At 66.1% G+C, this 451385-nt stretch carries 416 protein-coding genes, 1 tRNA gene, 1 other RNA gene, 6 pseudogenes and 2 riboswitches (1 of these 426 running past the window's edge); of the genes and pseudogenes, 232 read left to right on the top strand and 192 right to left on the bottom strand.

Features of this window, described 5'->3' with window-relative positions; genetic code table 11:
* Nucleotides 1–314 precede the first annotated feature (314 nt).
* The 3 genes from BLQ28_RS21445 to BLQ28_RS21455 all read left to right on the top strand — a co-directional run bounded on the left by BLQ28_RS21445 (nt 315) and on the right by BLQ28_RS21455 (nt 2596).
* Nucleotides 315–728 carry a hypothetical protein gene (locus tag BLQ28_RS21445; protein ID WP_218121952.1) on the top strand — a complete coding sequence of 138 codons (414 nt, stop codon included), beginning with the start codon at nt 315–317 and terminating at the stop codon, nt 726–728.
* A gap of 36 nt (nt 729–764) precedes the next feature.
* Nucleotides 765–1754 carry a DUF932 domain-containing protein gene (locus BLQ28_RS21450; RefSeq protein WP_093243725.1) on the top strand — a complete coding sequence of 330 codons (990 nt, stop codon included), beginning with the start codon at nt 765–767 and terminating at the stop codon, nt 1752–1754.
* A gap of 131 nt (nt 1755–1885) precedes the next feature.
* Entirely contained in the window at nt 1886–2596 is a 711-nt protein-coding gene (locus tag BLQ28_RS21455) for a YqaJ viral recombinase family nuclease (protein ID WP_256327406.1), read from the top strand.
* Between the two features lie 18 nt (nt 2597–2614).
* Here BLQ28_RS21455 and BLQ28_RS21460 read toward each other — a convergent pair whose 3' ends face one another.
* Nucleotides 2615–2845, bottom strand: coding sequence for a hypothetical protein (locus tag BLQ28_RS21460; protein ID WP_143012536.1), 231 nt, complete (start codon nt 2843–2845; stop codon nt 2615–2617).
* A gap of 144 nt (nt 2846–2989) precedes the next feature.
* On the opposite strand from BLQ28_RS21460, the gene BLQ28_RS21465 reads away from it, so the two are divergent.
* The 7 genes from BLQ28_RS21465 (at nt 2990) to BLQ28_RS32720 (ending at nt 6130) form a co-directional block, all read left to right on the top strand.
* Complete coding sequence (locus BLQ28_RS21465) at nt 2990–3436, top strand: hypothetical protein (RefSeq protein WP_143012537.1); 447 nt, start codon at nt 2990–2992, stop codon at nt 3434–3436.
* Between the two features lie 235 nt (nt 3437–3671).
* Nucleotides 3672–4199, top strand: coding sequence for a hypothetical protein (locus BLQ28_RS21470; protein ID WP_093243734.1), 528 nt, complete (start codon nt 3672–3674; stop codon nt 4197–4199).
* Nucleotides 4200–4225: 26 nt separating this feature from the next.
* Nucleotides 4226–4507, top strand: coding sequence for a hypothetical protein (locus tag BLQ28_RS21475; protein WP_256327407.1), 282 nt, complete (start codon nt 4226–4228; stop codon nt 4505–4507).
* Entirely contained in the window at nt 4504–4800 is a 297-nt protein-coding gene (locus BLQ28_RS21480) for a hypothetical protein (protein ID WP_143012538.1), read from the top strand. Before BLQ28_RS21475 ends, BLQ28_RS21480 begins: the two co-directional genes overlap by 4 nt.
* Nucleotides 4781–4999, top strand: a complete 219-nt coding sequence (locus BLQ28_RS21485) for a hypothetical protein (RefSeq protein ID WP_093243743.1) — start codon at nt 4781–4783, stop codon at nt 4997–4999. The genes BLQ28_RS21480 and BLQ28_RS21485 overlap by 20 nt, the downstream gene beginning before the upstream one ends.
* Nucleotides 5000–5138: 139 nt before the next feature.
* Nucleotides 5139–5909 carry a DUF7227 family protein gene (locus BLQ28_RS32715; RefSeq protein WP_143012539.1) on the top strand — a complete coding sequence of 257 codons (771 nt, stop codon included), beginning with the start codon at nt 5139–5141 and terminating at the stop codon, nt 5907–5909.
* Nucleotides 5910–5941: 32 nt separating this feature from the next.
* A complete protein-coding gene (locus BLQ28_RS32720) occupies nt 5942–6130 on the top strand; it encodes a hypothetical protein (protein WP_143012540.1) in 189 nt (62 codons plus the stop codon).
* A 533-nt stretch (nt 6131–6663) separates the two neighbouring features.
* Here BLQ28_RS32720 and BLQ28_RS21495 read toward each other — a convergent pair.
* The gene (locus BLQ28_RS21495; protein WP_093243752.1) at nt 6664–7008 is read right to left on the bottom strand and encodes a helix-turn-helix domain-containing protein; all 345 of its coding nucleotides are present in this window, start codon (nt 7006–7008) and stop codon (nt 6664–6666) included.
* A 246-nt stretch (nt 7009–7254) separates the two neighbouring features.
* On the opposite strand from BLQ28_RS21495, the gene BLQ28_RS21500 reads away from it, so the two are divergent.
* The 3 genes from BLQ28_RS21500 to BLQ28_RS21510 all read left to right on the top strand — a co-directional run bounded on the left by BLQ28_RS21500 (nt 7255) and on the right by BLQ28_RS21510 (nt 9217).
* Nucleotides 7255–7629, top strand: coding sequence for a hypothetical protein (locus BLQ28_RS21500; protein WP_093243756.1), 375 nt, complete (start codon nt 7255–7257; stop codon nt 7627–7629).
* A 69-nt stretch (nt 7630–7698) separates the two neighbouring features.
* Nucleotides 7699–8109: a hypothetical protein gene (locus tag BLQ28_RS21505; protein WP_143012541.1), complete on the top strand. Its 411-nt coding sequence runs from the start codon at nt 7699–7701 to the stop codon at nt 8107–8109.
* Between the two features lie 109 nt (nt 8110–8218).
* Entirely contained in the window at nt 8219–9217 is a 999-nt protein-coding gene (locus tag BLQ28_RS21510; protein ID WP_093243765.1) for a hypothetical protein, read from the top strand.
* A gap of 256 nt (nt 9218–9473) precedes the next feature.
* Here BLQ28_RS21510 and BLQ28_RS21515 read toward each other — a convergent pair whose 3' ends face one another.
* The 3 genes from BLQ28_RS21515 to BLQ28_RS33040 form a co-directional block, all read right to left on the bottom strand.
* The gene (locus BLQ28_RS21515) at nt 9474–13229 is read right to left on the bottom strand and encodes a hypothetical protein (RefSeq protein WP_093243767.1); all 3756 of its coding nucleotides are present in this window, start codon (nt 13227–13229) and stop codon (nt 9474–9476) included.
* 145 nt (nt 13230–13374) lie between these two features.
* Nucleotides 13375–13926, bottom strand: coding sequence for a hypothetical protein (locus BLQ28_RS21520; protein WP_093243770.1), 552 nt, complete (start codon nt 13924–13926; stop codon nt 13375–13377).
* A gap of 30 nt (nt 13927–13956) precedes the next feature.
* Nucleotides 13957–14106: a hypothetical protein gene (locus tag BLQ28_RS33040; RefSeq protein WP_176801186.1), complete on the bottom strand. Its 150-nt coding sequence runs from the start codon at nt 14104–14106 to the stop codon at nt 13957–13959.
* A 104-nt stretch (nt 14107–14210) separates the two neighbouring features.
* Between BLQ28_RS33040 and BLQ28_RS21525 the strand changes: the two genes are divergently transcribed.
* Together BLQ28_RS21525 and BLQ28_RS21530 are read left to right on the top strand one after the other, a co-directional pair.
* Nucleotides 14211–14690 carry a hypothetical protein gene (locus BLQ28_RS21525; RefSeq protein ID WP_093243773.1) on the top strand — a complete coding sequence of 160 codons (480 nt, stop codon included), beginning with the start codon at nt 14211–14213 and terminating at the stop codon, nt 14688–14690.
* Nucleotides 14691–15090: 400 nt separating this feature from the next.
* The gene (locus BLQ28_RS21530; RefSeq protein ID WP_093243775.1) at nt 15091–16872 is read left to right on the top strand and encodes a hypothetical protein; all 1782 of its coding nucleotides are present in this window, start codon (nt 15091–15093) and stop codon (nt 16870–16872) included.
* 188 nt (nt 16873–17060) lie between these two features.
* On the opposite strand, the gene BLQ28_RS21535 is transcribed toward BLQ28_RS21530, so the two are convergent.
* Nucleotides 17061–17411: an H-NS histone family protein gene (locus tag BLQ28_RS21535; protein ID WP_093243777.1), complete on the bottom strand. Its 351-nt coding sequence runs from the start codon at nt 17409–17411 to the stop codon at nt 17061–17063.
* A 233-nt stretch (nt 17412–17644) separates the two neighbouring features.
* Between BLQ28_RS21535 and BLQ28_RS33535 the strand changes: the two are divergent.
* Nucleotides 17645–17968, top strand: a pseudogene (locus BLQ28_RS33535) (hypothetical protein); the annotation flags it as partial.
* A 352-nt stretch (nt 17969–18320) separates the two neighbouring features.
* Nucleotides 18321–18422 (top strand): annotated as a pseudogene (locus BLQ28_RS33340) (integrase); the annotation flags it as partial.
* A gap of 120 nt (nt 18423–18542) precedes the next feature.
* On the opposite strand, the gene BLQ28_RS21545 reads toward BLQ28_RS33340, so the two are convergent.
* The 4 genes from BLQ28_RS21545 to BLQ28_RS21560 form a co-directional block, all read right to left on the bottom strand.
* The gene (locus BLQ28_RS21545) at nt 18543–19790 is read right to left on the bottom strand and encodes a YagK/YfjJ domain-containing protein (RefSeq protein ID WP_093243782.1); all 1248 of its coding nucleotides are present in this window, start codon (nt 19788–19790) and stop codon (nt 18543–18545) included.
* A 1184-nt stretch (nt 19791–20974) separates the two neighbouring features.
* Complete coding sequence (locus BLQ28_RS21550) at nt 20975–22402, bottom strand: YfjI family protein (RefSeq protein WP_256327408.1); 1428 nt, start codon at nt 22400–22402, stop codon at nt 20975–20977.
* Nucleotides 22399–22743 carry a hypothetical protein gene (locus BLQ28_RS21555; RefSeq protein WP_093243784.1) on the bottom strand — a complete coding sequence of 115 codons (345 nt, stop codon included), beginning with the start codon at nt 22741–22743 and terminating at the stop codon, nt 22399–22401. The genes BLQ28_RS21550 and BLQ28_RS21555 overlap by 4 nt, the downstream gene beginning before the upstream one ends.
* The gene (locus BLQ28_RS21560) at nt 22740–22949 is read right to left on the bottom strand and encodes a DNA-binding protein (RefSeq protein ID WP_093243786.1); all 210 of its coding nucleotides are present in this window, start codon (nt 22947–22949) and stop codon (nt 22740–22742) included. The genes BLQ28_RS21555 and BLQ28_RS21560 overlap by 4 nt, the downstream gene beginning before the upstream one ends.
* A gap of 674 nt (nt 22950–23623) precedes the next feature.
* On the opposite strand from BLQ28_RS21560, the gene BLQ28_RS32735 reads away from it, so the two are divergent.
* Complete coding sequence (locus tag BLQ28_RS32735) at nt 23624–24601, top strand: hypothetical protein (RefSeq protein ID WP_143012542.1); 978 nt, start codon at nt 23624–23626, stop codon at nt 24599–24601.
* Between the two features lie 175 nt (nt 24602–24776).
* Here the strand turns inward: BLQ28_RS32735 and BLQ28_RS21575 are convergent, their stop codons facing one another.
* The gene (locus tag BLQ28_RS21575) at nt 24777–26150 is read right to left on the bottom strand and encodes a tyrosine-type recombinase/integrase (RefSeq protein ID WP_093243793.1); all 1374 of its coding nucleotides are present in this window, start codon (nt 26148–26150) and stop codon (nt 24777–24779) included.
* A gap of 145 nt (nt 26151–26295) precedes the next feature.
* Between BLQ28_RS21575 and BLQ28_RS33045 the strand changes: the two genes are divergently transcribed.
* Nucleotides 26296–26363, top strand: a tRNA-Phe gene (locus BLQ28_RS33045).
* 163 nt (nt 26364–26526) lie between these two features.
* Here the strand turns inward: BLQ28_RS33045 and BLQ28_RS21580 are convergent.
* Together BLQ28_RS21580 and BLQ28_RS21585 are read right to left on the bottom strand one after the other, a co-directional pair.
* On the bottom strand, nt 26527–27414 hold the full coding sequence (locus BLQ28_RS21580; protein ID WP_093243795.1) for a hypothetical protein: 888 nt from the start codon (nt 27412–27414) through the stop codon (nt 26527–26529).
* A 185-nt stretch (nt 27415–27599) separates the two neighbouring features.
* A complete protein-coding gene (locus tag BLQ28_RS21585; RefSeq protein WP_143012543.1) occupies nt 27600–28271 on the bottom strand; it encodes a hypothetical protein in 672 nt (223 codons plus the stop codon).
* Between the two features lie 579 nt (nt 28272–28850).
* On the opposite strand from BLQ28_RS21585, the gene BLQ28_RS32740 reads away from it, so the two are divergent.
* The 3 genes from BLQ28_RS32740 (at nt 28851) to mobC (ending at nt 31532) form a co-directional block, all read left to right on the top strand.
* Nucleotides 28851–29129, top strand: coding sequence for a hypothetical protein (locus BLQ28_RS32740; protein WP_143012544.1), 279 nt, complete (start codon nt 28851–28853; stop codon nt 29127–29129).
* An 845-nt stretch (nt 29130–29974) separates the two neighbouring features.
* Complete coding sequence (locus BLQ28_RS33345) at nt 29975–30922, top strand: DNA-primase RepB domain-containing protein (protein ID WP_256327409.1); 948 nt, start codon at nt 29975–29977, stop codon at nt 30920–30922.
* 310 nt (nt 30923–31232) lie between these two features.
* Nucleotides 31233–31532: a plasmid mobilization relaxosome protein MobC gene (gene mobC / locus BLQ28_RS33050; protein WP_176801188.1), complete on the top strand. Its 300-nt coding sequence runs from the start codon at nt 31233–31235 to the stop codon at nt 31530–31532.
* Here the strand turns inward: mobC and BLQ28_RS32745 are convergent.
* Nucleotides 31494–32039, bottom strand: a complete 546-nt coding sequence (locus tag BLQ28_RS32745; RefSeq protein ID WP_143012545.1) for a hypothetical protein — start codon at nt 32037–32039, stop codon at nt 31494–31496. The two genes, mobC and BLQ28_RS32745, sit on opposite strands and share 39 nt — an antisense overlap.
* A 238-nt stretch (nt 32040–32277) precedes the next feature.
* Between BLQ28_RS32745 and BLQ28_RS32750 the strand changes: the two genes are divergently transcribed.
* From BLQ28_RS32750 to BLQ28_RS21650, 9 genes are all read left to right on the top strand, one after another.
* Nucleotides 32278–32922 (top strand): hypothetical protein, encoded by a 645-nt coding sequence (locus BLQ28_RS32750; protein ID WP_143012546.1) that lies wholly within the window; start codon nt 32278–32280, stop codon nt 32920–32922.
* On the top strand, nt 32919–34235 hold the full coding sequence (locus tag BLQ28_RS21615) for a hypothetical protein (protein WP_143012547.1): 1317 nt from the start codon (nt 32919–32921) through the stop codon (nt 34233–34235). The genes BLQ28_RS32750 and BLQ28_RS21615 overlap by 4 nt, the downstream gene beginning before the upstream one ends.
* Nucleotides 34236–34243: 8 nt before the next feature.
* Entirely contained in the window at nt 34244–35005 is a 762-nt protein-coding gene (locus tag BLQ28_RS21620) for a hypothetical protein (protein WP_093243816.1), read from the top strand.
* An 808-nt stretch (nt 35006–35813) separates the two neighbouring features.
* Nucleotides 35814–36065: a hypothetical protein gene (locus BLQ28_RS21625; RefSeq protein ID WP_093243817.1), complete on the top strand. Its 252-nt coding sequence runs from the start codon at nt 35814–35816 to the stop codon at nt 36063–36065.
* Between the two features lie 17 nt (nt 36066–36082).
* Complete coding sequence (locus BLQ28_RS21630; RefSeq protein WP_143012549.1) at nt 36083–36703, top strand: hypothetical protein; 621 nt, start codon at nt 36083–36085, stop codon at nt 36701–36703.
* Nucleotides 36704–36749: 46 nt separating this feature from the next.
* A complete protein-coding gene (locus BLQ28_RS21635; protein WP_093243821.1) occupies nt 36750–37004 on the top strand; it encodes a hypothetical protein in 255 nt (84 codons plus the stop codon).
* Nucleotides 37005–37023: 19 nt separating this feature from the next.
* Nucleotides 37024–37350: a hypothetical protein gene (locus BLQ28_RS21640; RefSeq protein ID WP_093243824.1), complete on the top strand. Its 327-nt coding sequence runs from the start codon at nt 37024–37026 to the stop codon at nt 37348–37350.
* 59 nt (nt 37351–37409) lie between these two features.
* On the top strand, nt 37410–38609 hold the full coding sequence (locus BLQ28_RS21645; protein WP_143012550.1) for a CAP domain-containing protein: 1200 nt from the start codon (nt 37410–37412) through the stop codon (nt 38607–38609).
* A gap of 221 nt (nt 38610–38830) precedes the next feature.
* The gene (locus BLQ28_RS21650) at nt 38831–41002 is read left to right on the top strand and encodes a hypothetical protein (protein WP_143012551.1); all 2172 of its coding nucleotides are present in this window, start codon (nt 38831–38833) and stop codon (nt 41000–41002) included.
* Nucleotides 41003–41137: 135 nt separating this feature from the next.
* On the opposite strand, the gene BLQ28_RS21655 is transcribed toward BLQ28_RS21650, so the two are convergent.
* The 5 genes from BLQ28_RS21655 to BLQ28_RS21680 form a co-directional block, all read right to left on the bottom strand.
* Entirely contained in the window at nt 41138–41626 is a 489-nt protein-coding gene (locus tag BLQ28_RS21655; protein WP_143012552.1) for a hypothetical protein, read from the bottom strand.
* A 111-nt stretch (nt 41627–41737) separates the two neighbouring features.
* Nucleotides 41738–42646, bottom strand: coding sequence for a XamI family restriction endonuclease (locus BLQ28_RS21660; protein ID WP_093243836.1), 909 nt, complete (start codon nt 42644–42646; stop codon nt 41738–41740).
* The gene (locus BLQ28_RS21665) at nt 42643–44292 is read right to left on the bottom strand and encodes an N-6 DNA methylase (RefSeq protein WP_093243840.1); all 1650 of its coding nucleotides are present in this window, start codon (nt 44290–44292) and stop codon (nt 42643–42645) included. Before BLQ28_RS21665 ends, BLQ28_RS21660 begins: the two co-directional genes overlap by 4 nt.
* Before the next feature lie 330 nt (nt 44293–44622).
* On the bottom strand, nt 44623–45018 hold the full coding sequence (locus tag BLQ28_RS21675; protein ID WP_093243846.1) for a hypothetical protein: 396 nt from the start codon (nt 45016–45018) through the stop codon (nt 44623–44625).
* Between the two features lie 2 nt (nt 45019–45020).
* Nucleotides 45021–45422: a hypothetical protein gene (locus BLQ28_RS21680; RefSeq protein WP_143012553.1), complete on the bottom strand. Its 402-nt coding sequence runs from the start codon at nt 45420–45422 to the stop codon at nt 45021–45023.
* Between the two features lie 336 nt (nt 45423–45758).
* Here BLQ28_RS21680 and BLQ28_RS21685 point away from each other — a divergent pair, with 336 nt between their 5' ends.
* Nucleotides 45759–45998, top strand: coding sequence for a hypothetical protein (locus BLQ28_RS21685; RefSeq protein ID WP_093243850.1), 240 nt, complete (start codon nt 45759–45761; stop codon nt 45996–45998).
* Between the two features lie 240 nt (nt 45999–46238).
* Here BLQ28_RS21685 and BLQ28_RS21690 read toward each other — a convergent pair whose 3' ends face one another.
* The 12 genes and pseudogenes from BLQ28_RS21690 to BLQ28_RS21745 form a co-directional block, all read right to left on the bottom strand.
* Nucleotides 46239–47552, bottom strand: coding sequence for a tyrosine-type recombinase/integrase (locus BLQ28_RS21690; protein WP_093243852.1), 1314 nt, complete (start codon nt 47550–47552; stop codon nt 46239–46241).
* 164 nt (nt 47553–47716) lie between these two features.
* The gene (locus BLQ28_RS21695; protein ID WP_143012554.1) at nt 47717–47914 is read right to left on the bottom strand and encodes a tyrosine-type recombinase/integrase; all 198 of its coding nucleotides are present in this window, start codon (nt 47912–47914) and stop codon (nt 47717–47719) included.
* Between the two features lie 518 nt (nt 47915–48432).
* A pseudogene (locus BLQ28_RS21700) lies at nt 48433–49168 on the bottom strand (ATP-binding protein).
* Nucleotides 49169–49360: 192 nt separating this feature from the next.
* Nucleotides 49361–49765, bottom strand: a pseudogene (locus BLQ28_RS21705) (IS21 family transposase); the annotation flags it as partial.
* A gap of 437 nt (nt 49766–50202) precedes the next feature.
* The gene (locus tag BLQ28_RS33350; RefSeq protein WP_256327411.1) at nt 50203–51336 is read right to left on the bottom strand and encodes a hypothetical protein; all 1134 of its coding nucleotides are present in this window, start codon (nt 51334–51336) and stop codon (nt 50203–50205) included.
* 74 nt (nt 51337–51410) lie between these two features.
* The gene (locus BLQ28_RS33055; RefSeq protein ID WP_176801189.1) at nt 51411–51548 is read right to left on the bottom strand and encodes a hypothetical protein; all 138 of its coding nucleotides are present in this window, start codon (nt 51546–51548) and stop codon (nt 51411–51413) included.
* A gap of 119 nt (nt 51549–51667) precedes the next feature.
* Nucleotides 51668–52717 carry a hypothetical protein gene (locus BLQ28_RS21720; protein ID WP_143012555.1) on the bottom strand — a complete coding sequence of 350 codons (1050 nt, stop codon included), beginning with the start codon at nt 52715–52717 and terminating at the stop codon, nt 51668–51670.
* Nucleotides 52718–53233: 516 nt separating this feature from the next.
* The gene (locus tag BLQ28_RS21725) at nt 53234–54619 is read right to left on the bottom strand and encodes a coniferyl aldehyde dehydrogenase (protein ID WP_371126702.1); all 1386 of its coding nucleotides are present in this window, start codon (nt 54617–54619) and stop codon (nt 53234–53236) included.
* 32 nt (nt 54620–54651) lie between these two features.
* Nucleotides 54652–55929, bottom strand: coding sequence for a DSD1 family PLP-dependent enzyme (locus BLQ28_RS21730; protein ID WP_093243860.1), 1278 nt, complete (start codon nt 55927–55929; stop codon nt 54652–54654).
* A complete protein-coding gene (locus BLQ28_RS21735; protein ID WP_218121954.1) occupies nt 55926–57371 on the bottom strand; it encodes a D-arabinono-1,4-lactone oxidase in 1446 nt (481 codons plus the stop codon). Before BLQ28_RS21735 ends, BLQ28_RS21730 begins: the two co-directional genes overlap by 4 nt.
* Nucleotides 57368–57751: a c-type cytochrome gene (locus BLQ28_RS21740; RefSeq protein ID WP_093243863.1), complete on the bottom strand. Its 384-nt coding sequence runs from the start codon at nt 57749–57751 to the stop codon at nt 57368–57370. The genes BLQ28_RS21735 and BLQ28_RS21740 overlap by 4 nt, the downstream gene beginning before the upstream one ends.
* 21 nt (nt 57752–57772) lie before the next feature.
* Nucleotides 57773–58954, bottom strand: coding sequence for a porin (locus BLQ28_RS21745; protein WP_093243866.1), 1182 nt, complete (start codon nt 58952–58954; stop codon nt 57773–57775).
* Between the two features lie 242 nt (nt 58955–59196).
* Here BLQ28_RS21745 and BLQ28_RS21750 point away from each other — a divergent pair, with 242 nt between their 5' ends.
* On the top strand, nt 59197–59886 hold the full coding sequence (locus BLQ28_RS21750; RefSeq protein ID WP_093243869.1) for a TetR/AcrR family transcriptional regulator: 690 nt from the start codon (nt 59197–59199) through the stop codon (nt 59884–59886).
* A 10-nt stretch (nt 59887–59896) separates the two neighbouring features.
* On the opposite strand, the gene nadE is transcribed toward BLQ28_RS21750, so the two are convergent.
* Genes nadE through BLQ28_RS21770 form a run of 4 tightly spaced genes read right to left on the bottom strand, consistent with a single transcriptional unit; the run spans nt 59897 to nt 64519 of the window.
* A complete protein-coding gene (gene nadE, locus BLQ28_RS21755; RefSeq protein ID WP_093243872.1) occupies nt 59897–60748 on the bottom strand; it encodes an ammonia-dependent NAD(+) synthetase in 852 nt (283 codons plus the stop codon).
* Between the two features lie 38 nt (nt 60749–60786).
* On the bottom strand, nt 60787–61950 hold the full coding sequence (locus BLQ28_RS21760; RefSeq protein ID WP_093243875.1) for a phospholipase A: 1164 nt from the start codon (nt 61948–61950) through the stop codon (nt 60787–60789).
* Entirely contained in the window at nt 61947–62423 is a 477-nt protein-coding gene (locus tag BLQ28_RS21765; protein WP_093243878.1) for a hypothetical protein, read from the bottom strand. The genes BLQ28_RS21760 and BLQ28_RS21765 overlap by 4 nt, the downstream gene beginning before the upstream one ends.
* The gene (locus BLQ28_RS21770; protein WP_093243880.1) at nt 62420–64519 is read right to left on the bottom strand and encodes an ATP-dependent helicase; all 2100 of its coding nucleotides are present in this window, start codon (nt 64517–64519) and stop codon (nt 62420–62422) included. The genes BLQ28_RS21765 and BLQ28_RS21770 overlap by 4 nt, the downstream gene beginning before the upstream one ends.
* 134 nt (nt 64520–64653) lie before the next feature.
* Between BLQ28_RS21770 and BLQ28_RS21775 the strand changes: the two genes are divergently transcribed.
* Nucleotides 64654–65673, top strand: coding sequence for an AEC family transporter (locus BLQ28_RS21775; protein ID WP_093243883.1), 1020 nt, complete (start codon nt 64654–64656; stop codon nt 65671–65673).
* A 12-nt stretch (nt 65674–65685) separates the two neighbouring features.
* Here BLQ28_RS21775 and BLQ28_RS21780 read toward each other — a convergent pair whose 3' ends face one another.
* On the bottom strand, nt 65686–66333 hold the full coding sequence (locus tag BLQ28_RS21780) for a hypothetical protein (protein ID WP_093243886.1): 648 nt from the start codon (nt 66331–66333) through the stop codon (nt 65686–65688).
* 289 nt (nt 66334–66622) lie between these two features.
* Here BLQ28_RS21780 and BLQ28_RS21785 point away from each other — a divergent pair, with 289 nt between their 5' ends.
* A complete protein-coding gene (locus BLQ28_RS21785) occupies nt 66623–66832 on the top strand; it encodes a hypothetical protein (protein ID WP_093245485.1) in 210 nt (69 codons plus the stop codon).
* Between the two features lie 63 nt (nt 66833–66895).
* Here BLQ28_RS21785 and BLQ28_RS21790 read toward each other — a convergent pair whose 3' ends face one another.
* Both BLQ28_RS21790 and hemE read right to left on the bottom strand, forming a co-directional pair.
* The gene (locus BLQ28_RS21790; protein ID WP_093245488.1) at nt 66896–68995 is read right to left on the bottom strand and encodes a primosomal protein N'; all 2100 of its coding nucleotides are present in this window, start codon (nt 68993–68995) and stop codon (nt 66896–66898) included.
* Between the two features lie 460 nt (nt 68996–69455).
* Nucleotides 69456–70565 (bottom strand): uroporphyrinogen decarboxylase, encoded by a 1110-nt coding sequence (gene hemE / locus BLQ28_RS21795; RefSeq protein WP_093243888.1) that lies wholly within the window; start codon nt 70563–70565, stop codon nt 69456–69458.
* 149 nt (nt 70566–70714) lie between these two features.
* On the opposite strand from hemE, the pseudogene BLQ28_RS21800 reads away from it, so the two are divergent.
* The 10 genes and pseudogenes from BLQ28_RS21800 to BLQ28_RS21845 all read left to right on the top strand — a co-directional run.
* Nucleotides 70715–72304 (top strand): annotated as a pseudogene (locus tag BLQ28_RS21800) (GMC family oxidoreductase); the annotation flags it as partial.
* A 121-nt stretch (nt 72305–72425) separates the two neighbouring features.
* The gene (locus tag BLQ28_RS21805; RefSeq protein WP_256327412.1) at nt 72426–73241 is read left to right on the top strand and encodes an SDR family NAD(P)-dependent oxidoreductase; all 816 of its coding nucleotides are present in this window, start codon (nt 72426–72428) and stop codon (nt 73239–73241) included.
* Between the two features lie 21 nt (nt 73242–73262).
* A complete protein-coding gene (locus BLQ28_RS21810; RefSeq protein ID WP_093243896.1) occupies nt 73263–74066 on the top strand; it encodes a MoaF C-terminal domain-containing protein in 804 nt (267 codons plus the stop codon).
* Between the two features lie 40 nt (nt 74067–74106).
* Nucleotides 74107–74496 (top strand): nuclear transport factor 2 family protein, encoded by a 390-nt coding sequence (locus BLQ28_RS21815; protein WP_093243900.1) that lies wholly within the window; start codon nt 74107–74109, stop codon nt 74494–74496.
* 50 nt (nt 74497–74546) lie between these two features.
* Nucleotides 74547–76049: an aldehyde dehydrogenase family protein gene (locus tag BLQ28_RS21820; protein WP_093243903.1), complete on the top strand. Its 1503-nt coding sequence runs from the start codon at nt 74547–74549 to the stop codon at nt 76047–76049.
* A gap of 38 nt (nt 76050–76087) precedes the next feature.
* Complete coding sequence (locus BLQ28_RS21825; RefSeq protein ID WP_093243907.1) at nt 76088–77362, top strand: ABC transporter substrate-binding protein; 1275 nt, start codon at nt 76088–76090, stop codon at nt 77360–77362.
* Between the two features lie 12 nt (nt 77363–77374).
* Entirely contained in the window at nt 77375–78244 is an 870-nt protein-coding gene (locus BLQ28_RS21830; protein WP_093243911.1) for a branched-chain amino acid ABC transporter permease, read from the top strand.
* Complete coding sequence (locus BLQ28_RS21835) at nt 78241–79317, top strand: branched-chain amino acid ABC transporter permease (protein ID WP_093243914.1); 1077 nt, start codon at nt 78241–78243, stop codon at nt 79315–79317. The genes BLQ28_RS21830 and BLQ28_RS21835 overlap by 4 nt, the downstream gene beginning before the upstream one ends.
* Nucleotides 79314–80021, top strand: coding sequence for an ABC transporter ATP-binding protein (locus BLQ28_RS21840; RefSeq protein ID WP_093243916.1), 708 nt, complete (start codon nt 79314–79316; stop codon nt 80019–80021). The genes BLQ28_RS21835 and BLQ28_RS21840 overlap by 4 nt, the downstream gene beginning before the upstream one ends.
* 19 nt (nt 80022–80040) lie before the next feature.
* Entirely contained in the window at nt 80041–80748 is a 708-nt protein-coding gene (locus BLQ28_RS21845) for an ABC transporter ATP-binding protein (protein WP_093243919.1), read from the top strand.
* A 20-nt stretch (nt 80749–80768) separates the two neighbouring features.
* Here BLQ28_RS21845 and BLQ28_RS21850 read toward each other — a convergent pair whose 3' ends face one another.
* Complete coding sequence (locus BLQ28_RS21850; RefSeq protein WP_093243921.1) at nt 80769–81071, bottom strand: hypothetical protein; 303 nt, start codon at nt 81069–81071, stop codon at nt 80769–80771.
* Nucleotides 81072–81338: 267 nt separating this feature from the next.
* Here BLQ28_RS21850 and BLQ28_RS21855 point away from each other — a divergent pair, with 267 nt between their 5' ends.
* Nucleotides 81339–81788 carry a hypothetical protein gene (locus BLQ28_RS21855; RefSeq protein WP_093243923.1) on the top strand — a complete coding sequence of 150 codons (450 nt, stop codon included), beginning with the start codon at nt 81339–81341 and terminating at the stop codon, nt 81786–81788.
* Between the two features lie 177 nt (nt 81789–81965).
* Here BLQ28_RS21855 and BLQ28_RS21860 read toward each other — a convergent pair whose 3' ends face one another.
* Together BLQ28_RS21860 and BLQ28_RS21865 are read right to left on the bottom strand one after the other, a co-directional pair.
* Nucleotides 81966–82946, bottom strand: a complete 981-nt coding sequence (locus BLQ28_RS21860) for an AraC-like ligand-binding domain-containing protein (RefSeq protein ID WP_093243926.1) — start codon at nt 82944–82946, stop codon at nt 81966–81968.
* 130 nt (nt 82947–83076) lie between these two features.
* Complete coding sequence (locus tag BLQ28_RS21865) at nt 83077–84012, bottom strand: LysR family transcriptional regulator (protein ID WP_093243929.1); 936 nt, start codon at nt 84010–84012, stop codon at nt 83077–83079.
* A 73-nt stretch (nt 84013–84085) separates the two neighbouring features.
* Between BLQ28_RS21865 and BLQ28_RS21870 the strand changes: the two genes are divergently transcribed.
* Entirely contained in the window at nt 84086–84805 is a 720-nt protein-coding gene (locus BLQ28_RS21870; protein WP_093243931.1) for an SDR family oxidoreductase, read from the top strand.
* A 15-nt stretch (nt 84806–84820) separates the two neighbouring features.
* On the opposite strand, the gene BLQ28_RS21875 is transcribed toward BLQ28_RS21870, so the two are convergent.
* From BLQ28_RS21875 to BLQ28_RS21890, 4 genes are all read right to left on the bottom strand, one after another.
* Nucleotides 84821–86161 carry an MFS transporter gene (locus tag BLQ28_RS21875; protein WP_093243932.1) on the bottom strand — a complete coding sequence of 447 codons (1341 nt, stop codon included), beginning with the start codon at nt 86159–86161 and terminating at the stop codon, nt 84821–84823.
* 121 nt (nt 86162–86282) lie between these two features.
* Nucleotides 86283–86975 (bottom strand): redoxin domain-containing protein, encoded by a 693-nt coding sequence (locus BLQ28_RS21880; protein WP_176801190.1) that lies wholly within the window; start codon nt 86973–86975, stop codon nt 86283–86285.
* Between the two features lie 99 nt (nt 86976–87074).
* Nucleotides 87075–89294, bottom strand: a complete 2220-nt coding sequence (locus BLQ28_RS21885; RefSeq protein ID WP_176801191.1) for a protein-disulfide reductase DsbD family protein — start codon at nt 89292–89294, stop codon at nt 87075–87077.
* A 44-nt stretch (nt 89295–89338) separates the two neighbouring features.
* Nucleotides 89339–90103 carry an alanyl-tRNA editing protein gene (locus BLQ28_RS21890; protein WP_093243935.1) on the bottom strand — a complete coding sequence of 255 codons (765 nt, stop codon included), beginning with the start codon at nt 90101–90103 and terminating at the stop codon, nt 89339–89341.
* A gap of 131 nt (nt 90104–90234) precedes the next feature.
* Here BLQ28_RS21890 and BLQ28_RS21895 point away from each other — a divergent pair, with 131 nt between their 5' ends.
* Nucleotides 90235–91632, top strand: coding sequence for a PQQ-dependent sugar dehydrogenase (locus tag BLQ28_RS21895; protein ID WP_093243937.1), 1398 nt, complete (start codon nt 90235–90237; stop codon nt 91630–91632).
* Nucleotides 91633–91636: 4 nt separating this feature from the next.
* Here BLQ28_RS21895 and BLQ28_RS33455 read toward each other — a convergent pair whose 3' ends face one another.
* A complete protein-coding gene (locus tag BLQ28_RS33455) occupies nt 91637–92677 on the bottom strand; it encodes a LacI family DNA-binding transcriptional regulator (protein ID WP_093243940.1) in 1041 nt (346 codons plus the stop codon).
* 147 nt (nt 92678–92824) lie between these two features.
* Here BLQ28_RS33455 and BLQ28_RS21905 point away from each other — a divergent pair, with 147 nt between their 5' ends.
* The 3 genes from BLQ28_RS21905 to BLQ28_RS21915 are packed head-to-tail and all read left to right on the top strand — an operon-like array spanning nt 92825 to nt 96352.
* Nucleotides 92825–94165 carry a uracil-xanthine permease family protein gene (locus tag BLQ28_RS21905; RefSeq protein WP_093243943.1) on the top strand — a complete coding sequence of 447 codons (1341 nt, stop codon included), beginning with the start codon at nt 92825–92827 and terminating at the stop codon, nt 94163–94165.
* Between the two features lie 49 nt (nt 94166–94214).
* On the top strand, nt 94215–95642 hold the full coding sequence (locus BLQ28_RS21910) for an amidohydrolase family protein (RefSeq protein WP_093243946.1): 1428 nt from the start codon (nt 94215–94217) through the stop codon (nt 95640–95642).
* Entirely contained in the window at nt 95639–96352 is a 714-nt protein-coding gene (locus BLQ28_RS21915) for a sulfite exporter TauE/SafE family protein (protein ID WP_093243949.1), read from the top strand. Before BLQ28_RS21910 ends, BLQ28_RS21915 begins: the two co-directional genes overlap by 4 nt.
* Here the strand turns inward: BLQ28_RS21915 and BLQ28_RS21920 are convergent.
* Complete coding sequence (locus tag BLQ28_RS21920; RefSeq protein WP_093245495.1) at nt 96344–96925, bottom strand: GNAT family N-acetyltransferase; 582 nt, start codon at nt 96923–96925, stop codon at nt 96344–96346. The two genes, BLQ28_RS21915 and BLQ28_RS21920, sit on opposite strands and share 9 nt — an antisense overlap.
* A 74-nt stretch (nt 96926–96999) precedes the next feature.
* Here BLQ28_RS21920 and BLQ28_RS21925 point away from each other — a divergent pair, with 74 nt between their 5' ends.
* Nucleotides 97000–97422 carry a MarR family winged helix-turn-helix transcriptional regulator gene (locus tag BLQ28_RS21925; protein ID WP_093243950.1) on the top strand — a complete coding sequence of 141 codons (423 nt, stop codon included), beginning with the start codon at nt 97000–97002 and terminating at the stop codon, nt 97420–97422.
* A gap of 6 nt (nt 97423–97428) precedes the next feature.
* A complete protein-coding gene (locus tag BLQ28_RS21930) occupies nt 97429–99201 on the top strand; it encodes a chloride channel protein (RefSeq protein WP_093243953.1) in 1773 nt (590 codons plus the stop codon).
* A gap of 1 nt (nt 99202) precedes the next feature.
* On the opposite strand, the gene BLQ28_RS21935 is transcribed toward BLQ28_RS21930, so the two are convergent.
* On the bottom strand, nt 99203–100213 hold the full coding sequence (locus BLQ28_RS21935) for a zinc-binding alcohol dehydrogenase family protein (protein WP_093243955.1): 1011 nt from the start codon (nt 100211–100213) through the stop codon (nt 99203–99205).
* An 86-nt stretch (nt 100214–100299) separates the two neighbouring features.
* Here BLQ28_RS21935 and BLQ28_RS21940 point away from each other — a divergent pair, with 86 nt between their 5' ends.
* Nucleotides 100300–101211: a LysR family transcriptional regulator gene (locus tag BLQ28_RS21940; protein ID WP_093243958.1), complete on the top strand. Its 912-nt coding sequence runs from the start codon at nt 100300–100302 to the stop codon at nt 101209–101211.
* A gap of 4 nt (nt 101212–101215) precedes the next feature.
* Here BLQ28_RS21940 and BLQ28_RS21945 read toward each other — a convergent pair whose 3' ends face one another.
* The 5 genes from BLQ28_RS21945 to pgaA form a co-directional block, all read right to left on the bottom strand.
* Complete coding sequence (locus tag BLQ28_RS21945; RefSeq protein WP_093243960.1) at nt 101216–102013, bottom strand: SDR family oxidoreductase; 798 nt, start codon at nt 102011–102013, stop codon at nt 101216–101218.
* Nucleotides 102014–102151: 138 nt separating this feature from the next.
* Entirely contained in the window at nt 102152–102736 is a 585-nt protein-coding gene (pgaD, locus tag BLQ28_RS21950) for a poly-beta-1,6-N-acetyl-D-glucosamine biosynthesis protein PgaD (protein WP_093243962.1), read from the bottom strand.
* Nucleotides 102723–104003 carry a poly-beta-1,6-N-acetyl-D-glucosamine synthase gene (pgaC, locus tag BLQ28_RS21955; protein WP_093243965.1) on the bottom strand — a complete coding sequence of 427 codons (1281 nt, stop codon included), beginning with the start codon at nt 104001–104003 and terminating at the stop codon, nt 102723–102725. The genes pgaD and pgaC overlap by 14 nt, the downstream gene beginning before the upstream one ends.
* The gene (gene pgaB, locus BLQ28_RS21960) at nt 104000–106120 is read right to left on the bottom strand and encodes a poly-beta-1,6-N-acetyl-D-glucosamine N-deacetylase PgaB (protein WP_176801192.1); all 2121 of its coding nucleotides are present in this window, start codon (nt 106118–106120) and stop codon (nt 104000–104002) included. Before pgaB ends, pgaC begins: the two co-directional genes overlap by 4 nt.
* The gene (gene pgaA, locus BLQ28_RS21965; protein WP_176801193.1) at nt 106120–108615 is read right to left on the bottom strand and encodes a poly-beta-1,6 N-acetyl-D-glucosamine export porin PgaA; all 2496 of its coding nucleotides are present in this window, start codon (nt 108613–108615) and stop codon (nt 106120–106122) included. The genes pgaB and pgaA overlap by 1 nt, the downstream gene beginning before the upstream one ends.
* A gap of 403 nt (nt 108616–109018) precedes the next feature.
* Between pgaA and BLQ28_RS21970 the strand changes: the two genes are divergently transcribed.
* The 8 genes from BLQ28_RS21970 to BLQ28_RS22005 all read left to right on the top strand — a co-directional run bounded on the left by BLQ28_RS21970 (nt 109019) and on the right by BLQ28_RS22005 (nt 118077).
* The gene (locus BLQ28_RS21970; protein ID WP_093243976.1) at nt 109019–109846 is read left to right on the top strand and encodes a creatininase family protein; all 828 of its coding nucleotides are present in this window, start codon (nt 109019–109021) and stop codon (nt 109844–109846) included.
* Nucleotides 109847–109978: 132 nt separating this feature from the next.
* Nucleotides 109979–110638 carry a response regulator gene (locus BLQ28_RS21975; RefSeq protein ID WP_093243980.1) on the top strand — a complete coding sequence of 220 codons (660 nt, stop codon included), beginning with the start codon at nt 109979–109981 and terminating at the stop codon, nt 110636–110638.
* The gene (locus BLQ28_RS21980; protein ID WP_256327413.1) at nt 110635–112038 is read left to right on the top strand and encodes a sensor histidine kinase; all 1404 of its coding nucleotides are present in this window, start codon (nt 110635–110637) and stop codon (nt 112036–112038) included. The genes BLQ28_RS21975 and BLQ28_RS21980 overlap by 4 nt, the downstream gene beginning before the upstream one ends.
* Nucleotides 112039–112151: 113 nt before the next feature.
* Nucleotides 112152–112499, top strand: coding sequence for a hypothetical protein (locus BLQ28_RS21985; RefSeq protein ID WP_093243986.1), 348 nt, complete (start codon nt 112152–112154; stop codon nt 112497–112499).
* Between the two features lie 25 nt (nt 112500–112524).
* Nucleotides 112525–113190: an aldehyde dehydrogenase iron-sulfur subunit PaoA gene (paoA, locus tag BLQ28_RS21990; RefSeq protein WP_093243989.1), complete on the top strand. Its 666-nt coding sequence runs from the start codon at nt 112525–112527 to the stop codon at nt 113188–113190.
* Entirely contained in the window at nt 113187–114176 is a 990-nt protein-coding gene (locus tag BLQ28_RS21995; RefSeq protein ID WP_093243992.1) for an FAD binding domain-containing protein, read from the top strand. Before paoA ends, BLQ28_RS21995 begins: the two co-directional genes overlap by 4 nt.
* A 17-nt stretch (nt 114177–114193) precedes the next feature.
* Nucleotides 114194–116422: a xanthine dehydrogenase family protein molybdopterin-binding subunit gene (locus BLQ28_RS22000; protein WP_093243994.1), complete on the top strand. Its 2229-nt coding sequence runs from the start codon at nt 114194–114196 to the stop codon at nt 116420–116422.
* A 32-nt stretch (nt 116423–116454) separates the two neighbouring features.
* The gene (locus BLQ28_RS22005) at nt 116455–118077 is read left to right on the top strand and encodes a phospholipase D-like domain-containing protein (protein ID WP_093243997.1); all 1623 of its coding nucleotides are present in this window, start codon (nt 116455–116457) and stop codon (nt 118075–118077) included.
* Here BLQ28_RS22005 and BLQ28_RS22010 read toward each other — a convergent pair.
* From BLQ28_RS22010 to BLQ28_RS22060, 11 genes are all read right to left on the bottom strand, one after another.
* Nucleotides 118074–119045: a threonine dehydratase gene (locus BLQ28_RS22010; RefSeq protein WP_093245498.1), complete on the bottom strand. Its 972-nt coding sequence runs from the start codon at nt 119043–119045 to the stop codon at nt 118074–118076. The two genes, BLQ28_RS22005 and BLQ28_RS22010, sit on opposite strands and share 4 nt — an antisense overlap.
* A gap of 21 nt (nt 119046–119066) precedes the next feature.
* Nucleotides 119067–119699, bottom strand: coding sequence for a LysE family translocator (locus BLQ28_RS22015; RefSeq protein WP_093244000.1), 633 nt, complete (start codon nt 119697–119699; stop codon nt 119067–119069).
* A gap of 2 nt (nt 119700–119701) precedes the next feature.
* Nucleotides 119702–120394, bottom strand: a complete 693-nt coding sequence (locus tag BLQ28_RS22020) for a VOC family protein (protein ID WP_093244002.1) — start codon at nt 120392–120394, stop codon at nt 119702–119704.
* Nucleotides 120395–120407: 13 nt separating this feature from the next.
* Nucleotides 120408–121331, bottom strand: a complete 924-nt coding sequence (locus tag BLQ28_RS22025) for a PhzF family phenazine biosynthesis protein (protein ID WP_176801194.1) — start codon at nt 121329–121331, stop codon at nt 120408–120410.
* 5 nt (nt 121332–121336) lie between these two features.
* The gene (locus tag BLQ28_RS22030) at nt 121337–121978 is read right to left on the bottom strand and encodes a glutathione S-transferase family protein (protein ID WP_093244008.1); all 642 of its coding nucleotides are present in this window, start codon (nt 121976–121978) and stop codon (nt 121337–121339) included.
* Nucleotides 121979–122033: 55 nt separating this feature from the next.
* A complete protein-coding gene (locus tag BLQ28_RS22035) occupies nt 122034–122867 on the bottom strand; it encodes a PhzF family phenazine biosynthesis protein (protein WP_093244011.1) in 834 nt (277 codons plus the stop codon).
* A 13-nt stretch (nt 122868–122880) separates the two neighbouring features.
* A complete protein-coding gene (locus BLQ28_RS22040) occupies nt 122881–123519 on the bottom strand; it encodes a LysE family translocator (protein WP_093244014.1) in 639 nt (212 codons plus the stop codon).
* Between the two features lie 79 nt (nt 123520–123598).
* On the bottom strand, nt 123599–124801 hold the full coding sequence (locus BLQ28_RS22045) for an aminotransferase-like domain-containing protein (RefSeq protein ID WP_093244017.1): 1203 nt from the start codon (nt 124799–124801) through the stop codon (nt 123599–123601).
* A gap of 66 nt (nt 124802–124867) precedes the next feature.
* Nucleotides 124868–125275 (bottom strand): VOC family protein, encoded by a 408-nt coding sequence (locus tag BLQ28_RS22050; protein ID WP_093244020.1) that lies wholly within the window; start codon nt 125273–125275, stop codon nt 124868–124870.
* Nucleotides 125275–126246 (bottom strand): DMT family transporter, encoded by a 972-nt coding sequence (locus BLQ28_RS22055; RefSeq protein WP_093244023.1) that lies wholly within the window; start codon nt 126244–126246, stop codon nt 125275–125277. The genes BLQ28_RS22050 and BLQ28_RS22055 overlap by 1 nt, the downstream gene beginning before the upstream one ends.
* A complete protein-coding gene (locus BLQ28_RS22060) occupies nt 126243–126842 on the bottom strand; it encodes a LysE family translocator (protein WP_093244027.1) in 600 nt (199 codons plus the stop codon). Before BLQ28_RS22060 ends, BLQ28_RS22055 begins: the two co-directional genes overlap by 4 nt.
* Nucleotides 126843–126953: 111 nt before the next feature.
* Here BLQ28_RS22060 and BLQ28_RS22065 point away from each other — a divergent pair, with 111 nt between their 5' ends.
* From BLQ28_RS22065 to BLQ28_RS22080, 4 genes are all read left to right on the top strand, one after another.
* Nucleotides 126954–128402, top strand: coding sequence for an aminotransferase-like domain-containing protein (locus BLQ28_RS22065; protein ID WP_093244029.1), 1449 nt, complete (start codon nt 126954–126956; stop codon nt 128400–128402).
* Nucleotides 128403–128600: 198 nt separating this feature from the next.
* Entirely contained in the window at nt 128601–129344 is a 744-nt protein-coding gene (locus tag BLQ28_RS22070) for a PhaM family polyhydroxyalkanoate granule multifunctional regulatory protein (RefSeq protein ID WP_093244031.1), read from the top strand.
* A 45-nt stretch (nt 129345–129389) separates the two neighbouring features.
* Complete coding sequence (locus BLQ28_RS22075; RefSeq protein ID WP_093244033.1) at nt 129390–130670, top strand: FIST signal transduction protein; 1281 nt, start codon at nt 129390–129392, stop codon at nt 130668–130670.
* Nucleotides 130671–130880: 210 nt separating this feature from the next.
* Nucleotides 130881–132287 carry an RtcB family protein gene (locus tag BLQ28_RS22080; protein ID WP_093244036.1) on the top strand — a complete coding sequence of 469 codons (1407 nt, stop codon included), beginning with the start codon at nt 130881–130883 and terminating at the stop codon, nt 132285–132287.
* Nucleotides 132288–132306: 19 nt separating this feature from the next.
* Here BLQ28_RS22080 and BLQ28_RS22085 read toward each other — a convergent pair whose 3' ends face one another.
* On the bottom strand, nt 132307–133614 hold the full coding sequence (locus tag BLQ28_RS22085; RefSeq protein ID WP_093244038.1) for a D-amino acid dehydrogenase: 1308 nt from the start codon (nt 133612–133614) through the stop codon (nt 132307–132309).
* A 91-nt stretch (nt 133615–133705) separates the two neighbouring features.
* Nucleotides 133706–133823: riboswitch (glycine riboswitch) on the bottom strand.
* A 4-nt stretch (nt 133824–133827) separates the two neighbouring features.
* Nucleotides 133828–133928: riboswitch (glycine riboswitch) on the bottom strand.
* 116 nt (nt 133929–134044) lie between these two features.
* Between BLQ28_RS22085 and rfbB the strand changes: the two genes are divergently transcribed.
* From rfbB to BLQ28_RS22125, 8 genes are all read left to right on the top strand, one after another.
* Entirely contained in the window at nt 134045–135115 is a 1071-nt protein-coding gene (gene rfbB, locus BLQ28_RS22090) for a dTDP-glucose 4,6-dehydratase (RefSeq protein WP_093244041.1), read from the top strand.
* Nucleotides 135112–136002, top strand: a complete 891-nt coding sequence (gene rfbD / locus BLQ28_RS22095; RefSeq protein WP_093244044.1) for a dTDP-4-dehydrorhamnose reductase — start codon at nt 135112–135114, stop codon at nt 136000–136002. The genes rfbB and rfbD overlap by 4 nt, the downstream gene beginning before the upstream one ends.
* 21 nt (nt 136003–136023) lie before the next feature.
* Complete coding sequence (gene rfbA, locus BLQ28_RS22100) at nt 136024–136917, top strand: glucose-1-phosphate thymidylyltransferase RfbA (protein WP_093244046.1); 894 nt, start codon at nt 136024–136026, stop codon at nt 136915–136917.
* Complete coding sequence (gene rfbC, locus BLQ28_RS22105; RefSeq protein WP_093244048.1) at nt 136914–137462, top strand: dTDP-4-dehydrorhamnose 3,5-epimerase; 549 nt, start codon at nt 136914–136916, stop codon at nt 137460–137462. The genes rfbA and rfbC overlap by 4 nt, the downstream gene beginning before the upstream one ends.
* Nucleotides 137463–137862: 400 nt before the next feature.
* Nucleotides 137863–138882 carry a UDP-glucose 4-epimerase GalE gene (gene galE / locus BLQ28_RS22110; RefSeq protein ID WP_093244050.1) on the top strand — a complete coding sequence of 340 codons (1020 nt, stop codon included), beginning with the start codon at nt 137863–137865 and terminating at the stop codon, nt 138880–138882.
* A 15-nt stretch (nt 138883–138897) separates the two neighbouring features.
* Nucleotides 138898–139926, top strand: a complete 1029-nt coding sequence (locus tag BLQ28_RS22115; RefSeq protein WP_143012556.1) for a class I SAM-dependent methyltransferase — start codon at nt 138898–138900, stop codon at nt 139924–139926.
* Nucleotides 139919–142159, top strand: a complete 2241-nt coding sequence (locus tag BLQ28_RS22120) for a glycosyltransferase (protein WP_093244053.1) — start codon at nt 139919–139921, stop codon at nt 142157–142159. Before BLQ28_RS22115 ends, BLQ28_RS22120 begins: the two co-directional genes overlap by 8 nt.
* Complete coding sequence (locus BLQ28_RS22125; RefSeq protein ID WP_176801195.1) at nt 142137–143252, top strand: glycosyltransferase family 4 protein; 1116 nt, start codon at nt 142137–142139, stop codon at nt 143250–143252. Before BLQ28_RS22120 ends, BLQ28_RS22125 begins: the two co-directional genes overlap by 23 nt.
* Nucleotides 143253–143321: 69 nt before the next feature.
* Here BLQ28_RS22125 and BLQ28_RS22130 read toward each other — a convergent pair whose 3' ends face one another.
* The 4 genes from BLQ28_RS22130 to BLQ28_RS22145 form a co-directional block, all read right to left on the bottom strand.
* Entirely contained in the window at nt 143322–144221 is a 900-nt protein-coding gene (locus BLQ28_RS22130; RefSeq protein WP_093244056.1) for an NAD-dependent epimerase/dehydratase family protein, read from the bottom strand.
* The gene (gmd, locus tag BLQ28_RS22135; RefSeq protein ID WP_093244057.1) at nt 144218–145255 is read right to left on the bottom strand and encodes a GDP-mannose 4,6-dehydratase; all 1038 of its coding nucleotides are present in this window, start codon (nt 145253–145255) and stop codon (nt 144218–144220) included. Before gmd ends, BLQ28_RS22130 begins: the two co-directional genes overlap by 4 nt.
* Before the next feature lie 84 nt (nt 145256–145339).
* The gene (locus BLQ28_RS22140; RefSeq protein ID WP_256327414.1) at nt 145340–148444 is read right to left on the bottom strand and encodes a glycosyltransferase; all 3105 of its coding nucleotides are present in this window, start codon (nt 148442–148444) and stop codon (nt 145340–145342) included.
* 89 nt (nt 148445–148533) lie between these two features.
* Nucleotides 148534–149802: an FkbM family methyltransferase gene (locus BLQ28_RS22145; RefSeq protein WP_093244062.1), complete on the bottom strand. Its 1269-nt coding sequence runs from the start codon at nt 149800–149802 to the stop codon at nt 148534–148536.
* Between the two features lie 158 nt (nt 149803–149960).
* Here BLQ28_RS22145 and BLQ28_RS22150 point away from each other — a divergent pair, with 158 nt between their 5' ends.
* Nucleotides 149961–152120, top strand: coding sequence for a glycosyltransferase family 4 protein (locus BLQ28_RS22150; protein WP_176801196.1), 2160 nt, complete (start codon nt 149961–149963; stop codon nt 152118–152120).
* 8 nt (nt 152121–152128) lie between these two features.
* Here the strand turns inward: BLQ28_RS22150 and BLQ28_RS22155 are convergent, their stop codons facing one another.
* The 3 genes from BLQ28_RS22155 to BLQ28_RS22165 are packed head-to-tail and all read right to left on the bottom strand — an operon-like array spanning nt 152129 to nt 155055.
* Complete coding sequence (locus tag BLQ28_RS22155) at nt 152129–152830, bottom strand: ABC transporter ATP-binding protein (protein WP_093244063.1); 702 nt, start codon at nt 152828–152830, stop codon at nt 152129–152131.
* Between the two features lie 6 nt (nt 152831–152836).
* The gene (locus tag BLQ28_RS22160) at nt 152837–153640 is read right to left on the bottom strand and encodes an ABC transporter permease (protein ID WP_093244065.1); all 804 of its coding nucleotides are present in this window, start codon (nt 153638–153640) and stop codon (nt 152837–152839) included.
* A complete protein-coding gene (locus tag BLQ28_RS22165) occupies nt 153637–155055 on the bottom strand; it encodes a mannose-1-phosphate guanylyltransferase/mannose-6-phosphate isomerase (RefSeq protein ID WP_093244066.1) in 1419 nt (472 codons plus the stop codon). Before BLQ28_RS22165 ends, BLQ28_RS22160 begins: the two co-directional genes overlap by 4 nt.
* Nucleotides 155056–155215: 160 nt before the next feature.
* Here BLQ28_RS22165 and BLQ28_RS22170 point away from each other — a divergent pair, with 160 nt between their 5' ends.
* The 4 genes from BLQ28_RS22170 to BLQ28_RS22185 are packed head-to-tail and all read left to right on the top strand — an operon-like array spanning nt 155216 to nt 161164.
* Nucleotides 155216–157177 carry a glycosyltransferase family 2 protein gene (locus BLQ28_RS22170; protein WP_256327415.1) on the top strand — a complete coding sequence of 654 codons (1962 nt, stop codon included), beginning with the start codon at nt 155216–155218 and terminating at the stop codon, nt 157175–157177.
* Complete coding sequence (locus BLQ28_RS22175; RefSeq protein ID WP_093245505.1) at nt 157174–159096, top strand: glycosyltransferase family 2 protein; 1923 nt, start codon at nt 157174–157176, stop codon at nt 159094–159096. Before BLQ28_RS22170 ends, BLQ28_RS22175 begins: the two co-directional genes overlap by 4 nt.
* The gene (locus BLQ28_RS22180; protein WP_093244067.1) at nt 159093–160088 is read left to right on the top strand and encodes a glycosyltransferase family 2 protein; all 996 of its coding nucleotides are present in this window, start codon (nt 159093–159095) and stop codon (nt 160086–160088) included. Before BLQ28_RS22175 ends, BLQ28_RS22180 begins: the two co-directional genes overlap by 4 nt.
* Nucleotides 160089–160132: 44 nt before the next feature.
* A complete protein-coding gene (locus BLQ28_RS22185) occupies nt 160133–161164 on the top strand; it encodes a glycosyltransferase family 2 protein (RefSeq protein ID WP_256327416.1) in 1032 nt (343 codons plus the stop codon).
* Here the strand turns inward: BLQ28_RS22185 and BLQ28_RS22190 are convergent, their stop codons facing one another.
* The gene (locus BLQ28_RS22190; RefSeq protein WP_093244070.1) at nt 161165–163213 is read right to left on the bottom strand and encodes an acyltransferase family protein; all 2049 of its coding nucleotides are present in this window, start codon (nt 163211–163213) and stop codon (nt 161165–161167) included.
* Nucleotides 163210–163959, bottom strand: coding sequence for a glycosyltransferase family 2 protein (locus BLQ28_RS22195; RefSeq protein WP_093244072.1), 750 nt, complete (start codon nt 163957–163959; stop codon nt 163210–163212). Before BLQ28_RS22195 ends, BLQ28_RS22190 begins: the two co-directional genes overlap by 4 nt.
* Nucleotides 163960–164004: 45 nt before the next feature.
* Between BLQ28_RS22195 and BLQ28_RS22200 the strand changes: the two genes are divergently transcribed.
* The 7 genes from BLQ28_RS22200 to BLQ28_RS22230 all read left to right on the top strand — a co-directional run bounded on the left by BLQ28_RS22200 (nt 164005) and on the right by BLQ28_RS22230 (nt 170853).
* A complete protein-coding gene (locus BLQ28_RS22200) occupies nt 164005–165102 on the top strand; it encodes an MraY family glycosyltransferase (RefSeq protein WP_093244073.1) in 1098 nt (365 codons plus the stop codon).
* A gap of 58 nt (nt 165103–165160) precedes the next feature.
* Nucleotides 165161–166054 (top strand): acetylglutamate kinase, encoded by an 894-nt coding sequence (argB, locus tag BLQ28_RS22205; protein ID WP_093244075.1) that lies wholly within the window; start codon nt 165161–165163, stop codon nt 166052–166054.
* 65 nt (nt 166055–166119) lie between these two features.
* Nucleotides 166120–166767, top strand: a complete 648-nt coding sequence (slmA, locus tag BLQ28_RS22210) for a nucleoid occlusion factor SlmA (protein WP_093244076.1) — start codon at nt 166120–166122, stop codon at nt 166765–166767.
* Nucleotides 166768–166900: 133 nt separating this feature from the next.
* A complete protein-coding gene (locus BLQ28_RS22215) occupies nt 166901–168424 on the top strand; it encodes a catalase (RefSeq protein ID WP_093244078.1) in 1524 nt (507 codons plus the stop codon).
* Nucleotides 168425–168567: 143 nt separating this feature from the next.
* Entirely contained in the window at nt 168568–169170 is a 603-nt protein-coding gene (locus tag BLQ28_RS22220; protein WP_093244079.1) for a DUF1326 domain-containing protein, read from the top strand.
* Nucleotides 169167–169982, top strand: coding sequence for a DUF2182 domain-containing protein (locus BLQ28_RS22225; RefSeq protein WP_093244081.1), 816 nt, complete (start codon nt 169167–169169; stop codon nt 169980–169982). The genes BLQ28_RS22220 and BLQ28_RS22225 overlap by 4 nt, the downstream gene beginning before the upstream one ends.
* Nucleotides 169975–170853, top strand: a complete 879-nt coding sequence (locus tag BLQ28_RS22230; RefSeq protein ID WP_093244082.1) for a DMT family transporter — start codon at nt 169975–169977, stop codon at nt 170851–170853. The genes BLQ28_RS22225 and BLQ28_RS22230 overlap by 8 nt, the downstream gene beginning before the upstream one ends.
* 11 nt (nt 170854–170864) lie before the next feature.
* Here the strand turns inward: BLQ28_RS22230 and BLQ28_RS22235 are convergent, their stop codons facing one another.
* Genes BLQ28_RS22235 through BLQ28_RS22250 form a run of 4 tightly spaced genes read right to left on the bottom strand, consistent with a single transcriptional unit; the run spans nt 170865 to nt 175172 of the window.
* Entirely contained in the window at nt 170865–171932 is a 1068-nt protein-coding gene (locus BLQ28_RS22235) for a malate/lactate/ureidoglycolate dehydrogenase (RefSeq protein ID WP_093244084.1), read from the bottom strand.
* A gap of 3 nt (nt 171933–171935) precedes the next feature.
* Nucleotides 171936–172868: an SMP-30/gluconolactonase/LRE family protein gene (locus BLQ28_RS22240; protein ID WP_093244085.1), complete on the bottom strand. Its 933-nt coding sequence runs from the start codon at nt 172866–172868 to the stop codon at nt 171936–171938.
* Between the two features lie 33 nt (nt 172869–172901).
* A complete protein-coding gene (locus tag BLQ28_RS22245) occupies nt 172902–174428 on the bottom strand; it encodes a UxaA family hydrolase (RefSeq protein ID WP_093244087.1) in 1527 nt (508 codons plus the stop codon).
* Nucleotides 174429–174464: 36 nt separating this feature from the next.
* Nucleotides 174465–175172 carry a FadR/GntR family transcriptional regulator gene (locus tag BLQ28_RS22250; RefSeq protein ID WP_093244088.1) on the bottom strand — a complete coding sequence of 236 codons (708 nt, stop codon included), beginning with the start codon at nt 175170–175172 and terminating at the stop codon, nt 174465–174467.
* A 138-nt stretch (nt 175173–175310) separates the two neighbouring features.
* Here BLQ28_RS22250 and BLQ28_RS22255 point away from each other — a divergent pair, with 138 nt between their 5' ends.
* The 5 genes from BLQ28_RS22255 to BLQ28_RS22275 all read left to right on the top strand — a co-directional run bounded on the left by BLQ28_RS22255 (nt 175311) and on the right by BLQ28_RS22275 (nt 179640).
* Nucleotides 175311–176045: an SDR family oxidoreductase gene (locus tag BLQ28_RS22255; protein ID WP_093244090.1), complete on the top strand. Its 735-nt coding sequence runs from the start codon at nt 175311–175313 to the stop codon at nt 176043–176045.
* Nucleotides 176042–176788, top strand: coding sequence for an SDR family NAD(P)-dependent oxidoreductase (locus tag BLQ28_RS22260; protein WP_093244091.1), 747 nt, complete (start codon nt 176042–176044; stop codon nt 176786–176788). Before BLQ28_RS22255 ends, BLQ28_RS22260 begins: the two co-directional genes overlap by 4 nt.
* Before the next feature lie 40 nt (nt 176789–176828).
* A complete protein-coding gene (locus BLQ28_RS22265) occupies nt 176829–177677 on the top strand; it encodes a fumarylacetoacetate hydrolase family protein (RefSeq protein ID WP_093244093.1) in 849 nt (282 codons plus the stop codon).
* Between the two features lie 90 nt (nt 177678–177767).
* On the top strand, nt 177768–178757 hold the full coding sequence (gene dctP, locus BLQ28_RS22270; RefSeq protein WP_176801197.1) for a TRAP transporter substrate-binding protein DctP: 990 nt from the start codon (nt 177768–177770) through the stop codon (nt 178755–178757).
* 46 nt (nt 178758–178803) lie between these two features.
* Nucleotides 178804–179640 carry a helix-turn-helix domain-containing protein gene (locus tag BLQ28_RS22275; RefSeq protein WP_093244096.1) on the top strand — a complete coding sequence of 279 codons (837 nt, stop codon included), beginning with the start codon at nt 178804–178806 and terminating at the stop codon, nt 179638–179640.
* Nucleotides 179641–179663: 23 nt separating this feature from the next.
* Here BLQ28_RS22275 and BLQ28_RS22280 read toward each other — a convergent pair whose 3' ends face one another.
* Nucleotides 179664–180551: a LysR family transcriptional regulator gene (locus BLQ28_RS22280; protein WP_093244098.1), complete on the bottom strand. Its 888-nt coding sequence runs from the start codon at nt 180549–180551 to the stop codon at nt 179664–179666.
* A gap of 132 nt (nt 180552–180683) precedes the next feature.
* Between BLQ28_RS22280 and BLQ28_RS22285 the strand changes: the two genes are divergently transcribed.
* From BLQ28_RS22285 to BLQ28_RS22340, 12 genes are all read left to right on the top strand, one after another.
* Nucleotides 180684–181442, top strand: a complete 759-nt coding sequence (locus tag BLQ28_RS22285) for an SDR family oxidoreductase (RefSeq protein WP_093244099.1) — start codon at nt 180684–180686, stop codon at nt 181440–181442.
* 173 nt (nt 181443–181615) lie between these two features.
* On the top strand, nt 181616–182302 hold the full coding sequence (locus tag BLQ28_RS22290; RefSeq protein ID WP_093244101.1) for a TetR/AcrR family transcriptional regulator: 687 nt from the start codon (nt 181616–181618) through the stop codon (nt 182300–182302).
* A 70-nt stretch (nt 182303–182372) separates the two neighbouring features.
* The gene (locus tag BLQ28_RS22295; protein ID WP_093244102.1) at nt 182373–184169 is read left to right on the top strand and encodes an acyl-CoA dehydrogenase C-terminal domain-containing protein; all 1797 of its coding nucleotides are present in this window, start codon (nt 182373–182375) and stop codon (nt 184167–184169) included.
* Nucleotides 184170–184211: 42 nt separating this feature from the next.
* Nucleotides 184212–184658 (top strand): DUF2147 domain-containing protein, encoded by a 447-nt coding sequence (locus BLQ28_RS22300; protein WP_093244104.1) that lies wholly within the window; start codon nt 184212–184214, stop codon nt 184656–184658.
* A 40-nt stretch (nt 184659–184698) separates the two neighbouring features.
* Entirely contained in the window at nt 184699–187098 is a 2400-nt protein-coding gene (locus BLQ28_RS22305; protein WP_093244105.1) for a 3-hydroxyacyl-CoA dehydrogenase/enoyl-CoA hydratase family protein, read from the top strand.
* A gap of 11 nt (nt 187099–187109) precedes the next feature.
* Nucleotides 187110–188309, top strand: a complete 1200-nt coding sequence (locus tag BLQ28_RS22310) for an acetyl-CoA C-acyltransferase (RefSeq protein WP_093244107.1) — start codon at nt 187110–187112, stop codon at nt 188307–188309.
* Nucleotides 188310–188368: 59 nt separating this feature from the next.
* The gene (locus tag BLQ28_RS22315) at nt 188369–189274 is read left to right on the top strand and encodes an alpha/beta hydrolase family protein (RefSeq protein WP_093244108.1); all 906 of its coding nucleotides are present in this window, start codon (nt 188369–188371) and stop codon (nt 189272–189274) included.
* Nucleotides 189275–189306: 32 nt separating this feature from the next.
* Entirely contained in the window at nt 189307–190143 is an 837-nt protein-coding gene (locus tag BLQ28_RS22320; RefSeq protein WP_093245508.1) for an acyl-CoA thioesterase, read from the top strand.
* Nucleotides 190144–190147: 4 nt separating this feature from the next.
* Nucleotides 190148–190894, top strand: a complete 747-nt coding sequence (locus tag BLQ28_RS22325) for an SDR family oxidoreductase (protein ID WP_093244110.1) — start codon at nt 190148–190150, stop codon at nt 190892–190894.
* Nucleotides 190895–191008: 114 nt separating this feature from the next.
* Entirely contained in the window at nt 191009–191602 is a 594-nt protein-coding gene (locus BLQ28_RS22330; protein WP_093244112.1) for a 2-hydroxychromene-2-carboxylate isomerase, read from the top strand.
* A gap of 38 nt (nt 191603–191640) precedes the next feature.
* Nucleotides 191641–192405 (top strand): enoyl-CoA hydratase, encoded by a 765-nt coding sequence (locus tag BLQ28_RS22335; RefSeq protein WP_093244113.1) that lies wholly within the window; start codon nt 191641–191643, stop codon nt 192403–192405.
* 186 nt (nt 192406–192591) lie between these two features.
* Complete coding sequence (locus BLQ28_RS22340; RefSeq protein WP_093245509.1) at nt 192592–193698, top strand: ABC transporter substrate-binding protein; 1107 nt, start codon at nt 192592–192594, stop codon at nt 193696–193698.
* 15 nt (nt 193699–193713) lie between these two features.
* Here BLQ28_RS22340 and BLQ28_RS22345 read toward each other — a convergent pair whose 3' ends face one another.
* A complete protein-coding gene (locus BLQ28_RS22345; RefSeq protein ID WP_081268377.1) occupies nt 193714–194139 on the bottom strand; it encodes an acyl-CoA thioesterase in 426 nt (141 codons plus the stop codon).
* 41 nt (nt 194140–194180) lie between these two features.
* On the opposite strand from BLQ28_RS22345, the gene BLQ28_RS22350 reads away from it, so the two are divergent.
* A complete protein-coding gene (locus BLQ28_RS22350) occupies nt 194181–196055 on the top strand; it encodes an ABCB family ABC transporter ATP-binding protein/permease (protein WP_093244115.1) in 1875 nt (624 codons plus the stop codon).
* A gap of 43 nt (nt 196056–196098) precedes the next feature.
* On the top strand, nt 196099–197037 hold the full coding sequence (locus BLQ28_RS22355) for a 2-hydroxyacid dehydrogenase (RefSeq protein WP_093244117.1): 939 nt from the start codon (nt 196099–196101) through the stop codon (nt 197035–197037).
* 109 nt (nt 197038–197146) lie between these two features.
* On the opposite strand, the gene BLQ28_RS22360 is transcribed toward BLQ28_RS22355, so the two are convergent.
* Nucleotides 197147–198589 (bottom strand): amidase, encoded by a 1443-nt coding sequence (locus BLQ28_RS22360; RefSeq protein WP_093244118.1) that lies wholly within the window; start codon nt 198587–198589, stop codon nt 197147–197149.
* Between the two features lie 60 nt (nt 198590–198649).
* Between BLQ28_RS22360 and BLQ28_RS22365 the strand changes: the two genes are divergently transcribed.
* The 6 genes from BLQ28_RS22365 (at nt 198650) to BLQ28_RS22390 (ending at nt 204625) form a co-directional block, all read left to right on the top strand.
* Nucleotides 198650–199636: a LysR substrate-binding domain-containing protein gene (locus BLQ28_RS22365; protein WP_093244120.1), complete on the top strand. Its 987-nt coding sequence runs from the start codon at nt 198650–198652 to the stop codon at nt 199634–199636.
* A gap of 174 nt (nt 199637–199810) precedes the next feature.
* Nucleotides 199811–201265: an aspartate ammonia-lyase gene (locus BLQ28_RS22370; RefSeq protein WP_093244121.1), complete on the top strand. Its 1455-nt coding sequence runs from the start codon at nt 199811–199813 to the stop codon at nt 201263–201265.
* 168 nt (nt 201266–201433) lie between these two features.
* Entirely contained in the window at nt 201434–202333 is a 900-nt protein-coding gene (locus BLQ28_RS22375; protein ID WP_093244123.1) for an amino acid ABC transporter substrate-binding protein, read from the top strand.
* A gap of 92 nt (nt 202334–202425) precedes the next feature.
* Nucleotides 202426–203157: an amino acid ABC transporter permease gene (locus BLQ28_RS22380; RefSeq protein ID WP_093244124.1), complete on the top strand. Its 732-nt coding sequence runs from the start codon at nt 202426–202428 to the stop codon at nt 203155–203157.
* 1 nt (nt 203158) lies between these two features.
* Nucleotides 203159–203848: an amino acid ABC transporter permease gene (locus BLQ28_RS22385; RefSeq protein WP_093244649.1), complete on the top strand. Its 690-nt coding sequence runs from the start codon at nt 203159–203161 to the stop codon at nt 203846–203848.
* Between the two features lie 39 nt (nt 203849–203887).
* Entirely contained in the window at nt 203888–204625 is a 738-nt protein-coding gene (locus BLQ28_RS22390) for an amino acid ABC transporter ATP-binding protein (protein WP_093245512.1), read from the top strand.
* Nucleotides 204626–204697: 72 nt separating this feature from the next.
* Here BLQ28_RS22390 and BLQ28_RS22395 read toward each other — a convergent pair whose 3' ends face one another.
* The 3 genes from BLQ28_RS22395 to BLQ28_RS22405 all read right to left on the bottom strand — a co-directional run bounded on the left by BLQ28_RS22395 (nt 204698) and on the right by BLQ28_RS22405 (nt 207263).
* Entirely contained in the window at nt 204698–205795 is a 1098-nt protein-coding gene (locus BLQ28_RS22395; protein ID WP_371126703.1) for a nucleoside hydrolase, read from the bottom strand.
* Nucleotides 205796–205986: 191 nt separating this feature from the next.
* A complete protein-coding gene (locus tag BLQ28_RS22400; protein WP_093244652.1) occupies nt 205987–206805 on the bottom strand; it encodes a dienelactone hydrolase family protein in 819 nt (272 codons plus the stop codon).
* Nucleotides 206802–207263, bottom strand: coding sequence for a tautomerase family protein (locus tag BLQ28_RS22405; protein ID WP_093244654.1), 462 nt, complete (start codon nt 207261–207263; stop codon nt 206802–206804). The genes BLQ28_RS22400 and BLQ28_RS22405 overlap by 4 nt, the downstream gene beginning before the upstream one ends.
* A 91-nt stretch (nt 207264–207354) precedes the next feature.
* On the opposite strand from BLQ28_RS22405, the gene BLQ28_RS22410 reads away from it, so the two are divergent.
* On the top strand, nt 207355–208320 hold the full coding sequence (locus tag BLQ28_RS22410; RefSeq protein WP_093244657.1) for a GlxA family transcriptional regulator: 966 nt from the start codon (nt 207355–207357) through the stop codon (nt 208318–208320).
* Between the two features lie 20 nt (nt 208321–208340).
* Here the strand turns inward: BLQ28_RS22410 and BLQ28_RS22415 are convergent, their stop codons facing one another.
* The 3 genes from BLQ28_RS22415 to BLQ28_RS22425 all read right to left on the bottom strand — a co-directional run bounded on the left by BLQ28_RS22415 (nt 208341) and on the right by BLQ28_RS22425 (nt 211412).
* Nucleotides 208341–209378 (bottom strand): DctP family TRAP transporter solute-binding subunit, encoded by a 1038-nt coding sequence (locus BLQ28_RS22415; RefSeq protein ID WP_093244659.1) that lies wholly within the window; start codon nt 209376–209378, stop codon nt 208341–208343.
* Nucleotides 209379–209487: 109 nt separating this feature from the next.
* Nucleotides 209488–210786, bottom strand: coding sequence for a TRAP transporter large permease (locus BLQ28_RS22420; RefSeq protein ID WP_093244662.1), 1299 nt, complete (start codon nt 210784–210786; stop codon nt 209488–209490).
* On the bottom strand, nt 210783–211412 hold the full coding sequence (locus tag BLQ28_RS22425; protein ID WP_093244664.1) for a TRAP transporter small permease: 630 nt from the start codon (nt 211410–211412) through the stop codon (nt 210783–210785). The genes BLQ28_RS22420 and BLQ28_RS22425 overlap by 4 nt, the downstream gene beginning before the upstream one ends.
* Before the next feature lie 501 nt (nt 211413–211913).
* On the opposite strand from BLQ28_RS22425, the gene BLQ28_RS22430 reads away from it, so the two are divergent.
* Nucleotides 211914–212246 (top strand): hypothetical protein, encoded by a 333-nt coding sequence (locus tag BLQ28_RS22430; protein ID WP_093244667.1) that lies wholly within the window; start codon nt 211914–211916, stop codon nt 212244–212246.
* Entirely contained in the window at nt 212243–213316 is a 1074-nt protein-coding gene (locus BLQ28_RS22435; protein ID WP_176801198.1) for an ImmA/IrrE family metallo-endopeptidase, read from the top strand. Before BLQ28_RS22430 ends, BLQ28_RS22435 begins: the two co-directional genes overlap by 4 nt.
* Nucleotides 213317–213319: 3 nt before the next feature.
* Here BLQ28_RS22435 and BLQ28_RS22440 read toward each other — a convergent pair whose 3' ends face one another.
* The 16 genes from BLQ28_RS22440 to BLQ28_RS22515 form a co-directional block, all read right to left on the bottom strand.
* Nucleotides 213320–214243, bottom strand: a complete 924-nt coding sequence (locus tag BLQ28_RS22440) for an alpha-glutamyl/putrescinyl thymine pyrophosphorylase clade 3 protein (RefSeq protein WP_093244672.1) — start codon at nt 214241–214243, stop codon at nt 213320–213322.
* Complete coding sequence (locus BLQ28_RS22445) at nt 214240–215253, bottom strand: thymidylate synthase (RefSeq protein ID WP_093244674.1); 1014 nt, start codon at nt 215251–215253, stop codon at nt 214240–214242. The genes BLQ28_RS22440 and BLQ28_RS22445 overlap by 4 nt, the downstream gene beginning before the upstream one ends.
* A gap of 15 nt (nt 215254–215268) precedes the next feature.
* A complete protein-coding gene (locus BLQ28_RS22450; protein ID WP_093244677.1) occupies nt 215269–215565 on the bottom strand; it encodes a DUF4031 domain-containing protein in 297 nt (98 codons plus the stop codon).
* Between the two features lie 253 nt (nt 215566–215818).
* Nucleotides 215819–216088, bottom strand: coding sequence for a hypothetical protein (locus tag BLQ28_RS33160; RefSeq protein WP_093244679.1), 270 nt, complete (start codon nt 216086–216088; stop codon nt 215819–215821).
* Nucleotides 216089–216520: 432 nt separating this feature from the next.
* Nucleotides 216521–217492 (bottom strand): NAD(P)H-dependent flavin oxidoreductase, encoded by a 972-nt coding sequence (locus BLQ28_RS22460; protein ID WP_093244682.1) that lies wholly within the window; start codon nt 217490–217492, stop codon nt 216521–216523.
* A 15-nt stretch (nt 217493–217507) separates the two neighbouring features.
* Nucleotides 217508–218440 (bottom strand): electron transfer flavoprotein subunit alpha/FixB family protein, encoded by a 933-nt coding sequence (locus BLQ28_RS22465; RefSeq protein ID WP_093244684.1) that lies wholly within the window; start codon nt 218438–218440, stop codon nt 217508–217510.
* A 14-nt stretch (nt 218441–218454) separates the two neighbouring features.
* Nucleotides 218455–219204: an electron transfer flavoprotein subunit beta/FixA family protein gene (locus BLQ28_RS22470; RefSeq protein ID WP_093244687.1), complete on the bottom strand. Its 750-nt coding sequence runs from the start codon at nt 219202–219204 to the stop codon at nt 218455–218457.
* Between the two features lie 30 nt (nt 219205–219234).
* A complete protein-coding gene (locus BLQ28_RS22475) occupies nt 219235–220236 on the bottom strand; it encodes a Bug family tripartite tricarboxylate transporter substrate binding protein (protein ID WP_093244689.1) in 1002 nt (333 codons plus the stop codon).
* Nucleotides 220237–220276: 40 nt separating this feature from the next.
* Nucleotides 220277–222232, bottom strand: coding sequence for an acyl-CoA synthetase (locus BLQ28_RS22480; RefSeq protein WP_093244692.1), 1956 nt, complete (start codon nt 222230–222232; stop codon nt 220277–220279).
* A 43-nt stretch (nt 222233–222275) separates the two neighbouring features.
* Complete coding sequence (locus BLQ28_RS22485; RefSeq protein WP_093244695.1) at nt 222276–223274, bottom strand: Bug family tripartite tricarboxylate transporter substrate binding protein; 999 nt, start codon at nt 223272–223274, stop codon at nt 222276–222278.
* A gap of 66 nt (nt 223275–223340) precedes the next feature.
* Complete coding sequence (locus BLQ28_RS22490; protein WP_093244697.1) at nt 223341–224549, bottom strand: CaiB/BaiF CoA transferase family protein; 1209 nt, start codon at nt 224547–224549, stop codon at nt 223341–223343.
* 73 nt (nt 224550–224622) lie between these two features.
* Nucleotides 224623–225438, bottom strand: coding sequence for an oxepin-CoA hydrolase, alternative type (locus BLQ28_RS22495; protein WP_093244700.1), 816 nt, complete (start codon nt 225436–225438; stop codon nt 224623–224625).
* Nucleotides 225435–226577: an acyl-CoA dehydrogenase family protein gene (locus BLQ28_RS22500; protein ID WP_093244702.1), complete on the bottom strand. Its 1143-nt coding sequence runs from the start codon at nt 226575–226577 to the stop codon at nt 225435–225437. The genes BLQ28_RS22495 and BLQ28_RS22500 overlap by 4 nt, the downstream gene beginning before the upstream one ends.
* An 11-nt stretch (nt 226578–226588) precedes the next feature.
* Nucleotides 226589–227797 carry an acyl-CoA dehydrogenase family protein gene (locus BLQ28_RS22505; protein WP_093244705.1) on the bottom strand — a complete coding sequence of 403 codons (1209 nt, stop codon included), beginning with the start codon at nt 227795–227797 and terminating at the stop codon, nt 226589–226591.
* A gap of 9 nt (nt 227798–227806) precedes the next feature.
* The gene (locus BLQ28_RS22510; protein WP_093244707.1) at nt 227807–228997 is read right to left on the bottom strand and encodes an acetyl-CoA C-acyltransferase; all 1191 of its coding nucleotides are present in this window, start codon (nt 228995–228997) and stop codon (nt 227807–227809) included.
* A 43-nt stretch (nt 228998–229040) separates the two neighbouring features.
* Nucleotides 229041–231185, bottom strand: coding sequence for a 3-hydroxyacyl-CoA dehydrogenase NAD-binding domain-containing protein (locus BLQ28_RS22515; protein ID WP_093244710.1), 2145 nt, complete (start codon nt 231183–231185; stop codon nt 229041–229043).
* 160 nt (nt 231186–231345) lie between these two features.
* Between BLQ28_RS22515 and BLQ28_RS22520 the strand changes: the two genes are divergently transcribed.
* The gene (locus BLQ28_RS22520; protein WP_093244712.1) at nt 231346–232239 is read left to right on the top strand and encodes a LysR family transcriptional regulator; all 894 of its coding nucleotides are present in this window, start codon (nt 231346–231348) and stop codon (nt 232237–232239) included.
* A gap of 7 nt (nt 232240–232246) precedes the next feature.
* On the opposite strand, the gene BLQ28_RS22525 is transcribed toward BLQ28_RS22520, so the two are convergent.
* The 3 genes from BLQ28_RS22525 to BLQ28_RS22535 form a co-directional block, all read right to left on the bottom strand.
* Nucleotides 232247–233734: a sensor domain-containing diguanylate cyclase gene (locus BLQ28_RS22525; protein WP_176801199.1), complete on the bottom strand. Its 1488-nt coding sequence runs from the start codon at nt 233732–233734 to the stop codon at nt 232247–232249.
* Between the two features lie 106 nt (nt 233735–233840).
* The gene (locus BLQ28_RS22530) at nt 233841–234431 is read right to left on the bottom strand and encodes a YbhB/YbcL family Raf kinase inhibitor-like protein (RefSeq protein ID WP_093244715.1); all 591 of its coding nucleotides are present in this window, start codon (nt 234429–234431) and stop codon (nt 233841–233843) included.
* 26 nt (nt 234432–234457) lie between these two features.
* On the bottom strand, nt 234458–234814 hold the full coding sequence (locus BLQ28_RS22535) for a Rieske (2Fe-2S) protein (protein WP_093244717.1): 357 nt from the start codon (nt 234812–234814) through the stop codon (nt 234458–234460).
* A gap of 197 nt (nt 234815–235011) precedes the next feature.
* On the opposite strand from BLQ28_RS22535, the gene BLQ28_RS22540 reads away from it, so the two are divergent.
* The 8 genes from BLQ28_RS22540 to htpX all read left to right on the top strand — a co-directional run bounded on the left by BLQ28_RS22540 (nt 235012) and on the right by htpX (nt 242676).
* Nucleotides 235012–235740, top strand: coding sequence for a peptidoglycan-binding protein (locus tag BLQ28_RS22540; RefSeq protein WP_176801200.1), 729 nt, complete (start codon nt 235012–235014; stop codon nt 235738–235740).
* Between the two features lie 98 nt (nt 235741–235838).
* On the top strand, nt 235839–236054 hold the full coding sequence (locus BLQ28_RS22545; RefSeq protein WP_093244722.1) for a YgaP family membrane protein: 216 nt from the start codon (nt 235839–235841) through the stop codon (nt 236052–236054).
* 3 nt (nt 236055–236057) lie between these two features.
* Nucleotides 236058–236600 carry an RNA polymerase sigma factor gene (locus BLQ28_RS22550; RefSeq protein WP_093244725.1) on the top strand — a complete coding sequence of 181 codons (543 nt, stop codon included), beginning with the start codon at nt 236058–236060 and terminating at the stop codon, nt 236598–236600.
* On the top strand, nt 236597–237628 hold the full coding sequence (gene pyrC, locus BLQ28_RS22555; protein WP_093244727.1) for a dihydroorotase: 1032 nt from the start codon (nt 236597–236599) through the stop codon (nt 237626–237628). The genes BLQ28_RS22550 and pyrC overlap by 4 nt, the downstream gene beginning before the upstream one ends.
* A complete protein-coding gene (locus tag BLQ28_RS22560; RefSeq protein WP_093244730.1) occupies nt 237625–238476 on the top strand; it encodes an NYN domain-containing protein in 852 nt (283 codons plus the stop codon). The genes pyrC and BLQ28_RS22560 overlap by 4 nt, the downstream gene beginning before the upstream one ends.
* Nucleotides 238473–239210: a DUF3025 domain-containing protein gene (locus BLQ28_RS22565; protein ID WP_093244732.1), complete on the top strand. Its 738-nt coding sequence runs from the start codon at nt 238473–238475 to the stop codon at nt 239208–239210. The genes BLQ28_RS22560 and BLQ28_RS22565 overlap by 4 nt, the downstream gene beginning before the upstream one ends.
* 90 nt (nt 239211–239300) lie before the next feature.
* Nucleotides 239301–241616, top strand: a complete 2316-nt coding sequence (locus tag BLQ28_RS22570) for an IgaA/UmoB family intracellular growth attenuator (protein ID WP_093244734.1) — start codon at nt 239301–239303, stop codon at nt 241614–241616.
* Between the two features lie 184 nt (nt 241617–241800).
* Nucleotides 241801–242676: a protease HtpX gene (gene htpX / locus BLQ28_RS22575; RefSeq protein ID WP_093244737.1), complete on the top strand. Its 876-nt coding sequence runs from the start codon at nt 241801–241803 to the stop codon at nt 242674–242676.
* Between the two features lie 105 nt (nt 242677–242781).
* On the opposite strand, the gene BLQ28_RS22580 is transcribed toward htpX, so the two are convergent.
* The 7 genes from BLQ28_RS22580 to tehA all read right to left on the bottom strand — a co-directional run bounded on the left by BLQ28_RS22580 (nt 242782) and on the right by tehA (nt 249396).
* Nucleotides 242782–243669, bottom strand: coding sequence for a ProQ/FINO family protein (locus BLQ28_RS22580; protein ID WP_093244739.1), 888 nt, complete (start codon nt 243667–243669; stop codon nt 242782–242784).
* Between the two features lie 55 nt (nt 243670–243724).
* Nucleotides 243725–244354, bottom strand: coding sequence for a flavin reductase family protein (locus BLQ28_RS22585; protein WP_093244742.1), 630 nt, complete (start codon nt 244352–244354; stop codon nt 243725–243727).
* A 25-nt stretch (nt 244355–244379) separates the two neighbouring features.
* Nucleotides 244380–245069: an FG-GAP repeat protein gene (locus tag BLQ28_RS22590; protein ID WP_093244745.1), complete on the bottom strand. Its 690-nt coding sequence runs from the start codon at nt 245067–245069 to the stop codon at nt 244380–244382.
* Nucleotides 245066–245632 carry a VUT family protein gene (locus BLQ28_RS22595; protein WP_093245519.1) on the bottom strand — a complete coding sequence of 189 codons (567 nt, stop codon included), beginning with the start codon at nt 245630–245632 and terminating at the stop codon, nt 245066–245068. Before BLQ28_RS22595 ends, BLQ28_RS22590 begins: the two co-directional genes overlap by 4 nt.
* 8 nt (nt 245633–245640) lie before the next feature.
* Nucleotides 245641–247302 carry an NAD(P)/FAD-dependent oxidoreductase gene (locus tag BLQ28_RS22600; RefSeq protein ID WP_093244747.1) on the bottom strand — a complete coding sequence of 554 codons (1662 nt, stop codon included), beginning with the start codon at nt 247300–247302 and terminating at the stop codon, nt 245641–245643.
* Between the two features lie 83 nt (nt 247303–247385).
* Nucleotides 247386–248306, bottom strand: coding sequence for a cysteine synthase A (gene cysK / locus BLQ28_RS22605; protein WP_093244750.1), 921 nt, complete (start codon nt 248304–248306; stop codon nt 247386–247388).
* 124 nt (nt 248307–248430) lie between these two features.
* Nucleotides 248431–249396 carry a dicarboxylate transporter/tellurite-resistance protein TehA gene (tehA, locus tag BLQ28_RS22610; protein ID WP_093244752.1) on the bottom strand — a complete coding sequence of 322 codons (966 nt, stop codon included), beginning with the start codon at nt 249394–249396 and terminating at the stop codon, nt 248431–248433.
* Between the two features lie 98 nt (nt 249397–249494).
* Between tehA and BLQ28_RS22615 the strand changes: the two genes are divergently transcribed.
* Nucleotides 249495–250457, top strand: coding sequence for an AraC family transcriptional regulator (locus BLQ28_RS22615; RefSeq protein WP_093244755.1), 963 nt, complete (start codon nt 249495–249497; stop codon nt 250455–250457).
* Here the strand turns inward: BLQ28_RS22615 and msrB are convergent, their stop codons facing one another.
* Nucleotides 250458–250970, bottom strand: a complete 513-nt coding sequence (gene msrB / locus BLQ28_RS22620; RefSeq protein ID WP_093244757.1) for a peptide-methionine (R)-S-oxide reductase MsrB — start codon at nt 250968–250970, stop codon at nt 250458–250460.
* Nucleotides 250971–251183: 213 nt separating this feature from the next.
* On the opposite strand from msrB, the gene BLQ28_RS32755 reads away from it, so the two are divergent.
* Nucleotides 251184–252233, top strand: coding sequence for a molybdopterin-dependent oxidoreductase (locus tag BLQ28_RS32755; RefSeq protein ID WP_143012558.1), 1050 nt, complete (start codon nt 251184–251186; stop codon nt 252231–252233).
* Between the two features lies 1 nt (nt 252234).
* Here the strand turns inward: BLQ28_RS32755 and BLQ28_RS22630 are convergent, their stop codons facing one another.
* Nucleotides 252235–253134 carry a DMT family transporter gene (locus BLQ28_RS22630; protein ID WP_093244760.1) on the bottom strand — a complete coding sequence of 300 codons (900 nt, stop codon included), beginning with the start codon at nt 253132–253134 and terminating at the stop codon, nt 252235–252237.
* 116 nt (nt 253135–253250) lie between these two features.
* Between BLQ28_RS22630 and BLQ28_RS22635 the strand changes: the two genes are divergently transcribed.
* From BLQ28_RS22635 to BLQ28_RS22670, 8 genes are all read left to right on the top strand, one after another.
* Nucleotides 253251–254048 carry an AraC family transcriptional regulator gene (locus tag BLQ28_RS22635; protein ID WP_093244762.1) on the top strand — a complete coding sequence of 266 codons (798 nt, stop codon included), beginning with the start codon at nt 253251–253253 and terminating at the stop codon, nt 254046–254048.
* 37 nt (nt 254049–254085) lie between these two features.
* Nucleotides 254086–254414: RNase P RNA component class A (gene rnpB / locus BLQ28_RS22640), an RNA gene on the top strand.
* A gap of 117 nt (nt 254415–254531) precedes the next feature.
* Nucleotides 254532–255029, top strand: coding sequence for a MarR family winged helix-turn-helix transcriptional regulator (locus tag BLQ28_RS22645; RefSeq protein ID WP_093244765.1), 498 nt, complete (start codon nt 254532–254534; stop codon nt 255027–255029).
* Complete coding sequence (locus BLQ28_RS22650) at nt 255030–257153, top strand: FUSC family protein (RefSeq protein WP_093244766.1); 2124 nt, start codon at nt 255030–255032, stop codon at nt 257151–257153.
* Complete coding sequence (locus tag BLQ28_RS22655) at nt 257150–257356, top strand: DUF1656 domain-containing protein (protein WP_093244769.1); 207 nt, start codon at nt 257150–257152, stop codon at nt 257354–257356. Before BLQ28_RS22650 ends, BLQ28_RS22655 begins: the two co-directional genes overlap by 4 nt.
* A 10-nt stretch (nt 257357–257366) precedes the next feature.
* Nucleotides 257367–258314, top strand: a complete 948-nt coding sequence (locus tag BLQ28_RS22660; protein ID WP_093244771.1) for an efflux RND transporter periplasmic adaptor subunit — start codon at nt 257367–257369, stop codon at nt 258312–258314.
* Nucleotides 258311–259792: an efflux transporter outer membrane subunit gene (locus tag BLQ28_RS22665; protein ID WP_093244774.1), complete on the top strand. Its 1482-nt coding sequence runs from the start codon at nt 258311–258313 to the stop codon at nt 259790–259792. The genes BLQ28_RS22660 and BLQ28_RS22665 overlap by 4 nt, the downstream gene beginning before the upstream one ends.
* Nucleotides 259789–261009, top strand: a complete 1221-nt coding sequence (locus tag BLQ28_RS22670; RefSeq protein WP_093244776.1) for a multidrug effflux MFS transporter — start codon at nt 259789–259791, stop codon at nt 261007–261009. Before BLQ28_RS22665 ends, BLQ28_RS22670 begins: the two co-directional genes overlap by 4 nt.
* Here the strand turns inward: BLQ28_RS22670 and BLQ28_RS22675 are convergent.
* The 3 genes from BLQ28_RS22675 to BLQ28_RS22685 all read right to left on the bottom strand — a co-directional run bounded on the left by BLQ28_RS22675 (nt 260999) and on the right by BLQ28_RS22685 (nt 264097).
* Nucleotides 260999–261547, bottom strand: a complete 549-nt coding sequence (locus BLQ28_RS22675) for a hypothetical protein (protein ID WP_093244779.1) — start codon at nt 261545–261547, stop codon at nt 260999–261001. The two genes, BLQ28_RS22670 and BLQ28_RS22675, sit on opposite strands and share 11 nt — an antisense overlap.
* 124 nt (nt 261548–261671) lie before the next feature.
* On the bottom strand, nt 261672–262403 hold the full coding sequence (locus tag BLQ28_RS22680) for an RNA pseudouridine synthase (protein ID WP_093244781.1): 732 nt from the start codon (nt 262401–262403) through the stop codon (nt 261672–261674).
* Entirely contained in the window at nt 262400–264097 is a 1698-nt protein-coding gene (locus BLQ28_RS22685) for an MBL fold metallo-hydrolase (protein WP_093244784.1), read from the bottom strand. Before BLQ28_RS22685 ends, BLQ28_RS22680 begins: the two co-directional genes overlap by 4 nt.
* Before the next feature lie 119 nt (nt 264098–264216).
* Here BLQ28_RS22685 and BLQ28_RS22690 point away from each other — a divergent pair, with 119 nt between their 5' ends.
* Nucleotides 264217–265218: a Bug family tripartite tricarboxylate transporter substrate binding protein gene (locus BLQ28_RS22690; RefSeq protein ID WP_093244786.1), complete on the top strand. Its 1002-nt coding sequence runs from the start codon at nt 264217–264219 to the stop codon at nt 265216–265218.
* A gap of 34 nt (nt 265219–265252) precedes the next feature.
* On the opposite strand, the gene BLQ28_RS22695 is transcribed toward BLQ28_RS22690, so the two are convergent.
* Complete coding sequence (locus BLQ28_RS22695) at nt 265253–266083, bottom strand: TorF family putative porin (RefSeq protein ID WP_093244789.1); 831 nt, start codon at nt 266081–266083, stop codon at nt 265253–265255.
* 137 nt (nt 266084–266220) lie between these two features.
* Between BLQ28_RS22695 and BLQ28_RS22700 the strand changes: the two genes are divergently transcribed.
* Nucleotides 266221–267675, top strand: coding sequence for an MFS transporter (locus BLQ28_RS22700; protein ID WP_093244792.1), 1455 nt, complete (start codon nt 266221–266223; stop codon nt 267673–267675).
* On the opposite strand, the gene BLQ28_RS22705 is transcribed toward BLQ28_RS22700, so the two are convergent.
* Both BLQ28_RS22705 and BLQ28_RS22710 read right to left on the bottom strand, forming a co-directional pair.
* Nucleotides 267672–268613, bottom strand: coding sequence for a DMT family transporter (locus tag BLQ28_RS22705; protein WP_093244796.1), 942 nt, complete (start codon nt 268611–268613; stop codon nt 267672–267674). The genes BLQ28_RS22700 and BLQ28_RS22705 overlap by 4 nt on opposite strands.
* 64 nt (nt 268614–268677) lie before the next feature.
* Entirely contained in the window at nt 268678–269463 is a 786-nt protein-coding gene (locus tag BLQ28_RS22710) for a GntR family transcriptional regulator (RefSeq protein WP_093244798.1), read from the bottom strand.
* A 222-nt stretch (nt 269464–269685) separates the two neighbouring features.
* Here BLQ28_RS22710 and BLQ28_RS22715 point away from each other — a divergent pair, with 222 nt between their 5' ends.
* The 5 genes from BLQ28_RS22715 to BLQ28_RS22735 are packed head-to-tail and all read left to right on the top strand — an operon-like array spanning nt 269686 to nt 274404.
* On the top strand, nt 269686–269898 hold the full coding sequence (locus BLQ28_RS22715) for a DUF3311 domain-containing protein (protein WP_093244801.1): 213 nt from the start codon (nt 269686–269688) through the stop codon (nt 269896–269898).
* Nucleotides 269895–271370 carry a sodium:solute symporter family protein gene (locus tag BLQ28_RS22720; protein ID WP_093244803.1) on the top strand — a complete coding sequence of 492 codons (1476 nt, stop codon included), beginning with the start codon at nt 269895–269897 and terminating at the stop codon, nt 271368–271370. The genes BLQ28_RS22715 and BLQ28_RS22720 overlap by 4 nt, the downstream gene beginning before the upstream one ends.
* 28 nt (nt 271371–271398) lie before the next feature.
* Nucleotides 271399–272601: an amidohydrolase family protein gene (locus tag BLQ28_RS22725; protein ID WP_093244806.1), complete on the top strand. Its 1203-nt coding sequence runs from the start codon at nt 271399–271401 to the stop codon at nt 272599–272601.
* Nucleotides 272598–273905, top strand: a complete 1308-nt coding sequence (locus tag BLQ28_RS22730) for a cyanate transporter (protein WP_093244808.1) — start codon at nt 272598–272600, stop codon at nt 273903–273905. The genes BLQ28_RS22725 and BLQ28_RS22730 overlap by 4 nt, the downstream gene beginning before the upstream one ends.
* A gap of 4 nt (nt 273906–273909) precedes the next feature.
* Nucleotides 273910–274404, top strand: a complete 495-nt coding sequence (locus BLQ28_RS22735; protein ID WP_093244811.1) for a nucleoside deaminase — start codon at nt 273910–273912, stop codon at nt 274402–274404.
* A gap of 111 nt (nt 274405–274515) precedes the next feature.
* On the opposite strand, the gene BLQ28_RS22740 is transcribed toward BLQ28_RS22735, so the two are convergent.
* The gene (locus BLQ28_RS22740; protein ID WP_256327420.1) at nt 274516–274959 is read right to left on the bottom strand and encodes a DUF4124 domain-containing protein; all 444 of its coding nucleotides are present in this window, start codon (nt 274957–274959) and stop codon (nt 274516–274518) included.
* Nucleotides 274960–275132: 173 nt separating this feature from the next.
* On the opposite strand from BLQ28_RS22740, the gene BLQ28_RS22745 reads away from it, so the two are divergent.
* Nucleotides 275133–276053: a protein NO VEIN domain-containing protein gene (locus tag BLQ28_RS22745; RefSeq protein ID WP_093244813.1), complete on the top strand. Its 921-nt coding sequence runs from the start codon at nt 275133–275135 to the stop codon at nt 276051–276053.
* Between the two features lie 51 nt (nt 276054–276104).
* Here the strand turns inward: BLQ28_RS22745 and BLQ28_RS22750 are convergent, their stop codons facing one another.
* Nucleotides 276105–276527, bottom strand: coding sequence for a PaaI family thioesterase (locus tag BLQ28_RS22750; protein WP_093244816.1), 423 nt, complete (start codon nt 276525–276527; stop codon nt 276105–276107).
* A gap of 211 nt (nt 276528–276738) precedes the next feature.
* Here BLQ28_RS22750 and BLQ28_RS22755 point away from each other — a divergent pair, with 211 nt between their 5' ends.
* Entirely contained in the window at nt 276739–277116 is a 378-nt protein-coding gene (locus tag BLQ28_RS22755) for a hypothetical protein (RefSeq protein WP_093244818.1), read from the top strand.
* Between the two features lie 133 nt (nt 277117–277249).
* Here BLQ28_RS22755 and dkgB read toward each other — a convergent pair whose 3' ends face one another.
* Nucleotides 277250–278068, bottom strand: coding sequence for a 2,5-didehydrogluconate reductase DkgB (gene dkgB / locus BLQ28_RS22760; protein WP_093244821.1), 819 nt, complete (start codon nt 278066–278068; stop codon nt 277250–277252).
* 85 nt (nt 278069–278153) lie between these two features.
* Nucleotides 278154–279356 carry an MFS transporter gene (locus BLQ28_RS22765; protein WP_093244824.1) on the bottom strand — a complete coding sequence of 401 codons (1203 nt, stop codon included), beginning with the start codon at nt 279354–279356 and terminating at the stop codon, nt 278154–278156.
* A gap of 540 nt (nt 279357–279896) precedes the next feature.
* Between BLQ28_RS22765 and BLQ28_RS22770 the strand changes: the two genes are divergently transcribed.
* Nucleotides 279897–280931: an Asd/ArgC dimerization domain-containing protein gene (locus BLQ28_RS22770; RefSeq protein WP_176801201.1), complete on the top strand. Its 1035-nt coding sequence runs from the start codon at nt 279897–279899 to the stop codon at nt 280929–280931.
* Between the two features lie 51 nt (nt 280932–280982).
* Here BLQ28_RS22770 and BLQ28_RS22775 read toward each other — a convergent pair whose 3' ends face one another.
* Nucleotides 280983–282311, bottom strand: a complete 1329-nt coding sequence (locus BLQ28_RS22775; protein ID WP_093244829.1) for an aspartate aminotransferase family protein — start codon at nt 282309–282311, stop codon at nt 280983–280985.
* A 191-nt stretch (nt 282312–282502) separates the two neighbouring features.
* On the opposite strand from BLQ28_RS22775, the gene BLQ28_RS22780 reads away from it, so the two are divergent.
* From BLQ28_RS22780 to BLQ28_RS22790, 3 genes are all read left to right on the top strand, one after another.
* On the top strand, nt 282503–283069 hold the full coding sequence (locus BLQ28_RS22780) for a DUF3455 domain-containing protein (RefSeq protein WP_093244831.1): 567 nt from the start codon (nt 282503–282505) through the stop codon (nt 283067–283069).
* Between the two features lie 100 nt (nt 283070–283169).
* Complete coding sequence (locus tag BLQ28_RS22785) at nt 283170–283694, top strand: sigma-70 family RNA polymerase sigma factor (RefSeq protein ID WP_093245523.1); 525 nt, start codon at nt 283170–283172, stop codon at nt 283692–283694.
* A complete protein-coding gene (locus tag BLQ28_RS22790) occupies nt 283691–284419 on the top strand; it encodes an anti-sigma factor (protein WP_093244834.1) in 729 nt (242 codons plus the stop codon). Before BLQ28_RS22785 ends, BLQ28_RS22790 begins: the two co-directional genes overlap by 4 nt.
* Here BLQ28_RS22790 and BLQ28_RS22795 read toward each other — a convergent pair.
* Nucleotides 284406–285590: an MFS transporter gene (locus tag BLQ28_RS22795; RefSeq protein ID WP_093244836.1), complete on the bottom strand. Its 1185-nt coding sequence runs from the start codon at nt 285588–285590 to the stop codon at nt 284406–284408. The genes BLQ28_RS22790 and BLQ28_RS22795 overlap by 14 nt on opposite strands.
* Before the next feature lie 96 nt (nt 285591–285686).
* Between BLQ28_RS22795 and BLQ28_RS22800 the strand changes: the two genes are divergently transcribed.
* Complete coding sequence (locus BLQ28_RS22800) at nt 285687–286316, top strand: 2-hydroxychromene-2-carboxylate isomerase (RefSeq protein ID WP_093244839.1); 630 nt, start codon at nt 285687–285689, stop codon at nt 286314–286316.
* 38 nt (nt 286317–286354) lie between these two features.
* On the opposite strand, the gene BLQ28_RS22805 is transcribed toward BLQ28_RS22800, so the two are convergent.
* Both BLQ28_RS22805 and BLQ28_RS22810 read right to left on the bottom strand, forming a co-directional pair.
* Nucleotides 286355–287752 (bottom strand): DUF4303 domain-containing protein, encoded by a 1398-nt coding sequence (locus BLQ28_RS22805; RefSeq protein ID WP_093244841.1) that lies wholly within the window; start codon nt 287750–287752, stop codon nt 286355–286357.
* A 46-nt stretch (nt 287753–287798) separates the two neighbouring features.
* Nucleotides 287799–288707, bottom strand: coding sequence for a LysR family transcriptional regulator (locus tag BLQ28_RS22810; protein ID WP_093244844.1), 909 nt, complete (start codon nt 288705–288707; stop codon nt 287799–287801).
* Between the two features lie 190 nt (nt 288708–288897).
* On the opposite strand from BLQ28_RS22810, the gene BLQ28_RS22815 reads away from it, so the two are divergent.
* The 12 genes from BLQ28_RS22815 to BLQ28_RS22870 all read left to right on the top strand — a co-directional run bounded on the left by BLQ28_RS22815 (nt 288898) and on the right by BLQ28_RS22870 (nt 300401).
* On the top strand, nt 288898–289551 hold the full coding sequence (locus BLQ28_RS22815) for a hydrolase (protein ID WP_093244846.1): 654 nt from the start codon (nt 288898–288900) through the stop codon (nt 289549–289551).
* Between the two features lie 18 nt (nt 289552–289569).
* Complete coding sequence (locus BLQ28_RS22820; RefSeq protein ID WP_093245526.1) at nt 289570–289863, top strand: DUF1427 family protein; 294 nt, start codon at nt 289570–289572, stop codon at nt 289861–289863.
* Between the two features lie 95 nt (nt 289864–289958).
* Nucleotides 289959–291851, top strand: coding sequence for an amidohydrolase (locus BLQ28_RS22825; RefSeq protein WP_176801202.1), 1893 nt, complete (start codon nt 289959–289961; stop codon nt 291849–291851).
* A complete protein-coding gene (locus BLQ28_RS22830) occupies nt 291851–292255 on the top strand; it encodes a DoxX family protein (protein ID WP_093245527.1) in 405 nt (134 codons plus the stop codon). Before BLQ28_RS22825 ends, BLQ28_RS22830 begins: the two co-directional genes overlap by 1 nt.
* Nucleotides 292248–293852, top strand: a complete 1605-nt coding sequence (locus BLQ28_RS22835) for an MFS transporter (RefSeq protein ID WP_093244851.1) — start codon at nt 292248–292250, stop codon at nt 293850–293852. Before BLQ28_RS22830 ends, BLQ28_RS22835 begins: the two co-directional genes overlap by 8 nt.
* Before the next feature lie 54 nt (nt 293853–293906).
* Nucleotides 293907–294728, top strand: a complete 822-nt coding sequence (locus tag BLQ28_RS22840; protein ID WP_093244854.1) for an alpha/beta fold hydrolase — start codon at nt 293907–293909, stop codon at nt 294726–294728.
* A 70-nt stretch (nt 294729–294798) separates the two neighbouring features.
* Nucleotides 294799–295674: a diaminopimelate epimerase gene (dapF, locus tag BLQ28_RS22845; protein WP_093244856.1), complete on the top strand. Its 876-nt coding sequence runs from the start codon at nt 294799–294801 to the stop codon at nt 295672–295674.
* Nucleotides 295671–296375: a DUF484 family protein gene (locus BLQ28_RS22850; RefSeq protein WP_093244859.1), complete on the top strand. Its 705-nt coding sequence runs from the start codon at nt 295671–295673 to the stop codon at nt 296373–296375. Before dapF ends, BLQ28_RS22850 begins: the two co-directional genes overlap by 4 nt.
* On the top strand, nt 296372–297007 hold the full coding sequence (locus tag BLQ28_RS22855; RefSeq protein ID WP_093244862.1) for a YdcF family protein: 636 nt from the start codon (nt 296372–296374) through the stop codon (nt 297005–297007). The genes BLQ28_RS22850 and BLQ28_RS22855 overlap by 4 nt, the downstream gene beginning before the upstream one ends.
* Nucleotides 296991–298025 carry a tyrosine recombinase XerC gene (locus BLQ28_RS22860; RefSeq protein ID WP_093245529.1) on the top strand — a complete coding sequence of 345 codons (1035 nt, stop codon included), beginning with the start codon at nt 296991–296993 and terminating at the stop codon, nt 298023–298025. Before BLQ28_RS22855 ends, BLQ28_RS22860 begins: the two co-directional genes overlap by 17 nt.
* On the top strand, nt 298022–299242 hold the full coding sequence (locus tag BLQ28_RS22865; protein WP_093244865.1) for a class I SAM-dependent rRNA methyltransferase: 1221 nt from the start codon (nt 298022–298024) through the stop codon (nt 299240–299242). Before BLQ28_RS22860 ends, BLQ28_RS22865 begins: the two co-directional genes overlap by 4 nt.
* A 106-nt stretch (nt 299243–299348) precedes the next feature.
* Nucleotides 299349–300401 carry a CobW family GTP-binding protein gene (locus BLQ28_RS22870; RefSeq protein ID WP_093244867.1) on the top strand — a complete coding sequence of 351 codons (1053 nt, stop codon included), beginning with the start codon at nt 299349–299351 and terminating at the stop codon, nt 300399–300401.
* An 81-nt stretch (nt 300402–300482) separates the two neighbouring features.
* Here BLQ28_RS22870 and BLQ28_RS22875 read toward each other — a convergent pair whose 3' ends face one another.
* The gene (locus tag BLQ28_RS22875; RefSeq protein WP_256327421.1) at nt 300483–301991 is read right to left on the bottom strand and encodes a YdgA family protein; all 1509 of its coding nucleotides are present in this window, start codon (nt 301989–301991) and stop codon (nt 300483–300485) included.
* Nucleotides 301992–302706: 715 nt separating this feature from the next.
* Between BLQ28_RS22875 and dksA the strand changes: the two genes are divergently transcribed.
* From dksA to BLQ28_RS33060, 21 genes are all read left to right on the top strand, one after another.
* Nucleotides 302707–303333 carry an RNA polymerase-binding protein DksA gene (gene dksA / locus BLQ28_RS22885; RefSeq protein WP_093244875.1) on the top strand — a complete coding sequence of 209 codons (627 nt, stop codon included), beginning with the start codon at nt 302707–302709 and terminating at the stop codon, nt 303331–303333.
* Between the two features lie 48 nt (nt 303334–303381).
* Nucleotides 303382–305049 carry an STAS domain-containing protein gene (locus BLQ28_RS22890; RefSeq protein ID WP_093244877.1) on the top strand — a complete coding sequence of 556 codons (1668 nt, stop codon included), beginning with the start codon at nt 303382–303384 and terminating at the stop codon, nt 305047–305049.
* Between the two features lie 123 nt (nt 305050–305172).
* Entirely contained in the window at nt 305173–305718 is a 546-nt protein-coding gene (gene hslV / locus BLQ28_RS22895) for an ATP-dependent protease subunit HslV (RefSeq protein WP_093245531.1), read from the top strand.
* A 2-nt stretch (nt 305719–305720) separates the two neighbouring features.
* Nucleotides 305721–307049 (top strand): ATP-dependent protease ATPase subunit HslU, encoded by a 1329-nt coding sequence (gene hslU, locus BLQ28_RS22900; protein ID WP_093244880.1) that lies wholly within the window; start codon nt 305721–305723, stop codon nt 307047–307049.
* Between the two features lie 273 nt (nt 307050–307322).
* A complete protein-coding gene (gene mraZ, locus BLQ28_RS22905) occupies nt 307323–307751 on the top strand; it encodes a division/cell wall cluster transcriptional repressor MraZ (RefSeq protein WP_093245534.1) in 429 nt (142 codons plus the stop codon).
* Nucleotides 307752–307759: 8 nt separating this feature from the next.
* The gene (gene rsmH / locus BLQ28_RS22910; protein ID WP_093244883.1) at nt 307760–308683 is read left to right on the top strand and encodes a 16S rRNA (cytosine(1402)-N(4))-methyltransferase RsmH; all 924 of its coding nucleotides are present in this window, start codon (nt 307760–307762) and stop codon (nt 308681–308683) included.
* Nucleotides 308684–308685: 2 nt separating this feature from the next.
* Nucleotides 308686–309024 (top strand): cell division protein FtsL, encoded by a 339-nt coding sequence (gene ftsL, locus BLQ28_RS22915; RefSeq protein WP_093244885.1) that lies wholly within the window; start codon nt 308686–308688, stop codon nt 309022–309024.
* A complete protein-coding gene (locus BLQ28_RS22920) occupies nt 309021–310775 on the top strand; it encodes a peptidoglycan D,D-transpeptidase FtsI family protein (RefSeq protein ID WP_093244888.1) in 1755 nt (584 codons plus the stop codon). Before ftsL ends, BLQ28_RS22920 begins: the two co-directional genes overlap by 4 nt.
* Before the next feature lie 2 nt (nt 310776–310777).
* The gene (locus tag BLQ28_RS22925) at nt 310778–312340 is read left to right on the top strand and encodes a UDP-N-acetylmuramoyl-L-alanyl-D-glutamate--2,6-diaminopimelate ligase (protein WP_093244890.1); all 1563 of its coding nucleotides are present in this window, start codon (nt 310778–310780) and stop codon (nt 312338–312340) included.
* On the top strand, nt 312337–313776 hold the full coding sequence (gene murF / locus BLQ28_RS22930) for a UDP-N-acetylmuramoyl-tripeptide--D-alanyl-D-alanine ligase (protein WP_093244893.1): 1440 nt from the start codon (nt 312337–312339) through the stop codon (nt 313774–313776). The genes BLQ28_RS22925 and murF overlap by 4 nt, the downstream gene beginning before the upstream one ends.
* 22 nt (nt 313777–313798) lie before the next feature.
* A complete protein-coding gene (mraY, locus tag BLQ28_RS22935; RefSeq protein WP_093244895.1) occupies nt 313799–314977 on the top strand; it encodes a phospho-N-acetylmuramoyl-pentapeptide-transferase in 1179 nt (392 codons plus the stop codon).
* A gap of 13 nt (nt 314978–314990) precedes the next feature.
* Nucleotides 314991–317327 carry a UDP-N-acetylmuramoyl-L-alanine--D-glutamate ligase gene (gene murD / locus BLQ28_RS22940; RefSeq protein WP_093244898.1) on the top strand — a complete coding sequence of 779 codons (2337 nt, stop codon included), beginning with the start codon at nt 314991–314993 and terminating at the stop codon, nt 317325–317327.
* Nucleotides 317324–318622 carry a putative lipid II flippase FtsW gene (gene ftsW, locus BLQ28_RS22945; protein ID WP_093244900.1) on the top strand — a complete coding sequence of 433 codons (1299 nt, stop codon included), beginning with the start codon at nt 317324–317326 and terminating at the stop codon, nt 318620–318622. The genes murD and ftsW overlap by 4 nt, the downstream gene beginning before the upstream one ends.
* Nucleotides 318619–319683, top strand: coding sequence for an undecaprenyldiphospho-muramoylpentapeptide beta-N-acetylglucosaminyltransferase (murG, locus tag BLQ28_RS22950; RefSeq protein WP_093244904.1), 1065 nt, complete (start codon nt 318619–318621; stop codon nt 319681–319683). The genes ftsW and murG overlap by 4 nt, the downstream gene beginning before the upstream one ends.
* Nucleotides 319680–321149 carry a UDP-N-acetylmuramate--L-alanine ligase gene (gene murC / locus BLQ28_RS22955; protein ID WP_093244906.1) on the top strand — a complete coding sequence of 490 codons (1470 nt, stop codon included), beginning with the start codon at nt 319680–319682 and terminating at the stop codon, nt 321147–321149. The genes murG and murC overlap by 4 nt, the downstream gene beginning before the upstream one ends.
* A complete protein-coding gene (locus BLQ28_RS22960) occupies nt 321146–322117 on the top strand; it encodes a D-alanine--D-alanine ligase (RefSeq protein WP_093244909.1) in 972 nt (323 codons plus the stop codon). The genes murC and BLQ28_RS22960 overlap by 4 nt, the downstream gene beginning before the upstream one ends.
* A 2-nt stretch (nt 322118–322119) precedes the next feature.
* Complete coding sequence (locus BLQ28_RS22965) at nt 322120–322908, top strand: cell division protein FtsQ/DivIB (RefSeq protein WP_093244911.1); 789 nt, start codon at nt 322120–322122, stop codon at nt 322906–322908.
* Between the two features lie 30 nt (nt 322909–322938).
* A complete protein-coding gene (gene ftsA, locus BLQ28_RS22970; protein WP_093244914.1) occupies nt 322939–324168 on the top strand; it encodes a cell division protein FtsA in 1230 nt (409 codons plus the stop codon).
* Between the two features lie 170 nt (nt 324169–324338).
* Nucleotides 324339–325553: a cell division protein FtsZ gene (ftsZ, locus tag BLQ28_RS22975; protein WP_093244916.1), complete on the top strand. Its 1215-nt coding sequence runs from the start codon at nt 324339–324341 to the stop codon at nt 325551–325553.
* Nucleotides 325554–325870: 317 nt separating this feature from the next.
* Nucleotides 325871–326794 carry a UDP-3-O-acyl-N-acetylglucosamine deacetylase gene (gene lpxC, locus BLQ28_RS22980; RefSeq protein ID WP_093244919.1) on the top strand — a complete coding sequence of 308 codons (924 nt, stop codon included), beginning with the start codon at nt 325871–325873 and terminating at the stop codon, nt 326792–326794.
* Nucleotides 326795–326837: 43 nt separating this feature from the next.
* Nucleotides 326838–327014: a hypothetical protein gene (locus BLQ28_RS33060; protein ID WP_176801203.1), complete on the top strand. Its 177-nt coding sequence runs from the start codon at nt 326838–326840 to the stop codon at nt 327012–327014.
* Nucleotides 327015–327075: 61 nt separating this feature from the next.
* Here the strand turns inward: BLQ28_RS33060 and BLQ28_RS22985 are convergent, their stop codons facing one another.
* The gene (locus BLQ28_RS22985) at nt 327076–328035 is read right to left on the bottom strand and encodes a LysR family transcriptional regulator (protein ID WP_093244921.1); all 960 of its coding nucleotides are present in this window, start codon (nt 328033–328035) and stop codon (nt 327076–327078) included.
* A 117-nt stretch (nt 328036–328152) separates the two neighbouring features.
* Here BLQ28_RS22985 and glyA point away from each other — a divergent pair, with 117 nt between their 5' ends.
* On the top strand, nt 328153–329475 hold the full coding sequence (gene glyA / locus BLQ28_RS22990; RefSeq protein WP_093244924.1) for a serine hydroxymethyltransferase: 1323 nt from the start codon (nt 328153–328155) through the stop codon (nt 329473–329475).
* Nucleotide 329476: 1 nt separating this feature from the next.
* Here the strand turns inward: glyA and ruvC are convergent, their stop codons facing one another.
* The 3 genes from ruvC to BLQ28_RS23005 are packed head-to-tail and all read right to left on the bottom strand — an operon-like array spanning nt 329477 to nt 331917.
* Nucleotides 329477–330025: a crossover junction endodeoxyribonuclease RuvC gene (ruvC, locus tag BLQ28_RS22995; protein ID WP_093244927.1), complete on the bottom strand. Its 549-nt coding sequence runs from the start codon at nt 330023–330025 to the stop codon at nt 329477–329479.
* Nucleotide 330026: 1 nt separating this feature from the next.
* Complete coding sequence (locus tag BLQ28_RS23000; protein ID WP_093244929.1) at nt 330027–331016, bottom strand: phosphatidate cytidylyltransferase; 990 nt, start codon at nt 331014–331016, stop codon at nt 330027–330029.
* 1 nt (nt 331017) lies between these two features.
* The gene (locus BLQ28_RS23005) at nt 331018–331917 is read right to left on the bottom strand and encodes a 1-acyl-sn-glycerol-3-phosphate acyltransferase (RefSeq protein WP_093244932.1); all 900 of its coding nucleotides are present in this window, start codon (nt 331915–331917) and stop codon (nt 331018–331020) included.
* Nucleotides 331918–331926: 9 nt separating this feature from the next.
* Between BLQ28_RS23005 and BLQ28_RS23010 the strand changes: the two genes are divergently transcribed.
* Complete coding sequence (locus tag BLQ28_RS23010) at nt 331927–332343, top strand: ribosomal maturation YjgA family protein (protein ID WP_093245537.1); 417 nt, start codon at nt 331927–331929, stop codon at nt 332341–332343.
* On the opposite strand, the gene mtgA is transcribed toward BLQ28_RS23010, so the two are convergent.
* The 5 genes and pseudogenes from mtgA to BLQ28_RS23035 all read right to left on the bottom strand — a co-directional run bounded on the left by mtgA (nt 332309) and on the right by BLQ28_RS23035 (nt 337563).
* Nucleotides 332309–333052 (bottom strand): monofunctional biosynthetic peptidoglycan transglycosylase, encoded by a 744-nt coding sequence (mtgA, locus tag BLQ28_RS23015; RefSeq protein ID WP_093244934.1) that lies wholly within the window; start codon nt 333050–333052, stop codon nt 332309–332311. The genes BLQ28_RS23010 and mtgA overlap by 35 nt on opposite strands.
* Nucleotides 333049–333897 (bottom strand): shikimate dehydrogenase, encoded by an 849-nt coding sequence (aroE, locus tag BLQ28_RS23020; protein ID WP_093244937.1) that lies wholly within the window; start codon nt 333895–333897, stop codon nt 333049–333051. Before aroE ends, mtgA begins: the two co-directional genes overlap by 4 nt.
* A gap of 36 nt (nt 333898–333933) precedes the next feature.
* Nucleotides 333934–334785, bottom strand: a complete 852-nt coding sequence (locus tag BLQ28_RS23025; protein ID WP_093244939.1) for an energy transducer TonB — start codon at nt 334783–334785, stop codon at nt 333934–333936.
* 49 nt (nt 334786–334834) lie between these two features.
* A pseudogene (locus BLQ28_RS23030) lies at nt 334835–336904 on the bottom strand (ribonuclease catalytic domain-containing protein).
* Nucleotides 336905–336969: 65 nt separating this feature from the next.
* Complete coding sequence (locus BLQ28_RS23035) at nt 336970–337563, bottom strand: YqiA/YcfP family alpha/beta fold hydrolase (protein ID WP_093244942.1); 594 nt, start codon at nt 337561–337563, stop codon at nt 336970–336972.
* Nucleotides 337564–338004: 441 nt separating this feature from the next.
* Here BLQ28_RS23035 and BLQ28_RS23040 point away from each other — a divergent pair, with 441 nt between their 5' ends.
* The 6 genes from BLQ28_RS23040 to BLQ28_RS23065 all read left to right on the top strand — a co-directional run bounded on the left by BLQ28_RS23040 (nt 338005) and on the right by BLQ28_RS23065 (nt 345324).
* Entirely contained in the window at nt 338005–338763 is a 759-nt protein-coding gene (locus BLQ28_RS23040) for a response regulator transcription factor (RefSeq protein ID WP_093244943.1), read from the top strand.
* Nucleotides 338764–338769: 6 nt separating this feature from the next.
* Nucleotides 338770–340617 (top strand): sensor histidine kinase, encoded by a 1848-nt coding sequence (locus BLQ28_RS23045; protein ID WP_093244946.1) that lies wholly within the window; start codon nt 338770–338772, stop codon nt 340615–340617.
* Nucleotides 340618–340649: 32 nt separating this feature from the next.
* On the top strand, nt 340650–341804 hold the full coding sequence (rodA, locus tag BLQ28_RS23050) for a rod shape-determining protein RodA (RefSeq protein WP_093244948.1): 1155 nt from the start codon (nt 340650–340652) through the stop codon (nt 341802–341804).
* A gap of 102 nt (nt 341805–341906) precedes the next feature.
* Nucleotides 341907–343367 (top strand): metalloprotease TldD, encoded by a 1461-nt coding sequence (gene tldD, locus BLQ28_RS23055; RefSeq protein ID WP_093244951.1) that lies wholly within the window; start codon nt 341907–341909, stop codon nt 343365–343367.
* A gap of 81 nt (nt 343368–343448) precedes the next feature.
* The gene (locus tag BLQ28_RS23060; protein ID WP_093244953.1) at nt 343449–343976 is read left to right on the top strand and encodes a hypothetical protein; all 528 of its coding nucleotides are present in this window, start codon (nt 343449–343451) and stop codon (nt 343974–343976) included.
* 229 nt (nt 343977–344205) lie between these two features.
* Nucleotides 344206–345324 (top strand): 3-deoxy-7-phosphoheptulonate synthase, encoded by a 1119-nt coding sequence (locus tag BLQ28_RS23065; protein ID WP_093244956.1) that lies wholly within the window; start codon nt 344206–344208, stop codon nt 345322–345324.
* Here BLQ28_RS23065 and BLQ28_RS23070 read toward each other — a convergent pair.
* Complete coding sequence (locus BLQ28_RS23070; RefSeq protein ID WP_093244958.1) at nt 345321–345830, bottom strand: cupin domain-containing protein; 510 nt, start codon at nt 345828–345830, stop codon at nt 345321–345323. The two genes, BLQ28_RS23065 and BLQ28_RS23070, sit on opposite strands and share 4 nt — an antisense overlap.
* Nucleotides 345827–347239, bottom strand: coding sequence for a UDP-N-acetylmuramate:L-alanyl-gamma-D-glutamyl-meso-diaminopimelate ligase (gene mpl, locus BLQ28_RS23075; RefSeq protein ID WP_093244961.1), 1413 nt, complete (start codon nt 347237–347239; stop codon nt 345827–345829). Before mpl ends, BLQ28_RS23070 begins: the two co-directional genes overlap by 4 nt.
* 111 nt (nt 347240–347350) lie before the next feature.
* Here mpl and BLQ28_RS23080 point away from each other — a divergent pair, with 111 nt between their 5' ends.
* The 7 genes from BLQ28_RS23080 (at nt 347351) to BLQ28_RS23110 (ending at nt 353814) form a co-directional block, all read left to right on the top strand.
* Complete coding sequence (locus BLQ28_RS23080; protein ID WP_093244963.1) at nt 347351–347947, top strand: hypothetical protein; 597 nt, start codon at nt 347351–347353, stop codon at nt 347945–347947.
* Nucleotides 347948–348502 (top strand): TlpA family protein disulfide reductase, encoded by a 555-nt coding sequence (locus BLQ28_RS23085; protein ID WP_093244966.1) that lies wholly within the window; start codon nt 347948–347950, stop codon nt 348500–348502. It abuts the gene before it with no gap.
* A 100-nt stretch (nt 348503–348602) separates the two neighbouring features.
* Nucleotides 348603–349061: an acetyl-CoA carboxylase biotin carboxyl carrier protein gene (gene accB / locus BLQ28_RS23090; protein ID WP_093244968.1), complete on the top strand. Its 459-nt coding sequence runs from the start codon at nt 348603–348605 to the stop codon at nt 349059–349061.
* Between the two features lie 2 nt (nt 349062–349063).
* On the top strand, nt 349064–350413 hold the full coding sequence (accC, locus tag BLQ28_RS23095; RefSeq protein ID WP_093244971.1) for an acetyl-CoA carboxylase biotin carboxylase subunit: 1350 nt from the start codon (nt 349064–349066) through the stop codon (nt 350411–350413).
* Between the two features lie 19 nt (nt 350414–350432).
* Nucleotides 350433–351317 carry a 50S ribosomal protein L11 methyltransferase gene (gene prmA / locus BLQ28_RS23100; protein WP_093244974.1) on the top strand — a complete coding sequence of 295 codons (885 nt, stop codon included), beginning with the start codon at nt 350433–350435 and terminating at the stop codon, nt 351315–351317.
* Between the two features lie 75 nt (nt 351318–351392).
* Complete coding sequence (locus tag BLQ28_RS23105; protein ID WP_093244976.1) at nt 351393–352853, top strand: zinc-ribbon and DUF3426 domain-containing protein; 1461 nt, start codon at nt 351393–351395, stop codon at nt 352851–352853.
* A 58-nt stretch (nt 352854–352911) separates the two neighbouring features.
* The gene (locus BLQ28_RS23110; RefSeq protein ID WP_093244979.1) at nt 352912–353814 is read left to right on the top strand and encodes a carbohydrate kinase family protein; all 903 of its coding nucleotides are present in this window, start codon (nt 352912–352914) and stop codon (nt 353812–353814) included.
* A 103-nt stretch (nt 353815–353917) separates the two neighbouring features.
* On the opposite strand, the gene BLQ28_RS23115 is transcribed toward BLQ28_RS23110, so the two are convergent.
* From BLQ28_RS23115 to BLQ28_RS23150, 8 genes are all read right to left on the bottom strand, one after another.
* Nucleotides 353918–354475, bottom strand: a complete 558-nt coding sequence (locus BLQ28_RS23115) for a histone H1-like DNA-binding protein (protein ID WP_093244981.1) — start codon at nt 354473–354475, stop codon at nt 353918–353920.
* Nucleotides 354476–354670: 195 nt separating this feature from the next.
* Complete coding sequence (locus tag BLQ28_RS23120) at nt 354671–355900, bottom strand: ribonucleotide-diphosphate reductase subunit beta (RefSeq protein WP_093244983.1); 1230 nt, start codon at nt 355898–355900, stop codon at nt 354671–354673.
* Nucleotides 355901–356126: 226 nt separating this feature from the next.
* Nucleotides 356127–359042 carry a ribonucleoside-diphosphate reductase subunit alpha gene (locus BLQ28_RS23125; protein WP_093244986.1) on the bottom strand — a complete coding sequence of 972 codons (2916 nt, stop codon included), beginning with the start codon at nt 359040–359042 and terminating at the stop codon, nt 356127–356129.
* A gap of 350 nt (nt 359043–359392) precedes the next feature.
* Nucleotides 359393–359995: a 1,6-anhydro-N-acetylmuramyl-L-alanine amidase AmpD gene (gene ampD / locus BLQ28_RS23130; RefSeq protein ID WP_093244989.1), complete on the bottom strand. Its 603-nt coding sequence runs from the start codon at nt 359993–359995 to the stop codon at nt 359393–359395.
* Nucleotides 359982–361541 (bottom strand): sigma-54-dependent transcriptional regulator, encoded by a 1560-nt coding sequence (locus BLQ28_RS23135; protein ID WP_093244991.1) that lies wholly within the window; start codon nt 361539–361541, stop codon nt 359982–359984. The genes ampD and BLQ28_RS23135 overlap by 14 nt, the downstream gene beginning before the upstream one ends.
* Before the next feature lie 4 nt (nt 361542–361545).
* Complete coding sequence (locus tag BLQ28_RS23140) at nt 361546–362859, bottom strand: two-component system sensor histidine kinase NtrB (protein WP_371126707.1); 1314 nt, start codon at nt 362857–362859, stop codon at nt 361546–361548.
* 400 nt (nt 362860–363259) lie between these two features.
* A complete protein-coding gene (locus tag BLQ28_RS23145) occupies nt 363260–363526 on the bottom strand; it encodes a PP0621 family protein (RefSeq protein ID WP_093244996.1) in 267 nt (88 codons plus the stop codon).
* A complete protein-coding gene (locus tag BLQ28_RS23150) occupies nt 363523–364338 on the bottom strand; it encodes a cytochrome C assembly family protein (protein ID WP_093244999.1) in 816 nt (271 codons plus the stop codon). Before BLQ28_RS23150 ends, BLQ28_RS23145 begins: the two co-directional genes overlap by 4 nt.
* 185 nt (nt 364339–364523) lie before the next feature.
* Here BLQ28_RS23150 and ffh point away from each other — a divergent pair, with 185 nt between their 5' ends.
* Nucleotides 364524–365912 (top strand): signal recognition particle protein, encoded by a 1389-nt coding sequence (gene ffh, locus BLQ28_RS23155; protein ID WP_093245001.1) that lies wholly within the window; start codon nt 364524–364526, stop codon nt 365910–365912.
* A 63-nt stretch (nt 365913–365975) separates the two neighbouring features.
* Here ffh and BLQ28_RS23160 read toward each other — a convergent pair whose 3' ends face one another.
* From BLQ28_RS23160 to BLQ28_RS23170, 3 genes are all read right to left on the bottom strand, one after another.
* Entirely contained in the window at nt 365976–367115 is a 1140-nt protein-coding gene (locus BLQ28_RS23160) for an AAA family ATPase (RefSeq protein WP_093245004.1), read from the bottom strand.
* The gene (locus BLQ28_RS23165) at nt 367112–368014 is read right to left on the bottom strand and encodes an RNA ligase family protein (protein ID WP_093245006.1); all 903 of its coding nucleotides are present in this window, start codon (nt 368012–368014) and stop codon (nt 367112–367114) included. The genes BLQ28_RS23160 and BLQ28_RS23165 overlap by 4 nt, the downstream gene beginning before the upstream one ends.
* Nucleotides 368015–368363: 349 nt before the next feature.
* A complete protein-coding gene (locus tag BLQ28_RS23170) occupies nt 368364–369398 on the bottom strand; it encodes an MDR family NADP-dependent oxidoreductase (protein ID WP_093245009.1) in 1035 nt (344 codons plus the stop codon).
* Between the two features lie 60 nt (nt 369399–369458).
* On the opposite strand from BLQ28_RS23170, the gene BLQ28_RS23175 reads away from it, so the two are divergent.
* Nucleotides 369459–370079, top strand: a complete 621-nt coding sequence (locus tag BLQ28_RS23175) for a TetR/AcrR family transcriptional regulator (protein ID WP_093245011.1) — start codon at nt 369459–369461, stop codon at nt 370077–370079.
* Between the two features lie 50 nt (nt 370080–370129).
* On the opposite strand, the gene mdoH is transcribed toward BLQ28_RS23175, so the two are convergent.
* The 7 genes from mdoH to BLQ28_RS23210 form a co-directional block, all read right to left on the bottom strand.
* The gene (gene mdoH, locus BLQ28_RS23180) at nt 370130–372145 is read right to left on the bottom strand and encodes a glucans biosynthesis glucosyltransferase MdoH (RefSeq protein WP_093245014.1); all 2016 of its coding nucleotides are present in this window, start codon (nt 372143–372145) and stop codon (nt 370130–370132) included.
* A 5-nt stretch (nt 372146–372150) separates the two neighbouring features.
* Entirely contained in the window at nt 372151–372354 is a 204-nt protein-coding gene (locus BLQ28_RS23185) for a hypothetical protein (RefSeq protein WP_093245017.1), read from the bottom strand.
* Nucleotides 372355–372547: 193 nt separating this feature from the next.
* The gene (locus BLQ28_RS23190) at nt 372548–373936 is read right to left on the bottom strand and encodes a sigma 54-interacting transcriptional regulator (protein ID WP_093245019.1); all 1389 of its coding nucleotides are present in this window, start codon (nt 373934–373936) and stop codon (nt 372548–372550) included.
* A 61-nt stretch (nt 373937–373997) separates the two neighbouring features.
* Complete coding sequence (locus BLQ28_RS23195; RefSeq protein ID WP_093245022.1) at nt 373998–374648, bottom strand: hypothetical protein; 651 nt, start codon at nt 374646–374648, stop codon at nt 373998–374000.
* A 50-nt stretch (nt 374649–374698) separates the two neighbouring features.
* Nucleotides 374699–376126, bottom strand: a complete 1428-nt coding sequence (locus tag BLQ28_RS23200; protein ID WP_093245024.1) for a sensor histidine kinase — start codon at nt 376124–376126, stop codon at nt 374699–374701.
* A complete protein-coding gene (gene miaB, locus BLQ28_RS23205; RefSeq protein WP_093245027.1) occupies nt 376126–377490 on the bottom strand; it encodes a tRNA (N6-isopentenyl adenosine(37)-C2)-methylthiotransferase MiaB in 1365 nt (454 codons plus the stop codon). The genes BLQ28_RS23200 and miaB overlap by 1 nt, the downstream gene beginning before the upstream one ends.
* An 80-nt stretch (nt 377491–377570) precedes the next feature.
* A complete protein-coding gene (locus BLQ28_RS23210; RefSeq protein ID WP_093245029.1) occupies nt 377571–378029 on the bottom strand; it encodes a hypothetical protein in 459 nt (152 codons plus the stop codon).
* A 255-nt stretch (nt 378030–378284) separates the two neighbouring features.
* Between BLQ28_RS23210 and BLQ28_RS23215 the strand changes: the two genes are divergently transcribed.
* Nucleotides 378285–379439 carry an efflux RND transporter periplasmic adaptor subunit gene (locus BLQ28_RS23215; RefSeq protein ID WP_093245031.1) on the top strand — a complete coding sequence of 385 codons (1155 nt, stop codon included), beginning with the start codon at nt 378285–378287 and terminating at the stop codon, nt 379437–379439.
* Complete coding sequence (locus BLQ28_RS23220) at nt 379436–382603, top strand: efflux RND transporter permease subunit (RefSeq protein ID WP_093245033.1); 3168 nt, start codon at nt 379436–379438, stop codon at nt 382601–382603. The genes BLQ28_RS23215 and BLQ28_RS23220 overlap by 4 nt, the downstream gene beginning before the upstream one ends.
* Before the next feature lie 82 nt (nt 382604–382685).
* Here BLQ28_RS23220 and BLQ28_RS23225 read toward each other — a convergent pair whose 3' ends face one another.
* The 9 genes from BLQ28_RS23225 to BLQ28_RS23265 form a co-directional block, all read right to left on the bottom strand.
* Nucleotides 382686–382961 (bottom strand): hypothetical protein, encoded by a 276-nt coding sequence (locus tag BLQ28_RS23225; protein WP_093245036.1) that lies wholly within the window; start codon nt 382959–382961, stop codon nt 382686–382688.
* The gene (locus BLQ28_RS23230; RefSeq protein ID WP_093245038.1) at nt 382958–383668 is read right to left on the bottom strand and encodes an AzlC family ABC transporter permease; all 711 of its coding nucleotides are present in this window, start codon (nt 383666–383668) and stop codon (nt 382958–382960) included. Before BLQ28_RS23230 ends, BLQ28_RS23225 begins: the two co-directional genes overlap by 4 nt.
* A 19-nt stretch (nt 383669–383687) precedes the next feature.
* The gene (locus BLQ28_RS23235) at nt 383688–384434 is read right to left on the bottom strand and encodes a 2OG-Fe(II) oxygenase (RefSeq protein ID WP_176801204.1); all 747 of its coding nucleotides are present in this window, start codon (nt 384432–384434) and stop codon (nt 383688–383690) included.
* Between the two features lie 73 nt (nt 384435–384507).
* Nucleotides 384508–385218, bottom strand: coding sequence for a Crp/Fnr family transcriptional regulator (locus BLQ28_RS23240; protein ID WP_093245043.1), 711 nt, complete (start codon nt 385216–385218; stop codon nt 384508–384510).
* 211 nt (nt 385219–385429) lie between these two features.
* Nucleotides 385430–386074 (bottom strand): histidine phosphatase family protein, encoded by a 645-nt coding sequence (locus tag BLQ28_RS23245; protein ID WP_093245046.1) that lies wholly within the window; start codon nt 386072–386074, stop codon nt 385430–385432.
* Between the two features lie 31 nt (nt 386075–386105).
* Nucleotides 386106–386738 (bottom strand): DUF4136 domain-containing protein, encoded by a 633-nt coding sequence (locus BLQ28_RS23250; protein ID WP_093245048.1) that lies wholly within the window; start codon nt 386736–386738, stop codon nt 386106–386108.
* A gap of 48 nt (nt 386739–386786) precedes the next feature.
* Nucleotides 386787–387719 carry a tRNA 2-thiocytidine(32) synthetase TtcA gene (gene ttcA / locus BLQ28_RS23255; RefSeq protein WP_093245051.1) on the bottom strand — a complete coding sequence of 311 codons (933 nt, stop codon included), beginning with the start codon at nt 387717–387719 and terminating at the stop codon, nt 386787–386789.
* Nucleotides 387720–387771: 52 nt separating this feature from the next.
* Nucleotides 387772–388152, bottom strand: a complete 381-nt coding sequence (locus tag BLQ28_RS23260; protein ID WP_093245539.1) for a dihydroneopterin aldolase — start codon at nt 388150–388152, stop codon at nt 387772–387774.
* 11 nt (nt 388153–388163) lie between these two features.
* Nucleotides 388164–388940, bottom strand: coding sequence for an SDR family oxidoreductase (locus tag BLQ28_RS23265; protein WP_093245054.1), 777 nt, complete (start codon nt 388938–388940; stop codon nt 388164–388166).
* Nucleotides 388941–388964: 24 nt separating this feature from the next.
* Between BLQ28_RS23265 and BLQ28_RS23270 the strand changes: the two genes are divergently transcribed.
* From BLQ28_RS23270 to BLQ28_RS23320, 10 genes are all read left to right on the top strand, one after another.
* Nucleotides 388965–390077, top strand: coding sequence for a class I SAM-dependent methyltransferase (locus BLQ28_RS23270; protein ID WP_093245056.1), 1113 nt, complete (start codon nt 388965–388967; stop codon nt 390075–390077).
* A gap of 943 nt (nt 390078–391020) precedes the next feature.
* The gene (locus BLQ28_RS23280) at nt 391021–391917 is read left to right on the top strand and encodes a TauD/TfdA dioxygenase family protein (protein WP_093245059.1); all 897 of its coding nucleotides are present in this window, start codon (nt 391021–391023) and stop codon (nt 391915–391917) included.
* Nucleotides 391918–391952: 35 nt separating this feature from the next.
* A complete protein-coding gene (locus BLQ28_RS23285) occupies nt 391953–392963 on the top strand; it encodes an ABC transporter substrate-binding protein (RefSeq protein ID WP_093245061.1) in 1011 nt (336 codons plus the stop codon).
* Between the two features lie 59 nt (nt 392964–393022).
* Entirely contained in the window at nt 393023–393886 is an 864-nt protein-coding gene (locus BLQ28_RS23290; protein WP_256327422.1) for an ABC transporter ATP-binding protein, read from the top strand.
* A 121-nt stretch (nt 393887–394007) separates the two neighbouring features.
* Nucleotides 394008–394877 carry an ABC transporter permease gene (locus BLQ28_RS23295; RefSeq protein ID WP_093245066.1) on the top strand — a complete coding sequence of 290 codons (870 nt, stop codon included), beginning with the start codon at nt 394008–394010 and terminating at the stop codon, nt 394875–394877.
* 171 nt (nt 394878–395048) lie between these two features.
* Complete coding sequence (gene hisN / locus BLQ28_RS23300; RefSeq protein ID WP_093245069.1) at nt 395049–395825, top strand: histidinol-phosphatase; 777 nt, start codon at nt 395049–395051, stop codon at nt 395823–395825.
* 10 nt (nt 395826–395835) lie between these two features.
* The gene (locus BLQ28_RS23305; RefSeq protein WP_093245072.1) at nt 395836–396030 is read left to right on the top strand and encodes a DUF2905 domain-containing protein; all 195 of its coding nucleotides are present in this window, start codon (nt 395836–395838) and stop codon (nt 396028–396030) included.
* A 36-nt stretch (nt 396031–396066) separates the two neighbouring features.
* The gene (locus BLQ28_RS23310; RefSeq protein WP_093245074.1) at nt 396067–396993 is read left to right on the top strand and encodes an ROK family protein; all 927 of its coding nucleotides are present in this window, start codon (nt 396067–396069) and stop codon (nt 396991–396993) included.
* Between the two features lie 37 nt (nt 396994–397030).
* On the top strand, nt 397031–398254 hold the full coding sequence (locus BLQ28_RS23315; protein WP_093245077.1) for a tetratricopeptide repeat protein: 1224 nt from the start codon (nt 397031–397033) through the stop codon (nt 398252–398254).
* A complete protein-coding gene (locus tag BLQ28_RS23320; RefSeq protein WP_093245079.1) occupies nt 398251–398697 on the top strand; it encodes a DUF1877 family protein in 447 nt (148 codons plus the stop codon). Before BLQ28_RS23315 ends, BLQ28_RS23320 begins: the two co-directional genes overlap by 4 nt.
* 24 nt (nt 398698–398721) lie before the next feature.
* Here the strand turns inward: BLQ28_RS23320 and BLQ28_RS23325 are convergent, their stop codons facing one another.
* On the bottom strand, nt 398722–400179 hold the full coding sequence (locus tag BLQ28_RS23325) for an aminotransferase-like domain-containing protein (protein WP_093245082.1): 1458 nt from the start codon (nt 400177–400179) through the stop codon (nt 398722–398724).
* A 187-nt stretch (nt 400180–400366) separates the two neighbouring features.
* Here BLQ28_RS23325 and BLQ28_RS23330 point away from each other — a divergent pair, with 187 nt between their 5' ends.
* Nucleotides 400367–400705 (top strand): hypothetical protein, encoded by a 339-nt coding sequence (locus BLQ28_RS23330; protein WP_093245085.1) that lies wholly within the window; start codon nt 400367–400369, stop codon nt 400703–400705.
* Nucleotides 400706–400712: 7 nt separating this feature from the next.
* On the opposite strand, the gene BLQ28_RS23335 is transcribed toward BLQ28_RS23330, so the two are convergent.
* Nucleotides 400713–401942 carry an MFS transporter gene (locus tag BLQ28_RS23335; protein WP_093245087.1) on the bottom strand — a complete coding sequence of 410 codons (1230 nt, stop codon included), beginning with the start codon at nt 401940–401942 and terminating at the stop codon, nt 400713–400715.
* A 105-nt stretch (nt 401943–402047) separates the two neighbouring features.
* Between BLQ28_RS23335 and BLQ28_RS32770 the strand changes: the two genes are divergently transcribed.
* Entirely contained in the window at nt 402048–402959 is a 912-nt protein-coding gene (locus BLQ28_RS32770; protein WP_176801206.1) for a LysR family transcriptional regulator, read from the top strand.
* A 7-nt stretch (nt 402960–402966) separates the two neighbouring features.
* Here BLQ28_RS32770 and otsA read toward each other — a convergent pair whose 3' ends face one another.
* The 4 genes from otsA to BLQ28_RS23365 all read right to left on the bottom strand — a co-directional run bounded on the left by otsA (nt 402967) and on the right by BLQ28_RS23365 (nt 408382).
* Entirely contained in the window at nt 402967–404352 is a 1386-nt protein-coding gene (otsA, locus tag BLQ28_RS23350; RefSeq protein WP_093245090.1) for an alpha,alpha-trehalose-phosphate synthase (UDP-forming), read from the bottom strand.
* Nucleotides 404349–406271: a glycoside hydrolase family 15 protein gene (locus BLQ28_RS23355; RefSeq protein WP_093245092.1), complete on the bottom strand. Its 1923-nt coding sequence runs from the start codon at nt 406269–406271 to the stop codon at nt 404349–404351. Before BLQ28_RS23355 ends, otsA begins: the two co-directional genes overlap by 4 nt.
* Nucleotides 406268–407092, bottom strand: coding sequence for a trehalose-phosphatase (gene otsB, locus BLQ28_RS23360; protein WP_256327423.1), 825 nt, complete (start codon nt 407090–407092; stop codon nt 406268–406270). The genes BLQ28_RS23355 and otsB overlap by 4 nt, the downstream gene beginning before the upstream one ends.
* Before the next feature lie 120 nt (nt 407093–407212).
* Complete coding sequence (locus tag BLQ28_RS23365) at nt 407213–408382, bottom strand: multifunctional CCA addition/repair protein (protein WP_093245095.1); 1170 nt, start codon at nt 408380–408382, stop codon at nt 407213–407215.
* 198 nt (nt 408383–408580) lie between these two features.
* Between BLQ28_RS23365 and BLQ28_RS23370 the strand changes: the two genes are divergently transcribed.
* A complete protein-coding gene (locus tag BLQ28_RS23370; protein WP_093245098.1) occupies nt 408581–409306 on the top strand; it encodes an OmpW/AlkL family protein in 726 nt (241 codons plus the stop codon).
* 37 nt (nt 409307–409343) lie between these two features.
* On the opposite strand, the gene BLQ28_RS23375 is transcribed toward BLQ28_RS23370, so the two are convergent.
* The gene (locus BLQ28_RS23375; RefSeq protein ID WP_093245100.1) at nt 409344–410027 is read right to left on the bottom strand and encodes a glutathione S-transferase family protein; all 684 of its coding nucleotides are present in this window, start codon (nt 410025–410027) and stop codon (nt 409344–409346) included.
* A 196-nt stretch (nt 410028–410223) separates the two neighbouring features.
* Nucleotides 410224–412254: a lytic transglycosylase domain-containing protein gene (locus BLQ28_RS23380; protein WP_093245103.1), complete on the bottom strand. Its 2031-nt coding sequence runs from the start codon at nt 412252–412254 to the stop codon at nt 410224–410226.
* 9 nt (nt 412255–412263) lie between these two features.
* On the opposite strand from BLQ28_RS23380, the gene BLQ28_RS23385 reads away from it, so the two are divergent.
* Nucleotides 412264–412881, top strand: a complete 618-nt coding sequence (locus tag BLQ28_RS23385; RefSeq protein WP_093245105.1) for a 5-formyltetrahydrofolate cyclo-ligase — start codon at nt 412264–412266, stop codon at nt 412879–412881.
* A 74-nt stretch (nt 412882–412955) separates the two neighbouring features.
* Here BLQ28_RS23385 and BLQ28_RS23390 read toward each other — a convergent pair whose 3' ends face one another.
* Nucleotides 412956–413939, bottom strand: coding sequence for a LysR substrate-binding domain-containing protein (locus BLQ28_RS23390; RefSeq protein ID WP_093245108.1), 984 nt, complete (start codon nt 413937–413939; stop codon nt 412956–412958).
* A gap of 174 nt (nt 413940–414113) precedes the next feature.
* Between BLQ28_RS23390 and BLQ28_RS23395 the strand changes: the two genes are divergently transcribed.
* Nucleotides 414114–414434, top strand: coding sequence for a DUF2917 domain-containing protein (locus BLQ28_RS23395; protein ID WP_093245110.1), 321 nt, complete (start codon nt 414114–414116; stop codon nt 414432–414434).
* A gap of 55 nt (nt 414435–414489) precedes the next feature.
* Here BLQ28_RS23395 and BLQ28_RS23400 read toward each other — a convergent pair whose 3' ends face one another.
* Nucleotides 414490–414897: a BLUF domain-containing protein gene (locus tag BLQ28_RS23400; protein WP_093245113.1), complete on the bottom strand. Its 408-nt coding sequence runs from the start codon at nt 414895–414897 to the stop codon at nt 414490–414492.
* 93 nt (nt 414898–414990) lie between these two features.
* Between BLQ28_RS23400 and BLQ28_RS23405 the strand changes: the two genes are divergently transcribed.
* On the top strand, nt 414991–415761 hold the full coding sequence (locus BLQ28_RS23405) for a Crp/Fnr family transcriptional regulator (RefSeq protein ID WP_256327424.1): 771 nt from the start codon (nt 414991–414993) through the stop codon (nt 415759–415761).
* Between the two features lie 22 nt (nt 415762–415783).
* Here BLQ28_RS23405 and BLQ28_RS23410 read toward each other — a convergent pair whose 3' ends face one another.
* Nucleotides 415784–416671 carry a DUF6279 family lipoprotein gene (locus BLQ28_RS23410; protein ID WP_256327425.1) on the bottom strand — a complete coding sequence of 296 codons (888 nt, stop codon included), beginning with the start codon at nt 416669–416671 and terminating at the stop codon, nt 415784–415786.
* On the opposite strand from BLQ28_RS23410, the gene glmU reads away from it, so the two are divergent.
* The gene (gene glmU / locus BLQ28_RS23415) at nt 416670–418097 is read left to right on the top strand and encodes a bifunctional UDP-N-acetylglucosamine diphosphorylase/glucosamine-1-phosphate N-acetyltransferase GlmU (RefSeq protein WP_093245118.1); all 1428 of its coding nucleotides are present in this window, start codon (nt 416670–416672) and stop codon (nt 418095–418097) included. The two genes, BLQ28_RS23410 and glmU, sit on opposite strands and share 2 nt — an antisense overlap.
* Before the next feature lie 20 nt (nt 418098–418117).
* Here the strand turns inward: glmU and BLQ28_RS23420 are convergent, their stop codons facing one another.
* Nucleotides 418118–418600: an Lrp/AsnC family transcriptional regulator gene (locus BLQ28_RS23420; protein ID WP_093245121.1), complete on the bottom strand. Its 483-nt coding sequence runs from the start codon at nt 418598–418600 to the stop codon at nt 418118–418120.
* A 137-nt stretch (nt 418601–418737) separates the two neighbouring features.
* On the opposite strand from BLQ28_RS23420, the gene glmS reads away from it, so the two are divergent.
* Entirely contained in the window at nt 418738–420618 is a 1881-nt protein-coding gene (gene glmS, locus BLQ28_RS23425; RefSeq protein WP_093245123.1) for a glutamine--fructose-6-phosphate transaminase (isomerizing), read from the top strand.
* Nucleotides 420619–420725: 107 nt separating this feature from the next.
* Entirely contained in the window at nt 420726–421022 is a 297-nt protein-coding gene (locus BLQ28_RS23430; protein WP_093245126.1) for a hypothetical protein, read from the top strand.
* 87 nt (nt 421023–421109) lie between these two features.
* Here BLQ28_RS23430 and BLQ28_RS23435 read toward each other — a convergent pair whose 3' ends face one another.
* Nucleotides 421110–422048 (bottom strand): substrate binding domain-containing protein, encoded by a 939-nt coding sequence (locus tag BLQ28_RS23435; protein ID WP_093245128.1) that lies wholly within the window; start codon nt 422046–422048, stop codon nt 421110–421112.
* A 118-nt stretch (nt 422049–422166) separates the two neighbouring features.
* On the opposite strand from BLQ28_RS23435, the gene BLQ28_RS23440 reads away from it, so the two are divergent.
* Complete coding sequence (locus BLQ28_RS23440) at nt 422167–423396, top strand: MFS transporter (protein WP_093245130.1); 1230 nt, start codon at nt 422167–422169, stop codon at nt 423394–423396.
* A 54-nt stretch (nt 423397–423450) separates the two neighbouring features.
* On the opposite strand, the gene BLQ28_RS23445 is transcribed toward BLQ28_RS23440, so the two are convergent.
* Nucleotides 423451–424083, bottom strand: a complete 633-nt coding sequence (locus tag BLQ28_RS23445; RefSeq protein ID WP_093245132.1) for a TetR/AcrR family transcriptional regulator — start codon at nt 424081–424083, stop codon at nt 423451–423453.
* A gap of 127 nt (nt 424084–424210) precedes the next feature.
* Between BLQ28_RS23445 and BLQ28_RS23450 the strand changes: the two genes are divergently transcribed.
* Nucleotides 424211–425923: a CocE/NonD family hydrolase gene (locus BLQ28_RS23450; protein WP_093245135.1), complete on the top strand. Its 1713-nt coding sequence runs from the start codon at nt 424211–424213 to the stop codon at nt 425921–425923.
* Between the two features lie 33 nt (nt 425924–425956).
* Here the strand turns inward: BLQ28_RS23450 and BLQ28_RS23455 are convergent, their stop codons facing one another.
* The 6 genes from BLQ28_RS23455 to BLQ28_RS23480 form a co-directional block, all read right to left on the bottom strand.
* On the bottom strand, nt 425957–426262 hold the full coding sequence (locus tag BLQ28_RS23455) for an I78 family peptidase inhibitor (RefSeq protein WP_218121955.1): 306 nt from the start codon (nt 426260–426262) through the stop codon (nt 425957–425959).
* A 122-nt stretch (nt 426263–426384) separates the two neighbouring features.
* The gene (locus tag BLQ28_RS23460) at nt 426385–426864 is read right to left on the bottom strand and encodes a nucleoside deaminase (RefSeq protein WP_093245137.1); all 480 of its coding nucleotides are present in this window, start codon (nt 426862–426864) and stop codon (nt 426385–426387) included.
* 21 nt (nt 426865–426885) lie between these two features.
* On the bottom strand, nt 426886–427221 hold the full coding sequence (uraH, locus tag BLQ28_RS23465) for a hydroxyisourate hydrolase (RefSeq protein ID WP_093245139.1): 336 nt from the start codon (nt 427219–427221) through the stop codon (nt 426886–426888).
* A gap of 57 nt (nt 427222–427278) precedes the next feature.
* Complete coding sequence (locus BLQ28_RS23470; RefSeq protein WP_093245142.1) at nt 427279–427797, bottom strand: hydroxyisourate hydrolase; 519 nt, start codon at nt 427795–427797, stop codon at nt 427279–427281.
* A 125-nt stretch (nt 427798–427922) separates the two neighbouring features.
* The gene (gene uraD / locus BLQ28_RS23475; RefSeq protein WP_093245145.1) at nt 427923–428450 is read right to left on the bottom strand and encodes a 2-oxo-4-hydroxy-4-carboxy-5-ureidoimidazoline decarboxylase; all 528 of its coding nucleotides are present in this window, start codon (nt 428448–428450) and stop codon (nt 427923–427925) included.
* Between the two features lie 43 nt (nt 428451–428493).
* A complete protein-coding gene (locus BLQ28_RS23480) occupies nt 428494–429843 on the bottom strand; it encodes an MFS transporter (RefSeq protein WP_093245148.1) in 1350 nt (449 codons plus the stop codon).
* Nucleotides 429844–430026: 183 nt separating this feature from the next.
* Between BLQ28_RS23480 and BLQ28_RS23485 the strand changes: the two genes are divergently transcribed.
* Nucleotides 430027–430977 carry a LysR substrate-binding domain-containing protein gene (locus BLQ28_RS23485; protein ID WP_093245151.1) on the top strand — a complete coding sequence of 317 codons (951 nt, stop codon included), beginning with the start codon at nt 430027–430029 and terminating at the stop codon, nt 430975–430977.
* A gap of 56 nt (nt 430978–431033) precedes the next feature.
* The gene (locus BLQ28_RS23490) at nt 431034–431426 is read left to right on the top strand and encodes a carboxymuconolactone decarboxylase family protein (protein WP_093245153.1); all 393 of its coding nucleotides are present in this window, start codon (nt 431034–431036) and stop codon (nt 431424–431426) included.
* A gap of 27 nt (nt 431427–431453) precedes the next feature.
* Here the strand turns inward: BLQ28_RS23490 and putA are convergent, their stop codons facing one another.
* The gene (gene putA / locus BLQ28_RS23495) at nt 431454–435203 is read right to left on the bottom strand and encodes a trifunctional transcriptional regulator/proline dehydrogenase/L-glutamate gamma-semialdehyde dehydrogenase (RefSeq protein WP_093245156.1); all 3750 of its coding nucleotides are present in this window, start codon (nt 435201–435203) and stop codon (nt 431454–431456) included.
* Nucleotides 435204–435385: 182 nt separating this feature from the next.
* Here putA and BLQ28_RS23500 point away from each other — a divergent pair, with 182 nt between their 5' ends.
* The 5 genes from BLQ28_RS23500 (at nt 435386) to BLQ28_RS23520 (ending at nt 439178) form a co-directional block, all read left to right on the top strand.
* Nucleotides 435386–436525, top strand: coding sequence for an alpha/beta hydrolase family protein (locus tag BLQ28_RS23500; RefSeq protein WP_093245159.1), 1140 nt, complete (start codon nt 435386–435388; stop codon nt 436523–436525).
* A 68-nt stretch (nt 436526–436593) separates the two neighbouring features.
* Nucleotides 436594–437193, top strand: coding sequence for a helix-turn-helix domain-containing protein (locus BLQ28_RS23505; protein ID WP_093245162.1), 600 nt, complete (start codon nt 436594–436596; stop codon nt 437191–437193).
* 2 nt (nt 437194–437195) lie between these two features.
* On the top strand, nt 437196–437768 hold the full coding sequence (locus tag BLQ28_RS23510; protein ID WP_093245165.1) for a GNAT family N-acetyltransferase: 573 nt from the start codon (nt 437196–437198) through the stop codon (nt 437766–437768).
* Nucleotides 437765–438556: a class I SAM-dependent methyltransferase gene (locus tag BLQ28_RS23515; protein WP_218121956.1), complete on the top strand. Its 792-nt coding sequence runs from the start codon at nt 437765–437767 to the stop codon at nt 438554–438556. The genes BLQ28_RS23510 and BLQ28_RS23515 overlap by 4 nt, the downstream gene beginning before the upstream one ends.
* Before the next feature lie 139 nt (nt 438557–438695).
* A complete protein-coding gene (locus BLQ28_RS23520; RefSeq protein WP_093245551.1) occupies nt 438696–439178 on the top strand; it encodes a DUF2147 domain-containing protein in 483 nt (160 codons plus the stop codon).
* A gap of 40 nt (nt 439179–439218) precedes the next feature.
* Here the strand turns inward: BLQ28_RS23520 and BLQ28_RS23525 are convergent, their stop codons facing one another.
* Both BLQ28_RS23525 and BLQ28_RS23530 read right to left on the bottom strand, forming a co-directional pair.
* The gene (locus BLQ28_RS23525) at nt 439219–440343 is read right to left on the bottom strand and encodes an NADH:flavin oxidoreductase/NADH oxidase (protein WP_093245168.1); all 1125 of its coding nucleotides are present in this window, start codon (nt 440341–440343) and stop codon (nt 439219–439221) included.
* A complete protein-coding gene (locus tag BLQ28_RS23530; RefSeq protein ID WP_093245171.1) occupies nt 440340–441314 on the bottom strand; it encodes a DMT family transporter in 975 nt (324 codons plus the stop codon). The genes BLQ28_RS23525 and BLQ28_RS23530 overlap by 4 nt, the downstream gene beginning before the upstream one ends.
* Before the next feature lie 141 nt (nt 441315–441455).
* Here BLQ28_RS23530 and BLQ28_RS23535 point away from each other — a divergent pair, with 141 nt between their 5' ends.
* The 5 genes from BLQ28_RS23535 (at nt 441456) to BLQ28_RS23555 (ending at nt 450484) form a co-directional block, all read left to right on the top strand.
* Nucleotides 441456–442334 (top strand): LysR family transcriptional regulator, encoded by an 879-nt coding sequence (locus tag BLQ28_RS23535; RefSeq protein ID WP_093245173.1) that lies wholly within the window; start codon nt 441456–441458, stop codon nt 442332–442334.
* A 214-nt stretch (nt 442335–442548) separates the two neighbouring features.
* Nucleotides 442549–443589, top strand: a complete 1041-nt coding sequence (locus BLQ28_RS23540) for an OmpA family protein (protein WP_093245176.1) — start codon at nt 442549–442551, stop codon at nt 443587–443589.
* Nucleotides 443590–443655: 66 nt separating this feature from the next.
* On the top strand, nt 443656–448446 hold the full coding sequence (locus BLQ28_RS23545; protein WP_093245179.1) for a CapA family protein: 4791 nt from the start codon (nt 443656–443658) through the stop codon (nt 448444–448446).
* A complete protein-coding gene (locus tag BLQ28_RS23550; protein WP_093245182.1) occupies nt 448443–449402 on the top strand; it encodes an alpha/beta hydrolase family protein in 960 nt (319 codons plus the stop codon). Before BLQ28_RS23545 ends, BLQ28_RS23550 begins: the two co-directional genes overlap by 4 nt.
* Entirely contained in the window at nt 449399–450484 is a 1086-nt protein-coding gene (locus BLQ28_RS23555; RefSeq protein WP_093245185.1) for an aldose epimerase family protein, read from the top strand. Before BLQ28_RS23550 ends, BLQ28_RS23555 begins: the two co-directional genes overlap by 4 nt.
* Nucleotides 450485–450505: 21 nt before the next feature.
* On the opposite strand, the gene BLQ28_RS23560 is transcribed toward BLQ28_RS23555, so the two are convergent.
* Nucleotides 450506–451385, bottom strand: partial view of an SMP-30/gluconolactonase/LRE family protein gene (locus tag BLQ28_RS23560; RefSeq protein WP_176801207.1) — the 3' portion only. Its footprint extends 65 nt past the window's final position; the window shows 880 of its 945 coding nt (coding positions 66–945); its start codon lies off the right edge, out of view; the stop codon is at nt 450506–450508.

A 451385-nucleotide genomic window follows, 5' to 3' on the forward strand; every position in this document is an offset into this window, starting at 1 on the left:
GGCGCGACATCAAGGTCGGCGTCACCCCCGATCTACTGGAGAAGTATTCGACATAAGAGGTGTGGACGAGGTCTCGATCATCTTCGAAGCTTTGAGGTAGTGGCGGCAAGCGTTTGAGCTCGAAGCTCGCGAGGTTGCTCGTCACGATTGCAGAATTCTTCAGCCCTATATAACTAGACCGGATAGACAGTAGAAAGTCCATCCGCATCCCACAAAGCCCAGCCCGGCCTCCGCCGCGCTGGGCTTTGTGCCGTCTGGGTCTGCCAGGCGCGCCTTCTCCCTTCTTCAGAGGACCACTCCAACCCCCGCACCTCATGGACCATGACTTCACCTCCACCACGCTTGACGACGAACCCTTCCAGCCGCATGAGACCTTCACATCCGCACCGAACGTTGCCTGCCCTTCCTGCCAGTCACAACGCGTTGTTCCGCGCGACACCGGCAAGAAGGCCGGCGCGACCATCGGCACCGTCGCTGGCGCGGCCGGTGGCATCTCCGGTGCGCTGTCCGGTGTCATCACAGGCGCCGAGATCGGCATGGCCATGGCGGCCACCGCGACAGCCACGACACCGTTCGGCATCGTCGCCGGCGCCATCCTCGGTGGCCTGAGCGGCGCGATCGCTGGCTGCACCGTCGGTGCAGCGTTGGGCGAAGCCATTGACGACGCAATCCTGCGCAACCGCCGCTGCCTTGCTTGCGGCCAGACCTTCTCGGCCTCGCGCCGCTGACCATTCCCCCTCATCTCCACTTAAGGACATCCTCCCATGGCACATCAAATCGAACAGATGGCATACATCGGCGACACCCCCTGGCATCGCTTGGGCCACCGCCTCCCACCCAAGCAGCCCCTCGAAGTCTGGGCCCAACAAGCCGGCATGGACTGGACCATTCGCGAAACACCCGTGCGCTACATGAGCGAGCGCGCAGCCGATGCCCTCCAAACTCTCCAGTCCTTCGCAGAGCAGAAAGTGCTCTACCGCAGCGACACTCACGCGCCACTGTCGGTCGTCAGCAGCCGCTACCAGGTCGTGCAGCCGCGCGCCGTGCTCGAGTTCTACCGCGACTTGACCGAGATCGGTGGCTACGAGATGGAGACAGCCGGTGTTCTCAAGGGCGGGCGCAAGGTCTGGGCGCTCGCACGTACCGGCAAGCAGGCCGTGCTCAAGGGCCGTGACACCGTCAACGGCTACCTGCTGTTGGCAACCTCCTGCGACGGCACGCTGGCCACCAGCGTCACTCCCACCACTGTGCGTGTCGTGTGCAACAACACTTTGGCCATCGCATTGGACAGCACCAGCAACGTCATCCGCGTGCCTCACAACACCAGCTTCGATGCCGATGCGGTCAAGCGCCAACTCGGCATTGCCATCGGGCAGTGGGACGACTTCATGTACCGCATGAAGTCCCTGTCCGAGCGCAAGGTCAAGGGCAGCGAGGCCTTGCGATACATCGAGCGCGTGCTCTACGGGCCGGGTGATCTAGGCGGCGCCTCCGCCCCCGAGGCGAAGACAGACCCCATGCCACGGGCCTGGGCGGCCAAGAAGGTGCTGGAGCTGTACGAGGGCAAGGGCCGTGGCGCCGAGCTCACCGCTGCCCGAGGCACAACCTGGGGCCTGCTGAGCGCGATGACCGAATTCGTCGACCACGAGCGGCGTGCCCGCAGTCGCGAGTACCGGCTCGACAGCGCCTGGTTCGGCCAGGGTGCGGCGATCAAGCAGCGTGCCCTGCACCATGCGCTCGAGCTCACTGCTTGAGCGCGATCAGCAGTTCACCCACATCCATCCACCTCCAACCTCCACGCGCCGCCCCTCACCCGAAGCCCCGTCTCTCCATCAGGAGGGCGGGGCTTCTGGCTTTGGGGCATGCCCTCTTCAAGGAACAAATCATGATCCACACCCGCGCAGAGCGCCTGCGAACGCCGGATGCCTCATCGGCAGGGCGCGCCCGACTGCATCTGGTGGCGATGCCCGCAGCCGATCGTTGGCCGGAAACGCCCGAGACATCCCAACCATCCATCTCACCTGAAACCGGCATCGGCCACCTTGATGCTGCCGCCGCCCTCGGCCGGGATCCCTTCAAATCTCCGATCCGCCTCTGGATGGAGAAGACGGGCCGCCAGGACCTGTTGCACCCGAAGCAACTCCAGGACGAAGGCCCCGGGTACTGGAGCCGATTGCTCGAGCCCATCGTTGCCGCGCACTACACGCAGCGAACCGGGCGCAAGGTGCGGAAAGTCCATGCCACGCTGCAGCACCCGAAGCACCCATGGATGTTTGCCACCATCGCGCGCGAGGTCGTGGCCTCGTGCGAGGTCCAGCTTCTCGAGTGCCTGTGCGTGGGCATGAACGTCGCTCCCCTGTGGGCCGACGGTGTTCCGGAATACATGCGGCTTCGGGTTTTGCACCTGCTGGCCGTCACGGGCAAGCAAGCCGCCGATGTGGCCGTGCTGCTGGGGGGCGAGGACCTGCAGATCTACCGCATCGAGCGCGATGAGGCCGAGATCGCGCGGCTCATCAGGGCACAGGGGGCGTTCTGGCGTGGCGTGGAACTCGACCGGGCGCCGCCTGCGCGGGACGACGAGGTTCCGATGTCGTGAGGGCAGGCGCGGCTGCGGTCAGCGGCTGCGCCAGAAGCCCCACCACCGCCGGCGTGCCGTCCTCGACTCAAGGGGACGCATGTCCAGCGCGTCGTAGTTCGTGAACGGGGCCCCGGCGCGCCGGCGCAACTCCGTCTCGAGCTCGTGGGCGATACCGCGGGCCTGAACCTCTCCCTCAAGTGCCTTCCTGCGCCACTCTATCGCCATCGTGCTCAGCACCTCGTCGGGCAGTTCCTGCTTCGTCGTCATGCGCAGATTGTGCCGCCTCTGGCGGGCTGTCTTGACAAGTGTCTTGCCGCGGCCACAGGGCATTGCATGCGAGGGCAGACAAGCGGTCTTTTTTGCCATTTCTTCCTATTTCCCTTTCATCTTCTCTTCCACAAAGCAGCACCCATGAACAACGATTCAAGCTCTCAATCTTCGACGGATCACGAATCCTTCACATCGTCATCGCCAGCACTTCACCACTACATCGCCAGCACATTGATGGTCAACGCTCGCCATCTGCCGTGGGCGATTGCGCAGCAGATCCATGCGGGACATCAGAACCTTGAGCGCGGAGGTACGTTTCAGGCCGGCGACGGCAGCCTCGTGATCTTCGAACTCGAGGCGTACAGCTGGCGCGTCGACGTCACCAACGACAGCATTGCGGCGGCCCTGGTGCTCGGATGGCACGAACTGCACCGGCTGCTGCAGCTGGCGCAACGACGCGGCTGCGAAGCGCTCGAGCTCGCAAAGATCAATCCAGCGCTGCCGGCTGTCCTTGATTTCGCGGTCTTCAGCTGGCCCGACCCATTGCCTCAAGAAGCTGGCGATGGTTTGGCGGGGACTGCGGGATGACAACCGCTACCCGTCGAGCGTCGATCGCCGAGGGATTGCTGGCCATGTTCGCGTGAGCGCCAGCTTGAACAGCGCACCCGAAGCTGCAACGTCCCGGCACTTCTCGCACACACATCAACCCAGCCCGCCTTGAGCGGGCTTTTTTACGTCTACCCAATGCTCATCAAATCGACACTTCCTTCAACCAAAACTGCGCCAGGTGTGATCACCCGGAGCGCCATTTCAAAGGCGTGAGATGGGCAGCATCGTCTACCGCGCGACCAAGGACCAGGCGATCCACGATGAGCTGACCAGCGTCGGCGCCTGTTCGACGGTGCTCGCGCACCGCGTGATCGGCAGCCGGCTGTGGTTCCTGGCCCAGACCCGCACGGGAGAGCGCGCCGGCCGTAAATGGATTGGCCTGACGCTCATCGACTGCAGAAACGGCGAGGCAGCCGTCAAGGCCATGGATGAAACCTGTGGGCCTTGCTACTACGACTGTCCGCTCGCATTTCTCGCGCAAGCCGATGCACCCACGGGACCGTACGCGGGCCCCTGGCGTGAGCAGGTGCGCGCGTTCCACGCAAGCCGAGCCACGCGACGCCTGGCGATCCAACCCGGCGCACGTGTCGCGTACGGCGACCACACGTACGTGCTGCGCCACAGCCTCGGTCGCCGCGGCTGGGAGGTCGTTCGCGAGAGCGACGGCCTCGTCTTCCGCCTGAAGTCCCGACAACTCGGCAGCACCACGGTGCTGTCATCTTTGGAGAACAACCCATCATGAATACCCCATTCCAGCGACACACAACCGTGCCGCCCTACACCCGCGATCTCGCGGCGAACGACCAGGTCAAGTGGTCGGCCGAATTCGAGGTGCCGGAGATCGGCACCGACATCCTGGTCCGTATCAACGGCATCGGCCGCGCCAAGGTGGTTGGCTACGCCACGCAGGACGGCTACCTGGGTGTGATGTGTGAGCCGTACAACCCGCCCGACTGGTGGGTGCGCCAGAACGGACTTCCCGGTCCCGCCAATGCGGCGCTGGCGTTCGGTGCGGAGATCTCGCGCATCCAGACCGGCGAGGGCGCATGAGCGGCGAACCTTCCACTTCTCGCACCACGTCCCCCACCGCTCCCCGCACCACTCCCCGCACGAGGCTGGTGCTGACCGTCGAGCTCGCCGTCTTCGATGAGCACGCGTTGGCGCGTGCGGCCAGGGCCTGTGCACGCGAGGATGGGCTGAGCGAGGCCGTGTGGGCGTCGATGCGCGTGAGCATGTGCGATGACCTGATCATGTTGCTCGATCCGGGACTCGTTGCCGACGCAGGTTTCGAGATCATCCAGTCGATGTGCGAGGTGAACGGGCATGCGATCGACCAACATTGAATTTGTCACCGAGCTGATGGAGTTCAGCGCCCATGGGGCACTCATCCAGGCCTTTGTGCTGCAGGCACTGACCCAGTACGCCGACAGGGTGGCTGCCTGCGAACCCGAAGCGCTGGACACCAGCCTGGTCAGCGGTCACGCCTGGCACGGCTGCGCCCTCGAAGTGCAGCGAAAGCTCAAGCAGCGCTTCGACGCATAGGCCCGACTGGGCTCCTCCGGGCTCTCGAAGTCCATCCACTCCCGCGCGCCTTGCCCCTCTGAGCCCATGGGCGGGGACGGGGACGGCTGCGCGCCCCGCGCCTGCGACAGCAGCACCTACCCCATCAAAGGAGAACATCTTGATCACCACGATCTCACGCGGTCGTTCGACGTCGCACGCCGCGTCGACAACATTCCCGCATCCATCTCTAGAACCTCTCCCAGAACCATTCACCTATCACTTCACCCGCATCAGCCGTAACGCCAAGACCGGCCCCATGGCCGTCACGACAACGAGTGCGAACTCCTGTCCGCCGGATTGCGGTTTCCGGCGCAATGGCTGCTACGCGGAGAGCGGGACGCTGGCGCTGCACTGGAGGGCTGTTTCAGCTGGTGCGCGAGGCAGCACCTTCGAGGAGCTGTTGGCGCAGATTCGCACGCTGCGGCGCGGAGCACTGTGGCGGCACAACCAGGCGGGCGACCTGACACCTTGCGCGCCGGGCACGATTGACGCGCGCCGGCTCACAAGGCTGGCGATGGCGAACCGGGGACGGCGCGGGTTCACGTACACGCACTACCGGCCGACGCAGGCGAACCGGGCCGCCATCCGCAATGCGAACGAACTGGGCTTCACGGTGAACCTCAGCGCCCAGACGCTGGCGCAGGCCGATGCTTACGCAGCGCTTGGCGTGGCGCCCGTGGCGGTGGTTCTGCCTGTGGGCACCACGAAACCGATCAGGACACCCGAGGGGCGCCAGGTCATCGTGTGTCCAGCCAGCGTGGGCAACACCGACTGCCTGAACTGCGGTATCTGCCAGCAACGCGATCGTGCGGCCATCGTGGGATTCCCAGCCCACGGGGCTGGTGCCAGGCGCGTGCAGGCGATCTTCTTTGAGGGGAAACCCTCGTGAGAAGACTGCCGGACGAGGCCGCAGCGCCGGGCATGAACAGCCAGAGCGAGATGCTCGCGCTCGACGAGGCGTTTCTTCAGCAGGTGGATCGCGTGATGCTGCAGCGCAAGCAAACCGATCCGTTCCAACGGGAAGCAGTCTGGCGCGCTACCGAAGAGGAGGCGCGGTTGCGGCAACTCCAGTTGCCAGACGAAGACCCCGTGCGGGGCAACCCGCGATGAAGGTGGTCCTTTTACTGGCATCAGGATGCAGCCCCTCTCTATCCTCCTCTTCCCACCGAACGGCACAAACCCCGGCTCCCCTTGAGGGACCGGGGTTTGTTCGTTTGAGGGGCTAGAGGCCTGACCTATCAACCACAAGGAAAGAAAAAGGACATTGCCATGAACATCTGCTACGGGCCGCTCGACTACTTGACGGCCTTCGCATTCGTGCTCGCAGCGGGCCTCCTCTGCGGCTTCGGGTTGGGGTGGCATTTCGGGGGGTACTTTCGCGGTCACCCGCCGCAGGCATGTCGCTGAGGCGAATTCGCTCAGATCTGACAGACCGATATTTGCCATCAAGTCGGCCGGCTCGATGGCCTCACCCCCGTCTCCGCAGGGGTTTCACCGCGGCCCGCCCCATGCGGATTGAAGGGGTGGGCTGGACAAGATTCAAAGGATCTTCATGCTCAAAGGATTGATCCCGCCTCCGCCTGTCATCGGGCGCATTTCAGGCGAGCTGACCTGTAGCGCATCGCATCAAGAAATGAGTTGCCCTACTTAGGAGCAGCCAACTCCTGAATCGAGCGCAACGCCTGCTTGCGCATCCGCACCCCCAGGGTGTGATAGAGCCGCAGAAGCTCTGCTTCGTCATCGTCGACCGCCCAAAAATACGACAACGGCACGTCCAGCGCTTGAGCCAAATGCGTCGACATCAGGACGTCCGGTGTGTGCTTGCCACGTTCGTACTGATTGATTCTCGCGCTAGCGGAAAACTCGTCCACGCCGGCCGCCACGCCCAGTCCCTCTTGCGAGAAATTGCTGCGCAAGCGCGCGGCCTTGAGCCGCCTGGCGAACAAAGGCAAGGCGGGATCGATCTGAGCATGGCTTGCACGCGGCATCCTCAGATAGTCTGAGTTTTAGCTTTTTCTTATACTAAGGAATCCTTAGTCTTTCGGGGCGCGAACCCTACAGGAAAAGCACGTCCTATGACGAAACCAAGGAGGGACCGCTACATCACGACAAATGCACCCCACTGAAGACAAGACATTCCGAAAGTGCGTTACCCACTGGAATCATTTCGGAGAAAGGTACGTCGCCCTAGCAGGCATTGAGACGACCAGCCCCAGCTTTTCAGACCCCAAACCATGAACATTCACTTCACCAAAAACAACCAAACCCGCTTCGTCAAGCACGGCTTCTCGTGGCAGCTCTTCTTCTTCGGCCCCCTGGCGCTCCTGATGCGGGGGCAGTGGCCGCTGGCGCTGCTGTGCGCTGGATTCCTGTATGTGACCTACTTCGTCGTGGGTCTTGCCATCTTGCTGGTGCTCAACCCTGCCGAGGACTGGGTGGCCCAGACGTGGGCGATCCTCATCGCCTGCGGCCTGGTCGGGCATTTCGGCAACCGGATCTCGGCACGCAGCTATGTGAAAAACGGTTGGGCGCCTGTCGATACCTTTCCGCCCGACTGGAATACCCCGCAGCTGATTCCACCCAAACCTGCCGATACCAAGCTCGGGTGAGCGGCCTTCGGCTGGCCCGGCCGCGCGCGGCCGGGCTCGTTTCCACTCCACTTTCTTTCAAGACCTCCCATGAAAACCATGCTCGGCACCGTCTTCGCGGTGTTCACTGCGATCGTCTTCACCCCTTTGGCACTTGCCAAGGGCGGCGACCCACTCACCAACCCCGACGCCGTGAGGCATCAGATCGACCGCTCGGCCATGGAGATCCAGATCCAGGGCTGGAGCCGAGACCTCAAGTACCCGGTCTACCCGATCCAGGTCCAGGCGGGCGGCAGCGGCGTGTACTACACGACCACCGAACGCGTGAAGACCTACAAGGAGTTCGACTTCGACGAACTGCGCTGCGAGATCGGCGATGCCGATCGCGCCGTGCTGAAGATGCCCGGCTACGCGTGTACTGATGGCGTCTGCATGACCAAGGAAGGCGCTGTGCTCGGTACCGACCCGCGTCGTCCCCGGAACCCGAAGCACCGCTGCTAGGTACGCACGGAGCGGCGACAACGGCGGGGACGGCGAGACAGCGCCCAAGCACATCCGCCTTCTCCATATCCATCTCCCCTACAACCATTTTTTACAGAAGACCTTTCACATGATTCCCTTCAATGTCATCAAATTGATCGGCCTCAGCGTGTCCTTGACCATGCTGGCGGCCTGCGGAGACAGCAAGATTTCCGCCGTCAAGGACACGCGCTTGCGTGGCGACGAGTTCACCGTCGGCGAGACCTTGAGCAAGATCAAGGAGTGCAAGAGCACCGACTGGACCAGCGAGATCGTCAACAACGCCACCGTCGTCACGCACACCTGCATGGTCAAGCTGGATGACGAACTGCTCAACTTGTCCAAGCAAGGGGAGCTGGCGGCCCTGAAAACCAGAGCGGATCTCGCGGACCTGTCCGTTACCACTGCCCTGTCGCAGGCCCGCAATATCCATGCAGATGCATTGCGCTCCAGCCAGGAGCGTGCAACGCAGGCCGCTCGAAGGGTGGCCGAGGTCGATCAACGGATCCAATACATCGCCACCGAGCCGCGCTCGCAGTTCATTTCCATCAGTGGCGCCCCACTGAGACGAGGTGAGGCGCCGCCAGACGAAGCGGCGTGGGAAGCACGTCGCGCCGAAAACCTGGCAGCGGTGAATGCTGAAAAGGAAAAGCTGCTGGCAGAAATCGAAGCTGAAAAACAGAAGCATCAAACTGCGATCGATGCGGCCCAGAAGCAGATTGACGATGCATCGACTTGGAATGAGAAGTACGCGCAGGAGATCCAACGGACCTACGCAGCCGTCGCCAAAGAAGTCGAGACCTACTACGACAAGAGCCACGCCCCCAAGGTCAAAACCGCCTTTCGATACCGCGAAGGCGGCAATGCTGAGCCCATCGGCGCCTCACTGTTCATCGATGACGTTGAGGGAGGGAGTGCCATTCCGGTCTACCTGATGGATCCCAAACGCATGCGGGAGTACCTCACCTACTTGATGAAGAACGGGATGGGGATGGGAGCGCCCCGATTGTTCGATGAACGGTTCCCTATCGAGCACATCGGTGGCCCTGACGGTGGCTTCAGATACAAGAACTCCAAACCGGCGGCATAGATTGCCACCGTGGCTGGGGAAATTCCACTACACCGGCAGGATGGATAGAAAGCTGAGCGCACACCGCGCTCAGCTTATTTTTTTGTTTGGAACAACGCCTTTCCCTATCGCTACTACCGATAGATCACGCAGGCGTTGCGGTTGCGGCCCATACCGCGAAGGCGGCTACGCAGCAGCGATTGCCGCCAATGGTTCAGATACCGTGGAAAGCCAGGCAACGGCGGCAGACATACGGGAAAGGCTGCTTCCAGGCGGCCTAAATCTTCAACTTACTTTGTTCAGCCTCGACGTCCGCACGCTCAGCACTACGGCTCCATTCTTCAGAGATCGCCATCAACGTCGCGGACGTTCGAGGGTGCTTCAGAGTCGCTTCAGCCCAGCCCTTGTAACGTTCGGCAAGCTGGCGCTCCTGCCCGCCACCTTCGTTGATGCCCCTGCCAAAGACGCCGCGCTTGTTAAAGCATTCGATCGCAAACCCGCGTTCGACCTGTTCGGACGCGACCATTTCGATCACCTGGCACACCGCGGAAGGAGGCCAGAAGGGTACGCCGGGATCCTGAGGCGCATGAGCCAGGACGAAGCCGATGCGCTGGTCTCCGATGTCATCAAGGTCTTTGGCGGCGGTCAGGGTTCGAGCCTTCGTCACCCATTCGGACAGCTCTCGCGAGTCGATCTTTCCTTCGCGTAGGCCAGGCAACTTCTTGAACGCCGACAACACGTCGTACGAGGTATTTGCCCGTGCCTTCATCTCGGAAGTGATGACTTGGTCATCGGGCGTGTTCTTGCCCCTGAAGACGTGAGACAGCACATCGACGAACATCTCAGGGTCAGATGCCAACAGGTCATAGATGGTCAGCGGGTCGCTCTCGAAGCGCAAAAGTGGAAAGTAGGCATATTCCAAAAGCGCGACCTGCCGCCTCTCAACATCGCTGCGTCCCCGCAATTCCTTCAACGCCTGCCCGACGTAGTAGGAAAGCATGTTGCCCATGCGCTTGATGCTGCTGTCCACTTGGCCAGCGCTCTTGACGAGCAATTCCACTAGCAGGTTCGATGGCACGTCCTTACTGCGCCTGTGGATCAAGCCCAAGACGTCGATGTCCCGCCCCACGCCTCGGAACTGGTCGATCGCAAACAGGAACTCATCGATGGGGCCTTCGGCAGGCAGCAAACCCTGGTGACGCCAATATTGTTCCTGCACCTCGCTGCCTAGGCCTTCGACATAGGCCCACGTCGATTGATTGGAAGACCACCCTAGCAAGAGCCTGGCCTTTGCGGTGCTGTCCGAAACATGGGCCAGAACGCGGTCTTCGAAAGCATCTTTCCAGCGGTCTCCGAACTTGTCGAAACCAAATGCCGAGACGTAGTACGTAAGGTCCGGCGGTGCGGCCGAGTCCAGGGCACCCTTCATCAACTCAAACATCTGATCGAGGGTGAACGGAATCTGACCCAGGGTTTGGCCAAGAAGACCCGGCAACTTGACCATCTTCGCAAGCTTCAAAATGCCCGGCACGCCATCTCGAGCCAGCACGCGCTGGAGGACCTCCTTACGCACGTTGTCGGTATCATCGATCACTTCACCACCCGGGACGTACTTGCCAACGTGCGGTATCCAGTCATCGAACGCATGGCGGTCGGACACCATGGGGTCGCTAGGACGATAGCGCTCGACCAGATTCTTCACAGCGGCAAGCTCGTCACCAGTCAATGCCCAGTCCGAGTCGCTGAAGTACTCATTGCGAGCCGACTCGTCTTTGAGGGCGTGCCAGATCGGGTTGCCCACAGCCGTTTGGTGAGCAGCGAGGTGGCTGTCGATGCGGGCGAGCACCTTCGCCCGATTGAGCGGCCGCAGTTGCCCCATCTTCTCGACGAAAACACCCAAACGGCTTTCGTCATCGCCGGCGGCGACAAGCGTACGGTCAACGACGGCAGTTTCAAAGTCCCACACTACGCCGAAGGTAATTTCCTCCGGTACTTCCGGCGCCAGGTCACGCAGCTTGGGATGCTGCGTGGGGGAGGTCGAGTCCATGTGACGAGGCAGAAGCTTCTTGAGCAACTGCCAGCCAACGTCGGGGCGCGCCACTAGTACAGCGTCGAGGCTCGCGATGCGTTGGGGCAGCAATCCGTACGTGTTGGGTGACCAGCCCAGCAAGATGTCGCGCAGGCTGTTGATCGGCCGATTGACGTGGTTCGAATCCGGCTCCGGATCCAGTTGACCGAGCTTGGCGAGCACCACCACGGCGCGGATCAGGTAGCGCGGGTCCCAGGCAATCGATTCCAGCGCCCAGAGGAAGTGGACATGCGGGCTCGATGGGCCGAAGAATCGATCGCGCTCCGACTCGAAAATCTGTGCGACCTGCTCAGGGGCACCCTCGAGCATAGACTCGAGGGCCGTCAAAAAAGGGTTGGGTGCGGCCTCTGCGAGCAGCGCGGTCTGGTCGCCGAGACGCACTATTGAGTGGTGCGATTTGCCCCATTCGGGCAGCGCCTTGATCACGTCGTCGACGTACTGTTGCGGCGACTTGCCCTTGACGTGCAGGTCTGCCACCTTGTTCATTGAGGCGATGATAAGCAACGTCAACGCGAGGCCATCGCGCAGCCACCGACTGTGGGCAGATCCGGCTGCATTGGCCGGATCGTATTTTTGGTCTCGGGACGGCTGTTCGGGCTGCTTGCCGAAGACTTTAACGATGGCGTCACTCAGCCGCGTCAGATCTTCATCAGTGAGCTGACGGCCGTAGAAGTAGAAGGCGTCCACGGGCGCACGTACCTGCCAGACGTCGGCCTCTCGGTCGACAGGGCGATCAGGCAAGGCCAGCGTCGGCATGAGGATGACCTCGAGGGCACCATAGGTGGCGTGCCCACCGAGCTCCTTCAGCACCTCGCAGTCGGCGGGGAGATCGTTGGACCAACCTCCGGCGAGAAGCGCAGGCTTCAGCGCGGTGGCCTGGTCCACCCAGACGGGGTCAGCAACGGGAGCGTTCCTGATGAGCCGTTTCAGGATGGTCAGACTGCGCCCGCATCGATGCGCCAGCTCGTAGCCCTGTCCGTGGTCAAGCCCCATCTCCATGAAGCCAGGCACCATGCCCGTGGCGGTCGGCCGGTTCAGCATCGGGCTGCGTTTAGCCTGGGCACCAGTCGCGGCTGACAGCGTGGGGCATTTCCTGCCGAGCCCCCCCGCCAGTGATTCGGCAGCGCCTGTAGCAATGAAGACCATCTTGGTGCGCATCGCCAAAAAGCGGGCCGCCGCTTCGGTGCGTACGATCAGTGTTCTGGACTCCAAAGACTCGCGCGCGGCAGGCTCCGCGCTACGGATCGCCGCGACCGCGAATGCGATGACTTCCTCGGACGTCTCGGCGCCAAGCATGAAGGACTCGGGCTGCCCTTGAAGTTTGGCAATCAACGCATCGGCCTCCTGCTGGCGATCGGCGATGACAAGCTTCTCGCTGAGCTGCGGATTGAACTGAGTACTGAATTCGTCCCAGTACTCGTCGGTGCTCAAGGCGCCTTCTTGGGGAGCACTCTTGAGGACATTACGGGCATAGCGGGCAGCAATGGCCGGATGGTCTTTGAGCCATTGCACAAGCTGAACGCCGTCGATGTACTTGACGTCGTTCCATTTGCCTTCCCGACGACGATCATCTTCCCATTCCGGGATTTTCTTGGTCCCTGTGTTCCAAGAGCCGAGATTCACCAGTACCAGGGTGTTCTCTGCCATCTCTTCAGCTGGAGTTTGCTTCGTCCGTTTCTTGTAGTCAGCTGTCGCCTTTGGTGCGCCAGGGCCGGTGCCGAACTCCCACTTCGACTTGCCCGCCGGCACATAGCCCTTGGCCTCGGTCGTTTCGAGGTCTCCATCCCAGCCGCGCAGCTGGCTGACCTCACCGCTCGGAAAGCGAAAGCGCGACGCATCGTCGATAGTCATGCGGATCAGATCCGCCAGCATGGCCATAACCATCTCGCGGGCGTTCAGGAACGTCGCCCAAGTCTTAAGAGCCGTTTCGTCGATCCATTGCATGGCTGTCCCCTATCGGCGTGTGCCGCTCATTGACTACTAGACACGCCAGATTTTGCATGTGTGCCCAGGCGATTCATCGCATCTCAAAGGGCTACTTCTTCGGCAAGAATTTCCAGCGACGGTGGACATGGAGGAAAGCATCCAGTCAAGCTCGCGATAGCAAGGGCCAGCCGTTCATCCCACGCCACATCTGCTCGCCGAGCCTGAGGAGCATCTTCGGGCACGACGCGTTAGGAAGGAATCGTTGCATCTCGACGTAGCAAAACGTCCATGCGTAGTTGCGGAGTTCCGGGTAGAGGCCAAGAGCGAGCGCTGCTGTCCCCAAGTCCGGCAGCGTGTGCTCGCGCGCCCGGTCCTGCAGATTGGAAGCGAGCCCCGAATACACCTGTTCGATATTCCAGCAATCTTTCAGGTCATCTGCATAACGCGCAGCGCTGCCTGAGATGTCGTAGATCTTGACATCCGCTTCCTTGCCATTCTTCTGTGTGTACCGCGTCTGAGGTCGATGCTGCCTCTGCAAGATCTCGACTGGTGCATCCGTCTCGATGAAATACCAGCCCGGTGTCCGCGGGATCTTCGCGGCCACGTGCCATCGATCTCCGGCCAGGTTCATCGGCACACGGTTTGCAAGCTGATCTAAATGCTTGGCGAGGTCGAGCAGTTGCTGACGAACAACTTTTTCCGGTGTCTTCTTCATCAGGAGAGGGGTCTTTGGGCAGGCAGACGATTATGCGGCGCGGCCTTGGTTGTTTGACTGCATCTCTTCCAGTGGCTTTTCTGTCGGCGCTGAGATCCACGCATTCGGCCATTTCTCGGCATCGGCCGGCTCCACCATCGAAATCGCCCGCTGCTGCACCCAGAAGTGGCCGGACTTCACGAGGTTATTCTGGCATCGCGCCACCGCAGATTCGAAGTCATTTACGGGCGTCCTTCGCCGGATACCATCCGCGCTCCACAACTAAGAGTCGCGAGGAGTCCGGCATGCAAACCCAATCAGACCCCACAGGCGACATCATTCATTTGGCGGTTTGCGTCGAGCGCCTGAGTTCCTGCCATCTGACCTTGCAGGACGTGAGGGCCAATCTCGACCATCCCTTGTCGGGGCCGGCCTTTCGGTATGCAGTCGTCGAGTACATGACGCTTTTCAACCAGTCCAAGGACGGTCAGGGGCACCCTCGGAGGATCCCCGTCGGTTGTGTTCCGGTCAATCATGTGGCGCTGCACGAGCGGCTAAAGAAGACACGAAACGAGTTGCTGGCGCACTCAGACATGTCTGCGCTCGATGGCTCCCTGGACTTCAAGGACATTCGCGGGCTCCCCATCACCACCACGACCTTGACGCATGCAGACGATTTGGCCGAGCTGAAGAACGTCGACGAGTTCCTCGACCTGATCCAAACCGTGCGCGACAACGTGTTTGCGAAGCGAGCAACGCTCTTGGCGGGCTTGCCGAGCGCCTAGCCGTGGTTGCCGTTCTTTGATGAGTTCTCGGACGTTCATTGGGGTTCTTGCGGTGCGATGATGGTGATGACCAAGGCGCCGCCGGGTATCAGCATGAAGCCCATCGGCGTCACGCTGATACATTGAGTTCATCTGGAGGCGAAGATGCAGGATCGAGAATGGTTGGTGTCTTAGTGCTGCCGCAGCCGTCTTCGATGGCCCGCATCAGCCCCATAGCCGTGCAAACGAGCTTTGCGTGGGGGCCGAAGACGCAACCGAGGGGAGTCGGGGGGCTGCTGCCTGCGAACTGGGCTCTCATCGAAAAGACCAGGCAGCAAGCCACCGCGACGGCAGCTGAGTCCAATGCGCCCAATTGGCATCCAGTCATTGATCGCATCGAGAAGACGTCTCGAATCGTGCAATGACTGGCGACTCCTCCTTCACGCTGCCGGCCGACCTGCGCGCCGAACTGACCGAAGACCCCTCGGTCGCGACACGCCGACGTCTCATGGTGGCTTGGGCCAAGGAGTCCGCGACCGGTCGGCTTGTCTACATCGGAGAGCTTCCTCGCGAACGTACGGGGCTCAAGTGCGCTTGCGAGTGCTACGGCTGTGGAGAGCAGTTGGAGGCGGTGAATGCCGGCGTCGATCAGGCCGTGCGCGCGCCGCACTTCCGTCACTTGCGCTACACGCCTGCCAACAACTGCAGGCTGTTAGTCGCCCGCGCCGCACTTTTGTATCGACTAGGAGAGGCCCGCATCGACCGCTTTCCTCCTCGCAAGTTTCGGGGAGAGGTCCGGGGCCTCTACGGAGGCTCCTATGCCCGGGAAAGCGTTATTGAGGAGCAACTCGCGCGGGTAGTTGCTGCAGACATTGAAGATCAGGTGACCGCTGTGCTGACGCTCGCAGACGGTAATCAAGTGCTGGTGCGGTTGTCGGGCAGCGTGGATGTGTCGCCAGATGGCCATCGACTGCCAACCATCGTCATCGCGGCGGATGATCCCGCGGTGGCCAATATGAGCGCAGAGGAACTGCGCACTCGCATTCAGCAGCTTGTTCTGGATGGGCAGTGGGTCGGACCCGAACTGGACAGAAGCGGGATCGAGCCGCAACTGCAAGCCCAAGCCTTAGCCGATGCCGTTGAAGCACTAGACGCTGTACCGATAGAGGCAGAGCCCGAGATTGGACTCACACCGACCCGCGAAACCCTGCTGCACTGGACCGCCAAGGAGCTGCTCCGCGAATTGAAGAGCGTGGTAGTACCGGACATCGAGCTGCCTTGGGAGGACTGGATGCATGTCGCCGGCGTGACGCCGTTCGACCTCATGCAGGACGGAGGTGACGTGCCCCTTGACGACATCCGCCTCGAGAAGCAGCTTGGGCGGACTCGCCCTGACCTGCTCGCCGAGATGTATGGGGAACCAGAGGAGTATTTTTCGGGGCCGATTGCCATTGAGGTGACCGTCACCCACCCGATCGATCGAGCTCGTCTCGAACGCATTCGCGCGGAAGACGTGGCTTGCCTGGAGCTTGACCTCAGCGGGCTGCCACGCGACACGACACGCACTCATCTCAGAAACCTCTTGCACCACGGAAACGTTCCGTCCTACTGGGTGCATCACCCCGTCTTTGATGCACGGCGGGGGAGGTTCTGGCAGCAGGTGCTAGATGCGAGTGACTCCCAGCTTGCGCGCTGGTTTTCGGCAGACTTCTTAGTCGTCTACAAATACCTAGACGGCAGTCTCAATTGGGGGCCATACACCGGCGAGCGCGATGAAGCCAAGCGCCGCCTGGCTGCGCTGGGCGTCGAGCTGGAGCGCCGAGGCTACCGCGGCGCGAAATTAACGGACGACGACACTGAGTTGGTACGCGTTCTCGGGCGCCTCTATTCCATTCGTGACAACAAGCCAGTCTTCTATCGCATTGTGTCGCTCTGGCAGGTTGTCAACGCGATCATGACGGATAGACAACAGGCTCGCTCCCGCGGCTACCATTTCCTCTTTCTCGTGGCGCTGAAAGCCTACGACCGCCGCTTTCCACTGGACCAGCAGAAAAAGATAGACGCCTGGCGTGAACGAGCGCGGCGCGGGATTGAGGAGCCTAGCGACATCTACTACCGTAGACGCAAGTACGACGAACTAGTCGCGCTGCTCTTCCCCGAAATGGCGTCAGGTCTGACTTGGTCCAGTAAGGGGCATCGCTAGATTGGCACTGTCGATCAAGCGGATATGAGGTCCACCTGCGGTGATACTGTTTCGGTTCATCCTGGGGCGGCGCATTCTGCTTGCATCTGACAGCTGAGTACTTCGCCTAACCTATCTCGCGCCGTACCGGTTCAAAATCATAAAGAGAAGTGGGTGCAAAAACGCCTGGTTAGTATGAAGCTCAGAAGCTACTGAGCAAGTAGTTCGTCGGCTGACTTGCCCGCTTCGAGTGCCGCCTTGAACCAAGCCGGACGCGGCCCGCGTCCGCTCCACACGTTGCCTTGATCGTCCCGGAATTTGGGAAGGGCAGACGTGACGCCCGTCTTGTCTTTTCCCTTTGGCTTGGTCGCAGCGTGGCCAACCGACGCGACGCGACCAATAGGTCTGTCAAAACCCAGGTCCGCTGCCGTGAAACCATAGGCTGCGATTGCTTCCTTGATTCGAGACAGAACGCCAGCAGCCTCTTTCTGACGCAGCTTGTCTGCTTCTTTTTGTAGTTCTTCGATCTGTTGCTGGACTTGCAGGTAGGTTTTTGCCATTGGGCGATCTAATTGAGAATGGGGAAGGGCGGGAGCTTATACGCAATCAGAACGAAAGGCTTGTAAGGAATTGCTGATTCTGCATTTGAATGAGGTGCTCTGAAGTGATTCGACGGCTACTTGATAGTCAGCGACACATCAGTGCGGAAGTTGCGGCGATAAACTGACGCGGTCTCCACAAGAGCATGGGTCCGGCCGCCAAGTGCGCGTGAAGATCATCAAGGAACAACAAATACTCACGCAAGGAAATCGTGGATTGCGCCTACGCGCGGATTGGAGAGAGTGGCTGCGACTTTCTCACCAACAACTGCGAGCATTTCGCCAACTGTTGCGTGAGTAGACTCATGCAAGCGGAGATCGATCGAGTAAAGCTGCGCCCAAGCAATCACTTCGTGACAGGGCGAGGGTCCTATCCCCATCGCGGCATTTACATCGATAACATTGATCCACTACTCAGGACTGGCCGGAGGAGCGGTAAAGGTCGGCCCGGTCGAGATAGTTTCGTTTGCCGTCTTTGTCGCCGGCGAGCGGGTTCGCTTGCGCCACGAGCCCGGTGAGGCGTACTCTGGGGCGGAAATCGTCGAACTGCAGTCCGCGTCTTGGCGAGGACCGCTACCACCCTGTCGGCGAGTTCTATGGCCTAGTCCACATCGTGTTTTACCAAAAGAATCACCGGCTGATGAACAGCTGAAAACTGCTTGAGCAGCGAGTGTATGCGCAGGCGCGTGAGCGCGTCGACGGGTGCATCGGTCGGCAGCAGCTTGGGTTCGCACGCGTGATGAGGGCACAAGGCCTGAGCATCAAGCTTCGCAGACGATTCGTTCGAACGACCGACAGCAAGCACGACTCGCCGATCTTCCCGAACCTGTATCGCAACGTCATCCCGACGCGGCCGAACGTGGTCTGGGTCCCTTGACCGCGCGTCAACTTAATCGTGCAGTCCATGACGCCGCCGAAGCGGCCAAGATCGACAAGCGCGTCACCATGCATACGTTGCGCCACAGCTTCGCACGTAGCCGAGCGAGGACGGCTTCGCAGCGTATCCGGTCATGTGGGCACCGCTTTCGAATGACTGCCGACAGTCCCGAAAGCAGGCATCCGAAGGAGGTCCGGCGAAGGACTGCTCCCGGATTAGTAACCCACTGGTGGCTGGACTGGTTCACTCGGCACCCAGATCGGGAAGAATCGCTTCTTCTTCTCGGAAAACATGTGCGTCAAAAGTCGTCGCTGCATCTGTGGCGGTTTCTCAGGACGGCCACCCTTTTTGGGGTCCTTTGCCTTAGGCCAGCCTCCCTTGTTCAGCAGGCGATCCTTCGTCCCTGTCTGGGCCTCGGCGTAGTAGCAGCCCTTGCAGCCGTAGCGCGTCACCACGCTGCTCAGAATCTCGCGTGTGACCGTGTCGTGTCTGTGGACCATGCCGACGCCCACCTTGTCGTACGTGCCTATCTTCGCCGCGTGATTGCAGTTGTAGTAGCGACCGTTTCCGCTCGTGAGCTCATTCATCCACGTCCGGCAGATCGTTGACGCGATGCCAACATGATTCTGGTGGTCGTCGCCGTTCAAGAACAGCGTGACGTGAAAGTGCCAGCCCGTCTCGATCCCATACTCGGTGCCGATGATGTACCCGGTAATCGGCTCGGGCTTCTTCTTGGCATCTCGATCCTTCTGCGACTGAATCACTTTGGGAAGATCGCGATTGAGATACTTGATCAGCGCCTCGCGGTAGGCTCGCGCTTGAATCCAGTCATGTGCTGGAGAAAATCCCTCGACGAACATGCAATCGACTCGAATCACCAGAAGGCGCGAGTGACGACGGAACTGCGCATCGGTGTAACGCCGGACGCAGGTGAGATTGCGCCGCACCTTATCTTGATGAAATTTGACGGTCTTGCGAAAGGCTGGCTCACGCGCTCCTGAGCGCAATGCCGAAAGCATTCGCTGTCGGGCGGCAGCGTACTCCTTGCGCTCCGCCTGGCTCAGTGCTTTGCCCAAGGCCCTCCAGTCAAACAGGCGCTCCCTGGCAGCGCACTGGATAAAGAGCTCGACGTAGGGGTGCAGTCGATGCTTGGGAAGGTTCTCCTGCAGTTGCTGTGGTGTCAACCACAGTGCACGTTGAATTCGTTGCTCCAGCTTTGAGCCGAAGCGCTGAACGGGGGACTTGCCTGGTGCGCAATGAGAGGGCCCCTCTGCGAGCAGATCGCGGGTGAGATCGACAATGTCTTCAATGTGCTTGGCTGTCTGAAAGCCAGACGGTATGCGAAGGCACTCCTTCCCATTGAAGGTATCGTGGTAAATCATGCTGATGCACAAGGAACGCTTGTCACCAAACAATGGTGACGATGACGGGCACGATGATGGTGTTGCTGTGAAGTTGATCATTTGGAGGTGAATGTCATAGTGGGAAAGTCCAAGCGCCTGATGGCAACTAGATACAGATCCCAATGAGATCGATAATCTCGACGGAAAGAAGGGGCTGGGACGCGGTAGGTAATTTCAAATGAGATAAAGAGATAATCCGAAACCTCTTCTCCCCAGTGAAGCAAAGATGTCCAGAGGAATCACGGATCTGGTCTCATAGATATGACATCAGGTCGATAAAAAGTTATCACGCTCGACGGGTGTGCTTTGTGAGGTGTGATTGCCAGCCAGTTCGAAAGCTTGGCGCTTGGCGCGAAGTCGTTTTCTCCCCCTCCCGCATCCGTTGCTGTGCATTTCAATGCAAGCAAGGAGCGCGTGAATGACGAAGGCGACTAGGGCACGCTACAGGCTCGAATTCAAGTTGCAGGCGTTGATTGAGGGTAGTCAAATCATCGCGGTGATGGCGCACACATTGGAGGTGCTCAAACAGACTTTGTGAAACGGGACCAAGGCGCTAGCGCCAAGGTAAGTTCGCGGCGTTGACAGTAAGCTGCCGAGCGTCGCCCAGATGGGAATCGGCTAGCTGCGCGTTGAGCGGATGCGTGTGCAGATAGCGCGCGATAGGTAAATGACGGCGTATCTCGCGAGCGTGGTGGTGATGTGCGCGTGCATGCAAACGCGATCGATGTGTGAGTCCGATCTCGGTCAATCGGCGCTGAGCGCAGCAAATCAGCTCGACGGGCTATAACGAACTCTCGGTGCGCGACGCCAAGGGTATGCGCAGGTGTGACGGACCAGTACCACTATGTTTGTATCGAAGTGAAGGCTTCGCGGCGCCGTGCGAAAGCACGATGCGCTTGACTGTCGTTGCTCGCGCATGATGGAAACGACCATGGCGATTACGTTCGAATACAACTCAAATAGAGGGCGTTGGAATAGTTGCGCGGGGCGGTATGCCTTCAGCCAGACAGAGCCCTGCTCGGGGGCGGCGCGCTGTTCGTGCAGTCCTGTTGATGCGGCGGCAGCGTGGCCGCTGGCTGGCTGCTTGTCGATCCGGTCGAGCTGCAAACCGCCTGGCCCTGAAACACCTTCAAGGGGATGTTGGGTTTACTGAGTCGCAAAAACAATGCGATTCCATGCGACAAATCGCATGGAATCGCATTGTTTGGGAGTCGAGGCGGCCAAAGCCGCCCCTCATGGGCATCTCAGGGCACGCCGAAGTTGGGGCCAGGATTGATGAAGCGGCGACGACCAACCAGGCCGATCCACACCTTACCGCATGCAACTAGGTAGTCCAGGACCTCGTTGAAGCGAGCAACAGGGCGGATCGGGCCGGCATGCAGGACGGCGTTGCGAGGGGCTGTCAGATTGCCGCCTTGATAGAAGTGCGTGTGGAGGTAGAACTCCAACGCTTTGGCATCTGACTGAATCTGCGGCGCTCCGGCATGATGCCCGAACAGGCGCTTGAATTCATCGATATGCCAGCGCACGATGAAGAATGCGCACTCTAAGGCGTTGAGACTGATTTTCCCTTGCTGCTTGGTGAAAAAGTGCAGCAGCGCCGCGAGACGCCCCGCCATTTCCATCGACTTCGATGCGAAATCCTTGATGTCGTTCAAGTAGCCGAACGGCTGCAACATCGCTTCCACCTGGTTCGTCAACGCGATCCAGCGAGTCACCGCCTCGGGCGAGAACTCCAGCACTTCGCGTTTGATCGGACCTTCGGCGAGCCGTCGGTCGTATTCTTCGAGCAACTCCTTGATTCCGCCGTGAAAGCCGGGGAGATAGACCCATTGCTCGTTGTACCAGTACACAAAGCGGAAGCCCTGCGTGGAGGGCGGAGCACCCACCAGCACACGCGCCCAGAAGCCGGAACCGCGCGCGAGCTCACCGTGACGGCGCAGGTAGTCCTTGAGCATTGCGGGCTGGACCATGATGCTCATGGTGCCTCGCGGATGGCGGACGACGATGTGCACACCGCGGCCGCGATCGAGCGTCAGCATCTTGGCGCCATCCCAGACCCGGTTGTGCACACTGAACGTCGTCATCGCACTGCCTTTGAGGACGGCCTCACCTTCATCCGACATGAGCGCGATCGACTCGCAGTCGCCCTCGAGCGCCTCGATGAGCGCGCGTTCGGAAATGTCCTGACGAACGAGTTGCCGCAGACGAGGCGAGATCGGCTTCTTCTTCTCGTGTGCTTCCCACTGCTCTTGGATCTCGTCGGTCGATTCGTCTTGGTGCGCGGCCTTCTTGAGCTTGCCCCGGAGTACCTGGTCCTTTGCTCGCCACACTTTCATGTCGCATATGTACCGCGAGAGATTCTCCTGGTACTTGGCCGCACGGGCTTCGTCATGAGCGTGGATCGGGGCCGACACGATGCCGTCAACCGCCGACTTGCGTTCGCCAGACTCTGCAATCGTCAAGAAGTTGGTCGAGACAGGACGGAGCTGGCCAGTGGGCAGCAGGACGTCGACGAGGCTCTGACTCGCCGCCGAGATGGCGGACAAGATGGCCATACAGATCAAAGCATCGGGAGCCTGCACCTTGGCTTGGATTTCCGTGACAAGACGCGCCAGTTCGGGGGGCAACGCATCGACAGGGTAGGGAGGTGTGATGATGGGAGGGATCACTCTTCGCTCCCTTCCTCGAGTTGAGCTTCCGTCGCGGGCGGCGTCATTTGCACTCCACCGCAGGACGAGCAGCGGAGGCCTTCCCCGTTTTCGTTGCACTGAGCACGAGCTTCCCCGAGCAGCTTCTTGAATTTCGCCGGATGCAGCTTCAGGCCGTCGCGCCCGAGCGCTTCCAAGACGGCACGCTGCGTCACGCCGCGGGTGAGCGCCTGCTCGATGTTGGCATACAGCGCGTTGAACTTGGTGGCGGTGCTGCGCTCGCCCGTGGGCTGGAGCGCGTCGAGTGACTTCATCAGCGCATCGCGGCCTTCGAATTCGAGGGTGGTGGCCATGTCGCTCATTGCTGGCTCTCCTCGATCAGTGCCTTGATCGAATCGGCAGGCCACAGGAGGCGACCGTTCGGGAGGCGCAGCGGCTTGATGCCGAAGTAGGAGCCGTGGCGGCTCAGGCGCTTGCGAACGGTCTGCGGACCGACCAGGTACTGCGCAGCAAACGCATCGGTGGTGAGTTGGAACCCTGCTTGACTGGCAAGGACTTGTGCTTGCATTACTTACTCCAGGAAAAATACATCCCTGCATGACCGCGCACATCGCTGAGCCTTACTAAGTGGAAGTGCGCGCTGCAGTGGGGAGGAGTCTGAAAGAACGCGACAATTTTTTCGCGGTACGTTTGGGTGGCACCGGAAGGTACCTCGCCTCGATCAAGCGAGGCGATGGAACGGTAGTTGCCATAGCTGTCTCTTGGGGTGAAGACCGGAGCAGTCGTCCTGAGGCTGGCATCCAACCGAGTAGCAAGCTGATCGCCGAAGTTTCAATCGAGGCGCCACCGTGACGCTGGTGCACAGCGGATCTCAGTGATGGCACTGATACTGCCCTTGGTGCAGCAGTGCCTTGCGAAGGCAGACTTCATCGCGTTACATAGCCTCCGCTCACATGCCGCATGTGCCGTTTGAGGCACGATTGCAACTGGTGATCGACAGCGTTGTGGACGCTCTTGCTGTAGTGCTGCGGGGTGAGCGGGCCGAGACCGTGTTCAAGCTGCTGTTGATCGACAAGCTCAAACCTGCCAGTTGGATGCTCGCTCACCGCTCGTTGTGCGACATACACACGGGTTGCGGCCATATCAGCCTGATTCAAGCGACTTGGCCGCGGGGCACGAAACCTGCGATTACCGCAAAGATGTGCTTGCGCGCTTTCCGTTCACTACTCTCAATACCCTGTCATGGCTAAAAGAAAGATCGATAACTCTCTCTATCATTTTCTGCTCGGTGCGATCAGTAATGCGCTGCCGCTTGAGTTTGCCATTCGCGCTTCGGAATTGCGCTACCCGGAAGCCTTGGCGCGATTGAAAGACATAGACAAGGAAATCAGAGAGTGTTTGCTGGGTTGGGGTGCACGAAAAGAGGAAATCGATGCGGAGGAGTTGATCGATTATGCATGGGATTTGTTACAGATTGGCGCCCCGCGCGTTCGATTGCATGGGCGATTGATACATCCAGAGATAGCGGAGATTTTGAATCGGTGCACGAGCGAGATTCATTCAAAAATCAACCTCAAAGATGATGATTTGGAACTTCCTGCCGCAAAATACTTCAGAGCCTGTGATCTTCTGAAAGGGAACGATATTAGGGAGCTGCTCTTGGCCTCTGAAGAATGTCTTCGGGATGCAAAGAGCTACGGAAAAAATGATGATATTGAATTCAATAAATTTGTGCGTATTCGACGTGTGCGCGAGCCGATTCGTTTGCATCCGAGCGTTGAAATTGCTGGTGATCACACCGAGGCTGGTGAACGTAGGCTCTGGCTCGCCGTGAAAATCGATTCTATCTTTGATGCGCTGGATATTGAGCAGCAAATAGACGAGTTTCTTTATCAACTCGCTCTAAATCGGGAGTGGAATGCGCCTGGTGATGCTGTTTCCAGTGCGCTATTCAATAAACTTCTTGGAAAAGGAGTCGCTGGTGATATGAGCGAGGATGGAGTGGCGAGAATAGATGGGATTGCCGCTGTGCTTGCTGGTCTGTATTGCAGGGATTTGCGCAAACGAAACGGATTGAGGCTCGTCGATGCAAAAAAGGAGACGCTCGAAATCTATAAGGCGTCCGACGATGCGGTGGCAAAAAATTACAAACAAGTCAACGCTAAAATTAAAAAATATATCGAAAAATTCGAAGCTGGCGTGATGGTTGATAGCGTGTAGATGGAAGAGTCTGTACGACGGAGCGATATTTGAAGATCGGCGTCAGCAATTCCTTTGCCGGCAGATGCTCTTCGGTGGCCCAAATTTGAGCTATACAGGCGTGTTGCCGTACCCCTAGGGGCTCGCCCGTTCTTCTTGTTCAGGCAGGAGATCGCCGCGGCAAGCCCTCGGGTTTTTATTGGGGCGGGCCAGTTGGGCGCTCGTGAGACTCTGTGTCGAGAGGGATGCCGGCCTGTTTCAGCATCCAGGATTCGATCTGATCGTGCCACTTGCGCAGTAGGTCGAGTGGGCGGCGGCGGTAGTGCTTCTCGGCGATCGCGCTGGGCTTATGCCCCTGGATTTGGGCGATGACACCGGCTGGGGTCTCGCACCATTCGGACAATGTGCCGAACGATCGGCGCAAGCCGTGCAGCGTGATGTGCGGCAAGCCCGCTTGCCCAAGTGCTCCGGTGTGGGCACTGCGCGGTTCTGCGAGCTTGCCATCTGCAGAGGTGGGGCTTGGAAAGACCCAGGGTGAAGGGCTCCAGGTGCGGCCTTGTGCTTCGAGGCGTTTGAGTTGTCGTCGGGGCGGCGGTACTTCGTTCAGCCGCTTGAGTTCGAGCAACAGGCTGGACAGATAGGGGGTGAGCGGGATGGTTCGCCCTGCCGCACCTTCCACTTTGTCGTTGAGCGTCAGGCTGCGCCAGCGGAAATCCACATCCTCCCAGCGCAGCGCCGCCAACTCTTCGCGCCGGGCGCCAGTGATGAGCAGGCCTTGCAGGTACGCGCTAATGACCGGGTTATGGATCTCGCGTACGCTGGTGAACCAGACGCCCAACTGCTCGCGTTGCAGGCAGTCGCCCTCTTTTGCCTTCACGCGCGGGACAGCGTCTTTCACGCCACGCGTTTGGTAACTTTCGGTGGGAATGAGCCCCTTATAGGCCGGCATGTCTTTGGCCCAGCGGATGAAGCCTCGCAGCAGCCGAAACGACAGTGCGGTCATCGTAGGACGAGTGGCGGTCTCGGCAGTGAGCCATTGTGCGATGCGCGGTCCCGTGAGGTCGGGTAGCCGGAGCGCGCGCAGTGCGGCCAGCGGACCAGCCTGGGTGAGGCCCTGTCCCCGCTTCTTGGCCGCCCCGCCTTCCGAGGCGTGCTGCACGTGATCGCGGGAGTGGCGTTCGCTCCAAAAGGGTTTGCGCTCTTGAATGTAGGCGTCCCACGCCTGACCAAAGAGTACGTCTTGGCGTGCGGCCTCTTCTCGGCGAGCCTCCAAGGCCTGGCGCTGCTCGGCTTTCACCTCCCTGGGGTCCTTGCCCTCGTTCACGAGCATCTTGAGGCGGCCGGCTTCCGTGCGCGCCCGGCCCAACTCCCAGGCGCGCGCATCACCGATCGTGACGCGCAGTGTCTTGCCGAACAGGCGGGACTCGAAGATGTAGGAGCGAGCGCCGGCCGCAGTGATCCGCAAGCCGAAGCCGGGGGTCTTGGCGTCCCAATGGATGGTCTGTTGTTTACCGGGCTCACAGGGCAGGTTCTCTACCCGTGCAGTGGTCAAAGTCAGTTTTGTCGTCATAGATGCCTACACGGCACCGTGTAGGCGCCATGTAGGCATTTTAGAGCAATCTGGGTCAACACCGGTCTGTACGAAAATCTTTCAAAGATCAGATAAGTCATTGATTTAAAAAGATTTTGTCGCATAGATCAACTCAAATCATCACAAAGGAAGGCCGACTTGTGCAGATTGAAAATCCGCGTGTCGGTGGTTCGATTCCGCCCCAGGCCACCAAATTACTGCGTCCGTCAAAGGCGCAACCTAAAAAGCCCCAAGTAAATCAACAGCTTGGGGCTTTTTTTGTGTCCGCCTTCATCCGCCGTGGTTCATCGACATCCGATGGATTCTGCAGCAACTTCTGCAGTAACCAGTCGACCCGACCAGTCCGCGCGAAGAGTTACTGCGGGTCGAAGGCCCCGTCGCCGAACTGTTCAATGTCAGCCTGCATGGCACGAAAAGCGGCGCTTCCAACAAAGGCGTCTGCGTTCCTTCGGAGATTTTGATCGATGACCTCCCGTTGCTTCTTCGAGATCCCCGCCATAGCGGCTGCGCTCTCGCGAGCCTTGGCGTTCAGGTAAGGCCAAAGCGCCCCCGGGAGTACGTACTGCTGACGGCCTCCCACCGTCCCCTGATTTGCTTGAACCCTCGTGCCCTTCCAAGGGTTAGAGCGCTGGCGAATCGTGCCAAAAATGGCGATTGGCCCGAGCTTGGCGAACGTGAAAGTCTGGGTCGAATTGTTGCAAAGGTCCATCTGGATCGTCCGCGTCAGGTAACGATTGATGTTGGGCGACTCATCGCCGCCGCTGCTTGATTCGATGATGTCGAACGGCAGCAGCTGCTGCCGGAAATCGCCAGGGTGTTCACGTTCTCCGAGAAGAAATGCTCGCCAAGTCACCTCCGCCTGCCGACAGAGTTCCTCCGCCTCGGGGTCAGCCCAGGGGCCGAAGTCTTCGGTTTCCAATGCAAGACGAAGCACGCGCCAAGACACGGATGTGCAGAACCGCAGCAGTGACGGGCCATAGACCAGTTGCACAGCAGGATTTTCGACGTATGGGTAGAAGATCTTGTTTGCGAACTCACGCTCATCCCGACTGAAGAGCGCCTCGCACTCGGCGCAGAGAAAGCTCTTCTTCAGCCCGTCCTGGACTCGCAGGTTTGGCTGTTTGGTGTTGCGCAGAGGGGAGCCCCCGGCACTCTCGCGCTTCCATCTGAACACGAACGCCGGAAGGATGTGGCTCGCTAGCAGCGGGCAATCCCGACCGCAAAGCCTGCAAAGCTCACCCATGCCACTTCCTTCTCAGAGAGCGGGAGGCAAGCGCCGGACCGCTGGTCGCAATGCGTGCGCGTTTGCGCACGATGCAATTCTGTTTCAAATCTGGTAACGGGGTTCGGTACGATTTATCGCACAGATGGCGACAGACTTATCGCGGTGCGCCTCAAATGGCCTCAGACTCAGTGGTCGAACGCCGGTTAGGCGCGTGTCAGCAGACTCTCCATGTCTCGCGAATAGGCAGCGAAATCGCGCCAGCCGAGCAGGTAAGTCATGTTGTGCGCCACGCTTGCACTAGGGTGCCTCGCAAGATCAACCGCCGGATCCTTTACGCCCTCAAAGCCTGGCACACGGGCCAAGTGATCAAAGACGGCTTGGTTCACCCTGCTAAGTTTCGCTTCGTCAAAGTGAGCATGCTGGTTGCGTCCCGCATAAATAATGAGGCCGATGGGCACACCCCTCACCTCGCGTCCGATGGCGAATTGACGAGCGGCCGAGCTTTCCCCAACGATTGCCGAAGCTACGCCAGACAACGTGCTGGCGATGGAATGCATTTGAATGCCTTTATGGGCAATCTCGAGGATCGCGCCACAAAGAGCGGCCATCGCAAAGAGCTCTGCGACGAACTCCGACTGAGCCTGCTTCGACTGCTCCAGTTGGCGTGAATTCTCTTCAGCCCAAGTGCCGTAGCTAGCGTTGAATGCGGCAGGGTCGCTTCCTTCGCTGACAAAAACGGCGCCTTCGATGCCTTTTCGCAGCGGGTCCAAGTAGGACTCGACACCTTCAAAGAGTTTTCGTGTCGCGGATGAAGTGCGGGTCAGATAGTCAGTAGCGGAGTTCATGAACGGGCGTTTGCCGAAAGAGTTGATCAATTCTGCGCGAAGGCGGTGACTCGCTATTTCACGGCATGAGCTTGCACGCCTGCTTCGGCTCGCTGCACGGTGGCGAACGGATTTGAACCTTGACGGACTTAGGTGGTCATCGGTACGATCTTCCCAACGCAAAGCACATTCGGTTGAGCCAACTATCGTCTCGGTTGGCAACCAGGATCGGAATAGAACCTTGCGCCGCTGGGTAGCTCTGTTGGCTTTTCTGCCAACGCTGCAGGTCACTGACGATGCTGCGGCAGCTTATGGAAAAGGGTGGGCTTCGCCTGTCCGCGCATGAACCCACCGACCTGTGTCGGGCGTAGCCAAGGGAACACGGGACCTCCTGAATCGCATAGGAGGGCCTCGTGCTCAATCCACAAACCACAACTCAAATGACAGTAGTGCCGATGGTAGGCGCTGGACTGCTCCGTCTGCCTCAGGTGCTGGCAATCGTTCCGGTGGGAAAAACAACTTGGTGGGCTGGCGTCAAGGCGGGTCGATACCGCAGCCCATCAAGATATCCGCACGTTGCACGGCCTGGCGGTCTAGCGATATTCAAAGGCTGTTCGAAGGGGATGCAGTATGAATGTCGTCCCCGTGCGCATGAGCGAGCACCAGCAACGAAACGGATCGAAGAAGGTGCCTCCGCGGGTGACCCTGTCGGCCATCGAAGCGGTTTTGCCGATCACTGTTCGTAGCATCTATCGCGCTGTTCAACGCGGTCGTACGCCCTCGTGGCTTTCACACCTTGATCCTTTTGGATTGCCGACCCGTGAGTATTGGGTCGATGTGCGGGCGTGCCTGCTGCACTACAGCCGCCGCGGGATCGAGTTGCGACTCGAAGTGGTTGAGTCGCAATAAGAAAAGCCACGTCCGCACAGGCGGGCGTGGCTCATCAGGATTGCGACTTTGGCGAGGCGCTTTCTTGATTTTATGCCGCCTGTCGGTCGTGGTCGAGCACGACCATGGATTCCCTCGTCCGCCTCTTGGGCGGCCACATCTACACCAGCTCCAGTGGAGCGAGGCTCAAGGCTCCCATCGTGAGAGTCCTTCAGGCTGTCGCCCGCCATCTTGACTGGTCCGACGCGGCGCGTCAGGACGAAGGCTGCTGGCCTGGGCAGCAGCGCATTGCCGCGGCTTGTGCAATCTCTGATAGGACCGTTCGGCGGGTCATGAGGGAGGCTGCGCGACTCAATGTCATCCGTTACCTCGAGGCTGGGGCTGGAGAGACGAACCGCACGTTTTTCAATCCCGGTCTTCTGGAGGCCGCTAGGCGATTCGATTCACTTCCTTGGGCCGAGCAGCACCGGTTCTATGTGAACCTCTCCGATCTTCCCCCGTGGGGTCAGCCTCTCTTGGTCAAACCAGCTCTCAGAGATTCTGAAATGACTGTCGACAAGTCCGAAAACCGCGCTGCTGTGAGAACTGCGGAAGCGAATTTGCCTGCTACGAAGTTCATAGCGGACAGATTCGCTACCAATGTCATAGCGGACAAAATGGCCGGTGAATCTTTCATAGACACACCCCCCCTTAATGAGAGCCCCTCAACGGGGCGACTCTCGTTCTCGAGAGACGCTCCGTCTCGCGCCGCAGGCGCCCCCGCCCCCGAAGGGGGCGTCACGCCTGCGCAAGCGGGCGGGGGGGTGTGTTCCAGTTCGTGCGTGAGCAGCAGTTCTTTGAGGGCCTTGCCCCAAGAGTCTGTTGGCATGAAGAAGGCTCGACGGCTCGCGCCGGACGCTCCCCAAGCGGTTCTGGAGGGGCGGCGATTGGCGAGTTGGATTCGATCGATCAATCGCGGAGCCGATCATTTGACCCAGTTGGTGTCGCTGCGAATTCACATCGATCATGGCGCATCCGGAGGGCAATTGCATCTCCGGGAAAATAAAGTTGCAATTTCCAAGGATAAAGCCGGAGGTCTGACGTTAGTCGATTTTGAGAGGGCAATTAAAGAGGTCATTGGGCGCTCAATGAAGCAGGAGCGGCTTCGGAAAAGAGATGAAGGTAATAAATATATTGGTGAATCTTTTTATGCGGGGCCACTTGATGGTTCAGCAATCATCCTTCTTGATGATTTGAAGACCGAGATTCCCGTTATCGAAAATTGCCCTTGCGCCGTTCTTGAAACATCCCATGGAAATTATCAGCATCTGTATGCTTGCGATCGAGGGCTGTCGCACGCTGAACGACATGCTCTTCAGAAGACTTTGAGCGCTAAATACGCAGGGGACGTAGGAGCTACAGGTGGCCAACAGTTGCACCGCTGGCCGGGATCCGTCAATTTGAAGCACGGGAAATATCGATTCAAAACCCGACTAGTGCAACTAAGTTCGCTTGGAACTCCGATATCAACTAAGGGTTGGCTATTAGAGAGCCAGGTTGGATTGACCGTTAGAGCTTCGACCGGTGCCATTGGATCAATGGGCAGGTGCGAAGAGCGTGGTCTAGATAACACGCCATCGGGCCTGGATTGCAGGTGTGCGATGAGCTTGTTGGCTAAGGGGCATCGGCCGGCAGATGTTCATGCCGGACTCGTCGAGTCGGCAGCAGCACGTGGCAAGGTTGACCCAGAAGACTATGCCAGCCGCACCATGACAGCTGCGCGCAACTTCCTTGGTAGCGCGCGAGCAACTCACATACAGCGCACTCAGCGGTAGCGGTCGGGGATGCCATGTCGCACGCGTGTCGCACTCGCATCGCACACGTGTCGTAACCGCTCCAAGTGGCGCTCGCCACGATGGGAGCATGTCCCATAGCGAACGAAACCAGCCTACTCAGTCGAACACCGCAAAGCGGTTTTCGTCTGAGGCTGGTCAAGGGGCCGAGCCCCCTGAAACCCCCAATTCCTCCCGGGCCAGACGCCCGCTTGTAGCCGTCTCTGAGGACGGCGAATTTCCGACCCGGATAGGTCTGCGTCTGCCATCTGACGATGCAGATGCTTGGCGCGCAGCTGCTCGCGCTCACGGCATGAATCTGTCCGACTGGCTGCGCTCCGCCGTGCGCATCGGTGCCGGCGCGGCTGCGCCAATGACCGGCCGGCGCGCGCCAGGCCGTCGTCAGCCCGATCTCTCCAGGCGGCGCTACACGCAGGTCGATCCCGCTCTTCTTTTTCAGCTCAGTCAGATCGGAAATTCAGTCAATCAAATCGCGCGTCGGCTAAATGGGCAATACGTCGTCGGCCTGCCCGCCGACGTATTGAGTTCGGCCAATTCCCTCAAACAGATCGAACTAGCGATGCAGGAAATCCTCCAGGCGCATTTGAAATGAACCGGCGTGTATCTTTCCTTTACTCCGCATGGCCAGGGCAGTCCGCAAGACGCCATCGACTACATCCTGTCGCCTCTGGATTCCAAACGCATACCACGCGCTGGAATTCGCGTTCTGCGCGGCGATCCGCAGATGGTCGCAAACGTTGCGGGATCTCTCGATTTCAAGTGGCGCTACAAGTCGGGGTCTTTGGGTTTCTCGCCAGAAGAGAAACTGAGCGATCAAGAAATTCAGGAGCTGCTCGACGACTTCGAGCGCGTTGCATTCCCCGGGCTCGGTGCGCATCGGAATTGCTGGACGGCCGTCGAACACCGACGCCCAAATGGTGGTTTCGATATCCACCTCGTCCATGCCATGGTCGATTTGCAAAGTGGCAAGTCGATGAACATTGCGCCGCCGGGCTGGGCGAAGGTGTGGGATCCATTTCGCAACTCTTGGAATTTCAGGCTCGGTCTCGCACGCCCAGACGATCCGAGACGCCAAAAGAACGTTCAACCGCTTCAGCACGAAGCCTTTTTTTCGGCGGCGGAGCTGCGTGCGGGTCTTCCGGGCGATGCACCCTCTGCGCGCGAGCGGATCGGGAAATGGCTGGAGGCCGGCGTACGTGCTGGCGCACTGACCGATCGCGCGTCCGTCTTGGCTGCATTGGAGAAGGCCGGCGCCATCACGCGCGTGGGGGCGGACTACATCAGCCTGCGGCTACAGCCTGGCGCCAGACCACTGCGGCTACGCGGAGCCTTGATCGATGACCGGTTCGACGCCGCCCAGTGGCTCGAAGCCGATCGAGAACGATCCGTTCGCGTTCCTGGACATGACCTGGTCATTGGCTCCAGCGGCAGAGGCGGCGACGTCGACATCGAGCGGGCTCGAGCCGAGCGGCGCAGGCTCGTCCCGCAGCTCGAAGCCGCCGCTGCCCGAAATCGCAAACGCTACGGTCCCGATGCTGAACTCGGTCGCATCGGCATCGAGTCCGATGTTGACGGACATAGAGATCGAGCGCCAGGCGAAGGCGCTGGCCCAGTTCGACCAGCAGTTCAGTCAGCTCGCAGCGAAGGCGAGGACGCTCGGTTCGTTGCTGGACCAGTCGACGGCCCGGATGGTGACGGACCTCAGGGTGCACGAGCAGGCACTGCAGGCACAAATCGCGTTGACCCAAGGGCAAACGACGACAGATCTGCAGAAGGCGCGCCAGCGCCTTCGCAGAGCTCTGTACTGGGCCGTTCTCACTCCGGCCGTGACGACCTTGGTCGTTTGCGTGTTGGCGATCGCGGCGACATGGGCCTTCGCGCAGTTGCAGGTCGACGAGGTGCGGGCCGCGCAAGCGCGGCTCGAGCAGTCCCTGCACCCGGCCCAGCAAAGCCCAGCCGCAAGCGGAAGGCGGCGGCCATGAATGCCCCTTCTGTCGTCGATCAATTTCTTTCCCTCGCGCAGGCGCGTGTTGCGTCGGCTTTCTTCAACCACCACCAGGAGTCCTCCATGAGCATCACCGATCCATCTACAGCTACCACCTCGGCACCTTCTCCAGCGGTTGCAGCACCTACGCGCCCATCGCTGAAAGACTCGTTGCGATTCAATGCAGCGCCGAAGAAGACTGCCGTCGCGGCCGCAGCCGCCGGCATCGATCTCGATCGCCCACGGCCCCCTGCAGTCAAGAGTGAAGCTCGCGAGCTCGCTCCGATCGAATTCGGGCCCGGCTGGCTGAGCCGAATCTTGGAGGCGTTCAGGTCGCTCCTGATGCGCCTGCTCGGCGGCCTGTGGGGACCGTCCTCTATCCCTCCCGGCACCGTGGTGACGGGCGAGGCAGGAGAGCCGGCCCAAGACGGCAGGGATGCCCTCATCCAGTTGCTCAAGGAAGAGCTCGCGGAGACCCGCGCTGAGCTTGCAAGGCTTCGTGCGGCGGCCAGCGCCGCAGGCTTGGATCTTGACCACGCCGATCGCGTCGAGGATGCCGCGGTGAAGGGGTTCGACGCAGCAGACCGGGCTCTTGCGCTCGACAAGGCGCGCGACGCCGCGCGCGCAAAACGCGATGGTGCGAAGCTGCTCGACGTTGGCGAAGACCATCTGCGCCGACTGCGTGACGCCAGCTTTGCCCTTGCCGCCGTCGTGCCTGAAGACCAACCGCAAGCGCTTCAGGCCCTGAACAAGGCGCGCGAAAACGCGGACGATTGGTCTCGCAGCGTGGCGGTTGCTGCGCGCCATGTTCCTGATGAACATCCGCTTCGCCTTCAGCTCGATGCTCTCGCCGAGGCTCGTGTCATGGCCGATGCCGCAGCCGAGGCAGCGCACGCTTCGGCTGGGCAGGCCGCTTCAGATCAAGAGGCCGCTGCTCAGGCGGAAGACATCGGGCCAGGCCAAATGCCATCGGTGCTCGACAGGACCGACGCGAAGCGCGCCGCAGAGCTCCGGGCGACGTTTCTGGCGGCGTCACGTCGTTTGAAACTCCTCCATGCGCACGAGGTGCACCACGTGCCGCCTCACGAACAAGAGGCTTTCCAAGCTCTGCCTGTGGGCTCCGCGCGCATGCAATTTATCAAGGACTACGAAGAGCAAATCAAGCGGGAGAAGGCTTCGCTCGAGGAGGCTATTCAGGATGCGGCGCTCGCACGGAACCAGGCCGCCGCCCAGTTGTGGCCCGACGACCTGGATGACGCAGATGCCGACGCGGACGATGACACCACTCATGAGCGTCCGGGTCGTGCATGAACCATCGAGTGGCCACCGATCTCGAGGAGGTTGAGGCGCTGTCGGTACCGGTCTTCCAGGTGCAGTCCGCACCCCCAGCCTTGGCCGGCTGGGTGACCAGGCTACTCACGCCCGTGGTCGCGGCGTGCCGGCTCCGCCGCGCGTACCCGATAGAGCTTAGGCCAACCGGATGTTGGGCAGGCTGGGCACTCGCCCCGGAATACGCGCCCGATAGGCGCGTCAGTGTCAGCAACCTCATGCTCTACCGTTCGCCGCGCGCCCTGGTCACCATCTATTTGCACGAGCTCGCGCACCAAATTGTTGGCGCCGATCACGACCACGACGCGCAATTCTTTGCTACGAACTTGATGCTCCTGCTGCGAGCGAGCGACTCGGTCGACGTGGATGTCCTGCCCGCCGGCGGCGCACTGGCTGAGATGGGCCTATATGACATTCAGGCCCCGCCGGTTGAGCTGCAGCGCGAGCCGGATGCGGGTGTTGGCCGAGCCGTTTCCTGGGCCATCAGCGTGGCGCATGAGTTCGCGCCGAAGGCGATGACTGCAGAGGACGCGGCTGCAGAAATCTGCGCCCGCTACGCGGCCTGGATCCTCCAGCTTGAAGCAGCCCCGGCCAAAGCGGCGGCTGCGGCAGCTGCTCGTGCCCAGGCCGCTGCGGCGGCCATCTCGACCGCGCAGCGGCTGCGCCGCGTGCATGCGTGGATGGCCGTGGCTGCGGTCACGGTCCTGGCCGAAGCGTTCATGCTGCTGAAGTTCGCGTTCGGCGGAGCTTGATCGTGACGCGAGTCGTCAAGTTCGCCGAGCATTCGGACAGACTTGGACGAACTTTCGGCCAAGCTTCGTGCAAGTCCTCACTTGGCCGAACCTTGTACGAAGGTTCGGCCATCTCTTTTCTCTGCAGTGTTGCCGCGCGCTCGGCGCGCGGCTCTAGAGGCAGTGTTGTACGAAGGTTGGTCGAAGCTTTGTACAAGGCGCGACTTGGCCGAAGGTTCGTACAAGTTTCGGCTGATTTTGGACGAAGGTTGGGGCAAGAGTCAGTCGTTGTCGGGCGTCTCGGCTTCGCCGACCGCGCTCTCAGGGCTGCGCCCCCGAGCCCTTCGGTCTCGGCCTTCGGTTCCGATCGCATGACGCACGCTGCCTGCGGCAGCAGCTCGCTGCGCTCGACGGCCTCTGGCCGGCCTGTGCCGCTGCGCGGCATGAGGCGCTCGCCGCGCGGCGTCCCGTCTGGGAATTGTTCTCCGCGGCCTTCACCGTCTACCTCGCGCCTTCGCTATTCCTTCGTCAGTGTGACCGGCGCCGCGCGCTTCGCGCGCTCGATTGCCACCCGCAAGGGTTCGCTTCGCTCCCGTCCTCGCCCGTTCGCACTCGCTTCGCTCGCTTGCGCATGCGGCCTCCGGGCGGGCCCTTGCGTGCATCAATCGCGCCGGCCCCACGGACTCCGGGCGAAGGCGAGAGGTAGACGGTGATTGAGACCGCCTGGATCGTTTTCCCAGCCGGGACCGGATTCCCAAGGGGCTCAGCTCAAGGTTCCGGTGTTTTTTTAAGACCAACGCCGCGTGGCGGCACGAAAGGAAATGACGAGATGGCAAAAGCAAACCAACTGGACGCGCTCGCCGAGCGCGCGCTGGACGCGGTGATGACCAATAAGCCGAGCCTGGCCGCTTGGGCCGAGGACCAGCGTTTGAAGCTGGCCGGCCAGCCGCGCAGCGAAGTCCTCGCGTGGCTCGTTTTCTCGCTCGATCCTGCCAACCAAATGGCGGTCGAAGAGGCCCTCGAGCTGGACCCTGGTGACCTAGCCGTCGACGGTCCGATCGCCCGGGTGCTGCGCGCCTGATCGCAAAGGAGAGCGAGATGATCACAGCACAGGACTTGGCCGGCAAGTCTCTCTATTCATCGCAAGAGCGGGCAAGGCAGGCAACGAGCATGCGTCGACTCGCTGGGGGTCTTCGATCAGCTGCGAAATCAAATGAAGCCGCGGAGTTCACATCGTCAGAGCGTGAGGCAGTGAACAAAGCAATCGCCGTGCTTGACGTGTTCGCAGATGCTTTGGCGAAGGCCTCCACGCTCAGGAAGAAAGCGGAAGATGCAAGGGCGAAGCGTCAGGCTCAAGCCAGGCAAGCCATCGCTGGCACTTTTGCCGCGCTCTCAACCGTCGAGGACAAGGTGGCACTGATCGCTGTCAGTCGCCCTCATTCGCTCTTGTTCAACCCTGATCGATCGGCGTCGGACGCACGGGTGCTCTTGGACTCGAGATACAGCACGCTGAACGATGCCCTTGATGACATCGTGTGGCGCATTGCCGAAGCCTCCGAGCCTGTCGAAACCGCTGCTGCGCGGGCCTGGGAGCGCTTCCAGGAAGCGGCTCCCGCGCTGCGCATCAAACACGGCTCGTTGATCCAGCAGATCAAGGAAGCGCTCGCAGCCGACGCAGCGACGACCTCGAGGGAAAAGCAGGACGCGCAGCGCGCATGAGTACAGGCGAGAGCCTAAACATCCACACACAAAAGAGGAGAGAGCAATGAATCAGCAACAACGCGATAGCGCCAACGAAGCCGCCGGCATGGCACTGGTCGAGCAGCAGTGGGATGAGATCCGCAAGGACCACCCGGATTGGTACGCACGTTATGACCAAGTGATGCCCGACACGGCCGCGAGCCGGTCCGAGATGGCGGAGCTCTGGGCGACGGCACCTACACCGTGGGCGGCCGCGCTGATCTACGGGAAGTTAACGCTGCGCCTGGAGATCTCGGTGCACGCCGGCATGCAGTTTTGAGTTCACGAGGACCAACACCATGAAACCCCTGGCCCTCGAGGAGCGGGCGGCGCGTCGGCGAGCATGGCTCGAGCTCCAGGCCCAGCTTGCGCAGCTCGATGCACGCTTGGCTCGGATTGACTGTTCCATCGGCGCGCTGGAGGCCAAGCAGCGCCAACGACGGCGCGCACAGGCCCAGGCCGCACGAGCAGCCGCGGCAGCACGCCAGCGTGAATATGAGTCTACCCAAGCGACGCGGCAGCAGCGCATGGCGGGCGGCCTGGCCACGGCCTTCGTGCTCGGCGCGAGAGCCGTTGTGGCCGGGGCCTCGATGCGGCATCCGATGGGTCTGCGGGAGCTCGATTGAGCTCTCGTCCCAACAAATTTCAACAACCATTTTTTCAGTTCCCGACTTTTCAATTCATCATGAAAACCAAAAGCCAGTTCCCCCAATTCCCCAGTGCGATCGCGCTTGCTGCTGCCCTCGTTCTCCTCTCGGCATGCGGTGGTGGAGGAGGTGGCGGCGGTGGCGCTCCGCTGATCGGCATCGCCCCGCCGCTTGCACCGGATACCAGCACTCCGACGAGTCCGCAGGTGCAGCCGCCCGTTGCCCCGCCGCCCTCTCAGCCCGGGACAGACGATCCCGCTGAAGGCGATGCCACCTCGACCATCGTCACCTCGGTGCCGGCGCCGACCTATGCCGTGGACTCCGAGGAACTAGCCGCCTTCAACCTGCTGAACACCGAGCGCAGCCGCTGCGGATTCGGTCTGCTGGCACAGAACGCACATCTGGACATCGCGGCGGCCGGCCATGCCAACTACCTGCTGGTGAACAACATGGCTGGCCATATCCAGAACGCGTCGAAGTCGACAGCCTTCACCGGCGCCAACCAGGGCGATCGTGCCACGGCAGCCGGGTATCCCTGGAGGGTCATGCTCGACGATAACTCCGACGTCACTGGTGGCGCCGCCCAGGTGATAGCCGGCAAAGGCGTCGAGTCCGTCCGCAGCCTGTTGAGCGCCCCGTACCACGCTCTGGACTTGCTCAACGCGGTGCTGGACGTCGGCCTCTCGATCAAGAGCAGCGATGATGTCGGCACGACCGCCAACTTTGGCCCCCGTACGATCTCGCAATACAACCTCGGCCTGGCTCAAACCGCGTTCTCGCAGAAGCCCAGCGGATTGGAGGTACAAACCTATCCGTGTGAGGGCACTACTGGCACGGCGTATCAGCTCAAGAACGAGCAGCCGAACCCGGTTCCAGGACGCGACTTGGCCGTCAATCCGGTCGGTCAGCCAATCATCGTAGCTGTTCGCCCTGGGCAGCTCATCACCATCCGGTCTGCCACGATGCTGAAGAAGTCGGACGGCTCCCCGGTGATGCTGCGCGCACCAATGCTGAAGGCGAACGACCCCAACTTCTTGGTCGATCCGAGCCGCGCGATCATCCTGCCGGATCAATCGCTCGAGCCGAACACTGAATATATCGTGACCCTTACGGGGACAAACACCACTATGGCGGACTTCAACAACGGTAATCCGATCAGCACCGGTACCAATCCGGCGATCACGTCGAACACGGTGGGCTCGTTCTCGAAGACCTTCACGTTCAAGACGGGCAGTTGATCAGAGGCCTGACGCTCCAACCCGAGCGTGTGTTTCTCGGCGCTAGCTTGTTGTGCTGAACACGTCAGCAAACCCGCCGAGAAAGGAACCTTGGGGGATGGAGCGAAGGTACCATCCGGTCGGAAACAGCTATTCAGACTTTTCGGCCGAGCGCCGATTGGGCTAAACGTGGCTGCTCGGGGTTACCCTGAAATCTCTAGAAGAACCTAGTGAGGGCTCCTTTGTTGCACAGAAAACGATTTGAACTTGCGCTGGAAAGACTCGATGCCTCGCACTGGACGCGATTCGAGCAGCTAGCGTCAGCTTTCCTTGCTCGAGATTTTCCAAATATCCGTACCGTCGCCAGCCCCGGCGGCGACGGAGGCCGGGACGCTGAGTTGTACTCGCCTGATGACGAGCCGACCGTTGTGCTCCAGTATTCGGTCACCCCCAACTGGAAGCCGAAGATCAAGGGCACGGCAAAAAGAGTCTCCACTAATCTGCCCAACGCGCGCGAACTGATCTATGTGACGAATCAGGTCATTGGAGCAAAAGCTGATGAGCTCCGACGTGAAATACGGCGAGAGTACAAACTGTCGCTTGATATCCGTGATCGCTCTTACTTTCTAGATCGATATGCGAGCGATGGGCATCTCGAAGCTGTGGCTGCTCAACTCTCAAGTGAGGTCGTTGATCCATACCTTGAGGGCAAGGAGATTATCGAGCGCAAGGCTCAGGCGCTGTCAGAGGGAGAGTCGAGAGCGGCGCTCGTTTTCTTGGAGATGCAATGGGAAGACGACACGCGGGATAAAGGGCTAACACGTTTGGCCTTCGAGGCACTTGTTCGCACCGTGCTTCGCGGAACGACGGCCGAAAAGCGCATGTCAAAAGCCGCTGTCCATGCGGCTATCTGCAGTCACTTACCCGGACAGGCGGAGGCCTTTGTTGTTGGTGAGACCGACAAGGCCCTAGCGAGACTAACTAAGAAGTTCATCCGCCTGTTTCCTAACGAAGAATACTGCCTCACGCATGAGGAGACGGAGCGCATCAAAAGCCGTCTCGCAGAAACAGAAGCTCGCGACAACGCTCTCAATACTGCGATCGCCGAAGTACTTACTCAAGTTTTTACAGATACGGAGCTGCACCAAAATCCGTGCGCGAATCTGGCTCGACAATCGGTCGAGCAATTCCTATTTCAACGCGGCGAACTGTTTGTCGCAGCGCTCGATCGAGGTCAACTCGATCGACTTAGCTACGACCTCGTCAAAGACATCTCAAAGGAGGCGTGGCGTGCCGCAGGTCTTGCGCGCAACGAAGCCTTGGAAGCAAAGCTCTCTGAGGCGGTCGAGAAGATTCTTACAGCGCCAGCGGGCGCGATTAGCGACTATCTAAAGAACCTCGGTGACGCATATACGCTGTTCGCATTTCTAAAGCAGACGCCCGACGTTCAGTCCGCAGTCCAGAAGATGTTCTCACACGGAGAGATCTGGTTGGACACATCGATGGTGTTGCCTCTTATCGCCGAAGATCTGGTTGAGGAGGAGCAGCGGCAGTTCCGACATCTTATTGCTGTCGCACGCGACACCGGATTGAAACTCAAGATAACTGACGGCGTACTCGAGGAGGTGGAAGCGCATACCCACAGAGCGTCTGTGTGTGCGAACAGCCGTCCAGGAGAGTGGCGAAGCAGCATTCCGTACTTGCTCGCATACTACGTATCAATGGGGCGGGGTGTACAAGGGTTCTCAACCTGGCTCCAAAAAATTCGTGGCAACGTCCAACCAACGCAGGACATCGCGGACTTCCTGCAGCAGTTTTTTGGAATTGAGCGTCAGGACATTGCGCAGGACGCGAATAAGCTAGAAGAGCGCTACCGATTGGCAATCAAGGAGGCATGGGCCAACGTTCATCTAGATCGCCGACTCAGAGGTGGCGATGACATTGATCCCAATTTGGCTCTTCGACTGGCGGAGCATGACACCGAGAACTATGCCGGAGTGCTTCAACGGCGTAAGCAAGAGGGTGCGTCGGCGCTCGGATTTACTTCTTGGTGGCTGACGCTCGATCACATGGCATTTGGCATCAATAGACGCGTTGCGGAGCGGCTTGGCGGGCGCCCAATTCCGTCTCCAGCTATGAGCGCGGACTTCCTCACAAATTATCTCGCTTTCGGCCCACTGCGCAACAAGGCGTCCAGAAGCAGCGTGAAGGTTCTGCCAGTTGCATTTGATGCGAGCATCACAGAACTCACCCCCGATCTCATCGAGATCGCGAAGCGGACACGCGAACAGTCGGTAGATCAGGAGGAATATGTAATTCGAAGACGAGTTAGAGATGCACTTGATATGGCGAGAAGGCGAACTGGACGCATCACCGAGCGTGGCCTGCGAACTCCAGATGAAGGCCGACGGTGATCGCGCGTCGTTGACCGTATCCGCAATCCGTCATGCAGACAGCGCAGCAAATCTATATCTGTTTGTGATGGCTTAGCTGGTAGATGTTATCTCTCACTACATGGTCGGCCATCTCCATGGCGACCTTATAGAGAATTACAACTGCACAGAAAGTTGCCAAGTCATGGATTTGGCACGGGCCAAGATTTCGGGGATCGACGTCATCAACAACTCGCCTGTGAGTTTGTTATAGAGAGCGACCTTGTGTCGCGTTTTCAGCACCTCAGCCGCTGCAATTTCGCTCTCGGTCAACGCGAAAAAGAAACCTGTGAAGCCTGCTTTCGTGCGTGCTTGGTTGGCGCTCTTAATCTCGATGAATACCATCTCTGGCAAAGCAGCGCGAACTGCGGCAGGGTCACCCAAGTCGATGTGGCGCGGCATGGCAATCGCGTCGAAACTGGAGCCTTTGACCACGACCCCGCTCTCCTCAAGAGCTAGGAGAAGTTCTTTTAGCTCTCGGCCGCGAGGTCTTGGAATCCAGTTTGCCATCGCGTCGAGCGCAGCCACTTCTCCGGCTGCTCCAGCTTGGTTTGCCAAGCGCGCAAGGTGCGCACGTTTCGCAGCGATGACTTCGAGAGGACTCACTTGGTAGGCTTGTACCAGTCGTCTTTCCTCTGACTCTGAAGGCTCGCCCATCCCCGGCGCTGGCCCCCGCGGGATGTGTCATGGCAAGTCTGCTCGCGTCTCACGGCTTGTTCACTTGGTGCTAGCGATCCAGCCAATTAGCTCGGCGATGTCATGAGACCAGAAGATCGTCAAGCCACGGGCTTGTGCATCCTGCAGGTTATGAAGTTTGTATACCCCGCTGAGCACCGCTGCCGGTATGACCTGCACTGTCCCAAAGTCACTTTTCCATGAAACTGCTTTCACCGCAGCGTCGTTGTTCAATCGCTTGACCGAGTTCGTGGAGGAGTTCGAGACCTTGCATTCGATAGGCATGACGCGCCCATCCCAAAGACCAAGAACGATGTCCGCTTTTCTCGTCCCTAGTCGGCTCTCCGCGCAGAATTCACCGCGTCCTGGGGCTGCGGAGAGTACTGGGATGTCCCGCGTCGAAACGCGCCGGAGGCCCGCAGCCGCAAGCATTTCCATAACTTCTGTCTCTTGCTGATCCTTGTCTTCTGTTCGGCGCTTGGTCCCTGCCCGACTGGTGGCTAACAAGGCAGCAGAGGCGAGAACAGCGGCACTTCGCTCAGCCTCCGTAGGCTCCCGTCCTTCGGTCACCCATGGGAAGCGCCGTCGGTCAATTCCGTTGAGGATGATCTGCGCGATGCTTTTCGCCATCAACGGATTCGCTCGTAATTTTGACGGAGTCAGCACTGCATCTGCCAGGGTCTTGAGGTCATCTGCAGAAATCGGCGGACCAGGCAGATATCTCAGCACTTCAAGCTGATTTTTATCGGTGACAACATCAATCAGCTGGCTGTCCAGTTCCCTAAGGTCGACTGTGGACTCAAGCAATTCCTCGATGACGCTCTGATAGGCATCAAAGGCCTCGAGATATTCCTCGAGGGGCTCTTCCATTCGACGCTTTCGAAAAACCTCGATTGCCGCATTTCGCCCTTTTTCAAGCTGATCTTCGGTCCATACCGGCGGCTTGATCATTGTGGTGTCGTCCCTTCCCAGGTCGCGAGGAGTGTGGGTCCGGGCACAAAGAGGCGTTCCATTTCGCCTGGTTCAAACTTTGTCAGGCCTCCGGCGTAGGTACGGCCATCGATAACGCTGATACCCGTGGTCAGATAGTCAACGAGAGCTCTCAGCATGTCGTCATTGAGGGGCTCTCTGGGATAAAGACCGTGGGCGATGTTGATGTGTCTTGCCGAAACTAGGTTGCGGGTGAAGACTGGCGCACGTCTGGCCATATAGGTCGCAAGAACGGGCGCAGGCTTACGCAGGCCGACGGACCACCATGCTTTCCGATGGCTGGCGATGTAGCCAGAATGAGCGCCGTCTTTACGAGCCAAGCGGAGAAACCGTTCGATCGCCTTCTTGTCCGCCCCGTCGAACTCATCCAAGTTTTCCGGGAGATCCACGACAGAGCGCAAGCCCGTAGCGTCCTGAAGCACTTTTCCCGCAGAAATCAATTCGCGAGCCTTGGTGATCGTCGGAAACAAAACCCGCTCCGGCAAGCCACCCGTGTGCTCGCCCGAGATCCAAATCTTGTTCGCCCCAGTGACTTGCCCGCGGTGTACACGGCACAACTCCCCAAGTTCAACAAAGCCGTCAGGACATTCACGCGCACCGTGGGTAAGGCGAGACCATCGGCTTTCCGCTTCGAGGCGCTCGCGACGCACTTCTTTTCCTCCCGAGAGATCCTTCAGATCCGAGAGCCGTTTCACGCGACGCAATCGAATGGAGTCCGGCTTGCTGCCAATGTCGAAAAACGTGATGGCGGCGGTGGTCGCCGCGTCGGGAAATGGTGCGGCCGTCGGCTCCACGACGACAACGCCCTGTCCCCCCAACTTCGACAGGAACAGTTCGCGCACAAGCCTGCCGTAGTTCACGTCTAGCCACTCTGCTGCGGTGATAAGCGCGCCCGAATCACCGGGTTTGGCGTTGAGCACGGTGGCTAAGAAGAAATGCACATGGAGGCCTGCGAGCTGGCTGGCTTCGAGCCCGAGGCCTGCTGCTTTGGCTGCCAACCAAGCCTTCCACTTCGCGCCGATCTGATGATGGCGAACATAAGGAGGATTGCCGATGAAAAGCGAGCGCCCGTCGATTGGGGCCAGACCTTCGCGGTAGTCCTGTAGGACAATTTGACTGCGCTTTGCGAGGCCACTGGCAGCGAGGTTTGCGCGTGCAAGGATGGCGGCGAGGGGGTCGATTTCGAGGCCCACCAACTGAGCTTTGGGGAAAGCGGCTGCCGCTTCCAAAAGAAATCTTGCAGAGCCCACACCTGGATCGATGACGCGGGCCGGCGTAGGCCGCTCTTGCGCCCACTTAAGCATGGCTTTGACGATGCCAGGTGGCGTGTAGGTGGCTCCCAGATCGCGACGTTGTTCGGGACTTCTGATCTGACCGAACAAGGTGCCCAGAGGGTCTTGGCCTTCGCGAATTTGGTCGCGAAGCGAAGATATCTTTTTCTTGTCGGCGACTGGGTCAGCTTGCTGGGCGAGTTCTTGCTCCTGCTCGGACCAACCGGCAACACCAGCGGCCCCCAACTGCAGAGCGGCAGAAAGCAACTGCTTCTCTGTCCAAAGCGGTTCCGATGGCTCTTCTTTGATTGCTTTGCTGCTACGTGCTACGGTCATTTGACCTTCTCGGGCTGAGCCGGATCTCTTGAATTGGAAAACAAAGACTGCTGTAACCCGCCACGCTCGCGCGTGACGTAGTCACGCATGAAGTCCCGCAAAACGTCTGCAGCATGCCTGCCTTGAAGGCGGCATGTCCCTACAAACTCCTCGCGAAGTTCCTTCTCTACGCGGACTCGGAGGCCTGCATCTTTCATGGCGCGGAGTCTAGCGGATGGATACACGAACGTACATCCATTCCTGTCACTCCGCGGCATGCGTTGGCAAGCCGAGGCTCTGGGTATCTTGATCAGACGGGGGTGACCGGTGCTCCGAAAATAGGTTGAGTCGCTAAGCAGCGAGCCGGACGCTGGCGGGGAGCGTGAACAGGATTTCACCGCCGACAACAACGACATCGGTTGATTCCGACGGCGTATCGGCAATCGGCATACCGCGGGCTGCAGTGAATTTGAGGTAAGGGCGCGCCGATCGATTGGCAATCAGTTTGTAGCCGCCGACGAGGGTACGACGAGCTCTGATCGCCAGATCCGTCCGATCTATCGAAAGCGTGATTCGATCCTTGCCCGCCGTCCAGCCTGCCTTCTCAATCAGATCATCAGAAAACCGGAACAGCGTCTGTGTGCGTCCCTTGATACCGACTTCCGACCTCACCAGGACTCGGGTCGGTCCCATCGCGACGCGTTTGAGGCCAACGCGAGCAAGATCCTCAAATGATTCGAAGGCCATATTTAAGCTCCTTCTTTCGTTACGCGATTGATGCTTCGGCGACCCTCTGAGTCAGGCTCGCCAAGCTCGAACCCCAGCTCACGGAGCCGGCCGTCGTAGGACACCGGTGCTAATCCGAGTTTTTGGAGCTTGTCGTCGACCCGATTCATCATGTCTTGCATCGCCTCCGTCAACGCTTCCTGCTTTGACATGTCCAGCACACTCAACATGGCTTCGAACCGGGCCTGCAGTACGGGATTCACGCGAAAGCACATGTTCTTCATGCCGATGGCCTCCGCCTGAACTTGATCTTGCTCAAGAAGTCGGCTGACGAAGTCATTGTTCCCGCGCCCGCTCAGGGAGGATTTGAACTGCAGCGCCTTAAGCGTCAGAAGTTCATCGAAGGTAAATCCGATCTCGTCCATGCTTGGCTCCAAGTAATGCATGCAAAAGTGCATGGATTACATGATATCAAGCGCTGGCGAACTTTGCAAGCACTGAAGGATTTTATGCATGCAAAGTGCATTTGATTGCATGGATTTTTGAGAGCGACGTTCAGGTGGCCATGGAGATAGGGGAGTTGGTCATTGGTAGATGCTGCTGCGAGCGAGGCAGGACTGAAAGTCCACCGAGTTGGCAGGCGGGACGCGCTGGTGCTCTAAGGCCGGCCCGCCAGACTCGCTTTTTCGCATATGGAAAACAGGCCCCCCAGAGATTCTTCGGCCCGTGCTGCAATGGGACTTTCTGAAAGGAGATTTCCTGTGCAAACTGTTCTGGGCTGGCTTTCCCTTCGCGAACTCGACGAAGGCGAATCCGAAGAGACCTATATCCGTTACGCCGATGTGCAACGCGTCTCTGTGAAGGAGGGCCGCCGTGAGGACGAGGTGAACGTGCTGGTGCAGGCGCTGGGCCAGACCTACCTTCACTCCCGGTACGGGAGCAAGCGCGAGGCCGACAACGCAGCGATGCAGATCTTGAAGGACATTCAAGATATCAAGTGAGTTGAACCTGAAGGGCCGTAAAGCAATGCGGCCTATTTCATAAAGAAAACCGCCTCATGGCGGTTGTCGATATTCATCTGGACGTTCCTTTCGAGGTGACCGCCCGCAGGCCCGAAAGGAAGGGGGGAGGGGCCGGGGAGATGAACCGGCCAAGCCCGCGGGCGATCAACTGATAGTCTTGGCGAAACGCACCGGTTGCGAGTGCGACACAAGTGCAGCATGGATGCGACGGAGCGTTTGTCAGGCCGCTTGAGCAGCCTGCTTGGTGGCGCTGATGGGAAGCGCGATGACCTCGGCTCCGCGCCGCAGACGGTCAAGGTAATCCGCCCAGGTTTGCATCATCGAACTGCGCTCTGCTTGAAACTCGGTGCGGTTGTAGGCCCTGCCCAGGCTGTCTTTCACAGCATGCGCCAGCTGCGCTTCGATCACAGATTCAGGCATGCCAAGGCGCTCAGCCATGATGGTGCGAGCCGTGGCTCGAAACCCATGTGCGGTTACTTCGTCCTTTCCAAACCCCATTGCGCGGAACGCAGCATTGATGGCTGCGTCACTCATCGGACGATCATGATGGCGCTCGCCGCGGAAGACGTATTCCCCGCCGCTGGTCAGCGGCGCCAGGTCGCGCAGTGCCGCCACGGCCTGTGTTGCAAGCGGCACCACATGAGGTTTGCCATGCAGTTTGCCGGCTTTCTCTCGTTTCATTCGCGCTGCAGGGACGGTCCATACACCCGCGTCCAGGTCAAATTCGCCCCAACGTGCTAGGCGTAGTTCCCCTGGGCGCAGCAGCACCATTGGGAGCAGCCGCAGGGCGGCCCGTACGACATGAGTGCCCTGATAGGCGTCGCAGGCTCGAAGGAGCTCGCTAAGACGAAGTGGGTCCGTGATTGCGGGAAAGTGCCGAACCGTTGGTTTGCGAAGTGCATCCTTCAGATCTCGCGCGGGGTTGCTGACGGCCTTGCCAGTGGCTACTGCGAAACGGAAAACCTGGCCGCAGTTCTCGAGTGCTCGATGCGCGGTCTCGACGACACCACGGCTTTCAATGCGCCGCAGGACAGTGAGAAGTTGGGGCGGCGTGACCTCCTCCACTGGCGTGCGTCCGATCCAAGGGAACACGTCTACTTCAAGGCGCCGGATGATCTTGTCGCCGTAGCTCGCCGCCCAGTCGTCGCGCCTGGTATTGAACCACTCGCGTGCAACATCCTCGAAGCTGTCGAGGACCGGCAGGCCTGCGTCAGCGCGCTTCGATGCCAAGTTTGCCAGGGCGAACTGAGCCCTAGCCACCTTTCGGTTGGCGCTGGGATCGACGCCGGCCGCCACCAACTGCCGAGCGGTTGCAGCCTTGTCCCGCGCGAGCTTGAGTCCTGTATCGGGGTAAGTGCCGAGGGAAAGGGTCTTGCGCTTGCCGTGCACGCTGTAGTCGAAGCGCCAGCCGTGGGAGCCGCCTTTGACGAACAGCAAAAGATACAGCCCATCGCCGTCGGATATGCGCTTGCGCTTGTCGCCGGGCTTGATGTTTCTGAGGATGATGTCTGAAGAAATAAGGTCGCGTGGCATCTATGAGGACTCCGATCTGAAGTAACTATTGCAGTAACCAGTCGATGTCCGCTAGGTTGAACGCAGTGTTCTGGCGGCTTGCCAGCCTTCTTTCGGTAGAGCCCCAGGCCACCAAAATTCAAAATGAAATCAACGGGTTACGCGAATACGTAACCCGTTTTTCTTTATGGGTACCAACCGATTGACGGCGCCGTCGGCGGGTTGAGCTTCTTCGCTTCCTGCAAATGATCCGGCGACATGTGCGGGTAGCGCATCGTTGTCATGGTCACGTTGGCGTGACCAAGGATGCGCGGCAACGTCAAGATGTTTCTGCCGTTCATCATGAAGCGGATTGCGAACGTGTGCCGCAGGACGTGCGTCATCTGGCAATACAAGTCCCGCGCGCTCGACGCCTTCTCTGAACGCGGACACTGCGTAGGCGAAATTCGCTCCATGACGCCATGTGCTCCCTCGCGTGCACGAGAATCTCCGCCTCTAAGGGCTCGTCAATGGGCACGGCGCGGGTCTTTTCTGACTTCGTGCCGGCGTATTTGATGAGCCCGTTTTTACTTGGGTCAACCGTAGCTCTTCCGCTTCGCTCCAGCGTACACCTAACCGCGAGGCAAATCTTGCTGATGGGGCCGACGTGCGGGTTGCGAGATTCGTTGAGTGCTGCGAGCAACTTGCTGATCTGCGGCAGCGTCAGGTACGACAGTTCTGTTTGTTGAACACGGAACTACCGAAGGTTGGCCACTGGATTCTCTTGAATCCAATAGCCGAGTCTGGTGAGCTCGTTGAACATCGCGTTGAGCCGCCGATGCATGTCGTTGTTGGATTTCGCCGATCTCTGACCCCGGATTTCTATCGAATACTGACCCACTGGCCTTGTGAGGCTGGGGATTCACAATCTGGATATGTGCTTGATGTTCTCCTTCTTAGGTTGAGGCTTTTCAGAATTGTTTTTGAACCGAGAGCTGTCGTCCCTGGTCTCTGGGATGTGGCAGCGATGCATCCACCCATCTAACGGCACGGTGGTCATCTTCGCTCCACCGAAGACGCTAGCCCACTCCCCGAATCTCAATCTCAGATTGGTGGTGATCACAACACTGGTTATTTCGTAGAGCTTAGCGAGCAGATGGAATAGGAGCGTCCTTCCTAATTTACTGAAGCGCAGAGAGCCCGGTTCGTCCAGGATCACTAGGCCCATGTGCAGGAGCTTGTTGGCAATCTGGCCAGTGTTCCCACTCGACTTCTCTAATTCAAGAGCATCTACCAATTCGACTATAGAGAGGGGCCGACCCGAAAGCGGTGATGTTCGATGGCTTGCACTTCGATCATGGTTGCGAGGTGAGTCTTCTCGTTCCAGATTCACCGATGAGAGCAGCGTTGTGCGCCTGATCGAGGAACTTGCGTCCGCGCAACTGGCGCACTGTCGCTTCGTTCACCTCGCTGCGTCCAAGTCGAACCCAGCCAGATCCCGGTACGCAGGGAACTTGGCCAGTTTCATCTGATCTGATGTGCCAGTGAGCGCATCTCTCGCTCGGTGGTTTCAGACTTGAGCAGCTTTGACAGTATCGGTTGGGCCGCTTCGAAGGCAGAAACGCCCTGGTCGCCAAGTTCCGCACTGCGTATGCTATGCCATGCTTGAGACTCCTAAGAAGGCTGACGTCGGCATCGTGGTCGAATCAGGTGCCATGGCGTGTCCTTTGTGCGGCAGGGCTTCCCGCAGTGAGTCGTCGCACCGTGCGTGCACCTGCGGCTCTGTAGAGAGCTGAAGGCTTACTACGCAACTGCCTATCTCAGGAACGGCGGACTTTTTCGTTGACCGGGCGATGTGGAATGTTTAGGACGTGCATCTTTGTCGCGACGCTAGCATCCAAATCCACCTCGACAGCAGCAATGACCACGTGCTCTTCGTGATGCAGCACTAGGGTCGAGACTTCCACTATCTCTCGATTCCCCTGGGTTTCTCTAGCAGCATCGCTTGCAGCCGTTCGAACAGTGTCGCAGCTCTGCAAATGGAGCACCGTTCCTGAGAGCGCACTAGGCCTCCTCTGTAGTACGGCCAGATAGTGGCGCCAGTCGTGACCACCTACGCCGTGCCTCCGATCGATGCCTCTATCGTGCTCGCATATCACCTGACGTTCGACTGCCACCACCAGTCGGTCGGCGTACACCCGTAGGCTGACTGGCCGTGTGAATCGGCCGTAGATCGCGCTGCTGTTTCGGCGATTTGGTTGTCTCAATCGCAAGCCAAGCCGCGAGCTTCTCGGCATAGGGATTGAGCTTGCCTGAGTTGGTCCGCTTGGAGTGGCGCGGCATTTCTTCGCCCGCTCGCAGGTACTTCGCGCTGCTCTTGATAAGCTCACACTGCTCATATCGCCCCAGTCCGCAGAGCCCGTCAAGAACCTGTACTTGCCGCTGTAGGCAAAGGGCACCATGTGCAGACCCCCTCGATCTGCTTGCCCAGCTATACGGCTGGGCTGACGAAGCTGCAGAAGCAATCAGCGAGTGTTCTGAAGAACTCGACATTCGTGGCGCAGCCTGTGAGCGTGCTTCCGACGGCCTACAGCTTCCATCCTGAGGAGGCGCAATTGCCTAGCTTTGAGCCTGCACCACGCTGATGTATCCGTCCCCGCCCGATCACCGTCCTCAGGCTGGGGTTCTAGGTTCATCGGCCTCGACGAATGACCAATCCTACTGATGTAGCGACATAGCTCGCGATGAGCAATTTGATATGGATGTCTGACACGTATGGAGGGACATCGACATGGTAGTCCAGCGCATGGGCGGGCGGTCCGATGATCACGTCTTCAACGTAATGCCCTCTTTCGCGAAGACGAACCACCAAGGCTTCAATGTCTTGCCGACGATAGATGACGGTCGGGCCCTCCGTGATCGTGTCCTCATTGGAGGACATGTTCAGTTCAGTCGTGTGAACTCCAATGCCACCCACTCTCAGGGTTTTCTCCACGGCGTTGATAACAAAATTCAGCCCTGCCTCCAGCGACCCAAGATGCTCAAAACAACAAGAAGACCAATTGAAGTCGTAGTCAGTGAGGTCTGAAGCGATGTTATTCATATCGCATGGCCGGTGCGTCACGAATTTGCGAAAATTTTCGTTCGGAGTTATGCCCGGGTGGAAGAGCGTCTCCAAGCTGTCGCCATACTGCCTTGTTGAAGTCCAAATATCGTTGCCCTCTGAATCGGGCGGTGCATCGGTCGCGGTGATGTAGGCTCCCATCGACGCGAAGATGGCGGGTAAGGGTTCGACGCCAACTCCGAAAACCAAACCTCGTGCACCTGGGCGCACGATGCCAGATTCGATGAACTTGTGGAGGATGTATACCCATTCCCACTGCTTGCGATGAAAGTCCGGCTTCTGCTCAAAGAGCTTAGTCAGTTGCGCGTAGCGAGGATGGAAGAAGTCCTCGGCCTGGCAATTGGCGAACCGCAGAAATGGCGCATCGGCAGGCAGTAGCTGGTATTCGGCCTGTGGCTTAAAGACTGCACGATGATGAAATTCGACCGAGTCGCGAAGCAGGTTGAAGTTGTGGCGTGCTTCCCAGTGATCGCGATGGAGTTCTTCGTGTGACCTTCGTACATGGTCGAGCACAACTGCTTGCTGATCAATTGTTTTCCCCAGGCTCTTGACCTGTTCATGCAAGGTCACTATTTCTTGATCAACATTTCGATGCAACTCTCCGCGGAGTTCCATGACTCGTTGGTCTGCAATGCCTGCGATCCTTGGCTGAAGTCTTGCCCAGAATGGTCGTGCGATCTGTTTTCCAAGCTGCTTCAACATTCAGTTCTTCCCTTCAAGCTTTTGAGCTGATTATGCGTGGCGCAGTATCGCGAAGACGTAGTGTTGTGAGGCTGCTACTGCAGCGTTACTTTTGTTTCTTCCATGGCCAGCATCACACCCGGCGCGCTCTTGGCGATCTCGACAAGCACGCTTCCGTGCTTGAAATCGCCGATGGTTTCGGAGCTGAGCAGTGTGGAGATGAGGTTCTTCACATCTAGCGCGCTGCTCAGGCTTCAGCATGGCAAGCTACCAACGAAATAGTCGATCCATCACAATCGAGCCTTTACCTCCCAGCCTTTGGGCCGGGGGGCGCTCTGGGGATGTAGTGGATTTATTCAGGAGCCGATGAGTTGGCAGTGTTGAGCTGTTTGAGCCACCGCATGCTGGCCTTGTGACCATTTGTTCCAACTAACCAGTACCGGGTTGGCTGATAAAGCTGTTCCGTGGAGAAGATGGTGAAGACCGATGCCAGATCGTTCCGAACGAAGAACGCATTTACGCCTGTCAAGTTGCACGATACAAGGGTGTACCGGTCCTTCAGTTCATTGACCCACGCTTGTAGCGTTGCGCCATAGTAGTCATCACCGGACCACATGTGGGTGTTGTTGTAAGCCATCGTAAGTGCAGTGGGGGGCGGGAATTTCCCGTTGTACTCAACGCAGAGCAGCTTTGGTTTAATTGTTTCGAGAGACTTTCGGACCAAAAGGAGGTCATTGCCGTCCGTGTCGAAGGTGTAAAAGTCAATGTCCGTGGTGCCGGCGAAGTCACGAAATTCATGAATCAGCGCTCCCATTGAGTCGAGTGTGGCGAAGCTCTCTTTGACAAAGAGCTGGCTTGTTCTCAGTGAGCCGAGCGCTTCCTTGATGCGCGAAATATTGGTATGACTCCCATCGAGCCACGAACCCTTGAAGCCATCAAGCAGGAGCTGATGTGTGTTGTTTTCCAAGCCGTCGCCACAGCCAACCTCGATGAACGTCTTTGAAAGCGGGACGAGTGTTTCGATTCTGCGGAGGCACTCACGAATAATTCCATCCTCATCGCATTGAGAGTACGTATTCCAGCCCTTGATAACGGGGTTGTCTGGCATCGCTTGGCCAATCTTTTGCCTTAAGTCTGCTTGCATGGTTGCGATGTCTTGGTGCGTGTGCCCGGCGGTCTTGCTCGCATTCAGATGAAGATCTAGCTCCTGTACCGTGATAGAGACCTTTTGCACATCTCGCTCAAGGCGACCAGCTAACGTGTTTTCCAGGTCAGTCTGATGCTTGATCTCGTCTCGAACCTTTGACAGGTCTTCCCGCATCCCAGAAATCTGGGACGGCGCACTGATGGCAATACTGTAGAGACGAGCAAGTTGACGAAACGGCGTTCTATCTTGAAGCATGTTCTTGTTCGGTAGTGAGTGTGCAGAAGTGTATCTGCCTGTAGCGGGCTGCCGCTGTCGCAGCGTGACCTCTGCCCCAAGGGTTCTAGATGATCTCGATCAGTACGCCTACCTGTTTCTGGTGCATCTCGACCGTCCTTTCTACGTTGTCGGCTATTGGGCTCAGGCATCGCCGATATTCGTCCCGCAGTGTTGAATTCAACAGCCGGTCATCACCCTGGGGACAACTCCCGTAAGAGAATTGGGCAAAAGGGCGTGCATGCAGTAGGCCAGAAGAGCGTCAAAGCCGATGGGAAGGCTGCGTTCAGCGATAGTCGAGAAGTACTCGATATTCCCACTGACCGTCCGCAACCTCGCGTGGATGCTGGGTTGCACTTTAAATCTAAAACCCGCGTGTCGGTGGTTCGATCCCGCCCTAGGCCACCAAATCGCCAAGCCCTTGATTCTTTACAGGATCAGGGGCTTTTCTGCTTCCGAGCCCTGCAGCCAGATCCGGCCGCCCGACAACCACGCAGCTCAACGCACCAGCAACTTCATCATCCGCTCAAAAGTTTTCCCGTAAGGCGGCTTGAACAGCCCCAGCCCATTGAACGCCGACTGATGAAAGATCGGCTTCATCTTCGAGAAGGTCTCGAAGCCGTACTCCCCGTGGTACGCCCCCATGCCGCTCGCGCCGACGCCGCCGAAGGGCAGGTCGTCCTGGGCGATGTGCAGCAGGGTGTCGTTGATCGACACGCCGCCAGCCACGGTGTCGTGCATCACGCGGTCGATGGTCGTGCGGTTCTTCTCGAACAGGTACAGCGCCAGCGGGCGCGGGTGCGCGTTGACGTAGGCAATGGCTTCGTCGATGGCGCCATAGCCCATCACCGGCAGCAGCGGGCCGAAGATCTCTTCTTTCATCACGCGCATGCCGTCCTGCACACCGGTCAGCAGCACCGGCGGAAAGCGCCGCGTGGCCGCGTCGGGCGCCATGTCGGACAGCGGCGTGGCCACTGCGCCATCCTGCTGCGCCAGCGCCGCCAGTTCCTGCAGCCGCGAGAAATGGCGCGGGCTCACGATGCTCGTGTAGTCGGTGTTGCTGGCTAGGTTCGGGTACATCGCCGCGAACACGCGCCGCGCGCTGTCGATGAAGCGCTGCTGCTGGCCTTCGGGCACCAGCACGTAGTCGGGCGCGATGCAGGTCTGGCCCGCATTGAGCGTCTTGCCAACGAGGATGCGTTCCACGGCTTTCTCGAAATTGGCGTCGGGCCCGATGATCGCCGGCGACTTGCCGCCCAGCTCCAGCGTGACCGGCGTGAGGTTCTCGCTCGCGGCGCGCATCACGTGGTGGCCCACGGCGGTCGAGCCGGTGAACAGCAGGTGATCGAAGGGCAGGCTGGAGAATTCGCGCGCCGCCTCGGCGTCGCCGTTGACGACCGCGATCTCGTCGGCCGCGAAGCTTGCGCGCACCAGCGTTGCGAACAGTTCGGCAAAGCGCGGCGTGAACTCCGACTGCTTGAGCATGATGCGATTGCCCGCGGCCAGCGCCGCGGTCATCGGCCCGACGGCCAGGTTCAGCGGGTAGTTCCACGGCACCACGATGCCGACCACGCCCAGCGGCTGCGGCATGATCCGCGACGACGCGGGCTTGAACCACAAACCGGTCGAGCGGCGCCGCACGCGCATCCATTTCTTGCCGTGGCTCAACGCATGGTTGATGCCCTCGATGGCGGGGAACACTTCGGCCAGTTCGGTTTCCTGGAACGGGCGGTTGAAGAAGTCGGCGCTGATGGCGGCGGCGATCTCGCGGCGGTTGTCCTTCACCAGCGCGCGCAGGCGTCGCAGGCGGTCGGCGCGCTCGCTCCAGGGCGGCGTCTGGGCACGCAGGCTCGCGGCCCGCATGGCATCGAAGGTCTGTCGCATGTCTTGTGTCATGGGTTCTTCGCCAGGGCCTTTCAGCCCACCTGTTGATACACCGGCCAGTGATCCTGGACCTTGCCGCCGCGCAGTGTGACGAGATCGCCGAACTGCAGCAGCACGCCTTCGACGATGGCCGGCCGCAGGAACACCTGGTCGTCCACCTTCAGGCCCACCGCCGGCGAGCCGGTGACATTCTCCTGGTTCGCACTGTGCCCCAGGATGCCGTTGAACTGCAGCCCCTTCGGCGACTCGTACTCGGCCAGCCAGTAGCCGCCGTAGACATAGAAGGTCTCGCGCTGGTTCACGTCCCACCACGAGAAGATCTTCGACTTGCCGTCGAGCGCCGGGATCATCACCGGCCCCGTGGCCTTGATCACCGGCGTGGCGATGAAGGCGGCCGGCACATGCGCGGCCAGCGTGTCGATGTCGTAGTGCGTGGGCTTGAGCAAGGCGGTGCCGGTGCTGACCTCGGTGCTGAGCTTCTCGGCCTCGTGCAGCTTGTAGCTCGGGCTGCCGCCGGTATTGAGCGTGAGGCCTTCGTTCCACAGCGCCGGGTACTGCCCGCGCACGTGGTCGACGAAGCCCTGATAGATCGCCATGGCCTTGCCCAGCAGTTCCTCGGGCGACCCCAGCACCTTCGGCACGCCGAAGCCCACGTGCGCGTCATAGCCCATGAAGCCCGCGAACTCCAATTGCTGCGGGTTGGCCGCGATCAGATCGAGCATGCGGCCCAGCGTGGCGTTGTCGGCAACGCCGCCGCGGTGCAGGCCCACGTCGATCTCGATGTTGATGCGCATCTTCGTGCCCAGCCCCTTGGCGAGCGCCAGGTACTGCTGCAGCCGCTCGGGTGTGTCGAGCAGCCACTGCAACTGGCGCGATGCATCGAAGGGCCCCTTGTGCTGCTTGTAGAAAAGCTCGGCCGACTGCACGGGCAGCGGCTTGCCCATGAGGATGTCGAAATCCGGAAAGATCTGCGCGTCGATGTTCAGGAAGGGCTGGTGAAAAGACATCAGCCGCTTCGTTCCCGAACGCTTCGCGACGTAGTCGATCAGTGCATGCGAAGGCAGCGACTTCTCGACGATGCGGTAGTGCTTGCCGCCTTGCTTCAGGCTCTGCATCACGAGGTCGAGGTTGCGGTCCATGCGATCGAGGTCGATGACCATGCAGGGGCGCATCGGGCCGTTTTTCTTCAGCTCTTCGTTGAGCGCGAGAAAGTAGTCGTCGTACGGTGCGCCGTGGTCACCGGGCCGCAGCGCGAAGGCACCGACGGCGGCCACCCCCAGGGTTCCCAGCAGGATCTTTCGACGGCTCATGCATTCACTCCGAACAGTTGGCGCAGATAGGGGTTGAGCATGCGGCCTTCGGGGTCGAGCTGGGCACGCAATGCGAGAAAGTCTTTCCAGTGCGGGTAGAGCGTAGCGAGTTGCGCCGGCCCCAGGTCATGGAGCTTGCCCCAGTGCGGGCGGCCCTGGTATTTGCGGTAGATCGGGCCGATCTCCGACAGCAGGTAGTCGTAAGCCTCGCCCTGCGCGGCGTGCACGGCAATCGAGCAGCTGTCGCGTGCATGGAAGGGGCTGAGCCACGCATCGTCGGCCTGCACGAAGCGGAATTCGAGCGGAAAGAACACGTCGTTGCGCCGCTCCAGCGCCGCGATCACCTCGCGCACGCAGGCCAGGCCATCGGCTTGCGGCACATGGCATTCGGTCTCGTTGAACTTGGTGGGGCGTTGCGTCGAGAGCAGCTTCCACGAGCGGTTCTTCGCCTCTTCGGTCTGGTCGGCATCGATCAGCTTGCCGGCCACCCAACGGCGCAGTTGCGGGAACCAGCCGAGCCAGTCGCGCAGACGGCGCAGGTCGCGCAGCATCTCCTCGTCCGCCGAGGGCGACTGCACGGTGTCGGTGCCCGCATACAGGTCATTGACGATACCGGCGGCATAGCCAGTGTGGGGCAGGTAATAGAACTCGAAGTTGCGATGCCTTTCCGCCAGCGCGGGCGCCTCGTCGAGCATGGCCTGCAGCGGCCGCAGGAACACACGGCGATGCAGATTGAAGGCCGGCACCACGCGCACCGTTGCCTGCGTGACCACGCCGAGGCTGCCGAGCGACACGCGCGCGGCCGCGAGCAGCTCGGGGTTGCGCTGCCCGCTGCATTCGAGCACTTCGCCGTTCGGCGTCATGAGCCGCAGCGCGAGCACATCGGCATGCAGCGCAGGCAGCGTCTTGCCGGTGCCGTGCGTGGCCGTGGCGATGGCGCCCGCGAAAGACTGCGTGTCGATGTCGGGCAGATTGCGCAATCCGAAGCCCTGCGCGTCGAGCTGGCGCGACAGCAGCGCGAGGCGGGCCCCGGTCTGCAGCGTCACGGTCTGCGCCTGTGTGTCGACGGCGACCAACTCCGACATGCGGTCGAGCGAGACCAGCGTCGCGTCGGTGGGCACCAGCGCGGTGAACGAATGGCCGGCACCGACGCAGCGCACACCGGCCGGGCCGGCCTTGCGCAGCACCTCGGCCAGCTCGGCCTCGTTGCCCGGGGTTTCGAGGGCCTTCGGCGTGCAGTGCTGGATGCCGGACCAGTTCGTCCATACGGGTGTCGCGGCGGGCGGCGGACTGGCTGTCGATGCGGCGGACGATGCGGTGGGCGCTGCCGCATGGGCGTCAACGCCATGGCTGCCCAGTGCCGCGACCACGGCGATACCCGCACCGGCCTTCAACATGGAACGTCGGCCTTCGCGGTCTGCCGATGAAGAGGCGTCATTCATTTCGGCTCATCCTTCCCTTGGCTCATGAACACGATCAATGCGCGCATGTCGGACTCGCTGCAGTCCATGCACAGGCCCTTCGGCGGCATGGCGTTGAAGCCTTCCATGGCATGCCTGGCCAGCAGGTCCATGCCTTTGTCCAGGCGCGGCTTCCATTGCGCAACGGCACCGGTCAGTGGGGCCTTGGCGTCGATGGATGTGTGGCAGGCCGCGCAGGAGCGCTGATAGCGCGCGCGCAGATCGACGTCCGTGGGCAGCAGGGATTCCGCCCGCTGGGCATCGGCAAGCGTAGGCACCGGCGCTTGCTCTTCCTTGCAGGCCCCGAGGCCGGTGAGCATCAGGGCCACGAGCCCGTATCGAATGAGGGAGGCATACCGCATGCACGCGTTTCCTTTCAGTCTTCAGAAGCTGTGGCGAATGCCGACGGTGGTGCCGGTCTGCGTGTGCGCCACCGTCGGGCTTTGTGCGTTGAGGCCCACGAGTTGCGCGCCGATGAGCCCGCCGCGGTAGACCGAGTGATCGATCTCGGCGTAGACCATGGTCCGCTTCGACAACGCATAGCCCGCCACCAGTTGGTACTGGCTTGCCGAACCGTCGAAGTCCGACGTGTACCCGCGCTGCCGCGTGAACCACACGTTGGCGGCCAGCGTGAGCAGCGGCATCGGCTTGTAGGTGAGGCCGGCCAGGATCATCCGGCGCCGGCTGAAGCCGCCCGGGATGGCCGGGTCCATCGCCTGCGCGGGCGAGATGATGCCCAGCCCCGCGAGATCCGGGGGACTGAACGGCCCGTTGGCGAAGGAGGTGAAGTTGTTGTCGCGCCGGTTGGCGATGTAGCCGGCCTGCAGCGTGGCTGATTCACCCAGGCTGATTTGCACGCCCGCCGTGCGGATGTCGAACCTCGCGTTCGAGTTGTCGTCGATGCTGCGCATCCAGGCGCCGCTGATCTTCACCGGGCCCTTCTCGGGCACATAGGCCAGCGCCGCGCCGTACTGGCTGCCGCGTCGCGCGGAGCCCTGGCCTTCGCCGACCGCGTATTGCGCGAGCAGCACCACGTCGCCGAGTTGCGCGCCGTAGTGGACCATGTTGTTGGTCTTGCTCCCGGCCAGCAGCGTGTGCTCGGGCTTGAAGGCGTTGAAGTAGTCGGCCCAGAGGTTCGAGCCGTAGGCCAGCGATACGGCCTCCATTGCCACGTTGTATTGCCGCCCGAAAGTGAGCTGGCCCCACGTGGCCGATTGCAGGCCGACGAACGAAAGCTGGAAGTTCTGCGTGTCGTCGGGGAAGGTGCGGCCGTTGCGCAGGTCGAAATGGCTCTCTATCTGGAACAGCGCCTGGAGGCCGCCGCCGAGATCCTCGCTGCCCTTCACACCCCAGAAGCTCTCCGACATGCCGCCGCCCATGGGCATGCGCAGCCGCGAGCGGGTGATGACCGGCGCGCCGTCGCTGCCGTAGTCGGTGGCATGCGTCTCGTAACGCAGGCCCGCATCGACCATGCCGTAGAGAGTCAGGCTGCTCTGTGCCCATGCGGAGCCGGCGCACAGCAGCGGCGCCAGCGCTGCTGAAAGCAGGGCTGTTCTTCTTGTCATGTTGTTGTCTCCTTCATCTGCCCAAACCATGGGGGCTTGACCGACCGGACGCCGGTTCAAGCCAGAAGTGCATCGTGTTTCCGATGCGGGGCGGATGTTAGAACAATGATCTGAAAAACACCAACGTATTTTTTCATGTTCGATGTTCTGTATCCCTGCACGGTCGGAGGCTGTCGACCGGAGGCTGCGGATGGCACGGCTAAGATCGGCCCCCACAGAGAACATCGACCCATCCGCACACCATGGCCTCCATCAGCCTTCAGGAACGCAAGCAGCGAGAGCAGGAGCAACGTCGCAAGGACATCCTGAAGGTCGTTCGCAAGATGATCGCCAAGAGCGGCGCCCGCGAGATCACCATGCGAAAGGTGGCCGAGGAGGCGGGGTTCTCCAACACGGTGGTCTACGCGCTCTTCGGCGACAAGGCCAGCATGATCGCCAACGCGGTGGACGACGACCTGATCCGGCTGCACAAGCTCATGCAGGCGGCGGTGGCCACGGGCAAGACGGCGCTGGAGCGCATCCGGCTCGCCTGCCACGCCTACGTGGCGGACGGTCTCCGGCACTCAGACCAGTATTTCCTGGTGTTCATGGAGCGCCGGCCCGCGGCGCCCATCGAGACCTCGATGTTGAAGTTCGGCGACCCTGAGCGCGATCCCTATGCCTTTGTCTGCGGCCTGACCGCCGAGCTGACGGCCGAGGGCCACGTGGCTGCCGACGAAAAGCAGCTGGCTGTGCTGACGCAGATCCTGTGGGAGGGCATGCACGGCATGACCGCGCTGCGTGTGTCGACCGGCGACGATCCGTGGATCGAGCGGCTGGATGCCGAGACGCACCTCGACCTCCTGCTCGACATCCTGCTGCTGGGCATCGTGCAGCGCTTCCCGGGCCACAAGTCGGCGGCCGCGATCAAGCTTCTGTCGGGTGCGCGCTAGGCGCTGAACGCTAGACGGCAGGCGCCGGCGGCTCGACCGGCAACGCCCGCTTGTGCGCGCTCTTGCGATGCGTCGAAAGAATGATCGCGCGCGCCGCCGCCGACACCGGCTTGCCTTCGAGGAAGTCGTCGATCTGCTCGTAGCTCACGCCGAAGGCGTCTTCGTCGGGCTTGCCCGGCACCAGCGATTCGAGGTCGGCCGTGGGCACCTTGTAGACCAGCGCATCGGGCGCGCCGAGCAGCTGCGCCACCGCGCGCACGCGCCGCTTGTTCAGGCCGGTCAGCGGCGTGATGTCGGCCGCGCCGTCGCCGAACTTGGTGAAGAAACCCATGAGCGCCTCGGCCGCGTGGTCGGTGCCGATCACGATGCCGTCGTGCGCGCCCGCCACCGCGAACTGCGCAATCATGCGTTGGCGCGCCTTGATGTTGCCCAGCACGAAGTCTTCGTGCGCCGCATCGCGAAACTTCAGCTCGCCGGCCTTCAGCGCGGCGAGCATGCCGTCCGCCGCGGGGCGGATGTCGACGGTGATCGTGCGGTCGGGCTTCATCACCACCAGCGAGGCCTGCGCTTCCGCTTCGTCCTTCTGCACGCCATAAGGCAGGCGCATCGCGATGAAGGTGGCGTCGTAGCCCGTGGCGCGAAGCTTCTCGACGGCGCGTTGCGCCAGGCAGCCGGCGGTCAGCGAATCGACACCGCCGCTGATGCCCAGCACCAGTGTCTTCAGGCCGGTCTGCTTCAGGTAGCCGGCGAGAAAGTCGACGCGCCGCTCCAGTTCGCGCGCGGCATCGAAGACGGGCGCGACATGCAGCGCCGCGATGATCTCGCGCTGCGTGGCATCGACGGGGGACAGATCTGCACTCATGGGTTTGCCTGCGTGTGAAGAAAGAAGGAAAGAAGGAATCAGAAATCCACAAGGCTCAGGCCGATGCTCAGGACCGTGCGCTTGCGGTTGTAGTCGACCAGCGTGTCGCCGTACCCCGAGAACAGCTGCGTATGAAAGCGCAGGTTGCTCTTGGTCGGATCGCCGATCGCCTTGAGCCATTCGAGCCGCACCGAGCCGCGGCCGCTGGCGCGCAGGTTGTTGCGCACGGTAATGCCGAGCTGGTTGTCGCGGTTCAGGTTCCAGCGGCCGGTGACCTCGGCGCGGCCGATGTAGTCGGCAATGTCGGGGTTGTCGTCGCTCAGCGGGTTCTCCGAGATGCGCTTCCAGACGCGCCCGGTGATGGTGAAGCGGTCGTCCAGTTCGGCGCCGCCCATCAGGTACACGCGGTTCCAGCTGCGCGACAGCGGCAGGCTCTGGCCGTTCGACTGGTGCACGATGCCCACGCCGGCATAGCGCCAGCGCCAGCCGCCCGGCAGCTTGAAGTCGGTCGGGTAGACATACATCAGCTCGGGCTCGTGGTCGGTGGTGCGGAACGGCCGCGAGATCGCGCCGTTGAACAGCTGCCACGTCGACTGCTGCGTGTAGGCGAACCACAGCGAGTCTTTGCGCACCGGGTCGTTCTGCGTGAGCATGCCCTGCGCGAGCTTGGTACGCACCGACAGGCCGATGCGCATCTCGTTGGCCTGGTAGGCGATGGGCTCGCCGGTGTGGTCGGGCGAGGGCGAGGTCGGCGTCTGCGGCTTCTTTGTGGCCGCCGAGACCGACACGTTCAGCGGGCGGTAGCCGCGAAAGCCGAAGGTGCCGCAGTCGGTGGCGTTCTCGAGTTCCCAAAAACGCGAGAGCGTCGAGTACTGGCGGTCGCGGCAGCCTTCGGTGGTGGCGACCGAGACCACGCGCGTGGCGGGAATCGAGCTGTCCACCGGCGGCTGCGTGCTCGCGAGCACCGGCGGCGCGACGGGCACCGATGCCGAGGGCAGCGTCTGCTGCTGCGCCCAGCGGTCGAAGCAGGCCAGCCGTGCCTCGTTGTTGGCGCCCAGTGCCGTGCATTGCTGCCAGGTGAGCTGTGCATCGGCCAGCGGACTCGCCGGCTTGTCGACGGCCTGCGCGTGTGCCGCGCCGCCGCCGAGGCAGGCGACGACGGCCGCCAGCGCACCGAGGTTGAAGTGTGGTCGTGTCGTCATGGCTTTCCTTCCGGACCTCCCGTCTTGCGGAGCACGAACGGGTGCGTGCTCTCGTTCGCGGCATCGCGCCACGTCCCCCTGAATTCACGGCCGCACGAGCCGGCCTGCAGCTTGCCCGACCAGACGCCGCTGATGGCGCGGCCGTCTTTCGACTCGTCGATCGAGAGCGCGCCTTCGTCGTCGACATCGCCCGCCAGCTGCGAGACCGAAGCCTTCGGCGGGTTGCCCGCGTTGCGCGTGATGGTGCCGCGCACGCCCTCGTAGTCGGGGTGCTTGCCCAGCTGCACGGTGGCCACGGCAGGCAGGTCGTCGAAGCGTGCGTCCCAGCGGCCGTAGAGCGACTGCAGCGGCAGCTCGCGCGCGTCGGCGGGGCAGTTGGCATCGCCGCCTCCGCTCCCGCCGACGGGGCCGGTGGCGCAACCCGCAAGCACGCAGGCGATGCCGACGCACAGTGCCGCGATGGCCGCCTTCATGACGCGGCGGCAGCCGCCTTGGCGGCCGCGCTGTCCTGTGCCTTGCGCGCGAACTCGGCGCGCAGCGCCTTGAGTTTTTCGCGCGGGTCTTCCTTCGTCGTTTCCTTGTCCAGGCCCATCTCGGCGATGAAGCGGCTCGGCACGCAGGGCACCATGTCGCGGCCCTGCTTGCGCTTCTTGGTCCAGCTCACGGCCAGGCTGCGCTGCGCGCGGGTGATGCCCACGTACATCAGGCGGCGTTCTTCCTGCAGGCGCTGCAAGGTGTCGTCGCTGACCATCTTCTGGCGGCCGTTGTCGTCGTCGAGCTTGAAGGGCAAGAGGCCTTCGGTCACGCCGATCAGGATCACGTGCGGCCACTCCAGGCCCTTGGAGGCATGCAGTGTGGAAAGCGTGACCACGTCCTGGTCCTGCTCGCGCTCGCTGATGGTCGACAGCAGCGAGATGGTCTGCGCCACTTCGAGCAGGCTCTTGCGCTCGGTCTCGTTGTCGTTGGCGCCCGAGGCGTCGTCGAGCGAGCCGCCGGCGCGCTGCGACATCCAGTCGACGAACTCCATCACGTTGTTCCAGCGCGAGGCGGCCGCCGCTTCGCTGTCTTCGCCCTCGTAGAGGTGCTGCTCGTAGTCGATCTCCTTGAGCCACTCGAGCATGAACGCGCGCGAATCTTCCGCACCCATGGTGCGGCGCGCGCGGTATTCGAGGTCGTTGATGTAGCGGCCGAATTCGTAGACGCCTTCCAGCGTGCGCTTGGGGATCACGCTCGGCAGCGACGGGCTGAACAGCGCCGCGAACAGGCTCAGCTTGTACTGGCTCGCGAAGGTGCCCAGGCTGGCCAGCGTGGTGTGGCCGATGCCGCGCTTGGGCGTGGTGATAGCACGCAGGAACGCCGGGTCGTCGTCGTTGTTGACCCACAGGCGGAACCAGCCGCACAGGTCCTTGATCTCGGCGCGGTCGAAGAAGCTCTGGCCGCCCGAGACCTTGTACGGAATCTGCGCCTTGCGCAGCGCCTGCTCGAACACGCGGGCCTGGTGGTTGGCGCGGTACAGGATGGCGAAGTCGCGGAACTCCTTGTACTGCTTGCCCTGCGTGGTGGCGTCGCCCGCGCGCAGGCTGACGATGCGCGCCACCGCGCGCTCGGCTTCGTGCAGCTCGCTGTCGGCATCGACGATGCGCACCGGCTCGCCTTCGCCGAGCTCGGAAAAGAGCGTCTTCGGAAACAGCTTGGGGTTGGGGCCGATCACGTTGTTGGCGGCCCGCAGGATGGCGCTGGTGGAGCGGTAGTTCTGCTCCAGCTTAATGACCTTGAGCGTCGGGTAGTCGACCGGCAGCTTGCGCAGGTTGTCCAGCGTGGCGCCGCGCCAGCCGTAGATCGACTGGTCGTCGTCGCCCACCGCGGTGAAGCGGCCGCGCTCGCCGGCCAGGGCCTTGAGCACTTCGTACTGCGTGGCGTTGGTGTCCTGGTATTCGTCCACCAGGATGTGGCCGAGCGCGGCCTGCCACTTGGCGCGCACTTCGGGAAAGTCGTGCAGCAGCTTGAGCGGCATGCCGATCAGGTCGTCGAAGTCGACGCTCTGGTAGGCCTGCAGGCGCTCCTGGTAGTGGCCCATGACTTCGGCGGTGATGCGCTCGTTGTCGTCCACCGCAATGGCCGCTGCCTGCTCGGCGTTCAGGCCCATGTTCTTCCACTTGCTGATGGTCCACTGCCAGATGCGCGCGGTGGCGATGTCGGTGGTGCCGCCGGCGTCCTTCAGGATCTTCGTCACGTCGTCGCTGTCGAGAATGCTGAAGGCGGGCTTCAGGCCCAGCACCGCACCGTCTTCGCGCATCATGCGCACGCCTAGCGCGTGGAAGGTGCAGACCACCACCTTGCGCGCGTCCTTGCCGATGAGGTCCTTGGCGCGCTCGCGCATTTCGGCGGCGGCCTTGTTGGTGAAGGTGATGGCCGCGATGCGCTTGGGGTCGAGGCCCGACTGGATCAGCCGGCCGATCTTGTGGGTGATCACGCGCGTCTTGCCCGAGCCTGCGCCGGCAAGCACCAGGCAGGGACCGTGCATGTAGTTGACCGCTTCTTGCTGCGCGAGATTGAGACCGTGGGACATGGGGGAGAGGGAACCGGAAAACGCCGTGGGGAACGGCAGGCGCAAAAGCGGGCAATGATACGGGGGCGGGCTTCGGCCGCAGTGTCAGCGGGCATCGCAAGACGCGTTCCCGGGCCGCCAACGACAATCGCCGCGTGCTGCCTGTATTCCTTGTTACTTTCCCTTTCTTCGCGCTGATCGCGGCCGGCTATGGCGCGGCGCGCGCCCGCATCCTGCCGCTGGACGCGATTGCCGGCCTCAACACCTTCGTGCTGTATTTCGCGCTGCCGTGCATGCTGCTGCGCTTCGGCGCGGGCACGCCCATCGGGCAGCTGCTGGACGGCAGCGTGGCACTGGTTTGGGGCATCAGCGCGCTGGCGGTGGTGGCGGGCGTGGTCGTGTTCACCCGCAACGCGCGCATCGGCTGGAACGACGCCGCCTTCGGCGCGCTGGTCGCGGCCTTTCCGAACACCGGCTTCATGGGCGTGCCGCTGCTGGTGGCGATCCTGGGGGCACAGGCGGCCGGGCCGATGATCATCACGATCGCGTTCGACCTCGTCATCACCTCGTCGCTGTGCATTGCGCTGTCGCGGCTCGATGGCGCCGGCGGTGCGGGCCGGCACGGCGCGACGCAGGCGGCGCGCAAGGCGCTGCGGGGCATTCTGGTCAATCCGATGCCGTGGTCGATCCTGCTGGGCGTGCTGCTGTCGGCCATGCGCTGGCGTCTGCCGGGGCCGATCGAACGCACGGTGGCGATGCTGGCCGATGCCGCGTCGCCGGTGGCGTTGTTCACCATCGGCGCGGTGCTGGCCCGCTCGGCCCTGCTGGCGCGCGAGCACGGCGCCAGCGCGGCCGTGGCCGAGGCCATGGGCACGGCCAGCCCGGCGCCGGGCAAGGCGCCCTGGCGCGACGTGCTGCCGGTGGTGGTCGTCAAGCTGCTGGTGCACCCGCTGCTGGTCTGGGGGCTGGGGCTCGGCGCCATCGCGCTGGGCCTGCCGCTGGCGCCGGCTGCGCTGGTGGTGATCGTGCTGGTCGCCGCACTGCCGAGTGCCAGCAATGTGTCGATGCTGGCCGAGCGCTTCGGCGCGGACAACGGCCGCATCGCCCGCATCATCCTGTGGACGACGGTGGTGGCCTTCTTCAGTTTTCCGCTGGCGGTCGGCGCATTGCGCTGAACCGAAGGGCAGCTACGGCGTCAGCACGCCGAGCTTGTACGGATCGGCATCGGGCAGGCGCTCGCACTTCGAGAAGTCGCGGCCCTGCGTGCCGTCGCAGTAGTAGGTGTTGTAGATGCGCCCGAAGAGCGAAGGGCTGGCGGTGAACAGCACGCCGTGGTCGGGCTGCCAGTTGTCCTTGGCGGGCGGAGCGCTGGCCTCGACCGGCTTGGGCGCCGTGGAGGCCGAGGCCACCGTCGTGGCGGTGGCAGCGCCGGCGGGGGGCGGCGTGAAGTCGGCCAGCGTCTTGTGGGCTTCGTCGCCGCGCCAGCGCACCGCCAGTTCGGCCGCCGTGGGCCGCGTCGCCACCGGCAGCAGGATGCCGTTGACCTGCAGGCCGTAGCCGAAGCGATGGGTCTTGCCGGCCAGGAAGGCGTAGGCACAGGCGGCCATGCACTGGCCACGCACCTCGGTCTGCACGCCGCTCAGGCGGATCGCATCGGCAAAGGCGCCGGCCGCTTCGGCAGTACCGCCGAACGAGTCCTGGAAGACGACGGTGTGCACCGCGCCGCCGCCCAGCTGCTCTGTAAAGTCCTTGATCGCACTGCCGTCGAGCGCGCCGGACACCACCAGCCGGCTGCCCTGAAGCTCCAGCTCGGCCGCGGAAACGGGTGCGCCCATGGCGCAGGCGAGGCACCCGAATGACAAAACCCAACCAGAAAAAGACGACGGTTTCACGGCGACCTTTGCGATGAGCGAGCATGTTTGGAACGTGCGAGCCGGGATGAGTTCGCACCTTTACAGCTTGTGCAGCCGCATGCCGTGCCGTCAACTGTTTTTTCGGAAATTTTGGGGTAGGACGAAGGGCAGGCCAGAAGGCATAGAGGCCGCTACCACTTCAGTTGAATGCTTCAGTTTGCAGGCACGCTGCTACAGTGGTTGCCAGTCAAAGATGTGAATGGGGCGCGACATGGCAATACTGGTTCGCATCCTGGTGTGGGTGGCCTGGCTCGCTGGCGCGGGCTGGTCCTGGCATGCCGGCAAGGTCAGCACCGCCAGTGCGATCGCGATCGCCGCGCTGAGCCTCGTGGTGTTCGCGTGGCCCCACGGCATTGCGCGGCGACGACATGACGAGTTGCGCTACGTCGACATGGGCAAGGAACCGACGGGCTACCACTGACCATCGGAGCATCAGGAATGCCGCCGGGCCCACCGGGGCATGCCTTGCAGCACAACAGCCGCCTCAGATGCTGTGCGGATCGACGTCGATCAGCCAGCGGATCACGCCCTTGCCCTCGGGCGTGCGGCGCAGCGCATGCAGCAGCGGTTGCCAGCCCGCCAGCAGGCGCTGCAGTGCGGCGCGCGAGGGGCTTTCGATCAGCATCTGCGCGCGCTCCACATTGGCCACGCGCTGGATGGTCAGCGGCACCGCCGGGTAGCGCGTGACGACATCGCCACCGGGCAGCGCCTCGGCCTGGTCGGCGGCGATGTTCAGGAAGGCCTGCGCCACCGACTGTTCGCGCGCATCCGCACGCAGCAGCGCCTGGAACGCAAAGGGCGGCATGCCGGCGGCACGGCGCTCGTCGAGCTGCTGCTGCGCGAACGCGGCGTAGTCGTGCCTGCGCAGCGCCACGAACAGCGGATGCTGCGCGTGGTGCGTCTGGATCCACATCTCGGCCGTGGCGCCCTGCGCCGCGAGGTAGGCGGCGTCGCGCCCCGCACGCCCCGCCGATTGCATCAGCAGGCTGAACAGGCGCTCGGGCGCGCGGAAGTCGCTGGAGAACAGCGCCCCATCGGGGTTGACCGCGGCCACCAGCGTGATGCGCCGGAAGTCGTGGCCCTTGGCGATCATCTGCGTGCCGACCAGCACGTCGACCTCGCCCGAATGCACGGCGGCAAGCTGCGATTCGAGCGCACCCTGCTTCTTGGTGCTGTCGGCGTCGATGCGCGCGATGCGCACCGCATGGCCGTCGGGCCGCTTCACCGCGGCGAACAGCTCTGCCAGGTGTTCTTCGAGCCGCTCGGTGCCGCGGCCCACGGGCGCGATGTCGGGGTTGCCGCAGGCTGGGCAGGCGCGCGGCACGCGTTCCGTAAAGCCGCAGTGGTGGCAGCGCAGCGTGCGGTCGATCTTGTGGAACACGCGGTAGGCGCTGCAGTGCGGGCATTCGCTCTTCCAGCCGCAGTCGCCGCAGGCCAGCACCGGCGCATAGCCGCGCCGGTTCAGAAAAATCATGCTCTGCTCGCCGCGCGCGATGCGCTGGCCGATGGCGTCGAGCAGCGCGCCCGAGATCACCGTCTTCGGCGGCTGCAGGTTCATGTCGACCAGCCGCACCGCTGGCAACTCGCCCGCGCCGATGCGCGAGGGCATGGCCAGCCGCACATAGCGCCCGCCCGGGTCTTCGCCTTCGGCGGGGCGGCTCTGGTGCCAGCTTTCGAGCGAGGGTGTGGCCGAGCCGAGGATCACCTTCGCGCCCTCGCGCTGCCCGCGCCACACGGCGAGATCGCGTGCCGAATAGCGCGCGCCTTCCTGCTGCTTGTAGCTGGGGTCGTGCTCCTCGTCGACCACGATCAGCTTGAGCCCCGGAATCGACGCGAACACCGCCATGCGCGTGCCCAGCACGATGCGCGCGGCGCCGCTGTGCGCCGCCAGCCAGCTTGCAAGGCGCTGCGGGTTCGTCATGCCGCTGTGCAGCGACACCACCGCCTCGTCGCCGAAGCGCGCCTTGAAACGTGCTTCCAATTGCGGCGTGAGATTGATCTCGGGCACCATCACCAGCGCCTGCGCCTCGGGGTCGCGCGCCAGCAGGTCGGCCACGCAGCGCAGGTAGACCTCGGTCTTGCCGCTGCCGGTGCTGCCGACCAGGAGGAAGGTGCCGCTTTCGGCTTCGATGCGGGCGAGGGCGGCCGTCTGTTCCGCGCTCAGCGCGATCAGGTTGGCGGCTTCCGCCGTCTCGGCGACCGGGCCGGCCGTCGTCTTGCGCTTCAGGCGCCGGGCCAGTTGCGTGGTCGTCAGGTCGCGCAATTGCGGTGGCAGGGCGGCCAGCGCGATCTCGCCGATCGAGCGCTGGTAGTAGCGCGCGGCAAAGGCCACGAGGTCGCGCCAGGCCTCGCCCAGCGGGGGCAGCGCGTCGAGCGCCGCGCCCACGGGCTTGAGCGCCATGTCGGGCTCCGCGCCCGCCAGCGATGTGGGCTCGTTCCAGACCACGCCCAGCACCTCGCGCCGGCCCAGCGGCACCCGCACCAGCGTGCCGGGCACCAGCGGCGCGGCACTGGCGTAGCTCAGCAGGTCGCCGAGCGCGGCATGTGCCGGCGTCTGGACCGCGATGTCGAGCCGCCAGGACAGGGCCGCCGGCACAGCGCTGCCGTCGGTCGTCGTGGCGCCCGTTTCAGGGGCTGGGCTGGCTTTGGAAATGGAGGTGCCTGTTGGAAAGGTTTGTTAATGCGACTTTGAGCAACTTCACTTAAGTCGTTGATTTTTCAGTGCTTTGACGGCCATCCAGAGTTTCTGTGGATAACTTTGTTGACAACCGGGCTCGACACGCTGGCAAGCCTTGAAAATCAAGGCTATGACTGGATTGCACGGAAAAAAAGCAAAGTTCAAATCCTATATAAATCAACAACTTAGCGTCGCTATCTCTTTCGTAGCAAAGAGAGGGCCGCCTCAGATAATCTTGCGCACTGCAACACGGGTTTTGTGCATAAGTCGGGACCCATATGCCGTTTTTGCGCTTGACAAACGGCTGCGAACCCACTTTTGAGGGCCGGCGCGGCCTGCACGCGGTTCGGCCCTTTTTGTGACAGTTCTAACCGCGCAGCGCGCGCGACTGGGTGTGCACCGCCTCGACCAGCGCCGCCACGTGGTCCGGCGGCGTGAACTGGCTGATGCCGTGGCCCAGATTGAAGATGTGCGTCGGCCCCGTGGTGTTGCGGTCGGCGTGCGGCTTGCCGAAAGCCTGCAGCACCTTGGCCACCTCGGCTTCGATCTGCGCGGGCGGCGCGAACAGCACGTTCGGGTCGATGTTGCCCTGCAGCGCCTTGGCCTTGCCGTCGGCGCCTTCGCCGACCTGGCGGCGCGCGGCGCCCAGGTTCACCGTCCAGTCGACGCCGAGCACCTCGCAATCGAGCGGGCGCATGGCGTCCAGCCACAGGCCGCCGCCCTTGGTGAACACGATGCGCGGCACAGGCTGGCCGTCGGCGCCGGTGCGCTTCACGCCCGCCAGCACCCGCGCCGTGTAGGCGAGGCTGAACTCCTGGAACGCGCCGTCGGCGAGCACGCCGCCCCAGCTGTCGAAAATCATCACGGCCTGCGCGCCGGCATCGATCTGCGCATTGAGGTACGCGGCCACCGAATCGGCATTGACCGCGAGGATGCGGTGCATCAGGTCGGGGCGGCTGTACAGCATGCCCTTCACGAGCCGGTAGTCGCTGGAGCCCGCGCCTTCGACCATGTAGCAGGCCAGCGTCCACGGGCTGCCCGAAAAGCCGATCAGCGGCACGCGGCCGTTCAGTTCCTTGCGGATCGAGGCCACGGCGCTGAACACATAGCGCAGCTTGTCCATGTCGGGCACTTCGAGCGCGTTCACCGCTGCTTCGTCGCGCAACGGGCGCGCAAAGCGCGGGCCTTCGCCGGCCTCGAACGACAGGCCCAGGCCCATGGCGTCGGGCACGGTGAGGATGTCCGAGAACAGGATCGCCGCGTCGAGCGGGTAGCGCTCCAGCGGCTGCAGCGTGACTTCGGTGGCGTAGTCGGTGTTGGTCGCCAACCCCATGAAGCTGCCCGCCTTGGCGCGCGTGGCGACGTACTCGGGCAGGTAGCGGCCGGCCTGGCGCATCAGCCAGACGGGCGTGTGATCGGTGGCCTGGCGCCAGCAGGCCCGCAGGAAAGTGTCGTTTTGCAATGGGGCGAAAGGCATCCCGCGATTGTCGCAGGGGCCCGCGCATTGACCGACAGCGCAATTTGAGTTGCACCAACCCGCCCCGGTGCGCCACGGCGCGCCGCAGCCCCGAGCATCCGCCTTCGAGACAGGAAAAGAACTTCGGATCAAGGAACGGGACAAGCAACATGGCGCAACAGGTCTTCGACTTCGTGGTGGTGGGGGCCGGCTCGGCCGGCTGCGTGCTGGCGCACCGGCTGGTGCTGGCGGGGCGCAGCGTGCTGCTGCTGGAGGCGGGCCCGCCGGACAACGACCGCTTCATCCACATGCCCGCCACCTTCGTGCGGGTGATCGGCACCGAGCGCACCTGGGCCTACGAGAGCGAGCCGCAGGCGGCTGCCGGCGGCCGCAGGATGTTCGTGCCGCAAGGGCGCACGCTGGGCGGCGGCAGCTCGGTCAACGCCATGGTCTACATCCGCGGCACGCCGGCCGATTACGACGGCTGGCAGGCGCAGGGCTGCGAAGGCTGGGGCTGGAACGACGTGCTGCCATGGTTCCGCAAGGCAGAGTCGAATGCGCGGCTGGCCTGCGGGCTGCACGGCACCACCGGCCCGCTGAAGGTGAGCGACACCCGCTTTCGTCATCCGCTGAGCCTGGCCTTCCTGCGCGCCGCGCAGCAGACCGGGCTGCCCTACAACGACGACTTCAACGGGGCCGAGCAGGCCGGCGTGGGCTTCTACCAGACCACCACCTTCGAAGGCCGCCGCGCCAGCACGGCCGCCACCTACCTTGCGGCGGTGCGCGACAACCCGAAGCTCACGGTGGTCACCGGTGCGCACGTCATGCGCGTGCTGACGCAGGACGGCGCCGCAACCGGTGTCGTCTACCGCACCGGCCGCGACGCCAGCGGCGAAGAAGTCGTCGCCACCGCGCGCGAAGAGGTGATTCTTTCGGCCGGCGCGCTGGCCTCGCCCAAGCTGCTGATGCTGTCGGGCATCGGCCCCGGTGCGCAGTTGCAGGCGCACGGCATTCCGGTGACGCATGCACTGCCCGGCGTGGGCGAGAACTTCCAGGACCACCTGGAGGTGTCGGTCTACGGCCGCACGCGCGAGCCCATCAGTCTGCTGGGCAACGACCGTGGGTTGGCTGCCCTCAAGCATGGCTTGCAATGGACCTTCTTCAACACCGGCCTGCTCACCTCCAACGTGGTCGAGAGCGGTGGCTTCGTCGACACCACGGGCGAAGGCCGGCCCGACCTGCAGTTCCATGTGCTGCCCGTGCTCGTGGGCGATGTCGACCGCGAGCCGCTGGCCGGCCACGGCATTTCGATCAACCCCTGCTTCCTGCGGCCGAAATCGCGCGGCAGCGTGCGGCTGCGCAGCCCCGATCCGATGGCACCCATCCTGTTCGATGGCGGCTACCTGCGCGCGCAGGAAGACGTCGACACGCTGGTGCGCGGCGTGAAGCTGGCGCGCCGCATCCTGCGTGCGCCGGCGCTGCGCGACGTGGTGTCCGAAGAACTCGCGCCCTCCGCCGCCGACGACATGGCCGACGACGCCATCGAGGCCTATGTGCGCCAACGCGCCAAGACCGTCTACCACCCGAGCGGCACCTGCCGCATGGGCAGCGACGACATGGCCGTGGTCGATGCGCAGATGCGCGTGCATGGCGTGGCAAGGCTGCGCGTGTGCGATGCCTCGGTGATGCCGTCGCTGGTCAGCGGCAACACCAATGCGCCGACCGTGATGCTGGCCGAGCGTTGCGCGGCCTTCGTGCTGGGGCAGACGGCGTGACCGCGATCGGCCAAGGTCGCGCTGTCGGGCAACGAACACTGCGCGTTCGGTCAATCGCCGATGTGCGCTGAAACCTAGAGTCCTTTCCAACAAGGAGACAGAGCGAATGAGTTCCACAGGGTCCACGAATTCAATGGCCGGCAAGGTCGCATTCATCACCGGCGGCGGCACCGGCATCGGCGCGGCAGTGGCCGCGCAGTTCGTCGCGGCGGGTGGCCGTGTCGTGCTGATGGGGCGTCGCCTCGCGCAGCTCGAAGCGGTTGCTGAAAAGCTCGGCGGGCTCGCCGTTTCAGGCGATGCCGCCAGCACCGCCGACGTGCAGCACGCGCTCAAGGCCGCACGCGAGAAGTTCGGCCGCATCGACGTGCTCGTCGCCAATGCGGGCGGCCATGGCGTGGGCGATGCGCTCTCTACCGACGACGCGTCGTGGGCGCTCTCCACGCGCCTGAACCTCGACACCGCCTTCGTCTGCGCACGCGAGCTGCTGCCCGAACTCATCGAGCGGCGCGGCAACATCGTCGTGCTCTCTTCGCTCGCCGGCCACTTCGCGGGCCCGGGCGTCGTCGGCTACGTGACGATGAAGCACGCGCTCATCGGCCTCGTGCGTTCACTGGCGCGCGACTACGGCAAGCAGGGCGTGCGCGTGAACGCCGTGTGCCCCGGCTGGGTGCGCACCGAGATGGCCGACGAGCAGATGCAGGTGCTGGTCGACAAGTACCGGCTGCCGGGTGCCGATGCGGCCTACGACCTCGTCACGCGCGACGTGCCCATGGGCCGCGCCGCCAGCCCCGAAGACGTGGCGAACGCGGTGCTGTTCCTCGCTTCGCCGCTGGCCGCGATGGTCACCGGCAGTTCGCTCATGGTCGATGGCGGCGCCTCTGCCGTCGACCTGCCCACCATCGCCTTCGCGCATGACGCCTGAGAGGGCAGGAAAGAAAACGCCATGAGCACCCACGAAGCCAACAAGCCCGCCGACTGGAAGACCTACGACCAGTTCGCCCTCGGCATTGCCACCAACCGCCTGCCCGCCACCGACGCACTCGCCGGCCAGACACTGAAGCTCGCCTTGCCCGGCTTCCAGCTCACGCTGCAGCCGCGTTCGCAGCATGCGCTGGACTGGAGCGAGCAGGGCGCGCGCGGCGGACAAGGCACAGGCGACTGGTACGAAGCCATCGAGGTCGCACCCGACACCTTCTTCCTCGACATCACCCAGGCCAGCCGCCCGACCGAAGCCTTGAGCATCGTGCTCAACACGCGCACCCACCGCGTGCTCGCGATCCGCTGCCGCATCGTCAGCGCCGAAGAGGCCGCAGGCCAGCCGCGCGTGCCGCAGGACTTCTGGGTCGGCACGCTCGAAGGCGGCACCGCCAGCGGCCCGGTGCCGCAGCCCACGCGCGACCTGATCGGCCTGCGCACCTGGCAGACCTACAGCCCCAACCACACCTACGAGCACACCTACCTGAGCGCCGAGCGCTACGCCTGGCAATGCCTGGTGGGCGTGCAGCGCGGGCATGGCGACGTCGATCTGGCGAGCTACTACAAGTTCGACGACGACCAGTACGTCTTCACCTTCCGCGAGTTCCTGATTCCCGTCGCGTCGGTGTTCTTCTTCGACTTCGCGAGCGGCCGCTCGACCGGCAAGTTCCTCGGCGTGACCGGCACCGGCGAAGTGGCCAACAACCCGGCCGGCGCCTTCATGCGCAAGGCCTCGCAGACCTTCTATCCGCCCGAGTTCGGGCCGGTCTGATTCCCTTCATTTCTTGCTGTCACACCAGGAGCCTTCCTTCATGCGCACCCCCCATCAGATCGTTGCCGATCACTACGCCGCCTCCGACCGCCAAGACCTTCAAGCCATGTTCGCCGACGTGGCCGACGACGTGCAGTGGACCGAGATGGCCGGCTTTCCGTGTGCCGGCACGCACGTCGGGCCGGCCCAGGTGGTCGAGAAGGTCTTCAAGGTGCTGGGCACCGAGTGGGAGGGCTACCGCTTCGTGCTCGAACGGCTGGTCGATGGCGGCGACACCGTGGTCGGCATCGGCGACTACCACGGCCGCCATCGCGCCACTGGCAAGACCATGCACGCCCGCGTGACGCATGTGTGGCAGGTGCAGGGCGGCAAGGTGCGCCGCTTCGAGCAGTTCACCGACACGCTGCTCGTGGCGCGGGCCATGGCCTGAGTCCCGCTTCTTCCTTTCATTCATTCAACGCATTGCCCCGGAGCCAACCCATGAATCTGCGAGACCTGTCGATCGAGCATCTCGGCCAGGTGGGCCTGCTGGCGCAGCGCCGGCGCGGCAACCACATCGACGGCCGCGAGGTGGCACCCGCCAACGGCACCTACCTGCCGGTGGTCGACCCGGCCACCGAGATGACGGTGGCCGAAGCCCCCGACAGCGACGCGGCCGACGTGAACGCCGCCGTTGCCAGCGCGCGCCGCACCTTCGAGAGCGCCGCGTGGAAGTCGCTGCGCCCGGCCGACCGCGAGCGCATGCTCTACACACTGTCGACGCTCATCGAGTCGCACGCCGATGAATTGAGCGCGCTTGAAACCCTGCAAAGCGGCAAGCTGCGCGGCATCGCGCGCATGGTTGACGTGGGTGGCGGTGCCGAGTTCGTGCGCTACATGGCGGGCTGGGCCACCAAGCTCGAAGGGCAGACGCTCGACAACTCCATCGGCATCCCCGGCCCGCAATGGGTGACGTACACGCGGCGCGAACCCGTCGGCGTGGTGGGCGCCATCGTGCCGTGGAACTTTCCGCTGGCCATCGCGCTGTGGAAGGTGGCGCCCGCGCTCGCGGCCGGCTGCACGGTGGTGCTCAAGCCTTCGGAAGAAACACCGCTCACCGCGCTGCGGCTGGCCGAGCTGGCCATCGAGGCGGGCTTTCCGCCCGGCGCGCTCAACGTGGTGTGCGGACGCGGCGCCACCGCCGGTGCCGCGCTCGCCGCGCACCCGGACATCCGCAAGATCAGCTTCACCGGCTCGACCGCCGTGGGCCAGCGCATCGGCCATGCGGCGGTCGACAACATGGCGCGCTTCACGCTGGAGCTGGGCGGCAAGTCGCCGCTCATCGTGCTGGACGATGCCGACCCGGCCGCGGCGGCGCAGGGCGCGGCCAATGGCATCTTCTTTCACCAGGGGCAGGTGTGCACGGCGGGCTCGCGCGTGTACGTGCAGCGCGGCATCTTCGATGAAGTCGTCAAGCAACTGGCGCAGGCGGCCGAGGGCCTGCACATCGGCTCGGGCTTCGATCCGCAGGCGCAGTTCGGGCCGCTCGTGTCCAAGCGCCACGTGGACCGCGTGATGGCGCACATCGACGGCGCGGTGGCCGAGGGCGCGACGCTGGTCACGGGCGGCAGCCGCGCCTTCGACGGCGGCTGCTTCGTGCGGCCGACCGTGTTCGTCGACACGCGGCCTTCGATGCGCATCGTGCGCGAGGAAGTGTTCGGCCCGGTCGCGACGGTGGTGCCCTTCGACGATGTCGAGGACGCGATCCGCCTGGCCAACGACAGCGCCTACGGCCTGGCCGCGAGCGTGTGGTCGAACAACCTCTCGGCCGTGCACCGCATCGTGCCGCGCCTGCAGGCGGGCGTGGTCTGGGTCAACGCGCACAACGTGCTCGACAACGCGCTGCCGCTGGGCGGCGTCAAGCAGTCGGGCTACGGGCGCGACCTGGGGCGCGCGGCGGTCGAGAGCTTCACCGAGCTCAAGAGCGTGTGCATGGCGGTGTAGGCACTGCAACGGTTCCGATCACAACAGGAGACAAGAGCATGTTCAAGCAGAAGAAGATCGCGCGTTCCGCACTCGGCGCACTGGTCGGTGCCCTCGGCCTTGCGGGCGCTGGCGGCGCATGGGCGCAATCGGGCCCCGACTGCGGCCTCAACACCGGCAAGCCCGCCACCGGCGAGCCCATCCCCATCGGCGCGGTGGTCGGCAAGACCGGCCCCGACGACTTCAGCGCCTCGGGCCAGGCAGCGGCGGCGTACTTCAAGTGCGTGAACGCCAACGGCGGCATCCACGGCCGCCCGGTCGACTACATCGTGGTCGACGACCAGTGGAACCCCGAGACCGCCGCGCAGGTCGCGTCCAAGCTGGTGAAAGACCGCAAGGTGGTCGCGCTCGCCGGCAGCACCAGCTTCGTGGAGTGCGGCGCCAACGCCAAGATGTACGCCGACGAAGGCGTGATGGTCATCGCCGGCACCGGCGTGCCGCGCGAATGCTTCAACGCGCGCAACTACGTGCCGGTGAACGCAGGGCCGCGCGTGTCGGCCACCATCGCCGCCATGTACGCCGCGCAGAAGTACAAGGCGAAGAAGATGGTCTGCGTCATTCCGAACATTCCCAGCCTGGGCAACTGGGCCTGCGAAGGGCCGAAGGAATGGGGCAAGAAGAACGGCGTGGAGGTCGAGACCATCACCATCGACCCCGGTTCGGCCGATGCCACCTCGACCATGCTGCAGGCCGCCGCCAAGAAGCCCGACACCATCATCATGAACGTGCCCAAGGGCATCCTGGTGCCGATGCTGGCCGCGGCCGAGCAGCAGAACCTGGGCAAGAAGATCCACTTCGTCTCGGCCGCGCCGGCCTACAACACCGACGTGCCCAAGGCCATCGGCCCCTACTGGAAGGGCAACTTCGACGTCAACCTCGAATTCAACCCGCTCGAATCGGCCGGGCCCGACAACAAGAACTGGCTGGCGGTCATGGACAAGTACGGCGCCAAGAGCGATCCGCGCGACACCTTCTCGCAAGGCGGCTACGTGGCCGCGCGCATCGTGACGCAGGCGCTGCTGAAGATGGACCCGAAGAAGATCGACCGCGCCGGCGTGACCGATGCGCTGCGCAAGGTGAGCGACTTCAAGAGCGACATCCTGTGCAAGCCCTTCTACGTGGGCAACGGCAACCGCCACAACGCCAACAACAGCGGCCCCGTCGCCAGCCCCGACGGCAACGGCTGGCGCTTCGCGCCCGGCGGCTGCCTGACGGCGGAAGACCCGGAACTGGTCGACATCCGCGCCGACGAACAGAAGATGGGCCTCAAGTAAGCGCGTCGGGCCATGGAGGACTACCTGCCTTTCGTCATCTCGGGCCTGGGCCTGGGCGCGGTGTATGCGCTCTCGGGCGTGGGGCTGGTGGTGCTCTACCGCTCGTCGGGCGTGCTGAACTTCGCCTTCGGTGCCATCGGCGCCATCGGTGCGTACGTGGCCTGGTCGATGCTCGAAGCCGACTGGCCGCAGGGGCTGGCGTGGTGCGCGGCCATCGTCACGTCGATGCTGCTGTCGCTGGCCTATGGCCGGTTGCTGGCGCCGCGCCTCTCGCACCGCGACCCGACCATCCGCAGCATCGCCACGCTGGGCTTTGCGCTGGTGGTGGTGGGCTTCACCGAGTGGTACTGGGGCGAGCAGCCGCGCCGGCTGGTGCTGCCCACCGATGCGGGCGCCATCGAATTCGTGCTCGGCGAGGTCGAGGTGCGGCTCACACACACGCGTGCCCTGGGGCTTGCGCTTGCGGTGCTGATGATGGGCGGCGTCGGCCTGCTGCTGTCGAAGACGCGCGTGGGTTTGAAGATGCGCGCGCTGGCCAACGACCGCGACCTGAGCGCGCTGCTCGGCATCCGCGTGCTCGGCGTCGACACCGTGGCCTGGATACTCAGCGGCGCCTTCGCCGGCGTGTGCGGGCTGCTGCTCGCCAACATCGTGCGGCTGCAGGCCACGCTGCTGACCTTTCTGGTGATTCCGGCCTTTGCCGCCGCCATCATCGGCCGCCTGCATTCGCTGCCGGCCACGGTGGCGGGCGGCATCGCCATCGGCGTGCTGGAGGCGCTGGCGATCACGGTGCCAGGCTTCGCGGCCTTCCGCACGGCGACGCCGTTCCTGATCGCGCTGGCGATGATCGTCTTCTTTCGCACGGGCACGCGGCAGGCATGAGCGCTTCGATCTTCACCGGCGCGGCGCAAGCGCCCGACGACATCGCGCAACTGCCGGCCTCGCTGGCCGAGGCGACACGCCGTGCCCGCATTTCATTGGCCGTGATGGTGGGCTGCGTGCTGCTCATCGGGCTCGTGGTGCCGTGGCTGGCGAATGCTTACTGGATCAAGACGCTCACATCGTCGCTCGCACTGTCGATTGCGGCAGCTGGCGTGGCGCTGCTCTACGGCCAACTGGGGCTGGTGTCGCTGTGCCAGTACGCGCTGCTCGGCGCGGGCGGCTGGATCGCCTTGCGCGCGGGCCACGGGCTGGGCTGGCCTTTCGAGCTGTCGGTGCTCGCGGGTGGCTTGCTGTCGTGCGTGGTGGGCATGCTCGCGGGCCTGCCTGCATTGCGGCTCAAGGGGCTGTACCTCGCGCTGGTCACGATGATGATGGCGGGCGGCTTCCAGGTCGTCATCAACGTCATGGGCTTTCCCGATGGCGGCGCGGGCTGGCTGGGCCGCGTGTTCGGCAGCGAGCGGCTGATGATGCCGCGCCCCGCGCTGGCGCTGTCCGACGCGGCGTACTTCCGCTACGTGGCTGTGTGGCTGGCGGCGGTGCTGGCGCTGATCGAGCTGCACCGGCGCACGCGCGCGGGCCGCTCGTGGGCATTGATCCGGCGTGGCGAAGCGGCGGCCGTGGCGGCCGGCGTGAACATCCTGCGCTACCAGACCTGGGCCTTCGGGCTCGCCGGCTTCTGCGCCGGGGTGGCGGGCGCGCTGCTCGCGGGCGGCGTGGGCCAGCTCGACGGGCGGGCCTTCACCGCGGGCGATTCGGTGATGCTGTTCGCGCTCACCGTGGTGGGCGGCGTGTACCACTGGGCCGGCGCGCTGATCGCGGGCTTGTTGCTGCGTGCGGTGCCCGCCTTGCTGACCGACTTCGGCGTGAACGGCTACCTGGCGATGATCTTCTTCGGCGTGGCGCTGCTGCATGCGCTCATCACCGCGCCGAGCGGCATCGCCGGGCAACTGGCGGGTGTGTTCGATGCGGTGCGCAAGCGTCTTACGCGTGGTGGCAAGGAGGCCACCTCATGATCCGCGTGAGCGATCTCACCGTCGCCTTCGGCGGCGTCAAGGCCATCGACGGACTCAGCGCCGAACTCGACGCGCCCGTGTGCGGCCTCATCGGGCCGAACGGCGCGGGCAAGACCACGCTGGTCAACGTGCTCAGCGGCCTCGTGTTGCCGCGTGCCGGCACCGTCGCGGTGGATGGCACCGACCTGCTGGGCCTGAAGCCCATCGAGCGCGTGCGCTTCGGCCTGCGCCGCTCGTTCCAGACCGAGCAGGTGGTGGAAGACTTGAGCGTGTGGGACAACGTGCGCGCGCTGCTCGACCACGTGCCGCATGCGCGCGGCGAAGCGGTGGCGCAGGTGGCGCGTGCGCTGTCGCACACGGGCCTGCTCGACGTGGCCACGGTGCTGGGCCATCGCCTGAACCTGTTCCAGCGCCGCATGCTCGAAATCGCGAAGTCGCTGGTGGGCGCGCCGCGCCTGCTGCTGCTCGACGAACCCGGCGCGGGCCTGACCGAGCAGGAAGCCGGCGCGTTGCGCCGCGTGATCGGCTCGGTGCATGCCTTCTGCGGCGCGCAGGTGCTGCTGATCGACCACGACGTCGACCTCATCGCCGCCACCTGCTCGCAGACGCTGGTGCTCGACTTCGGCCGCTGCCTGGCGCTTGGCCCGACGCGCGCGGTGCTCGACGACCCGGCCGTGCGCAAGGCCTACCTGGGAACGGAATGAACCACGGAGCCCCCACACCATGTTGAGCGTGAACGACCTGCGGCTGCAGCGCGGCGGCAAGGCCGTGCTGCACGGCATCGACCTGCAGGTGCCGCCCGGCGAAGTGACCGCGTTGCTCGGCGCCAATGGCGCGGGCAAGTCGAGCACCGTGATGGCCATCGGTGGCGTGCTGCCGCTCACCGGCGGGCGCATCGAGGTCGAAGGCCACGCGCTGCACGGCCAGCGGCCCGAGCGCGTGCGCGCGCTGGGCGTGGCGGTGGTGCCGGAAGGGCACCGCGTGCTGGGTGACTTGTCGGTGCTCGACAACCTGCGCGCTGCGGCCACGGCGCTTCCCGCATCGCGCGTGGCAGATGCGGTCGAGCAGATGCTCGCGGTGTTCCCCGAACTGCGCGTGAAGCTCGCGCTGCCCGCGCGATCGCTGTCGGGCGGGCAAAAGCAGATGGTGTGCATCGCGCAGGCGCTGATCGGCAAGCCGCGCTACCTGGCCATCGACGAACTCTCGCTGGGGCTCGCGCCCACCGTGGTCAAGCGATTGGTCGAGGTGGTGCAGCAGGTCGCACGCGAAGGCGTGGGCGTGCTGCTGATCGAACAGTTCACGACGGTGGCGCTGGCCGTGTCGAGCCGCGCCTATGTGCTGGAGCGCGGCCGCATGGCCTTCGCGGGGTCATCGGAAGAGCTGCGAAGCCGGCCGGAGATATTGCACAGCAGCTATCTCGCGGCGGCTTGAAGAACGCCTGCTGGCGCGGCTTACTTCGGCGTGCCGCCGGGCGTGGGCACGCTGTGGGGCTTGGCTTCGCGCGCTTCGGCGCGGGCTTCGCCGGCTTTTTCCGTCTTGCTGGGCGTTGCCACGGCAGAGCCTTCACCGCGCGCGGTGCTGCCGTCCTTGATGCGCACGGCGCCCGGCTGCTTGTTGTTCTTCTTCGCTTCGGCGGCGGCCTGCGGCTTGCTGTCGAAGTCGGCCTCGGCTTCCGCGCTGTGGCTGTGCGGTTGCTGCGCGAAGGCGGTGGAGAAGAAGGCGAGGGTGCCCAGGGCGAGCAGGGTGCGTTTCACGAGGAGGTCCTTTCTGTGTTGGATATGGCTGTGTGATGTGGCCCGTTTCCTCAACGAAACACATCACGCCCCAACTCTAGAAAGGCCAACCGCTCGCTGGCCGTCACTGCGATTACGGTTTTGTCATGCCGCGCAGGTGTGCGTGGCAGGCAGGTCCTTCGTTCGTTCTGCGTTGGTCATTAGCTACAAACTCACGGTGTCGATTTAGCAACAAAGCATTCGCCGCCACTACCATGCCCGTATTGATCAACTTGATGGAGGAGAAAGATGGACGCTCTATTGAGCAATCTGACGAGTGTGGGTTGGTGGGGGTCGGTGGTGGTCGTCGGCATATTGGTGAACTTCCTGAGCCAGTTTCTCTACCCGCGCTTAGCGGCGCTCCCAATTAGAGGTCTTAGCCTCATTCGCAGGAGAACCGCGAAGCGTCGAGCAAGATTTGAGGAGCAAGTTGCCGCGCTAACGGCTAATCCGCAGCGTCTGCCGATCGTCATTGCCGCCGAACATCGGTTCTACTTTCTGGCCTCTTTAGTTATGGGGTGCGCCATTTTTCTCTTGTTAGTACTTGCTGTTTTGCCCGCCTTGGGGAGCACGCTATCTCTTTGGCTGCAAAGCTCCTTTTTCTTCGTATCGTCTCTCTTGTTTGTCGCCGGTACGCAAATTGCCGATAAGGGATTCGAGTTAGGCCAGGTTATTGCCAAAGTGGCTCGAGATTGGTGAAGCAACTGTGGTGATGACATCGATCGCCTGCGATCATTTTTGCCATCGTTTGATTTGTGAAATGCAGTGAACGTTATTTGTCTTTGCGTTACTCAGTGCCTCTGAAACGATGTTGGTAAGGCAATTGCGGCGTGTTGCCGGCGAAAGCTCAGCCCTTCGGGCGCAGAGATCGATGGCCTAGTGCGTGAGCGCGGGCGACGCTGCCTGCTCGGCCTCGCGCCGCTGGAACTCGCGCGGCGACACGCCGTACTGCGCCTTGAACACGCGGCAGAAATGCGCGCTGCTGTTGAAGCCCCAGGCGAAGGCGATCTCCGACACCGAGGTGCGGCGGCCTGCCGCGTTGCGCAGCGCCTCGCTGCAGCGCTCCAGCCGCATCTGCCAGATGAAGCGGTCGAGCGTCTGGTCTTCGTCCTCGAACACGCGATGCAGGTAGCGCTTGGAGCAGCGCAGTTGCTGCGCGATGAGGTCGAGCGACAGCGCGGGGTCGGCCAGGTGCGCATGCACGAACTGCTTCACGCGGGCCTTCAGCACGCCGGGCACCGGGTGCATGCCGAACTGCTCGTCGGAATGCGTGGCGAGCGTGGAGGCCAGCAGGCCCAGCACGGTGTCGCTGACCGAGCGGCCGACGGCATTGGGCAGCGAAGGCAACTGGTCGGCCAGCGAGGTCAGGAACGAGCCGAGCACCGCGTAGAGCCCCTGCATGGCGGGCGTGTGGGCCTCGCAGGTGTGCAGGTCGGGAATCTTCATGCCCTTGAACTGCTGGCGCGGAATGGTGATGGCGAGCAGGCGCGAGCGTTCCGGGTTGGTGATGGCATAGGGCACGCGCGGGTCGTACAGGCTCCAGTCGCCGGGGTGCAGGTGGAACTCGCGGTCGCGCTGCGAGATGTGGCCGTGGCCTTCGAGCTGCAACACCAGCTTGTAGTGTTCGTCGAGCACGATCTCGTGGCGCGTGTCGGGCCGGGCCACGCGGTGCGAGGGCGCCTCGATCATGAACATGCCGAGCGGCCCGAGTTCGTAGGCGTCCATGCGCGCATCGAAGGTGCCGGTGTCCAGGCATTGCACACGCAGCGCGCCGAAGTACGACTCGTTGATGCGGCCCCAGCAGGCCTGCCGGTCGGCGGGGTGTTCGAGCAGCGTGCTGAAGTGGTGTGCGTTCATGCCGTGGGGTCTCTGTGGGCGCGCCGAAGGCGCTTGCGCAGGATAGGCATGCGGGGGCCCGCCATCATCGGTGTTTCCACCCGGACCGGCGCGGCGGTGCGTTCCCGGTAAACAACGGGTGCGCGCTGGATCAATCGACGGGCTTGCCGCCGAAGACCTCGCCGATCAGCGCGATCAGCCATTTCAGCCCGGGGTCGCCGTCGCGGGCCGCCGTCCACAGCAGCGACACGGCGTAGCGCGGCGTGTCGAACGGCAGCGGGCTCACCGCCAGCCCGAGCGCATCGCGCCAGGTGGCGGCCGCGAAGGTGGGCACGGTGGTGATGGCGGCCATCTGCCGCACGATGAACGGGTTGGTCGCGAAGTTGCGGCTTGAAAAGACCACCTGGCGCGTGAGCCCCTGCTCGCGCAGCAACTCGTCGACCAGCCCGCTCAGGTCGGCGCTGAACGAGGTCAGGAGGTGCGGGTGGCGCAGGTATTCCTTCAGCGTGAGCCGCTTGCCGCGCGCCTTGACGAGCGCGGGGTTGTAGACGCAGACGAAGTGCCAGTCGAACAGCGCGCGCTGGCGGTGCCACGCGGCGCAGTCGGGGAACACGCCCACGGCCAGTTCGATGTCGGCCGCATCGAGCTGGTCGGGCGCGGTGGTGCGGTCGGCCGCGCTGGCGATCAGGCGCACGCCCGGGGCTTCGGTGGCCAGCCGCTGCATGAGCTGCGGCATCAGCGCGACTTCGAGCGCGTCGCTCAGGCCGATGCGGAACACGCGCTCGGCACGGGCGGGGTCGAAGGCCGGGCGGGCCTGCAGCGCCTGCTGCAGCGACAGCAGCAGCGGCTCGATGACCTGGGCGAGTTCGAGTGCGCGCGGCGTGGGCGTCATGCCGTGCGAGGTGCGCACGAACAGTTCGTCGCCCACGGCCGCGCGCAGCCGCTTGAGCGCGCCGCTCAGCGCCGGCTGGCCGATGAACAGGCGCGCGGCCGCGCGGGTGACGTTGCGCTCGTGCAGCAGCACGTGGAACACCAGCAGCAGGTTCAGGTCGAGCCGCCTGAAATCACTTTCGTTGATGCTTTTCATGGTTTCAAACGATTTGAATGATAAGCCGCCGATCCCTAACCTGAAGGCTCATCAGTCAACCAAAGGAATCGACATGGCTTCGGAACAACAGACAGTGGTGGTGCTCGGTGGCTCGTCGGGCGTGGGCCTGGAGACCGTGCGCCGGCTCGCGGCGACGGGTGCGCGCGTCATCGCGACGGGGCGCGACAACGGCAAGCTGCAGGACGCCATCGGCGGCATGGGAGCGAACGTGAGCGGCGCGGCCTTCGATGCCGGCGACCGGGCTGCGCTCGACGCCTTCTTTGCAAAGACGGGGCCGGTCGATCACCTCGTGCTCACGCTCAGCGGCGGCGAGGGCGCGGGCGAGTTCGCGCAGCTCGACCTGCAATCGCTGCGGCGCGGCTTCGAGGCCAAGTTCTGGCCGCAGCTCGAAGCGGCGCAGGCGGGTGCGCGGGTGCTGCGCAAGGGCGGCAGCATCACCTTCGTGACGGCGATCTCGGCGCGCAATGCATTGCCGGGCACGGCGGGGCTGGCCGCGATCAACGGCGCGCTCGAAGCGATGGTGGGCAGCCTGGCGCGGGAGTTGAAGCCGAGCCGGGTGAATGCGGTGTCACCGGGTCTTGTCGATACGCCGTGGTGGGACCGCGTGCCCGCCGCGCTCAAGAGCGAGCTGTTCCGCCAGCAGGTCGAGACGCTGCCCGTCGGCCGCGTGGGGCAGCCGCAGGATGTGGCGCATGCGATCCAGTTTTTGATCGAGAACGGCTACACCACCGGCACCGTGATCGAGTGCGATGGCGGGTTGCGGCTGGTCTGAAGAAAGCAGGAAGCGTCAGACCGCCGGCACGCGTCCGGCATCGGCCGGGTTCGCGTTGCGCCGGTACAGCACCAGCGTCGCGATCAGCCCGCAGACGGCGGCGGCCGTCATCCACAGGCCAGGCGCGCCCTTGTCGCCGGTCATCTCGATCAGGCCGGTCGCAATCGCCGGCGTGAAGCCGCCGAACAGGGCCGTTGCCAGGCTGTAGGCCAGCGAGAAGCCGGCGGTGCGCACGTTGACCGGCATCACCTCGGTGAGCGCCACCACCATCGCACCGTTGTAGCTGGCGTAGAGGAAGGACAGCCACAGCTCGACTTCGAGCATGCGCGCGAAGCTCGGCGCGCCGACCAGCCACTTGAGCGAGGGGTACGCAGTCAGGATGGTCAGCACGGTGAACAGGATCAGCAGCGGCTTGCGGCCAACGCGGTCCGACAGCGCGCCCATGATCGGCAGCCAGATGAAGTTGGAGATGGCCACGCACAGCGTGACGACCAGCGCGTCGGTGGTGCTCAGGTGCAGCACGGCCTTGCCGAAGGTGGGCGTGTAGACGGTGATCAGGTAGAACGACACGGTGGTCATCGACACCAGCATCATCCCGGCGACCACGAGGCCCCAGTTGCTGATCATCGACTGGAAGATCTCGCGCGCATCGGGGCGGTGCTTGCGCGCCATGAACTCTTCGGTCTCCTGCAGCGAGCGGCGGATGATGAACAGCACCGGCACGATCAGGCAGCCCACGAAGAAGGGCACGCGCCAGTAGAAGTCTCCGATCTCCTGCGGAGTGAAGGTCACGTTGAGCCAGTAGCCGAGCGCGGCCGCCACGACGATGGCCACCTGCTGGCTGGCCGATTGCCAGCTCACGTAGAAGCCCTTGTGGCCCGGCGTGGCCATTTCCGACAGGTACACCGACACGCCGCCGAGTTCGACGCCGGCCGAGAAGCCCTGCAGCAGCCGGCCGATCAGCACGAGGAAGGGTGCTGCCAGGCCGATGGTGGCGTACGCCGGCACGCAGGCAATGAGCAGCGTGCCCGTTGCCATCAGCGCGAGCGTGACGATCAGGCCCTTGCGGCGGCCGACGCGGTCGACGTACGCGCCGAGAAAAATGGCGCCCAGCGGCCGCATCAGGAAGCCTGCGCCGAAGGTCATGAAGGTCAGCATCAACGAGGCGAACTCGTTGCCGGCCGGGAAGAACGCCTTCGAGATCTGCGTGGCGTAGAAGCCGAACAGGAAGAAGTCGAACATCTCCATGAAGTTGCCGCCGGTCACGCGAAGGACGGTGGCGAATTTCGAGGAGGGTGCGGGCGAGGCGTGCGCGGTGGCAGTGCCCTTTTGCGCGGCGGAAGGCGCGGGATTCATCTTGTTGTCCCCTGTGGCGTGTGTGTTTGCCAAGGGTAGGCGGGCTTCCCGACCGCTGCCTGACTGCGCGAGTCAGGTAGCTGTCACGCGCTGCCGGGCGCGCCAAGGGGCGCCGCCGTCGTCAGGTCTTGTACTTGATGGAGCAGCCGTAGGGCCGCGTGGTGGCCGCCGAGATCGCCTTGCCGCCGAAGGCCTCGCCCAATGCCTGGTTGACGTAGTTGGTGGCGGTCTTGATGTCTTCGACCCGCGCCGACGCGATGCTGTCGATGCCGCCCGCGTACACCAGCGTGCCCTTGGGGTCGATGATGAAGATGTGCGGCGTGGTGCGCGCGCCGTAGACCTGGCCGATGAGGCCGTCTTCGTCCATCAGCACGGCGGTGGGCGCGGCTTTCTGCGACTTCATCCACGCATCGAGCGCAGCGGGCTGCAGGTAGTCGGTGGAGGCGCGCTCGGTGGAATTGATGGCGAGCCACACCACGCCCTTGTCGGTGGCGGCCTTTTGGGTGGCGGGCAGGTTGCCGCTGCCGTAGTGCTTGCGCACGAAGGGGCAGCCGGGGTTGGTCCATTCGAGTACGACGAACTTGCCGGCGAAGTCCGACAGCTTGTGCTTGGCGCCGGTGGTGTCGACGGCCACGAAGTCGGGCGCCTGCTGGCCCACGGCGGGCGCGGCGAAGGCGGGTGTGCCCATCAGGAAGGTGGCGCCCAGCGCCACGGCGGCGGCGACGACGGCGCGGCGGGAAGCGCGGCTCAGGGCCGCACGGGCATGGCGCGCAGCGCGCAGGGAACGCGAGTCGGTGGATGGCGAGAGAGACATGGCCAGCTTGAACTCCAAAACAAAATTCCAAACAACAACTGCAGCTTAGAACGGTTTCTTCAAGTGCGTGTGACAAGCCATGTCACGACGGTGGTCAAGTCAGAGCGCGGCGAGTGCGGCGCGGACTTCGTCTTTGCTCAGGATCTCGGTCAGCACGACCGGTGCCTTGCCCGGTGCCTGCAACACATAGACCGGCACGCCGCTGCGGCCGAGCGTGGTGAGCGCGGCCGTGATGGCGGGGTCGCGCCGGGTCCAGTCGGCGCGCAGCATCGCGACCTTCTTGGCGTCGAAGTCGGCCAGCACCTCGGCGTCGGACAGCGTGCTCTTCTTGTTGTACTGGCAGGTCACGCACCAGGCGGCGGTGAAGTCGATGAACACCGGCTGGCCGGCGCCCGAAAGTTCGGCCACGCGCTCGGCCGACCAGGGCTGCCAGCGCTGTGCGCCGGCACCCGCGGATGCCAGCTTGGCGGGCTCCACCACCTGCAGCACGTTGCGGCCGATGGCTCCGGTCAGCAGGGCGGTGAATGCGATCAGCACGGTCGCGATCACGACCCGCGTGCGGCCGCGCAGCGTGAGCGCCCAGACGATCGCGGCCATGCACACCAGCAACGCCAGCAGCGTGCCCGCGCCGTCGATGCCGCTTTGCTGGCCCAGCACCCAGACCAGCCAGGCCACGGTGGCGAACATCGGGAAGGCCAGCAGGCGGCGCAGCGTGTGCATCCACAGGCCCGGCTTGGGCAGCAGGCGCGCAACGGCCGGCACGAAGCTGGCCGCCAGATAAGGCAGCGCCAGCCCGAAGCCCAGCGCCGCGAACAACAGCAGCGCCTGCCCGGCCGGCAGGCCGATCGCAAAGCCCAGCGATGCGCCCATGAAGGGCGCAGTGCACGGCGAGGCGATCACCACGGCGAGCACGCCCGAAAGAAAGTCGTTGGCCAGCGGGTGCTTGGCCTGCGCGCTGCAGAGCGACGACGGCGCGGCGCGGCCGAACTCGAACACGCCCACGAGGTTCAGGCCAATCAGTGTGAACAGCGCCGCCAGCGCCGCCACCACGCCCGGCGACTGCAGCTGGAAGCCCCAGCCGAGCCCTGCACCGGCCGCGCGCAGCGCAAGCATGGCGCCGCCCAGCGCGAGGAAGGACAGCATCACGCCGCCCGTGTAGGCCAGCCCGGCCTTGCGGTGCGCGCTGGCGTTGCCCGCCTGCCGCGCGAAGCCCAGCACCTTGATCGCAAGGATCGGGAACACGCAGGGCATCAGGTTCAGCAGCAGGCCCCCGAGCAGGGCGCCCAGCAGGGCGGCCATGAAGGTGGTCGAAGACGGGGTGGTGTTCGGGGCGGGCTGCGTGGCGGCAGCTGCATTGGCCGCGTTGGCGGTGAGCGCGGCCTGCAGCGCCGGTGACACCTCGGCGCGCTGCGGTGCGGCGGGCCAGTTGCCGGTGACGGGCGATTCCGCGCGCCACGCGACCGGCTGGCCGGCCTGCCGGTCGGCCGGGGCCAGCGCCACCACCACCGGCATCACCGTGGGGCTGGCGCTGCGCTGGTCGGCCAGCGGCAGCGTGGCGGTCCAGGTGCCGCCTTGCCAGGATTGGGTCCAGTCCTTGCCGGAGACGGCCGCGGTGCGGATCACCTCGGGGGTCTCGGGGAAGAAGGCCAGCGTCTTGCCCTGCGCGGCGGCGGGCAGGCCTTCGAGGCGCACTTGCAGGTTGTTGCCATTGACCTCGATGGCGCCCGGTTTGGCCAGCGGCTGCGGCTGGGCGGCCTGCGCCGTGTCGAAATCGGCCTTGTGCAGCGCGGTCGAGCCCTGCAGCGGCAGCGAGAGGGTGAATTCGCCCTCTTCGGGAATGCATTCCTTGCGGCACACCAGCCACGATGCCTTGAGCTGGATGTCCATCGACGGCGTGCCGCCGGCGAGCGCCACGGGCGGCTTGTAGAGCGTCGACACCTCCAGCGGCACCGGCAGCAGCACAGTGTTTTCGTAGCCGTAGTTGGCGAGGCTGCCGACCGGGATCTTCTCGGGCACGGGCCAGGCGATCTCGCCGGTCGAGACGCCGGCGGGCAGCGTCCAGGTCATTTCGGTGGGCAGGCCCGAATCGCCGGCGTTCTTCCAGTAGGTGTGCCACTCGGGCTGGTGCGTGATCTGCAGGCCTACCCAGACCGGCGAGCCAGGCGCCACGCCGTCGGGCGCGTGTGCGATCAGTTCGGCGCGCACATGGGGGGTGGTGACCACCGCGCCGGCCTTGGGCGTCAGTTGGGCCGCAGCCGGCATGCAGGTTGCGGCTGTTGCTATCAGAAGCGTAGCGAAATGGATGCGCGAAAAGATCATGCCGTCAGTCGGAGCATTCAGTGGGGGCGAAGTTCCGGCTGTTCTCAGGCCGCGGCGGGCGCCCAGCCCAGCACCACGCGCCGGCTGTTGGCGCTTTTCTTCTCGATCTTGGTGACGATCACCGCGCCGATTTCAGCGGTGTTGGCAACGTGCGTGCCGCCGCAGGGCTGGAAGTCGATCTGCGCGTCGCCCTCGTCCGTTCCGCCGATGCGGATGGTGCGCACCGTGCCCGAGCCGCGCGGCGGCTGCACGCTCATGCTCTTGACCAGCGCCGGGTTGGCGTCGAGCTCTTCGTCGGTGATGGCGCCCACGACCAGCGGATGGGCCGCCTCGACCAGCCGCGCAAGGCCGGCCGTGAGCGCTTCCTTGTCGAGCGGATCGGTCATGTGGAAGTCGATGCGCGCGTAGTCGGGCGTGATCGAGCAGCCGTTCACCGGCACCGGCACGAGGTGGCACAGCAGGTGCGACGCGGTGTGAAAGCGCATCAGCCGGTGGCGGCGCTCCCAGTCGAGGCGGGCGGTGACGGTGTCGCCGGGCTTCAGCGCGGCAAGCAGCTCGGCCTGTTCGGGCGCCGGCACGTGGACGAATTCATCGGTCGGCTGGCCTTCTTCGTTCTTGGCCTTGCGGGTGTCGGCGATCGCCAGTTCGCGGCCATCGGCCAGCACGAGCACGCCGGTGTCCCCGGCCTGGCCGCCGCCCAGGGGATAGAACACGGTGCGGTCCAGCACGATGCCGGTGTCGTCGATGCGCAGGATGCGGGCTTCGCAGGTGCGCAGATAGGCGTCGGCGCGGAACAGGTCGTCGGTCATGCGGCGATGGTAGCGGCGATGCGCAAACAAGGTGCACCCACGCGGGAAAGCGCCCACGACCGACAACCCCGCGTGCGCCGGGTGTGGATGATCCGCCCGGTATGCGGCGCCAGGCCGCGCAAGGACGACGCATGAAAGCACCGCAGCAAGCACCCACCTGCAAGGCCGATTCCGCATGGCGGATGCCGGCTGTGGCCCTCACCGCCATCGCTGCCGTCGCCACGGCGCTGCTCGTGGCCGGCTGCGGCGAGGCCGCCAAGCTCTCGCCCGAACTCACGGTCGGCCCGCGCCCGCAACTGGCCGAGCCGAACAAGACCCTCATTCCCACCATCAACGTGGCCCCTGCCGTCGGCTGGACCGACGCCGCCACGCCCATCCCCGCCGACGGCCTGCGCGTGACCGCACTGGCGCGCGGGCTGGACCATCCGCGCTGGGTCTACACCCTGCCCAACGGCGACGTGCTGGTGGCCGAGAGCAACAAGCCGCCCCGGCCCGCCGGCAGCACCGATGGCGGCAGCGGCCCCATCGCCAAGGTGCGCGATTGGGTCACGGGCAAGATCATGGGCCGCGCCGGTGCCGGCGTGCCCAGCGCCAACCGCATCACGCTGCTGCGCGACGCCAACGGCGACGGCGTGGCCGAGGTGCGGGAGGTGTTCATGTCCAACCTGATGTCGCCCTACGGCATGGTGCTGGTGGGCAACGAACTCTTCATCGCCAACGCCGATGCGCTCGTGAAGGTGCCCTACACCGAGGGCCAGACCGCCATCACCGCCACGCCCACGGTGGTGACGCCGCTGCCCGCGGGCATCAACCACCACTGGACCAAGAACGTCATCGCCAACGCCGATGGCAGCAAGCTCTACGTGACGGTCGGCTCCAACAGCAACATCGGCGAGAACGGCCTCGCGGCCGAAGAGGGCCGCGCCGCCATCTGGGAGGTCGACACCAAGACCGGCGAAAAGCGCCTGTTCGCCAGCGGCCTGCGCAACCCCAACGGCATGGGCTGGGACCCGGACACGAACGCGTTGTGGACCGTGGTCAACGAGCGCGACGAGATCGGCAGCGACCTCGTGCCTGATTACCTCACCTCGGTGAAGGACGGCGCCTTCTACGGCTGGCCCTGGAGCTACTACGGCGGCGTGGTCGATGCGCGCGTCACGCCGCAGAACCCCACGATGGTGGCCAAGGCCATCGCGCCCGACTACGCGCTGGGCTCGCACGTCGCGCCGCTGGGCATGGCTTTCTCGCGCCCGGGCGGCATGCCCGAGCAGTTCGCCAGCGGCGTCTTCATCGGCGAGCACGGCTCGTGGAACCGCACGCCCAAGTCGGGCTACAAGGTGGTGTTCGTGCCCTTCATCGGCGGCAAGCCGAGCGGGCCGCCGGTCGATGTGCTCACGGGCTTCCTGACCGCCGATGAAAAGGCCCAGGGCCGGCCGGTGGGCGTGGCGCTCGACAAGAGCGGCGCGCTGCTGGTGGCGGACGACGTGGGCAACGCCGTGTGGCGCGTGGCGCGCACCAGGCCGAACTGAGCCGTCAGCCTCGGCGCGCCGACGACAGGCGCGGCACCAGCTGCGCCACCGGCCCGTCGACCCGCCGCTGGCTGGTGTCGCCGCGCAGGTGGTCGAACAGCAGTGCAATGGCTTGCTGCGCGATCTCGTCCAGGTGCAGGTCCACGGCCGTGAGCGGCGGCACGCAGGTGCGGGCGCGCACGCCGTCGTAACGGGTGGCGACCATCACGTCGTCGGGAATGCGCCGGCCCGATTCGAGGATGGCCGCGACCGCGCCCGTGGCGAAGGCATCCACAGGCACGCAGAAGGCATCGATATCGGGGTGCGCCGCCAGCAGCGCGAGCGCGGCTTCGCGGCCACCGCTCTCGCCCTTCACCTCGTCGACCAGCGACAGGATCGGCGCCTGCCCGCGCGCAGCGGCGAACGCCAGGTAGGCCGCCTGGCCTTCTACATAGGAGTTGCGCTGCGCCGAGCCGAGGATCATCGCGACCTTGCGCGCGCCCTGCGCCTGCAGGTGTTCGAGCAGCAGGCGCGTCGTGTGCCCCGAGTGAATGTCGACATACGGTGGCAATGCGAGCCCGTCAGCGGCTTCATCGGCCGGCTTGCCGATGGCCACCACCGGCAGGCCGCGCCGCAGCAGGTAGGCCATGTTCGGGTCGCCCGCCGAAGGCTCGATGACCAGCGCACCGTCCACGTCCAGCAGCTCCATCGGCACCCGCCCGGTTTCCATGGGCGGCGCCAGCACCAGCGCCAGGCGGCGGTCGAGCGCCGCCGCGGCGGCCACCGCCGCCACCTCCATCAAAAAGCCCAGCCGCGACGGCCCGCCCGCCACCGCGAAGGGCATCGACGACAGCAGCACGATCATGTGCGCCTCGCCGGTGCGCAGCCTTTGCGCATTGCGGTTGGGCCGGTAGCCCAGCGTCAGCGCCGCCTTCTCGACGCGCGCACGGGTTTCCGCATCGACCTGGCCCCGTGCGTTGAGCGCATGGGAGACGGTGGTCGGCGACACGCCCGCTTCCCGGGCCACGTCCTTGATGGTGACCCGCGGCGGTGGATTGGGGCTCATCCCGTTGACCTTTTCAAAAAGCGGTGATTCAATTCCCAAATCGTTTTGGGGCTCGCTGTTCCGGAATGTACTTCACCCGCTTCGGCGGCTTTTTTTGCCAGTGCGCCCAAATCGATTTGGGCACAGCCAGCCCAAAGGATCCGAATCATGTCCCGTGCTTGCGACGCCCCCGCCGTCGACGCAGTGCTGCCCGTTTCGCAACTGCTCCTGTTCGGCCTGCAGCATGTGCTGGTGATGGCGGCCGTGCCCATCACGTCCGTGTTCCTGGTGGCCAAGGCGCTGGGCCTTCCGTCCGCGCTCACGGTCAACCTCATCAGCGCCACCTTTCTGCTGTGCGGCGTGGGCACGCTGCTGCAGTCGTTCGGGCCGTGGAAGTTCGGTGCGCGCCTGCCTTTCGTGATGGTGCCGGGCGGCGCGCCGATCGTGATGTTCGTGACCATCGCCCAGCAGCGCGACCTGCAGACTGCCTCGGGCGCGGTGATCCTCACGGCGCTGTTCTATTTCCTGGTGCTGCCGGTGTTCGCGCGCTGCCTGCGCTACTTTCCGAAGATCGTCATCGGCACCTTGCTGCTGCTGGTGTCCATCAACCTCGTGAAGGTGTACGGCGGCATCATCGCGGGCAAGGCCGGCTCGCCCGCCTTCGCCGACCCGGTGAACATCGGTCTGGCGCTCGCGACCATCGGCTTCACCGTGCTGTTCGCGCGCATGTTCAAGGGCACGCTCGGCCAGCTCTCGGTGCTGCTGGGGTTGCTGGCCGGCACGGTGCTGGCGGCCGCCTGCGGGCTGATGGACTTCAGCACCGTGGCGGCCGGGCCCTTCTGGAGCGCACCGACGCTGCTGCCCTTCGGCATGCCGCGCTTCGACCTGGTGGCGGCCGTCCCGCTGCTGATCTTCAGCGTCATCTCGATGGTCGAGGCCACGGGGCAGACCGTGGCGGTGGCCGAAGTGGTGGGCCGCAAGATCGATGCGCGCGACGTGGTGCCGCGCACCATCCGCGGCGACGCGCTGATGTCGCTGGCGGGCGGGCTGTTCGGCACGTCGATGATCATCACCAGCGGCGAAAACATCGGCATCGTGCGCGCCACCAACGTGCGCTCGCGCTACGTCACGGCCACGGCCGGCGTGATCCTGATCCTCATCGCGCTGTCGGCGCCGCTGGGCCGGCTGGCCAGCGCCATTCCTTCCGCCGTGGTCGGCGGCACCGCGATGGTGGTGTTCGCGATCATCGGCACGATGGGCATCGACATGCTGCGCAAGGTCGACCTGCACGAGCGCGGCAACATGTTCGTGCTGGCCGGCGCGCTGACCATGGGCCTGCTGCCCATCGTGGTGCCGGGCCTGTACAGCCGCTTCCCCGACACGCTGCAGCTCGTGCTGGGCAACGGCCTGGCCATGGGCTCGCTCACGGCAGTGGTGCTCAACATGGTCTTCAACCGCGTGCCTGCCGATAGCGCCGAAAGCCCCGTGGTGGCACCCGCATCGCAGTGAGGCGCTGCGTCGCTTCTTCCTTTCTTTTCTGCTTCTCTCTCTCTTCACCATGTCTTCTGAACTCGATGCCGCGCTCTTCGCGGCCGACGAGCTGCTGCTCGTTCCCGATCACCTGATGCTGCGCGACGGCCCCGCGACCGGCCATGCCGTGCTGATGGCGGGCGGCCGGTTCCGCGACGTCGGACCTGCCGATACGCTCATCGCCCGTCACCCGCATCTCACGCCGCTGCACCTGCCCGGCAAGCTGCTGATGCCGGGAATGATCGACGCGCACCACCATCTCACGCAGTCCTTCGGCAAGTCGCTGGCTTATGGCGAGCCGTCCGAGATCTTCCGGCGCGTGTGGGTGCCGCTCGAGTCGAGCCTGGACGACGAGTTCGTCTACATGGCCTCCAAGCTCGCGGCGCTCGAATCGCTGCGCGGCGGCTTCACCACCGTCTGCGATGCGGGAACGCGCGCGCCGGGCGACATCGGCGCCGTCGCGGCTGCCGTGCAAGAGGCCGGGCTGCGCTGCGTGCTGGGCCTGATCTGCAACGACGGCGGCAACGACAGCACCGCCGCCGATCGGCAGGCCATCCAGTCGCACGCCGCGCAATTCCTGCGGCAGTGGTCCGATGCCGACCTTGTGCATCCCTCGCTCGCCATCTCGGTGCCCGAGGCCGCGTCCGACGAAATGCTGGCCGCCGTGTCGGCCCTGTGTGACGAGGCGCGCACCATCTTCCAGACGCACGTCAACGAACACCTCGCATCGGTCGAGCGCTCGGTGGTGCAGCGCGGCAAGCGGCCGCTCGAACTGCTGGCGCAGTTGGGCGCGCTCGGTCCGCAAGTGCTCATTGCACACGGCACGCTGGTCACGCCGTCCGAGCTCGTGCTGCTGCGCGACACCGACACCGCCGTGAGCTACAACCCCGTCGCCAGCCAGTGGAAGGGCAACGCCGTGGCGCCCGCGAACCTGATGGCGGCCATGGGCATCCGCTTCGGGCTCGGCACCGACGCCACGCGCAGCGATGCCTTCCGGCTGATGGACGCGGCCGAGGCCGCGCAGAAGCTGGCCTTCGGCATGGCCATCGGCGACGCATCGAGCGGCGGCGGCTGGACCTGGTTCGACCACGCCACGCACGAAGGCGCGCGCGCCGTGGGCCTGGGCCACCTGACCGGTGAGATCGCCATCGGCAAGGCGGCCGACTTCCTCATCGTCGATGTCGACACGCCCGAGATGTGCACGTCTGTCGACCTCACATGGGATCTCGTGCGCCTGGGCAACCGCGACCAGATCACCGCCGTGTTCGTCGCGGGCCGCCTGCGCCTGTGGGAAGGCTGGCCGCCCGACTGGGACGCGCGCGCGCTGCAGCAGCGGCTCGCGCGTGTCGCCCATGCGGCGATGGACCGCGCACCCATCGTGCGCCTGCACCCCACGGCGGCCGAACACCGCCGCCTGACCATGGCAGCCGCCACCAGCGCACGGAATCCGCAGTGAGCGCGCAGCACCTCTTTCTGGTTTCCATCGCCGTGCTGATCGCCGCCTTCGTGCAGGGCGCGACCGGCGTCGGCTTTGCGCTGATCGCCGCGCCGGTGATCGGCATCGTGCGACCCGACCTGCTGCCCGTGTGCGTGCTGGTGCTGATGCTGCCGCTGAACTTCTATGTGATGTGGCGCGAGCGCGGCGCCATCGACCGTGTCGGCGCGAGCTGGATCACCGGCGGGCGCATGCTCGGCACCCTCGGCGGCCTGTGGGTGCTGGCGGCGCTGAGCGCGAGCCACCTGTCGCTGTTCGTCGGCGCATCGACCATCGCGGCCGCGCTGGTCACCTTGATGATGCCGGCCTTCTCGCCGGGCCGCAGCGCCTTCGTGGCGGCGGGGCTCGTCACCGGCATCACCGAAACCGCGACCGGTATCGGCGGCCCGCCGCTCGCGCTGGTCTACCAGCACCAGCCGGCGCCCACCATGCGCTCGACCATTGCGCTGTGCTTTCTGGTCGGCGAACTGGTGTCGCTGGTCACGCTGATGGTGGCCGGCCGCATCGGCGGCTCACAGCTCTATGCCGCGGCCGAGTTGCTGCCTGCGCTGGTCGTGGGCGCGGTGCTCAGCCGCGTGGTGCATCGGCGCATCAACGGCCGCGTGCTGCGCATCTTCGTGCAGGTCTTCGCGATCGTGTCGGGCGCGGCGCTGCTGCTGCATTCATTCTGAGGCGTTGCGCGACGAGGCCAGCCATGCCGCGCGGCTGATGCGGTAGAGCCGGTGGCGCACCAGCGCGTGGCCCTCGGGCACGGCCGGATGGTCGAAGGCGCCGGCCACGTCTTCGTGCATGCCGATGCGCTCCATCACAGCGGCGGAGCGCAGGTTGCCGACGGCGGTGAAGGCCACGATCTCGTCGAGCCCGAGGCGGTTGAACCCGACCTGAAGCGCGCCGCGTGCCGCTTCGCTCGCGATGCCCTTGCCCCATGCCTGCCGGACAAAGCGCCAGCCGATCTCGACGCAGGGCGAGAAGGGAAGTTCGGCCACCGGAACGTTAAGTCCCGTGAAGCCGATGAATTCGCCCGACGCCTTGTCTTCGACGGCCCACAGGCCCCAGCCGTTGTCGGCGATGCGCGTCTTGATGCGCTCGGCCAGCGCGTCGCTGTCGGCGCGTGTGGGCAACTGGAGCAGGTACTCCATGACCAGCGGGTCGGCGGCCAGTGCCGCGAAAGGCGCGAGATCGCTGTCGCGCCATTGGCGCAACCGCAGGCGTTCGGTTTCGAATTCAATGAGTTCTGTCTTCATGCCGCCGATTGTGTCGCAGCGCATATATATCGTGACGTGATATATTTGCAACCGTTCCGATCGCACCCCAAGACATGGCCTCATCACGCAAGCTCGCCAAGAAAGACTTCGAGGCACTGTCCCAGTTTCGCTACCAGATGCGCCGCTTCGAGCGCTTCTCCGAGCGCGCCGCGCAGGGCGAAGGCCTCACGCCGCAGCAGTACCTGGTGCTGCTGCACATCAAGGGCGTACCGGGGCGCGAGTGGGCCTCGGTGGGCGAGATCGCCGAGCGCCTGCAACTGCAGCCGCACGGCGTGGTCGCGCTCGTCACGCGCTGCGAGGCACTCGAACTCGTGCAGCGCCGGCCCAGCGAAACCGACCGCAGGCAGGTCGAGGTGCACCTGCTGGCCAAGGGCGAGCAACTGCTGTTGCGGCTGGCCGAACTTCACCGCGCGGAACTGCGCTCGCTCAAGGGCGTGTTCGACGTGCCGCAGATCGATCTTCCCGATGCCCACTGAGCAACCATGACCTCCAAGGCCTCTTCTTCTGCCCATCCGCCGCGCGGCGACTTCGCGCTCAACACGCGCCTCTTGCGCATCACCGTCATGGCCGCCGTCATCGGCGCCATCAGCACGGTGGCCGCACGCGTGCTGCTCGACCTGATCCGCTTCTTCACCAACCTGTTCTTCTTCCAGACCTTCTCGCTGGCCGATCATTCGCCGGCCACGAACACGCTGGGGCTCTGGGTCATCGGGGTGCCGGTGATCGGCGGGCTCATCGTCGGCGTGGTGGCGCGCTACGGCTCCGACAAGATCCGCGGCCACGGCATCCCCGAAGCCATCGAGGCGATCCTGTTCGGCAAAAGCAAGATGTCGCCCAAGGTCGCGCTGCTCAAGCCGCTGTCTTCGGGCATCGTCATCGGCAGCGGCGGGCCGTTCGGCGCCGAGGGGCCGATCATCATGACCGGCGGCGCCATCGGCTCGCTGATCGCGCAGCACTTCCATCTCACGGCGGCCGAGCGCAAGGCGCTGCTGGTGGCCGGCGCCACGGCCGGCATGACGGCCGTGTTCGGCACGCCGGTGGCGGCCGTGCTGCTGGCCGTCGAGCTGCTGCTGTTCGAGCTGCGCCCGCGCAGCCTGCTGCCGGTGGCCGTGGCCTGCGCGGTGGCGGGCTTCACGCGGCCGCTGCTGATGGATGCGGGTCCGCTGTTTCCGCTGCAGACGGCCGTACCCGGCCCGCTGGCCATGCTGTCGTGCGTGGTGGCCGGCGTGCTGTGCGGTGCGCTGTCGGCCTCGCTGTCGCTCTCGCTCTACAAGGTCGAGGACTGGTTCGGCAAGCTGCCGGTGCACTGGATGTGGTGGCCCGCCATCGGCGGCCTGGCGGTCGGCATCGGCGGGTACTTCCAGCCGCGCGCATTGGGCGTGGGCTACGACGTCATCGGCGACCTGCTGCACAACCACCTCGCGCTCGGCGTGGTGGCCGCGCTGCTGGCGGTGAAAGCCGTCATCTGGGTCATCTCGCTGGGCTCGGGCACCTCGGGCGGCGTGCTCGCGCCGCTGCTGATGATGGGCGCCGGCCTGGGTGCGGTGCTGTCGCACGTGCTGCCCGGCAACGACCCGATGCTGTGGCCGCTGGTCTGCATGGCGGCCACGCTCGGCGGCGTGATGCGCGCGCCGCTCACCGCCACCATCTTCGCCTTCGGCCTCACGCACGACAGCAACGCGCTGCTGCCGCTGCTCACTACCTCGGCCGTGGCCTACGGCTTTACCGTGCTCACCATGCGCCGCTCGATCCTCACCGAGAAGATCGCGCGCCGCGGCTATCACATCTACCGCGAATACGGCATCGATCCGCTGGAGCGGCATTCGGTCGAAGAAGTAATGACGCGCGAGGTGCGCAGCATCGACGCGGCCCTGCCGGTGGCGCAGGCGCTGTTCGAGTTCTTCGGCGAAGGGCAGGCGCACCGCGCATTCCCGGTGCTGCGCAACGGCGCGGTGATCGGCGTGGCCGACCGCGCGATGCTCGCCGCACACGGCACCCGCGACCCGATCGCCACGGTCGGCGACGCATGCGCCGACGTGCCGCTGTACTACGCGTTGCCGGGCGAGAACTGCCGCGCCGTCGCCACGCGCCTTGCGCGCCACCGGCTCGAACGGCTGCCCGTGGTGAAGGATGCGCAGTCGCTCGCGCTGGTCGGCATCGTGGCGCGCAGCGACCTCATCAAGCCATCGCTCGCGCATTTCGACGAAGAGGAAAAACGCGAGCGCATGCGTGGACTGCCGTGGCAGTCCACGTAGCCTAGAACCCGGCCAGAACCACCTTGCCCTGCGCCTTGCCGCTCTCGATGAGCGCATGCGCCTTCTTGAGGTTCGCCGCGTTGATCGTGCCGAAGCTCGCATTCGCCGTCGTGCGGATGCGCCCCGCATCGACCAGCGCGGCCACTTCGGCCAGCAGCGCGCCCTGCTCGGCGATGTCCGGCGTTTCGAAGCGCGAGCGCGTGAACATCATTTCCCAGTGCAGCGAGATGCACTTGGTCTTCAGCGGCATCGCGTCGAAGACCTTCATGTCGTCGATCACCGCGAGCTGGCCCTGGGGCTTGAGGCTTTCGATGATCTGCGCGTAGTGCTGCTCGGTCTGCGTGAGGCTGGCGACCATGTCGACTTCGCCGATGCCGGCCGCCTTGAGTTCGGCCGCGAGCGGCTTCGAGTGGTCGATGACCGCATGCGCACCCAGCGCCAGGCACCACGCACGCGTTTCGGCGCGCGAGGCGGTGGCGATCACGCGCAGCTTCGTGAGCTGGCGCGCGAGCTGGATCAGGATGGAACCCACGCCGCCCGCACCGCCGGTGATCAACAGCGTCTGGCCCTCGCCGCCGCCCTTGGGCACCCGCAGGCGGTCGAACAGCAGTTCGTAGGCGGTGATGGTGGTCAGCGGCAGGGCAGCGGCTTGCGCGTCATCGAGGCTCTTCGGTGCAAGGGCAACGATGCGCTCATCGACCGCGTGCAGCTCCGAGTTGGCACCGGGCCGGACGATCGAGCCGGCGTAGTACACGCGGTCGCCCACCTTGAAGTTCTGCACGCCGCTGCCGATGGCCTCGACCGTGCCGACGGCATCCCAGCCCAGCACCTTGGCCCGGCCGGCTTCGGGCGCGGCGTTCTTGCGGATCTTGGTGTCGACCGGGTTGACGGACACCGCCTTCACGCGCACCAGCAGGTCGCGCGTGCCGGGCACGGGTGCAGGCAGTTCGATGTCCTGCAGCGATTCGGCGTTGTCGATGGGAAGGGGCTGGTAGTAGCCGATGGCTTTCATGGCAATGGACCTTTCTGGAACGATGCCTGAACTGTAGGATCGCAAGGCTGGTTTGATAAGTCCTGTGAAACCAGCAACACTTTCAAATGAAAATTGAAAATACCTCGGACCTGCAGGTGCTGGTGCAAACCGCGCGCGGCGGTACGCTCACGGCCGCAGCCCATGCGCTGGGCATCACGCCGGCCGCCGCCAGCGCCACGCTCAAGCGGCTCGAAGCGCAACTCGGCGCCCGCCTGTTCGAGCGCTCCACGCGCGCGATGCGCCTCACGCCGCAGGGCCAGACGCTGCTCGACTACGCGGTGCGCGCCTTCGAGTTGCTGGACGAGGGCGAATCGCTGGTTACCGCCGACCGCGGCGAACTGGTGGGCACGCTGCGCGTGGCCTCGCCCTCGGACCTCACGCGCAGCACGCTGCTGCCGTGGTTCGACGAATTCCTTGCGCTGCACACCGGCGTGCAGCTATCGCTGTCGGTGGGCGACCGGCCGCTCGACGTGATGCGCGACGAGGTCGACGTGGCGTTGCGCTACGGCACGCTCGCCGATTCGCGCCTGGTGGCGCGCCCCTTCGCCATGACCAACCCGTTGCTGACCGCCTCGCCCGACTACCTGCGTCGCCACGCCGCGCCGCAGACGCCGCAAGACCTGGTGCACCACAACTGCCTGGCCTTCAACCGCGGCGGGCGCATGCATCGCGTCTGGCGCTTCGCGCAGAACGGCCAGTGGACCGAAGTGCGCGTGACCGGCAACCGCAGCGTGGACGACGCCTCGCTCGCACGTGAATGGGCGGTGGCCGGCCACGGCATCACGCTGAAGTCGGCCCTGGATGTGCGCGACGACATCCGCGAAGGCCGGCTGGTGCGGCTGCTGCCCGAATGGGACACCGAGCCCTATCCGCTGCATGCGCTGCTGCCCAGTGGCCGCTTCGTGCCGGCGCGCGTGCGGGCGTTGGTCGATTTTCTGGCGGTGAAGTTCGAGGCGCTGACGGCGGCTACCGCCTAGCGGATCAGATCATCGGCGTGACAGCCCCATCCATCGCCACGATCGCGCCCGTCACATAGCTGGCCTTCGCCGACGCCAGAAACAGCACCGTGTTGGCGACTTCTTCCGGCGTTGCGATGCGGCCCAGCGGCAGGCGCGCGGTGATGTGTTCCAACGCTACGTCGGCGCCGATGCCCTTGAGCTTCGCATCGGCCTTCACGCTTTCCTGCAGCCGTTCGGTCAGCGTGACGCCGGGGTTCACCGCATTCACGCGCACGCCCTTGGCCGCATAGGCCGCGGCCATGCCGGCGCTTACCAGCATGAGCGCCGCATTGGCCGCGCCGCCGGCCATGTGGACCGGGCTTGCGACCTTGCCGCCATGGCCGATCACGTTGACGATGGCGCCGCGCCCGCGCTGGCCCATGCGCTTGACCACCGGGTCGATCATGTGGATGTAGGTGAAGTACTTGGCGTCCATCGCGTCGTGCCAGACGGCGGGCGCCAGGTCATCGGGCAGGGTGAGGCGCGCGGCGCCGGCCGAGTTGACGAGCACGTCGACCGCGCCGAATGCCTTCTCGGCCGCATCGAGCGCGGCCACGGCGCTGGCCGGGTCCTTCAGGTCGGCGGCATGCAGCGACACGCGGCCTTCGGCCTGTGGGAAGGCCTCGACCAGCGTCTGCAATCCCTGCTGCAGGTTCTGCAGATCGCGCGACACGAGGCTCACGCGTGCGCCTTCGCGCAGGAAGCCCAGCGCGCAGGACAGACCGATGCCCTTGCTGCCGCCGGTGATGAGTACGTGCTGGTCCTGAAGCTGGAGATCCATGAAAGTGTCCTTGGTGGGTGGGGTTGGGCGGCGATTGCAACATGGCCGCGAAGCCCCTGCACGCCCGCGGCCGGACGCACACATTCGCTCAAGGACTGGAAAGAATCGGAAGGAATTGGAGAGCGCCGCAGCGCCGTGTCAGCGCTGCCCCGCCGCGCGCCGCGGGGGTTCGGGCTCCAGCGCGCCGGGCGTGGTGTCGGTGGCGTCGCGCAACTGGCCGTCGTGGTCGTGGTGCACCAGCAGCTGACGCGTGCGCTGCCAGGTCGACAGGCGTGCCGGCGGCACCTCGATGTAGGAAGCCAGCGCGAACAGCGACGACTGTTCCTGGTCCGGCGGCGCTTCGCGTTTCTGCTGGCGTCGGCGCCACGGCGCGATGACCAGCATCGACACGAGGATCGCGCCGATCACCACCGCGTACAGGCCCAGCAGATGCAGCACTTCGGGCTGCGAGCGCGCGCCCAGCACGTAGGGCCATGCGTACCAGATGGCGCAGAACCAGATCGCGATGGTGACTGCCGGGCGCAGCACGCGCAGCCACAGGTACATGGCCAGCGTGCGCTGCGGCGAGCGGCCGTTGCCGAAGGCGCGCAGCGGAATGCGCGCGGCGTCGATGATCGGTTCTTCCCCTGCGGGCTGGCCCCAGGAGCGCTGCCGCGTGGGCGGACTCATGTCGGCGTGCGTCTCGGGTGGCAGGGAATGGGCGTGGGACTCATGGTGGGGCATCGGAGATTCCTCTGTCGGGGCTCGTCCACACCGCGCGCTTGCCGCGTCGGCGTATCAGGGCTTTGGGAAGGGCGATGACGGTGGTCGCCATCGTGAGCGTCCAGAAAGCGATCGGGTACCAGATCGTTCCGGCGAAATAGCGCATCAGGTCGCGGTCGTAGCGGCGATCGATCCACAGGCTCAGCAGCATCTGCAGGATGCAGGTCATGGCCAGCAAGGTGCCCTGCCAGTGCGGCAGCAGCGCCGAGTGCCACGGCGAATCGGTCGGCAGAAAGGGCCGTACCACGCTGATGGCCAGCACCAGCGCCATGGCATAGGCCCACACCACGCTGGTCATGTACTCGGCATAGATCAGCCACATGCGCCAGTTGCGCGGCCGCAGGATGCGCGGCGTGTAGCGCAGCATGGTCTGGATGCCGCCGATGGCCCAGCGCAGGCGCTGCTTCCAGAGACCGCGCAAGGTCTCGGGCATCAAAATCCAGCACAGCGCGCGCGGCTCGAAGCGCAGCTGCCAGCCAGAGAGCTGCAGCTTCCAGCTCATGTCGATGTCTTCGGTGAGCACGTCGGGGCTCCAGAAGCCGACCTCGATCACGGCGCGGCGGCGGAACATCGCCAGCACGCCCGACACCGTGAACAGCGTGCCCACCAGCTGCTGCGAGCGCTTGATGAGGCCGATGATCGAAGAGAACTCGCCCACCTGCATGCGCCCCAGCAGTGTGGTGCGGGTGCGGATGCGCGGGTTGCCGGTGACCGCGCCGATGCGCTCCGAAGCCAGCATCGGCTGCAGCATCCAGGCGATGGCGTCGGCGTCGACCAGTGCGTCGCCGTCGATGCCCAGGATGTATTCGCCACGCGCGAGCTGGCAGGCGGTGTTGAGGCCGACGGCCTTGCCCTGGTTGCTGGCGTTGTGAATGACGCGCAGGCGGCTGTATTCCTTCGTCATCTCGTCCAGCAGCTCGCCGGTGCCGTCGGTGCTGCCGTCGTTGACGGCGATCACTTCGTAGTTCGGATAGCGCGTGCGCATCAGCTGCTCGATCACTTCGCGCAGGTGCGGCACTTCGTTGAAGCACGGCACCACCACGGTGACCAGTGGGCGGACGGGCAGCAGCTCGAGCGGATCCACGTCGACGTCGCGCTTGCGCTCGAACACCATCGCGTGCGACAGGCCACCGGCCATCCACACATAGGCCATGAAGAAGGGGTAGTAGAAGACGAAGCCGAAGAGCAGCGAGGGCAGCGTCTGAAGGAGGAAGTGGCTGGTGGTCATGGCCGTCGCTCTCCCTGCACGGGTTGCACCGGTGCGGTTGCCGGTGCCGTTTGCGGCGGTGTCTCCGCGGCGGCTGCAGCGGGCGAGCGCAGCGCGCGCGGCAGCAGGGTGCGCACCGAGATCGCGCGGCGCACCACGTCCAGCGAAGGCTGGTTGTTCAGGAAGTCGTCGGGGTAGTAGCCCAGGTGGCGCACGCCGGCGCGCTGCAGCAGCGTCCACTGGCGCGTCAGTTCGTCGTCGGCCACGGGCTTGCCGGTGCGCCAGTCGCGCGCCTGCAGCTCGAACACGGTGCCGTCCAGGCCGCGCGGCGTGTCGGCGGCGCGGCGCGCCAGCCGCGTGAGCCAGGCGTCGCTCGCGGCCGCGCTGCGGGCTTCGCCTTCCATGCGCGGCATGGCCATCAGGCCCACGTAGTCGTAGGCCGCGAGCGAGGCTTCGTAGTTCTGCGCGAACCACTGCTCGGCCTCGGGCTCGAGCACCGGCCGCGCATAGAGGTTGCGCGCGGTCTCCAGGTTGGGCCGCCACACGCCCACGCGCGCCATCAGCTCCTGCGTGAACTCGATCAGGTAGCGGGTCTTGGCGGTGGTCCAGCGCGCCATCAGTTCCGGGTTGGCGCGGATGGCGGCCACGTCGGGCGGCAGGTCCCACTTCGCATAGGTGGCGAGCGCGGCGGGGCTGGCGTCTTCGTCGTCGGACAGCATCGCGTCGTCGTGGAACAGCAGGCCCTCGAAGAAAGCCTGGCGGCCCAGGTCTTCGTAGATGTCGCCGACCAGCTTGCGCACTTCGGGGTCGAAGGGCGTGAGCCGGTGGTAGCGGTCGGCCGGCATCTTGCCGCCCTGCGTGGTCACCGTGTGCGTGGCCAGCGGGTTCGATGCGGGCAGCCGGAAGGCCGTCACCGGCATCCAGGCGTAGACCTTCACGCCCGTGCGGCTGCGCAGTTGCCAGGCCGCGCGGCTGAACAGGTCGGCGCGCATCGGCAGGTGGCGGTTGGGAAAGTACAGCGCGTCGGCCACGCCGTCGCCGTCGGGGTCGGCATAGGCCTGCAGGAACACCGAGCGCGGGCGCACGGCGGCCACGCGGTCGATCAGCGCCGAGAGGTTGCGCTCCTGCTGGGCCGGGTCGGGGTCGTACACGTAGTCCAGGTCCACGTGCATCACGCGGTTGACCGGCCGCACTTCGCCGCCCACCGGGCTGCGCAACAGTTGGGCGTATTCGGGCGCGGTGTTGTCGTAGGCGGCCAGTGCGCGGCGGATGCGCGTGAGCGGCACGGCCGGCGTGTTCGATCCGTCGTCCAGCGTGAAGGTGATCGGCATGCCCGCGCGCTCCGAGGCCTTTAGCGCCATCGCGTTGTAGGCACCGTAGGGCCAGACGGTGGCGCGCACCTTGGCGCCGGTGCGCGCCTCGATGATCTCGCGGCTGCGGCGCAGGTCGGTTTCGACACGGCGCAGGTAGGCATCGTCGTCTTCGTAGCGGCCGGTCCTGGGGTCGTAGCGGTGCGTGGCCGCGGACGGCAGCATGTTGCCCTGCGGGTTGGCCTGGATGCCGGTGTGCATGGCGTCGCTGTGGCTCGCGAGTTCGACCAGGCCCGAGCGCGCCATCTCGGCGGCTTCGCTCCAGAGCAGGAAGTTTTCGCGCGGCGCGGGCTTGTCGCCCCAATGCACCATCTGGCCTTCGGGCACGTCGAGCCAGCTCGTCACCAGCGCGAACAGCGCCGGGTAGTTGTAGCGCTTGAGCAGCGGAAACACCTTGGTGTAGGCGCTGCGGTAGCCGTCGTCGAAGGTCAGCAGCACCGGCTGGGCGGGCAGCGGCTTGCCGCCGGCGCGCGCGTCCACGATCTGCTGCAGGCTCACCGGGTGGTAGCCGCTCTGCTGCAGCCATGCGAACACTTCGATCAGCGAGCGGTCGTCGATGGCGGTCTCGTCGGGCGAGGTCTCGAAGCTGGCGCGCACGCCGGTGCGCACGTCGTGAAAGGAGAGCACGCGAAAGCTCACGCCGTCGTCGGGATCGGCCGGCGGAAGCGGCTGGGCCAGGGCGAGGCGGGGCAGGGCGCCGAGGGCGAACGCCAGCAGCAGCCACAGCATGGCCACGCGCAGGAAGGTGGATGGGTTCTTCGTTGGCATCACGGCAGGGGCATCGAGAGGTTCAGGAAGACGCCGCGCTGTCGTTCGCGCACGCCGTCGTAGGGGTGGCTGGAAATGCTCAGGCCGTAGCGCAGCGTGAGCTTCGGGCCGAGGTTCCAGCGGTGTTCGTAGCGCAGGGTCCACATCGGACCGCTGCCGAAGCCGGCCTGGTGGTAGCTGCCGCCGGCGAGTTCGACGGCCTGGAAGAACTGGCGGTCGTCGCTCTTCCAGTTGAGCCATTGCGCACGCGCGGTGAGCTGCACGCTGCCGTCGCGCGAGGGGTTGAAGTAGGGCGTGTCCATCGCCCGGCCGCGGCCGGTATCGGCTTCGAGCCGGGTCTCGAGCTGAAAGCGCGGCGTGCTGATCCAGCGTTCGCGCCAGCCCAGGCCCAGGCCGTCGCGCACGTTGCCGTCGCTGAAGTCCAGGCGCTGCCATTGCAGGTCGAAGCGGCGCGATTCGTTCACCACGTAGCCCACGCTGGCGGCGGTCTCGCGTGCGCCGATGCCGGCCACACGCGCCTTCCACGGCAGCTCCTTGCTGTCGCCGTCGTAGGTGGCGGACAGGCGCCATGCGTCGCTCACGCGATAGTCCAGCCGGCCGGCCACGCTGTTGCGGTAGGGGCCGGCATTGGCGTGCTGCAGCGCGCCTTCGGCCAGCCAGGGGCCGCGTTGCCAATTGAGGCCGATGCCGCCGCGTGCCCAGTTCGCGTTGCCGATGTCGGTGTTGCCGCGGCCCAGCGTCTGGTCGTAGATCACGCGCCATTCGTCGTTGATGAGGCCCGAGCTGAGCCGGCTGTCGATGCGCCATTCGTGGCTGGCGATGGCCGCGCCGCCGCTGGAGGCTTCGGCATCCACGTCGAGCCGCGGGCCGACGACGGCGCGCCGCTTGCGCTCCATGTCGCGCACCTCGGCGCTGTCGGCCGCATCGGCCACGAGCGATTCGGCGCGCTGGCGGGCGTTGCCGTACCAGCCTGCGTCGAGCAAGGCCTCGACATGGCCGACGCGCGCGCTGGTGTCGTAGGGCTGGTCGGCCGCCTGTGCCTCGAAGCGCGCGAGCGCGGCCTCAGGGTGCTCGCGCAGCCGCTCGGTCAGGCCCGCGCCGTAGGCGTAGCCGGCGTTGAGCGGTGCTTCCTGCGTCAGCGTGGCAAAGCGCTGCTGTGCGAGCGCGGGCCGGTCGGTGTACAGCTGCATCAGCGCGCGCATGCCGCTCACGTCGGTGTACTGGCCGTTGGGGCGGCCGGCTTCGGGCGTGAGGCGCAGCAGGGCAGGCGTGCCGTTTTCGATCTGCTTGAGCAGCGCTTCGGCTTCCTCGAAGCGGCCGGTGTCCTGGTAGGCGTAGACCAGGCCGAAGTGGATGTCGTCGGGCATCGGCAGATCGGCGCCGCCCTTGATGACGGCCGCTTCGTACAGCGGCACGGCCTCGACCGAGCGGCGTTCCTGCGCGAAGGCGCGGGCCGCGGCGCCGAGGCCGTAGAACGGCAGGTCGGTACCGGCGGCGCGCAATGTGTCGTACAGCGCGATGGCGTCGGCGGGGCGGCCGCGTTCGACCAGCGCGAGCATGCGGTCGGACTGCAGGCGCACGCGCAGGGCGCGCCATGCATCGGTGTCGGCGTCCGCACCAGTGACGCCGGCTTGCAGCGCGGCGGCGTCGAGCCGGGCCAGTGCGACGTCCTGGTCTGCCAGCACGCGGTCGAGTGCGACCACGCGGGCCGGGCCCAGGCGCTGGTCGCGTTCCTCGATGGCCCAGTGCAGCCGTTGCGCCAGCGCCTTCTGCTGCAGCGTGGACAAAGCCAGCGCGGAGAAGCTGCCGGGGTTCGCGCGCTCGGCTGCCTCGGCGCCGTCGAAGGCAGTCGATGCCGCGCCGTTGTCGGCGAGCAGGAAGTCGGTTTCGCGGCGCAGGTCGCGGCGCTCGGGGCGCAGCGCGCCGGCCTCGGTGTAGGCCGCCAGTGCCTGCAGCGGCTTGCCCTCGGCGCGGTTCACGGCCGCGCGCAGTTCGAGCAGCGCGACGCGGTCTTCGACCTGTCGGGCGGGCTCACGTGAGAGCGCGTCGCAGATCGCCTTCGCGCCTGCGACGTCGCCGCTGTCGAGCCGCCAGAAGGCTTCGTGCAGGCGCGGCTCGCGTGCCGCCGGTTGCCGTGCGCGCCAGACGGCGATGGTGTCGCCCTGCAGCGCGGTGTCGTGCGTGCGCCGGGCGGCCAGCGCGAGCGGACCGAGTGCGTAGTCGCGCAGCCTGGCCGGCGATTGTTGACGGCCCAGGGCCGCGGCTTCTGCGAATTGGCTGTCACCGGTGGCGATCGCGATGGCGTCGGACGCCACGCGTTGCCGGTCGGCGTCGCCCAGCGGCGCTGCCAGCCAGTCTTTCAACTGCTGCAATGCCTGCGCTGGCGTGACGCGTCCGGCACGGCGCGCAAGGATCAGCGCGTCGTGCGCCTGCGGGCCGTAAGCGACCGTGCTGCGATCGGCGGCAGGTGGGGTCGCGGCAAGTGACTGGGCCAATGCCGGCGATGCGCCAAAGGCCAGTACGCAAACTATCGATGGAAATCCCCGCGCAGCCGATGCGAGGTGTTGAGACAACGAACGGCAGGGCGCCGAATTGCGCCCAGTCGTGACCGTGCCTCCAGGTTTTTTCTGGATGAACACACTGCTCCCTTTGACCGAGGCCTTCCTGCGGCAAGCTGCCGCGATGGAAGCCGAACCACCCCTCTGGAAAAGATCAGAGCGGGCGGTTCTGAAAGATGACTTTGCGAACGACTTTATTCACGATTGTTAATAATCGCAAACCAAAGTGCTCTGAAATCGTTATAACTGTGAAGTGTTTGGCGATATTTCCGTCGCTGTCAGCAAGCCATGTCGGACAACGCCTCGTTATGCGGATAGGTGTCCGGCCTAAGATCGCGCGATGAACGTTCCTGCAGCCCCTTTGCCCCGCTTCTGGTCCCAACTCACCACGCGCGATTTCGCCGCGCTCGATGCGTCGGCCACCGTCGCGGTGCTGCCATTGGGCGCGACCGAGCAGCACGGCCCGCACCTGCCGCTGGGTGTGGACACGGTGCTGGCCGACGGCATCGTGGCCGCGTCGCTGCCGCTGTTGCCGGCCGCGTTGCCGGTGCTGTTCCTGCCGACGCAGCAGATCGGCCTGAGTCCCGAGCACGCGCGCTTCGCGGGCACGCTCACGCTGTCGGCCGAAACGCTGATCCGCATGTGGAACGAAATCGGCGCGGGCGTGGCGCGCGCCGGTGTGAAGAAGCTGGTGCTCTTCAATGCGCACGGCGGCCACGTGGGCGCGATGGACATCGTGGCGCGCGAGCTGCGCGCCACGCATGGGCTCATCGTCTACAGCGTGAGCTGGTTCAACCTGCCGCTGGGCGATGCGGGCGCGCAGTTCAGTGCGCAAGAGCATCGCTTCGGTGTGCACGCGGGTGAGATCGAGACCTCGATGATGCTGGCGCTGACGCCGCAACTGGTGCGCATGGGCGAGGCGCAAGACTTCCGCTCGACGTCGGAGCAGCGCGCGGCCAACTACGCGATCCTCGGCAATGGCAAGAGCGCCAAGCTCGGCTGGGCGATGGAGGACTACAACGCGCACGGCGCGGCAGGCAATGCGGCTGCGGCAACGGCAGCGAGCGGCCAGGCGGTGATCGATGCCGCCGCGCAGCAGCTGGCGTTGTTGCTGGCCGAGGTGTCGCGCCTGCCGCTCGATACGGCCAACACCGGCCCGCTGCCCTGACCCGACGCGGCACAGCACGACAAGGCACGGCACAGCAAGGGCTCGCCTCGATGACCGTGCAGCGTTAACGTTGACCTAACGGTTCTGCGCTAACTTCCCGGCGCATCCACCAATCAACCCACGGGAGCCGGCGTGCGCGTGCTGCTTGTCGAAGACGACGAAATGATCGGGAAGAGCCTGGTCCGCGGCCTCGAGCGATCGGGCTGGGCGGTCGACTGGGTGCGCGACGGCCTGCTCGCGCGCAGCGCGCTGGCCGATGGCGACTACACCTGCGTGCTGCTCGACCTGGGCCTGCCCGGTATGGACGGCATCGAGGTGCTGCGCCAGGCGCGCGGCCTGAAGAACGACACGCCGATCCTGATCCTTACCGCGCGCGACGGCCTTGGCCAGCGCGTGGAAGGGCTCGACCTCGGCGCCGACGACTATCTGCTCAAGCCCTTCGAGCTGCCCGAACTGCTGGCGCGCATGCGCGCGGTGGTGCGGCGGCGCCATGGGGCGTCCAACTCCATCATCGGCAGTGGCAGCGTGCAGCTCGACCTCACCACGCGCGAGGTGCTCTACCGGGGCACGCGCGAAACGCTCTCGGCCCGCGAGTTCGCGCTGATGCACGCCATGCTCGAGCGCCCGGGCGCCATCCTCTCGCGCGAACAGTTGGAGAACCGCATCTACGGATGGGGCGAGGAAGTGATGAGCAACGCGGTCGACGTGATCATCCACAACATGCGGCGCAAGCTCGGCGCCGACACCATCCGCAATGTGCGCGGCCTGGGCTGGCGCGTGGTGGATTCATGAACATGCGCGCAACGCGCGGCCGGCCCTGGTACTCGCCGGGTTCGCTGCGCAACAGGCTGCTGATGTGGCTGGTGCTGGTGCACCTGCTGGCGGCCGTGGGCGTGGCCTGGTTCACCTACGCCAGCTACGACAGGCTCATCGTCACCTTCAAGGACGACCAGATGCAGATGCTGGCCGACTCCTACGCCAGCAACGTGGTCGTGCCCGCGCTGCGGCCGGCCGACGAGCGCAGCATCTTCGAGCGCGGCGCCTTCGTCATCCAGATATGGAACGGGCAGGGCGAACTGCTGGTCAGCTCGTGGCCTGCGCTGGCCGTGGGCCGCCAGCCATCGGAAGGGCTGACCACCGTACGCATGGGCCCCGGCGACGACGGCGTTTGGCGCATCTATTCCACTGCGCCGGTGTCTGAGGCGGGCCGCTTCCAGGTGCAGGTGATCCAGAACGGCGGCTTCGTGCGCCGCATGGTGGCCAAGCGCGCGCTGTCGTCGACCGCGCCCATCGCGCTGCTGCTGCCCTTGTCGCTGGCGGCGCTGTGGCTGGTGGTGTGGGCGTCGTCGCGCAAGCTGCGCAGCGTGGCGCTCGACGTGGCGGCGCAGGACGAGCGCAGCCTGTCGGAGCTGTCGGTGTCGCGCGTGCCCGATGAAATCGCGCCGCTGGTGGAGGCCTTCAACAGCCTGTTGGGGCGGCTGCGCCAGGCCTTCGCCGTGCAGCGCCGCTTCGTGCAGGACGCCGCGCACGAGCTGCGCACGCCCATCGCCGCCATCGGCCTGCAGCTGGACAACATGCGCGCCGAAGTGCCGGCCGAAGGCGTCGCCGAACACTACGTGCACCTGAAGGGCGGCGTGACGCGTGCCCAGCACCTGATCGAGCAGTTGCTGCGCTTGTCGCGGCAAGAGGGCAGCACCGAGCCCGAGGCGCCCGTGCCACTCGACGTGGCCGCGGTGCTGCGCGACAGCGTGGCGCAGCTGATGGTCATTGCCGACCGGCGCCGCATCGACATCGGCTTCGAAGGCAGCACCAGCGCAACGGTGACCGCGCCACCGGCCGAGTTGCGCAGCATCTTCGACAACCTGATCGACAACGCGTTGCGCCATTCGCCCGAAGGCGGTGTGGTCGATGTGCGGCTGCACGAGGTGGAAGGGCAACCGGTGGTCGACGTGGTGGACAACGGGCCGGGCATTCCGCCCGCGCTGATCGATCGCGCCTTCGACCGTTTCTTTCGCGTGCCGGGCACCGTGGCCGAAGGCAGCGGCCTGGGCCTTGCCATCGCCCGCATGGCCGCGCAGCGCAACGGACTGCGCATCGAGCTGGCCAACCGGCATGACGCGCAGGGCCGGCTGGCCGGGCTGCAGGCGCGCGTGCATCTGCGCGATGCCGGGGCGGGCCGCGCGTCGGCTTAATGCCCAGGTAACTCTCGCTTAAAGGTCGCATAAAGCGGCCTTCCTACAGTGACTCCAGCCGCGACAACGGCCGCGCCGCAAGGTGCCCTTCCGGTTCCCTTCAAGGAGTTCACATGCGAAAGACCCTCGGCCTCGTGGCCATCCTCACCCTGGCCGCAGCGGCCCATGCAGAAAGCTACGACGGCGTGCACCAAGGCCCCGGCCTGCTTGCGCGCGACGACGTGGCGGCCCAGGCGGTTGCGGCGGCGCATGCCCCCGACCAGAACGTGACGCATGGCTCGCGCGGAGCCGATCCCTTCACCTCCACCATCTCGCGCGAGGCCATGCGGCAGGTCGCAGTGGCGGCGGCCCATGCGCCCGACCAGAACGTGACCAGCGGCTCGCGTGTGAACAGCGTCGTCGTCTCCACGATGCCGCCGGTGCGCTCCGCAATCGGCGAGGCCCCGGCCAGCCGCTTCTGACGCCCCGGCGCCCAAGGAACCCACGATGGATGCCGAACAACAGAAGGACGGCTGCACGCGCCGCACCGTGCTGATCACCAGCGCGGCCGGCGTGGCCGCCGCCACGCTGCCGCATGCGGGGCAGGCACAGCAGGCTGCGGGGCACGCGCCCGCGACGGCCGCAACTGCAGACCTGCCGCTGGCCGATGTCACGCTGCGCATCAACGGCCAGCCGCATACCCTGTCCATCGACCCGAGGGTCACGCTGCTCGACCTGCTGCGCGAGCAACTGCACCTCACGGGTTCCAAGAAAGGCTGTGACCACGGCCAGTGCGGTGCCTGCACGGTGCTGGTCAACGGGCGGCGCATCAACAGCTGCCTCACGCTGGCGGTGCTGCACGAGGGCGACGAGGTGACGACCATCGAAGGCCTGGGCGAGCCGAAGAAGCTGCACCCGATGCAGGCCGCCTTCGTCAAGCACGACGGCTACCAGTGCGGCTACTGCACGCCGGGCCAGATCTGCTCGGCGGTCGGCATGCTGGGCGAGATGCGCGGCGGCATGCCCAGCCATGTCACGCACGATCTCGCGGGGCCCGTGGTCTTCAGCGACGAGGAAGTGCGCGAGCGCATGAGCGGCAACATCTGTCGCTGCGCGGGTTATCCGAACATCGTCGCGGCCATCCGCGAAGTGTCGGAGGGGGCGGTGGCATGAGGGCCTTCACCTTCGAGCGCGCGCCGACACCGGCTGCCGCCGCGCTGTCGATGCAGCAGCATCCGGGCGCGCGCTTCATCGCGGGCGGTACCAACCTGCTGGACCTGATGAAGCTCGACATCGAGCGGCCCACGCACCTGATCGACGTCAACCGGCTGGGGCTCGACCGCATCGAGGCGCTGCCCGACGGTGGCCTGAAGATCGGCGCGCTGGTGCGCAACAGCGACCTTGCGGCCGACCCCCGCGTGCGGCGCGAGCATCCGCTGCTGTCGCGCGCCTTGCTGTCCGGCGCCAGTGCGCAGCTGCGCAACAAGGCGACCACCGCAGGCAACCTGCTGCAGCGCACGCGCTGCTTCTACTTCTACGACACGACCAAGCCCTGCAACAAGCGCACGCCCGGCAGCGGTTGCGCGGCGATGGCGGGCTTCAACCGCATCCACGCGATCCTCGGTGCGAGCGCGCAATGCATCGCGGTGCACTCGTCCGACATGGCAGTGGCGCTGCGCGCGCTCGATGCGCAGGTCGAGACCGTGTCGGCCAGCGGCGCCGCGCGCCGCATTCCCATCGCCGAGCTGCATCGTCTGCCCGGCGACACGCCCGAGATCGAGACCGTGCTGGCGCCCGATGAGCTGATCACCGGCGTGACCCTGCCCGCGCCGCTCGGCGGCACGCAGCGCTACCGCAAGGTGCGCGACCGCGCGTCGTACGCCTTCGCGCTGGTCTCGGTCGCGGCCGTGGTGGTGCGCGACGGGCGCATGGTCACAGGCGTGCGGCTGGCCTTCGGCGGCCTGGCCGCGAAGCCGTGGCGCAACGAGGAAGCCGAACGGCGGCTGATCGGCACCGATGGCGGCACGCGGGCACGCGACGCCGTTGCCGACGTGCTGATCGACGACGCGCGCGGCCACGGGCACAACGATTTCAAGATCCCGTTATTGCGCCGCACCCTGCATGCCACGCTGGCGCAGGCGATCGCAGAAACCATCTGAAGAAAAGAGCAGGCACCATGCAATTCACCGAAGCCGCCGGGCCGAGCGCCCTGGACCGCGAGCGCGTGCTGGGCCGCCCGCTGGACCGCATCGACGGGCCGCTCAAGGTCAGCGGCAAGGCCCGCTACAGCTACGAGTATCACGACGAAGTGCCCGATGCCGCTTACGGCTGGATCGTGCTCGCGGGCATCGGCAAGGGCCGCATTGCGCGCATCGACACGGCCGAAGCGCAGCGCGCGCCGGGCGTGCTGCTGGTCTACACCTACGCCAACGTGCCGCGCATGGCACCAAAGGGGCGCGCCAACGTGGTGTCGCAGCTCTCAGGGCCGGAGGTGCAGCAGCACGGCCAGGCGGTGGCCTTCGTGGTGGCGCAGACCTTCGAGCAGGCGCGCGCGGCCGCGTTCCTGATCCGCATCGACTACGAACGCGGCGCGGGTCGCTTCGACCTCGTGGCCGCGCAGGCCACAGCCCCCAAGCCCGGCGACGACCCCAGCGCCGGCAGCGAGAGCGCGGCCGACACGGCGGTGGGCGATTTCCAGGGCGCGTTCGACACGGCGCCCGTCACGCTCGATGCGACCTACACCACGCCCGACCAGCATCCCGCGATGATGGAACCGCAGGCCACCACCGCGCGCTGGGACGGCGACCGGCTCACGCTCTACACCTCGCACCAGATGCCGAACTGGGCCGCGGGCGACGTGGCGGCGATGCTCGACGTGCCGGCCGAACAGGTGCGCGTGGTCTCGGCCTTCGTCGGCGGCGGCTTCGGCTCCAAGCTGCGCACGCATGCCGATGCGGTGCTCTCCGCCTTCGCCGCGCGCGAGTTGCGAAGGCCGGTGAAGACGGCGCTGGCGCGCGAGCAATTGCTCAACCACACGACACGCCGCGCTGCGACCATCCAGCGCGTGCGGCTCGGCGCCACGCCCGACGGCCGGCTCACCGCCATCGGCCACGAGACCTGGACCAGCAACCTGCCAGGCCGCAGCTACTACGAGGGCGCATCGCGCCAGACGCGCCTGCTCTATGCCGCCCCGAACCGCATGACGGCGCACCGCGTGGCCGCGCTCGACCTGCCCGAAGCCGCCGCCATGCGCGCGCCGGCCACCGCCAGCGGCCAGCTGGCCTTCGAGGTGGCGCTCGACGAACTCGCGGAAAAGCTGCGCATCGACCCGGTGCAACTGCGCATCCTCAACGACAGCCCACACGACCCTGAGCGCGGTCCGTCGCGCCCGTACTCGGGGCGCAAGCTGGTCGAGTGCCTGCGCGAAGGCGCGCGGCGCTTCGGCTGGGCCAACAGAAACCCCGTGCCCGCGCAGATGCGCGATGGCCGCTGGCTGGTCGGCATGGGCGTGGCCAGCGCCATCCATCACCACACGGTGCGGCCGTCGAGCGCAAAGCTGAACCTCGATGCGCAGGGCCGGCTGCTGATCGAAACCTCGATGACCGACATCGGCACCGGCACCTACACCGTGCTGGCGCAGATCGCGGCCGAGATGACCGGCATTCCGATGGACCGCATCGGCGTGCGGCTGGGCGACACGGCGCTTCCCATGGGCGCGGGGTCGATCGCTTCGGTGGGCGCGTCGAGCGCCGGTGCCTCGGTGTTCGATGGCTGCCAGCAACTGTGTCGCCTGCTCGCGCAGCGCGCCGGCTTCGATGCACAGAAGGCGCGCTTCGAGCGTGGCCGCATCGCCCTGGGGCGCCGCTCGCACGGGCTCGGCGAACTGGCTGGCGCGGAGGGCCTCAGCGTGCTTGGCAACATCGAGCCCGGCGACCTGCACCGCCGCTATGCGCAGGCCGCGTTCGGCGCCCATTTCTGCGAGGTGGGCGTGGACATCGACACCGGCGAGACGCGCGTGCGCCGCATGCTCGGCGTGTTCGCGGCGGGGCGCATCCTCAACATGAAGACCGCGCGCAGCCAGGCCATCGGCGGCATGGTGTTCGGCGTGGGCGCGGCGCTGACCGAAGAGGCGGTGGTCGACGTGCACCACGGCTACTTCGTCAACCACGACATGGCCGAGTACCTGGTGCCGGTGCACGCCGACATTCCGGACATCGACGCCGTGTACCTGCAAGACGCCGACGACCTTGCGAGCCCGATCAAGTCGAAGGGCATCGGCGAGCTGGGCACCTGCGGCTCGGGCGCGGTGGTGGCGAATGCGATCTACAACGCGACCGGCGTGCGCGTGCGGAACTACCCGATCACGCTCGACAAGCTGCTGCCGGGCTTGCCGGTGCGTGCTTGAATGGCGGCGTTGCCACGCGCCACCAACTTGCCATGCCCAACACTGCCGCTGCCTTGATTGCCACGCTGACGCGCAAGCTCCTGCTGGCCATTGCGGCGTGCGGCGTCCTGTGGCTTACCGGGTGCGCGACGCTGCCGGACGAAGGGCCACGCACCGCCAGCACCTCGTTGCCCGTGCAGGGCCCGGCCACGCCGCTCGACCGGATCGCCACCGCGTCGATGGAGGGGGCCGACGCCGGCGCCAGCGGCTTTCGGCTGATGCTGGGCCTGGCCAGCATGGACACGCGCCTCGTGCTGCTGCGCGGCGCGCAACGCTCGCTCGACCTGCAGTACTACCACCTGCACAACGATGCGACCGGCCGGCTGGTGCTGCGGGAGTTGCGCAACGCGGCCCAGCGCGGCGTGCGCGTGCGGCTGCTCGTGGACGACCTCTACACGGAAGACATCGACGCCCTGCTCGAAGGGCTGGGCGCCTACCCGAACGTGGAAGTGCGCATCTTCAATCCCTTTCCCACGCGCGGTGCCACGGCCACCCGCTTCGGCCTTGCGCTGTTCGACTTCGCGCGCGTCAATCGCCGCATGCACAACAAGCTGTTCGTGGCGGACGGCGTGCTGGCCGTGGCCGGTGGGCGCAACCTCGGCGACGTGTACTTCATGCGCGATGCCGACGACAACTTCTTCGACTACGACGTGCTTGTGGCGGGCGCGGTGCTGCCGCAGATGGGAAGCCTCTTCGACGAATACTGGAACGCGCCGCAGGTGCGCACCGCGGCGTCGGTGTTGCGCGCGCCGGCCGACCCCGGTGCAGCTCGCCGCGATTTCGACGCGAGGGTGGATGGCCCCGACACGCCCGAACCGGTTCCGTTTCGCACGGCCGATCCGTCGGGCCGCGTCACCCTGGGCGACGAACTGAAGGCGGGCCGTGTGAAGCTCGCCTTCGGCACGGCACAGGCTTTCGCCGATTCGCCGGCCAAGGCCTGGGGCCAGATGGAGACGCGGCGCCTGCCCAGTGGTGCGCTCATCGACACCAGCCGCCGGCTGCTGGGCGAGGCGGCGCAGCAGGCGCAATCCGAAATTCTCACGTCGTCGCCGTACTTCGTGCCGGGCGCGGCGGCGCTCGAGGGCATGCGGCGCAACGCGGCGCGGGGCATCCGGCAGACGCTCATCACCAATTCGCTGGCGGCCACCGACGAGCCGGTGGTCCACACCGGCTACCGCCGTTATCGCGCCCGCCTGCTGCAGGACGGCATGCAGATCTACGAGATCCATCCGAACGCGAGTCGGGCGCTGTTCGTCGGCAACATCGGCGCGGGCGCGCAGGTGCGGCTGCACACCAAGGCGCTGGTGATCGACCGCAAGACTCTCTTACTTGGCTCGGTCAACATGGACCCGCGCTCGGACGCGCTGAACACCGAGTTCGGCCTGCGCATCGATTGCCCCGCGCTGGCCGAAGAGGCGCACGCCTTCTTCGGCGAACTGATGCAGCACGCGGCCTTCCAGGTCCGGCTCAAGCCGGGCAGCGACAGCGCGCTGGAGTGGTGGCGCGTGGACAGCGACCCGCCGGTGAAGGAGACCGACGAAGAGCCCGGCGCGGACCTGGCGACGCGCGCCAAGCTCTATCTGCAGTCGCTGGTGATTCCCGAGTCGATGCTTTAAGACGCGCTGCGGCCCAGCACGCCGGCGAACATGTCCGAATCGACATTGCCGCCGCTCACGCTGATGCCCACCGTCTTGCCGCGCCAACGCTCCTGCTGCTGAAGCGCAGCAGCCAACGCAGCAGCACCCGCACCTTCAGCCACGTTGTGCGTGTCGCTGAAGAGGATGCGCATGGATTCGGCGATCTCGTCGTCGGTGACGGTGATGACGTCGTCCGCTTCGCGCAGGATCACCTCGACCGATTCGGGCACCGGCGTGCGGCACGCCATGCCGTCGGCCAGCCGCGTCGTCACCGGCGATTCGACGGGCTTGCGCGCACGGAAGGAATCGCGGTACGCCGTGGCATGCGCGGACACCACGCCGATGAGCTTTGTCTTTGCGCCGCAATGCGCGCGCGCGGCGGCCGCGGCGGCAAAGCCGGAGCCCAGGCCGATGGGCACGAAGAGCACGTCGGGCGGCGTGTCTTGCAGCGCGCTGAAGAACTCCACGTACGCGGTCGACACGCCCCGCACCAGCTCGCGGTGGAACGAAGGCACGCGGTGCAAAGCATCGCGCTCGGCCAGCACGGCCGCGTGTTCGGCGGCGGCCTGGAAGTCGTCGCCATGCTCGACCAGCGTGACGCCCAGCGCGCGCATCGCGGCATTCTTTTCGAGCGAGTTGCCATGCGGCACCACGATGGTGGCGGCCAGCCCGTGGCGCCGCGCCGCGAAGCCGACCGACTGGCCGTGGTTGCCGCGCGTGGCGCTGATCACGTGGCGCACCTGGGGCTGCTCGCGCGCGACGGTCTCGAAGTAGGTCAGGCCGCCGCGGATCTTGAAGGCGCCGGCCGGCGTGTGGTTCTCGTGCTTGGCCCAGACCTTGGCGCCCAGGCGCTGCGCGAGCAGCGGCCATGCGTATTGCGGCGTGGGTGGCATGGCCGCGTGCACGGTGCGCTGCGCGGCTTCGATCTCTTCACGGGTGAATCTCACGGGCATCCTTGGTCGGGGGAGTTACTTGCGTTCGGTCAGCGCCACGCGCACGGCCAGTGCGGCCAGCACGCTGCCCATCACGTAGCGTTGCGCGCGCAGCCAGCCCGCGCTTTGCGACAGCACGGCGGTGATGCTGGCAGCGCCGACGATCATCACCGTGTTGACCGCCGCGCTGGTGGTCATCTGCGCGATGCCCAACTGCAGGCTCTGCAGCAGCACCGAGCCGCGCTCGGGGTGGATGAACTGCGGAAAGAACGAGAGGTAGAACATCGCCACCTTCGGGTTCAGCAGGTTCGTGAGAAAGCCCATGCGGAACAGCTTGGCCGGCGGATCGGCCGGCAGCACGCGGGCCTCGAAGGGCGCATTGCCGCCGGGCTTGACGGCCTGCCACGCGAGCCACAGCAGGTAGGCCGCGCCGGCAAGGCGGATGGCGTCGAACGCGATCGGCACCGCCAGCAGCAACGCAGTGAGGCCGAGCGCCGCCGCGAGCAGATGGACCAGGAAAGCCATCAGCACGCCACCCAGCGAGATCAAGCCGGCGCGGCGGCCCTGGATCAGCGTGCGCGAAACGCAATAGATCATGTTGGGCCCCGGCGTGAGCGCGAGCAGCAGCGAGGCGAGGGCGAACCAGGCGATTTCTGTGAGGCTCAACATGGTCAGAGTCCTTGGGATTCGAGGGTGACGGGGCCGCGCGGCGTGTCGAGCACGGCCACGAGGTTGGGCGGGCCGGCGGTGACCGCCATGTCGGTCATGCCGATGGTCGACAGCGCCGCCGAGAGGTCGGCCGCGCGCGGATGCGCGGCACGCAGCGCGCGCATCGCAAGGCCCACGTCTGGCAGCGTGTCGGTCGGGTGCACCGGACCCCACTGGATCAGCGTGGGCAGCGCGCCGTAGAAGAGCCGCTGGCCGTCGTCGCGCACGCTGATCTGCCATTCGAGCCGGCCGGCCGGCGTGTCGCGCGAGGCTTCGAGCAAGGGGCCGCGGTCGATGTGTGCGTGTTCGTCGTGCGCGAGCGCGTGCAGCGCGGCATGCGCATCGGGCACGCGCGCGACGAAGTGGATCAGGCGCGGGCCGCGTTGTGCCAGGCCCGCTTGCAGCGCGCCATCGTCGAGATCGAACCAGCGGCGCGTGCCCGGGCGCGAGGGCCGCTTGCCGGGCTCGATCGCGATGATCTCCATGTAGGTGGCCGGAAAGGCGTCGCTTGCGATGTTCAGCAGCCGGTTGTGCGTGCCCATCAGCGGATGCGAGCCGCCCGGCCCCGGCACGACGCCGAGCGTGGCTTCGCACCACGCCACGCCTTCGGCGAGCGAGGCGGCGGCGATCACGAGGTGGTCGATGCGGGCGTGCATGGCGCGGTGCGGGCTACAGCGTGACGGTGCCGTCGATGCAGGTCACGGCATCGCCGCCGACCCAGATCTTTCCTTCGGCGTCGCGCTCGATGTACACGCGGCCGGCGCGGCCCAGGCACTGGCCTTGCGCGGCCAGGTAGCGCTCGGGCATGTGGCCGTCGGCGATCAGCCATTCGGCCAGGCTGGCGTTGAGGCTGCCGGTGACCGGGTCTTCCTGCACGCCGACCGGCTCGGCGAAGGCGCGCACTTCGAGGTCGATCTTCGCGCCGTCGTTGTACTCGGCGGCACGGCGGTTGCCGAAGGCGCGCGCCTCGCGGTTCGAGCGGCCGATCAGCGGCGAGGTGTCGAGCGCCGTGGGCACGCCGGCCACGCCGGCCTTCACGCCCAGTTCGCGGAGCGTGCGGTGGTCGGGCTGCAACTGCAGCACCGCGTCGGCGTCATTGACCAGCAGGCCGAACCAGACCGGGCCGTTGTCGAGCACCTGCGCCGCGATGATCTGCTGCGCCTTCAGGCCCAGCGCGCCGGCCACCTTGGCCAGCAACGCAGGGCTCGGTGCGCTGCGCTTGAGCGGCGGTGCGGCAAAGGCCAGCCGTTCGCCTTCGCGCCGCAGCGGCACGAGGCCCGCGCCGCATTCCTGCACCACAAGGCCGGCCGCCTTGGGCTTGCCGCCGGCGCGCAGCCAGGCATGGCAGCTGCCGATGGTCGGATGGCCGGCAAAGGGCAGCTCGCCGCCGGGCGTGAAGATGCGCACGCGGTAGTCGGCGGTCGGTGCCGTGGGCGGCAGAAGGAAGGTGGTTTCGGACAGGTTGGTCCACTGCGCAAAGCGCTGCATCGCGGCATCGTCGAGGTCGGTGCCGTCGACAACCACGGCAAGCGGGTTGCCTCGGTAGGCCGTGGCGGTGAAGACGTCGACTTGCTGGAAGGGGCGGGATTTCATCGGGTTCATTCAAGAGAAAGGTCGAGCACACCGCGTGCGCCCGGGCGGGAAAGAAGGTCGGCGTACCAGCGCTCGACGTTCGGCCAGCTCGGCCGGTGGTACTCGGCGGCCGGCAAGCCGAACCAGCGGTGGGCTTCGCAGCCGACGGGGATGTCGGCCATGGTGAAGCGCTCGCCGGCCATGTAGGGCCGTTGCGCGAGGTGGGCGTCGAGCATGGCGAACAGCGCTTCGCTCTGGCGCACCGAGGCATCGATGAGCGCGGGCTGGCGCTCCGACGGCGGCGTGCGCACCCATTGCACGAAAGCATCGCGGCTGGCGCGGTTCAGCGTGGTCTGCTGCCAGTCCATCCAGCGCTCGGCGTCGAAGCGCGCGGGCAGCTCGGCCGGATAGAACTCGCCGTGCGAGTGCCGGGCGCAGAGGTAGCGCACGATCACGTTCGACTCCCAGAGCGTCACGTGCCCGGCGCCTTCGCCGTCGTCGATGGTGGGCACCATCGCGTTCGGATTGAGCGCGAGGTACTCAGGCGTCTGCACCACGCCGAACTTGCCGCCGGCCTCGGTGCGCTGGAAATCGAGCCCGAGTTCCTGCGCGCACCACACCACCTTGCGGACGTTGATCGAGCTGATGCGGCCCCAGATGTTGAGCATGGATGAGGTTCTTTCTTTGCTTGTTTCTTTGTTTGTTCGTTCTGTTCGACGGGGCTCAGGCGGTCATGACGCGCGCCGTGCCCGACACGCGGATCGAGCTGCCCGGCGTGGGCGGAATGTCGGCATGCAGGCGCGACAGCATGCCCATGTCTTCGCCCTGCACCACGTCGATGGCGCCGCCGTGGGGCCATGCGATGTCGCGCAGGTAACCGGCGAGCGCGGCCGTCGCCGCGCCGGTGGCCGGGTCTTCATACACGCCGCCGGAGGCGAAGGGGTTGCGCGTGTGAAAGCGCTGCGCGCTTTCGGCATGGACCAGCACGATGGTCGTCAGCTCCGCGCGCTGCATCAGCGCGCGGCCGGCCTCCAGCGCGTAGTGCATGGCGGACAGCGCCTTGCGGCTCCGGAGCGCCAGCACGAGGTGGTTCGCGCCGGCATGGGCCACGGCCGGTGGAATGCGGGGATCGAGATCGCCCGGCGCATAGCCGAACAGGGCGAGTGCATCGGAGACCAGTTCGGGTGTTGCAGGCGCGCTGTGCGTGGGCGGCGATTGCAGCGCGGCGGCGATCACATCGCCATCGCGCCGGCCTTCCACCGTGATCTGCGCCTGGTTGAGCGTCAGTGCGAACACGCCGTCGCCGCGTTGCAGTGCGAGCGCGGCGCCCAGCGCAATGGTGGCGTGGCCGCAGAACGGCACTTCGGACTGCGGCGAGAAGTAGCGCACGCGCCAGCCGCCGCCGGTGGGTGCGGCGAAGGCGGTTTCAGAGAAGCCGACCTCTGCCGCGATGCGCTGCATCCGGGCTTCAGGTGGCAATGCATCGCCAATGACGACGCCGGCAGGGTTGCCGCCCGTCTCGCCATCCGAGAAGGCTGCGATCTTCAGAACGTTCATGGGGTGTTCGCCTTCAGCGGGGCGTGGGTCGGTCGAGGAAGAGCAGGCGCACGGCCAGCCCGAGCATCACGACGGCGAGCAGGTTGCTTTGCAGCCTGGCGGCGCCGGGGCGGCGTTCCAGCCAGCGGCCGACCTGGCCGCTACAGGCGCCGAGCAGCGTGTTGAAGGCCAAGGCGGCCATCGACAGCACCACGCCGAGCTGCACCAGTTGCAGCGGCACGCTGCCGCGCGCCGGATCGACGAACTGCGGCAGGAAGACCATGAAGAACAGCAGCGCCTTCGGATTGACGAGGTTGTTCAGCAGCGCCATGCGCACGATGCGGCCAAAGCCGGCGGACTGTGCCTGCGCCCCAGGGCGAAGGACATTGCCGTTGCGCAGCGCCTGCACCGCGAGCCAGACCAGGTACAGCGCGCCCGCATAGCGCAGCACGTCGAACGAGGGCGGCCATGCGGCGATCAGCGCGGTCACGCCGGTGGCGGCGAACAGCGTGTGCACCAGGTCGGCGGCCGTGATGCCGACGGCCGCCGCGAAGCCGCCGCGCGGGCCGTGGGCCACGCCATGCGACATCACGAAAGCCATGTTCGGGCCCGGCGAGAGGAACAGCGCCAGCACCGCGAGCAGGAAGAGCGAGAGGGTTGCGAGTCCGATCATGAGGATGATCCTGGTCCGGGTCGGTTGTCGGGCCGCCCTGGCCGTGACGGTCGTCATGGCCAGGGGCGGTGGAGGGCGCCTAAACCTGTGCGGCCGCGAGCTGCTTGCCGCCCAGCAGCGCCAGTTCTTCGCGCAGCGTCTGCGCCAGCGCGGCGATGGCCACGTCGATCTCTTCGACGCTGGCCGTCACGAAGGACAGGCGCAGCGTGCGCGGATCGCCCTGGCCCGCGTAGAACGGCGCGCCGGGCACGAAGGCCACGTTGCGCTCGACGGCCTTGGGCAGCAGCGTCACGGTGTCGATGCCCTCGGGCAGGCGCGCCCACAGGAACATGCCGCCCTTGGGCGCGTTGAACTTCACGTCCAGGCCGGCCATCTCGCGCTTGAGCGCGGCGATCATCGCGTCGCGCTGGCGCTTGTACAGGGCACGGATGGTGGGCACGTGGCGGTCGAGGAACTTGTCCTTCATCACGGCCGACACCATGCGCTGCGTGAAGATCGGCGTGTGCAGGTCGACGGCCTGCTTGGCCTGCAGCAGCTTGGGGTAGATCGACTTCGGCGCCACCAGGAAGCCCAGGCGCAGGCCGGGTGCCAGTACCTTCGAGAACGAACCCAGGTAGATCACGCCCTCGGGGTTGCGCGCGGCCAGCGGCAGCGGCGGGGCTTCGTCGAACCAGAGTTCGCCGTACGGGTTGTCTTCGACGATCGGCAGGTTGGCGGCTGCGGCAGCGGCCGACACGGCGGCGCGGCGCTCCTCGGTCATGGTGCGACCGGTCGGGTTCTGGAAGTTGGGCAGCAGGTAGACGAAGCGCGCGTCCTTGGCCTTGGCCACGAGGTCGTCGACGATCACGCCTTCGTCGTCGCTCGCCACGCCCACGGGGTTCGGCTCCATCGGGCCGAAGGCCTGCAGCGCGCCGAGGTAGGTGGGCGTTTCGACCAGCACCTTGCTGCCCGGATCGATGAGCACCTTGGCCACGAGGTCCAAGCCCTGCTGCGAGCCGGTGGTGATGAGCACCTGCGAGGCGTCGACGTCCCACGGCAGCATGTCGGCCACGGCCTGGCGCAGCGGCGCATAGCCTTCGCTGGCGGCGTACTGCAGGGCGGCCTGGCCGTCGTTGTGCAACACGTCGGCGCAGGCATCGGCGAAGGCCTGGATCGGGAAGGTCTTGGGCGAGGGCAGGCCGCCGGCCAGGCTGATGATGCCGGGGCGCTCGGTGACCTTGAGGATTTCACGCAGCACCGAGGGGTTCATCTTGGCGGCGCGGGCGGCGAGTTTCCAGTTCATGGTTTTCTTCTTTCAGTCGGTGAGGTGAGATTCAAAAAAGATTCGGATCGGGGCTTGCCGGGCTTTTCAGTCTGGCGGGAGGTCGCCACGGTACACAACATGGATTTTGTTGCCGTCCGGGTCGCGCAGGTAGGCGCCGTAATAGCCCTGGCCGTAGCGTGGGCGTGGGCCGGGCGCGCCTTCGTCGCGTCCGCCGTGGCGCAGGGCCGCCTCGTGGGCGGCATCGACGGCATGCGGCGCCGACGCGCTGAACGCGACCATGCTGCCGTTGCCGACGCTGGCGGGTTCGCCGTCCAGCGGGATGTACACATAGAAACGCGGCAGCGCCTGCGCCGGCGCGACCCAGCAGGCCGCCTCGGGGCCGCCGTCGGGCGTGACGGCACGGCGCTTCAGGCCGAGCGGCGCGAGCAGCGCGTCGTAGAAGGCGGCGGCGCGGGGAAGGTCGGTGCAGCCGACGGTGACGTGGCTGAACATCAGCTTCTTCCCTGGCCGACGACGCCGGCGCGCGGCGCAGCGGTGGATGCGCCGGGTGCAGGCGCGGCCTGCGGCTGTGACAGCTTCTTGCCGATGAGCACCGTGCCCACCACGGCGATCGCAAAGCCCAGCGTCACCACGTCGAGCGGCTCGCCCAGCAGCGGAATGGACACGAGGATCGAAAGGAAGGGCTGCAGCAGCTGCGTCTGGCTCACGCGCAGCGCGCCGCCAAGCGCCAGGCCGCGGTACCAGGCGAAGAAGCCGATCCACATCGAGAACATGCCGACGTAGACGAAGCCCAGCCAGGACGACGTGGCGATGGGCTGCGTTGGCCACATCGCCAGCGTGGCGGGCAGCGTGACGGGCAGCGCCATCACGCAGACCCAGCAGATCACGCGCTCGGCGCCCAGCGACGGCGTGACCTGCGCGCCGTAGATGTAGCCGAAGGACGCGGCGATGACCGCGCCCACCAGCAGCAGGTCGGCCCATTCGAAGCCGAAACCGTGTCCGCTCTGGCTGGCGCGCAGCACCGAGAACACCACCACCAGCAGACTGCCCGCGATGGCGCAGAGCCAGAAACCCAGCCGCGCGCGCTGGTGCAGCACCCAGGCCGCCACGGCGGCCGTGACCAGCGGCAGCAGCGCCGTCACCACCGCCGCATGGCTGGCCGTGACCACGCGCAGCGCGTAGCCCAGCAACAGCGGAAAGCCGATGACGTTGCCCAGCACCGCGATGCCCAGCGGCTTCCACTGGTGCGATGCAGGCCGCGGCGAGCGCGTGGCCAGCAGGAAGATGGCCGACAGCAGGCCCGCCAGCGCCGCACGCCCGAGCGTGACGAACCACGGCGACAGCTGCGGCGCGGCCTGCGTGCCGGTGGCCAGCCGCGTCATCGGCAGCGTGATGGCGAACATGGCCACCCCGAGAACGCCGAGCCACATGCCCAGCGTTTCGTCCTTGATGTCGAGCTTCATACGCTCACCATCCACCAGGCGGTGAGCACCAGCACCAGGCCCATCGCACGGTTGAACCACAGCAGCCGCGCGCCCTTGGCCAGCCATTCGCGCAGCAGCGCGCCGACCAGCGCATAGGTGAAGTTGCTGACGAAGGCATAGAACAGCATGACGGGCGCCACGATGGCGAAGCGGCCGAGCGCGTCGGGCTGGCCCGCGATCCAGCCGGCCACCAGCGTGAGCGCCAGCAGCCAGGCCTTGATGTTGACGAACTGCAGCATCACGCCCTGGCCGAAGCCGACGCTGAGCCTGACGCCGTCGGCGCGGCCCAGCGTGGCGCTGCCGCTGAGCTTGTAGGCCAGCCACAGCAGGTAGCCGATGCCCACGGCCTTGATGGCCAGGCGCAGCGACGGCACCGCAACCACCAGCGCGCCGAGGCCGGCGGCGCACAGCACCAGCAGCAAGGTCCAGCCGATCGGCACCGCGACCACGAAGCGCATGGCACGCGGCAGGCCGCCATTGGCCGCGAGGGCGGTGGACAGCGTGGTGTTGGGCCCGGGCGAAAAACTCATCGCCGTGGCCAGCACCAGCAGCGCGGTGAATTCTTGCCAGTTCATGACACACACTCTAAACTTGCGACCATTACAGTTCCGATACAGATGGTCGAACAATCACGGCATCTGTATTGGTCATTCTTTCGACACAGCGCCTTTTCTCCCCCGAGCCGCATGCTGACACGCACTTCCACACAGTCGCTGACCGGGCAACTGGCCGACCGGCTGGCCGAGCGCATTCGTACCCGCCTGCTGCCGCCCGGGGCCCGCCTGCCCTCGGTGCGCGAGTGCGCGCGGCAGCAGGGCGTGAGCCCCTACACGGTGGTCGCGGCATATGATCAGTTGTTGGCGCAGGGGCTGGTCGAGGCCCGCCGGCAGCGCGGCTTCTATGTGCGGGACTCCGCGCCGGCACAGGACGGCCGCCCTTCCGGCCACGGCGCGGACGCCAACGGCGTGAGTGCTATGCCGGCGGCGCTGGCGGTGCAGATGATGGCCTCGCGTGTACCGGCCGATGCCAGCTCGCTGATCCGCAGCATGTTTCACCGCCCCAGCGACAAGCCGCAGCCGGGCATGGGCGTGTTTCCGCCGGACTGGATGGCCTCGACCTTCATGCCGACGGCCGTGCGGCGCATGACCAGTACAGCGGCGCTGCAGGAGCTGTCGCTCCAGTACGGGGAGCCGTCCGGCGACATCAGCCTGCGCCGCAGCCTGTCGCAAAAGCTGGTGGGCATCAACGTGCCGGCCACGCCCGACCAGATCGTGACCACCATCGGGGCCACGCACGCGCTGGACATCGTGAGCCGCACGCTGCTGCGCGCGGGCGACCCGGTGATGGTCGAGGAGCCGGGATGGGCGCTCGAATTCGCGCGGCTCGAGGCACTGGGCATGCGCATCCTGCCGGTGCCGCGCCGCGCCGACGGGCCCGACCTGGAAGTGATGGCGCAGTACTGCAAGCTGCACAGCCCCAAGCTGTTCGTGAGCGTGAGCGTGCTGCACAACCCGACCGGCTACAGCCTGACGCCCGGCAGCGCGCACCGCGTGCTGAAGCTGGCCAACGAGCACGACTTCCACATCGTCGAGGACGACACCTACAGCCACCTCGCGCCCGAGCACGCCACGCGGCTGAGTGCGCTCGACGGGTTGCAGCGCACGATCTACGTGAGCGGCTTCGCGAAGATCCTGGCGCCCAATTGGCGCATCGGCTTCCTGGCCGCGCCGCCCGCGCTGAAAGAGCGGTTGCTCGAGACCAAGCTGCTGGCCACGCTGACCTCGCCCACGCTGTTCGAGCGGGCCTTGTCGTGGTGCATCGACCAGGGCCAGTTGCGCCGGCATTCGGAGCGCGTGCGCATCCGGCTCGACGGGGCGCGGGGGCGGGCGGTGAAGCTGGCGATGTCGCACGGCTGCACCTTCGCATCGGAGCCGGCGGGGCTGTTCGGCTGGGTCGACACCGGCGTCGACACGGACGCGCTGACCCAGCGCATGCTCGACCAGGGCTACCTGCTGGCGCCGGGCTCGCTGTTCCATGCGCGCCGGCCGCCGAGCACGATGATGCGGATCAACTTCGCGACTTCGCAGGACGCCACGTTCTGGAAGGTTTTCAGCAAGGTTCGCAGCGAGCTCTGACTCGCCCCCAGGCTTCGCGCACTTCGTGTCGCTTCTCCTGCCCCCTACCGGGGGCAATACCGACGGCCCGGCAGAGCCGGTTCCGTGGTGTTTCGCGAAGAGGCGGCGCGGTTGCCAAAAGGTCGCGCGTGGAGGTCAATGGCCAGGGGCTTGGAGTAAGCTGGCAACACAATAAAACCCAGCCAGGAGACCTCCCGCATGAGCAAAGCCAACCAACCCTTCGACTTCAGCCAGTTCGTTCCCGGATTCGACTTCCTGAAGAACCTCGCCGGCGGCGCGGCGGCAGGCGCCGGGACCGGCTCGGTGCCCGGTATTCCGAGCCTTGCAAGCTGGGTCGCCCCCACGCTGAGCGTGGAAGAGGTCGACAAGCGCATCCAGGAACTGAAGACCGTCCAGTACTGGCTCGAACAGAACGGCCATGCGCTCAAGGCCACGATCCAGGCGCTCGAAGTGCAGAAGATGACGCTGTCGACCTTGCGCGGCATGAACGTGCGGATGGAAGACATCGCCAGTGCGTTCACCAAGCAGGCGGCCGCGATGGCACCTGCGGCTGCTGCGCCGGCACCGGAGCCTGAACAGGCCGAGGTCGAGGCTGAGGACCACGCCGAACCTGAGGAGGCTCCGGCGCCGAAAAAGCCGCGCAGCAAGCCGGCGGCCAAGGCGGCTGCCGCTGCCGATGGCGCCGGTGTGGTTGATCCGATGCAGTGGTGGGGCTCGCTCACCGAACAGTTCCAGCAGATCGCCAGTTCGGCGCTGCAGGACGCGGCCCAGCTCAAGGTGCCGGCCATGGCCCAGCCGCTGGCCGACGCTGTCGGCAAGGTGATGGGCAAGCCGGCAGCGGCGGCCCGCAGGCCAGCCGCGGCTGCGAAGAAGGCAGCGCCAGTCGCCGCCAAAAAGAAGACGTCGACGGCCGCGCGCAAGCGAACCTCCAGCCGGCGCTGACGTCATACACCTATATTTTTTGAAGAGAACGGGTCGGCACGCATCATGAAGTTGTTTCCCTCCGGTCATGCCACCCATCCGCAATGGCGCATGGCGGCCGGCCTCGTGCTGGCCCAGTTGCGCGCGCAGATGGCGCTGCCCGACTACGCGGCGTCGCCGACGCTCGGGCTGCTCTACATCACCGATCACTATGCGAGCGATGCGCAGGAAATCCTCGACCACCTGAGCGCCGAGCTGCCCGAGGTGACCGACTGGTCGGGCACGGTCGGCATCGGGGTGTCGGCCAACAACGCCGAGTATTTCGACGAGCCCGGCATGAGCCTGATGCTCTGCGCCCTGCCGAGCGACCAGTACCGGGTGTTCTCGGGTGTGGCGCCGCTGGGCAATTCCGAAATGAGCGGTTTCGAGGCGCACACCGCGCTCGTGCATGCCGACCCGGCCACGCCCGACCTGTCGGAGCTGATCGCCGAGATGGCGGGCCGCACCGACACCGGCTACCTGTTTGGCGGGCTCTCGTCGGGCCGCGGCAGCGCGCTGCAGTTCGCGGTCGGCGGCAACGGCAACATCCGCGGCCACGGCGCGGCGGGTGGCGTGTTCTCGGGCGGACTGTCGGGCGTAGTGTTCGGCGAGGGCGTGCGGCTGGTGTCGCGCGTCACGCAGGGCTGCCAGCCGCTGCGCTCGGGCGCCGTGCGCGAGCGCGAGATCACCGAGGCCGACGGCAACCTGCTGCTCAAGCTCGACGGCGAGCCCGCGCTCGACGTGCTGCTGGCCGACCTGCAGGTGTCGCTCGACCGCCCGCAGGAGGCCATCGACGCGGTGCGCAGCACGCTGGTCGGCCTGGCCGACGCGGGCAGCGACGGCATCCGCCGCACCGGCGACCTGGGTGCCGACGTGCTGGTGCGCCACATCATCGGCCTGGACCCGACGCGGCGCGGCATCGCGATTGCCGACAACGCCGAAGCCGGCATGCGGCTGACTTTCTGCCGCCGGAATGCGCAAGCCGCGCGCGCCGACCTGATGCGCATCTGCGCGGAGATCCGCGAAGAGCTGGAACCGGAAGAGCAGACGCTGGCGACCGCGCGCGCGGTCGCGGCAGGCGAGGCCGAAGCGGCGCCGCACCCGGCGCGGCGCATCGCGGGGGCGGTGTACGTGAGCTGCTCCGGGCGCGGCGGGCCGCACTTCGGCGCACCCGGCGCCGAGTTGCAGATCGTGCGCCACGCGCTCGGCGACGTGCCGCTGGTCGGCTTCTTCGCGGCGGGCGAGATCGCCCGGCACCATCTGTATGGGTATACGGGTGTGCTGACGGTGTTCACGGCGCCCGACTGACCTGGCGCCCTCGACGGGCAAAAAAACGACGGGCGGGTTTCGGGCGGCGGCAAGCGTCGCTAGAATCCGCCCGCTTTCTTGAATCTCTGCTGCTGCAAGAAAGAGCCAACCGCGTGTTCTGAAAAAACGCGCGGTCGATCTCTTTCGCCTCGCCACGCGATGTGGTCCGGGGCAGGAAACCGACATGGTTTCCGCAATGGAACAGCAGCCATGAGCAACCCTCATTTCTCCAGGCTCCAGCGTGCCTTTTCGCGCGCGGGCATTGCCGTCGATTACCGCGATGGCGTCTATCACTTGCACAACGAGGCTTCGCAGGCCACGGTGCTCCTGCCGCCCAGCCTTCCGCTGGAAGAAAAGGCGGTCAATCAGCTGCTGGCCTTTGCCAGCGTGCGCTCGCCCGACGGCGCGCAGGGCGTGTGCAAGGCCTGCGCGACGCCGGACTTTCATCCGGGCTCGGTCGCGCCGGTCGGCAGCGTCGTGGCGACCGACGCCGACTTCGTCATTCCCGCCGCGGTGGGCACCGACATCAACTGCGGCATGCGGCTGCTGACCACCGGCCTCACGCTGGACCAGGTGGCGCCGCACAAGACGCGGCTGATCGAGCGGCTCACGCGTAGCCTGCTCGACAACGGGCGCGATGTGCCGGTGCACACGACGGCCTTCAAGGCGCTGTTCGACGTGGGGCCGTCGGCGTTCCTGGAGGCAGTGCGCAGCGATGGCCTGTGGTCTTCGTGCGACCGCGAGCGGATGCAGGCCGAGATCGACGCTTGCATTGGCCTTGCGAGTTTCGGTGGCAGCGCGCGGCATGCGCCCGAGGCCTATACCGGTGCGCGGCATGAAGTGTTCCGCGACCCATGCCTGGGCACGCCGGGCAGCGGCAATCATTTCGTCGAGCTCCAGGTGGTCGACCAGGTGATGGACCGGCATGCGGCCTACCGCGCGGGGCTGAGGACGGGCGAGGTGGTCGTGATGATCCACAGCGGCTCGCGCGACATCGGCTTTCATGTTGGCGGCCGCTGGATGGACCGCGCCCGCAACGAATGGCCCAAGGGCCTGCGTCATCCGAAGAGCGGCCTGTACGGCCTGACGGGACCGTTGGCGCAGGAGTACCTGGAGGCGATGGGCGTGGCGGCGCGTTATGCGTGGGCCAACCGCGTCGTGCTGGCCGAGCTGGTGCGCAAGGACTTTGCCGAGCTGCTTGGCGCCACCGCGTCGAGGCTCGTGGTCGATGTGCCGCACAACGTGGTGCTGCGCGAGCACGGCATGAACATCCACCGCAAGGGCGCGACGCCGGCGCACGAGGGCGACCTCGCGCTGATTCCCGGTTCGATGGGCGATCACTCGTACCTCGCGACCGGGCTGGGTCATGAAAGCTGGCTGTGGTCGTGCAGCCATGGCGCCGGGCGACGCATGCGGCGGCAGGAGGTGCGCGCGATGCGGCCGGCGCCTGGCGACGAGCGCGCCGATTGGCAATGCGTCACCTTGCGCGAGGAGCGCCGGATCGAAGAGGCGCCGCAGGCCTACAAGCCCATCGGCGCCGTGATCGATGCACAGGAGCGCGCGGGGCTGATCCGCTGCGCCGTGCGGCTCAAGCCCTGGGTCACGTTCAAGGCGTGACCTGGGGCTCGATGGCGGATCAGCCCATCGCGGGCTGCGAAATGCGCGGCTGGGGTGCGGGCATGCCGGTGAACGCGAAATCGACCTCGGGCGCCAGCCCGCTCACGATCCGCGCGATCGACTTGCCCGAGCCGCAGGCGTGCGTCCAGCCGAGCGTGCCGTGGCCGGTGTTCAGGTACAGGTTCGGCAGTTTGGTCTTGCCGATCAACGGCACGTTGCTCGGCGTGGCGGGGCGCAGGCCGGTCCAGAACTGGGCCTGCGTGGTGTCGCCGGCGCCGGGGAACAGCTCTTCGACGCGCCGCACGATGGCTTCGCAGCGCACGCGGTTCAGGTCGCGGTCATAGCCGTTGAGCTCGGCCGTGCCGGCGATGCGCAGGCGGTCGCCCGACTCCGAGGTGTAGCGCGAGAACACGAGCTTGAATTCGTCGTCGGTCAGCGAGACCTGGTGGGCCTTGGAAGCGTCCTTCACGGGCAGCGTCACCGAGTAGCCCTTGGCCGGGTAGATCGGCAGGCGAATGCCCAGGGGCGCGGCATAGAGCGGGCTGAGCGAACCCATCGCGAGCACGAAGGCGTCGCCGCGGATGCGCTGGAAGCGGCCTTCTGCGTCGGTGGCTTCGACGTGGTCGATGGTGCCACCGGCCTCGCGCAGGGCAGTGACCGTGTGGCTCATGAGGAACTTGACGCCGGCTGCGGCGGCCAGCCCCACGAGTTCACGCGCGAAGCGGTTGGCGTCACCCGATTCGTCTTCGGCCGTGTAGGTGGCGCCGGCCAGCTTCGGGCGGATGTGAGCGAGGGCGGGCTCGATCTTCACGGCCTCGTCGGCGGAGATCACGAGGCGTTCGCAGCCCAGGGCGCGCATCTGTTCGGCGGGCTTGAGGGCGCCGTCGAATTCTTTTTGCGTCGTATAGAAATGCAGGATGCCTTGGGTGCGCTGGTCGTAGTTCAGGCCGGTATCGCGGCGTAACTGCTGCAACGTGTCGCGGCTGTAGGTGCCCAGGCGAACGATCTGCTCGATGTTGTGTTTTGTGCGCGCCGGTGTGCATTCGCGCAGGAACTGCAGGCCCCAGAGCCACTGGCGCATGTCGGCACGGATGCGGAACAGCAGCGGGGCGTCTTCCTTGCCCAGCCATTGCAGCACCTTGAGCGGTGCGCTCGGGTTGGCCCAGGGTTCGGCATGGCTGACAGAGATCTGCCCGCCGTTGGCGAAGCTGGTTTCGGCGGCGGGCGTGGCCTGCCGGTCGATGACGGTCACTTCGTGGCCGAGTTGCTGGAGGTAGTAAGCCGAGGTCACGCCGAGCAGGCCGGCGCCAAGAACGATCACGCGCATTTCAAGTACCTTTGAGGTTGCAGCGCTTGAATGGCGGGCGTGGTTTGCTATTTATTCAATAGCAAGCAACCGGACGACCGCCGTCCAAGTTGCCGCTCCCCCTGTCCTCGGTACCTGAGAGATTCACCCTGCTGCACCCGCAGCGGGTTTGCTCCTTCGGTGCACCACCGCCATGTTTTGTGGGGTAGTGGCTCTCCAGACGGCTGTATCAGTTGGTGCAGTACAGATCCCTTGTTCGGACCGACCTGAGCGTTTATGGGAGTTTGCGCCTTCGGTAGGGCCACCGGGGTGGCCCGCTCTCCTGCAGTGGGGGCGATTGTAGGCGGGGCTTGCGCAGGCGCCAACCCTGAGGCTTCGGCCCGAAATGCCGATGGGATAATCTTTCGCTGACTTGCCGAAGGGCAATCGTTCCACAACAACAGGGGACTCCATGATCCTGGTTACCGGCGGCGCCGGCTTCATTGGCGCCAATTTCGTACTCGACTGGATCGCGAACAGCGACGAGCCGGTCGTGAACCTCGACAAACTGACCTACGCGGGCAACCTGGAAACGTTGGCGTCGCTCAAGGGCAACCCGAAGCACATCTTCGTGCAAGGCGACATCGGTGACAGCGCGCTGCTCGACCGCCTGCTGGCAGAGCACAAGCCACGCGCCGTGGTGAACTTCGCCGCCGAGTCCCACGTCGACCGCTCGATCCATGGCCCGGAAGACTTCGTCCAGACCAACGTCCTCGGCACCTTCCGCCTGCTCGAATCCGTGCGCGGTTTCTGGAGCGCGCTGCAGGCCGACCAGAAGGCAGCTTTCCGCTTCCTGCACGTCTCGACCGACGAGGTGTATGGCTCGCTCTCCAAGACCGATCCGGCCTTCACCGAAGAGAACAAGTACGAGCCCAACAGCCCGTACTCGGCCAGCAAGGCCGCCAGCGACCATCTTGTGCGCGCCTGGCACCACACCTACGGCCTGCCGGTGCTGACCACCAACTGCTCGAACAACTACGGGCCCTTCCACTTCCCCGAGAAGCTGATCCCGCTGATGATCGTCAACGCGCTGGCCGGCAAGGCGCTGCCCGTGTATGGCGACGGCATGCAGGTGCGCGACTGGCTCTACGTGAAGGACCACTGCAGCGCCATCCGCCGCGTGCTCGAAGCCGGCAAGCTCGGCGAGACCTACAACGTGGGCGGCTGGAACGAGAAGCCCAACATCGAGATCGTCAACACCGTTTGCGCGCTGCTCGACGAACTGCGTCCCAAGGCCGACGGCAAGCCATACAAGGAACAGATCACCTACGTGACCGATCGCCCTGGGCACGATCGCCGCTATGCCATCGATGCACGCAAGCTCGAGGCCGAACTGGGCTGGAAGCCGGCCGAAACATTCGACAGCGGCATCCGCAAGACCGTCGAGTGGTACCTCGCGAACGGCGAGTGGGTGCGCAACGTGCAAAGTGGCGCGTACCGCGAGTGGGTCGAGAAGCAGTACGACACAAAGGCCGCGGCATGAAGTTGCTGCTGCTGGGCAAGGGTGGTCAGGTCGGTTGGGAGCTGCAGCGCAGCCTGGCGCCCCTGGGTGAGCTGATTGCTCTCGATTTCGACAGCACGGATTTCAACGCCGACTTCAGCCGTCCCGAGCAACTGGCCGAAACGGTGCTCAAGGTGCGTCCTGACGTGGTCGTCAATGCAGCGGCGCATACCGCCGTCGACAAGGCCGAGAGCGAACCTGAGTTCGCGCGCAAGCTGAACGCCACATCGCCAGGCGTCGTGGCCGAGGCCGCGCAGCAGATCGGCGCGCTGATGGTTCACTACTCCACCGATTACGTCTTTGACGGCAGTGGCAGCAAGCCCTGGAAGGAAGACGACGCAACCGGGCCGCTCAGCGTCTACGGCCAGACCAAGCTCGAAGGCGAGCAACTGGTGGCCAAGCACTGTGCGAAGCACCTGATCTTTCGCACCAGCTGGGTGTATGCGGCGCGCGGTGGCAACTTCGCCAAGACCATGTTGCGGCTGGCGAAGGAGCGGGACAAGCTGACTGTCATCGACGACCAGTTCGGCGCGCCCACGGGCGCGGAACTGCTGGCTGACGTGACGGCACATGCCATTCGGGCGACGCTGCAGGACCCTGGGAAGGCGGGGCTCTACCACGCCATCGCCGGCGGCGAGACCACGTGGTATGGCTATGCGCGCTTCGTGCTCGAGATGGCACAAGAAGCCGGCGTCGAACTCAAGGCTGGGCCACAGGCTGTCGAGGCGGTACCGACCAGCGCGTTCCCTACGCCTGCCACGCGGCCGCACAACTCGCGCCTCGATACGACCAAGCTGCAAACCACCTTCGGCCTGCGCTTGCCGCCTTGGCAGGAAGGCGTTGCGCGCATGCTGCGCGAAACCCTCTGAGATTCACACGAGAAGAAACGCATGACCACGACGCAACGCAAAGGCATCATCCTGGCAGGGGGCTCGGGCACCCGCTTGCACCCTGCGACATTGGCGATCAGCAAGCAGCTGCTGCCGGTGTACGACAAGCCGATGATCTATTACCCGCTCAGCACCTTGATGCTTGGGGGGATGCGCGACATCCTGATCATCAGCACGCCGCAAGACACGCCGCGGTTCCAGCAGTTGCTGGGCGATGGGAGCCAGTGGGGTATCAATCTGCAGTACGCGGTGCAGCCGAGTCCTGACGGGTTGGCGCAGGCATTCATCATCGGCGACAAGTTCGTGGGCAACTCGCCGAGCGCGCTGGTGTTGGGCGACAACATCTTCTACGGCCATGACTTCGTTCATCTGCTTGCCGACGCAGATGCGAAGGAGTCGGGTGCGACTGTGTTCGCCTACCACGTGCAGGACCCGGAGCGCTATGGCGTGGTCGCGTTCGATGCAAATGGCAAGGCCAGCAGCATCGAAGAAAAACCGCTGAGCCCCAAGAGCAGCTATGCAGTAACGGGGCTGTACTTCTACGACAACCAGGTGGTCGACATCGCCAAGGCAGTGAAGCCGAGCGCGCGCGGCGAATTGGAGATCACTGCGGTGAATCAGACTTATCTGGAGCGCGACCGGTTGAACGTGCAGATCATGCAACGTGGCTACGCATGGCTCGATACCGGCACGCACGACAGCTTGCTGGAAGCGGGGCAGTTCATCGCCACGCTCGAACATCGGCAAGGCCTGAAGATTGCGTGCCCCGAGGAAATTGCGTGGCGCAACGGCTTCATTACCACTGAGCAGCTTTCGAGGCTCGCCGCACCTCTGGAAAAGAGCGGCTACGGCAAATACCTGAAGCATCTGCTGAGTGACGAGGTGCGTTCATGAAAGTCACGTCTACCGCGATTTCCGACGTGCTCGTGATCGAGCCGAAGGTGTTCGGCGATGCACGAGGCTTCTTTTTTGAGAGTTTCAACCAGAAGGCTTTCGACGAAGCGATCGGCAAGCGCATCGACTTTGTCCAGGACAACCATTCGCGTTCTGTAAAGGGCGTGCTGCGCGGGCTGCACTACCAGATCCAGCAGCCGCAGGGAAAGCTCGTACGTGTGGTGAGGGGGGCGGTGTTCGATGTGGCCGTCGATATTCGTCGATCGTCGCCGACCTTCGGCAGATGGGTTGGTGTCGAGCTCACCGAAGAGAATCATCGCCAGCTTTGGGTGCCGATCGGACTTGCGCATGCTTTTCTCGTGCTGAGCGATACAGCAGAGTTCCTGTACAAGACGACGGACTTCTACGCGCCGGGGCACGAGCGTTGCATTAAATGGGACGACCCTGACTTGGCGATTGACTGGCCTGACGTGGGAATGAGTCCTCAACTGTCTGTCAAGGATCAAGCGGGTGCGAGCTTTGCCTGCGCCGAAATGTTCGACTGAACTGGCAGCCGATATCTGCTGCGCGCCTCTGCCCGGCAACGTGTGAAATTCCCTTATCGCCTGCGCCCGTGAAAATGACCGAACTCACCATCGACAAGGTTTGAGCAGTCTCTCTTGCCTTTTGGAGGGCGCGAGCGCTTTTCCCATTCCGATGATGCTCATCACGCTCGTCGCTACGCCTGATACAGGTTTGGGCGCGACGTGGAGAACAGTCCGCTGCGAATACCGGCTGGAGCCATGAAGCGGCTGGTATGCGTTGGTTCGCCGCCACGATGATCGTGAAACCGCCTTCATGACAGGCAGTGTGTCGTGGTGAGTCTGAGGTTGCTCCCACTACAGAGACTAAAATGCAAATTGAAGGACTCCTTTGTTAATCAAACTTTGATGAAATAAAAAAACTATGTCGCATAAGGTCTTGGTTACAGGAGGGGCGGGCTATATAGGCTCGCACACAGTTGTTGAACTGTTAAAGGCAAACTTCGAGGTTATCGTAGTTGATAACCTCTGCAATAGCAGCCGCGTGGCATTGACGCGGGTGGAGGGAATTGCCGGTGGGTTGGTGCGTTTTTATGAGTGCGACATTCGAAATTCGAATCAATTGTTGAAGGTGTTTCGGGAAAATAAAATCGAATCAGTTATTCACTTTGCAGGGCTAAAGGCTGTTGGTGAATCTGTGACGGATCCGATTTCTTATTACGAAAACAATGTCGCGGGTACTGTTCAGCTCTTGAAAGTCATGCGGCAATGCGATGTGAGAACTCTCGTGTTTTCCTCCTCCGCGACGGTGTACGGGGACCCTGCCTCCGTGCCAGTGTGTGAAGGCTTCCCTCGCTCTGCGACTAATCCGTATGGACGCTCGAAGTTGATCGTGGAGGATATTCTCGAAGATCTCTGCAACTCGGAGGCCGGCTGGCGAGTTGCTCGTTTGCGCTATTTCAATCCTGTAGGCGCGCATGCAAGTGGGGAAATCGGTGAGGATCCCCGTGGGATTCCAAACAATCTCTTACCGTACATCGCTCAGGTTGCCATCGGAAGGCGAGAATATTTGAGTGTTTTTGGTGGTGACTATCCCACTATCGATGGCACTGGTGTGAGGGATTTTATCCATGTCGTCGATCTGGCGAAAGGCCATCTTGCGGCCTTAAATTATCTTGGTGTCAATGAAGGCCTGTTGACGGCCAATCTGGGAACAGGTTCAGGTGTCAGCGTGTTGCAGATGGTTGCTGCGTTCGAAAGAGCCTGCGGTAAATCTATCAGCTACAAGGTGGTAGACAGACGCCCTGGTGATGTTGCCCAATGCTGGGCCGATCCTTCTTATGCGAAAACGGTGCTCGCTTGGGAGGCCCAGTGCTCCCTGGATGAAATGTGCGCGGACGCCTGGCGGTGGCAGTCTAAAAATCCCAATGGTTTTGTTATCTGAGTGAATGGTCGATTAATGAAAGCACAACTTAGAAAAATTGCACGAAAAATGGCCGCCTGGCCGGTGCTTGGTCGATTTGTACGCATCGGAATTGCGGTCATTCGTTTGCCAGAATCAAATCATCGAAAGCTGATTTTTGAAACGCAGCAACTCCCTGGAATTCTTCAGGCGATATCAGAGATCAATCACCGTCAGTTGACAAGTGTGACAACAAAGGACAATCTGACCAGATCTGTGCCTGTCGCGCTACGCAATATCACGCGCGCGTCGAAGGTGCTAGAACAGGATGTCCGAATCACGGATGAGCGGCTGGGAACTGTCTCGCAGTCCGTCTTGGAGGCCCGGGCACAGATCGATGAAATGGCGGAATCGATTCAGTATCTCCTCAAGCGCACAGAGTTCGTGCGCAGTGAACTGATGTTTGAAATGCGTTATGGCGCTGGCAGCTCAGCATCCATTGATCAGGGAGGGAAGTCCATCGCCGAAGCTCAGCCTAGGGTTGTTGCAGAAGAGAAAGTTTCCCAAGCAAAGGCGTCGCAGGAATTGCGGGTGAATTTGGGCTGTGGACATGTTCCTCTTGTCGGCTATCTGAATGTCGACAGCCGTGATCTGCTTGGCGTCGATATTGTTGCTGAAGTCGGGAAATTACCTTTCGCACCGGGTGAACTTAGTGAGATATTTTCCGCTCATTTGCTTGAGCATTTTCCGCAGGAAAAATTGCGACGTGTCCTGCTGCCATACTGGTTCTCCTTGTTGAAGGACGGTGGCATTTTCAAGGCCGTCGTTCCCGATGCTGCAGGCATGGTTCGCGCTTACGCATCTAACGAATACACCTTCGACACCTTTCGGCAGGTGACCTTCGGCGGACAAGATTACAACGGCGATTTTCATTTCAACATGTTTACTTCAGCGTCTATGCGTCAGCTTTTGCTGGAGGCAGGATTTGTGGATGTCGAATTGATTGTCGAAAACCGAGAGAACGGCGGATGTAAGGAGCTTGAAATTTTCGCGCGACGTGGTCAAGGGAGTCGGTTGAATGATTAATAAAGAGGATTACTTCCCTTCGGTGTCCGTGATCATTAATACAGATGGACGCGCCAAAAGTTTGGCGATCTGTCTGGAGAGCTTGCGCTACCTTCGTTATCCGAATTTCGAGGTTGTCGTGGTTGCAGGGCCAACCAGGGATGGAACCCACGAGTTGTGTGAGTCCTATGGTGATGCCATTAAGTATGGAATTTGTCCCGAGAGAAATCTTTCTCAATCGAGAAATATATCGATCGAAATTTGCTCTGGTGAATTCGTTGCGTTCCTAGACGATGATTCCATTCCTGAACCCGAGTGGCTCAACGATGTGATGCCTGCCTTCTTGGATCCGGAAGTAGCTGTGGCAGGTGGATTTCTCCATGATCACACGGGAAAAACGTACCAGTGGAAATTTGGCACGCTTGACCGCTTTGGAGGGGCCGATACGTCTTGGACCCGTGCGACGCCGGAGTTCAACTTTCCCGGAAGCTTCAATTATCCGCACGTGATGGCCAACAGCGTGTTCAGGCGATCGGCTATCGTTGAGGTTGGTGGTTTTGACGAGGAGTACGAGTATTTTCTCGATGAAAGCGACATCATTCTTCGTTTTGTCGATGTGGGTCTCAAGGTCGCACAGTTGGATAGGGGCTTCATACATCACAAGTACATGCCCAGCCACATCCGTAATGAATCGCGGGTGCTTACGAGTTGGTATTCGGTGGTGAAAAACAAGGCCTATTTTTCTTTTCTCCATGCGCGCGATCACGTTGGTGTGGGCGAGATCGTGGCTGCGGTTAACGCCTTGATTGATGAGTTCAGAGCTGGCGTGAAATGGGCGATCGGGGAAGGAAAGCTGGGAGCTGTGTATGCTGAGCGATTCGAGGAAGAGGTCGATCGTGCGTTGCAGGATGGCCTGAAGCGTGGATTGAAGGGCATTAGAAGGATTCCTGGCCCTGAGCCGATGAAGGGGACGCCTGGGTTGACCCGATTTGTGCCGTGGCTCGAAGCACAGGCCCAGCGCTGTTTTGTCTTGGTGAGCAAGACCTATCCTCCGGGAAATACTGGCGGCATCGGGCGTTATGTTCATCAACTGGCTATAGACCTCGCAAAGCTCGGGCATCAGGTGCATGTGCTGACAATGGGAAGTGAGCATGACCGCGTCGATTTCGAGGAAAAAGTTTGGGTACACCGAATCAATCCGCGGGAATTCGAGGCACCATCTGGTCTAACGGTGCCGCGGCATATCTGGAACTATTCCCAGACCATGCTGGAGGAGGCCCGGGAAATCGCCAGTCGTCGTTCCATCGAAGCAGTCTATGCGCCGATCTGGGATGTCGAAGGCGTCGCTTTCCTAGTAAGCAAGGAATTTCCCCTTGTCACTAGCCTTCAGACTACATTGGAGTTCTATCTTGACTCTAATCCGGAGAAGAAAAAGGACAAGGAATTCATGAATTCCTTCGTTATGCCGATGCTGGCCCTCGAGCGAAGAATGATGAATGAAAGCGACGGCATTCACGCCATCAGCCAGGCCATCGTGGAAGAGATTCAAGAAGCCTATTCACTAAAATTCGATCCGAAAAGGCTCCATGTACTTCACCTTGGCTTGCAAGACTGGTCCCAGGAGAATAAAGAGGATATTGCTTCTACGCCAGCCGGTGTCGTGCGCATGTGCTTTGTGGGACGGATGGAACTGCGAAAAGGGGCGGACGTCTTTCTTGCCATCGTTCCGCGATTGCTTGAGAAGTACCCACTCTTGCATATCGACATCGTGGGGGAAGATGGTATTCCGCAAGCGGATGGGACAACTCTGCGCGCGATGTTCGAGGCTTCGAATGCCGGAATCCGCGATAGCGGACGCGTGATTTTCCATGGGAGCGTTTCGGATGGTCTTCTGCGTGCTTTCTATGCGGGCTCGGACATTATCGTGGCTCCATCGCGGTTCGAATCGTTTGGCTTGGTCCACCTAGAAGGCATGATGTTTGGCAAGCCGGTGGTTGGCGGCAACATCGGCGGCATGAGGGAAGTCATGCAGGATGGAGAGACTGGATTGCTGGCAATGCCGGGTGACCAAGAGTCACTTTTCCAGTGTCTTGCTCGCCTGATCGAAGATCCGGAATACCGCTTGAAGCTTGGACGTGCCGCCCGTGAACGGTATTTGTTCAAGTTCCAGCCTGAGAAGATGGCTGAAGGATTGATTCGGGTTTTTGAAAAAGCAAAGGGAGAGAAAAAATTTGAAGATCGCTTACATCAATAGCGTCTGCAAGAAGCATGATGCAATATCTAATGCCATCCGGGACGAAATAACATGGTTGCGCGAGGCTGGGCACGACGTTCGGCTTTATGCCTATGCCTGTGACCATCCGGAATTGCCTTTCGTGCATGTGGAGAGAGAGTCTGATATTGCATTCGACCCTTATTTTCAGTCGTGCGATCTGGTTCTATTTCACTTTGGTATTTATTACCCGCTGTTCAATCTCCTGCCTGTGGTTCGGGCGGGGGCAAGAAAAATTGTAACATTTCACAATATCACTCCAAAAGAGTTTTTGCCGCCGTCTGCGTATGCGTTGATTGATCGTTCGTTCGAACAGGCCAGCAACATTGTTTTTGCCGATCATGTGGTTTGTGTCAGCGAAACGAATCGACAGATCCTTTTGGATGCGGAGATTCAAGTTCCCACCACAGTGCTTCCATTGAGCGTGCACAGCAATTTGCGGCCTCCCGCAAAAAAGCCAAGCTTTGACGATGGCATCCTGAGGTTGGTATTCCTAGGTCGCTTGGTCAAATCAAAGGGAACTGTCGATTTACTCACGGCTGTGGCTAAGGTCCTGGACCGGCACGTGGCTTGGCAGGTAAGGCTGGACATGGTAGGTAACGTCAATTTTTCCGATGCCTCCATCGTCGCCGACGTCAATGAGTGCCTGAGCGCTTTGCAGCAAAAGTACGGGGCGAGATTTTCAGCGAAATTTCACGCCAATGCCTCGGAAGAGGATAAGTGCAGGATTCTTTCCGATGCTGATCTTTTCGTTTTGCCGACCTACCATGAAGGGTTTTGCGTTCCCATTCTGGAAGCGTTTGCGAGCGGGTGCTGCGTGATCGTTTACGAAAATAGCAACACACCGGCCATCTCTGGCGGTCTGGCAACACTGGTGCCAACGGGCGATCTCGATCTGCTCGCGGGGGCTATATCGCGCGTGGGCGCGGTGGTCCGCTCCCAAGAGTGGCGCTTGGACGGCGGAAAGTATGCCGACAAGTCTGCGGAAGCAGTGAAATACATCGAAAACTTCTCGCCTGCGGTCATTAAAAAGCGCTACCTTCGATTTATCGAACAGCAGGCTCCTAATTTTTAGCCTCGGCTCTCGGTGCAGGGATGTATCCGACTGGGATTCGCCCGAACCGAAGCGGGCGATGTCGACCACTCAGTTGCCGCCACCTAGTTGTGTGGGCGCCCACCCAGGAGCAGTAGAGGCCAGCATCCGTTGCAAGGTGTCTTTCAGCAAAGGCATTTGCAACGGTATTCCATGTTTGGATGCAATCCTCTGCAGCTTGTCCGGGTTGCCGCACAGCCGATGCACTTCATTGGGACGCACGAATCGTGGATCGACATCCACCTTCATGATATGGCCGGTCAGCTCTTCGAAGGTATCGATGATGTGCTGCAGCGTGTAGGGTTGACCTGAACAAACGTTGTAGGCTTCGCCGACCTTGCCGTGCGCAAGTAGGAGCAGATAGGCGTCACAGATCATCTGGATGTCGTTGAATTCGCGCTCGACATGCAGGTTGCCCAAGGATACGAAGGGAGCGCGTGCTGCGAAATGCTCCGCGAGCTTTGGGATCAGAAAATTCGAGTTCTGACCCGGCCCGGTGTAATTGAAAGGGCGTGTGATTACGAGATCGAGCTGATTGGTATAGGTGTGCGCCATGTACTCCATTGCCAGCTTGCTCATCGCATAGTGATTGACTGGCGCAGGCGGCTGTGTTTCCGCGATCGGTGATTGCGTCGTGTTGCCGTAGATGTTCGCGCTGCTGGCCAGCAACACTCTCTTTGGGCGAGAGGGTAGTTGTACAAGCGCGTCGAGCAGGTTCGTGGTGCCTATCACATTGATGGCATAGAAATCTTCTTCTGCAGCGTGTCCAACGAAGCTTATCGCGGCCAGATGGACCACGGCATCTGGTTGTTGTTCAAGCACCTCCCGCCGCAGGTCGTCCCGGTGGGTGAGGTCTGTGCGCAGCGCGACGATTTCGTGACCTGCCGCGCGGGCCCGTTGTGCGAAGGGCCGGCCGGTAAAGCCGTCCGCCCCAGTCAGCAAAATCTTCAAAATGAGAAGCCTTGCGTGTTGCGGCGCAGATCGGCCTCGACCATCATCTGGCAGAGTTGCTCGAGCGTTGTCTTGGGTTCCCAGCCGAGCTTCGCCTTTGCCTTGGTAGGGTCGCCGATCAGCAACTCCACCTCGGCTGGACGATAGAATTTTGGGTTGATCCGCATCACCGTCTGGCCCGTGGCAGTATCGACGGCGACTTCGTTCTCAGCCATTCCTTTGAACTCCACGGCAATCCCCGCACCCTTGAACGCCATCTGAACGAAGTCGCGCACCGTCTCGGTCCGGTTCGTGGCAAGGATGAAGGTGTCGGGTTCATCGGCCTGAAGCATGCGCCACATGCCTTCCACGTACTCCTTGGCAAAGCCCCAGTCGCGCTTGGCGTCGAGATTGCCCAGCTCAAGCGTGTCAAGCTGTCCGAGCTTGATCTTGGCGACCGCGTCAGTGATTTTACGGGTCACGAACTCTCTGCCGCGCAGCGGACTTTCGTGGTTGAACAGGATGCCGCTGCAGCCGAAGATGTTGTAGCTCTCCCGGTAGTTGATAGTGATCCAGTGTGCGTAGAGCTTAGCCACGCCATAGGGGCTGCGGGGGTAGAACGGCGTCTCCTCAATCTGCGGGATGGTCTGCACCTTGCCGAACATCTCGGACGTCGAGGCCTGATAGAAACGGATCCTGGGGTTGGTTAGCCGAATGGCCTCAAGCAGATGCAGTGCGCCGACGCCGGTGATCTGCGCCGTTGCTGCGGGTTGGTTGAAGCTCACACCTACGAAGCTCTGCGCTGCGAGGTTGTAGACCTCGTCGGGCTTGGCATCGTTGATCAAGGTCAGTGAGCTGCCCAAGTCGGTCAAATCGTACTCAACCAGATGAAGGTCTGGGTTGTTTTGAATACCAAGTTCCTCGATACGCCAGAAATTGACCGAACTGGTGCGGCGATAGGTACCGTAGACAACATAGCCTTTGGACAGCAACAGTTCCGCCAAATAGGCGCCGTCTTGCCCTGTGATGCCAGTAATAACAGCGCGCTTTTTCATAAAAATTTCTTTCCTATTTTTGGTAACGGGGCAAAGCGTCAAAGGTGAGTATTGGTGCCTTAGTCGCAGACTGCATATTTTGCGTCATGTGATGGGGTTTGCCCTAGTTTGAGCTTTGGAGGGGGGCGTCCGATCAGCTTGTGGCTCCGGAGCGAAGAGCGCTGCTTCGAATTGATGTCTGGAGTTCGGATCAAATGAGCGGATCTTGAATCTAGCGCCGTCATCTGCACTCGCGTGTTGGGCAAGCCACTCGGTTAGCTTGTCTGCTACAGCCTGCGAAATGCAGATGGCACCGTCGTTCTGAATCACTGTTCGGAGCCACCGTGTGTGGTCATCGCTCAGGCCTTCCACAGCTCGCGAATCCGATGTCAGGTCGTAGATCACGAATTCGACGTGTACACCCAGATGGCGCAATCGCCGAAAGAAGGCGCCCTGCAGCGGGGCGACTTGGAGAGAGGGGGCCAAGCCTACAAAAATATCGCCAGGCTGCGCATCGATCCATACGTCTGATAGATTCTTCGACGGGCAATCCAGAAACTGAAGAGTGAATCTACGCGCATACCGGTAGCCGCTTTTTCCGGGTACGGCATAGACAGGTTCGATGCGGTATCCGTTGGGCGGGCTGTCGAAGAGCGCCTGCAGCAGGGACACAGCTAGATGCTGAGTGTCGCTTTGAGGGCCGCCTTCTACGAGTTTCGAGACGTCCACGAACAACCGGCGTCGCGGGGCGGGCAGGGGTAGAGTGGCAGCAATGCTTTGGGCCATTTCTGCAAACTCCGGCAGGCTGAGGCGATTACCTCTTCCGATCGAGCGGATCAGGCCGTCGCGACCGAGCGCAGCGTTCGCCGTGAAAGTCGCCATGGCATCTGCATATTGGCGTGCACAGCGATCCGGCGAATGTGTGGTCCGAATTAGATCTTGCGCCTTTGCTCCGAATTCAAGTCGCATGAGAGGTGAATCTCTCAGGCTTTCGATTGCTTCGACCAGTTGTGCGTTGGTGAAATCATCGGGCAACTGCCATACGGCATCGCTAGGCAGGAAGGCCATGGATCCATTGGCATTCGTGATGGTTGCTGTTCCGTGGCTCATGGCGTCAAGCACAGCGGCTGACGTCTCACCTCGCGACAAAGCCCTAAGCTGAATAGCGATGTCAGCAGCATTCAGGTAGCGTTGGAAAACCTCCTTGTCAGCCCACCCTGTGATGCTGACGCGGCCTCGCGCCGCAGTCATGTCCTGTTCGAGCCGAGCCCCGTACTCACCCCTTTCGTTGTCTCCGACAAACACCAGCCTGCATCGAGAATCGTTGGCCAGGGACGAGGCTAGCCACGCTTGGAGAAGGCGATGGTTGAGCTTGGTGGCGTTGAGCATGCCGAAAGAGCACACGAGAATGTCGAATTCGCTCAATCCCAGCTCCGCGCGCGCTTTGGTTCGTCGATCCGTATCGTTGCCTGCCGGAAGGGCGCGAAGAAGAGGGACCAGAGCCCAATCGGCCGCCGCAGCGCTCCCGATCCACTTCTCTGCCAGAAGCATTGAGTGGGGCGAATGGACGATCACTCCTTGCGCGTGCCGCAGAACATCGAAGTTGCACGGATACTTGAAGACTACATCCTCGGCATTCTTTGCTTTGAAGTATTCCGCGACCGCGGGATACCCGTGCGAGACATAAAGTGCTTGTGTCCACCTGTTCGGCTGTCTGCTCACGAATTCGCGGTAAGCCTGAATGTTGCCCAGAAAGAAGTCGTGCAGCACCACAATCCCTGGAATACTCGCAATCAGTTCGAACATGTGCTCGTGAAAATGCGAGTTGCCGAAGTGATAGAGCACGCAATCGAATGCGTTGGAGTTTTGCTGGAACCACTCGACACTCCGGACCGCAAACGTATCGTTCAGCGATGCATACTCGGCTGCTGGTAGCTTTGCGATGAGGTCGATCTCATAGTAGCGAGACAGTTCGGGCAGAAGTGCCGCGCTGTAATCCGAGATGCCGCTACGTTCAGGTGGCAACGGTGACACGTAGGCCAGCCTTGGACGGTGGCGTCGGTGGCGCTGCGCCTGCGGTGCAGTCTGTCGTGTGGTTGACGCATGCAGGACTTCCAGTCCAGCCAGGGCGCGGCGGGCCGAATCTTGCCAAGAGAATTTCTGAGCTTGCTTCTGGCCGTGTCTGGCCAAATCCTCCCGAAACACCTGATCCGTCAGCGCTTGAGCGATTTTCGTCGCGATGGACGCCGTGTTGCGCGGATCGAACAGTGCATCGTCGCGACCGATGACTTCAGGAAGGCTCGATGTATTGGCGCCGATGACGGCGGCACCGCACTGCATGGCTTCGAGTGCGGGTAACCCAAATCCTTCGTGCCACGATGGAAAAACAAAGAGTTTGCACAGGTTGTAAAGGTCGACCAAATCCGGCTCGGGAACAAACCCAGTCACTATCACGTCGCCATCGGTCAGGCCCATATTCCGTGCAAGCTGCAGGAGCCGATCCCGATCCTCCTCCCGTGCAGAACACACGATGGCTAGTTGATGGTGACGCCGGAGGTCGCCTGAGAGTAGCGCAAACGCCTCGATTAGCCCCTCGAGGTTTTTCCGGTGATCAATGCCACCGGTGTACATAACGAAGGACTTGTTTAGGCCGTAGCGTTCGCGCAGTTCTTGTTGACGCGCCTCAGCAACGGCTGATTTCTTGAAGTGATCGTAGGCTGCTGTGGAGATATTGATGCATCGGTCAGCCTCGAGGCCCAGCTGAGTAATGCCCTCCTGGCGTGAGGATTCCGAGATAGCAAGCCACATATTGGCTCGTCGGAGTGCCTCGACCTTGCCCATGTACCAAGAGCGAACATTCGCATTGTCGAGATAGGGGTGCGGGTTAATCAGCGGGATCAGGTCATACAGTGTGACGGCGGTGGGCATGGTCGCAAAATTGCCCACGCTAGTGATGGACGCATCTCCCAGTCCCTCGAACAGGCTCGTAACGTGCACGACATCAGGCCGGAGGCTCGAGAGGAATGCTTCGTAGAGCTTTTCCTGTGCGCGCTGTCCATTTGCACTGATCACTCCGGGCGCCGGATGCCAAACGCGAATATTCGCGGCATCCACCAATCCGTCGAATGTGGTCTTGATCTCGTCGACCGTATCGGCAAAGTATCCGTTCAGTGCAAGCACCACTTCGTGGTTGCGAGCCTGGATTGCCATGGCCCGGGCCAAGGAGGATGAGTAGCGTCCAATTCCGCGCGTTCTACTTCCAGTGGATTGAGCACCTTGAAGATCGATCACTATCCGCATCAGATGGCTTCCAATCCGCGCTGGCTCTGCTGGAGCTGGCGAGCAACAATGGCTGCGTCAGGGGACAAGTCATCGAAGATCGACAGATCGGTGGCAATTCGTGTGCTGTGAAGTGCCGCGCCGAGGCGCCGTCGTAGCGGCGGAGCACACCCGAGGATGAGCCTGGCGCCTCGATTCAGCAGAGGGTGACGGCGAATCTCCGTTGCAGCGACCTGAAGAACGGATTTGCTGCGTCGCTTGATGCCACTGAGCACTCTCCCGTTTCTGATCGCAGACATCAGCCTGCGGATCGGTGCGTGCTCGGTTGCGTGAATATGCTCCTCTGCTTGTGTCGCGCGGTGCTCCAGTTGCACCGCACGCTCTTCGGCTAACTTGGCTCGAGCCTCGGCCTGATTGGTGCGTGCGTCGGCTTGGGCCACCTGCGCCGCGGCCTCGGTTGCCCGCATTTCGGCATGTGTTGCCTTCGCTTCAGATTGCACGTGGAGTGCCGAGAGCTGATCAACGGTCGCCTGCATTTCCGATCGAACAAGCTCGACAGGCCCCGCGTACCTGGCGCCAGACAAGCCGCTAAGTTCCACTCCATCAAAAACGTTGGGGGGCGTTTGTAGCCTTGGAGTGAGCTCGCTGCGTTCCGAGGCCACGTAGAATCGATTCACGCCGTCAAAGGAGACAAATTCATAGTTTGCATCGAGCAAGAGCCGATTGATGCCTTCGTAGTGGAGCTTGGTCTGCATTGAAACCGTTGTCCTGATCACGATAATCCAAGGACGCAGGAACTGGCTGTCCCAGCCTCGCAGCACCTGCTCCTCCCGCCCATCCACATTGATCTTCAACCAATGCACCTCCTGACCCGCGAGTGATGCCAATGCCGTCTTCATTGTCAGCATCGGCGCCTGGATGGTGGTGTGCGTCAGTCGAAGCGCCTCCTGATGCGGATCGGCTAAGACCCTCCCCGCAGTGGTGATCTCCAAGTTTTCGATGACATGCAAATCCAGGGTGCCTTCGTGATCTGAAAGCGCGACCTGCAATATTTGCTCGCCAGGCCGATCCTGTTGGAGCATGGTCGCGTAATACGGTGCCGGCTCAACATGAATGCCACGCCAGCCACGTTCGTAGAAGGCTTTGCTGACCGAGGCGAGCACGGGATGCTCGGCGCCGATGTCAACATAGAGGCCTTGGGGTACGTGCTTGAGCGCGCGCCATAGCACGACATCCTCGAAATTCTGCGCGTAAGAAGTGAAAGCTTCCGGTTTGTTGTCGTGAGTCATGGCCGACTTGCGGCGGGGCCGCTTTCCCTTCTTGCAAAGCTAGTACTCGATCGCGAGGAGCTCATTTTACAAAGTGGAAAGCCGTATTCTTGGCATGATGCATAACTTAGTAGGCAAGCCCGACACGATGACTCTCAGTTTTTCAGTAGAAATGGACAATGATGGTGGGGCTTGATTCCCTGCGCCGAAATGCGAGAAAGCTTTCTAAGCTTGCATACTGGCTGCTGACGCCCTGGCGTTTGCCCGAGCGGTTGCATCTGTTTCGAGAGGGCCTTGCGCGGGAGGCAAAGGCACGGGCATTGGCGTCACTGATTCAGCAGGAGCGTTTGCGCTTGGGGGCCATTCGGACAGATGGAGGGACGCTGCCGCCGTTCGAGTTCGATCTGTACAGTGTTGGTGATGTGCTGGCGGCATCAGGTCAATCGCGGAGCCGGTTGTACTGGCCGCTCCAAGATGCAGGCCAGGTCAAAGACCTGCAAACTGCGGCCCGTTTTTGCATCGACTTGTTGCGCGATCGCCAAGATCTACGCGCTCGGTTTCCGCGCGCGCTGTCCGCGCCCGTAGAGGGCGGGTTTGCAGAGTGGCTTCAAAGTGATGGGGCACAACAGGAATTGGGTCTCCCAGAGGAGGCCCGGTCATCTTTGCGTGTGCTGTTTTCTTCGGACTTCGCTGCCCGTGCGAGGCAGTCTTTCCTGACCAGTGAGCAAATCCGCGCCATCCTGCCTTACGGTCTGACGCCTGTCGGACGTCGCCGCCTGTTCACGTGGTTCATGCAGCATGGCCGGCGCGATGCGGGCTTGCAACTCGAAGAGGTCTGGTGGCTGTTCATGCAGGCTGCTGAAGACCCTCAGGCCGAACTGGTGCGCGCGTATCTTTTTACTCCCGATTGGCAGCAGCGCTTCCCAGACGCATTGACAATCTTCGGGTGGGATCGGTTTTCGATCTGGTTTGCCGAAAGCTTCGGTGCTAATGGGGCATGGACGAGCCCGACCGCAGCGCCTGAGGTGCATGCTCCTGCTTCGCAAATTCTGCTGGCCTATTGGACGCGAGAGGCCTGGCGGGCGGCACATCCTCGGGCGTTGTCCGGTGTTGCAGCTGCAAAGGCCATGCTTGAGTGGCTAGCATCGAGTCCTTTGGCGCGGCTGACGCCTGTGGCACGGCAGTGGTGTGCAGAACTGGATTTCGCGAATGTGGCGGCCGAATTGATTAGGCCACGAACGAACATCATCGGGCATTTTTGCTACCCCTCTGGACTGCGTGTTTCCGTAGAGGCGATGACGGAGGCACTCGAGTTGACCGGCATTGCTACATCACTGCGTGACGTGAGAACGGACGCAAGGGACGACCCTTGCCATATTCGCTTCGACGGTATGGAGAAGGGCGATATCACGATCATTCATGCCCAGCCCGAGCCGTTTTTCGCGGAGGTGTATGCCAGGGCGGATCTTGCGCAGCGCGCGCCGCGCCCCTATCGGATCGCCTACTGGTATTGGGAATTCGATGCTATCCCGGAGTCCTGGCGCGCTCATACCGAGCAGATCGATGAAGTCTGGACGGCAACGGAGTTCATTGCGCACGGCTTGCGTCAGAGACTCTCCGTGCCGGTTCGCACGCTTTTTCCGGGAGTGAAGCTTGCACCCTTTGAGGTTCGCGAGCGGGCTCATTTCAATCTGGCCTCCGATCGCTTCACCTTTCTGTTCACTTTCCACATGATGAGCGTGATGGAGCGTAAGAACCCCTTGGGGCTGATTCGAGCGTTCAAGTTGGCATTTGCAGCGGATGAGAAGGTTGCGTTGGTGCTGAAAACCTCTTTTGGTGATCGACATCCGGTGCAACTACAGGAGCTACGCGCTGCCGCGGTGGGGGCTCCAATCACGATCATCGATCAAGTGTTTAGTCCCGACGAGGTCTTGTCACTGATGAATGCATCCGATGCGTATGTTTCGCTGCATCGCAGTGAAGGCTTGGGCCTGACGATGGCTGAAGCCATGTTGATGGGCAAGCCTGTGATTGCCACTGGCTTCTCTGGCAACATGGATTTCATGAACTCGGAAAACAGCCTGCTGGTATCTTTCGAGCGCGTCAAGTTAGGCACATCGATTCCCCCCTATGGGGCCGATCAGGAGTGGGCGGAGCCTTCTGTTGACCAAGCGGCGCAGTACATGCGTCGCTTGTATGAGAATCCCGAGTGGGCAAGAGAGATCGGCATTCGTGGGCAACGGAGCGCAGTGCGTAATCTGTCGCTTGAGTCCGCAGGACGGAGATTCGCCGATCGTCTTGCGGAGATAAGGTTGGGGCGACAAGTGTCGTCGCCCTGATTGCCGCATTACTGCTCAACGATGCGGCCGTGCTCCATGTGGATCACTCGATTGCATTCCTTGGCGATCAAATCCGGCGAATGCGAAGCCAACACCAAAATACCTGATTTGGACACCACATCCCGCATGCGCTTCTCGGCTTTCTCTGTGAAGGCGGCGTCGCCAACAGAAAGCCATTCGTCCATCAGCAGTATGTCGGCTTGAATGCTGGTCGAGATCGAAAATGCCAAACGCATCATCATGCCGGTCGAATAAGTGCGTACCGGCATGTTGACGTATTCGCCTAACCCGCTGAACTCACAGATCTCAGGCGTCATGCGATCAATTTCACGTTTGCTAAGGCCCATTACCAGCCCGCGCAGCATGATGTTTTCGACGCCGGTTGCATCGGCCTCGATGCCCAGAGAGGGATCAATCAAGCTGGACACTGTTCCTGTTCGTGAAAACTCGCCCGACGAAGGCTCATAAACACCCGCCAGAGCTCGCAGCAAGGTGGATTTACCCGCGCCGTTGTGACCGACCAAACCCAGCCTATCGCCGCTCTTGAGTTCCAGGGTGATGTCGCTTAGAGCTTGAACCACTGTCACACCAGTTTCCTTGCCGAAACGCCCGCCAGTAACGGACGCTGCCAGTGTTTTCTTCAGCGAATTCGCGCCTGCTCCGTAGATGGGGAAATTGACGGATACGTTCTTGAGGGATATGTGAGCCATGTGCGATTAGAGCCAGTAGACGACGCGGCGTCGATATTTGACGAACAGCAAGCTTGAAACAACAAGGCTTGCCACCGTCCAGCCCAAAATACCCAACCAGCTATGCAGGCTGGCTGCACCGCCCATCAGTGGCGAGCGAAGCAGATCGAGCATTTGTGCGAAGGGATTCCAGAGGATGTACTGCGCGCGGCTCGGCAGATTGCTCGGCTGCCAGAATACGGGGGTCAAGAACATCAGCATTTGCATCACGCTAGTCACGATCTGTGTGACATCGCGGAAGCGCGTGCAAACAAGCCCCAGCAGCACGCCCAGTGCATGTGCGTTGATCAGCAAAAGGAGAAAGGCTGGAATGAAGAGCAGTGAGCTCCAAGACAGCGAGATGCCAGCCCATAACGCCACGGGCACGTACAGCACGATCTGATGTCCAAACTGGATGATATTGCGTGCCAAGCTGCGCCAAACAAACAAGGTAATCGGGAAGTAGCCCTGCTTGAGGTAGTTGGCTGAGTTGATGAATGCATTGCACGAATCGGCCACCATGCTGGAGAAGAAGCCCCAGAAAATGATGCCCAATGCCAGATAAGGAAAGAATTGGGAAAGTTCAGTGCCAAACAGCGAACTGTAGAGCGGGCCCATGCCGCCGATCATCGCGCCCATGCTTAGAGTGAGCCACAGTGGGCCCAGCATGGAGCGGCGGTAGCGCAAGACGATATCGAACCACGCCAGTGTCCACCAGATATCTGTTCTGCGCGTGCCTTCCCACCAGTCTGCCAATGCGCTTCGATGGAGATTCGATTGTGCTTTACTCATGCTCGTCCGTAGGTGTCCGCAAGGCGGACGATGTCGTCTTCTCCCAGATAGGCGCCGCACTGAACTTCGATCAGCACCAGTTCTTCGGTGCCGGTGTTCGTCAGGCGGTGCTTTTCCCTGAGGGGGATGTATCGATATTGGCCCGGTAGCGTCTCGTGCTCGACCTCTCCAATCTGCACGATCCCCCTGCCTTGAACAACGACCCAGTGCTCGGCGCGTTGATGATGGTACTGCAGCGACAGGGCTTCGCCAGGCTTAACGGTGATGCGTTTGACCTTGTAGCCTTCTTCTTCCTTGAGGGAGGCATAGGTACCCCACGGGCGGTGGACGACGGCCGGAAGATTGATCGCCTCATGCTTGCGCGACTTCAGGACATCGACCACTTTTTTCACTTGTTGCGCGCTGTCCTTGTGCGCCACTAATAGTGCGTCGGGAGTATCGACGATCACGAGATCATGCACACCTAGCGTTGCCACGACCTTCGGCCCATGACTCTCTACGTGTACATGCGTGCCCGTGGTGTCGACGGCGACCACATCGTCGGGCAGCGTGTTGCCACTGGCATCGGCAGGTCGGGCTTTGGCAACCGCGGGCCAAGAGCCCACATCGCTCCACGAGAATTTGGCGGGCACGACGTGCACGTTGTCAGCGCGTTCCATCACAGCATAGTCGATGCTGATATCGGGTTGCAGGCCGAAAGCGTGCAGGTCAAAGGCAAGCGTGTTTCCGCTTATCTTTGCGCTGTCGAGTGCATGGCGCGCGGCATGGAGCACCTCTGGCGCCTGGCGCTCCAGGGCCGCAAGGATGGCCGCAGCCGTGAAGCAGAACATCCCGCTGTTCCAATAGTAACGGCCGGTGGCGAGATACTCCTGAGCGGTGGCCAGATCGGGCTTCTCGACGAAGCGAACGGCGCGCTGGCTTTGGCGCGAGACGCGTTCGACCTCGATATAGCCGAAGCCGGTTTCCGGTGCGGTGGGGCCGATGCCGAAGACGACCAGCGAGCCTTCCTGTGCAAGGCGGAATGCCTCGGACGCGCTGGCAACGAAAGCCTCGACATCCGGGACGAGATGGTCGGCTGAAAGTACAAGCATGACAGTGTCGCCGCTGAACTGCTGTTCGCATTGAAGCGCGGCCAGTGCGATGGCCGGGGCGGTATTGCGGCCCTTGGGCTCCAGCAGAAAAGTCGTTTCTGGTGGATCGCTCATTTGGGCCAATACGTCCTTCGTCAGGAACAGATGGTCCTTGTTGGTCACGATCATTAGATCGCCAGTACCACAAGCCTGCCCGCGTTCGATCGCCTGCTGAAGCAGCGTCGAATCGCCGAGCTTCATGAAGGGTTTGGGAAAAGCCTGTCGTGAGGCGGGCCAGAGCCTGGAACCGGAGCCTCCCGAGAGCACCACTGAAAGCACCCGCATTTTTTATACCCTGTCTTTATGGAGCGATAATTTTACTGGCCCCTCTTGGGCCAAGCCGTGACCAAGCGTTCGTACAACGCGCCGCGCATTGCGCGCAACGGCCTTTCTATCGCACGGCCATGGCCTCACCGCGAGTTTTCGGGATGATCGACCTTATTTTATGAGGCCCACGCTGCCTGTCGCACAACAAGGGAGAAGGCCTTCTTCCTCACGCCCCGCCGAACTGACCAAGGCGCAGCTGCAGGCGCGCGTGCGCGCACTGGAGCACCAGGTGCAGGCCATGGAGCGTTCGACCAGCTGGCGTCTGACGGCCCCGGTGCGCTGGGCCAGCCGGGCTGTGCAGCGGTTGCGCGGCGCGCAGCCGGCCGCCGCGGGCATTGCGGGGGGCAACTACATCGAATGGATCGCGCAGTCCGCCGCGCAGGACGCGGGAGCCTTGGGCGTCTTGGCCGAAGAGGCTTCGCGCTGGCAGGCGCCGCCGCTGATCTCGATCCTCATGCCTACCTACAACCCACGCCCGGCCTGGTTGCGCGAGGCCATCGCCTCGGTGCGTGCGCAGACCTATGCCCACTGGGAACTCTGCATTGCGGACGATGCCTCGACCGATCCCCAGGTGACCGAAATCCTCGACGCCTGTGCGCGCGAAGACGCCCGCATCCGCTGGGTTCGCCGGCCGGTCAATGGCCACATCTCCGAGGCGTCCAACAGCGCACTCGCGCTGGCCGGTGGCGAGTGGGTCGTCCTGATGGACCACGACGACCTCCTGACCCCCGACGCGCTGCTTCGCGTCGCGCATGAGCTACGCACGCATGCCGATGCTCGGATGATCTATTCGGACGAAGACAAGATCGACGCCACTGGCCGGCGCTACAACCCATACTTCAAGCCCGACTGGAACGTCGATCTCTTCCTGTCCCAGAACATGTACTCGCACCTGGGGGCGTATCAGCGCGCACTGGTGCTCGAAGTCGGCGGCTTTCGCAAGGGCTTCGAGGGCGCACAGGATTACGACCTCGCCCTACGCTGTATCGAGCGCATCGCGCCGCAGCAGATCCGGCACATCCCGCATGTGCTTTATCACTGGCGCGCACACGCCGAGAGCACGGCGCAGTCCGCCGGGGCCAAGCCCTATGCCGAGATCGCGGGCGAACAGGCGCTGAACGAGCACTTCGAGCGCACCGGCGTCGCGGCCCGCAGCGAGAGCACGCCTTACGGCTATCGCACGCGCCTGTCCGCGCCCGCGTGTTGGCCCCGGGTCTCGCTGATCATTCCGACGCGCGATGCACTCGATCTCGTGCGGCAGTGCATCGAAAGCATCGTCACGCGATCGACCTATCCCGACTACGAGATCGTGCTGGTCGACAACGGCTCCTCCGATCCGCAGGCCCTGCGCTACTTCGACGAACTGCGCGGCCTGCAGGGCTTCAAGGTGATTCGCGACGACGGCGAGTTCAACTACGCAGCGCTCAACAACACGGCGGTGGCGCAGGCCAGCGGCGAGATCGTCGCGCTGATCAACAACGACATCGAAGTCATCTCCGGCGACTGGCTCGAGGAGATGGTGTCCATCGCCCTGCAGCCGGGCGTTGGCGCGGTCGGCGCGAAGCTGCTGTACCCCGACGACACGGTCCAGCACGCGGGCGTGCTGCTGGGCATCGGCGGCATTGCGGGCCACGCCCACAAGCACCTGGCGCGCACCGACGGTGGCTACTTCAATCGTGCCCAGCTCACGCAAAGCTTCAGCGCGGTGACGGCCGCTTGTCTCGTGGTGCGCAAGTCTGTCTATGAGGAGGTCGGTGGCCTCGATGCCGTCAACCTCAAGATCTCGTACAACGACGTCGATTTCTGCCTGCGGCTGCGTGAAGCCGGCTATCGCAACGTCTGGACCCCCTATGCCGAGCTTTACCACCACGAGTCGGCCACGCGCCCTCGCGACCTCGACCCCGCACAGCGGGAGCGCGCTGCGCGCGAAGAGGGCTACATGAAGACCCGCTGGGCCGCCGTGATCGGCAACGACCCCGCCTACAGCCCTCATCTGGATCTCGATACCGAAGACTTTCGCCTCGCGTGGCCGCCAAGGCAGGCGCCGGCGGACGGCGCCGCGACGGGCGCGCGACCATGAACGCTTCCACACCCCCTCCGCGCAGCCGCCTCTGGCGGGCGCTGGCCTTCATTCCCAATGCCGTCTACAAGGGCGGCGGCCTCGGTGGCGCGGCTCGGCGCGCCATGCAGATCTTCCGGCAATCGGGGGTGCGCGGCGTTGCGCGCTCGGTGCGCGTGCTGCTGCGTGGCGATGGCCCGCCGTTGATGGCAGACGCCTCGCGTCCCGACCGGTTTCAGTACCGCGAGTGGCTCAAGCGCCATGAGTCGCCACTGACGCCGCAGGCACGCCAGGACCTGGAGGCGCAGGCAAGCCGGTGGCCGCGCAAGCCGGCCTTCGCCCTGACGATGACCGCGGCGGACTCGTCGCTTCAGGCATTGGAGCGTGCCGTCGCTTCCGTGCGCGGGCAGGTCTATCCGCACTGGCGATTGACGCTGGTTGTGCCTGCGTCGCTCTCGACGCAGGCACGCGCATGGCTGGACAGTCAGGCGAGCGTCGACGGCCGGATCGATGTGGCGGAACTGCAATCGCCGGTCGGCGCTTCAGCCGATTGGCTGGCCTTCTGCGACGCCCGCGATGCGCTGGCTCCCGATGCCTTGTGGCGCGCCGCTGAAGCCGCGGTGCGCAATCCCGATGTGGCGCTGATCTACACCGACGAAGACCGCATCGCCGATGACGGCCAGCGCTCAGCGCCATATTTCAAGCCCGACTGGAACATCGACCTGCTGAGGTCGCAAGACTATGTGTCGAGGCTCGCGTTCTTCTCCGCCAGCCTGGTGGGCGAACTCGGCGGCCTCGACGCCAGCTTCGGCGAAGAAGCGGCGTCCTACGACCTCGCGCTGCGATGCGCCGAGCAGTTGGCGCCCGAGCGCATCGTGCACATCCCCAAGGTGCTGTACCACCGCCATGTGGCGTCGGCCGACAACGTCCATGCGATGGACCCCGCCGAGTACGCGCCCGAAGGCGGCGAGCGCGCGCTGCAGGCGCACCTGGCGCGCAGCGGCATCGCCGCCACGGCGGAGCGCGGGGCGCATGGTTTCCGCGTGCGCTACGCCTTGCCTTCGGAGCTGCCGCTCGTCTCGCTCTTCATCCCCACTCGCAACGGTTTGAAGCTCGTGCGCCAGTGCATCGAGAGCATCCTCGAGAAGACGCTGTATCCCCGCTACGAGATCATCCTCGTGGACAACGGCTCCGACGATCCGGAGGCGCTGCGGTACTTTGAAGAAATCGCGGCGCGGTCCGGCGTGCGGGTGCTGCGCGACGACAGCCCCTTCAACTACTCCGCGCTGAACAACGGCGCCGCGGCCATCGCCAAGGGCGATGTCTTCGGGCTGATCAACAACGACATCGAAGTGATCTCGCCCGACTGGCTGGGCGAGCTGGTCAGCATCGCGCTGCAGCCCGGCGTGGGCGCCGCGGGCGCGCGGCTCTGGTACCCCGAGATGACGCTGCAGCACGCCGGCGTGGTGCTGGGCTATCGCGGTGGCGTGGCCGACCATGCGCACCGCCGGCTGGGGCGCGACGACCCCGGCTACTTCGGCCGCGCGGCACTCATGCAGGGCTTCTCGGCCGTCACCGCAGCCTGCCTGGTCGTGCGCCGCGCGCTCTACGAGCAGGTGGGCGGGCTCGACGAGGTGCACCTGAAGGTGGCCTACAACGACGTCGACTTCTGCCTGCGCCTGCGCGAAGCCGGCTATCGCAATGTCTGGACACCGTATGCCGAGCTGTTCCACCACGAGTCCGCCACGCGGCCTTCGGACCTGTCCGAAGCGCAGATCGAACGCTTCCTCGGCGAAGAGCGCTACATGAAGAACCGCTGGGGCGACCTGCTGTTCAACGACCCGGCCTACAACCCCAACCTGAGCCTCGAGATCGAGGACTTCAGCTACGCCTGGCCGCCGCGCGCGGCACGGCTGCCATCGACGACGACATCCGCATGAGCGACACCACCGTTTCCGTCGCGCTGTGCACCTACAACGGCGAGCGCTTCGTGCGCGAGCAGGTGCGCAGCATCTGCCTGCAGACACGCCCGCCGATGGAGATCGTGCTGTCCGACGATGCCTCGCGCGACGATGGCGTGGCCGTGGCGCGCGCCGCAGTCGACGAGTGCATGCGCGAGAAGCCGGGCCTGCATGTGCAACTGCGCGTGCTGGCCAACCCGGTGGCGCTGCGCGTGGTCAAGAACTTCGAGCAGGCCGTGCGCGCCTGCACGGGCACGCTGATCGCACTGTCCGACCAGGACGACGTCTGGTATCCCGACCGCCTCGAACGTCTGGTGGCCGAGTTCGACCGCCGCCCCGATCTGCTGCTGCTGCACTCCGATGCCCGGCTGGTCGATGCACAGGGTGCGGCGCTTGGCGGCACGCTGTTCCACGCGATCGAGGTCACGCCGCACGAGCTGCAACGCATGCACGGCGGGCAGGCCTTCGACGTGCTGCTGCGCCGCAATGTCGTGACCGGCGCGACCACAGTGTTTCGCCGCACGCTGCTCGAGTCCGCGCTGCCGTTTCCGGTCGAGTGGGTGCATGACGAGTGGCTCGCAATCGTCGCGTCGGCGGTGGGGCGCGTCGACACCGTCGAAGACTCGCTCATCGACTATCGCCAGCACGAGTCCAACCAGATCGGCGCGCGACGCGACAGCTTCATGGGCAAGGTGCGCAAGGCGCTGGCCTCGCGCGGCAACACGCACGTCGAGCGTGCCTACAAGGCCGAGCTGCTGCTCGCCCAGCTCGAAAGGCTCGGTGCCGCAGTGGACCCCGCCACGGTCGACAAAGTGCGCGGCAAGCTCGAGCACCAGAATTTTCGTGCGCGGCTGCCCGCGTCGCGCATCGCGCGCTGCATGCCGGTGCTGCGCGAGGCCATGACCGGGCGCTACGACAAGTTCGGCCGCGGCGTGCGCGGCGTGGTGCGCGACCTGTTCGAATCCGTATGAGCGACTTGGCTTCTTCAATGCCGCAACCGACCGTGAGTGACACCTTGCAGACTTCCACACCCCAGGCACCCACCGTCGTCGTCGTGATTCCGTTCTACAACGGCGCGCACTTCATCGAGCGGTCGGTCGGCAGCGTGTTCGCGCAGTCGGTGCCGGCCACCGAAGTGATCGTGGTGAACGACGGTTCGCGGCCCGAGGAGCGGGCCGCGCTCGACGCGCTGGCGCAGCGCTTTCCGTTCCGCATCATCGACAAGGAAAACGGCGGCCAGGGTTCGGCGCGCAACGCGGGCGTGGCCGCATCGACCTGCGAATACATCAGCTTTCTCGACCAGGACGACTTCTATCTTCCGAACCACATCGAGATACTGGTCAAGGGCATTCCGGCCGACGAGCCGCGCATCGGCTTCATCTATGCGGACTTGGCCGAGGCCGACGGCGAAGGCAACATCATCCGCGCGGCGATGGTGAAGGACCACACCTCGCACCACCCCAAGACGAGCATCTTCGAGATGCTGCGCCACGACATCTTCGTGCTGCCTTCGGCCGCGCTGGTGAGCCGCAAGGCCTTCGATGCGGTCGGCGGTTTCGACACCCAGTTCATGGGCTTCGAGGACGACGACCTGTTCCTGCGCATCTTCCGCAAGGGCTACACGAACCACTTCATCGACAAGGTGGTCACGGTCTGGTGCATCCATACGGGCAGCACCTCGTTCGACATGCGCATGATCCGCAGCCGCTTCAAGTACTTCAAGAAGCTGGTCGGCATGTTCCCGGACGAGCCGAGGCGCAACCGCTACTTTCTGCGCGACTACCTCATGCCGCGCTTCGGCCGCTACTTCATGGACCACGTGATCGAGGCGGTGAAGGCCGAAGACCCGAACCGCGCCGAGATGAGCGAGGTGCTCGCCGAGTACGCGGCCATCGTCTATGCGAATCCTGCCGTGGGCGGACGCAAGAAGCTGGAGTTGCGCGCCACCATCTTCATGGTCGAGCACAGCCCGCCGGCGGTGATCCGTGCCATCGGCGCGCTCACGCGCCTGCCGGGCGTGCGCTCGCTGCGCCGGCTGCTCGGCTAGCTAGCGCGAGGGCTGTGAGGGCGGTTGCTGTTGTTGCGCGCCCCCTGTCAGCGCCGGATCGATGAAGGTGGCGAGCTGGCGGACGTATTCCGAGCGCAGGTGGCCCGCGTCCTTGTAGATCGGTGTTCCGTCGGCGTCTGCGCGCGTGCACTGGTCGTTCTTGCACAGCGTCGGGATCGGGTCGATGACCGTGGCGCCGGCGCGAATGGCCATCTGGCGCATGCGCTCGTGCAGCGCCTTCTGCTCGGGAGGCCAGGGCGCGGTGGGTGACATGCGCCGCACGCTCATGTCGCCCAGGCGCCCGCCCTTGACCAGCTTCTCGGGGCCGAAGTCGTTGCCGATCGGGTTGTCCAGCACCAGGTAGACCGGCTTCTGCTTGGCCAGCGTCGTCATCACGACCTCGAGCATCCGCAGCGACAGGTCGACACCCATGGCGTCTTTCAGGGGAGTCTTGGTCTTTCCGTCGAAGTAGTAGTAGCTGTCTTCCACGCCGTCGCCGGGGTCGGACTTCGGGGGATGGGCGAAGTAGCAGTTCCAGCAGGCGCCGAAGACCACGGCATCGACCTTGTCGCTGACGGCGATCCGCATGGCGCCTTCGCGGCGTTCCGCGCAGAGGTTGGGTTTCTCGTCGTACACGTTGGGAATCGGCGGGCAGCCGCCCCAGGTCGCGAAGGACAGCGCGTCGAGCGTGTCGGGTGCGCGCCTTGCCAGCTCCACGGCGCGCGGGCCGTACTGCTCGATGTGGCTGTCGCCGAAGAGCAGCACCTTGCGCTGGCCTTGCCCGATCTGGAACAGCCCCTCGCCGCCGACCTCGATCGGGTTCAGCCCGTCGGGATAGGTCCAGTCGCGCGATGCCGCGGTGATCTTGTTGAAGTAGGGGTCGCTGTGCCGGCCCACGTAGTACCGGCTGGCCGCGAGCAGGCCCAGCAGCACGAAGCCCACCATCACCACCACGAGCGCCGACGTGACGGCCGGGTTTTCGCTCCTGCGCGTGCGGCGCTCCACGAAGCGGTAGGTCAGCCACGCGAGCAGGAAGGAGGCGAGCAGTGCCAACAGGCGAGTGGTGTCGGAAGGCGTCTGCCCCTCCAGAATGCGGGCGTAGGCCAGCAAGGGCCAGTGCCAGAGGTACAGCGGGTAGCTGATTAAGCCGACCCACACCATGGGGCGCGAGGCCAGCACGGTGCGGTTCAGCACACCGGCCGGACCCGCCGCGATACAGAAGAACGCGCCCAGCGTCGGCAGGAGCGCCCACCACCCCGGAAAGGCCTTGCCGCCGCGGATGAGGCACAGGCCCAGGACGATCAGCGCCAGCCCTGCGACCGACTGCGCATGCCAGCGCCAGCCGGGCATCGGCGGCGGCCGGTGCAGCCGCATGTACGCGAGCATGCCGCCGATCATCAGCTCCCAGAAGCGCGACAGCGGCGAATAGAACGCGGCCGTGCGGTGGGCGTGGATGGTCGTGACGTTGACCAGGAACGAAGCCGCCGCCACCGCACCCAGCACCGCGAGCACGCGCCATTTGCGCTTCCAGGCCAGGCCCAGCAGCAGGGGCCAGAAGATGTAGAACTGCTCCTCGATGGCCAGCGACCACAGGTGCAGCAGCGGCTTGGTTTCGGCCGCATTGTCGAAGTAGCCGGCCTCCCTCCAGAAGGCGAAGTTCGAGACAAAGCCCGCGCCAGCCGCCACGTGCTTGCCGAGCTGCTCCCATTCGTGCGGCAGCAGGGTGTACCAGCCGAAGGCGAAGCTCGCCAGCAGCACCAGCGCCAGCGCCGGAAAGATCCGCTTCACGCGCCGGGCATAGAACTCGCGGTAGCTGAAGCCCTCGCCCTCGAAGCTGCCTAGGATGATCGTCGTGATCAGGAAGCCCGAGATGACGAAGAAGATGTCGACGCCGGTGAAGCCGCCCGGCATCCATTCCGGGAACGCGTGATACCCGAGGACCGACAGCACCGCCATGGCGCGCAGGCCGTCGATGTCCGGGCGGTATTTCGGGTGGAGAAGGTGGGCGGGCTCGTGAGGGAGCGTCGGGCTGCTCGCGGTGGTGGTCATCGTTGTTGTTGGAGCCAGTAACGCCAGAACGACCCCGACAGCCACACCTTCAGCAGGCTGGTCACATGCCAGTACAGATATTTCTTGCTGCGATGGCTTTCGCGCTGCGCATCGTGCCGGGCGAGCAGGTCTTCGCCGACCTGCAGCTGCCAGCCCGCGAGCCGGGTGCGGGCGCAGATGTCGAAGTCTTCGCCGTACATGAAGAAGCGTTCGTCGAAGCCGCCGACCTGGCGGTAGGCCTCGCTGCGGAACAGCATGAACAGGCCCGGAATCCACGCCGGCACCTGGGGCCGCACGTAGCCCGGCTTCTTGCGGCCGACGATCTCGAAGGGGGTGAGCAGCGCCCGATGCGGCTCCGGCGCGGTCTTGCCGGGCTCCAGGATGCGCGGCGTCAGCAGGCCGGCGTCCGGCGTGGCCTGGGCCAGCAGGGGCGACAGCACGTCGCTGTCGAAGCGGATGTCGGGGTTCAGCACCAGGAACCACGGCGAACCGCAGCGCTCGAAAGCCTGGTTGTGATTGGCGCCAAAGCCCTTGGGGCTCGGGTTCTCGATCCGCTCGACCTCGAAACCCCAGGCCTGGCCCGCGAGCACATCGGGCTCCGGAATGTTCAACGTGAGCACGACCTTGGCGATCGACGCACGGCTGTGGCGGTCCAGCTGCGCGAGCAGCGGCTGCACCAGCGCAAGCTGGCCATGGCTCACGATTGAAATGGTGATCGGGGGGCGGGGGGAGGGGGGCGTGGGCATGGTCTAATTTCGCTCGGGAATTCTAGGGTTCCCGAACCCCCATACATGATTGCTCTGATCGTCATCAGTTTCTTCGTCGCCGCCTTTGCGGTTCAGCTGTTCATGCGCCGCGCGCGCAGGCATGCGCGACGCTATGGCACCGACATGCCCCAACGCTTCCACAAGGGCCATGTGCCGCGCCTGGGCGGTGCGGGCATCCTGCTGGGCATGGGCGTTGCGTGGCTGGCGGCCGGCATCACGGGCACCGACCCGTTCAACGTGTCGTGGCCGGTCCAGACCTCGATGCTCACCCTGCTGTGCATTGCACCGGCGGTGCTGGGCGGCATCCTCGAAGACGTGACGCAGCGCGTGAAGGTGCGCTATCGGCTCGGCCTGACCATCGGCTCGGCGCTGCTGGTGTGCTGGCTGCTGGGGCTGGGCGTTGCGCGCACCGGCTTCGAGACGGTCGACGGCTGGCTGGCGATGGTGCCGTACGCCACCGTGCTGTTCGCGGCGCTGGCCATCGGTGGCCTGCCGCATGCCTTCAACATCATCGACGGCTACAACGGCTTGGCCGGCACCGTCGCCGTGCTGGTCTGCCTGGCGATCTCTCACGTGGCGCTGCAGGTGGGCGACCGGCAACTGGCGGCCATGGTGGTCTGCCTGGTGGGCGCCACCTTCGGCTTCCTGGTCTGGAACTACCCGCGCGGCAAGATCTTTGCCGGCGACGGCGGGGCTTACGTCTGGGGCATGGTGATCGCCGTGGCCTGCGTGACGCTGGTGCAGCGGCACCGCGTGGTCTCGCCGTGGTTCCCGATGCTGCTGCTGATCTACCCGGTGTGGGAGACGCTGTTTTCCATCTACCGCAAGCTGGCGCGCGGCCAGTCGCCCGGCACGGCCGATGCGCTGCATTTCCACCAGCTGATCTTCCGCCGCATCGTGCGCGTGGCCTTCGCGGACGACGAGGCGCGCCAGCTGCTCGCCCGCAACAACCGCACCTCGCCCTACCTCTGGATGTTCGCCGCCCTGTCGGTCGTGCCGGCCGTGCTGTTCTGGAACAACACCCTGGTGCTGATGTTCTTCTGCCTGTTGTTCGTCACGACCTATGTGGGGGCGTACCTCATGATCGTGCGCTTCAAGGTACCGCGCTGGCTGCGGCCGTGACCGCATCTTTGCGAGAATTTCCCCTCCTTTCGTCCACCGCTTTGGAGCCTGACCGCCCATGACCGACCCCGTCCTCAACATCCCCCCGCGCGACAAGGCCGAGATCCTGGCCCAGGCGCTGCCGTACATCCGCAAGTTCCACGGCAAGACCATCGTCATCAAGTACGGCGGCAACGCCATGACCGACCCGGCCCTGCAGGCCGACTTCGCCGAAGACGTGGTGCTGCTCAAGCTGGTCGGCATGAACCCGGTGGTGGTGCACGGCGGCGGCCCGCAGATCGAGGCGGCGCTCAACAAGCTGGGCAAGAAGGGCAGCTTCATCCAGGGCATGCGCGTGACCGACGCCGAGACCATGGAAGTCGTCGAATGGGTGCTGGCCGGCGAGGTGCAGCAGGACATCGTGGGCCTGATCAACCAGGCCGGCGGCAAGGCCGTGGGCCTGACCGGACGCGACGGCGGCCTGATCCGCGCGCAGAAGCTCAAGCTGGCCGACCGCACAGACCCCAACGTGCAGCACGACGTGGGGCAGGTGGGCGACATCGTTTCCATCGACCCCAGCGTGGTCAAGGCGCTGCAGGACGACGCCTTCATCCCCGTGGTCAGCCCGATCGGCTTCGGCGAGGACAACGAGAGCTACAACATCAACGCCGACGTCGTCGCCGGCAAGCTCGCCACCGTGCTCAAGGCCGAGAAGCTCATGCTGCTGACCAACACGCCCGGCGTGCTCGACAAGAACGGCAACCTGCTCACCAACCTGAGCGCGCGCGAAATCGACGACCTGTTCGCCGACGGCACGATCTCGGGCGGCATGCTGCCCAAGATCGAAGGCGCGCTCGATGCCGCCAAGAGCGGCGTCAACGCGGTGCACATCATCGACGGCCGGGTGCCGCACGCGATGCTGCTCGAGATCCTGACAGACCAGGCTTACGGCACGATGATCCGCGCCCGCTGAGCCGCGAGGCGCGTGCTTACTGCGCTGTGCGAGAATCAATTGATTACATCTTTGCACGCGCTCCCATGCAGAACGAAGAGACAGCGGCTCCCGGCGTAGACACCCAGGCGGAAACGCCCAGCACCCCGACGCGCAAGCGTCCGAAGCCGGGCGAGCGGCGCGTGCAGATCCTGCAGGCGCTGGCCGCCATGCTCGAGCAACCCGGCGCCGAGCGGGTCACCACTGCGGCCCTGGCGGCGCGGCTCGAAGTGAGCGAGGCCGCGCTTTACCGCCACTTCGCCAGCAAGGCCCAGATGTTCGAGGGCCTGATCGATTTCATCGAGCAGAGCGTCTTCACGCTGGTCAACCAGATCCTTGAGCGCGAAGGCGCCACCGGCGCCCAGCAGGCCGCCAAGATCCTCACCTTGCTGGTTCAGTTCGCCGAGCGCAACCCGGGCATGACGCGCGTCATGGTCGGCGATGCGCTCGTGTACGAAAACGAACGCCTGCAGCAGCGCATGAACCAGTTCTTCGACAAGATCGAAGCCACGCTGCGCCAGGTGCTGCGCGGGGCCGCTGCCGCCGACGGCTCGGCCACGCCGTCGGTCGATGCGCAGGTGCGCGCCGCGGTGCTCACGGCCTTCGTGGTCGGGCAGCTGCAGCGCTTTGCGCGCTCGGGTTTCCGTCGCGCGCCGTCCGAACACCTCGAAGCCACGATCGCGCTGATCGTCTGAAGCAGGGCTAGGCCACCCGGCCCGCCTGTCGCGGCCGCAGGTCTATCAATGCGATAGCTGAATCTGATGCCATGTCGGCATGTTCATTGACAAAATCGATGACGCCCGACAACTTCATCAGAGGACAGCATCCATGACAGACACCCGCAAGCTCACCACCGAAAACGGCGCGCCCGTCGAGAACAACCAGCAGTCGCAGACGGCCGGCGTCAACGGTCCGGTGCTGATGCAGGACCACAACCTCATCGAGAAACTCGCGCGCTTCGACCGCGAGCGCATTCCGGAACGCGTGGTGCATGCCCGCGGTTCGGGCGCCTTCGGCACCTTCGAGCTCACGGCCGACGTGTCGAAATGGACCAAGGCCAGATTCCTCGGCCAGGTCGGCAAGAAGACCGAAGTGCTGGCCCGTTTCTCGACCGTGGCGCTCGAGCTCGGCTCGGCCGACACCGTGCGCGACCCACGCGGCTTTGCGCTCAAGTTCTATACCGAAGACGGCAACTACGACCTCGTCGGCAACAACACGCCGATCTTCTTCATCCGCGACCCGCTGAAATTTCCCGACTTCATCCACTCGCAAAAACGCGACCCCTACAGCCACGTGCAGGAGCCCAACAACGCCTGGGACTTCTTCTCGCATTCGCCCGAGGCCACGCACCAGTTCACCTGGCTCTTCGGTGACCGCGGCATTCCGAAGAGCTACCGCCACATGGACGGCTTCGGCTCGCACACCTTCCAGTGGGTGAATGCCAAGGGCGAGGCCTTCTGGGTCAAGTACCACTTCAAGACCAACCAGGGCATCGAGACCTTCGTGGCCGAAGAGGCGCAGCGCGTGGGCGGCGAAAACCCGAACCACCACCACCTCGACCTGCTGCATTCCATCGAGCGTGGCGAGTTCCCGACCTGGAAGGTGCAGGTGCAGGTGATGCCGGTGGCCGAAGCGCAGACCTACCGCTTCAATCCCTTCGACCTGACCAAGGTGTGGTCGCACAAGGACTACCCGAAGATCGACATCGGCGTGCTGACGCTCAACCGCAACCCAGACAACTACTTCGCCGAGATCGAGCAGGCCGCCTTCAACCCGGCCAACTTCGTGCCCGGCATCGGCCCTTCGCCCGACAAGATGCTGCAGGGGCGCCTCTTCAGCTACGGCGACACGCAGCGCTATCGCCTGGGCATCAACCACACGCAACTGCCGGTGAACCGCCCGCACGCCACTACCGCGCAGAACTACGGCCGCGACGGCGCGATGCGCGGCGATGGCAACGGCGGCCGCGGCCCGAACTACGAACCCAACAGCTTCAGCGACGCGCCCAAGCAGACCAACGAGCCGTTGTACGCGCCACTCGAAATCCACGGCTGGACCGGCAGCCACCAATGGCAGAAGCACGAGGCCGACACCGACTTCGTGCAGGCCGGCGACCTGTACCGTCTGATGGACGAAGCGGCGAAAGAGCGCCTGGTGCAAAGCATCGCCGGTGGCCTTGGCGCGGTCACGCGGCAGGACATCATCGACCGCTCGGTGAGCTACTTCCGCCAGGCCGATGCCGACTACGGCGCGCGGCTCGACAAGGCCATCAAGGCCGTGCAGGCGAAGATCAAGGGCAGCGACGTGAGCGTGCAGGTCGGCAAGCCCGCGCACGACAGCAGCAAGAGCTGATTCACGCCGGCGACAGACAGGGTACCCACGTACCGGGCGGCGACCTCGACTTGATCCGATGCCACGCGTAGGATCGATTCCCCCTTGCCGCCCGGTCGCGGCGACAAGTCCGTGTTCATGTGGCTTCTTGAATGGAGGTTCGTATGAGCTACCACCTGGAAGGTCGCCTGCTCGAGGTATGCAACTGCAACGTTCTTTGTCCTTGCTGGATTGGCGAGGATGCTGACAACGGCACCTGCGACACCATCGTCGCGTGGCGCATCGACAAGGGGACGATCGACGACGTCGATGTCAGCGGCAACACCATCGCGGCCGTGGCGCACGTGCCCGGAAACATCCTCGAAGGCAACTGGACGGCGGCGATCTTCGTCGACGACCAGGCCTCCGAGGCGCAGAAAGATGCGCTGCTCAAGGTCTACACCGGGCAGGCCGGCGGCCCTATCGCCGACCTGGCGCAACTCATCGGCAAGGTCGTGTCGGTCGAGAGGGCGCCGATCCGCTTCACGGTGAACGACGGCAAGGGCGAACTGGAGATCGGCAAGGACTACTACGCCGCACTCGAGCCCTACCGCGGCGCGACCGGTGGCCTGACCGTTCTTTCCGACACCGTGTTCTCGACGGTTCCGGGCGCCCCGGTGTTTGTTGGCAAGGCGCCGACCTATCGATCGAAGAATGCCGCGCTCGGCATCGATCTGGACATCAAGAACCACAACGCCCTGCAGAGCACGTTCGTCTTCGACGCATGACCCCGACAGCCGGCTTGCCGCTGCGCAAGGTCTTCCGCCATCGGCTTGTGTTCCTGCCGGTTCTTGCAGCACTCATCGCATTCGCATGGATGGTGTTGTGGGCCTGGACGCGCAGTCCTTACGGACGCTATCTCGAACACACCGACTGGACCGCCTCGGGGCCGGCCGCGACCCTGTGCCAGGCCGTTCCCGCTGGCGGCGTGGTCGTGCCCATGGTGCTCTACGCCGTGGCGTGGATCCTCATGACTGCGGCCATGATGCTGCCGACCACGCTGCCGCTGTTCAATGCCTTCGACCGGTTGACCAGCGGGCGTCCCGACCATGGGCGCCTGCTGATGCTGCTGGGGCTAGGCTACATGGCGGTCTGGGGCGCATTCGGGCTGCTGGCGCATGCGCTTCATGGCGGGGTGCTGGCCCTGCTCGCCAGCGCGCCGACGTTGGCCTGGCATGGCTGGGTGATCGGCGCCGCGACCTTCGCGCTGGCCGGTGCTTCCCAGTTCAGCCGTCTCAAGTACCGATGTCTCGAGAAGTGCCGCACGCCGTTGAGCTTCGTCATCGAGCACTGGCGTGGGAAGGCACAAGCCCGCCATGCGTTCGCGCTGGGCGCGCACCATGGCCTGTTCTGCGTCGGCTGCTGCTGGGCGCTGATGCTGCTGATGTTCGTGCTCGGCACCGGCAGCCTTGGGTGGATGCTTCTGCTTGCTGCCGTCATGGCGATCGAAAAGAACGTTCCGTGGGGCCACGGTCTCAGTGCGCCGCTCGGGTTCGCGCTGCTCGGCTGGGCCGCTTTCGTGGTGGCTACGCATGTCTGAAGCGCACGACGGCCGGTCCACCCTGCAAGCCGTCGCTCTTACCGCGGCGGCCATGCTCGCGTTCGCGGCCAATTCGCTGTTGTGCAGGCTCGCGCTGCAGCATGGTGGGATCGATCCGGCCAGCTTCGGCAGCATCCGGCTGGTTTCCGGCGCGATCACGCTGGCCCTCGTCGTGCGGTTCCGGGTGCAGCCGCCGCCATCGACCGGCCGCACCGATTGGCTTCCCGCCGTCATGCTGTTCGCCTATGTTGCATTCTTTTCTTTTGCCTACCTCAGCCTGTCCGCGGGCACGGGCGCGCTGATCCTGTTCGGCGCCGTGCAGCTCACGATGCTTGGCGCGGGCCTGGGCTCCGGCGAGCGCTTCGGCCCTGTTGCATGGCTCGGCTTCGTTCTGGCGGCAGGGGGGCTCGTCTATCTGGTGTCGCCCGGCATTGCCGCGCCGCCGCTCGTTGGCGCCGTACTGATGGCCATCGCGGGCGTGGCGTGGGGCGTGTACTCGTTGCGCGGCCGGGGCGTGGCCGACCCGTTGGCCGCCACGGGCCGCAACTTCATGCGGGCCGTGCCGCTGGCCATCGCGCTGAGCCTTGCTTTCCTGGCCCGCGCCGATGTCGGCGCTACCGGTGCGGCGCTTGCCGTGGCCTCAGGGGCCTTGACCTCGGGCCTCGGCTATGTTGTCTGGTATGCGGCACTGGCCCGCCTGTCGGCCATGCAGGCGGCGACCGTGCAGCTGTCGGTGCCGCTCCTGGCGGCGTTCGGCGGTGTACTGCTCTTGTCGGAGGCGATCACGCCGCGGCTGGCTGCCGCCTCGGTAGCAATCCTGGGCGGCATTGCGCTCGTGCTGAGTCAGAAGTCGCGCAACGCGCACCGCTAGGCGCGAATGCTTTATGCGGCGGCCGCGACGGCCACGCCTACTTTCGCGCCCGCCGCGACGATCTCACCCCACGTCGCATCGTCGACCCAGATGCCGTCGCGCTGGCGCGCGGCGCGCGCCTTGCGCTCGGGCTCTCCGGCAATCTGCACATCGTCGAAGCCTTGTCCCGCAGGGCTCTGGCGCAGCCAGTCGATGAAGGCATGCGCCTCGCTGTCGAAACTGGCCTGCGTGCCCAGCCGCTGCGGATCGATCAGCACCGTCAGCATGCCGTTGAGGATGGTGCGCGAAGTGTCGGCCGGCCGGTGCCAGGTGCCGCCGCCGGTGAGCGCGCCGCCGAGCAGCTCGCACACCACGGCCATGCCGTAGCCCTTGTGCTCGCCGAAGGTCATGAGCGCGCCGAAGAGGCCGTTGCCCTGCGGCACCACGACCACGCCGGGGTCGTTGGTGGGCGCGCCTTTCTCGTCGATCAGGTAGCCATCGGGCACGCGCTCGCCCTTGTTGTGGGCCACGCGCATCTTGCCCTGCGCCACGCGGCTGGTGGCGTAGTCGAGCACGAAGGGCTCGGCGCCCGCCAGCGGGATGCCGATGCAACACGGGTTGGTGCCGAAGCGTCCGTCGCCACCGCCCCAGGGCGCCACCACCGGCCGCGACAGCACATTCACGAAGTGCATCGACACCAGCCCCTGCGCGGTCGCCATCTCGGCGAAGTGCCCGATGCGGCCCAGGTGGTGCGCATTCGCGAGCGTGAAGATGCAACTGCCGTGCTGCTTCGCGCGTGCGATGCCGAGTTCCATTGCCTGCACGCCGACGACCTGCCCATAGCCGTGCTGGCCGTCGAGGGCCATCATCGTGCCGATGTCGAGGTTGACCCGCACGCCGGTGTTCGGCTTCAGCCCGCCTTCGGCCACCGCATCGACATAGCGCGGCAGCATGCCCACGCCGTGCGAGTCATGGCCGCTCAGGTTGGCCAGCACCAGGTTGGCGGCAACCTGCTGCGCTTCGGCGGGCTGGCTGCCCGCGGCTTCGAGGATGCGGGTGACGGTGGCTTGCAAGCCGTCGGCCGGCAGTGTGTGAGGCATGAGTCAGACTCCCTTCGCGTTCAGTGTGATGGCGTACAGCGACGTCGTCGCGCAGATGAAAAGCCGGTTGCGCTTGGGCCCGCCGAAGCAGACATTGGCCACGCGTTCGGGCAGCAGGATCTTTCCGAGCAGCGTGCCGTCGGGGTGGTAGGCGTGCACGCCGTCGGCGGCGCTGGTCCAGATGCGGCCTTCGGTGTCCAAGCGGAAGCCGTCGAACAGGCCGTTGGTGCATTCGGCGAACACCTCGCCGCCGCTCAAGCTGCGGCCGTCGGCGCCGACCTTGAAGCGGCGGATGTGCCGTGGCCCGTCCGCCGCATGGCTCGCGCCCGTGTCGGCGATGTAGAGCAGCGATTCGTCGGGCGAGAACGCCAGCCCGTTGGGCTTGACGAAGTCGTCGGTCATGCGCGCGACCTCGCCGCTGGCCGGGTCGATGCGATAGACGTGGCAGGCGCCGATCTCGCTGTCGGCGCGCAGGCCCTCGTAGTCCGAGAGGATGCCGTAGCTCGGGTCGGTGAACCACACGCCGCCGTCCGAATGCACCACCACGTCGTTGGGTGAATTCAGGCGCTTGCCCTGCCAGTGCGCGGCCAGCACGGTGATCGAGCCGTCGTGCTCGGTGCGCGTCACGCGGCGCGTCAGGTGCTCGCAGCTCACGAGGCGGCCTTCGCGGTCGACCGTGTGGCCGTTCGCGTTGTTGGCCGGCTCGCGGAAGATGCCGACCGTGCCATTGACCTCGTCGTAGCGCAGCATGCGGTTGTTTGGAATGTCAGACCACACCAGGGTGCGGTGCGCGGCAAACCACGCCGGGCCTTCGCACCAGCGCGCGCCGGTCCACAGGCGCTGCACGCGCTCGGGGCCGGGAATGCAGGGCTTGAAGCGAGGGTCCAGGTGCTCGAAGCCGGTGCCGTCCAGAAAACCGAAGGGGAGGGTGGCCATGCCGTTCCTTGTCGTCGATGGGTTCGCGTCAGTTCACATCACCGCGCCGACCTGCCAGGGCACGAACTCGTTCTGCCCGTAGCCGTGCTGCTCGCTCTTGGAGTGCGCGCCGGACGCCGTGGCGAGCACCATCTCGAAGATGCGCTGGCCCATCTCCTGGATGGAGGCCGTGCCGTCGACGATCTCGCCGCAGTTGATGTCCATGTCTTCTTCCTGCCGCTGCCACAGCGCCGAGTTGGTCGCGAGCTTGAGCGAAGGCGAGGGCGCGCAGCCGTAAGCCGAGCCACGCCCGGTGGTGAAGCAGATGAGGTTGGCGCCGCCGGCCACCTGGCCCGTGGCGCTCACCGGGTCGTAGCCCGGCGTGTCCATGTAGACGAAGCCATGCGCCGTCACGGGCTCGGCGTATTCGTACACCGCTTCGAGGTTGCTGGTGCCGCCTTTCGCGACCGCGCCCAGCGATTTTTCGAGGATGGTGGTGAGCCCGCCCGCCTTGTTGCCGGGCGAGGGGTTGTTGTTCATCTCGCCTTCGTTGATGGCGGTGTAGTGCTCCCACCACTTGATGCGGTCCACCAGCTTCTGGCCGACCTCGCGCTTGACCGCGCGGCGCGTCAGCAGGTGCTCGGCGCCGTACACCTCGGGCGTTTCGCTCAGGATGGCCGTGCCGCCATGCGCTACCAGCAGGTCGACTGCCGCGCCCAGTGCCGGGTTGGCGCTGATGCCGGAGTAACCGTCGGAGCCGCCGCATTGCAGCCCGATGGTGATGTGCGCCGCGCTGCACGGTTCGCGCTTGACCGCGTTGGCGCGCGGCAGCATCTCGTTGATGAGCGCCACGCCCTTCTCGACCGTCTTGCGCGTGCCGCCCGTGTCCTGGATGTTGAAGGTGCGGAAGTTCTCGCCCTCTGCCAGGTGGCCGGTCGCGAGCCAGGCATTGATCTGGTTGGCCTCGCAGCCGAGCCCGACCACCAGCACGCCCGCGAAGTTCGGGTGCGTGGCGTAACCCGTGAGCGTGCGCTCCAGGATCTGCATGCCCATGCCCTGCGTGTCCATGCCGCAGCCGGTGCCGTGCGTGAGCGCGATCACGCCATCGACGTTCGGGAACGCCGCGAGCGCCTGCGGGTTGGTCTTGCGCGAGAAGTGGTCGGCAATCGCGCGTGCGGCCGTGGCCGAGCAGTTCACGCTGGTCAGCACGCCGATGTAGTTGCGCGTGGCCACGCGGCCATCGGCGCGCTTGATGCCCATGAAGGTGGCTTCGCGTTTCGTGGGCGCGGGCTTCACGTCGGCGCCGAAGGCGTAGTCGCGGTCGAAGTCGCCCTTGTCGGGGCCCATGTCGAGGTTCTGCGTGTGCACGTGCTCGCCGGCGGCGATGGGCTTGCTCGCGAAACCGATGATCTGGTTGTAGCGGCGCACCGGCTCGCCCTGCGCGATGGCGCGCATCGCGATCTTGTGGCCCGGCGGGATCAGGCCGCGCACGGCGACGTTCTCGACAGTGGTGCCGCCGAGCAGCTGGGCGCGCGCGATGACGACGTCATCGGCGGGGTGGAGTCTGATGTAGGGAGTCATGGTGGGAATCTGCTGGCTATCTGCTGGCGTGTTTTTTCAGGAGGCTTTGGTGCGGCGCCAGCTTGCGCTGAATCGCTGGTGGAACTTGTCCATGTGCTGGTGCATGGCCTCGCGCGCCGCCGCGGGGTCGCGCGCGGCGATGGCGGCGAGGATGGCCTCGTGCTCGCCGATGGCCGCCTGCCACGAGTCCATGGTCTCGAAGTAATCGATCATCCGGGCGAAGATCGGGCCCTGCCGCGACTCCCAGAAGGCCTGTACGGTTTCGGTCAGCACCACGTTGCCGCAGGCGTTGACGATGGCCAGGTGAAAGGCGCGGTCGCCCTCGTGCGGCACTTCGTTGCGCGCGGCCAGCTCCCGCATCATCTGGATCGCGCGGCGCATGGCGTCCACGTCCTTGCGCTTGCCGTGCTGCGCGGCGGTGGCGGCGGTCTCGCCTTCCACCATGCGGCGCGCCCGGATGATTTCGAGCGGACCCCACTCGGCGCCGCTCGCGGGCGTGCTGGTGCGGTGCGAGCGGTCGAGTACGTACACGCCCGAGCCGGTGCGGATCTCGACCCAGCCTTCCACCTCCAGCGCGATCAGCGCCTCGCGCACCGATGGCCGGCTCACGCCCAACTGCTTGGCGAGGTCGCGCTCGGCGGGAATGCGCGCGCCGACATCGAACTCGCCCTTGCCGATGAGGCCCCGGAGCTGGTCGGCAATCTGGCGATAAAGGCGCTGGGGTTCTACGGTCTGGAGCGGCACGAGGTCGAAGGGGTTAAGGGTTGTCCTGAATTGGACAAGTGGTAAGGCCAATTCAGAATACGATACACCGCCCGCGCCACCCATTGGGCCAAACCCGAATTCGCCGGCCGCCAGGCCCGTTCGCATGCAGGAGACACGATGAGACTGAAGGGAAAAACCGCGCTGGTCACCGCCGCCGGTCAGGGCATCGGCCATGCCAGCGTGCTGGCGCTCGCGGCCGAAGGCGCGCGCGTTTGGGCCACCGACGTCAACGAGAAGCTGCTCGAACGCTATGCGGGCGTGGCCAACGTCACGGCGCTCAAGCTCGACGTGCTCGACAAGGCGGCCATCGGCGCGCTGGTGGCGCGGCTGCCCACGCTCGATGTGCTCTTCAACTGCGCGGGCGTGGTGCACAACGGCACCATCGAGCAGGCCAGCGACGACGACCTGATGTTCGCCTTCAGCCTCAACGTGCGCGCCCAGATGTGGACCATCCAGGCCGTGCTGCCCGGCATGCTGGCGGCCGGGCGCGGCAGCATCATCAACATGGCGAGCGTGTGCTCCAGCATGAAGGGGCTGCCCAACCGCTTTGTCTACGGCACCACCAAGGCGGCGGTGCTCGGGCTCACCAAGAGCGTGGCCGCCGACTACGTGACCAAGGGCATCCGCTGCAATGCGGTGTGCCCGGGCACGGTCGATACGCCCTCGCTGGGTGATCGCATCAACGCGAACGCCGACCCCGAGGAAGCCCGCAAGGCCTTCATCGCGCGCCAGCCCATGGGCCGGCTCGCGCAGGCCGAAGAGATCGCGCCGGTCGTGGTGTTCCTCGCCAGCGACGAATCGATCTTCGCGACCGGCCAGTACTTCACCGTCGACGGCGGGATCACCATATGAACCAGCTCGACTTCGCGGGCCGCCATGCGGTCGTCACCGGTGGCGCCACGGGCCTGGGCTTCGGCATCGCACAGCGGCTGGTGGCCTCGGGCGGCAGCGTCACGCTGTGGGACCGCGACGAAGCTGCTGCCAATCAGGCCGCGCAATCGCTCGGCGACAAGGCCTTCGCGTTGAAGGTCGACGTGTCGCAGCAGCCCTCGGTCGCCAAGGCCGTGGCCGCCACGCTGGCACATGCCTCGCGCATCGATGCGCTGGTCAACAGCGCCGGCATCACCGGCCCGAACGTCAAGCTGTGGGACTACCCGGTGGACGACTGGCGTCAGGTGATGGACGTCAACATCAACGGCGTGTTCCTGTGCTGCCGCGAGGTGATCGGACAGATGCGCAAGCAGGGCTACGGCCGCATCGTCAACATCGCCTCGGTCGCCGGCAAAGACGGCAACCCCAACGCCAGCGCCTACAGCGCCAGCAAGGCGGCCGTCATCGGCATCACCAAGTCGCTCGGCAAGGAGCTGGCCGACACCGGCATCCGCGTGAACTGCGTGACGCCCGCGGCGGTGAAGACGGCCATCTTCGACCAGATGACGCCCGAGCACATCGCCTTCATGCTCTCGAAGATTCCGATGGGCCGCTTCGGCACGGTGGAAGAGGTGGCCGCGATGGTCGGCTGGCTTTGCACCGAAGACTGCTCCTTCTCCACCGGCGCCGTGTTCGATCTCTCGGGTGGCCGCTCCACCTACTGATAGTCCAATCCAATCCAATTCAATGCACTGAAAGGAAAGCATGAAACTCGTCCGCTATGGCAATCCCGGCAAGGAAAAACCCGGCCTCATCGATGACAACGGCCAGCTGCGCGACCTGAGCGCGGTCGTCAAGGACATCGGCCCCGACCAGCTCGGCGACGCCGCCCTTGCCAAGCTGCGCAAGTCGAAGGTCGACAAGCTGCCGCTGGTCAAGGGCAAGCCGCGCTTCGGCAGCCCCGTGGCCAACGTCGGCAAGTTCATCGCCATCGGCCTGAACTACGCGGACCACGCGGCCGAGTCCGGCCTGCCGGTGCCCAAGGAGCCCGTGGTGTTCACCAAGGCCACCAGCTGCATCCAGGGCCCGAACGATCCGGTGATGCTGCCCAAGGGCTCGGTCAAGACCGACTGGGAAGTCGAGCTCGGCGTGGTCATCGGCACGCGCGCACGCTACGTGTCGCAAAAGAGCGCGCTCGACTACGTGGCCGGCTACTGCACCATTAACGACATCAGCGAGCGTGAATATCAGATCGAGCGCGGCGGCACATGGGACAAGGGCAAGGGTTGCGACACCTTCGGCCCGCTCGGCCCCTGGCTGGTGACACGCGACGAAGTGCCCAACCCGCAGAAGCTCGCGATGTGGCTCGACCTGAACGGCAAGCGCGTGCAGACCGGCAGCACCAAGACCATGATCTTCAGCGTGGCCAAGATCGTCAGCTACGTGAGCCAGTTCATGACGCTGATGCCGGGCGACGTCATCACCACCGGCACGCCTCCGGGCGTCGGCATGGGCATGAAGCCGCCGCTGTTCCTGAAGAAGGGCGACGTGATGACACTGGGCATCGAAGGCCTGGGCGAGCAGCGCCAGGAAGTGGTTCCCTTCAAGCCCTGACCGGCGCGCGATGATGGCGCGGCGTCCTTCGACATGAAGGGCGCCGCGACCCTCCAGAAGAATTTCAATAACAGTGGTGGGGGCAAATCGATGAAGAAATTTTTCGCGGCGCTCCTGCTGGGCGCCGGGTTGATCGCGGGTGCGCCCGCGCAGACACAGCAGCCCGTCGTCCTCAAATGGGCGCACGGCTACGAGACCAGCGAGCCTTTCCATACGCAGGCCCAGGCGATGGCGCAGAAGATCAAGGTGGCCACCGCAGGCCGCGTCGAGATCGAGCTCTATCCGGCCAGCGCGCTCGGTGGCGAGGCCGACTACAGCAAGAAGCTGGCGGCGGGCGAGATCGACATGGCCTACATCGGCCTCAACGTGCTGGCGCGCGACTATGCGTCGCTGGGCGTGGTGGGCTTTCCCTTCCTGTTCTCCGACCCCGATCATGTGCGGCGTTTTCTCGTCAGTCCGGTGTTCGACGAGCTGCGCAAGGGCTATGAGGCGCAAAGCCGCAACCACCTGATGGCGGCCATCTACTACGGCGCGCGCCATGTCACCTCGAACAAACCGATCACCTCGCCCAAGGACATGCTGGGCCTGAAGCTGCGCGTGCCCGATGCGCCCACCTACAAGCTCTTTGCCAAGAGCATGGGTGCCACCGCCACGCCGATGCCCTTCGCCAAGGTGTATGACGCGCTCAAGAGCGGTGAGATCGATGCGCAGGAAAACCCGTTGCCCACGATCCTGGCCAAGAAGTTCTACGAGGTGCAAAAGAGCGTGACGCTCACCGGCCACATGTACGACATGCTCGGCATCGTGATCTCGCCCGCTGCCTTGCAGCGCATGAACGCGGGCGACCGGACCATCGTGAACGACATCATCCGCAAGGACGCCGTGTGGGCCAGCGTGCAGATCATCGCGCGCGAGCTCGTGGCCGAAGGCAAGCTTGGCGAGACCGGCATCAAGGTGATCCGCCCCGACCGCCAAGCCTTCGTCGAGGCGGCACTGAAGGCGGTGTCGCCGGCCGATCTGCAGGCGCGGCCCGGCGACTACGAGAAGATCCGCGACCTCGTGAAGGCCGGCGCGCACTGACGCCCTGAAACACACGCGGCCCCGCCTGTCTGCGATCATCCCTCGCATGCAGGCCCCTTCGCCCCATCGCAGCCATGTCTTCGCCTCTCCCTGGGGCGGTGTGTATGGCACGTCGATCGACAGCGCGCTGCATTACGGGCGGCACTGGCATGCGACCTACGGGCTCGGCCTGCTGGAGCACGGCGCCCAGCGCTCGGCCAGCGGACGCGGCAAGGTCGACGCCTATGCCGGCGACCTGATCACCACCAACCCGGGCGAGGTGCATGACGGCCAGCCGCTGGGCGGCCCCTCGCGCCGCTGGCGCATGGTGTACCTGGACCCGGTCGTCATCGCCGGCATGAAGGGGGATGTGGACGACGGCATCGACGTGGAACTCACGCGGCCCGTGATCCGCGATGCACGGCTTGGCGACACGCTGCGGCGCCTGTTCGCGCGCCTCGACGACTGGCACGCCGCACCCGTGCGGAACAGCGTGGAGTCGCTGGCCTGCGAAGAGTCGTTGGTCGAAGTCTGCGGCCTGCTGCTCGATGGCCATGCCACCGCCTCACCCGGCAGCGAAGCGGCGGCCGATATGCGCCGCGTGCGCGAACGGCTGGCCGACGACCTGCTCAGTCCGCCCACGCTGGCCGACATGGCGGCGATGACTGGCCTGAGCAAATACCAGCTGCTGCGCCGCTTCGAGAAAAGCTATGGCGTGCCGCCCCACGCATGGCTCGTGCTGCAGCGCGCCGAGCGTGCACGCAAGCTGATCCGCCAGGGCACGAGCCTTGCGCATGCCGCCACCGACAGCGGCTTTGCCGACCAGAGCCACATGACGCGCATCTTCGCGCGCCAGTTCGGCTTCACGCCCGGCGCGTGGCAGCGGGCGCAGCGGCCGCAGTAGCTGCAAGAGCCAGCAAAGCGCATTCAGCCCAGCACGCGGACCAGCTCGTCATACACCAGCCGCACACGCGCAGGCACCGGCGCCCGCTGCGCGCGATAGACGTAGATCGGCCACGGCTCCGGTGCATCGGCTTCCAGCACCGGCACCAGTGCACCTGACGGCAACCATGGCTCGACCAGCGGCGCAATGAGCTGGCCGAAGCCCAGCCCCGAGAGCACGGCGGCGCATTCGGCGTCGTAGTCGTCGGTGACGAAGGCCGGCGACGGCACTTGCACCTGCCGCGACTTGCTGAAGACCCAGGGCCAGGGCCGCCGCGACTTGCGGTTGATCAGCGAAGTGAGCGGCATTGCCGCCAGCGCATCGAGGTTCTTTGGCACGCCCGTGCGCGCGATGAGCTCCGGCGCGCCCACCACGTGCAGCGCCATCTTGCCCACCGGCCGTGCCACGAAGCGCGAATCGCGCAGCGGGCCCACGCGCACGCCGATGTCGATCTGCTGGCCGACCACGTCGGTGTGCTCTTCGGCCACGCGCAGGTCCAGCGTGAGGCCCGGATGCGCGGCCAGCATCGGCGCCAGCGCCTGCGGGATGAAGCGCCGCCCGAAGATGCCCGGGGCCGTGACCCGCACCGTGCCCGCATGCTGCGAGAGCGCGCGCCGGTCGGTGCGGTGAAAGAGATCGTCGACGCCGACCACCGCCACCCGCGCGCGTTCCGCCAGTTGCAGCCCGAAGTCCGTGAGCTGCACGCCGCGCGTGCTGCGGTGAAACAGCGGCTCGCCCAGCTCTTCTTCCAGCTCGCGCACCGCGCGCGTCACGACCTGGGGCGACACCGACAGCCTGGCGGCCGCGTCGCGGAAGTTGGCGGCATCGGCGGCGGCGCAGAACACGCGCAGGGCTTCGAGGCGGTTGGACATGGTGGCGACTTTCTCAAGAGGGCGAGTGTTCCTGAATGGCGAATTCTGAAGTCGTCAGAGTTTCATTTACGGGAACGCGTGGATTTTCCACACTGCATGCACTTCTTCAACACACCGCCAAAGGAAATCCCCATGACATCCGTTCAAGACAACATCAAGGGCAAGGTCGCCATCGTCACCGGCGCGAGCAGCGGGCTCGGCGAATCGACCGCGCGCCACCTGGCCGCACGCGGTGCGAAGGTGGTGTTGGCAGCGCGCCGCACCGACCGGCTCGACAAGGTCGTCGCCGAGATCCGCGAAGCCGGCGGCGAGGCCATCGCCGTGGCCACCGACGTCGCGAAGCGCGCCGACCTCGAGAAGCTCGCAGCAGCCACAGTCGAAGTCTTCGGCCGCATCGACGTGCTGGTCAACAACGCGGGCGTGATGCCGCTGTCGCCCATCGACAAGCTCAAGGTCGACGAGTGGGACCGCACCATCGACGTCAACATCAAGGGCGTGCTCTACGGCATCGCCGCGGTGCTGCCGCGCATGCAGGCGCAAGGCAGTGGGCACATCGTCAATGTGGCGTCGATTGCGGGGCTGAAGGTGTTCACACCCATCGGCACGGTCTACAGCGCGACCAAGCACGCGGTGCGCGCCATCTCCGAAGGGCTGCGCGTGGAAGTGGGCAACAGCGGCGTGCGCGTGACCATCGTTTCGCCCGGCGCGGTCGATTCGGAACTGAAGTTCGGCAGCAGCGATGCCGAGAGCGCGGCCGGTGTGAAGGCCTTCTACGACGCCAACCAGATCCCCGCCGACTCGGTGGCGCGGGCCATCGTCTACGCGGTCGAGCAGCCGGCGAACGTGGACATCAACGAAGTGGTGCTGCGGCCGGTGTCGCAAGAGTTCTGATCGGAACAGGGCCGGCGACGGCCCGGAAGCAAGAGCGCCTGCACCTCGCGTGCACGGCGCTCGCTTCACATTTGCTTCAAATTAACCTTCTATAACTGAAGGACTTTGGCAGCCAAAAGTGCAAAGCCCCTGCAAAATAGAACGACCGTTCGTTTTTGTCTGGGAATTCCACGATGACCGCCACAGCCGTTTCCGCCAAGCCAGCCCGGGCTGCCCAGAAGGGCCAGCAGACCAAGGCCGTGATCGTCGACGCCGCACTGGCGTTGGCCGCGCAGATCGGGCTCGAAGGCCTGTCGATCGGCGCGGTGGCCGAAATTACCAAGATGAGCAAGTCGGGCGTCTTCGCCCACTTCGGCTCGCGCGAAGAACTGCAGATCTCGGTGGTGCGCGAGTATCACGCTCGCTTCGAGCAAGAGGTGTTCTTTCCCGCGCTCAAGGCGCCGCGCGGCCTGCCGCGGCTGCGCGCCATGTTCGCCAACTGGATGAAGCGCACCTCGACCGAAATCGACTCGGGCTGCATCTACATCAGCGGCGCTTCCGAATTCGATGACCGCCCGGGCCCCGTGCGCGACGCGCTGGTCGAGTCGGTCAGCATCTGGCAGGCGGCCGTGCTGCGCGCCATCGTGCAGTCGCAGACCGAAGGCCATCTGCGCGCCGACGCCGACGAGCGCCAGGTCGCGTTCGAGATCCACGGCCTGATCCTCGCGCTGCACTACGAGGCGCGCTTCCTGCAGGTGCCCGGCTCCATCGGCCGCGCCAACACCGGCTTCGACAACATCCTTGCGCGCAGCGCCACGCCCGACGCCCCGAAGGCCGAGGCCGCTGCACCTGCCGCCCGCCGACTCAAGCCCGTGCGCTGAGCGGGCGGGCCGCCCCTTTTTTCGTTTTTCCTTTTTTCCCTTTATCTAGCTTCGACCAGGAGAGTTCCGGATGCCTACCTACAACCCACCCGTGCGTGACATGCAGTTCGTGCTGCACGAAGTGCTCAACGTCACCGAGGAACTCAAGGCGCTGCCGGCCCATGCCGAGACCGATGCCGACACCATCAACGCGGTGATCGAAGAGGCCGGCAAGTTCGCCGCCGAAGTGACCTTTCCGCTGAACATCAGCGGCGACGAAGAAGGCTGCGTGCTCGACAAGGCCACGCACGAGGTCAAGACGCCCAAGGGCTTCAAGGACGCCTACGCCAAGTACGTCGAGGGCGGCTGGCCCGCGCTGTCGTGCGATCCGGCCTTCGGCGGCCAGGGCCTGCCCTTCGTGGTCAACCAGTGCCTGTTCGAAATGCTCAACAGTGCCAACCAGGCCTGGACCATGTACCCCGGCCTCTCGCACGGCGCGTACGAAGCGCTGGCCGCGCACGGCACCGAAGAACAGAAGAAGACCTACCTGCCCAAGCTCACGAGCGGCGAATGGACCGGCACCATGTGCCTGACCGAGCCGCACTGCGGCACCGACCTGGGCCTGCTGCGCACCAAGGCCGAGCCGCAGGCCGACGGCACGTACCGCATCACCGGCAACAAGATCTTCATCTCGGCCGGCGAGCACGACATGACGGACAACATCATTCACCTGGTGCTGGCCCGTCTGCCCGATGCGCCCAAGGGCAGCAAGGGCATCAGCCTGTTCGTGGTGCCGAAGTTCCATGTCAAGGCCGACGGCTCGCTTGGCGGCCGCAACCCGATCTTCTGTGCTGGCCTCGAGCACAAGATGGGCATCCACGGCAACGCCACCGCGCAGATCGTGATCGAAGGCGCCACCGGCACGATGGTGGGCGAGCCCAACAAGGGCCTGGCCGCGATGTTCGTGATGATGAACGCGGCGCGCCTGGGCGTGGGCAACCAGTCGCTGGGCCTGACCGAAGTGGCCTACCAGAACGCACTGGCCTACGCCAAGGACCGCCTGCAGATGCGCTCGCTCTCGGGCGTGAAGGCCAAGGACAAGGAAGCCGACCCGATCATCGTGCACCCCGATGTGCGCAAGATGCTGCTCACCGCCAAGGCCTTTGCCGAAGGCGGCCGCGCGCTGCAGATCTTCTGCACGCTGCTGCTCGACAAGGAACACAACCACCCCGACGAGAAGGTGCGCAAGGACAGCGGCGAGCTGGTCGCGCTGCTCACGCCCATCGTCAAGGCCTTCATCACCGACAACGGCCACATCGCGACCAATTCGTGCATGCAGGTGTTCGGCGGCCACGGCTTCATCAAGGAATGGGGCATGGAGCAGTTCGTGCGCGACAACCGCATCAACATGATCTATGAAGGCACCAACACCATCCAGTCGCTGGACCTGCTGGGCCGCAAGATCCTGGGCAACAACGGCGCGTCGCTCAAGAAGTTCGGCAAGCTCGTGGGCAAGCTGGTCGAAGAAGAAGGCGTGAACGAGAAGATGGCCGAGTTCATCAACCCGATCGCGATGCTGGGCGACCAGCTCACCAAGTTCACCACCGAGATCGGCTTCAAGGGCTTCCAGAACCCCGACGAAGTGGGCGCCGCCGCCGTTGACTACCTGCGCGTGGCCGGCCACTTCGTGTTCGGCTATTTGTTCGCACGCATGGCGCAAGTGGCGCTGCGCGAAATCGCGGCCGGCAACAACGACCCGTTCTACGTCGCCAAGCTGCAGACCGCACGCTTCTACTTCGCCAAGCTGTTCCCCGAGACCCTGACGCTGATGCGCACCGCCCGCGCCGGCAGCAAGGTGTTGATGGACACCGACGCAGCGCTGGCCTGAAGCCCCTACCGTCCTTCTTTCCATCTTCTTTCGGAGCCGAACATGAAAGCCACCTTCGTTGCAGCCATCGTTTTCGCCGCCACCTCCGTCGTTGCCGTTTCGGCCATGGCCCAGAGCACCCCGGTGGGGCTGTGGCGCAACGTCGACGACAAGACCGGCGAGGTCAAGGCCGAGATCCGCATCGGCGAGACCAACGGCGCGCTGCTCGGGCGCATCGAGAAGTCGTTGAAGAAGGACGCCAAGCCCGACGCGGTCTGCGATGAATGCAGCGACGACCGCAAGGGCAAGCCCATGCTGGGCCTGGACATCATCCGCGGCGGAAAGAAGGCCGAAGGCAAGGACGTCTGGGAAGGCGGAAAGATCCTCGACCCCGAGAACGGCAAGGAATACCGCGCGAGCTTCACGCCCATCGATGGCGGCAAGAAGCTCGAAGTGCGCGGCTACCTCGGCCCGTTCTGGCGTACCCAAACCTGGAACCGCGTGCAGTAAGCAAGCCTGCGCGCAACCAATCCAAGAAATACCAAGCAACATGTCCCGATTTCAAGTGAAGAAGGTCGCCGTGCTCGGCGCCGGCGTGATGGGCGCGCAGATTGCGGCCCACCTCGTCAACGTGCGCGTGCCTGTCGTGCTGTTCGACCTGGCCGCCAAAGAAGGCCCGAAGAACGGCATCGTCACGCGCGCCATCGACAACCTCAAGAAGCTCAAGCCCGCACCCCTGGGCGACGTGGCCGATGCGGGCCTGATCGAACAGGCCAACTACGAAGACGACCTCGCCAAGCTCGGCGAGTGCGACCTCGTCATCGAAGCCATTGCCGAGCGCATGGACTGGAAGCTCGATCTGTACAAGAAGATCGCGCCGCACGTGGCCAAGCATTCGATCCTGGCCTCGAACACCTCGGGCCTGTCGATCACCAAGCTCAGCGAAGCGCTGCCCGAAGCACTGAAGCCGCGCTTTTGCGGCATTCACTTCTTCAACCCGCCGCGCTACATGTTCCTGGTGGAGCTGATCAACACGCCCACCACGCAGCCGCAGGTGCTCGACGACCTTGAAGCCTTCGTCACCAGCACGCTCGGCAAGGGCGTGGTGCGCGCGCACGACACGCCCAACTTTATCGCCAACCGCGTCGGCATCGCCGGCATGCTGGCCACGCTGAAGGAAGTCGAGAAGTTCGGCCTCACGCCCGACGTGGTGGACGACCTCACCGGCAAGAAGCTGGGCCGCGCCAGCTCGGGCACCTTCCGCACCGCCGACGTGGTGGGCCTGGACACCATGGCCCACGTCGTGAAGACGCTGCAGGACAACCTGAACGCCGAGACCGATCCGTTCTACGCCAACTTCGCGACGCCGCCTGTGCTCGCCAAGCTGCTCGAACTCGGCAACCTGGGCCAGAAGACCAAGGCCGGCTTCTTCAAGAAGGTCGGCCGCGACATCCTGCGCTTCGACCTGAAGAGCGGCGACTACGTGCCCGCCGGCGCGAAGGCCGACGAGGTGTACGGCCGCATGCTGAAGAAGCCTGCGGGCGAGCGCCTGAAGCTGCTGCGCGAAAGCGAAGGACCGCAGGGCCAGTTCCTCTGGGCGATCCTGCGCGACGGTTTCCACTACGCCGCCGTGCACCTAGCCGACATCGCCGAGAGCGCGCGCGACATCGACTTCGCGATGCGCTGGGGCTTCGGCATGAAGCAGGGCCCGTTTGAGCTGTGGCAAGAGGCCGGCTGGGCGCAGGTCGCCAAGTGGATTCAGGAAGACATCGATGCCGGCAAGGCGCTGAGCACCGCGCCGCTGCCCAAGTGGGTGTTCGAAGGCCCGGTGGCGCAAGCGGGTGGCGTGCACACGCCTGAGGGCTCGTGGAGCGCATCGCAGAACAAGTTCGTGCCACAACGCAGGTTGCCGGTGCACGACCGCCAGCTGTTCCCCGAGAGCGTGCTCGGCGCGAACGCAGCCGATGCCAACAAGGCCGGCACCACGATCAGCGACGAAGGCGATGTGCGCGTGTGGACGCTCGACGGCGAAGTGCTCATCGCGAGCATTCACTCGAAGATGCACGCCATCAGCCCTGACGTGGCCGAGGCTCTGGGTGCGGCGGTCGACCTGGCCGAAGCCGAATACAAGGGCCTGGTGATCTGGTCGCCCGACGAGATGTTCTCGGTCGGCGCCGACCTGCAGGCGATGCTGCCGGCCTTCGTGGTCGCGGGCATCGGCGCGGTCGAAGGTGCGGAAGAAGAGCTGCAGAACGTGATGCTCAAGATCCGCTACGCCAGCGTGCCGGTGGTGTCGGCCGTGCGCGGCCTGGCATTGGGCGGCGGCTGCGAACTGGCCGTGTACTCGGCCAAGCGCGTGGCTGCGATGGAAAGCTACATCGGCCTGGTCGAAGTGGGCGTGGGCCTGATCCCCGGCGCGGGCGGCCTGACGTACATCGCGCGTCGCGCGGCCGAGAACGCATCGGCCTCGACGGGCACCGACCTGCTGCCGTTCCTGACCGAAGGCTTCACGGCCGCGGCGATGGCGAAGGTCGGCACCGGTGCGCTCGATTCGAAGAAGCTGGGCTACCTGCTCGACAGCGACGTGATCGTGCCGAACAAGGACGAGCTGCTGTACGTGGCGCTGCAGCAGGCGAAGGCCATGGCCGACGCCGGCTACCGCGCACCGCTGCGCCGCACCTTCCGCGTGGCCGGCCGCAGCGGCGCTGCGACGATCAAGGGCCAGCTCGTGAACATGCGCGACGGCGGCTTCATCAGCGCGCACGACTTCCACATCGCGAGCCTGATCGCGAACGTGGTGACCGGCGGCGATGTGGACGCGGGTTCGCTCGTGACCGAGGAATACCTGATGACGCTGGAACGCAAGGCGTTCTGCTCGCTCATCGTGCACCCCAAGACGCAGGAACGCATCATGGGGATGCTCAGCACCGGCAAGCCAGTGCGCAACTAAGGACAGATTTCATGAGCAAGCAAGTACAAGACGCCTACATCGTCTCCGCCACCCGCACGCCCATCGGCAAGTCGCACCGCGGCTACTTCCGCAACTACCGTCCCGACGACCTGCTCGCGACCACGCTGAAGGCGGCGCTGGCCGCCGTGCCGGGCTTGGACCCCAAGGCCATCGAAGACATCATCTGCGGCTGCGCGATTCCCGAATCGCAGCAAGGCCTGAACGTCGCCCGCATCGGCGCCGTGCTCGCCGGCCTGCCCACCAGCATCGGCGGCATCACCGTCAACCGCTTCTGCGCGTCGGGCCTCTCGGCCGTGCAGATGGCCGCCGACCGCATCCGCGTCGGCGAGGCCGACGTGATGATCGCGGCCGGTGTCGAAAGCATGAGCATGGTGCCGATGATGGGCAACTCGCCCTCGCTGTCGCCTTCCATCTTCGAGCGCGAAGGCGACGTGGGCATTGCCTACGGCATGGGCCTCACGGCCGAGAAGGTCGCGCAGCAGTGGAAGGTCAGCCGTCAAGCGCAGGACGAGTTCGCACTCGCCTCGCACCAGAAGGCGCTGGCCGCGCAGAAGGCCGGCAAGTTCGCCGACGAGATCACGCCCATCGAAGTGACCGACCGCACGCCGAACCTGGAGACCGGCGAGTCGATTGCCAAGACGCGCACGGTCAATCTCGACGAAGGCGCGCGCCCCGACACCAGCATCGAAGGCCTGGCCAAGCTGCGTACCGTGTTCGCCGCGCGTGGCACCGTCACGGCCGGCAACAGCTCGCAGACCTCCGACGGCGCGGGCGCGCTGATCCTGGCGAGCGAGAAGGCGGTCAAGCAATACGGTCTCACGCCGCTCGCGCGCTTCGTGAGCTTCGCGAGCAAGGGCGTGCCGCCCCACATCATGGGCATCGGCCCCATCGAGGCGATTCCTGCGGCGCTGCGCTATGCGGGCCTGAAGCACGAAGACATCGACTGGTTCGAGCTCAACGAAGCCTTCGCCGCGCAATCGCTGGCGGTCATCAACACGCTGGGGCTCGATCCGTCGAAGGTCAATCCGATGGGCGGCGCGATCGCACTGGGCCATCCGCTCGGTGCGACGGGTGCGATCCGCGCGGCCACCGTGGTGCACGCGCTGCGCCGTGAGAAGCTGAAGTACGGCATGGTCACGATGTGCGTGGGCATGGGTCAGGGCGCTGCCGGAATTTTTGAACGCGTCTGATCGATCGGCAGCGCGCAAGGCACCGCAACGAGTGTCGGCACAACGAAGGAGACAACTTCATGCAGACGCAGCAACAGCTCCCGGTCGACGGTGGCGCACAGCAACTCGCAGTGCGCCGCTACGAGCCCACCACCGCGCCGCGTGCCAGCATCGTCATCGGTGGCGCGATGGGCGTGCGCCAGTCGTTCTACGAACCTTTCGCGCAATGGCTCGCACAGCATCAGGGCCTGCGCGTCTGGACCTTCGACTACCGGGGCTCGGGCGACTCGCGCGGCGACGCGCCGTTGCGTGGCTTCGAGGCCGACCTGTTCGACTGGGCACGCGACTACGAAGCGGTGATCGACACCGCCAAGGCCGCGCTGCCCGATGAACCGCTGTACCTGCTGGGCCACAGCCTCGGCGCGCAGTTACCAGGTTTTCTGCAGCGCCCGGAACAGGTCGCGGGCCTTGTCAGCATCGCGGCCGGCAGCGGCTACTGGCGCGAGAACGCGCCGAAGCTCAAGCGCAGCATTCTTTACTTCTGGTTCGTGGTCGTGCCGCTTGCCACCAGGCTGTGGGGCTACTTTCCCGGCCGCAAACTCAAGAAGATCGGCGACCTGCCGCGCGGCGTGATCTTGCAGTGGCGGCGCTGGTGTCTCAATCCGCGCTACAGCGTCGGCGCCGAAGGCGCATTGGCCTCGCAGAGCTACGGCCGCGTGCGCTTTCCGGTGCTCGCGCTGTCGATGACCGACGACGAACTCATGACGCTCGCCGGCACCGAAAGCCTCGTGAGCTTCTATGCGGGCGCGCCGAGCGCGGTGGAGCGCATCGCGCCGGCCGACGTGCAGGCGCGGCGCATCGGCCACTTCGGTTTTTTCCGCGAACAGTTCAGTCAGAGCCTGTGGCCGAGCACGGTCGACAAGCTGCATCGGCTTGCATCGCTTACCGCGGTGCAGCACGCCAACGTCCCGCACACGACTGCGTGACGCGGGCCACCGGAGGCACACTGCCGATCACCATGAGCATGACGCACCACCCCTTCGACAAAGCCCTGGCACTGCACCACAGCGACATCCGCGTGGGGCACTTCACAGGCACCACCAGCCCCGACTACTGGAACATGGTCGGACCCTTCGGCGGCACTACCGCGGCGACCGCGCTGCAGTCGGTGCTGCAGCATCCCGACCTGCTCGGCACGCCGATCGCGCTGACCGTCAACTACGCGGCGGCGCTCGAAGCAGGTGCCTTCGACGTGCAGGCCACGGCCGTGCGCACCAACCGTTCGACGCAACACTGGACCGTGCAGATCACACAGCCCGGTGCCGGCGGCGCGGCGAACATGACGACCACCGCCACCGTGGTGACGGCCGCGCGCCGCGACACCTGGGGCCAGAGCGACATGCCGATGCCCGAGGTGCCCCGGCCCGAGGCGGTCGAGCAGATGCGCATCGGCCCTTCGGGCGTGGCCTGGATCAACCAGTACGAAATGCGGCCCGTGAGCGGCGGCATCCCCTCGAAGTGGGACGACAGCCTGCACCACAGCGAAACCCGCATCTGGCTGCGCGACGCGCAAGAGCGGCCGCTCGACTTCGCCTCGCTTGCCGCGATGAGCGACATGTTCTACCCGCGTGTCTGGCTGCGCCGCGCCAAGCACGTGCCGGCGGGCACGGTGTCGATCACCACCTACTTCCATGCCGATGCGGCGCAACTGGCCCAGGTCGGCACGGGCTACCTGCTGGGCCGCGCGGCGGGGCAGCAGTTCTTCAACGGCTTCTTCGACCAGACGGCGCATCTGTGGAGCGAGAAGGGCGTGTTGCTCGCGACCTCCAACCAGATCGTCTACTACAAGGAATAGCACCATGGCGCTCACAAAGACCGCTCTCATCGTCGGCGCAGGCGATGCCACCGGCGGCGCCATCGCCCGCCGCTTCGCGCGCGAGGGCTTCGCCACCTGCGTCACGCGGCGCAGCCTCGACAAGCTGCAGCCGCTGGTCGCGCAGATCGAGGCCGACGGCGGCCGCGCCCATGCCTTCGCCTGCGATGCACGCAAGGAAGAAGAGGTGGTCGCGCTGATCGAACAGATCGAATCGACCATCGGCCCGATCGAGGTGATGGTGTTCAACATCGGCGCGAACGTGCCCGAGAGCATCCTCACGGAAAGCGCGCGCAAGTACTTCAAGGTGTGGGAGATGGCCTGCTTCTCGGGCTTTCTCAACGGGCGCGAGGTGGCCAAGCGGATGGTGGCGCGCGCGCTGCCGAAGGGCGGGCATCGCGGCACGATCATCTTCACCGGTGCGACGGCTTCGCTGCGCGGTGCGGCCAACTTCGGCGCTTTCTCGGGCGCGAAGATGGCGCTGCGCGCGCTGGCCCAGTCGATGGCGCGCGAGCTGGGGCCGCAAGGCATTCATGTGGCGCACGTCGTGGTCGACGGTGCGATCGACACCGAGTTCATCCGCAGCAATTTCCCCGAGCGCTATGCGCTGAAGGAAGACGACGGCATCCTCAACCCCGAGCACATCGCCGACAGCTACTGGATGCTGCACACGCAGCCGCGCGACGCCTGGACGCACGAGCTCGACCTGCGTCCGTGGACCGAGAAGTTCTGAGATGACGACGGCCTGCTGTTCGGGCAGGGCGACATTCGCGGAGGGCACCACCTGGTGTCATCCGCACGCACCCCGAGCAGCGGCGCCCCGAAGCTAGCCCCCAAGGAGACACCCATGACAAAGACCGTCGACTTCTATTTCGACTTCGGCAGCCCCGCCGCCTACCTGGCCGCGACACAGCTGCCGCACGTTTGCGCCGACACCGGTGCCGAGCTGGTGTGGAAGCCCATGCTGCTCGGCGGCGTGTTCCAGGCTACCGGCAACCATTCGCCGGCCGAGATCAAGCCCAAGGGCCCGTACATGACGGCCGACCTGAAGCGCTTCGCCAAGCGCTACGGCGTGGCCTATGAGCACAACCCGTACTTCCCCATCAACACGCTGCTGCTGATGCGCGGCGCCACCGGCATCCAGATGAAGGAGCCGGCGCGCTTCGGCAAGTACGTCGATGCGATCTACCACGCGATGTGGGTCGAGCCGAAGAACCTCAACGACCCGGCGACGGTCGGCGCGGTGCTTCAGAATGCGGGCTTCGACGCCACCGCTTTGCTCGCGCTGGCCGGCGCGCAGGAGGTGAAAGACCGCCTGAAGGCCGTCACGCAGGAGGCGGTGGAGCGCGGTGTGTTCGGCGCCCCCACCATGTTCGTCGGCGACCAGATGTTCTGGGGCCAGGACCGCCTGGATTTCGTGCGCGAAGCACTCGACGCCTGAGCGTCGTCAACAACCGTTTTTATCCAAGGACCATTTCCATGAGCGACATCCTCGTCCACACCGAAGCCGGTGTGATGACCCTGACCTTCAACCGCCTCGACAAGAAGAACTCGATCACCAGCAGCATGTATGCCGAGCTGGCCGATGCGTTGGCGCAAGCCGTCAGCGACACGGCCGTGCGCTGCGTGCTGATCCAGGGCGACCCGACGATCTTCAGCGCCGGCAACGACATCGGCGACTTCCTGAATGCGCCGCCCGCCAACCAGGAGTCGCCGGTGTTCCGCTTCCTGCGCGGCATCGCGACCTTTCCGAAGCCGATCGTCGCGGCCGTCTGCGGCCCGGCCGTGGGCATCGGCACCACGATGCTGTTCCATTGCGACCTCGTCTACGCGGGCGACAACGCGGCCTTCTCGCTGCCTTTCGTCAACCTGGGCCTGTGCCCCGAAGCTGCATCGAGCCTGCTCGTGCCGCAGATGCTGGGCTACCACCGCGCGGCCGAAGCGCTGCTGCTGGGCGAGCCCTTCATGGCCGAGGCCGCGCTCGAAGTGGGCCTGGTCAACCGTGTGGTGCCGCCGACCGAGGCGAACGCCATTGCACAGACGCAGGCCCGCAAGCTTGCGGCCAAGCCGCTGAGCGCGCTGATCGAAACCAAGCGGCTGCTGAAGAAGGCGCAGATGCCCGCCGTGATCGAACGCATGGACGAAGAGGGCGCAAGCTTCGGCCGCATGCTGCGCGAACCGGCGGCCCGCGAGGCTTTCGGCGCCTTCATGGAGAAGCGCAAGCCCGACTTTTCGAAGCTCTGAGCGCCCGGCTTTTCTGCTTGCACGCGTACACTGTCCGCCGTGCAAGATGAAGAGATCAATACGGCTGTAGCCCCCGTCCAGCGGGCGCATGGTGCTACTGAAAAAGTAGCAATGAAGCCGACCCGCAGGCGTACTTTGGGCCTGCTTGCAGGCACGTTGGCCGCGCCTTCGCTGGCCTTGGCGCGCGTGCGGCCGCTGCGCATCGGCGTCATCGGTTCGTGGTCCGGCCCCTATGCGGGCGGTGGCCGCCAGTTCGACGCCGGCATGGCGGTCTGGCTCGCGGCGCACAACCAGCACATCGCGGGGCGGCCGGTCGAACTGGTGCGGCGCGACGTGCCGGGCAGTGCGCCCGAGCAGGCGCGGCGCCATGCGCAGGACCTCGTGGAAAGCGAACGCGTCGACCTGCTCGCCGGGCTCGACTTCAGCTCCAACGCCTATGCCGTCGGCACCGTCGCCACGCAGGCGAAGACACCCATGGTGGTGATGAACGCGGCGTCGTCGGGCATCACGGCGCGCTGTCCGCTGGCGGTGCGGACCTCGTTCACCATCGCCCAGGTCACGCTGCCGATGGCGCGCTGGGCACTGCAGCAGGGCCTGCGCGACGTGTGCACCGTGGTGGCCGACTACGCCTCGGGTGTCGATGCCGAAAGCGCCTTCGTCTCGGGCATCACCGCGGGCGGTGGCCGGGTCGGCGCGATGCTGCGGGTGCCGCTGGCCACGCTCGACTACTCGGCCTACATGCTGCGCCTGCGCGAACTGAAGCCGCAGGCGGTGTTCTTCTTCTTGCCCTCGGGGCAGATGCCGGCGAGCTTCCTGAAGTTCTGGCGCGACCGCGGCATGGCCGACACCGGCATCCGCCTGCTGGCCACTGGCGATGCCACCGACGACAACTACCTGCAGGGCATCGGCGAACTGGCCGATGGCCTCGTTACGAGCCATCACTATTCGTTCGCCCATGCCTCGCCGGCCAACCGCCGCTTCACGGGCGTCTTCGAGACGGAATACGGCAGCCACCTGCGGCCGGGCTACTTCGCGGTGGCGGCCTACGACGGGCTCGCGGCCATCGACGCCGCGATGAGTTCACCCGCCGCGCGGGGCGGTGCGAGCGGGGAGCGGCTGGTCGATGCCTTCCGGGGCCTGAAGCTCGACAGCCCGCGCGGCCCGGTCGAGATCGACGCCCACACGCGCGACATCGTGCAGACCGTGTACATCCGCCGCGTCGAGCGGCAGGACGGGCGCTGGATCAACCGCGAGTTCGAGCGATTCGAGCGGGTGCGCGACCCGGGCGCCTGAGCGCGCCTTTCCTGCTCAGGGCTGCTGTTCGATGGGCCGGGGGCGGCCGTTGTCATCGATGGCCACGTAGGTGAAGGTGGCCTGCGTCACCTTGATGTACTCGCCCTGCGCGCGAAAGCGCTCGGCGAACACCTCGACCGTGACCGTGACCGACGTGCGACCGATGCGCACCAGCTTCGAATAGAACGAGAGGATGTCGCCCAGCCGCACGGGCTGCTTGAAGATGAATTCGTTCACCGCCACCGTGGCCTGCCGGCCCTTGGCGTAGCGCGCCGGGATCACCGAGCCGGCCAGGTCGCATTGCGCCATGACCCAGCCGCCGAAGATGTCGCCGTTGGCATTGCAGTCGGCCGGCATCGGAATGACCTTGAGCACCAGCTCCATGTCGGTGGGCAGGCTCTTGAGGGTGGCGGCGGCAGCAGCGCTGGAAGTATCTGACATGGGCACAATCTGGAACAAACAAGCAACCACGATTGTCCTCCATGCGCCGCAGTGGCGAAGCCCCCTCCCCATCGTCCGTCCCCTCCCTCACCGTCTCCGGCCACCCACCGGCGACCAGCGACCGTTCCGACTGGGCGACGCTGCGCCGGCTCTTTCCCTACCTGTGGCAGTACAAGTGGCGGGTGATCGCGGCGCTCGCGTTCATGGTGGGCGCCAAGGTGGCCAACGTGGGCGTGCCGGTGCTGCTGAAGAACCTCATCGACACGATGACGCCCAAGCCCGACATGGCCCAGGCGCTGCTGATCGTGCCCATCGGGCTGCTGCTGGCCTACGGGCTGCTGCGCTTTTCGACCGCGCTCTTCGGCGAGTTGCGCGAGTTGATCTTCGCCAAGGCCACCGAAGGCACGGCGCGGCAGATCGCGCTGGAGGTGTTCGGCCACCTGCACGCGCTGAGCCTGCGCTTTCACCTGGAGCGCCAGACCGGCGGCATGACGCGCGACATCGAGCGCGGCACGCGCGGCGTGCACTCGCTCATCTCGATGTCGCTCTACAGCATCGTGCCGACCATCATCGAGCTGGTGCTGGTGCTCACGATCCTGGGCGTGAAGTTCGACTGGCTCTTCGTCGTGATCACGCTGGTGGCGCTGGTGCTGTACATCACCTTCACGGTCACGGTGACCGAGTGGCGCACCCAGTTCCGCAAGACCATGAACGAGCTCGACTCGACGGCGCAAAGCCGCGCGGTCGATTCGCTGCTGAACTACGAAACCGTCAAGTACTTCAACAACGAGGAGTTCGAGGCCAGGCGCTACGACGCCAGCCTCGACCGCTACCGCAAGGCGGCCATCAAGAGCCAGCGCACGCTGAGCATGCTCAACACCGGCCAGCAGTTGCTGATCGCGATCAGCCTGGTGCTGATGCTGTGGCGCGCCACCTCGGGCGTGGTCGACGGGCGCATGACGCTGGGCGACCTGGTGATGGTCAACGCCTTCATGATCCAGCTCTACATTCCGCTCAACTTCCTGGGCGTGATCTACCGCGAGATCAAGCAGAGCCTGACCGACCTGGACAAGATGTTCGTGCTGATGGAGAAAGAGCGCGAGGTGCGCGATGCACCCGGCGCGCAGCCCTTGGCCTTGCCTCCTCTTCCGCCGGGGGAGGGCGGCGGCGTCAATTCCACCGTCCGTTTCGAAGGTGTCAGCTTTGCCTATGAGCCCGCGCGCCCCATCCTCAAGCACGTGAGCTTCGAGATTCCCGCCGGCAAGACGGTGGCCGTGGTCGGCCCTTCGGGTTCGGGCAAGTCGACGCTGGCGCGGCTGCTGTACCGCTTCTACGACGTGCAGCAGGGCCGCATCACCATCGGCGGCGAAGACATCCGCGAGGTCACGCAATCGAGCGTGCGCCGTGCCATCGGCATCGTGCCGCAGGACACGGTGCTGTTCAACGACACGGTCGAATACAACATTGCCTACGGCCGCCCCGGTGCGAGCCGCGAAGAGGTGGAAGGCGCTGCGCGTGCCGCGCGCATCCACGACTTCATCTCGGCCACGCCCAAGGGCTACGAGACGACGGTGGGCGAACGGGGCCTGAAGCTCTCGGGCGGCGAGAAGCAGCGCGTGGCCATCGCGCGCACGCTGCTGAAGAACCCGCCCATCGTGATCTTCGACGAGGCCACCTCGGCACTCGACTCTGCCAACGAGCGCGCGATCCAGTCCGAGCTCAAGAGCGCGGCGCAGGACAAGACCACGCTGGTCATCGCGCACCGCCTGTCGACCGTGGTCGATGCGCACGAGATCCTGGTGCTGGAGTCGGGCGTGGTCGTCGAGCGCGGCACGCATGCCGAGCTGCTCGCGGCACGCGGCCGCTATGCGCAGATGTGGGCTTTGCAGAAGAGCGAAGCGACACCGCTGATGTAGCGCGATCATCCAGACTTTTTTCAATCGATTCAGGAGTTCAGACGTGTCGACCAAGATTCCCCTGCTGGTGCTCAACAGCCTGTCGAGCGCCCACCAGGCCCAGATTGCCGAGGTCTATGACCTGACCTACGCCTTCGGCGCTGCCCAGCGCGCCGCCGCCATTGCCGAGCACGGCAAGAAATTCCGCGCGGTGCTGACCATCGGCGTCATCGGCATCACGCCCGAGGAGATCGCGGCCATGCCGGCCGTCGAGCTGATCTGCTGCCTGGGCGCGGGCTACGAAGGCGTGCCGCTCGACGTGACGCGTGCGCGCGGCATCGCCACGGCCAACGGCGCGGGCACCAACGACGACTGCGTGGCCGACCACGCCTTCGGCCTGCTCATCGGCATCGTGCGCGAGTTCCGCAAGCTCGACCGCCTGTGCCGCGAAGGCGTGTGGCGCGAAGCCATTCCGCAGCCGGCCAATGTGTCGGGCAAGAAGCTGGGCATCCTCGGGCTGGGCACCATCGGCCAGAAGATCGCCAAGCGCGCTGCGGCGTTCGACATGGAGGTCGGCTATCACAACCGCAAGCCGCGCGAAGGCGCAACGCAGCGCTACTTCGACGACCTGAAGTCGCTGGCGGCCTGGGCCGACTTTCTGGTGCTGGCCGCACCGGGCGGACCGGCGACCAAGCATCTGGTCAATGCCGAAGTGCTCGATGCGCTGGGGCCACAGGGCTACCTGGTGAGCATCGGCCGCGGCAGCGTGGTCGACACCGAGGCGCTGGCCGCAGCGCTGCGCGAGAACCGCATCGCGGGCGCGGGCCTGGACGTGTACGAGAGCGAGCCGAAGCGGCCGGAGCCGTTGGTCGGCCTGAACAACGTGCTGCTGACGCCGCACATGGCGGGCTGGTCACCCGAGGCGACGCAGAAGTCAGTCGATCATTTCCTGGCGAATGCTGAAGGGCACTTCGCGGGGCGCGGCGTCGTTACGCCGATCTGAGTGACTTGCTCCTTCCCCCTCTGGGGGAAGGTGGGGATGGGGGCGGGCAGAGCGCGCGCAATGAGCGCCGCTTGCCCCCACCCCCGCCCTCCCCCAGCGGGGGAGGGAGTCAAACCAATACCGGGGGACGTTGGGCGCCCCAGCCACATGCCTGGTCATACGCATGCCCCAGCCGCAGCACTTCGAGATCCGAATGGATCGGCCCCGCAAGCTGCAAGCCCATCGGCAGGCCGCCTTCGCCGAAGCCGGCTCGCACATTCAGCGTCGGCAACCCCGCCAGCGTGAACGGCGTGACGATCTCCATCCAGCGGTGGTACGTGTCGCTCCGCACGCCATTCACCTCGGCCGGCCAATGCAGGTCCGCGTCGAACGGAAACACCTGCGCGGTCGGTGCCACGACGAAGTCGAAGCGCTCGAACAGCGCAAGAAATGCGCGGTACACGTTCGATCGATAGTGCGAGGCCTGGTACAGCGAGGCCGCATCCAGATGCCGGCTCTGCTCGATCTCCCATTGCGCCTCGGGCTTGAGCTGCGCGAACAGCTTCGGATCGCTCAGGTAGGCGCCCAGCTTGCCGCCCACCAGCAGTTGCCGCAGACGCAGCCAGGCGCTCCAGTTGTGCTCGCGCGGCACGTCGAGCGTGCAGGGCTCGACCTCGCAGCCGATGGCGCGGAAGGTGTCGAGCGCCTTCTCGCCGAGTTCGCGCACGCCGGGCGCCAGCGGCAGGTCGGGCCAGACGCTGCCGAGCCAGCCGATGCGCAGGCCCTTGCCGTCGCCGTCGAGCTGCAGCGCATCGGGCGAGGGCAGGGCGTGGGGCGACGACAGCGGCACGCGGCCGTCGAAGCCGGCCTGCACCGCGAGCAGCCGCGCCGTGTCTTCCACCGTGCGGGCCATCGGGCCTTCGCAGCCCAGTTGCTGGAAGAACAGCTCCTGCTCGGGGTCGCCGGGCACGCGTCCGCGCGAAGGCCGCATGCCGATCACGTTGTTGAAGGCAGCGGGGTTGCGCAGCGATCCCATCATGTCGCTGCCGTCGGCCACCGGCAGCATGCCCAGGGCCAGTGCCACGGCCGCGCCGCCGCTGCTGCCGCCCGCGCTGCGGTCGTGCGCGTAGGCATTGCGGGTGGTGCCGAAGACGGTGTTGTAGGTGTGCGAGCCCAGGCCGAATTCGGGCGTGTTGGTCTTGCCGATGACGATGGCGCCAGCCGCGCGCATGCGGGCCACGTGCAGGCTGTCGGTGCGTGCCGGCGAGCGCGGCGACAGCGGCGAGCCCATCGAGGTCGGCAGGCCGGCGGCGTGGCTCAGGTCTTTCACCGCCAGCGGAAAGCCGTGCATCCAGCCGCGCCGTTCGCCGCGCGCCAGTTCGGCGTCGCGCTCGCCGGCCTCGGCCAGCAGCTGCGCCGGCTCGCGCAGGGAGACGATGGCGTTGAAGCGCGGGTTCAGCGCCTCGATGCGGGCCAGCGAGGCCTGCATCACTTCTTGGCAGGACACGTCGCGCGCGGCGATGCGGCGCGAAAGTTCGGTGGCGCTGAGTTCGAGCAGGTCGGCTGAAGGCATGGCGAGTGCGGGAAAAGGAGGGGCGCCCAGTATGGCGCGGCGCTCGCATAATCGCCGCGTATGGAAACAAAGTGGCTCGAAGACTTCATCAGTTTGGCGGAAACCCGCAGCTTCAGCCGCTCGGCCCAATTGAGGCATGTGACGCAGCCGGCGTTCTCGCGCCGCATCCAGGCGCTCGAAGGCTGGGCCGGCACCGACCTGGTCGATCGCAGCTCCTACCCCACGCGCCTGACGCCCGCGGGCCAGACGCTCTACAGCCAGGCCATCGAGATGCTGCAGTCGCTGCAGAGCACCCGGGCCATGCTGCGCGGCCATTCAGCCGCCGGGCAGGACGTGATCGAGATTGCCGTGCCGCACACGCTGGCCTTCACCTTCTTCCCCTCGTGGGTGACCAGCCTGCGCGAGCATTTCGGGCCGATCAAGAGCCGGCTCATCGCGCTCAACGTGCACGACGCGGTGCTGCGGCTGGTCGAAGGCAGTTGCGACCTGCTGATCGCCTACCACCACCCCTCGCAGCCGCTGCAGCTCGATGCCAACAAGTACGAGATGGTCAGCCTCGGCGAGGAAACCGTGGCGCCCTGGGTCAAGGCCGACGCCGAAGGGGCGCCGCGCTACCGGCTGCCGGGCCGCCCGGGCCAGCCGCTGCCGTACCTGGGCTATGCGCCGGGCGCCTACCTGGGCCGCGTGGTCGACCAGTTGCTGAAAGAGTCGGGCACCGCCATCCACCTCGACCGCGTCTATGAAACCGACATGGCCGAAGGCCTGAAGGTGATGGCGCTCGAAGGCCACGGCATTGCCTTCCTGCCGCAGAGCGCGGTGCGCAAGGAGATCAAGGCGCGCAAGCTGGTGAGCGCGCTGCCGCCCGAGATCGACAGCCTCGAAGCCACGATGGAGATCCGCGCCTACCGCGAGCGGCCCACCGCGCCCGCGCCGGTGAAGGCGGCCGGCGGGCGCGCTGCCAAGGTCGCGGCCTCCGACAGCCTGCAGCCCAAGCGCACGGCCGACGCCCTGTGGTCGTACCTTGTCGGCACCCAGCCGGCGCGCTGAACGCAATTTGTGCACCGCACAATCTATAAATGCCGCGCATGAGCCTCCCCGCAAACGGCATTGGCGCCATGTGTCCGGCGCTACTACAGTCGCGGCAGTTTTTTTCTGCTGTCACTCGTCACACCCACCCCGCACGCGCCACACGCGTGCTTTTTTTTAAGCCGAGGAAACCGTATGAGCTCCAATTTCCGGACTGAGCACGACTTCCTCGGCGAGAAGCAGATCCCCGCCATCGCCTACTGGGGCGTGCACACGGCGCGTGCCGTCGAGAACTTCGCGATCTCGGGCACCCGCATCTCGGCCATGCCCGACCTCGTGCGCGCCCTGGCCTACGTGAAGAAGGCCGCCACGCGCGCCAATGCAGACCTGGGCGCCATCGACCGAGACCGCGCCGCCGCGATCATCCTGGCCTGCGAAGACATCGTCGACGGCAAGCTGCTCGGCGAATTCGTGGTCGACGTGATCCAGGGCGGCGCCGGCACCTCGACCAACATGAACGCCAACGAGGTCATCTGCAACCTCGCGCTCGAGAAGCTGGGCCACGAAAAGGGGCGCTACGACGTGCTGCACCCCAACGACCACGTCAACGCCTCGCAGAGCACCAACGACGTGTACCCCACGGCGGTGCGGCTGGCGCTGTGGTTCGCCATCGGCCGGCTGCTCGAAGCCATGGCCGCGCTGCGCCGCAGCTTCGAGGCCAAGGCGCTCGAGTTCAAGGACATCCTCAAGATCGGCCGCACGCAGCTGCAGGACGCGGTGCCCATGACGCTGGGCCAGGAGTTCCTGACCTACGCCATCATGATCGGGGAAGACGAGGCCCGCCTTGGCGAGGCCCGTGCGCTCATCGAAGAAATCAACCTCGGCGCCACCGCCATCGGCACCGGCATCAACGCGCCGCACGGCTATGCCAACCTGGCCTGCCAGTACCTTGCCGAGCAGACCGGCGTGCCGCTCAAGCAGGCCGCCAACCTGATCGAGGCCACGCAGGACACCGGCGCCTTCGTGCAGCTCTCGGGCGTGCTCAAGCGCGTGGCGACCAAGCTGAGCAAGACCTGCAACGACCTGCGCCTGCTGTCCAGCGGCCCGCAGGCCGGCTTCGGCGAGATCCGGCTGCCGGCGCGGCAGGCCGGCTCGTCGATCATGCCGGGCAAGGTCAACCCCGTGATTCCGGAAGTCATGAACCAGGTGGCCTTCGAGGTCATCGGCAACGACATCACCGTCACGCTGGCGTCCGAGGCCGGGCAGCTGCAGCTCAACGCCTTCGAGCCGATCATGGGCTGGAGCCTGTTCAAGAGCATCCAGCACCTGGGCAACGCCTGCCACACGCTGCGCACCAACTGCGTCGACGGCATCGAGGCCAACCGCGAGTTTTTGGCCAAGCGGGTGCGCGAGTCGGTCACGCTGGTCACCGCGCTCAATCCGCTGATCGGCTACGAGAAGGCTGCGCTCATCGCCAAGACCGCGCTGGCCACCGGCGGGCCCATCGACGTGGTGGCCGAATCGCTGGGCATCATGACCCGCGCCGAAATGGACGCGCTGCTCGTGCCCGAGAATCTGACCCAGCCGGTTCGCCTGTCTGCCGCACCGGTTCCCCCGGCCGCCGAGCCTTCGGGCACAAAGGCTGCTTAGTGAAAGTCGGACAATGCCAGGAGGCAGGATCGCACCAAGCTGGCGCCTGTGCGCGCCCAGGCGGTGCAACGTGCGCCGTGTTGCACCGGGTTGGTCCGGGTATCACGCAAAATGCGAATGTCTAGAATTTAGTTGTATCTGTTTCAGTCACCCTCAGGAGTTTTCCGAATGAAAAAACAAGTATTGGCATTGGCAATCGCGGCGCTGGCCGCCGGCGGCGCGATGGCGCAAGCCAATGACACGCTGGCCAAGATCAAGGCTTCCGGCGTCATCACCGAAGGCGTGCGTGAATCGTCCGGCCTGTCGTACACGCTGGGCAACGGCCAGTACACCGGCTTCCACTTCGACGTCTGCGCCAACATCATCAAGGACATCGAGAAGCTCGCCGGCAAGAAGCTCGAAGTCAAGTACCAGCCCGTGACCTCGCAGAACCGCATTCCGCTCGTGCAGAACGGCACTGTGGACATCGAGTGCGGCTCGACCACCAACAACGCCACCCGCCAGAAGGACGTGGCTTTCGGCGACACCACCTACGTCGAAGAAACCAAGATCCTGGTCAAGGCCAACTCGGGCATCAACTCGCTGGCCGACCTGAAGGACAAGACGGTCGCCACCACCACCGGCACCACGCCGCTGCAGACCGTGCGCAAGCAAAAGCGCGCTGAAAACCTGACCTTCAAGGAGGTCTACGGCAAGGACCACTCCGACAGCTTCCTGCTGGTCGAAACCGGCCGTGCCGACGCCTTCGTGATGGACGGCTCGATCCTGGCTGCCCTGGCCGCCAAGTCGAAGTCGCCCAAGGACTACAAGATCCTGAACGACGTGCTGGCCGTCGAACCCATCGGCATCATGATCCGCAAGGACGACCCGGCCTTCAAGAAGGTCGTGGACGACAGCATCAAGGCACAAGCCAAGTCGGGCGAGCTGGCCAAGCTCTATGACAAGTGGTTCATGAAGCCGATCCCGCCGGCAAACGTGGTCATCAACCTGCCGCTGGGCGAAGCCACCAAGAACGCCTGGGCCAACCCGAACGACAAGCCTGCGGAAGACTACGTCACCAAGGAATAAGCGGCGCGTCGCTGCGTGAATGACGCCCACCTTTCGCGGTGGGCGTTTCTTTTCAGGGACTGGTTTTTCGAAGATGGTGAAGGAGTAAGAAAATGGGCAACTGGGATTGGCAGGTCTTCCTGCAAGACCCCGGGGGGGACTATCCGACCTACCTGCAGTGGATGCTGTCCGCCTGGGGCTGGACGGTGTCGGTGGCACTGCTGGCACTGATCGTCGCGTTGGTGCTGGGCTCGCTGGTCGGGATCATCCGCACGCTGCCCGACAACCCGTGGCTGGTGCGGCTGGGCAATGCCTGGGTCGAGTTGTTTCGCAACATCCCGCTGCTGGTGCAGATCTTTCTCTGGTACCACGTCATTCCGGCGCTGATCCCGGTGATGAAGGGCGTGCCCAGCTTCATCCTCGTGGTGCTGGCACTGGGCTTCTTCACCTCGGCGCGTATCGCCGAGCAGGTGCGCTCGGGCATCCAGGCGCTGCCCAAGGGCCAGCGCTATGCGGGCATGGCGGTGGGCTTCACCACCACGCAGTACTACCGCTACGTGATCCTGCCGATGGCCTACCGCATCATCATCCCGCCGCTCACGAGCGAGACGATGAACATCTTCAAGAATTCGTCCGTCGCGTTTGCCGTGTCGGTCACCGAACTCACCATGTTCGCCATGCAGGCGCAGGAAGAAACCTCGCGCGGCATCGAGGTCTACCTGGCGGTGACGGCGTGCTACGTGGTGTCGGCCCTGGCCATCAACCGGCTCATGGCGTACATCGAGAAGAAGACCCGCGTGCCGGGCTTCATCGTCTCGGCCAGCGCTGGCGGCGGAGGACACTGACATGATGAATCTCGACCTGTCGTTCTACAACTGGGACGTCATCAGCAACTTCGTCATCAAGGGCTTCTACTTCAGCATCATGCTGACGGTGGTGGCCACCATTGGCGGCGTGATCTTCGGCACCATCCTGGCGCTCATGCGCCTGTCGGGCAAGAAGTGGCTCGACGCGCCCGCGGCGCTGTACGTCAACGGCATGCGAAGCATCCCGCTGGTGATGGTGATCCTGTGGTTCTTCCTGCTGGTGCCGGCGTCGTTCTATTCGCTGTTCGGTTCGGTGGGCTCCAACTACCGCTCCGAGATCTCGGCCGTGATCACCTTCGTCGCGTTCGAGGCCGCGTACTTCTCCGAGATCATGCGCGCGGGCATCCAGTCGATCCCGCGCGGCCAGGTCAACGCCGGCCAGGCGGTCGGCATGACCTACGGCCAGAACATGCGCCTCGTGGTGCTGCCGCAGGCGTTCCGCAACATGCTGCCGGTGCTGCTCACGCAGACCATCATCCTGTTCCAGGACACCTCGCTGGTCTACGCCATCGGTGCCTACGACATGCTCAAGGGCTTCGAGACCGCCGGCAAGAACTTCGGCCGCCCGATCGAGGCCTACCTGCTCGCAGCCGTCGTGTACTTCGTCATGTGTTATGCCTTGTCCTGGCTCGTGAAGCGCCTGCACAAGAAGATCGCCATCATTCGCTGATTGAGTGGCTGAACCGGAGAGAAAGATATGTCCGAAAAAATGATCGAAATCAAGAACGTCTCCAAGTGGTACGGCCCCGTGCAGGTGCTCAACGACTGCTCGGTGAACATCTCCAAGGGTGACGTGGTGGTGGTGTGCGGGCCTTCGGGCTCGGGCAAGTCCACCCTCATCAAGACCGTGAACGCGCTCGAGCCCTTCCAGAAGGGCGAGATCACCGTCAACGGCATTCCGCTGCACGACCCCAAGACCAACCTGCCCAAGCTGCGCTCCAAGGTCGGCATGGTGTTCCAGCACTTCGAGCTGTTCCCGCACCTGTCGGTGACCGAGAACCTCACGATCGCGCAGATCAAGGTGCTGGGCCGCTCGCCCGACGAAGCCAAGACCCGCGGCCTGAAGATGCTCGACCGCGTGGGCCTGATGGCGCACAAGGACAAGTTCCCGGGCCAGCTCTCGGGCGGCCAGCAGCAGCGCGTGGCGATTGCCCGTGCGCTGTCGATGGACCCGATCGTGATGCTGTTCGACGAACCCACCTCGGCGCTGGACCCCGAAATGGTCGGCGAAGTGCTCGACGTGATGGTGAGCCTGGCCAAGGAAGGCATGACCATGATGGTGGTCACGCACGAAATGGCCTTCGCCCGCAAGGTCGCGAGCCGCGTGATCTTCATCGACGTGGGCGGCAAGATCCTGGAAGACTGCCCGAAGGACGAGTTCTTCGAGCACCCCGAGAATCGTCAGCCGCGCACCAAGGACTTCTTGAACAAGATCCTGCAGCACTGATTCGCTGCTGCGGCACAAAGACAAAAGCCACGCTGTTTCGCAGCGTGGCTTTTTTCATGGGCTGGCCAAGGCTCAGGGCAGCCGCGAGATGCGCTGCGTCAGCAGATCGAAGAACCCCTGCGCATCGCCCTCAGCAATCCAGTTCACGTTGGCCGGCTTCTTCAGCCCGCCGTACCAGTCGACCGCCGTCTGGCCGAAGCCGATGCCTTCGCGGCTGTCGACTTCCACGTTCACCTGCCGGCCCTTGAACAGCGAAGGCTGCAGCAGGTAGCCGATCACCGTGGCGTCATGTACAGGGCCGCCGGGCAGGCCGTAGTACTGCATGTCGTGCTGCACGTAGGCATCGAGGATGTCTGCGACGGTCTTGCCGGCCTGGTTGCCGATGCCGCGCAGCTTCGCGATGCGCTCGGGGCTGGTCAGCACCTTGTGCGTCACGTCCAGCGGCAGCATGGTGATGGGCACGCCGCTCTTGAGCACGATCTCGGCCGCATGCGGGTCGGCGAAGACGTTGAACTCGGCCGTCGGCGTGATGTTGCCGCCGTTGAAATGCGCGCCGCCCATCAGCACCAGCTCGCGCAGGCCGCGCGTGATGTCGGGGGCCTGCGTCAGCGCCAGCGCAAGATTCGTTTCGGGCCCGAGCATCGCGAGCGTCACGCTTTTTTCGGGCGCTGCGCGCAGTGTACGGATCAGGTAGTCGACCGCGTTGCCTTCGGCCAGCGGCTGGCTCGGCTCGTGCACCTTCACGCCCGTGATGCCTTCGCTGCCGTGAATGTCGGCCGCATAGATGGGCGTGCGCACCAAGGGGCGCGGTGCACCCGCATAGACGGGAATGTCGGGCCGCTTCGCCCATTCGCGCGCAAGCCTTGCATTGCGCGACGTCTTGGCCAGCGGCACGTTGCCCGCCACCGTGGTCAGCGCCTGGATCTTCAGTTCGTCGGGCGAGGCCATGGCAAAGAGCAGCGCGATCACATCGTCGGCACCGGGGTCGGTGTCGATGATCAACGTACGCACTGCGGGCTTGCCGGATGCGGCATCGGCGGCATGGGCATTCGAGGCGGCGAGGCTGAGGGTCAAGATGACGAGTCCAAGGACAGGAAGGGCCAGAAGAAAAAGCAGGCGGCGTGCCGTCGTTGTCGATGCAACGGCCGATGCGGTGGATTTCAGGGGCATGGGAGCGATTCCTTGCGGGCGCGGGAGTGCGCCGCAAGTCAGTCTGCCAGAGCATCGCGCGCCGCAACACGCGATGGCGGCTGCATTTTCGGCCATCGCGCGCAGGTGCGCGACACCGTGCAAACCAAGGGGTTAGCGCGCGAATTTGCCCACAGTGAAAAGTGTGCAGCCGCGCGGCTGCCGCCTGCTGCCTACTGTTGCGTGCGCCCCTCACCGAGCCGCTGCGCGAAGAACGACAGGATCTCGTTGCGTGCCGCCACGGTGGGCTGGCCCGCTTCATCGATCAGGTGTGCCGTCACCACGCTGTGCGGGCTGGCCACCACCTTGTCGAAGAAGGGCGGTGTGTTCGGGTTGGCCGCGCTGTCGGGCAGCACGCGAGCGACGAAGCGCGGCCCCAGCGCCTCGGCAAAGGCCGCGAAGCGCTCGGCCCTGCAATGCTTGTCACCGTCGAAGCGGTAGGCCATCACCGTCAGGTCTTCGCGCTCCAGGCGCGCACGCACGGCGGCCAGTTCGTCGGGCGCCATGTTCATGCCGGCGGGGTTGTCCATGGGCAACGAGGGCTGGCACACCACGGGCGCCAGCATCGCGGGCTCCAGCATCATCGAGAGCGCGAAGTTGCCCGTGAAGCACATGCCGATCGCGCCCACGCCGGGGCCGCCGCACTCTTCGTGCGCGAGCCGCGCAAGGGCGCGCAGCCACTGCGTCACCGGGCTCGATTCGTTGGAGGCGAAGGCACGAAACTCCGCGCTGACGCAGGCCCGCTTGAAGGTGGCGATGCCTTCCTCGACACCCGGCACCGCACCGTCGCGGCCGAACAGCGAGGGCATGTAGACCGTGAAGCCCGCGTCGCGCACCCAGCGGCTGAAGCGTGCGACGTGCGGGCTGATGCCCGGCATCTCTGTCATCACGATCACCGCGGGCCCTGTGCCCGTCACGTGGACCACCTTGGTGATGCCGTCGAGCGTGATCGAACGGGGCTCGAAGTCGTTCAATGGATCGTCGTGGTTCATGCCGTGGCCTCCACCAGATGCTGCAGGTGCGCGTAGCCCGCTGCGCGGGCGAAATCGGGAAGCTTCCAGAGCGCGCTGCCCACGCCCCAGGTGCCATTGGGCACATCGTGCAGGACGACTGAACTCAGCAGCTGGCGCTTGTCATTCGCGGGCATCGCGGCCTTGAATGCCGCGTGCATCAAGTGGATGAACTGCGTGCGCGATGCCTCGTCCAGCACACCGGCAGGCAACTGCACGGTGGCCGCGCAAGGCAGGAACTTCGCCGTGACGTCGGCCCCACCGCATGTCCAGTCGCCGGCCGCGATCTCTTCGATCAGCACCCAGCAAAGAAACTGCTTCGCCGGGTCGGCCGGAATCTGTTCGGCGGCCGATGCGGCTTCCCTGATCTTCTGGACGAGCGCTGCCCGGCTGTCGCCGGGAAAGGCGCCTTGTGGAATCTTGACGAGGATGTGGGGCATGGGTGCGCCTGCTGATGTGAAGCTTGTATTGGAGCGATCCCGTTGCCAGAATGACAGTGTCTGTTTTGACTGTTTTAAGGCGCTATCCGACATGCATGATTTCACCGTCCTGGTTCTGGAGGACGCATATGCCAGCAGCGTGGCGGTCACGCTCGACATCCTCGCTGCGGCAAGTGCGTTGGCGGCCAGGGCAGGCGTGGCCGCGCCGCGCTGGCGCCTCTGCTCGGCCGAAGGCGGCACGGTGCGGCTCCAGGGCGGCATGAACATCGACACCGCCAGGCTGCCCGCAAGGCCCAGGGACGACCGTTCGACATGGGTGCTGCCGGGCCTGGGGTTGAACACATCGGCACAGGTCCGGCAACGCCTCGAAGACGCCGATACGGCCAAGGCCGTTGCCGGCCTCGCGCGGCATGCGCGGGCGGGTGGGCCTGTGGCTGCATCGTGTTCGGCAGTGTTCCTGCTGCACGCTGCGGGCCTGCTTGAAGGCCGGCGCGCCACCACTTCATGGTGGCACGCACCACTGCTTCAAAGAATGGCGCCGGGCTGCACCGTCGATGCTGACCGCATGGTGTGTTCCGATGGCCCCGTGGTCACGGCTGGTGCCGCCTTCGCCCAGACCGATCTCATGCTGCACCTGCTGCGTGAGCGCTTCGGCAACGCACTGGCCGACCTGGTCTCGCGCATGCTGCTGATCGACGGGCGTCAGGCGCAGGCGCCGTTCATCGTTCCCGAGGCGATGGCCAGCGGCAACGACCTCGTGGCCAAGGTCGCCGCGCGCATCGAGTCCGCGTTGCCCGCCCCACCGACCGTGAGCGCCCTGGCACGTGAGTTCTGCATGTCCGAGCGTACGCTGTCGCGCCACATCCAGAAGGCGACTGGCAAGAGCACGCAGGCGCTGGTGCTGGGCGTCAGGCTGCGCCGCGCGCGGGCGCTGCTCGAAACCAGCCGCATGACGGTCGAACAGGTGGCCGGCGCCGTCGGGTACCAGGACGCCACCGCATTGCGACGCCTGATGAAGAAGGTGACCGGCGCGAACCCGAGCCGGTACCGCTGCTGATCGAAGCGCGCTGCTTCCGATTACTTCTTGCGCGCCGCAATCGCCTTCTCGGCGTTCGCGACCAGCTCCACGCCCACGGTGGACTTCCACTTGTCGTACACCGGCCGCGTCGCCTTCACGAAGGCTTCGCGCTCTGCCGGCGTGAGGTTGGTCACCGTCACGCCCATGCCCGCGATGTCTTTCAGCACAGGCTTGTCGGCTTCCACCAGGCCCTTGCGCGCGATGGCGATTTCTTCCTTGCCGGCATCGATGGCCGCCTGGCGCACGATGGCCTGATCGGCCGGTGTCCACGAGGCCCAGATTTCCTTGTTGACCACGAACACCAGCGGGTCGGCCACGTAGCCCCAGGTGGTCACGAACTTCTGGCCCACGGTCTGCATCTTGAGCACGGTGAACAGGAACAGCGGGTTCTCTTGCCCATCAACCGCGCCGCTCGCGAGCGCGGGTTGTGCATCGGCCCAGCTCATCTGCGTGGGGTTGGCGCCGAGTGCGGTGAACATGTCCGAATAGATGGGCGAACCGACCACGCGGATCTTCATGCCCTTCATGTCCGCGGGCGACTTGATCGGCTTCTTCGAGTTGGTGATCTCGCGGTAGCCGTTCTCGCCCCAGGCGAGCGGCACGACGCCGGCCTTCTCGAGCGTCTTGAACATCTCCTTGCCGACGTCGCCTTGCGTGAGCGCATCGATGGCCGCGTAGTCGGGCATCAGGAAGGGCATGGAAAACAGGTTGAGCTGCTTGACCTGCGGCGACCAGTTGATGGTCGAGCCCACGGCCATGTCGATGACGCCCTGGCGCAGCGCGCTGAACTCGCGGGTCTGGTCACCCTGGATGAGTGACACGCCGGGGTACAGCTTGATGTTGATGCGGCCCTGGGTGCGCTCCTTGACCATGTCGGCCCAGATCTTTCCGGCCTGGCCCCAGGGCGTCGGCGGGCCGAGCACGAGGGACATCTTGTATTCGGGCTTGTAGTTGCCTTGCGCGATGGCGGCGGTACTGGCAAAGCCGAATGCAGTCGCGGCCACGGCAAGGCCCAGCAGGGTGCGGCGGAATTTCATGAGACGTCTCCTTATTGTTTGAACACTGACTGGCACTGAAAACTTTTCAATGGAACGCGAGGGGCGCGTTGTTCGGGGCGAGTGCACAGGACACCGGGTACTCCCCTCCTTAGTACCCAAGCTTGCGCGGCAACCACAGCGCCAGTTCCGGAAAGATGATGACCAGCACCATCACCACGAACATCGAGAACAGCATCCAGCCCACCCATCGCACCGTCTCTTCCATGCGCACATTGGCGATGCGGCACGACACCATGAGGTTGACCGCGAGCGGCGGCGTGAACTGGCCCAACGCCACCTTCAGTGTGAGGATCACGCCGAACCACACCGGGTCCCACTTGTAGTGCTGCACGATGGGCAGCAACAGCGGCACGAAGATCAAAAAGATCGACACCCCATCGAGGAACATGCCCACCGTGATCAGCAGCAGGATCAGCAGCGCCAGGATGCCGTACTCGCCCAGCCCCGAATTCACGATGGCGCGCGTCACCGGATCGATCACGCCCAGCGTCGACAGCGAATACGCAAAGATGCCCGCCAGAGACACCACCAGCAGGATCACCGCCGACAGCTCGCCCGACTCGCGCAGGATCACGAACAGGTCGCGCACCTTGATCGTTCGGTGGATGCACATGCCCACGAACAGGCCGTAGAACACCGCCACCACCGCCGCTTCGGTCGGCGTGAACCAGCCCGCACGCATGCCGCCGAGAATGAGCACCGGCGCAGCCAGGCCCCAGGTCGCTTCGCGAAAGCTCTTCCAGAACGGCGGGCGTGGCAAGGTCGATTCGAGCGCGCCCATCTTGTGCTTGCGGGCCAGCATCACGGCCGGGATCATCAACGCCAGGCCGGCCATCACGCCGGGGATCATGCCGGCCGCGAACAGCGCCGGCACCGACGCACCGGGCACCAGCACCGAGTACACGATGAACGCGACCGAAGGCGGAATCAGGATGTCGGTGGCCGCCGCCGCACCCACCACGCTGGCCGAGAAGGCCGGCGGGTAGCCCGCGCGCGACATGGCCGCGATCATCACCGCGCCCACCGCCGCCGCATTGGCCGGGCCCGAACCCGAGATGCCGCCGAGAAACATCGCCACCGCAATCGCCACCAGTGGCAGCATGCCGGGGCCGCGCCCCACGATGGCAATCGCGAAGTTCACGAGCCGTAGCGCCACGCCCGAGCGGTCGAAGATGGAGCCCACCAGCACGAACATCGGAATGGCCAGCAGCGGGTACTTGCCCAGGCCCGCGTAGAAGTTCTGCGGCACGGCCAGCAGGCCGAACCATTGCGCGTCGCTATTGGCCAGCGCGATGCAGGCGGCACCGGCCAGGCCCAATGCGGCGCCGATGGGCACGCCCACCAGCATCATCGCCACGAAGGCGACGAAGAGAAGCGTGGCGATCACTTGGCGTCGCCCTTGCCGCTGCTGTTGTTGCTGCTATTGCTGCTGCTGCCGGTCTTCTTGCCGGTGGCGGGTGCATCGGACTTGTAGTTTGTCTTGCGGCCGCGGCGCACCATGAGCCCGATCGCGCGCAGCGCGATGGCAAACGACACGATCGGCAGCCAGATTGAATACCACCAGGCCGGCAGGCCGATGCCCGGCGTGGTTTCTTCGAAGTGGTAGTCGTCCCACACCATGCGGATGCTGAGCGCGCCGATCAGCGTGAACAGGATCGCGATCGTCAGCGCGCCGAACTGCGCAAGCCGCTTGCGCCGCGCCATCGAGCCGCTTTCCGAGAAGTACTCGATGCGGATGTGCCGGTCGCGCGCCACGGCCGCCGAGCCGGCCACCAGCGCCAGCATGATCATGAGGAACACCGAGAACTCTTCGGTCCACGCGAACGACGAATCGGTGAAGTAGCGCACCAGCACGTTGGCAAAGGTGATGAGCGCCAGCGCACCCATGATGATGACCGTGAGCCAGTCCTCGATGGCCAGCGGCACCTTGGTCGGCTCGTCGGCGGCTTCGATGTCGGGGGGGAGGGGGCTGGCGGCGTCCAGCGTGGGGCCGGACTCGGGTGGAGTTGTCATCGCAGGAAGGTCAGTGAGGCAAACGCCATGTCACCGGGCGGACGCCGGGATGCGATCCGTACACCTCGACAGGGAAACAACCTTCCATGCTAGGTCGTCGATGACCACGCATGTATCGGGGGTTTCCTTAGCAGCTGGGCCTGCTGAGCGGCTTTCGGGGCGTGTGTACAGGGCACCGGGTACTCCCCTCCGCGAATATCCCCCGGCCTTCGGCCTCCTCCTTTATTTCGCTGCGGGGAGTACCCGGTGCCTTGTGCACGATGAGGGCGGCTGTGGGGTTGGTGGGTCCAGCGCTGTGGTGGATTGCGGGTGGGCGTGCGGGGGCGTGCTACTGAGCTTTCGTGAGAGACGGGCGCTGGACAAGCAGAAGTCCGAAGGGCTGGTGTAGGTCGCGGCCGACTTTGGTATGAGTGCGTTCGATGTTCGCTTCTGAATCGTTTCAGCCCACACAGGTAAGGATCGAGAGGTGCGGCGCAATACTTCGCCGACAATCCTGGCTCTATGCCGCTTGAGATTGCCTTTCAGACGAGGGAGTTGCGTGCCACCTGTGAAAGCCCGACGAGGGCGAAGCGGGAGCTTGGCGAGCTAGGCAGCAAGGCGCTGCGCCGGGTGCTGGCCGACATGAACGCGGTTGAAACTGTCGCCGAACTGTTTGATATGGGGCTCGAAATTGAGAGTTGCACGCAGGAGCACGGAATGCTACGGTTCCAGTTAAGCGAAGGACTTAGCCTCTTCTGCAATGTGATTCAGCAAAGCGCGCCGATGAATGGTGAAACGATTGATTGGGCTCAAGTGGCGAGACTCAAGGTCGCCCGCATCGGGGGCGGCAAGTGAGTGTCTCTGCTGAATTTCTCCCTGCATGGGCGTCTCCTCCAGGCGAGACCGTTCGAGAACTCGCCCAGCGGAAGGGGCTGACACAAGCGGTCGTTGCCAGCGCCCTCGGCGTTGCGGAAAGTGCTCTCGCTCGCGTGCTCGATGGCGATTTACCCATCACCGAAGCGAGAGCGGAAAGACTTGCGGCCTCTGTCGGGGCTACGCCTCGTTTCTGGCTTGCACGTGAGGCGCAGTACCGCCATGCATTGCAGGCAATTCACGATGACACCCGTGCCTGGGTATCCAGCCTTCCGTTCGCCGACATGGCGAAGTTTGGATGGTTGAGTGCCGCGAGCACGGCCGCGGACAAACTCCACCAAGCTTTCGCCTTTTTCGGCGTGTCGAGCGTCGATGAATGGCGGGATACGTGGCTTTCGGAACGCGCCGGCTTGACGGCGTACAGGACCTCGCCAGTCTTTACGACGCAAGGCGCGTCTGCTGCTGCTTGGCTTCGACAGGGTGAGCAGGCCGCGAGCCGCATCAGCACCGCGCAATGGTCCCGCGCCGACTTCGAGCGAATCCTGCCGGAGTTGAAGCCGCTGACGAGGGTTGAGAAGCCCACGGAATTTATCCATCAGCTTCAGCGTAGGTGTGCCGAGTGCGGGGTCGCAGTTGTCATTGTCCGGACCCCCAAAGGCTGCCCGGCAAGCGGTGCAACACGGGTTAGAAATGGTCAAGCCATCCTTCAGCTCAGTGCTCGGTATCTGCGTGACGACAGCTTCTGGTTCACCTTTTTCCACGAGGCCGGGCATCTGGTTTTACACGAGGATCGCCTGTTCCTTGAGTGGTCTGAGAAGCGGCATCTCGATGAGAAAGAGGAGCGGGAAGCCAATGACTTCGCTGGGAAGGTTCTGATTCCGCCGTCGCAAGAGGCTGCGCTGCGCGCGCTTCCTCATGAGTACAAGGCTGTCATGAGGTTTGCGCGAAAGCTCTCGGTGTCGCCGGGAATCGTGGTTGGTCAGCTTCAACACCGAGGCTTAGTGCCTAGGGACAAGCTCAACTTCCTGAAGAAACGATATACCTGGGGCTAATTGCTACCCGCGGAAGGGCAGATATTTCCCGGGGCTCTTCTGCCAGTTGCACATGGCATCCTCCATAACCTGCATGCCGACGCCCAAGTGCTTCTCCAGGGCGGCAACGCGCGCTTCGAGGGTCTTGGCACTGGTATTCGAGTCGATTTGCCCGTCGAATAGCAAGCGTGCCCCTTTCTTGGGACCGGTGGCCTCGTTCATGTACGTCGAGTTGGCATCAATCGCGGCGAGGCCGACCTTAGCGAGCATTGTGAGGTAGTCGAAACGTCCGGTGCGCCCGAAGCTCATTACTGCGTCCATCGAGTCATATAGCAGTGCGAATGCTCGTCGGGGATGGCCTTCCGCCTGTGCCAGCGCGCTCGCGATCATCTTGTCGTGCGAGCCGTTCTCTTTGACCCATTCGACGTAGGTACTAACGACGACGCTGGTGCCGCGAGCGCCTTGCTTGAGAGACTCGTACTTGCGGTGATTGCCGAACTTGCCCTTGAAGTCGGCGCGGTTGTCCTCGAGCCATTCGCCATAGGCTATCGGATCAGCGGCAACTCGCGGCCAGGTCCAAGGCGTGTCCTCAAGCGAACCGTACAACTCGCGCGCAAGCAGCCATTCGGTGCGCAGGTTCCGGCCGCAATGCGTGGCGAGGAATACCAGCCAGAACGCCTCCTCCCGGTGTCCGTCAGACGCCTTGAGCATTGCTGCCCTAATAGGGTCGAACAGGGTGCTCTTTGGGTCGGCACGCAGCAGGCTAATGGGCCGGGCCCGTACCCTATGCACGTACTCGACGCGCTGGAGACTGTCGATGAGCTGATCCACGAAGGTCAGCATGTTCTCCACGGGGACGATGCCGGTCAGTGGCATCTGTTCTTTGTGGAACTCCATCAGCTGTGCTTCGAGAGTCTCACTTCGCTGCTTCTTCTCGGGGCCTTTCATATCGTTTCCTTGGTCAAGGCTGCCTGGCCATCGAAGATCGACAGCTGGTCTTTGTCGGTGGTGAGCTTGTAGCGCCTCTTTATGTACGTCGAGTAGACGTCGTCGTGGATACGCCGCTTCAGGCGTCTGATCTCTGGCTGGTTGTTCGGGACGAGCCCAGCCTTGTGGATCGTCAGCAAAGTGGCCAAGTCTTCCCAATATGGGTCCATGGTCGCAGGTGGCGTTGGAATTGAGCCATGGCTAGTGCGCACCTTCTTCTCGAAATCGACGAGGCCTTTCACGGCGACCCACGGGTCGCTCTTGGGCATCGGCGGCATTGGGCGGTGTGTCTGCCAGCCCTCGTCTAAGAACTGGAGGGCTTTGTCGTGGTGCTCGTCGTATAGGTGCAAGCTGCCGACGGCGTGCTTGTATTCACCCAGCTCGATGCCCACTGACCGGGCGACGAGCTCCTGAAGCATGGTGAATGTGAAGACATCGTGGGGCAGGCCGAGCCAAGCGTCGTTCGAACGCATTGACGTCAACATGTGCAGCCGACTGTCTCGCACCATGAATTGCAGCGTACAGGTGCAGGGTACGTCTCTATGAAATTCAAGCGTGTCGGTGCGGTCAAACAGCTGCAAAACTGCTTGCCTTGAATCTTGCTTGTCCTTCAGCAACTGGATGACACGGGCGACTTGGTCGTTCGGCGTCTTGCCGAACAGGCGTGGCCCGTAGGCGCCGTAGATGGTTTTCTTGTCGTCGGAGAACTCGTCATAGCGAGGGATGTAGTGCTGGATGAAGTCCAGCCGATTGCTGCCCGCAAGTATCCACAGCAGTTCGCCGAGGCAGCTGAAGAGGAGGCCCCGCGATTCTGATCGGCTGAGACGAACCCGTGGTGCTGAGAGCTTCAGCAGCATGCCGCTAGTTTCCCGGGCATCGCCTTTCGACGGTTTTATCGCGGTGCCGCGGGCGAGAATTTGCTTGTATACCTTGAACAGCAGATCGTCGAGGGAGTCGGCCGCGAGATACACGTCGTGCTCGCTGGGTCAGGCGAAGAGACAGGGCTGAGGAGGGGCGGCTGCGATGGCGCGCGCGGGCAAGGCTGCTTGCAGACCGATTCGCACTGCGTCTCGAGCGGAGATTGCAGTAGCGCCATGTTGAAGCGCGCGCCGGCGTTGGTTAGCGGTGACGTCGTAGTGGGGATGGCGCGCACCGCGATGGAAGGCGCGCGCGGACAGTCCGATGCTGGCCGCGAATTCGTGCAGTTCCTGGATGCTATCCGCAACAAGGTGGAACCACGCATAACCGTGCTTCAGGACCTTGGCATCGTCGACGTATATCACTTGTAGTTCCCTCTTCCCGGGCGGAAATCTAACATTTAGTGATATGTGCGCCGGGGCGGGTTTTCCAGAGGCGGTGATGGCGGAGGGCGTAGCGACCGCTTTTGCGATCGAGTTGTTTAAGGGGTTCGACCATTACGCCTTGCCTCAATCGACCGAGAGTCAAACTCTCTTCATCACGAAGGCTTCAGTCGTTCCATATCAAAGCTCCTGCTCCCCAGGCGGGCCACGAACTTCGCAGCCCGCAGACCAGCCCCTACCCGCCAGTCTCAGGCGCTGCGCGTCGCGCCTTCTCGCTCACCTGAAACAACTCCCTCGCCTTGCGCGCCAGTTCAGCCGCAAGCCAAAGCAGGTTGTCCAGTTGTCGAGGCCCTTCACCGCTGCACCAGTCGATGTCTTCTCCATGGCAGACCCACAGGAGGGCTTCAAGTTGAGAGAGGGTGTTTTCGAGAAGATCCGCCGCGTCTTGGGCGTTGTCTTCGGAGGCTACCGGCGTACGAGGCCGGGCTATAGTCTTGCTAGCCATTTTTGTGCGTTCCTTCCAAGGTTGTTGCACGAACTTGGTTAGACGGCTGGGGTGCTCGTAACACCCTGGCCGTCGCCTTTTGATACCTCGCATCTGCATCGCTGCTTTCGCACCGACAACCTGCCGCGAGGCAAGCAGCCTTCAAACATCTCGGTGGTGGTTGGGTGTGTTGCGCTTTCTTCTCCCCTTGGTGGGGTGTCGAGTGACAGGGGCATTCACTCTAGAGAAGAACCCGGCGAAGCAACCGGTTCATGCGGCACGAAGTCTTGGCAACCGCCAATAAATGCAGCTTCCGCAGTGGCTCTGAACGATCACGCTGGCGGGGTGTGCCTTGCGCAGCGAAATCAAGGAGGAGGCCGAAGGCCGGGGGACATTCGCGGAGCAACAAGGTACCCCGTCGGCGTGAACGCCCCCGGATGCGAGCAGAAAGACTCAGTCCATCCAGGACCGCGCCCGGTCCAGGTGCTCGCGGCACTCGCGCACCATGCGTTCGAGCAGTTCCGCGCAGGTCGGAATGTCGTCGATCAGGCCGATGCATTGGCCGGCCGAGACCACGCCGTTGTTCACCTCGCCCGACTCCAGCGCCGCGCGGCCGCGCGCGCCTGCGACCAGCGGGCGCACCTCTTCGAACTCGCAGCCGCCGGGGCGGTTCTCGGTGGTCACCACTTCTTCGGAGATGGCGTTGCGGAACACGCGCGCGGTGTTGCGCATGGTGCGAAACATCAGCTTGGTGTCGCGCTCGGTCGCATCGACCAGCGCCTGCTTGATGTTGTCGTGAATGGGCGCTTCCTTCGTCACGCAGAAGCGCGTGCCCATGTTGACGCCCTCGGCGCCCAGCGCGAGCGCCGCAGCCATGCCGCGCCCGTCGGCGATGCCGCCCGACGCGATGATCGGAATGCGCAGCTTGCGCGCGGCGATGGGCAGCAGCACGAGGCCGGGCACGTCGTCTTCGCCCGGATGGCCCGCGCACTCGAAGCCGTCGACCGACACCGCATCGACGCCATTGCGTTCCGCCGACAGCGCATGGCGCACGGAGGTGCACTTGTGCACGATCTTCACGTCATGCCGCTTCAGCGCCTCGATGAAGTCCTTCGGGCTGTTGCCCGCCGTCTCCACGATCTTGATGCCGCTGTCGATGATGGCCTGCACGTACTCCGCATACGGCGGCGGCTTCACCGCCGGCAGGATCGTGAGGTTCACGCCGAAGGGCTTGTCGGTGAGCGTGCGGGTGCGCGCGATCTCATTGCGCAGGTCGTCGGGCGTGGGCTGCGTGAGCGCGGTCACGATGCCCAGGCCGCCTGCGTTCGACACGGCCGCCGCCAGCTCGGCGCGGCCCACCCATTGCATGCCGCCCTGGATGATGGGGTAGCGGATGCCGAGCAGTTCGGTGATGCGGGTCTTCATCTGTCGCGCGTCCTCTTACAGCGCCTTGCCCAGCTCGGGCACGGCCACGAACAGGTCGGCCACGAGGCCATAGTCGGCCACCGAGAAGATCGGCGCTTCTTCGTCCTTGTTGATCGCAACGATCACCTTGGAGTCCTTCATGCCGGCCAAGTGCTGGATCGCGCCAGAGATGCCGGCTGCGATGTATAGCTGCGGCGCAACGATCTTGCCGGTCTGGCCCACTTGCCAGTCGTTCGGGGCGTAGCCCGCATCCACTGCGGCGCGACTGGCGCCAAGACCTGCGTTCAGCTTGTCGGCCAGCGGTGCCATCACTTCGGTGAACTTCTCGGCGCTGCCCAAGGCGCGGCCACCGGAGACGATGATCTTGGCGGCCGTCAGTTCAGGGCGCTCGCTCTTGGTGACTTCACGGCCGACAAAGCTGCTCTTGCCGCTGTCGGCCACGCCTTCAGCCGTTTCGATCGCTGCGCTGCCACCGGTGGCGGCTGCTGCATCGAAGCCGGTGGTGCGGACCGTGATGACCTTGACCGGGTCGGCGCTCTGCACGGTGGCAATCGCGTTGCCGGCGTAGATCGGGCGCTCGAAGGTGTCGGGGCTGTCGACCTTGGTGATGTCGCTGATCTGCGCCACATCGAGCTTGGCAGCGACGCGTGGTGCGACGTTCTTGCCGTTGGCGGTCGAGGGGAACAGGATGTGGCTGTAGTTGCCGGCAATGGCCAGCACTTGCGCTGCGACGTTTTCAGCAAGGTTTTCTGCGAGGGATGCGCTGTCTGCAGCGATCACCTTGGAGACGCCTGCGATCTGCGCAGCGGCCTTGGCAGCCTCCGCGGCATTGGCACCGGCCACGAGCACGTGGACGTCGCCACCGCAAGCCAGCGCGGCGGTCACGGTGTTGAGGGTGGCCGGCTTGATGCTGGCGTGGTCGTGTTCGGCAATGACGAGTGCGGTCATGTTCGTTGTCTTCCTCAGATCACTTTGGCTTCGTTCTTGAGCTTGTCCACCAGGGTGGCGACGTCGGGCACCTTGATGCCGGCACCACGCTTCGGGGGCTCGCTGACCTTCAGGGTCTTCAGGCGCGGCTTGACGTCCACGCCCAGGTCTTCGGGCTTGAAGGTGTCCAGCTGCTTCTTCTTGGCCTTCATGATGTTGGGCAAGGTGACGTAGCGCGGCTCGTTCAGGCGCAGGTCGGTCGTGATGACGGCCGGCAGCGTGAGGGAGACGGTTTCCAGGCCGCCGTCCACTTCGCGGGTCACGGTAGCTTTGTCGCCAGCGACTTCGACCTTGGAGGCGAAGGTGGCTTGCGGCAGGTCGGCCAGCGCGGCCAGCATCTGGCCGGTCTGGTTGGCGTCGTCGTCGATGGCTTGCTTGCCAAGAATGATGAGAGACGGCTGCTCCTTGTCCACCAGCGCCTTCAGCAGCTTGGCCACAGCCAGCGGCTGCAGCTCTTCGGTGGTTTCAACGAGGATGCCGCGATCGGCACCGATGGCCATGGCCGTGCGCAGGGTTTCCTGGCACTTGGCATCGCCGCACGACACGGCAATCACTTCGGTGACCACGCCCTTTTCCTTCAGGCGCACCGCTTCTTCCACAGCGATCTCGTCGAAGGGGTTCATGCTCATCTTGACGTTGGCAATGTCCACCCCGGTGCCGTCGCTCTTCACGCGCACCTTCACGTTGTAATCGACGACCCGTTTGACAGGTACCAGAACCTTCATGGCTGTTCCTTTGAATGACTGAAGAATGAGTTACTCGAGCTTGGCGCCCGACTGCTTGATGAGGCGCTCCCACACCGGGCGCTCGGCCTTCCATGCGGCGGCGAAGAGTTCGGGCGAGCTGTCCTTGATCTCGAAGCCCATGGCCGCCACGCGCTCGCGCACGTCGGGCTGCTGCGTGGCCTTGCGCACTTCTTGCGCGAGGCGGTCCACGATGGGCTTGGGTGTCTTGGCGGGCACCGCGATGGCGAGCCAGCCGGTCACGCGGTAGGCCTCGTCCTTCAGGCCTTGCTCGGCCAGCGTGGGCACGTCGGGCAGGGTGCTCATGCGGCGCTCGCCGCTCACGCCGATGGCGCGGATCTTTCCGGAGTCGATGTGCGGCTTGGCCACCAGCGCGCTCGCATAGGCCATCTGGATCTGGCCGCCGATCAGGTCCTGCATCATCGGCGCCTCGCCCTTGTAGGCGACGTGGTTCATGTCGGACTGCGTGGCCAGGCTCATGTGCGCGCCGGCCAGGTGCGGGTACGCGCCGATGCCGTACGAGCCGTAGGCCACCTTGCCCTTGTTGGCGACGACGTACTTCAGCAGCTCGGGCCCGGTCTTCACGGGCACGCTGGGGTGCACCACCAGCACCAGCGGGGCCGCCGCGATCTGGTAGACCAGCGTGAGGTCGCGTGCCGTGTCGTAGGGCAGCTTCTCGTAGAGAAACTCGTTGGTCATCAGCGAATTGCTCAGGCCCAGCACGATGGTGTAGCCATCGGGCGCTGCCTTGGCGACCGCGTCGGTGCCGATGATGCCGGCCGCGCCGGGCCGGTTGTCGATGATGACGGGCTGGCCCAGGCCTGCCGACAGCTTCTGGCCGATCACGCGCGCGAGCACGTCGGTGGCACCGCCGGCGGCGAAGGGCACGACCAGGCGGACCGGCTTGTTGGGGTAGGGCGCTTGCGCATGGGCCGGTGCCAGCGCGCACAGCGTGGTCACGGCGGCGGTTGCGCACAGCAGGGCACGGCGGTTCGGGATGATGCGGAACTTCATGGTTGTCCTCTCTGTTTCTCCGTTTTGAAAATTCTTGTCGTCACTGCAGCGCGATGCGCGTCTTGAAGGGCAGCGGCTCCAGCGCCTTCTGCAGCCCCTCCTGCAGCGGCGCGGCCAGCGCGCCCGCCGCCGTTGCATCGATACGCACGCGCACGAGGCTCTCGCCTTCGGTCGTCACTTCGGGGCTTGCGGCGGCGCTCACGCCGAGTGCCGCGCACACCTCGGCGACCGTTGCGGCCACCACCTGCCGCGCGGCCATGGCGCGCAGCTCGGGCTTGTAGATCTTTCCGACGTTGGTCATCGGCATGGTCGCGATCACCGACACCCACTTGGGCCGCGCCGGTGCCTCGTCCACCCGCGCGGCGGTGAAGGCCAGCAGCTCTTCTTCGGTGGCCGATGCGCCGGGCACCAGCGTCGCGAAGATCACCGGCAGCTCGCCTGCATAGGCATCGGGGGCGCCGACTGCTGCGCACAGTTGCACGGCGGGGTGCGCGCCCAGCGCGTCCTCGATGGTCTTGGGGTCGATGTTGTGGCCGCTGCGGATGATCAGGTCCTTCGAGCGGCCCGTGAGGTTCAGGCGCTGCTCGCTGTCGATCCAGCCCAGGTCGCCGGTGGCGAGCCAGCCGTCGGCCGTGAAGGCCTTCGCGTTGTCCGCAGGGTCGACGAAACCCGAGAACACGTTGGGCGACTTGAACAGCACCATGCCCTGCTCGCCTTGCGGCATCTCGCGGTCGCTCGCGTTGCCGTTCTCGTCGAGCGCCACCACGCGCATCTGCATGTAGGGCAGGCGAAAGCCGACGCAGCCCGCGGGTCCGCTCACGCCCGGCGGCGTGATGGTCGAGATGCCGGCCATCTCGGTCATGCCCAGGCTCTCGTGCACATGCAGGCCGAACAGACGCTCGAAGCGCGCGGCCAGCTCGGGCGCGAGCACGGCGGCGCCGGTGCGGCAGTAGGTGATGGAGGAAATGTCCGCGCCGTCCAGCGGCACGTTGGCCAGCGCCGCGAGCACGGTGGGCACGGCCGACAGCGAGGTCGGGCGGTACTTCGCCACCAGCTTCCAGTAGTTGGCGAGCACCTCCTTGTTGCGCAGCAGCGAGGTGGTGGGAATGATCACTTCCACACCGGCCGACAGCGACGACAGCGAAGCCGGCAGCACGCCCGCCACATGGAACAGCGGGTAGCCGTTGATCGAGATGCCGTTCTCGTTCATGCCCGCGACCTGCACGCTGGCCCAGGCGGTGAACACCTGCGCGCCGTGGCTGTGGCGCGCGAGCTTGGGCGCACCCGTGGTGCCGCCGGTGTGGAAGTAGGCGGCGATGTCGGTGGGCGCGATGTCGCGGCCGCTCACGAGCCGGTCGTTGGGTTGCGCGGCGCGCAGCACATCGAACTCGGCCACGCCGTCCGGCAATGCACCGGCTGCACCGGGCGCTTCATCGTGCGGCGCCACGCGCAGCACGGTGGTGAGCGTGGGCACCTGGCCGCGCAGGCGCATGGCCTTCGACCACATGCCCGATTCGCTGTCCGAGCCATAGGCGATCAGCACCTTGGCACGGCCGGCGGTCATCAGCGCCACCAGCTTCTCGTCGGTCAGCAGCGGGTTGAGCGGCTGCACGATGCCGGCCGCTTCGCCGCCCCAGAGCGCGAGGTGGTATTCGAGGCAACCGGGCAGCAGCACCGCCACCGCATCGTCGGGCCCCACGCCCAGCGTGTGCAGCAGGTTGGCGGTCTGGTGGATGCGCGCGAGCAGCTCGGCGTAAGACCAGCGGATGGGCTCGTCCGCCGGGTTGCCGGTGCGCAGGAAGGTCAGCGCGGTCTTGTGGCCGAAGGCCGCGCCGGCGTTGCGAAAGATCTCGTAGGTGCTGCGCACCGTGAGCGCCTGCGCGAGCGGCGTCTCTTCGAGTTTGTGGATGTCCGCGAGGCTGCGGACGGGAAAAGCGGGGCGGAACGGCGCGCCGACCGGGGTGCTGTAGTTGTTGTTCTTGTCGTTGTCTGTCATGTCTGTCTCCTTGATGGTGTCGCCCTGTCGGCCGCCGGTTGTTTTACTGGTTCGTGATGTGGTTGTCGCGAATGACCTTGCCCCAGCGCTCGAAGTCCTGCTTCATGCGCACGCCGGTCTGCTCGGGCGTGCGGTAGGCCGCGAAGGAGCCTACGCTCTGCAGCTTGTCCTGCACTTCCTTGTCGGCCAGCGCGTTCTTCAGCGCGGCGCTCATGCGGTCGATCACATCTTTCGGCGTGCCGGCCGGTGCCAGCAGGCCGCCCCACGAGGTGGCGTCGAAGCCGGGGAAGCCTTGCTCGGCCACCGTCTTCACATCGGGCAGCAGGCTCACGCGCTGGCCCGAGCCCACGGCGATGGCGCGCAGCTTGCCGGCCTTGATGTGCGGCAGCACGCCCACGAGGTCGGAGAACATGGCGGGCACCTGGCCGCCGATCAGGTCGGTCACGGCCGGCGCGCTGCCACGGTAGGGCACGTGCTGCATGTCGAACTTGCCGATGGTCTTGAGCTGCTCGGTCGTCAGGTGGCCGAAGCTGCCGGCGCCGGCCGTCGTGTAGTTGAGCTTGCCGCCTTCGGCCTTGGCCTTGGCGATCAGGTCCTGCACGCCGTTCACGTCGGGCAGCGACTTGGGGTTGACCACCAGCACGATCGGCAGGTCGTACACCGAGCCCACGGGCGTGAAGTTCTTGAAGATGTCGTAGCCGGTCGGGCCGTACAGGTGCGAGGCCAGCAGCGTGGGCGTGGCCAGCATCACGAAGGTGTAGCCGTCGGGCGCGGCGCGGGCTGCGGCGGCCGCGCCCACGGTGCCCGAGGCGCCGCTGCGGTTGTCGATCACGATGCTCTGCTTGAGCGCGACCGACATCTTCTGCGCCACGATGCGCGAGGCCACGTCGGTCGGGCCGCCGGGCGGGAAGGGCACGATCAGCGTGATCGGCTTGGCGGGCCAGGCCTGCGCGAAGGCAGTGCCGGCCACGAGCGGAAGGGCTAGGGCAAGGAGTGCACGGCGAAGGGGACTGCGGAGGGAACGGAAAGCGAGGGAGGCCATGGACTTCTTCAATTCAGGGTGCAGGGGAACGCGGGGACAGGGGATCGGAAATGCGCGGCGTCTTCGTCAGACGACGCCGCTCGTTTTCAGCGCGGCCAGCTTTTCATCCGACAGGCCGAGCAGAGACTTCAGCACGTCGTTCGTGCCTTCGCCCAGGGTGGGCGGCGCGCTGCGCACGGGCAGGCGTTCGCCATCGAAACGGTAGGGCGGCGCCAGCACGTTGACCGTGCCGGCCACCGGATGCGGCTGCGTGGTCACAAGGCCCGCATCGGTCGCGCGCTTCGATTGCAGCGCTTCGAGCAGGCCCAGCACTTCACCGCACGGAATGCCCGAGGCGGTGAGCCTGGCGAGCAGGTCGGCGCGCTGGCGCTTGGCCAGCTCGGCGTGCAGCTCGGGCAGCAGCACCGCGCGGTTGGCCGAGCGCAGGATGTTGGTCTTGAAGCGTTCGTCGGCCGCGAGGTCGGGCCGCTCGATCACGTCGGTGCAGAAGCGCGCGAACTGGCTGTTGTTGCCCACGGTGATGACCAGCGGGCCATCGGCCGCATCGAACACGCCGTAAGGAACGATCGACGGATGCGAGTTGCCATAACGCGGCGGGTCTTCGCCCATCAGCAGCGCTTCGAGGCCGTAGTAGGCGGTGATCATCAGGCCGCAGTCGAACAGCGCCATCTCCACATGCCGGCCCTTGCCGGTCTTCTCGCGCTGGTAGAGCGCGGCCAGGATGGCCTGCGCCGAGTACATGCCGGTGAACAGGTCGACAGCGGCCACGCCGAACTTCAGCGGCGGCTGGTTGGCTTCACCGTTGAGTGCCATCAGGCCCGCTTCGCCCTGCACCACGAGGTCGTAGCCGGGGCGCGCGGCTTCGGGGCCGGTACGGTCGTAGCCCGAGATCGAGCAGTAGATGAGGCCCGGATGTTCCTTGCTCAGTTGCTCGTAACCCAGGCCCAGCTTGTCGATGCCGCCGAACTTGAAGTTCTGGATCACCACGTCGCATTGCTTGGCCAAGTCGCGCGCGAGCTGTTGGCCTTCGGGCGTCTGCAGGTCGAGCGTGACCGAGCGCTTGTTGCGGTTCACGCTGTTGAAGTAGGCGGTCTCGGTCTTGCCGACGCGCAGGCCCCAGTCGCGCGTGTCGTCGCCGCGGCCCGGGTGCTCCACCTTGATGACCTCGGCGCCCATGTCGGCCAGCACCATGCCGCACCAGGGGCCCGCGAGGATGCGGGACAGATCGAGGACGCGCACGCCGGCGAGCGGCAGCGAAGAATTCAATGAGGACATGACGGCAACTCCAGAAAGACGAAAAACCTCCGCACCCGCGTGCAAGAGGTTGGAGGGGTGAGCGCAGCGCGTGTCAGGACGCGCCCTGCTTCTGGCGGCGCAGCGCGACGAAGTCGGCCTTGCGCTTGCCGAGGAACGCACCGATGCCCTCGGCCGCTTCGGCATCGGCCTGCGACTCGACCATGAACACGGCCTCGGCCTCGAGCTGTTCTTCGAGCGATGCGTGGTGCGCCTGGCGGCACAGTGTCTTGATGCGCGCGCTCGCACGCTGCGGGCCGCTCGCCACCTTGGCTGCGAGCGCGATGGCTTCGGCCAATGCGCCGCCCTTGTCGGTCAGGCGATTGACCGCGCCCAGCGCGTGCAGGCGCTCGGCCGGCATGCGGTCGCCGGTCAGGCACATCTCGGTCAGCACTTGGCGCGAGACGAACTCCGAAAGGAAGGCCGTGGCGCCGCCGTCCGGCGTGAGGCCGACCTTGACGTAGGCCACCGTATAGAAGGCATCGCGTGCCGACACCAGCATGTCGCAGGCCAGCGCCATCGACAGGCCCGCGCCCGCCGCGCCGCCTTCGACCGCCGCGATGACCGGCTTGCCGCAATCGCGGATCGCGCGGATCAGGTTGTTCAGGCCTTCGAGCTTTTCTCGGCGCTCCGATGCGGGCAGCTCGCGGCGCTTGGCCAGCAGGTTGAGGTCGCCGCCGGAGCAGAAGAAATCGCCCGCGCCGGTGAAGACGATGGCGCCCACTTCGGGGTCGTTCTGCGCGTCGGCGAGGGCGGCCGACAGCTCGGCGTACAGCGTCGGCGTGATCGCGTTGCGCGCGGCCGGGTTGCTGTTGGTGAGGATGCGCACGGCACCCTCTTGCGAGATCAGCACGGTCTTGTTGTCACTCATGCTGCCAGCTCCTTGCCGAGCGCGATGTAGCGCTGCAGGTGGTGGTCTTCGTCACCGAGCTGGTGGTCGATCATCACGAGGCGCTTGGCGTAGTGGGGCAGCGGCAGTTCCCACGTCATGCCGATGCCGCCGTGCATCTGGATGCTTTCTTCCGCCACCAGCGCGCCGATGCGGCCGATGCTGAACTTGGCGGCCGACAGCGCGCGCTCGCGCGCCACGCGGTCGCTGCCGTCGATGGCGGCTGCGGCGTTGATGACGGCCGAGCGGGCCTGTTCGATTTCGAGCAGCAGGTCGGCCATGCGGTGCTGCAGTGCCTGGAAGCTGCCGATCAGCGTGCCGAACTGCTTGCGCGTGCGCAGGTACTCCAGCGTGGCGGTCTTGGCGGCTTCCATCGCGCCGAGCGCTTCGGCGCACAGCGCGAGCACGCCGCGGCCGATGGCGCGTTCCAGCGTGGCGTGGCCCTGGCCTTCAACGCCGAGCAACGCATCGGCACCTAGCTTCACGCCGTCGAGCGTGAGTTCGCCGACACGGCCACCGTCGATGGCGGGGCAGCCGCGCACCGAAAGGCCTGCGGTCTTCGCGGGCACGAGGAACAGCGAGATGCCGGCTTCGTCGTCCACGTTGCCCGAGGTGCGGGCCGAGACCAGGAACAGGTCGGCCTGCTCGCCCTGCGGCACGACAGCCTTGGCGCCCTTCAGCACCCAGCCGTCGCTGCTGCGTTCGGCCTGGGTCGAAACGCGCGTGCGCTCGTAGTGCGTGTCGGCTTCGTCGTGCGCAAAGGCCGCAACGGTGGTGCCGTTGATGATGTCGCCGATCTTTTCCTTCTGCGCGGCATTGCCGGCGACGCTGATCGCTTCGCCGACCATCACGGCGCCCAGCAGCGGCTCGACCACAAGGCCATGGCCCAGTGCCTCGAAGACCACGGCGATGTCGAAGCCGCCGCCGCCGAAGCCGCCATCGGCCTCGCTGAACAGCGCGCCGATCACGCCGAGTTCGGCGAACTGCTGGAAGATCTCCTTGCTGAAACCGTTCGCCGACTTCGCGATGCGATCGCGCGCATCGAAGGCGTACTGCTCGGCGATGAAGCGGTTCAGGCTGTCGGCGAGCATGCGCCGGTCTTCGGTGTGTTCGAAGTTCATTGCATGTCTCCTTACAGGCCCAGGATCATCTTGCTGATGATGTTCTTCTGGATTTCATTCGAGCCGCCGAAGATCGACAGCTTGCGGTTGTTGAAGTAGCGTGCGGCGGCGGCCTTTGCGTAGGCCGGGCCGAAGGTCTCGCCTGCAAAGCCTTCCTGCAGCGCTTCGGCCACGAAGGGGCGGCCGTAGACGCCCATCGCGCGGCGGGCCAGCGAAGAAATCTCCTGGCGGATCTCGGTGCCGCGAATCTTCAGCATCGAGCTTTCCGCGCCGGGCACGCCGCCACCGGCCACTGCCGCGATCACGCGCAGGTTGGTGGTCTTCATGTTCTCCAGGTCGATCTCGACGCGCGCCATGCGTGCGGCGAACGACGGGTCTTCGGCCAGCGGCTTGCCGTTCTTCACCTGCTTGGCGGCAATGCCCTTGAGCTGTTCGAGCGCGGCCACCGAGAAGCCCACGCCCGCGATGTTGGTGCGCTCGTAGGTCAGCAGGTACTTGGCGCAGGTCCAGCCCTTGTTCTCTTCGCCCACGAGGTTCTCGGCCGGCACGCGCACGTCGGAGAAGAACACTTCGTTGACTTCATGCTCGCCGTCGAGCGTGATGATCGGGCGCACTTCGACGCCGGGCGAGGTCATGTCGATCAGCAAAAAGCTGATGCCTTCCTGCTTCTTCGCCTCGCGGTTCGTGCGCACCAGGCAGAAGATCATGTTGGCGTGCTGGCCCAGCGTGGTCCAGGTCTTCTGGCCGTTCACGATGTAGTGGTCGCCCTGCGCGTCGATGCCGCGCACGGCCGAGGTCTTCACCGCCGCCAGGTCGGAGCCCGCGCCGGGTTCCGAGTAGCCCTGGCACCACCAGTCGGCACCATCGAGGATGCGCGGCAGCCAGCGCTGCTTCTGTGCTTCGTTGCCGTACTTGATGAGCACCGGCCCCAGCATGTTCACGCCGAAGGGCACGATGCGCGGCGCGAAGGCGAGGGCGCATTCGTTCTCGAAGATGAACTTCTCGACCGCCGTCCAGCCGGGTCCGCCGTACTGCTCGGGCCAGTGGTTGGCGAGCCAGCCGCGCGTGTTCAGGATGGTGTGCCATTCCTGCATGTCGGCCTTGGTGAGGATCTGGCCGCCGCTGACCTTGGCCGAGAGGCGCGCGGGCAGCTTGTCGGCGAGGAAGGCGCGCACTTCGGCGCGGAAGGCTTCTTCTTCGGGGGTGAAGTTCAGGTCCATCGCAGTTCCTCAATAAATTTCGAACAGGCCCGCCGCGCCCATGCCGCCGGCGATGCACATCGTGACCACGGCGTACTTCGCGCCACGGCGCTTGCCTTCGATGAGCACGTGGCCCGTCAGGCGCGCGCCGGTCATGCCGAAGGGGTGGCCGATGGAGATGGCGCCGCCGTTCACGTTCAGGCGTTCGGACGGAATGCCCAGCTTTTCCTGGCAGTAGATCGATTGCGAGGCGAAGGCCTCGTTGAGTTCCCACAGGTCGATGTCCTGCACCTTCAGGCCATGGCGCGCGAGCAGCTTGGGCACGGCGAAGACGGGGCCGATGCCCATTTCGTCGGGCTCGCAGCCGGCCAGTGCAAGGCCGCGGAAGGCGCCCAGCGGCTGGATGTTGGCGCGCTCGGCGTCCTTGGCTTCCATCAGCACGCAGGCCGATGCGCCGTCGGACAGCTGCGAGGCGTTGCCGGCGGTGATGAACTTGTCGTCGCCCATCACGGGCTTGAGCTTGGCGAGCGCCTCGTAGGTGGTGCCGCGGCGGTTGCAGTTGTCTTCGGTGGCGGTGACTTCGCGGTGGGTGACTTCCTTGGTCTCCTTGTCGGTCACGGCCATCGTGGTGGTGCAGGCGACGATCTCGTCCTTGTAGCGGCCGGCGATCTGCGCCTCTTCGGTCTTGCGCTGGCTCTCGGCGGAGAAGCGGTCCTGCGCTTCGCGGCTGATGTTGTAGCGCTTGGCCACGATGTCGGCCGTGTCGATCATCGCCATGTACAGCTCGGGCTTGTGCTCGACGATCCACGGGTCCAGGCTGAGGTCGCCGCCATCGCCGGGGCTGCGGCCACGGATCTGCGAGATGCTTTCGACGCCGCCCGCGATCATGGCCGGCGCGCCGTCCACCACGATGCGGCCGGCGGCCATGGCAATCGCCTGCAGGCCCGAGGCGCAGAAGCGGTTGACGGTGGTGCCGGCGATGCTGATCGGCAGGCCCGAACGGATGATGGCCTGGCGCGCGATGTTGCGGCCCGTGGTGCCTTCGGGGTAGCCGCAGCCGAGGATTGCGTCCTCGATCAGTGCCGGATCGAGGCCCGAGCGCTCGACCGCGGCCTTGACCGCGAAGGACGCCAGCGTGGCGCCGGGGGTGATGTTGAATTCGCCGCGGTGCGCCTTGGTGAGCGGGGTGCGGGCGGTGGAAACGATGACGGCTTCACGCATGGGATGACTCCTTGATGGACGGGACCAGGCAGACTCGGATGAATTACTCGGATTGATTGAGGCTCGCGAAATCGGCACCGCGCTCGACCAGCTCGACCAGCAGCGGCGAAGGCTTCCAGAAGATCGGGTCTTCCTTGGCGAACTCGCGGATGTCGGCCAGCACCTTCGGCAGGCCCACGGTGTCGGCGTACTTCATCGGGCCGCCGCGATGGCGCGGAAAGCCGTAGCCGTAGAGGAAGGTCACGTCCACGTCGAGCGGGCGTAGCGCGATGCGCTGCAGCACGACGTTGGCGCCTTCGTTGATCATCGCGGCCATGTAGCGGCGCATGATTTCTTCTTCGGTGAAGGCGCGCGGCGTGATGCCGGCGCGCACGCGCTCGGCGTCGATGATCGCCAGCACCTCGGGGTCGGGCGCGCCGGTGCGCGCGCCTTCGGGGTACAGGTAGTAGCCGCGCTGCGTCTTCTGGCCGAACCAGCCGCGTTCGCAGATGCGGTCGGCCACCTGCACATAACGAGCTTGCGGATCGCGCGTGGCGGCCTTGCGCTTGCGCGTGGCCCAGCCGATGTCGCCGCCGGCCAGGTCGGACACCTGGAACGGGCCCATCGGGTAGCCGAAGTTGCGCACGGCCGCGTCGATGTCGTAGGGCGAGGCGCCGTCTTCCATCATGTGGTCGGCGGCCTGGCGGTACACGGCCAGGATGCGGTTGCCGATGAAGCCGTCGCACACGCCCGCGCGCACGGGCACCTTCTTGAGTTTCTTGGCCAGCTCGAAGCCGGTGGCGACCACGTCGGCGCTGACCTTGGCGGGCACCACGATCTCGAGCAGCTTCATGATGTTGGCCGGCGAGAAGAAGTGCAGGCCCACCACGTCCTGCGGGCGCGAGATGCTGGCGGCGATCTCGTCGATGTCCAGGTACGAGGTGTTGGTGGCGAGCACCGCGCCGCGCTTGCACACGCGGTCGAATTCGGCGAACACGGCCTTCTTGACCGTCATGTCCTCGAACACGGCCTCGACCACGATGTCGACCTGCGCGAGCGCGTCGTAGCTGGTGGAGCCCGAGAAGCGCGCCATGACGGCGGCCTTGGCCTCGGGCGTCATGCGGTCCTTCTTGATGAGGCCGTCGTACACCTTCTCGACATTGGCGCGGCCGCGCGCGAGCTGCGTGTCGTCGCGCTCGATCATGGTCACGGGCATGCCCGCGTCGAGCATGGCCACCGCGATGCCCGCGCCCATGGTGCCGCCGCCGACGATGCCGGCCGAGGCCAGTGCGCGCGGCTTCGCGCTCTTGGTCTCGGGCGCCTTCAGCACTTCGCGCTCGGCGAAGAAGGCGTGGATCAGGCCTGCGCGCTGCGGGCTGTCGATGCATTGCAGGAAGAGCTTGCGCTCCAGCGCCATGCCTTCGTCGAAGGGCAGCGTGAGCGCGCCTTCGACGGCTTCGATGATCTTCATCGGCGAGAACAGGCCGCGGCTCTTCTTGGCGGTGTCGGCGCGCGCGGTTTCGAGCGCGGCGCGGCTGGCTTCCTTGTCGGCCAGCGCGCCGGCTTCGCGCGTGCGGCGCACGGGCGTCTTGGCGGCGATCAGCTCTTGTGCGTAGGCGATGCCTTCGGCGCGTGCATCGGCGTCGGTGCCCAGGCGATCGATGAGGCCGAGCGACAGCGCTTCCTTCGCGCCCGCATGGCGGCCGCTGAGCATCAGGTCGAGTGCGGGCTTCACGCCGATGAGGCGCGGCGCGCGCTGCGTGCCGCCCGAGCCGGGCAGGAGGCCCAGCGCCACTTCGGGCAGGCCCAGCTTGGCGGTGGGCGAGGCGATGCGGTAGTGCGCCGACAGCGCCACTTCGAGCCCGCCGCCGAGCGCGGCACCGTGGATCGCGGCAACGACCGGCTTGGCGCAGTTCTCGATCTTCAGGCACACCTCGGGCAGCGAGGGCGGCTGCGGCGTCTTGCCGAATTCGCGGATGTCGGCACCCGCGATGAAGTTGCGGCCTGCGCCGACGATCAGCACCGCTCTGGCGTTGCTGTCGGCCTCGGCCGCCTCGATGGCGGCCACGAGGCCGCGGCGCACATCCACGCCCAGGGCGTTGACGGGCGGGTTGTCGATGGTCACCACGAACACGTCGCCCGGAAAGCGGGACGGCTCGAAGGTCACGGGACCGGAAGACGTGGTGGGGCTGGGAGTTGTGGTGGCCATGTGCTTGTCTCTTGCGTTGGCGGGCCCTGCGGATGCGGATGCAAGGCGAGGGGCCCGAGGCTCTGGGGGGTGAACCCAGCATTCTTTGCCCGGCCCGGCGCTTTGACAATTGCATAGCCGGTTGACAGACTGTCAAAGGATTTTTGACACAATCGGGCCCATGGACCTGCAATCGCTGACCCTGCTGGTCGAAATCCTTGACGCTGGCAACCTGAGCGCGGCGGCACGCCGGCTCAAGATGAGCCGCGCCAACGTGAGCTACCACCTGAACCAGCTCGAGCGCTCGGTGGGCGCGCAGCTGGTGCGGCGCACCACCCGGCGCGCCGAGCCCACCGAGATCGGCCTGCGCCTGTACCAGCACGGCGTGGCCATCCAGACCGAGCTGCTGGCCGCGCGCGAGTCGGTCACCACGCTGGGGCAGGGCCTACAGGGCCGCGTGCGCCTGAGCGTGCCCAGTGGCTACGGGCAACTGGTCATGGCCGACTGGCTGATCGACTTCAAGCGCCAGTACCCCGGCATCGTGCTCGACGTGGTGTTCGAAAACCGCATCGAAGACCTGCTGCGCGACGAGGTCGACATCGCCATTCGCGTGGTGCCCGAGCCGCCGCAGAACCTGGTCGCGCGCGACCTCGGGCCGGTGCGCTACGTGGCGTGTGCTTCAACCGATTACGCAAAAAAGAACCCGCTGCCGGTGCAGCTCGACGAGCTGCAGGGCGCGCCGGTGGTCACGGCCGCGGTGATCGGACGGCAACTGCGCGTGTCGGCCTACCAGGGCGAGACCCGGCGCGAGGTGATCCTGGAGCCGACGCTGATCTCGGAAAACTTTTTGTTCCTGCGGCAGGCCATCCTGGCGGGCCTGGGCATCGGCCTCGTGCCCGACTACGTGGTGCAGGAAGACGTGCGCAAAGGCGACGTGGTGACCACGCTGGACGACTGGCGCCTGTCGATCTTCGGCACGCAGATGTTCATGCTCTACATGCCGAACCGCCAGCACACGCGGGCGATCCGGACTTTCATCGACTTCATTCTGGAGCGGGTGCGGGCGCCGGAGTGAACAGGCCTTATGCGAGCCGGCGCTCCTGCGCCGTCGTCTCGTAGTGGTTCGCCTTGTCCACATACATCGCCCGGTCGGCGCGCAGCAGCGCCGCCTCCAGCGGTTCGCCGGCATGGCAGGTCGCCAGGCCGATGGCCAGGCTCAGGGCGTGGCCGCTCTGGCCGGCGTGGAACTGGTTGTTCATGTCGAGCAGCGTCAGGATGCGCTCGCGCATGGCTTCGGCGCCGCGCTCGTCGGTCATGGGCAGCAGCACCGCGAACTCGTCGCCGCCGATGCGCGCGGGCCACGACGGCGGATCGACCGCCTTGCCCAGCACCTCGCCCATGCGGCGCAGCAACGAGTCGCCGGCGGCGTGGCCTTCCTGGTCGTTGAGCTGCTTCAGGCCGTTGAGGTCGATCGCCACGATCGACACCGGCCACGGCCCCTTGCGCGACAGCCGGTTGAGCTCTTCGGTGTAGTAGGTGCGGTTGCACAGCTGCGTGAGCACGTCGTGCTTGCCGAGATATTCGAGGTACGCCTCGGCTTTCTTGCGCGCGGTGATGTCGACCAGCGACACCAGCACCAGGTCCCAGGTGTCCTGCCGGTCTTCCTGCACCGCGAACTGCATGTGGATGTTGAGCACCTCGCCCGACAGCGAATAGTTGATCACCTCGCGCAGCTGCACGGTCTTGTGGTTCCACAGGTCCTGCAGCTGCTCGGCGAAAGACTCGCGCATCTCGTCGCGGAAGATGCGCGGGATGTTGCCCAGCAGCGTGGCCAGGTCGGGCGCGCCGAACATGCGCAGCGTTTCGTGGTTCACGTCGATGACGCGGATCTCCTGCATGCAGCGCGTGACGAACTCGGGGTGCACCTTGATGAAGGTGGCGAAGTCGGTGATGCCGCGCGCGCGGATGCTTTCGAGCAGGCTGCGCACCGCGCTGAAGTCTTCGACCCACAGCGAGACCGGCGAGCGGTCGAACAGGCTGCGCGCGTACTGCTCGCTTTCGTCGCGCCGGCGCTGCGCGGCCACGCGCTCGGTGACGTCGTCGAGCGACACCAGCACGCGGTTCCAGGTGGCCTCGTGGCCGGGCAGCACCCGGGCGCGCACGCGCACGTCGAGCCGCCGCCCGTCGAGGGCGTAGTTGACGGTTTCGCTCTCGAAGCTGAGCTGGCCGCGCCAGAGTTGGTCGAGCTCGTGGACCACGGTGGCCGACATGTCGCCGCGGAACACGCTGTCGAGCGCGCCGAGCAGGGTCTCCTGGCTGTCGGCGGCGAAGAGCTGCAGCGTGTACTGGTTGACGCGCAGCACCTTGAGCCGGGCCATGCAGTCGCGCACGCGCTGCGGGTCTTCGGCCAGGTGGGCGACCAGGTCGGTCACGCCCTGCGCGCGCCAGCCGTCGAGCATGCGCCGCAGCTCGCTGTAGTCCTCCAGCCAGAGGGAGACGGGCGCGAGGTCGAACATCGCGTCGAGGTCGGTGGACGGAGAAACGTCGGACGCGGCGGCGGACAGGGCCATCGAAGAAGCTTTCGGAAAAGCGGCGGCAGCCACTGCGGACAGGCGCCTGCAAACGGGGGCTCGATTATCGACCGCGGGCATGTCGATGCCACGCGCAAACGCGGCTTCAGCGGCTGTAAAGGCCGACCACGCTCTGCCCGCCCAGCGCATGGCCCTTGAGCGCGGCCAGCAGCGCATCGCGCGCGAGCCCGGCCGGCAGGCTGCCGGGTGCGAGCTCGGTGGCGATCACGGTCAGCACGTAGTGGTGCGGCCGGTCGCCCACCGGCGGGCACATGCCGCGGTAGGCGGGCGCACCGGCCACGTTCGGGCCCATGGTGAAGTTGAAGTTCGAGCCCGCGAGGCCTTCGCCCGCCTTCAGCTCGCCGCGCTCGGCCGCGATGTTGTAGGCCACCCAGTGCGACACGCCGAGGCCGGCCGCGCCGTCCGGGTCGAACACCAGCACGGCGACCGACCGGGTCTTGGCCGGCAGATTGCTCCACGCCACGGGCAGCGAGACGTTCTTGCCGCCGCAGTCGCCCGCGCCGGCGTGGTCGGCCGGGATCACGCCGTTGTCGCCGAAGGCGCTGGACGTGACCTTCATGCCCGTGAAGGCCTTGCCGGTGCCGGGCGACATGCCGGCGCAGCCCGCCATGAGGCCCGCGAAGGCGAGGGCCGCGCCCGACACGGTGAGGGGGTGAAACCTGCTGTTGTTGCGCATACCGTTTCTCCTGGAAGGGGTTGTCTTCATTCGGCGGGGCCGAGCCACACGCTGCCGTCGGCTTTCTCGTGCACGGCCAGCGCCGTGAGCCGGGCGCCGCGGCAGGGGCCGCCGACGCACTTTCCGGTGTCGGGCTCGAAGATGGCGCCGTGCCGCGCGCACATCAGGAAGCGGCCCGAGCTTTCCAGCACCTGGCCCTCGAAGTCGAGCGGGCCGCCCGCGTGCGGGCACTGGTTCAGGTAGCCGTACACGCTGCCGTTCCAGCGCACCGCAAAGGCTGGTGCGCCATCCGGCGCGCTGAACTTCGCGACCAGGCCGCCTTCGGCAAGTTCGCTGGAAATCGGGTGGGGCGGCGTGGGTGCGAGTTCGGTAGAGAGTGTCATCGGTGGCAGAGCGTAGCCAAGCTTCAGGGGCGGCGCAAACCGGCGGCCCCATGCCGGGCCGCGCGCGGCGCACGGTGCGCAGCCCGCCATCCTGGCTACACCGTCCGGCGGATAGACGCGGCAGCGCCCGTTTTTCACAATGCAGCCGCTCGCGTTCCAGAGTCCGCGCTTCCATGCGCCCGAAAAGGGGCACGCCGATGATCACGTTGAAACAGGGTTGGCGCGGTGCCGATGTCCGCCGACTGCAGGAGGCATTGAACCGCAAGCTGCTGCCCAGCCCCGGCCTGGCCACCGATGGCGACTACGGCCCGCTCACCCGTGCGGCCGTGCTGCGCCTGCAGGCCGCGCACTGGCTGGTGGAAGACGGCGAGGCCGGCCCCTGCACGCAGAACGTCGCGTTCGATGGCGAGGTCGATGCGCCGATCCTGCATCCGGTCGCGCTGGTGTCGCCGCCGGCCGCCGCGCTGTGCTGGGCCGCCGGCGTCGCAATGATGACCCGCTCCAACGTGCAGGCGGTGGTGGCGCGCACGCCGGCCGAGCTGGTCGCGGCCGATGGCGGGCTGCACGATTTCGTCGACACCCACGACGCACGCATGGCGGACGGGCATCGGTTCGCGGCCGCGCACGGCTTGGCGGTGCGGTCGCCGTCGCCCTGGTCGCCGAGGGCGCTTCGCGCCGCGCTGCACCACGGGCCGCTGATGTTCGACATGCTCTGGACGGCCAAGGGCCGTGCGGACGGCATCGGCCGGCCGGGCCACATGGTCGTCATGGTGGGCATTCGCGGCGATGGCGACCCAAGCGGGCGCGGCACCACGCTGCGCATCCTCGACCCCTGGCCGCCGAACAAGGGCGCGCGCTGCTCGGTCAATTTTTGCAAGTGGCTGCAGGGCGCCAGCTCGCGTGCCTGCCGGGTGTTCCAGAAATAACCAGAGAATTTGCGGATTCCCGCGAACCGTTCGGCGGGTTCGACGCCTCCTTGTGTCCGAGGGTCTTCCTCATGCACCCAAGGATCGAAGGAATCGCCATGTTCTACGCCAAAAATCTTCCCGGTTGGGAGCGCGCACTGCGCATCGTCATGGGCCTTGCCGCCCTTGTTTACGCGGCCATCGGCTGGGGCTCGGCCGGCTTCGGACTTGCCGTGGCCATTGGCCTCATGGGCGCGATGTTCGCGCTGACGGGCCTGTTCGGCTTCTGCCCGATGTGCGCGATGGTCGGGCGCAAACCCGTCAAGGGGCGCTGAGCCGTGGCCGCCGGGATCGACCGCACCGATCTGATCCATGCCGCGCAGACCGGCGATCCCGTGGCCATCGCAGGGCTGCTGGCGGTGTGCCAGGCCGATGCGCGTCGCTATGCCCACCGGCACTGCCAGGCCAGCGACGTCGACGACGCCGTGCAGGAATCGCTGCTGGTGATCGCGCGCAAGGTGCGCGGCCTGAAGGCGGCCGCGGCTTTTTCGTCGTGGCTGTTCACCGTCATCAAGCGCGAATGCCTGCGGCTGCAGCGCGCGATGTTCCGGCACGACCCGCTCGACGAGGACGTGGCCGAGCGGCAACTGGCCAGCCGCACCGACGACGCACTGCGGCTGGACCTGACGCACGCGCTGGAGTCGCTGCCCGCGCACTACCTGGAGGTGGTGCTGCTGCGCGATTTCGAGGAACTCACCATCGCCGAGATTGCCGGGCGCCTGGGCGAGCCGAGCGGCGCCATCAAGAGCCGGCTGCACCGTGCGCGCACGCTGGTGCGCGAGTACTTGCTGGGGGGCGATGCGACAATCGCCCCGCCATGACAGACACCCTCACGATCACCCGCCCCGACGACTGGCATTTGCATGTGCGCGATGGCGCCGCGCTCGAAGCCGTCGTGCCCCACAGCGCGCGCCAGTTCGGCCGCGCGCTGATCATGCCCAACCTGCGTCCCCCCGTGACCACCGCCGCGCAGGCCATCGCGTACCGCGACCGCATCCGCGCCGCCGTGCCCGTAGGCACCACCTTCGAGCCGGTGATGTCGCTCTACCTGACCGACAAGCTGCCGCCCGAAGAAATCGCGCTGGCCGCCGAAGCCGGCGTGCGCGCGCTCAAGCTCTACCCGGCCGGCGCCACCACCAACAGCGATGCCGGCGTGACCGACATCCGCCACACCTACAAGACGCTCGAAGCCATGCAGAAGCACGGCCTGCTGCTGCTGGTGCATGGCGAGGTGACCGACCCGGCGATCGACCTGTTCGACCGCGAAGCCGTGTTCGTCGACCGCGTGATGATTCCGCTGCGCCGCGACTTCCCCGAGCTGAAGGTGGTGTTCGAGCACCTGACCACCAAAGAGGGCGCGCATTACGTGCGCGATGCCGACCGCTTCACGGCAGCCACCATCACCGCGCACCACCTGCTCTACAACCGCAACGCAATCTTCACGGGCGGCATCCGTCCGCACTACTACTGCCTGCCCGTGCTCAAGCGCGAGACGCATCGCGTGGCGCTGGTCGAGGCGGCCACCAGCGGCAGCGACCGCTTCTTCCTGGGCACCGACAGCGCGCCGCACCCCGCGCACCTGAAGGAACACGCACTCGGCTGCGCCGGCTGCTACACCGCGCTGACGGCCATCGAGCTGTATGCCGAGGCCTTCGACAGCGTGAATGCGCTCGACAAGCTCGAAGGCTTCGCGAGCTTCCACGGCCCCGACTTCTACAACCTGCCGCGCCACACCGACACCGTCACGCTCAAGCGCGAAAGCTGGACCGTGCCCGAGACCGTGCCTTACGGCGACGCCACGCTCAAGCCCCTGCGCGGCGGCGAAACCATCAATTGGAAGCTCGCATGACCCCGACGCTGCGCGTGATGCTGCTGATCGATGCCGACAACGTCTCGGCCGACGTGATCGAGCAGGCCGTGCAGCGCACGATGGACGACTACGGCGCCATCCATGTGCGTCGCGCGTATTGCAATGCCGAGATGGCGGTCAACCGGCAGGCGCTGTTCAAGCGGCTGTCGGTGCGGCCGATGGTCAACCTCTCGGCCGGCAAGAACAGCACCGACATCGCGCTCGCGGTCGATGCCATCGACCTCGTGATCGCCGAGCGGCCCGACGTGGTGGTGCTGGTGTCTTCCGACTCCGACTTCGCGCCGCTCGTGGTGCGGCTGCGCGAGAAGGGCTGCCGCGTCTGCGGCATCGGCCAGCAGGGCAAGACGGGTGAAGAGACCATCGGCGTCTATGACGCGTTCATGGACCTGGCGCATCACGGCGTGAAGCCTGCTGCGCGCACGGCGCCGGCGAAGAAGGCGGCGGCCAAGTCGGCGCCCGCGAAGACCTCGCGCGCAAGAAGCAGCGCCGCGGCGTCCGCGCCCGCAGCAGCGGTTGCACCCGCACCCGCGGCAAAGAAGGCCGCGACCAAGACCGCCGCCCGGAAGACCACGAGGGCTGCCAAGCCCGCGCAGCAGCCACTCGCGAAGCCGCAGATTTCCGAAGCCGCCGAGTTCATCCTGCAGGCCGTTCCCGCCCTGCGCAGCGGCAACGACGTGCCGCTCAACGACGTGGCGCAGGCGCTGCGCGCGGCCGGCCTGCTCGGCAAGCACGGCAGCTCGCTCAAGCTGTTCGACAAGCTCACGGCGGAATTCGCGGTGCTGCAGCACCCCGATCGCATCCGCTGGACGGGGGCGTTCGCGCCTTGACCCTGCCGGCGGTCGATTGGGCGCAGCCCTGGCTTGCGCCCTATCGCGCCCCTGGCGAAGCGGTGGCGCAGGCCGTTGCCCAACACACATCGGTGGCCGCCGCGCTGCAGGCCCTCAAGCCCGAGGGCACGCCGGACTTCGTGCACCAGGACGCATTGCCCGCAGGGCAGGCCTACGAGGCGCACATCTTCCAGACCCGCACGGTGCCCACGCGCGACAACCTGCACGACTTCTTCAACGGCCTCGTGTGGCTTGCCTTTCCGCAGGCCAAGCGCCGGCTCAATGAATTGCAGGCCGCGGAAATCGCGCGCATGGGTGTCGCCGCGGTGCGCGGGCCACTACGCGATGCGCTCACCTTGTTCGACGAAAACGGCGCGGTGCTCGATGCGCCGCCCGCGCTGTGGCGTGCGCTGGTGGATCGCGACTGGCACACGCTGTTCGTGACACAGCGCGAACTGTGGGCCGAAGCCCGCCTGCTGCTGTTCGGTCATGCGCTGCTCGAAAAGCTCACGGCACCGCGCAAGCCGATCACCGCGCATGTGCTGCTGACGCACACCGCCACAGGGCCGATGGCATTCGACGACGCCACGCTGGCGCGAAATTTCGATGCGAAACGGCTCGAACTGAAGCCTTTCGTTCCCTTGCCGGTGCTGGGCGTGCCGGGCTGGTGCGCCGAAAATACGTCGGCGTCTTTCTACGCCGATCCGCAGGTCTTTCGGCCCTTGTCGCGCTGAACTTCGCAGGTTCGCGAACGCGTTGCCGATGCCTCGCGGCCGCATCGCGTGCCGCACGCTGTTTCATCCTGGAGGAAATTCAATAACAACATGGACACCGTCATCATCGTTCTCAAGGTCGGGCTGATCCTCTACGCGATCTACAGCCTCATCGTCTATGCGACGCGGCGCTCGGGCAACCGCAGCGCCTTCAAGGACTTCCAGTCCGCGCCGGTGTTGCGCCGCATCACCGACGAAGAAAAATCCGCGCTGCAGCCCTTCCTGATCGGCCAGGGCCTCACGGCCGACGACGACGTGCGCGAACTCACCGGCGCCTTCGTGCGCCATGGTCTCGCGACGCAGGGCTCGTCGACCGAGCACGACACCATCGGCGACGTCGACGTGCTGCTGCCTTACGACGCCATCGATTACGTCGAGCCGCACAACGAGGCGCTGGTGGTGCTTGGCAAGAAGTGCGCGGTGGTCATCCGCCTCAACGGCTTCGACCTGCTCGAAGGCCGCCAGCGCGCACAGCGCCAGCAGGCGCAAGACAAGCAATGGAAGCGCGGCGAGATCGGCGCGCTGCCGAACATCGAGACGCCCGCCGGCGACATCGATCCGCATGCGCCCGTGGCGGCTTCCGAAGCCGCATTCGTCGCGCCGGACCCGAATGCGCGCTTCCAGCGCGGCGAGGTCGACATCCTGAGCCAGCGCACCGAGACGCCCGAAGAAGTCGCTAGCCGCGTGGGGCGCGGCGGTGGCTGGGCTTCGGCCCTTGTCTGGCTGCTGGCTTTCATCCTGTTGTGGCTCGCCACCTGGGACGCCACGCGCGGTGTGCACGCCTACCTGCTGGGCGCGGGGCTCCTCGCCGGCCTGTGCGCGGCGTGGCTCTTCGTGCGGAAGCCCTCGGATACGGCGCCGGTGCGGCAGCCGCAGCCGGTCAACCGCGTGCGCGGCATGCTCAACCAGATCGCCGTGGTCAACGCCAGCAACGTGACGATCAAGCGGGTGGGGCTCTTCATCGGCGACAAGCTCAGCTTCGTGCTGCCCTCGGCCTGGCGCAGCGCGAAAGACATGCCGTACGGCGAAGTGATCGAGGCCGAACTGCGCACCAGCGACTACAGCGCGGTGAGCTTCGGCGACAGGTGGTCAGTGGCCGACGAATGGCGGCGCTTCCGGCCCGTGTACTGGGGGCGCCATCTGCTGCACCTGCTGATCGGCCTGCTGGCGGCGATCGCGCTGGGCCTCTCGGCGCCCGACCTGCGCGGCCAGATGGCGCTGGTCGCGCAGTGGTTCTCGCACGGCAAGAGCCCCGCGTACACCGACGCGCGGCAACTGGCCGACAACCCGCCCCAGTGGGCCAGCTACGCCAGCGTGAAAGGCGAAGGGCGCTGCGAGATCGACCTGGCCCACAAGGGCGACGACAACCGCGCGCTGCCCATGGTCGACTGCACGACGGTTCGCTGGAACGGCAGCGCACCCGTCATTCCCGAGCTGAAGATTCCCGAGAGCATCCAGGCGCTGGCCAGCCCCGATTTCATTCGTGCGTCGGAGAACGGCATGGCCGCCAGCCTGATCGAGATGCTGCGCATGCAGATGGGGCAGGCGCCCGATCCGCTGTCGGCCTACCGGGCGCGCGAGAACATGCCGATGATCGTGCGCCACTTCGACCGCTCGGTCGCCACCATCGAGGCGGCCTGCAAGGAGGGCGAGGGCCTTGCGCCCGGCGACTGCAGTGCCCTGCAGCGTGCCGTGCTGAACGCGGCCGAGGCGACCGTGGAAAAAGACGGCACGGACACGGCCATTCACAACTGGAAGGAACTCGCCGCGAGCGCGCAGCCGGGCAAGGAGAACGCCGACCTCGTGGTTTCGCGCAAGCAGCTCGCATCGATGCAGCAGGCGGCGCGCCAGGCGGCCGACAGCTTTGTCGCGACGCGCATCGAGGCCGCGCTGCCCACCATCGTGCCCGCCAAGGGCGGCGTGGTGCTGGCGTCCACCGTGCCGATCGATGCGGTGCAGCGCAAGCCGGGCGAAGACGCCAGCACCGAAGCCGCCGAGGCGAGCGATGTCGATGCGGCCTCGGCCCTGGCCGATGACGACAACGATGCCTCGTTGCTCGGCCGCTGGGCCCGCCTGCAGCGCAATGCCGCGCCCGAAGGCGTGAAGCCCTTCGTGCTCGAGGGGCTCGTCACGGCGCGGGGCACGGACGACGGGGGCGCGCCCATCCTGCGCATCGATCCCGGCCTCGATCCGGCACAGGCCGCCTCCGCGGGTGCGTACACGCTCTGGTGGCTGTTCGCGGTGGGCCTGCTGTTGGTGAACGGCGTGCTGTTCGTGCTGCGGCTTGTGCAGAGCATGCGCCGGGGCACCCGGCTGCGGGCCGACATCCAGGGCCGCCCGGCACCGGGCGCGACAGGCCTCTTCTGAGACGGGGAATACGGCGGCGCTAGAACTTTTGCTCCTATCATGGCTCTACCGGATGCCGCCGTCCGGCTGCGCCCCATCAGAACGCACAACAACACACGGGCCGCCAGACCATCGGCCGGGCGTGGCTTGAAGTAGGCCCCCCGGCCCTCATCTGGGCGGCAGTGTTCCCCACGGAGAATTCAACTTGAAACGTATCCTTCTGTTCGTCTTGACCAACGTGATGGTCGTTGCAGTGCTCGGCGTTGTCGCCAGCCTGCTCGGCGTCAACCGCTTTCTGACGGGCAGCGGCCTGAACCTGGGCGCGCTGCTCGGTTTTGCGCTGGTCATGGGTTTCGGCGGCGCGATCATCTCGCTGCTCATCAGCAAGCCGATGGCCAAGTGGACCGCCGGCCTGCGCATGATCGACAACCCCCAGTCGCCCGACGAGGCCTGGATCGTCGGCACCGTGCGCAAGTTCGCCGACAAGGCCGGCATCGGCATGCCCGAGGTCGGCATCTTCGAAGGCGAGCCCAATGCCTTCGCCACCGGCGCCTTCAAGAACTCGTCGCTGGTGGCGGTGTCCACCGGCCTGCTGCAGAACATGACGCGCGAAGAAGTCGAGGCCGTGATCGGCCACGAGGTGGCCCACATCGCCAACGGCGACATGGTCACGATGACGCTCATCCAAGGTGTGATGAACACCTTCGTCGTGTTCCTCTCGCGCGTGATCGGCTATGCGGTCGACAGCTTCCTGCGCCGCGGCGACGACCGTTCGTCGGGCCCCGGCATCGGCTACTACGTGAGCACCATCGTGCTCGACATCGTGCTGGGCTTTGCCGCGGCGATGGTGGTGGCCTGGTTCTCGCGCCACCGCGAGTTCCGCGCCGACGCCGGCGCGGCCGCGCTGATGGGCCAGAAGCAGCCGATGATCAATGCGCTCGCCCGCCTGGGTGGCCTGCCGGCCGGCGAACTGCCGAAGGCGGTGGAAGCCATGGGCATCACGGGCAGCATCGGCAAGCTGTTTGCCACGCACCCGCCGATCGAAGAGCGCATTGCGGCGCTGCAGAACGCGCAGCGCTGATCGATGACCACCGCTCTCGGGCGGGCATGAAAAAAGCCGGCGCATGCGCCGGCTTTTTTGTGGGCGACGTCTTCGCCCGGTTCGCCCGATGTGGTTGTGTCGTCGTCAGGACGCGGCTGCGTCGCCGCCTGCGCCTGCTTCTTCGCTGGCTGGGGCTGCCGCCGCCGCTGCTGCAGCAGCAACCGCCGCCGCTTCGGCCGCGGCCTGGTCGCGTCGCACGCGCTCCAGCGTGCGCGCCACTTCCGCCGGGTCCATGCCGTACATCTCCGCGAACTCGGCTTCGCTGCGGCCGCTGGCCGTGAAGGCGCGGAACAGCGCTTCGCGCTTGGCGGCCTGGCGGCCCAGCTCGGCCACGGCTTCGTCGAGCAGGGCGTTGTTGGTTTCGTCCTGCGTGCGCACGCGCTCGGCATAGGCGTCGCGGCCCAGGCCCGAGGCCTCGATGGCCGCGATGATGCGCGTCACCACATGGGGGCGCAGGTCTTCGTTCGAGCGGGCCTGGCGGCGCTTGAACACTTCGAGGATGGCGTGATGCACGTGCTCGGGTGCCACCGGCTCCACGGGCACGCCCTGCAGGTCATGGCGCTGGTGGCCGGCGGCCACGGCTTCGAGGTAGCGCGTGGAGCGGGCATGCAGGCCCAGCGCGACCTTCAGGTCTTCCTTCTTGAACTCGTCGGGGTGCTGCGCCAGCAGGTCCTGGTAGACGCCCAGCTTGAGCGGCAGGAAGTGCGCGCCGAACATCTTCGGGTACAGGGTGAACAGCTTTTCGAGTGCGGGATGCACCTTGCGCGCGGGGCGTTGTTGTTGCTGCTGTTGCGGCTGTGCCTGCTTCGCATCTTGCTGCGGGCGTTGCTGGCCGTTGCGCGGCGCGCGGCCCTTGCCGCCGCGTGGCCGTCGCTGTTGCTGCTGCTGTTGTTGTTTCGGTGCGGTGTTGCCCGTGTCTTCCGTGACTTCGCGGACTTCCTGGATTTCTTGGGGCGTGGCGGTATCGGTCATCGATCGGGGTGTGTCAGGTTGGCAGCAAGCAAAAAGGGAATGGGTCCGGCGCTCATCAGCGCGGGCGGAACATCTTGAACATATTGTCGGGGCTGATCTCGAAGTAGTCGGCCGGGCCGCCGCCGCGCAGGATGGGTTGCGCAGCGGCAGTGTCGTAGATGCCGTCTTTCAGCAGGTGGCGCGCGATGTGCACGCCCACCACCTCACCGAGGATCAGCCAGGTTTGCACGGGCGCGCCGTCGAGGCCTTCGAGCTGGATGAGCTGCGTCAGCCGGCATTCGAAGGACACCGGGCTCTCGGCCACGCGCGGCACCGCGATGCGCCGCGAGGCCACGGGCGTGAGGCCCGCAAGCTCGAACTCGTTCACCTCGGGCGGCACGGCCGCGCACGACCGGTTCATCTGCTCGGCCAGCGGGCGCGTGGCCAGGTTCCAGCCGAACTCCTGCGTCTGGCGGATGTTGTGCAGGCTGTCCTTGGCGCCGATGCTGGCGAAGCCGATGATCGGCGGCGTGTAGTTGAAGGCGTTGAAAAAGCTGTAGGGCGCCAGGTTGAGCACGCCGTGCGCGTCCTGCGACGAGATCCAGCCGATCGGCCGCGGCCCGACCATCGCATTGAACGGGTCGTGCGGCAGGCCGTGGCCCTTGGCGGGTTCGTAGAAGTGGAAGTCGGTGGTGTCGTCGGACATGGGGTGGCGGGCATGCGCCTTCGCGTCAGTGCTTGTCGTCCTGCTTCATCGCTTCGCGATGGGTGCTGGTTTTCCAGCGGCCGTTCACGAGCCGGCCTTCGGTGATGTCCAGGTGCTCGCCATCGGTCGCCATCGCTTCCTCGCGGGTGTAGACCTTCTGCAGGCCGACCTTGGGAACCACCGCGTACTGGGTGGTCAGGTGCCAGCAGCAGCCCGACTTCTCGAGGGTTTCGAGGCGCTTGCGTTGGTGGTCGACCTGGAACATGCCCAGGGTCGACGTTGCCAGCTCGGTCAGGTCCGCGCTCGGCACGAAGGCCTTGCGCGTGCGGTTGTAGACGTACACGTCGTACGACGGGCCGCCATAGCTGCTGTTGTTGCCGTTGCGGATCGCCAGGTCGTCCTGGCCGTCGAAGTTGAAGTCGTCGACGATCAGCGCGCTCTGGTCGCTGTAGAGCTGCGTGGCGTTGACGGCGGGCCGGTGCCTTTTGTCCAGCAGGATGCTCATGTCCTGGCTCTCGAAGCGCTGGACCGTGGCATGCGTCTTCGCGTCGATCAGCTCGATGGTGGCCGGGCCCGAACACTGGGTGTCGTCGCAGTGGGCAACGACGATGCGCGCGGCATACGCGGCCGACAGCTTCGGTATGACGAACTCGGCCGCCATGGCAAGGCCCGGGCCGAGCAGCGCCGCGAGCAGGAGCGCGTGGCGCGTCTTCATCCGGCGTTGGCGGCGATGCGCGCGGCCTGCCGTCCGATCAGCAGCCGGAACGGCAGCAGCATCAGCACGCCGACGCCCAGCTTCACGCCGAGGTCGCCCAGCGCCCAGGTGAGCCACGGGCCGTCGGTGCCCGCGAAGGCGATGCCCCAGAACACGATGCTGTCGAGCACGGCCGCGATCACGGTGGCCACCAGCGGTGCGCGCCACCAGAGGCCGCGGCGCAGGCGGTCGAACACGCCGATGTCGAGCAGTTGCGAGGCGATGAAGGCCAGCCCGGACGCGGCCGCGATGCGCGCCGGCGCGAGCAGCAGCGACACCACCACCGCCACCGCGAAGCCCACCCACGCCACGCGCCGCGCCATGCCGGGGCCGAAGCGCCGGTTGACGAGATCGCTCACGAGGTAGGCCACCGGGTAGGTGAAGGCGCCCCAGGTCAGCCAGTCGTTGATAGCGAACTGCACCAGGATGTTGGAGGCCAGCACCACCGCAGCCATGGCCAGCGTGGCGACGCCGAGTTGGCCGGCGGTGGGGCGCGCGAAATGCAAGGGCGAAGAAGTCGTCATGGTCTGCATCAGGCGGTGCGTGCCTGTTCGGCTTCGGCCAGCACGCCGTGCGCCACGGCCTCGGCGACCTTGATGCCATCGACGCCGGCCGAGAGGATGCCGCCCGCGTAGCTCGCGCCTTCGCCGGCGGGATAGAGGCCGCGCACGTTGAGGCTCTGGAAGTCGTCGCCGCGCGCGATGCGGATGGGCGACGAGGTGCGCGTTTCAACGCCGGTGAGCACCGCGTCGTGCAGGTCGAAGCCCTTGATCTTGCGGCCGAAGGCGGGGAAGGCCTCGCGCATGGCTTCGATGGCATAGGCGGGCAATGCCTGGTGCAGGTCGGTCGGCGTCACGCCGGGCTTGTACGAAGGCGTCACGCTGCCGAGCGCGGTCGATGGCTTGCCGGCAATGAAGTCGCCGACGAGCTGGCCGGGCGCGTGGTAGTTGCTGCCGCCGAGCACGTAGGCGTTGGATTCGAGCTCGCGCTGAAGAACGATGCCCGCGAGCGCGTCGCCCGCGGCATTGGGGCTCCATCCTGGGAAGTCTTTCGGATCGATCCCCACCACGATGCCCGCGTTGGCGTTGCGCTCGTTGCGCGAGTACTGGCTCATGCCGTTGGTGACCACGCGGCCCGGCTCGCTGGTGGCCGCCACCACGGTGCCGCCGGGGCACATGCAGAAGCTGTAGACCGAGCGGCCATTGCTGGCGTGGTGCACCAGCTTGTAGTCGGCAGCGCCGAGCAGCGGATGGCCCGCATGGCGGCCCCAGCGCGCCCGGTCGATGAGGCCCTGCGGATGCTCCACGCGAAAGCCGATGGAAAAGGGCTTGGCCTCGATGTGCACGCCGCGCGCATGCAGCATCTCGAAGGTGTCGCGCGAGCTGTGGCCCAGCGCCATCACGACATGGTCGGCGCGCAGCTCGCTGCTGGTGCCGGTGGCCTGGTCGAGCACGGTGAGGCCACGCAGGTGGCCGTCTTCGATGTGCACGTCGGTCACGCGCTGCTCGAAGCGGATCTCGCCGCCGAGCGCCACGATCTGCTCGCGGATGTTTTCGACCACCTTCACCAGCTTGAAGGTGCCGATGTGCGGATGCGCGACGTACAGAATTTCAGGCGGCGCGCCGGCCTTGACGAACTCTTCCATCACCTTGCGGCCGAGGAAGCGCGGGTCCTTGATCTGGCTGTAGAGCTTGCCGTCGGAGAAAGTGCCGGCGCCGCCTTCGCCAAACTGCACGTTCGACTCGGGGTTGAGCACGCTCTTGCGCCACAGGCCCCAGGTGTCGCGGGTGCGCTGGCGCACGGTCTTGCCGCGTTCGAGCACGATGGGCCTGAAGCCCATCTTCGCGAGCATCAGCGCCGCGAAGATGCCGCAGGGGCCGAAGCCGATCACCACCGGCCGCGCCGTGCCTTCGGCCGCATTGGCCGGCGGAGTGTAGACCATGTTGGGCGCGGGCTGGATGTGCGGATGGCCGGCGTGCTTTGCGAGCAGCGCGGCTTCGAGCTTGGCGTCGGCCAGCTGCACGTCGCAGATGTAGACCGTGAGCAGGTCGACCTTGCGCGCGTCGAAGCTGCGTTTGTAGACGGTGTGGGAGGCGATCGCTTCAGGTGGGACGTCGAGCGTCCGGGCGATCAGTGTGGCCAGCGCCTCGGGCGCGTGGTCGAGCGGGAGTTTGAGTTCGGATATTCGCAGCATGTCGGTGGCTTGTGGTTATCAAGCAGACCGCGCATTTTAAGCGCCGGGGGCGCTATGAAAGCGATAGCTGGCCGATGGCCCGATCAGGCCGGCAGGAATCCCTCGACCGACAGATAGCGCTCGCCGGTGTCGTAGTTGAAGCCCAGCACCACGGCATCGGGTGCCAGCGAGGGCAGCTTCTGTGCGATGGCCGCGAGCGTGGCGCCCGACGAGATGCCGACCAGCAGGCCTTCTTCGAGCGCGCAGCGGCGGGCCATTTCGCGGGCCGGTTCGGCATCGACCTGCAGCACGCCGTCGAGCAGCGAGGTGTCGAGGTTCTTCGGGATGAAGCCCGCGCCGATGCCCTGGATCGGGTGCGGTGCCGGCGCGCCGCCCGAGATCACCGGCGATGCCACGGGCTCGACCGCGAACACCTGCAGCTTGGGCCACTTCTTCTTGAGCACGCGCGCCACGCCCGTGATGTGGCCACCGGTGCCCACGCCGGTGATGATCACGTCGATGCCATCGGGAAAGTCGGCCGCGATTTCCTCGGCCGTGGTGCGCACGTGCACGTCGACGTTGGCGGGGTTGTTGAACTGCTGCGGCATCCACGCACCGGGTGTGCCGGCCACGATTTCTTCGGCACGGGCAATGGAGGCCTTCATGCCGCCAGCGCGCGGCGTGAGGTCGAAGGTGGCACCGTAGGCCAGCATCAGGCGGCGGCGCTCGACGGACATGCTGTCGGGCATCACCAGGATCAGCTTGTAGCCCTTGACGGCGGCCACCATCGCCAGGCCGATGCCGGTGTTGCCGGAGGTGGGTTCGACGATGGTGCCGCCGGGCTTGAGCGCGCCGCTTTTTTCGGCGTCTTCCACCATCGACAGCGCGATGCGGTCCTTGATCGAGCCGCCCGGGTTGGCGCGCTCGGACTTGACCCAGACCTGCTGCTTCGCATTGCCGAACAGCCGGTTGATGCGGATGTGCGGCGTGTTGCCGATGGTCTGGAGGATGTTCTGGGCCTTCATGGAATCTCCTTGGATCAATGCGTTTGTCGAACGGACAGCGCGCATTGTGGCGCCCCATTGAGGGGGAGCAACTCAAGCCGGGCGGCAAAGCCACACCGATGCGAGAGCCCCGCCCGCCACCGCCTCAGCGCGAGGGTGTCGCCACAGGCAACAGGCGCCCGTTCAGCAGCAGCGCGATCGTCCTGAACGCCAGGAATCCGATGATCGCGTTGGCCGCCGCGAAGGCCACCGGCGCGACCCATTCGACGGGCCCGGTGGCACCGGCCGCGACCAGTCGCATGGCCAGGGTCGGCAGCGCCGCCACGCCGAAGGTGAAGGCCCAGTACGACGGCGCGAAGGGCTGCCTTGCGATCCACGGCAAGAGGCGCAGGAGCAGCAGGGCCTGGAACAGGCCGTAGCCGAGCAGCACCTGCGCGAAGAGGTCGGGCACGCCGTGGTTCAGGCTCAGGTAGGTGATGCCGCCCACCACCGGCGGTGCGAGCTGGATGCCCAGCACGGGGCGCAGCGCTTCGGGCAGCGGCTCGCGTGTTGCTGCGCGGCCGAGGATCAGCGATTCGATGGCCAGCCAGGAGAAGAGCCCCGCGCCGAAAAACCACATGCCCAGTTGCGGCCAGCCGAAGGCCGCCGCGGCCGTGCCGGCCACGAAGTTCTGCCCGACCGCCGGCAGGTAGAAAGCCGGCGTGACGAGTTCGGGTGCGAGCCCGCCCTGCCAGCTGCGCCCGTAGAGCCAGAGGCCGAGCACGAGCGATGCAGCAATCGACACGGCGAACACGGCCAGTGCCACAGCCCGTGCGTAGGGCAGCAGCGCCATCGCCGCGAGCATGCTGGACAGCGGGACCAGCGATGCGAAGGCCGACTGCACCGGGTGGTTCATCTCGGCGCGCGCGGCGTCGCGGTGGCGCAGCCACTTGTGGGCGTAGAGCGCCAGCAGCGCGAGCCACACCGCGATGCCGCTCCAGGTCACGAAAGTTGCGATGTCCTGCGGCAAATGCCAGAGCGGCACCGCGACGCGCCAGGCATTGCCCAGCGCCAGCACACCGACGGCGATGCCGAAGTAGGAAATGGGAATGGGGGCGCGCTCGGAAGTCATTCTGTTCACCTTTAAGAAGGATCGATGAATGAATTCTGGGCGCCAGGGGTAAGATTTTGAATGCTCAAAGCATTCTGAAAATTGTTCCATCGTCTCAAATGAATTCGCACCCCGATCCCCTGAGCGAACTCGTCGACTGGCTCGGCCTGCGCGGCCGCATGGACCTGCGCTGCCTGTTCGGCGAAGACTGGGCCGCGCCGCACGAGGCCATCGGCCCGTGGCGCGCGCCCTTTCACATCGTGCTGCGCGGGCGCTGCGAACTCTGGCTGCCCGCGAGCCGCACGCTGGTGCCGCTGGAGGAGGGCAGCTTCGTGATCCTGCCGCGCGGGCCGGCGCACGTGCTGCGCACAACGGGCCTGCAAGGCGAGGGCCGTGCGATCCGGCGGCGCACGGGCGAGCTGTTCGATCTCAAGACCAACCTCCGGCGCCCCGAGAAAGCGGACACCGACATCCTCTGCGGCGAATTCGAATTCCCCGGCCGCCGGCGCAGCGTGCTGCTCGAGGCGCTGCCCGAACCCATGGTGATCGCCTTCGCCGATCACCCCGAGTTCGCCTGGCTCGAAGGGCTGGTGCGGCTCATGGCAGAGGAGATCGCGCAACAGCGCGCCGGCGCCGCGGCCATCGTGGCGCAGCTGTCGGGCACGCTGTTCACGCTGGCGGTGCGCGGGCACCTGGAGACGCGGCCAGAGCTCACCGGTGTGCTCGGCCTCATGGCCAGCCCGCGCCTGGCGCCCGGCCTGCAGGCGATGCTGGCGCAGCCGGAGGCGCCCTGGACCGTGGCATCGCTGGCCGCGCGCTGCCACCTCTCGCGTGCCACCTTCGCACGCGAATTCACGCGGCGGGTGGGCACGGGGCCGCTCGAATTCCTGACGACGTTGCGCATGGAGCTGGCCTCGCGCCTGCTCGCGCAGGGCGGGCGAGGCGGACAGGACACGGCGAGCATCGGGGAGGCGGTCGGCTACCGGTCGGAGGCCGCGTTCAACCGCGCGTTCACGCGGCATGCAGGGATCACGCCGGGGCGGTTCCGGCGTGCTTCGGCCAGCGACGCGGCGGCCGCCTGATCAGGCCGCGCCCGGCGTGAACTTCATCGCCACGCCGTTCATGCAGTAGCGCAGCCCGGTGGGCTTGGGGCCGTCGTCGAACACATGGCCCAGGTGGCCGCCGCAGCGGCGGCAGTGCACTTCGGTGCGGGTCATGCCGAAGGCCTTGTCTTCGTGCTCGCCCACCGCGTTGTCCAGGGGCTGCCAGAAGCTGGGCCAGCCGGTCCTGCTGTCGAACTTGGTCTTGGACGAGAACAGGTCGAGCGCGCAGCCCGCGCAACTGAAGCGGCCGGCGCGGTGCTCGTCGTTCAGCGGGCTCGTGTAGGGCCGCTCGGTGCCTTCCTGCCGCAGCACCGCGAACTGGTTGGCGTCGAGCAGCTTGCGCCACTCGGCCTCGGTGTGCATGACCTCGAATTTCGCGCCCTCCGCGGCTTGCGCTGGCCGCATGCCCCAGCCGAAGGCGTGGGCGATGGCCAGCCCGAGAGTGGAGGTTCCGGCCGCGATGGCAAGGCGGCGTCGAGTGTCGTGCGTCATGGTGGTTCTCCGGCTGGCGTGGGGCGGAATATCGCTTTCGATATGTTCAAGTGAATACGACGATGTACATTCGCCCGTTGATTGCAAGAGGGCATTCAAGGGCCGACGGTGACGTTGCCTCCCTTAATTCGGACGAACGAGGTGCCGGGTTACAGCGGACGGCGCGACATTCGCTGTGTCGGAAAAAATACATCGAAGACGGAGACTTGAGATATGCGTTGGTCCAGAGGACTTGTGTCGGGCGTGGCTGCGCTCGTGCTCGCGGGTTGTGGTGGTGGCGGCGATGGCGGTGGTGTTTTCTTTCCCATCGTTCCACCGCCTCCGCCGCCCTCGGCGCCACCTCCAGCACCACCGCCACCCCCAGCGCCGCCTGCACCGGCGCCGGCCCCGGCATTGCAGTTGGGCGGCGCAGTCGACCTTCCGGGGGCGCTGACCGCGGCCGACCTCGCGGCGCGTGCCGCCATCACCCAGACCGTCAGTTTTTCCAGCGGCAGCGGGCCCCAGACGCACACCTACACCGGCACCAGTCTCTGGTCATTGCTGAACGATGCCGGCCTCCAGGTCGACGGCACGCGCAAGAACGATGTGCTGAGCCGTTACCTGCTGGCGACGGGCGCCGATGGCTACAAGGTCGTCTTCGCGCTGGGCGAGCTGAGTCCCGACTTCGGCAACAAGCCGAGCGCGATCGCCTATGCCGAGACGACGGCGGGCGTTTCCGCGCCGCTGGGCACGACCGACGGGCCGTTCCGCGTGACGGCGCCGGGCGACGTGAAGGGCGGGCGCTACGTGTCGAACCTGACGCGGCTCGACGTGGTGGCGGCACCCGCGACGGCAGCGGGCATCGGCGGCGGCCCGTCGACCTCGCTCGCCATCTCGGGCAAGGTCGCCACGCCGTTGAGCTTCGACCTGAATGCGCTGAAGGCCCTGACGCCGGTGTCCAGCCTGACCGTCGGCGGCAACACCTACACGGGTGTCAGTCTCTGGACGCTGCTCAACAGCCGGGGCCTGCCCACGACACCCAAGAACGTCACGCTCGGCATGTACGCCGTGGCGACCGGCAGCGACGGCTACCGGGCCACGCTGTCACTGGGCGAGATCGATCCGAACTTCGGCGCCAAGGGCGCGCTGGTCGCCTACCAGATGAACGGCGCGGACCTGACCACCAACGGCTTTGCGCGCCTCGTGGTGCCGGACGAAGTGAAGCAGGGCCGCTCGGTGTCGAACCTCATCGCGATCGAGGTGTTCGCGGCGGGCACGCCGTAGTTCAGGAGCCGGCCATGGCGCGGCTGCCTCGCAGCGGCGCCTTCCACAGTTCGGCCAGCAGCACGCCGGCCACCGTCAGCACGCCGCCGACCGCGTGGTACGCCGCGAGCGATTCGCCGATGACGAAGGCGGCGATCAGCGCGGTGAACAGCGGGATCAGGTTGAAGAACATGCTCGCGCGGCTCGGGCCGATGTGCGCCACCGTGTGCATCCACACCAGCGGCGCGAGCATCGAGGCGCCCAGGCCGGCGAAGGCGATCAGCGGCAGGTTGGCCGCCGACAGGCCCACTCTCGGCGTGAGCAGGTACAGCGGCAGCAGTGCCACCACGGCCACCACGATCTGCAGGTAGAGCAACTGCAGCGCCGGCACGTTCTTCATGCCCCAGCGCTTGAGAAGGATCACGTAGATGGCATAGGCCAGCATGGCCAGCAGCATCAGGCCGTCGCCCATGTTGGCGCCGCTCTTGAGCAGCGTGCCGAGGTCGCCCGACGACACCACCACCAGCACGCCCACGATCGACACCAGCGAGCCCGCCACCGCACCGGCCGTGAGCCGCTGGCCCAGCAGCAGGATCGACAGCGCCAGCACCATCATCGGCGTGAGCGAGCCGATGATGCCCATGTGCGTGGCGGTGGTCAGGTAGGCCGCGTAGTAGGCCAGGCTCTGGTAGACCACCATGCCCAGCAGGCCGAGCACCGCGATGCGGCCCATCTGCGGACGGATGGCCGTCCAGTTGCGCAGCACCGGCCGCAGCGCCAGCGGCGTGAAGAGCAGGGCGGCCAGCAGCCAGCGGTAGAAGCTGATCTCGGCCGGCGCGATAGTGCCGGCCGCCATCTTGCTGACGACGGTGTTGCCCGACCAGATCACGACGGCGAGCAGAGGGAAGGCGTATTGCCACATGACGGAGCTTTCTTGAGAGTGCAGGGCTATCATCGACGCGTCCGTCCTGAGGCATATAGCTCGATCAGGACATATGGTCCGGAATTACGGACCTTCTTCTTCGCCCGGGGTTCCGAATGGCCACGCCTGCACCGCGCTTCGTACCGATCCAGAACGTCGAGGGGAAGGCGGGGCCTTTCTACTTTCGCTATGACGAGTTCGGCGCCGACGTGCGGGCCGCGCCGCACAGCCACACCTGGGGCCACCTGAACTACGCCGCGCACGGCACCATGCAGATGGAAACCGAGGGCCTGCGCTTCCTGTCGCCGCCGCAGTACGCGGTGTGGATCCCGCCGAAGGTGGTGCACAGCTGCACGCTGCGGCATGCGGTCGTCTACCGCTCGATCTACATCACGCGCGACCTGTGCGAGCGCCTGCCGGCCGAGCCCTGCACCGTGCGCATCAGCCCGATCATCAAGAGCGTGCTGGCCGACTTCGCCGCGCGCGACGTGCACGAGCCGACCACGCCGGCCGATTTGCGCCTGGCGCATGTGGTGGTCGACCAGCTCGAAGTGGCCGAGGTGCAGCGTTGCTACCTGCCGGCCGCCGCGTCCTCGGCATTGGTGGCCGTGCTCGAAGCGCTGCAGGCCACCCCCGGCGACCACCGCTCGCTGGCCGAATGGGCCGACAGCGTGCACATGACCGAGCGCACGCTGGCGCGCCAGTGCCAGCGCGAACTCGGCATGTCTTTCGGCGACTGGCGCCAGCGGCTGCGCTTCCTGCGCGCCATCGACGCGCTGGAGGCCGGCCGCACGGTGCAGGAGATTGCCTTCGACCTCGGCTACAGCACCGCGTCGGCCTTCATCGCGATGTTCCAGCGCGAGGCCGGGACGACGCCAGAGCAATATCGGCGCGAGTTCTGCGGCATCGCCTGAAGAAGCACTTTCTTCATGAGGCGATAATCCACCCCGTGAAGCCCGCCAGACCGCCGCTGGTGCAAGTCTCGAAAGAGCGCACTGGAGGAACGTCCGGACTGCACAGGACAGCGCAGGAGTTAACGACTCTCCACCGTGAGGTGAGGATCAGAGCAACAGAGACGAGCCGATTGAGTTCGGGTGAAACGGGCAATCTCTGCGCGCAGCAACACCAAGTAGGCCAGTATTGAGGTGGTTCCGCTGAGCTGGCGGGTAGGTGGCATCGAGCCGTTTGGCGACAAACGGCCCAGAGTAATGGCGGTCACGCCGAAGGCTTCGCAAGAGGCTTTCGGTGCACAGAATCCGGCTTATCGGCGGGCTTCACACTTTTCCTTTTCTTTCCGATTTCCCACGGGTTCGCCCGCGGCATGGCGCCGCGGCGTGCTTGCGCATGTTCCGGGTTTACCCGTAAAATAGATAGCAAGCTAACTAATTGGAAGTCTCATGTCCGAACCGACACCCTCCGCGCAAGCGGCAGAAAGGCGCGAATCCGCGCTGATCGCGTTCGGCATGACCTTGTCGACGCTGCAGCGCGGTTACCGCGCTGCGGCCGACAAGGCGGTGGCGCACGTCGGTGTGTCGCAGACGCTGGCCTGGCCGATCGTGATGCTGGGCCGCATGGACGGCGAGGTGCGCCAGGGCGTGCTCGCCGAGGCGCTGGGCATTGAAGGGCCGTCGCTGGTGCGCTCGCTCGACCAATTGGTCGAAGCCGGCTTCATCGAACGCCGCGAAGACCCGGCCGACCGCCGCGCCAAGACCCTGCACCTCACGCCCGCCGGCGTGGCTGCCCGCGCGCCCCTGGAGGCCTCGCTGAGCCTGATGCGCGCATCGCTCTTTGAAGGCGTGTCCGACGACGACATCGCCGCCTGCCAGCGCGTCTTTGCCACGCTCGAGGAGCGGCTCGGCCGCAATGCCCCGGCCTCGCAGGAAGGGCGCAAGTAAATGGCCGCGCTCCGTCTGCCGCGCTTCAGCCGCGCGGAGCTTCTCTTTTCCGGCAAGAGCTTCGCCTCCGCCATGCTGGCGATGTACCTGGCCAGCCGTGCCGGCCTGCCGCGCCCGTTCTGGGCGCTGATGACCACCTACATCGTGGCCCATCCGCTGGCCGGTGCGGTGCGCTCCAAGGCGGTGTACCGCTTCTGCGGCACGTTGATCGGCTGCATGGCGACCGTGCTGATGGTGCCCGCGCTGTCCAACGCGCCCGAACTGCTGACCCTGGTGCTCGCGCTGTGGGTCGGCCTGTGCCTGTGCATCTCGCTGTTCGACCGCACGCCGCGCTCGTACGTCTTCATGCTCGCGGGCTACACGGCCGCGCTGATCGGTTTTCCGTCGGTGCAGACGCCGCTGGTGCTGTTCGACACTGCCGTGGCGCGCGTCGAGGAAATCGGCCTGGGCATCTTCTGCGCCACGCTGATCCACAGCCTCGTGCTGCCCGTCGGGCTCGCACCCACGGTGCTCGGCCTGCTCGACCGCACGCTGCAAGATGCGCGCAGGTGGCTCGGCGACCTGCTTCAGCCCGCCAATCGCGCCAGCGGCAAGGACGCCGAGCCGAAGCGCCTCGACGACGACCGTCGCCGCCTCGCCGGCGACATCACGCAACTGCGGCTGCTCTCGACCCACGTGCCCTTCGACACCACGCACCTGCGCTGGACTGCCGGCGCGATCCGCGCGATGCAGGACCGCGTGGCCGCGCTCACGCCCGCGCTCTCGGCCGTCGAAGACCGCCTGCAGGCGCTCGAACAGGCCGAAGGCGCGCTCGCACCCGATGTGGCCGCCGTGCTCGCGCAAGCCGCGCAATGGCTGCGCGAAGAAGCGGCGCCCGCGAGCGGCGACCCGGCCCGTGCCGAACGCCTGCAAGCGCTGCGCCGCGCCATCCAGGCACTGAGCACCGCGCCTTCTTCCAGCGGTGCGACGCAGCAGACACCTTGGGGCCGCGCCCTGCGCATCGGCCTTGCCGGCCGCCTCGAAGAGCTGGTCGATGGCTGGACCGCCTGCGCCCAGTTGCGCCTGGACATCGACGAAGGCCTCAAGGGCGCCGCACCCCTGCGCCGCACGGCCGCCCTCGGCAACCGCGCGCTGCACCGCGACTACGGCATGGCGCTGCTGTCGGCGCTCGCGGCCGTCATCGCCATCTGCCTGTGCGGCGCGTTCTGGATCATCACCGGCTGGCCCATGGGCTCGGCCGCCACGATGATGGCCGCCGTCTTCTGCTGCTTCTTCGCGACCATGGACGACCCGGTGCCGGCGATCCACGGCTTCCTGAAATGGACGCTGATCTCGATTCCGATCTCGGCCCTCTACGTGCTGGTGCTCATGCCCATGGTGCAGGACTTCGGCATGCTCGTCGTGATCTGCGCGCCGCTGTTCCTGGTGCTCGGCGTCTACCTGGCGCGGCCGACCCACTTCATGCCCGCGATGGCGCTGGTCTTCGGCGTGGCCGGCACGCTGGCGCTGCACGACACCGCCAGTTCCGACCTCGTGAGCTTCATCAATGGCATGGTCGGCCAGATCGTCGGCGTGCTGGTCGCGGCACGCGTCACGCGGCTCGTGCGTTCGGTCGGTGCCGACTGGAGCGCGCGCCGCATCCAGCGCGCCACCTGGCGCGAGCTGGGTGAAATGGCCGCCTCGTCGCAGCCGCAGTACGCGCAGAGCGATGCCTATGCCGTGCGCATGCTCGACCGCATCGGTCTGCTCGCGCCACGCATCGCGCAGGCGGGCGGCACGGTCGAAGGCGTGGTTGCCAACGACGCGCTGCGCGACCTGCGCATGGGCGCCGACATCGCCGTGCTGCAGCGTGTGCGTGGCCAGTTGCCGTTGGCCACGTCGGCCGCGCTGCTGGGCGGCATCTCGCGGTTTTTCCGTCAGCGCGGCGAAGGCCGCATGAACCCGCGTCCGGCGGACCTGCTGCCGCAGATCGACGAGGCACTTGGTGCCGTGCTCGCCGCGCGCGATGCGTCGTCTTCCGCCGCATCGCGTTCGGCCGTCACCGCGCTGGTCGGCTTGCGCCGCAATCTTTTTCCCGAAGCGCCGCCGATGCTGGCCGCGCCCAACCCAGGAGCTTCCGCATGATCGGCGAAGCCAGTTTCTACGGCCTCTACGTGCCCTGGATCATGGTGCTGGCCCTTGCCGCACTGTTGGCCCTGTGGGGCGTTCGCCGGTTGCTCGCGGCCACCGGCGCCTACCGCTGGGTGTGGCATCCGGCGCTGTTCGACATGGCGCTTTACCTGCTGCTGCTCTACGCGCTGAGCCGCGTCACCTCTTACCTGCAATGACGAGATTCCCATGAAAACCAGTCCTTCCGCCGACAACCCCTGGGCACAGCGCATCGGGCGGGTCGCCCTTACCGTGGTCGTGGTGGCCGCGGCCGTCTGGGCCGGCTTCAGGCTCTGGGACCACTACGAACTCGCACCGTGGACGCGCGACGGCCGCGTGCGCGCCAACGTGGTTCAGATCGCGCCCGATGTCTCGGGCCTCGTCACCGCCGTGCCGATCCAGGACAACCAGTCGGTCGCGGCCGGCACGCTGCTGTTCGAGGTCGACCGCGCGCGCTACGACCTTGCGGTGCGTCAGGCCCAGGCCGCACTGGCCGCCCAGCGCGCCATGAGCGCGCAGGTGCAGCGCGAGAACGCGCGCAACGCCGGCCTGGACGATCTGGTCTCGAAGGAGTCGCGTGAGCAGACGCGCTCGCGCGTCGAGCAGATGCAGGCCGCCGTCGCGCAGGCCGAAGTGGCGCTCGATTCGGCCCGCCTCAACCTGCAGCGCGCCCAGGTGCGCGCGCCAGCCGACGGCCTCGTCACCAACCTCGACCTGCGCCAGGGCAGCTACGCTGCCGCCGGGCATCCGGTGCTCGCGCTGGTCGATGCCCGGTCGTTCTACGTCGAAGGCTACTTCGAAGAAACCAAGCTGCCGCGCATCCACCTCGGCGACCGCGTGCGTGTGACGCCGATGGGTGGCGGCGCAGTCATCGAAGGCGCGGTCGACAGCGTGGCCGCCGGCATTGCCGACCGCGACCGCTCCACCAGCGCCAACCTGCTGCCCAGCGTGAACCCGACCTTCAACTGGGTGCGGCTTGCGCAGCGCATTCCGGTGCGCATCAAGCTCGACCCGCTGCCGCAAGGCGCGCGGCTGGTCGCGGGCCAGACCGTGACCGTGCAGGTGCTGGAGAACAAGGCCGCGCGCAGCGCGTCGGCTCCCACGCTCGCACCCGCAGCCGAACCGCAGAAGGGATGAACGCCATGCCCCGCTTCGCTTTCCGAATCGCGTCGCTGGCCGTCGCGGCCGGCCTCGCGGCCTGCGCGGCGGTCGGCCCCGACTATCGCCAGCCGCCCGAGGCGCTGGCCAGCCAGAGCGCCGCCGCACGGCCCTTTGCCGAAGGGCCCGCGAACGCCGCGCCGCTGCCCGCGCACTGGTGGCGCCTGTACCACGACCCGCTGCTCGACCGGCTGGTGGCGCAGGCCCTCGCGCACAACACCGACCTGCGGCAGGCCGTGGCGAACCTCGAACGCGAGCGCGCCATCGACGACGAAGTGGCCGGCGCCAAGTACCCCACGCTGGGTGTGAACGGCGGCCCGTCCTACGGCCACGTGTCCGGCCTGTCGCTGGTCAAGCCGGGCTACGAGCCGCCCAACACCTTCAACTACGGCGTCGCGGCCTCGCTGTCGTACCAGGTCGATCTGTTCGGCCAGATCCGCCGTGCCATCGAGGCATCCGCTGCCAGCACCGAGGCAGCCGAAGCCGCGCTCGACCTCGTGCGCGTGAACGTGGCCGCCGGCACCGCGCGCGCCTACGCCGAAGCCTGCTCGACGGGCCTGCGCCTGCAGATCGCGCAGAAGTCCGTGGCGTTGCAGCAGGACGCTGTGAACGTCACCGACCGCCTGCAGCGCGCGGGCCGCGCCGGCGCCATCGACGGTGGTCGCGCACGTGCGCAGTTGCAGCAACTGAACGCCGCGTTGCCGCCGCTGAAGGCCCAGCGGCAGGGCGCGCTCTACCGCCTTGCCACGCTGACCGGTGCACTGCCGCAAGACTTTCCGCGCGAGGTGGCCGACTGCACCGTGCCGCCGCGCGTGGCCGGCACGCTGCCGGTGGGCGATGGCGCGGCGCTGCTGCGTCGCCGCCCCGACATCCGCCAGGCCGAGCGCAGCCTTGCCGCATCCACCGCGCGCATCGGCGTGGCCACGGCCGACCTCTATCCGAAGGTGACGCTGGGGCTCTCGGGCTCTTCCGTCGGCCACGCCAACGACTTCGGCGGCAAGGACGCCTTCGCATGGAGCCTGGGCCCGCTGATCTCCTGGACCATTCCGAACACCGGCGTCGTCCAGTCGCACATCGCGCAGGCCGAGGCCGGCACGCGCGCTGCGCTCGCCAAGTTCGACGGCACCGTGCTGACCGCCTTGCGCGAAACCGAAACCGCGCTCGGCACCTACGCCCGCGAACTCGATCGTCGCGCCGCGCTGCAGGCCTCGCGCGACGAAAGCGCCAAGGTCGCCGCGCAGGCCCGCCAGCTCTACAGGAATGGCCGCACCGCCTACCTCGATGCGCTCGATGCCGAGCGCTCGCTGGCCGCCAGCGATGCCGCCCTCGCGGCCAGCGAGGCGCAACTGGCCGACGACCAGGTCGTGCTGTTCATGGCACTCGGCGGCGGGTGGGAGCCCGAGGAGGGCAATGCCCGCCTCGCGCAGGACGCCGGATCGACGACCACGAAGCAATGAGCGCGACCCCCGCGCCCGCACGCAGGCCGCACGCGCCGCTGTGGCTGCTCGCGCTGGTCACCTTCAGCGGCACGCTGGCCATGCACATCTTCGTGCCGGCCCTGCCCATTGCCGCGAAGAACCTCGGCGCCGGCATGGGTGCCATGCAGATGACGGTGAGCCTCTACATCTTCGGCCTCGCGGTGGGGCAACTGGTGTACGGGCCGTTGGCCGATCGCTTCGGGCGGCGGCCCGTGCTGCTCTGCGGCTTGGGCCTGTACTGCGTTGCGGGGTTGGTCGCGGCGCTCGCGCCCGACGTGCATGCGCTCATCACCGCGCGGCTGTTCCAGGCGATGGGCGGCTGCGCCGGCCTCGTGCTGGGCCGCAGCATCGTGCGCGACACCGCGGAGCCGAAAGAGGCCACGCGGCGCCTTGCGTTGATGAACCTGATGGTGACCATCGGCCCCAGCCTCGCACCGCTGATCGGTGGCGCGCTGGCCACCGCGCTCGGGTGGCGTTCGATCTTCTACGCGCTGTTCGCGCTCGGTGCCATCGGCTTTCTCTTCACGTGGCGCCTGCTGCCCGAGACCGGCGCGCCCGGCACGGCCGTCAAGGCCAGGGACCTGGCACGCAACTACGGCAAGCTGCTGGCCTCGCCGGCCTTTCTTGGCTTCTCGGTGGGCGGCGGCTGCGCCACCACGTCGATGTACGCCTTCATCGCTTCCGCGCCCTTCATCTTTGTGGACCAGCTGCACCGCCCCGCGCACGAAGCCGGCATCTACCTTGCCATTCTTGTGTCGGGCGTGTGGCTCGGCAGCTTTCTCACCAGCCACCTGATCTCGCGCGTGCGCGTCGACCGGCTGATGGTCCGCTCGAACGCGCTGAGCGTGGCCGCGGCCTTCGTGCTGCTCGGCGCGGCACTGGCGGACCATCTCTCGGTGCCGCTGATCGTCGGCTGCATGTTCCTCTTCACCGTCGGCGCGGGCATGGCCTCGCCGGCCGCGCTGACGCAGGCGATCAGCGTCAATCCACAGGTCATCGGCTCGGCTTCGGGCCTTTACGGCTTCACGCAGATGGCCGTGGGCGCACTCTGCACGGCACTCGCCGGCATGGGCCACCGCAACCCCGCGCTGGCGTCGGCCATCGTGCTGGCCGGGGCCGGCATCGTGGCGCAGTTGTCGTTTGCCGTGGCGCTGCGCACGCAGCGGCGCGAGGCGGCCGCGAGGCTCAGCGCGTAAAGAGCCAGCCGCCCTTGGGCTGGCGCATCAGCTCGTGCCGCTTGATGGCGCGCTCTTCGCCGTCGTCGCCCACGTAGACCACATCGAAGCGCAGCAGCTTCGGCGAGACCATCTTCCAGTTCTGGATGCGCTTGACGGTCACGCAGGCCGTCTTGTCGTGGTACTGCATCTCCGACATCGGCCCGCCCTGGAAGCCCGTGCCGTCGAACAGGCGGCCGGGCGCCGCGAAGGGGTTGAGCACCGCGCCGTTGCGCGCGGTGATGCAGCCTTCGGCCCGCACGAAGGACTCGATGGTCGGCGATGCGCTGCGCACCACCTTGCCCACGGCCGGGCTGGGCGCCTTGCCGGAGATGGCTTCGCGGATGCGTTCCACTTGTTCATCGGTGATGGGCGCCAGCCCGTCTTTCGAGACCACGGGCGGTGGCGGCGGCGCGGGCGGCGCATCCACAGGCGCCGCGGGCGAGAGGTAGGCGCAGCCCGCCACCAGTGCCAGGGGCACGGTGCAGGCAAGGGCAGCGCTCGGTGTTCCGAACTTCATGGCTCAGTCTCCCTGTCGGCGGCACGAGGCCGCAGGCTGAAAATTGCAGGCCGCGAACATGCGGTGCATCGTCGTGTGTCGTCCTCTTTCTCTTCCTGTCGTTGTCTTGTTTTTTTGCCTGGCGTCAGAAGCGCTCGTGCGGCGCCAGGTAGCGCCACTGGCCCGGCTGCAGCCCGGCCAGCGGCACGCGACCGATGCGGATGCGCCGCATCGAGAGGATGCGCAGGTCCACGGTGTCGCAGATGTTGGCGATCTGCCCGGGCCGCGCACCCTTGAGCGCAAAGCGCAGGCCGGTCTGGTCGTCGGCCTGGCGGCCGATGCTCACGCGCGCGGGCGAACGCTCCAGCCGCGCCAGCACCTCGGGGCTGACGGCGCCGGCCACGTCGACCATCACTTCGTGTTCGAGGATGCCCGCGTCTTCCTGCAGCTTGCGTTCGATGCGGAACTCCTGCGTGTAGACGACCAGCCCGCTCGCGCCGGTTTCCAGCGGCGTCATGCAGTGCTGCCCCTTGGCGTGCACTGGCAGAAAACGCTGGCCGGCGCGTTCGGGCTCGTGGTGGTTCGCGGCCACCAGCAGGCGGTGCGCCACATCGGTTGCCATGCCCGCCGGCTTGTACAGCAGCAGCGTGACGGGAACGATCGGCTCGGGCCTGGCACCGGCTTCGATCTCTACTTTCTGGTGCGGCTGCACGCGCAACTGTGGCAGCAGGGCGGGCACGCCGTCCACGCGCACCGTGCCGTTCTCGATCAGCAGTTCGGCTTCGCGCCGCGACACGCCGGCCATCGCGGCCACGCGCTTCGCGAGGCGGATGCCTTCGTCTTCGGGAGAGGGGTTGTCGTTATTTCTGTGGTTCATCGGGGCGCAGTCAGTTGCCGGATGCGCGCCACGTGCGCGGCCAGCGAGCGGGCCGCCACCGGCCACATGCGCTCGGGCACGTCGTCGTAGGCGAGCGGCAACCACTCTTCGGGCGTGCCCTCGGGCAGTTTCTGCATGGCGGCGGCGATCTTGGCTTCGCGCTTGAGGCGGTGCGCCTTCAGCATCGCGATGGCGGTGCGGGCAAAGCCGATCACGTAGCCGTGCGCGGGCAGGATGAATTCGATGCCGCCTGCTTCGCAGGCCGCGTCGAGCGCGTCGAGCGAACCCAGGTACGCGTTCATGTCGCCGTCCGGCGGATCGACCACCGTGGTGCTGCCGTTCAGGATGTGGTCGCCGGAGAACAGCAGGCCGTCTTCTTCCAGCACGAGGCACAGGTGGTTGGCCGCATGGCCGGGTGTGTGGATCACGCGCAGCGTGTGCATGACGGCTGTCGCGGCTTCGCCTTCGGCGGCGGTGCTGCCCGACAGCACGAGGCGCTCGCCGTCCTTCAGTTCGCGCTCGGCGGTGAAGCGTGCGGACGAGCGCGCGGTCGGTGCGGACGACAGTCCCAGGATCGGCGGCTTCGCATCCTTGCACAGTGCCTGCAGCGGCGCGGCGCCCGGCGAGTGGTCGGCATGCGAATGCGTGCACACGATCATGCAGATATCGCCATGCGTGGCGCGCCACAGCCGGCCGATGTGGTCGAAGTCGTTCGGACCCGGATCGATGACGATGTAGCCCGTGGCCGCGTCGCCGACGATGTAGCTGTTGGTGCCCGGGCCGGTCATGGCGCTCGGGTTGGGCGCGGTCAGGCGCATCACGTTCTTGAGCAGCGGCACGGGGTGCTCGCTCTGCCAGTCGAGCGCATGCGCGATCTGGCCGTCGGGGCACACCAGCGCGAGTTCGCCGTAAGGCGAGTCGCTTTCCATGTAGCGCGCGTCTTCGCCCTTGAGCAGGCCGGCGCGCGGGCAACTGGTCCACAGCGGGCCTTCGCCCACGCCACCCGGGCCGCCGCTCGCGCAGGCCGCGAGCACCGCGTCGACGGTGGCGTATGCGGCCATGCGCTGCAGCGTGCGCACGGTCGGGAAGATCATGAAGAACGTGCCCGCGTCGTGGCGCGCGAGCGCGTCGGCCGGACGCACCCAGCAGGGCTCGAACTGCTCGCTCTCGTCGGCTGTGGGCGTCTGGCCTTCGGGCATGCGCGCGGCGAGGAAGGGCACGTCGAAGCGCTTGGGCAGGTCGCGGTCGGTGATCCAGTGCGCGAAGGTGAACACCTTGTCGGAGTCGAGCACGAGGCCGCGTGCCGCGCACTGGTCGGCGAAGGCGGTACCCGCGGTGTCGGTGCGGTCCATCGCGGCGATGTCGTCGGCGCTCACCGGGCGGCCGTCGGCATGGTGCGCGAGCAGGATGCCGAGTTCTTCAAAAGCCTCGCGGATCGCGGCAATGGCTTGCGTGCGCTGCACGCGGCTCTGGGTGGGGCGGCGCGTGGCGATGCGCTTGGCGGCCTCGTCGGCTTCATCGATGTGACCGCCGGGGAATACGTATGCGCCCGGCGCGAAGCTGGCGGTGGCCGAGCGGCGCGTCATCAGCACTTCGATGCCGGCGGGGGTGTCGCGCAGCAGCAGGATGGTGGCTGCCGCGCGCACGGGCGCGGGCTCGCGTGCGGGGTGGAGTTGTTGGGTGGAACGGACCATGGGGTGATTATGGAGAGCGGTGGCCACGCCCGTGTGTCGGGCATAAGCTCAGAGTGATTCGGGCATGAGCCGCGCGCCACAATTCGCGCTCGCATTGCTCGCCTCGAAGAAAGACAGACATGGCCCATTCTCCCTTTTCGCTCCGTGCCCTGTGGCTGGCAGGTGTCGCGTTGTGTGTCGCCACACCGCCCGCCGCCTTTGCCCAGCCCGAGTGGCCGCAACAACCCGTCACATTGATCATGGGTTTCCCCGCCGGTTCGGGCGTCGACGTGGTCGCACGCACCATCCAGGAACCGCTGGCCAAGCAGCTGGGGCGGCCGGTCATCATCGACTACAAGTCGGGTGCCGCCGGCAACATCGCCAGCGAGTACGTGGCGCACGCCAGGCCCGACGGCTACACGCTGTCGTTCGGCACCGCGGCCACGCACGGCAGCAACGCCGCGCTCTATAAAAAGCTGCCCTTCGATGTCGAAGCCGACTTCGTTCCTGTGGCGCCGGTGCTCGACGTGTCGAACGTGCTCACCATCAATCCGGACGTCATCAACGTCAAGACATTGAAGGAGTTCGTGGCGCTGGTCAAGGCCCATCCGGGCAAGTACAACTATGCGTCTACAGGCAACGGCGCGGGCACGCACATGGCCTTTGCCGAGTTCAATTCGCGCCTGGGGCTGGACATGGTCCACGTGCCCTACAAGGGCGGCCCCGAGGCCATCACCTCGGTGGTTCGCGGCGAGACCTGCTGCATCATGAACCAGGTGCAGACGGTGCTGCCGCACTACAAGGCCGGCAAGGTGCGCCTGTTGGGCGTGACCACCGCCACGCCGGTGCCGGCCGTGAAAGAGGTGCCCACCATCGCATCGAGCGGGCTGCCCGGCACCAAGGGTTTCGACAGCTCGATCTGGTTCGGCATCTTCGCGCCCAAGGGCACCGACCCGCAGATCGTCGACAAGCTCAATGCCGCCGTGAAGGCGGTGCTGGAGCAGCCAGAGATCCGCGAGCGCTTCGAGAGCCAGGGCAACACCGTGCGCATCGAGTCCCCCGCGCAGTTCAAGAAGACCGTGCACGCCAACCGCGTGAAGTGGGCCGAGGTGGCGAAGGCCGCCAACATCAGCATCGACTGACAACCACCAGTGCCGGTCCTCGCGAGCCGAGGCGCTACAGCGCCTTGGTCAGCGTGAGGATGAAGCGCGCCTTGTTCGGCGAATAGGTCTGCTTGCCGAAGGTGCCGAAGCCCAGGTCGTAGCCCGGGTTGGACACGGCCGCATACGCGTTCTGCTTGTTCGCACCCTGCACCGAACCGGCCAGCGACAGGCCGTTGCCGAAGTCGTACGAAGCGCCGATGTTGTAGTCGACATAGCTCTTGTAGCCCAGGCGGCGGATGTCGCTCGACATGTTCGTGTAGCCCACCGCCGCCTTCAGCATGACCTTGGGGAAGATCTCCTTGCTGTAGGCCAGGTTCAGGTAGCCGGTGTTGGTGCCCTTCAGGCCCGAGCCGCCCTTGTTGCCGGCGAGGTTGAAGTAGTCCTTCGACACCGTGTGCGAGTACTTCAGTGTGAACGAGCCGATCGTCTCGTCGGTGTAGCACGCGCTGCCGTACAGCTCCGTCGTGTTGCCCGCCGAGTTGCCCGGATAGAGGTACGTGAGCGCACCCACGTCCATATCGAGCGGGCCGGCCTTGAACTTGTAGCCGCCGTAGATGTCGCTCTCGAGGCTGTTGCCCTTGAGCCAGTTGACGCTCGAATTCCAGTTGCCCACATAGAAGCCGCTCTCGCCGAAGGCGTAGTCGAAGCCACCTTGAATGGCGGGCTTGAAGCCTCGGGTCTTGGCGTAGTCGTTCTTGCCCAGCATGTCCTGGTCCTGGCCGCGAAACTTGTAGTCGGTGGTCAGCGCCACGTTGCCCGTGAGCTGCGCGTTCGCGAGCATCGGCAGGGCGGCGAGGGTCGGAAGAACGAGCACCGGCAGGGCGGTGCGAAGGAGGTGTTTCATTGAAAGAAATCGCTAACGGATAGAGGAGCCGGCAGCGTAGAAGGGCGCGTCTAAAAGCTGCGTAAAAAATGAAGGTGTGGGCGCAAAATTTCTGATCGGCGCTGTCGATCCGGGCATGCGCCGTTCGACTACCAGGCATGAACACCTCCATCGCCTCACCCTCCGCCGCGCGCCCGGCCACCGCCACGCTGGCCCACGACGCGCCCGATCCACGCCGCTGGAAAGCACTGGCCGTGCTGTGCGCGGCCTACTTCATGGTCATCCTCGATTCGCAGATCGTCATCCTGGCGCTGCCGTCCATCGAGCGGGCGCTGGGCTTCTCGCCGGGCCATGTGCAGTGGGTCATGAGCGTGTATCTGCTGAGCTTCGGCGGCCTGCTGTTGCTCGGCGGCCGCATGGCCGACCTGCTGGGGCGGCGGCGCATGTTCATGCTCGGCACCGGCCTGTTCCTGGTGGCCTCGCTGGGCTGCGGGCTTGCTGCCTCGCCACGGGCGCTCATCGTGGCGCGCGTGCTGCAGGGCGCGGCGGCGGCGGTGATGTCGCCTTCGGCGCTGTCGATCCTCATGACCACTTTCAGCGAAGGCTCGGAGCGCAACAAGGCGCTGGGCATCTGGTCGGGCATGGGCGGTGTGGGCGCCACGTCAGCGCTGCTGGTCGGCGGGCCGCTGGCCGACGTGCTGGGCTGGCCGTGGATCTTCTACATCAACGTGCCGGTGGCGGGCGCGGTGATCTTGCTGTGCCCGATGCTGCTGCGCGAAAGCCGCGCCGACGAGCGGACCCATCCGCGCCGCTACGACCCGGCCGGCGCGCTCACCATCACGGCCGGCCTGATGCTGCTGGTGTACGCATTCGTCGAGGCACCTGCGGCCGGCTGGCTCGGTGCGCAAACGCTGGGCGTGTTCGCGGGCGCCGTGGCGTTGATCGCGCTGTTCGTGCTGATCGAGGCACGCTCCGCCGCGCCGCTGGTGCCCTTGTCGATCTTCCGGTCGCGCACGCTGGTGGGCGGCAACCTGCTGATGCTCGTGCTCGGCATGACAGCCTGGGGCGTGGGCACCACGGTGTCGCTCTATGCGCAGAAGGTGCTGGGCTATTCGGCACTGCAGTTCGGCCTGGGCACGGCGGTGCTCACGGTGATGGCGGTGGTCGGCTCGACCTTCGGGCAGGGCTTCGTCACGCGCGTGGGCTTTCGCCGCGTGGCCATGGCCGCGATGCTGCTGCTTGGCGCGGCGAGCCTGCTGCTCAGCCGCATCCGCCTGAACGGCACCTACTTCGGCGACATCTTCCTCGGCCTGTTCATCTTCGGCGCGGGGCTCGGTGCGTGCGCCGTGGCGGGGTCGATCGCGGCGCTGTCGGGCGTGGGCAAGAGCGAGGCGGGGCTTGCCTCGGGCATCAACACGGCCGCGTTCCAGCTGGGTGGTGCGTTCGGCGCCGCGGCCGTGGCGACCGTGGCCGTGTCGTTCGCGGCGGTGCAATCGGTGCCCGCGCTCCATCGCGGCTACCAGGCGTCGTTCATCGCCTGTGCCGTGTTCGCGATGGCCGGGTTGCTCGTGGCATGGCGGCTGCTGCGACGGCCGCCGATGCAGCGCGCCTAGGCGCTGTCTAGTTCGGCGCGCGACCGTTGCCGCGCCGGCATCGTCATCGCAACCACGCCCGCCACGATGCACGCCAGCCCCAGCCAGGCGGTGGGTGCCAGCACTTCGCCGAGGAACACCACGCCGATCATCACGCCGATGGGCACGCGCAGGTACGCCTGCGCGGCGGTCGACATCGGCCCCAGCGTCTTGATGAGCCGGAAGTAGATGGTGAAGGCGAGCGCGGTCGACAACACCGCCAGCGCCAGCACCGCGCCCATCGATGCGGCCGAAGGCGCCAGCGCCCAGGGCCTGTCGATGGCGATGCTCGCGGGCAGCAGCATCGCGGCGCCGCTCAGCAGCGAGCCGGCGGCCGGCACCATCGGGTCCAGTCCCTTGAACACGCGCCCGAACATCGCGGCGCAGCCGTAGCAGACCGCCGCCGCCACCAGCCCGAGTTGCGCCAGCAGCGAATGCCCCAGCCCGTTCAGCGCCTCGACACCGACGATCAGGCAGATGCCCGCCAGGCCCGCGCCGACGCCGAACAGCCGGCGCAGCGTGGGCTTTTCCGCGCCACCCATCCCCAGGCCCAGCAGGAAGATGAAGATCGGCGACGTCGAGTTGAGGATGGTCGCCAGCCCTGCGTCCACGCTGCGTTCGGCCCACGCGATGAGCGTGAACGGCAGCACGCTATTCAGGCACGCCTGCAGCATGAAGCGGCCCCACATCGCGGGCTCGGTCGGCAGCTTCACGCCGCGGATGCGTAGCACCGCGAGCAGCAGCGTGCCGGCGATCAGCGTGCGCGCCGCGATCAGCGTGACCGGTGGAATGGTCGCGACGCCGATCTTGATGAAGGTGTACGACGCGCCCCAGCAGGTGGCGAGCACCGCGAGCAGGGCCCATTCGAAGGCGGGTTGAAAAGAGGCCGGGCCTGGCGTTGCGCGAAGGGGTGTGTGCATGGTGCACCGATCATCGCGAGGCCATGCGGCCGACACTTCGGCCCGGAGCGAAGCGTGAATGCAGTCAGTGGCCGTGCGAGTGATCGTGTGCGCGCAGGCCGTTGGCGCCGCCATTCAGCAGGCTCGCCAGGTCCACCTCCTGCTCGGCCGCCGCACCGGCGATCACGCGCTGTTCCAGTTCGTCGAGGTGCTCCAGCGCCACCGCGAGCGCGGCATCGAGCGACTTGCCCATCAGCGCTTCGATGATCTGCTCATGCTCGCGCGGCGCGCAGCTCGCGGCCTCGGCCGAGTCGTAGAGCGCCTTGTACAGCTCGGTGTTCGAGATCAGCCGCTGGATGTACGAGAGCAGTTCGTCGCTGCCCGCCATCTGCGCCAGCAGCAGATGAAAGTCGCCGGCCAGCCGTATCGCGTCTTCGCGTCGCCCTTCCTTGAAGGCCTTCTGCTCGGCTTGCACATGCTTGCGCAGCGTCGCGACCTGGTCGCGCGCGAGCTGGCCGAACAGCGTGGTGATCAGGCCCGCCTCCACGATGCGGCGCGCGCGGTAGATGCCGCGCATGTCGTCGATCGACGGGTTCGGCACGAAGGCGCCGCGGTTGTGCTCCAGCACCAGCCGCTTTTCGGAACCCAGGCGCGCCAGCACCTTGCGCACCGCGCCGCGCGTGCAGCCCAGCGCCTCGGCCAGCGCGCGCTCGCGCAGCGGCGTGCCGGGGCGCAGCTTGCCGCTCAGCAGCGCCTTCGACACCGCCGCGTAGACGCGCTCGTCGACGTTGGCGTCGTCTTCTGCTTCGACGTTCGCATCGGGCTTGGCGGCAGGGGCTGTGGCGGGGGAGCGGCGGGTGGCGGAGGGCATGGGCAGGCGGGGCGAACAGGGCGTTGGGGCGCTTTCGGGCCGTGGGGCGTCCGGATTATTGCCTGCGGCCCGTCGCCTAAGGGAAAGCCCCCGGATTGACGCGGCCCGCCCGGCTCCGTACCATTCGCGCCGTTTGGTTAACCAAAATAAATGTATATGGTTAACCAAAATAGAGCGAATTTCAAACATGAATTTCAAACCAACCCCCAATCGAGGCTCCCGATGAAATCCGTCAAATGGCTGGCCGCATTGCCGGTCGCCGCCTTCTTCAGCGGCGGGTGGCTCTCGGCCATCGCGCCCACCTTCGTGCTCGGCATGCCCTTCCTGATGGTGTGGAACGTCAGCTGGCTGGTGCTGACCTCGCTGATCATGGTGCTCATCGACCGCGCCGAAGGCGACCTCGATGCCCCCACCGCCACCGGAGACGCGCGATGAACGCCGCACTGGGCGTGATCGCGCTCTTCGTCGTCGGCGCGTTGGGCCTGGCGGTGCTCGCGCGCCGCGGCCGCACCATGAGCCTGGAGCAATGGGCGCTGGGCGGGCGCGGGCTGGGCGCCATCATGGTGTTCCTGCTGATGGCGGGCGAGTCGTTCTCCACCTTCACCTTTTTGGGCGCGAGCGGCTGGTCGTACAGCAAGGGCTCGCCGGCCTTCTACATCCTGGCCTACGGCGGGCTGGCCTACCTCATGGCCTTCTGGATGCTGCCGGCCATCTGGCGCTACGCCACTGCGCACAAGCTGGTGTCGTTCTCGGACTTCTTCGCGCACAAGTACAACAGCCGGCCGCTCGGCGTGCTGGTGTCGATCGTCGCGCTCATGGGCATGGTGGCGCTGCTCACCATCCAGCTGCGCGGGCTCGGCATCATCGTGTCGGAGGCCTCGTACGGCTCCATCGCGCCGCAGGTGGCGATCTGGATCGGCACCGTCGTCATGGTGTCGTACATCCTGTTCTCGGGCATCCACGGCTCGGCCAGCATCGCCATCGTGAAGGACGTGCTGATCCTGGCGCTCGCGGTGTTCCTCGGCATCTACCTGCCCTGGCACTACTACGGCGGCGTTGCGCCGATGTTCACGGCCATCCATGCGGCCAACCCCACCTTCTTCGATTTTCCGAAGGAAGGGCTCAACCTCACCTGGTACAACTCGACGATCCTGCTCACCGCGCTGGGCTACTACCTGTACCCGTTCAACCTGACGTCGGTGTATGCGGCCAAGAGCGCCAGCGCCGTGCGGCGCAACACGATCCTGATGCCGCTGTACCAGGTGGTCATCGCCTTCCTGTTCCTGGTCGGCTTCGCGGCCATCCTGCAGGTGCCGGGCCTCAAGGGCGCCGAGGTCGACCTCGCGCTGTTCGGCCTCGTCAAGCACACCTTCGATCCGTGGTTCGTCGGCGTGATCGGCGGCACCGGCGTGCTCACCGCGCTGGTGCCGGGCTCGATGATTTTGCTGACCGCTTCGACGGTGATCGGCAAGAACGTCTACAAGGAAGGCTTTGCCCACAACGCGACCGACAAGCAGGTGTCGCGCGTGGCGCGCGGCGTGCTGCCGGTGTTTGCGCTGGTGGCGGTGTACTTCGTGCTGCGCGGCGGCGCGACCATCGTGTCGGTGGCCATCTTCGCGTCGAGCCTGCTCACGCAACTGCTGCCTTCGCTGCTGTTCAGCCTCATGAAGAAGCCCTTCGGCAACAAGCATTCGGCCTTCGCGGGCATCCTGGCGGGCGGCGCGGTGCTGGCCTTCATGATGACCACCAGCTCCAACCTGGGCACGCTGTTCCCGGCCGCGCCGGTGGTCTTCAAGTCGCTCAACATCGGGCTCGTGGCGCTGGCGACCAATGCGCTGGTGTTCGTGATCGTGGCGCTGTTCACGCGGCGTACCGTGTCGCACACCACCGCGGCACAACCGGCCTGATGCCCTTCAACGAACGGACTCTTTCTTCATGCCTTCGCTCCTGATTCGCAACGTGCGCCCCCTGGGCGCTTCCCCGGTCGACGTGCTTGTGCAAGACGGGCGCATCGCGGCCATCGGTGCCGCACTGCCTGCGCCCACCGATGCCGCCGTGGAAGACGGCGCCGGCGCCTTGCTGCTGCCCGGCCTGGTCGAAGGCCACACGCATCTCGACAAGACGATGTGGGGCATGGACTGGTATCGCAACGAAGTCGGCGTGAACCTCATCGACAAGATCGAGAACGAACGCGCCTTCCGCCATGCGAGCGGGCACGACGCCGCCGCGCAATCGCTGGTGCTGGCCAAGGCCTTTCTTGCGCTCGGCACCACGCGGCTGCGTACGCATGTCGACGTCGACACGCAAGCCGGCCTGCGCCACCTCGAAGGCACCCTGCGCACGCGCGAGACGCTGCGCGATGTGCAGCAGATCCAGATCGTCGCGTTCCCGCAGTCGGGCCTGCTCACGCGGCCGGGCACCTTCGAGCTGCTCGACCAGGCCATGGCGCAGGGCGCCGACGTGCTGGGCGGGCTCGACCCCTGCGCCATCGACGGCGACCCGGTGCGCTCGCTCGACATGCTGTTCGCCATCGCCGGCAAGCACCGCTGCCCCGTCGACATTCACCTGCACGAGCCCGGCGCCATGGGCGCGTTCTCGCTCGACCTGATCCTGCAGCGCACCGAGGCGCTGGGCATGCACGGCCAGGTGGCCATCAGCCACGGCTTCTGCCTGGGCGACGTGAGCGAACGCGAGCGCGAAGTGCTGCTCGCGCGCATGGCCAAGCTCGGCGTGGTGCTCATCACCAGCGCGCCGCCTTCGCGCACGGTGCCGCCGCTCATGGCCTGTCGGCAGGCGGGCGTGACCGTGCTCGGCGGCAACGACGGCATCCGCGATACGTGGTCGCCGTACGGCAACCCCGACATGCTCGAGCGCGCCATGATCATCGGCATGCGCTACAACCTGCGCCGCGACGACGAGATCGAAGTGGCGCTCGACACCGTCACGCACGCCGGCGCGCGCGGCTGCGGCTTCGAGGCCTACGGGCTCGAAGTCGGCTGTCGGGCCGACCTCGTGCTGGTCGATGCGCAGACGCCCGCGCAGGCCGTGGTCTCGCGGCCCCTGCGGCAACTGGTGGTGGCGGGCGGCCGCATCGTGGCGCGCCAGGGCGTGCTGCAGGCCGACGTGGCCGCCTTGTGACGACAGTGCGCAGCCGCCATCAAGGCGGCGCGGCCTTTGCTTTCGTGATCGTGCTGGTCGCGCTGAACCTGCGCGCCTTTCTCACGTCGAGCAGCCCCTTGCTCGAACCCATCCGGCTGGCGACGGGCATCGGCTTTCATGCGGTCGCGCTGCTCACCGTGCTGCCGATGTTCGCGATGGGCGCGATGTCCTTGTTCGGCGCGGCCGTGGGGCAGCGCATCGGCGCGCGCGGTGGCATCGCGCTCGGCCTCGGCGCCATCGCCTTCGCCTGTGCGAGCCGCTACGTGGCGGGCGGCGCGGCGGCCCTGCTGTGGAGCGCGGCGCTCGCGGGCGCCGGCGTCGGGCTCGTGCAGGCGTTGATGCCGGGCGTGGTCAAGCAGGCGTACCCGGCACGCATCGGCGTGATGACGGGGCTGTACTCGGCTGCCATCATGGGCGGCGGCGGGCTGGGTGCCATGGCCAGCCCGTGGGTCGCGCATGTGCTCGGCGGCGCGCAGGCCGACTGGCATGCGGGGCTGGCGATGTGGGCCGTGCTGGCCACGGTGGCGCTGCTGTCGTGGCTGGGCATGCGGCGCGTGGTGCCGGGCATGGCAACGACAACTTCGACAACGGCGACGCCACGCCAGAACCTCTCGTGGCAGCGCTGCTTCCGCAGCCCGCGCGCATGGCTGCTCGCCCTGTGCTTCGGCCTCATCAATGGCGGCTACACCAGCCTCGTCGCATGGCTGCCGCACTTCTACGCACAACGCGGATGGACCGCGCAAGAGGGCGGCTCGGTGCTCGCGCTGATGACGGCGGCGCAGGTCGTCGCCGCGCTCGCCATGCCCGCGCTGGCGCGCAGCCGCGGGCGCGACCTGCGGCCCTGGCTCGTGCTCACGCTGGTGGCGCAGCTCGCGGGCTTCGTGGTGCTGATGCTCGACTTGCCCGTGCCGGCGGCGGGCGTGGCGGTCACGCTCGGCTTCGGCCTCGGTGGCGCCTTCGCGCTGTGCATGGTGCTGGCGCTCGACCACCTGCCCGACCCGGCGCAGGCCGGCGCGCTGGCGGGCTTCATGCAGGGCGTGGGCTTCATGATCGCGGCGCTCGCGCCCTTCGTCACCGGCTGGGTGCGCGAGCAGACCGGCGGCTTTACCCATGCATGGGCGTATCTCGCGGCCGTGGTTGTTGTGTTGCTGCCGCTGATGCTGCGCTTCGATCCACGGCGCTACGCGGCGGCCACAGCCGGGCTGTTCGACTCGCAGCCTGCATCGTCCGCAGTTGCCGCCACCGCCGTGCGCCCCGTGCTCGACAACGCAAGAAAGGTCTGACCCCATGTACCAACAGGAATTCATGCAACGCGCGCTCGCGCTGTCCGCCCGGGCGCTGCAGGTGCACGGCACCGAGCCCTTCGGCGCCGTCGTCGTGAAAGACGGCGCGATCGTCGGCGAAGGCTTCAACCATTCGGTGGCGCACCACGACCCCACCTCGCACGGCGAGGTCGAGGCCATTCGCGATGCCTGCCGCAAGCTCGGCACCGTCGACCTGTCGGGCTGCGAGCTATACACCTCGTGCGAGCCCTGCGCCATGTGCGTGGCCGCCATGCACATCGCGGGCATCGGCAAGCTCTACTACGCGGCCACGCTCGCGCAATCGGGCAAGGCGTTCGAGGGTGTGAGCGTCGCGGCGCGGCATCCGATCGATGTCGAGGCGCTGCGGATCGAAGCGGGCGCGACGCTCGAAAAACGCAAGCAGCCCGCAGAACAGAAGCTCGACCGCGAGGCCGTGCAGATTCTTTCGGACTGGGCCGCGCCACGCCGGGCCGCGTAAGAAGTCAATTACGTCGGTGTCTTGAGCGCCTTCCTGCCGCCACGGCAGGTGACGAGCCTGCCGGCGTGGTTGCCGCATTCGTCGGCCGTGTCACCAAGCGATGCGTGCTGCCTACCTCGGATTGCAGAAAGACTGGATGTCGTTCTGCGCGACTTCCCGGTCGTAGGTGTCGGTCGGCTTGCCGTTGCGGTGCCGCACGGCGCCGCTGAGAACATCGCGGGCGAGTGCGCATCGCGACGCATCCGTGCCGTGGTCCCTGCCGTCGGAAAGTGCCCTGGGTGGCCTGTCGGTTGACGGCGGTTGCGGCCGGGTCGCCTGCGGCCGCGTGTTGCGCCAAAGCTCGGTGGAGGGCGGCGATGCCGGTGGCGCATCCGGCGGCGGAGGCTCCTTCAGCTCCACCGTTCGGGCATCTCCCGCGTCGGCCTTGCGCTGCGAGTAGTGCGTCTGGCCGTTGGCGTCGACCCACTTGTAGATGTCCGCGTGGCCCATCGATGGAAAAAGCGCGGCCGCAAGCATGCTGCCGAACACCTGCCAACCGGAATTTGAACGTTGCATGCTTGAAGGCTGTTTGAATATCAACCGCTGCGAGGACGAAGAGGTCCGCCCGGCCGCATCCTGCCACATGCCCGACCGCTCGCACTACACGGCGGCTTGCCCTTGCAGCAGGCCGAAGAAGGGCCGATGCGGCATACTTCCACCCCCCTCAAACTCGCTAGAAATCCCAAGGAATGGACAAGGAAGTCGACCCCCACGTGCTCGCTGTGATCGATGAGATGCGACTGTCAGGCCCGCGCCTCACGCCAGTCGAAATCGTCGCCAAGATGGGGGTGTTCGACGCGCGCGACAAACCGTTCGACCACGCCTGGCTCGCCACCGGCGACAACGTCATCGCCACCATCTGGGCCGAGCACGTGAACCTGGGTGCCGGCCGGCGCTGGTTCTGCCTCGAATCGCTCGACACGCAGCACCGCGCAGGCGGCGGCACCCGCGCCCCCAACCAGGTCCAGCGCGCCAAAGACCGCTTGGCACTGCTCAAGCGCACCTTCGACGCAGGTCAGGGCTTTCGCGCCGTGCTGCAGACCAACCGCGTGGCCATCGCCGAACTCGAGATCAACAAGGGCGCCAAGGTGTCCACGCGCGTGCGCGACGACGACGAATGGCACGTGGCCACCTGGGAGCCCGAGCAGAAGCTCGCGGTGCTCGTTCGCGGCCCGCGCGGCTGGGTGCCCGACGAGGCGGAAGTGCAGGCCGCCAAGGCGCGCGGTGGTGTTCCGCAGGCAGAAGAAGAACCGGCCGCCGCGGTGCCTGTGCAGTCTTCGCCCGAAGACGTGCAGGCGGCCGCGATGGACTACGTGCTGCGCCACTTCCGGGGCTATGGCTACAAGGCCGAAGACCTGACCGGCCAGAACGTCGGCTACGACATCGAGGTGTCGAACGCCAAGGGCGCGACGCTGCTCAAGATCACCGTGAAGGGCACGTCCAACGCAACGCCCGGCTTTCAGCTCACGAGCGAAGAAAGCGCGTGCTCGGCGCGCGAGCCGCTGTGGCGCCTGCTGGTGGTCAGCGATGCAGGCGGCCCCACGGCGCAGCACAAGATCTACAAGCCGTCGGAGATGTCCCAGGCGCCTGGCTTCCAGTCGCTGGGGTAAGTAGAAGGCAGGTGGGCGGACGGCATTGCCTGCCGGCAATGCCCGTCGGTTTCAGCGCCGCACGTTCACGATGGTCGCCTGCATCATCGCGACCACCTTGTAGTCGGCCCCGCTGCCGGAAAACGCCCGCACCTCGCCCGTGCAGACCGAAAGCAGCTTGCCCGAACTCTGCACGCGCCCCACGGCCAGGAAGCGCTCGCCAAGGGCGGGCCGCATGAAGTTGATCTTGAACTCCGCCGTCACCACGTCGAACTCCGCGGGCGCCTTCGTCAGCGCCGCATAGCCGCAGGCGCTGTCGACCACGCTCGTCACCGCGCCCGCATGCACGTACCCGTTCTGCTGCGAAAGGCCGCGCGCGTACGGCAGTTCGATGTGGACCTCGCCATCGGCCACCAGCGCTAGCCTGGCGCCGAGGGTGGCCATCAGCCCTTGTGAATTGAAGCTGTCCGAGATTCGTTGGTGCATGTCGTTCATGAGGGGCGCGTGGGGCGTGAGGAAGATGTGGAAGTGCGTACCGCAGACCTATGGTTCTACCATCGCGCGCACTGCATGAGAACCGTGGCACTCATCGTGGTCCTGCGCCTGCTTGCCACTTTCCCCGCGGTCATTAACAAGCCTCGTTTTCTGCGGGAAAACTACCTCTGCTGCGCTCGGTAAATCGCATCGCCGAACGTACACTGCGGCCATGGAAAGCAATGGGCAAGCCCAACAACGCAGCCTGCAGCCCGTCGTGGAGCTTCGGGCAGAAGGCGTGTCGTTCGCCTACGCCGTACGCGCGCCGCGTTCGAAGGGCGTGATCCCGCCCAGCTCTTACCAGGACAGCGGCTTTGCCACACTCACCGACTGCCTGCGCGACGTGGCGAAGGCGCTCGGCGGCAACTTCAAACGCATCTACGTGCGTCTCGATGGCCACTGCGTCGGCGAGCGCGACATTGCAGAGTTGAAAGAGGCGCCGGAGAAGGTTGCAGCCGAGTTGCAGTTGGAGTGCGATGCGCTGAATGCGCTGCTGAAGCCTGCTGCGATCACCGCGCCGAAGAAGGCCGGGCCGGTGGTTGCTGAATAGGAAAAGCAAAGAACAAGTAAGAGGCAAAAGGGGCACGCAAGTCACGAGCGCCCCGGCAACTGTCCCCTCTCCCCAAGGGGAGAGGGAGCAAGGCAGAGCCGCATCGCGCGACTCGCATCGCCAGCCGATCAGATCAGTCCCAAGCCGGCGACAGGCCCGCGGGATCGGTCAACCGCTCATTGCGGTCAAGCGCCGCCATCTGAGCCATCTCCGCATCCGTCAGCTTCAGTTGCCGCGCCTTCAGATTGCCTTCAAGGTTCGCGCGCTTCGTCGAAGAAGGAATCACCGCGTAGCCCAACTGCATCGCCCACGCCAGCACCACCTGTGCCGTCGTCGCATCGTGCGCCTTCGCAATCGCCTCGATCACCGGGTCGGCAATCACCTTGCCGTAGGCCAGCGTCATGTACGAGGTGATGTGGATGCCCTGGCTCTTTGCGAACTCCGCCACCTTGCGGTTCTGCAGGTACGGGTGCAGTTCGATCTGGTTGGTCGCGATCTCTTTCGCGCCCACCGCCGCAATGGCTTCCTTCATCAGCGCGATGTTGAAGTTCGACACGCCGATCTGCTTCGTGAGCCCCAGCGCCTTGGCCTCGGCCAGTGCGCCCATGAACTCGGCCACAGAAACGGCGTTGCCCGGCGAAGGCCAGTGGATCAGCGTCAGGTCCACATGGTCTGTGCGCAGCTTCGCAAGGCTGTCCTTCAGGCTTGGCACCAGCTTGTCTTTGGCGTAGTTGTCCGTCCAGATCTTGGTCGTGATGAAGAGGCTGTCGCGGGCCACGCTGCTTTCGGCAATCGCCTGGCCCACCTCGGCTTCGTTGCCGTAGATCTGCGCCGTGTCGATCGCGCGGTAGCCCACGTCGAGGCCGTTCTTGACCGAGTCGATCACCACCTGGCCCTTCAGGCGAAAGGTGCCCAGGCCGAAGGCGGGAATGGGGTTGTTGTTCGTGTTCATGGTGTGCGTTGTCCTTGTGCGTTCAGAGAAGAAGAAAAAAGAAGATGAATGAAGAGGAGGGGAAGAGGCCTGCAGCGAAACCCGCTCAGTGCCCCACAGGCACCGGCCCCGAAGCGCGAACCGGAATGCCCGCACGCCGGTCGAGCGTGCCGCTCCACTGCGTGAGCGCCAGCGACACCAGCACCACCAGTGCGCCAATCCACGGCGTGTGCATCAGGCCAAGGTGCGTCACGATCAGCCCACCCGCCCAGGCCGCGCCGGCAATGCCCAGGTTGAAGGCCGCGATGTTCAGGCCCGAGGCCACGTCCACCGCCTGCGGCGTGAAGCGCTCGGCCTGCTTCACCACATACACCTGCAGCCCCGGCACGTTGCCGAACGCCACCGCGCCCCACATCAGCACCGCCAGCAGCGCCAGCCACTTGTGCGGCGCCGCGAAGTTGAACACCAGCAGTACCGCAGCCAGCAGCGCAAAGATGATCTTCAGCGCCGGAATCGGGCCCATGCGGTCGGCCAGCTTGCCGCCCCAAATGTTGCCCGCCGCCACCGAGACGCCGTACACCAGCATCACCCAGCCCACCGCACCGGCGCTGAAGCCAGACACGTCGGTGAGGATCGGCGCAAGAAACGTGAACGGAATGAACGAGCCGCCATAGCCGATGGCCGTCTTCGCATACACCAGCAACAGGCGCGGCTCGGCCAGCACCTTGGCTTGCTGCGCCAGCGAGGCCGGCGGCGTGTGGCGGATGTTGCCGGGCACAAAGATCCAGCTGCCGATGAAGGCGACGACGCCCAACGCGGACACGGCCAGAAAAGTCTCGCGCCAGCCGAAGTGCTGCCCGATGAAGGTGCCCAGCGGCACACCCGTGACCAGCGCCACCGTGAGCCCGGTGAACATGATCGCGATGGCGCTCGCGGCCTTTTCCTTCGGCACGAGGCCCGTGGCGATGGTCGAGCCGATCGAGAAGAACACGCCGTGCGCTAGGCCCGTGAGGATGCGCGCCGCTACCAGCGATTCATAGCTCGGCGCCTGCCACGCCAGCAGATTGCCGACCGTGAAGAGGGCCATGAGCCCGAGCAGCAGCGCCTTGCGTGGCAGCTTGCCCGTGAGGGCGGTGAGCACCGGCGCGCCGATGGCGACTCCCAGCGCGTAGAGGCTGACGAGAAGGCCCGCCGAGGGCAGGCCGATGCCCAGGTCAGCAGCGACCGTGGGGATGAGGCCAACGATGACGAACTCGGTCGTCCCGATGGCGAAGGCGCTGAGGGTCAGCGCGAGTAAGGCGATTGGCATGAGAGCACTCCTTCTTGGATGTGGAGGAGTGTCTTGCGGATACCTTTGCGGATAAATGGGGGTTAGGGCAGAAGATAGTTGCCGGGAAGTCAATAACACTCAATCCCGGATCGGGCATTCAGGAGTGCCATGAGGTTCGCATGGATCATTGTTTGGCATCGAACGAATCGTCTGCAGAAACTCGTTTCTCGACGCAGGTCTTCCGGGCGTTGCGGCTACTGAGGATGTGCGACACGCCTTGCAGCAACACTGAAATCTCGCCATGTAAGTCATTCGAATTCATTGCCTCGCAAGCGCGCTGATTCAACGCTTTGGAACAGGTCATTCATGTGAGCCGAATCCGCCCGGACAGACGCAACCTCTTCGAGTCGCGGTTTAAGATCCTTGCGCCCTGCACACTCGTTGTCAGCGACGCTCGCCCCGGACAGTTCTCCATGGTCTTCCCACAAGGATCGGCGAGTCGCTCCGAGGCGGAGCCCTTCAGATTTCACGATGGTGCCTGGTTCGCAAGCTTCTCAATCATCATCGGAGGAATTACCAGTGGTCCAGAAGGTCAGCGTTGGCATCTTGGGTGGTACGGGAATGGTGGGGCGCCGATTGGCCCAGTTGCTCATCGGGCATCCATGGTTTGAACTCAAGGCCGTGATCGGGCAAGGCTCCATCGGCGAGCCTTATCGCGATGTATGGAATCGCAAGGAACGCGCGGTATCCACGCACTACGGGAGCGACTTCTGGCGAGAGGTGCCGTTTCCCGCGGAGCTCGATCATTGCCACGTCCTCTCGCTGGCCGAAGGACTGGAAGACAAGGGCATCGAGGTGCTTTTTGCCGCGGTGTCGGCAGAGGGGCAAGCAGCGGAGCAGCAGGCGCTCGACCGGGGCCGCCGCGTTTTCTCCAACAGCCCGTACGGGCGCTTCGACGACGAGAACCCGCTCGTGATCACGGAGGTGAACGGCGAAAGGATCGCCGAGGCGCGCTTCGTGAAGAACCCGAACTGCGTGACCTCCGGCGCGGTGATGATTCTTGACGCCCTCGCACCGCTCGGGCTCGAGGGCGTGGCGGTCACCACGTTCCAGTCGCTATCGGGCCGCGGCGATGCCAAGTACCCGGTGGACCTGGTCTCCGGCAACGTCTATCCGCTGCACGGTTCCGAAGAACGAACCGAGGAGTACATCGCACGGGAAATCCACAAGATCCTGGACTCGGATGTTCCGGTGTCCGTGAGCTGCAATCGCGTCTTCGTCCAGGAAGGCCATTTCGTCGACCTGCGAATCAAGACCTCGCGCAGGCCCGACGTGGCGGAACTGGCAGCGCTGCTGGAAGGCTACAACCCCTTGAAGAACGTGCCCCTGCCGTCGAAGCCCGCAAGGCCGCTGGTGGTGTGCGCCGAGGCGGGGCGCCCTCGTCCGAATCAGGATTGCTTTCATGAGCGAGGCTTCTCGGTGGCCGTCGGCAACCTGTGCACGACGGACGCAATGTTCGAGGTGCGCCTGCAGTACGTCGTCAACAACCTCATCCGCGGAGCGGCAGGCAGCGCGCTGCTGAATGCGGAGTACAGCTACCTGCTGACGCACTGAGTGCCCACGCCCCGCGTGTCATGCGCATGACGCGCGAGGTCCAGGCAGGGTCTAGGGTCGCAGTGCTGTGAGCGCTTCGTCCAGTATCCGCAGGCCCTGCTGCACTTCGGCGGGCGTCACGACGCAAGGTGGCACGACGTGCACGCGGTTCTCGACCACGAATCCCAGCAGCCCGCGCTGCAGCAGTTCGGATTTGAGCCTGGACATGAAGCCCGCTTCCATGGGCGCGCGCGTGCGTCGGTCCGATACCAGTTCCAGCGCCCAGAAAACACCCGCGCCTCGCACGTCGCCGATGACTTCGTGCTGTCGCGCAAGTGCATGCAAGCCGGGGCCGAGGTAGTCGGCGCCGATCTGGTGTGCGTTCTCGACAATGCCTTCGCTTTCCATCGCATCGATTGCCGCAACGATCGATGCTGCCGCCAGAGGATGACCGGAATAGGTGAGGCCGCCAGGGAACACGGTCGACTGGAAGTTCTGGGCGATCTCCTTGGAGATGACCACCCCGCCCACGGGAACGTAGCCCGAGTTGACCCCCTTTGCAAAGGTGATGAGGTCCGGCGCCATGTGATGAGGCTGATGCGCGAACCACTCGCCCGTTCGGCCGAATCCGCACATCACTTCATCGGCGATCAGCACGATGCCATGGCGGGTGCACAACTCCCTCACGCCCGCGAGATAGCCTGGGGGCGGAACGATGATGCCCGCCGTACCGGGGACCGGCTCCAGCATGATGGCGGCGATCCGGCCGGGCCCTTCGCCCTGAATGACGCGTTCGAGATGCTGGAGTGCACGGGCACTCTCCTGGGCTGGCGAGTCCGACCAGAACTCGCTGCGATAGGGAAACGGACCGAAGAAGTGAACGTGGCCGCGCGCGTATTCGTTGGGCAGCCTTCGCCAGTCGCCCGTTGCGGCGATGGCCGAGCCCGTATTGCCGTGGTAGGAGCGGTAGGTGGTCAGCACCTTGTCGCGGCCTGTGCACAGCCTTGCGAGGCGCATTGCGTTTTCGTTGGCGTCCGCACCACCGGAGGTGAAGAACACGCCGCCGTACATATCGCCTGCCTTCCGCAGGATTCGCTGCGCCGCCTGTCCGCGAGCCAGGTTGGCATGGGTGGGGGCCACCGTGGCGAGCTGGTCGGCCTGTTGCTTGATCGCCTCGATCACCTTGGGGTGCTGGTGCCCGATGTTCACGTTCACCAACTGGCTCGAGAAGTCGAGGTACTCCTTGCCCTCGTAGTCCCAGACGACACAACCGCGTCCACCGGCAATGGCGAGCGGCGCCAGGTTGCCCTGCGCAGACCAGGAGTGAAAGACGTGCTGCAAATCGAGTGCGATGACTTCGCTGTTGGTGTAAGCGTCGTGGCGGGACATTGCTTCTTTCATCAGGTCGTGCGTCGTTGGTTGAGGAAGACTGCGCCAGGCCAGCTGGGCGACTGCAGCCGATCAGCTGGCGCAGTATGCCTTCCCAGGCACCGAAAAAATCTTTTGCATCCCCTGCATCCGAACGCCGCCCTGCCGTGTAGACCCTTCAGCAGCGAGGAGCTGTTGACCTTCTACAACCCAGGAGAAATTTCATGCACACCTCCCGTCCCACCCGTTCACTCGCCGTTCCTGGCGTCGTCTCCGCTGCAGTGTTCCTGAGCGCCTGCGGCTCAATGTCGATGACCCCTGCGTTCAACCAATCCAGCCTGCCGCCGACGATCCAGGTGCCGGCCGGCCACAAGGTCGCGATGGAAACCGTGGGCAAGGGCGACATCACTTATGAATGCCGCGACAAGGCCAATGCCGCCGGGCAGACCGAGTGGGTGTTCGTCGGCCCCGAGGCCAAGCTGTGGGACCGCAGCGGCAAGCAGGTCGGCAAGTACTACGGCCCGCCGGCCACCTGGGAATCGAACGACGGTTCCAAGCTCACGGCCACGCAACTGGCCGTCGCGCCGTCGGGCCCGACCAGCCTGCCGTTTCAGCTCGTGAAGGCCAACCCGGCCGTGGGCTCGGGCGCGATGACGGGCGTGACCTACATCCAGCGCGTGGCGCTGCAAGGCGGCGTGGCACCGACTGCCGTGCCATGCACGCCTGCCAGCAAGGGTCAGAAGCAGGTCGTGCAATACCAGGCCGACTACATCTTCTGGAAGGCATCCTGATCGGGGGGCGATTCGGCTGCGGAGCCACCCGCCCCACTACCATCGGCCAGTGCAGAACCCGCCGCCCACCATCGCGCCCTTCGACTACGACGCCGCTCTCATGGCTTGCGCCCGCGGCGATCGTCTGGCCCTGCAGCAGCTGTACCAGCGCGAGGGGCGCTATCTGATGGGCGTGGCGCTGCGCATCGTGCGCCAGCGCCAGCAGGCCGAAGACGTATTGCACGACGCTTTCATCAGCATCTGGCAGCGCGCGGAAACTTTCAATCCGGCGCGCGGCGAAGGCCGGGGCTGGGTCTACAGCGTGGTGCGCAATGCCGCGCTGAACATGGTGCGCAGCGGCGCGCGCCAGGTGGACGTGAGCGAAGACGCCGCCGAAGCCATTGACGACGAGGCCGCGCTGGCGACATACGCCGCGGCTGGCGATCCGTTCGAATTGCGTGCCGATCTGGGCAGGCTCGAGAACTGCCTGAACGGGCTGGCGCCGGCGCGGCGCGACTGCATCCTCTTCGCGTATGTCGAAGGCTGCTCGCATGGCGAGATCGCCGAGCGGCTGCAGACGCCGCTGGGCACGGTGAAAGCCTGGATCCTGCGCGGCATGCGCGCGCTGCGGGAGTGCATGGCATGAACGGCAACAACCCGACCGACATCAACGACATCGACGCATTGGCCGGCGAGTACGTGCTCGGCACGCTGTCGGCCAGCGCGCGTGCGGCGGTCGAAGCCCGCATGCACAGCGAGCCGACCCTGCGCGAAGCCGTGCAGGCATGGGAGGCGCGACTGCTGCCGCTGACGGTGCTTGCGCTGCCGCAGGAACCGTCGCCGGCGCTCTGGCCGCGCATCGAGCGCAGCATCGGCAACGTGGCGGAGCCAGGGAAGAAGGCCACGCCTGTGCGGCCATCGGCTGTCTCGGGTTGGTGGAACAACCTGAGGTTGTGGCGCGGCCTGGCTGCGGGCGGGTTTGCCGCGGCCGCGTTGATGGTGGCTGTGCTCGTGATGCGTCCGCCGCCGACGCCGCAATACATGGTGGTGCTGGTTGCCCCGCAGGACAAGTCGCCGGGCTGGGTGATCCAGACCACCTCATCGCGTCAGTTGAGCCTGGTGCCGCTGGGCACGTTCGAAGTGCCGCCGCAGAAGACGCTGCAGTTCTGGACCAAGGCCGACCAGTGGCGTGGGCCTGTATCGCTGGGCCTCGTCAAGCAGGGGCAGGCGCTGCGCATTCCCATCGACAAACTGCCGCCGCTCGAGCCGAACCAGCTGTTCGAGCTCACGCTGGAGCCCGAGAACGGCTCGCCCATCGACCGACCGACGGGGCCGATTCAGTTCATCGGGCGTGCCGTCAAGGTGATGTAGCGGCGGCTTTTCTGCTGGCCACGGCAGCGGTAACACCGATCCCCGCCACCATCAAGCACACCGCAAAGATCACCCCTCGCGTCTGCGTCGCATCGGCAAACACCCCGACGATCAGCCCCGCGAGCGGCTGCGTCAGGTTGTTCAGCAGCACGATCACCCCGGTGGTCTTGCCGTAGTCCTTCGCCGGAATGATCCGCTGCCGGCGGATGCGGATGTAGATGCCGAACATCTTGTCGAACCCGATCACCAGCAGGAAGCCGGCCGCATAGCCCCAGTGGCTGGTGCTCGCGGCCATGAGCAGGCCGCCGGCCAGTATCAGCAGGTAGGCGGTGGCGCCCATGCGCTTGAGCGCGATCGATCCGCGAATGATCGCCAGCAGGATCACGATGGTGGCGACGGCACCCAGCGTCTGCAGCCCCGCGTAGTAGGTGGCCGAGCGCTGGTGCAGCCCGGTGACCATGGCGGCGGAAGAGGCCAGCGTGGTGCCGAGCATCAGGTTCACGCCGGACGTGAGCATGGTCAGGCGCAACAGGCCGGGCAGGCGCAACACATGGCCGAGGGCTGTGGCGATGGGCTTCAGCAGGTGGCCCGGTTCGCCCTGCGGTTGGTGCAGTTGCACGGGGTTGCCGCGTCGCCAGAACGCGGTGGCGACATCGGCCAGCAAGAACAGCGCGGCCGCCGCACCCACCACGGCCTGCCATGGCCACAACGCAAAGAGCGCCGCAGCGATCAGCGGGCCGAGCACCATGCCGGTCTGCTCGGCGGTCTGCGCGTAGGCGAGCACCTTGTCGAAGCCGGTGTTGCCGGCAATCTGCGGCAGCATCACTTCGCGGGCCATCACGCCCTGCGTGGTGAGCACGCCGCACACGGCAGACAAGCCCACCAGCCAGCCGATGCCGCCCATCGCCTCGTTGGCCAGCACGCCGAGCACGCAGGCAAGTGCGCGAAAGACCTGGCTGGCGCGCAGCAGCTTCAGTGGCGAGACACGGTCGCACAGCGCGCCGCAGACCGGAAAAGACAGGAAGCGCGGCAGTGTCTCTGCCGCGAAGGCGTAGCCCGACCACGCGACGTCTTGCGTCACCTGGAACACCACCAGCGGCACCAAGAACAGCAGGATCTGGTCGGCCAGCCTGGAGAGGAAGAGCGAGAAAAGAAAGGCCGGAAACTTCATCGCGCCGTCATCGTGGCGGCGTGGCCCGCGCTGACCCCGAGGGGAAAAGGGTGGGGAGCGCGGTGGCGACAGGCATGCGCTGAAGATAATCGAAACATGATCGCGCTCGACTGCTACTACAGCCTCTCTTCTCCCTGGGCCTACCTCGGTGGCCCGCAGCTTCAGGACATTGTTCGCCGCCATCAGGTGCGGCTCACGTTCAAGCCCTACGACTTCCAGGCGGTGGTGCCGCAAACCGGCGGCATTCCGCTGAAGACGCGGCCCGAGCCGCGCCGCACATACCACGCGCTGGAGCTGGCCCGCTGGAGCGACTACCTCGGCATGCCGTTGAACCTTCAGCCCGCGCACTACCCCAAGGGCGCGCCCAGCGATCCGAACTGGAACAAGTACGCCGGCTGGATGGTGATTGCCGCGCAGCTGCAAGGGCTCGATGCGCAGCCGCTGTCGCATGCGCTGCTGCGCGCCCTGTGGGCCGAAGAGCGCGACACCTCGCAGGCCGAGGTGCGCATCGCGGTGGCCAACGAGAACGGCTACGACGGCGCCTCGCTGCAGGCACTGGAGCAGTCGGCCGAGACGCTGGCCGTGTATCGCGCCAACAGCGCCGAGGCGGTGGAAGCGGGCGTGTTCGGCGCGCCGACCTTCATCCTGAACGGCGAGCGGTTCTGGGGGCAAGACCGGTTGGCGTTTCTCGACCGGGCACTCGACAAGCTGCGCGCCGCGGGCTGAGCGCCGTTGCCGGGGCCGGAGCCGGCACCGAAAGGGTTCTATTCGCCGCGGCTGTCGCTGGCCTCGCCCAGTGCGTCGACGCAATCCCGCGCGGCTTCGCGCACCCTCTCATCGGCATCGTGCAAGGCCGCGCGTTGCACCGTCGCTTGCCAGGGCAGGGCAGCACGCTTCCAGGCGGCGAGACTGCGAGCAGCCTGCCATCGCACGTCGGCGTCTTCGTCATGCGCGAGGCGATCCGCGAGCGCCGGCAGGATGCGTTCGCCAGCGGCTGCGCCCAGGCCCCGGTCGTCGGCCACGCTGGCCGCGTGCCGGCGCACGAAGGCATGCGCCGACGCCATGCCGCGCAAGGCCTCGTCGATTTCGCCGGGGCGCAGGGTGCAATAGCTGCTGCCGGGCTTGAGCTTTTCGTGCACGACCTCGGCAATGGCGGCAGCGTCCGACAGCAGTGTTTCGAGGGGCCGGTAGTCGAGCGCCACGGGCGTCGGGTCGCGAAAGGCAGAGTAGGGCGCACAAAGGCCGCGCACAGCGACGGCGGCGCGCTCCGGGTCGCCGCGCCACGCGGCGAGTTGCTCGAAGAGCCAATCGCTGTCACCCAGATAGGCCAGCGTTGCGGCGCACCACGCGTGCGTGGATGGCTCGGCGGGTGCGTGCAGCTTCTTGCGCAGTGCGGCAAGCACCTCGGGTGTCGCAAGGCCGATGTGCCCGAGCATCCGGGCGGCCTCCCAGCCGAACTTGCCGCGCGGGCGGGCGAGCAATTCGAGCAGTGCGGGCACGGCGGGCGCGCCGATGTCGACCAGCCATTTCTGCGCATCCTCGCTCTCGACCGGCCGGCCATCGAAGCGGCCAAGGCGCCCGATCAGCCAGCCCACCCGCTCTTCGACGGGCAGGGCCGCGACGCGCAGGCGCTCCTGCTCGGCCACCGCTTCCTTGGGAAAGAGCGCCCCAAAAGCGGCATCGCCGATGCAGCGGCGCGCCAGGTCGAGGCCGTTCTCTTCGTCGTGCAGGAAGACCACGAAATCCGGCGTGAGCTGCGGCGCGTTGCCCAGCGCGGCCCGGATCTTCCGTGCCGCTGAAACGAGCATGTCGATGCACTCGCGCTCGGCCAGCAGCCAGGCCGCGCGGGTGTCGTTCCGGGTGATCTCGCATGCGGCGTCGGCTGCCGCATTCAGTGCGGCACCGGCGAACTGGATGTCGTCCCAGCGCCAGTCGGGCGGGCTCCACTCGGCCGTCCAGAAGTCACCCGAAGGCTCGTCTTCACGGGCGTCCACGCTGTTGGCCGAAAGGGCGGGCAGGTAGATCGGGCCGTCGAGTTCGCGGTACATGCCCTGGAAGGCGACGGCGTAGAACTGTTCGTCGGGGTTGTCGTCGAGCAGCTCGCGCAGTGCCCGAAGGGCGTCTTCGACGATCAGTGGTTCCAGCGCTTTCCAATGGCTCATGCGGGCATCTTTCCTTGAAGGGCGAATCGTAAGAGGCGGTCTTGCTTCAGCTGGATCGCGGCAGCAGCGCCGGCACCAGCGTGCGGTTCATCCGCTCGCGCCACCAGCGCAGCGCCTGCCCTTGTGCACCGGTCTTCCACGCGAGCCAGAAGGCCTCGGGCGCGCGCGGCTCTTCGGTGGGCAGCTCGACCAGCGTGCCGCGCTTGAGTTCATTCACGATGCAGGCGCGCGGCAGAAAGCCGTGGCCCAGGCCCGCCACCTGGCAGGCGATCTTTGCGGGCATCGATGGCACGGTGATGCGCGGCTGGCCGGCCAAGAGGCCGACGGTGCGCTCCGACAGCGTGCGCGCGCTGTCGCCCACCACGATGGCGTTGCACTCGAGCAGGTCGCCGCGCTGCAGCGGTCGGCCCAGGCGCGTGAGCGGGTGCGTGGGCGCGACGCAGAACGCGAAGTCGAGGCTGCCCACGGTCACCGCCTGGTAGCCGCCGCCGGCCGGGCCTTCGCCCGCGGCAATGACGATGTCGGCGCGGCCTTCGCGCAGGGCCTCCCAGCTGCCGGTGAGCGCCTCGCAGCCGATGCGCAGCCGCGTGCCGCAGCGCAGGTCTTCAAAAGCGCGGATGTCGTCGATGAGCGCCTGCGTGGGAATGAGCGAGTCGTGCACGAGGCGCAGCTCCGACTCATAGCCGGTGGCGATGAGCCGCATGCGCGATTCGAGGTCGCTCGCGGCGTTGAGCAGCCAGCGGCCTTCCTTGAGCATTTCTTCGCCGGCGGCGGTGAGGGTCACGCGCGGGCCGTTGCGCTCGAACAGCAGCATGCCCAGCTGTTCTTCCAGCTTGCCCACGGCGTACGAGATGGTGGAGGGCACCTTGTTCAGGCGCGCGGCCGCGGCGGCGAAGGAGCCGTGGCGGGCGATGGCATCGACGACCTCGATGGCTTCCAGGCTGAGTTTGAGCACGCTGCGGGTTCCTTGAAAACGAAAGGATTTGAGGGAAAAGGGAATCATCGAAAACTTCGATGATTGATGGTGAAAAGTTTCGTCGATGAGCGCTTGAAGGAACCCGATGATTCATCCCGTGCCAAGGAGATTCCCTCCGAAAGCAATTGTGAATCGAATCGAATATCCAATCAACCGCAAGGAGCTTTCCATGTCCATCAAAGCCACCCCCACCGCCGGCGCCAAGCTGCTCACCCCCACCGACCACACGCTGGTGATGATCGACTTCCAGTCGCAGATGGCCTTTGCCACGCACTCCATCGACGCCGTGAACCTGCGCAACAACGCGGCGCTGGTGGCGCAGGCCGCAGCCGGCTTCGGCGTGTCGACCATCCTCACGACGGTGGCCGAGAAGAGTTTTTCGGGCCCGATGTTCAGCGAGATCACCGAGGCCTTTCCGGGCCAGAAGATGCTCGACCGCACCTCGATGAACACCTGGGAAGACGCCGCCGTGATCGAGCGCGTGAACCAGATCGGCAAGCCGCGCATCGTGCTGGCGGGCCTGTGGACCAGCGTGTGCATCGTGGGCCCGGCGCTGTCGGCGCTGGACCAGGGCTTCGAGGTGTACGTGATCGCCGACGCTTGCGGCGACGTGTCGGCCGAGGCGCACAACCGCGCGATGGAGCGCATGGTGCAGGCCGGCGCGCAGCCGATGACCTCGCTGCAATACCTGCTGGAGCTGCAACGCGACTGGGCCCGTGGCGACACCTACGAGCTGACCACCGGCATCGCGAAGAAGGTCGGCGGCGCCTACGGCCTGGGCGTGACCTACGCCCAAACCATGTTCGGCGCCCACGAAGGCTGATCGCCCAAGGTGAACAAGATGAAGCCCTATGTCCTGTCGCTTGCGCTCGGCCTGCTGGTCGGCGTGATCTACGCACTGTTCCAGGTGCGCTCGCCGGCACCGCCGGTCATCGCCCTGGTGGGGCTTCTGGGCATCCTGCTCGGCGAGCAGATCCCGCCGCTCATCAAGAGCGTGATCAAGCCCGATGCCGTGGCCACCTCGTGGCTGCAGCACCAGGTCAAGCCGCATGTGTTCGGCGAGCTGCCGAAATGCGCGCAGCCCACGGCGGTGAACACCGCCGAGGCCGTTGCTTCTGGCAGGCGCGACGCGTGAAGCCGTTCGCAGACCCCGGCCGCCGCCGTCTCCTCGGAGCGCTCGGCGCCACCCTCGCAGCCCCCGGCCTCGCGGTCGCTTCTTTCTCCGACACCATGACCCACACCGAAACCCCCGACCTGATCCTGCATCGCGGGCTGTTCACCACCCTCGATCGTTCCAACCCCACGGCCGATGCCGTGGCGATCAAGGACGGCCGCTTCACCCATGTCGGCCGCTCGCACGACATCCTGCCGCTGGCCGGCAGCGGCACCCGCGTGATCGACCTGCACGGCAAGCGCGTGCTGCCGGGGTTGATCGACAACCACCTGCACATCATTCGCGGTGGCCTCAACTTCAACCTGGAGCTGCGCTGGGACGGCGTGCGCAGCCTGGCCGACGCCATGGGCATGCTCAAGCGGCAGGTGGCCAACACGCCCGCGCCGCAATGGGTGCGCGTGGTGGGCGGCTTCACCGAACACCAGTTCGTGGAAAAGCGCCTGCCGACCATCGAGGAGCTGAACGCCGTCGCGCCCGACACGCCGGTTTTCATCCTGCACCTGTATGACCGCGCGTTGCTCAACGGCGCGGCGCTGCGCGCGGTGGGCTACACCAAGGACACGCCCGCGCCGCCCGGCGGCGAGATCGTGCGCGACAGCGCCGGCAACCCGACCGGCCTGCTGCTGGCCAAGCCGAACGCGGCCATCCTCTACGCCACGCTGGCCAAGGGGCCGAAGCTGCCCTTCGACTACCAGCTCAATTCCACGCGCCACTTCATGCGCGAACTCAACCGCCTGGGCGTGACCGGCGCCATCGACGCGGGCGGTGGCAACCAGAACTACCCCGACGACTACCAGGTGATCCAGAAGCTGGCCGACGACGGGCAACTGACGATCCGCCTGGCCTACAACCTGTTCACGCAGAAGCCCAAGCAGGAAAAGCAGGACTTCCTGAACTGGACCGCTTCGTCGAAGTACAAGCAGGGCGACGACTACTTCCGCCACAACGGCGCGGGCGAGATGCTCGTGTTTTCCGCCGCCGACTTCGAGGACTTCCGCCAGCCGCGCCCGGACATGGCGCCCGAGATGGAAGGCGAGCTGGAAGAGGTGGTGCGCGTGCTGGTGCAGAACCGCTGGCCCTGGCGCATGCACGCCACTTACGACGAGACCATCAGCCGCTCGCTCGACGTGTTCGAGCGCGTCAATCAAGACACGCCGCTGGCCGGCCTGAACTGGTTCTTCGACCATGCCGAGACCATCTCCGACCAGTCGATCGACCGCATCGCGGCGCTGGGCGGCGGCATCGCGGTGCAGCACCGCATGGCCTACCAGGGCGAGTATTTCGTCGAGCGCTACGGTTACGGCGCGGCCGAGGCAACGCCGCCTGTGAAGCGCATGCTCGAAAAGGGCGTGAAGGTTTCGGCAGGCACCGACGCGACGCGGGTGGCTTCGTACAACCCGTGGGTGTCGCTGTCGTGGCTGGTCACGGGCAAGACGGTGGGCGGCATGCAGCTCACGCCGCAGCGCAACCTGATCGACCGCGAACAGGCGCTGCGCATGTGGACCGAGAACGTCACCTGGTTCTCGAACGAAGAGGGCAAGAAGGGCCGCATCCAGGCCGGCCAGCTCGCCGACCTCGTGGTGCCCGACCGCGACTTCTTCGCCTGCGCCGAATCGGAAATCGCCGACACCACGGCGCTGCTCACGATGGTGGGCGGCAAGGTGGTCTACGGCGCCGGCCCCTTCGCCGCGCACGACGAAGGCGCACCGCCGCCGGCCATGCCCGACTGGTCGCCCGCGCGCACCTTCGGCGGCTATGCCGGCTGGGCCGACACGGCCGAGGGCGCACCGATGCAGAAGGTGTTGCGCAATGCCGCCGCGGCATGCGCCTGCGCCAACAACTGCAACGTGCACGGCCACAGCCACGCGACGGCCTGGAGCAGCAAGCTGCCCATTGCCGACCTGAAGAGCTTCTGGGGCGCGCTCGGTTGCGCCTGCTGGGCGGTGTGATGACGACGCGCTGGACCACCTCACCCGCGCTGCGCTGGGTCGCCTTGCTCCTGCTGTGCGCCGCCTATCTGCAAGGCGGGCTGAACAAGGCGATGGACTTCGACGCGGCCCTGGCCGAAATGAACCACTTCGGCATGTCGCCGGCCGGCCCGCTGGCCGTGGCGGTCATCGTGCTGGAGCTGGGCGCTTCGGCGCTGATCCTCACCGGCCGCCTGCGCTGGCTTGGCGCGCTGGCGCTGGCCGGCTTCACGCTGATGGCGACCTTCGTGGCGCTGCGCTTCTGGCAGATGCCGGTCGGGCAAGAGCGCTTCATGGCGGCCAACTCGTTCTTCGAGCATCTCGGGTTGGTCGGCGGCTTTCTGCTGGTCGCCTGGCACGACCTGAAGGAGCGTGCCCATGTCTGACACCTCACACGGCGCCACCGCGCCGGCGGCACCGCAACCCGGCGCCTTCGCACCGCTGCGCCAGCCGGTCTTCGCGGTGCTCTGGGCCGCCACCGTGCTCGGCAACATCGGCAGCTTCATGCGCGACGTGGCCAGCTCGTGGCTGGTGACGGACCTGTCCGCCAACCCGACGGCGGTGGCGCTGATCCAGACGGCCGCCACGCTGCCAGTGTTCCTGCTGGCGATCCCGGCGGGGGTGCTGTCGGACATCCTCGACCGGCGGCGCTTTTTGATCTTCGTGCAGCTGGTGCTGGCGGCGGTGAGCGGCTCGCTGCTGCTGCTCTCGCACGCCGGCGCGCTCACGGTCGAATACCTGATCGCGCTGACCTTCGTGGGCGGCATCGGCGCGGCGCTGATGGGGCCGACCTGGCAGGCGATCGTGCCCGAGCTGGTGCCGCGCGCCGACCTCAAGGGCGCGGTGGCGCTGAACTCGCTGGGCATCAACATCGCGCGCTCCATCGGGCCGGCGGCGGGCGGGTTGATCCTCGCGAGCTTCGGCACAGCGGCCACCTACGGCGTCGACGTTCTGAGCTATGTGTTTGTGATCGCGGCGCTGCTGTGGTGGAAGCGCCCGGCGCCGGCGGACAGCGGCCTGTCGGAGAACTTCTTCGGCGCCTTCCGTGCCGGCCTGCGCTACACGCGGGCCAGCAAGGAGCTGCACGTGGTGCTGCTGCGCGCGGCGGTGTTCTTCCTGTTCGCCAGTTCGGTGTGGGCGTTGCTGCCGCTGGTGGCGCGCCAGATGCTCGGCGGTAGCGCGGGCTTCTATGGCGTGCTGCTCGGCGCTGTGGGCGCGGGCGCCATCGGTGGTGCGCTGGTGATGCCGCGCCTGCGCGCCCGGCTCGGCGCCGACGGCATGCTGCTGCTGGCGGCGTTGCTCACGGCCGCCGTCATGGGCAGCCTGGTCTTCGCGCCGCCGCAATGGCTGGCGGTGCTGCTGCTGTTGCTGCTGGGCCTGGGTTGGATCGTGGCGCTGACCACGCTCAACGGCGTGGCGCAGTCGATCCTGCCGAACTGGGTGCGCGGGCGCGGGCTGGCCGTGTACCTCACGGTGTTCAACGGCGCGATGGCGGCCGGCAGCCTGGGCTGGGGCCTGGTGGCGCAGCAGATCGGCGTGCCGGCCACGTTGGTGGCCGGAGCGGTGGGGCTCGTGGTGGCCGGGCTGGTCTTCCATCGCGTGCGGCTGCCGTCCGGCGAGGCCGACCTGCAGGCCTCGAACCACTGGCCCGAACCCTTGCTCGCCGAGCCCGTGGCGCATGACCGTGGGCCGGTGATGATCCAGGTCGAATACCGCATCCGCAGGGACGATCGCCCGGCCTTCCTGCAGGCGATGAAGCGCCTGTCGCAGGAGCGCCGCCGCGACGGTGCCTATGCCTGGGGCCTGCACGAGCACACGGCCGACGGGGAGCGCGTGATGGAGTGGTTCCTCGTCGAATCATGGGCGGAGCATCTGCGCCAGCACCACCGCGTGTCGCAGGCCGACGCCGACCTGCAGGGCGAGGCGCTGCGCTTTCACATCGGGCCGGACAAGCCCGAAGTGCATCACTTCCTGGCGCTCTGACTTTTTCCTGTCTCCCTTCTTGCTTACCTTCCTCCTTCACACCACTGGAAAACCATGACCACACTCACACTGCGCGATGGCACCGAGCTCTACTACAAGGACTGGGGCTCGGGCCAACCGATTCTCTTCAGCCACGGTTGGCCGCTCAGCGCCGACATGTGGGACGCCCAGATGCTGTTCTTCGCGGAGCGCGGCTACCGCGTGATCGCATTCGACCGCCGCGGCTTCGGCCGTTCGAGCCAGCCATGGACGGGCTATGACTACGACACCTTCGCCGACGACATCGCCGAGCTGATCGAGAAGCTCGACCTGAAGAACGTGATCCTTGCGGGCTTCTCGATGGGCGGCGGCGACGTCACGCGCTACATCGCGCGCAAGGGCAGCGCGCGGGTGGCCAAGCTGGCGCTCATCAGCGCGGTGACGCCGCTCTTCATGAAAACGGCCGACCACCCGGTGGGCCCCGACGCCTCGGTGTTCGCAGGCATCCGTGCCGGGCTGGCGGCCGATCGCCCGCAGTTCCTCGACGACTTCAGCACGATCTTCTACGGCACCAACCGCCCCGGCGCCAAGGTGTCGCAGGGCGTCTTCAAGCAGACGCTGCAGATCGCGCTGCAGGCGTCGATCAAGGCCACCATCGACTGCGTGACCGCGTTCTCTGAAACCGACTTCCGCCCCGACATGGCCAAGATCGACGTGCCCACGCTCGTGATCCACGGCGACGACGACCAGGTCGTGCCCTTCGAGGCCACCGGCAAGCTGGCGGCCGAGATGATCGAGGGCAGCCAGCTCAAGGTCTACACCGGTGCGCCGCACGCCACCTGCACCACCCACAAGGACCAGGTGAACGCCGACCTGCTGGCGTTCATCCAGGGCTGATCGCCGGCTGGCCATGGGCGGGCTTGGGCCCGCCGTCGTCAGGGGCAGTGCCGGTGGCGATAATCCTGCGATGCGAATTCGCTTTACCAAAATGCAGGGGGCCGGCAACGATTTCGTCGTACTCGACGAAACGCGCGGCACGCTGGGCCTGACCGCGGCGCAGTACCGCTTTCTGGCCGACCGCCATTTCGGCGTCGGCGCCGACCAGATCCTCACTGTGCGGCCCTCGCCGGCCGAGGGCATCGACTTTCAATACGTGATCCACAACGCCGACGGCGGCGAGGTGGAGCAGTGCGGCAACGGCGCGCGCTGCTTCATGCGCTTCGTGAGCGAACACAAGCTGACCGACAAGACCGAAGTGCGCGTGCAGACGCTGGCCGGCGTGATCGCGCCGCGCATGGGCGCCGACGGCCGCGTGACGGTCGACATGGGCGCGCCGGTCTTCGCGCCGGAGCGCGTGCCCTTCGACACCGCCGGGCTCGACCCGCAGCCCGAGGGTTCGTGGCAGAAGTGGCACCTTGCCCTTGGCACCCGTGCGGGCAGCGCTATTGTTTCGGTAGCGGTGCTGTCGATGGGCAACCCGCATGCGGTGCAGGTGGTCGACAACGTCGACACGGCGCCGGTGGCCGAGCAGGGCCCGCAGATCGAGCACCACCCGCGCTTTCCGCAACGGGTGAACGCGGGTTTCATGCAGGTGGTCGACCGCACGCACGTCAGGCTGCGGGTGTTCGAGCGCGGCGCCGGCGAAACGCTGGCCTGCGGCACGGGCGCCTGCGCGGCGGTGGTGGCGGGCATCCGGCTCGGGCTGCTGGAGCGCCGGGTCGATGTGCAGACGCACGGCGGCATCCTCACGATCGAGTGGCAGGGCGAAGGCCAGCCCGTGCTGATGACGGGCCCGGCCACCACGGTCTTTGAAGGCGACATCGAGGTGCCAGAACTGCCATGACTTCCTTCACGAACAACAACGACGCCAACAACGCCATGAACCCGATCACCGAAGACGACATCGCGAACTACCTGGCGAACACGCCCGACTTCTTCGAGCGCCATGCCCAGCTGCTGGCGCAGGTGCAACTGACCAGCCCGCACGGCAACCGCGCCGTGAGCCTGCAGGAGCGCCAGGCCGAGATGCTGCGCGAGAAGATCAAGGCGCTGGAGCATCGCCTGATGGACATGGTGCGCCACGGCACCGAAAACGTCGTCATTGCCGATCGCCTGCAGCGCTGGACCAGCGGCCTCTTGACCACGCGCGACCCGCGCAGCCTGCCGTACCGCATCGCGGTCGACCTGCAGTCGCTGTTCCTGGTGCCGCAGACGGCCATCAAGGTGTGGGACTGCGGCAGCGAATACCTCAACGAAGCCTATGCCCAGTGGGTGAGCGACGACGTGAAGGCGCTGGCCACCTCGCTGACTTCGCCGTACTGCGGCCTCAATTCGGGCTTCGAGGCGGCCAACTGGCTGCCCGAGCCGGCCGCCGCGATGTCGATCGCGCTGATTCCGCTGCGCCCGGACGCTGAATCGCCGGCCTTCGGCCTGCTGGTGCTGGCATCGCCCGACGCGCAGCGCTTCAACGCCGAGATGGGCACCGACTTTCTCGAGCGCATTGCCGAGCTGGCCTCGGGCGGGCTCTCGCGGCTGCGTCCTTGAGCCGCCCGCGCTGGTTGCGCCGGCCCTGGCAGGTCGTGCTGTTCGGCGGGCTGCTGGCCGGGGTGGCCGTGTACGCGGCCATTGCGGCGGTGGTCTGGCAGCGCGCCGAAGCGGTGCTGGGCAACCCGCCGCAACGGGCCGCCGACGCGGCGCTGATTCTGGGCAACCGCGCCTACCTCGACGGCAAGCCGAATCCCTGCCTGACAGGGCGTGTCGACACGGGCATCGCGCTGGCACAGGCGGGGCTGGTCAGGCAACTGGCCTTCTCGGGCGGCGTCGATACCGAAGACGGCCGCATCGAGGCCGAGGTGATGCAGCAGCATGCGAATGCCGTGGGCTACACCGGGCCGCGGCTGCTGGAGCCGGTGTCGTCGTCCACGCGGCTGAATCTCGCGCTGTCGACGCCGCTGCTGCAGGCCGCCGGCGTGCGCAGCGTGATCGTGGTGTCGGAGCCCTATCACCTGTGGCGCATCGAGCGGCTGGTGCGCATGAGCGGCTTCGACAAGACCTTCGACGTGCAGTACGCCGCCGCGCCCACCTCGTGCTGGCGCACCTGGGGCATGCTGTTCAAGGGCGCATTGCGCGAGCCGGCCGCCATCATCAACAATGCCGGCCATGGCTACCTCTTCTGAGCCTGCCGCGCCGGCTTCATCGGGCTGGATCGACAAGTACCTTGAGCACGTGCGCGTCGAGCGCCGTCTCGCGGCGCGCACGGTCGAGCTGTATGCCTTTCACCTGCAGTCGCTGACCGCCCACGCGGCCGACGCCAACCTGCCGCTCGACCGGGTGCAGACCGCCCACATCCGCCGCTGGATGGCGCAGCTGCACAGCGCCGGGCGCGAGCCGCGCGGCATTGCGCTGGTGCTGTCGTGCTGGCGCAGTTTTTACCGCTGGCTCGGCAACGAAGGGCTGATCGGCTTCAACCCCGTGCAGGACGTGCACGCGCCCAAGGCCGGCCGCCCGCTGCCGAAGGCGTTGGGCGTGGACGACGCGGTGCGCCTGGCCGAGCTGTACGACCCCGAAGCCGATCCGTGGACCGAGGCGCGCGACAGTGCCATCGTCGAAGTGCTGTACGGCTGCGGCCTGCGCGTGAGCGAACTCACCGGCCTCGATGCGCAGGCGAGCAACACCGCGCGCGGCTGGGTCGACCTCGACGCGCTCGAAGCCAACGTGCTGGGCAAGGGCAGCAAGCGCCGCATCGTGCCGATGGGCGGCAAGGCGGCCGAGGCGGTGCGCGACTGGCTCGCGGTGCGCGACGAGTGCGCGGGTCTGACGACCGCCCGGCTGCACGACGCGAACGCGGCGGCCGCGCTCTTCATCAGCGCCAAGGGGCTGCGCATGTCTTCGCAGGCGGTGTGGAAGCTGCTGCGCGAACGCAGTTTCAAGGCCGGCCTGACCGCACCGGTGCATCCGCACATGCTGCGCCATTCCTTCGCCAGCCACGTGCTGCAGTCGAGCAGCGACCTGCGCGCGGTGCAGGAGCTGCTGGGCCACGCCAACATCGCGACCACGCAGGTCTACACGCGGCTGGACTTCCAGCATCTGGCCAAGGCCTACGACGCGGCGCATCCGCGTGCACAGGCGCGCCCGGAAGCGGCACGCCCGAAGGCCGAACCGAAAACGACTCACAAGAACACGAGCAAAGAATGAAAACCCTTCGACTCAAACCGGGCAAAGAGCGCTCGATGCAGCGCCGCCATCCCTGGGTTTTCGAATCCGCCATCGCACGCGGCGGCGCCGATTCCGGCGAGACGGTGCGGGTGGAATCCCATGACGGCACCTTCCTGGCGTGGGCTGCCTTCAGCCCGCTCTCCAAGATCCGTGCGCGGGCCTGGAGCTTTGTCGAAACGCAGCGCATCGATGCGGCGTTTTTCGTCACGGCCTGCGCGCGTGCCGTTGCCGCCCGCGGCCTGTTCGACCTGCAGAGCGATGGCGTGCGCCTGGTGCACGGCGAGGCCGATGGCCTGCCGGGCCTGATCGTCGACCGCTATGGCGACACGTTGGTGGCGCAGTTCCTGTCGGCCGGCGTCGAGCGCTGGAAAGACGTGCTGGCCGACGCGCTGCTCCGAGCCACGGGCCTGACCAAGCTGTATGAGCGCTCCGACGCCAGCGGGCGCGAGCGCGAAGGCCTGAAGCCGGTCACGGGCTGGCTGCGTGGCGAAGGCCCCACCGAAATCACGATCCGCGAACATGACTGGAAGCTGTCGCTCGACATCGCGACCGGCCACAAGACTGGCTTCTATCTCGACCAGCGCGACAGCCGCCAGCGCTTTGCCGAGCTGGCGAAGCACCGGCGCTTCAAGCGTGTGCTCAATTGCTTCTGCTACACGGGCGGCTTCACGGTGGCGGCGCTGGCGGGCCTGAAGGCCGCGGGCGCGCTCGAAGGCGCGGAACTGGTGTCGGTCGATTCGTCGCAGCCGGCGCTCGACCGCGCACGCGGGCACCTGGCGCTCAACGGTTTCGGCGGCGAGGGCTCGGGCATCAAGGCGGAGTTTCTCGATGCCAATGTCAACACCGTGCTGCGCGAGTTCATCGACCAGGGCCGCACCTTCGATGCCATCGTGCTCGACCCGCCCAAGTTCGCGCCCACGGTGGCGCATGCCGAGCGTGCCGCGCGGGCCTACAAGGACATCAACCGCCTGGCGCTGAAGCTGCTGGAGCCGGGTGGCGTGCTGCTGACTTTTTCGTGTTCGGGCGGCATCAGTGCCGATCTGTTCCACAAGATCGTGGCTTCGGCCGGGCTCGATGCCGGCGTGGACGGCTACATCGCCGAGCGCTTGGGCGCCGCGCCCGACCATCCCATGACCATCGAATTTCCTGAAGGGGAGTACCTGAAGGGGTTGGTGGTGGTCAGGAAGCCCGCCTGACTCTCGCTTAACCCCATCACCAACGCAACTCAGTGGCATTGGCTAAACTGCCCGGCCACGCCTTTTCGCCCCTTTTTCCCGTTTTCCGCTTCCGGAGCACCTCTTCATGGCCCTCATTCCCGCGACCATCCTCACCGGCTTTCTCGGCTCGGGCAAAACCACCTTGCTCAAGCGCATCCTGACCGAGGCCCATGGCCAGAAGATCGCGGTCATCGAGAACGAATTCGGCGAAGAGAACATCGACAGCGACATCCTCGTGACCGAGTCGAAAGAGCAGATCGTGCAGATGAGCAACGGCTGCGTCTGCTGCACCATCCGTGAAGACCTGCGCGAAGCGCTGCAACTGCTGGCCGCCAAGAAGCGCCAGGGCCTGCTGGACTTCGACCGCGTGGTGATCGAGACCACCGGCCTGGCCGACCCCGGCCCGGTGGCGCAGACCTTCTTCATGGACGACGAGATCGCCGAGAGCTACCTGCTCGACTCGATCCTCACGCTGGTCGATGCCAAGCATGCGCCGCAGCAACTGAACGACCGCCAGGAAGCACGCCGCCAGGTGGGTTTTGCCGACCAGATCTTCATCAGCAAGAGCGAGCTGGTGTCGGCGGAAGAGACCGAAGCGCTGATCCATCGCCTGAAGCACATGAACCCGCGCGCGCCGCAGCAGAAGGCGCATTTCGGCGACGTGCCGTTGAAAGACATCTTCGACCTGCGCGGCTTCAACCTGAACGCCAAGCTCGACATCGACCCCGACTTCCTGAAGGAAGACGACCACGACCATCACGACCATGACCACGCGCATGGAGAACATTGCGATCACCCCTCGCACAAGCACGAAGGCCACGGCCACCATCACCACACCGACGATGACGTGAAGAGCTTCGTCTACAAGGCCGACCGCGCCTTCGACCCGGCCAAGCTCGAAGACTTCCTGGGTGCCATCGTCAACATCTACGGCCCGCGCATGCTGCGCTACAAGGGCGTGCTGAACATGAAGGGCACCGAGCGCAAGGTGATCTTCCAGGGCGTGCACCAGCTGATGGGCAGCGACCTGGGCCCGGAGTGGGGCAAGGACGAGGCGCGCCAGAGCCGCATGGTGTTCATCGGCATCGAGCTGCCGCGCGAAATCCTCGAGCAGGGGCTGGAGCAGTGCCTGGTCTGACGGACTGCTTGCGCTGATAGGAATGAAAAAGGGCGCTGACCGCGAGGTCAGCGCCCTTTTCTATTCAGGGGAAACCTGGGCTCAGTTGCCCGCGCCCGGCGCGCCCAGCGGCTTGCCGTTGACCTTCAGGCTGCCTGCGCTGAACTCGACCTGCGCAGTAACGTCGTCGCCATCGCGCTTGACGAAGCCCTTCTGCTCGCCTTGCTCGACCAGGCCCGCCACCATTTCGGGCGGCGGCGTCTGGCCGCTTTCGGCGCCGGTCTCGGCCAGCTTCTCGAGCCACTTCATCGGCAGCCGCGCGTTGGCCTTGAACACGCCGCGCTTCATCATCAGCGCGGTGCCGGGGGCTTGCAGGTCTTCGTCGGTCACACCGGTCAGGCCGGCGGTGTAGCTGATCTCGGCGCGCTTGCCGTCGATCTCGACCAGCATCTTGTCGAGGCCGAATTCGGGGCTGTACTTGGCCATGGCCTTGATGTCGGGGGCCAGCTGGTCGGTCAGCGCCTTGATGGCTTCCTGCGAGGCCTTGCTGCCGCCCTTGCCGCAGCCGTTGGCGGCGCCGGACTGCATCCAGGCGTCGGCCAGCTTCTTGTAGCCGGCGGCGTGGATGTTGCGGGCGCTGCTGCCCACCTCGAACTTGTCGATCTTGGTCTCGCCGATCTTGCCGCTGCCCTTGAGGGTGCCGCCCGATGCATACAGGCCGTCCTTGATGGTGGCCTCGCCGATCAGGTCGATGCCTTGCAGCAGCACGGTCGGCAGCGCCTTGTGCTCGCCGCCGGAGGCGGTGCCCAGGCCCTTGGGGGCCGCGAATTCGAGCGAATCGAGCCGGCCTTCGGTCTTGCCGGTGGCCAGGATCCAGCCGGCGCTGCTGTCCATGTCGGCCTTGACCGCGAGCTTGCCCATCTTCATGGTCACGCCGCTGCGGGTGTCGCTGAAGTCCAGGCCCGGCATCGTGAGGTCGTAGCGCACCTGGGTGCGTGCCGCGTTCACTTCCATGCGGGCCTGCGCGCCTTGCCAGGTGAACTGGCCCTTGCCGTCTTCGGCCAGCTTGGCGGGCGCGACCGTCATGTCGGTCGTGAAGGCGCCGCTGAAGCCGACCTTGGTGTGCGCCGTCAGGGGCTTGGCCTTGCCGAAGAATTTCTCGACATTGGCTTGCGTCTGGGCGTCGAGCACCAGTTCGCTGTCGATGGTGGCGGCAGCCAGCGAGCCGCCGGCCAGCGGGCCGTGGTGGATGGTGTCGCGCAGGGTGATGCGGAAGGGCTTGAGCGGGGCGGTGTCGGCTTCGGCGTCCTTGTTGTCTTCGTCGGCGTCGGCGTCGGCTTCTTCGCCTTCCGCGGGCTTGGCGACGGGGGCCGGCGCGGCGGCAGCGGGCTCGGGGGCGCAGCCGATTTCCAGGGTCACGGTGCTGACGGCACCGAGGAAGCCGCGGTCGTAGTTGCGCTCGACCACGCGCACCATCGCGGTCTGCTTCGGCAGCTCGTCGAAGGCGGTGTCGTAACGCGACTTGATCTGCGAGGCGGCCCACCAGGTGCTGCCGCCATAGGCGACGGCGATGGCCGCTGCCAGGACTCCCAATACTGCTTTCTTGCTCAAGACTTGCTTTCTTTTGTCGAATGATCGGATGGGCCCGCGCCGCGAATGGGCATGGGCATGCCTGCGTTGCCCTCTCCGACAACGCGGGGCGATGCTAACGGACTCGGTCGTCGTGGCCATGGCGTGCCTGCGTGTCCGAGTTCTCTATACAATCGCGCGCCTGTTCCGGCAGCCATGTTCCGTCCCGATGGACAAGATGTGACTTCCGGCACGGGGCGCCGCACGTTTCTGGTGGGCTTTCGGGGGTATAACCCCGGGGTTCGCCACTGGCGAGCACCCCGACAACGTGGAGCCCGCACGGCCTGAAAGCCGCAGTGGCTCTCATGGGAGGAGACACCCAGTGAAAGCGCGTTCCAGTTCGTTCAAGGAGCCAGTCACCGTGAAGAAACCCGCCGCAAAGGCCACGCCAGCAACCAAGCCCGCCGCAAAGAAGGCGCCGGCTGCGAAGGCTGTACCCGCGGCGAAAAAGGTTTCCGCCACTGCACATGGTCCTGCCGCGAAGGAGAAAAGCGCGCCATCCAAAAAGCCCGCAGCACCACCGGCCAAGGCCGCGACTGCTGCAAAGAAGCCCGTCAAGCCTGCGGCCAAGACCGCAGCAGGTGCGGGTCCATCGTCATCCAAACCCGTCGGCCGCCCTGCTGCCGTTCCTTCTGCCCCCCCGATCCCCATGAAAAAAACGGCTGCCGCCTCCTCTCCCGCCCCGGCGACACCCTCGATGCCCGCTCAAACCGCCACGCCCGCACCCGCTGCACGTGGTGGCCGCGTGTCCCGGCTGTCGCAACTGACCGTCCCTTCGATGCCGCAATCGGTGGCATCGACCGCCGCCAAGTCCAGCTTCTCGCAAGCGCCTTCCACCGCGCTGGTGCCGCCGCCGCCGCTGGCCGTCAAGAAAGACCCGAAGCTGGCCAACAACTGGAAGGCCAAGTCCGCCGCCGAGCTGAGCGATGCCGAAGTCATCGCCATGCCCGACGACGAGTACATGAATGAAAAGCAGATGGCGTTCTTCCGCCTGAAGCTGGTGGAACTCAAGCGCGGCATCCTCGAGAACGCCGGCGAAACCACCGAGCACCTGCGCGAAGACACCGTGGTCGTGCCCGACCCGGCCGACCGCGCCACCATCGAGGAAGAGCACGCGCTCGAACTGCGCACGCGCGACCGCGAGCGCAAGCTGCTCAAGAAGATCGAGCAATCGATCCAGCGCATCGACGCCGGCGACTACGGCTACTGCGACGAGACCGGCGAGCCCATCGGTGTCGGCCGCCTGCTGGCCCGCCCGACCGCCACGCTGTCGCTCGAAGCGCAGCAACGCCGCGAACTCAAGCAGAAGATGTTCGGGGACTGATCGACAGGAAGGTGGAAAGAATCCTGCCCGTTCGATAGTCTTCACCGCATGGCAAAGGAAGAATCGGGCCGCCTTTTTTCCAAGGTGGCCAAATTTGTTCGCAATCCGCTCAAGGATTGGTCGGAGCTGGATGCGCCTTCCTCGGATTCCTCGCTGCCCGAGCAGACCTACAGCCGGGAGATGCTCAAGGAGATGATCGAGCGGCGCCAGCGCAACGACTTCGTGCGCCGGCGCGAGTTCGACATGCTGCGCAAGCTGCGCCAGCGCGAAGCCGCCGCCCATGCCTTCGAAGCGACGGTCACGCCGTCGTCCTTCAACATCAACAGCTCTTCCGAAAAATCGGAGGGCCGCGCGCTCACGCTCAAGAAGATCGACGAGATCGAAGAGCAGATGTCGCAGCAGTGGTGGAAGGGGCGAGGCCCCAACGGCGAAACGCTGGTCAATCCGCCGCCCGAGGCCGGCGCCGAGACGCTGCCGCCCGTGCACACCGACGACCTGCTCGAAGGGCAGGCCGAGCGCACGCCGGCACCGCCGGCAGTTGCTGCCGCCGCGGTGGCGTCGGGCAGCGCGCCGGCCGTTGCCGGCAGCGGCGACGTGCCGCTGATGTCGTCGCGGCTCGCGCACGATGGCGCGCTCGAAGAGGCGGTGATCCGCTTTGCGCATGGCGACGATGCCGGCGCCGAGGCCATCCTGCTGCAGGCCCTGGCCTCCGAGAGTGCCCCGGCCTCCAGCGGCGAGAACGATCCCGCAGCCGAGCGCGACGACAGCCGTTGGCGCGCCCTGTTCGACCTGTACCGCGCGACGGGCGATGCCGCCAAGTTCGCGGCCGCCCGCATGCGCTATGCGCAGCGCATGAAGCGCATGGGCCCCGACTGGGTGTCGCTCGAAGAACTGGCCCGCAGCGTGAAGGCCGTCACCGCCAGCGAAGACGCTGGCGCGGCAGGCGAGGGTGGCAGTGCCGATTGGGTCAGCCCCGCGCGCCTGGCGCGTGAAGGCCTGATGGCGCTCACGCGGGCGCTGTCGAAGGCCGGGTCGGTCTGGACGCTCGACTGGCGTGGCCTCACCGGCATCGAACCCGATGCGGCTGCGCCGCTGCGCGTGCTGTTCACGCACTGGGCCGATTCACCGGTGCAATTGCGCTTCATGGGCACCGCACAGCTGCTGGCGGTGCTGTCCGAGGCAGCGCCCAACAACGAGCGCGGCACCGACGACATCTGGTGGCAACTGCACCTGGCGGCGCTGCGCATGATGCACCTGCCCGACGATTTCGAGCTGGTGGCGCTCAATTACTGCATCACTTACGAGGTGTCGCCGCCTTCGTGGCAAGACCCCCGCGGCGAGTGCACCTCGCTGGCCGCGCCGCCGGCGAGCCGGCCCAGTTCGGTGTGGTCGCTGCTGTCCGTCGGCGGCGATTCCGAAAGCTTTCCGTCCACCGACAGCGGTTTTGCCGCGCTGGCGGGCGATCTGCGCGGTGATTCGCTCTCGTGCTGGCAGCGGCTGGACAGCGACCTGCGCCACACCACGGCACCGGTCATTTCCTGTGCTGCGCTGGTGCGCATGGACCTCACCGCCGCGGGTACGCTGCTGAGCTGGGTGCGCGCGCGCGACGCCAACGGCGAGCGGGTGCAGTTCGTCGACGCACACCGCCTGATGGCCGCGCTGTTCAACCTCATCGGCATTGCCGACCACGCCACCGTGGCGGTGCGGAAGAACTAGCCTTCAGGCTTCCTTGCCCCCTGTTGCGCAGGGGCGGTGCGAGCGGCCTAGCAAGGCTCCTGGAATGGATTCCGGGCGTAACAAAGGGGTTGCATTGATCGGCGCCATCCCCAGATGGCTTCGATGGAACAGTTTCACGGCACCACCATCGTGAGCGTGCGCCGCAAGACCCCCCAAGGCGATCAGGTCGCCATTGGCGGGGACGGGCAGGTCACTCTCGGCAATATCGTCATTAAAGGCACGGCGCGCAAAGTGCGCCGGCTCTATCACGGCAAGGTGCTGGCCGGCTTTGCCGGCGCCACGGCCGACGCCTTCACGCTCTTCGAGCGCTTCGAGGCCAAGCTCGAAAAGCATCAGGGGCACCTGACCCGCGCTGCCGTCGAACTCACGAAAGACTGGCGCACCGACCGCGTGCTGCGCAAGCTCGAAGCGATGCTGGCCGTGGCCGACGCCACCACCTCGCTCATCATCACCGGCAACGGCGACGTGCTGGAGCCCGAAGACGGCGTGATCGCCATCGGTTCGGGCGGTGCCTACGCGCAGTCGGCGGCCAAGGCGCTGATCGAGAACACCGACCTTTCGGCCGAGCAGATCGTGCGCAAATCGCTGGCGATCGCCGGAGAAATCTGCATTTACACGAACATGAACCACACGGTGGAAGCGCTCTGACCATGCCCATGACCCCTCAGGAAATCGTCTCCGAGCTCGACAACCACATCGTCGGCCAGCCCGCCGCCAAGCGCGCCGTGGCCATTGCCCTGCGCAACCGCTGGCGCCGCCAGCAGGTCGAGGACAAGCTGCGCGGCGAGATCACGCCGAAGAACATCCTCATGATCGGTCCCACGGGCGTGGGCAAGACCGAGATCGCCCGCCGCCTCGCGCGCCTGGCCGATGCGCCTTTCATCAAGGTCGAGGCGACCAAGTTCACCGAGGTGGGCTACGTCGGCAAGGACGTCGATTCGATCATTCGCGACCTCGCCGAGATCGCCGTCAAGCAGACCCGCGAAGCCGAGAGCGTGAAGGTGCGCGCCCGCGCCGAAGACGCGGCCGAAGAGCGCATCCTCGACGTGCTGCTGCCGCCCGCGCGCGGCGCGGACGGCAGCACCACCGCGCTGGAAGGCCCCAACCCCACGCGCCAAGCCTTCCGCAAGAAGCTGCGCGAGCACCAGCTCGACGACAAGGAAATCGAGCTGGACCTTGCCGAGACCCGCACGCCGCTCGAGATCATGGGTCCGGCCGGCATGGAGGAAATGACCGAGCAGCTGCGCGGCATGTTCGGCCAGCTGGGGCAGGGCAAGCGCAAGACCCGCAAGCTCAAGATCGCCGAGGCGCTGCGCTTGCTGACCGACGAAGAGGCGGCCAAGCTGGTCAACGAGGACGAGATCCGCACCCAGGCCATCACCAATGCCGAGCAGAACGGCATCGTCTTCATCGACGAGATCGACAAGGTCGCCACGCGCAGCGAAGCACAGGGCTCCGACGTGTCGCGCCAGGGCGTGCAGCGCGACCTGCTGCCGCTGGTCGAGGGTACGGCGGTGACGACCAAGTACGGCGTGGTGCGCACCGACCACATGCTGTTCATCGCGAGCGGCGCTTTCCACCTGAGCAAGCCGAGCGACCTGATTCCCGAGCTGCAGGGGCGCTTTCCGATCCGCGTCGAGTTGCAGTCGCTCTCGGTGGCGGACTTCGAAAGCATCCTCACGCAGACCCGCGCTTCGCTCGTGAAGCAGTACCAGGCGCTGCTTGCGACCGAGGGCGTGACGCTCGATTTCACGCCCGACGGCGTGACCCGGCTGGCCAGCATCGCCTTCGAGGTGAACGAGCGCACCGAGAACATCGGCGCGCGCCGTTTGTCGACCGTGATGGAGCGTTTGCTGGATGAGGTAAGCTTCGACGCGACCCGCCTTGAAGGCCAATCGATCCGCATCGATGCCGCCTACGTCGACCAGCGCCTTGCGGCACTAAGTCACGACGAAGACCTTTCGCGCTTCATCCTCTGAAGCCGCTTCTTCTTCCCCCTGTAACGGGGGAATCCTTCACGCATCACTTTCACTGCGTGAGCTAAGTACTTCATTTTCAACGAAATTCGCCGATTCCCAGGTTTGGGAGTCGGCGCTAAGTCGTTGATTCCATTACAAAAAATACCACCTACGGCCAGTTGCGTCCCAAGTGTTTCCTGCTACAGTGCAAAAAAGTGCAGTTAAGTGGGAAAAAGTGCGGGTAGTGCCCCTTCCGGGTACCGCAGCACCTCCCAACACAGGGGTTTCGTGGTCGTGTTTCAAGGCGCTTCATCGCTCAGTCTGGATGCCAAGGGGCGGCTCTCCGTGCCGACCCGGCACCGCGACGTCCTGAGCGCCACGGCAGGCGGCCAGCTCACGATCACCAAGCATCCGCACGGATGCCTGATGGTGTTCCCCCGTCCCGAATGGGAAAAATTCCGTGAGCGCATCGCCGCGCTGCCGATGTCGGCACAGTGGTGGAAGCGCGTGTTCCTGGGCAACGCCATGGACGTGGAAATGGACGGCACGGGCCGCATCCTGGTGTCGCCCGAGCTGCGCGCCGCCACCGGCATCAACCGCGACACGCTGCTGCTGGGCATGGGCAATCATTTCGAACTCTGGGACAAGGCCACCTACGAGGCCAAGGAGGCCGAGGCCACCCAGGGCGAGATGCCCGATGTGTTTCAGGACTTCGCGTTCTGAGGATCCACGTGAACACCCCATGGACCCATACGACCGTCTTGCTGAACGAAGCGGTGGAAGCCCTTCTTTCCGGCAACGCGGCGGCCGCCGGCACCTACGTGGATGCGACCTTCGGGCGCGGAGGGCACGCGCGCGCGATCCTCGCGCGGCTGGCGCCGGAAGGCAGGCTGATCGCATTCGACAAGGATGCGGAAGCAGTGGCCGAAGCAGCGCGCATCTCGGATGCGCGTTTTTCTATCCGCCACCAGGGATTCCGCTCGCTGGGCGAACTGCCCGGCGCGAGCGTAGCGGGCGTGCTGATGGACCTGGGCGTGAGTTCGCCGCAGATCGACAACCCGGTGCGCGGTTTCAGTTTTCGTTTCGACGGCCCGCTCGACATGCGCATGGACACCACGCGCGGCGAGAGCGTGGCCGAGTGGCTGGCAACGGCCGAACTTCAGCAGATTGCAGAGGTGATCCGTGACTATGGCGAAGAACGGTTTGCTGTTCAGATTGCAAAGGCGATTGTTGCTCGCCGACAAGAACGGGGCCCAATTTCAACCACCACCGAACTGGCCGAGCTCGTGGCTGGCACGGTCAAAACCCGCGAGCAGGGCCAGAACCCTGCAACGCGCACATTTCAGGCTTTTCGGATTTTCATCAACGCCGAGCTTGAAGAGCTGCAACAGGCGCTAGAGGCGAGTCTTTCCGTGCTTCAGCCCGGCGGCCGGCTTGCGGTGATCAGCTTCCATTCGCTGGAAGACCGCATCGTCAAGCAGTTCATCGCCAAGCACTCGAAGGAGGTCTACGACCGCCGCGCGCCCTTTGCCGCACCCAAGGTGATGAAGCTCAACGCGCTCGAACGCATCAAGCCGTCGCAAGCCGAGGTGAGCGGCAACCCGCGCTCGCGCAGCGCCATCCTGCGCGTCGCCGAACGCACCGAGGCCAACTGACCATGGCCCGCATCAACATCCTGCTGCTGCTGGCCGTCATCGCGACGGCGCTGTACCTTGTGCACACGCAGTACCTGTCGCGCCAGCTCTATACCGAGCTCGATCGCGTGCAGCAGGAAGCGCGCCGGCTCGAAACCGACCGTGACCGCCTGCAGGTCGAAAAGCGCGCCCAGGCCACGCCGCTGCGCGTCGAAAAGCTCGCCAAGGAGCAGCTGCAGATGCGCACGACCACGCCGGCCATCACGCAGTACGTGCGTCCCGATGGTTCGGTGATTCCGGCCGTGGCGCCGGTAGCGCCTGTGACGCCGCCCAAGCCCGCCACGGGGAGGGCCGCACGATGAGCCGCGGCAACCGCAGCGTGCGCTACACCACCAGCCCCTTGCTCGCGAGCAAGACGCCGGTCTGGCGCAGCAAATTCATCGTTGCCGGCATTGCGCTGGGCTTCGTCATGCTGGCGGGGCGGGCCGCGTACGTGCAGGTCTTCAACAACGGCTTCTTCCAGCGGCAGGGCGAAGTGCGCTTTGCACGCACGCTCGAGCTGCCGGCCAACCGCGGCCGCATCCTCGACCGCAACGGGCTCATCCTCGCGTCCAGCGTCGTGGCGCCCAGCATCTGGGCCATTCCGGAAGACATCGAGCGCGACGACCCCGAAGTGCGGGCCAAGCTCAAGCAGGTGGCCAAGCTGCTGGAGATGTCGCAGAAGGATTTCGACAAGAAGCTCGAGGACGAAGACAAGACCTTCGTCTGGATCAAGCGTCAGGTCGACGAGCCCATCGCCAAGCAGATCGCCGCGATGAACCTCAAGGGCATCTACCAGCGCAAGGAATACAAGCGCCAGTACCCCGAGGGCGAGGCCGCCGCGCACGTGGTGGGCTTCACCAACGTGGAAGACAACGGCCAGGAAGGCATCGAGCTGGCGTTCAACAAGGACCTGGGCGGCAAGGCCGGGTCGCGCCGCGTCATCAAGGATCGGCTGGGCCGCGTGGTCGAAGGCGTGGGCGACATCGTTCCGCCGCTCGACGGCAAGGACATCCAGCTGAGCGTCGACAGCAAGGTGCAGTTCTTCGCCTATCAGAAGCTGCGCGACGCGGTCACCGCGCGCAAGGCCAAGGCCGGCAGCGTGGTGGTGCTCGACGCCGTCACCGGCGAGGTGCTGGCGCTGGCCAACTACCCGAGCTACGTGCCCGACAAGCGCCAGAACCTGACCGGCGAGCAGCTGCGCAACCGCGCGCTCACCGACACCTTCGAGCCCGGCTCGACCATGAAGCCGATCACCGTCGGCATGGCGCTCGAAGCCGGCCGCGTGAAGCCGACGACGCTGATCGAGACCGGTCCTGGCCGCTTCCAGATCGGGGGCTTCACCATCAGCGACACGCACAACTACGGCACGCTCACAGTCGAGGGCGTGATCCAGAAGTCGAGCAACGTCGGCGCGCTCAAGATCGCGCAGAAGATGACCCCGCACGAGATGTGGGACACCTACACCGCGCTCGGCTACGGCCAGAAGCCGCAGATCCAGTTTCCGGGTGCCGTCACCGGCCGGCTGCGTCCGTGGAAGACCTGGAAGCCGGTCGAGCAGGCCACCATGGCCTACGGCTACGGCCTGTCGGCTTCGCTGTTCCAGATGGCGCACTCGTACACCTCGTTCGCGCACGACGGCTCGATCATTCCGGTCACCATCCTCAAGAACACCGAGCCGCCGGTCGGCGTGCGCGTGTTCTCGCCCTCCAACGCGCTGGCCGTGCGCAAGATGCTGCAGATGGCCGCCGGCCCCGGCGGCACCGGCACACGCGCGCAGACGGTCGGCTACTCGGTCGGCGGCAAGTCGGGCACGGCCCACAAGCAGGTCGGCAAGGGCTACGCCAGCAACAAGTACCGTGCCTGGTTCACCGGCATGGCGCCCATCGAGAAGCCGCGCATCATCGTCGCGGTGATGATCGACGAGCCCACCGACGGGCAGTATTTCGGCGGCCTTGCGGCCGCGCCGGTGTTCAGCGAGGTCGTGCAGCAGACCCTGCGCATGATGAACGTTCCGCCCGACCTGGCGGTCAAACCGCTTGTGATGACGCAGGGCGTCGACGAGAGCTTCTGACCATGCTGACATTCACTTCTCCCCAACTGGCGGCGTTCTGGCTCAAGGAGCGCGTGCAGGGTGCGCTGCACGCCGACAGCCGCGCCGTGCGCCCGGGCGACGCCTTCATTGCATGGCCCGGCGCTGCGACCGACGGGCGCAAGCACGTGGCCGCTGCGCTGGCGCAGGGCGCCGTGGCTTGCCTGGTCGAGCATGAAGGCGTCGAGGCCTTCGGTTTCGACGGCGATGAACGCATCGTGAGCTACCCCGGCCTCAAGGCCTCGACCGGCCCGATCGCATCGGCCTTCTACGACAACCCCTCGGCGCTGCTCGACGTGCTGGCCGTGACCGGCACCAATGGCAAGACCTCCACCGCGTGGTGGCTGGCCGAATCGCTCGGCACGCTGCGCGCGGCCGGCGGCGTTCGCGCGATGCGGCCCGACGGCACCGTGGAGCGCTGCGCACCGTCGCCCTGCGGCGTGATGGGCACGCTGGGCATCGGCGTGCCGCCCGAGCTGACCTACACCGGCCTCACCACGCCCGACCCCGTGATGATGCAGCGCGAGTTGCGCGCGATGGTCACGAACGGCTTCGGCGCCTGCGCCATCGAGGCCTCGTCGATCGGCATTGCCGAACGCCGGCTCGACGGCACGCGCGTGGCGGTGGCCGTGTTCACCAATTTCACGCAGGACCACCTCGACTACCACGGCAGCATGGACGCCTACTGGCAGGCCAAGGCCGAGCTGTTCCGTTGGCCCGGCCTGCGCGCGGCGGTCATCAACATCGACGACGTGCACGGCGCCAGCCTGTGCGCGAACCTGGTCGATGGCGGCATCGGCGCGCTCGATGTCTGGACCGTGTCGGCCGAAGGCCATGCGGCGCGGCTGATGGCGCGCGACGTCGGCTACGACGAGCAGGGCCTGCAGTTCTCGGTGGCCGAGCATGGCGCGGCCGCGGTGGAGCGGCTGTCGACCGGGCTGATCGGGCAATACAACGTGGCCAACCTGCTGGGCGTGCTCGGCACGCTGCGCGCGCTGGGCCTGACGCTGGCGCAAGCCGTCGCGGCCTGCACCGGCCTGACCAGCGTGCCGGGCCGCATGGAGCGCGTGGCCCTGGCCGATGCCGCCAGCGCACCGCTCGCGGTGGTCGACTACGCCCACACGCCCGATGCGCTCGACAAGGCCTTGATCGGCCTGCGTCCGCTCGCCAAACAGCGCGGCGGTGCACTCTGGTGCCTGTTCGGCTGCGGCGGCGACCGCGACCCGATCAAGCGCCCGATGATGGCCGCCGTGGCCGAGCGCCAGGCCGACCGCGTGGTCGTGACCAGCGACAACCCGCGCAGCGAGAAGCCCGACGCGATCATTGCCCAGGTGCTGCGAGGCCTCTCGCGCCCCGAGGCGGCCCAGGTGCAGCCCGACCGCGCGGCCGCCATTGCCGACGTGCTCGCGCAAGCTGCGCCGCAAGACGTGGTGCTGATCGCCGGCAAGGGCCACGAGGCCTGGCAGGAAATCGCCGGCCAGCGTATCGAGTTCTCAGACAAGACCCATGCGCAGCAGGCGCTGGCAAAGCGGGGTGCCGCGGCATGACCGACACGACGCCTCTCGACCTCACGTTGGCGCAGGCCCAGCAATGGATTCCCGGCTCGCGGCTGGTGGGTGACCCTTCGACGGTCATCGCCCGCGTTCACACCGACACGCGCACGCTGGCGGCGGGCGACCTGTTCGTCGCGCTCAAGGGCGAGCGCTTCGACGCCAACGACTTCCTTGCCGATGCGAAGAAGCAGGGCGCCGTTGCGGCCATTGCCCATCACGGCCTCGAAGCCGCAGGCCTTGCGGGCCTCGAAGTGCCCGACTCGCTGGCCGCGCTCGGTGCGCTCGGCGCGGGCTGGCGCGCGCAGTTCGAGCTGCCGCTCATTGCCGTCACCGGCAGCAACGGCAAGACCACCGTCACGCAGATGATCGCGGCGATCCTGTTCGCCTTCCGCGCTGAACGCGCGCTGGCGACGGCCGGCAACTTCAACAACGAGATCGGCGTGCCGCTCACGCTGCTGCGCCTGCGCGCGTCGCATCAACGCGCCGTGCTCGAACTCGGCATGAACCATCCGGGCGAGATCGCACGGTTGGCCGCCATCTCGCGCCCGACCATCGCGTTGGTCAACAACGCCCAGCGCGAGCACCAGGAATTCATGGCCACCGTCGAAGCCGTGGCCGTCGAAAACGCTGCCGTGTTCGCGGTGCTGCCCGATGACGGCACGGCCGTGTTCCCCTACGGCGACACCTTCACCGCGCTGTGGACCGACATGGCCCGCGAAGGCGGCAACCGGCGCTGCATGACCTTCGGCGAAGACGAGGCCGCCGACGTCTCGCTCGACAGCGCCGAGTGGAAGCAGGGCGCCTGGGCCGTGCGCGTGCGCACGCCGCTCGGCGCCTTCGACGCGCGCCTGCACATCGCGGGCCGCCACAACGTGGGCAACGCGCTGGCCGCCACGGCATGTGCGCTCGCGGCCGGCGTTTCCATCGAGACCATCGCAGCGGGCCTGTCGGCTTTCGAGCCGGTCAAGGGGCGCTCCAAGGCCAGCGAGGTCGTGCTGTCCAACAAGCACACGCTCACGCTGGTCGACGACAGCTACAACGCCAACCCTGATTCGGTGATCGCCGCCATCGACGTGCTCGCCGGCCTGCCGGGCCCGCGCCTGCTGGTGCTCGGCGACATGGGAGAGGTCGGCGACCGCGCCCCCGAATTCCACGCCGAGGTCGGCGCCTGGGCAAAGCAGCGCGGCATCGAGGCCGTCTACACGCTCGGTGCCGAGACCGCGCACACCGTCGCGGCCTTCGCGGATGCCGACAACGGCCGTCATTTCGGCGACTACGACGCGCTGCTCGCCGCCGTGCTCGCCCGCCTGCCGCTGGTCGGCAGCGTGCTCGTGAAAGGCTCGCGCTTCATGAAGATGGAACGCGTGGTGCAGGCGATCGGCGATCTCGCTCAGTCACACCCCAAAACAACAAAAGGAGGCCGGTCATGACGCATGAGCCGAGCAAGACAACATGCTGATGAGCCTGGCCCAATGGCTGCAAACGCTGTCGCCCGAGTTCGGGTTTTTGCGCGTTTTCCAGTACCTCACATTCCGCGCGCTGATGGCGGCGCTGACGGCGCTCGTGGTCGGCCTCGTGGCCGGCCCGTATGTGATCCGCCGCCTGGCCGCGCTCAAGATCGGCCAGCCGGTGCGCGGCTACGGCATGGAAACGCACCTGACCAAGAGCGGTACGCCCACCATGGGCGGCGTGCTGGTGCTGTTCGCCATCGCTTTCGCCACGCTGCTGTGGTTCGACATCTCGAACCGCTTCGTGTGGATCGTGCTGTGGGTCACGATGGGCTTCGGCGCCATTGGCTGGGTGGACGACTGGCGCAAGGTGGTGCGCAAGGACCCGGAAGGCATGCGCTCGCGCGAGAAGTATTTCTGGCAGTCGGTGGTCGGCCTGATGGCCGGTTTCTATTTGCTCTTCAGCATCTCCGAAAGCTCCAACTGGCGCGTGCTGCAGCTGTTCTTCGCGTGGGTGCAGTCGGGCTTCGATCTCGACTTTCCGCCCAAGATCAACCTGCTGGTGCCCTTCTTCAAGGAAGTGAGCTACCCGCTGGGCGGCATCGGCTTCGTGATCCTCACGTACCTCGTGATCGTGGGTGCGAGCAACGCCGTGAACCTCACCGACGGGCTCGATGGCCTGGCGATCATGCCGGTCGTGATGGTGGGTTCTGCGCTGGGCGTGTTCGCGTACGTCACGGGCAGCGCGGTGTATTCCAAGTACCTGCTGTTCCCCAACATCCCGGGCTCGGGCGAGCTGCTGGTGTTCTGCTCGGCGATGGCCGGCGCGGGGCTCGCGTTCCTCTGGTTCAACACCCATCCGGCGCAGGTCTTCATGGGCGACGTGGGCGCGCTGGCGCTCGGCGGCGCGCTGGGCACCATCGCGGTCATCGTGCGCCAGGAGATCGTGTTCTTCATCATGGGCGGCATCTTCGTGGTCGAGGCGATCTCGGTGATGGCGCAGGTCATGTATTTCAAGTACACGAAGAAGCGTTATGGCGAAGGCCGTCGCGTGCTCAAGATGGCGCCGCTGCACCACCACTTCGAGAAGAGCGGCTGGCGCGAGACGCAGGTCGTGGTGCGCTTCTGGATCATCACGATGCTGCTGTGCCTTGTGGGTCTTTCCACGCTGAAGCTGCGCTGAAAAGAAAAAGCACATGCGGCATCTGAAAGACCTCCCCGTTCTCATCCTGGGCCTTGGTGCGTCCGGGCTGGCGATGGCGCGCTGGTGCGCGCGCCACGGTGCGGTCGTGACCGTGGCCGACACGCGCGAGGCGCCCGCGCTGCTCGCGACGCTGAAGGCGGAGTGGCCCGATGTCGCTTTCGTCGGCGGGCCGTTCTCGGCCACGCTGATCGAAGGCACGCCGATTCGCGCGGTGTACCGCTCGCCCGGCCTCTCGCCCGCGACCATCGCGCCGGTGGCCGATGCGGCACGCGCGGTGGGGTTGCCGGTGGGTGGCGAACTGGATCTGTTCGCGCGTGCGCTGCTCGATCTGCGAACGGTCGAAGTGCCGGTCGTGGAAGTTGAACCCGAGCCTGAAGTGGTGGCCGAGCCCGAGGCGCAGGCAACAGCCGAAGTGCCGCAGGAGGCCGTGGAAACGGAAGCCCAGGCTGAATTGCCGTTGGGCGAACCGTCACTGCACGTCGATACGCCGGAAGCAACGCCGGCACCTGAAGCGCCTGCACTGCCCGAAGCCGCGCAGGGTGAAGCCGCTGTGCCGGCACAGGTCAGCGAAGTGGCACCGTCCAGCGAAACGCCGGAAGTGACCGACGAAGCTGTACAGGCTCATGCCGCCGAAGCCGTGGTTGTGGCCGAGCCGGCTGCGCCCGTCGAACCGACGGAATCGGTCGTACCCGCGCCTGCGGTCGCAACACCCGAAGCTGTCGAAGCCGCCCCCGAGCCAGTCGCTCCCGCCATGGCCGAGGCCATGCCGCGCGATCCATCGATGAGCGTTGCCGTGCCGGTGCCGGCGGAAGTGCCATCTGAAGCTCCGAACACCGAAGCGCCTGAGGCAGCGCCCGAGTCCGCACCTGAAGCGGCCGAGGCGCCCACTACGCCGGAAGCACCGTCGACCCCACCGGCCGCCGCTACGCTTTCCCGCCTGCCAACTCCAGGCAAGCCTTACGTCCCCACGGCCGCCAAGGAAGCCGCCGAATTCGTCGCCAAGATCGCCGAGTTCGCCGCGACCAACCCGGCCTCGGCCGTTGCCGAAGAAGAATCGCCCCAGCTCGAACTGGCGCCCCCGGTCGAGCCCGAAGCGCCCAAGGGCTACACGCCCGCCGTGCTCGCGATCACCGGCACCAATGGCAAGACCACCGTCACCGCGCTCACCGGCCAACTGGTCGAGCGCGCGGGCAAGACCGTGGCCGTGGCAGGCAACATCGGCCCCACGCTGCTCGACACCCTGTCCGCGCACATCGACGCCGACACGCTGCCGGATGTCTGGGTGCTCGAACTCTCCAGCTTCCAGCTCGACGGCGTGCAGGACTTCGAGCCGACCGCCGCCACCGTGCTCAACCTCACGCAGGACCACCTCGACTGGCACGGCGACATGCCGGCCTACGCGGCGGCCAAGGCGCGCATCTTCGGCGCGCGCGGCCTCATGATCCTGAACCGCGACGACGCCGGCGTGATGGCGATGCTGCCCGCGCCCGTCAAGGTGAAGCTGCAGCGCCCGCAGATCCGTACGCACGTCACCTTCGGCACCGCGATGCCGCTGCGCCCCGGCGACTACGGCATCGAGCGCGTCAACGGCATGACCTGGCTGGTGCGCGCACTGGAAGCCGACGAAACGCAAAAGCGCAAGCGCGGCGCCGTGGTTGAAGAAGAAATCTTCCTGCAGCGCCTGATGCCCGCCGATGCGCTGCGCATCCGTGGTCGCCACAACGCCATGAACGCCCTGGCCGCGCTCGCGCTCGCCAATGCGGCCGACTGCGCGCTCGGCCCGATGCTGTATGGCCTGCGCGAATACCGCGGCGAACCGCACCGCGTCGAACCGATCGCGCTGATCGACGACGTCGAGTACTTCGACGACAGCAAGGGCACCAACGTCGGTGCCACCGTGGCCGCGCTGACCGGCCTCGGTGAAGACCGCCGCGTGGTCGTGATCCTCGGCGGCGAAGGCAAGGGACAGGACTTCGATCCGCTCGCCGCGCCCGTGCGCCAGTACGCGCGCGCCGTGGTGCTCATCGGTCGCGACGCACCGATCATCGAAGCCGCGCTGGCCGGCACCGGCGTGTCGCTGATGCATGCCGGCTCGATGGAAGAGGCCGTGAAGCTGGCCGCCGCGCGCGCCAACCCTGGCGATGCCGTGCTGCTGTCACCGGCCTGTGCGAGCTTCGACATGTTCAAGGACTACGAGCACCGCGCGGAAGTGTTCCGCGAGGTCGTGCAGGCCTACGCGGACAGCCCACGCGAGCTTCTTGGACAAGACACCCCGGAGGCCGGCACGCCGTCGTCTTCCGCCTCGGGGTCGATGGAGGAACAGCTTTGAACTCCGCTGCCGCAGGCGCCACGCCGGAAACCCGCACCAGCCGCTTCGGTGGCTGGTTCAGGCGCGCCCGCAGCGGCATCGACGCCTTGCCGATGCACCTGCCGGTGCGGCTGGGCGGCGCCGGCATCGCGCAGACCAAGGCCACGCCGATGCGCGTGCTGGGCTTCGACCAGGCGCTGGTGTGGGTCACGGTCGCGCTGCTGACCTGGGGCCTGATCATGGTGTATTCGGCCTCCATCGCGCTGCCCGACAACCCGCGCTTTGCGCGCGCCGGCTACAGCGCCTCGTACTTCCTCACGCGGCATGCAGCCTCGGTGGTGTTCGCCTTCATCGCCGCGCTGCTGACCTTCCAGGTGCCGATGAAGACCTGGGAGCGCGCCGCGCCCTGGCTCTTCGTGGCTTCGCTGCTGCTGCTGGTGGCGGTGCTCATTCCGCACATCGGCATCAACGTCAACGGCGCGCGCCGCTGGCTGCCGATGGGGTTCATGCGCTTCCAGCCTTCGGAGCTGGCCAAGCTCGCGATGGTGCTCTATGCCGCCAGCTACATGGTGCGCAAGATGGAGATCAAGGAGCGGTTCTTCCGCGCCGTGCTGCCGATGGGCGTCGCGGTGGTGGTGGTCGGCATGCTGGTGATGGCCGAGCCCGACATGGGCGCCTTCATGGTGATTGCCGTGATCGCCATGGGCATCCTGTTCCTGGGCGGCGTGAACGCGCGCATGTTCTTCGTGATCGCCGCGCTGGTGGTGGTGGCCTTCGGCACCATCGTCGCGACCAGCCCGTGGCGCCGCGAGCGCATCTTTGCCTACCTCGATCCGTGGAGCGAAGAGCACGCGCTGGGCAAGGGCTACCAGCTGTCGCACTCGCTGATCGCCATCGGGCGCGGCGAAGTCTTCGGCGTGGGCCTGGGTGGCAGCGTCGAGAAGCTGCACTGGCTGCCCGAGGCGCACACCGACTTCTTGCTGGCCGTGATCGGCGAAGAATTCGGCCTGGTCGGCGTGCTGCTGATCATCGGCCTGTTCCTGTGGCTCACGCGCCGCATCATGCACATCGGCCGCCAGGCGATTGCGCTCGACCGCGTGTTCTCGGGCCTCGTCGCCCAGGGCGTGGGCGTGTGGATCGGCTTCCAGGCTTTCATCAACATGGGCGTGAACCTGGGTGCACTGCCCACCAAGGGCCTGACGCTGCCGCTGATGAGCTTCGGCGGTTCGGCCATTCTGATGAACCTGGTGGCGCTGGCCGTCGTGCTGCGCATCGACTACGAGAACCGCGTCTTGATGAGAGGGGGCCGCGTATGACCGGCCGTACCGCACTCGTCATGGCCGGCGGAACCGGCGGCCACATCTTCCCGGGCCTGGCCGTGGCCGAGGCCCTGCGTGAACGCGGCTGGCGCGTGCACTGGCTGGGCGCGCCCGGCAGCATGGAAGAAAAGCTCGTGCCGCCGCGCGGCTTCGCCTTCGAGCCCGTGCAGTTCGGCGGCGTGCGCGGCAAGGGCCCGCTCACGCTGGCGCTGCTGCCGTTGAAGCTGCTGCGCGCCTTCTGGCAGAGCTTTCGCGTGGTGCGCCGCGTCAAGCCCGACGTGCTGGTGGGCCTGGGCGGCTACATCACTTTTCCGGGCGGAATGATGGGCGTGCTGCTCAACAAGCCGCTGGTGCTGCACGAGCAGAACTCGGTGGCGGGCCTTGCCAACAAGGTACTGGCGGGCGTGGCCGATCGTGTGTTCACGGCTTTCCCGAATGTGCTGAAGAAGGCGCAGTGGGTGGGCAATCCGTTGCGCGCCGCGTTCACCTCGCAGCCCGATCCGGCCACGCGTTTTGCAGGCCGCTCGGGTCCGCTCAAATTGTTGGTGGTCGGCGGCAGCCTCGGCGCGCGCGGCCTCAACACGGTGGTGCCGCAGGCACTGGCGCGCATCGAGCCGGCCGTGCGCCCGCAGGTGCTGCACCAGAGCGGCGCCAAGCAGATCGACGAACTGCGCGCCAACTACACGGCCGCCGGCGTCGAAGGCGAACTCACGCCCTTCATCGAAGACACGGCCAAGGCCTATGCGGACGCCGACTTCATCGTCGCGCGCGCCGGTGCCAGCACCGTCACAGAAATCGCGGCCGTCGGCGCAGCAGCGCTGTTCGTGCCTTTCCCTTCGGCGGTCGACGACCACCAGACCACCAACGCACGCTTCCTCGTGGACGCGGGCGGCGGATGGCTGGTGCAACAGGCCGACCTCACTCCTGAATTGCTGGCTGACTTGCTACAGAAAACCGAGCGCACCGCGCTGATCGACAAGGCCGCCAAGGCCAAGACCATGCAGAAGACCGAAGCCGTCGAGGCCGTCGTCCGCGCCTGCGAGGAGCTTGCCAAATGAAGCATGCGATCCACCACATCCACTTCGTAGGCGTCGGCGGTTCCGGCATGAGCGGCATCGCCGAGGTGCTGCTGAACCTGGGCTACAAGATCACCGGCTCCGACCTGTCCGACAGCGCCACGCTGCGCCGGCTTGCGGGCCTGGGCATCGGCACCTTCGTTGGCCATGCCGCCGCGCACATCGACGGCGCGGATGCGGTCGTCACGTCCACCGCCGTGCAGTCGGACAACCCCGAGGTGCTGGCCGCGCGCGAGAAGCGCATTCCGGTCGTGCCGCGCGCGCTGATGCTGGCCGAACTGATGCGCCTGAAGCAGGGCATCGCGATTGCGGGCACGCACGGCAAGACCACCACCACCAGCCTGGTGGCAAGCGTGCTCGCCGCCGCCGGGCTCGATCCGACCTTCGTGATCGGCGGGCGCCTGAACAGCGCCGGTGCCAACGCGCAGCTCGGCAGCGGCGACTACATCGTGGTCGAGGCCGACGAGTCGGATGCCTCGTTCCTGAATCTGCTGCCCGTGATGGCGGTGGTCACGAACATCGACGCCGACCATATGGAGACCTACGGGCACGACTTCGCGAAGCTCAAGAAGGCTTTTGTCGATTTCCTGCACCGCATGCCGTTCTATGGCGTGGCCATTCTCTGCACCGACGATCCGGCCGTGCGCGACATCGTGGCCAGCGTTACCTGCCCCGTCACCAGCTACGGCTTCGGCGAAGACGCCCAGGTGCGCGCGATCGACGTGCGCGCCGTTGGTGGCCAGATGCACTTCACCGCGCAGCGCCGCAACGGCGTGACGCTGCCCGACCTGCCCGTCGTGCTGAACCTGCCGGGCGAGCACAACGTGCGCAACGCGCTGTCGGTGATCGCGGTGGCAGTCGAGCTCGGCATTCCCGACGAAGCGGTGCAGCGCGGCCTGGCGGGCTTCAAGGGCGTGGGCCGCCGCTTCCAGAGCTATGGCGACGTGAGCGTGCCGGGCGATGCCGCCGCGGGCAGCTTCACCGTGATCGACGACTACGGCCATCACCCGGTCGAGATGGCGGCCACCATCGCCGCCGCGCGCGGTGCGTTCCCTGGGCGCCGGCTGGTGCTGGCCTTCCAGCCGCATCGCTACACCCGCACGCGCGACTGCTTCGAAGATTTCGTCAAGGTCATCGGCACGGCCGATTCGGTGCTGCTGGGCGAGGTCTATGCCGCCGGCGAAGCGCCCATCGTGGCCGCCGACGGCCGCACGCTGGCGCGTGCACTGCGCGTGGCCGGCAAGGTGGAGCCGGTGTTCGTCGACGACATCGGCGCCATGCCGCAAGCCATCCTGGACAACGCCCGTGCCGGCGACGTGGTGCTCTGCATGGGCGCCGGGTCCATCGGCGCGGTGCCGGCCAAGGTGGTCGAACTCGGTGCGGCTGCCGCCGCGGCGCCGTCCTCATCAACATCGGAGCGCGGTGCGCGCAAGGGGAGGGCCTCGTGAGCCTTCAGGATCCAAAACTCTTCGGCAAGGTGGCCGTGCTGTTCGGCGGAAGCTCCGCCGAACGCGAAATCTCGCTGATGTCCGGCACCGGCGTGCTCGAAGCCCTGCGTTCGCGCGGCGTCGACGCACACGCCTTCGACCCGTCGCAGCGCGAGCTGTTCGAGCTCAAGCGCGACGGCTTCGCGCGCTGCTTCGTCGCGCTGCATGGCCGCCATGGCGAAGACGGCACGGTGCAGGGCGCGCTCGAACTGCTGGGCATTCCGTACACCGGCTCGGGCGTGATGGCCTCGAGCGTGGCCATGGACAAGGTAATGACCAAGCGCATCTGGCAAGCCGATGGCCTGCCGACGCCCAAGTACGTGCGCCTGGCCTTCGACCAGCAAAGCCGCGAACAGATCATGGCCGTGCCCGACGTGCTCGGCCTGCCCGTGATCGTGAAGCCGCCGCGCGAAGGCTCGTCCATTGGCGTGACCAAAGTCGAGGGCTACTCGCAGATGCAGGAGGCTGTGACGCTGTCGGCGAAGTACGACGCCGACGTGCTGTGCGAGGAATTCATCGAAGGCGAGGAGGTGACCTGCGCCGTGCTCGGCCACGGGCTCGACGCGCGTGCGCTGCCGGTGGTGCGCATCGCCGCGCCCGAAGGCGCCTACGACTACCAGAACAAGTACTTCACCGACGACGTGAAGTACCACTGCCCGAGCGGCCTGCCCGAAGCCGAGGAACGCGAGATCCAGCGCATCACGCTGGCCGCCTACCGCACGCTCGGCTGCCGTGGCTGGGGCCGCGCCGACGTGATGATCCGCGCCAGCGACCGCAAGCCCTTCCTGCTCGAGATGAACACCTCGCCCGGCATGACCAGCCATTCGCTGGTGCCGATGTCGGCACGCGCAGCGGGCATCGCCTACGAAGAGTTGTGCCTGCGCGTGCTGGCTGCGGCCACGCTCGACGCCACCGGAGGTTCGCAATAGCCATGGCCGACAGCATCCCCGCGCCCTTCGACGTCAAGCTCATGAACATCGTCGCGAATCTCGCATTCGCGGCGGTGGCGCTCATGCTGCTTGCGGCGGGCGCATGGTGGGTGCTGCGCCAGCCTTTCTTCCCGTTGGGCGGCATCAAGGTCGACGGCGAAGTCACGCACAACAACGCGGTGACCTTGCGCGCCAACGTGGCGCCGCAGCTCAGCGGCAACTTCTTCACCATCGACCTGGCGCGTGCGCGCGCCGCGTTCGAGTCGGTGCCCTGGGTGCGCAGCGCGGTGGTGCGGCGCGAGTTTCCGAACAAGCTGCGCGTGACGCTGACCGAGCAGGTGCCGGTGGCCAACTGGGGCGACGAAGCGAGCTCGAAGCTGATCAACGGATTCGGCGACGTGTTCGAGGCCAACGTGGCCGAGGTGGACGACAACCTGCCGCGCCTGGATGGGCCGATCGAGCAGGCCGGGCAGGTGCTCGGCATGTACCGCGTGCTGCAGCCGCAGTTCCAGCCCTACGACTTCAGCATCGACGAGCTGTCGCTGTCGAGCCGGGGCAGCTGGAAAGTGGTGCTCGACAGCGGTGCCGAGATCGAACTGGGCCGTGGTCAGGCGGAGGAGGTGTCGGCGCGCCTGCAGCGGTTCCTGAAGACCGTGACGCAGGTCGCGGGCCAGTACCACCGCACGGTCGCGGACGTCGAGGGCGCCGACCTGCGCCACAACGACGCGTATGCATTGCGGCTGCGCGGTGTCACCACGGTCTCGCCCGAGACCCCAAGAAGAATCAAGTAGCGCTCATCGAGAAATCGAGGACATATCTCAATGCCTAAAGAATACAAAGACCTGGTCGTAGGACTCGACATCGGCACCGCCAAAGTCATGGTGGTGGTGGCCGAAGTGCTGCCCGGTGGCGAACTCAAGCTGGCGGGGCTCGGCGTTGCACCGAGCAATGGTCTGAAGCGCGGCGTGGTGGTGAACATCGACGCCACCGTGCAGAGCATCCAGCAGGCGCTGAAAGAAGCCGAGCTGATGGCCGACTGCAAGATCAGCCGCGTGTACACCGGCATCACCGGCAGCCACATCCGCGGCATCAACTCGAGCGGCATGGTGGCGGTGAAAGACAAGGAAGTGACGCCGGCGGATGTTGCACGCGTGGTCGAAACCGCGCGCGCCATCAACATCTCGAGCGACCAGCGCCTGCTGCTGGTGGAGCCGCAGGAGTTCGTGATCGACGGCCAGGACGTGAAGGAGCCGATCGGCATGAGCGGCATGCGGCTCGAAGCCAAGGTGCACATCGTGACCGGTGCGCAGAGCGCGGCCGAGAACATCATCAAGTGCGTGCGCCGCTGCGGCCTCGAGGTCGACCAGCTGATGCTGAATCCGCTGGCCTCCAGCCAGGCGGTGCTGACGGAAGACGAACGCGAACTGGGCGTGGTGCTGGTCGACATCGGCGCGGGCACCACCGACGTGGCGATCTTCACCAACGGCGCGATCCGCCACACGGCCGTGATTCCGATCGCAGGCGACCTCATCACGAGCGACATCGCGATGGCGCTGCGCACGCCCACGAAGGACGCGGAAGACATCAAGGTCGAGAACGGCTTTGCCAAGCAGCTGCTGGCCGACCCCGACACGCAGGTCGAAGTGCCGGGCCTTGGCGACCGCGGGCCGCGCATGCTGAGCAAGCAGGCACTGGCCGGTGTGATCGAGCCGCGCATCGAAGAAATCTTCTCGCTGGTGCAGCAGGTGGTGCGCGAGTCGGGCTATGAAGAGGTGCTGTCTTCGGGCGTGGTGCTCACCGGCGGCAGCGCGGTGATGCCCGGCATGGTCGAGCTTGGCGAAGACATCTTCCTCAAGCCGGTGCGCCGGGGCATTCCGAAATATTCGAGCGCGTTGTCCGACATGGTCGCGCAGCCTCGCGCCGCTACAGTCATGGGCCTTCTCGAAGAGGCCCGCTTCGCACGCATGCGTGGCTTCAAGGTGGCACAGAAGAATGGGTCGGTAAAGACTGCATTCGGACGTTTCAAAGACTTCATCGTGGGGAATTTCTAGCCATGATCAAGTCTCCACTCTGGCTTGCGCGCGGCAGCCCTCCATTGCATTTCAACGAGCGATGGCGACGCACAGGTCCACCGCGACGACGACCCCATCGTTGATCTCGTCACGGCACAAGAAATATTCATAGATACATAACGGCAACTGCAAGATTCAAGGAGTTAAAAATGACCATCGAAATGATCGAAGTCGAAGAGTTCAATCAGGGCACGCAGATCAAGGTGATCGGTGTGGGCGGTGGCGGCGGCAATGCGGTCGCCCACATGATGGAGCGCGGTGTGCAGGGCGTTCAGTTCGTCTGCGCGAACACCGACGCACAGGCGCTCACGCGCAGCAATGCGAACAAGATCATCCAGCTGGGCACCAGCGGACTGGGCGCGGGCAGCAAGCCCGACAAGGGCCGCGACGCTGCCGAAGCCGCAGTGGATGAAATCCGCGCGGCCATCGACGGCGCGCACATGCTGTTCATCACGGCCGGCATGGGCGGCGGCACGGGCACCGGTGCCGCACCGGTGATCGCGCGCATCGCGAAGGAAATGGGCATCCTCACCGTGGGTGTGGTGACCAAGCCCTTCGACTGGGAAGGCGGCCGCCGCATGAAGAACGCGGACGACGGCCTGGCCGAGCTCGAAGCCAATGTCGATTCGCTGATCGTGGTGCTCAACGAGAAGCTGCTCGACGTGCTGGGCGACGACATCACCCAGGACGAAGCCTTCGCGCACGCCAACGACGTGCTGAAGAACGCCGTGGGCGGTATCTCGGAAATCATCAACGAGTACGGCGGCGTGAACGTCGACTTCGAAGACGTGCGCACCGTGATGGGCGAACCCGGCAAGGCCATGATGGGCACCGCTGCCGCAGCCGGTCCGGACCGCGCGCGCATCGCTGCCGAACAGGCCGTGGCCTGCCCGCTGCTCGAAGGCATCGACCTGTCGGGCGCCAAGGGCGTGCTGGTGCTGGTGACGGCATCGAAGGGTTCGCTGAAGCTGAACGAGTCGAAGCTCGCGATGAACACCATCCGTGCCTACGCCTCGCCCGATGCGCACGTGATCTACGGCGCGGCCTACGACGAGAGCCTCGGCGACGAGATGCGCGTGACCGTGGTGGCCACCGGCCTCTCGCGTGCCGACGCTCGCCGCCAGGCCCCGACGCTGGAAGTGATCCGCACCGGCACCGACAACATCGCCTTCACCGTGCCCACGCTCGGCGGCACCGGCCACGCCAGCAGTGGTGGCGGCAGCCAGCCGAACTACGACGGCATGGCGGTTCCCAGCGTGTGGCGTACCAACCGCACGATGGCTGCTGCCAAGGTGGATGCGCTGTCGTCGGGCGGCATGGACGACTTCGAGATCCCGGCGTTCCTGCGCCGCCAGGCCGACTGAACCTGAGCTCGCCCCAGGCTGCGCGCATTTCGTGTCGCTTCGCCAAGCCCCCTTGCGGGGGCCACACCCGAGGCCCGGCCAAGCCGGTGCCCTGGTGGTGTTGTGCGAAGCGACCAGCCGGACGCAGAGGGCACGAGGGTTCGCAAGGGGCACAGGGGAGACCTGAAAGGGACTCCTGCTGGCTCTAGGCGCTGCGTTCATCTCGTGCCCTTTGCGTCCATCGCGGGGCCTGCCGGGTCTTTTGCCAGTCCATGTCTATCGGTGCCATAGCGAGGGGAATGGGGCGCCATGCCCGTCGCGCGCCTAAAATCGCCGGCGTGCTGCAACAACGAACCCTCAAGTCGATCAGCCGCGCCGTGGGCGTGGGGCTTCATAGCGGGCAACGCGTGGAGCTGACCCTGCGGCCGGCTCCGGCCGACACGGGGATCGTCTTCCGCCGCGTCGACCTGCCCGAGCCGGTCGAGATCCGAATGACCGCCGAGGCGGTCACCGACACGCGCCTTGCCTCCACCGTTTCCACGGGCGGCGCCAAGGTACAGACCGTCGAACACATCATGTCCGCCTGTGCGGGCCTGGGCATCGACAACCTCTACATCGACATCACGGCCGACGAAGTGCCCATCCTCGACGGATCGGCTTCGTCCTTCGTGTTCCTGCTGCAAAGCGCGGGCATCGAACTGCAGAAGGCCCCGCGCCGCTTCATCCGCGTGACCCGCAAGGTCGAGGTGCGCGAAGGCGAAGGCGCCAACGAGAAGTGGGCGAGCCTGGAGCCGTACCACGGCTTCAAGCTGAGCTTCGAGATCGACTTCGATCATCGCGTCGTCAACTCGACCGGCCAGCGCGTGGAGTTCGACCTGGGCGCCGATTCGTACAGCCGCGACATCGCGCGCGCGCGCACCTTCGGCTTTACCAAAGAGCTCGAGTACATGCTCAGCAAGGGGCTGGCACGCGGAGGCGGCCTCGACAACGCCATCGTGATGGACGACACCAAGGTGCTCAATGCGGGCGGCCTGCGCTACGACGACGAGTTCGTGAAGCACAAGATCCTCGATGCAATGGGCGACCTGTACATCATCGGCAAGCCGCTGCTTGCCGCCTACACCGCATTCCGCTCGGGCCATGCGCTCAACAACAAGCTGCTGCGCGAGCTGCTGTCGAACAGCGATGCCTACGAAGTCGTGACCTTCGAGGACGAGAAGAGCGCGCCGCGCGGCTTCGGCGAAGTGGCGCGGGCCTGGTAGGCCGCCGCTTCCAACGCACCCACCCTCATAACAAACCAAACGCATGCTTCTCTTTCGCTGGGCCATCCTGCTGCTTCTGCTGGTGGCCGGCGTATCTTTCGCGTTCTATGCCGGCACGGGACGGGTCAAGTTCCGGCGCTTCGGCTGGATCGTGCTCAAGTGGACGTTGCTGGCTGCCTTCGGTTTCTTCGCGGTGCTGATCGCGGAACGCGTGGCGTAGCCTTCGCGGCGTTCGTCCGCGTGTCCGGAAGCGGCATGCGGCGATGGACAGAGCACCGTTCTCAAGCCACAGCCAGTGCCTGCAAGGCCTGCACCTGTCGCGCCAGCAGCGGCCCTTTGCGGTGCGCGGGCACCAGCAGCATGACCGTGTCTCCCAGTGCCTTCGGTCGTCCCCAGGGCGCATGCAGTTTGCCCTGCGCCAGCAGCGGCGCCACGAGTCGTTCGCGCCCCATCAGAACGCCTTCGCCATCGAGCGCGGCCTGCAGCGCGAGGCTGTAGAGCGAGAAATGCGGGCCGGCGGCCCAGGCGTCGGCTTCATTCGCCGTGGTGCCGGGGCGCACGGCCTGCAGCCAGCGCGACCAGTCGTCGTGCCACACCGTGTCGTGCAGGCCACCGCAGCGCACCAGCACCTCGGCCAGATCGTCGAGCGAGCGAGGCCGGCCGCTGACCAACTGATCGCGAAGGTGCGGGCTGCAAACCGGCACGAGGCGGTCGCGAGCCAGCGGCAGTGCCTGCGCGCCGACCGCCGTTTCGATCTGCTCGCCGGCGCGTGCATAGAACAAGCCGAGATCGAAAGGCTCGCGCCTGAAATTCGGCGGCTGCTCCAGCGCCGTCACCGACACCTGCACGCCGGGCAGTGCTGCCTTCAACCGCGAGAGGCGGGGCGACAGCCACAGCTGCGCGACGGCCGGCAGGGCCGCCACCTGCAGCGTGCTGCGGCGCGCGGCCGTCTGCGTTTCATGGCGCAGCGCCTGCACCGCGAGGCCGAGCTGATCGACCGCCGCGCTCAGCGCCGGCAGCGCGCGCCGGCCGTGGGCACTCAGTCGAATGCCCTGGCTGTGCCGCTCGAACAGCGCACCGCCGGCCCAGGTCTCCAGTGTCTTGATCTGCTGCGCGACCGCAGCCGGCGTGACGAACAACTCTTCGGCAGCCCGCGCGAAGCTGCCGTGGCGCGCGGCCGCCTCGAAAGCGCGAACGGCGGTGTGCGGCGGCAGGCGGGGGCGGGGCGGTGCGAGCGGCATAGGGCGGGATCCCAGGGCAAGATTTTCTAGGGCTCAGGCCCAGATTATCCGGTTTGCCCCAGGGCACCGGGCGCGCGACGATGCGGCTCACTCCCCACTTCCAGCGAGATACGCCGCATGTCCACCGCTCTCCAACGCCGCGCCTGGGTGCCCGCCGCCAGCGAAGACCATGTGCTGTCCATCGCGGGCGATGCGGCGGCACGCGACACTGCGGGTGTCGCCGCCGAGATCGAAAGGCTGGTGGCCGACAACCACCGCATCCACGACGTCGAGGGCCTGAACCTCAACCCCGCCACCAACGTGATGAACCCGGCCGCCGAGGCACTGCTGTCGCGCGGCCTGGGCTCGCGCCCTTCGCTCGGCTACCCCGGCGACAAGTACGAGATGGGGCTGGACGCCATCGAGCGCATCGAGGTCGTCGCGGCCGAACTCGCCGCCGAAGTCTTCGGCGCGAAGTTCGCCGAGGTGCGCGTGAGTTCGGGCGCGCTGTCGAACCTCTACGTGTTCATGGCGACCTGCAAGCCGGGCGACACGATCATCGTGCCGCCGCCCAGCATCGGCGGTCACGTCACGCACCATGCGGCGGGCGCGGCCGGGCTGTATGGCCTGAAGCCGGTGTCCGCGCCGGTCGATGCCGACGGCTACACGGTCGACGTGGTGGCGCTGGCCAAGCTCGCGCGCGAGCTGAAGCCCAGGCTCATCACCATCGGCGGCAGCCTCAACCTGTTTCCGCATCCGGTGCCCGCCATCCGCGAGATCGCCGACAGCGTGGGCGCGAAGCTGCTGTTCGATGCCGCGCATCTCTCGGGCATGGTGGCCGGCAAGGCGTGGCCGCAGCCGCTGGAAGAGGGCGCGCACGCCATCACCATGAGCACCTACAAGAGCCTGGGCGGCCCCGCGGGCGGGCTGATCGTGTCGAACGACGCGGCGTTGATGGAGCGCATCGACGCGATCGCCTACCCCGGCCTCACGGCCAATTCGGATGCGGGCCGCACGGCGACGCTGGCGCGTGGCCTGCTCGACTGGAAGGTGCATGGCAGGGCCTATGCGGCAGCAATGCGCGAGACGGCCCAGGCGCTCGCGCGTGCACTCGATGCAGAAGGCCTGCCGGTGTTTGCGAAGGCGCGCGGCTTCACGCAATCGCATCAGTTCGCGGTCGAGGCCGCGCGTTGGGGCGGCGGGCAGCGGGCCGCGAAGAAGCTGGCCGAAGGCGGCCTGCTGGCCTGCGGCATCGGCTTGCCGATTGCGCCGGTCGAAGGCGACATCAACGGACTGCGGCTCGGCGTGCCCGAAATCGTGCGGCTCGGCTTCACGCCGGAAGACATGCCGCAACTCGCGTCGTGGATCACCCGTGCGCTGGGCGGCGATGCCGCATCCGTCGCCAGCGAAGTGCGCGCGCGCCGCACAAGGCTCGGCGGCCTGCGCTACATCGTGCGTTGAATCAGCGCGAGCGGCCCTGCCGGTAGGTGCCGGCGTGGGTCTTCGACAGCTCGGCCGCTTCGGCCAGCCGGGCCATCGAGCGGCCGACCTGCGCGTGCGTGATGGCAATGCCCAGCGCATCCGCCGCGTCGGCGCCCGGCAGGCCGGGCAGGTCGAGCAGGCGCTTGACCATCTCCTGCACCTGCGCCTTGGCCGCCTGTCCGTGGCCGGCCACGGCCTTCTTCATCTGCAGCGCGGTGTACTCGGCCACCGAAAGATTGCAGTTCACCAGCGAGGTCACGCAGGCACCGCGCGCCTGCCCCAGCAGCAGCGTCGATTGCGGGTTGACGTTGACGAAGATGATTTCGACCGCCGACGCATCGGGCTGGTAGCGCGCGTTGACTTCGGCGATGCCGTCGAACAGCACCTTCAGGCGTGCCGGCAGGTTGCCGGTGCCCAGGTGCCGCGTGCTGATGGTGCCGCTGGCCACGTAGCGCAGCGCGTGGCCGTCCGCGTCGACCACGCCGAAGCCGGTGGTCGTCAAGCCGGGGTCGATGCCGAGAATGCGCATGTCAGGCGTTGAAGTACCAGCGGATCGAGTGAAAGAAGATGGGCGCCGCGAAGCACAGCGCATCGACGCGATCGAGCAGGCCGTTGGCGCCGGTCACGCCCACGCCCTTCTTGCCCCAGTTGGGAATGCCCCGGTCGCGCTTGAGCGCCTTCATCACCAGGTGGCCCATCGAGCCCGCGATGCAGGCGATGACCGACACCGCAAGCGCCTGCCCGAACTTGAAGGGCGTGATGAACGAGAACAGCGCGCCCACCAGGCTGGCCACCACGATGCCGATACCCCAACTGGTCCAGTTGAAGCTGCGGCTCACGTTGGGCGCGAAGGGCGTGCGCTGCGTGCGGCGCGAGATCAGGTGCTGCACCAGCACCGAGGTCTGCACCACGAACACCAGGAAGAACACGAGGAAGGCGCTCTTGCCCTCGTAGCCCGGGAAGCTCAGCAACAGCAGCGCCGGCACGTGGCTCATGCCGTAGACGCAGACCATGATGCCCCACTGCAGCTTGGCGTTGCGCTCGAGGAACTGGCTCGGGTCGTTGGCCAGCGCACTCGCCACCGGTATCGCAAGGAACACGTAGACCGGAATGAACACGGTGAAGAGGTCGAAGCGCGCCGTGGCCACCAACCAGAACTGGATCGGCAGCACCACGAAGAAGGCCAGGATCAGGCTGCGGTGGTCGCCGCGCCGCGTGGGCGAGAGCGTGATGAACTCGCGCAGCGCAAAGAACGAGATCAACGCGAACAGCACGGTGGCGACCGTTTCGCCGAGCGCCCAGCCGATCCAGAAGATCACCACCATGAACCAGGTGGTGCCCAGCAGTGCGCGAAAGTGCGCCAGCTCGGCTTGCCACGCGGCGTCGTGCACCGGATTGCGGCGCTCCCTGAAGGTCAGGAAAAAGGCGGTGGCGCTCACGATCGCGAGCACGCCGAAGACAATGAGGAAAAGCGCCGCGACCTGCTGGGTCGGGCTGAGGTTGCGCAGGAACTGGTTCATGTCAGACGTCGCGCAGGGCGATCACGGCGGCACGCGCGCGGTCGAGGAAGGGGCGGCGCTCTTCGCCTTCTTCGACGCGGATCGGTGCGCCGAAGGTCACCGAGCAGAGGATGGGCACGGGCACGATCTCGCCCTTGGGCATGACGCGCTGCACGTTGTCGATCCACGCCGGCACCAACACCACCTCGGGGAACATCGTCGCCAGTGCATAGAGGCCCGACTTGAACTTCTGCGGCTCGCCGGTGTGGCCGCGCGTGCCTTCGGGAAAGATGATGATCGAGTCGCCGCTGCGCAGCGCTTCGATGAGCGGGGCCAAGGGGTCGGCGGCGGGTGGCGCGTCGGCCGCTGGCGGTTCCGGCTCGGCTGCCACAGGGGGCGATAGCTCAGGCGCGGGCGGAGGTGGCGGCGGCGCAGGAAGATCGAGCTGCCCCTGCACTTCGTTCATGACTTCGACCGAGGTGTCGGCGAAGGGCAGCGACATCGGAAGCAGCGGCTCCATCGAAGGCTCGATGCGCTCGGCCGGCGGTGTCACCGCAGCGCGCGGTGCGGGCGGTGGTGGAGCTTCGGCCTCAACCGGCGCGGCGGCGGGTGCCGCGGGCGCAGTTGGCGTGGCCGGGGCGGTCGCCGCGCGCTCCACATACACCGCGTTGAACACCTCGGTCGTGATCCAGCGCTTGACCGGCGTGTTGGCCCAGTAGTCGCGTGCCGCAATCGGCCGCGTGATGCTGCGCAGTTCCTCGGGCAGGGCCGCCCAGATCATCACGAGGTCGGCGTGGCTCTGGTGGTTGGCGAAATAGATGCGTTGCTCGGCCTTCGGCGGACAACCGTACCAGCGCGCCTGAGCGCCTGTCAGCAACCGGACGATTCCCAACAACAACCAACCTGTGAGCTTTGCCAGCATATGGGCGCGATGATACGGGCCATGCGATGGCGTTTCGATCCTCTTTCTCTGGCGTGGGCGGTGGCCCTCTTTTTCGTGCTCGTGCTGCTGGCCACCGTCGGCGCACGCTGGGGCTGGGTGCGCAGCTTCTTCGGCGACGTGCTGGCCGTGGTGTGGGTGTACTTCGTCTTCAAGACGGTCATCGGCACACGCGTGTTGCCGCTGGCGCTGGCCGCGCTGGGCGTGGGCCTGGCGGTCGAGCTGGGGCAGTACCTGGCATCGGCGTGGCACCTGCACATTCCGAACCGCGCCTTGCGCATCGTGCTCGGCAGCACCGCCGACTGGTGGGACGTGCTGGCCTATGTGATCGGCTTTGCCGGCGTGCTGGCCATCGAAGGCCTGCGCGGTGCCTTCAGGGCAGCTCGGCCGCGGGCATCCGCGCCATGACCGTCGACGCCCGGTTGCTGAGGTAGGGCGAGCCGGGCCGGCGCTCGAAGAACTTGGGGCTCGGCAGCATCACCGCGAGGCGCGCGGCCTCGTTGGCGCTCAGGCGCGATGCCGGCTTCTTGAAGTAGTACTGCGACGCCGCCTCGGCGCCGAACACGCCTTCGCCCCATTCGACGTTGTTCAGGTACAGCTCGAGGATGCGCCGCTTGTCCAGCAGCACTTCGAGCAGCGTGGCGAGCACCAGCTCCTGGCCCTTGCGCAGCATGGTGCGCTCACCCGACAGCAGCAGGTTCTTGGCGAGCTGCTGCGTGATGGTCGAGCCGCCGCGCAGCCGCACGGGCTGCACCGGCTTGCCGCGCGCCACGGCCCGCGCCGTGCGCTTGGCGGCCAGCTCTTCGGCCTTGGCGTTGCGCTGGCGCGCGCGTTCGATGGCTTCCCACTCCACGCCGTTGTGGTCAACGAAGCCGGCGTCCTCGCTCGCGATGACGGCGCGCTTGAGCGTGTCGTTGATCTGCCCGTACGGCACCCACTGCTGCCGCCATCCACCATCCGTGCCTTGGTGAACGGCGATTTGCCAGGCCTCGGAGCGCTGGAAGGCCGTGCTCGTCGGATCGATCACCGCCATCGTCGCGATGCGGACCACGAAGAACAGTTCGAGTGCCACGCCCGCCACCACGAGGCAGGCGATCAGGCGCAGCACGGTTTTCATTTCAGTTCGGTGCGCAGCTCGGCCAGCACTTGCGCGGACGGCGGACGCACGCCACGCCAGATCGCGAACGATTCGGCTGCCTGCTCGACCAGCATGCCGAGCCCGTCGCGCGCGATGGCGCCATGCGCTTCGGCCCAGGCCATGAAGCCGGCGGCGGCGGGGCCATACATCATGTCGACCGCGAGCCCGCCGGCACGCAGCACCGACGCGCTCACCGGCACCGCGTCGCCCGCGAGGCTGGAGGCGGTGGCGTTGACCACGACGTCGAAAGCGCCTGGCACTTCGTCGAGCGCCCAGGCTTCGAGCGAGGCGCCGTGGCGCAGTGCGAGCGCCGCGTGGCGGCGGACCACGGCCACCGCCTTGTCGACGGTGCGGTTGGCCACCACGATGCGCGCGGCACCCGCGTCGAGCAACGGGCCAAGCACGCCGGCGGCAGCGCCACCCGCACCGATGAGCAGCAGCTCTTTGCCGGCCAGCGGCACGCCCGCGTTGCGCACGATGTCGTTGACCAGGCCGATGCCGTCGGTGTTGTCCGCGTGGATGCTGCCGTCGGCATCGAAGCGCAGCGTGTTGACCGCCTGCGCGAGCAAGGCGCGCTCGCTCGTGTGCTGCGCCAGTGCGGCGGCTTCGAATTTGAAAGGCACGGTGATGTTGCAGCCGCGTGCCGCGTCGCCGCGTTCGGCGGCCTCGCGCCGGAAGCTCGCGATGCCCTCGGCAAAGGCGCCGAGCGGAATCAGGCGGCGGCCGTAGTCCATCTGCTGGCCGCTCAGCTCGGCAAAGCGGGCGTGGATGCGGGGCGAGCGGCTGTGCTCGACGGGGTTGCCCATTACGCAGTACAGGTCCATGGCGCCTTGCTTTCTTGGCTGCTGGCTACTTGCTTGCTACTGCGACGAGAGTTCGATGGTCTCGTCGCGCGTGAACTTGAAGCGCGACTGCAGCACGATCTGGTCGGTCTGCTTGCGCATCGCATCGGTGAACTTGCCGAAGCTGCCGATGCTGCGGACGATGGCCTGCGCGCGGCGGTCGAGCGTCACGTCGCCCGAGCTTTCGTCGACGACGGTGTCGAGCACCTTGCCGTCGTTGTTGATGGTGATGGTCATCTTCAGCTCGCCATAGAGCTTCTTGCCGGCCGCGGTGGGGAAGTTCTCTGTGCCGCGCACTTCGATGCGGCGGCGCAGCGTGTCGACGTAGATCGCGTAGGCGGCCTCGCGCGTCGACGGGCTCAGGTAGCGCTTCTTGGGGCGCGCGTTTTCTTCGTTCACGCGGCGCTCGATCTCGGCCAGCAGCTCGACCATCTGGCGGCGCTTTTCTTCGCGCGCGACGGCTTCGGTCGGGTCGCCCGCGACGCGCGGATCGGGCACGGGCATCGCGGCCAGGTCGCGCTTGAGCTGCGCGAGCATCTGCATCTGCTGGGCCTGCAGGGCCTCGACCTGGCGGCGCGAGTCTTCGAACGAATCGCCGACGGAGGTGAAGCTCGACGGCGGCAGCGGGCTGGTGGCGCGGCCTTTGTCGAGGTCGCCGCCGCCCGCGAGCGAGGTCTGCGCCATCACCTTCGTGCCGGGGTCCGGCTTGTCGTTGGTCTTGCTGTTGACCAGGATCACTTCGAGCGGGGTTTCGCTGAAGACCCGGTTGAACGACTCGGGATCGACGAAGCGCACCGCCAGCAACGCGGCGTGCGCAATGACCGACACGCCCAGTGCAATCTGCAGCGTGCTGAGGTCCTTGAAGTTCATTCTCGAAACTCCTCCAGGGGCCGCATTTCTTCGGACGATTCGCCGAAGTTCATGCGGGCGTATTTTCGGGCGCGGCCTCGCTGTCGGTCAGGTCGACGGCAATGGCGATGGGCCCTGCAACCACTTCTTCTTCGTCTTCACCGCTGTCGTCTGCGGCAGCACCATCCGCATCGGTCTTCGGCGTGTCGAGGCGTTCGAGCACGGTGCCGCTGACGTCGAGCGCGATCTCGTCAATTTCGCCGAGCTTCACGCGCAGCCGCGCGCCGCGTTCCTGCTGGCCGGCCACCGGGAACACCAGCGGCAGCGTGTCGGCACGCACCAGCGCGCCGTTGGGAATGTCCTTGATGACCGTGGCTTCGAGCTCGGTGATGCCCTGCTGCTGCAGGTACTTGAGCGTCCAGAAGCGTTCCATGCCGCCCTGGTAGCCGTTGTACGTTGCGTAGGCGGCGTCGAAGCCCGAGAGGATCGAGAACAGGTCGGCGTCCTTCGGCTTGAAGGGCGCGGCCAGCGCGGCGGTCTTGCCGTGGCGTGCGGCCGCGATGATCTGCCACTGGTTCACGAGGTCGGTGTAGCGGCGCAGCGGCGAGGTGCTCCACGCATAGCTCTTCACGCCCAGGCCCGCGTGCGGCAGCGCGCGCGTGCCCATGCGCACCTTGATGCCGGGCGCCAGGCTCGCCTGGCTGCGGTAGAGCCCGGGCACGCCGAGTTCGCCGAGCCAGCCGCCCCAGCTGCTGTTGGCCAGGATCATGGCCTCGGACACGATCAGGTCGAGCGGCGCGCCACGCTGGCGCGTGCTGATCTGCACCTGCTAGTTGCCGGTGGGTTCGTTGCCGTCGTTGCCGACGAGGCGGAAGTTGTAGTCGGGCCGGTTGAAGTTCTCGGGCTTGCCGCGCACCACCTCGCGCTGCGCCTTCAGCTGCTTGGCGAGGCGGAACAGGAAGGAGAGCGGGGCGCGCAAGTTCGCGGCGGCCTCGGGCGTGTTGTCGCTGGTGACCGACGCGTCTTCGAGCCAGGGCTGCGTGACGACAGCGTCGAGCTGGTCGTGCCGCAGGTTGGCGACGATGGGCACGCGTTCGAGCTTGGTTTCGGTGCCTTGCAGTTCCAGCGTGGCTTCATCGAAGCGCGCGTAGAGCGACACGGCCGGGCGGTCAGCGCCTTCGAGCAGCGTGTAGGTGTTGACCACTTCGTCGGGCAGCATCGTGATCTTGTAGCCCGGCATGTAGACCGTCGACATGCGCGCACGCGCCACGTTGTCGATGGCGCTGCCCGGCGTGAGCGCCAGGGCCGGTGCCGCGATGTGGATGCCGACGGTGACGGTACCGCTGCCCAGGCCCTGCACCGACAAGGCATCGTCGATTTCGGTGGTCTGCGAATCGTCGATCGAGAAGGCCTCGACGCCGGTAGCCACGGGCAGGTCGTCGGCAATGGCCGGTGCCGCGAGCGCGGGGAAGCCGGTGCCCTTGGGGAAGTTCTCGAACAGGAAGCGCCGCCAGTGGAACTGGTAGGGCGAATCGATGGCGCCGGCGCGTTCGAGCAGGTCGAGCGGCGGGCGCTGCGTGGCGCGCGCGGCGTCGACCACGGCCTTGTATTCGGGCGCGTTCTTGTCGGGCTTGAACAGGATCTTGTAGAGCTGTTCGCGGATCGGCGGCGGGCACACGCCCTCGGCCAGTTGCCCGGCCCATTCGACGATTTGCGCCTGGATGACTTTCTTCTTCTCGATGGCGGCCAGCGCCTGTTGCACGATCTCGGCCGGCGCCTTCTTGAAGCGCCCCTTGCCCGCGCGGCGGAAGTAGTGCGGGGCCTCGAACAGCGCGAACAGCGCGGCGGCCTGCTGCGCCAGCGAGGGCTTGTCGCTGAAATAGTCGGCGGCCAGGTCGGCAAAGCCGAACTCGCCCTCGGCAGCGAACTCCCAGGCGAGGTCCAGGTCCATGGCGGCGGCGAGCGTGCGCGCCTCGGCGATCAACTCGGCAGGCGACGGTTTCTCGAAACGCAGAACGATGTTGGCGCCCTTGACCTTGACGCGCTTTCCGGTGTCGAGCTCGACCTGTGCCGATGCTTCGGCCTCCGACAGCACGCGGCCGCCGAGGTACTTGCCGGCTTCTTCAAACAATACAAACATGGGCCGGATTGTCCCATGCTGAACCCGCCGGACTTCCGCGTCGGGCGTTCCCGGCGAGGGTGGGGCTATACCGGGTTGATGAAGGCCATCACGTCGTCGAGATGCGCCTTCTCGAAATCGGACAGCGCGTGGTCGCTGCCTTCGAGCAGCTTGATGTTGCTGTCGGGGTAGCGCGCCGACATCTCGTGCCAGTCGAGTGCCTCGTCGCCCTTGGCGATGATGGCGAAGACGCGCTCGGGCCGCGTGAGCTGGCCGACTTCCATGGCGCGCAGCTCATGGATGTACTCGGGGCGGAAATAGAAATGCTCGGCCGGGTCGTGCCAGACGGTCTGGTCGCCGATGTAGCGCGTGAGGTCGCGCGCAGGGTAGACGGCAGGGTTGAGAAGTACCGCGCGGCAGCGCGTCATGCCGGCCACGTAGGTGGCATAGAAGCCGCCCAGCGACGAGCCGACCACGGCCATCGACTTGCGCGGCCAGTCCGCGATGCCCTTCATCACCATGTCGATGGCGTCGTGCGGCGAAGGCGGCAGTTGCGGACACCACCACTGCAGGTTCGGGTGGCGCCGCGCCACCCGGTCCGCGACGAGCCGTGCCTTGGTCGAACGAGGCGAAGAGCGAAAGCCGTGCAGGTACAACAGGTGGGTGGTTTGCGGATCCATGCGGGAGGAAAACTGAGGGTGCGGACGTTGCACCCCGCTTGCCGGGACCAGGTAATTTTGCATGAGGTCTGTGCGCGCGAGGCTGTTTCCAACGTACAAAACCCCGCAGTGCGGGGTCTCTCGGGAAGCCGATAGCTTACCGAGACTTGGGGGGCGGAGGGCACCTTGTTGGCCTCGATCCGGGGCAGGCCGCATGCCTTGTGCCCGAAAGTATTCAAGGTGCAATTTCCGCGATGTAAATGGCCTACGTTCAGGTTACTGAAGCCCGCGTCGGCGCTGGCGCCTTGCGAGGGCAGGGGCAGCGTGAAGGTCGACACGCCGTCGCACCGGGGGAATCCATGTTCATTCAGAAAGGCGGCGCAAGTGTCGCGGTGCGCCATGCCGGGCGCATCCCATGAACTGGGTAGGCGCCGGGAGGGGTTTGGCCGTGCGTCGCGGCTTATGCTCCGGACCATGAATATCGAGGCCCAGAACGACGACGGAATGCCACGCCAGTGGGGTGTGCTCGTCGTCGAAGACGACAGTCGCGCACGCGCCTTTTTCGAGGCCAGCGTGCAGCGCAGCCCGCGCCTGTTCTGGCTCGGCAGCGCGGGCACGGTGCAGGAGGCGCTGGCCTGGCTGGCCAACACCGTCACGATTCCCGATGTGCTGCTGGTCGACCTGGGCATGCCCGACGGCACGGGGCTCGACGTGATCCGCGACGCGGTCGCCCGCTTTCCGGGTTGCGAGCCGCTGGTGGTGTCGGTCTTCGGCGACGAAGAGAACGTGCTCGCCAGCATCGAGGCCGGCGCCGTGGGCTACATCCACAAGGACGCGGCGCCCGAAGACATCGCGCAGACCATCGTCGAGATGAAAGCCGGTGCCTCGCCGATCTCGCCCATGATCGCGCGGCGGGTGCTGGCGAAGTACCGCAGCCTGCAATCGGCGGCGATGCCGGGAGGCGTTGCCGCCGCACCGGGCGCAGCACCCGAGGCTGCAGCCGAGGAAGCCGATCGCGGCCTGCTGTCGGCACGCGAGCACGAGGTGCTGACGCTGATCGCCCGGGGCTTCTCGTACGCGGAGATCGCGCGGCTCAAGGGCCTGAGCGTGCACACGGTGCAGACCCACATCAAGAACCTCTACGGGAAACTCGCCGTGCATTCCAAGAGCGAGGCGGTTTTCGAGGCGACGCGTCTCGGCCTGCTGTCTCATCCGGGCTGAGCACGGATGCTGCCGAGGCTGGTGTCGCTGCTTTCGCTGTGGCTGGTGCTGCTCCTTGCGGGCGCCGGTGGTGCCGCGAACGCGGCCGCGTCCACACCGGAGAGCCCGATCGAGCTGCGCCAGGGCATCGTGACGACCACCATCGACGGCGTCACGCGGACCGGGCCGGTCGCGCTTTCCTACCACTGGGACCGGCTGCACGGCGGCCGCCCCGGCTTCGCGGATTTCGACCTGCCGTTCACGCTCGACGCCACGCCCGAGGCTCCCTGGGGCATCTTCATCCCGCGTGCCGGCAGCGTCTTCGAGATCCAGCTCAACGATGCGCTGCTGCAGGTCTACGGCGACCTGGGGCGCGGCAACCAGGCCGACTACGCCAAGGCGCCGATCTACGTGCCGGTGCCGGGGCGCCTGCTGAAGCAGGGCGACAACCACCTGCAGATCCGCCTGCGCGCCGACAGCGCCAGGCGCGCGGGCTTGTCGCGCGTGGTCATCGGGCCGGCCACGCCGGTGCGCACCGAACTCTTCGAGAGCGCCTACGCCTGGCGCTTCACCGGCTCCGTGCTGCTGACCGCCTTCAGCCTGATCGTCGGCGGCATCGCGCTGGCGCTCTGGCTGACGCAGGTCGAGGTCGATGCCCAGGGGCGGTCGCGCCGCGAAGGCATTTACTTCTGGGCGGCGCTGGCCGAATTCTGCTGGGCGATCCGGGTGGCGGACGGGGTGATTCCCGAGCCGCCGCTGTCCTGGGGCCTGTGGGGCGTGCTGATGGCGGCCTGCTACGCGGGCTGGGCGGTCTCGGTCATGATGTTCGGCTTCCACATCACGGGGTGGGGGCAGAACCCCCGCTACCGGTGGGTGCGCTGGCCGATGGCCGCCATCGTGATCGGCACCGTGGCGTTCACCGCGCTGGCGCTGCGCCGCGACGAGCCGTTGTGGCTGACCGGCTGGCTGGCCGTCGAGATCGTGCTCATCGTCGCGTTCGTCTCCGCCTTCGCCGTCGCCACCGTTCGCAGGCCGAACACCGAGCAACTGCTGGTGGCCGGCGCCGCGCTGGTGAGCGTGGGGTTCGGCGTGCGCGACTGGCTGGTGATCCGGCTCAGCGATGCCTACGGCGAAACCACCTGGGTCCGCTATTCGTCGGTGTTCTTCGGCATCGCGCTGTTATTGATCGTGCTGCGGCGCTTTCATGCGGCGAGCATCCAGGCGCGCGGATCGGTCGCGGCGCTGGCCGAGCGCGTGGCGCAGCGCGAGCGCGAACTGGCAGCCACCTATGCAGAACTCGAAGCGGCGGCGCGCGACCAGGCGCGCACCCACGAGCGCGAGCGCATCCTGCGCGACATGCACGACGGCGTGGGCTCGCACATCAGCTCGGCGATCCGGCAACTGCAATCGGGCCAGACCAGTTCGGGCGACCTGCTGCGCACGCTGCGCGATTCGCTCGACCAGCTCAAGTTGTCGATCGATTCGATCCACCTGCCGCCCGGCGACATCGGCGCCTTGCTGGCCGCGCTGCGTTACCGGCTGGAGCCACGGCTGGCGGCGGCGGGCATTGAATTCGAGTGGGCCGTGGACGAGGTCGCCCCGGTGGCGCGGCTCGACGCGCAGGCCATGCGGCAGTTGCAGTTCCTGCTGTTCGAGGCGATCTCGAACGTGCTGCAGCACGCGCACGCCAGCGTGTTGCGGATCGAGGCCGGCATGCAGGGCGCGACGGTGCAATTGCGCGTGATCGACAACGGGCAGGGCTTCGACGCCACGCAGGTGCCAAGGGCGCTGGCGGAGCGCGCCGCAACCCTCGGCGCCCGGCTGGCGCTGGAAAGCCGACCGGGGCGCACGGTCGTTCAGCTCGGTTTCGATTGAGGCGGCCTGCGGGGCGCGGATAATCCGCACCCATGTCTGCCGTGTTCAATCAGCCCTCCCTGGCGCGTCGTGTCGCGCCCATCTTCCAGGGCTTCGACGGCTTTCTGGCCTTCGCCGTGCTCCTGCTGGCCTTTGCCGGGCTGGCGACCATGTATTCCTCGGGCTACGACCATGGCTCGCGCTTCGTCGACCACGGCCGCAACATGCTGCTGGCCGGCTTCATCATGTTCGTGGTGGCCCAGGTGCCGCCGCAGCGGTTGATGATGTTCGCGGTGCCGCTCTACGCGGCGGGCGTGGCGCTGCTGGTCGCGGTGGCGCTGTTCGGCATCACCAAGAAAGGCGCGCAGCGCTGGATCAATGTGGGCGTGGTGATCCAGCCCAGCGAAATCCTGAAGATCGCCATGCCGCTGATGCTGGCGTGGTGGTTCCAGCGGCGCGAAGGCCAGCTGCGGCCGCTCGACTTCGTGGTGGCCACAGTGCTGCTGGCGGTGCCGGTCGGGCTCATCATGAAACAGCCCGACCTGGGCACGTCGCTGCTGGTGCTGGCCGCGGGCATGGCGGTGATCTTCTTTGCGGGCCTCCCCTGGAAGCTGATCGTACCGCCGGTGGTGATCGGCGCCATCGCGGTGACGCTGATCGTGAGCTTCGAGTCGAGGCTGTGCGCCGACGGCGTCGACTGGCGGGTGCTGCACGACTACCAGAAGCAGCGCGTGTGCACGCTGCTCGACCCGAGCAAGGACCCGCTGGGCAAGGGCTTCCACATCATCCAGGGGATGATCGCCATCGGCTCGGGCGGGGTGGGCGGCAAGGGCTTCATGCAGGGCACGCAGACGCACCTCGAGTTCATTCCCGAGCGCACCACCGACTTCATCTTTGCCGCCTATTCCGAGGAGTTCGGGCTGGTGGGCAACCTGGCGCTGATCTCGGCCTTCATCCTGCTGATCTTCCGTGGCCTGGTCATCGCGACCAACGCGCCCACGCTGTTCTCGCGCCTGCTGGCGGGGGCGGTCACGATGATTTTCTTTACCTACGCCTTCGTCAACATGGGCATGGTGAGCGGCATCCTGCCGGTGGTGGGGGTGCCGCTGCCGTTCATCAGCTATGGCGGAACGGCGATGGTGACGCTGGGGCTGGGGCTGGGCATCCTGATGTCGATCGCCCGGGCCAGGAAGCTGGCCCAGAACTGAGCCTCGGCAGCACGGCGAAATGTCGGGCTGTTGCCCCCGGCAGGGGGAAGGCGAAGCGAGGCCGGATGCGCGCAGCCTGGGGGCGAGCCATAGAATCCCCGAATGATCTCTCGCGAACCCACCATCGAGCGCCTCGCCACGGCGCAACAGCTCCTGCTCACGCCCTTCGGCCTTGACGAATCGCACCTGAGCAAGGCCCTGGCCGAGATCACCTCGCACCGGGTGGACGACGCCGACCTGTACTTCCAGTACACGCGCAGCGAAGGCTGGAGCCTCGAAGAAGGCATCGTCAAGACGGGCAGCTTCAGCATCGACCAGGGCGTCGGGGTGCGTGCGGTCAGTGGCGAGAAAACCGCCTTTGCCTATTCGGACGACATCTCCGAGGCCTCGCTGCTCGACGCGGCGCGCACGGTGCGCTCCATTTCCTCCGCCGGCCGCACCGGCCGCGTGAAGACCGCGACCCGCAAGATCGCATCGAGCCGTTCGCTGTACGACGGTGTCGACCCCATTGCCACGCTCGACAGCACCGCCAAGGTGAAGCTGCTCGAAAAGGTCGAGAAGCTGGCCCGCTCGCGCGATCCGCGCGTGGCGCAGGTCATGGCGGGCCTGGCGAGCGAGTACGACGTGGTGCTCGTGGCACGCGCCGACGGCACGCTGGCCGCCGACGTGCGGCCGCTGGTGCGCCTGTCGGTCACCGTCATTGCCGAGCAGAACGGTCGCCGCGAGATCGGCTCGGGCGGCGGCGGCGGGCGCTTCGGCCTGGCCTACTTCACGGACGAACAGATCACCGAGTACGTCGACCACGCCGTGAAAGCGGCGCTCACCAACCTCGACGCCCGCCCGGCGCCCGCCGGCGAGATGACCGTGGTGCTCGGCTCCGGCTGGCCCGGCATCCTGCTGCACGAAGCCATCGGCCACGGGCTCGAAGGCGACTTCAACCGCAAGGGCTCGAGCGCCTTCGCGGGTCGCATCGGCCAGCGCGTGGCGGCCAAGGGCGTGACGGTGCTCGACGACGGCACGATCGCCGACCGCCGCGGCTCGCTCAATGTCGACGACGAAGGCAATGCCAGCCAGCGCAACGTGCTGATCGAGGACGGCATCCTCAAGGGCTACATCCAGGATTCGCTCAATGCGCGCCTCATGAAGGTCAAGCCCACGGGCAATGGCCGCCGCGAGAGCTACGCCCACGTGCCGATGCCGCGCATGACCAACACCTACATGCTGGGCGGCGACAGGGACCCGAAGGAAATCGTGGCCAGCATCAAGAAGGGCCTTTACGCCACCAACTTCGGCGGCGGGCAGGTCGACATCACGAGCGGCAAGTTCGTGTTCTCGGCCAGCGAGGCGTATTGGGTCGAGAACGGCAAGATCCAGTATCCGGTCAAGGGCGCGACCATCGTCGGCAACGGCCCCGACGCGCTCACCCGCGTGACCATGATCGGCAACGACATGGCGCTCGATTCGGGTGTGGGCACCTGCGGCAAGGAAGGCCAGAGCGTGCCGGTGGGCGTTGGCCAGCCCACCCTGCGCATCGACGGCTTGACTGTAGGTGGAACGGCTTAGGACTTTCGTCACTTGCCGATTGTTTCCTTCGGTTGCTAAGCTGCGCTCCTTTTGCCAACGATAAATTCAAGGAGCATTTCGATGGGGAACAGGATCAATTCGCCTGCCGTGCTGTGGGCTGTGGCCGCCATGGTGGCTCTGGGCGCCGCCGGTTGCGCATCCCGCGGTGGTTCGGGCAGCCAGCCCGAGGCAGCGCCCGCGGCCGCAGCGGCACCTGCCCGCGGCGGTGCGAAGGCCGGCATGGATGCCCAGGGCAACGTGATCGACTCTTCGAAGGTCGAGGCCGGCAGCGGCCGTACCGTCAAGGGCCTGAATGGCTACGAAGGCGAGATCACCGGCAACCCCGCGCGCAACAGCAAGTTCGCGCGCCTGCAGATCGGCATGAGCGCCAGGCAGGTCACCGACCTTGCCGGCCAACCGACCGACCAGGGCGCCTACGTGACGGGCAAGGCCTTCATTCCGTTCTATTTCGGCAGCGACCGGCACCGTTTCGAGATGACCTACAAGGGCCAGGGGCGGCTGATTTTCGCGGGTGGCGGCATGGGCGATTTCTCCAGCGGCAACCTGATCTGGATCATCCACAACCCCAACGAGTCGGGCTACCGATAAACAACGACAGGCCCGGTCGCTTGACCGGGGTTTTGTTTTCCGTGCTACATTCCGCCCCTATGTCCGCCCTCCGCGCTTATTTCTTTGCCTACTTTTGGTTCCCGGTTTCCGGCGGACGAGAGGCGAGCGCGTAAAGCAAACGAACACCCTCCCAAAACCGCCGGTGGCCCAAAGCCCCCGGCGGTTTTTTTATGCCCTGACGATATCCACTCCAACAAGGAACAGCACCATGAGCACGAACACTGCCCCCGCCAGCGACAGCTGGTATGCGAGCGTCGAAAAAACCAGCAAGACCGACGACGAACGCATCAAGGACATCAACGTGCTGCCCCCTCCCGAACATCTCATCCGCTTTTTCCCGATCCGCGGCACGGCCATCGAAACCCTGATCGAAGGCACCCGCCGCAACATCCACAACATCATGGCGGGCAAGGATGACCGGCTGCTGGTGGTCATGGGGCCCTGCTCGATCCACGACCCGGCCGCGGCCCTCGAATACGCCCGCCGCCTGAAGGTCGAACGCGAAAAATACGCCGGCACGCTCGAGATCGTGATGCGGGTGTACTTCGAGAAGCCCCGCACCACCGTCGGCTGGAAGGGCCTGATCAACGACCCGTACCTCGACGAGAGCTTTCGCATCGATGAAGGCCTGCGCATTGCGCGCCAGTTGCTGATCGACATCAACCGCATCGGCCTGCCGGCGGGCAGCGAGTTCCTCGACGTGATCTCGCCCCAATACATCGGCGACCTGATCGCCTGGGGCGCCATCGGCGCGCGCACCACCGAAAGCCAGGTGCACCGCGAACTGGCCTCGGGCCTGTCGGCCCCCATCGGCTTCAAGAACGGCACCGACGGCAACATCCGCATTGCGACCGACGCCATCCAGGCGGCAGCCCGCGGCCACCACTTCCTGTCGGTGCACAAGAACGGCCAGGTCGCCATCGTTCAGACCAACGGCAACCGCGACTGCCACGTGATCCTGCGTGGCGGCAAGGCGCCGAACTACGACGCCGCCAGCGTCGAAGCCGCCTGCAAGGACCTCGAGGCCGCCAAGCTGCCGCCCACGCTGATGGTCGACTGCAGCCATGCCAACAGCTCCAAGCAGCACCAGAAGCAGATCGACGTGGCCAAGGACATCGCCGGCCAGATCGCCGGCGGCTCGAACCGCGTGTTCGGCGTGATGGTCGAAAGCCACCTGCAGGCCGGCGCCCAGAAGTTCACGCCAGGCAAGGACCAGCTGTCGGGCCTCGAGTACGGCAAGAGCATCACCGATGCCTGCATCGGCTGGGACGACTCGGTGCAGGTGCTCGAGACGCTCGCGCAAGCGGTCAAGCAACGCCGGGGCTAAAGCATTCCGGCCAGTTCGGGCCAGTGGTGCCGCATCGACGCAGCCTCGTCGCTGCCGGGCGGCACCAGGGAGAAATCGGCAAAGTCGAAGCCCGGGCCGACCATGCAGGCGACCAGTGTGTAGTCGCCCGCTGCATGGCCCTGGATCGGGCGGGCCGCTTGCCATTGACCGGCCGGCACCACATGCTGGGGGCGGGTGCCGTGCGCGTCGACCGGGCCCAGCCGCGTGTGGGCAGGCGCGGTGCGCATCGCGGCGTCGCAGGTCCAGAGCGCCAGCGGTACGCCTTCGAGGTGCACCCAGACTTCATCGGACAGCACCCGATGCCAGCGCGAGTGCTGGTTCGCTTCGAGCAGGAAGTAGATGCTGGTCAGGGCATTGCGGGTCGCGCGGCCGTCGGCGGGCGTCACATGCGCGGCTGATCGGAAGACCTCGCTGTACCAGCCGCCCTCGGGATGGGGCTGCAGCTTCAAGGTGTCGATCAGCTCGCGGGCGCGCATGGCGGTCATGATGCCGCCGTCGCGCGCAGGGCCGCAAGCAGTTTGTCGTGCACGCCGCCGAAGCCGCCGTTGCTCATGCAGACGATGTGGTCGCCGGGGCGGGCCGCCGCCACCAGTTGCGCCACCAACGGTTCGATGGCGTTTGCGACCTGCGCGCGGTCGCCCATCGGTGCCAGCGCGGCTGCGGCATCCCAGTCGAGCCCGGCCGTGTGGCAGAACGCCAGGTCGGCCGATTCCAGGCTCCAGGGCAATTGCGCGGCCATCACGCCCAGCTTCATGGTGTTGCTGCGTGGCTCGAAGGCCGCGAGGATGCGCTCACTTTGCTTGCCGGCGTCATCGAGTTTCTTGCGCAGGCCATCGAGCGTGGTGCGGATGGCGGTCGGGTGATGGGCGAAGTCGTCGTAGACGGTGATCGCACCGCCATTGCGCTCGACTGTGCCGCGCAGCTCCATGCGCCGGCGCACGTTGCGGAAGCTCCCGAGCGCGCGGGCCGCATCGGCTGGCGCCACGCCCACGTGCTCGGCCGCCGCGATGGCCGCCAGTGCATTCATTTGGTTGTGCAGGCCCGAAAGCGCCCACTCGACGCGGCCGACCGGCTCGCCGCGGTACAGCACGTCGAAGGCATCGTGCGATCCGCGCGCCTGCCAACCGCTGTTCGGGCTGCTCGCGCCGAAACGCGCGAGCTCGCTCCAGCAGCCCTGGGCCAGCACGCGCTGCAGGCTTTCTTCGGTGGCGTTCACGACCAGCCGCCCGGTGCTCGGCACGGTGCGCACCAGGTGGTGGAACTGGCGCTCGATGGCGGCGAGGTCATCGAAGATGTCCGCATGGTCGAACTCGAGGTTGTTGAGCACGGCCGTGCGCGGCCGGTAGTGCACGAACTTGCTGCGCTTGTCGAAGAAGGCGGTGTCGTATTCGTCGGCTTCGATCACGAAGGCCGCGCCATCGCCCAGCCGCGCCGAAACGCCGAAATCGAGCGGCACGCCACCGACCAGGAAGCCGGGCGGTTTGCCGCCCTGTTCCAGCACCCAGGCCAGCATCGACGTGGTGGTGGTCTTGCCGTGGGTGCCGGCCACGGCGAGCACGTGGCGGCCCAGCAGCACGTGCTCGGCCAGCCACTGCGGGCCGCTGGTATAGGGCTTGCCGGCGTCCAGGATGGCTTCCATCAGCGGAAACTTCGGGCTCCCATCGGGCAGCCGGGCCCGCGAGACCACGTTGCCGACCACGAACATGTCGGGCGAAAGTGCAAGCTGATCGGCGCCGAAACCTTCGATCAGGTCGATGCCGAGGGCGCGCAGCTGGTCGCTCATCGGCGGGTACACGCCGGCATCGCAGCCTGTGACCCGGTGGCCTGCTTCGCGCGCCAGGGCGGCCAAGCCACCCATGAACGTGCCGCAGATACCCAGAATATGAATGTGCATCGGTCGATTCTAGGTAAGCGACATGCGCGGCCCGTGCCGGGGGCCGGCCTTTGTCCTGTGCTTCGTACTGATGTTCACGTGAGGGCCGTCTACTGCGGGCAAAATGCCCCGATGGACACGTCCAAGCGTGAAATTGCCGCCACTGCAGCCCGCCTCGTTGTCGAGGAAGGACTGGAATATGGCCCGGCCAAACGCCGGGCACTGCGGGACCTGGGCCTTCCGAGCCGCACCGCGCTGCCGAACAACGACGAAGTCGAGGCCGAGGTGCGCGACTACATCGCGCTCTTCTGTGCCGACACCCAGCCCCAGGAATTGCATGCGCTGCGCCTGCTGGCACTCGAATGGATGGAGCGCATGGCCGCTTTCCGCCCGCATGTGGGCGGTGCCGTGTGGCATGGAACGGCCACCCGTTTGTCAGACATTTACATTCAATTGTTCTGCGATGATTCCAAGTCGGCCGAAATCGCCCTGATTGATCATCACGTGGACTACGAGCCGCGCATGGTGACCGGCTTCCACGGCGAGCAGGTGGAGGCCCTGAGCGTGCATGCCCCGAGCCGGGCGCTCGGCGAAGAAATCGGCGTGCACCTGCTGGTCTACGACCTCGACGACCTGCGCGGCGCCCTGAAGCCCGACGCCCAGGGGCGCACGCCGCGAGGCGACCTGCCCGCACTGCGCCGACTGATTGAACGAGAAAAGGACAAGTGAATGACTTCTTCGCCCACACGACGCGGCATGCTCTATGCCGGCGTGGCGGCCGCGGCTGCTGCCGCCGGGCTTGGCGGCGCCTGGTGGAAGGAGCGCGCTAGCAGCGGTGCGGTGGCGGGCGGCGAAATGCTCGATGCGGCTTTCTGGGCCCAGAGCTTCGAGCGGCCGGAGGGCGGCGACCTGGCAATGTCGAGCCTGCGCGGCAAGCCGCTGCTGCTCAACTTCTGGGCCACGTGGTGCCCGCCCTGCGTCGAAGAAATGCCGATGATCGACGCCTTCTTCCGTGAACATGGTGCCAATGGCTGGCAAGTTGTCGGGTTGGCCATCGATCAGCCGAGCGCCGTGCGCAAGTTCCTGCAACGCACGCCAGTCACCTATCCCACCGGATTGGCCGGTCTGCAGGGCACGGAACTGGTCAAGAATCTGGGCAACACCGGTGGTGGATTGCCCTTCACGCTGGTGCTCAACGCGAACGGTTCGGTGGCCGCTCGTAAAATGGGCAAGCTCGAAACCACCGACCTGGAGACTTGGCGACGTGAACTGGTTCATGGTTAGAATCAGTTTCTTACGCCGGCGTTGAACGCCGAACGCCGAAAATCGCCGATTTTCGGCCAAGTTATATCCTAATGACCGGTAAAGCCGGCACTGGAGTCCCATGGATCTGCGCAAACTCAAGACACTGATCGATCTGGTGTCCGAATCGAATATTTCCGAACTGGAAATCACCGAAACCGAAGGCAAGGTTCGCATCGTCAAGGGCGGCGGCGCCGCACCGGTGCAGTATGTGCAAACCGTGGCGGCACCTCCTGCCGTCGCCGCGCCAGCCGTTGCCGGCGCCCCTGCTGTGGCCAGCGCGCCGGCTGCCGAAGCAGCACCGGCCGGCCATGCCGTCAAGTCACCGATGGTCGGTACCTTCTATCGTTCGTCCAGCCCCGGCGCACCGGCTTTTGTCGAAGTCGGCAGCAAGGTGAGCGAGGGTGACACGGTCTGCATCATCGAAGCGATGAAGATCCTCAACGAAATCGAAGCCGACAAGTCCGGCACGATCACCCAGATCCTCGGCGAAAACGGGCAGGCGGTCGAATACGGCCAGCCGCTGTTCATCATCGAGTGACCATGTTCAAGAAGATCCTGGTTGCCAACCGGGGGGAGATTGCCCTCCGGATTCAGCGCGCCTGCAGCGAGATGGGCATCAAGGCCGTCATGGTCTATTCCGAAGCCGATCGCGAGGCCAAGTACGTCAAGCTGGCGCAGGAAGCCGTGTGCATCGGCCCGGCGCCTTCGGGGCAGAGCTATCTCAACATGCCGGCGATCATCTCGGCGGCCGAAGTGACCGATGCCGAGGCGATCCACCCCGGCTACGGCTTCCTGAGCGAAAACGCCAACTTCGCCGAACGCGTCGAACAGAGCGGTTTCCAGTTCATCGGCCCGACGCCGGACAACATCCGCACGATGGGCGACAAGGTCTCGGCCAAGCAGGCCATGATCAAGGCCGGCGTGCCCTGCGTGCCCGGCTCCGAGGGCGAGCTCTCGGACGATGCCGCCACCAACAAGCGCATCGCCCGTGCGATCGGCTACCCGGTCATCATCAAGGCGGCGGGCGGCGGCGGTGGCCGCGGCATGCGCGTGGTGCACACCGAGGCGGCGCTGGTCAACGCGATCCAGATGACCAAGGCGGAGGCCGCGGCGGCCTTCAACAATCCGGCCGTGTACATGGAGAAGTTTCTCCAGAACCCGCGCCACATCGAGATCCAGATCCTTGCGGACAAGCACAAGAACGCCGTCTATCTGGGCGAGCGTGACTGCTCCATGCAGCGCCGCCACCAGAAGGTGATCGAGGAATCGCCGGCTCCCGGCATTCCGCGCAAGCTGATCGAGAAGATCGGCGAGCGTTGCGCTGCAGCCTGCAAGAAGATCGGCTACCGCGGCGCCGGCACCTTCGAGTTTCTCTATGAGAACGGCGAGTTCTACTTCATCGAGATGAACACGCGCGTGCAGGTGGAGCACCCGGTGACCGAGTTCACCACCGGCATCGACATCGTGAAGACGCAGATCATGGTGGCGGCCGGCGAAAAGCTGCCGTTCACCCAGCGCCAGATCGAGATGCGCGGCCACGCCATCGAGTGCCGCATCAATGCCGAAGACGCCTGGAAGTTCACGCCGTCGCCGGGCCGCATCACGATGTGGCACCCGCCGGGCGGTCCTGGCGTTCGCGTCGACTCGCATGCGTACACCAACTACTTCGTGCCCCCGAACTACGACTCGATGATCGGCAAGATCATCGTGTACGGCGACACGCGCGAGCAGGCCATGGCCCGCATGCGCACGGCGCTGAACGAAACCGTGATCGAAGGCATTCAGACCAACATCCCGCTGCACCGCGAGCTGATGGTCGACGCCAAGTTCATGAGTGGCGGCACCAACATCCACTACCTCGAAGAGTGGCTGGCAGCGCACAAGCGCTGAGCGACGAGTACCCAACGCCATGTTTGAACTTCGCCTGATGGCGCCCGAAGACCGGGTCGAAACGCTCAGCGACGCGCTCGACGCACTCGATGCATTGAGCGTGTCGGTCGAGGATGCCGATGCGCAGACCGACGCCGAGCAGGCGCTGTTCGGCGAGCCCGGCATGCCGCCGCCCAAGGAGGGCTGGCAGCGTTCGCGTGTGATTGCGCTGTTCCCCGACGAGGCGTCGGCGAAAGAGGCCGCATCGGTGCTCGCGCTGCAGGATTTCTTCGAAGGCTGCGCCGTGCTCGGTATTGCCTCGGTGCCCGAGCAGGACTGGGTGCGCCTCACGCAATCGCAGTTCGCGCCGGTCGAGATCACGCCCGAATTCTGGATCGTGCCGACCTGGCACGAACCGCCCGCGCAGGCCAGGCAGGTGATCCGGCTGGACCCGGGGCTCGCCTTCGGTACCGGCACGCATCCGACAACGCGCATGTGCCTGCGCTGGATCGCGAAGCAGGGTGCCTTCGGCAGCCAGCGCGTGCTCGACTACGGTTGCGGCTCCGGCATTCTCGCGATCGGCGCGGCGAAATTCGGTGCGGCCGACATCGACGCCGTCGACATTGACGAAGCCGCTGTGTCGTCGACCCGGCTCAATGCCGAGGCGAATGGCGTGCGCCTGAATGCCGGTCTGCCGGATGCGGCCAAGGGCCACTACGACACCGTGCTCGCCAACATCCTGGCCACGCCGCTCAAGGTGCTCGCGCCACTGCTGCGCAGCCATGTGGCCGCGGGCGGATCGCTGGTGCTGGCTGGCATCCTGGAGCGCCAGGCCGATGAGCTGAAGGAGGCGTACGCCCCTTACGCGGCGCTGGAAGTGAGCGACAGCGAGGACGGCTGGATCCTCATGACGGCGCGCTGCTGAGAGGCAGCCGCCCGCTTTTCGCGTCGCTTCGCACCCACTCACGCGGCGAGGGCTCAACCCTACAATCGCCCCGTCATGAGTCTCGTCACCCGCTGCCCCGCCTGCACCACCACCTTCAAGGTGGTGCGCGACCAGCTTCGCATTTCGGACGGTTGGGTGCGCTGCGGTCGATGCAGCCATGTGTTCGACGCCACGCTCGATTTGCATGAAACACCGGACGGCGCGCCAGCGAATGCGTCGCCGCCGATGCAGGGGGGCTACATGCCGGGGCTGGTCGAGCCCATTGGCGAAGAGGCAAGGGCAGAGGCGCCGGTCGCACCTGCATCGCCGCCGTTGCCGCCACCAGTAGTGGCATTGCCCGAGCCGACGCCGCAGCAGCCAGAGCCTTCGCAAGCAACGGAAGACGCGGACTTCTTTGACGACGAACCCGAGCAGCCGCCTCACGCATCGCCAGAGCCTTCCACGCATGCCTCCGAGCAAGCACTGGAGGCAGAACCTGTTGCGACCGCTGTCCCGCAACCTCCTGTCGAGTCGCAGCCTTCGTCGTTTGCGTTCCCCCCCGAGTTCTCGCTGTCCTTGCCCGAGCACGGCATCGCAGCAGACGAACCCTGGTCCGATCTCGATGCCACCGAACCCGCGTGGCGGCCGCCGGCCACGTCGCTGCCGCCGTTCCCGAACATCGATCTGAATCTGGCGGCACCGCCGCCTTCGCCTTCACCACCTGCGCCGCCGCTGCCCGTCGCGCCGCGCATGAAGGTGCGTGCGTTGGTCGAGCAGGCCAGCGATGACGGAGAGGGCGAAAGAGAGCAGGAAGAGAAAGACCACGACCAGGTGCAGATGCAGAAGGCGCTGCGCCGCGCCCGCATCAAGTCGGCCAAGATCGCCAGCGCCAAGGCGCGCGAAGAGCGTGCTTCCGCAAAGGCCTCGGCCTCCGTGGTGAAGGCCGAGAGCCAGCCGGACTATTCGCTCTCGTCGCCTTTCGAGGCGCCGGAAGGCCATCCCTTCGCCGAAGAGGACGAGCCCGTTGAAAAGCCGCTCGGCTTCTGGCAGCGCAAGAGCGTGCGCGGCTTGCTGATCCTGCTGGTGGTGCTTGCCGTTCTGCTGCTCGTCGTGCAGGTCATTCGCCATGAGCGCGATGGCATCGCGGCGCGCCAGCCGAACCTGCGTCCAGCGCTGGCAACGCTGTGCCAATACACGGGATGCGAACTCGCAGCCCTGCGCCAGATCGGCGACATCGTGATCGAAGGCGCGGCCTTCGCGCGCGAGAAGAGCGGTGGCAACGACTACCGCCTGAGCTTCACCCTGCGCAACGGCGCCACCGTGCCGCTCGCGATGCCGGCCGTCGAGCTGTCGCTGCTCGATACGCAGGAGCGGGCCGTGGTGCGCCGTGTGCTGATACCGGCAGACTATGGCGCGCCGGCCGTGCTGGCGGCGCGCGCCGATCGCATGGCCTCGCTGCCCCTGACCTTGACCGCCACGGAAGCCGCCGCGCTGCCGCCCATTGCGGGCTATCGCGTCGAGGCCTTCTATCCCTAGAGAGGCGCTTCAGGCGTCTCTTTCTTCATCCATTTTTCAATCAACAAACGGTTCACCCATGGCAGCAGTGATTTGCGGTTCCCTCGCGTTCGACACCATCATGACCTTCGAGGGCCGGTTCGCCGACCAGATTCTTCCGGACCAGCTGCACATCCTGAACGTGTCGTTCCTGGTGCCGACCTTGCGGCGCGACTTCGGCGGCTGTGCTGGCAACATCGCCTACAGCCTCAACGCATTGGGCGGCACGGCCTTGCCGATGGCCACGCTGGGCACCGACGGTGCCGACTACCTCGAGCGCATGCGCACGCTGGGCATCAGCACGGAGTTCGTGCGCCAGCTCGAAGGCACGTTCACCGCGCAGGCGATGATCATGAGCGACACCGACAACAACCAGATCACCGCCTTCCACCCCGGTGCGATGCAGCAGGCCCACGTGACGCAGGTGGCGGCGCGTGAAGACATCAAGCTCGGCATCATCGCGCCCGATGGCCGCGAGGCGATGCTGCAGCACGCGGAGCAGTTCGCCGCCGCGGGCATTCCCTTCGTGTTCGATCCGGGCCAGGGTCTGCCGATGTTCGACGGCGAGGCGCTCAAGCATTTCGTCGAGCTCGCGAGCTGGGTCGTGGTGAACGACTACGAAGGCAAGATGCTGTCGCAACGCACCGGCTGGAGCTTGGCCGAGATTTCGAAGCGCGTGCGCGGCCTCGTGGTCACGCTGGCGGCCGAGGGCTGCGAAGTCTGGATCGACGGCGAGCGTGAGCATGTGCCTGGCGTGGTGGCCACCGAAGTGGTCGAGCCCACTGGCTGCGGCGACGCGTGGCGTGGCGCGCTGCTCTTCGGTCTGGAAAAGGAATGGCCGCTCGCGCAATGCGCGGCACTGGGCAATCGCATCGGTGCGCTCAAGATCGCACAACGCGGACCGCAGAACTACCAGGTCGACCGCAAGGCCCTGGGCCTGTAATCGAGAGCCGGTTCGCCGGCTTGCGTGGCGCCGCTTCAGCGCCAATAAAAAAGCCCGACACCGTGAGGTGCCGGGCTTTGCGCCTTCAAGGCCGCTGAGAAACTCAGGGCTTGCTGGCCGTCGGGAACGGCCATGCTGCCTGGGGATTCAGCGTCGTTTGCGCCGCGGGAGCGGGCGCTACGGCTGCCTTGGCGGGCGCTGCAGCCTTGGCTGCCTTCTTTGCTGCGGGCTTCTTGGCCGCAGCAGCAGGCTTGGCGGCAGCGGCAGGCTTGGCAGCGGGCTTTTTCGCGGCTTTCTTGGCCGCAGCCTTTTTCGCAGGCGCCTTCTTGGCAGCAGCCTTCTTCGCAGGCGCCTTCTTGGCGGCGGCCTTCTTGGCAGGCGCCTTCTTCGCAGCGGCCTTCTTGGCCGGTGCCTTCTTCGCTACGGCCTTCTTCGCCGGAGCCTTCTTGGCAGCGGCCTTCTTTGCCGGAGCTGCCTTCTTGGCGGCTACCTTCTTCGCAGGCGCCTTCTTGGCGGCTACCTTCTTCGCTGCGACCTTCTTGGCCGGAGCCTTCTTCGCAGCTACCTTCTTGGCGGGAGCCTTCTTAGCGGCCACGACCTTCTTTGCCGGAGCCTTCTTTGCAGCGGCTTTCTTAGCCGGCGCTTTCTTTGCAGTTGCCATTTCTATTTCTCCTTGATCAAGTTGAAAAAATCAACCTATTGAAGCACTCCACGCACGTTGGGAGCGTGAAGCGATTCATGGCGTTGGAATCTGAGCCCCAGCACCATGAACACCTGAGCCCTCGTCCATGCCGCGCTCTCTGGCGCGATCGGTGGCAAGGGCAATTCTTGAATTCATTAATTCTTGTCGAAAGATTCAATCCCAGGAGAGCGCACCACCCGACTGGTACTCGATCACGCGGGTTTCGAAAAAGTTGCGCTCTTTCTTCAGGTCAATCATTTCGCTCATCCAGGGGAACGGGTTTTCTTCGTTCGGGAAGAGCGTTTCGAGGCCGATCTGCTGTGCACGCCGGTTGGCAATGTAGCGCAGGTAGCCCTTGAACATGGAGGCGTTCATGCCGAGCACGCCACGTGGCATGGTGTCTTCGGCGTATTTGTACTCGAGCTCGACGGCCTTCATGAAGAGGTCCTTGATCTCTGCCTTGAACTCGGGAGTCCAGAGGCCGGGATTTTCGAGCTTGAGCTGGTTGATCAGGTCGATGCCGAAATTGCAGTGCATCGACTCGTCGCGCAGGATGTACTGGTACTGCTCGGCGGCGCCGGTCATCTTGTTCTGGCGGCCCAGCGCGAGGATCTGCGTGAAGCCGACGTAGAAGAAGAGGCCTTCCATGAGGCAGGCGAACACGATGAGCGACTTGAGCAAAGTCTGGTCGGTCTCGTGCGTGCCGGTCTTGAAGAGCGGGTCGCTGATGGCGTCGATGAACGGGATCAGGAACTGGTCCTTCTCGCGGATCGACGGCACTTCGTTGTAGGCGTTGAAGATCTCGCTCTCGTCCAGGCCGAGCGACTCGACGATGTACTGGTACGCGTGCGTGTGAATCGCTTCCTCGAAGGCCTGGCGCAGCAGGAACTGGCGGCATTCGGGCGCCGTGATGTGGCGGTAGGTGCCCAGCACGATGTTGTTGGCGGCCAGCGAGTCGGCGGTCACGAAGAAGCCGAGGTTGCGCTTGACGATGCGACGCTCGTCTTCGGTCAGGCCGTTCGGATCTTTCCAGAGCGCGATGTCGCGCGTCATGTTCACTTCCTGCGGCATCCAGTGGTTGGCGCAGGTGGCGAGGTACTTTTCCCAGGCCCACTTGTACTTGAACGGCACCAGCTGGTTGACGTCGGTCTGGCCGTTGATGATGCGCTTGTCGGAAGCCTTGACGCGTTGCGCCAGGACGGGGGCGGAAGCGGGAGCGACCTGACGCAGCGGCGCAGAGGCGCCGTCATCGAACGTGCGCAGTGCTGGTTGTGCAATCGACGAAGTCGGAGCATCCACCGAACGGCCTGCGGGCAAACCGCTGGTCGATGCGCTGTGGTGCTGCAATCCTTGTTGCATATCCTTTGGTAAGGAGGGCTTGACTTCTTCGTCCCAGGTCAACATAGAAAAATCCAATGCTCAAATTATCGGAGTAACGATGTGAGTTGCAAAGTGCTCGTTCACATCGCACGCCATTTATGTGGTTGTTATGTTGCTCGCATGCATCGCGCGATGTCGGCCGATGCCTTCATTGAATGAACGTCGAGCGGTTTTCTTGCATGCACCTCGCTGATTCGCTGAAGCGTCGAGCGCCGTTTGAACACGCGCTCGACGCTTCTTCACTTGCACATCACTGGCAGGCTTCGCAGGTCGGATCGTCCACACCGCAGAACGCGATGTCGGTGGCAGGCATTGCGCTCATCTGTGCCTTCGCTGCAGCAGCGGCGGCTTCGAGTGCGCTCATGCCCGAAGGTGCGTCGTTGCCCGACGACACCGCGTTGAGACGGCCCGACTGCACCGTCGATTTTTCGGCGTGCGTCGCGCTCTGCGTGCGCAGGTAGTAGGTGGTCTTCAGGCCACGCAGCCATGCGAGCTTGTAGGTGTCGTCGAGCTTCTTGCCCGATGCGCCGGCCATGTAGATGTTCAGCGACTGCGCCTGGTCGATCCACTTCTGGCGACGCGCGGCGGCTTCGACCAGCCACGTCGTTTCGACTTCGAACGCGGTGGCGTAGAGCGCCTTCACGTCCTGCGGCACGCGGTCGATGGGGCGCAGCGAACCGTCGAAGTGCTTCAGGTCCATCACCATCACGTCGTCCCACAGGCCCAGGCGCTTCAGGTCGCGCACCAGGTAGTGGTTGATCACGGTGAATTCGCCCGACAGGTTCGACTTGACCGACAGGTTGCCGAAGCAGGGTTCGATCGACGCGTCGACACCGATGATGTTCGAGATGGTCGCGGTCGGAGCGATGGCCACGCAGTTCGAATTGCGCATGCCGTCGGCCTTGATCTTCGAGCGCAGCGCGTCCCAGTCGAGGGTGGCCGAGCGGTCGACCTCGACGTAGCCGCCGCGTGCCTTCTCGAGCAGGTCGAGCGAGTCGATCGGCAGGATGCCCTTGTCCCACAGCGAGCCCTTGTAGCTCGAGTACTTGCCACGTTCGCGCGCCAGCTCGGTCGAGGCCCAGTAGGCGTGATAGCAGATCGCTTCCATCGATTCGTCGGCGAACTGCACGGCTTCCTGCGAAGCGTAAGGAATGCGCAGTTCGTACAGCGCGTCCTGGAAGCCCATCAGGCCCAGGCCGACCGGACGGTGGCGCAGGTTCGAGTCGCGCGCCTTCTTCACGGCGTAGTAGTTGATGTCGATCACGTTGTCGAGCATGCGCATCGCGGTCGAGATCGTCTTCTTCAGCTTGGCCTGATCGACCTTGCCGTCCTTCAGATGCTGCAGCAGGTTCACCGAGCCGAGGTTGCACACGGCGGTTTCGGTGTCGCTGGTGTTCAGCGTGATCTCGGTGCACAGGTTCGACGAGTGAACCACGCCGGCGTGCTGCTGCGGCGAGCGCACGTTGCAGGCGTCCTTGAACGTGATCCAGGGGTGGCCGGTCTCGAACAGCATCGTGAGCATCTTGCGCCACAGGTCGGTCGCCTGGAGCGTGCGCGCGGGCTTGATCTCGCCGCGGGCGGCCTTCTCTTCGTAGGCGACGTAGGCCTTCTCGAAGTCGGCACCGAACAGGTCGTGCAGGTCAGGCACGTTGGAGGGCGAGAACAGCGTCCAGGTGCCCTTTTCCATCACGCGGCGCATGAACAGGTCGGGGATCCAGTTGGCGGTGTTCATGTCGTGCGTGCGGCGGCGGTCGTCGCCGGTGTTCTTGCGCAGCTCCAGGAACTCCTCGATGTCGAGGTGCCAGGTTTCCAGGTACGTGCAGACGGCGCCCTTGCGCTTGCCGCCCTGGTTCACGGCCACGGCCGTGTCGTTCACCACCTTCAGGAACGGCACCACGCCTTGCGATTCGCCGTTGGTGCCCTTGATGTGGCTGCCGAGTGCGCGCACACGGGTCCAGTCGTTGCCCAGGCCGCCGGCGAACTTCGAGAGCAGCGCGTTTTCCTTGATCGACTCGTAGATGCCGTCCAGGTCGTCGGGCACGGTGGTGAGGTAGCAGCTCGACAGCTGCGAGCGCAGCGTGCCGGCGTTGAACAGGGTGGGTGTGCTCGACATGAAATCGAACGACGACAGCACTTCATAGAACTCGATGGCGCGGGCTTCGCGGTCGATTTCGTTCAGCGACAGGCCCATGGCCACGCGCATGAAGAACGCCTGCGGCAGCTCGATGCGGGTCTTGCGCACGTGCAGGAAGTAGCGGTCGTACAGGGTCTGCAGGCCAAGGTAGTCGAACTGGTTGTCGCGTTCGGCCTTCAGTGCCGCGCCCAGGCGGGGCAGGTCGTACTGCAGCAGCTTTTCGTCGAGCAGCTCGTTCTCGACGCCCTTCTTGATGAACTGCGGGAAGTAGTCGGCGTAGGCGGTGGCGCGGTCGACCGGCATCACTTCGCGGCCGATGATCTCCTTGAAGATCGTGTGCAGCAGCAGGCGCGCGGTGGCGAAGGTGTAGTCGGGGTCTTTCTCGATCAGCGTGCGGGCGGCCAGGATCGACGCCTTGTAGACCTCGTCGAGCGGCACGCCGTCGTACAGGTTGCGCATCGTCTCGGCGACGATCGGCGCGGCCGTGATGCTCTCGCCCAGGTTTTCGCAGGCCGACTCGATCAGGCCCTTGAGTTCGTTCAGGTCGAGCGCGACGAGCTCGCCGTTGTCCAGCACATGCAGTGCGGGCGCTGCCGGCGTTTCCTGCTCGACTTGCCTGGAGCGCTCTTGCGTGCGGCGTTCGCGGTACAGCACGTACGCGCGGGCGATCTCGTGGTGGCCGCCGCGCATCAGGCCGAGCTCGACCTGGTCCTGCACGTCTTCGATGTGGAAGGTGCCGCCGCCCGGACGCGAGCGCACCATGGCGCGGATCACGCCTTGCGTGAGCGTGTCGACGGTCTCGCGCACGCTGGCCGAAGCCGCGCCCTGGGTGCCGTGCACGGCCAGGAAGGCCTTCATCATCGCGATGGCGATCTTGTTCGGCTCGAAGGGAACGACGGCGCCGTTGCGGCGGATGATCTGGTAGTGCGCCAGGTTCTGGCCGGTGGGGGAGCCAGCAGTGTCTCGCTGCTGCTGCGGTGGCGTCGAGGGAACGGCACGCGGGGTCGATGGGGTGTTCAGGGCTGTTTGCATTCGCTTCCTCTCGGTTGGCAATTCTTGTTGGATGGCGACGCCTTGGCCGGGCGTCGCGCCGACATTGAGCGTCGGACGGAAGACACTATATCTAGGGTGTAGAGGGGCTACAACCCACTAGATGTAGCGTTTTCCTCTGGATACAACCATGACTCGTATTCCTTTCGGCGTAGGACACGGCCAGCGATGCCGCATCAATACTGATTCATGGTCGCGCAACCCGCATGGAGCTTGGCTCGCAGCCCGATTTAGGCCTGCAGGGCGCATGGTTGCTCGATCGAGCGGTCGCAATTCTCGCATTGATGCGACGCAAGATCGGCGCATCGCGGGCCGTCGGCCGATTGAAAAAATTAGCGCTGCGCCACCTGCTCGGGAAACATTCGTGGATTCCAGCCGAGATGTTCGCGCAGCAGGCGCCAGTCGAAACCGCTGCCGGGGTCCTGCTTGCGGCCCGGCGCAATGTGCTCGTGGCCGGCGATGTGCGCGATGGCGTAGTGCTGCGCGATGGCGGCGCAGAGGCTCGCGAGCGTCTCGTATTGCGGTGCCTCGAAGTGCTCGCCTTCGAGGCCTTCGAGCTCGATGCCGATCGAGTCGTCGTTGCAGTTGCCGCGCCCGCGCCACGACGACACGCCGGCATGCCAGGCGCGGTCGTCGCAACTCACGAACTGCCAGAGCTCGCCGTTGCGGCGCACATAGAAATGCGAGGACACCTCGAGCCCGCGGATGCCCTGGAAGTAAGGGTGCGCGTCCCAGTCGAGCTGGTTGGTAAAGAGCTGCTGCACCGCGTTGCCGCCGTATTCGCCGGGCGGCAGGCTGATCGAATGCAGCACGATCAGGTCGGTCTGAGCACTGGCGGGGCGAGGGCCGAAATTCGGTGAACGCAGCGCCTTGGCGAAGCGGTACCAGCCGGCCTGCCAGAGGCCGCTGTCGGTGGCGTTGTCAGTCGTCGGCATGGCTGCTGGCGCCATCGTCGCCGCTCGGCGTGGTGATGCCCAACCGGGCGATGCGGTAGCGGATCTGCCGCAGGCTCATGCCGAGCCGCGAGGCGGCGGCGGTGCGGTTGAAGCCGCTCTCGTGCAGTGCGCGCACCAGGATTTCGCGTTCCTGCTGGTCGAGGTAGGCCTGTAGGTCGGACGGCAGCGGCGGCGGCGCGGGGCGAACGGGCTCTGCGATGGCAACCGGCGCAAGCACGAGCGCGGCAGGCGGATCGCCGGCAAACGACAGTGGCGCAGGCGCCGTGGACGCGGCTTCCGCAGCGGCCGCCGCAGCCGTGGCCGCGGCACCCATCAGGTCGAGGTGCAGTTCGTCGCCGTCGTTGAGCGCGACCGCGCGATGCAGCAGGTTTTCGAGTTCGCGCACGTTGCCGTCGAGCGGATGCAGCGCCAGCCGGCGCAGCAGCTCGGTCGACAGGTGCGGCACCGGCAGGCCGCCGTCTTGCGCGATGCGGGAGAGCAGGGCGGCGCACAGCGCGGGCAGGTCTTCGCGGCGGTCGCGCAGCGCGGGCACCGCGATCTCGATCACGTTGAGGCGATAGAAAAGGTCTTGCCTGAAGCGCGCGGCCTGCACCTCGGCATGCAGATCCTTGTGCGTGGCGCTCACGATGCGCACGTCGACCGCGTCTTCCTGCGTCGAACCGATCGAGCGCACGCTGCGCTCCTGGATGGCGCGCAGCAGCTTCGACTGCATGGCCAGCGGCAGGTCGCCGATTTCGTCGAGGAACAGCGTGCCGCCGCGCGCGGCCTGGAAGTAGCCGTCGCGGTCTTGCGCGGAGCCGGTGTACGAGCCCTTCTTGGCGCCGAAGAATTCGGCTTCGAGCAGGTTCTCGGGAATCGCGCCGCAGTTCACCGCGACGAAGGGTCCTTCGCTGCGCTGGCTGCAGGCATGCACCGCACGCGCCACCAGTTCCTTGCCGGTGCCCGATTCGCCGCGCACCAGCACCGGCGCCATGCCGCGCGCCACTTTCGCGATGCGTGACTTGACGAGACGCATGGGTTCCGAATCGCCCACCAGCCGGTCGAGCGCGGCGACACCGCTGCCCGACGTCACCACCGGTGCCTCGCTGCTGGCCGGCGCCGCCTGGGCGGGCCGCGTCGGCGGTTGCGGTGTCAGCCGCGCCTGCACGGCGGAGGCGACGACGGCGCGGAACTGCTTCAGGTCGACAGGTTTTGTGAGGTAGTCGAAGGCCCCGGCCTTCAGTGCCTCGACCGCGTTCTCGGCCGAGCCGTAGGCGGTCATCACCACGCAGCGTTCGCTGCGCTGGTCTTTCTGGATGCGATGGATGATTTCCATGCCCTGCCCGTCAGGCAGCCGCATGTCGGTGATCACCGCGTCGAAGCGGCCGGCCTCCAGGTGCTGCCAGGCTTCGGACACGCTGCCCGCGGCCTCGACGCGATAGCCCTCGCGCAGCAGCGTCAGTTCGTAAAGCGTGCGCAGATCGGGTTCGTCGTCGATGACCAAGATCTGCGCGGGGCGCTGGGTGGAGGGGTGCGGGGTGCTCACGGCGCTATTGTGTCAGCCGGTTTTCGCTGGCGGCGAAACTGACGAAGAATTCGTTGCCCTCGGGGCCGCCCGGCACGAGGGCGCGCCGCTCGTAGCCGATGGTGGCGCCGTGGCGCCGGCACAGCTCGCGGCACAGGAACAGGCCGAGCCCGCTCGAGCGGCTCTCGGACGAGAAGAAGGGCTCGAACAGGTGCCGCTTCACCGCGGGTTCCAGCGGCGCGCCGTCGCTCCAGACCATCAGGCTGGGCCGCTGGGTGGTGCCGCGATGCAGCGACGTCAGCACCTGGATCGAGCCCTCGCGCTTGCCGGCATAGCGCGCGGCGTTGTCGAGCAGGTTGACCATCAGGCGGCGCAGGTGTTCGGCGTCGAAGCGCACGTCGCTCTGCGGGGCGTCGAGCGCGATGAGCACGCCCTGGCGTTGTGTCTGGCGCACCCATTCGTCGGCCAGCACCTGCACCGCCGGGTCGAGCACCAGTTGCTCGCCGAGCGAAAGCACGCGTTGCTGGCGCGCCCGCGAGACGTCGAGCACGTCGTCCACGATGCGGGCGAGCCGCTGGGCGTTGTGCTGCACCATGCTTGTGAGCTTGCGGTGCGCGGGGTCGGTCAGGTCTTCGGCGAGCAACGCGCTGGCCTGGGTGATGGCGGCCAGCGGATTGCGGATCTCGTGCGCGACGGCGGCGGACATGCGGCCCATCGCGGCCAGCTTTTCGGTGCGGATGCGGGCTTCGAGTTCGCGCAGGTCCTGCAGGAACATCACGCACAGGCTGTCGACGTGCCGGTCGCTGGTGGGCGTGAGCCGGGTGCGCACGCGCACCTCGCGCGCGGCGCCGCGCGCCTGCGCCACCGGGATTTCTTCGGACTGGGGCGTCCGGCGCGCGAAGGTCTGGCGCGCCAAGGCGGCCAGCGCGTGCCAGGCCGGCTGCGCGTGCAGCGCGAACGGCAAGGGCAGCTTCGACAAACCCTGCCCCAGGATCGCGTCGGCCGCCGGGTTGGCTGCGTGCACCAGGCCCTCGGCGTCGATCACCAGCACGCCTTCGCTCAGCGTCTCGATCACCAGGTCGTTGACCTGGGCCTGCATCTGCGCGCTGCTGCGGTTGCGCTGCGCCACGGCTTCCTCGCGCGTCAGGCGGCGGGCCAGTTCGTGGGCGAGCAAGGCCACCACGAAGAGGCCGGTGCCCGTGAGCGCCGCCTGCACGAAGCGCCCGGAAGAATCGACCGGCTGCTGCAGCCAGTGCCAGCCCGCATCGGCCAGCAGCAGCAGCGTGACGCTGGCCGTGGTGCCCAGGCTCACGGTCATCGTGCCGAGCACCGCGCTCATGAGCACCGGCAACGCGAACAGCGGCGTGTAGTTGACGCTGCCGCCCTGGATCATCTGCAGCGACGTGAAGGCGGCGAGGTCCACGCCGATGGTCAGCAGCCAGAGCGGGGTGAAGCCGCGGATCGGCGGCACGAAGCGTGTGTAGCGCATGCCCAGCCAGCAGGCGACGAGGTAGCTGGCCGAGATCGCGATGGCCGCCGGCTGCATCGCCTGCCCGAGCGCGAACGCCACGCACTGCAGCAGCACCAGCACCAGCGCGATGAAGCAGCGCGCGACCATGAAGCCGCGCCACAGCCGTTGCAGGGCCGTGCTTTCGCCGCGGCCCTTTTCGAGCATGTCCCAGTCGGTGACCGGCTCGCCGCGCGACCAGAGAGGGGCGCTCATGAGAGGTGGTGCGCGATCAGCCCGGCGCCGCGCCGGCCTGGCGGTGCGCAACGCTGCAATAGACTGTGCCGCCGGGGCCGGCGATCGCGTCGGTTGCGGGCAGGTGCAGGCCGCAATGGGCGCAACGCACCATGGCCTGCGGCGGGCCGACCGAGGGCGCGCCGGGCGGCCGCTGCGCCCTGGCCGTGCGCTCGCGCTGCGCGTCGCGCATTTCCTCGCGGCGGTTCTTGCGCCAGAGCCAGATCGCGACCCAGAGCACGGCGAGGACAAGGAGGTACTTCATACGGGAGGACGCGCCAGCACCACCTCGAGCACGAAGCGCGAGCCCACGTAGGCCAGCAGCAGCAGGGCCGAGCCGGCGTACAGCACGCGCCGCGCCGTGCGGCCGCGCCAGCCGAAGCGCGCGCGCCCGATCAGCAGGACCGCGAACGTGACCCAGGCGAGCACCGAGAACGTCGTCTTGTGGTCCCACTTCCAGGCGCGGCCTGCGGCGCCGTACAACTGCTCGGTGAACAGCAGGCCCGCGAGCAGCGTGGCCGACAGCAGCACGAAGCCCGCGGTCACGAAGCGGAAAGTCAGGCGCTCGAGCGTGAGCAGCGGTACACCGCCTTCGGGAGGCGAGCCGCTGGCAAGGCGGATCTGCTTTTCGGCCCGGGTGATCAGCCAGGCGTGGACGACGGCCGCGCCGAACAAGCCATAGGACGCGATGCCCAGCGCAAGGTGCAGGGGCAGCCATGGCGAGGCGGTGACGTGCAGCGGCGTGCCGGGAAACAGGATGGCCAGCAGCACGGCGGCCGCCCCGAGCCAGGCGAGCGCGCGCCGCACCTTCAGTTGCGGATACATGCGGCTTTCGACCGCGTAGACAGTGAGCACCAGCCAGGCGGTGACCGAGAGCGCAGGCGCAAAACCGAAGCGCGGCTCGCTCCCGATCAGTCCGTGCGCCAGCACCGCCGCATGCAAAAGCCATGCAATTCCGAGGGCCCACTGGGTGGTCTGGCGACTCAGCCGGGCGCCCGCGGCGGCGGCAAAACCGTAGGCCGCCGCAGTGGCGATGCCCAGCGCCACGCCGAGTGGGGAGGGGATCGCTAAAATCATCGGTGGAGTTTATCTCCCCCAGGCTTGCGCACTTCGTGTCGCAGCGCCAACCCCCTCACCGGGGGCGACACCTGAGGCCCGGCAAAGCCGGTTCCTCGGTGTCTCCCGAAGGGGCAGTAAACGGCCGATCTCAGGTTCACGACTCTCCAATGACCCGCTGCGGCGGGCAGCAAGGCATCTCTTTCATGGCCACCGCCCTCACAGAAAAGTTCTCCCGCCTCGTCAAGACGATGAGCGGCCAGGCGCGCATCACCGAAAGCAACGTGCAGGACATGCTGCGCGAAGTGCGCATGGCGCTGCTGGAAGCCGACGTGGCGCTGCCCGTGGTGCGCGACTTCGTCGCCCGCGTGAAGGAAAAGTCGCTGGGCCAGGAAGTGCTGGGCTCGCTCAAGCCGGGCCAGGCGCTGGTCGGCATCGTCAACCGCGAGCTCGCCGCCACCATGGGCGAAGGCGTCTCGGACATCAACCTCGCGGCCCAGCCGCCGGCGGTGATCCTGATGGCGGGCCTGCAGGGCGCCGGCAAGACAACCACCACCGCCAAGCTGGCCAAGCACCTGATCGAGAAGCGCAAGAAGAAGGTGCTGACGGTGTCGGGCGACGTGTACCGGCCGGCCGCCATCGAGCAGCTCAAGACCGTGACCAAGCAGGCCGGCGCCGAGTGGTTCCCGAGCACGCCCGACCAGAAGCCGCTGGACATCGCGCGCGCCGCGCTCGACCACGCCAAGCGCCACTATTTCGACGTGCTGCTGGTCGACACGGCCGGCCGGTTGGCCATCGACGAAGTGCTGATGACCGAAATCAAGCAGCTGCATGCGGCGCTCGATCCGGTCGAAACCCTGTTCGTGGTCGATGCCATGCAGGGCCAGGACGCGATCAATACCGCCAAGGCCTTCAAGGAGGCGCTGCCCCTCACCGGCATCATCCTGACCAAGACCGACGGCGACTCGCGCGGCGGTGCGGCGCTGTCGGTGCGGCAAGTCACGGGCGTGCCGATCAAGTTCGCCGGCGTGAGCGAGAAGATCGACGGCCTCGAGGTGTTCGATGCCGAGCGCCATGCGGGCCGCATCCTGGGCATGGGCGACATCGTCGCGCTGGTCGAGCAGGTCACGGCCGGCGTCGACGTGGCGGCGGCGCAAAAGCTGGCGGCCAAGGTCAAGAGCGGCGCGGGCTTCGACCTCAACGACTTCCTGGGCCAGCTGCAGCAGATGAAGCAGATGGGCGGCCTGTCGAGCCTGATGGACAAGCTGCCTGCACAGATGGCCGCCAAGGCGACCGAAGCCGACATGACCCGCGCCGAGCGCGACATTCGCCGCAAGGAAGGGATCATCAACAGCATGACGCCGCTGGAGCGCCGCAAGCCCGAACTGCTGAAGGCCACGCGCAAGCGCCGCATCGCGGCCGGCGCCGGCGTGCAGGTTCAGGAAGTGAACCGCCTGCTCAACGAGTTCGAGCAGATGCAGGGAATGATGAAGAAGATGAAGGGCGGCGGCCTCATGAAGATGATGAAGCGCATGGGCGGCATGAAGGGAATGGGCGGCATGGGTGGCCCCGGCGGTCCGAAGCTGCCGTTCTAGAGCCCGTACATATATAGAGACACAGAAGCCCGCCGGGGCAATCCCCGGCGGGCTTCGTCGTTTTCAGCTCTGCACGTCGTAGACCGTCTGGTGCGCCTCGACCGGTGCCGGCAGTTCCCAGCGATGCAGCATCCGCTCGATGCCCGCGTTCGACAGCGTGGTGTCGCGCTCGCGGTTGCGGCGCATCAGCTCGGCATGCGGCACTTCCAGGTACACCAGCTCGATCTGCGCGTGGTACGCCCAGAGCAGGTCCAGTGTCTTGGTGCGCATCTGCTGGCTCAGGTGCGTCGCGTTCCAGACGAAACGCTCCTGCTTGCGCAGCAGCGCCTTGGCCTGATCGACCGCATGGTGCGCGGCGAGCCCATCGTTCTCGCCGTGCTTGAGGCCCAGCTCGGCGCGCGCATCGTCGAAGGACACCACCGGCCAGCCCTTGCGATGCTGCGCCACCCAGTGGTTCTTGCCGCTCGCGGGCAGGCCGCACATCACCGTCACCCGTGAGCCCGGCGTCTGGAACAGCGGGTAGTCGGGGCTCGTGTCGGCGCCTCGGAAGTAGGCCAGGCGCGTGTGCGCATCGGCCATCTTTCGCGGGCCGTCCCAGCAGCCTTCTTCCTGTGCCAACTGCTCGAAGAGCGCGATGTCGGCCATGCTGTCCGCGCGCTTTTCGTAGTGGCGCCCGAGCATGTCGCAGCGCGCCACGCAGCACAGGTCGGGCAGGCTCAACTCCCACGAGAGCTTGTGCACCAGCCATTCGGGCCGCACGCCCTTGCGCGAGGCAAAGGCGTGGAACGGCACCTGGTGCACGGCGATGATCCGGCAGACGGCCTCGCGCAATGCGAAGGGCACGCGGGCCTTCCACATCAGCACGCGCACGTCGACCGAACCGCGCCGCGAATGGCCCGGCTGGCCGATGCGGCCACTGGCCTCGTCGATCACCGTGGTGTCGGGCTTGGCGATGTCGTGCAGCAGGCAGGCCATGAACAGCACGAAGCGGCCATTGGCATCGGCGCGCTGGTAATGCGCGTCCTGCATCAGTGCGTCGAGCACCATGCGCGTGTGGATGCCGACGTTGCCCTCGGCGTGGTAGTACGGGTCTTGCGGCGTTTCTTCGAGACGCAGCAATTCCGGCAGCAGCTCGCAGCACTGTGCCCAGTCATAGCCTTGCGCGGGCGAGGGAACCAGCGCGCGCAGATCGTCTTCGGTCATCGCGGCCTCCTTGTGGTTGTCGTCAGCGCGGCAGAGTCGCGCAGCGTGTGCAGGCCCAGGTCTTCCCAGCGCAGGCTCGGTGTCGGCGCATAGAGGTCGACGCCCGGCGCGAGCTGGTTGGGCAACACGGGCCGCCGGCTGTGGTGCGAGCCCGAGTCGAGGATGGTCTGCACGAAATCCGGCCGCACCCACTTGTAGCGGCCCGTCACCTCGCCGTCCGATTCGGTCTTGATGTACAGGCCCTCGGCGAGGTCCGACAGGTCGGTCTGCTGGCGCACGAGATCGAGCGGTTGGCCTTCGTGCGCCACCGCCTGCTCGAAGGCCGTGAGCCAGCCGGTGCTGCGCGCGAGCGAAGGCCGCACCAGCGCGCGCAATGCCTTCGCGTGGATCGGCATCTCGCCCTCGTAGAGCACGGGCACCGACATGACCGGGCCGTCGGCAAGCAGCGCATGCCGCGCGGGCGTCGACAGGAAGCGCTGCGCCTGCCGGTCGTAGATGTCGAACTCCAGGAAGAAGGCCGGCAGCCGGTCGTACCAGCAACTGTGCTTGGCAAAGCACCACTCGCCGTACATCACGTACCGGTCTTCGAGCCGCTCCAGCAGCGCGGCTTCGTGTGCCGCGGCCCAGTGCTTGAACAGGTTGAACTGGCGCTCGCCCGCGCCGCCCGCGAGGTAGTGGCCGCGCGATTGCAGCAGCAGTTCACCGGCCGATGTGAAGGAAACGGCTGCGTTGGCGCCATCGAGTTTTTCCTCAATGACGGCATGCTGGCCGTGCAGCGCTGACAACGGCGTCTGGCCGGCGTCGCTGTCGCCGGCCTGCAGGCGCGAGCCTTCCAGATGCGCAGTACGCGGGTACTTGAGCAGCGGAATCGACGAAAGAGAAGAAGAGAGAGGGAACACGTTGTTCTCCAGATGCAAATCAGGAAGAACCGACAACGTGCGGGAGCGAAGCTGGGAAAGTGGGTCGACTTCGTCGGCCGTGAAGGCCGTGTCTGGTCAGCGGGGAACGCAGCTTGGCGCCCGACATGACCAGTGAAGTGGTGTTGTCGGCGTCAGAGAGTGATGACGGCGAATCGGGGCACTTGGCGCTCCAGGGGATCGAGGGATCCGTGGGTTGAAAAAGAAGTGCGCGATTCTAGCCACGCACGGTCGGGCTGGATCAACGGGCGCAAAAAACTTGCAATCCGAAACGTCTGGAGGGCCGCTTGTACGGCAGGGCGCCAGCGCAAGGCAGGCGCTTCGCAGTCGCCTACAACTCGGCCAGCACGGTTCCGAAGTACCGCCCGCGCGCGACCTCCTGCAAAGCTTCGGGCGCCTGCGCGATGCCCTTGAGCAGCACATGCGGAAACACGATGCGGCCCGACCGCAGCCAGACGCCGAACTGGCGGTTCCATTCGGCGCGTGCATCCGGATCGTCGTCGGCGCTGTATCCACGCATCGCGATCTTCTTCAGCAGGAGCTGGACCGAGTCGAGCTCGACCGGTGCGGTCCTGCCCGCGCCGTGGCTCGCCAGTTGCCCGGACAGCGTGCCGACGATCACGAAGCGTGCGTTCTCGCGCGCCACGGCGACGGCCGCCTCCAACTGCTCGCCTCCGACGTTGTCGAGCAGAACATCGATGCCATCGGGCGCTGCGGCCTTCAGTTGATCGACGATCGGCCCGGCGCCGCGGACCACGGCGGCGTCATAGCCCAGTTCGTCGGTCAGCCGGTCCGCCTTGTCCCGCGAGCCCGTGCTGCCGATGACCCGGCCGGCGCCCAGCAGTCGGGCGATCTGGCCAGCCATCGACCCGATGGCGCCGGCGGCGCTGGTCACGAACACCGTGTCCCCCGACTGGATCTGCACGCCGCGCGTCAGTGCCGCGTAGGCGGTCCAGCCGTGCGCAAGATGGGCTGCTGGCATCGGCAGTTCTTCGTGGTCCAGGCGCGTGCAGTCGATAGCGGGCACGGCGGCGTATTCGCGCCAGCCCTGGACGTGCATCACGAGGTCGCCCGGCGCAAGGCCGCTGCCTTCGGGCGCCGAGACCACTTCTCCAATGGCCTCGCCGCCCAGCGTGTCGCCCGGGTTCAACGCCGGGAACGGGATGCCTTCGACGTTCTCCGCACCCTCGCTGATCATCATGCGCAACGACGCCGAGACGCGGACGCAGCGGTTGCGGATCAGCACGTCGCCGCTGCCCGGAGCGGGGCACGGAACTTCGACGATCTCGAAATCTTCCGCGCTGGGAAGGCTGCGGGGCTTGGTCTTCAGCCGGACTTCGCGGCTGCTGTGCGGCAGTGGTGACATGAACGGCGTCCTGCAAAAATGTGAGCTTCGTGTTCATATTTTTTGATGGAGGGCGCTGCCATGTCTACTCGCATTGCCGCAATGGGCCAGACGATGCGCAAAGCACCGAAGCAAGCGAGTTCCCGCGCCACGGTGGATGCCATCGTCGAGGCCGGGACTCAGGTTTTGGGGCGGCGGGGCTGGGCCGGATTCACGACCAACGAGGTTGCGGAGGCAGCGGGCGTGAGCATCGGCTCGCTCTATCAATACTTTCCCAACAAGCTGTCGTTGATCGAAGCCCTCAGGCGCCGTCATTTCGACGACGTGCTCGGCGTGTTGCAGGCCGCGAGCGAAGACGTAAGGCCGCTGGAAGAAAGCGTCGGTTCGCTGGTCCAGGGCATGCTGGCCGTTCATGGCTCGCACCCTGCGCTTCACCGGGCGCTTCTCGAAGAGACGCCGCGCAGCGAAGAGACCCGATCGGCCCACGATGCGTTCGATGCGCAGTACCTGCAGCACTACAAGGCGATCGTCGCGACGCATCGAAAGCGCCGCGGCGCCAGGCGCAACGACATCGCAGCGCAGGTGGTCTCCGCGGCAATCGAGGGCGTCGTGCACCACGCGGCGCTGAACGGCCTGCTCGACTCGCCAGCGTTGAAGAAGGAGTTGGTTTTGCTGGTCTGCGCCTACGTGTGCGCACCATGAAAAAAGCCGGCCCAGGGGCCGGCTTTTCGTGAGGCAGTGCTTTCAGCGCATCAGGCGGTTGCCAGTGCGGGGCGCGCCAGGCGCAGCGCATGCATCCAGGCGCGGCGCAGCACGGCCGGCGAACGCGATTCCTCGGGAATCAGCAGGAAGCCGCGGTCGCGCAGCGTAGTGCCCAGCGCGATCTGGCTGGTCAGCACCGTCAGCGGAATCGCCAGCAGCAGCGGCAGGCCGACAGGCATGAGCCAGATCAGCGCGCTCGGGTCGATCATCGCGACGCCGACGGCCAGCGCGGCGATCACCAGCGTCATGGGGGCCAGCTGCGAGGCAGCAACCTTCCACGGCACGGCGGCGGCTTCACGCGGGGGCGACTTCCAGTCGAGCTTGATGCCGGTGAGGGCGACCACCACGAACAGCGAGTGGGCCAGCATGCGCACCGGGGCTTGCACGATGGCGAGGCCGCTTTCGAGCACCGAGCTCTTCACCAGGCCCCACACGCCACCGTACTGGCGTTGCTCGCCGCGCATCAGCACGGCAGCGATGCCCAGCACGCGCGGCAGGAACAGCAGGCACAGGGTCCAGACCCACAGGCCAGCCAGTTCGGCGGGCAGCACACTCCAGTTCGACACGAGGCTGGAACCGCTGAGCCACAGGGCCGTGCCCAGCGTCAGGAACGCGAGCCACAGCGGGGCGGAAACATAGGCCATGGTGCCGGTCACGAACATCGCGCGGTGCACCGGGTGGATGCCGGGTTCGGCCATCAGGCGGGCGTTCTGCAGGTTGCCCTGGCACCAGCGGCGGTCGCGCTGCAGTTCGGCCAGCAGGTCCGGCGGTTGCTGTTCGTAGCTGCCGACCAGGTCGGACACCAGCCACACGTTGTAGCCGGCACGGCGCATCAGTGCGGCTTCGACGAAGTCGTGCGACATGATGCCGCCCGACATGCCGCCGGTGCCCTTGATCGGGGCCAGCGCGCAATGCTTCATGAAGGGTTCGACGCGGATGATCGCGTTGTGGCCCCAGTAGTGCGATTCGCCCAGTTGCCAGAACTGCATGCCCAGCGTGAACAGGCGGCCCGTCACGCGGGAAGCGAATTGCTGTGCGCGGGCGTGCAGCGTGACGTGGCCGATGGCCTGCGTCGCGGTCTGGATGATGCCGGCGGTGGGGTTGGCTTCCATCAGCTTGACCATCGAGGTCAGGCAGTCGCCGCTCATCACCGAGTCGGCGTCGAGCACGACCATGTAGCGATAGTCCTTGCCCCAGCGGCGGCAGAAGTCGGCCACGTTGCCGGCCTTGCGGTGCGTGCGGCGGGTGCGCAGGCGGTAGTAGACCTCGACCTGCGGCTGGTTCGGGCTTTCGGCCAGGGCGGCACGCAGGTCTTCCCAGGCGGCGCGCTCGGCGGCGGCGGTCTCGGGGTTGTAGCTGTCGGACAGCACGAACACGTCGAACTGCCTGGCGTGGCCGGTGGCCGCGACCGATTCGCAGGTGGCGCGCAGGCCGGCGAACACCGTGGCAACGTCTTCGTTGCAGATCGGCATGATGATCGCGGTGCGTGCCTCGGGGTTCATCGGGTGGTTGGCGACCTGCTTGGCCGACAGCGCATGCTTGTCACCGCGCACCGAGACGTAGAAGCCCATGAGGGCGGTCACGAAGCCGGTCACGACCCAGCCCGACAGCAGGCCGTACAGGCCGATCTGGCCGTATTCGAGCCAGACGTTGTCGTAGTCGGGTTGCACGCTGGCGAACAGCGTCGAGGCGATCACGGTGCTCAGCACGGTGAGCAGCATGAAAGCCAGGCGGCGCTGCGCCGCGGCGCGTTGCCACGGCTGCTTGACCTGTTGGGCGGATTCGGTGCCTTCAGCGGCATCGGCCGAGCGGCCCGCGCCGAGCTTCACCAGCGCGGCGGTGCCCAGGCTGTTCCAGAAACCGCGCCAGGGGCGGGGCGTCATCGAACCGCGATTGACGGGAGGTGCGGTGACCGCGTTGGGGTGGCGTTCTTCGCGAACCGGGCTGCGGTGCGAAAAATCGGTATCGGCCAGCACGTTCAGTTGGGAGAAGTCGTTCGGCTTCATGCGATTTACCAACGTTGCTTGTCGAGCGAAGGGGTGTCGCCAATGGCCGGAAGGCGCTTGAAGACGCAGTCCGTGGCGGCGCCGCCAGCGCTTGCGAGCGCGGCCAGCGAATGGCCCGCGGCACGGGGCCGCAAGGAGGAAAACTGCTTTTGACGCAGGCCGTCGCGCTGCTGGCGCAGTGCGAAAGATGGGCTGGTGAGTGCTGTCATGCCTGTACAGGGGCAAACCCTGTGCCAGGCTGGAAAAACGCTTTCAGATCAACGACTTGGGGAGCTTCGGGTGCCGTTTCGGCCGCCGGAGCCGGCCGGAGGGGCCCAAAACCCCTGTTTTTGTCGCCGAATCCCGACAAGCCATGGCGACTGGTGGGGATTGGCCTTTTAAATCAACGACTTAGGGGCGTCGCTACTCGGCGACAGGGTCGCTGCCATTGGCGACAACGTCGGCTTTGAAGTGCCCCGGCGTGAGCTCGTGCTTCTGCAGCAGGCGGTAGAACTCGGTGCGGTTGCGGTCGGCCAGACGGGCTGCGTCGGCCACGTTGCCGTCGGTCAATTTCAGCAGGCCGACCAGGTAATCGCGCTCGAAACGCTGCTTGGCCTCGGCATAGGTCTGGACCTCGACCGTCGGCACGCGCAACGCACGCTGCACCAGCGCCAGCGGGATCAGCGGTGAACTCGACAGCGCGCAGACCTGCTCGACCACGTTGAACAGCTGGCGCACGTTGCCCGGCCATGCCGCCGTGGTGAGCGCCTTCAGCGCCTCGGGTGCGAAGCCCGACAGCCGCTTGCCGTACTTGGTCGACAGGCGCTGCAGGAAGTGATTGGCCAGGAGCGGAATGTCTTCGCGCCGCGCGGACAGCGGCGGCAGCGTGAGTGTCACCACGTTCAGGCGGTAGTAAAGGTCTTCGCGGAACTGGCCCGCTTCCATCGCGGCGTCGAGGTCGCGGTGGGTGGCCGAGACGATGCGCACGTCGACCTCGATCGACTGGCTCGCGCCCAGCGGCCGCACCGCACGCTCCTGCAGCACGCGCAGCAGCTTGACCTGCAGCGCGGGCGGCATGTCCCCGATTTCGTCGAGCAGCAGCGTGCCGCCGTCGGCCTGCTGGAACAGGCCCTTGTGGTTGGCGTGGGCGTCGGTGAAGGCGCCCTTCATGTGGCCGAACAGTTCCGACTCGAGCAGCGCCTCGGGGATCGCCCCGCAATTGACGGCCACGAAGGGCTTGTCGGCGCGCGCGCTGGCCTTGTGGATGGCGCGGGCCAGCAGCTCCTTGCCGGCGCCCGAGTCGCCGCGCAGCAGCACCGAGGCGTCTGACTTGGCGACCATGCGTGCCTCGGCCAGCAGCTCGGCCATGCGGTTGCTGCGGCTCACGATTTCCGAGCGCCAGCTGTCGTCGCCGGCCTTGCTTGGCGTGGCGGCCGGCGCACCGAGCGCCAGCGCTTGTGCGATCTTGTCGAGCAGCTCGCGCGCGTCGTAGGGCTTGGTGAGGTAGGTGAAGACGCCGCGTGCCGTGGCCTCGACCGCATCGGGAATGGTGCCGTGCGCCGTGAGCAGGATCACCGGCAGCGAGGGGTGGCGCTTGCGGATCTCGTCGAACAGTGCGAGGCCGTCGCGCCCGGGCAGGCGCACGTCGCTCAGCACCAGTTGCGGATGCTCGATTTCGAGCTGGGTGAGGGCGGTCTCGGCCGAAGTCACGGCCGTGACCTGGTAGCCCGCCGACACCAGCCGCATCGAGAGCAGCCGAAGCATGTCCGGGTCGTCGTCGACCACGAGGAGACGGGCGCCTGGCGTGCTCATTCAAGAACCTCCGTGCTGTTGTGCACTGCGGTGCGAGCGGCTGCGGGCGACCGTGCGGTGCTCATGGGTTTTGCCGGGTTCCGTTGGGCACTGCCGGCACGGTGGTGTTGGGCCGCGCGAAGCTGCGCTCGATGGCGCGCAGGGCTTCGATGCGGTCGTTGAGCTGGTCGATGCGGCGCTGGCTGTCGCGCAGCTGCTGCACCTGCTTGTCGCGGTCGTCCTCGACGCGGCGCTGCTCCACGTAGCGGGCGGCCAGCGTGCGCGCGAGCGGGTGCAGGGCCTGGGCTTCGGGGGCCGGGTTGGCGATCACGCGCTGCAGCAGCCCCAGCGCACGCGCCAGGTCCGCGGGCACGCGCGTCTGCGAAAGCAGCAGCGCGAGCTGCATTTGGGTGGTGGGCGAGTCGCCAGGGTCGCCGATGCGCGCGATCTCGGCGCTCAGGTCGGCGCCGTTCAGCGGGCGCACCTTGTCGGCGTACGACAGCATGGCCGCCAGCGGCCCCTGCGTCATCAGCGTGAAGAGCGAGGCCGGCTGCGTGGCGGGCGCTTTGGGCTCGGCCTCGACCGGCATCACGCGCGGCATGACGGTCGGCGGCGGCAGGGCATCGGCCTCGGCCGGCGGCTTGGGCTGTATCGCGCAGGCGGCCAGCAGCAGGACGAAAGGCACGGTCATCGCCCCGGCGAAGGTGGAACTGCGGACGAACGAAAAAGACATGGGTCGAAGAAAGGGACGCGAGGCGGTGTTTCGGATGGGGTGCCGGGTGCTCAGGCCGTGCGCGGCAGTTCGATGCGAAAGCGTGCACCGGGCCCGCCAGGCAGCAAGGCGATGCGGCCCCCGTGGGCTGCAATGTACTCCTGCACGATGGAAAGTCCGATGCCGGTGCCTTTCACCGTGTGCTCGGGCTGGCGCTCGCCGCGGAAGAAGGGCTCGAAGATCCGGTCGCGGTCGCCATCGGCAATGCCCGGGCCGGCGTCGTTGACGTCGATGTACACCGCCTCCGGCGTGCCCGACACCGCCAGCGTGATGACGCCGCCGCTGGCCGAGAAGCGGATCGCGTTGGAAAGCAAGTTGGCGATGGCCGTGCCGAGCTTGGCGCGGTCGACCGTGGTCGTGATCGGCTCGCCCTCGGCGCGCACGCGCAGCCCGTGCGACTGCCACTGCAGGCGCTGCGCCTCGATCTGTTCCTCGATCAGCGGCAGCAGCTCGGTGCGCTCGCGGCGCAGTTCGCGCGCCTCGAACGCGGCGGCGTTGAAGCGCAGCAGCGCCTCGATCTGCCCCTGCAGCGACACGGTGTTCTGCTGCAGGATCTGCGCGACCTCGAGCTGCGCCGGGTTCAGCGGACCCGTCACGCCATCTTCGAGCAGCGAGACGCCTTCGCGCAGCGCCGCCAGCGGCGTCTTCAGTTCGTGCGACACGTGGCGCAGAAAGCGCGCCTTGTCGGCGTCCAGCTCGGTCAGGCGCAGCCGCAGCCATTCGAGCTGCTGCGACACGCGCCGCACGTCGGCCGGGCCGCGGATGTCGATGGGTTCGTCCAGCCGGTTCTGGCCCAGGCCGACGATGGCGTTTTCGAGCCGCTTGAAGGGGCGCGCGAGCCAGATGCCGAAAGCCAGCGCCAGCACCACCGCCAGCACGCTGGCGGCGACTACTTCGCGCATCAGCCGGCGGCGCGCGTTCTCGATGCGCTTGGCCAGCGCATCGTTCTGCATTTCGATCAGGAACTGCGCCTGCTGCGCAAGGTTGGTGTTGAGCGCGTCGAGCTCGCGGAACTGCATCGCCATCGTGCTTTCGCGCGTGAGGGCGCTGTCGGCGCTGCCGCTCATCAGGCCTTCGATCACGCCCAGCTGGGAGCGCCACATCTCGATGCCCGCGGGCGCGAGGCCGTTCTTTTCCAAGCGCTCCAGCACCTGGTGCGCCTCGCGCGCGGCGTCGTCGAAGCGGCGGCGCAGCACGGCGTCGTTCAGCACCAGCGACTGGCGCCCGGCGCGCTCCATCGCCGCGCTGCGCTCGGCCAGCGACTGGGACGCACCCGACAGCCGCAGCGCGCGCGCGGCCGCGTCGCGGCTTTGCGTCATCAGCACGTCGTACTGCAGCACCGAGCGCAGGGCCACGCCGACCAGCAGCGCGGTGATCAGCAGGAACGCGAACAGCAGGAGCTGCTGGAACGAGCCCCGTATGGATGGCCGCTTCGCCATCAGTGGGCGAGCGCGGCCGTGGCTGCCGTCGTCGTCGACGATTCGCGCGTCAGGACTTCGCCGCGCAGCGTGTACGCCAGCGAGCGCGTGATGCGCAGGTCGGTCATTTGCCCGACGAGGCGCGCGTCGCCCTCGAAGTTGACGACGCGGTTGCAGGCGGTGCGGCCCATCAGCTCGTTCGCGTCCTTGCGCGAGGCGCCTTCGACCAGCACGCGCTGGGTGGTCCCGACCAGCGCCTGCCCGAAGCGCTTGACGTTGCCGTCGATCACGGCCTGCAGCGTGTGCAGCCGCGCGAGCTTGACTTCGTGCGGCGTATCGTCGTGCAGCGCGGCGGCCGGCGTGCCGGGGCGCGGGCTGAAGATGAAGCTGAAGCTGTTGTCGAACTGGCAGTCGTCGATCAGCTTCATCATCTTGGCGAAGTCTTCGTCGGTCTCGCCGGGGAAGCCGACGATGAAGTCGCTGGAAAGCGCCAGTTCAGGGCGGATGGCGCGCAGCTTGCGCACCGTGCTCTTGTATTCCATGGCGGTGTAGCCGCGCTTCATGGCCATCAGGATGCGGTCGCTGCCGTGCTGCACCGGCAGGTGCAGGTGGCTCACGAGTTGCGGCACCTTGGCATAGGCCTCGATCAGGCGCGGCGTGAACTCGTTCGGGTGGCTGGTGGTGTAGCGGATGCGCTCGATGCCGGGGATCTCGGCCACGTATTCGATCAGCAGCGCGAAGTCGGCGATCTCGGCGGTGTCGCCCATCTTGCCGCGGTAGGCATTCACGTTCTGGCCCAGCAGCGTGATCTCGCGCACGCCCTGGTCGGCCAGGCCGGCGATCTCGACCAGCACGTCGTCGAGCGGGCGGTTCACTTCCTCGCCGCGGGTGTAGGGCACCACGCAGTAGCTGCAGTACTTGGAGCAGCCTTCCATGATCGACACGAAAGCCGTCGAGCCTTCGACGCGTGCCGGCGGCAGGTGGTCGAACTTCTCGATCTCGGGAAAGCTGATGTCCACCTGCGGGCGGTCCAGCCGCTCGCGGTCGTTCAGCATCTCGGGCAGGCGGTGCAGCGTCTGCGGGCCGAACACGATGTCGACGTACGGGGCGCGCGCAATGATGGCTTCGCCTTCCTGGCTCGCCACGCAGCCGCCCACGCCGATCTTCACGCCCTTGGCCTTCAGGTGCTTCACGCGGCCGAGGTCGGAGAACACCTTCTCCTGCGCCTTCTCGCGCACCGAGCAGGTGTTGAAGAGGATCAGGTCGGCCTCGTCCACGTTCTGCGTCGGCTCGTAGCCCTGGGCGGCGTTCAGCACGTCGGCCATCTTGTCCGAGTCGTACTCGTTCATCTGGCAGCCGAAGGTCTTGATGAATACTTTTTTCATGGGGATCTCTTTCATGGCCCTGCGCGAAAAGGAGGGCACGGCGGGCGCGGCGCGGAACACAAGGCCCGCGCCGGCTTTTCTTATTGCGTGTTGACGGTGTCGTTCGAGGTGAACGGCCAGACATTCAGAAACGGCTTGTTCAGCGACTCGCGGCTGGCCGAGGCTTCTTCGGGCGTGAGGATCCAGACCTCGCGCAGCAGCCCGGCGGCGTCGCGCGTGTAGTTGACCAGGTAGCGCTGGCCGATGATGGCGCCCGGCATGACCAGCATGTTCTGCGCGCTGCGGATGCGCGCGCCGGCCCCCAGGCGGTCGGGCTTGCCGTCGAGTTCGACGTCGGGCGCACTGAGCACCGTGAACTTGCCGCGCAGGGTGCCGATGGGGAAGTTGCGGCCGCCGACCAGCGATTCGTTCTGGGTCTGCGGGCGGGGCACCTCGTCCTGGGCGCTGGCCTGGAGCGAGAAAAGACCGGCGGCGCCTGCGACCGCTGCGCAAAGCGCTATGAAAGTGAGAGTGTTCGTGGGTTTCTTGCAGCGGTTCATGGGGTATATCCAGAGGCTGTGCAGCGCGCGATTTTAACGACCGGGGGTCTGTCTATCGCGCGGACACAGTGGGTGAGGCCGGGCGGAATTCGTTCATTGCTTTACATTTCTTTACGGTGCCCATCGACAGCGCGGGGCGGCCACTGCTCCAATAGCCTTTGTCAGCCCAAAGTGCACAAGAACCCCATGAAAAAGAATGTTGCCATTGCCCTTGCGGGTGTGTTGATCGTAGCCGTCGCAGGCGGGTGGTGGAGCATGTCCGGCAACAAGCTCGCCGCGAAGAACGACAAGGCCCCGACCGCCGCCGGCGGTGCCCCGGCCGGTGGCGGCGCGCCCGCGCTCGTGACGCTGGCCACCGCCGAAAAGCAGGACGTGCCGGTGACGGTGCAGGTCAACGGCAGCGTGGTGTCCCTCAACAGCGTCGACCTGCGCCCGCAGGTCACGAACACGGTGAGCGCGGTGCACGTGAAGGAAGGGCAGTTCGTCAAGGCGGGCCAGTTGCTGTTCACGCTGGACGACCGCAACGACCAGGCCAACCTGGCGCGCGCCCGGGCCCAGCAGCAGAAAGACGAGGCCACCCTGGCCGACCTGGAGCGCCAGTACAAGCGCAGCCAGGATCTGGTGGCGCAGAACTTCATCGCCAAGAGCGCGGCCGACGCCACGCTGTCGCAGCTCGATGCGCAGCGCGCCGCCGTCGCCGCCGACCGCGCCGCCGTCCAGTCGGCGCAGGTGGCGCTGGGCTATGCCACGCTGCGTGCGCCCATTGCGGGGCGCATCGGCGCCGTCAACATCTACCCGGGCACGCTGGTGCAGCCGACGCTGTCGCTGGTCACGGTCACGCAGCTCGACCCGATTGCCGTGAGCTTCCCGGTGCCCGAGGGCAACCTGCAAGACCTGCTGGCCGCCTCGCGCACCCGCTCGAAGGTCGAGGCCGTCGTCAACGGACGCAAGGAGCCCCTCAGCGGCACGCTCGACTTCGTCGACAACACCGTGGATCCGCAGATCGGCACCGTGCGCGCCAAGGCCGTGTTCACCAACGCCGACCAGAGCCTCTGGCCCGGCCAGTTCGTCGGCACCCGCATCACGGTGCGCACGCTCGATGGCGCCACCGTGGTGCCGGCCGCGGCGCTGATGATGCTGGCCGACGGCACCTCGCTCTATGTGGTCGACGAATCCAGGACCGCCACGCGCCGCAAGGTCAAGGCGCTGCACACCTTCGGCACCAAGGTCGCGGTGAGCGGCGTGGCGCCGGGCGAGCAGGTGGTGATCGAAGGCAGCCAGAACGTGCGCCCCGGCGGCAAGGTTCGCGTCGACGCCAAGGCGGCACCGGCCGCCCCGAATGGCACCACGGGCGTCACGCCCGGCAGCGCGGCATCGTCCGACGCCCAGCCCGTGCGGGAACGCGCATGAACATCTCGGAGCTCTGCATCCGTCGTCCGGCGATGACGGTGCTGCTGTCGGCCGCGGTGGTGGTCATCGGCATCTTTGCGTACTTCAGCATCCCGGTGGCGGCGCTGCCCAGCTACAACACGCCCGTCATCAACGTCAATGCGCAGTTGCCGGGCGCCAGCCCGGACACCATGGCGAGTTCGGTTGCGCTGCCGCTCGAAAAGCAGTTCTCGACCATCCCGGGCCTGCAGACCATCAGCTCGGTCAACACGCAGGGCGTGACCTCGCTCACGCTCGAATTCGTGAGCAGCCGCGACATCGACGCCGCCGCGGTCGACGTGCAGGCCGCGCTGCTGCGCGCCCAGCGCCAGTTGCCGCAGGAGCTGACGCAGCTGCCCTCGTACCGCAAGGTGAACCCGGCCGATGCGCCGGTGCTGTTCATTGCGCTGATCTCGCCGTCGATGAACCCGTCGGAGCTCAACGACTACGCCGAGAACCTGATCTCGCCCACGCTCTCGACCATCGATGGCGTGGCGCAGGTGGGCGTGTACGGCCGCAAGGCCTTTGCCGTGCGCATCAAGGCCAACGCCGACCTGCTCAACGCGCGCAACATCACGCTCGACGAATTGGCCAAGGCCGTGAATTCGGCCAACGCCAACACGCCGGTCGGCACGCTCGACGGCCCGCGCCAGACGCTCACCATCCAGGCCAACCGGCAGTTGGTGAAGGCGGCCGATTTCGCCAAGCTGATCGTGGGCCAGCGCAACGGCGCGCCAGTGCGGCTCGATGAAGTGGCGACCATCGAAGACAGCTTCGAGTCGGTCAAGACATCGAGCAGCTTCAACGGCCAGGACTCGATCTCGCTGGCCGTGCAGCGCCAGCCCAATGCCAACACCGTGCAGGTGGTGGACGCGGTGCGCGCGCTCATTCCGCGCTTCAAGGCCGAGCTGCCGCAGTCGGTCGAGATCCAGATGGTGAACGACCGCTCGCTCTCGATCCGCGAGGCGGTGCACGACGTGCAGCTCACGCTGCTGGGCACGATCGCGCTGGTGGTGCTGGTGATCTTTCTCTTCCTGCACCGGCTGGTGGCGACGCTGATCCCGGCGGCGACCATTCCGATCTCGCTGATCGGCGCGGTGGCGTTGCTCTACGCCTTCGGCTACAGCCTGGACAACGTCTCGCTGCTGGGCATCACGCTGGCCGTGGGCCTGGTGGTGGACGACGCGATCGTGGTGCTCGAAAACATCATGCGCTACGTCGAGAAGGGCATGGAGCCCTTTGCAGCGGCGCTGCGCGGGGCGCGCGAGGTGGGCTTCACCATCGTGTCGATCTCCATCTCGCTGGTGGCCGTGTTCATCCCGATCTTCTTCATGCCGGGCGTGATCGGCCTCCTGTTCCACGAGTTCGCGGTGGTGGTGGCGCTGGCGGTTCTGGTGTCGGCCATCGTGTCGCTCACGCTGGTGCCGATGCTCGCGAGTCGGCTGCTCAAGCACGTGCCCCGGAAAGAGGGCGCGATGGACCATGAAGAAGAACATCCCGAGCCGGGCACCGCCATCGGCCGCGCCTTCGAGCGCGGCTACCGCGCGGTGCACGGCAGCTACATGCGCTCGCTCGACTGGACGCTGGGACACCGCAACCTGATGCTGCTGATGGCGGGCCTGACCTTCGTCGTCACCGGCTGGTTGTTCGTCACCATTCCCAAGGGCTTCTTCCCCGAGGAAGACATCGGCCAGATCCAGATCACGACCGAGGCCGCCGAAGACATCTCGTTCACCGCCATGAAGGCGCTGCAGGCCCGTGTGTCCGACGCGCTGCAGGCCGACCCGAGCGTGGACTACGTGAGCTCCTTCGTCGGCGTGGGCGGCCCGACCGCCACGCAGAACTCAGGGCGCCTGTTCGCGGTGCTCAAGCCGCGCAGCGAACGTCCGCAGATGTCGAAGGTGCTCGAATCCCTGCGCCAGCGTTTCCGCGAGATCCCGGGCATTGCCGTCTACATGCAGCCGGTGCAGAACCTGCGCCTGGGTGGTCGCCAGAGCAAGGCGCGCTTCCAGTACACGCTGCAGAGCGTGAACGCCGGCGAGATGGTGCCGTGGTCCACGAAGCTCATGGAACGCATGCGCGCAGACCCGGCCTTCCGCGACGTGACCAGCGACTCGCAGAACCGCGGCCTGCAGGCCACGCTCGACATCGACCGCGACAAGGCCGGCGTGCTCGGCGTGGCCGTGGGTGACCTGCGCACCGCGCTCTACAACGCCTATGGCGACCGTCAGATCGGCAGCATCTACGCCGCGAGCAACACCTACCAGGTGATTCTTTCGGCGGCCGACGACGACCGCCAGTTCGAGGACGACGTCGCGCGCCTGTCGGTACGCAGCACCACCGGCCGGCTGGTGCCGCTGTCGGCCTTCTCGACCGTCAAGCGCACCGTGGGGCCGACCTCGGTCAACCACCAGGGCCAGTTGCAGGCGGTGACGGTGTCGTTCAACCTCGCACCCGACGTGCCGTTGGGCAACGCGACCGCGAAGATCGACCGCTTCAAGGACGAGCTGAAGATGCCGCCTTCGATCATCACCACCTACGGCGGCGATGCGGCGGTGTTCCAGAGTTCGCAGTCGAGCCAGGCCGTGCTGCTGGTGTTGGCGGTGCTGGTCATCTATGTGCTGCTGGGCGTGCTGTACGAAAGCTACATCCACCCGCTGACGATTCTTGCGGGTCTGCCGTCGGCGGCGGTGGGAGCGCTGATTTCGCTGAAGCTCTTCGGCTTCGACCTGACGCTGATCGCGACCATCGGCATCCTGCTGCTGATCGGTATCGTGAAGAAGAACGCGATCATGCTGATCGACTTCGCGCTCGACGCGCAGCGCACCGAGGGCATGAAGCCGGTCGATGCGATCCGCGAGGCCTGCCGGCTGCGCTTCCGTCCGATCCTGATGACCACGCTGGCTGCGCTGATGGGCGCGCTGCCGCTCGCATTGGGCCTGGGCGCCGGCGCCGAGTTGCGCCAGCCGCTGGGCGTGGCCGTGGTGGGCGGGCTGATCTTCTCGCAGGTGATCACGCTTTACATCACGCCTGCGATCTACCTGGCGCTCGACCGCTACAGCGGCACGGGGCCGATGGTCGATCTGCCGGGCGAGGCGAAGAAGGGTGAGGCGGGCGTGGCTGGAGATGCCGCGGCGCATGCCTGAGGCGCGGCGTTCTTTCTTGAGGTAATTCTGCGGACTGCCCGGTAGCCGTCAGGCAGTTGCGGCGCCGGCGCCGCCCTTGGCTTCAAAGATGGCGTACAGCCATGAGCGCCAGCCAACCGGCGACAAAGGCAATCTGCAGCCCTCCGAAGCGCCACACCACCGCCATGGTGACGACCACGGGCAAGAGCAAGGTGGGCGCGATGCAGATCTGGATCAGCAGATAAGCCGCCATCAGGCTGGGGCCGGCGTTCGACAAGGCAATCTCGGCCGCCGGCCAACGCGAAAGCCATTGGGCGGCGCCCAGGCCCGACAGGCGGATGGCGATCGTGACCAAGGCCATGACGAGGATGGCATTCATGCCCGACTCTTCCTCCTGTTGATCCACAGCGTGGCCACCATGCCGGCCAGGGCAGCCACCAGCACGGCCGCGGCTTGCTGGTCGGTTCGCCACCAGCAGACCCAACCGGCCACGGCGCCGATGGCGACCGGCGTCAGTTGGTGAGGGTTCTTTCGAAGGCCGATGGGCAGCAGCAGCGCCATCGAGAGCGGAACCAGTGCATCCATGCCGAAGCGATACAGCATCTGCTGCGTGAAGATGGCGCCGAACTGGAATCCGGCGATGCAGCCAGCCGTCCACGCCAAGGTCAGCGCAGAGGCATTTCCCAGAACAAAGTTGGCGTTGATCGGGCCGCGCTGGGCGGCAATGTGACATGCGGTCCAGCTGCTGTCGGTGACCATGGCCGCCGCCAGCCACACGCGCCACTTGCTGGAATTTTTCAGGTAAGGCCAGAGCGAGGCCGTAAAAATAAGGTGCTTTGTGTTGAGCCCGACCGTCAATGCAATCAGTGCGCCAATGTGCGCGGAATTATTGAATTCAAGCGCGGCCAATTGGGCAGTGGCCGCATTGACGCTCAACGCAGCAAAAACCAATTCACCCAAAGACCAATCGGCATTCTTGCTGGCAACGCCGACAATCAGGCCAAATACCAATACCTTGGGAATGAAAGGAAGCGCCGCAATCCAGCCATGCGAAACTCCCATGGAGGCGGACAGGGATTTTTGCATCAAAACCCTTGTGTTCGGCTTATATCCAGAACAGAAGTTTTTCAGGGGTCGTTCCGAAAAACCCGGACAAGGTCAGCCGATCTCCGTCGCTTGGCAATACCTCATGTGCCTGCGTGGTGCGGAAGATGATCAAATCTCCAACGCGGGGAGCAACTTCGAAATGCTCGCTTTCTTCGCCGACAAGCGCAGGGTCTTGCTCTTTATAAATGCGCGTCTGCCCTCCGGACTTGGGTGTCTTGAGATAAATGTTCCACGCAAACTGCTCTTTGATTTGCGGCGCAAATGAAAGCCCGGTGTCTTCGCCCGGCATCCAGTCCCGATGAATCGGTGCCTCAGGCAAGACGCGCACCGTGAAGTTCATCATGCGGCTGCCCTGGTGCTCGGCGACGCCGTGGCCCAGGGAGAACATCTTCGATGCCACCTCCTGGACACGCGGGAAGAAATTGACGAGGCCAAGAATGCGCTGGTCGAATATTTCTTCAAAAATTCGTGTCCGGCGAAAATATTCGTCTTGATCCGATTTGAATCGGAAGAAATTGGGGCCGAGCTTTCCTTTGCGGACGACACCGCCCGCTTTGTCGTCGCCCTCGTAATATTCGATGCCAATTTCTGAAATGGCATGCAATATCAGGTCAATTTGATATTCGTGTAGAAAATTCTCGAATCGCAGACCTGCGCGGTCTCCGGTTGAAAATTTCTTTATCGCCGAGAGGTTCGGCGTTGTGCGGTTGATATCCTCAACCACCCAGCTGTTCAACTCTGCCATCATTTCCTCTTGGATTGTGAAGAGGATAATGGCGTCAAGTTAGGGTTTTCGTGGTATCCAGAGATACAGGAAGTCAACTATTTTTGTAATGCAAACGGCGTAGCGCAGAAGCATCGTGGATGATCACCTGCTTTGCGCGCGTCTCAATGACGCCTTCTTTCGACAGCAGGTTCAGCGTTCTTGTCACGGTGACTCGACTCAATGCGGTCATTGCAGCAATTTTCTCGTGCGTGAGATCGACCTGAAAATTCCCCGATTCCTGCATTGAAGGAAATTCACTGTTCGATTGCAATCGCGCAATACGCAAAAGCAAATCGACCACCCGCTCTTTGGGCGCAGCCGATGCAACGCCTGCCAGCTTTTCAACAATCATGTGATTCTTGAAGCCGAGGAGTTGAATGAGCGAAGCCGCAAGCTCGGGCATGGTGGAAAATTTTCGGGTGATATCCGCCGGGAGATAGCGGCTGAGGACCGCAGGCGCCACCACCCGTGTCGTCGTCGGGCGGGGCCTGTTGGCGAACGCCGGGCCTTCGCCAAAAATTGCGCCCGGCCCGAATATCTCGAGCAGAAATTCGGCGCCATTGCTTCGCTGGATGGTCGAGTGAACAAATCCGGAGCGAAGAAGATAAAAATAACTGTGCCGTTCCCCTTCTCGGGCCAGCACGTCCCCGGCCGCCAAACTGACGACGTTGCCCAGATGCGTGGCTTCGATCCATGGGGTCGAGAGCGCCAGCGAGGCGTCCCAACTGGCATACGCCGAGGATTCGGAATTTATTCTTTTCATTCAGAAGATTGCTTCTGTATCGATTGCTGATGCGTCGGCACCGATCCAGTCGGCGTCCGGCCCCTCGCTCCTTGCGCCTGGCGCAAACCAGTCAGGCCCACTCGAGCCCTTCAGGTCGCAGCCATGGCGCTACTGGAGGGTAGCGTGGCGTCAGCTTCGACGGGCGAGCAACGACCCTGTGCGCGGCAAGGTCGCTGTGTGCCACGACCCGCTAGGTCGTCGTTTCGTCGAGCGTGTCGTCCGCCGTGAGGTGGGCGGTATCGCTCCAGCCGACAAGGCTGAAGCCTTCGGGCGTCCACAGCATGCGGTTGATGGCCGCGTTGCCGAGCTGCCACGTGCGCGGCGCCTGCAGGGCCTGACGGGTGGCGGCGCGGTACAGCACGTCCATCACGCCACCGTGCGCGACCAGCGTGACCAGCTCGCCCGGATGGCGCGCAGCCAGCTCCGACGCCACGGTGGTGATGCGGTCGCGAAAGGTCAGCAGGCTCTCGCCGCCAACCGGCTCGAACTCGGGATCGCGCTCGCGCCAGCGCTTGGCGTCCATCGGCCGCTGGGCCTCGATCTCGGCGAAGCTCATGCCCTCCAGGTGGCCGAAGGCGCGTTCGCGCAGGCGGGGCTCGGGCTGCACCGTCAGGCCGTGCGGCCTGGCGATGGCTTCGGCGGTCTGCCAGGCGCGCGAAAGGTCGCTGGCGTAGATGACGCGGATCGGCTCGTCGGCCAGCGCCTGGCCGGTGCGCTCGGCCTGCCACAGGCCGGTCGGGTTGAGGCCGATGTCGAGTTGCCCCTGGATGCGCGTGTCGACGTTCCAGGCGGTTTCGCCGTGGCGCACGGCGATCAAACGGGTGATTTCTTCCATCCGCTGGGATTTTAAAAGCGGGCTGCTTGGCTTACTTCTTTGCGGTCGGCGACGACAGGTCGATGTTCACCCGGCGCTCGCCCGGCGGCGGATTGGGGAAGCCCTGCAGGGCGGCCTGGAACATCACCGGGAGGATGGCCGCGCTCGAGTTGTACGGGCCGTCGTTGCGGGCGCGCGTCTCATAGACCACGCGGTTGGAGCCCGTCTCGCGCAGCACGATGCTGACTTCGCGTTCGTACCAGGGATTGGCCGCCGGCGGCATGAACACCGGGCTGCCGTACCAGCCGCCGCCATACCAACGGCGGCCGTAGTAGCCATAGCCGCCGTAGCCATAGCCCCAGGGGCCGTCGTAGAGCCACGGGTCGGCCCAGGGCGAGAGGCCGGCCGTCACGCGGGCGCCGATCTGCGCGCTGTATTGCGGCTTGGCGTCGTCGCGGCGCAGGCCGACTTTTTCGAGTGCGGCGGCAGCCATGGCTTCGAGTGAATCCTGCCGGGCGGTGTCCGCCTGCTGCGAGGGCAGCCGCTCGAAGCGGTAGGTGGCGCCGGGCGCCACGGTGCCGAGCGAAGAGAAGCTCTTCACGTCGCTGTCGACCACCCAGGAGGTGGCGCAGCCGCTGAGGGTCGCGACTGCTACTAAAAGAAGAGCGGGGAACGCACGTTTCATAAAGGGTCTCCGGGCATTGATGCCCAAAATTCCCCTGGGTTGCCCGGATCAGCCCTGGACGATGCGCAGGGCCGAGGGTGCCTGGGAGAGCAGATCGAAAGAGGGTGTGTCGAAAGCCTTGTCGCCTTCGTCGTCGGCCACGCCGGTCGCCTTCAGACCCTTGAAATCGTGCCGCGTTCCATCGAGCAGGTGCGAAGGCACCACGTTCTGCAGCGCGGTGAACATGTTCTCGACGCGGCCGGGGTACTTCTTGTCCCACTCGCGCAGCATCTCGCCGACCTGCTTGCGTTGCAGGTTCTCCTGGCTGCCGCAGAGCGTGCAAGGAATGATCGGGAATTCGCGGTGCTGCGCCCAGCGCACCGTGTCCTTTTCGGCCACGTAGGCCAGCGGGCGGATCACGATGTGCTTGCCGTCGTCGCTCACCAGCTTGGGCGGCATGCTCTTCAGCTTGCCGGCAAAGAACATGTTGAGGAAGAAGGTCTGCAGCATGTCGTCGCGGTGGTGACCCAGCGCAACCTTGGTGGCACCCAGCTCGTCGGCCACGCGGTACAGGATGCCGCGGCGCAGCCGGCTGCACAGGCCGCAGGTCGTCTTGCCCTCGGGAATCACGCGCTTGACGATGCTGTAGGTGTCCTGGTTCTCGATGTGGAAGTCCACGCCCAGGTCGCTCAGGTACTTGGGCAGCACCTCTTCGGGAAAGCCGGGCTGCTTCTGGTCGAGGTTGACCGCGACGATGTCGAAGTGAATCGGCGCGCGGGCCTTCAGCTTGAGCAGGATGTCGAGCAGCGCGTAGCTGTCCTTGCCGCCCGAGACGCACACCATGACCTTGTCGCCCTCTTCGATCATGTTGTAGTCGACGATCGCGCGGCCGACCTCGCGGCACAGGCGCTTTTCGAGCTTGTGCGTCTCGCGTTCGATCTTCAGCGAGTTGGTGACGGTCGCGGCGGCTTCGGGCGCCTCGTCGATCCAGACGGCGTTCATTGGTGGGCTACTTCAGGCAAATCGGGGGAAAGGGCCCCGATTTTGCCTTGGATCACCATTCCCCGGCTTCCATGCGGATAGCCACTTCGCAGTCGTCGAAGATTTCGAGCTTGGCGATCTTCACGCGCACGCCCAGCACGCCGGGCAGTTGCAGCAGGCGCTGCACCAGCTTGCCGATCAGGCTTTCGAGCAGGTTCACGTGCTCGGCGGTGCACTCGTCGATGATGATGAGCCGCACCTTGCCGTAGTCGAGCACGTGGAAGATATCGTCGTCTTTCGGCAGCAACGGCTGCTCGCCGAGGTTGAGCTCGGCATCGACCTGGATCGGCTGCGGCGCGACCTTCTCGTGGTCGAGGATGCCGAGGTTCGCGTCGAAGCGCAGGCCCAGCAGGGTGAGTGTCTGGCGGCCGTGGGTGTGGGGAGTGGTAGGCATGGTGGTGGAGCTCACATGAGCGAGAAATCGCGCTCGAATTTCATCAGGTGCTGGCCGCCGTCCACCAGCAGCGTGGTGCCGGTAATCGATTGGTTTTCCAGCGCGAACTTCACCGTGGCGACCACGTCGGCCGGGGTGGAAGAGCGGCCCAGCGGCGACAGCTTGTGCAGCTGGGCGAACTTGTCGTCGTCCAGCATGTGGCTTGCCAGCGTGAGGCCGGGCGCCACGCCCACCACGCGCACATGCGGCGCCAGCGCCAGCGCCAGCATTGGCGTGGCGGCTTCCAGCGCGGCCTTGGACAGCGTGTAGCTCAGGAAATCGGGGTTCGGGTTCCACAGCTTCTGGTCGAGCAGATGGACCACCGCGCCCTGTGCATCGCGTGCCGCCAGGTGATCGCGCAGCGCCTGCGCCAGCAGGATGGCCGCGCCGGTGTTGCTGCGCGCATGGCGCTCCATGAGCGCGTAGCTGAAGCTCGCGGCCTCGTCGTGCTCGAACAGCGCGGCGCTGTGGACCACCGCATCGACAGAGCGAAAGCGGGCGACCACGCGGGGCAGCAGTGCGCGCGTGGCCTGTTCGTCTTCGAGGTCGGCCACGAAGAGGGCCGAGTCGCCCGAGAGCGCTGCGCAGTCGGCCACCGTTTGCTGGGCATCCGCCAGCGAGCTGCGGTAGTGCACCGCCACCTGCCAGCCGCCCGCGGCGAGTGCCAATGCGATCTCGCGGCCCAGCCGTCGGCCAGCGCCGGTGACGAGAACGGTACGGCGGGTCGGGGTGGGGAAAGCGGCGCTCATGCGGGGAGAGGGAGAATCGGGGGTGTGACGACAAAGACGCCAAACAGTTTACCCACCGCCCTCGACCACCTCATCGCCCGCGCCGTCGAGCGCGCCGGCGGCTGGATCGGGTTCGACCGCTTCATGGCACTCGCCCTGTATGCGCCCGGCCTCGGCTACTACGCCAACACTTCCGCCAAGTTCGGCCACATGCCGTCATCGGGCAGCGACTTCGTGACGGCACCGGAGCTGACGCCGATGTTCGGCCAGACGCTCGCAGCCCAGGTGGCCGAGGCGCTGGAGAAAACCGGCACCGACACCGTCTGGGAGTTCGGCGCGGGCTCCGGCGCGCTGGCGGTGCAGCTGCTGCATGCGCTCGACGAAATGGGGCGCAGCGATGTGCGCTATCGGATCGTCGACCTGTCGGGCACCTTGCGTGAGCGGCAGCAGCAGGCGCTGGTGCGCTATGCGGATCGAGTCGAATGGTTGGGCGAGCTGCCCGAGTCGATGCAGGGCGTGGTGGTCGGCAACGAGGTGCTCGATGCGATGCCGGTGCAACTGCTGGCGCGTGTTGCGGGGCAGTGGTTCGAGCGCGGCGTGGTGCGCAATGCGCAGGGCGACGGCTGGACCTGGGCCGATCGCGCGACCGACCTGCGTCCGCCGGTCGACGTGCCCGGCGAACACGACTACCTGACCGAAATCCATCCGCAGGCCCAGGCCTTCATTGCGACGCTGGCGGACCGGCTCGACAAGGGCGCGGCTTTTCTCATCGACTACGGTTTTCCCGAGAGCGAGTACTACCACCCGCAGCGCCACATGGGCACGGTGATGTGCCACCGCGCGCACCAGGCCGATGGCGATCCGCTGGCGGACGTGGGCTACAAGGACATCACGGCGCATGTCGATTTCACCGGCATTGCGCTGGCGGGGCAGAACGCGGGGTTCGAGGTGCTGGGCTATACGAGCCAGGCGCGCTTTCTGCTGAATTGCGGGTTGCTGGGGAGGATGGAGCGGGGCTCTACTGCCGAGAGGGCGATGGCGGCTCGGTTGATTCATGAGCATGAGATGGGGGAGTTGTTCAAGGTGGTGGGGTTTGCTGTGGGGGGGGCTTGGGAGGCGATGGGGTTTGGTGAGGGGGATCGCAGTCATACGCTGTGACTTGCCTGTTTGCCTGCCTGCTTGCTTGCTATATCGCTGCTTTGTTTGAGTTCCGAGGCCGGGTCTCGCCCCGGCGGGCGACTCACTTTCTTTTGCTTCGCCAAAAGAAAGTAAGCAAAGAAAAGGCGACCCCGCTGTCTGCGACCCCTTCGCTGCGCTACGGGGCAACCTGCGGTGCTCGCGTTTCGCGGGGTCTCGCAGAACTCGCTTCGCTCAAACAGCTGCGAGCCCTGATCCGCGAAACGCTCCGCTCCTCGGCGCAGCCAGAGGGGCTTCGATACCGCAAGGGCCTTCGCTGCGCTCGGCATCGCAGTTACCAACAGCCGGGGGGGCGTTGTTGCTCCGACCTCGACCTCGACCTCGGCATCGGCAATGGCAATGGCAATGGCTTCGGCTTCGGCCGTGGACAGGTCCACGGCGACAGCGATCGCTACAGCCAAGGCCAAGTAAGGCCGGAGCTAAGACGGCTCGTCGATCACTGTCCCCATCCCAAGGCACCGCAGACGCGAAGCGTCATCGGTGCCTTGGTGGCCGAGCGAAGCAAAGGCCCGAGTGGTATCCAAGCCCCTCTGGCTGCGCCGAGGAGCGGAGCGTTTCGCGGATCAGGGCTCGCCCTTGTTTGAGCGAAGCGAGTTTGGGCGAGACCCCGCGAAACGTGAGCACCGCAGGTTGCCCCGTAGCGCAGCGAAGGGGTCGCAGACAGTGGGGTCGCCTTTCTTTTGGCTACGTTTCTTTGGCGAAGCAAAGAAAAGTAGGTCGCCCGCCGGGGCGAGACCCGGCCTCCGCCCTTCGCAAGAAGCGCAAAGCCCCAGCCTCCGCCATCCGCAAAAAAACGGCCCCCGCCCTTCGCAAGAAGCACAAGGCCCCCAGCCCAAAGAGCAAGGCATAAGCTAGCAACGAAGAGTTCGTTGAGAAACCACCCCTCACGCCCTACATTCGCGGCATGACCGCCGTCTCCCCCCACGCCCAAGCCCCCCAAGCCGCAGCGCAGCATTTCGAAGTCCGCCCCTTTAACGCCCCCGTCGGCGCAGAAATCATCGGCCTCGACATCTCGAAGCCGATCAACACCGAAGACTTCGCGCTCATCCACCGCGCGCACCTCGATCACCACGTGGTCGTGTTCCGTAATCAGCAGATCACCCCCGCTGAGCACATCGAATTCAGCCGCCGCTTCGGCCCGCTAGAGATCCATGTGCTGCACCAGTTCCAGCTCAGGAACCACCCCGAAATCCTGATCGTCTCCAACATCAAGGAGAACGGCGAGCCCATCGGCCTGGGCGATGCAGGCGTGTACTGGCATTCCGACATTTCGTACAAGCCCAACCCCAGCCTCGGTTCGCTGCTGCATGCACAAGAGTTGCCGAGCGAAGGCGGCGACACGCTCTTCGCCGACCAGCACCTCGCGTGGGAATCATTGCCGGCCGACCTGCAGCAACGCATCCTGCCGCTCAAGGCCGAGCACAGCTACCTTGCCAAGTACGAAGAGCTGCGCGCAAAGAACCCGTGGCGGCCCAAGCTCTCGCAGGCGCAGATCGATCAGGTCGCGCCCGCCGTGCAGCCGGTGGTGCGCACGCACCCTGAAACGGGCCGCAAGGCGTTGTTCGTCAGCGAGCATTTCACGACGCGCATCGTCGGTCTGCCGCAGGACGAAAGCGATGCGCTGCTGGCAGAGCTGTTCGCGCACAGCGTCAAGCCCGAGTTCGTGTATCGCCACACGTGGGCGCCGCACGACCTGGTGTTCTGGGACAACCGCTCGCTGATGCATCTGGCGGCCGGCACGCCAGACCACCTGCGCCGCCGCCTCAACCGCACCACCATCGTCGGCGACACGCCTTTCTGATTCCTTCTTCTCCTTCTTTTTCCGGACCGCTTTCCATGAACCGCTTCACACGCAAGGCCGCTGCATTGGCCGCCGGCCTCAGCCTTCTCGCCGGCAGTCTTGCTGCGCACGCCGAAGGGCAGATCCGCATCGCCGAGCAGTTCGGCATCGTCTACCTGCTGCTCAACGTCGCGCAAGACCAGAAGCTGATCGAGAAGCACGCGAAGGCCGCGGGCGTCGATGCCAAGGTCGAATGGGTCAAGCTGTCGGGCGGTTCGGCCGTCAACGACGCGCTGCTCTCCGGCAACATCGAGATCGCGGGCGCCGGCGTGGGCCCGCTGCTCACGCTGTGGGACCGCACCAAGGGCAAGCAGAACGTGAAGGGCGTGGCGTCGCTGGGCAACTTCCCGTACTACCTGGTGAGCAACAACCCGAACGTGAAGACCATCGCGGACTTCACCGACAAGGACCGCATCGCGCTGCCTGCCGTGGGCGTGTCGGTGCAGTCGCGCGTGCTGCAGTTCGCCTCGGCCAAGCTGTGGGGCGACAAGGAGTTCAACCGGCTCGACAAGATCAGCGTGGCGGTGCCACATCCCGACGCGGCCGCGGCCATCATCAAGGGCGGCACCGAGATCACGGGGCACTTCGGCAACCCGCCGTTCCAGGAGCAGGAACTGGCTGGCAATCCGAACGCGCGCATCGTGCTCAATTCGTACCAGGTGCTGGGCGGGCCGTCGTCGGCGACGGTGCTTTACGCCACCGAGAAATTTCGCAACGAGAACCCGAAGACGTACAAGGCGTTCGTCGATGCGCTCGACGAGGCGGCGAAGTTCGTCACGGCCAACCCCGAGAAGGCGGCGGACATCTACCTGAAGGTGAGCAACGCGAAGCTCGACCGCGAGCTGCTGCTGAAGATCATCAAGAACCCCGAGGTGCAGTTCAAGACCACGCCGCAGAACACCTATCCGCTGGCGGAGTTCATGCATCGGGTGGGGGCGATCAAGAACAAGCCGGGTTCGGTGAAGGATTATTTCTTTGACGATGCGCAGAATGCTTCGGGGAACTGATGAGCACGGCGAAGGTGCGTTCGGGGTTTGACTCCTTCCCCCTTTGGGGGAAGGTCGGGATGGGGGCAGGCAGAGCGGTGGCCAAGCAGACGCCGTCTGCCCCCACCCCAGCCCTCCCCCAGCGGGTGAGGGAGAAGGACGCCAACGCACCGCTGCTGCAAGTGGATGGCGTCAGCCTCGAATACCGCACCCCCGAACGCGTCGTCCGTGCCACGCACCGCGTGAGCTTCGACGTTCATGCCGCCGACCGCTTCGTGCTGCTCGGTCCCTCGGGCTGCGGCAAGTCCACGCTGCTGAAGGCGGTCGGTGGATTCATCCCGCCGGTCGAAGGCGAGATCCGTCTCGACGGCCAGCGCGTGACGCAGCCGGGCCCCGATCGCATCGTCGTGTTCCAGGAGTTCGACCAGTTGCCGCCGTGGAAGACGGTCAAGCAGAACGTGATGTTTCCGCTGCTCGCGTCGCGCACGCTCGGCAAGAAGGAAGCGGCTGAACGCGCGCTGCACTACCTGGACAAGGTGGGCCTCTCGAAGTTCGCCGACGTGCATCCGCACCAGCTTTCAGGCGGCATGAAGCAGCGCGTGGCAATTGCGCGCGCGCTGGCGATGCAGCCGCGCGTGCTGCTGATGGACGAGCCCTTCGCTGCGCTCGATGCGCTCACGCGTCGCAAGATGCAGCAGGAGCTGCTCGAGTTGTGGGACGAGGTGCGCTTCACGCTGCTCTTCGTCACGCATTCGATCGAAGAGGCGCTGGTGGTGGGCAATCGCATCGCGCTGCTGTCGCCGCATCCGGGGCGGATGCGGGCCGAGATCAACAGCCATGGGTTTTCGCTGGCGAGCCTGGGGGGCGCCGAATTTCAAAGCACCGCGCAGCGCATTCACGACATGCTGTTCGAAGAAGAGCCTGAAGTGGCCGTTGCGCCATGAGCCCGGTCTTTCTCCCTCCCCTTAAGGGGGTGGGTTGGGGTGGGGGCTCGCGGCACATCCATCGGCCGCTCCGCCTGCCCCCATCCCAACCTTCCCCCAGAGGGGGAAGGAGCAACACTCCATGAGCACTCTCACACCGCCCATTCGCCCCGAGTACGAGCGCACGCTCGAACCGTTCACCGAACTCCCCGTCGAACGCACGTTGCCGCTCGGCACGCGCATCTGGTCCCAAGCCTGGCTGCGCAAGGGCCTGATCCTCGTCGCCATTGCCGTGCTGTGGGAACTCGCCGCCCGCTGGCAAGACAACGACCTGCTGCTGCCCACCTTCACCGCCACGGCACGCGCGCTGGTCGAGGGGCTGGCCAGTGGCGAGCTGGTCGAGAAGGTGCGCATCTCGCTGGCAGTGCTGCTGCAGGGCTACCTTGCCGGCGTGCTGCTGGCCTTTGCGCTGACCACGCTCGCGGTGTCGACGCAGATCGGCCGCGACCTGCTGGACACGCTGACGTCGATGTTCAACCCGCTGCCTGCCATCGCACTGCTGCCGCTCGCGCTGCTGTGGTTCGGGCTGGGGCGCGGCAGCCTCGTGTTCGTGCTGCTCCATTCGGTGCTGTGGCCGCTGGCGCTCAACACCTACGCCGGCTTCCAGGGCGTGCCCGAGACGCTGCGCATGGCAGGGCGCAACTACGGGCTGAAGGGCTTGCGCTACGTGCTGCAGATCCTGGTGCCGGCCGCGCTGCCGTCGATTCTTTCGGGGCTGAAGATCGGCTGGGCCTTTGCCTGGCGCACGCTGATCGCGGCCGAGCTGGTGTTCGGCGCCTCGTCGGGCAAGGGCGGGCTGGGCTGGTACATCTTCCAGAACCGCAACGAGCTTTACACCGACCGCGTGTTCGCGGGGCTCGCGATGGTCGTGCTGATCGGCCTGCTGGTGGAAAGCCTGGGCTTCAAGACGCTGGAGCGGCTCACGGTGCGGCGCTGGGGCCAGCAGCGCTAGGGAGCCGCAAGGGCGGAGAGCGCGCAGTGGCTACGGCCGCTGCCGCCCGGCCCCCGGCCTGCTTCGCGTTCCACGGCAACACATGCCACCGCCAGGGCCACCACCCCTTTCGCGTCGAACCCGCGCCGGCTCGGGTCTAATCGCAGGTTTTGGCACGTGTTTTCCCCTCTCATGAGCTCTTCCACTCCCGACCTCTCGCCGATTGCCCAAGCGCTGGCCGATGCCGCCTCCGCGCAGTCGATGCACTATTTCCGCACGCCGCTCGACATCATCACCAAGGCCGACGAGAGCCCGGTCACGCTGGCCGACCGCGCGGCCGAGACCGCCATGCGCCAGATCCTCGGCGCCCGCGTGCCGGCCGATGGCATCTATGGCGAAGAACACGGCCCCGAGCGGCTCGATGCCGACCGCGTCTGGGTGCTCGACCCGATCGACGGCACCCGCAGCTTCATCACCGGCTCGCCGCTGTGGGGCACGCTGATCGGCGTGCTGCAGGGCGGCCGCGTGGTGCTCGGCATGGTCGACATGCCGGTGCTGAAAGAGCGCTGGATCGGCCAGGCCGGCCAGGGCGCCACGCGCGACGGCCAGCCGGTTCGCGTGAGCAACTGCACCGAAGTGGCCAAGGCCCGCATCGTCACCACCTCGCCCGATATCTTCGCGCCGGCCGACTGGACGGCGTTCGACCGCCTCAGCCGCCAGTGCGCGATGCGCCGTTTCGGCGGCGACTGCTACGGCTACGCCCAGCTCGCGGGCGGCACCATCGACCTGGTGGTCGAGACCGGCCTGCAGCCCTACGACTACCTCGGCCCGGCCGGCCTGATCGAGGCGGCGGGTGGCGTCATCACCGACTGGCAGGGCCAGCCGTTGGGGCTGAAATCCGACGGACGCGTGATCGCGGCCGCAACGCCCGAACTTCACCGACAAGCGATGGCCGTTCTCGCGGCCTAGACTGTCGGCCATGTTCCGCTGGCTGATCGTCGTTGTCCTTGCCCTGGTGCTCATGAGCGGCCTGACCGCTTGGCTGCGCCGCTTCGGCTTCGGACGGCTGCCCGGCGATTTCGAGTTTCGCGCCTTCGGCCGCGACTGGCAGCTGCCCATTGCGAGCACCGTGCTGCTCAGCATGATCGCGGCGCTGGTCGCGCGCCTGCTGTAGCGGCAGCGCCCCAGACCTGAGAGAAGAACCCCCGCAATGAGAGCCTGCGTAGACATCGGCGGCACCAAGGTGGCCGTGAGCCTTTCCGCTTCGAGCGACGCGCCGCTGATCGGCCGCCGCAGCGAGCCGACCGCCAAGACCGGCGACAACGACGCGGTGGCCGTGCAGATCATGCGGATGATCGACGAGGTCTGCGTCGAGCAGGGCATCGATGCCGCCACCATCGACCGCGTGGGCGTGTCGTCAGCGGGGCCTTTCGAGCTGCGCGACGGCATGGTCGAACTGGCCACGCCCAACATCTGCGGCGGCATCGCCGGCCCGGCACGCGGCCTGCCCAACACCTGGATGACGGCCCTGATCGAGGCACCGCTGGCCCGGCGCTTCGGCCGCGTGCGCGTGGAGAACGACGCGGTGGCGGCGCTGGAAGCCGAGCGCCACTGGGGTGCGCTGCAGGGGCTGGACCACTGCGCGTACGTCACCTGGAGCACCGGCGTCGGTGTCGGCCTGTGCGTGGACGGCCGTGCGCTGCGCGGCAAGAACGGCAACGCCGGCCATGCAGGCCACAGCTTCGTGGTCGACGACACCAGCGGTGCGCTGTGCGGCTGCGGCAACCTCGGCGACGTCGAGGCGCTGGTGGCCGGCAACTCGATGGCCCGCCGCTTCGGGCAACCCGCACCCGACCTGCTCGCGGCCGCGTCCGCCGGCGAACCGCACGCGCTGGAAATCGTCGATGCGCTGTGCCGCGTGATGGGCCGCATGCTCTACAACCTGATCATCACGCTCGACCTGCAGCGCATCAGCCTCGGCGGCAGCGTGTTCTGGCACCACCGCGACTTTCTGCTGCCACGGTTGCAGGCGCAGATCGACGGCAAGCTGCCGCCGCTTACGCGTGGCGTGCAGCTGGTGCCCGCGGGCCTCGGCGAGAAGGTCGGCGACTACGCGGCCCTGGCGCTGCTCGACTGAACGACAGACAGGCGCCACAAGCACTGGCAGGCCCACCATGAGCGCGTCTCCCCGCCGCAAGCCGTTGGCATACCTGCTGCTGGTGGTGGGCGGTTTTCTGGGGGCGCATCGTTTTTACTTGGGGCGCTACCGCAGCGGCGCGGCGCAGTTGCTGCTGTTGCTCGTGGGCACGATGAGCAGCCTGCCGGGCGCGAAGCTCTGCCTGGGCGCCTTGCTGTTGTGGCTGCTGGCCGATATCTACTGGGTGCACCGGCAGTCTCTCGATGTGCCGCAGGACGTGGAGGAGGCGAAAGACCTGGGCCACCCCGTCCCGAAGCACGTCATGGCAATCCCGCAATCCGAGTCCGCACAGCGGGTCGCGAGCCATCAGCCCACGACACCCGCGACGCAACTCAAGAACCAGGAGCTGCGCTACATGGCCGCCTTCCGCCAGGGCGACCTGCAACGCGCCGAGGCGCTGTGCGCCGAAGCGGTCGAGCTGGCCCGCCGGCTGGGCGGCGGCCCTGGTGAAGCGGTGGTTTCGCACCTCGTGAACCTGGCCGAGATCCGCCGCCAGATGCAGCGCCACGACAGGGCCATCGCAGCGCTCGACGAGTGCATGAACATGATCGGCCAGCTGCGCCTTCCCGACAGCTGGCGGCTGCGGCCGACCAACACCCTGGCGCTGGTCTACGCCGCGACCGGCAGGCCCGACGAGGCCGAAGCCCTGTACAAGAAAACCATCGCCCTTGCGATCACCGAGGCGAAGGGCGGTTCGACCGACGCGGTGGTTCGCGCGCTCAACAACCTCGCGTTTCTGCATGCCACCACGGGGCAGCCGGAGAAGGCCGAGCTTTGCTATGCCCGGGCGATGACTCACCTGGACAAGCTCGCCGCGGCCAGTGGCAGCGGCGAAGCCGGGAGCGAAGGCGACGCCGAGCTTTACTCGAACATGCTGAACAACTTCGCGGATCTGCTGGCCGCGCGGCGCGACTTCGCCAAGGCCAGGCCCTTGTACGAGCGTTCCCTCGCCATCCAGGAGCGCAGCTGCAGGGGCATCTCGACCGTGGCCGCCAACGCGCACAACGACCTCGGCCTGATCGCGCAGGAGCTGGGCGACCTGCGCCTGGCGCTGGTGCATTTCAAGCGCACGCTGCTGCTCAACCAGATCTGCGCGCCGGACCATTTCAAGAACATCGCCAATGCGCAGCGCAACGTCGATGGGGTCAGCGCCACGCTGGACGCCATGGCGCATGCCGCGCGCGTGGAGCGCAACGCATGAGCATCGGCGCCGCCTTCTTCGCCATCGACCGCTACCGCCTTCGCGGGCTGGTGATCGATCCCGCCAGCGTCTCGGGCTTTCTGCGCACGCCAGCCGATGAAGAGGGGCCGCACGCCCGCCAGACCGTGGAGCAGGCGTGGGACGTGGTGCGCACCCTGCTGCCCGCCGCCGTGGACGGCGAGTTTCTCGAAGGCACCGACGGCATGGGTTGCGTCTACCTCACGGCCAGCCATGTGGAGCGAAGCGCCGAGCGCCTCGCGCAACTCGATGTGCAGGCCGTGGTGCGCGACTTTGCCAGCGACCCCGACAGTTTTTCGAAGCTCTACCGGGCCGCGTTCTGGCAGGAAAACGCCGAGGCGCTTCTGGGCCTTCTGCTCGGCGTGCAGCGCTTCTTTGCCGAGGCTGCCGCGCGCCGCGACGCCGTGGTCTTCCACATCGCGTAGACCGGCGGCGCTCGCGCTATCTGCTTATCGGCTCAGCGGCGTTGAAGGCCGCACCTTCGACACGATCTCGCCCAGCCGCTGCAACCCTGCATCGACCGCCTTCGAGTACGGCCAGCCGCAGTTGATGCGCAGGTAGTTGTCGAAGCGCCCCGAGTTCGAGAACTGCGCGCCCGGCGCCACCAGCATGTGCTCGCGCAGGGCCGCGTCGAACACGCTGACCGACGAACGCTGCTCGGGCAGTTCCACCCACAGCTGCAGCCCGCCGCGCGGCAGGTTCAGCCGCGTGCCCGCCGGAAAGTACCTGGCGATGGCATCGGCCGTCTGGTCGCGCTGCACGTGCAGGCGCTCGCGCAGGCGGCGCAGGTGGCGGTCGTAGCCGCCGCTGGCGATGAACTCGCCTGCGGCGATCTGCGCCAGCGCTTCGTTGTTGCGCGTCTGCGCGTACTTGAGCATTTCCACCTGCGCGTGCCAGCGCCCCGCGGTGATCCAGCCCAGCCGCAGCCCCGGTGCCAGCACCTTGTGCATCGAGGCGCAATAGATCACGTTGCCCGTGCGGTCCCACGACTTGGCCGCGCGCAGCGGCGCGTCGCTTTCCACCAGGTCGCTGTAGGTGTCGTCCTCGACCAGCGCGATGCCGTGGCTTTCGCACAGGTGCACCAGCCGCTGCTTGTGGGCGTCGGGCATCACGCTGCCGATGGGGTTCTGCAGGTGCGGCACCACCACCACGGCCCTGATGTCGTCGTAGGTGTGGATGGCAAGGTCGAGCGCCTCGAGGGAAATGCCGGTCTGCGGGCTGGTCGGAATCTCCAGCGCGCGCAGCCCCAGGCTTTCGAGCACCTGCAGCAGGCCGTAGAAGGTGGGCGACTCCACGGCCACCGTGTCGCCGGGCTTGGCGATCGCGCGCAGTGCGAGGTTCAGCGCCTCGATGCAGCCGTTGGTGACCAGCACCTCGTCGGGCGCCACCGTCATGCCGACGCGCAGGCTGCGCTGCGCCAGCGCCTCGCGGAACTGCTCGTGGCCCCGTTGCGACGAGGCGGTGGTCAGCAGTTCGGGCCGTTGGCGCAGCGCGCGGGTCATCGAGTTGCGCAGCGCCTCGGCCGGGTACAGCTCGGGCGCGGCCCGGGCGATGGCGAAGTTGAGCTTCACGCCCGTGAGCCGGCCGCGCGCCATGAAGTTGGCCATGCGCGCGCGCATGCTGACGAGCTGTGCCGGATCGGGCGGCACGTCGGCCACCGGTTCTTCCATCGGCGCGATCGCCAGGCGCTGCGGCCGGCGCACGAAGTAGCCCGAGCGGTCGCGCGCCTCGACCCAGCCGTCGCTTTCCATGGCGCGGCAGACCTGCAGCGCGGTCGACAGGCTGATGTCGTGCAGCCGCATCAGGCTGCGCAGCGAGGGCAGCTTGTCGCCCTGCTTGAGCGAGCCGGTGTGGATCGCGTCGACGTAGTGCGCAGAGAGCTGGCGGTAGAGCGGTAGCGAGTCCATGGGTTGATGTTCCCTGCATCGGGCCATCAAAAACAGATGCAGTTGGCCGGGAAAAAGACCATAACAGATGCATTTTCGGCCCGGCTGTTCCGGTCGCAATAGCCATGGCGTGTGCCTGTTTTCCGGGCGCTCGAAATCCTACGATTTGGGCTCGCACCACTGTCAGCCACTCACTGCAAGGCCCGCCATGATCGCCACCGTCACCCCGGCCCCCGCCACCCTTACCCTGGAGCCCGGCCAGTCGCTGCGCACCGCCGTCGATGCCGGCGCCTGGCTGCAGGTGATCGAAGGGCGCGCGCGCCTGCTGTCACCGCCCAGCTGGTTCGGCGAGACCGTGTTCATGTCGGAAACGCTGCTGACCGAAGGCGATGTGCACCGCCTGGAGCGCGGCGGCTGGATCGAGGTGTCTGCACTGCATGCGCCGGTGCAACTGCGGGTCCATGCGCCGTACAAGGCGCACGTGCCCCCGGTGCAAGACCCTGAGCTGCGGCCGGTGATGCGGCTCATGCGCCTGCTGACCGGCTGATGGTTCTTCAGGGCGCGGCGGTTCGCTCGAGCGCCATCAGCGCCAGGGCGATCGCGCCGAATGCCGCGCCGCCCACGCAGACGGCCGGCCAGCCCCCGGCGACCCATGCCAGGCCCGACAGGCTGGCGCCAGCGGCGGCTCCCAGAAAGAAGAGACCGGTGAAGAGCCCGTTCAGGCGGCCCCGCGCTTCAGGCCGCAGCAGGTTGATGGCGCGGCGGCCCAGGGTCTGGTCCGCGATCACGCCCATGTCGAGGAGCAGGCCGGCCAGCCCCAGTGCGGCCAGCGATGCTTCCGGCCGCCAGAAACTGTCTTCCCCGGCCAGCCAGGCCAGCGCAAGAGCCCCGATCACGGCCGCATGCGCGAGCAGCGTGGCCTGGCGCGTCCAGCCCCGGTCGCCCGCACGGCCTGCGATGGGCGCGACGATGGCCCCGCCCGCACCGGCCAGCGCGAACACCGCGATGCCGGTGTTGCCCAGGCCGAAAGGCTGTTGCGACAGGCGCAGCGCAACGGCCGTCCAGAACATGCTGAACGCCGCCATGCACAGCGCCTGCGAAAGCGCGCGCTGGCGCACCACCGGCTCCTGCCGCAGCAGGGTCCACATCGAGAAGATCAGCCGTGGATAGGTCACCGTGCCCATCGGGCGGCGAAGCGGAATCCGACGCGCGAGCACCAGCGCAAGCACCGCCACGACAAGCGCGAGGCCGCCATAGAACCATCGCCAGCCCGCCACTTCGGCCGTGAGGCTGGCCACGGGGCGCGACAGCAGGATGCCGAGCATCAGCCCGCTCATGACATTGCCGACCACCCGGCCGCGTTGTGCTTCGGGTGTCAGCGCGGCGGCCACCGGCACCAGCATCTGGATCGCGCTCGCGGTCACGCCGGACACGAAGCAGGCCAGCAGAAAGAGCGGCGTGTTCGTGGTCAGGGCCACCGCCGCGAGCGCGGCCACGTCGGTCGCCAGCGTGCCGATGATGAGCGCCTTGTTTTCCACCACATCGGTCAACGGCACCAGAAAGAACAGGCCGGCGGCATAGCCCAGCAGCGTCAGCGTGGTGACCAGTCCCGACGTGCCGGGCTGCAGGCCGAGCGAATGGCCGATGGCCGGTATCAGAGACTGCGATGCATAAAGGCTCAGCACCACGATGCCCACGGCCATCGCGAACAGCAGCGTCAATCCGGTGGCCTGGCTGCGCGGTGCTTCGCAACTGGCGGCGGCGGCGCGGATCGTGGATGGCATGTCGGTCTTTCGCGAGTGGGGATGGCTGTCATCGTGCCCGCCACACCCCGCGGGAAAAAGACATGGGCGCAAACACATTGTTTGCCCCGATGCTCCAATCGGGTGATGAAGCATCTCCCCGAAGTCGCCGTGTTCGTTCGCGTGGCCGAGTGCGGCAGCTTCAGCGCCGCGGCCGAGTTGCTGCAGCTGTCCAGGCCCGCCGTCAGCCAGGCGGTGAGCCGGCTGGAGCAGCACCTTGGCGCGCGGCTGCTGCACCGGAGCACCCGCAAGCTCAGCCTGACCGAAGCCGGTGCGCAGATGCTCGACGCAGCCAGGGCAGGCATCGAGATGATCGCCGCCGCCGAGCTGCAGATTTCAGCGTCGCAGGCGCGGCCCAGCGGCCGGTTGCGCATCACCGCGCCCGTGGCGTTCGGCGTGCTGCACGTCGCGCCGCTGCTGGCGGAATTCGGCCGCCGCTATCCCGACATCGACATCGCCCTGCGCATGAACGACAGCATCGTGGACATGGTGGCGCAGGGCTTCGACGTGGCGATCCGCGTCTCGGACCCGGCCGATTCGAGCCTGGTGTCGCGGCGCCTTGCGCCGGTGCGGCACTTTGCCTACGCCGCGCCGCAGTACCTGGCCAGGCACGGCGTTCCCGCCACGCCGCAGGAACTGGCCAGCCACCGCTGCCTGGTCCACAGCAAGAGCCGGCCGGCGCGCGAGTGGCGCTTCGTCGCCGCGGACGGCACGGCCTCGACGGTGGTGGTACCCAAGTGCGTGCAGGCCGACAACAGCCTGGCCCTGCGCGAGGCCGTGGCGGCGGGCGCCGGCATCAGCGTCGGGCCCGACTACCTGCTGGCGGACGACATCCGCTCGGGCCGGCTGGTGCGCCTGTTCCCGGGTCTTCGCCTGCACGAGTTCGCGGTCTACGCGCAGTACCCGGCGCGCAAGCACGTGGCGTCGAGCGTGAAGGTCTTCATCGACTTCGTGGCCCGGGAGTTCCGGGACGCACGCCGCTGGCAGGGCGTGGAGTAAGCGGCGGCTAGCGCTCGCTCGCCGCTTCGCGCAGCGCGTCGAGGAAGCAGCGCCGCCACCAGTGGATGTCCTGCTCGCGGATGCGCGACAGCAGCTTCTGGTGCCGCTCGCGCCGCTCTTCCAGCGGCATCTGCAGCGCCTGCTGCACGGTCTCGGCCGTGCCGTGCGTGTCGTACGGGTTCACCAGCAGCGCCTCTTTCAGCTGCTCGGCCGCGCCGGCAAAGCGCGACAGCACCAGCACACCGGGGTCGGCCGGGTCCTGCGCCGCGATGTACTCCTTGGCGACCAGGTTCATGCCGTCGCGCAATGGCGTCACCAGCCCCACGGCCGCCGCGCGGCACAGGCCCGGCACGCGCTTGCGGGCCACCATGCGGTGGATGTAGCGCACCGGCATCCAGTCGAGTTCGCCGTAGTCGCCGTTGATGGCGCCGCACAGCGATTCGAGCTCGCGCCGGATGTCGGCGTACGCATCGACCGTCTCGCGCGTGGGCGAGGCGATCTGGATCAGCGTGGCGCTGCGCCGGTTCTCGGGGTAGTGCGCCAGCAGCTCGCGGAACGCGCGCACGCGCTGCGGGATGCCCTTGGAATAGTCGAGCCGGTCGATGCCCAGCAGCAGCCGGCGCTGCGAGTACTCGCGCTTCATGGTCTCGTACATGTCGCGCGATTCCTTCGCATGCGTGAGCGCCGCGAACTCGTCGACGTCGATGCCGATCGGGAAGGCGCTGCAACGCACCGTCTGCCCGTAGGCGCGGTACATGTCGTTGCCCAGGTACTCGCCGTGGGCCTCGTTGCGCACGTAGTGCTCGAAGTGCTGCACGTCCTGCTGGGCCTGGAAGCCGATCAGGTCGTACGAGAACAGCGAACGCATCAGCCATTCGTGCTGCGGAATGGCCGCGATGATGATCTGCGGCGGCAGCGGAATGTGCAAAAAGAAACCGATGCGCTGCCTGCAGCCCATGGCGCGCAGCTCGGCGGCCAGCGGCATCAGGTGGTAGTCGTGGATCCAGATGATGTCATCGTCTTTCAGCAGCGGCAGCAGCTTGCGCGCGAACAGCTGGTTCACGCGCCGGTAGCCGCCGATGAAGCCGGCATCGAAGTGCGCAAGGTCGAGGCGGTTGTGGAACACCGGCCACAGCACGTCGTTGCTGTAGCCCAGGTAGTAGCTGTCGTGGTCTTCGCGGCTCAGGTCGAGGGTGGCGAGCGTGACCTTGCCGGCCTGCTGCCTGTGCAGTTCGCCTTCGCCCGTCGGGCCGCCTTCGATGATCTGGCCGCTCCAGCCGAACCACAGGCCGCCGCTTTGCTGCAGCGATTCACCCAGCGCGACGGCCAGCCCGCCGGCTGCCGGCTTGCGTGGATCGGCCACGCGGTTGGAAATGACGACGAGCCGGCTCATATGCACGAATCCCAGGGCGCGGACAGGCGCACGGCCGCGTTGATGATGCCGACCATCGAATAGGTCTGCGGAAAGTTGCCCCACATCTCACCGGTGACCGGGTGGGTGTCTTCCGACAGCAGGCCCAGCGGGTTGCGCGCGGCCAGCATGGTCTCGAAGATCTGCCGCGCCTCGGCCTTGCGGCCGATCTTGGCGAGCGCGTCGATGCGCCAGAAGGTGCAGATGTTGAAGGCGGTCTCGGGCTTGCCGAAGTCGTCGGCCGCTTCGTAGCGGCGCATGTAGGGGCCATCGCAAAGCGACTTCTCCATGGCGTCGACGGTGGAGATGAAGCGCGGGTCGCGCGCATCGATCAGGCCGACCTCGACCATCAGCAGGATGCTCGCATCCAGCTCGTGGCCGCCGAAGCTTTCGGCGAAGGCCTGGCGTTCTTCGCACCACGACTTGGCCAGGATCTCTTCCTTCATGCGCGAGGCGTGGCCATGCCAGTAGGCCGCGCGATCGGGCAGCTGCAGTGCGCGCGCGATCTTCGAGAGCCGGTCGCAGGCGGCCCAGCTCATCAGCGCCGAGCTGGTGTGCACGCGTGCGCGCGTGCGCAGCTCCCACATGCCGGCGTCGGGCGTGCCGTAGACGCGCACCGCCTGTTCGCCGACCGCCTCGAGGTGCGGAAACTCCGCCAGCCCCGCGCGGCTCAGCAGGCGGTGGTCGTGGAAGGCCTGCGCCGCGCCGAGCACGATGTTGCCGTACACGTCGTGCTGGAAGTGCTCCTGCGCCTGGTTGCCCACGCGCACCGGGCCCATGCCCCGGTAGCCGTCGAGCCCTTCGACGAAAGACTCGGGCAACTCGCGCTCGAGCCCGATGCCATACAGCGGCTGGATGTGCTCGCCATGCGAGCCGATCACCACGTTGGCGAGCCAGCGCAGATAGTCTTCCATGGTGCCGACTTCGCTCAGCGAATTGAGCGCGCGCACCACGAAGAAGGCATCGCGCAGCCAGCAGTAGCGGTAGTCCCAATTGCGCTGGCTGCCGGGCGCCTCGGGGATGCTCGTGGTCATGGCGGCCACGATGGCGCCGGTGTCTTCGTACAGCGAGAGCTTGAGCGTGATGGCCGCGCGAATCACCGCGTCCTGGTACTCGAAGGGAATCGCGAGGCGCTTGCTCCAGGTGCGCCAGTAGGCGATGGTCTCCTGCTCGAAGCGGCGCGCCGTGTCGGCGATGCCGTCGAGCAGCGTCTCGTCCACGCCGAACATGAAGTTGTACTCGCGCGAGATCACGAAGGGCTGCTCCGCAAGGATGTGCGAGATCGATGCGTCGGTGTTCAGGCGCAGCGTGAGGTCGGGCCCGACGTAGCGGATGTGGTTGCTGCCGCGCGTCACTTCGACCGGCGCCGAGGCGCCCCACTGGAAGCGCGGATCGAGCGACACGCGGATGCGCGGCGCGCCGGCAATCGGCCGCACGCGGCGCACCATCATCAGCGGGCGGAAGTAGCGCGAGCGGCTGTAGAAGCGCGGCGCGAAGTCGGTGATCTCGATGCCCTGGCCGGCGGTGTCGAAGAGCTGCGTGCGCAGCACGGCGGTGTTCGGCTCGTACCACTGCTTGGCTTCGGCGAAGTCCTCGATGTCGATGCTCCAGGCACCCGCGCCTTCGCCGGGATGCAGCAGCGCGTTGAACACCGGGTCGCCATCGAAGCGCGGCAGGCAACACCAGACAGCACGGCCGCGCGCATCGATGAGCGCGCTGTAGGCGCAGTTGCCGATCACCCCGACGTTGAGCGACGGCTCGGCCGGCGGCGCAAAGCCGCGCGGTCCGGGGGCTGCGGCGGCCTTCACGTCGACCGGTGCGCGGTCGTCGGGCCCGGCCGCGCCGGCGAGTGCGTTGCCGGCATGCGCTTCGGGGGCCTTCGACAGTGGTTGTTCGCTCATCCAGGGCTCCTCGGGGATTTTTCGGTGGTCGGGGTCGTCGGGGGAATCGGGGGCGTTGGGGTGTGAGGTGCAGCCAGCACGTCGCGTGCCTGCACCAGCCATTCGTAAACCGCGCGCGGCGATTCGAGGCGGTGCAGCGCCAGGCTGGGCCCGCTGCCGACCTTGATGGCGACACCGCCGCGCGGCTGCACGACGGCGAAACCGCTCTCGTCGGTGGTGTCGTCGCCCGCGAAGAACGGCATGCGGCCCGCGAAGGGTGCCTCTTTCATGAAGGCCTCGATGGCGATGCCCTTGTTGACGCCCGCGGGCTTGACCTCGAACACGAACTTGCCGTGCATGAGTTCGAGCGCCGGGTGTCCCTGGATGGCGCGCGACATGGCGTCGCGGCACACGGCTTCGAGCTGCGGCGCGAGCCGGTAATGCAGCGCGATGGCGGCGTGCTTGCGCTCGACCAGCAGGCCTTCGTGCACACGCGCCAGTTCGTTGGCGATGTCGAGGATGGGCAGGAGATCGGGCGCACCCTGTTCCTGCATGTGGCCTTCGGCATCGCGGCGCTGCACGCCGTGTTCGCCGGCGGCCGGCAGGCGCAGCGGTGCGAGGAAGCGGTCGATGGCATCGATCTGCCGACCCGACACCACGGCCAGCGCGCCGCCGAGCAGGTCGCGCAGATCGGTGAGCAGGGGGACGAGGGCAGGCGGAATCTCGATGGCCTCTGGCGTGGGCGCGAGCCCCACCAGCGTGCCGTCGAAGTCAAGGAAAAGGGCGGCGTCCCGGCCCGGCGAAGGAGGCAACTGAGCGTTGCCGGAGGAGGACTTTGGCATTGCGAAAAACCTTAACACGGGCTGCGCAGCGCGCGTGTCGGCCAAAGCCGAAGGTCTTTCGCGGCCGGTGCCGCGAGGTGAACGCCGCGCGTGCCTTGCGTACCGCGCGGCGGGGCGCCTTCAGTCCGGCGATGCGGCCACGGCTTCGACGCGGGCCTGGTGGATGGCTTCGCCGATCTTCGGGCCCGTCGCGCCAGCTTGTTGCGCCTGGCGCGCGACGACGTCGGTCGGAACGGCTGCCGCCGTCGCCAGCACCGAGAGCAGCCGCGCACGCGGCGGGTAGGGCGCTTCTTCGTGGCCGGGGCGGCCGCGTGCGATGCATTCGCAGGCCTGTAGCGCCTCGGCAAAGCGCGCGGGCTTGCGGAATGCGTCGCAGCGCTCCAGCAGGCGCACGAGCGGGGCCGCGTCGAGTTCACCGCTGCGGTGGATGTGAAGATGCTCGCGGGCCACCACTTCGGCGAGTTCGCGGATGTCCACCGGCACGCGCCAGCGGTCGCAGACCTGCTGCAGCCGCGTGGCGACGCCGGGGCTTTCGTCGAGGTCGTGCGCGAGGCATGCGAAGCGCACCGCCAGCGAGGCTTGCTGCCGGGCGGCCGTGTCGACGATCTTCATGCGCTGCGCGCCGGCCTCGACTTCGGGCAGCAGCACGGCGAGCGCGCCGCATTCGCGCAGCACCTCGAACATGCGCGACGGCCGCGTTTCCATCAGGCCGCGCGACAACTCCTGCCACACGCGTTCGGCCACCAGCGCATCGACTTCGCCAGCCGCGACCATCTCGCGCATCAGCGCCATGGTCTCGGGCGCCACCGTGAAGTCGTCGAAGCGTGCGGCGAAGCGGGCCACGCGCAGGATGCGCACCGGGTCTTCGCGGAAGGCGTCGGTCACGTGGCGCAGCACCTTGTCCTGCAGGTCGCGCTGGCCATGGAAAGGGTCGGCCAGTTTTTCGGGGTCGGGTTCGAATTGGCCATCGGCATCCACCAGCTCGGCCGGCAGTGCGATGGCATTGACGGTCAGGTCGCGGCGGGCAAGGTCTTGCTCGAGCGTGACATCGGGCGCAGCATGCACGGTGAAGCCGCGGTAGCCGGGGGCGCTCTTGCGTTCGGTGCGCGCGAGTGCGTACTCCTCGCGCGTCACGGGGTGCAAGAAGACGGGGAAGTCGCGCCCCACGGGCAGGTAGCCCCGGGCCACCATTTCTTCGGGCGTGGCACCGACGACCAGCCAGTCGTGGTCGGATACGGGCCGCCCGAGCAGCCGGTCGCGGACGGCGCCGCCGACGAGAAAGATTTTCATGGCCCCAGTGTAGAGATGGGGTGCTGAGGAATTAGCCGGGGGTGAGCGATAGGGATACCCCCAACCACTAAATAGAACGAGCGTTCGATAATATCGGCCGCAAACAGAACGAACGTTCGTTCTGTTTGCTCGAACGCAGCGCCAGCCACGGCCTCACGCTGCGTCGACGGGATTTTCAACCAAAGGAGCATTCACATCATGAAGAAAACAATGTTTGCGCTGGCCGCTCTGGGCGCATTGGCGTCTGGCAGTGCGTTTGCGCAGCAGGCCGGCGATCTGGTGATCGGCGCAGGCTGGTTCCACCTGGCGCCGCAGGATTCGAGCAAGCCGCTGACCGTGACCGCACCGGTGCAGAGCGTGCTGCCCGGCTCGGGCGCCAGCGTGAGCAACTCCGACACCCTGGGCCTCAACGCCACCTATTTCCTGGACAGCCATTGGGCGGTGGAAGGTGTGTTCGGCGTGCCGCCGAAGTTCAAGCTCAACGGCACCGGCACGCTGGCGCGCGTCGGTGAACTCGGCCAGGCCCGCCAGTGGAGCCCGACCATCCTGGGCAAGTACTTCTTCAATGACGGCAACGCCGCTTTCCGTCCGTTCGTGGGCCTGGGCGCCACCTACGTCTGGTACAGCAACGTGAACCTGACGTCGAACCTGCAGGGCGCGCTGGCCAGCCAGTTCCACCAGTCGCCGCTGTCGGTGAACACCACCGCCAAGCTCGACAGCTCGTTCGCCCCCGTGATCAACGTCGGTGCGGCCTACCAGTTCGACAAGCACTGGGGCATCTCGTTCTCGGTGTCGTACATCCCGCTGAAGACCAAGGCCAAGCTGACGACGACCTCGATCACCGGCTTCCCAGTTGCCAACAGCGAAGCCAGCCTGAAGCTGAACCCGATCGTCACCTACGTGTCGGCCACCTACCGGTTCTGATCCGGCCCTGCTCCGAAAGCCTTGCCGCCGTTCGCATTCAACGCGACTGGCGGTAAGGCTCTTCGAATTGCAGGAAGTCTTTTTCCGCCAGTGCGCCGTCGATCCAGGCCTTGATGCCCGGCAGTGCCTGCACACGCTCGATGTAGGCCGTGATGGGCGCCGGCACCGGCAATCCGTAAGTCTTGATGCGCGTGCCGATGGGCGCGAAGTAGGCGTCGGCAATGCCGAATTCGCCGAAGAGCATCGGGCCGCCGTGCGCGTCGAGCAGGCCGGTCCACATCTGCACGATGCGCGCCAGGTCGCTGCCCACCTCGGGCTGTTCGCGCAGCAGCTTTGCGCCGACTTCGGGCAGCGAAGCCTCGATGTTCATGCCGCAGTGGCCGCGCAGGCCGCCGAAGCCGGAATGCATTTCGGCGCAGACGCTGCGTGCGCGGGCGCGATCGGCCGCCTTCGCGGGCCACAGCTGCTTGTCGGGGAAGGTCTCGGCGAGGTACTCGGCGATGGCGAGCGTGTCCCAGATCACCAGGTCGCCATCCACCAGCACCGGCACCTTGGCCACGGGGTTGAGCGTGCCGATGGTGCCCTTGAACTTCGACGTGGCCTCGAAGGAGTCGAAGCGCACCATCACTTCCTCGAAGGCGATGCCGGCCTGCTTCATGAGCACCCAGGGGCGCATGGACCACGACGAGTAATTCTTGTTGCCGATATAGAGCTTGCGCATCAGGGGCCTCCGGTTCGTTGCGACTCAAAGCCCTTGATGCTAGCTCGGCCGCGCGCCGCCATTGATGCCGAAGCGCGCGCGAATTGATGCCCATGAATGGCTCGGTGACGGCGCCCATTCGGCGCGCATGTGACCGCGCTTCCGGACTACGCCCCAATCACGCAACGCGAAGGATGGAAAGGCGAGCCGCCTCTGCTTACGGCAGATCCTTGCTGGGTTCCGGTTCCGCGGCATCGCGCGGGCCCACGCGGCCGAGGCGCTCCTTCAGCGACTGCGGACGGCCGCTGATGATGGCTGCGTAGTTGGTGGTGTTGGCCAGCACCTTCTTCACGTAGTCGCGGGTTTCGCTGAAGGGCACGTTCTCGGCCCAGATGGCGGCCTCGATCACCGGGCCGTTGCGCCAGCTGCGCGGACGGCCGGGGCCGGCGTTGTAGGCGGCGGCGGCCAGCGCCATGGAGCCGTCGAAGTCGTCGAGCGCCAGCTTCAGGTAGTTGGTGCCGATGGTGATGTTGGTTTCGCGGTCGTTGATCTGGCTGGGCGAGAAGTCGGTCAGGCCGATCTTGCGGGCCGTCCAGCGCGCGGTGGCGGGCATGACCTGCATCAGGCCCGAGGCGCCGACGCCGGAGCGCGCGTCCATGATGAAGCGGCTTTCCTGGCGGATCAGGCCGTAGACGTAGGCCGGATCGAGGCCGATGTCCTGCGCCTTGCGCAGCACCGTGTCGTGGAAGGGCATCGGAAAGCGCTGGTCGACATCGACCACGCCCTTGGTGCGCTCGCTGGTGTTGATGCAGCGGTCCCACACCTCGCGCTGGCAGGCGAAGTCGGCGGCGGCTAGCAGCGCGCGGTCGTCCATGCCGCCCTTGTCGTGCAGGTTGGTGGCGTAGTTCCATTCGCGCGTGCCTTCGGAGCGCAGGCCGATCGCGATGGCGTACAGGCCGCGGTTGAGTGCGAGGTTGCTGCGCGCGGTGGCTTTTTCTTCGGGGGTGAGCGGCGCGGGGCGCGTGGGCGCGACTGTGCGCTGGCCCAACTCTTCGAGCGCCAGCATTTCGTAGAAGCCGCGTGAGCCGGCGATGCTCTGGTAGAGGTCGCGGGCCTGGGCGCGGCGCTCGTCGCCGCCGGTACCTGCCAGCGCACGGGCCTTCCAGTAGACCCAGGTGGGGTCTTGCTGCGAGGCCTCGCTCATGGCGTTGATGGCGGGCAGCACCTCTTTCCATTGGCCGGCACGCAGCGCGGCGCGCACGCGCCAGCCGAGCATGTCGTCCGACAGGTCGCTGTTCTTGGTGACGTTGGCGAAATAGGTGCCGGCCTGCGGCCAGAGCTTGGTGGCGGCCTGGCGGCCGATGGTGCCCCAGATCCAGTTGCGCTCTTCCGCAGAGAGCATCGGGCCCCACTTGTTGTCGAGCTGCGAGGCGGCCAGTTCGGGGTCGGCGATGGCGACCTTGATGAGCGCCAGCACCACCAGCTCCTTGCGCGACTTGGCGGCCACGAAGGCGCGGCCGGTCAGGAACTTGGCCGAGCTGGCATTGAGCTCCTCGAACATCGGCAGGGCGTCGGGCGCGGCGATGGTGACGGCACCGCGCGCGGCCTGCGGACGGTTGGCCTCGATGGCCAGGCGGGCCTTCTTCCAGGCATCGTTGGGCGACATCAGGCGGGCGGCGACCATGCGGTCGGCGGCGGTCAGGCAGCCGTCGTCGGAATCTTTCTGGCTGAACCAGTTGCGGCGCACCTCGTCGGCCTGGGCCTGCGTGGCCGTGCCGGAGCGCAGCGTGTCGACCAGCGTGGCGTAGCAGCGAACCTGCGCGTCGTCGCCCATGCGGAAGCCCGCGATGGAGGCCGAGAAGCCGTCCCAGTCGCGGCGCTGGCCGAGCAGCAGCAGCCAGTCGTTGCGCAGACGGTCTTCCTGGTAGGTGCCGGGGTAGCGGGCGAAGAAGTTCTGCACCTCGCTCGGGTCGGCCTCCTGCAGGCGCGCCTTGAGTTCCCAGTAGGCGGCCCAAGGTTCGAGCGCATGGCCGCGAGCCTGTGGCAGCAGGGCCGTCAGGCGGGCCTTGTCGCCGCGCTGGAACGCCTGTTTCATCTGGACCAGCACGTCGTCATTGGTGTTGTTCTGAGCGGCGGCGGGTTGCTGTGAAAGCAACGCGGCGAGGGCCAGGACAGCGGAAAAAACCAAAGCGGGTGTTGCGCTGCGCGGGCGACGGCGCGTGGATGCCAAAATGCTTGGGAACTGCATCGGGGGATTATGGACAAGTCAAAGGGTGCCGACACTTCGGCAACGGCGAGTTTTCTGAAGGATCAACTGCGCAAGGCATTGGTCGAACAACGCCTGGCCATGCCCGACCGGCTGACACGCGCCGACCTGTTGCAGCGTGTCATGCGGATCTGGCTGGTCAACCGGCCCGACACCGTGATCGGCGCCTATTGGCCGATCAAGGGCGAGTTCGATCCGTTGCCTGCCCTGCATCGCTGGAAGGAAGACGGCGAACTCATCGACGAACCGCAGCGCCGTCGCATCGGACTGCCGGTGATCAACAAAGTTCACAAGACCCTGACCTTCCATGCCTGGTACCCGGGCTGCCAGATGGAAGAAGACGCCTACGGCATTCCCAAGCCCAAGGACACCGAGCTCATCGTGCCGACCCTGCTGTTCGTGCCTTGCGTGGGCTACAGCGCGGGCGGCTACCGGCTGGGCTATGGCGGCGGTTTCTACGACCGCACGCTGGCGGCGCTGGAGCCCCGGCCGTTCACGGTGGGGCTGGGCTTTACCAACGGCTTTCTCGACGACTTCGAGCCCGAAGCGCACGACATGCCGCTGGACGCGATCCTCAACGACAACGGCGTGGTCTGGCCAACGTCTTGAGCCCCCGGCTTTTCACTTCGTGTAACTCCACCCTCCAAGGGGGAGGCGCGGCCCGGCGGCGGCCGCAGAGCGCCTCAGTCGATGTTGTCGACGGTATCCGGGTCGGGCACCTCGCCGATGGTCTCGCGCGTGGTGATGGCCTGGACCTGCAGCCAGTCCCAGAAAGCCTTGATTTCGGGCCGCAGTGCGTTGCGCGGTCCGGCGATGAGCCAGTAGGCCATCGGTGAATCCATGCGGTGCTGCGGCAGCACCTCGACCAGGTCGCCGTTGGCCAGGCTTTCGGCGATGAGCGAGCTGCGTGCCAGCGTCACGCCTTGCCCGGTAAGCGCGGCCTGCACCATCTGGTAGGCGTAGTTGAAATAGAGCCAGCGCTTGGGCTGGGCACGCTCCAGCCCGTTCACCTCGAACCAGCGGCGCCAGGTCAGCCATTCCAGGTGCGTGCGGTGGGCGTCGCCGGCCTCGATCAGCGTGAAGCGGGTGATGTCGGCGGGCGTCTTGATCGGCGGGCTGCTCTTGAGCAGCCAGGGGCTGGCCACCGGCGTCAGCGTTTCGCCGAACAGGCGCACGGCGGTGGCCGGCATGACCTCGGGCGGGCCGTAGCGCAGGGCGATGTCGACGTCGGCGACTTCGAGGTCGACCGCCACGTCGCTGGCGTCGATGCGGATGTCGATCTCGGGGTTGTCGCGCTGGAAGGCCTCCAGCCGCGGAATGAGCCACATCGACGCGAAAGAGGCAAAAGTGGTCAGCGACACGCTCTTGCGCCCCGCGCTCTGGCGGATCTGGCGCACGGCGTTGTCGATGCGCGGCAGCGACTGCTGCACCGCCAGCAGCAGCTGCGCCCCCGCGCTCGTCAGCTCCACGGCCCGCGTGTGGCGCAGGAACAGGCCCACGCCCACTTCTTCTTCGAGCGACTGGATCTGGCGGCTCACGGCCGACTGGGTCAGTGCCATTTCTTCGGCCGCGGCGCGGAAATTCAGGTGCCGGGCCACGGCCTCGAAGGCGCGCAGGTGGCCCGCCGAGATCGGGCGGGAGCGCAGGTGGGTTTGTGAATGTTGCATGGGTATGACCAAAGGGGGCGGTTTGGCGTTTGGAGTGATTGATGCGGAACCCGCATCAGTAGGCTACCTCCTTTTCATTGGACTGCCAACGCCAGAGAAACGATCATTCATTCCCGAACCGCGCCATTGCCTTCTGTTTGTCATGCGCTTCGGTCAAGCCCAGGAGTCCTCATCATGTCCACCGCCGTCTGCACCACCCCATCGCTCGCTTCGCTGCCCGTTTCCGCCCGCACCACCGCCGCCATTCCGCCGGCCGTCCGTCGCGGTGCATGGCAGATCGCGCCCGGCGAGGCGATGAGCCTGAAGGCGCGCACGAACAGCGTACTGCGGGTCAAGCAGGGCCGGGTGTGGGTCACGCCCGATGCAACCCTGAAGAACCCCAGCGAAGACCTGGTGCTCGCACCCGGCGAATCGCTGACGGTGGCCGCGGGCCAACGCATCGTCATGGAAGCGTGGGACGGCTACGGCGCGACCTACGCCTGGGATCAGGTCTGATCGTCCGGATCCCTCCCATGGCAAAAAAAGCGGCTTCGGCCGCTTTTTTCGTTTTTCAGCCGTTGATGTCGAAGCTGGGCAGCAGCGCCAGGAAGTGGCCCAGGGCGACCTTGCCGTCCAGCGCATGCACGCCGGCCATCAGGTCGGGGCCTTCGCATTCGGCCAGGCCCATGCCGAAGCCGGTGTAACGGCGGCTTGCCAGCGGGGCTTCGTAGGCCACGCGCACGCCGACATGCCGCGGGTCTTGCGCGATGCGCTGCATGAGTTGGTCGACGGCATCGTGCGGGCCCTCCAGGTGCTGGCAGAAACGCATGCCGTCGAAGACCAGCAGGCCCGTGATGCCCAGTTCGGCGTTGCGCACCCGCGCCTGGCTGGCGATGGTGCCCACGGTGGTCGGCGGCAGGTCCTGCGCGAGCGTGCTGCAGTAAAGGACTTCGTAGAGCGGCGTGGATTCTTCTGTCATGCGTGTTGGAGGGGGAGAAACGGTGCGAAGTCTAGGCAGCCCCGGGCCTCGGCGAAATGTCAAAAGACACAGGCGAAAAGCCTATAGTGACGCGTGAAATTCGAGGACTACCCCGTGGCCGCATCCCCTCCGCAGGGCATCAATCCCTGCGACGGTTGCGCATTGCGCCGGCTCGACGCCTTTCTTCCAGCGTCCGATGAAGAGCTCAAGACCATCCAGTCGTTTCGCACCGGCATCCGGCGTGTCGAGGCGGGTGGGTCGATCGTCGACGAGCACCGGCCGAGCCCGCAGCTCTTCACGCTTTATGCGGGGTGGGCCTTTCGCTACAAGACCCTGAGCGACGGCCGGCGGCAGATCCTGAGCTTCTTGCTGCCCGGCGACTTCATCGGCCTGCAGGACGAGTTCGCGGAAGGCCAGACCCACGGCGTCGAGGCAGTGACCGACGCCTCGCTCTGCGCCTTCTCGCGCGACCGGCTCTGGCCGCTGTTCCATGCCCAGCCCAAGCTCGGCTACGACATCACCTGGCTCGCCGCCCGCGAAGAAAAGATGGTCGACGACAACCTCGTCACCACCGGCCGGCGCAATGCCGGCGAGCGCGTGGCCATGCTGCTGATGCACCTGTATCGGCGCGCCGACCGCGTGGGCATGGTGCGCGACGGCTGGGTCGAGTTTCCGTTCAACCAGCAGCACATCGCCGATGCGCTTGGGCTCTCGCTGGTGCACACCAACAAGACGCTGCGGCGGCTGCAGCGCCTGGGGCTCTACAAGCTCGATGCGGGCTGGCTGCGCATCCTGGAGCCGCATGCGCTCGAAACGCTGGGCGACTACTTCGAGCGTCCCCTGCGCCCCACGCCATTGATCTGATCTGGCGCCCGGCGCCAGCCGGTCAGCGTGAGGCCATCAGCTGGCGCAGGTCGTTCTGGTAGGCCTGCAGCCGGCGCACCGCCTGCTCGCGCTGGCTGGCGCTGGTGCCGTTGTGCATCGCCGCCGTGTTGCGGCAGCCTTCCTGAAGCAGCGCCTGCTGCTGGTCGCGCCAAGGGCCGGGCGGCGGATCGGCGATGCGCTGGATGTACGCATGGAGCGCGGCGCGCGCCTCGGCCGGCGACGGCTTGTTGGCGCTGAAGCCGCGCAACAGCGCCAGCGCCTCCTGCTGGCGCTTGCGGCGCTCGGCATCCGCCAGTTGCGGGTTGAACACCGACTGCGCGACCTGCTGCTTCAACAGGTCGCGCTGCTCCGTCGTCAATCGGCCATAGAAGTCTTCGGTGCGGTCGAGGAACTGGTCGTAGCGCTTTTCCTGCACCTGGGCCGGCGTGCGGTCCAGCCACTCCTTGCGGTAGGTGGCGTTGTTCTTCGCGTACTTGCGCTCCAGTTGCTGCAACTGCGCGTCGGTCAGGCTCAGCGCGAGTTCGGTGCCGGCCTGCTCGGCACGGTCGGTCACGGCCAGCAGGCGTTCGCGGATCTGGTCGGCCATCGCGCAGGCCTGCGCGGGCGTCACCTCGCCGGCCGCCAGCGTCTGCGCTTCCTGCAGCAGCGCGGCGACCCGGGGCAGCTCGTTCTGGCGGTGCCAGGCCAGCAGCTGTGCCAGCTCGTCGCGCACCTTGGGCGTCTGCGTGCCATCGAAATCGAGGTAGCCGTCGAGCCACCAGTAGCTCAGCTCGGGCAGGTTGTTGTAGGCCAGCTTGATCGCGCTGCAGGCCCCGAGGGCGGCGGCCAGCAGCAGCACGCCGATAATCCGCGCCAGTTCCGCGCAACGCATTCGGGAAGAAAAACGCATGAATCAGACTCCGCAACAAGACAACCTGGGACCGGTCGACGTCGTCATCATGGCGGCCGGCAAGGGCACGCGCATGAAGAGCAGACTGCCCAAAGTGTTGCATCGATTGGGTGGCCGCGCGCTGCTGGCGCATGTGGCCGCCACCGCCGCGCGCATCGGCGCACGCCATGTGGTGATGGTGACCGGCCACGGCGCCGCCGAGGTCGAGGCCGCCATGGCCGGCGGCATCGAGGGTTCGACGCTGCGCTTTGCCCGGCAGGAGCCGCAGCTCGGCACCGGTCACGCGGTGCAACAGGCCGCGCCGCTGCTGCCGGACGACGGCACGGTGGTCGTGCTCTCCGGCGACGTGCCGCTGATCGGCGAAGACACCCTGCGCGCCCTGATCGCCGCCAGCGCCGGCCAGCGCCTGGCACTGCTGACCATCGAATTCGACGACCCGACCGGCTACGGCCGCGTGATCCGCGCGGCGGGGCAAGGCGAAGTGACCGCCGTCGTCGAGCACAAGGACGCCACCGAAGCACAGCGCGCCGTGCGCGAGATCTACAGCGGCGTGATGGCCGTGCCGGCACACCTGCTCAAGGGCTGGCTCGCGCGGCTGGACAACCGCAATGCGCAGGGCGAGTACTACCTGACCGACGTCGTCAAGCTGGCCTCGGCCGATGGCGTGCCGGTGGTGGCGCACATCACCACCGATGCGCTGCAGGTGGCCGGCATCAACAGCCCGGCCCAGCTCGCGGCGCTCGAGCGCGCATGGCAATTGCGCCAGGCGAATGCGCTGATGGAGCAGGGTGTGCGCCTGGCCGATCCGGCGCGCTTCGACCTGCGCGGCACGCTCGAATGCGCGACCGATGTGGAGATCGACGTCAACTGCATCTTCGAAGGCACGGTGTCGCTGGGCGAAGGCGTGCGCATCGGTGCCAACTGCGTGATTGCCAATGCGCGCATCGAGGCCGGCGCGGTGATCCATCCGTTCACTCACATCGAAGGCGAGAAGGCCGGCGTGACGGTCGGCGAAGGGGCGCTCATCGGCCCCTTCGCGCGGCTGCGGCCCGGTGCGCAGCTCGGCGCCGAGGTGCACATCGGCAACTTCGTCGAGGTCAAGAACTCGACGCTCGCGGCCGGCGCCAAGGCCAACCACCTGGCCTACCTAGGCGATGCCACCGTGGGCGAGCGCGTCAACTACGGCGCGGGCAGCATCACTGCCAACTACGACGGTGCCAACAAGCACCGCACGGTGATCGAAGCCGACGTGCACGTGGGCAGCAACTGCGTGCTGGTGGCGCCGATCACGCTCGGCGCGGGCGGCACCATCGGTGGCGGCTCGACGATCAACAAGTCGACCGAGCCCGGTGCGCTGACCGTGGCGCGCAGCAAGCCGGTGAGCTTCCCCAACTGGAAGCGGCCGCAGAAGAAACCCAAGGCCTGAAAAGAGCGTCGGAAAAGGCGTCAGCCCAGCGGCAGCCTGGGCTCGAACTTGGCGCGCTTGAGGCTGAAGAAGGCCTTGACGTTGCGCACATTCGCATCGGCCGTGAACAGGCGCTGCGTGAGCGCGGCGTAGTCCAGCATGTCGCGCGCTGCCACCACCAGCACGAAGTCCGGCCCCGGCGACACGCGCCAGCACTGCTGCACCGCGTCGTCGGCGATCACGCGGGTCTCGAAGGTGTCGAGCGAGCCGGTGTCCTGCCGGTCCAGCGAGATTTCGATCACGGCCTGCAGGCCGTGACCCAATGCCGTGGCCAGCCGGCCGGGCGAGAGCAGCGCGACCTGGCGCTCGATCAACCCTTCTTCGCGCAGGCGCTGCACCCGGCGCAGGCAGGTGGGCGGGGAAATGCCGACCTCGGCGGCCAGGCGCTGGTTGGTCTGTGACGCATCGCGCTGAAGCGCGTCCAGCAGCCGAAGGTCGATTGAATCCAGGGAGATTGATTCCATATTTAATGAAATTATGGAAGAAAAATCCAAATCACCAAACTCAAGGAATAAAAGTCCAAATCTATTGAGATTTTGAATACATATTTCTTTGATGCCTTCCTACCATCGAGTCCTTCTTCATTCAAAGGCAGATCACCATGTGCGGCATCGTCGGGGCAGCGTCCCATCGCAACATCGTTCCGGTCCTGGTCCAGGGCCTTCAGCGGCTCGAATACCGCGGCTATGACTCGTGCGGCGTGGCGGTGCATGCCGGCGGCCTGACGCGGGCGCGCACCACCTCCCGCGTGGCCGATCTCGTCACGCAGGTGCGCGACGACAAGGTCGAGGGCCTGACCGGCATCGCCCACACGCGCTGGGCCACGCACGGCGCGCCGGCAGTGCACAACGCGCATCCGCATTTCAGCCACGGTCCCGGCGCCGATGCGCAGGGCGCACGCCCCGGTCGCATCGCGCTCGTGCACAACGGCATCATCGAAAACCACGAAACCCTGCGCGCCGCGCTCGAAGCCAAGGGCTACGTGTTCGAGAGCCAGACCGACACCGAGGTCATCGCGCACCTGGTCGACAGCCTCTACGACGGCGACCTGTTCGAGGCCGTGAAGGCCGCGGTGCTGCAACTGCACGGCGCCTACGCCATTGCCGTGATCTGCCGCGACGAGCCGCAGCGCGTGGTCGGCGCGCGCGCCGGCTCGCCGTTGATCCTCGGTGCAGGCAAGGACGGCGCCGAGAACTTCCTGGCCAGCGACGCGATGGCCCTGGCCGGCGTGACCGACCAGATCATCTATCTGGAAGAAGGCGACGTGGTCGACGTGCAACCGGGCAAGTACTGGATCGTCGACAAGAACCACAAGCCCGTCACTCGCCAGGTGCGCACCGTGCACGCGCACAGCGGCGCGGCCGAACTCGGCCCCTACCGCCACTACATGCAAAAGGAAATCTTCGAGCAGCCGCGCGCCATCGGCGACACGCTCGAAGGCGTGGAAGGCATCGTGCCCGAGCTGTTCGACGGCGTGGGGCAAGACGGCGCGACGGGCGCGAGCGCGCACCGTGTGTTCCAGGACATCGACAAGATCCTCATCCTGGCCTGCGGCACCAGCTACTACAGCGGCTGCACCGCCAAGTACTGGCTCGAAGGCATCGCGAAGATTTCAACGCAGGTCGAGATCGCGAGCGAATACCGCTACCGCGACTCCGTGCCCGATCCGAAGACGCTGGTGGTCACCATCAGCCAGTCGGGCGAAACGGCCGACACGCTCGCCGCGCTGAAGCATGCGCGTTCGCTCGGCATGGAACAGACCCTGACCATCTGCAACGTCGCCACCAGCGCGATGGTGCGCGAGTGCAAGCTGGCGTACATCACGCGCGCCGGCGTCGAGATCGGCGTGGCATCGACCAAGGCCTTCACCACGCAATTGGCCGGGCTGTTCCTGCTTACGCTCGCCATTGCGCAGGCCAAGGGCCGCCTGAGCGATGCCGACGAAGCGCGCTACCTGAAGGAAATGCGCCACCTGCCCGTCGCGCTGCAATCGGTGCTCGCGCTCGAGCCGCAGATCATCGGCTGGGCCGAAGACTTCGCGCGCAAGGACAACGCGCTGTTCCTGGGCCGTGGGCTGCACTACCCGATCGCGCTCGAAGGCGCGCTCAAGCTCAAGGAAGTGACCTACATCCACGCCGAGGCTTATGCGGCCGGTGAACTCAAGCACGGCCCGCTCGCGCTGGTCACGAGCGAGATGCCCGTGGTGGCGGTGGCGCCGAACGATGCGCTGCTCGAAAAGCTCAAGAGCAACCTGCAGGAAGTGCGCGCGCGTGGCGGTGTGCTGTACGTGCTGGCCGACGGCGACACCAAGATCAAGAGCAGCGAAGGCCTGCACGTGATCCGCATGCCCGAGCACTACGGCGCGCTCTCGCCGATCCTGCACGTGGTGCCGCTGCAGCTGCTGGCGTATCACACGGCATGCGCGCGCGGGACCGATGTGGACAAGCCGCGCAACCTGGCGAAGAGCGTGACGGTGGAGTGAGGCGGCGGAAGCGCGGTAACATTTAGACATGATCCGCCGCTCCACCCCGATCGGACCATCACGAGAGCATCGACGACCCAGGGTGTCACCGCAAATGGAGCATCCGCATGTGGAGCATCCTGGCCGACCTTTTCATCGGCTTCTTCGATTTCGTGCTTGATGTCGTGCTGTTCAGGGGCCTGCGCCGCAAGCATGGCACTCGCGATCGCAGCGTTGCCGAAGACACGTTCGAGGTCGCGCGCTTCGACTTCATCACGATGACTTTCATCGCATTGGTCAGCGCCGGACTGATGCTGTTCCTGACATTCGGATTGGGTCTGTCGGCAGGCTGGAGCGTGGGAATCGGCATCGCCTTCGGAGCCATCTGGGGCATCTGGCGATACGTCCAACTGGTTCGCGAGTGATGGGCGCGTTGCGGCACTGACCCCTCTGCGGATCAAGGCCGCTTTCGCCGGCGGCATGGGCTCCGCGAATCGCCCCGGTTTCTGTCGCTATTCCGCGTGTGGCAGGACATCCCGCAGCGCCACCGCCTCGCGCGCAAACTGCTCGATCAGAAAGTCCAGCAACGCCCGAACGCGCGGCGCCATGTACCGGGTGTTGTGCCGAATGGCGTAGACACCCGACTCGCGTGCCACGTATTCAGGCAGCAGGATTCGAAGCCTGCCGGCGCGGACATCTTCAGCCGCATCCCAGATCGTCTTGCGTGCGATACCGCGCCCTGCCAGCGTCCAGGTGCGCACCAGGCCACCATCGTTGCTCTCCCAGGCATCGGCCATCGGGACCGTGTATTGCCAGGTCTGCTCGCCTTTGGCGAAGTGGAATTCGTTGAGAGGTCCTGAGCCCGTGACCAACACGATGAAGCGATGGTGTTCGAGATCTTCCGGCGTGCTCGGCGCGCCGTGGCGTTCCACATACTCGGGCGAGGCGCACAGCACACGGCAGTTGGGCGCCAGGCGTCGCGCAACCAGGGCGCTGCTCTCGGGTTCTCCGAAACGGATCGCCAGGTCGACCTTGTCCTGATGAAGATTCGACAGGGAGTCGGTCAGCGTCAATGAAACCCTGACCTCCGGGTGTGCATCGATGAAGGCATCGAGCCATCGATCGAGCAGATGCCGGCCGAAGTCCGTCGACGCGGAAATCCGGAGCTTGCCCCGCACAACGCCTTGGCCGGCCTGCAACTCGGCTTGCGCATCGTCGATGATCTTCAGCGCTGCGGTGCAGTGCGCGAGGTAGGTGTGCCCCTCATCCGTCAGTTGCAGCTGCCGCGAGGTGCGATCGAACAGCTTGGCAAGCAACGCGGCCTCGAGCCTTGCCAGCCGCGCGCTGGCTGCCGCCGGCGACAGTCCCAGCTTGCGGCCGGCCGCAGACAGGCTGCCTGCCGACGCAGCCTCGGCAAAGAGCCGCATGTCACCCAGACGATCGGTCGCCATCTTTCATGCAAGGTTGAAGATGGTTCAAGTTTGACATCAATTCTCAAAAGCGACGCGCATCGACAGACTGGCGCTTGTCGTCCTCGCGAAGGACTCATGACAAGAGGCAACGCCACATATGACCCAACCTGCCGATGCCCGGCCCAGCGCATTCCGTCCCCATGAACCAGACCGAGCCGACCGGCTTCCTTTCGCCGCGCTGTTGGCGCTGACGTTGACCAGCTTCGTCGCGACGGCCAACGAGACGGTGCCCGCGGGGCTTCTGCCGCAGATCGCGCACGGCCTCGGCGTGTCGCAGGGGTGGGCGGGGCAGTTCACTACGCTCTGTGCGCTGGGCGCGGGGCTTGCCGCGATTCCGTTCACGGCGCTCACGCGCGGATGGGCCAGGCGCAGGGTGCTGTTGTTTGCGCTGGGAGGGTTCTGCGTCTGCAATGCCGTCACGGCGCTCTCGTCCAACTTCGCATTGACGCTCGTCGTGCGCTTCGTCGTCGGGCTGGCCACCGGCCTTGCCTGGAGCGAGCTGGCGACCTACGCGCGGCGGCTCGTGCCGGCACCGTTGCAGGGACGCGCGCTTGCAGTGGTCATGATCGGCGTACCGCTGGCCTTGTCGCTGGGTGTGCCATTGGCCGCCTGGCTCGGTCGCATCGTCGGTTGGCGCTGGATATTCGGCGGCATGTCGGGGGCCGCGCTGATGCTGATGGCCTGGGTCCTGGCGGCGGTCCCCGATTTTCCAGGGCAGGCCACCAGGCAGCGCGCGAACCCTCGTCAGGTCTTGATGACGCCCGGCGTACGGCCCGTGCTGCTGGTCGTCATGCTCTGGATTCTTGCGCACTACCTGCTGTACACCTACATCGCGCCCTTTCTCGCTTCCGTCGGGTTGGCCGAGCAACTCGACATGGTGCTGTTGGTTTTCGGCCTCTGCACCATGGCCGGGCTGTGGGCCATCGGCTGGTTGGTCGACCGATATCCGCGCGCACTGCTGCTTGTTTCCCTGGGTGTGTTTGCGGCGGTTGGCGCGGTCTTCGGCTTCTGCCGCTCGTCAGCCACGGCGATGCTCGTCGGCGTCGTGCTGTGGGGGTTCAGCTTCAGCGGCGCGCCGACGTTGCTGCAAACCGCATTGGCCGACACAGCGGGGAAAGACGCAGACGTTGCGCAATCGATGCTGGTCACGGTCTTCAATCTGTCGTTCGCAAGCAGTGGGCTGCTTGGCGGCGTGCTGCTGGAGACGGTGGGCAGCTCTGTGTTCCCGTGGGTGCTGGCCGCGCTGGCATGCATTGGATGGCTCATCGCGTGGCATTGCCGAGGCCATGGGTTTCCGCCCGGTCACCGTCGGGCTGCGAGGGATTGACTGGGCCCTTCCATCATTGACTGCAGAGAACAGGGGCGCAGTCGTGGATGGAAGCTACGGCGCCGTCCGGGCCGGTTCCCGGCGGCGATCGACAGCGACGGGAAGCACCGCATCCACAAGCCGCTTCAGGTGCGCGGCGGTGACCGGCTCCCGCAGATGGAGGACGCGCAGATAGACGGCGCCGACAAGGCTTTCGATGATGTCCTGCGGGTTCTTGCCGGCGGGCCATTCCCCTCGCAGGCTGGCGCGGTCGAACACCTCGCGCACCGAGGCGAAGCGCTTGGCCCACTGTTGCCGCACCTCTTGCGTCATTTCGCTCTCGCGCGGCAGCGCCATCGCGAATTGCGTGGCGGCCCAGCCGATCGGACTGCTGAGCTGCCGCACGGCACCCGACAGCAGGTTGACCAGGTCCTCGCGCAGGCTCCCGCGATCCGGAATGGGGATGTCCTGCGCGAACAGCGCGAATGTGGCCTCGAGGATCAGGCCGTCGCGTGATTTCCAGCGGCGGTAGATCGAGGTCTCGTGCACGCCCGAACGCGCGGCGACCGCAGCGACGGAAAAGCCGTCGTAACCGTGCTCCTTGAGCTCGTCCATCGTGGCCCCGAGCACCGCGGCCTGCACGCGTGCGCTGCGGCCACCGGTTCGGCGGCGTGGCTCCGGCACGTCTTCTTCTGGCTGTTTCTTCATGGTTGCCGATGGTAGTGAAAAGAACATCGCCTGTTAATGCAAGTCAACTTGCTTTAGTAGGGCAAACCACTAATGCAAGTTGACTTGCGTTAAATATGATCCGCAGACCATCACGCAAGGAGCAGTCATGCAAATCGATTGGGATGTCGAGATCCCCATGGACGACGGGTCGGTCGTTCGCGCGGACGTCTTTCGGCCGGCAGGCGAAGGGCGTCACCCCGTGCTCATGTCCTACGGGCCGTATGCCAAAGGGCTTCCGTTCCAGGACGGTTATCCAGTCCAGTGGCACTCGCTGGTCGCGGCGCACCCGGAAATCCTGAAAGGAAGTTCCGGCCGCTATGCGAACTGGGAAACGGCGGACCCCGAACGCTGGGTGCCGCTGGGCTACATCTGCATCCGCGTGGATTCACGCGGTGCCGGCCGTTCACCCGGCGTGATCGACCCCTTCTCTCCACGCGAGGCAAAAGACTTTCACGATTGCATCGAGTGGGCGGCCAGCCAGCCCTGGAGCAACGGAAAGATCGGCCTGGCCGGCGTGTCGTACTACGCCGCCACGCAGTGGATGGTGGCGGCCACGCGGCCTGCGCATCTCGCAGCCATCTGTCCTTTCGAAGGCTTCTCGGACTACTACCGGGATGCCTGCAGGCACGGCGGCATCCTCAGCACCTTCATGAAGGTCTGGTACCCGCAACAGGTGGAAAACGTGCAGCACGGCCTGGGCACGCGGGGCCGCATCAACCCCAACACGGGCGTGCCGATCTCCGGCCCCGCGGAGCTCGGCGACGAAGAGATGCGCGCCAATCGCGTCGACATCTCGGCTTTGCACCTGCGCTCGGAACGCATCACGGACAGCTACTACGACGGGCGCCGCGCGGACCTGGCCGCGATCGAAGTGCCGGTGCTCTCTTGCGGCAATTGGGGCGGCCACGGCCTGCACCTGCGCGGCAACGTCGAAGGCTACCTGGGCGCGGGCTCGGCGCAGAAGTGGCTCGAGCTGCATGGCCTGGAGCACTGGACCGAGTTCTATACGGACTACGGCGTTGCGCTGCAGAAGCGCTTCTTCGACCACTTCCTCAAGGGCGAGGACAACGGCTGGGACCGCGAGCCTCCGCTGAAGCTCCAGATACGGCATGCCGACAAGTTCGTCGAGCGCGCCGAGCACGAATGGCCCCTGGCCCGCACCGAGTGGACGCGCCTGTACCTGGATGCCGGTCAGCAGGCCTTGCAACCCGCGCCCGCATCCACGGCATCGCATGCCGCGTTCGACGGGATGAAGGGCACGGTGAGCTTCAGCACCGCGCCCTTCGAGCACGATGTGGAAATGACCGGCCCGCTGGCTGCGACGCTGCACATCGCCTCGACGGCCAGCGATGCGGACCTGTTCGTGACCGTGCGCGCATTCGCCCCCGATGGCAAGGAGCATCTGGTCGTGGGCGCGGTGGACCCGCGTGCGCCATTGGCGCAAGGCTGGCTGCGCGCGTCGCATCGCAAGCTCGACCCGCAGGCATCCAGGCCCTACCGGCCGGTGCATGCGCACGACACCATCGAGCCGCTGACGCCTGGCAGCGTGTATGAAGTACAGGTCGAAATCTGGCCGCTCTGCTTCGTCTTTCCGAAGGGCTACCGGCTGGTGCTGACGGTGGGAAGCTCGGACTTCGAGCACGACCTGCCCGGCCCGCATCCGCAGATCTACGGCAAGGAAATGCGTGGCTGTTCCGTGCTGCTGCACGACCACGAGGGCGACCGCACGGCCGAACGGTTCGCGGGGCAGACGACGCTGTACACGGGCGGCCCGTACGCGTCGTCGCTGCTGCTGCCCGTCATCCCGGCCGCGCGCTGAACGGCGGCCGAGAGCTGCGAAGGCCTGCCCGGCCTATCCGCAAGACGCGCGAACGATCTTGCCGGTGTTCGGGTCGGTTTCGATCGTCACGCGCTCGCGCCGGTAGTCCATCGTCACGCCTTGTCCGGGCTGGATCTGGCGCACGATGGACGCACCGGTCGCCTGCCGCGCGTCGGCATCGGCGATGCGGTTCTTGCCCGTCAGGGCCGCGGCGGCGTCTTGCCGGCAGAGGGAGGGCGCGCCGGCATCGGGTGCCGGCTGCTGCGTGCCGCAGCCGGCGATCAACACAACGGCCAGTGCCACCGCGCTGCCCGGCATCAGTTGGGGGTTGAAGTTCAAGGCAAGTCCTTTCCTGGAAATACGAAGCGTCCTGTGGGTGAGGGTGGCGAACCAGCGCCCGACTTGATTGAACCATGGTGCCGGGGCTTCAACTGAATCCCCCGGCACTCGCTGGCAGGTCGTCAGCGCGTCGCGCGCGACCAAGCTTCGTACAGGTCTTCACCCTCATCGCGCGCGGGCAGCCATCGTACGGGCATCTCGCGCTGCTCGATCGGCCGCGCGATCTCCAGGTAGCCGCGCTCGGCTGAGAGGTCATGCGGCTCGCCATCTTCGTTGGAGTAGGCGTAGTAGACCTCCTTCACGCCGGCCAGGTACATGGCCGTGAGGCACATGGGGCACGGGTAGCCGCTGGCATACACCACGCTGCCCGACAGGTCGGTGCCGCCCTGCGTCCTGGCGGCGATGCGCACGGCCTGCATCTCGGCGTGGGCCGTGGGGTCGCACAGGGCATCGACCTCGTTGACCGCATTGGCCAGCACCTTGCCGTCGCGCACCAGCACGGCGCCGAAGGGCCAGGTCTTGCGCTCGCGCACGTTCCGCATGGCCAGGCGGATGGCATCGACCATGTATTTTTCTGCGTTGGGATCGGGGTGAGTCGTCATCGGTCGGAACTCCTGCGGCGATCAGCTGCCGCGGTACGTTGAAAAAAACCAGGGCGCGCACAGCATCGGCACGTGGTAGTGCTGCGCGGCATCGAAGATGGAAAAGCGCACGGGCACCACGTCCGAGAGCCCGTCGGCCGCCCTGAAGTGGTCGCCGACGTGAAAGCGCAGCTCGAAGTGGCCGGTGCGCGCGTCCTTGCCCGCCAGCATGGGCGCATCGGTGCGGCCGTCGGCGTTGGTGCGGGTGCTGTTCAGGCGCGTCGGCGGCTGGGTCGCCACGTCATAAAGCTCCACCTGCAGGCCCGCCAGGGGCCGTCCGGTGGTGATGTTGAGCACGTGCGTCGAGATACCGGTCATGTCGTTTCCTTTCGGGAGTGCGATTGGATCGAGTGGGCAGAAAGAACGAATGCGTGTTCAGCTGCCGCGCGAATAGGTGTAGCTCCACGGGCCGAACTGGATCGGCAGGTGGATGCGCTCGGCGACGTTGACGACGCGGATGCGCACCGGCAGCTTGGTGAGGAACGGCGGCGTGGGCAGCCTGGCCTGCTTGCCGGCGAAGTAGTCGTCCACGTGCAGCAGCAGTTCGTAGTCGCCTGCCTGGTAGCTCTCGTCGATCAGCAGCGGATCGTCGGAGCGGCCGTTGGCGTTCACGACCACGCTGCGCAGCAGCTTGTAGCGATCGCCTTCCAGCCGGGAGAAATCGATGCGCAAGCCGGTGGCGGCCGCGCCGTGGAAGGTGTCCAGCGCATGCACCGTCAGGCGCGGGCTCACGCCGTGCAGCACGATGGGGCCGCTGGCCTGGGCCGGGCCGGCCGGCGCTGCATTCGGCTGCTGCGCCAGTGCGCCTCGCGGTGCCAGCGCCGCCGCGCCCAGGGCCAGCCCCGAGAGCGCGAATTGCCTTCGCGCAGGGCGGGGTACGACTTGATTCGCCATGGTTGTCTCCTGTCGTTGAATGCCCTTGTGCGGGCGAGTGAACGCCGGGCCTGGCGCACGGGTGCGCCGGCCGGCAGGAACGGGAACGTGTCGTCGGGAAGAGGCGTGGGAGGGCGGCGAAGGCCTCAGCCGTCCAGCAGGGCGTCGATGCGCCCGCGGGTGATGAACCCGATCTGGTCGAGCGCGGCACGCTGCTCTGCTTCCGTGCTCGCCGCGGCGCGCGCGCGCAGCGCCTCGAAGATCTGCTGCCTGGTGTTGCGGCGCACGGCGATGATGAAAGGGAAGCCGTGGCGCGCGCGGTAGGCGCGGTTCAGGTACTGCATCTCGGCCAGCTCGTCGCGGCTGAGCGCGTCGAGCCCGGCGCTGCGCTGCTCGCCAACGGATTCGGCGGTCATCGTGCCGTCCTGCGCTTCGCGGCCGGCCAGCTCCGGGTGGCTGCAAAGAAAGGCGAGGCGGCGCTCCTGCGGCGCTTCGCGAACCACGTCGAGCATGGCGGCGTGCAGTGCACCGACGTCGGCGAAGGGCCGGCGTGCCCAGGCGGCCTGCGCGACCCAGGGGGAGTTCTCGAAGGTCGGGCCGACGGCGGCGACGAAGGCGTCGCGGTCCATGTCATTGAGCGCGGCCAGGTTCAGGCGGGTGGCGGTGAGGGTCATCGGTGGGTTCTCTGCGATGGTGTCGACGGCAGTTGCTGCGCATTCAGTGCGCGGGAGCAGCGGCGGTGGCCGGCTGCTTGCGGTACGAGGGCACGCAGGCCAGGATCAGCACGGTGGCGCAGATCTCGATGCCCGCCACCACGTACAGGCCCGACGAGAGGCTGCCGGTGGAGGTCTTGATGAGGCCCAGCATCCAGGGCGCGCCGAAGCCGGCCAGGTTGGCGATGGAGTTGATCAGCGCCACGCCGCCGGCGGCCGCGGTGCCGGCCAGGAAGCGGTTGGGCATTTGCCAGAACACCGGGATGGCGCTCATGGTGCCGACGATGGACAGCGTCAGGCCCACCAGCACCGCCAGCGCGCTGTGCCCCAGGAAGAGCGCGACGGCCAGCAGCGACACCGCCCCCAGCGCGGCGGCCAGGCCGCAGTGCCAGCGCGACTCCTGGTGCTTGTCGGAGTGAAAGCCGTTCCAGATCATGCCGGCGGCGCCACACAGGTAGGCCACCGCCATGATCCAGCCCACCGTCACCGGACTGGTGAAGCCCACTTCCTTGACCAGCGTGGGGCCGTAGAACGTCAGCGAAGAGTTGGCGGCGATGACGCAGAAGAAGATCAGGATCAGCAGCCAGATGCGTCCGCTCCTGAGCGAGGCCAGCATGCTGTGCTCGCGCTGCCCCAGTGCGCGGCCATCGCGCTCCAGGTCTTCATGCACCAGCTGGCGCTCGCGTGCCGTGAGCCAGTGGGCCTGCCCGGGCCGGTCGGTGAGATAGAAGTACGTGACGAAGCCGGCGATCACCGAGGGAATGCCCTCGAGCAGCAGCACCCACTGCCAGCCCGACCAGCCGTTCAGCCCGTGCATGCGGGTCATGATGGTGCCGGCCAGCGGCCCGCCGATCACCCCCGCGAAGGCCGAGGCCGACATGAACATGCCGAAGGCCTTGGCGCGCCGGTCGTTCGGGAACCAGTAGGTCAGGTACAGGATGATGCCGGGGTAGAAGCCGGCCTCGAACACGCCCAGCAGGAAGCGCAGGAAATAGAACATCTCCGGCGTCTTCACGAACATCGTGGCGATCGAGGTCAGGCCCCAGCCGATCGTGATGCGCATGATGGTCTTCTTGGCCCCGATGCGCTGCAGCAGCAGGTTGCTGGGCACCTCGAAGAAAAAGTAGCCCAGAAAGAAGATGCCCGCGCCCAGGCCGTACATCGCCTCGCTCCACTTGAGCTCGTCCAGCATCGTCAGCTTGATGAACCCGATGTTGACCCGGTCGAGCCAGGCCAGCACCCACAGCAGCATCAGGAAGGGGATGAGCCGCCAGATGATCTTGCGGTAGACCCCGTCCAGCTCGGACGGGGTGGCGGAAGGCCGGACGGATGCGGCCGCTGCGGTGGTTGTCATGCTTGTCTCCGAGGTCCTTGGTGTTAGGCGTTGCGGCCCGGTCCGGCAAAGGGAACGCCGCCTGCGAGCGCACTGTAGGCACAATGGTCCGGGCACGCGCATGGCGTGCGGAATGTGCGGCATAACCCAGCGCGATAGGTCGTGCCACCCCATGGCGCGCCATCCGGTCGAACCCCTAGACACATGACGAGAAGCCAGGACCTTGTCGACATCCACCTGCTGCGCGTGCTGGCGGCGCTGGTGGCCGAGCGCAGCGTTTCGCGCGCCGCGGTGCGCATGAACCAGACCCAGCCCGCCATCAGCGCGGCCCTGCGGCGCCTGCGCGACGCCTTCGGCGACCCGATCCTGGTGCGCGAGCGCGGCGGCATGGTGCCCACCGCCCGCGCGCTGCAGCTGCGCGAGAGCGCACGCGAGGTGCTGGGCGAAATCGATCGCATGCTCGCCGGGCCCGAGCGCTTCGAGTCCGGTGCCAGCACCGCGACCTTCACCATCGCCACGCCCGACTACCTGGCCGCCAGCTTCATGGCCGAGCTGGTGGGGCGCTTTCGCACCGAGGCACCGCAGGCGCGCCTGCTGATCCATCCGCTGACGCCCGGCTACGACTACGAGCGTGCGCTGGCGCAGGGCGAGCTCGACATCGTGATCGGCAACTGGCCGCTGCCGCCCGAGCGCATGCACCTGTCGCTGCTGATCGAAGACGAACTGGTCTGCATGATGAGCCCGCACAACCCGCTGGCCGCGCCGGGCGCGATGACGCTGCCGCGCTACCTGGCGGCCGCCCACGTGGTGCCCACGCCCTTTGCCAAGTCGCATCGCACGGTGGTCGACAGCCACCTGGCCGGGCTGCGGCAAACCCGCGACGCGCGCGTGTTCGTGCCTTACTACGCCATGGCGCCCTACCTGGTGGCCGAAAGCGACCTCGTCTTCACCACCGCCCGCCACTTCGCCGAGCAGTTCACGCGCGGCCTGCCGGTGGTGAGCGTGACTGCCCCCGAAGGGTTTCCGCGCATGCGCTTCTACCAGCTGTGGCACGAGCGCTCGCAGCACCAGGGCGCCCACCGCTGGCTGCGCGGCCTGCTCTCGACGGTGGGCGGCCACCTGGCGCAGGCGGCCCCAGGGGCATCGGGCGAGTGACGGCCCCCAGGGGCTGATACCGTACCCCGCCACAGCGTTCAATCCAGGAGCCTTGCATGAAACCCCAGCCCATCGAATACGCCAACGCCTCCGACGAAGTCCGCGCCGTCTTCGACGACATCAAGACATCGCGCAACGTGCCCGACGTCAACAACTTCTGGAAGTACCTCGCCAACGACCCCGCCACGCTCAAGCGCACCTGGAGCAGCCTGAAAGAGGTGATGACGCCGGGCGCGCTCGATCCGGTCGTGAAGGAAATGGTCTACCTTGCCGTGAGCGTCACCAACAACTGCGGCTACTGCATCGCGAGCCACCACGCCGGCGCGGAAAAAGCCGGCATGACGCCCGCGATGTTCGCCGAGCTGATGGGCGTGGTCGGCATGGCCAACGAGACCAACCGGCTCGTGAACGGCTACCGCGTGCCGATCGATCCGGCGTTCGACAAGTAGCAGGGCGCTCGACGAATAGCGCGGCGTTCAGCCGATGGTCATGAGGCTCGCGTTGCCGCCGGCCGCCGCCGTGTTGATGCTGAGCGCGCGTTCGACCACCAGGCTTTCGAGTGGGATGCCGGCATCGCCGGTGGCAAAGGCGCGCACCCCCACGATGGGCCCCGGCCGCGACGCGATGCGTTGCATCACGCCTGAAAGCCCGTCGGCATCGCCGTGGTACAGGGCCGCATCGAAGGCCACGGTGGGCGCGGCCCAGTCGCTCGCAATGGCCACGCACTGCTGCACATCGGCCGGCAGCGACGCACGCAGGCTCTGCGCCTCGGCATCCGCGGGCCAGATCGCCGAGCTGCCCACCGACAGTACCGCCGCCAGTTGCACCAGCCGGTCGGCCTCGGCCTCGGTGCCGGCCAGGCACAGCACCGCGTCGCGCGGCAGCAGCGTGTAGACGTTGCGCTCGCCCGTCGGCCCGGTCAGCGTGCGTGAGCAGCCGGCGCGCGCCACGGCGGCGAAGTGCTCGCACTGCGCGGCCAGCGCCTGCCGGCCGGTGTCCTTGGCCCATCGGCCCAGCAACGGCAGCGCGGCACCATGGCCGGTGTCGCCCGCGTGCTTCATGGCGCGCACCAGCGCATCGTCGGGCCGCTGCGACAGCATGCGCACCATGTACAGCGGTCCGCCCGCCTTCGGGCCTGTGCCCGACAGGCCTTCGCCGCCAAAGGGCTGCACGCCGACCACCGCACCGACGATGTTGCGGTTCACGTAGATGTTCCCCGCCTTCGCGTGGTCCACGATCTGCGCGATCGTTTCGTCGATGCGGGTGTGCACGCCCAGCGTCAGCCCGTAGCCGGTGCCGTTGATCTGGCTCACCAGCGCGGGCAGGTCGCGGCGGCGGTAGCGCACCAGGTGCAGCACCGGGCCGAACACCTCGCGCTGCAGCTCCGCGATGCTGTCGAGCTCGATCAGCGTGGGCATCACGAAGGTGCCATGGCGCGTGTCGTGGCCGTGCTCGCGGCCCTGGCGATAGACCTTGCGGCCGCGTTCGCGCAGCGTCGCGATGTGGCGCTCGATGCCGTCGCGCGCTTCGGCGTCGATCACCGGGCCCACGTCCACGGCCAGCCGCGCGGGGTTGCCGATGCAGCTCTCGGCCATGGCGCCCTTGAGCATCTCGATCAGGCGGTCGGCGGCTTCTTCCTGCACGCACAGCACGCGCAAGGCCGAGCAGCGCTGGCCGGCGCTGTCGAAGGCCGAAGCCATCACGTCGATGACCACCTGCTCCACCAGCGCCGACGAGTCGACGATCATCGCGTTCTGCCCGCCCGTCTCCGCGATGAGCGGCACCGGCGCGCCATGCGCACCGAGGCGCTGCGAAAGCGTCTTTTGCAGGATGCGCGCCACCTCCGTCGAGCCCGTGAACATCACGCCCTGCACGCGCGCATCCGCGACCAGCGCGGCGCCCACGGTCTCGCCGCGGCCGGGCAGCAACTGCACGGCGGCACGGGGCACGCCGGCCTCCCACAGCATGCGGATCGCTTCGGCCGCAACCAGTGGCGTCTGCTCGGCCGGCTTGGCCAGCACCGGGTTGCCTGCCGCGAGCGCGGCCGCCACCTGGCCGGTGAAGATCGCGAGCGGAAAATTCCACGGACTGATGCAGACCATCGGGCCCAGCGCCCGGTGCGTGTCGTTCGAGAAATCGCTGCGGGCCTGCGCCGCGTAGTAACGCAGGAAGTCGACCGCCTCGCGCACTTCGGCGATGGCGTTGGCGCTGGTCTTTCCGGCCTCGCGTGCCAGCAGGCCGATCAGGCGCGGCATGCGGGTTTCGAGCAGGTCGGCCGCGCGTTCCAGCAGGGCGGCGCGCGCGGCGGGCGGCGTGGCGGCCCATGCCGCGGCCGCGCCATCGGCCTGTGCGATGGCCGATTCGACATCGGCCATCGTCGCTTCCTGCACGCGCCCGACGACATCGCGATGGTCCGCGGGGTTCAGCACATCGGCCTCGGTGCGGGCCGCTTCGGCGCCCGGCGTGGGCGCGGCGAGCATCGGCATGGCGCGCCAATCTTCACGCGCGCTCGATTGCAGCGCCTCGCCGAGCGCGCGCAGGCTGTCGTCGTTCGCCAGGTCGAGCCCTTGCGAGTTGGCGCGCGGCGCGCCATAGAGCGCCGCCGGCAGCGGGATCGACGGATGCGGCAGCCCCAGCGTGCCTTCGCGCGCCGCCATGTGCTCGACCGTGGCCACCGGGTCTTCGACCAGCGCATCGAGCGAGATCGTCGGGTCCGCGATGCGGTTGACGAACGAGGTGTTGGCGCCGTTTTCCAGCAGGCGCCGCACGAGGTAGGCGAGCAGCGTCTCGTGCGTGCCCACCGGCGCATAGATGCGGCAGGGCCGACCGAGCGGGCCCACCACCTGTTCATAAAGCGGCTCGCCCATGCCGTGCAGGCACTGGAACTCGTACTGCCCCGGCACGTAGCGCGACGGGCCGGCCATTGTGTAGATGGCGGCCAGCGTGTGGGCGTTGTGCGTGGCGAACTGCGGGTACACCTGTTCGGGCGCATCGAGCAGCCGGCGCGCGCAGGCAAGGTACGACACGTCGGTGTAGGCCTTGCGCGTGTACACCGGGTAGCCCGCGAGCCCATCGATCTGCGCGCGCTTGATCTCGCTGTCCCAGTAGGCGCCTTTCACCAGCCGCACCATCAGCCGGTGCCGGCTGCGGCGCGCCAGGTCGATCACGAAGTCGATCACGAAGGGGCAGCGCTTCTGGTAGGCCTGGATCACGAAGCCGATGCCGTTCCAGCCCGCGAGCGCGGGCTCGAAGCACAGGCGCTCCAGCAGGTCGAGCGAGAGTTCGAGCCGGTCGGCTTCTTCCGCGTCGATGTTCAGGCCGATGTTGTAGGCCTGCGCCAGCAGCGCAAGCTCGCACAGCACCGGGTACAGCTCGGCCATCACGCGTGCGTGCTGCGCGCGGCTGTAGCGTGGGTGCAGCGCCGACAGCTTGATCGAGATGCCCGGCCCCTCGTACACGCCGCGCCCGTTCGACGCCCGGCCGATCGCATGGATCGCCTCTTCGTACGCGACGCGGTAGCGCTTCGCATCCTCGGTGGTCAGCGCCGCTTCGCCGAGCATGTCGTAGGAATAGCGAAAGCCCTGCGCTTCCAGCTCGCGCGCGTTGCCCAGCGCCTGCGCGATCGTCTCGCCGGTGACGAACTGCTCGCCCATCATCCGCATCGCCATGTCCACGCCCTTGCGGATCAGCGGTTCGCCGCCTTTGCCGATCAGCCGCGTGAGGATGGTCGACAGGCCCGTTTCGCTGTGCGTGGCGACCAGCTTGCCGGTCAGCAGCAGGCCCCAGGTTGCCGCGTTGACGAACACCGAGGGGCTGCGGCCCGCATGCGATTGCCACTGGCCGTGCGCGATCTTGTCGCGGATCAGCGCGTTGCGCGTCTCGGCATCGGGAATGCGCAGCAGCGCTTCGGCCAGGCACATCAGCGCGACGCCTTCCTGCGACGACAGCGCGTACTCCTGCAGCAGCCCCTGCACGAGGCCGGCGCGGCCGCTGGCGTTCTTGCGCGCGCGCAGTTGGTGGGCGATTCGGTGGGCCAGGGCGTGGGCTTCCTGTGCAAGGCCGTCCGGCAAGCGTGCCTGTGCCAGCAAGGGTGGCAGGGCTTCCGGTTCGGCGCGCCGGCTGGCTGCCGTGATCTGCTCGCGCAACGCGGAAGGCCGCTCTGGCAGGCCATCGGCAAAGGCGGGGGATGAAAAGGAGGGCGGGGCGGAAGGGCTGGGAGCGGGCATATCGAATCCGGTCTGGTGACAAGTTGGATGATCTCTCCGCGCAAGGCGAATGTCTGTTCGAAGAATGGCTTGCTCGCCGAGCAAATCACTAGGCGATCAGACGCCTTCCCGTCCAGGCTATCAAGGGCCGGAGCGAGAATCCATGTCCCGCCCCAGGGCGAGCAATGCAAGGGAGTCGACCGATGCACGGATGGTCTTGTCTCGTGGCCGGATGCCTGGTGCTGGCAAGCCTGCACGCGGGTGCGCAAAGTACGCAGGGCGTGCAGGGCGCCACGCAAGGTGCCGACTGCACCGCGTCCGCGTCTTCGGCTTGCTACCTGTCGTTCCAGCCGCCGCAGTCTGGCGGGGCGCTGCACTACTACGCGTCGCTGTCGCCCGATGTCGCCACGCCCGCGGGCCCGACCCGCGCGCTCATTGCGATGCATGGCCACCCCCGCGATGCCAACAAGACCTTCGATGCCGCCTTGCAGGCGGTGCGCGGTGCCGGCGCATTGGCCGACACGCTGGTCGTCGCACCCGTCTTCCAGGTCGCGCAAGACAAGGCCGGCAAGTGCAGCACGCCGGGCGTGCCGGCAGCCGAAGCGGGCGACCTGCTGTGGACCTGCGGTTCGTGGCTCGAAGGCGGCCGTGCCGGCAATGGCAACGGCATCACATCGTTCGCAGCCATGGACGCGCTGGTGACCGAGCTCACGCAGCGTTGGCCCAGCCTGCGCACCGTCACCATCGCCGGCTTCTCGGCCGGCGCGCAGATGGTGCAGCACTACATCGGCTTCGCGCAGGAGCGGCAGGCGGGTTCGGTGGCCGTGCGCTATGTGGTCGCCGACCCCGGCACGTGGCTCTACTTCGATCCCGTGCGGCCGCAGCCGATGCGCGATGGCGTGGCTGTCGCATGGGCGGCTTGCGGCAGCGGGGCGGACACCCTGCGCAACTGCACGCTGACCTTTTCGGTGGCGGCCGACGGCGCCTGCCCTGCACTGAACCGCTGGAAGTACGGCACCGACGCCTTGCCCGCCAGCCTCGGCCGCAATGCCGCGCAGGCGCGCCAGCGCTATGCCGCCGCCGACGTCAGCTACCTCGAAGGCGCGCTCGACAGCAGCGATGCCAAAGGCACCTACTACGGCATCCTCGACAAATCCTGCGCGGCTGCTGCGCAGGGCCCGTACCGCATGCAGCGCGGCCTGGCCTACGCGCAGTACGACAGGGCGCTGCTCGCACCCGACAAGCGCCGCGAGGTCGTCGTGGTGCCTGGCTGCGCACATGACGTGGCGTGCGTCTTTCCTTCAGTGGCCGCGCGCGGCGTGCTGCTCGGCCCTTCGCGTTGATACGTACGCCATTCGGCACCTGACGGGCACTTGACGTGTCATCCGTCATATTGGATATTTCATCCAATATGACAGAAGCAACAAAAGAACCCCTCGGCCTGAACGACCGCATCGCCCAGCGCGTGCGCGACCTTCGCGCGGCGCGCGAGCTGTCGCTCGATGCGCTGGCCACGCACTGCGGCGTCAGCCGTTCGATGATCTCGCTGATCGAACGCGGCGAAAGCAGCCCGACCGCCGTGGTGCTCGAAAAGCTCGCCACCGGCCTGGGCGTTCCGTTGGCTTCGCTGTTCGAAGAGCCCGTGGCCACGCCCGGCCCCGTGTCGCGGCTGGCCGACCAGTTGCTGTGGCGCGATCCGCACTCGGGCTATGTGCGCAGGAACGTGTCGCCGGGCAGCGCGGCCTCGCCGATCCAGATCGTCGAAGTGCAGTTTCCACCGAAGGCCCGCGTGGCCTACGAGACCGGCGCGCGAGAGCCCAAGGTGCACCAGCAGGTGTGGGTGCTCGAGGGCCGCATCGAAGTCACGGTGGGCGACGACCGCCATCTGCTCGATGCCGGTGACTGCCTCGCACTCACGCTCGACCGCCCCATGAGCTATCACAACCCCACCCGCAAGACCGCGCGCTACGCGGTCGTGATCACCAGTTCGACCGCTTCCTCATGGAGATGAATATGACCACCGACACACCCACCCATACCCCGCACATTCGTGCGCTGCCCACCGTGACCGACGCGCAGGTGCATGCGCTGGCCCACGTGCTCATCGATTGCGTCGCGGGCGGCGCGTCGGTGAGCTTCATGCAGCCGCTGTCGTTCGAGCGCGCCTGTGCCTTCTGGCGAGGCGTGGCCGATGGCGTGGCGCGCGGCGAGCGCGTGCTGCTCGTGGCCGAAGACGACGAGGGCATCGTCGGCACGGTGCAACTCGTGCTCGCCCAGCCCGAGAACCAGCCGCACCGCGGCGAGGTGGCGAAGATGCTCGTGCATCGCCGGGCACGCCGCCAGGGCCTCGGCGCGCTGCTGATGCAGGCGGCCGAGAAAGAGGCGCACGCGCATCGCAAGACGCTGCTGGTGCTCGACACGTCGAGCGCCGAGGCCGCGCGGCTCTATGCCCGCGTCGGCTGGCAGCGGGTGGGCGGGATTCCCGGCTATGCGCTGCTGCCCGAAGGCGGCCTGTGCGGCACCACCTATTTCTATCGCGAACTCGGTGCCGGGGCTCAGGCATTGGGTGCGGTCGCTGCGCCGTGACCGAACTCGATCGGCTGCTGCTGGAGGCGGATGCAACGCCCCTCGTCGGATGGGATCTGTCGTGCAGCGGACGCATCGCGACCACGGCCACGCCGTGGAACTTCGAGGCCGAGGTCGATCGCCATGCGCGCCGGTCGCCCGACATGCTGGACATGGGCACTGGCGGCGGCGAGTGGTTGAGCCGGCTTGCGTTCCGGCCGCCGCGCACCGTGGCCACCGAAGGATGGGCGCCGAATGTCGGCATCGCGCGCGAGCGGCTGGCGCCTCTGGGCGTGGAGGTGGTCGAGGTTGAAGGTGCCGATGACAATGCGGCGCAGGTGCAGGGCGAAGAAGATCAAGCGCGGCTGCCGTTCGCGGATGCATCGTTCCATCTGGTCGTCAATCGGCACGAGTCTTTCGTTGCGAGCGATGTGCATCGCATCCTTGCCACTGGCGGGCGCTTCGTCACGCAGCAGGTCGCGTCGGACTTCAATGCGGATTGCTATGCGTTGCTGGATCTGCCCATGCCCGGTTCTCTGCGATGGCAACTGGACACTGCCGTCGATCAGATCACGCGCTCGGGCCTGAGCGTCACGCATGGCGAAGAGGGCGCCGAGGTGCTTTCCTTCGACGACGTCGGTGCGTTCGCCTGGTACCTGAAGCACGTGCCTTATGTGTGCCCTGAGTTCACCATCGACGGATGCCGCGTCGCGCTCGAGCGCTTGCACCTGCGCATTCAGGGCCACGGTCCGCTGACGATGCGGCAGAAACTGTTCTGGTTGGACGCGGTCAAACCCGCGGCGGCTTGAGTCGCAAAGATTTTTGTATCGCAGCTTGTCCGGCACCCCGCCAGATACGGTGCGCGACGAATCAGGGCGTGGTTCGAAACACATCCAGGCGCGGGTCGCGATGGAATGCTTGCTTCATCCACTCGAAACGAAGCCCGTCATGACCATGCCCTCGCTCCATCGTCCAGGCCGCGCGTTCGCCGCTGTCGTGTTGTCTGTTGCAGCCGCTGCGCAGGCCCAGCCTTCTCCCGCAGCCGATCCGCGCGGCCGCTGGATCACTGCGAACGGCAACCTCGAAGTCGAGATCGCGCCTTGCGGCGCCGCGCTGTGCGGCACGGTCGTCAAGGTGCTCGGCAACCGCTCGATGGCTCCTGGCGGCGGCGACATGCAGCCCGCCGACGCCCGGCCGGCACTGGGCATGACATTGCTGCAGGATTTCAAGCCGGTCGATGCCGCCGACGCTTCGCGCCCACCCACCGAATGGGCCGGCCAGATCTACAACCGCGAGAACGGCAAGACCTACAGCTGCAACATGACGGTGAGCACCGCCACCCATGCCGGCGGCGAGCTATTGCTGCGCGCGTATGTCGGCCTGCCGCTCTTCGGCAAGACGCAGCACTGGCTGCGCGTTGCAGAGAACTGACCGAGCGGGGAGGGCGCCGGCAGCCCCTCGGGTTCTCCTGCTAACGCGCCCCGAACTGCGCGTTCTCGAACAGGTCCTTGAACTCGCGCGGCTGCGAGCGCCAGTACTGGTGCGGCGCCTTCACCTGCGCACCCAGCTCGGCCGCCGCATGCCACGGCCAGCGCGGGTCGTACAGGATCGCGCGGGCCAGCGACACCGCATCGGCCTGCCCCTCGGCAATGATGGCTTCGGCATGGCGGGGCTCGGTGATGAGCCCGACGGCGATGGTCGGCAGGCCGACCTCGGCCTTGATGCGCTGCGCGAACGGCACTTGGTAGCCGGCGCCGAGCGTGATGGCCTGCTGCGGCGAGACGCCGCCGCTCGACACATGGATGGCCGCGCAGCCGCGTGCCTTGAGCGCCTGCGAAAACGCGACCGTGCCGTCGAGGTCCCAGCCGCCGGGCACCCAGTCGCTGGCCGAGACGCGCACCCACACCGGGCGTTCGGCCGGGAAGGCCGCGCGCACCGCGTCGAACACTTCGAGCGGAAAGCGCATGCGGTTTTCCAGGCTGCCGCCGTATTCGTCGTTGCGATGGTTCGCGATGGGCGACAGGAACTGGTGCAGCAGGTAGCCGTGCGCCGCATGGATCTCGATGCCGTCGATGCCCAGCCGCGCGGCGCGCCGCGCCGCCGCCACGAAGGCATCGCGCACGCGGGCAAGGCCTGCGGCATCGAGCGCGATGGGCGCGTCTTCGGTGGGCGAGTGCGGCACGGCCGAGGGTGCGTAGGCCTTCCATCCGCCGGGTTCGTCGGGGCGGATCTGCTTGCCGCCTTCCCACGGTGCGCGGCTCGATGCCTTGCGCCCCGCGTGACCCAGTTGCATGGCGATCGCGATGGGCGAGTGGGCGCGCGTGGCCTTCAGCACCCGTGCCAGGCCTTCCTCGTTCGCGTCGGAATACAGCCCGAGGTCGCCGGGCGAGATGCGCCCTTCGGCCTCCACTGCCGTCGCCTCGAGGATCAGCAACCCCGCGCCCGAGAGCGCGAGGTGGCCCAGGTGAATGAGATGCCAGTCGCCCGGCGTGCCCTCCGTGGCGGAGTACTGGCACATCGGCGCGATGACGATGCGGTTGTCGGTCTGAAGGTTGCCGAGCCGCAAGGGCTCGAAGAGATGGCTACGACTGCTCATGATGATGTGGCTCCACAGGTGCGGTAATTCTGGGGCGTGTCCGCGATGCGGGGTGCGGGCGCCGCAGAAGCCTTGCGGCTCATGGCGGTATGGATCAGCAGCGCGCCGACCACCATCGCCATGCCGACAATCTCGTTCCCCGTGGGCAGCTTGCCCATGGCCACGCTCATCAGCAACGCCGACACCGGCACGAAGTTCAGGAAGGCCGTGCCCGTGACGGCACCGAGCGTGCGCACGCCGTAGTTGAAGGCCAGCACCGCAATCGCCGAAGACACCAGCCCCACGTAAAGCAGTGCCTGCCACGAGAGGCGCAGGCCCTCCATGCTCGGCGCATGCGACCAGCCCAGCAGCGTGGCGACGGCGGCGGTGGCCAGCAGCAGCGGCCACGAGGCCAGCACCGTGAGCGCGGTGTACTCGATCACGTCGAGTTCCGGAAAGCGCGCCGCGCCGCGCGTGTACCAGACCCAGCCCAATGTGCCGGTGAAGGCCACCGCATCGCCGAAGAGCGTCGACTCGGCGGCCGGCCCGGTGCTGAACAGCAGCCCCGACACGATGGCCACGCCCAGCAGTGCCAGCGCGGTGGTCAGCAGCGTCGAGCGCGCGGGCCGCACGCCGTCGAGCGCCCAGCGCAGCAGCTGCGTGGTCATGGGCGTGGTCGCCATGATCACCGCGCCGTGCGAGGGCACCGAATGCGCGAGCCCGAGCAGCAGCATTACGCTGAAGATGCCGAAGCCCGCGTACCCGCGCAGCGCCAGCGCGCCCGCGTTCAGCCGCAGCTTGCGCCAGGGCGCGGCGCCGCGCGGAAGAATGAGCAGCACGAACAGCAATGCCGACATGCTGTAGCGGATGAGCGTGAACCACACCGGCGCAACGTGGTGAAGCACGCCCTTGCTGACCAGGAACATGCCGCCCCACCCGGAGGTGGCGAGCAGCAGCGCGGCGATGCCGAGCAGGCGTTGACGAGAAGACATGGTGAGCCTTTGGCAATGAATGAATGATTCGATGGCCCCAAGGATCGGGTTTCGCGGCGCCGATTGCCATTCGCTTCTTTGGACGGGGGGCTCCAAAAAAGCGAAGGGCTGAAAGCGGCCGGAGCGCTCACAATTTGCCCCATGGAGCTCTACCAACTGAAGACCTTTGTTGCCATCGCGAAGGAAGGCAGCCTGACCCGCGCCGCCGAGCGCGTGTTCACCAGCGCGCCGGCCGTCAGCGCGCAGCTCAAGGCACTCGAAGACGAGCTGGGCGTGAAGCTGTTCGAGCGCACGCCCAAGGGCATGTCGCCCACCGAGGCCGGCCACAGCCTGCTGGAAGAGGCCGAGCGCACGCTGGCTTCGGCGTCGCGCATGCGCTCGGCGGCCGACCAGTTGCGCGGTGCGGCGCAGGGCGTGGTGCGCTTCGGTACGGTGGTTGATCCGGTGGCGCTGCGGCTGGGCGATGTGCTGGTGAAACTGGCGGAGCGCCATCCGCAGGTCACGCTGCAACTGAAGCAGGGGCTGTCGTACGAAACGCTGTCGGCCGTGCAGCGCGGCGAACTCGATTGCGCCTACGTGCTGAGCGATGGCGAGCAGATCGAAGGCCTGGAGCTGTATCGCCTGGGCGCGGTCGACCTGGTCGTGACCTTGCCGCTGCCGGTGGCACAGGCGCACCCCGACCTGTCGCTCGACCAGCTCACGGCCCTGCCGTGGGTGGGCACGCCGCCCTCGTGCATCCTGCGCGTGCATCTCGAAAAGCTGTTCGCGGGCGCGGGCCGCGAGTACCGGCAGGGCCGCACCGCCGACGGCGAGAGCGCCATCCGCAGCATGGTCGCCAGCGGCATGGGCGCGGGCCTGATGCGGCTGGACCAGGCCGAGCAGGGCGAGCGCAACGGCGAGCTGGCGATCTGGAAGGGCTGGCGTTCGCACACCTGGCTGTGCTGGGTGGCACCGGCCGGTGGCAAGCGCGCCGTGGCGGTCGATGCCGTGCGCGGCGCGGTGCTGGAGACCTGGGCCTGACGAGGCCGGTCCACGCCCTCGCGAGCTTGCCAAGGCGTGGTTTCCGCGGAGCGAATTCGATGACCCCGCCTTCTTGCGGATGGGCTTCGCGTCGTTCTTAAACGCTTCTTCTTAACGGGCTGGCCGAACGGCTTATTGCCCGTGCCGCGAGCCACCGCTACCTTTGAATCGCGCCCCATCCGGGGCGCGATTCGCATGGAAAACGGACAACCACATGGCTCATTCAATCTCCGCGTTCCGGTCGTTCCACGGCCGGCGCTGGCAACAACTCCTGGCGTCCGCGGCACTGCTCGCGGCCGCCACCTTCGCGTCGGCGGCCGAGCCCGCCAAGGACCATCCGCTGGTCGGGCGCTATGAAGGCTCGACGATGGACGCCTTCCAGGTCAAGAACTACGACGAGGTCGGCCTGCTGCGCGAACCGATCCAGACCTGGGGTGACCCGAAGCCCAAGCCCAACCTGCTGCGGGTCGCGGGCAAGGTCTCGCTCTACTACTACCACCTGCCCGAGGGCCGCTCGCTGCTCGAAGTGCAGCGCAACTACGAAGCGGGCCTGAAGGCCAAGGGCTTCCAGGTCATGTTCTCGTGCGGCACCAAGGACGGCAGCTGCTACAGGAAGGACCCGGACAGGAGTGAGCCCAACACCGACGTCTCGGAACTGGCCACCGTCATCGACACGCCCGAGTGGCCGCTGATCGGCTACGGGCGCACCTACGTGAGCACCTATTTCGAAAGCGACGGCCGTTACCTGCTGGCCCAGAACGACACGCCCAACGGCAAGGTCTACGCCAGCATCGCGTTCGCCGAAGGCAGCTTTCGCGGCAGCTTCGCGCTGGTGCGCGTCGTCGAGACCAAGGCGATGGAAACCGACAAGATCGTCTTCGTCGATGCGTCGGCCATGCAGAAGAGCCTGCAGGAAACCGGCCGCATCAGCCTCTACGGCATTCACTTCGATCTGGACAAGGACAGCATCAAGCCCGACTCGCAACCCACGCTCGACGAGATCGCCAAGCTGATGCGCAACAACCCGCAGTTGCGCGTGCAGGTGGTGGGCCACACCGACGCGCAGGGCGAGGAGCCGCACAACGCCGACCTGTCGCGCCGGCGCAGCGTGTCGGTCATCGCGGCGCTGGCCAAGACGGGGCTCGATGCGCGCCGCTTCACCTCGCGCGGCGCGGGCTCGAAGGAGCCGGTCGCGCCCAACACCAGCGAGGACGGCCGCGCGAAGAATCGCCGCGTGGAATTGCTGCGTCTGTAAGGCGCGCGCACTCATGGATTGCCGGGGTGACAGGCCACGCGGCGGCCTGTCATCATTCGCGGCTGCATGAACCAAGATCCGCATTCCCTCACCGATCTGTTGAACCGCGCCAGGCAGGCACTGGCGGACCCGCAGGGTGCTGCATTGCCTGCTGTGTCGCCCGCCACCGAAGAGGCCGGTTGCGTGGTCTTCTTCGCCATCGGCGAAGGCGGCAGCCGGGCCCGCGTGGCATCGGGCCGGGGGGTGGACATCGAGGCGGCATGGCACGCGGCCAGCGGCGCGATCGCGGCGCTGGCCAGGCGCACCGAATACCCGGCGCAGCGCCTGCGCGCGGAGCTGGTCGATCGGGTCGAGGCCATGACCTGGGGCGCGCTCAAGGCGAAGTTGGCGCAAACCAAGCGCAACTATTTCAACCTGGGCATTGCCTTCGATGCGAAGTTCGACGTCGCGCTGCTCGCGCAGGAAATGCACGGCGGCGCGATCCTCTACAACGGCGACGTCGACCACGCCGAACCCAACACCGGCAACCTGCACCTGCACACCCAGCGCCGCTTCGGCCGCGAGATCGACTTTCCGGTGGACGACGCCGCGCCGGTCTGGTGCTTCACCACCCGGGCCGTGTACGTGGACGCCGAAGGTGCGTGGCCGATCACCGCCGAAGGGCAGGCGGCCGGCCTGCGCGCGCTGCCCGACTGGAACGCACGGCTGATCCGCGGCCTGGTCGACGACGCCAGCGACTACCTTGCCGAACAGGTCAAGCCCACGGGCGAGTTCCACTACGGCTGGTTTCCCTGTTTCGACCGCGCCATTCCCACTTACAACACACTGCGCCATGCCAGCTCCACCTACGCGATGCTGGAGGCCTGGGAGCTCACGCGCAGCGCAACGCAGAAGGCCGCCATCGACCGCTCGCTGGCCTTCCTGGCGACCAACCTCATCCGGCCGGCCAACCTGCCCGACGGCACGCGCGCGGCCTACCTGCTGGACATCGGCAGCGAGATCAAGCTCGGCGGCAGCGCGGTCTGCCTGCTCGCCTTCGTCAAGTACACCGAGCTGACCGGCGACCAGCGCTACCTGCCGCTGATGACGCAGATCGCGCTGGGCATCCGCCACATGCAAGACCCGCAGACCGGCAGCTTCGTGCACGTGCTCAATGCGCCGGGGCTCGACGTCAAGGACAAGTTCCGCGTCATCTACTACGACGGCGAGGCCGCCTTCGGCCTCATGCGCCTGTATGGCCTCACGCGCGACGCGCGCTGGCTCGCGGTGGTCGAGAAGGCCTTCGAGCATTTCATCGCCGCCGAGCACTGGCGCGCGCACGACCACTGGCTGAGCTACTGCGTCAACGAACTCACGCGCTATCGGCCCGAGACGCGCTACTACCAGTTCGGCCTGAAGAACGCGGCCGGCTACCTCGACTTCGTGCTGGAGCGCATCACCACCTTTCCGACGCTGCTCGAACTGATGATGGCCGCGCGCGACATGGTGCTGCGGCTGGAGGCCGACCCGGTGCTGCGCCCGCTGCTGGCCGAGCTCGACCGCGACAAGTTCGACCGCGCGCTGGAGTACCGCGCGCGCTACCTCGCCAACGGCCACTTCTGGCCCGAGCTGGCGATGTTCTTCCGCAACCCCGATCGCATCGCCGGCTCGTTCTTCATCAAGCACCACAGCTTTCGCGTGCGCATCGACGACGTGGAGCACTACCTCTCGGGCTACGTGGCCTACCACCGGATGCTGACCGCGCGCGAAGCGCGGCAGGCGGAACTGGCGAGCCTGCCGGCGGCAGCGCAGGCAGTGGCACCGGCGGGACCCACGGCATCCACGGGCGTGGTCGCGTGGGGCGGCGACGTGAACCTCGGGCGCCGCCAGCACTACCGCATGCGCGAGCTGGGCGGGGCGCACAAGATGCTCGGCGACATCGCCGCGCTGCGCGATGCCGACCTGCGCATCGTCAACCTCGAATGCGTGGTCGCCACCACCGGCGAGCAGGGCGTCGAGAAGGGCGAGGCCGGCCCCTACTACTACCGGGCCCGGCCCGAAATGCTCGCGGTGCTGACCGAGGCGGGCATCGGCATGGTCGCCACTGCCAACAACCACAGCGGCGACTACGGCGCCGATGCGCTCATGGAGCAGCAGGGCCTGCTGAATGCCGCGGGCATTGCCCACGCAGGCACCGGCAGCACCTTCGAAGCCGCGCTGCGCCCCGCCTTCCGGCGCGCGGGCGGCGTGCGCGTGGCGCTGTTCTCGCTCGACGCGACGCAGCCGCACTTCGCGGCCGGCGCCGAGCGCGCCGGTGCCGCGTGGCTGTCGCTCGACGACGCAGCCGCGTGGAAGGCCACCCTCGCGCCACGCATCGAAGCCGCGCGCCGCGAGGCCGACGTGGTGCTGGTGGCGGTGCACTGGGGCGCCAACCTGGAGTCCGCGCCGTCCGCGGCCGAGATCGCCGTGGGCCACGCCATCGTCGATGCGGGTGCCGACGCGGTGCTCGGCACTTCGGCGCACGTGCTGCAGGGCATCGAGACGTATCGCGGCCGGCCGATCCTGCACGACGCGGGCGACCTGCTGTTCGACTCCATCCGCAACGACTTCGCACCCTCCGGCGTGTTCTCGCTGACGCTGGGCTTGCGCGGCGTCGAGCAGGTGATGTTCACGCCGGTCGGCGTCGGTTTCGGTTTCTCGAAGCAGCTTGAAGGCGAGCAGGCGCAGGCCGCGAGCGCGCGCTTCGCCGAGCAGTGCCGCGCGCTCGGCACCGAGATGACGCCTGTGCCCGGCGGCCGTTGCGCCGTGCGCCTGTCGCCACCCGAGCGGCCGGCCTTCGCGCAGGAGATGGCGGCGCCACCGGCCGACCGCCTGCCTCCCATCGTCGGCCCCGTGCGTGCACCGCGCCCCGAATGGCTGGTCGATGCCGTGCCGGTCGATGCGCAGATGCCGCCGCTGCAGATGGGTCCGCTGCGCCTGCTCGGCCTGCGTTGCGCGCCACGGCAGATCGTCGGGCGCCGCATGCTGTGGGTCGAGTCTTTCTGGACCGTCGATGCGCCCGTGGCCGCCGACCTGCGCCTGCACTTCCGTGCCGTGCCGGCGCGCAGCACCACCATGCCGCCCTGGGGCGAAGGCATGGACCACGACCCCTGCGACTGGATGTGGCCCACCAGCCGCTGGGAGCCCGGCCGCATCTACCGCGACCGCTACGGCCTGCGCCCGCCGCGCCCCGGCCTGCTCGAAAGCGATGTGATGCGGCTCGAAGTGCGCGTGCGCGGCGACCTGCCCGATCTGCCGCCAGCGCGCCGGCTGGCCGTGTGGTGCGGCCTGCGCGTGCCGGACTTTCCCACGCCCTTGCCCGATCGCCCGGCGCCCGTGCTCGCTGCATTGCGCCCCGGTGCCGGGCCCCACCCGTCGCCACTGTGGACGGCCGAGCAACTGCAGGAGGTGACAGGCGGCCATTGGCTGGTCGCGCCACCGGCGGGCTGGTCCGTCAACTCGGTGGTGCGCGGCTCGAGCCATCTGACGATGCTGCCCGGCCCCGCGCTCTTCGTCGCCTCCGACTTCCGCACGCTGGCCGTGCACGAGGCCTACAGCAGGCCGCGCCCCGACAACTGGGACCGCCACCTCGACCTGCCCGGCCTGCAGCACGCGCTGGCCGGTGCCATCGTCGCGCATCCGGTCGAGGGGCTCGATCCGGCCTTTCCGCTGCTGCAGGTGGACGACCCGATCCGCGCCATGCTCGCGCTCGGCGCCGCCGCGCGGGCGCGCTACCAGGGCTTCGTGGTGGGCGTGACCGGCACGGTCGGCAAGTCGTCCACCATCGCCATGCTGCGCGACCTGCTGCCCGCGGCCGCGCGCGTGCGCACCACCATCGACAACTACAACTCGCGCGTCGGCGTGCCGGCCATGCTGGCCAACCTTGCGGCCGACGCCGACGTGTGCATTCTCGAAATGGCGCAGAGCGGCCTCTGGATGGAGCGCGGCCCCATCTCGCTGGTGGCGCGGCCGCACGTGGCCATCGTCACCGAGATCGGCCTGTCGCAGACCCGCCAGGCCTCGACGCTCGAACTCACGGCCGAATTCAAGTCGCGTATCTTCCTGGGCCTGGAGCCCGGCGGCGTGGCCATCGTGGCCGACCACATCCCGTGCCTGGCCCAAGTGGTGCAGGCGGCCGCGCGCACGGCCGGTGCGATCTGGGTGGTGGGCACCGGGCCCGACGCCAACGTGCGCGTGGCCGAGACCCGGCCCGAGCCCGGCGGCGGTTGCCGCGTGCGCGTCGCGGTGGCGGGGCGCACCTTCGAATACCTGTTCCCCATCGCAAGCGCGGGGCTGGTGCGCAATTCGGCGCTTGCCTTCGCGGCGCTGCTGGCCATGGGCTTCGACGGCGAGGCAGCCTGCGCGCGCATGCCGCACGTGCGCCTGCCTGCCTCGGTGATGCAGGTGCACGCGCTGCGCACGCAGGCGGGCGTGCAGGCCACGCTGATCGACGACAGCTGGAACGCCGAGGTCATGTCGATGCGCAACGCCATGGAATTCGTGCGCACCTACCAGCGCGCGGAAGCCGGGCCGGTCGTGCGCAAGATCGGCGTGCTGGGCCGCATCATCAACCTCGGCGAAGAGGCCGAGGCCATGCACCGCAGCCTGGCCGCGCCGCTGATGGCCTCGGGCATCGAGCACGTGGTGACGCACGGCGAAGAAATGCGCTGGCTGCGCGAAGAGGTGCCGGGCGAACTGCTCGGCCCGCATTTCGACAACGCCGCGCAGCTCACGGGCTACCTGGGCGGCTTCTTGCGCGACGGCGACCTGGTGCTGGTGAAGGGCGACCGCGAATGGTCCGACTTCGGCAGCATTCCCGGCCTGCTGCAACAGCTATGAACACCACGGGCGGCTTCCTGCGGCGGCCCGCCCGTGTGGCACTGGTGCTGCTCGCACTGGCGCAGGCGGCCTGCGCGCAGCGCACCGGCCCCGGCGTGCCGGCGCCGTTCGCCGCGTCGGGCGACGCCGTGCTGCACTGGAACCAGCCGGCCGTACGCGCCAACTGCCCCGACCGCGCCGGCTACCTGTGGGTGCAGCCCGTCGAAGGGCCGGCCTGCATTCGTTACTTCGCGAGTGACGACATCGAAGGCGCACGCATGGCCATCGTGCAGTTTTCCGGCGATCGCGACGGCGTGATGGACCAGGCGCCCACGCGCATTCCCGAGAACACCGAAGCGCTGCGCACGCTCGACGCGCAACGCAACCGCGACCGCGCGGGCGTGCCGTGGATCTTTGTCGCGCGGCCTGGCACCTACGGCTCGTCGGGCGACCATCGCAAGCGGCGCCAGCCGGTGGAGTTCCACGCGCTCGATGCGGCGCTCGATGCGCTCATGGCGCGCCACAAGCTGCAGCGCATCGTGATCGTCGGCCACAGCGGCGGCGCCACCGCGGGCGCCGCGCTGCTGACCATGGGCCGCACCCGCGTCGCCTGCGCGGTGCTGACCTCGGGCGCCTTCGGGCTGCTGGAGCGCGCGCGCCTGCTCGGCCGCTCGAAGGACGGCCTGACCGACACCACTGGCAGCACGCAGTTCTATGACCCGCTCGACCATGTGAACGGCATCGCGCGCGATGCCACGCGGCGCATCGTGCTGATCGGCAACCGCGACGACCAGAACACGCCCTTTGCCCTGCAGCAGCGCTTTGCCGATGCGGTGGCCAAGGCCGGGCACCACGTCGAGATGCGCACGCACGCGGCCGAGCCGCCCGAGTTCCATGACCTGAAGGACGGCATCGGCCTGCGCACCGCGTCGCTGTGTGCGCGCGAAGCGCTGTTCCCGCCACTGGACCGCAAATGAACGACAGCAGCCGCAGCCCCATCACCTCGCGCGAATACGGCCGCATGCCCGATGGCCGGGCCGTGACCGAATACACCCTCGACAACGGCCGGGGCCTGCGCCTGAGCGCCATCAACCGCGGCGGCATCGTCACCGCGCTGCACGTGTCCGACCGGCAGGGGCAGAGCGCGAACATCGTGCTGGCGCTGCCGACGCTCGCCGACTACCTGAAGCCGCATCCGCACCTGGGCACCATCGTCGGGCGCTATGCCAACCGGATCGCGGCGGGGCGCTTCGTGCTTGATGGCGTGGCGCATCAGGTGGGCCTGAACGACGGGGCCAACTCGCTGCATGGCGGCAAGGACGGTTTCGGCACGCGCTTCTGGCAGATCGAGCCGCTCGCGCCCGAACAGGCCGGCGGCGACATCGCCATCGAGCTGCGCTACGCCAGCGTCGATGGCGAAGAGGGCTACCCCGGCGAGGTGCAGCTGACGGTGCGCTACACGCTCGGCGCGGCGGCCAACACATGGCGCATCGATTACCGCGCCACGGTTGACCGGCCGACGGTGCTGAACCTGAGCCACCACGACTACTTCAACCTCGCGGGCGGCGGCTCGGTGATGGACCACCGGCTGACGATTCCCGCGAGCCGCTACTGCCCGGTGGATGCCACGCTGATCCCGCTCGGGCTGGCCGACGTGGCGGCAACGCCCTTCGACTTTCGCGAGCCGACGCGCATCGGTGCGCGCATTCGCGAAGGGCACGCGCAGCTGTTGGTCGCGCACGGCTACGACCACAACTGGGTGCTGGATCGGCACGACGTGCGCGATGGCCTGGCGCTTGCCGCGCGCCTCGAACACGAAGCCTCGGGCCGCGTGATGGAAGTGCACACCAGCGAGCCGGGCGTGCAGTTCTATTCCGGCAACTTTCTCGACGGCAGCCTCATGGGCACGGCCGGTGCGAGCCTGCGGCAGGGCGATGGCCTGTGCCTGGAAACGCAGCACTTTCCCGACTCGCCGAACCAGCCGGGCTTTCCATCGACCGTGCTGCGGCCGGGCGAAGTCTTCAGCAGCACGACCGAGCATCGCTTCAGCATTTGCTGAAGCGCGTCACGCGCTGTCGATCTAACCGGCGAACAGCGCGGCAGGCACGCCGGGGCTGCCGATGCGCACCGCGAAGAGCCCACCCGCCAATGGCTCGGCTTCTTGCTGTTCGGCCGTGAGGCCGTTGCGCGCCGTCGTGATGTACAGCGTCTGCATGTCCGCGCCACCGAAGGCGCAATCGGTGACGTTGCTCGCGGGCAGCGGAATGCGGCACAGCTCGGCCGCGCTCACCGGGTCGTGGCAGGTCACGCATGCGCCGTCCCAGTGCGCGATCCAGAGGTGGCCGGCCGCGTCGGTCGTCATGCCGTCGGGCAGCCCGTTGCCTTTGGGAAAGCGGTGCCACACGCGCCGGTTCGCGACGGTGCCCGCGTCCATGTCGAAGTCGTAGGCGTAGAGCTTGTTGAGCACCGTGTTGTTGAAGTACATGGTGCGGCCGTCGGCCGACCACGTCGGCCCGTTGGTCACCTCGAAGCCGTCGTCGTGCTTCGTGCACTGGCCGTCGGCGTCGTAGCGGTACAGCGCGCCGGTGGGCGCCTTGCAATCGAAGTCCATGCTGCCGGCCCAGAAGCGGCCGCGGGCGTCGCACTTGCCATCATTGAAGCGGTTGCCGGTGCGCTCGGGTTCGGGCTGGTGCAGGTAGCGCGGCCTGGCGCCGGCACCCGGTAGCTGCGTGGTGTCGAAGAGCGCGAAGCCACGGCGCAGCGTGAGGACGAGGCCCGGCGCGTTCGCGCGCTCCGAGATCGCGGTGATCTCTTCGTCGAACTGCCAGGCGCGGCGTGCGCCGTCGGCGGGCCGGAACCAGAACAGGCGCGGCGTGAGGATGTCGATCCAGTAGAGCGCCTGCTCGCGCACCGACCACAGCGTGCCCTCGCCCAGGTTGGCACCGGCGGCCCAGATGCAT

Origin of the sequence: Variovorax sp. EL159, assembly GCF_900100965.1 — a bacterium.
Taxonomy (GTDB): domain Bacteria; phylum Pseudomonadota; class Gammaproteobacteria; order Burkholderiales; family Burkholderiaceae_C; genus Variovorax.

Coding starts and splice junctions, on each gene's coding strand:
- BLQ28_RS21445 (WP_218121952.1), top strand. CDS start 315: ATGGACCATGACTTCACCTCCACCACGCTTGACGACGAACCCTTCCAG.
- BLQ28_RS21450 (WP_093243725.1), top strand. CDS start 765: ATGGCACATCAAATCGAACAGATGGCATACATCGGCGACACCCCCTGG.
- BLQ28_RS21455 (WP_256327406.1), top strand. CDS start 1,886: ATGATCCACACCCGCGCAGAGCGCCTGCGAACGCCGGATGCCTCATCG.
- BLQ28_RS21460 (WP_143012536.1), bottom strand. CDS start 2,845: ATGACGACGAAGCAGGAACTGCCCGACGAGGTGCTGAGCACGATGGCG.
- BLQ28_RS21465 (WP_143012537.1), top strand. CDS start 2,990: ATGAACAACGATTCAAGCTCTCAATCTTCGACGGATCACGAATCCTTC.
- BLQ28_RS21470 (WP_093243734.1), top strand. CDS start 3,672: ATGGGCAGCATCGTCTACCGCGCGACCAAGGACCAGGCGATCCACGAT.
- BLQ28_RS21480 (WP_143012538.1), top strand. CDS start 4,504: ATGAGCGGCGAACCTTCCACTTCTCGCACCACGTCCCCCACCGCTCCC.
- BLQ28_RS21485 (WP_093243743.1), top strand. CDS start 4,781: ATGCGATCGACCAACATTGAATTTGTCACCGAGCTGATGGAGTTCAGC.
- BLQ28_RS32720 (WP_143012540.1), top strand. CDS start 5,942: ATGAACAGCCAGAGCGAGATGCTCGCGCTCGACGAGGCGTTTCTTCAG.
- BLQ28_RS21495 (WP_093243752.1), bottom strand. CDS start 7,008: ATGCCGCGTGCAAGCCATGCTCAGATCGATCCCGCCTTGCCTTTGTTC.
- BLQ28_RS21500 (WP_093243756.1), top strand. CDS start 7,255: ATGAACATTCACTTCACCAAAAACAACCAAACCCGCTTCGTCAAGCAC.
- BLQ28_RS21505 (WP_143012541.1), top strand. CDS start 7,699: ATGAAAACCATGCTCGGCACCGTCTTCGCGGTGTTCACTGCGATCGTC.
- BLQ28_RS21510 (WP_093243765.1), top strand. CDS start 8,219: ATGATTCCCTTCAATGTCATCAAATTGATCGGCCTCAGCGTGTCCTTG.
- BLQ28_RS21515 (WP_093243767.1), bottom strand. CDS start 13,229: ATGCAATGGATCGACGAAACGGCTCTTAAGACTTGGGCGACGTTCCTG.
- BLQ28_RS21520 (WP_093243770.1), bottom strand. CDS start 13,926: ATGAAGAAGACACCGGAAAAAGTTGTTCGTCAGCAACTGCTCGACCTC.
- BLQ28_RS21525 (WP_093243773.1), top strand. CDS start 14,211: ATGCAAACCCAATCAGACCCCACAGGCGACATCATTCATTTGGCGGTT.
- BLQ28_RS21530 (WP_093243775.1), top strand. CDS start 15,091: ATGACTGGCGACTCCTCCTTCACGCTGCCGGCCGACCTGCGCGCCGAA.
- BLQ28_RS21535 (WP_093243777.1), bottom strand. CDS start 17,411: ATGGCAAAAACCTACCTGCAAGTCCAGCAACAGATCGAAGAACTACAA.
- BLQ28_RS21545 (WP_093243782.1), bottom strand. CDS start 19,790: ATGATCAACTTCACAGCAACACCATCATCGTGCCCGTCATCGTCACCA.
- BLQ28_RS21555 (WP_093243784.1), bottom strand. CDS start 22,743: ATGAGCGACATGGCCACCACCCTCGAATTCGAAGGCCGCGATGCGCTG.
- BLQ28_RS21560 (WP_093243786.1), bottom strand. CDS start 22,949: ATGCAAGCACAAGTCCTTGCCAGTCAAGCAGGGTTCCAACTCACCACC.
- BLQ28_RS32735 (WP_143012542.1), top strand. CDS start 23,624: ATGGCTAAAAGAAAGATCGATAACTCTCTCTATCATTTTCTGCTCGGT.
- BLQ28_RS21575 (WP_093243793.1), bottom strand. CDS start 26,150: ATGACGACAAAACTGACTTTGACCACTGCACGGGTAGAGAACCTGCCC.
- BLQ28_RS21580 (WP_093243795.1), bottom strand. CDS start 27,414: ATGGGTGAGCTTTGCAGGCTTTGCGGTCGGGATTGCCCGCTGCTAGCG.
- BLQ28_RS32740 (WP_143012544.1), top strand. CDS start 28,851: ATGAATGTCGTCCCCGTGCGCATGAGCGAGCACCAGCAACGAAACGGA.
- BLQ28_RS33345 (WP_256327409.1), top strand. CDS start 29,975: ATGAAGAAGGCTCGACGGCTCGCGCCGGACGCTCCCCAAGCGGTTCTG.
- mobC (WP_176801188.1), top strand. CDS start 31,233: ATGAATCTGTCCGACTGGCTGCGCTCCGCCGTGCGCATCGGTGCCGGC.
- BLQ28_RS32750 (WP_143012546.1), top strand. CDS start 32,278: ATGACCGGTTCGACGCCGCCCAGTGGCTCGAAGCCGATCGAGAACGAT.
- BLQ28_RS21615 (WP_143012547.1), top strand. CDS start 32,919: ATGAATGCCCCTTCTGTCGTCGATCAATTTCTTTCCCTCGCGCAGGCG.
- BLQ28_RS21625 (WP_093243817.1), top strand. CDS start 35,814: ATGGCAAAAGCAAACCAACTGGACGCGCTCGCCGAGCGCGCGCTGGAC.
- BLQ28_RS21630 (WP_143012549.1), top strand. CDS start 36,083: ATGATCACAGCACAGGACTTGGCCGGCAAGTCTCTCTATTCATCGCAA.
- BLQ28_RS21635 (WP_093243821.1), top strand. CDS start 36,750: ATGAATCAGCAACAACGCGATAGCGCCAACGAAGCCGCCGGCATGGCA.
- BLQ28_RS21640 (WP_093243824.1), top strand. CDS start 37,024: ATGAAACCCCTGGCCCTCGAGGAGCGGGCGGCGCGTCGGCGAGCATGG.
- BLQ28_RS21645 (WP_143012550.1), top strand. CDS start 37,410: ATGAAAACCAAAAGCCAGTTCCCCCAATTCCCCAGTGCGATCGCGCTT.
- BLQ28_RS21660 (WP_093243836.1), bottom strand. CDS start 42,646: ATGATCAAGCCGCCGGTATGGACCGAAGATCAGCTTGAAAAAGGGCGA.
- BLQ28_RS21665 (WP_093243840.1), bottom strand. CDS start 44,292: ATGACCGTAGCACGTAGCAGCAAAGCAATCAAAGAAGAGCCATCGGAA.
- BLQ28_RS21675 (WP_093243846.1), bottom strand. CDS start 45,018: ATGGCCTTCGAATCATTTGAGGATCTTGCTCGCGTTGGCCTCAAACGC.
- BLQ28_RS21680 (WP_143012553.1), bottom strand. CDS start 45,422: ATGGACGAGATCGGATTTACCTTCGATGAACTTCTGACGCTTAAGGCG.
- BLQ28_RS21690 (WP_093243852.1), bottom strand. CDS start 47,552: ATGCCACGCGACCTTATTTCTTCAGACATCATCCTCAGAAACATCAAG.
- BLQ28_RS21695 (WP_143012554.1), bottom strand. CDS start 47,914: ATGACGCACGTCCTGCGGCACACGTTCGCAATCCGCTTCATGATGAAC.
- BLQ28_RS33350 (WP_256327411.1), bottom strand. CDS start 51,336: ATGTTGAAGCAGCTTGGAAAACAGATCGCACGACCATTCTGGGCAAGA.
- BLQ28_RS21720 (WP_143012555.1), bottom strand. CDS start 52,717: ATGCTTCAAGATAGAACGCCGTTTCGTCAACTTGCTCGTCTCTACAGT.
- BLQ28_RS21725 (WP_371126702.1), bottom strand. CDS start 54,619: ATGCGACAGACCTTCGATGCCATGCGGGCCGCGAGCCTGCGTGCCCAG.
- BLQ28_RS21730 (WP_093243860.1), bottom strand. CDS start 55,929: ATGAGCCGTCGAAAGATCCTGCTGGGAACCCTGGGGGTGGCCGCCGTC.
- BLQ28_RS21735 (WP_218121954.1), bottom strand. CDS start 57,371: ATGAATGACGCCTCTTCATCGGCAGACCGCGAAGGCCGACGTTCCATG.
- BLQ28_RS21740 (WP_093243863.1), bottom strand. CDS start 57,751: ATGCGGTATGCCTCCCTCATTCGATACGGGCTCGTGGCCCTGATGCTC.
- BLQ28_RS21745 (WP_093243866.1), bottom strand. CDS start 58,954: ATGACAAGAAGAACAGCCCTGCTTTCAGCAGCGCTGGCGCCGCTGCTG.
- BLQ28_RS21750 (WP_093243869.1), top strand. CDS start 59,197: ATGGCCTCCATCAGCCTTCAGGAACGCAAGCAGCGAGAGCAGGAGCAA.
- nadE (WP_093243872.1), bottom strand. CDS start 60,748: ATGAGTGCAGATCTGTCCCCCGTCGATGCCACGCAGCGCGAGATCATC.
- BLQ28_RS21760 (WP_093243875.1), bottom strand. CDS start 61,950: ATGACGACACGACCACACTTCAACCTCGGTGCGCTGGCGGCCGTCGTC.
- BLQ28_RS21765 (WP_093243878.1), bottom strand. CDS start 62,423: ATGAAGGCGGCCATCGCGGCACTGTGCGTCGGCATCGCCTGCGTGCTT.
- BLQ28_RS21770 (WP_093243880.1), bottom strand. CDS start 64,519: ATGTCCCACGGTCTCAATCTCGCGCAGCAAGAAGCGGTCAACTACATG.
- BLQ28_RS21780 (WP_093243886.1), bottom strand. CDS start 66,333: ATGGGCGCACCCGTTTCCGCGGCCGAGCTGGAGCTTCAGGGCAGCCGG.
- BLQ28_RS21785 (WP_093245485.1), top strand. CDS start 66,623: ATGGCAATACTGGTTCGCATCCTGGTGTGGGTGGCCTGGCTCGCTGGC.
- hemE (WP_093243888.1), bottom strand. CDS start 70,565: ATGCCTTTCGCCCCATTGCAAAACGACACTTTCCTGCGGGCCTGCTGG.
- BLQ28_RS21805 (WP_256327412.1), top strand. CDS start 72,426: ATGAGTTCCACAGGGTCCACGAATTCAATGGCCGGCAAGGTCGCATTC.
- BLQ28_RS21810 (WP_093243896.1), top strand. CDS start 73,263: ATGAGCACCCACGAAGCCAACAAGCCCGCCGACTGGAAGACCTACGAC.
- BLQ28_RS21815 (WP_093243900.1), top strand. CDS start 74,107: ATGCGCACCCCCCATCAGATCGTTGCCGATCACTACGCCGCCTCCGAC.
- BLQ28_RS21820 (WP_093243903.1), top strand. CDS start 74,547: ATGAATCTGCGAGACCTGTCGATCGAGCATCTCGGCCAGGTGGGCCTG.
- BLQ28_RS21825 (WP_093243907.1), top strand. CDS start 76,088: ATGTTCAAGCAGAAGAAGATCGCGCGTTCCGCACTCGGCGCACTGGTC.
- BLQ28_RS21830 (WP_093243911.1), top strand. CDS start 77,375: ATGGAGGACTACCTGCCTTTCGTCATCTCGGGCCTGGGCCTGGGCGCG.
- BLQ28_RS21835 (WP_093243914.1), top strand. CDS start 78,241: ATGAGCGCTTCGATCTTCACCGGCGCGGCGCAAGCGCCCGACGACATC.
- BLQ28_RS21840 (WP_093243916.1), top strand. CDS start 79,314: ATGATCCGCGTGAGCGATCTCACCGTCGCCTTCGGCGGCGTCAAGGCC.
- BLQ28_RS21845 (WP_093243919.1), top strand. CDS start 80,041: ATGTTGAGCGTGAACGACCTGCGGCTGCAGCGCGGCGGCAAGGCCGTG.
- BLQ28_RS21855 (WP_093243923.1), top strand. CDS start 81,339: ATGGACGCTCTATTGAGCAATCTGACGAGTGTGGGTTGGTGGGGGTCG.
- BLQ28_RS21860 (WP_093243926.1), bottom strand. CDS start 82,946: ATGAACGCACACCACTTCAGCACGCTGCTCGAACACCCCGCCGACCGG.
- BLQ28_RS21865 (WP_093243929.1), bottom strand. CDS start 84,012: ATGAAAAGCATCAACGAAAGTGATTTCAGGCGGCTCGACCTGAACCTG.
- BLQ28_RS21870 (WP_093243931.1), top strand. CDS start 84,086: ATGGCTTCGGAACAACAGACAGTGGTGGTGCTCGGTGGCTCGTCGGGC.
- BLQ28_RS21875 (WP_093243932.1), bottom strand. CDS start 86,161: ATGAATCCCGCGCCTTCCGCCGCGCAAAAGGGCACTGCCACCGCGCAC.
- BLQ28_RS21880 (WP_176801190.1), bottom strand. CDS start 86,975: ATGTCTCTCTCGCCATCCACCGACTCGCGTTCCCTGCGCGCTGCGCGC.
- BLQ28_RS21885 (WP_176801191.1), bottom strand. CDS start 89,294: ATGATCTTTTCGCGCATCCATTTCGCTACGCTTCTGATAGCAACAGCC.
- BLQ28_RS21890 (WP_093243935.1), bottom strand. CDS start 90,103: ATGACCGACGACCTGTTCCGCGCCGACGCCTATCTGCGCACCTGCGAA.
- BLQ28_RS21895 (WP_093243937.1), top strand. CDS start 90,235: ATGAAAGCACCGCAGCAAGCACCCACCTGCAAGGCCGATTCCGCATGG.
- BLQ28_RS33455 (WP_093243940.1), bottom strand. CDS start 92,677: ATGAGCCCCAATCCACCGCCGCGGGTCACCATCAAGGACGTGGCCCGG.
- BLQ28_RS21905 (WP_093243943.1), top strand. CDS start 92,825: ATGTCCCGTGCTTGCGACGCCCCCGCCGTCGACGCAGTGCTGCCCGTT.
- BLQ28_RS21910 (WP_093243946.1), top strand. CDS start 94,215: ATGTCTTCTGAACTCGATGCCGCGCTCTTCGCGGCCGACGAGCTGCTG.
- BLQ28_RS21920 (WP_093245495.1), bottom strand. CDS start 96,925: ATGAAGACAGAACTCATTGAATTCGAAACCGAACGCCTGCGGTTGCGC.
- BLQ28_RS21925 (WP_093243950.1), top strand. CDS start 97,000: ATGGCCTCATCACGCAAGCTCGCCAAGAAAGACTTCGAGGCACTGTCC.
- BLQ28_RS21930 (WP_093243953.1), top strand. CDS start 97,429: ATGACCTCCAAGGCCTCTTCTTCTGCCCATCCGCCGCGCGGCGACTTC.
- BLQ28_RS21935 (WP_093243955.1), bottom strand. CDS start 100,213: ATGAAAGCCATCGGCTACTACCAGCCCCTTCCCATCGACAACGCCGAA.
- BLQ28_RS21940 (WP_093243958.1), top strand. CDS start 100,300: ATGAAAATTGAAAATACCTCGGACCTGCAGGTGCTGGTGCAAACCGCG.
- BLQ28_RS21945 (WP_093243960.1), bottom strand. CDS start 102,013: ATGGATCTCCAGCTTCAGGACCAGCACGTACTCATCACCGGCGGCAGC.
- pgaD (WP_093243962.1), bottom strand. CDS start 102,736: ATGCCCCACCATGAGTCCCACGCCCATTCCCTGCCACCCGAGACGCAC.
- pgaC (WP_093243965.1), bottom strand. CDS start 104,003: ATGACCACCAGCCACTTCCTCCTTCAGACGCTGCCCTCGCTGCTCTTC.
- pgaB (WP_176801192.1), bottom strand. CDS start 106,120: ATGCCAACGAAGAACCCATCCACCTTCCTGCGCGTGGCCATGCTGTGG.
- BLQ28_RS21970 (WP_093243976.1), top strand. CDS start 109,019: ATGAACGTTCCTGCAGCCCCTTTGCCCCGCTTCTGGTCCCAACTCACC.
- BLQ28_RS21980 (WP_256327413.1), top strand. CDS start 110,635: ATGAACATGCGCGCAACGCGCGGCCGGCCCTGGTACTCGCCGGGTTCG.
- BLQ28_RS21985 (WP_093243986.1), top strand. CDS start 112,152: ATGCGAAAGACCCTCGGCCTCGTGGCCATCCTCACCCTGGCCGCAGCG.
- paoA (WP_093243989.1), top strand. CDS start 112,525: ATGGATGCCGAACAACAGAAGGACGGCTGCACGCGCCGCACCGTGCTG.
- BLQ28_RS21995 (WP_093243992.1), top strand. CDS start 113,187: ATGAGGGCCTTCACCTTCGAGCGCGCGCCGACACCGGCTGCCGCCGCG.
- BLQ28_RS22000 (WP_093243994.1), top strand. CDS start 114,194: ATGCAATTCACCGAAGCCGCCGGGCCGAGCGCCCTGGACCGCGAGCGC.
- BLQ28_RS22005 (WP_093243997.1), top strand. CDS start 116,455: ATGCCCAACACTGCCGCTGCCTTGATTGCCACGCTGACGCGCAAGCTC.
- BLQ28_RS22015 (WP_093244000.1), bottom strand. CDS start 119,699: ATGTTGAGCCTCACAGAAATCGCCTGGTTCGCCCTCGCCTCGCTGCTG.
- BLQ28_RS22020 (WP_093244002.1), bottom strand. CDS start 120,394: ATGCACGCCCGCATCGACCACCTCGTGATCGCCGCCGCCTCGCTCGCC.
- BLQ28_RS22025 (WP_176801194.1), bottom strand. CDS start 121,331: ATGAAATCCCGCCCCTTCCAGCAAGTCGACGTCTTCACCGCCACGGCC.
- BLQ28_RS22030 (WP_093244008.1), bottom strand. CDS start 121,978: ATGCTCAACATCTGGGGCCGCATCAGCTCGATCAACGTCCGCAAGGTG.
- BLQ28_RS22035 (WP_093244011.1), bottom strand. CDS start 122,867: ATGAACGTTCTGAAGATCGCAGCCTTCTCGGATGGCGAGACGGGCGGC.
- BLQ28_RS22040 (WP_093244014.1), bottom strand. CDS start 123,519: ATGATCGGACTCGCAACCCTCTCGCTCTTCCTGCTCGCGGTGCTGGCG.
- BLQ28_RS22045 (WP_093244017.1), bottom strand. CDS start 124,801: ATGAACTGGAAACTCGCCGCCCGCGCCGCCAAGATGAACCCCTCGGTG.
- BLQ28_RS22050 (WP_093244020.1), bottom strand. CDS start 125,275: ATGTTCAGCCACGTCACCGTCGGCTGCACCGACCTTCCCCGCGCCGCC.
- BLQ28_RS22055 (WP_093244023.1), bottom strand. CDS start 126,246: ATGAAGCTCGACATCAAGGACGAAACGCTGGGCATGTGGCTCGGCGTT.
- BLQ28_RS22060 (WP_093244027.1), bottom strand. CDS start 126,842: ATGAACTGGCAAGAATTCACCGCGCTGCTGGTGCTGGCCACGGCGATG.
- BLQ28_RS22065 (WP_093244029.1), top strand. CDS start 126,954: ATGCTGACACGCACTTCCACACAGTCGCTGACCGGGCAACTGGCCGAC.
- BLQ28_RS22070 (WP_093244031.1), top strand. CDS start 128,601: ATGAGCAAAGCCAACCAACCCTTCGACTTCAGCCAGTTCGTTCCCGGA.
- BLQ28_RS22075 (WP_093244033.1), top strand. CDS start 129,390: ATGAAGTTGTTTCCCTCCGGTCATGCCACCCATCCGCAATGGCGCATG.
- BLQ28_RS22080 (WP_093244036.1), top strand. CDS start 130,881: ATGAGCAACCCTCATTTCTCCAGGCTCCAGCGTGCCTTTTCGCGCGCG.
- BLQ28_RS22085 (WP_093244038.1), bottom strand. CDS start 133,614: ATGCGCGTGATCGTTCTTGGCGCCGGCCTGCTCGGCGTGACCTCGGCT.
- rfbB (WP_093244041.1), top strand. CDS start 134,045: ATGATCCTGGTTACCGGCGGCGCCGGCTTCATTGGCGCCAATTTCGTA.
- rfbD (WP_093244044.1), top strand. CDS start 135,112: ATGAAGTTGCTGCTGCTGGGCAAGGGTGGTCAGGTCGGTTGGGAGCTG.
- rfbA (WP_093244046.1), top strand. CDS start 136,024: ATGACCACGACGCAACGCAAAGGCATCATCCTGGCAGGGGGCTCGGGC.
- rfbC (WP_093244048.1), top strand. CDS start 136,914: ATGAAAGTCACGTCTACCGCGATTTCCGACGTGCTCGTGATCGAGCCG.
- galE (WP_093244050.1), top strand. CDS start 137,863: ATGTCGCATAAGGTCTTGGTTACAGGAGGGGCGGGCTATATAGGCTCG.
- BLQ28_RS22115 (WP_143012556.1), top strand. CDS start 138,898: ATGAAAGCACAACTTAGAAAAATTGCACGAAAAATGGCCGCCTGGCCG.
- BLQ28_RS22120 (WP_093244053.1), top strand. CDS start 139,919: ATGATTAATAAAGAGGATTACTTCCCTTCGGTGTCCGTGATCATTAAT.
- gmd (WP_093244057.1), bottom strand. CDS start 145,255: ATGAAAAAGCGCGCTGTTATTACTGGCATCACAGGGCAAGACGGCGCC.
- BLQ28_RS22140 (WP_256327414.1), bottom strand. CDS start 148,444: ATGGCAATCCAGGCTCGCAACCACGAAGTGGTGCTTGCACTGAACGGA.
- BLQ28_RS22145 (WP_093244062.1), bottom strand. CDS start 149,802: ATGACTCACGACAACAAACCGGAAGCTTTCACTTCTTACGCGCAGAAT.
- BLQ28_RS22150 (WP_176801196.1), top strand. CDS start 149,961: ATGATGGTGGGGCTTGATTCCCTGCGCCGAAATGCGAGAAAGCTTTCT.
- BLQ28_RS22155 (WP_093244063.1), bottom strand. CDS start 152,830: ATGGCTCACATATCCCTCAAGAACGTATCCGTCAATTTCCCCATCTAC.
- BLQ28_RS22160 (WP_093244065.1), bottom strand. CDS start 153,640: ATGAGTAAAGCACAATCGAATCTCCATCGAAGCGCATTGGCAGACTGG.
- BLQ28_RS22165 (WP_093244066.1), bottom strand. CDS start 155,055: ATGCGGGTGCTTTCAGTGGTGCTCTCGGGAGGCTCCGGTTCCAGGCTC.
- BLQ28_RS22170 (WP_256327415.1), top strand. CDS start 155,216: ATGAGGCCCACGCTGCCTGTCGCACAACAAGGGAGAAGGCCTTCTTCC.
- BLQ28_RS22175 (WP_093245505.1), top strand. CDS start 157,174: ATGAACGCTTCCACACCCCCTCCGCGCAGCCGCCTCTGGCGGGCGCTG.
- BLQ28_RS22180 (WP_093244067.1), top strand. CDS start 159,093: ATGAGCGACACCACCGTTTCCGTCGCGCTGTGCACCTACAACGGCGAG.
- BLQ28_RS22190 (WP_093244070.1), bottom strand. CDS start 163,213: ATGACCACCACCGCGAGCAGCCCGACGCTCCCTCACGAGCCCGCCCAC.
- BLQ28_RS22195 (WP_093244072.1), bottom strand. CDS start 163,959: ATGCCCACGCCCCCCTCCCCCCGCCCCCCGATCACCATTTCAATCGTG.
- BLQ28_RS22200 (WP_093244073.1), top strand. CDS start 164,005: ATGATTGCTCTGATCGTCATCAGTTTCTTCGTCGCCGCCTTTGCGGTT.
- argB (WP_093244075.1), top strand. CDS start 165,161: ATGACCGACCCCGTCCTCAACATCCCCCCGCGCGACAAGGCCGAGATC.
- slmA (WP_093244076.1), top strand. CDS start 166,120: ATGCAGAACGAAGAGACAGCGGCTCCCGGCGTAGACACCCAGGCGGAA.
- BLQ28_RS22215 (WP_093244078.1), top strand. CDS start 166,901: ATGACAGACACCCGCAAGCTCACCACCGAAAACGGCGCGCCCGTCGAG.
- BLQ28_RS22220 (WP_093244079.1), top strand. CDS start 168,568: ATGAGCTACCACCTGGAAGGTCGCCTGCTCGAGGTATGCAACTGCAAC.
- BLQ28_RS22225 (WP_093244081.1), top strand. CDS start 169,167: ATGACCCCGACAGCCGGCTTGCCGCTGCGCAAGGTCTTCCGCCATCGG.
- BLQ28_RS22230 (WP_093244082.1), top strand. CDS start 169,975: ATGTCTGAAGCGCACGACGGCCGGTCCACCCTGCAAGCCGTCGCTCTT.
- BLQ28_RS22235 (WP_093244084.1), bottom strand. CDS start 171,932: ATGCCTCACACACTGCCGGCCGACGGCTTGCAAGCCACCGTCACCCGC.
- BLQ28_RS22240 (WP_093244085.1), bottom strand. CDS start 172,868: ATGGCCACCCTCCCCTTCGGTTTTCTGGACGGCACCGGCTTCGAGCAC.
- BLQ28_RS22245 (WP_093244087.1), bottom strand. CDS start 174,428: ATGACTCCCTACATCAGACTCCACCCCGCCGATGACGTCGTCATCGCG.
- BLQ28_RS22255 (WP_093244090.1), top strand. CDS start 175,311: ATGAGACTGAAGGGAAAAACCGCGCTGGTCACCGCCGCCGGTCAGGGC.
- BLQ28_RS22260 (WP_093244091.1), top strand. CDS start 176,042: ATGAACCAGCTCGACTTCGCGGGCCGCCATGCGGTCGTCACCGGTGGC.
- BLQ28_RS22265 (WP_093244093.1), top strand. CDS start 176,829: ATGAAACTCGTCCGCTATGGCAATCCCGGCAAGGAAAAACCCGGCCTC.
- dctP (WP_176801197.1), top strand. CDS start 177,768: ATGAAGAAATTTTTCGCGGCGCTCCTGCTGGGCGCCGGGTTGATCGCG.
- BLQ28_RS22275 (WP_093244096.1), top strand. CDS start 178,804: ATGCAGGCCCCTTCGCCCCATCGCAGCCATGTCTTCGCCTCTCCCTGG.
- BLQ28_RS22280 (WP_093244098.1), bottom strand. CDS start 180,551: ATGTCCAACCGCCTCGAAGCCCTGCGCGTGTTCTGCGCCGCCGCCGAT.
- BLQ28_RS22285 (WP_093244099.1), top strand. CDS start 180,684: ATGACATCCGTTCAAGACAACATCAAGGGCAAGGTCGCCATCGTCACC.
- BLQ28_RS22290 (WP_093244101.1), top strand. CDS start 181,616: ATGACCGCCACAGCCGTTTCCGCCAAGCCAGCCCGGGCTGCCCAGAAG.
- BLQ28_RS22295 (WP_093244102.1), top strand. CDS start 182,373: ATGCCTACCTACAACCCACCCGTGCGTGACATGCAGTTCGTGCTGCAC.
- BLQ28_RS22300 (WP_093244104.1), top strand. CDS start 184,212: ATGAAAGCCACCTTCGTTGCAGCCATCGTTTTCGCCGCCACCTCCGTC.
- BLQ28_RS22305 (WP_093244105.1), top strand. CDS start 184,699: ATGTCCCGATTTCAAGTGAAGAAGGTCGCCGTGCTCGGCGCCGGCGTG.
- BLQ28_RS22310 (WP_093244107.1), top strand. CDS start 187,110: ATGAGCAAGCAAGTACAAGACGCCTACATCGTCTCCGCCACCCGCACG.
- BLQ28_RS22315 (WP_093244108.1), top strand. CDS start 188,369: ATGCAGACGCAGCAACAGCTCCCGGTCGACGGTGGCGCACAGCAACTC.
- BLQ28_RS22320 (WP_093245508.1), top strand. CDS start 189,307: ATGAGCATGACGCACCACCCCTTCGACAAAGCCCTGGCACTGCACCAC.
- BLQ28_RS22325 (WP_093244110.1), top strand. CDS start 190,148: ATGGCGCTCACAAAGACCGCTCTCATCGTCGGCGCAGGCGATGCCACC.
- BLQ28_RS22330 (WP_093244112.1), top strand. CDS start 191,009: ATGACAAAGACCGTCGACTTCTATTTCGACTTCGGCAGCCCCGCCGCC.
- BLQ28_RS22335 (WP_093244113.1), top strand. CDS start 191,641: ATGAGCGACATCCTCGTCCACACCGAAGCCGGTGTGATGACCCTGACC.
- BLQ28_RS22345 (WP_081268377.1), bottom strand. CDS start 194,139: ATGTCAGATACTTCCAGCGCTGCTGCCGCCGCCACCCTCAAGAGCCTG.
- BLQ28_RS22350 (WP_093244115.1), top strand. CDS start 194,181: ATGCGCCGCAGTGGCGAAGCCCCCTCCCCATCGTCCGTCCCCTCCCTC.
- BLQ28_RS22360 (WP_093244118.1), bottom strand. CDS start 198,589: ATGCCTTCAGCCGACCTGCTCGAACTCAGCGCCACCGAACTTTCGCGC.
- BLQ28_RS22365 (WP_093244120.1), top strand. CDS start 198,650: ATGGAAACAAAGTGGCTCGAAGACTTCATCAGTTTGGCGGAAACCCGC.
- BLQ28_RS22370 (WP_093244121.1), top strand. CDS start 199,811: ATGAGCTCCAATTTCCGGACTGAGCACGACTTCCTCGGCGAGAAGCAG.
- BLQ28_RS22375 (WP_093244123.1), top strand. CDS start 201,434: ATGAAAAAACAAGTATTGGCATTGGCAATCGCGGCGCTGGCCGCCGGC.
- BLQ28_RS22380 (WP_093244124.1), top strand. CDS start 202,426: ATGGGCAACTGGGATTGGCAGGTCTTCCTGCAAGACCCCGGGGGGGAC.
- BLQ28_RS22385 (WP_093244649.1), top strand. CDS start 203,159: ATGATGAATCTCGACCTGTCGTTCTACAACTGGGACGTCATCAGCAAC.
- BLQ28_RS22390 (WP_093245512.1), top strand. CDS start 203,888: ATGATCGAAATCAAGAACGTCTCCAAGTGGTACGGCCCCGTGCAGGTG.
- BLQ28_RS22395 (WP_371126703.1), bottom strand. CDS start 205,795: ATGCCCCTGAAATCCACCGCATCGGCCGTTGCATCGACAACGACGGCA.
- BLQ28_RS22400 (WP_093244652.1), bottom strand. CDS start 206,805: ATGAACCACGACGATCCATTGAACGACTTCGAGCCCCGTTCGATCACG.
- BLQ28_RS22405 (WP_093244654.1), bottom strand. CDS start 207,263: ATGCCCCACATCCTCGTCAAGATTCCACAAGGCGCCTTTCCCGGCGAC.
- BLQ28_RS22410 (WP_093244657.1), top strand. CDS start 207,355: ATGCATGATTTCACCGTCCTGGTTCTGGAGGACGCATATGCCAGCAGC.
- BLQ28_RS22415 (WP_093244659.1), bottom strand. CDS start 209,378: ATGAAATTCCGCCGCACCCTGCTGGGCCTTGCCGTGGCCGCGACTGCA.
- BLQ28_RS22425 (WP_093244664.1), bottom strand. CDS start 211,412: ATGACAACTCCACCCGAGTCCGGCCCCACGCTGGACGCCGCCAGCCCC.
- BLQ28_RS22430 (WP_093244667.1), top strand. CDS start 211,914: ATGCCGCTTGAGATTGCCTTTCAGACGAGGGAGTTGCGTGCCACCTGT.
- BLQ28_RS22440 (WP_093244672.1), bottom strand. CDS start 214,243: ATGAAAGGCCCCGAGAAGAAGCAGCGAAGTGAGACTCTCGAAGCACAG.
- BLQ28_RS33160 (WP_093244679.1), bottom strand. CDS start 216,088: ATGGCTAGCAAGACTATAGCCCGGCCTCGTACGCCGGTAGCCTCCGAA.
- BLQ28_RS22460 (WP_093244682.1), bottom strand. CDS start 217,492: ATGAAGACCCGCATCACCGAACTGCTCGGCATCCGCTACCCCATCATC.
- BLQ28_RS22465 (WP_093244684.1), bottom strand. CDS start 218,440: ATGACCGCACTCGTCATTGCCGAACACGACCACGCCAGCATCAAGCCG.
- BLQ28_RS22470 (WP_093244687.1), bottom strand. CDS start 219,204: ATGAAGGTTCTGGTACCTGTCAAACGGGTCGTCGATTACAACGTGAAG.
- BLQ28_RS22475 (WP_093244689.1), bottom strand. CDS start 220,236: ATGAAGTTCCGCATCATCCCGAACCGCCGTGCCCTGCTGTGCGCAACC.
- BLQ28_RS22480 (WP_093244692.1), bottom strand. CDS start 222,232: ATGACAGACAACGACAAGAACAACAACTACAGCACCCCGGTCGGCGCG.
- BLQ28_RS22485 (WP_093244695.1), bottom strand. CDS start 223,274: ATGGCCTCCCTCGCTTTCCGTTCCCTCCGCAGTCCCCTTCGCCGTGCA.
- BLQ28_RS22490 (WP_093244697.1), bottom strand. CDS start 224,549: ATGTCCTCATTGAATTCTTCGCTGCCGCTCGCCGGCGTGCGCGTCCTC.
- BLQ28_RS22495 (WP_093244700.1), bottom strand. CDS start 225,438: ATGAGTGACAACAAGACCGTGCTGATCTCGCAAGAGGGTGCCGTGCGC.
- BLQ28_RS22500 (WP_093244702.1), bottom strand. CDS start 226,577: ATGAACTTCGAACACACCGAAGACCGGCGCATGCTCGCCGACAGCCTG.
- BLQ28_RS22505 (WP_093244705.1), bottom strand. CDS start 227,797: ATGGACCTGAACTTCACCCCCGAAGAAGAAGCCTTCCGCGCCGAAGTG.
- BLQ28_RS22510 (WP_093244707.1), bottom strand. CDS start 228,997: ATGCGTGAAGCCGTCATCGTTTCCACCGCCCGCACCCCGCTCACCAAG.
- BLQ28_RS22515 (WP_093244710.1), bottom strand. CDS start 231,185: ATGGCCACCACAACTCCCAGCCCCACCACGTCTTCCGGTCCCGTGACC.
- BLQ28_RS22520 (WP_093244712.1), top strand. CDS start 231,346: ATGGACCTGCAATCGCTGACCCTGCTGGTCGAAATCCTTGACGCTGGC.
- BLQ28_RS22525 (WP_176801199.1), bottom strand. CDS start 233,734: ATGGCCCTGTCCGCCGCCGCGTCCGACGTTTCTCCGTCCACCGACCTC.
- BLQ28_RS22530 (WP_093244715.1), bottom strand. CDS start 234,431: ATGCGCAACAACAGCAGGTTTCACCCCCTCACCGTGTCGGGCGCGGCC.
- BLQ28_RS22535 (WP_093244717.1), bottom strand. CDS start 234,814: ATGACACTCTCTACCGAACTCGCACCCACGCCGCCCCACCCGATTTCC.
- BLQ28_RS22540 (WP_176801200.1), top strand. CDS start 235,012: ATGATCACGTTGAAACAGGGTTGGCGCGGTGCCGATGTCCGCCGACTG.
- BLQ28_RS22545 (WP_093244722.1), top strand. CDS start 235,839: ATGTTCTACGCCAAAAATCTTCCCGGTTGGGAGCGCGCACTGCGCATC.
- pyrC (WP_093244727.1), top strand. CDS start 236,597: ATGACAGACACCCTCACGATCACCCGCCCCGACGACTGGCATTTGCAT.
- BLQ28_RS22560 (WP_093244730.1), top strand. CDS start 237,625: ATGACCCCGACGCTGCGCGTGATGCTGCTGATCGATGCCGACAACGTC.
- BLQ28_RS22570 (WP_093244734.1), top strand. CDS start 239,301: ATGGACACCGTCATCATCGTTCTCAAGGTCGGGCTGATCCTCTACGCG.
- BLQ28_RS22580 (WP_093244739.1), bottom strand. CDS start 243,669: ATGACCGATACCGCCACGCCCCAAGAAATCCAGGAAGTCCGCGAAGTC.
- BLQ28_RS22585 (WP_093244742.1), bottom strand. CDS start 244,354: ATGTCCGACGACACCACCGACTTCCACTTCTACGAACCCGCCAAGGGC.
- BLQ28_RS22590 (WP_093244745.1), bottom strand. CDS start 245,069: ATGAAGACGCGCCACGCGCTCCTGCTCGCGGCGCTGCTCGGCCCGGGC.
- BLQ28_RS22595 (WP_093245519.1), bottom strand. CDS start 245,632: ATGACGACTTCTTCGCCCTTGCATTTCGCGCGCCCCACCGCCGGCCAA.
- BLQ28_RS22600 (WP_093244747.1), bottom strand. CDS start 247,302: ATGCTGCGAATATCCGAACTCAAACTCCCGCTCGACCACGCGCCCGAG.
- cysK (WP_093244750.1), bottom strand. CDS start 248,306: ATGAAGGCCCAGAACATCCTCCAGACCATCGGCAACACGCCGCACATC.
- tehA (WP_093244752.1), bottom strand. CDS start 249,396: ATGACTTCCGAGCGCGCCCCCATTCCCATTTCCTACTTCGGCATCGCC.
- BLQ28_RS22615 (WP_093244755.1), top strand. CDS start 249,495: ATGAATTCGCACCCCGATCCCCTGAGCGAACTCGTCGACTGGCTCGGC.
- msrB (WP_093244757.1), bottom strand. CDS start 250,970: ATGACGCACGACACTCGACGCCGCCTTGCCATCGCGGCCGGAACCTCC.
- BLQ28_RS32755 (WP_143012558.1), top strand. CDS start 251,184: ATGCGTTGGTCCAGAGGACTTGTGTCGGGCGTGGCTGCGCTCGTGCTC.
- BLQ28_RS22630 (WP_093244760.1), bottom strand. CDS start 253,134: ATGTGGCAATACGCCTTCCCTCTGCTCGCCGTCGTGATCTGGTCGGGC.
- BLQ28_RS22635 (WP_093244762.1), top strand. CDS start 253,251: ATGGCCACGCCTGCACCGCGCTTCGTACCGATCCAGAACGTCGAGGGG.
- BLQ28_RS22645 (WP_093244765.1), top strand. CDS start 254,532: ATGTCCGAACCGACACCCTCCGCGCAAGCGGCAGAAAGGCGCGAATCC.
- BLQ28_RS22650 (WP_093244766.1), top strand. CDS start 255,030: ATGGCCGCGCTCCGTCTGCCGCGCTTCAGCCGCGCGGAGCTTCTCTTT.
- BLQ28_RS22655 (WP_093244769.1), top strand. CDS start 257,150: ATGATCGGCGAAGCCAGTTTCTACGGCCTCTACGTGCCCTGGATCATG.
- BLQ28_RS22660 (WP_093244771.1), top strand. CDS start 257,367: ATGAAAACCAGTCCTTCCGCCGACAACCCCTGGGCACAGCGCATCGGG.
- BLQ28_RS22665 (WP_093244774.1), top strand. CDS start 258,311: ATGAACGCCATGCCCCGCTTCGCTTTCCGAATCGCGTCGCTGGCCGTC.
- BLQ28_RS22670 (WP_093244776.1), top strand. CDS start 259,789: ATGAGCGCGACCCCCGCGCCCGCACGCAGGCCGCACGCGCCGCTGTGG.
- BLQ28_RS22675 (WP_093244779.1), bottom strand. CDS start 261,547: ATGAAGTTCGGAACACCGAGCGCTGCCCTTGCCTGCACCGTGCCCCTG.
- BLQ28_RS22680 (WP_093244781.1), bottom strand. CDS start 262,403: ATGAACCACAGAAATAACGACAACCCCTCTCCCGAAGACGAAGGCATC.
- BLQ28_RS22685 (WP_093244784.1), bottom strand. CDS start 264,097: ATGGTCCGTTCCACCCAACAACTCCACCCCGCACGCGAGCCCGCGCCC.
- BLQ28_RS22690 (WP_093244786.1), top strand. CDS start 264,217: ATGGCCCATTCTCCCTTTTCGCTCCGTGCCCTGTGGCTGGCAGGTGTC.
- BLQ28_RS22695 (WP_093244789.1), bottom strand. CDS start 266,083: ATGAAACACCTCCTTCGCACCGCCCTGCCGGTGCTCGTTCTTCCGACC.
- BLQ28_RS22700 (WP_093244792.1), top strand. CDS start 266,221: ATGAACACCTCCATCGCCTCACCCTCCGCCGCGCGCCCGGCCACCGCC.
- BLQ28_RS22705 (WP_093244796.1), bottom strand. CDS start 268,613: ATGCACACACCCCTTCGCGCAACGCCAGGCCCGGCCTCTTTTCAACCC.
- BLQ28_RS22710 (WP_093244798.1), bottom strand. CDS start 269,463: ATGCCCTCCGCCACCCGCCGCTCCCCCGCCACAGCCCCTGCCGCCAAG.
- BLQ28_RS22715 (WP_093244801.1), top strand. CDS start 269,686: ATGAAATCCGTCAAATGGCTGGCCGCATTGCCGGTCGCCGCCTTCTTC.
- BLQ28_RS22720 (WP_093244803.1), top strand. CDS start 269,895: ATGAACGCCGCACTGGGCGTGATCGCGCTCTTCGTCGTCGGCGCGTTG.
- BLQ28_RS22725 (WP_093244806.1), top strand. CDS start 271,399: ATGCCTTCGCTCCTGATTCGCAACGTGCGCCCCCTGGGCGCTTCCCCG.
- BLQ28_RS22735 (WP_093244811.1), top strand. CDS start 273,910: ATGTACCAACAGGAATTCATGCAACGCGCGCTCGCGCTGTCCGCCCGG.
- BLQ28_RS22740 (WP_256327420.1), bottom strand. CDS start 274,959: ATGCAACGTTCAAATTCCGGTTGGCAGGTGTTCGGCAGCATGCTTGCG.
- BLQ28_RS22745 (WP_093244813.1), top strand. CDS start 275,133: ATGGACAAGGAAGTCGACCCCCACGTGCTCGCTGTGATCGATGAGATG.
- BLQ28_RS22750 (WP_093244816.1), bottom strand. CDS start 276,527: ATGAACGACATGCACCAACGAATCTCGGACAGCTTCAATTCACAAGGG.
- BLQ28_RS22755 (WP_093244818.1), top strand. CDS start 276,739: ATGGAAAGCAATGGGCAAGCCCAACAACGCAGCCTGCAGCCCGTCGTG.
- dkgB (WP_093244821.1), bottom strand. CDS start 278,068: ATGAACACGAACAACAACCCCATTCCCGCCTTCGGCCTGGGCACCTTT.
- BLQ28_RS22765 (WP_093244824.1), bottom strand. CDS start 279,356: ATGCCAATCGCCTTACTCGCGCTGACCCTCAGCGCCTTCGCCATCGGG.
- BLQ28_RS22775 (WP_093244829.1), bottom strand. CDS start 282,311: ATGAAAGAAGCAATGTCCCGCCACGACGCTTACACCAACAGCGAAGTC.
- BLQ28_RS22780 (WP_093244831.1), top strand. CDS start 282,503: ATGCACACCTCCCGTCCCACCCGTTCACTCGCCGTTCCTGGCGTCGTC.
- BLQ28_RS22785 (WP_093245523.1), top strand. CDS start 283,170: ATGGCTTGCGCCCGCGGCGATCGTCTGGCCCTGCAGCAGCTGTACCAG.
- BLQ28_RS22790 (WP_093244834.1), top strand. CDS start 283,691: ATGAACGGCAACAACCCGACCGACATCAACGACATCGACGCATTGGCC.
- BLQ28_RS22795 (WP_093244836.1), bottom strand. CDS start 285,590: ATGAAGTTTCCGGCCTTTCTTTTCTCGCTCTTCCTCTCCAGGCTGGCC.
- BLQ28_RS22800 (WP_093244839.1), top strand. CDS start 285,687: ATGATCGCGCTCGACTGCTACTACAGCCTCTCTTCTCCCTGGGCCTAC.
- BLQ28_RS22805 (WP_093244841.1), bottom strand. CDS start 287,752: ATGAGCCATTGGAAAGCGCTGGAACCACTGATCGTCGAAGACGCCCTT.
- BLQ28_RS22815 (WP_093244846.1), top strand. CDS start 288,898: ATGTCCATCAAAGCCACCCCCACCGCCGGCGCCAAGCTGCTCACCCCC.
- BLQ28_RS22820 (WP_093245526.1), top strand. CDS start 289,570: ATGAAGCCCTATGTCCTGTCGCTTGCGCTCGGCCTGCTGGTCGGCGTG.
- BLQ28_RS22825 (WP_176801202.1), top strand. CDS start 289,959: ATGACCCACACCGAAACCCCCGACCTGATCCTGCATCGCGGGCTGTTC.
- BLQ28_RS22830 (WP_093245527.1), top strand. CDS start 291,851: ATGACGACGCGCTGGACCACCTCACCCGCGCTGCGCTGGGTCGCCTTG.
- BLQ28_RS22835 (WP_093244851.1), top strand. CDS start 292,248: ATGTCTGACACCTCACACGGCGCCACCGCGCCGGCGGCACCGCAACCC.
- BLQ28_RS22840 (WP_093244854.1), top strand. CDS start 293,907: ATGACCACACTCACACTGCGCGATGGCACCGAGCTCTACTACAAGGAC.
- dapF (WP_093244856.1), top strand. CDS start 294,799: ATGCGAATTCGCTTTACCAAAATGCAGGGGGCCGGCAACGATTTCGTC.
- BLQ28_RS22850 (WP_093244859.1), top strand. CDS start 295,671: ATGACTTCCTTCACGAACAACAACGACGCCAACAACGCCATGAACCCG.
- BLQ28_RS22860 (WP_093245529.1), top strand. CDS start 296,991: ATGGCTACCTCTTCTGAGCCTGCCGCGCCGGCTTCATCGGGCTGGATC.
- BLQ28_RS22865 (WP_093244865.1), top strand. CDS start 298,022: ATGAAAACCCTTCGACTCAAACCGGGCAAAGAGCGCTCGATGCAGCGC.
- BLQ28_RS22870 (WP_093244867.1), top strand. CDS start 299,349: ATGGCCCTCATTCCCGCGACCATCCTCACCGGCTTTCTCGGCTCGGGC.
- dksA (WP_093244875.1), top strand. CDS start 302,707: ATGCCCGCTCAAACCGCCACGCCCGCACCCGCTGCACGTGGTGGCCGC.
- BLQ28_RS22890 (WP_093244877.1), top strand. CDS start 303,382: ATGGCAAAGGAAGAATCGGGCCGCCTTTTTTCCAAGGTGGCCAAATTT.
- hslV (WP_093245531.1), top strand. CDS start 305,173: ATGGAACAGTTTCACGGCACCACCATCGTGAGCGTGCGCCGCAAGACC.
- hslU (WP_093244880.1), top strand. CDS start 305,721: ATGCCCATGACCCCTCAGGAAATCGTCTCCGAGCTCGACAACCACATC.
- ftsL (WP_093244885.1), top strand. CDS start 308,686: ATGGCCCGCATCAACATCCTGCTGCTGCTGGCCGTCATCGCGACGGCG.
- BLQ28_RS22920 (WP_093244888.1), top strand. CDS start 309,021: ATGAGCCGCGGCAACCGCAGCGTGCGCTACACCACCAGCCCCTTGCTC.
- BLQ28_RS22925 (WP_093244890.1), top strand. CDS start 310,778: ATGCTGACATTCACTTCTCCCCAACTGGCGGCGTTCTGGCTCAAGGAG.
- murF (WP_093244893.1), top strand. CDS start 312,337: ATGACCGACACGACGCCTCTCGACCTCACGTTGGCGCAGGCCCAGCAA.
- mraY (WP_093244895.1), top strand. CDS start 313,799: ATGCTGATGAGCCTGGCCCAATGGCTGCAAACGCTGTCGCCCGAGTTC.
- murD (WP_093244898.1), top strand. CDS start 314,991: ATGCGGCATCTGAAAGACCTCCCCGTTCTCATCCTGGGCCTTGGTGCG.
- murG (WP_093244904.1), top strand. CDS start 318,619: ATGACCGGCCGTACCGCACTCGTCATGGCCGGCGGAACCGGCGGCCAC.
- murC (WP_093244906.1), top strand. CDS start 319,680: ATGAAGCATGCGATCCACCACATCCACTTCGTAGGCGTCGGCGGTTCC.
- BLQ28_RS22965 (WP_093244911.1), top strand. CDS start 322,120: ATGGCCGACAGCATCCCCGCGCCCTTCGACGTCAAGCTCATGAACATC.
- ftsA (WP_093244914.1), top strand. CDS start 322,939: ATGCCTAAAGAATACAAAGACCTGGTCGTAGGACTCGACATCGGCACC.
- ftsZ (WP_093244916.1), top strand. CDS start 324,339: ATGACCATCGAAATGATCGAAGTCGAAGAGTTCAATCAGGGCACGCAG.
- BLQ28_RS33060 (WP_176801203.1), top strand. CDS start 326,838: ATGCTTCTCTTTCGCTGGGCCATCCTGCTGCTTCTGCTGGTGGCCGGC.
- BLQ28_RS22985 (WP_093244921.1), bottom strand. CDS start 328,035: ATGCCGCTCGCACCGCCCCGCCCCCGCCTGCCGCCGCACACCGCCGTT.
- glyA (WP_093244924.1), top strand. CDS start 328,153: ATGTCCACCGCTCTCCAACGCCGCGCCTGGGTGCCCGCCGCCAGCGAA.
- ruvC (WP_093244927.1), bottom strand. CDS start 330,025: ATGCGCATTCTCGGCATCGACCCCGGCTTGACGACCACCGGCTTCGGC.
- BLQ28_RS23000 (WP_093244929.1), bottom strand. CDS start 331,016: ATGAACCAGTTCCTGCGCAACCTCAGCCCGACCCAGCAGGTCGCGGCG.
- BLQ28_RS23005 (WP_093244932.1), bottom strand. CDS start 331,917: ATGCTGGCAAAGCTCACAGGTTGGTTGTTGTTGGGAATCGTCCGGTTG.
- BLQ28_RS23010 (WP_093245537.1), top strand. CDS start 331,927: ATGATACGGGCCATGCGATGGCGTTTCGATCCTCTTTCTCTGGCGTGG.
- mtgA (WP_093244934.1), bottom strand. CDS start 333,052: ATGAAAACCGTGCTGCGCCTGATCGCCTGCCTCGTGGTGGCGGGCGTG.
- aroE (WP_093244937.1), bottom strand. CDS start 333,897: ATGGACCTGTACTGCGTAATGGGCAACCCCGTCGAGCACAGCCGCTCG.
- BLQ28_RS23025 (WP_093244939.1), bottom strand. CDS start 334,785: ATGAACTTCAAGGACCTCAGCACGCTGCAGATTGCACTGGGCGTGTCG.
- BLQ28_RS23035 (WP_093244942.1), bottom strand. CDS start 337,563: ATGGATCCGCAAACCACCCACCTGTTGTACCTGCACGGCTTTCGCTCT.
- BLQ28_RS23040 (WP_093244943.1), top strand. CDS start 338,005: ATGCTCCGGACCATGAATATCGAGGCCCAGAACGACGACGGAATGCCA.
- BLQ28_RS23045 (WP_093244946.1), top strand. CDS start 338,770: ATGCTGCCGAGGCTGGTGTCGCTGCTTTCGCTGTGGCTGGTGCTGCTC.
- rodA (WP_093244948.1), top strand. CDS start 340,650: ATGTCTGCCGTGTTCAATCAGCCCTCCCTGGCGCGTCGTGTCGCGCCC.
- tldD (WP_093244951.1), top strand. CDS start 341,907: ATGATCTCTCGCGAACCCACCATCGAGCGCCTCGCCACGGCGCAACAG.
- BLQ28_RS23060 (WP_093244953.1), top strand. CDS start 343,449: ATGGGGAACAGGATCAATTCGCCTGCCGTGCTGTGGGCTGTGGCCGCC.
- BLQ28_RS23065 (WP_093244956.1), top strand. CDS start 344,206: ATGAGCACGAACACTGCCCCCGCCAGCGACAGCTGGTATGCGAGCGTC.
- BLQ28_RS23070 (WP_093244958.1), bottom strand. CDS start 345,830: ATGACCGCCATGCGCGCCCGCGAGCTGATCGACACCTTGAAGCTGCAG.
- mpl (WP_093244961.1), bottom strand. CDS start 347,239: ATGCACATTCATATTCTGGGTATCTGCGGCACGTTCATGGGTGGCTTG.
- BLQ28_RS23080 (WP_093244963.1), top strand. CDS start 347,351: ATGGACACGTCCAAGCGTGAAATTGCCGCCACTGCAGCCCGCCTCGTT.
- BLQ28_RS23085 (WP_093244966.1), top strand. CDS start 347,948: ATGACTTCTTCGCCCACACGACGCGGCATGCTCTATGCCGGCGTGGCG.
- accB (WP_093244968.1), top strand. CDS start 348,603: ATGGATCTGCGCAAACTCAAGACACTGATCGATCTGGTGTCCGAATCG.
- accC (WP_093244971.1), top strand. CDS start 349,064: ATGTTCAAGAAGATCCTGGTTGCCAACCGGGGGGAGATTGCCCTCCGG.
- prmA (WP_093244974.1), top strand. CDS start 350,433: ATGTTTGAACTTCGCCTGATGGCGCCCGAAGACCGGGTCGAAACGCTC.
- BLQ28_RS23105 (WP_093244976.1), top strand. CDS start 351,393: ATGAGTCTCGTCACCCGCTGCCCCGCCTGCACCACCACCTTCAAGGTG.
- BLQ28_RS23110 (WP_093244979.1), top strand. CDS start 352,912: ATGGCAGCAGTGATTTGCGGTTCCCTCGCGTTCGACACCATCATGACC.
- BLQ28_RS23115 (WP_093244981.1), bottom strand. CDS start 354,475: ATGGCAACTGCAAAGAAAGCGCCGGCTAAGAAAGCCGCTGCAAAGAAG.
- BLQ28_RS23120 (WP_093244983.1), bottom strand. CDS start 355,900: ATGTTGACCTGGGACGAAGAAGTCAAGCCCTCCTTACCAAAGGATATG.
- BLQ28_RS23125 (WP_093244986.1), bottom strand. CDS start 359,042: ATGCAAACAGCCCTGAACACCCCATCGACCCCGCGTGCCGTTCCCTCG.
- ampD (WP_093244989.1), bottom strand. CDS start 359,995: ATGCCGACGACTGACAACGCCACCGACAGCGGCCTCTGGCAGGCCGGC.
- BLQ28_RS23140 (WP_371126707.1), bottom strand. CDS start 362,859: ATGAGCGCGGTGCTCGGCACGATGACCGTGAGCCTGGGCACCACGGCC.
- BLQ28_RS23145 (WP_093244996.1), bottom strand. CDS start 363,526: ATGAAGTACCTCCTTGTCCTCGCCGTGCTCTGGGTCGCGATCTGGCTC.
- BLQ28_RS23150 (WP_093244999.1), bottom strand. CDS start 364,338: ATGATTTTAGCGATCCCCTCCCCACTCGGCGTGGCGCTGGGCATCGCC.
- ffh (WP_093245001.1), top strand. CDS start 364,524: ATGGCCACCGCCCTCACAGAAAAGTTCTCCCGCCTCGTCAAGACGATG.
- BLQ28_RS23160 (WP_093245004.1), bottom strand. CDS start 367,115: ATGACCGAAGACGATCTGCGCGCGCTGGTTCCCTCGCCCGCGCAAGGC.
- BLQ28_RS23170 (WP_093245009.1), bottom strand. CDS start 369,398: ATGTCACCACTGCCGCACAGCAGCCGCGAAGTCCGGCTGAAGACCAAG.
- BLQ28_RS23175 (WP_093245011.1), top strand. CDS start 369,459: ATGTCTACTCGCATTGCCGCAATGGGCCAGACGATGCGCAAAGCACCG.
- mdoH (WP_093245014.1), bottom strand. CDS start 372,145: ATGAAGCCGAACGACTTCTCCCAACTGAACGTGCTGGCCGATACCGAT.
- BLQ28_RS23185 (WP_093245017.1), bottom strand. CDS start 372,354: ATGACAGCACTCACCAGCCCATCTTTCGCACTGCGCCAGCAGCGCGAC.
- BLQ28_RS23190 (WP_093245019.1), bottom strand. CDS start 373,936: ATGAGCACGCCAGGCGCCCGTCTCCTCGTGGTCGACGACGACCCGGAC.
- BLQ28_RS23195 (WP_093245022.1), bottom strand. CDS start 374,648: ATGTCTTTTTCGTTCGTCCGCAGTTCCACCTTCGCCGGGGCGATGACC.
- BLQ28_RS23200 (WP_093245024.1), bottom strand. CDS start 376,126: ATGGCGAAGCGGCCATCCATACGGGGCTCGTTCCAGCAGCTCCTGCTG.
- miaB (WP_093245027.1), bottom strand. CDS start 377,490: ATGAAAAAAGTATTCATCAAGACCTTCGGCTGCCAGATGAACGAGTAC.
- BLQ28_RS23210 (WP_093245029.1), bottom strand. CDS start 378,029: ATGAACCGCTGCAAGAAACCCACGAACACTCTCACTTTCATAGCGCTT.
- BLQ28_RS23215 (WP_093245031.1), top strand. CDS start 378,285: ATGTCCGGCAACAAGCTCGCCGCGAAGAACGACAAGGCCCCGACCGCC.
- BLQ28_RS23220 (WP_093245033.1), top strand. CDS start 379,436: ATGAACATCTCGGAGCTCTGCATCCGTCGTCCGGCGATGACGGTGCTG.
- BLQ28_RS23225 (WP_093245036.1), bottom strand. CDS start 382,961: ATGAATGCCATCCTCGTCATGGCCTTGGTCACGATCGCCATCCGCCTG.
- BLQ28_RS23230 (WP_093245038.1), bottom strand. CDS start 383,668: ATGCAAAAATCCCTGTCCGCCTCCATGGGAGTTTCGCATGGCTGGATT.
- BLQ28_RS23235 (WP_176801204.1), bottom strand. CDS start 384,434: ATGGCAGAGTTGAACAGCTGGGTGGTTGAGGATATCAACCGCACAACG.
- BLQ28_RS23240 (WP_093245043.1), bottom strand. CDS start 385,218: ATGAAAAGAATAAATTCCGAATCCTCGGCGTATGCCAGTTGGGACGCC.
- BLQ28_RS23245 (WP_093245046.1), bottom strand. CDS start 386,074: ATGGAAGAAATCACCCGTTTGATCGCCGTGCGCCACGGCGAAACCGCC.
- BLQ28_RS23250 (WP_093245048.1), bottom strand. CDS start 386,738: ATGAAACGTGCGTTCCCCGCTCTTCTTTTAGTAGCAGTCGCGACCCTC.
- ttcA (WP_093245051.1), bottom strand. CDS start 387,719: ATGAACGCCGTCTGGATCGACGAGGCGCCCGAAGCCGCCGCGACCGTC.
- BLQ28_RS23260 (WP_093245539.1), bottom strand. CDS start 388,152: ATGCCTACCACTCCCCACACCCACGGCCGCCAGACACTCACCCTGCTG.
- BLQ28_RS23265 (WP_093245054.1), bottom strand. CDS start 388,940: ATGAGCGCCGCTTTCCCCACCCCGACCCGCCGTACCGTTCTCGTCACC.
- BLQ28_RS23280 (WP_093245059.1), top strand. CDS start 391,021: ATGACCGCCGTCTCCCCCCACGCCCAAGCCCCCCAAGCCGCAGCGCAG.
- BLQ28_RS23285 (WP_093245061.1), top strand. CDS start 391,953: ATGAACCGCTTCACACGCAAGGCCGCTGCATTGGCCGCCGGCCTCAGC.
- BLQ28_RS23290 (WP_256327422.1), top strand. CDS start 393,023: ATGGGGGCAGGCAGAGCGGTGGCCAAGCAGACGCCGTCTGCCCCCACC.
- BLQ28_RS23295 (WP_093245066.1), top strand. CDS start 394,008: ATGAGCACTCTCACACCGCCCATTCGCCCCGAGTACGAGCGCACGCTC.
- hisN (WP_093245069.1), top strand. CDS start 395,049: ATGAGCTCTTCCACTCCCGACCTCTCGCCGATTGCCCAAGCGCTGGCC.
- BLQ28_RS23305 (WP_093245072.1), top strand. CDS start 395,836: ATGTTCCGCTGGCTGATCGTCGTTGTCCTTGCCCTGGTGCTCATGAGC.
- BLQ28_RS23310 (WP_093245074.1), top strand. CDS start 396,067: ATGAGAGCCTGCGTAGACATCGGCGGCACCAAGGTGGCCGTGAGCCTT.
- BLQ28_RS23315 (WP_093245077.1), top strand. CDS start 397,031: ATGAGCGCGTCTCCCCGCCGCAAGCCGTTGGCATACCTGCTGCTGGTG.
- BLQ28_RS23320 (WP_093245079.1), top strand. CDS start 398,251: ATGAGCATCGGCGCCGCCTTCTTCGCCATCGACCGCTACCGCCTTCGC.
- BLQ28_RS23325 (WP_093245082.1), bottom strand. CDS start 400,179: ATGGACTCGCTACCGCTCTACCGCCAGCTCTCTGCGCACTACGTCGAC.
- BLQ28_RS23330 (WP_093245085.1), top strand. CDS start 400,367: ATGATCGCCACCGTCACCCCGGCCCCCGCCACCCTTACCCTGGAGCCC.
- BLQ28_RS23335 (WP_093245087.1), bottom strand. CDS start 401,942: ATGCCATCCACGATCCGCGCCGCCGCCGCCAGTTGCGAAGCACCGCGC.
- BLQ28_RS32770 (WP_176801206.1), top strand. CDS start 402,048: ATGAAGCATCTCCCCGAAGTCGCCGTGTTCGTTCGCGTGGCCGAGTGC.
- otsA (WP_093245090.1), bottom strand. CDS start 404,352: ATGAGCCGGCTCGTCGTCATTTCCAACCGCGTGGCCGATCCACGCAAG.
- BLQ28_RS23355 (WP_093245092.1), bottom strand. CDS start 406,271: ATGAGCGAACAACCACTGTCGAAGGCCCCCGAAGCGCATGCCGGCAAC.
- otsB (WP_256327423.1), bottom strand. CDS start 407,092: ATGCCAAAGTCCTCCTCCGGCAACGCTCAGTTGCCTCCTTCGCCGGGC.
- BLQ28_RS23365 (WP_093245095.1), bottom strand. CDS start 408,382: ATGAAAATCTTTCTCGTCGGCGGCGCCGTCCGCGACCGGCTGCTCGGG.
- BLQ28_RS23370 (WP_093245098.1), top strand. CDS start 408,581: ATGAAGAAAACAATGTTTGCGCTGGCCGCTCTGGGCGCATTGGCGTCT.
- BLQ28_RS23375 (WP_093245100.1), bottom strand. CDS start 410,027: ATGCGCAAGCTCTATATCGGCAACAAGAATTACTCGTCGTGGTCCATG.
- BLQ28_RS23380 (WP_093245103.1), bottom strand. CDS start 412,254: ATGCAGTTCCCAAGCATTTTGGCATCCACGCGCCGTCGCCCGCGCAGC.
- BLQ28_RS23385 (WP_093245105.1), top strand. CDS start 412,264: ATGGACAAGTCAAAGGGTGCCGACACTTCGGCAACGGCGAGTTTTCTG.
- BLQ28_RS23390 (WP_093245108.1), bottom strand. CDS start 413,939: ATGCAACATTCACAAACCCACCTGCGCTCCCGCCCGATCTCGGCGGGC.
- BLQ28_RS23395 (WP_093245110.1), top strand. CDS start 414,114: ATGTCCACCGCCGTCTGCACCACCCCATCGCTCGCTTCGCTGCCCGTT.
- BLQ28_RS23400 (WP_093245113.1), bottom strand. CDS start 414,897: ATGACAGAAGAATCCACGCCGCTCTACGAAGTCCTTTACTGCAGCACG.
- glmU (WP_093245118.1), top strand. CDS start 416,670: ATGAATCAGACTCCGCAACAAGACAACCTGGGACCGGTCGACGTCGTC.
- BLQ28_RS23410 (WP_256327425.1), bottom strand. CDS start 416,671: ATGCGTTTTTCTTCCCGAATGCGTTGCGCGGAACTGGCGCGGATTATC.
- BLQ28_RS23420 (WP_093245121.1), bottom strand. CDS start 418,600: ATGGAATCAATCTCCCTGGATTCAATCGACCTTCGGCTGCTGGACGCG.
- glmS (WP_093245123.1), top strand. CDS start 418,738: ATGTGCGGCATCGTCGGGGCAGCGTCCCATCGCAACATCGTTCCGGTC.
- BLQ28_RS23430 (WP_093245126.1), top strand. CDS start 420,726: ATGTGGAGCATCCTGGCCGACCTTTTCATCGGCTTCTTCGATTTCGTG.
- BLQ28_RS23435 (WP_093245128.1), bottom strand. CDS start 422,048: ATGGCGACCGATCGTCTGGGTGACATGCGGCTCTTTGCCGAGGCTGCG.
- BLQ28_RS23440 (WP_093245130.1), top strand. CDS start 422,167: ATGACCCAACCTGCCGATGCCCGGCCCAGCGCATTCCGTCCCCATGAA.
- BLQ28_RS23445 (WP_093245132.1), bottom strand. CDS start 424,083: ATGAAGAAACAGCCAGAAGAAGACGTGCCGGAGCCACGCCGCCGAACC.
- BLQ28_RS23450 (WP_093245135.1), top strand. CDS start 424,211: ATGCAAATCGATTGGGATGTCGAGATCCCCATGGACGACGGGTCGGTC.
- BLQ28_RS23460 (WP_093245137.1), bottom strand. CDS start 426,864: ATGACGACTCACCCCGATCCCAACGCAGAAAAATACATGGTCGATGCC.
- uraH (WP_093245139.1), bottom strand. CDS start 427,221: ATGACCGGTATCTCGACGCACGTGCTCAACATCACCACCGGACGGCCC.
- BLQ28_RS23470 (WP_093245142.1), bottom strand. CDS start 427,797: ATGGCGAATCAAGTCGTACCCCGCCCTGCGCGAAGGCAATTCGCGCTC.
- uraD (WP_093245145.1), bottom strand. CDS start 428,450: ATGACCCTCACCGCCACCCGCCTGAACCTGGCCGCGCTCAATGACATG.
- BLQ28_RS23480 (WP_093245148.1), bottom strand. CDS start 429,843: ATGACAACCACCGCAGCGGCCGCATCCGTCCGGCCTTCCGCCACCCCG.
- BLQ28_RS23485 (WP_093245151.1), top strand. CDS start 430,027: ATGACGAGAAGCCAGGACCTTGTCGACATCCACCTGCTGCGCGTGCTG.
- BLQ28_RS23490 (WP_093245153.1), top strand. CDS start 431,034: ATGAAACCCCAGCCCATCGAATACGCCAACGCCTCCGACGAAGTCCGC.
- putA (WP_093245156.1), bottom strand. CDS start 435,203: ATGCCCGCTCCCAGCCCTTCCGCCCCGCCCTCCTTTTCATCCCCCGCC.
- BLQ28_RS23500 (WP_093245159.1), top strand. CDS start 435,386: ATGCACGGATGGTCTTGTCTCGTGGCCGGATGCCTGGTGCTGGCAAGC.
- BLQ28_RS23505 (WP_093245162.1), top strand. CDS start 436,594: ATGACAGAAGCAACAAAAGAACCCCTCGGCCTGAACGACCGCATCGCC.
- BLQ28_RS23510 (WP_093245165.1), top strand. CDS start 437,196: ATGACCACCGACACACCCACCCATACCCCGCACATTCGTGCGCTGCCC.
- BLQ28_RS23520 (WP_093245551.1), top strand. CDS start 438,696: ATGACCATGCCCTCGCTCCATCGTCCAGGCCGCGCGTTCGCCGCTGTC.
- BLQ28_RS23525 (WP_093245168.1), bottom strand. CDS start 440,343: ATGAGCAGTCGTAGCCATCTCTTCGAGCCCTTGCGGCTCGGCAACCTT.
- BLQ28_RS23530 (WP_093245171.1), bottom strand. CDS start 441,314: ATGTCTTCTCGTCAACGCCTGCTCGGCATCGCCGCGCTGCTGCTCGCC.
- BLQ28_RS23535 (WP_093245173.1), top strand. CDS start 441,456: ATGGAGCTCTACCAACTGAAGACCTTTGTTGCCATCGCGAAGGAAGGC.
- BLQ28_RS23540 (WP_093245176.1), top strand. CDS start 442,549: ATGGCTCATTCAATCTCCGCGTTCCGGTCGTTCCACGGCCGGCGCTGG.
- BLQ28_RS23545 (WP_093245179.1), top strand. CDS start 443,656: ATGAACCAAGATCCGCATTCCCTCACCGATCTGTTGAACCGCGCCAGG.
- BLQ28_RS23550 (WP_093245182.1), top strand. CDS start 448,443: ATGAACACCACGGGCGGCTTCCTGCGGCGGCCCGCCCGTGTGGCACTG.
- BLQ28_RS23555 (WP_093245185.1), top strand. CDS start 449,399: ATGAACGACAGCAGCCGCAGCCCCATCACCTCGCGCGAATACGGCCGC.